Genomic DNA, 441246 nt, shown 5'->3' on the forward strand with positions numbered 1-441246 from the left:
ATTAGCTGCCGTCTCTTTCTCATTCTATGTATTTGTAAGCGGGCGCGTTGCTACAGATGTTCCGCCTTATACGAAAAGCTTTCTTATGACAACGAGTGCTACTCTTATTGTATGCTTATTTTTCCCGCCTACCTTTTTAACAGATGGTGCCTTACAAGCAGGCCTATGGAAATATGCTTTCTTCCTTGGACTGTTCGGGGTTATTATACCTGTCATTTGTTTTTCAATTGGGGTACCAAAAGTCGGAACGGGACTTGGTACAATATTAGGTGCAGCTGAATTACCAACAGCAATTATCGCTTCTATTACGCTTGTTCATGAAGTTGTATCGCTAATGCAGTGGATTGGGATTGTGGTTATATTACTCGGTATTTTTACACCGCAACTACTTACTGCTAGGAAAGAAAAAAAACATAATCGTGTGCATAGTGCGTGAAAACATCGCCTTGTATATAACTGTGAATAAAGTTACGATATGTTAAACTTTAATACTACCTTCAAAATAACATATGATATTGCGGCTATTATTCTCGTAATCCTTGCTGTGCTTTTCTTTTTGAAAGATAAGAAAGAGGGTTATACAGCATAACAAAAGACCTTTCATTTATTTGAAAGGTCTTTTCCTTATATTTCACTTTATCGCTCCATATAACTTCTCTACCTCATGTTCAATTTGTTTTACATCGATTCGCTCAAATAATGGCTGCACATTATCAATTCGGTTTGGCAACGTATTTTGAGGTTCCCAATTTACTTTAACACTCGATAATGTATTTCTAACTCTTTCACTTGAAAACGGTAAAAATGGTTCAAGCAGTTGTGCAAAGTTTGCTATCAGGTAAACACAATTATAAATTGTTTCCTCACATGAAACTGGGTCCTCTTCTCTTTGTTTCCAAGGCTGCTTTTCATCAAAGTATTTATTTGCAAAACGTACTGCATCAAATATTGTTTCTAACGCCACCTTAAATTTAGTTTGTTCGATCGTCTCTCCTACACTTTTATATAATCCTTCTACCTTATCTCTCAGCTCTATATTAATATTTGCTTTTGGCACAATACCATCATAATACTTTTCAATGAACTTCAACGTCCGATTCACAAAGTTCCCGTATGCACCTAATAGTTCACTATTATGACTGTAAATGAATTCACGCCATGAAAAATCAGTATCACGATTTTCTGGTGCATTTACTGTTAAAAAGTAACGAATAGAATCTGGATTATAGCGTTCCAATATATCTGGTACCCATACTGCCCAGTTTTTACTTGTCGATAACTTTCTTTTTTCTACCGTTAAATACTCATTCGAAACGATATGACGCGGGATCGCTTCTTCTCCTATTCCAAGTAATACCGCTGGCCAAATGATTGAATGAAACGGAATATTATCCTTACCATGTACATAATATGTTTTCGCATCTCTATCCCAAAACTCTTGATCAGTTTTCTCTGTTTCTTCAGCCCAGTGTTTACTCGCTGAATAATATCCTGTTACCGCTTCAATCCATACGTAAATTTTCTTATCATCATATCCTTCCACCGGAATTGGTACCCCAATTGGTAAATCACGTGACACTGCCCTATCTTGTAATCCTTCCTTTAAATATCTCTCTGTTAATTGAATTGCATTGTCGCGCCATGTTCCTTTCTGCTTTGCAACTTCTACAGCCGCTTTAATTTGTTGTTGAAATTTATGCAATGCAAAATAGAAATGCTCTGTTTCCTGTACCGATGGCGTACTACCACATAACTTACATTTCTTTTCTAACAAATCGAGTGGATCTAAAATAGCGGAACAAGCATCGCATTGATCGCCCCTTGCTGCTTCATGACAATGCGGACAAATACCTTCTACATATCGATCCGGTAAAAATTGCGTACACGTTTCGCAATAAGCTTGTTCAACTACTTTTTTATAAATATAACCTTCTTCTAATAGTCGCAAAAAGACTTTTTGAACAGTTTCATGATGATGCTCACTATCTGTACGTGTATAGCAATCATAAGTAAAACCAAGGCTACGAAAACATCTCTCAAACTCTTCGTGATACTTATCAGCAATTTCTTTCACCGTCACACCTTCTTGTTTTGCTCTAATTGTAATCGGTGTTCCATTGCAATCACTTCCTGAAACATACAACACATGCTCACCTTTCGCCCTATAATAACGTGCTAAAATATCTCCTGGTAACAAACTAGCAATGTGTCCAAGGTGTAACGAACCATTTGCATACGGCCAAGCGCCTCCAATAAAAATACTCATCTTATATTCCTCCTTTAAAATATAAAAAGCCCCGCCCTTATCTTAAAAAAGATAAGGGCGGGGCTTTTTAAACAGTCGCGGTACCACCTTATTTCGTCAGTCATTCTCATAACTAACCTTAACAAGTACGGAGCAATTCATGCTCGTATACTGTGGTTTTGATAACGAGTACCAACTCTCGTCGCCGCCTACTATTATCATTTGATAAGTTCAGGACGAAGCTCAAAGGCCATTGTTCAAATGAATATTCTTGCTTCTTCTCAGCTACCGAAGCTCTCTGGAAAGAATGGTTCCATTCTACTTTTCCTTTTCAACGCTTTTATGTATAAAACGTATTTTACGACTTAACAACAGAAAAATCAAACTTTAATTCAAAAAAGAACAGGAAATTCTACTCACCCACCGAATAACTATACGTTCACAAAAGGAGTGATAAGATTGAATCAAAAGCAACTAAGTACTATTAATGAAAGAAGCTGGAATGCAGCTGCCTATGAAGCTTGGACGAATCGTCACGGCACACCGACAGAATATGCAAAAAAACTCATGCAAGATCCTGTTCATGAAGTATCTTATTATTTACCCTACATACAATCACCAAAAGGAAAGCGTATTATTAATTTACTCGGATCAAAAGGAAATAAAGCAGTTGCTCTTGCTCTTTTAGGAGCCGATGTAACAGTTGTAGACATTTCAGCAAGTAATGCGAAATATGCGAATGAACTAGCAGAAGCTGCTGGAGTCTCTATTCAATATATCATTTCCGATGTACTAGATTTAAATCTATCCCAATCATTTGATATCGTGTTACTGGAACTTGGCGTGCTCCATTACTTTTTAGACTTAAAGCCACTCTTTCATATAATCTCTCACTTACTAAAACAAGATGGGACATTTATACTGCGTGACTATCATCCCGTTTATACAAAATTATTAGGAGTAGATCATCCATCATTTCGAGCAAATGGAAATTATTTCGATGAGGAACTTATTGAAGATGACGTAGCTTATAGTACTCTCCTTACGGAATCACAGAAATACGCTTTACCGAGAACAAAAATTAGGCGCTGGACACTAGGAGAAGTAATTACAGCAATGGCAGAAACAAATTTCAAGGTTGAAAAATTGATTGAAGAACACGGATCTCATCAAAAGTGGGTCTTCCCTTCTACTGCACCCGAAGGAATTGAAGAGCGTATACCCGCTCTATATACATTAATTGCGACAACATGCAAAAAAGGATCCCTTCACGGATAGGATCCTTTTTTGCATGCTTACGCATATAAGTTGAGGTTGGAGATTACCATAATTCTGTAGAATAGGACACAAGATATTTCAACATTCGTCTCTGACTTACGTCGTCAAAAAGGGGTATGACCAACATAACGAAGAGTAATGTTCAGTTGATAGTGATAATCGTTATCAACTAATTAGAAGTATACAGGATGTCATTTCAAATTACAATAGCCTTTCTGGTTTTTATTTATGAATTTTTTGATATACAAATGTATACATTTTAAGAACATTTACTCATATCAATTTGCCTCCTTCCATTATCTGCTATAATTTTCACTGAACAGATTAATAACTTCATAATAATGTTTTTATTAATTTCGTTTACATATTTATAAATCATAATAAACAGTTTCTTAAAAAAGGTAGGGGTAACGATGAAATATATTAGTATTCGAAAAAAACTTCTGTTCACACTCTTAAGCATTTCTTCTTTATTTAGCATTGCTCTTATTGTTATTCTTTCGTTCGCCATGAGCCAAGCAAGTGAAATCGAAACATTAAAAAATGATGTATCGAAAAGAGCAACCATTTTAAAAGAACGCGGTGATTGGTTCCAGGCGCAAGTTGCTGGCTTACAAGAATATTTACTATCGCACGATCAAAAAGGATTAGATAAATTCAACCGGGAAGGAAAGAAATTAGCTGATACAAGAGAAAAAGTAACGAGTGATAAAAAACTCCCTGAAGGAATGAAAGAGGCCATTTTAATGGGCGCGAAATGGCGAAGCGTCATAGACAATGAGGTTCTCCCCCTTGCAAGTGAAGGGAAATGGGACGAAGCATCCAAAATCGCTTTAGCTCAAACAGATTACGTAAATGACCTTTTAAGTCGATTTACTAAATATACAAATGAAGAGAATGAAAAACGTGATACATTAATTGCTGAAGTTCAATCTTCTTCATCTCTTATCCAATATATTATTTTCTTCTCACTCATTACATGCACACTAACTTCTATTTTATTAGCATGGTGGTTCTCTGGTAAACTCGTTAAACCTATTCGACAAATTGATGCGAAATTAAAAGAATTAGCTTCTCAAGATGGTGATTTGACTGCTAGATTGAATGTAACTAGTAAAGATGAAATCGGTGATATTGCACATTCCTTTAATCAAATGCTCGCTAACTTACAACGTATAATAAAGCAAGTTCAACAAACATCAACAAGTGTAAAAGAAGCTTCAGAAAATATGTTTATCGAAACAACTGCATCTATGGACACTACCGCACAAATCCAAGAGACTATGAATGCTCTTGATCATAATATTCGTTCACAAGTGTCTAGCATCGAAGAAAGCTCAACGGCAATGGATGATATGGCAACAAGTGTTCAGCGCATTGCAGAATCTGCCTCTTCTGTTGCTAGCTTAGCTGTTACAACTTCAGAAAAAGCAGATGATGGTAGTAAAGTAATTGAAAAATCTATTACACAGATGAATACAATCAATGACGCTGTTAACGCTACATCGCAAGTGGTAGAGCGACTCATTACACATACAAACCATATTGATACTGCTCTTCAATCCATTTCTAACGTTGCAGAACAAACGAATCTACTTGCTTTAAACGCTTCTATTGAAGCCGCCCGCGCTGGTGAACATGGTAAAGGATTTGCTGTTGTCGCTGATGAAGTTCGTAAACTTGCAGAACAATCTAAACTAGCTGCAACCGAGATCAACCATTTACTTCATCAAATTCAAGAGGACACAAAAATAGCTAATGAAATGATGACACAAGGTCAATCAGAAGCTTCACAAGGAATCACAGTCATTCGTACTGCTGGCTCTTCATTCTCAGCAATTGTTAACCACATTAATAAAGTCTCTACACAGATGCAAGAAATGTCTGCAACCGCTGAAGAAATGGCCGCAAGTTCTGAGGAAATGAATGCAGCTTTAAATAATATCTCCTCTATTTCAAACGAAGTTGCCGCTGAAACATCCCAGACAGCACATTCAGCTGGTGATCAAGTAAATGTAATGAAAGACATTGCTACAAAGTCATCAGAAATGAAAATTGCAGTACAAGAACTCGAAGTTCTCGTTTCTCATTTCAAAACAAATGCATAAAAGTAAAAAAGAGGGATTTGTTTTTTTAGCCCCTCTTTTTTACTTTAAAATATATCTTTCTCTGTCCCACTCTGTCTGCTATAATTCCTAAAGGAAATAAGAAAGCTTTATTCCAACTTTAAATAGGAATAAGGCTTTCTTTTAAATTGTTATATAAAATAATCCTAATACTCAATTTTACAAAGGAGGTTTTTCAATCATATGAATTTTATTAGCATTCGAAAAAAATTAATGTTCATGATGGGAACGATTTGCGCTTTATTTGGCATCGCCTTAGCTTTTATTCTATTCTTCGCTATTGATCAGTCTCGTAAAGCTGAAGCATTACAAAAAGAAATTTCTCCTCTTGCAACAGAATTGAAAGAGCGTGGAGATGCTTATCAAGTACAGCTCTCTGCTTTAAGAGGTTATTTACTACAACATGATCAGGCCGAATTAGACAAATTTCACGAAATGAGTAAACGTCTTGAGGATTCAAAAGATAAGCTTCTTTCTAATCCTAATATTTCTCAGCCAGTAAAAGATACAATGCAATTAGGCTCTACATGGAGACAATTTATTGATGATAAAGTTGTTACTCTTGCGAAAGAACAAAAATGGGAAGAAGCATTACAAGTTGCTTCTAAAGAAAATGGTACGGTTTATAAAGTTATTGGTGATTTTACAAACTATAGTAACGAACAAGCTAAGTTACGTGAACAATCCATTGAAAAAATTGATCAATCTTCACTGCTAATTGAATACGTTGTATTCTTATCACTTGTTATATGTATTGTCGTTGCAATTATTCTTGCGTGGTGGTTCTCTGGCAAGCTTGTTAAACCAATTGAACAAATTGATACGAAATTAAAAGAATTAGCTTCTCAAGAAGGTGATTTAACAGCACGCCTACAAGTAAATAGCAATGATGAAATCGGTGCTATTGCCACATCATTTAATAACATGTTAGAAAACTTGCAGCATATCATTAATCGGGTTCAAAAAACTTCTGTGGAAGTACAAAATGCTTCTGAAAATATGTTAGAAAAAACTAACACATCACGTGATGCGACAATAAAGGTTCAAAGCTCGATGTCCAATTTAAATGCAAGCATTCAATCGCAAACTTCTAGTATGGAAGAAAGCTCGACTGCAATGGATGATATGGCAATAAGTGTTCAGCGTATTGCAGAATCAGCTTCGTCTGTAGCTGAACTCGCTGTAGCTACATATGAACATGCTAACGACGGAAGTACTGTAATCCAAAAATCCATTTCACAAATGACAACGATACACGAAGCTGTGAATGCTACATCCGAAGTAGTCGAACGTCTAATCACCCATACAAAATATATTGATACAGCTGTACAATCTATTTCTAATATTGCTGAACAAACAAATCTACTTGCTTTAAATGCTTCTATTGAAGCTGCTCGTGCCGGTGAACAAGGAAAAGGATTTGCTGTCGTAGCTGATGAAGTTCGTAAACTTGCTGAACAATCAAAAACAGCTGCAACAGATATTAACCAATTGCTGCACCAAATTCAAAATGATACTGAAACTGCTAGCTCTATGATGTCTCAAGGGCGTTCTGAAGCATTTGAAGGTATTAACGTCATTCGTGAAGCAGGCTCTTCCTTCACAACAATTGTTGGACAAGTGAATAAGGTGTCTACCCAAATTCAAGACATATCAGCAACTGCTGAAGAAATGGCTGCAAGTGCTGAAGAAATGAATGCTTCACTCAATAGCATCACTTCAATTTCTAATGAAGTTTCAAGTGAGACTGCCGTAACAGCACAATCCGCTGCACAGAAAGTTATTGTTATGAATGAAATGACCCTAACTGCAAAACAAATGAAACAAACGGTTGAAGAATTAGATCAGCTTGTATCTCATTTTAAAACTGAATAGCTTTTCAAAAAATATTCCTCCCTCAAGAGGAATATTTTTTTGAGCTCATTTCCTGCACTTTATACGTATATCCGTTATAATGAGAATCGATATCATTAATATGTAGGGGGTGCTACACATGTCACAACAAGCATTTGAAGAAAAGTTATATGCAAACTTAGAAGCTGTTATTGACCCTGAGCTAGGTGTTGATATTATCAATCTTGGATTAGTTTATGACGTTACAGCAGATGACAATAATAATGCTGTCATTACAATGACAATGACTTCTATCGGTTGTCCAATGGCTGGCCAAATCGTATCCGACGTTAAAAAAGTATTATCAACGAACGTACCTGAAGTAAATGAAATAGAAGTAAATGTTGTATGGAATCCACCGTGGACGAAAGAACGTATGTCACGCATGGCAAAAATCGCATTAGGTATTCGTGACTAAATAAGGAAAAGACCTGACAATCCAGTCAGGTCTTTTTTCTCTTATTATTTTACTCCTACAGCGTCATAAGCTTTCGTTACAGCTTGTACAGCTTTAGAGTTTTTACCATATAAATCTTCTGCTGATTGAAGTGCAGCTTGACGCATCATTTTAAAGTCAGAGTTTGCAGTTAAATATTTTGTAAGAGCACGATAGTAAATTTTTTCTGTTGCTTCACGGCCCACTCCAGTTACTTTCACATTGTAATGCGTGCCGCCCTCAGACACTAAATACGCCGCCTTATTGTTAATACTACTGTTAATATGAACGCCGCCATTATCAGCTGTTCCAGTATAACGTTTATTATAGTGATCTGGGTAACCTTCACCTGGTTTTAATGGGTTTGGAATAGATGCTGGATCCTTTAGAGAACGAAGTGCATCTCCAGGTTTACCAGGTGTATAAATATCAGCACCTAAATCCCAGCTCTTCTTCTCAACCATGACACCCATGATATCAGATAACGATTCATTTAACGCTCCTGATTCATTTTTATATACAAGGTTTGCTGTATGTTCAGTTACAGCATGCGTTAATTCGTGGCCAATAACATCTAGCCCTGCTGATAATGGAATAAATGTCTTACCATCTCCATCACCATACATCATTTGCACACCGTTCCACGCTGCGTTATTCCAAGATTCACCTACGTGAACAGCAGAAATAAGTTTTGCACCTTTATCATCGAAAGAGTTACGGTTAAATGTCTTTTTATAATAATCATATACTTTTCCTGCATTCACATGCGCATCAACTGCCGCTTTATCTTCGAAGAACTTAGATTTACTTGCAATTTCTTCTCCTGTATATCCAAGAATTTGTGAGAATAAATTAAACCAGTCTTCGTTCATATTCTCTGCATCAAATGTATGGACACCTTGCCCTCGTGTACCATCAAATAAGTTGAACGCTCCTGTTTTCGTATCTTGAGCAATTTCAAATGATTGTCTAGCGCCTAATACTCCGTAACCAAATCCAGTAATTTGATCTACAGCATTATATTTCTCAATAACATTCCCATTTGTTGCATCTACAAAATAATGCCAATATCCTGGAGCTGGTTTTGAAACCGATGCTTTTACAAGATATGCAAGATAGTATTGACCATCCTTTTCATACACATATAAATCTTTTTTCACACCATCATAATTCTTTACTTTACCAATTTCTTTCTCAATATTAGCTTTTGCAATCGTTTCCGCTTGTTCCGCACTAATACTTGCAGATGCAGGAATATTTTTATTATCTAAATTTGGAATAACTTGTCCGAAAAATGCTTTTACATTATTCTCTTTATCAAGCGTAACTGTTTGATCTGAACCATACACAGGAATGTTATTATGCTTCTCAACTAACTTCACATGTGTTGTACCAGACTCAGCATCTTTTTCTTCACCAACGATATTGAAATGTTTTTCAATATTTCCTGCTAGTTTAAACATATCCTTTTTACTCTCTAAATATTGAAAGACCGTCTCTTTTTTATCTAGTCCTTCCGGCGCTTTCCATTCTTCACCTATGTAAGCTGGTGTTTTAAACTCTTGGTGATACTGGACTTTTTGCTCTTCTGCTTTCGTCGTAGTTGCTCCAAATGCCCCAAACCCACTTGCGATAACAGTTAATGCTAATGCTGATGAAATTACTTGCTTTTTCAATCTAACACTCCCCATTCCCCTAAAAGTTTTTAACACCTTTATAAATATTCTGAATAATCTTCCCAATACCTGCTCTCAAAAATTGAGAAAGTTTTTTCTGATAATTAAACTCACCAAAAAGAGGACATCGAAAAACGATGTCCTCTTTCCTATAACTTTTCATTCCGCTATTTATATACTGAACAACCCACTGATTAAAGCTTCACTTTATTGCATTTTCATTTCAATTGCTAAATAGTGAGATTTTTCTTTCGCTTGAATGCGAATATCTTCTTCTACAGCCTCCGCTGCATCACGCATTACAAGTGTTTCACCGTTTACAACGCTACTACCTTCAATTTGTACAAGGTATAATTGACGCCCTTCTTGAACAGGAAAATGAATCTCTTTACCAGCCTCTAATGATAAAGAATATAAATTTGCATCTTGGTGAATATGAATTGGTGCATCTCCATCAGAAGGAGATACCATATGGAACCACTCATTTTCACGTTTACTCCAATCAAATTTAAACTCACCATAGTTCGGTTTATGACCATCGCGGTCTGGTAAAATCCAAATTTGCAATAGACGTAATGTTTCACTTCCTAAGTTATGCTCACTGTGAAATACACCAGTACCTGCACTCATATATTGAACATGCCCACGCTCAATTGTCCCGCGGTTCCCCATACTATCTTCATGTGTTAATTCACCATCTATAACGTAAGAGATAATCTCCATATCACGGTGCGGATGCATATCAAAACCAGTTTGTGCCGCTATTAAATCATCATTCATAACACGTACTGCTCCAAAATTCATGTTGTTTGGATTATAATAATTTGCAAAAGAAAAATGAAAATGTGTATTTAACCAACCGTGATTTGCTCTTCCCATATTTTTATGATCAACTTTTCTAAACATACCCTTCACCTCATATTATCTCGAAATCGAGATAATTATTTTTAATTTTATTACTGCAACTTCTTCAGTAATTCTAATAATTGTTTTTGTTCTTCTCTATTTAACTTATCAAATTGCTCTTTTTGGAATGTTTCTTGCGGCGGGACTATTTCTTCATATAGAACCTTTCCCTTTTCTGTTAATGAAATATATTTCGTCGTACCTTCTTGTTCACGCTGAATCCAATCTAGTTGCTCCATCTTATTTAAAAGTTGAGTAACATTTCCTTTCGTAACAAACAACTTATTTCCAAGTTCTTGCTGCGTTAAACGATCGTGTCCTCCAATTTGAACTAATACATCAAACTGAGCGGCAGATACATTCCACTTTTTCAAATGCTGATTCGTCTCACGAATACTTCTATTATAAAAGCGTGATAAACGAAACCATAATAGTAATCCAAGTCTTTCCTCTGCTTTCATTCCATCACCTCGCTCATTTGATACTATTAGTTTAGAACTAAACTTAATAAAGGTCAACTACTTATTTTTAATTAGCAACAAATAAAAGCACAGTGATTTTCCTCCACTATGCTTCAGATTAAATTTCTATTTTTGTATTCATCTAGCTTCCTCTCCGCGAAATGCCTCGCATCTTTCTCAATCCATCTTTCTTCGTATAGTTCATTTCCAACATATAGTACATCGTCCTTATGCTGCATCGCATGCCTGAATTCATGCAATAGCGTTTTGAGCACTTGCTCATACTCTTCCCACATACAAACGAAAATTAATTGTTTTTCTTTATGATAAAAACCACCTACCGGGAATAAAAACTCCTCTTCTTCTTCTCCTAATGATAAAAGTACATGATTCGCATCACACGTATCACAAAAAATAACTGGCGTTGCACTTACTTCAATAAGAGAAAACAAATCATTTCTTAACTTTTTGACATCCCAAGGAAGCTCCGAATCCAACACATACCAATTCTCAACTTGTTGATATACATTTTGAAACTGGAGTTCCATTTCTCTATAATCCCCTTTCCAAACTCCCTTTTCCTATATGTATGCCACAATATGGAAAATATTAAACATATCCTTCTCTAACAAATAACAACCAGTTATTAATTTCCCATAAAAAAAGGAATCTATTAAACTATAGATTCCTTCACGATAATGCTTTATCCCGCTATTTGTGGGCAGTAAAACTCCCACCTCAAAATTCGGCTGGAGCAAAGAAGTTAGGTGGGAGATCAACTGCCCGTAAACGCCCGATTGGTGAAGGCTAATAATCAGTGGGGGATGAACACCCCCCCACTGATTATAGTTTCACTTTATATAAAATCTGACTTTACACGTCAATTGTTTAAAATTTAGCTATTTTTCGTATCCCACTTAAAGATTTTATTTAAAAATTTATATACATTCTTTGACTCTTTCGTTAGAAGCGGACCTAAAATGGAAAGTATAAGCACATATAGTGCTGAGAATGGTTTCAATACCGACATTAAACCACCCGCGATACCGATATTAGCCATAATGATTGAGAATTCTCCCCTTGAAACGATTGTCAATCCAATATTTGTTGATGCTTTATGAGATAATCCAGCTTGTCGTCCTGCAATCATCCCTGCTACAAAGTTTCCGATTATCGTCAGAAGTACAGCACCTAACGTTAACCATATTGCTCCGCCCAATGAGAACGGGTCTATACTTAATCCGAAACTGAAGAAGAAGATAGCTCCGAAAAAGTCTCTAAATGGAACAACAAGATGCTCAATTCGATCACTATGCTCTGTCTCTGAGAAAACTAACCCTAAAAGAAGTGCCCCGATTGCTTCTGCAACGTGAATTGTTTCTGAAAAACCAGCAATGAAGAACAACGAAGCAAATACTACAATAATAAAGATTTCATCAGAACTAATATTCAACAATTTATTTAATAATGGCGTAGCCTTTCTAGCTACTACAAAGAATAGAAGCATATATCCTAAAGCAATTCCAATTGAAGTGAGAGCACCTAAGAATGAAGCGTGATCCCCAAGGACTAAGCCAGAAACTACTGATAAATATACAGCAAGGAATATATCTTCAAACATAATAATCCCTAAAATTAATTCGGTCTCATTATTACCAGTTCTTCTTAAATCAACTAACACTTTTGCAACGATAGCACTAGAAGAAATCGTAATAATACCCGCAATAATTAAGATTTCGAGTAACGGGAATCCCATTATAAATCCGTATAATAATCCTAGTGAAAAGTTAATCAAAATATAGATTGTTCCGCCAATCGCGATAGAACGTCCAGATTTAATTAGTTTTTTCATCGAAAACTCTAATCCCAGATAGAAAAGAAGGAACAGAACGCCAATCCTTCCAAGGAAGGATATCACACTTGCACTTTCAATAAACTTGAGATTGATAACACCTATTGTCGGCGCGTGTGGTCCTACTAACATGCCAAGAACGATTAGAAAAGGAATTACTGAGAATTTAAACTTCCCAGCAATTACCGCCGCAATTGCTACTAAAACTAAAGCTGTACCAACTTCAAAAATTAAAGTATCCATCTAGTCAGTCCCCCTATTCGAAAGTAATTCATTAATAATTTTTTTAATTTCTTCTCTCTCACCTGAAACTACAAGCATATCTCCTTCTTCAATCACCGTTTCTGGCCCTGGATTAAATAGCTTTTTCATATTCTTTTTCATAACTGCAATTATCGTTACGCTATATGTTTTTCTTATTTCAAGACCACCAATTGTTTTTCCGATTGCTGGAGCTGCATTCTCCACTTTGAACCACTCAATCGCTAAACCTTCAAAGACCATCTCAACATTTTCTAATGCCCGAGGTTTATATACCATCCCGCCTAATATTGCTGCAATTTGTCTTGCCTCTGAGTCACGCAATGAAATACTTGAGATGCTTTCTTCATGGTCTGTATCAAAATGATACATTTCTCTACGCCCATCATCATGAATGACAATCACCATTTTTTCGTTACCTTTCGTAACGATTTGAAACTTATAACCAATACCTGGAAGTTCACTTTCTCTAATATTCATATTTAGCTCCTCTTTAACGGATTTTTATTTAAATTTTCTGTTTTTCTGTCTTTTATTCATCCAATCAGTTTTAGAAATTCTAACCAGTCAGGATATCTGTGATTTGGAAATCTTTTATTGTAATAATAAGTGGCTCCTAAAAAGATACTTAAAGATGTAATGATGAAAAATAAATTACTTCTCATTTTCAAACTCTTAAGACTTACTTTCAATAAAGATTCTTCTTTCAAATTATCCCCTCTTTTTCGTTTTAAATTTAGTTTTTTAAAATGTAAATAATTCTAAAAATATTACGATGTAACTAAATCATAACATAAAACATATTTAAGTAACATGTTTTTTTAGAAAATTTGATTCTGGTATATTTTTTGCATATAATTTTCTTATTATGAAAAAAGGAAGTGTATTATATGGTTGATATCTTTAGCAGATTCCTTGAAGTAACGAATAATATTTTGTGGTCATATATTCTTATTGCAATGTTAATCGGCTTCGGTCTTTATTTCTCTTTTAAATTAAAATTTGTCCAAATTACTCATTTCGGTGAAATGGTCAGTTTAATTAGTAAAGGGTTCAATCGAAAAGAAAAGAAAAAAGATAGCGTCTCTCCATTCCAAGCATTTTGCTTAAGTGCAGCTGCACGTATTGGTATCGGGAACTTAGCTGGTGTAGCACTAGCAATTTCAATGGGCGGACCTGGCGCAATATTTTGGATGTGGTTTATCGCTATTCTTGGGGCAGCTACTAGTTTTGTAGAATGTACGCTCGCGCAAATTTATAAAGTAAAAGATGGAAGCAGATTCCGTGGTGGACCAGCATATTATATGGAAAAAGGCTTAAACAAGCGCTGGATGGGCATTTGGTTTTCACTTCTCATTACAGTTGCGTACGGATTAATTTTCAATTCAGTACAAGCAAATACAGTAACAATAGCATTTGAAAATGCTTTTGGACTAGAACGAACTATCGTAGGAGCTGTATTAGCTTTATTAGTTGCTGTTATTATTTTTGGTGGTATTAAAAGCATTTCACGTATTACAGAATTGATTGTTCCTCCAATGGCAATTGTTTATATTGGTGTGGCTATTTTCGTCGTTATTAACAACCTCAATATGTTACCAAGCATTTTCATGGAAATATTTAACGGTGCATTCGGTTTAGATCAAGCCATCGCTGGTGGTATTGGAGCAGCAATCAAGTTCGGAATTCAGCGCGGTTTATTCGCAACAGAAGCTGGTATGGGTAGCTCTCCTAACGCAGCTGCAACATCAGATGTATCCCACCCTGTAAAACAAGGACTTGTTCAAGCATTAGGTGTTTTCGTAGATACATTCTTAGTATGTACATCAACAGCGTTTATCGTATTATGTTCTGGGCTTTACAAAGGATCAAATTTAGAAGGTATTGAATTAACACAACAAGCATTAAGTTCACAAATTGGACCGTGGGCAAGCACTTTCTTAGCGGTTATTATTTTCCTATTTGCTTTCAGTTCCTTACTAGGAAACTACTATTATGGTGAAACAAATATCGCATTCATTAAAGAAAGTAAAACATGGTTAATGATTTATCGCGTTGCAGTTGTCGGAATGGTTTTCTTCGGATCAATCGCTGCCCTTCAAACAGTTTGGAGCTTAGCTGATTTCTTTATGGGACTAATGGTATTCACAAACTTAATTGCCATCTCATTCCTTAGCAAATTTGCCTATGCAGCATTAGTAGACTATATACAGCAAAAGAAACAAGGAAAAGATCCTGTTTTCCTTGCAAGTTCTATCCCTGGTTTAAAGAATACAGAGTGCTGGGATGGACAGGATGTAGAAGAAAATAAAAAAGCTGTATAACAACTAAAAGCGGAGGCGGCTCGTTCAGAATGTGAGGAGGATGGAGCTTTTGACGTAGAGGCGCTCTTTAACTCGAATGAAGGAGTGAAACAACCGACTGTTCTAGCCGCTGGATCTATATAATAACAACTCCCCCTATTACTTCACAGTAATAGGGATTTTTTATTTACAACAGTTCATAATTTGTTCAAATTAATTCCAGCAAAAGGGTTGATTTATATAAATTACTAGATTATAATTATTGTAAATTAGTAATTTGTATAACATAATAACTCAAGAGGAGATTGATCATAATGAATACACAAGTAATCGAAGCATTAAACAAACAAGTAGCAAACTGGAGCGTTTTATTTACAAAACTACACAACTTCCATTGGTACGTAAAAGGACCTCAATTCTTCACACTACATGAAAAATTTGAAGAGCTTTACACAGAATCAGCTACTCACATCGATGAAATCGCAGAACGCATTTTAGCAATTGGCGGCAAACCAGTAGCAACAATGAAAGAATACTTAGAACTATCTTCTATTCAAGAAGCGGCTTACGGAGAAACTGCAGAAGGGATGGTCGAAGCAATCATGAAAGACTACGAAATGATGCTAACTGAACTGAAAAAAGGCATGACAATCGCTCAAGAATCTGACGACGAAATGACATCTGACCTACTACTAGGCATCTACACAGAACTAGAAAAACACGCTTGGATGCTACGTGCATTCTTGAATCAATAATATATTAAAAGCGGAAGCGGCTCGTTCAGAACAGGAGGGTGTTGGAACTCCTGATTCCGAGGCGCTTTTTGCCTCGAATGAAGGAGTGAAACAACCGACTGTTCTAGCCGCTGGAGCTGGATAATAACTAAAAGCGGAAGCGGCTCGCTCAGAGTCGTAGGGCATTGGAGCTCTCGACCTTGAAGCGCTTTTTGCTTCGAGCGAGAGAGCGAAATGACCGGAGATTCTAGCCGCTGGAGCTGGATACCATTTAAAAGCGGAGGTGACTTGCTCAGAACAGGAGGGCATTGGAGCTCCTTCCTGTGAGGCGCTTTTTGCCTCACAGGAAGGCGCGAAATGACCAACTGTTCTAGTCACCGGAGCTGGATAATAACTAAAAGCAGAAGCGGCTCGTTCAGAGTCGCTTTTTTTATGTAGTAGTCGCACTTAGCGGTACATAAAATTATATCAACGATTTTTCAAATATATCGATCATAACTCACAATATATCAGCGATTTTTTCATTATATCGACGTTTCGACAAAGGATATCGACTTACCGACAAAACACGACAATAATAGCACCCCTCTCCTCTACTTTTATCAATATATTACAATCTCTTTTATGTTAAAATATAGGAAACACCCTTTAGTAATTAGATCCAAAAAAGCTTGTCCAAGTTCATCATTTACAACTTAAATGACGGGAGTGGTTCAGTTGAAAGACTACTTAATTAGAGCATTTTTTGCATTAATCACAGTTGGGATTCTCTTACTCATAGCTAATATTTTTAATATACGTGTCGAGGTTAAAGACTATGCTTTCCTCGTTGTTGTAGCTATTGGTGGCGGCTGGGGTGGCTGGTACCTGTATAAAAAACAAAATAACAATAACAATAAAGGCATTCCGAAATAATATGGAATGCCTTTATTCTATATTACATAATTAAGCTTAAACCACTAATAAAAGCAGTCCCAAAAAACATCATAAAAACCCATATTCTATGGTAAATAAAAAGAATTCATTTTGAATATAGAAATAGTCCAAAATCTTGCATAACAGAGGTATGCCCCATTTGCCGCAACATTGTGGCTATATTCCCACGGTGATATGCTCCGTGGGTGACGACGTGTAGTATTGTTTCAGAAACCGTCGTATCCAGGTGCCCAGCATATGGATTATCAACCTCAAACACTTTTTCATAATCTTGTTGACTACTTAAAAGTTCTTTATATCGTTTAGATAATTCATAAAAACTAGCTTCCATTTCCTCAATATTTTTTGTTTCCAGCTGTTCTTTCAATTGGTCTGTGTGTACCATTGCATCACTCATGCTTTTACCAGAAATAATCTCAAGCCAGGCTAAATCTGTGAGGTATATGTGAGACATTACTTTTGCCACCGAAGAAAAACCACTCTTAACTTCCTTATGGAAAATGTCTTGCGGTAGTTCTTTTAAGCGATTTAAAATAACTTCATTTGCCCATAAGTGGTAGTTATACATTTTTAATACAGAACGACCCATGCTCATTTCTCCTCCAATTTTCATTTTAATGATTAGATTATGATACATAGCTGATTAAAAATCCCCAAAAGATTACATCTATAAAATTTATTCTGATTTCGATTAAAAAAACCTCTATTACCTTCATAAAAAACATTATATCTCAACATTAACATATTTAACCAAATTAAAAACACACGCCTCTTTACAATAAAAAAGACATGTGTTTCTATAAATCCCTATAAAAATGTACTATGATAACTGCTTCCACTTCGTCCCCAAAACAGGACGCTCATAATTTTGTATTTCATGAATTAATTTATCCGCCGTCTCAGCTGAAACGATTAACTCTTTATTCGATGGGTTCATAAATCCTTCTTCAGCTGCACGATCAACCATTTGCAGAATTGGTCCGTAGAAATCTTTAATGTTTAATAAACCAACTGGCTTATCATGTATACCAATTTGTGACCAACATACAACTTCAAATAATTCCTCAAACGTTCCGTATCCACCTGGTAATGCAATGAAAGCATCCGCAAGTTCTGCCATTTTCGCCTTACGCTCATGCATCGTTTCTACTTCAATTAATTCTGTTAGTCCTGTATGAACAATTTCACCACGGAATAAACCACGCGGCATAACACCTGTTACGCGTCCACCTAAACGAAGAACTTCGTTTGCTACTTCTCCCATTAATCCAACGCATGAACCGCCGTATACAAGCTCATAATCGTTCTCAACAAACATTTTCCCTAACGCTATTGCCTGCTCTTTAAATTCTGGTCTCTCCCCTAAATTTGAACCTGCAAACACACAAATCTTTCTCATCCCTACACCCCGAAACTATATATTGTTATGATACAATGAGTATTGTACAACATATTGAAGGGATGAGGAAGAAATGGATATCGTTGCATTTCAAAGATGGGTGGAGGAATTTTACGAAAAACGAAGCTGGTCACAGTATAATTCCTTTATTCGCTTAAATTTCTTAACTGAGGAAGTTGGGGAAGTTTCACGCGTTGTTCGCGCAATTGAAATCGGTCGTGATCGCCCTGATGAACAAACGAAAACACAAGAAGAGCTAAAACAAGAACTAAAAGAAGAACTTGGTGATGTACTATCTAATCTTATTGTTCTTTCACAAAAATATGATTTGGATTTACAAGATATTATGGAAACACACGTCACAAAGCTTTCAAAAAGGTTCGAGACATCTAAATGAGAAGATTATCAATTATGATATAATGTTCTTGTCAAAATAATAAGGGGGATTTTATGTTATCTAAAAAATTGCACGACGCACTAAATGAACAAATGAATTTTGAATTTTACTCTGCCCACGCTTATATGGCAATGGCTGCTTACTGTACAGGGGAAAGCTATGATGGATTCGCTAACTTTTTCCTTGTACAAGCTGAAGAAGAGCGTTTCCACGCAATGAAGCTTTACAACTACATTAATGACCGCGGCGAGCGCGCTATTATTACTGGATTTGATAATCCTAATAATGAATATGAGTCTGTATTGAATGCTTTTGAAGTCGCACTTGAGCACGAGCGTGAAGTAACGAAGCGCATTTATAACTTATCTGATATCGCTTGGGATGAGCGTGAACACGCAACAATTACCTTCTTAAAATGGTTCGTTGACGAGCAAGTAGAAGAAGAAGCTTCATTTGATAGCATCATTCAAAAATTAAAACGTATTACAAGCGATTCAAACGCATTATTTATGCTAGATGCTGAGTTAGAAAAACGTACATTTACGCCTCCAGCTGAATAGTATCTTAATCACCTTAATGAATGTATTAAGGTGATTTTTTTATTTTCTCTCTAGCTTAAAATCACCTTAAATTTCCTTGTATTTGACATAGTACCAGTAAGAAAATGGTATTATTTTCAATATAAAATAATATACGAGGAGAGAAAAAATGAATCAGCGTGTAGAAGCTGTTGATGCAATTCGTGGTTTCGCTTTGTTTGGTATTTTACTTGTCAATATGACCTTAATTCAATTCGGATTCTTTTCCAGTGAAAAACCAACTTACATATTTGGAAAACTTGATGAAGGTGCTAATTGGTTTATTCAATTTTTCGGCACCCACAATTTCATGTCCCTATTCTCCTTTTTATTTGGTCTTAGCATTATTTTGTTGCAAAAAAGTATTATTGCGAAAGGAAAAAAATTCTTCCCCTCATACATAAGACGTATTATCATTCTTTTACTATTAGGCTACATTCACGGCACTTTTGTTTGGGAGGGAGATATTTTATTTGCCTACGGGGTTATCGGGATTTTCTTAATGTTGTTCATCAATCGAAAACCGAAAACATTGCTCATTTGGGCATCTATTTTACTAGCACTCATTATGCTCGCATCTTACCAATCGGAATCAACATCGAACCCCTATGATGATCTCGCACCTTATACCGAAAAGGAACATAAGGTCCATGAGACTGGAAGCTATATGGATCATGTCAACTTTAGATTGACTGAAAATCCTTTTGAGTATATGGGGATTAACGGTGTATTCGGATTAGTTTTCATATCAGTTTTCGCAATAATTTTTATGTCTCCACTTTTCTTACTCGGAATGTATGTGGGGAAAAAGGGCTGGCTATTTGAGGTCAATCAACATATACCTGCTGTCAAAAAAATCTGGCTTATCACTGGGATTTTCTCTTTTACAATTAAAATCTTAGCTATATTCGTGAAACATCCGATTTTAATTATGTTACAAGATAGTCTTACACCAGTAACCATGACCTTCTTTTACGGAAGCACGATTATTTTATTATTCCATTACAAAAAGGTAGCGCATTTACTAACATACATGGCGAACATGGGAAAAATGTCGGTTAGTAATTACTTAGCGCAATCTATTATCACAACAACTATTTTTTACGCATATGGATTTGGCTTATACGGTAAAATTGGCTATTTCTTCGGTACTCTTTTAACCATTGGAATTTATACGATTCAATTATTCGTTAGTACCTATTGGCTACAGAAATACCGAATGGGGCCTGTGGAATATGTGTGGAGACTGGGAACTTATTTAGAGAGACCACGGTTTAAAAAAGACTTGGATAAAGCAAGTTAAACAAAAAGTCGTTTATCCCCCAAAGCGAGAGATAAACGACTTCTTTGTTATTTATTAAAGCATAACCCCAACGATAACCGCTGATAATATACTTACTAACGTTGCACCGTATACAAGTTTTAATCCGAATGAAGATACAACGTTTGATTGTTTGCCATCGATACTCTTCGTTGCACCTGCGATAATTCCGATAGATGAGAAGTTCGCAAATGATACAAGGAAGATTGATAAAATACCTACTGTACGAGCTGATAACTCACCAGCTACTTTTCCTAGATCAAGCATCGCAACAAATTCGTTCGTTACTAATTTCGTTGCCATAATTTGGCCTGCTGTTAGCATTTCTGATGTTGGAATGCCCATTACGAATGCTAATGGTGAGAAGATGTATCCTAAAATACTTTGGAATGTGATTCCGAAAATAGAATCGAACACACCGTTAATTGCTGTAATTAATGCCACGAAACCGATTAACATCGCCGCTACTGTTACAGCGATAGAGAAACCTAGCATAATATATTCGCCTAACATTTCAAAGAATGTTTGTTTCTTATCTTCTTGTAATTCTAAAATGTCATCTTCTTCGCTCACATCATATGGATTAATAATATGAATGATAATGAATCCACTAAATAAGTTTAGTACAAGTGCTGTTACTACATATTTTGGATCAATCATCTTCATATAAGAACCAACGATTGACATCGATACTGTTGACATTGAAGATGCACAAAGTGTGTATAAACGATTTTTTGGTAATTTGCTTAATTGATCTTTTACCGTAATAAATACTTCACCTTGGCCGACAATTGCCGCCGCTACTGCGTTATATGATTCAAGTTTTCCTAAACCGTTAATTTTACTTAATACGAAACCGACTGCACGAATGATAATCGGTAAAACTTTAATATGTTGTAAGATTCCAATTAGTACTGCTAAGAAAATAATTGGTAATAATACTGTTAAGAAGAATGGTGCTTGTCCATCGTTTGCTAGACCACCAAATACGAAATTAACCCCAGCTTCCGCAAATTTTAAAATAGCGCCAAATCCATCTGCAATCCCTTTTACTAATACAAATCCGACCTTTGTATTTAGTAAGAAATACGCAAGTACCAATTGAATTACAAGCATAACTGCAATTGGTTTATATTTAATTTTCTTACGATCTGAACTTATAAGGAACCCTAGTACAAATACTACAAGTAAACCGACTAGAAACATTACTAACTTCATATGTGAATCCTCCACTTCCATGAGTTATCAGTCGTATAATGAATGACGTCTGACCATTGGTGTTAAAAAAATATGAACCCCTAAAATATTTTGAACTGTCTTCTAAAATCAGTAAGCGTTTACATAAATTGCAATTTATAACAGGTAGTCTCTTCTTCTCTACCGTATTTAACGTCTGAAATGGATACCACCTACAAATCAAATTGTAAGCGTTATCTAATCGAAATGCAATATAAATTTTAAAAGATTTTTATATGTTAATATATTCCTAATTGATTGGTTTTTTTATGTAAATTTACCATAAAAAACAGCCCTAGCTATGAGCTAGGACCACCCTTTTTATAACATAACACCAACGATAATCGCTGATAAAAGACTTACTAATGTCGCACCGTATACAAGTCGTAATCCGAATGATGAAACAACGTTTGATTGGTTTTCATCGATCCCTTTCGTTGCACCTGCGATAATTCCGATAGATGAGAAGTTCGCAAATGATACAAGGAATACAGAAAGAATACCGACTGTACGAGCTGATAAATCACCAGCTACTTTTCCTAGATCAAGCATCGCAACAAATTCATTCGATACTAATTTCGTTGCCATAATTTGTCCCGCCGTTACCATTTCTGATTGCGGGATTCCCATTACGAATGCTAATGGAGAGAAAATATATCCTAGAATAGCTTGGAATGTAATACCGAACACTGAATCAAACAAGCTATTGATTGCTGTAATTAATGCTACGAAACCAAGTAACATTGCTGCTACCGTAATCGCAATCGTGAAACCAAGCATAATATATTCGCTTAGCATTTCAAAGAATGACTGCTTTTTCTTATTTTCTAACTTCAGTGTATCTTCTTCTTCCGTAATATCGTACGGATTAATAATATGAATAATAATGAAACCACTAAATAAATTTAATACAAGTGCTGTTACTACATATTTTGGCTCAATCATTTTCATATAAGAGCCAACGATCGACATCGATACTGTCGACATGGAAGATGCACATAGTGTATATAAACGGTGTTTTGGGATTTTACTCAATTGATCTTTTACTGTAATAAATACTTCTGCTTGTCCAACAATTGCAGCCGCTACTGCATTATATGATTCTAATTTTCCTAAACCATTTACTTTACTGAGCATAGTACCAATAGCACGAATAAATATCGGTAAAATTTTAAAGTGTTGCAGAATTCCGATTAATACTGCAAAGAATACGATTGGTAATAAAGCTGTTAAGAAGAATGAAACCTCTCCTTTATTAACAAGACCACCAAATACGAAAACGATTCCAGATTCAGCATATCCAAGAAGTGCTCCAAATCCATCTGAAATTCCTTTTACTAAAATATAACCAACTGGCGTATTTAATAAGAAATACGTTAAAGCTAGTTGAATAACAAGCATAATCGCGATTGGTTTATACTTAATCTTCTTACGATCAGAACTTATAAGAAAGCCGAGTACGAATACAACTAGTAATCCTACAAGAAACATAACAAACTTCATTAATAAAATCCTCCATTTAACTCTTCATTAACGTTGAACGTCTGACTACTCAAAACAAGAAATAATCCGAACTTTCCATTTCTCCTCCAAAACCTTCACTCGGATATGAAAAACCATAAAATCTCTTGTCTCAAAGCCATTTTCCATTCTAACATAAATTACAACTCACATCCGCACTTTTCTCAAAAAAAATACATTTTATTATAAAATGCTCATTAATGTTCGTCTTTTACCTCTTCTCCTCGTTTATTACTACAAAAAAAACGAGCATCAAATTTCTCTGATGCTCGTTCCTTTTTTATCCCGCATTAACTGCCCGTAAACGCCCGATTGGTGAAGGCTAATAATCAGTGGGGGATGAACAAAACCCCCACTGATTAAAGTTTCACTTTATTATACAGCTTTTTCTTTATCTACTACTGCTGGCTTGTCCCAGCACTCTGTATTGTTTAAACCCGGAATAGACTCCGCATAAAAGACTGGATCTTTTCCTTGTTTCTTTTGCTTTACGTAATCTGATAATGCCGCGAAAGCGTACTTAGAAAGGAATACAATCGCAACTAAGTTAATAATAGCCATGATACCCATGAATAAATCTGCTAAGTCCCAAACAATTTGAATTGTTGCTACAGAACCTAACATAACCATACCAAGTACCGCAATTCGATAAACATTTAATAGAACTTTACTTCCATTTAAAAATTCAATATTTGTTTCACCATAGTAGTAGTTACCTACTAATGAACTAAATGCAAATAAGAAGATTGCAACTGCTACAAATACAGAAGCCCATGGTCCGATATGTTGACTTAATGCTTGTTGCGTTAATTGAATTCCGTTTAAATCAGCCGCTCCAGGCACATCTGATAATAAAATAATAAATGCCGTACAACTACAAATTAATAATGTATCTGTAAATACCCCTAAAGTTTGAATGAAACCTTGTTTAACTGGATGCGTTACGTTAGCTGTTGCTGCAGCATTTGGCGCACTACCCATACCAGCCTCATTTGAGAATAATCCACGTTTTACTCCTAGTAAAATCGCAGCTCCTAATCCCCCGCCCACTACTTCTTTAATTCCGAAAGCATGTAGGAAAATCTCTTTAAATACATGTGGAATTTCCGTAATATTTGTTACAACAACGAATAATGCAACTGCTACATATATAATTGCCATTACTGGAACAATCATTTCAACCGCACGTGCAATTCGCTTAACTCCGCCAAAAATAATGATTGCAAGTAAACCAGCCATAAACAGACCTACAAGTCTACTATCCATTTTAAATGCGCCATCAAAAGCTGCCGCTACTGTGTTTGACTGCACGGCGTTGAAAATTAATCCGAAACTAACTGTTATTAGAACAGAGAAGACAACCCCTAGCCAGCGTTTCTTTAAACCTTTTTCCATATAATACGCTGGGCCACCGCGGAATGCATTCCCATCTTTTACTTTATAAATTTGCGCTAATGTGCTCTCTACAAATGCAGAAGCTCCTCCGATTACCGCGATTAACCACATCCAAAATACAGCTCCAGGTCCTCCTGCTGAAATCGCAATTGCCACACCAGCTAAGTTACCAGTTCCTACACGAGATGCTGTACTCATACAAAATGCTTGGAATGACGATACACCACTTTTTTCTTTTTGCGCTTTTCTTGTTTTTGAACTCGCTCCATCCCCAAGTAAGCGAATCATTTCTCCAAAGTAACGTATTTGAACAAACTTTACTCGGAAAGAAAAATAAAGGCCGAGTCCAATTAGCATTGCGATAATAATATATGACCATAGAACATTATTTATATCCCCAATAACCCTAGTTAAAAAATCCATCATTGCGTTCCCCCTCTTCATAACACTAAGAAGATTATATTCTAAAAACTTTTAACAATCAAGAATTCTCGACAAGAAATGTAAGGTTTTATGACATGAAAATGTTAACAATTATAACATGTGTATTTTTATGAAAATTATATTAATCATCTTTTAGCCTTCATATCATTCATTACAACAAAAAAACGAGCATCGAATTCATCTCGATGCTCGCCTTTTTATTATACTGCTTTTTCTTTATCCGTTACCGCTGACTTACCCCAACACTCTGTGTTCGTTAAGCCAGGAATAGAATCTGCGCTGAATACCGGATCTTTTCCTTGTTTCTTTTGCCTTACATAGTCCGCCAACGCAGCATAAGCAAATCGGCCAAGAAGTGTAATCGCAATTAAGTTTGTGATTACCATTAGACCCATAAATAAGTCTGCCATATTCCATACAACTTGAAGTGTCGCAACAGAGCCGAATAGTACCATTCCAACTACTGCAAGACGATAAATCGTTAACCAAGTTTTACTTTGTTTAATAAATTCAATATTCGTTTCACCATAATAGTAGTTTCCTAGAAGTGAACTGAAAGCAAATAAGAAAATAATAATCGCTAAGAAGCCACTTGCCCACGAACCAATCTGTGAACTTAGCGCAACTTGCGTTAATTCAATACCTTCTAAATTTGTTGCCTTATATGCACCAGAACATAGTACGATAAATGCTGTTGATGTACATACTAAAAATGTATCTACTAAAACCCCGATTGTTTGAATGAAACCTTGTTTCGCTGGATGCGTTACATCAGCCGTTGCTGCCGCATTCGGTGCACTACCCATACCTGCTTCATTCGCAAATAATCCGCGCTGAATACCAAACTTCATTGCAGCACCAATACCGCCACCTACAGCTGAATCTAAACCGAATGCACCTTTAAAGATTTCTGTAAACATATCCGGTATTAAATAATAATTTTTAATAACAACGAAAATAGCTACTGCAATATAAATAATTGCCATCGGCGGAACAATCATTTCTGACATACGCGCAATACTTTTCACACCGCCAAAAATAATAACCCCAACCAATACCGCAAGTACAATCCCTACAACATAACGCTCAATACCAAATGCATTTTTAAATGCTAGTGTCACTGTATTTGCTTGTACTGAGTTGAAAATTAAACCGTAACTAATTGTAATAAGGATAGAGAACCAAATTCCCATCCAACGTTTATTCAAACCTTTTTCCATATAATAAGCAGGACCACCACGGAAGCCACTACCATCTTTTATTTTATAAATTTGCGCAAGCGTACTTTCTACGAAACTTGAAGACGCCCCAATAATCGCAATAACCCACATCCAAAATACAGCCCCAGGTCCTCCCATAGAAATAGCTAGCGCTACACCAGCTAAGTTCCCGATTCCAATACGAGCTGCTGAACTCATACAAAATGCTTGGAATGACGATACACTTCCCTTTTTACGTGTCTTTCCAGTTAAACCATCACCCATTAATCGAACCATTTCCCCTAAATGAGTAATTTGTACAAATTTTAATTTAATAGAAAAATAAAGCCCTAAACCAATTAACATTGCAATAAGAATATATGACCAAAGAATTGTATTCGTTGATGAAACGAATTGTTCTAAAATATTCATACAATTAACCCCTCCTTTTCTCCATAAATCGAATTATATTCAAAAAATATTCAAAAATCAACATTTTTCGACATCTTACGACTTCCAAATATTAGGGTTCAGGGCGCAAATACAATGCTCTTTTCTGACTCTACTTTCATTAGCTGCGCATACTAAAATAAAAAATAATTTCATAAACAACACCATTGACAAAAACATAAACCTGTAACTATAATGATTACATCAAGTTGTAACAAACCTAATTACACTAAATTCATTTATTTTTAGATATACACTTTAATAAAGAAACTTGGAGGGAATTATTATGAAAATTGGAATTATCGGAGCAAGTGGAAAAGCTGGAAGTCGTATTTTAAAAGAAGCATTAGATCGTGGACATGAAGTAACTGCAATCGTAAGAAGCGCTGCAAAAATTACAGAAGAAAATGTAAAGGTTCTAGAGAAAGATGTATTCGCTCTTACATCTAACGACCTACAAGCATTCGATGTCGTTGTAAATGCGTTCGCCGCTCCAGCGGGACAAGAACATCTTCACGTAGATGCAGGAAACGTACTTATCGAAGCAATGAAAGGTACACCTCATACAAAATTACTTGTTGTTGGCGGCGCTGGTAGCTTATTTGTAGACGTAGAAAAAACAACACGTGTATTTGATACACCAGGTTTCCCAAATGAATACCTTGCAACAGCTCAAAACCAAGGTAAAAACTTAGAAATCCTGCAACAAACAAACGATATTACTTGGACATTCATCAGCCCTTCTGCACTATTCGCATTAGGAAAACGCACTGGCTCTTATACAGCAGGTAAAGATAACCTTCTTGTTAACTCAAAAGGTGATAGCTACGTAAGTTACGAAGACTTCGCGGTAGCGGCACTTGATGAAATCGAAAATCCAAAACATGTAAACGAACGCTTCACAGTTGTTTCAGAAGCTGAGTAATAGAAAAAAGCTCGTAAACATAATGTTTACGAGCTTTTTTATTTCCGTTAAGCTCTTACCGCTTGTATACCTTCTGTTTTTTCAAAACCTTGTTCTGTCATTTTAAAGAACACTTCCCTACCTGTATATAACGGTCCTGGATTTACTAAAACATTCTTTTTATATACTTTAAATCGATCATCCTCTCTTTGATACACTTTTACTACATCGCCATATTCGAAAGACATTCCATTAAATTGCTCTGCGAATGCTTTCGTATTTTCAGATCCTTTTACTGATGCTTCTTTCTTTTCGTTTCCATTTTTATCATACAATGTCATTCCCATATATTTTTCACTTCGAAATGCATAATGCGTTTCACCATCTGTAGATGTCACACTCAGTTTTTTCTCACCGTGGTCCAGTGTTGCAACCGATTTAACATTACTCTCACCAGCACCATGAGTACCGAAGAACATAATGCTGTCTCCGTAAATTACTTCTACAGGAACTTCCGTCACTTGCTTATTCCCAAAACGATCTTTCGTTTCTACTTTTACTTTTTGTTCACCAAGTTTTGTTGTATCTAACTTCTCTACAAAACCTACTACTTCTCCATCTTTTATTTGCACAAAGTTTTTCGCGTCTAACTTTTCAGCATCTGTTCCGATTACTACTTTTTGCGATTTCGCTGTTACTTCTTGCTGAGCCGCCATTCTTTCGAAACCTTGCTCCGTAACTTTAAAGAATACTTCATGAACGCCATACTGCGCATCCACAAATCCATTCTTTTTATACACTTTAAATCTATCAAATTCTCTTTGATATACTTTTACTATATCGCCATATTCAAACGTCATTCCATTGAATTGCTCTGCGAATGCTTTCGTATTTTCAGACGCTTTTACAGATACTGCTTTCTTCTCTTTTCCATCTTTATCATATACAGTCATTCCCATATATTTCTCATCTGCAAATGAAGTATGCATTTTACCTTCTGCATCTGTTGTGCCGAATTTCTTCTCTTCATGATTTAACGTTACAACCGATTTAATGTTTGTTCCGCCATAACTTGTACCGAAGAACATAATGCTATCTCCGTAAATTACTTCTAACGGCACTTCTGTCACTTTCTTATTTCCGAAACGATCTTTTGTTTCTACTTTTACTTTTTGTTCACCGATTTTTGTTGTATTTGGTTTTTCTACAAAACCAATCACTTCTCCATCTTTTACTTGAACAAATTCTTTCGGATTTAGTTTTTCTACATCTGTTCCGACTACTACCTTTCGCGGTACTGCCGTTACTTCTTGCAAGCCATCTATTAACTCATATCCTTGTTCTGTAATTTTAAAGAGCTTTTCCTTTTTATTTTTTGCTTCACCTTGATCTACAAGTTTATTATCATGGTACCATGCTAAATATTGAGGCTGGATGTGATACACCTTAACAATGTCTCCATACTCAAACGACATCCCATCTAACTCTTTTACAAAATTCTTTAACCCTTCTTGCCCTTCCGCTGAAACACTCTTCTTTTCATTTCCGTTCGCATCATATACCGTGATACCCACATATTTTTGGTTTCGATAATTATGATTCAATATATTCCTTACTAGTGTCGCATCAAATTTCCTATCCTTATGATTTAAAGTTAACACAGAGTTTGTATTCCAATATGTTTTAAACGCCATACTATCACCATACAAAACGTTAACTGGCACAGGGATGGCATTTACATTACCTTCTGCATCCACAATTTCTACATTTACAATTTGTTTTCCATTTTCTTGTTTAGGCCATGCTATTTTCCCTGTTACTTTTACATTTTCACCTAAATTTTGTACAAGTTCACTTGCCTTTTTCTCATCAAATTCTGTGCCTATTAAAACATCTGGTACAGTATTAACCGCTTCACCATAAGGAACTTTATATGATTCAGCTTGTTTTTCCCGAATTGGATTGCTATCTCTTGATAACCATATTTCATTTTTCGGTTCAGGTAATTGTAATTTACTTACTTTTTCTACCGTATCTGCATCTGCATGTAATCCCCATTTTGCAAAGTATGAAATTAAATTTTGCCCAGACGCTTTTGAAGCCATATATATGAACATTTGCTTTTTCTCTCTATTTGAAATAACCTCATCAGTGTCTAACATAGAATATTCTGTATCAGCTAACAATCTATACATTTGATGAAGCTTTGGGTAGAATTGATCTCCATAAACTAAATGCAACTGCCAGAACATAATAATTGGGTCTGATTTATCAAAATCTTTTTGATCATCTGGTTGGTTCAAATACGCAAATGCCTGTTCATATCTTCCATCTACTTCCATTCTTGATTCATTTCCAAAAGCTAGTTGAACAGCTAAACTGTAAATATTAACAGTCGTCTCACCCATACCATTAGATAACCAAGGTACCTGTTGGTGTACGTGTCCTACTTCATGCCATGGTCCCCAACCATCAGTTGTAAACTTCTCTATATCTAATACATACTCTATCGATTCTTTCGCATACCCTGTAAGATAATTATTTGCATACATATAAGGGTTAGTTGGGTATCTTGCTTCAATAAATTGAATATAATGTTTCCCTGGATTCGCAACCCCAATTCCATCTTCCGATAATCCAGATAATGCATTTTCAATCCGAATTGCTTCGTCATGCTTCTTCATTAACTCTGTCGGATCAGTCTTTTTCATATTTTTTTCTACTTTTTCATAACTTGTAGTTATTAAACTTCTATCACCCTTTAATTCTATCGCGTAAGGATTTTTATATTTTTCTAGCATTTCATCCCAATCTTTTTTCGTGTGTTTCCCTAATATAAATAAAGGGAAGTGCGTACCACCACTAGTAACAGTCGCTGTAACTTCGCCTGTATTATTTAAGTTATAAAAGTATAAAATCCCTCCATTCTTTGAAGAAATGATATTTTCACCTGGGTTTAACTTAAATTCTTTCGGTTGTTCCTTGTCATAAGCTCGTGTTCCTATAAATGCTTCAATAGACTGGTTTCCTTTTATTTCAACCGTAATTTCTTCATCTGGTTTCACATAAATCCCAGTTGGTTCGTTAGGCGAAAAGGCAAATTGCATCTTTAAACGGTCCCTATTTTCTTCCACACTACCTTTACCCGGCAACTGAAACGTTCTTTGCTCAAATTTATTCTCTTTACTCTCTTCTAAATTCCCACCTTTATTTTCTTCCAAAGGTGCTGCATATCCTTTTGATGCTTCGAAAGCTACTGGCGATAACAATGTAGATATGCATATTCCAGCTACTAATACCCTACTCGTCTTTTTCTTCGACATAATCTGTGTCCCCTATTCTTTTTGTAATGCAAACCATCATAGATATATTCATTTACTGCAAAATCAAATTATCTTTATACAACCATTTACTATATACAACTCAACCTCGCGCCCCGATACCTCTTATCATCGTTCACTCTAAAATGTATTCACTTTCTTATATAATAAAATTTTTTAACTAAAGATACCCCTCACTTTTCTCTATTATTTTGTGATGAGTTCTCTTTTTCATGTCAAAATAATGATGGGAGGTACTTTTATCAAGTATTGTTGTCTATACATGAAAAATGTGTATAAATATCTCTTTTTTTACAACTCATTCATAGGCATCCATCTATGGACAGTTTTTCCACATCGAATTGTACACGATTTATTTTTCATTAGATAGCCTTTTCGATTAGATTAATATTACAATTTTATGAATTTAATCCAAAAATCGTAATGTTGAGATTTTAACATTTTAATAGTATTTCAAAATAAAAAACCGTCTTCAAAAGATACTACTCTTTTGTGACAGGCTCTTATTAGTTCAGTATACGTTTCATTATAAATCCTTTTCCATTTACCCATTCACCTTCAATTTCACCAGTTAAATGAAATCCAATTGATTCATATAATTTTTGGGCAAGTTTATTCTCTGGATGTATGCTTAAATATATAGCTTTTCGATCATACTCTTTTTGTAAATAATCTATTAGCAAACGGAATAATTGTTTTGCATAACCTTTACCTTGGTATTTACTATCAATCATGAATTGATTTAAATATACAGCCTGCTCTTTTTCTTCAAACCAACCGTACATCGCGTATCCGATTGGCGTGTCACCATCATAAAACCCTACTGAAGCAGCATCACCTTTATATTTTGTGTCAACATCGACTAAACAATCTAAAACTGTACTTTCAATAAACTTATACTGTTCTCCGGTTACTTTTAAATTAGCAATTTCATTTCGATTTTCATTCGTTATTTTACAAATATGAAGAGTCATAATTCCCTCTCTCTTTCTAATTTCTCATTTTCATTATAATTTATAATGATATAAAGAAGCCAAAACAGACTAATTCTAACCCTTAAAAAGATTTTTCGTACTTATAAAAAAGGATACTATAGCAATTTTTCGCACCAAAAATTTAGGCCAAGAAAAAAGCACTGGCAAATGCCAATGCTTTTTCCACTATCTTTTAATTTGATTCGGTTTATGTGGTTCGTTTGGAGTATGCGGTTTATTATCATGACCATTTGCTTTTTTCCAACTTACCGCTAACTCAGGACTTGTTTTCTCTTCACTACGCTCAAGTAATACAACCGCATTTTGAATAGTCGGTGTACCTTTATGTGCAATTCCTTGTAATTTCGTTAAATTGCCTGATACTTTAAAGCTAAATCCACCCGCTGGCGTTTGTTTCGGAATTAAAATGCGGAATTTCTCTCCTACATTAAATTCTGTTTTTGCCTCGCCTTTTTCATTTACAAACTTCGCGCCTTCTGGTGCACCTGTTGCTTGTACTTTATACGTTCCACTTTTAGCGTTTGTTTGCACTGTATATAAACCAGTTTCAAAAAACTCATCTTTTAATACTGCTTCTTGTTCTTCTGTAGGAGTTACACTCATCGTAATTTCTTGTAGTTCCTCACTAGCGCTTGCTTTTGCGACAATATCTTTCGTTACTTTCTCTACATTTTTATTACGGAAATCTAAATCGTTAATATCGATTTGTTTTAACGCATTCCACACCGCAAGTTGCGTTGCGTAATGTGCATCTCTCCAATCAGAAACACCTAATTCTTGCGGGCTCTTCTGTGGATATCCGTTTAATAGTACGCGGTACACGTTAATATCTACTTTGCCCATTTCAGGTAAGTCTTGACCGCCTGGAGATTTCAAATCTACATTTAAGCAAAAAGCAATTTTGCCATCGGCTGTTTTAATAAGCTCTGTTCGAATTGGTTTTTTCTTTGACTTACTATAACTCCAATCCATTTGGTACTTCGTATGATCCATAACTTCTGCGGATGCCTTTTGAAGTGGAAATAATAAGTTCGCAAATACAAATAAAACACTCAAAAAAGCGGCCATTAGCTTGAACGATCGTTTTATATTCATGTCTACCACCCCTTATAAAATAACAAATTTAATACTGTTTATTATTTAGTTAGAACATTTTTTTATGCATAGACAAAACAAAAAAGAGTGCAAACTGTTTGCACTCTTTCCCTCTACTTGTTTAGAAATCAAAGTTATCAGGATCTGGACCAACGCGGTGGTTCTGATTTAAAGCATCAATCTTTTCCATGTCTTCTTTTGTTAATTCGAAGTCGAATATATTAGCATTCGCAATAATACGCTGTTCTTTCGTTGATTTTGGAATCGTTACAACTTCATTTTGAAGATCCCAACGTAAAATGATTTGCGCTGTTGTTTTACCGTACTTATCAGCAACTTCTTGTAAAGTTTCATTATCTAATAATTGCCCTTGCATAAGTGGTGACCATGCTTCCATTTGGATATTTTGTTCTTTACAGAAAGCTTGTAGTTCTTTCTGCGTTAAACGCGGGTGATACTCTACTTGGTTAATCATCGGCTTAATTTCCGCACCTTCCAGTACGTCTTTCAGATGATGGATTTGGAAGTTACTTACGCCAATTGCACGCACGCGTTCTTCTTTATAAATTGTTTCTAACGCTCTCCACGAATCTTTATATTTCCCTTCAACAGGCCAATGAACAAGATATAAATCTAAATAATCTAGTTCTAATTTTTTTAAGCTATCTTCATATGCAGCAATTGTCGTTTCATATCCTTGATCTGCGTTCCACACTTTTGAAGTAATGAATAAATCTTCTCGAGAAATTCCTGCTTCTTTTATACCAGCGCGAATGCCTTCTCCAACTGCTTTTTCATTTCCATAAATCGCAGCTGTATCGATGCTACGGTATCCTTCTTTAATGGCTACTTTCACAGCCTCTACAAGTTCCGGTCCATCTTCTACTTTAAATACACCTAAACCGAACCAAGGCATTTCTACACCGTTATGCAATACTGTTTTACTTTGTAAATTTTTCATTATATTTTTCTCTCCCTTATTTCACTTGATCTCTTTTTTCTAATCTCATACTCCAAGCCGTTAAAATAACAGCGCCTACTACCATAATGCCACCTACCCAGGCTGTATGAATTAAGCCTAACGAGTTCGTTACAATACCGCCTAAATAAGCACCGAGGGCAATTCCTGCGTTAAACGCTGCAATGTTCATTGCTGATGCGATATCAACGGCACTCGGTACGAAACGCTCAGCCAATATAACGACATACACTTGTAGTCCTGGAACATTCATAAATGCGAATAGCCCCATAAAAATAATTGTGATAAGCCCCGCTACTTGAAATGGTGCTGTAAATGTTAGTACGAATAATACAATTGCTTGAATAAAGAACATGTAAAATAGTGCTCGAATTGGATTATGATTCGATAATTTTCCGCCAACCATATTTCCAATCGCAATTGCAATCCCGTACACTAACAAAATGATTGTAACGGTACTCGATTTAAATCCTGTTACTTCTTGTAATAGCGGAGATAAATACGTAAATGTTACGAATGTTCCCCCGTATCCTAACGCAGTAATGATGAAAACAAGTAATAGTCTTCCATTCGTGATAAGTTTGAATTGATCACGAAATGATACTCGTGTACCCTTTTTTAAGTTAGACGGAATTAGCATGCTGTTTGCGACTAAGGCAACAATTCCAATGACCACAATCACCATAAACGATGCTCTCCATCCAAATTGTTGACCAATAAACGTTCCAATTGGTACACCTGTAATAGTCGCAACAGTTAAACCCGTAAACATAAAAGCAATCGCGCTAGCACGCTTATTTTCCGGAACGAGTGCAGCAGCAATCGTTGAGCCAATCGACATAAAAACGCCATGTGCAAATGCAGAGACAACCCTCGCGATAAGTAACACAGTAAAACTCGTTGCTACCGCTGCGATCCCATTACCAATAATGAAAATAATCATAATCCACATTAATAACGTCTTCCGCGACATACTAGCTGTTAACGACGTTAAGACCGGAGCACCGAATGCTACTCCTAACGCATATAAAGAAACGGTTAAGCCCGCTGTTGTAACAGAAACATGTAAATCCTCCGAAATAGATGGTAATAAACCGACGCTAATAAACTCGGTTGTACCAATTCCAAACGCACTAATTGCTAGCGCTAATAAAGCAAACATACTTCTTCGATTCGTCTGAACAGCCGAAGATGATACTGCATATGAATTCAATTGAACTCCTCCTTAATACGAGAAATCCAATCATAATAGTGTGATAAAAAGGCCTTTTATCTTCTACAAAAATAACTTTATTGCTTACAAATGCTATTATGAATGGCTTCACTCTTTTTTTGAAGAACGCACTTTAAAGTACGATAGGTACCAAAAAGTAACATAGGCACTTTTTAGTACCGTACTACTCATTTCCCTCTTACATATGCTATTATGGAACATATTCAACACGATAAAAAGTACGTACTTTAAAGTGCTATAGGCACTAAAAAGTAACATTTAACTTATTTAGCTTCTTTTGTTGAAGAACTGAAATTTACATTCATCAAAGGAGATTTTCATATGAAGAAATATAATATTCCTGTCGAGGCGACCTTAGAGGTTATCGGCGGCAAATGGAAAGTCGTTATTCTTTGCCACTTAACGAAAGGTACAAAGAGAACGAGTGAACTAAAACGGTTAATGCCTGGTATTACACAAAAGATGTTAACACAGCAATTACGTGAGTTAGAAGTAGACGGGGTTATTCAAAGAAAGGTATACAATCAAGTACCGCCAAAAGTAGAATATTCGCTTACTGACTACGGATGGTCTTTAGAATCCATTCTCGATTCTCTTTGTACTTGGGGCGAATGCCATCTTGAAAAAAACGGTAACACATCGATGCTACTTACAGAGGATGAACAATAAAAAAGGAAAAAATGAACATAAATTTGTCCGTTTTTTCCTTTTTTTATTTATATATATGTACATTTTTAAGATAGATAAAATAATTTATGCGCTTTCATTCCTTGTCATTACTAGGTTACAGGCTCAATATCAAATAATTAGGAATCATTTTTATGTTAACATACGTGTATATAGTATATAATATAGGATATATATTATATACACTTTCCGATAAGGGAACTTTCCATTATGCGGACAAGCCATGTATCGGACAGTTCATAAATAATAGGTAAGACGTTATGGTTTTAAATTTATGTTTTCAGCTTACTTGCTGTCATAAATTTAAAGGCATTTTATTGTGTTTTGTGAAACTTTGTATAAAGTTTCATAACCGTTTACTATCTTTCCTATCAAAAATAAGAGTATTGCTATCGTAAAGGAGAATTGGAGATGCCAGAAACTATGACTCAAACAAAGCCAGAACAAGAAACTGTACAAATTTCTGCTAGCCAAGGACAACTTGATGTACTTGATCAGTTGTTAAAACCTGAGGTACAAGAATCATTAACAACACTAGTAGAACAGCTTCCAAAATTAACTGAGCTTGTTAACATTTTAACTAAGTCTTATGACTTCGCTCAAACTGTTGCTACTGATGAAGTATTAAAAAACGACACTGTTAGCGCAATCCAAGAACTTGTAGAACCTGTAAAAGATACAGTGAAAAGCATGGCTGCAACTGCTATCGAAGCGAAAGATCGTGCTGACGAAAGCAATGAAGTTATCGGCCTGTTCGGTCTATTAAAATTACTAAAAGACCCACAAGCACAAAAAATGTTCCGCTTTGTGAACGCATACCTTCAAATTAGTGCAGAACGTAATAATAAATAATTTAACTTATAACAACAATTAGTAAAGACGGGGGATAACATACTATGTCAAAACAAATTGTCATCTTAGGCGCTGGTTATGGCGGTCTTCTTGCCGCTTTAAACGTACGTAAATACTACAGCAAATCAGAAGCACAAGTTACAGTGATCAACCAATATCCAACACACCAAATCATCACTGAACTACACCGCCTTGCAGCTGGTAACGTTGCTGAGCAAGCAATTGCAATGCCACTTACAAAGCTTTTCAAAGGTAAAGACATCGATCTTAAAATTGCAACAGTTGAGTCATTCTCAGTTGATAGCAAAGAAATCAAACTAGCTGGTGGCACTACGCTATCTTACGATGCACTTGTAGTTGCTTTAGGAAGTAAAACTGCTTACTTCGGTATTCCAGGACTAGAAGAAAACAGCATGGTATTAAAATCTGCTGCTGATGCAAACAAAATCTACAAACACGTTGAAGACCGTATTCGTGAATACGCGAAAACGAAAAACGAAGCTGATGCTACAATCGTAATCGGTGGTGGCGGATTAACTGGCGTTGAGCTAGTTGGTGAGCTTGCTGACATTATGCCTAAACTTGCAAAAAGCCACGGCGTAAATCCAAAAGAAGTTAAACTTCTTCTTGTTGAAGCAGGTCCGAAAATCCTTCCAGTATTACCAGACCACTTAATCGAACGTGCAACTGCTAGCTTAGAAGCACGCGGTGTTACATTCTTAACAGGTCTTCCTGTAACAAACGTTGCTGGTAATGAAATCGACTTAAAAGACGGTCAAAAAATCGTTGCTAACACATTCGTTTGGACAGGCGGCGTACAAGGTAACCCATTAATTGGTGAATCAGGTCTTGAAGTAAACCGCGGTCGTGCAACAGTTGATGCGCACCTACAATCTACTTCTCACAAAGACGTATTCGTTGCTGGAGATAGCGCTGTTGTCTTCGCTGCAGACGGTCGTCCATACCCACCAACTGCACAAATCGCTTGGCAAATGGGTGAGTTAATTGGATACAACTTATACGCAGCACTAGAAGGCAAAGCATTCGAAGAGTTCGCACCTATCAACTCTGGAACACTTGCTAGTCTAGGACGTAAAGATGCTGTTGCTACAATCGGAGCAAGCAATACTCCACTTAAAGGTTTACCAGCATCATTAATGAAAGAAGCAAGTAACGTTCGTTACTTATCACACATTAAAGGTCTATTCAGCTTAGCTTACTAATCTGAATATAAGCCCGAATCATGCCTTGCATGGTTCGGGTTATTTTTATCCGTAATTTTCTCTAACTTATTTATTCGGCAGAAGAATAATATAACCCTCTTTAATTATCGAAATATACTGACTTTTTTGTGTCGAAATTGTGTATATGAAAAGAGCGGAAGTAGATATCAGCCCTACTTCCACTCTTTCACAAAACTATTCTCCCAATTTCACTAAACTGTAGTTCTTCTTTCCTTTACGAATAATAATAAACCTTCCATCAAATGAATTTTGGACAGTAACATCAGTACCTACATCCGTTACCTTTTCACCATTCATAGATATAGCCCCGTTATTAATATCTTCACGCGCTTGACGTCTAGAAGGTTCAATTCCTAAATCAACTAACCACTCTACAATGTTTTTCGTCTCTTTTGAAGACTGGAATGTCGGCATCTCTTTAAATCCTTGTTCAATTTCATCAGCTGTTAACAATTTAACATCTCCGCTAAATAACGCTGCTGTAATTTTCACAGCCTGCAAAAATGCTTCTTCTCCATGAACGAATTTCGTCATTTCTTCCGCTAATACTTTCTGGGCTTCACGTTTATGAGGCTCTATTTCTACCTTCGCTGCTAATTCATCAATTCTCTCTTTCGTTAAGAACGTAAAGTATTTCAAGTATTTAATTACATCACGGTCATCTGTATTCACCCAGAACTGGTAAAATTCAAACGGTGTTGTCTTTTCCGGATCAAGCCAAATAGCACCACCTGCTGATTTACCAAACTTCGTACCATCTGATTTTAATAATAACGGAATCGTTAATCCGAACACTTTCGCCTCATGACCTTCTAATTTACGAATTAAATCTAAACCACTCGTAATATTTCCCCATTGATCACTACCACCGATTTGCAATTGAACATCTTCTTCTTTGTATAAATGATGGAAGTCCATCGCTTGCAAGATTTGGTACGTGAACTCTGTAAATGAAATTCCTGTATCTAAACGACTTGCGACAATATCTTTTGCTAACATGCTATTTATGCTAAAGTTTTTTCCGTAATCACGTAAAAACTCGATAATATTTATTTTATGTGTCCAGTCATAATTATTTACCATCTTCACTTCGCTATTCCCGCCGAAGTCAAATAGCTTTTTCATTTGCGCTGTTAACGCATCTACATTATGCTGCACTACTTCTAACGTTTGCAATTGACGCTCTGATTGACGACCACTCGGATCACCAATTGTTCCTGTTGCCCCGCCGATTAAAATAACCGGATGATGGCCAGCTAATTGAAATCTCTTCATCATCATAAACGGAATCAAATGCCCGATATGCATACTATCACCAGTCGGATCCACTCCGCAGTATAGTGAAATCTTTTTCTCTTCTACTAACTTACGTAAACCTTCTTCATCTGTCTGTTGATTCACAGCACCGCGCCATTCTAATTCATCGATAATATTCATCTCTTGCCATCCCCTTTATTTTTTTAAAAACAAAAAAGCCCCTATGTCTACGATAGACATAGGGACGATTATTCACCGTGTTACCACCCAGTTTGCATAAATAGCATAGCTATTCATACCACTCTTAGCAATAATATCGATTGCTATTCCGCTTAGCATTACCTAAGATACTCCAGAGTGTAATTCACAAGTTTGTTTGTGCTAGGTTCCAGCAACCCCTAGCTCTCTTTGATAACAGTGACAAACTGCTACTGGTCTCTTTCAGCGTATATTTTATTTGTTAAATTATTAGCCATTATATTGAATCGAAAACGACTTGTCAACAATATCCAAATATTATTTCGAAATAATTCATATTTTTATACGTTTTTATTCAAAGGTTACTGTAGATCTTCTCCAATAATCCTTACTTCTCGCTCTAATTTCACACCAAATTTTTCTTCAACAGTTGTTTGTACGAAATGAATTAAATCAATATAATCTTGTGCAGTTCCGTTATCAACATTCACCATAAATCCAGCGTGTTTTAAAGAAACTTCAACTCCCCCAATCCGCTTACCTTGCAGCCCTGACTCTTGAATAAGCTTACCCGCAAAATTATTTGGTGGGCGTTTAAATACACTGCCACATGAAGGATACTCTAACGGTTGTTTTGATTCACGCTTAAACGTTAAATCATCCATTTTTTCTTTGATTTCTTCACGCACACCTTCTTCAAGTTCAAACTTCGCTTCAAGAATAATGTAATGATTGTTCGCAAATACACTCTTACGATATCCAAATTCAAATGCATCTTTCGTTAAAGTGCATAGCTCTCCATCACCTGTCATTACAACTGCTTCTGTTAATACATAAGCTACTTCACCGCCATATGCACCAGCATTCATATATAATGCTCCACCAACTGAACCTGGAATACCACAAGCAAACTCAAGTCCTGTTAAATTGTGATCCAATGCAATTCGTGACACATCAATAATCGCTGCACCACACCCCGCAACAATCGTTGTCCCCGTTACAGTAACACCTGTAATATGAATTAAACTTACTGTAATCCCGCGAAGACCACCGTCTTTAATAATAACATTCGAACCGTTTCCTAAAAACGTAACTGGAATATTGTGTTGATTCGCATACTTGATAACTTCTTGAATTTCAACATAATTTGTAGGCGCAACGAACACATCCGCTTTCCCGCCCACTTTAATATGCGTATGATTCTTTAACATTTCATCTTGCTTCACATGACCTTCAGGCAATACTGTACTTAAATATTTATAAACCTCATGCATATTCATTTTACGATTCCTCTATTTCTATAATCTTTTTATCCCGCTATCCACGGGCCCATAATATCCCCACATAACAATGCGCTACAAATAAAAAGCCCAAGTGGTGGATAAAGTGTACATAAAGCACACCTATAAACCTCTTAAATTATAAGAGGTTCCACTCATATTAAAATATATATCGCATAATAAAGCAACCCAAATGGGCTACTAAACTTGACATGTAACCATATAGACAACAATTTGTAAAATATATAGGTTTTTCAAAGCAATACCCTTCAATATCTTACTATACCATACGAAAGAAAAATGGTATTTTTTTGTAATTTTTACTTTATTTTCATCAATAAAAAAAGAGCACATCCCACAGAATGTGCCCTTTCTATACTTTTTAATTTATTTTTCGTTCTCTTCTTTTTCCTTATCAAACCATAACAGCTCATCATCATCAACTTCACCATTATAATTGATTAGAATCTCTTCGCCCGCTTTTATATCTTTGAAAGCAAAGAAGTTAAACGTATGATTCTCAAAGACAATATCATACGTTGCATTCGGATTATATGCATGATTAAATAACATGCCGTATCCTAAAAGGAATGCCGTATGATTTACCCCATACTCAAATGCATAGTCAGCAAGTAACGTTTTCTCAATGTGTTCATGTTGTTCATTCGGATAAGAGATAACTGGTGCTGAGTGTATCAACTCACCCTTTTTAATATCACGAGTTGCAAATACACCTCTATTAAATTCTCCATCACTAAGTTCAGAAGTCTTAACTTCAATCATATGTGTCACCTATATATTTCTTTCTTCGAAGTATTTTTCTCCTTAAGCTTGGCAGAAAACGCGGAGAAAAGCAATTAAATTCCTACCAAGTGGTCGTTTAAATGCAAAAGAGCAAATCATTTGCGCTCTTTTAAAGTGAAATTGTTTTTCTAAAATATTCTTTAACGACTCCACTTGCTAATTAACCGCATGTGACAGCCTTTAAGATATTACTTTCTACACTTATACATACCAATTATTTCAGTTTAAATACCGCACTAACTGGGTTATGATCACTGTTTTCAAACTTTAAGTCTTTCCCTTGTACATTTACAATTTCAACATTCGGCGAAACGATAAAGCCATCAATAATAGTGACAAAGTTTTCACCTTCCACATATTTCTTCACATCATCCCTTACCGTCATAACAGATGGATCTACAGCCCATTGAAATCCTCCATCTGCAAAGTCCGTTGGTAACTCTACTAGCCATTCAGGACGCTCTTTTACAAACTTAGGATCACTTAATTGAACATTAGAAAGTAACTGGTTCCAATCTCCACCTAATATGACGTAATCACCGTTTTGATAACACTTGTTCATATATTCTTTTAAATACTCTGCTTGTTGCTTTCTAATTTTTCCGCCCTCATCATAAGCAGATAAATGTACGTTTACGAGCCTAACATACTTCCCATTATTAACAGGGATTTTATGTTCAACAGTCGCTCGATCTAAATCGAATAAACGCTTCGGCCAAGGCTCCATTCCTGGTAGTTGGAACCGCGTTGCTGTTTGAACTGTGTATTTAGAAAATGTACTTAATCCGCCCTCAGCATATCCCAGCGGTTTTGTGACTGGGACAGGAACCCTTTCCACCGTCCATAAAGAAGTCTTGATCCTTATCTAATCCAGCATATCCAATATTAAATGTTGTAACTTTAAATTCATTTCCTTGCTGCAGTACACGCTCTTTATTATTTTCAACCTTTACGTCTAAAACATTCGCTGGTTGTTCTTTTGTAAGTGTCATATACGCTAGAAAACCACCTAGAATACTAGCTACTATTAAAATAAATATTAATACTATTTTTAAAAATTTCTTCAAAACACATGACCCCTTTTTTGTAAAACAACATTTTATTTTCTGTATTTTCAGTTAAGTGAAGATAGATTAAAGACACAAGAAATATTTTACCATAAAGAAAACTTCATATCATTATATTTAGCTAACAAATAATCGTTGTACCCCTCACTGCAATTGTCTTGAAATTCAATCATAACATTTCAGAAGACAAGACTGTAAAGCAATTACAATCCACAACAGAGAAATTGCAACTTCAAAGAATATACAGATCCTACTTTTCGTTAACATATTTATTGGTAATCCAAAATAATATTTAGTACACTATAAAGTGAAACTTTAATCAGTGGGGGATGAACAAAACCCCCACTGATTATTAGTTGAACCAATCGGGCATTTACAGGCAGCCCGACTCCCACCTAACTTCTTTGCTCCAGCTGAATTTTGAGGTGGGAGCTTTACTGCCTGTTAATGCGGGATAAATAGAACTTATAGGCGATGGAGTTCGCCGTAAATGCGAATTAGCTAATGACTCCTACCAGTATGACTACTGGTAGGAGTCTATTTTTTTTGAGTAAACTATTAGAGAGGTGAAGAAATTGAAATATATTATTGTTGGCATAGCCAGTATATTAGGAGCTCTTTCCCGTTATTATTTAGGTTTTACTATCGATACGCTTTGGCATCATGCATTACCACTCGCTACATTAACGATTAACTTAATTGGTTGTTTCTTACTGGCTTTGCTAACCACCTATATCGCTCGGCTAAACATCTTATCTTCCGAAGTTATTACAGGGATTGGAACCGGGTTTATCGGTTCATTTACGACATTTTCAACATTCAGTGTAGAAACTGTACAGTTAATTAATCATTCACATTTTGGTATCGCATTTTTATATGTATCATGTAGTATGCTAGGCGGTCTACTTATGTCTGGGCTTGGCTATAAACTTGGAGATTTTTCACTACAAAAACACCTTGAGGAAGGTGAAATATCATGATTAACGCTTTATTAGTAGCAACAGGAGGATTCTTCGGTGCCATTACACGATTTGCAATTAGTAATTGGTTTAAAGAAAGAAACAAAACTTCATTTCCGATTGCTACATTCCTCATTAATATAACGGGAGCCTTTTTACTCGGATATATAATTGGCAAAGGGATAACTACAAGTTGGCAGTTATTATTAGGTACAGGATTTATGGGCGCCTTCACTACATTTTCAACGTTTAAATTAGAATCTGTTCAGCTTTTCAACCGCAAAAACTTTGGCGTACTATTTCTATATGTAAGCGCCACTTATATGATTGGTATCATCTTCGCATTCCTTGGGATGAAGTTAGGTGGAATATAAAAAAGCGACTATTTTTAGTCGCTTTCTTTCATAAAAAGTATGTCCCGCCATATGGAATTGAAAATAAACCAGCTGGATACACATCATAATGTATGCTTTGTACAGGAAGCTGTGAATACGACATATACTGGCTCTGCATCATTTGCGCTACTTGTGCTTGTTGTTGCATTTGAACAGCCTGATGCACTGCCTGAACTGTCATCTGTGCCCCGGCCACTGTAATAGCTGGCCCTACTTGTCTTCCATAATAAAAATAATGGTTCATCATTATTCAGCTCACTTTTTATTTTTCTTCCATATCGTATGTCTCTATTTCATAGTAAGTGTTTTATCCCGCTATTTGTGGGCAGTAAAACTCCCACTGATTATAGTTTCACTTTATCGCGCTTGCTTTTTTCGAAACATCGAGAAAATAGCCACGAACAAAATCGTAATAATCCCAATTAATACAAATAAATAAGCGAGTAGAATTAAGAAAAATGGTTCCACTAAAGTTCCATCTGGCTTCACTCCAGAACCAATTATATTAAACATAATTATGCATAACACTCCTAAAAATATTAGACTAGACGCCAATAAATACTTTTTCTTCATCACAACTCCTCCTTTTTATACTCTAAAATATCACCTGGCTGACACTCTAAAGCTTCACATATCTTCTCTAAAGTTGAGAATTTAATTGCTTTTGCTTTTCCATTTTTTAATATCGAGACATTCGCCATTGTAATTCCTAATTTCTCGGATAACTCTGTCACACTCATTTTTCTTTTCGCTAACATTACATCGAGATTTACTATAATCGTCATACCCGAGCACCTCAAATCGTTAAGTCGTTATCATCTTTTATTTCACTTGCTTTTCTAATTAAATGAGAAAGCAAGGAAGTAAAAATCGATATAACGACTGAGAAGAATAAAATAAGTAATAGAATAACTAAAATGCTCGTATGATAACTTCCAGCTACAAAAATATATAGTAATGCTCCGATATATAAAATCCCTTCAGTCATCGATAAAATACTAATCCTCTTTAATCGATTCGCATTTTTTACAGTAAAGGCTTTGTGTGAGGCAATATCTGAACATATTTTCCATCCTAAAAATAAAGCGCTAAAAAATGGAATTCCTGTGATCCAAATGAACAGTACGAATGGCTTATATAGTCCCTTCAAATTTTCTGAAACTAACAATACCACTCTTCCCGTTTCTGGCCCAATATATATGCAGAACAATAAACCAAAACATCCGCAAAGAATGATAATTAACTTTAACCATAATGACAATTCGTTTTGTTTCACAAAAATCCCCTCCTGAACTAACAGCATTTATCTATTGCTGTTTTTTCAACTTTGCAGTGATAAATCCAACTAGCAACACACCAATACCACTAAAGAACAATAGGTAGCTTACTGGTACTAGGAAAAAAAAGGGTTCTACAAGAAGCCCATTATCCGCCACTTTACTAGTTGTACCGTGTATTAATAAACAGGTAACTCCTAACGATATTAGTGCGATAGCTAATAAAATTTTATTTTTCATAATATATTCTCCTTTAATTTCACAATTAATTTTTCCACATTCCTTTTATTACCCTCATAATAAGCCGCACCACATTATAAGTCAACAACTATTTATTGTTTTACGATAAATAGTTGTTGTTTCAAATAGTAAAAAGACTATAGACAATCATTGTCTATAGTCTCTTCACTCTAAAATATTCTTTTTGGAACATACACATTCTTATCGCATTATGGTAGTTGCCATCAACGAAGAACTCATCTTGCAGCTCACCTTCTACTATAAATCCGACCTTTTTATAAACGTGTACAGCTTTTTCATTCTCTTTATCGACAACTAAATATATTTTATGCATATTTAATACGGAAAAAGCGTAATCCATTGCTAAACGCGTTGCATCAGCTGCATAACCGTAACCTTGGTAACTCGGATCAATAATAATTTGGAATTCAGTTCTACGGTGAATATAATCGATTTCTACTAATTCGACCAATCCAACCATCTCATTATCTTTCTCAACGATAAATCGGCGCTCACTTTGATCATGTATATGTTTATCGTATAAATCCTGCAGCTCCACAAATGCCTCATACGGTTCTTCAAACCAATACGACATAATATGCGCGTTATTATTAAGTTCGTGTACAAACTTTAAATCTTCCCGTTCTAAAGGACGTAATTTTAATTCCTTACTCATTTCTATAACCTCCAAAGTAAAAGAAACCTCTTCACTTAATTTCTCAATTTTTTTCGATTTCAAACGTCCTACTTACATTGTAAACTTTCAAGTAACTTGAAGGTCAAGATGTAAAAGTCTGCACTACTACTCTTTCTTCAAATCCCTCATATTGGATATGTATAAAGCAATGACTAAAACAAGAATAGACCCTGCATATAACAACGTCTCCATCGGTTCATCGTGAGACACGATGATTAATCGAATTAAAGCCGTAATCCCGATATAAATAAAATACCGTAACGGAAAATGATAATTCGATTTAAAATACTTAATAATTAATGCGATAAACTCGAAGTATAAGAAGTAGACAATGATGCTTTCAACTAATTTATACGGTGTGTATTTCTTCGCTGAAAATATGTATTGAATAAAAGTAATCGTCTCATTAATTAAAAAGATAGATAAGACAATGGATAATATGATTAGAGCTATATTTAATATCCACTGCAAGACACTAGCAATAAAATGATCGATGTTAAATGATTTCATTTTCTCTTTAAACTCCCCTTCGTATAAGTACTTGTTCATTATAGCAAACTTACAATTATAGGAGTGTTAAATCAAATATGATCGTCCTCTTTCACTATCACCATTAGGATATCTTTGCTTAATATAGTTGCCTCCCCAATCGCAAAGTACTTTTAAAACTTCTTTTAATGATTGTCCCTGTCTCGTAAGAGAATCCTCAACTTTCGGTGGTACTTGATTGTATACTTTTCTAGACACAAGCCCATCTTTTTCAAGCCCTTTCAATTACTCAGTAAGCATTTTTTGCGTAATACCAGTTATCAATCGTTTTAACTCGCCCGTTAATGCGGGATAAAAATCAAACGACTTTATTATCTCTATACAAATAGGGATTAGCAAATAATGTTACTATAACCTCAAAAAAAGAAATCTTATTTTAACTTTCCTATCGATAGGTTAACACGATAATTCCCATACTTTAATAGTCTCCCCAGAAAGTTATCCAATTCTTCATTAGAAGCAAAATGTGTTTTTAATAGATAACATCCCTCACCACTTATACGATGCACTTCAGAAATTCCTTCTTCTCCTTGAAAGAAATTCATAAACTCTTGATGATTAGCTGTTGTTACAAACAAAGTAACAAATGCAGTCACTATTTGTCCTAATTTGATTCGGTTTATTGCAATTGTATATTGCTCAATAATCCCTAAATCCTCTAATCTTCGAATTCGATTTCCTACAGCCTGCCCCGTCATGTGTATTTTTTGACCAAGTTCTTTCCATTGTATTCTTGAGTTCTCTCCTAATAATTTCAGTATCTCAAAATCTGTTTGATCAATGATATAAACCAATCCTTTCACCGTGAAAGTAGAAAGCCAGAAAGTGTTTCGCCAACTTATTCTGCTTATCGATACAATTCACTATACTTAGTTTATCCTCTTACATCACATTATTTATCAGTTATATTCACTTATAACACAGAGGACGCAACAAAAAAATACATCTAGATTTAAAGGAGGTTACAAATATGTTATTACAAGAAATTTTAGAGCACAATGAACAATTTGTAGAAAATAAGGAATACGCTCCTCGTGAAGCGACAAAAATGCCTCAAAAACGTATGGTTGTTGTTTCTTGCATGGATGCTCGTTTAATTGAGCTACTTCCAAAAGCTTTAGATATACACGATGGTGATGCAAAAGTTATCAGAAATGCAGGTGGTAAGATTGCTTCTCCTTTCGATAGTGTTATGCAAAGTGTTGTAGCATCAGTATATGATTTAAATGCAGATGAAATCTTCCTTATCGGACACCATAGATGTGGTGCGAGTCAAACTAATCCAAAAGGAACACTTCAAAAAATATTAGATCGTGGAGTAGCTTCACCAGAAATTTTATCAGCGATTGAATATGCTGGTGTTGACCTTAAAAAATGGTTATTTGGATTCGATGATGTCTGCGATTCAACTCAAGCTAATGTTGATTTAGTAAGAAATCATCCACTTATTCCAAAAGATGTTCCTGTACATGGTTTAGTTATTGATCCTCACACAGGTAAATTAGATTTAGTAGTTGATGGATATAAAGCATTAAATGGTATGAAAAATTAATTATTATTACTTAAATGGAAGGAAGTTATTAGATATGAATAGACAAGAAGCTACGCAAAAAATTATGGAAGCAAAAATTGCAAAAGGTTTAACATGGGAAGAAATTTCAAAGGTAAGTGAAAACTCTGAGACTTGGGTTGTAACAGCGTTATTAGGACAAGCTACAATGACACGTTCAGAAGCAGAAAAAATCGGTAAACTATTAGAATTAGATGAAGAAGTAGTTCAAGCATTAACAGTAGTTCCACTTAGAGGTCAAGTAATGCAAATGCCTCCTACTGACCCAATCTTATATCGATTATATGAAATGATGTTACAATACGCACCAACTCTTAGAGAATTAATCCTAGAAAAAGCTGGCGAAGGTGTAATGAGTGCAATTAATTTCAATCTAGGTGTGGACACACAAGAAGATCCAAAAGGTGGCGATCCTCGTATCGTTATTACACTTAACGGGAAATTCTTACCATTCCGTACATGGTAATTAATCGAGAAACCTATCTATATAACTAAAATAATTTTATAGATTTAAAAAATCCATCCTTTTTAATCTAACTGTATAGAAAGGATGGATTTTTATTATGAGATTCTTTTTATACAAGGGAGAATAATATGAATAAAAAATACTTTGATACGAGCTTTAGTATTCTACAGTGGTTTGTGTTTTTATTAGCAAATGCAATTGCATTGCCTATCATTATTGGTGGCATATTCCATTTATCAATAGAAGATATCTCAACATTAATGCAACGAACTTTTTTAGTTGTAGGAGTAAGTTCATTTATACAAGCATGGCTTGGGCATCGCTATCCCATAGCGGATGGGCCAGCCGGTTCATGGGTAAGTATATTTGTCATATTGGGACAAGTCGCTATGCATCAGGGACAAAGTGCAAAGGATGTATTACAACTTTTAGAAGGCGGATTAATTATTGCAGGTATATTACTCTTCGTCCTTGGTATAACAGGGCTTGTGCATCGAATTCTACGTTTATTTACACCCTTGGTTACAGGCACTTTTCTTTTAATATTATCTCTTCAGCTTAGTGGTGTGTTACTAAAAGGAATGCTGGGATTACAAGGAGCTGTAACTCATCCTGATTATACAACGGCTACTATTGCGCTCTTTGTTTTTACCCTTATTACTTTCTTATCAATTAAAGGGAAAGGATGGATAAAAAGTTACGCTGTGTTACTTGGAATTTCATGTGGTTGGCTTTTGTATGCTGTATTAGGAAAATCATCTCATATGCCTTCACACACGCCGTTAGTTAAGTTACCAGAGCTATTTTCTTGGGGCACACCTAGATTCGATATCGGAATGGCTCTAACTGCAACTTTATTTACATTTCTTTTAGTTGCAAATACGATTGCTGCTATTTCGGCTGTAAAACAAGTGGCTCCGTTATCTAAAGAAAATGAAAAGCAAACACTGAACCGTGGTGTATGGGTCGGAGGTATATCACATGTTATCTCGTCGTTGTTCTCTACAATTGGAATTGTACCATTACCTGCATCAGCAGGATTTATTCAACTAACAGGACAAAGAAAAGTGAAGTCATTCCTTATAGCAAGCCTCATATTAGCAGGAATTTCTTTTATTCCCTTCATTGTAAGCTTTATATCCTTGCTACCAGGTCCTATTGCTAATGCCGCACTTTTAGCAACATTTGTCCAAGTAATAGGCATTTCATTTCAATCCATTTTACGTGAAGAATTAAATCAACGCCGATTAACTATATTAGGAATTTCATTATTAATCAGTTTGGGAATAATGTTTCTTCCAGAAAGTGCATTTAGCGGAATTCCTTCTTCCTTACAATATGTTTTAAGTAATGGATTACTTGTGGGTACCATGCTTGTCATTCTATTGGAACAGTTTTGGAAAGAGTAAAATTTGTGACTAAGTAAAAAAGCGCCCTGCTTACAGGGCGCCTTTTTATACCTAATGACTAATACTAGCAGTTGGGTATAATGTTGTTCCTCCAATTGAAACTTTTATTTCATTTGTTAATGGAACATTTTGTTCATTAATAATTGTTCTCCACCATTCCCATGCAAGACCAGTACATTCTCTTGCTACGATTTTTATATTTTTTGAATTTGGTGGAAGAGGGATAACTGTAGAGTAATGAGCCGTTTTGTCTTTGCCGCTACCATCCCATGTTTTATGTGTTAGTACTTCTTTACCATTTTGATCAAATGTGAATTCATCCCAAGATACATCAAATTGCGCAACGTAAGCACCGTAATGATCCAGTGTCATTTTAGCACTTGAATATTCTGTAGTTGTCGTCTCGATATAATCTGTATTGTTATGAACAGCAGCAGTTGCATTATCTTTTAAAAAAGTACTTGTATATGAAATTGGGTATGCTGGATTTTTAAGACTTAATTCAGCATTATCTTTAATGATATTTCGGATTTCATTGAAATCTTTAGTAACAACCTTGTTATGCTCTTTCGCATCTCCGCCTAATACTACAGCAGTAAAGGTACTTTCTTCAAAAATATCTTTGTACTGTCCATTCGTTTCGACGCTGTTATTCTTAAGTAAGGCTTTAAAAGCAGCTTGTACATCTTTGCTCTTAGATGTTGTTTCTAATTTTACATAAACAGTTCTACCATAAGCTACATTTGAGACCATAACAGGTGGGGCCGAATTACTTACACCTTTACGAGTTAACTCACCAAAAGTAACACTATTATCAAAAAGGTCGGATGGATTGTTAGGTAGTTCAGCACTTACGGTATAAAATATTTGCTTATATGCCGCTACCATCACTTTTTTCTCTCCATTTGCAATCGCATTAAAATCAATATTTAGACTGTTATCAAGATATTTAGCGTTAACGTTAAGGGCACTTGCGATTTGTGATTTACTATAAACCATAGATTCTGTATACTGCATTCTTGCAGGTAACGTATGTGTTTTAGAATACTTTTCATTCCAAGTAGATACTAAATCATCTACTGCTCCAGCCACATTACCATATGTCGGATTTTGGACAGTAATTGTATTTTCTTTTCTCATGCCAGGTAAGTCTATACTAATATTCAAAGGCTTTCTCTTAGCCACTAATAAACTCGGTTGATTGTCTGCAAAAGCTTTATTTGCAAGTTGTACCGCTCCTGGATACGTACGATTCACCACAGAATCAATAATCGAAATATCGACTGGTGAAGTTGTAAGTGATTTTTTCTCGCGTTCCACTACTACAAATTTACCATTTGAATTGATACTTTCTTTCGGAACAAAACTCTCTACTTTATCACCATTTACAGCTAAAACCTCTTGATTATTATATTTAAGATTTGCTATACCAGTATCAATGCCACTAGCATTTTTGGTTACATCAGTTGCATTACCTACTTGTGTTTCTGCGAAGGAAATAGATGAATAATTAATAGTGCATAGACTAACTAATAAACACGCAAGGAACTTTCTTCTTTTAATTATTTTCTTAATATTCAGAAAAATCACCCCGTTCTTTTTTTAGTAAGATATGATAATGATTGATAAATGCTAGCTAACTAATAAACCTACATAAATGCTTTCAAAAGTTCTTGAATTAACGGGATTACGCCACCTACAAATTTCAAAACTGCCATTGCGATTTCCATATTATTTCCTCCTTTTTTATTGCTACGAAAATGTGATTTATCTTTATGCCCTCATTATAGTGACCCCTTACACTTTTATCAATACACTCTTATATGCAATATTACATACAAAAAAAACAAGCTGAATTCTTATAAAAAGTTATACAGAGATAAATTTTCCGTTTGGTAAATACTTGAAAATACGAAGCGTTCCTTTGCATTTCATGAGTAATTTACAAGTTTATTGTTGGAAGCGTCGCAGGACTGGAAGGAATGAAGTACCTATGGGACTGTTACGAGCAGCCAGAAGCATTAAGAGTGATCATGGGAAATCGCATAAAAAAAAGCTGCTGCCTATAAAATACAGACAGCAACTTCAACTAGAGTAGCTGTTATGATTTACGTAAGCTACAGTATACAATTTGATTTTCTATTAGTCTTTTTGGCATACTCATTTTTGAGCTGCTTCTTTTTTACATTTTGTAACTAATAAACAGCGATTGGCCCATAAGGACCATTGATAATTTCTATTTTTGTTTCAAAAATATCTGTCAAAATTTCTGGGTCCATAACCTCTTCTACTGTTCCAAAAGCAGCAATTTGTCCATCTTTCATAGCACAAATTTTATCAGAATATTTGGCTGCAAAATTTATGTCATGCATAACAGTCAAAATTGTTCTTCCAAATTCATTAGCCGCCCGTCTCAAATGCTCCATCATTTGAACAGAACGAGCAACATCAAGGTTGTTCAGAGGCTCGTCTAAAAGTACATATTCAGTCTCTTGGCACAATACCATCGCTACATATGCCCTTTGTCTTTGACCACCAGAAAGCTCATCTAAATATCTATTCTCTAAATTAGTTAAATGCAAGAAATCGATATATTTAGAAATAATAACTTCATCTTCTTTAGTTAATCTTCCCTTTGAATAAGGAAAGCGCCCAAATCCAACTAGCTGTCTAATAGTAAGCCTAGTTTCAAAATGATTTTCTTGTCGCAATATAGTCAAAATTTTCGCTAGGTCTTTTGATTTGGATTCAGAAACATCCATGTTTGCTACCTGAATTTGACCTTCATCCATATCTAAGAGTCTTCCAATCATCAAAAGTGTCGTGGACTTTCCAGCGCCATTTGGTCCAATTAAAGAAGTAAAGCCCGCTTTTGGTATTTCAATATCCAAAGGTCCTATTTTTACCTTATCAGTATAGAACTTTTTAACATTATCAATTTTTATCATAAAGCCCTCTTCCTTAAAACTATAGTTAAGAATACTATTCCACCAAATAATTCAATAATAACTGAAACTACACCTTGAGCATGGAATACATGATACATTAAAAAGTATGCACTCGTCATTATCAAAAATCCTATAGCAAAAGCCATTGGGAAAATATATCTATGATCATAAGTTGACGCCGCTTGATAACTCAAAGTTGCCACTAAAAATCCGTAGAAAGTAAGTGGTCCAATCAGAGCTGTTGAAATGGACATCAAAATAGCAACTAATACAAGCGTATAAATTACACTAGGTTGATATTTAACTCCAAAAGAAGTAGAAACATCCTTTCCTAGTGATAAAATATTCAACTTCTTAGAATGAGTAAAAATTAATACTGCTACAATTATGATCATAGGAATTACAATAGGAAAATATGCAGGGTCTGCATGGTTAACAGAACCAAATAATTTCGCTTGTAAAATATCAAACTCTGAAGGTGCAAGTAGCTTTCTCATGAAAGTTGATACAGAATTTAGTCCAGTACCAATAATAATTCCAACTAAAAGCATAAGTTGTAAATTCCCATATTTACCGGAAAGCAACCATCCATAAAGTATCAAACTCATGAAGACCATAACAACAACTTGGAATAAAAATGACCCAATTCCATTAAAGTTTATTAATGCACTAGCACCAAAGAAGAATATTGTGCTCGTATGTATTGCTGAATAAAGTGATTCGAAACCTAGAAGCGAAGGAGTAATAATCTTATTGTTCGTAATAGATTGGAAAGCAACTGTCGACAAGCTATGGCAAACAGCAGCAATAATCATCGCAACAATAGCTACTATCCTTCTCTTAACAACTGGGATAAAAGAAGGTGAATCTATCGGCACTGGATTGTTATAAACTAAAAGTCCATATGAAGAAAGGAGGCCTAAAGCGATCAATGTTATCAGTACAATCCAATAACGTCTTGCTTCCTTCTTAGAACGAAAAGCGCTAGCTGATCTACTTTCATTATGAAGGCTAGAATCGATTTCGACATTTTCTTTATTTCTATAGTCTAATGTGATCATCGCAGCCTCCTTGGTTTTCTTTTTCTCAATAAAATAGTAATAAACACGACTGCTCCCACTGTTGCAAGTATTAAAGAAACAGGTACTTCAAAAGGCTTTATAATTGTTCGAGAAATGATGTCACAGGTAGTTATTGTCCCCATTCCGATCACACATACCCAAGGTAAATTACTCCTAAGATCATCCCCTCTAAACATTGAAACAATGTTTGGAACAATTAATCCTAAGAAAGGTAAGTTTCCAATAACAGCTGCAACAATTCCAACTGCAACAGAGATAAGGCCAGTCCCAAAAAGAACAATTCTATTGTAGTTAACTCCAAGGCTTGTTGCGACATCTTCTCCTAGTCCAGCTAAAGTCAATCTATTAGCATACATAAAAATAAGCACAGTAATGATAACAATCAGCCATAAATATTCATATCTTCCCACCTGAACGGTAGCAAATGAACCTACGAACCAAGTTTCAATACTTTGCGTCATTTGAAAAAGGAGTCCCAAAAAAGTAGATACTGCAGAAATAACTGCTCCAAGCATTAATCCAATAATCGGGACAATTAAAGACGAACGAAGTTTAACTCTTCTTAAAAATAAAAAGAAAATCATAGTTCCTATAAAAGAAAAAATGATTGCACCAGTCATTCTTTGAACTAAAGTCGGGGCAGGAAATAATAAATATACAAAAAGCAGGCCTAAGCCTGACCATTCAATAGTCCCCGTTGTAGTAGGTTCAACAAAACGATTTTGTGTAATGAGTTGCATTACGAGCCCTGCCATCGCCATTGCAGCTCCAGTAAGCATTAATGCAACCGTTCTCGGAACACGAGTTATGAAAAACATCTCCATTCCGTCCTCTTGTCCACGTATATCATAAACTCCAGTAAACAGTGATATAATCCCTAAAATTATAACAACTATAATCGCTATTATAAAAGGTTTTGTCCATATTTTATTGTGATTATAAAACTGGGGTTGAGAAATATTCTCAACCCTAGAAATCATATTTTTTGACACTGTTTCGTACTCCTTTACACTACTTAGCTAAAGTTTTTGCAATATTTCCAAACAACTCTATATAAGTCTCAATTGATTCATTTGTGTAAGTATCTGCTGGTGCATAAATAACTTGTTTTTTAGAAACAGCAGTTGTGTTTTGAAGAGCAGGTGATTTAGAAATAACATCCTGAGCAGGAGCTGAAGTAGCAGCATCAGATGTTGCAGCATCACGATCTAATACGAAAAGCCAATCAGGATTTGTTTGTGCAATAGCTTCAACAGAAACGTCATCACCTTTATGACCTGCAGTAGAATTAGACACTTCTAGTGCTGGAGTCCAACCGAAAATCTCATACATTGGTCCCCAAACGCGACCAGAGTGAGGAGCAGCAAAACCAATATTCCCACCAGTAACGATAACACTCATAACTTTATCTTTTCCATTATAAGCAGATTTTACATTTTCAATAGATTTATCAAAATCAGCTACTAATTTTTTAGCTTCTTTATCTTTATCAAAGATTTTTCCTAAAGAAATTGTAGAATCTTTAAGTCCTTTTACTAAGTTTTCTCCAGGCTTAGTAGCTTTCTCAGAAACATCAACATTAAGATCAATAACAGCTGCATTTGGCACTAATTTTTTGATCTCTTCGTAATGGCCAGCAAATCTTTGACCAACGATTACAAGTTCAGGGTTTGCCGCTGCAATAATTTCAAGATTTGGTTCGCGGTGATTTCCGATATTTTGAACTTTACTATCCTTTACATATGCTGAATCTGCAGGCATTACATCCTTTGGAGCAGCCGCCAATTTAATTCCCCAATCAGCTAAAGTTTCAAAAGTTCTATTATCCAAAGCAACTACATTTTTTGGATTTACAGGGACTTTAACAGTTCCATGTGCATCAGTGATTTCAACTGTTTTTGGCTTATCACTACTATCACCTTTATTAGCTTTCGAAGTTTCCTTACTTGAATCTGAGCAAGCTACTAACATTAAAGTGAAAATTGCTAGAATACTTACTAATTTTAAAAGCATAGTTTTTTTCATACGTATACTCCTTATAGTGTAATTTATTTCGAAAATGATGACGTCCATAAATTGAATTAGATAGTAACTGCTGTTCACCTAAACCAATATTGATAATCATTTTCATTTGAATATCCTGTTAATTAGTATAGTCATTAATTCTGTGAAAATCTTGTGAATGGTGGGAGTTAATAGAATTAAGCATACTTTGTATACAAAAAGTAATACGTGAAGTCAGGCGTGTTGATTAACCTTTATTTTACAAAGAATATTGATTTTCTTTTCGAGTAGGCACTTTCATTGGATACGGTCTCAACTAATGCGCGCTAGAGTCGTCCCTCCACACTAATCAATAGATGGGCACCTTATAACCCATGATTTCTCCTACAAAACACGCCCATTAATAGCTACTATTTTCATAATCCATTGCCTGACAGAAATATTCTTTTTATAGTTTCCATCTTTTAATATTTCTCAGAAACTATTTGATTATCAGATTTAATAGAAAAAACGAGTAAAACTGAATGAAACAGTTTTACTCGTTTTTTCTATTATGCTAGATATTGATTATTATGACAAACTGTACTTTACCTATTATCTTATTTTTATCATTCAATCATTGAATAGCCCCTGCCATGTATCGTTTGAATATATCTATCTTTCTTCTCGCACTTTAACTTTTTTCTTACGTACCCAATATATAAGTCTACTACATTTGGATTTACTACTACGTTAAATCCCCAAACCTGGTTCAAAAGCATTTCACGGCTCAATATTGTATTTTTATTCTTGATCAAAAATACAAGTAAATCGTACTCGCGCTTAGTAAGCGTGAGATTTTTACTACCCTTTTTCACAATATTGCTAGATGCATCAACAAAGAGATCTTTAAACTGAAAAAAGTTTGTCTCATTTTGCTGGATACAGTCACTTCTCCTTAAAATAGCTTGAACCCTTGCTACTAATTCTTCTTTCACAAATGGTTTTCTAATATAATCATCTGCTCCTGCTTGTAGCCCTGCTATGCAATCCTTGCTAGAAATATTGCCGGTCACAATAATTATCGGTGTCGTTTTAACAAGTCGTATTTGTCTACAAATTTCTGGCCCCGATATACTTAATGAATCCCAATCCAATATGATAATATCCCAATCTTGTTCATATACTATATTTAAACCTTGGTTTTCATTGTGAAGTTTTAAAATGAAATAGCCCTCTTGCGTTAGACCGCTTACGATTTTCTTTGCAAAAGACCGTTCATTCTTAATTACTAACACCTGCTTCACCGATGGTTCACCTCTACTTCAATATAACTTAGTTAGATAAAAAATTATCTCAAAAAAATAATTTAAGATTTATAACTATTAAATTCCTAAAAAAGTCATTATAACAGCTTATTAGGAGAACTCTATACAATCTTACAATAGATATGGATAAAAACACAAAATATATGAAGATTTAAATACATATTATTTAATCATTAAGGGCAGCTATAGTATCTACCTGTTTATGTTTATCATCAATAACTATTTCTTCGGTTTCTGTTTCAAGGGCACCGCCCCATCCCTATCAACTTAAGCATTTTATAAAACCACAAAATGAAAAAACGGTCTTCTTCCTAATAAAATTTTGTTTTTACCGATATTAAAAACTGAATATTCAATTGATCTTATCGATATTTATGTATATATCCTGTGGTATAGAGTACGTTAATTTGTTAGATAAGGAGAATAAAAAGAGAATTAAACATAGGGGGAACAGATCCAAAAGGACAAAACATCGCGTCTTTTTTATAAACACCGTAACTTTATTTAAAAGCGACATTGAAAATATTCTTCAAATCCTGGAAGCATAACTTTGCCGCAAACAAAAAGAACCATAAGCTTGCCAAACCGGCAAACTTATGGTTCATATCATATAAAATAAAAAAACCACCAAATATGTATTGGTGGAGACGGTGGGAGTCGAACCCACGTCCAAAAATATCGGCGCTTAAGCTTCTACGAGTGTAGTCGATATATTAGCATTTCGCGAACTCTTCGGCCTATCGACAGGCTTCCAAGTTGCTAGTCTGATTGTTCTCTTCCTTCGCCCTCAGACGGCGAACTCCGGCGTAGTCCACTTAGTTTGAGTCCCTTACCCTACCACATGGACGATGGAGGGAGGAACCTTTAGTGCAATTAAGCAGCTAAAGAAAGATTGTTTTGTTTGCCAATTATAGGCTTTGACGTTTTAACGAGGCCGATCCCCTCGACTCGCAACCTAAGCTCGAACTATCCCTGTCGAATCCGTAACGTCCCCATGATAAAAATGGAGCATACGAAGAAATATCGTGATAGCTACTAAGAGCTGTTTTTCAATGTGCAACAATCTTACATAGGTTATTATATCATACGCGCGCCGTTTTACAAATGTAAATATCTGTATTACATCTTTTGACGATCACGGAACACGCGTGCAATTTCACGTTTTGCTTCTTTCTCTTTTAAATCGTTACGCTTATCATATTGCTTCTTACCTTTCGCTAAACCAAGTGCCATTTTCGCAAATCCATTTTTCAAATAGATTCTAACTGGAACTAATGCATATCCTGTTTCTTTTGCATAACCTGCTAGCTTATCAATTTCTTTTTTATGAAGAAGTAACTTTCTTGTACGTAGCGGATCGTGATTGAAACGATTCCCTTGTTCATATGTACTAATATGCATATTATGAACCCATACTTCACCGTTATGTATACGTGCAAACGCATCTTTCAAGTTCACGCGTCCAGCGCGAATCGACTTAATTTCCGTTCCTTGAAGGACAAGCCCTACTTCGTATGTTTCTTCGATGAAATAATCATGAAATGCCTTTTTATTTTGCGCAATAACCTTACCTGTACCTTTTGGCATATAACGTCCCTCCTCTATTTTTACCATTGTAACAAATGTTAACAAAAAGCGAAAGTGGCTCGCTCAGAATGTGAGGTGGATGGAGCTTCTGACCTTGAGGCGCTCTTTGCCTCTTGGGAAGAAGCGAAGCCGCCAAACATTCTAGCCACTGTAGCTGGATTCCACAAAAAGCGAAAGTGGCTCGCTCAGAATGTGAGGTGGATGGAGCTTCTGACCTTGAGACGCTCTTTGCCTCTTGGGAAGAAGCGAAGCCGCCAAACATTCTAGCCACTGTAGCTGGATTCCACAAAAAGCGAAAGTGGCTCGCTCAGAATGTGAGGCGAAGCCACTCTTTTATTACTTGCGCTTTTTCTTTTTCTTCTTGAATCCTGGTATATTTTCAAAGAATCCTTTTTTCTTCTTACCATTACTATTACTATTACTATCTTTTTTCCCTGGCTGACTAGCGGATGTGGATGCAGATGCAGATGCTGATGCTGATGCTTTTCCTTTTCCTTGGCCACCACGATCAAACTTTCTTCCTGTGCCGCGTTCACCACCGCGCTCATTACTACGCTCGCTACGTCCACCGCGTTTCTTTCTGCCTGTTCTTGGCTGTTCAATCACAACTGGACGATCTTTGAACTTGCGACGAGGTGTGCCTTTCATGCCAACGATTTCAAAGTCGATTGCGCGCTCGTCTTTATTTACGTTAATAACACGAATTGTAATTTCGTCACCGATGCGGAATACGTTACCTGTACGTTCTCCAATCATCGCAAAATGTTTTTCGTCATAACGGTAGTAATCATCTGTTAAATAGCTAACGTGTACAAGACCTTCAATTGTATTTGGAAGCTCTACGAATAAACCGAAGTTTGTTACAGAGCTAATCATACCGTCATACTCTTCACCGATCTTATCAACCATATACTCTGCTTTTTTCATTTCATCTGTTTCACGCTCAGCTTCAACAGCGCGGCGTTCCATATTAGAAGAGTGCTCTGCAATCTCAGGTAAGTTTTCACGCCATTTCGCTTGCGTTTCGTTGTCTACTTTACCATTAATGATGTATTCACGAATCAATCTATGAACAATCGTATCTGGGTAACGACGAATTGGCGATGTGAAATGCGTGTAAAACTCAGTTGATAAACCGAAATGTCCTAAGCTGTCCGAATCGTAACGTGCTTGCTTCATAGAACGAAGCATAACTGTTGAAATGACTACTTCTTCTGGCTGACCTTGAACCATTTCAAGAATTTGTTGCAGCGCACGAGGATGTATTTCGTTCGCACGTCCTTTTACTGCATATCCGAAGTTTGTTACAAACTCGAAGAAACGCTCAAGCTTATCTTCTTTCGGATCTTCATGGACACGGTACATAAATGGTACGTTCATCCAGTGGAAGTGCTCTGCTACTGTTTCGTTCGCAACAAGCATAAACTCTTCAATTAACTTCTCTGATACAGAACGATCACGCATTACAACATCAGTCGGTTTTCCTTCTTCATCTACTAGTACTTTCGCTTCTTTAAAGTCAAAGTCAATCGCACCACGGCGCATACGTTTTTCACGTAAAATTTGTGCTAACTGCCCCATTTCTTTAAACATTGGTACTAGCGGCTCGTAACGTTCAATTAGCGCTTCGTCTTCATCTTCTAAAATGCTTCTTACGTCAGCATACGTCATACGCTCTGTCGTTTTAATTACACTTTGGAAAATCTCATGCTTTACAACATCACCTAGATTGTTGATTTCCATTTCACAAGATAGTGTCAGACGGTCTACTTTCGGATTTAATGAACAAATACCGTTTGATAAACGATGCGGAATCATCGGAATTACACGGTCTACAAGATATACACTCGTTGCTCTCTCCGCTGCTTCAACATCAATTGGAGAACCTTCTTGAACGTAATGACTTACATCCGCAATATGAACGCCAAGCTTATGGTTACCGTTCTCAAGCTTCGTTACTGTAACAGCGTCATCTAAGTCTTTCGCATCCGCACCATCAATTGTAACAATCATTTGATCACGTAAATCACGGCGATCTTTTATATCTTCTTCTGAAATCGTTTCTGGTACACTGTTTGCATGTTCCATCACTTCTTCAGGGAATGCTAAAGGTAAATGATGTTTATGAATGACAGATAAAATATCTACTCCTGGGTCATTTTTATGACCTAGAATTTGAATAACTTCACCTTCTGCGCTTAAACGGTTCTCTGGGTAGCCCGTAATTTTCACAACTACTTTATGGCCTTCTACAGCGCCCATAGATGCACTTTTCAAGATAAAAATGTCACTTGTCCAGCGTTTATTATCAGGTATAACAAATCCAAAGTTCTTTGACTCTGTATATGTACCAACTAGTTCCTTCGTTCCACGCTCTAAAATACGAACAATCGCGCCTTCTTGGCGTGATCCACTTGATTGCGCGCTAACACGTGCTAATACTGTATCACCATGAAGTGCACCATTTAATTCTGTAGGCGGGATGAAAAGATCATCATCTCCTGTTTTCTTCTCTTCTGGAACGACGAACGCAAAACCACGTGCGTGCCCAATTAATTTACCGCGTACTAAATTCATTTTTTCTGGAAGACCGTAGCGGTTACTACGTGTGCGGATAACAAGGCCCTTTTCCTCCATCATTACAAGTGCCTTTACGAAATCTTTAAAGCCCTCAGAGCCTTCGATTCCAAATGCAGCTTCTAATTCTTGTATCGTTAACGGTTTATACGCTTCTTCCCTCATAAATAATAACAACTTATCAATATGTTCTTGCATGATTTCTTCCAAGCAGAAATACCTCCTTTAAACCCTTATATTATTTAGTGTATCCGAAAGATGGGGGATGTATAAAGTGAAACTTTAATCATCTCCCAATGATTTTTTACAGCTTCCATAAAGTGTAACTTTAATCAGTGGAGTTTTGTCCCTCCCCACTGATTGTTAGCCCACACCAATTGGGATAATAAATTCCCTTATGAAAAAAAGAGGCAACTAGATCTTACCAATCTAGTTGCTCCAAGAAGTTATATACATCCTCATGTAGCACATCACGTTCTTTATCAAGTGTAATGACATGCGTAGAGTCTTCATACCATTTAATGTCTTTTAACGTAGATTCTACACCGTTATAAATAATGTTAGCACTATCTGTATTAATCATCTCATCATGACGTGCTTGTACAACGAATGTTGGAGCATAAATCATATCAACATTATTGCGTACGTCACGAATCAACTCCTGTAATGCTTTTAATGTATTCATTGGTGTCTGTTTAAATTCAAACATTTCCTGCTCAATTCGTTCTGGTGATTTTTGCTCACGCTTTTTATATTCGCGGGCATATGCCAATATACCTTGGTACATAATTTCTTCACTTTTAATGTACATCGGTGCACACATTGGTACAACACCTAAAATCGGTAATGTATAAGCAAGTTTTAATGAGAATACTCCACCTAATGATAATCCAACCGCAGCTATTTTCTCGTAACCTTGATCTTTTAAATGCTGGTAGGCATTCATTACATCTTTCCACCAGTCTTCAGGGCCTGTACGAACAAGCTCTTGTGGTGGTACGCCGTGTCCTTTATAAATTGGCGCATGACAAGTATAGCCTTTCTTCTCTAAGAAACGCCCTAGCATGCGTACGTCAGCTGAGTTCCCTGTGAATCCATGTAATAATAAAACAGCGCGGTCTCCACCTTCAAATGTAAATGGTTTCGGAGATGCTAATTTCATCATGTACTTCTCCTCTTTCTCTTCTGTAATCTAGTCGTATTCTTTCTATTCTTAGTGTACCATATTTATAATTCTATAATCTAATTAGAAACTTTTTTTGAATAACAAATCAAAAAAAGAAGAACCATTAGCATAATCCGCTAACGCTTCTTCTTTTACTTTTATAAATTTAAGTACGTAACACCAATTGTTAGTACGAAGAATAATACAGCTAAGACAACTGTAACACGGTTTAATACCGCTTCAATTCCACGTGCTTTTTGCTTACCAAACAATTGCTCTGCACCACCTGAAATAGCGCCTGAAAGGCCTGAGCTATTACTAGACTGCATAAGTACCATAATAATCATTAAAATCGATACAACAATAAGTAAAACTGATAATAACGTATGCACTTGGCGTACCTCCTACAAAGATTCAGTTATTTTAAATGTAGCATAAATCCTATAGAAAAGCGAGAGCTATAGAATCGCTCTCGCTTTTCTTCTATTACATGAACATCATTGCGAACAACGGTCCAAGCAAACATGTCAAAATTGCTGTTAATGTCATTGTTACCGATCCAATAACACCTTCATGCTCATTATTTTTCATCGCTCTCATAACACCCATAATATGAGATGCACATCCAAAGCCAATCCCTTTACCAACTGAGTTTGTAACACGGCTCCATTTTAATAAAATTGGTCCTGAAATCGTTCCAGTAATCCCTGCGATAACGACGAAGGCCGCTGTTAAGGACGGGACACCACCAACTTGTTCAGATACACTCATCGCAACTGGCATTGTCACTGATTTTGGTAGAGAAGATAAAATTAAGCTTTTATCTGTTCCCATAAGTGTGGCGATAGCCAAATCACTTGCAATAGCAACTGTTGTACCTACTAATACCCCACCAGCAATTGGTACAACATATTTTTGCAGAACATGACGTTGTTTATAAAGGGGGATTGCAAATGCTACAACACCTGGTCCGAGTAACTTCGCAATCCAGCCACCACCACTTTCCATATAATTTTGATATGGTATATCAAGCATTATAAATAAGAAAGCCATTAATCCTGTTGCAACAAGCATTGGAATGGTAAATGGTGTTGGAAATAATTTATAGATTTTTTTAGATAATTGATATAATAGCACCGTAAAAAGAACCCAACCGATTCCGATTAATATTTGGCTCATTGTGTCTCTTTTTCCTTTCTATTCGCAAGATATTGTCCTGTATGTCCTGCGGCAATAATAATTAAAAACGTACTCGCTACAACTGTAATGAAAAGAGAAATTCCTTTACTCATAAAAAAAGCACCGTAATTCATTAAGCCAAGCGTTGGCGGAATTAATAAAAACGGCATAATAGCAACGAGTGTTTCTGCTCCTAAATCAAACCATTTCACTGGAAGTACTTTTAGGCTAAGTAAAACAAGTAGGAGGAACATCCCAATCAAACTTCCTGGAATCGGAATATTCAACATTTCTTGCACCCAATTTCCAACCATATACAATACATAAAGAGCAGCAATTTGGACAAGAATCTTTGTAAGTTTCATGTTCATCATCCCTCATGTTTATACGATCTTCTGTTAATATCCTTATCATAGTATAAATTGTAAAAACCTGCAATTTATCAAATCGACAACGAAAATTCACTATATTATACGCTTACACCCTTGATATGACTGCGTTTCTGAATATAATTTACGTCAAAAACCTTGACCTAATATGTAAAGTTTATATTTTCTGAATTTTGATGGTTATTATTTCAATAAAATAAAGTGAAACTTTAATCAGAGGGGGGTCCATCCCCCTCTGATTATTAGCCTTCACCAATCGGGCTTTTACTGCCCGTTAATGCGGGATAAAGATAGGTGGTGAACATATGTCTAAAAAAGTTCTCATTTTTTGTGATCCTGGAATCGACGATACGATAGCCCTTCTCCTCGCATTCTTTATCGATGAAATTGAAATTGTTGGGATTATCGCTGATTACGGCAATGTTCCAAAAGAAATGGCCGTACAAAATGCTCATTTTCTTAAACAAAAATCAAGAAATAGAGACATGAAAATATTTGGTGGTTCAGACCGTCCTCTCAATGGAGGTCCACCCGCTTTTTTTACCAATATTCACGGTAAAGAAGGGTTAGGGCCAATCATCCCAAATGAAAAGTTACAAAACGGAGAAATGGAGAATTTCTTTGAAGTTATCCCTCTTATCGAGCAGTATAAAGACGAACTAGTCATTGTAAGTTTAGGGCGACTCACTTCCCTAGCTGTTTTATTTATTTTATGTAAAAACTTAATGCAGCAAATTAAATCTTATTATGTAATGGGTGGTTCCTTTTTACATCCAGGTAATGTAACTCCCATATCAGAAGCGAACTTTTATGGTGATCCAATCGCGGCTAACATTGTATTACAATCCGCATCTAACATGTACATATACCCGTTAAATGTAACTCAGTATTCCATCGTTACACCTGACATGGCTGAATACATTGAGGCCAAAGGAAAGGCCTCTCTCGTCAAACCTCTATTCGATTATTACTACTATGGATATTACAAAAAAATTTTACCACAATTAAAAGGCTGCCCTTTTCATGACACGATACCGATATTAGCTTTACTTGATACTTCTATGTTTACCTACTACAAATCACCAATTACCGTCATGACCGAATCTTACGCTCAAGGAGCAAGCATCGGTGATTTCCGCTCTTTAGTTGGATCAAGCCCATTCACCAATCGGCCCTCGCAGCAAATTGCTATCGATTTTGATTATAATCTCTTCTTTAAATACTTCATGTCACTTATGACAGACGAACAATTTTAGCAAAAAAAAACAGACCGTGATTTCTCACGGTCTGTCGTTATTTTCTACAATTATCGTTTGATATTGTAAAAAGATTGTAAACCAGCGTAAACAGCGATTTCGCCTAGCTCGTCTTCGATACGTAATAATTGGTTGTACTTAGCAATACGGTCAGTACGGCTCATAGAACCAGTTTTGATTTGGCCAGCGTTAGTTGCAACTGCGATGTCAGCGATTGTAGCATCTTCAGTTTCACCAGAACGGTGAGATACAACTGCTGTGTAACCAGCACGTTTAGCCATTTCGATTGCTTCGAAAGTCTCAGTTAAAGTACCGATTTGGTTAACTTTAATTAAGATTGAGTTAGAGATACCTTTTTCGATACCTTCAGCAAGTTTTTGAGTGTTAGTTACGAATAAATCGTCACCAACTAATTGTACTTTATCACCGATACGCTCAGTTAATAATTTGTGACCATCCCAGTCGTTTTCGTCTAGACCATCTTCAATAGAGATGATTGGGAAGTCTTTGCAAAGCTCTTCGTAGAAATCAACCATTTCTGCAGAAGTTAAGCCAGTACGGCCTTCGCCTGCAAGGTCATATTTACCAGTTTCTTTGTTGTAGAACTCAGAAGAAGCAACGTCCATTCCTAAGAATACGTTCTCTCCAGCTTTGTAACCAGCTTTTTCGATAGCTTCGATGATTACTTCTAATGCTTCACGGTTAGAACCAAGGTTTGGAGCGAATCCACCTTCGTCACCTACTGCAGTGTTAAGACCTTTGTCATGTAATACAGCTTTAAGTGCATGGAATACTTCAGCACCCATACGGATTGATTCTTTGAATGTTGGAGCACCAACTGGTAAGATCATGAACTCTTGGAAATCAACGTTGTTATCAGCGTGAGAACCACCGTTGATGATGTTCATCATTGGAGTTGGTAATTGTTTTGCATTGAATCCACCAAGGTAACGGTATAATGGAAGACCTACGAAGTCAGCTGCTGCGTGAGCTACTGCCATAGATACACCAAGGATAGCGTTAGCGCCTAGTTTACCTTTGTTTGGAGTGCCATCTAATTCGATCATAGCACGGTCGATACCAGCTTGGTCAGTTACGTCGAAACCAACGATTTCTGGAGCGATTGCTTCGTTAACGTTGTTTACTGCGTTCATAACACCTTTACCAAGGTAACGAGATTTGTCACCGTCACGTAATTCTACTGCTTCGTGCTCACCAGTAGATGCACCACTTGGTACGATAGCGCGTCCGAATGCGCCGCTTTCTGTGTAAACTTCTACTTCTACAGTTGGGTTACCACGAGAGTCAAGGACTTCGCGAGCATAAACATCAATAATTGTTGACATAATAAATTCTCTCCTTTTTATATAAGCAAATTATTTAATAATTGTTTTACCTGTCATTTCTTTCGGTTGTTCCACATTTAAAAGTGTAAGCATTGTTGGAGCGATATCTCCTAAAATACCACCTTCACGAAGCTCTACATCATTTTTTGTAACGATGAAAGGAACCGGGTTAGTTGTATGGGCTGTCATTGGTCCACCCTCAGCAGTTAACTCCTGATCGGCATTACCATGGTCAGCAGTAATAAGTGCTACACCATCTTTTGCAAGAATCGCTTCTACAACTTTTCCTAAACATTCGTCAGTTACTTCTACTGCTTTAATTGTTGGTTCCATCATCCCAGAATGACCAACCATATCACAGTTTGCAAAGTTAAGAATGATAACATCGTGTTTATCATTTTCGATGTCATTTACTAAAGCGTCCGTTACTTCATAAATGCTCATTTCAGGTTTCAAGTCATACGTTGCAACCTTCGGTGAGTTAATTAAAATACGCTCTTCTCCTGGGAATTCAGCCTCACGACCACCGCTAAAGAAGAATGTAACGTGCGGATACTTTTCGGTTTCCGCGATGCGAAGTTGCTTTAATCCCGCTTGCGCAACAACTTCACCTAATGTGTTATCAAGGTTCATTGGCTTGAATGCCACGTAACCATCTACAGTTTCACTGAAATGTGTCATACAAACGAATTCAGGAATGTGAGGTACTTTTTCACCACGATCGAACTCACGGAAGTCTTCGTTTGTAAATACACGAGCAATTTGAATTGCACGGTCTGGACGGAAGTTATAGAAGATAACTGCATCATCATTATTGATTGTTGCAACTGGCGTGTCATCTTCGCTAACAATTACAGACGGCAATACGAATTCATCATGAATACCATTTGCATAAGAGTCTTCTACACACTCTTCTGCTGATTTATAAGTAGGGCCTTCACCATTCACCATAGCACGGTAACATTTTTCTACGCGATCCCAACGCTTGTCACGGTCCATGGAGTAATAACGACCAGAGATAGTCGCGAATTGTCCTACTCCTGTTTCTTTAATTACTTCATTTGTTGCATCTATATAACCTTTTGCTGTTTGTGGTCCAACATCGCGGCCATCTAAGAATGCATGGATATATACTTTCTCCACGCCTTCTTTTGCTGCTAAGCGAAGAAGAGCAAACATATGGTTCATGTGACTATGCACACCACCATCAGAAAGTAAACCGAATAAATGAAGAGCAGTACCTTTTTCTTTCACGCTTTTAATTGCATTTTGGAAAGTTTCGTTCTGATCGAACTCACCTTCACGAATTGCAACGTTTACGCGTGTTAAGCTTTGATATACGATGCGGCCAGCACCGATATTTAAGTGACCAACCTCTGAGTTACCCATTTGACCTGCTGGAAGACCTACTTCCTCACCACAAGCTGTAAGCGTTGTGTGAGGGAATTTGTTCCAGTAACCATCAAAATTAGGTTTCTTAGCTTGTGCTACAGCATTCCCGTAAGTTTCTTCACGTAGTCCGAAACCATCAAGAATGATTAAAGCTGTTGGCTTTCTCATTTTACCGCCCCCAGAAGACCTAAGAACGAAGCAGGCTCTAAGCTAGCACCGCCAACTAAAGCGCCGTCGATGTCAGATTGTGCCATATACTCTTTAATGTTTTCTGGTTTTACGCTACCGCCGTATTGAATACGAACAGCTTCTGCAGCTTCTGGAGAAACAGCTTCTGCAACAACTTTACGGATGTGCGCACATACTTCATTTGCATCTGCAGAAGAAGAAGATTTACCTGTACCGATAGCCCAGATTGGCTCATAAGCGATAACAGTTACTTTAACTTGCTCTTCTGTTAAACCTGCAAGTGCTTTTGTCACTTGACCTGCTACTAGATCAAATGTTTTTCCGCTTTCGCGCTCTTCTAAAGTCTCTCCACAACAAACGATTGGTGTTAAACCATGTTCAAATGCTGCAAGAGTCTTTTTGTTTACTGATTCGTCTGTTTCAGCAAACATTTCACGACGCTCAGAGTGGCCAAGTACTACGTAGCCTACTTTTAAGTCGCTAAGTGCTACTGGGCTAATTTCGCCAGTGAATGCACCATTTTTTTCGAAGTGCATGTTTTGTGCACCTACTTTTAAGTCAGTTCCTTCAGCCTTAGCTACTAAACGCTCTAAGAATAGAGCTGGAGAGCAAACTACTGCATCAACAGCTGAAGCTGCTGGGATTTGACCTTTAACTTCCTCTACGAAGCTAACTGCTTCAGCTAGAGTTTTATTCATTTTCCAGTTACCTGCGATAATTGGTTTACGCATGCTTTGCACCGTCCTTTTTCTTTGGCTGCTACTTATTTGTCGTTAAGACAAACTACACCTGGAAGTTCTTTACCTTCCATGAATTCTAATGACGCACCGCCGCCAGTAGAAATGTGGCTCATTTTATCAGCCATACCGAATTTTTCAACAGCTGCTGCAGAGTCACCACCGCCGATAACAGAGTATGTACCTTCTGCATCTGCTAATGCTTGCCCTACTGCTTTTGTACCTTCTGCGAATGGAGTCATTTCGAATACACCCATTGGTCCATTCCATACAACAAGCTTAGAGTTTTTAATTACATCTGCATAAATTTCACGTGTTTTAGGACCGATGTCCACGCCTTCCCAAGTAGAAGGAATAGAGTCGATACCAACGATTTGAGTTGTTGCAGTTTCAGAGAATTCCTCAGTGATTACAACATCAACTGGCATGTAGAAGTTTACGCCTTTTTCTTTTGCAAGTTGCATAAATTCTTTAGCTAGTTCAGTTTTGTCGTTTTCACATAGTGATTGACCAATTTCATGACCTAAAGCTTTAACGAATGTATAAGCAAGTCCGCCACCGATGATTAAGTTATCTACTTTGTCTAATAGATGACGAATTACACCGATTTTATCTTTTACTTTCGCACCACCGATAATAGCTGTGAATGGACGTTCTGGGTTAGAAAGTGCTTTACCTAATACATCTAACTCTTTTTCCATTAATAAACCAGATACTGCTGGTAGGTAGTCTGCGATTCCTGCTGTAGAAGCGTGAGCACGGTGAGCTGCACCGAATGCATCGTTTACGAAAATATCAGCAAGAGCTGCAAATTCTTTCGCAAGTTCTGCATCGTTCTTTTCTTCGCCCGCATAGAAACGTACGTTTTCAAGAACTACTACGTCGCCTTCGTTCATTGCTGCAACCATTTCTTGTGCAACTGGTCCGAATGCTTCGTCCGCTTTTTTAACATCTTTACCAAGAAGCTCGCCTAAACGTGCTGCTACTGGAGTAAGACGTAATTCTTCTACTGCTTGACCTTTTGGACGGCCTAAATGACTTGCTAAAATTACTTTCGCACCTTGCTCTACTAAATATTGAATTGTAGGAAGAGCTGCACGGATACGAGTTTCATCTGTAATTTTGCCTTCTTTCATAGGTACGTTGAAATCAACGCGGCAAAATACACGCTTACCTTTTAAATCTACGTCACGAATTGATTTTTTGTTCATTGGATTTCCCTCCGACTACTAGTTAGGATTGACAAAACCCATTCAAAAGCTTATCACATTTGCTTCTAAAACGAAAGAAGAGAGAGAGGGAACAAACCCTCTCCCTCGTTTTGTCATTGATTGCTTATATACTTAAGAATTAAAGACCTTTAGAAGTCATGTATGCAGCTAGGTCTACTACGCGGTTAGAGTAACCAGTTTCGTTATCGTACCAAGAAAGTACTTTAACCATGTTACCTTCCATTACCATTGTAGATAATGCATCGATTGTAGAAGAATCTGTGCAACCGTTATAGTCGATAGATACTAATGGCTCTTCGCTGTATCCAAGGATACCTTTTAATTCGCCTTCAGAAGCTGCTTTGAATGCTGCATTTACTTCTTCAACTGTTACTTCTTTGTCAAGTTCAACAACTAAGTCAACTAGAGAAACGTTAGCAGTTGGAACACGTACAGCGCCACCGTTTAATTTACCTTTAAGTTCTGGTAATACTAATGCTACAGCTTTAGCAGCACCAGTAGATGTTGGGATCATGTTTTCAGCTGCTGCACGAGCACGACGTAAATCTTTGTGTGGTAAGTCTAAGATTTGTTGGTCGTTAGTGTAAGAGTGAATTGTTGTCATCATTCCGCGTTTTACGCCGAATTTTTCGTTTAATACTTTAGCGAATGGAGCTAGACAGTTTGTAGTACAAGAAGCATTAGATACTACATTGTGGTTAGCTGCATCGTATTCTTCGTGGTTAACACCCATAACTACAGTGATATCTTCGTCAGAAGCTGGAGCTGAGATGATAACTTTCTTAACTGATCCACCTAAGTGTTTCTCAGCGTCTGATTTTTTAGTGAAACGGCCAGTAGATTCTACTACTACTTCTACTCCGTAGTCGTTCCATGGTAATTGTGCTGGGTCACGCTCAGCGATAACTTTAATTTCTTTACCGTTAACAATGATGCTGTTTTCGTTAGCAGATACTTCTGCATTTAAAGTTCCGTGAACTGTATCATATTTTAAAAGGTGAGCTAATGTTTTAGCATCTGTTAAGTCGTTGATTGCTACTACTTCTACCTCAGAGTTGTTAAGAGCTGCGCGGAATACGTTACGTCCGATACGTCCAAATCCATTAATACCAATTTTAGTCATTTAAATTTCCTCCTTGGGGGATTATATTAAAGGGTATTACCCTTTGTTAATTGTTTTGCTGCACCTTCATCTGTAATTAGAATTGAAGTGTGCCCTTGCTTTATTACAGCCTGTATTGCTTTTGCTTTTGAAGAACCTCCAGCGACTGCGACAACGTGAGATACATGTTGTAAATCTTCAAGTTGCATACCAACTGTTCTTACTTTATGAACAACATTTCCTTGTTCATTAAAGTAGTAACCGAAAGCTTCACCAACTGCTTCGCTTGCCTGAATCTTTAACCAATCTGCTTCTGAAGTATTTCTGCGACGTGCCATTGTTAACGCATCACCGATTCCATGAATGACGATATTGGAAGATCGAATCAACTCAAGAACTTCTTTCACGGAGGGCTCTATTACAATAGACGCATATGCTTCGCTACTAACGTGATCTGGAACATACAATAAGCGATAATTACTCATCGTATTTTGTGCCATTTTGGCGCAAATGGTATTGGCTTCTAACTCAACACCTTCTCCAATCCCACCACGTGCTGGGACAAATAGCATATGTAAATCCTTGCAATCAAGTTGCATCATGTCCGCAGCAGCAGCTAGCGTAGTTCCTCCAGCCACAGCAACGATATTATTCACTGTCAGACGGTCTTTTATACAAGTCACACAAGCACGGCCCATCTCCAGTTTGACCCAAGGTGATTCATCACTATCACCAGGGACAACGAAAACTTCATCCAAGTCTAATGTTTCCTTAAGTTGTTTTTCTAAAACCTTTAACCCGGAAATTTCTTTCATAAAGTCTTCCAAAGCAAGAACTAAAGCTGTTCCTTCTTCTGTCAAAGTCATTCCAGAAGAAGCGACGTGAACTAAGTTTTGTTCTTTCAAAACTTGAACTTCACTTCGCAATACTCGTTCTGTCATACCGAGACTTGCAGATAAGTTTCTTCTTCCAATCGGCTGCATAAGCCTAATGTACTGAAGCACTTGCATTCTCGTTTGCATAACAGGTAGCAGATCAGGTAATAATTTTTTTGTGTTCTGAATCCATGAGCGCATATCTTTTCTCCTCACTACATCGGTTCATTCCCCTCTGTGGTCGCTTTATGTCCCGTAGTGACATTTTGTGTCCCACTTAGGTTAAAAAAATAATCCCTGCTACGTGTATTATTGTAACAGGAGACAGAAACTTATTCAACTCTTAACTGCATTGTTTATATAGTTTATTATGACACCTTTGTGAAGGTTACCATATTCTACTTGTCTTCCGCCTATTTCTACAACAGGAATCATTAGATGGTATTTCTCTAAAAGGTCATTATCTTCATATATATCTATTTCCTCAATTTGAAAAGAATATTCACATTGTACTTCCTTTAAAATTTGTTTCGCCTTCACGCAAAGACCACAATCTTTTTTTGTATATAGTACAACCTTCATCTTCTTCACCTATCCAATCGTTTTTCTTAGAGACGAAGCAGGAATATGCATTTGTTCTCTATATTTCGCAACCGTTCTGCGAGAAATAACGATCTCATGCTCTTCTTCTAATAATTTTGAAATCTTTTGATCCGAAAGTGGCTTTTTCTTATTTTCTGCTCCAACAAGCGTTTGAATGAATTGTTTCACACGCTTTGTAGAAATCGCCTCATCTTCCGTCGTAGAAATAGAATTACTAAAGAACGATTTCATCTCAAATAAACCATGCGGCGTTTGCACATATTTATTACGCGTTGCACGACTAATTGTAGACTCATGCACACCTAACTCTTCCGCCACCTCTTTTAAAGCAAGTGGTTTTAAATACTCTGGACCTTTCCAGAAGAAATCATGTTGTTTTTCCATAATAATATTCATCACTTGTAAGAGTGTTTGTTTTCTCTGTTTCAAACTGCGCATAATCCATTGCACATGCTGATACTTCTCCGATACGTAAGAAGCCACTTCACTTTCACTATTATTTAGTAACGCACTATACTCAGAGTGAATTTCAATTCTTGGCATATTTCTCTCATTCATCTGTAAAACGAGATGATCGCCATCTTTTTTTACCGCCATATCAGGCACGATATAAAGTGGTTTATCAGAAGAAAATGCAAGACCTGGTTTCGGCTGTAATGATGTAATACAGTTCACCGCATCCTGTAATTCCTCGTTAGTACACTTCAACACTTGAACGAGCTTTCGCCAATCTTTCTTAACGAAATAATTAAAATGATCATCTATAATTTCTTCCGCTAAACCATCTCTTCTTTGTAAGCGCTTCAATTGGATTGATAGACATTCCTGAATATTACGCGCACCTACCCCTGCTGGCTCTAACGATTGAACAAGCTCCACAGAACGGTCCACTACATCAATTGGCGCAGAAAGAAGCTCTGATAACTCTTCATTTGTTTCTTGTAAATAGCCATTTCCATCCATGTTCATAATAATGAAAGAAGCTGCTTTTCGCTCTTCTTCATCTATTTTATAATATTGGAGTTGATTTAATAAATGTTGCTGAATCGTTGTAGAATCCACACTGTAGATTTCCATTTGATTCTCGACTTGTTTGCGGGTACTTTTACTTGTGTTAGAGCTCTTTTTCTTCTCCCTCTCAAAACCACCTAACTCAATAAGGGGATTCTCTAACGATTGCTCATACAAAAACTCCGATAATTCTTGTACATTATACTGGAGCATTGTAATCGCTTGCCTTAACTCTTGTGTCATTGCCAAACGTAAGCTTTGTTCTTGTAAAAGACTTGCCTTCAAACTAATCTCCCCCTTGTTTCTATTGTACAATAAGTTTGGTAAAAGGAGAATCCTATCGCAGACACCCATTCCAAAATATTATTAATTTATATGTATTAATGAAATTTACATCTTACAACCGAAAAATGAATAATATTGAAAGAAAATAATAACGCATAAAAATTATTACCACATACTAATAGTAAATCTTATAACCAGATATAACAAGAGAGAAATAAAAAAGGTCCTAACTTACAAATGTAAGTTAGGACCTTTTGACGCGCCCAGAGGGATTCGAACCCCCGGCAGACGTGGTACCGGAAACCACCGCTCTATCCGACTGAGCTATGGGCGCATGATTATAAAACAGACTTCATTTTCTTCTCATAATAATAGCAATAAAACCCATCTAAATCAATAAAAATATCCCCTACTTCCTTTATACTCCATAGCAATATTTATATTAAATACATTCCTTCCCCTAAATTTTCCAAACATAAATTCACCCAAACCCACAAATTATAATCTTTGAATTGATATTCCAAAGGAGGCTTCATTCAATGACTGTAATTACAAAACTAAAGCAAACTGTTTCTGGATTAAAAAGTGCACAAGCTAGCTTAGAGGGATTCGCTCTTGATACGGATAACCAACAAGCAAAGCAACTTTTCCAAACAACTGCGCAGCAAACACAAACAATTATTGATTCTTTAAACCCGCGCGTTGAAGAAGTCCAGCAAGAAGAACCACAATACACACAGCAATAACCAAAAGTGCCATTTCATCTAATGGTACACAATTTGAGAAAAAGGATGATATGCAATCATCCTTTTTCTCGCAAATTACATACTGCAATAGAAATGGAATGATTATAATGCGAAAACTCGGCCTCATAACCGCGTTATTTGTTCTTCTATTCGGTTCACTTACCGGATGCGATAACAGCCCGTTAGATAAAAAGGTAAAGAAAGAAGAAGCTAAACGAACAGATGAAAAAAAGGGCCCTAAGTTAACAAAAATGAGTACAGAATCCTTTAATCAATCTATATCGCAAGACGCCAAGAAAAAAGCCCTCGCTATAGATGGCATTATAAAAGCTACCGCAGTTAATACCAATTTAGATCTTTACATAGCCGTCAAACCTGAACATCACGAAAGATTCGGTTTAAAGCCTTTACGAAGTAAATTAAAAAAGAAATTAAGTGATGAAAATCCTACTTTCGATATTCGTGTAAGTACAGACAAAAAGATTTTTATGCTCCTAGAAGAACTTGAAAACAAAATTAAAAACAAGAAAGTAAGCAAGGATGGCATAAAAAAACAATTGAAACTCATTCAATCAGAAATGGGATCTAATATTTAAGCTTTCTAAAAGAAAAGGAAGGATTCAAATGTCTAGTAAAGATAAAAACTTAACACCGGTACAACAGGAATATAAAAAATTCGCGCAAGAACGAGAACCGAAGCGTCCTATCTTAAAAAATTGTATAAAGGCTTTTTTCGTTGGTGGTTTCATTTGCTTCATCGGGCAACTTATTTCTACTTTTTACATCACGTATTTTGATTTCACTGAGCGCTCAGCAGGGAATCCGACAGTAGCAACTCTAATTTTCATTTCCATGTTACTAACTGGATTCGGTATATACGATCGTTTTGGACAATTTGCTGGGGCTGGCACAGCGGTACCAGTTACCGGTTTTGGTAATTCTGTTATCGCAGCATGCATTGAACACCGAACGGAAGGGTTCGTCCTTGGTGTTGGAGGTAACATGTTTAAATTGGCTGGCTCTGTTATTTTGTTTGGTGTATTTTCCGCTTTCGTCATCGCACTTATTAAAACGATTCTCGTTCAATGGGGAGGGCTATAAATGTTACAAGGACACCGAACGTGGGTATTTGAAAACAAACCAGTCATTATCTCAACCGGGGTAGTCGGTGGACCATTTGAAGCGAAAGGTAATATCCCTGAAGACTTCGACACCCTCCATGAAGATTTATGGCTTGGACAAGATTCTTACGAAAAGGCTCACAAAATTTTATTTGAAGAAGCTTGTAGCCGTGCTACAGAGAAAGCAAAACTTCGAAAAGACGATATTCAATTCGTACTCGCAGGAGATTTAATTAATCAAATAACCCCAACGAGCTTTGCATGTCGTACACTCGGAACACCTTATCTTGGATTATTTGGAGCTTGCTCTACTTCTATGGAAGGATTAGCGCTCGGCGCAAGTATTGTAAATGCAAAAGGCGCAAAATATTTATTAACTGGAGCATCAAGCCATAACGCTGCCGTGGAAAAACAATTCCGTTACCCAACTGAATATGGTGGACAAAAGCCCCCTACAGCACAGTGGACAGTGACCGGTGCAGGTGCAGCAATTTTAAGTGATACAGGAAATGGTCCAAGAGTAACTTCCGCCACAATTGGGCGCGTTGTTGACATGGGTTTAACAGATCCGTTTAATATGGGCGGCGCGATGGCCCCAGCTGCTGTCGATACGATTGAAGCCCATTTACGCGAACGACAAATCGACGCTTCTTATTACGACTTAATCGTAACAGGTGACCTTGGACATGTAGGACGCGAAATCGCTTACGACCTACTACATAAACACGGTACAAAAGTAAAGAGCGAGCAATTTCAAGATTGTGGAATCATCATTTATAGAGAAGGTCAACCTGTCATAGCTGGCGGAAGTGGTCCTGGATGTTCTGCAACAGTCGTATACGGACATTTATTAAATAGAATGAAAAAGGGAGAATTCAAAAAGATGCTAGTTGTTGCAACAGGTGCTTTGCTATCTCCACTTACATTCCAACAAGAAGAAACAATTCCATGTATCGCTCATGCTGTATCGATCGAATTTGGAGGTGCAACACAATGATTTTTTTCTGGGCTTTTGTTATTGGTGGACTTATATGTGTAATTGGTCAACTTATGTTTGATGTGGGTAAACTTACTCCTGCCCATACAATGGCAACACTCGTTGTTGTTGGGGCTATATTAGATGGATTCAATCTATATGAACCATTAATTGATTTTGCGGGTGCAGGAGCTACTGTACCAATTACAAGTTTCGGTAACGCCCTCGTTCACGGTGCTATGGAAGAAGCTGCAAAACATGGAATTGTCGGCGTTATTACCGGTATGTTTAAAGTAACAAGCGCTGGTATTTCTGCTGCTATCATTTTTGGGTTCATCGGAGCATTGCTATTTAAACCGAAAGGATAAGAGGTGTTTTCATGACTGTTATTGCTAGTGTAAAAACATGCCTCGCTAGTTTAAGGGGGGCTCAAGCAAGCTTAAGTTCCCTTTCGTTAAATTCAGAAGACGAAGAAACAAAACGCGTCTTTCACGAATGTATGTTAGAAATGGACAGCGTCATCGCTGATTTAAAGGATAGAGTTTCATTATTAGAACGTGAAGAACCTCAATATAAAGGGTTTTAAGCAGACTGGAGGAAATTACTATGTCTCACCTACCTGAATGGACACTTGTCATTCTTCGTTCTGTATTTATATTAATCATTTTATTCGCTATTACGAAATGGTTAGGGAAAAGACAAATCTCTCAGCTCTCCTTTTTTGAATACATAGCCGGAATGACAATCGGTGACATCGCTGCCCAAGTATCTACAGGGCTTGATTCAAAATTTTTCCACGGCGTCTTTGCGATACTCATTTTCGCTGTGGTACCTTTTGTCACAGGAATCCTCTCTTTAAAAAACAAAACAGCTCGAGATTTTTTTGAAGGGAAATCTACCGTATTAATAAAAGATGGAAAAGTACTCGAAGATAACTTAAAGAAAGAAAAATATACAAGTGACGAATTACTTGAGCTTCTCAGAGGAAAAAATGCATTCAGCGTAGCTGATGTTGAATTTGCTGTACTAGAACCGAGCGGAGAATTAAATGTATTATTGAAAAAAGATCGCCAACCACTTACAGCAAAAGATATCAGCTTAAAAGTGCCAAACGAAAAAGAACCACAAACTGTTATTATGGATGGAAATGTACTAGATGAACCTCTTTCTGCAAGCGGGCACAACCGCGCTTGGTTACATTCTGAATTAGAAAAACTCGGCGTTGTCATTGAAAATGTGTTTCTCGGTCAAGTTGATTCATACGGACAACTTACTATCGACATTTATAATGATAAACTCCAAATGCCTTCTCCTCAAAACAAACCTTTACTATTGGCATCTTTAAAAAAATGCCATGCTGATCTTGAACTATTTTCTTTAGAAACAAAATCGAAATCAGCAAGTGAAATGTATAGTAAAAACGCGAAACAAGTCGAAACAATTTTAAATAAAGTAACCTATCTTTTAAAAGAATAAATACCGAAAGAACGCTTCAGTAAAAAGGCGTTCTTTTGCCCTTTCTACACCTTTAATCACGTTTAAATTTATGTAATTCGGTTATGATGTTGAAGATACATAAGCAGGGAATTTTAAAAACATAGCGAATAAATCATGATACAACTACATATTTTTTTGATTTAAAGTGGTTTCGTTTGACCTTTATTGACCATAATTGTATTATAAACTAATAAAGCTTTCAAAGGAGGAAATAACAGATGAATTTAATTCCTACAGTAATTGAACAAACAAATCGTGGAGAACGCGCTTACGATATTTACTCTCGACTATTAAAGGACCGCATCATTATGCTTGGTAGCGCAATTGATGACAACGTAGCAAACTCAATCGTTTCCCAGCTTTTATTCTTGGAATCTCAAGATCCAGAAAAAGATATTCACATCTATATCAACAGCCCTGGTGGTTCTATCACAGCTGGTATGGCAATTTACGATACAATGCAGTTTATTAAACCACAAGTATCAACAATCTGTATCGGTATGGCTGCATCTATGGGTGCATTCTTACTTGCAGCAGGTGAAAAAGGAAAACGTTTCGCTCTTCCTAACAGTGAAGTAATGATTCACCAACCACTTGGCGGTGCACAAGGTCAAGCGACTGAAATCGAAATCGCTGCAAAACGCATCCTATTCTTACGTGAAAAATTAAACCAAATTCTTGCTGACCGCACAGGTCAACCACTTGAAGTTCTACAACGCGACACAGACCGCGACAACTTCATGACAGCAGAAAGAGCTCTAGAATACGGCTTAATTGATAAGATCTTTACAAGTCGTTAATAACTAAAAGCGGAAGTGGCTCGTTCAGAATCGCAGGGCGTTGGAGCCTTTACATCCGAGGCGCTTTTTGCCTCGAATGTAAAGGCGAAACGACCGGAGATTCTAGCCGCTGGAGCTAGATATAACTAAAAGCGGAAGCGGCTCGTTCAGAATGAGAGGGGGATGGAGCTTCTGACAAAGAGGTGCTTTTTACCTCGACGGAAGAAGCGAAGCCACCGATCATTCTAGCCGCCGGAGCTGGATATAACTAAAAGCGGAAGCGCCCTATTACAGGGCGCTTTTTTATTATCATGTATTCTCCCTCTGTATACCCCATCCAGTATCTCCCTAAATATATCGACGATTTTTCAAATATATCGACTTACCGACAATTTCCGACAAGCGCGAACTAGCTACATACCCCACCGATCATTCGTTACCCCACACCAGCCAAGCTGCTCACAAACAACAGAATAAAAAAAGCTATCGCACATTCGCGACAGCCTTTTATTGTACATATGCAGCTAATGCTTCCAAAGCCTCTTCTGCATCTGAACCTTCTGTTGTGATTGTAATCATGCTACCAGTTCCGATTGCTAAGCTCATAATCCCCATTATGCTCTTTGCATTAACTGTCTTTCCATCTTTCTCAATGAAAATATCAGAATGAAAGCGATTTGCCTCTTGTACAAACAACGCAGCCGGACGTGCTTGTAAACCGTTTTTTAATGCAACTTTAACCACTTTTTGAACCACAGCTCCATTTCCCCTTTAACCTCTTATTTTTTTGCTACCGTTTCCCCCGCGCGTAATTTCTCTGCAATTCCATCGATTTTACGCAAACGATGATTAATACCCGATTTACTAATTTTCCCCCCGGATACCATCTCACCTAACTCTTTCAATGTTACATCTTGATAATCTCTTCGTAACTGTGCAATTTCTCTTAATTTATCTGGCAAAATATCAAGCCCAACGGTCTCATCAATATAGCGGATGTTCTCAATTTGCCTTAGCGCTGCACCAATTGTTTTATTTAAATTAGCTGTTTCGCAGTTAACTAAACGATTTACCGAATTACGCATATCGCGAACAATTCGAATATCTTCAAATCTTAAAAGTGCATTATGGGCACCTATAATATTTAAAAACTCTGTAATTTTCTCAGCTTCTTTCAAATACGTAATGTACCCTTTTCTTCTTTCCAACGTCTTACTATTTAAATCAAATCCGTTCATCAGTTCACATATAGAATCATTATGTTCCTTATATAACGAAAAGATCTCTAAATGATAAGATGATGTTTCTGGGTTATTTACCGAACCACCTGCTAAAAATGCACCGCGTAAATACGATCGTTTACAACATTTCTTCTCGATTAATTCCTGCGATATATTTCGAATAAACGAAAAGTCATCTCGAACAATGTGAAGATCTGCTAATATTTCGCGAGACTTCTCAACAAGCCGCACGATATATACATTATTTTTCTTCAATCGCATTTTTTTACGAACAAGTAATTCTACCGTCACATCATATCCTTTTTTCAAGAGCGTATAAATCCTTCTTGCAATTGCTGCATTTTCCGTTTGAATATCGATAGATAGGCGACGGTTTGAAAAAGAAAGCGATCCGTTCATTCGAAGCAACGCCGATAATTCTGATTTCTCACAGCATTCCTTCATTTCAAGGTTGGTCAACTCTTTCTTTGTTTCTGATGCAAATGACACAGTCAACACCTCCTTATACTATTACTTTGGAACAAAAATCTTGTCCTATATGAATGAGGAGCGTTACCTCAAACGAGGCAACGCACATTTATAACAATGAATATAAAATAGAAGCTAACTTTAATGTATCATGTCTTACAACACGATCATCATATTTCGCTAATCTATCTTGAATGATTTCGATATTATGTTCAGCAAAACGATCTGTATCCAGTGCAACTGGTTCCGACATTTCTTCCTCATATAAATTACGTAATTCATGAGGAATATCACGATTATTTACAATCGCAGTGTCGATAAATGGTTTACCTAGATGATCATGTAACGCCTGCACATGATCAAACGCAGTATAACCCTTCGTTTCGCCCGCTTGCGTCATAACATTACATACATATACCTTCTTTGCTTTTGCAGCAAGAACAGCGTCTCCAATTTTGTTAACAACTAAATTCGGTAATATACTTGTGTACAAGCTTCCTGGACCGAAAACAAGCAAATCAGCTCGTTTAATTTCCGTCAACGTTTCACATAACGGTTCTACATCTTCTGGAGTTAAAAATACACGATTAATCTTCTTCCCGAAATAAGGAATCTTTGATTCACCTGTTACAATTTCTCCATCTTCTAATTCTGCATGAAGTACCGCACTTTGATTCGCTGCTGGTAATACACGTCCTCTGACATTTAATACTTTACTCGTTTCCGTAATCGCGTGGTAAAAGTCTCCTGTAATCGAAGTCATACCTGCCAATAGTAAATTTCCTAACGCATGCCCTTTCAGTCCGTCTCCAGTTGTAAAACGGTGCTGAAATAAAGCTTCCACTAATGGTTCTACATCCGATAAGGCAACAAGTACGTTACGAATATCACCTGGAGGTGGAATTGCTAGCTCATCACGTAGTCTACCTGAACTGCCTCCATCGTCGGCTACTGTTACAACTGCTGTAATATCAACCGGATATTGTTTTAAACCTCTTAATAAAACAGAAAGTCCAGTTCCACCTCCCATGATAACAATTTTAGGTTTTCTCTCTTTTTTCATCCCTTAATGGCCCTTTCTCTTCTCCACATCACGATGAGATACATGAACGCTATACTCTGGTTTCAAATGTTTCCCAAGGTACTCTGTAAGCGTAACAGAACGATGTTGCCCACCTGTACATCCAATCGCAATTACAAGTTGACTCTTGCCTTCTCTTTTATAATGAGGCAGCATGAAAGTGATAAGATCCGTCAATTTCTCTAAAAACTTATGTGTTTCATTAAATTTCAACACATACGACGAAACTTCTTCATCCAGTCCTGTTAATGGCTTCATATGTGGAATATAATATGGATTTGGTAAAAAACGAACATCAAATACTAAATCAGCATCAATTGGAATTCCGTACTTAAATCCAAATGACATAACATTTACACGAAATGCTTGCTCAGTTTCTGTTGAGAATAAGTGAACAATTTTCTCTCGTAATTCTTTCGGTTTCAACTCAGATGTATCAAGCACAATATTCGCGCGCGCCTTCATATCAGTTAATAGACCACGCTCAGCTTCAATTCCCTTTAACGGCAAGCCAGTTGGCGCAAGTGGATGCGAACGTCTCGTTTCTTTATAACGAGTTACAAGTGTGCCATCTTTCGCATCTAAAAATAAAATATGAGGAATAATCCATGTACGTTCTGATAAATCATCAAGTGCTCCCCATAAATATTCAAAAAACTCTCGGCCACGTAAATCAATACCGAGTGCTACTTTATTCATTTTACCTTTTGAATCTGCCATAAGTTCAATAAACTTCGGCAATAACATCGGTGGTAAATTATCTACACAAAAATAGCCTAAATCTTCAAAACTTTGTAACGCTACCGTTTTTCCAGCTCCAGACATCCCTGTAATAATTACCATTTTTATATCATTATTCTCTGTCATCGTATCCTCTCCTTGCAGGTTTAACTCGGATCTAATCGATATGAAAGCAACTCAAAATCTGGGGTATATACAAATGTACCGTAGATTATACCATTCCCTTTAATTAAATAATCAATAATGTGATAATCTCCTGGTGCCATTGCTAAATCATCAATTTTATCAAATGTATGCCAACCAATGATGCCTTCTTCGCTCTCTAATTTGTTTTCTCCTGCAAAATCTGTTGCTAAAAAGGAGAACATCATCCATTCAGAAACAACTTTATCACCCTCTTGGATGACAAAGGTGAAGACCCCTTTTAACGCTGGGTTCTTTAAATAAATACCTGTTTCTTCACGATACTCGCGAACAACGGAATCTCTTACCGTCTCACCACGTTCCATTTTCCCGCCCGGTGCAACCCACCAATTCCGGCGAGGTTTTTGGAGTAAGAGTACTTCATTATCTCTAATTAACACACAGTTTGTCACTCTTTGCATGTTTCTTCACCTCAGCTACTTGCAGCAAAATTTCTCACCGCATACTCATTTCATTATACTATCAAAAACAGTTTGCTACAACGAAGGTGCCAGTCCCCTTTCGCTAAGCAATTGTAAAAAATATTTCTATAACAAGCAATCAAAATACCTTACTTCCCATGAACAGTAAATAAAAATCCCCTTAACGATAAAAATCGTTAAGGGGATTAAAACACTTATTTCTTACCGAAATAAGTAACAACCGCAAATCCTAAAATAAAAGTAATAATTGAACTTACAATTGAAATACCACCAGTCGGAATGCCAGGGAACACAATGACAATCGACCCGATAACGAGCCCAATAATTGCCGCAAATGTCATACTTTTATAACGATCTAACAAATAACTAATTCCTTTACTACTTACAACAAATCCGGCCATCACGCCGGCACCGATAACCACGATTAACGGTAAATTGAGTGTAGTTAAAGCGTTAATTGCTGTTGGATACACACCAATAATTAATAAAATAAACGATCCACTAATTCCAGGAAGAAGCATAGCCATACTAGCCACCCATCCTGCGAAAAACAAACCAATTGCATTTAAAATTGTTAACGTCGTAATCGGATCAGCTGCCTTATCTGGTTTAAAGAATGCTGTTATTGCAACAAGAATTGCTGCAATTATTAATAAGGTAATATGACTACCTTTAAACGTTGCCTTTGCATCAGCTTCTCTCATTAACATCGGTAATATACTAATAATTAAACCGAGGAAGAAAAATTGAGTCGGTTCATAATGATTTGCTAATAAATATTTAATAACGTGACTTAACGTTAGAAAAGCTGCCGCTACACCAGCTGCAAGTGGGATTAAAAACGCTAAATGTTTTTTCCATTCACGACTAAAGAATCCGCTAATTGCTGCGAGCAATTGTTCATAAATCCCTAACACAACAGCGATTGTTCCGCCGCTCACACCAGGAATTAAATCACTAACGCCCATACAAAATCCACGATATATATTACGCCATTCCATACTGAATAAATTCCTCATTTCTTATAGTGATTTTTTCCGTAAAGTCCAGTATATCAATAAGAAAGCTTATAATCCTAATTGTTTTTGACAAAACTTTGACATTTTCACAAAAAAAAGAAAGCTCCTATCGGTAGCTTTCTTTTCAAAAGGTATATTACCCCTTATTTTTCTGTTACAGTTTTTAATTCTTCTACTAACTCTTCTATATAATGCTGTGCACTTTGTGCTGCAATACTACCATCGCCTGTTGCAGTTACAATTTGACGAAGCATTTTTTCACGAACATCACCAGCTGCGAAAATACCAGGAACTTTCGTTTCCATACGCTCGTTCGTTTCAACATAACCATTTTCATTTGTAATACCTAGCTCAACAAACGGTTTTGATAGTGGTAGCATACCGATGTATATGAAAACGCCGTCAGTTTTAACTTCTTGTTCTTCTCCGCTGTTTACATCTACAAGTGTTACGCTTCCTACTTTACCATTTGCATCGTTAATTTCTTTTATAGTGTGATTCCAAATGAAATCTACTTTCTCATTTTGGAAAGCACGATCTTGTAAAATTTTCTGTGCACGAAGAGTGTCACGACGGTGAACGATTGTTACTTTTGATGCGAAGCGTGTTAAGAACACACCCTCTTCAACAGCAGAATCTCCGCCGCCAATAACAACAAGTTCTTTCCCTTTAAAGAATGCACCATCACATACTGCACAATACGATACACCGCGGCCGCCAAGTTCTGTTTCACCTGGCACACCAATTTTTTTATACTCTGCACCGCTTGCAACGATAATTGCACGTGCTTTATATTCTTTTTTACCAGCCATAATTGTTTTGTACTCTTTACCATCGATGATTGCTTTCACATCACCGTATGCATATTCAGCACCAAATTTCTTCGCATGCTCAAACATTTTATTTGATAAGTCTGGTCCTAAAATAGACTCATAACCTGGATAGTTCTCTACATCTTCTGTATTTGCCATTTGTCCACCTGGAATACCACGCTCAAGCATCAGTGTGCTTAAATTCGCACGAGATGTATATACCGCAGCTGTCATACCAGCTGGTCCTGCACCAATAATAATGACATCATAAATTTTTTCTTCTGACACACTATTCACTCCCATTCATTCATACACATTAAGTTACCCTCATTATACTGTTAGCATCATTTTTTTCCCAATGATTTGCCTACCCTACGTGTGCGTGCGCTTAACAGCCTGCACATACTTTCGTACAGTCGCTACAGATACATTATATACATCACCAAGCTCTGCCTGTGTCATCTTATTTCTTTGTTCGCCGCGCACAATATATTCAATTGCCGCTGACCAACCGTACACATTTGTAAAAGTCGCTCCAGATGTATATAAACGTATGAACGTACAAAACCAAAAATTTAAACACTCTTCGATTAATTCATCATCTTTTTTCGTATAATTGTATAATGCATCCGCGATTCGTACGCACTGTTCAAATTGCTGTAAATCAGCTGGGATGCTTTTATGACTATTAAGTAAAAAGAAATATTTTGCAAGTTGCGATACGATTGGAACACCATTTTTCGCTTGCGTTACATCAAAGAAGAACCCAACCTTCTCTGGTGTTGACAATTCATTCATTAAATATAAAGCTAGCATTTTCTCTTCTAGCGTCGTACTTTTCTGAAATGATTTTCGTAACTCTTCAAATAAAAGATTTTGTCCTTCATCTGCTAAATTCAGTGCATTCCACGGTTCTTTTCCTTTTTTATCAGGATGCAATTCTACAACATGTTGCCACATTTTTTCAGCTACTTGCTGTTCCTTCACCATATACGCCGAGTATGCAAACCAGTAATAAAAACTAACGTCTCCCTCGTATCCTTGACGCTTTAATACTTTGAACCATTTATATGCAGGTTCAAAATGACCAATTGTTGCAAGCGTTGTTCCAAGTTTCAAACGATGCTCAAATGAAATTGGATATACCGAAACTAACTGCCCTGCTAATGACTCTACTTGCTTATGCTCTCCAATTGAATATAGAAAAATAAGCGTATTACAAAGCGCATGCATATTACCAGGACTTTTCTCTAAAATCATTTCTGTTAACTTAAGCGCTTGATCTACATTACCTGATTGAAAATGTGCAATCGCTAAATTATTATGGCCCGACCAAAATTCTGGGTATTCTTTCGTAACAACTTCTAGTGTAGCAATCGCCTCTTCTAATTGGCCGTTACGAATGTAGCGGTTCGCTTCTTCCTGCATAACAATTAGCTCATCTTCATCCTCAATCTCTTCCTCACCCATTGCTTCTTCTTCCATAATCTCAAGCAATTCTAATGTATCTTCTACGAATTCCTTCTCTTCCGCAACTTCTAAATATCGGTCTGCATACTTCTTCGCCTGTTGAAACAAGCCCATATATGCATAATTATTTGAAATAAAATAATAGCATTGCTCAAGTTCAGGATTGGATCTAACAAGCTTTAGAAATATCTGATTCGACTCTTGGTATTCACCAGATTCAGATAATGCTATTGCTAGTTGGCATAAAATAAACGGCTCCTTCTCGCTTTGTGACGCTCTTCGAAAATATTTAATTGCATCTTGCAATTTTTGCCCTTTATAAGCCCTCATCCCTTTTTTATAAAAGAAGTCCGCTAATTGATTAAAAGAGATAACTTGTCCGCTCTCCTTATATATTCTTTGATTTTTCCCCATATATCCTCCAGTTTTTTGTTTTCTTCGCTCACACATTCTTCTATCTATAAGTATAAACGATTCCGTAAAAAACAAAACAGTATATTATAATCAAATATTTCCTTTTTATTCATAAAAAGAGAAGAGAAATGTTAAATTTTTAACATCAACCTTCTCTAGTGGCCATTTCCTCTTTCGTATAAATAATACGCATCGGATTTCCGCCTACGAAAGCGCCGCCTGGTACATCTTTATGGACAAGTGTGCCTGCAGAAACGATAGCACCATCTCCAATCGTCACACCTGGTAAAACTGTCGTATTCGCTCCGATCATAACTTCATTCCCTATGACGATTTCTCCGAGTCGATACTCACGAATTAAATATTCATGCGCTAAAAGCGTTGTATTATAGCCGATAATTGAATTGTCTCCCACAGTAATCTTTTCTGGAAACATAATATCTGGCATTACCATAAGTGCAAACGACGTTTTCTTTCCTACTTCCATCCGTAAAAACGTGCGATATAACCAATTCTTCACGGATAAAAATGGCGTGTAACGTGCGATTTGGATGATAATAAAGTTTTTCATTACCTTCCAAAAAGAAACTGTTTTATACACATTCCACAATGAATTTTCTCCTGAAACAGGATAGCGCGTTGTCCGTCGCACTGAACTCTCTCCTCTACTTATATAAAGTGACACTTTAACCGGTAGGAATCCTTTTCTCCACTGATTACTAACTCTCATCAATCAAGCATTTACAGGCAGGAATCTTACTACCCATTAATACGGGACAAAATCGGTAGTAAATCACTCATTTTATCTAGCACATAATCTGGTTTATACGCTTCTAAATATGCTCTACCTTTCACTGTCCATGAAACCGCTACTGTTTTCGTACCTGCATTTTGTCCACCGACGATATCATGATGATTATCACCAACCATCAATGTTTCTTCTGGCTTTGCATCTAATAATTCGAGTGCTTTTTGAAGTGGTTCTGGATGTGGTTTCACATGTTCCACATCATCAATCGTCACGACAACATCAAAAAACTGATCAAGTTTCGAAAGCTTTAATCCCATTTCAACCGTCTGTCTCGCTTTCGTTGTAACGATGCCGATCTTATAACCTTGCTTCTTCAATTCTTGAACCGTTTCATATACAGTTTCATATTCTTCCACTAATTCATCATGATGCTCATGATTAAATTGACGATAACATGTAATCATCTCTTCAACCTTGCTTGCATCAATCTTACTAAAAGTGTCATGCAAAGATGGACCGATAAATGCTAATACATCTTCACGCTTATACTGATTAGAATAATAGTGATTTAACGTATGTAAAAAAGAAGAGATAATAAGTTCATTTGTATTAATTAACGTTCCATCTAAATCAAATAACACTGTATTTATTTTCATCGTCCTTAATCCTTTCATTACCTCAATATGAAAGAAGCAGCATCTTATATAAGATGCTACTTTTCTCTAATTTTCTAAATATCTTTTATCAGCTTGCCCCATTTTTCGTCTCACAATAATGAAAATGATAGAAATAACAACAATTCCAATAGACATTACTTGTGCAATACGAAGTGGTCCTAACATTAAACTATCTGTACGCAAACCTTCTACGAAGAAGCGTCCCACTGAATACCAAATTAAATATGTGAAGAATAATTCACCACGGCGTAAATTCACTTTTCGTAACGCGAGTAGTAAAATAACACCTGCAAAATTCCATAATGATTCATATAAAAACGTTGGGTGATAATACACACCATCAATGTACATTTGATTAATAATGAAATCTGGTAAATGAAGACCTTCTAAAAACTGTCTCGTTACTTCATCACCATGCGCTTCTTGGTTCATAAAGTTTCCCCATCGGCCAATTGCTTGTCCTAGTAAAATACTCGGCGCAGCAATATCCGCTAACTTCCAGAATGAAAGCCCGCGTCGTTTCGCAAAAAGGATTCCTGTAATAACAGCCCCGATTAAACCACCATGAATCGCCAAACCACCTTGACGAATATTAATAATTTGACTCGGATTTTGCGAATAATATTCCCATTCAAAAATGACATAATACATTCTCGCAAAAAGAATCGCGATTGGTACTGCAATTAATACAAGATCGATAAATGTATCTTTATGAATACCAAGCCTTTCTCCCTCGCGAGTTGCTAGCCAAAGACCTAATAGCACACCTGTACCGATAATAACCCCATACCAATAAACAGGGAATGGTCCAAGTTGGACTGCTATACGGTCAAGCTGTGGTACAGAACCTAACAGCATATATATGACCTCCCTCTCCAGAGTCTATTCTTGATTTCCTGACTCAATCGCACTCATTAATCGTTCAGAGAACTGCTGTGCCGCATTGACTCCCATACGTTTTAATCTGAAGTTCATCGCTGCTACTTCAATAATAACAGCCAAGTTTCGACCAGGACGAACTGGAAGTGTAATCTTCGTAAGTTCTGTATCAATAATCTTCATCTTCTCTTCATCAAGACCTAAACGATCATAATTTTTCTTTTGATCCCAAATTTCAAGATTAATAACAAGCGTAATACGTTTATAATTTCGTACTGCCCCTGCACCGAATAACGTCATTACGTTAATGATACCTAGACCACGAATTTCTAATAAATGCTCAATTAAATCAGGTGAGCTTCCTACTAATGTATCTTCATCTTCTTGACGAATTTCTACGCTATCATCCGCAACAAGGCGGTGACCACGCTTTACAAGTTCAAGCGCTGTCTCACTTTTCCCGACACCACTTTGACCTGTAATTAAAACACCAACGCCATAAATATCTACTAACACACCATGAACAGCTGTTGTTGGCGCTAACTTACCTTCTAAATAGTTTGTTAAACGACTTGATAATCTCGTCGTCGTTTGAGCAGAACGTAATAAAGGCACGCCTGATTCACGTGATGCTTGTAATAACTCATCCGGTACATCTTGATTACGAGTTACAATAATACAAGGCGTCTCTTCAGTACAAAGCGCTTTCATTCTCTCTTGCTTTTGCTCTGTCGTTAACGTATCAAAGAACGTAAGCTCCGTTTTTCCAAGAAGCTGCACACGATCAGCTGGATAATATGTAAAAAATCCTGCCATTTCAATTCCAGGTCGTGATAAATCACTCGTATCAATCGGACGATGAATCCCTTCTTCACCACTTACTAACTCCAATTGAAATTGTTCAATTAAATCTTTTGTCCTTACTTTCGGCATATGTATAAACCTCCACTCCGCTGCGGGTTCAGTCTCATTTGATGTGAAATTCCATTCTATCGGATATTGTACCATTTTTTTCTGGAAACAAGAAACATGGTTTCTAATAAATAGAAAAAAACATTTCATATGAATCATGAAATGTTTTTCTTTTTGTCATTTTCTCTTTTTTTCATGTAATGGTTCAACAATTACCTTTTCAATTATCATATTAAAAATCGAAATACAAATTGCCGCAACAATCGCTACACCAAATCCAGATATATTAAAGGCGTCCCCTAATAATGAATCCGTCATCTTTAACGTAATCGCATTAATAACAATTAAGAAGAAACCGAAAGTTACAAGAGTAATCGGTAGCGTAATTAAAATTAAAAGCGGCTTTACAAATACGTTTAAAATCGCCAATATAATACTCGCAATAATTGCAGTTTGTATATTTGCTATGTAAAATGCGTCTGGTGCAACCCCTTTTAAAAGTCCGGATACAGCGATTAACACAACGCTATTTACAAGAAGTGATACAATCCATCTCATTTCCTTACACATCCTTTTAACATATATATTTCATCATACGCTAATAGACAATAAACGCAAGCAACATACAAATACTTATATCAGCTTATTCTATTATCCACGCTTGTATACCTACTAACACTCTTACCAGTTTTCCTTAGTGAAATAAAAACCGAGTGTCATTCCCACTCGGTTTTTAGTAATACACTTATTGTGATAACTCTACTTCTTTTATTTTCTCTTTCATTCTTGCTTTATCACGATCTAAAATCTCTTTTAAATACTTACCTGTATACGAGCGTTCTTCTTTCACTACTTGTTCTGGCGTTCCAGAAGCAACGATGTGTCCGCCTTTGTCTCCGCCTTCTGGTCCAAGATCAATGATATAATCAGCTGTTTTAATAACATCTAAATTATGCTCAATTACAAGAACTGTCTCGCCGCTTTCAACAAGACGCTGCAACACTTCTAGAAGACGTGCAATATCATGGGCATGTAGGCCAGTCGTTGGCTCATCTAAAATGTATAACGTACGCCCTGTAGAACGACGATGTAATTCAGAAGCTAATTTCACACGCTGCGCCTCACCACCTGATAACGTCGTAGCTGGTTGCCCTAATTTCATATAACCAAGCCCTACATCTACAAGCGTTTGAAGTTTACGCTTAATTTTCGGGATATTAGCAAAGAACTCTACCCCATCTTCAATTGTCATCCCTAACACTTCAGAAATATTCTTATCTTTATATTTCACTTCTAACGTTTCACGGTTGTAACGTTTACCGTGACAAACTTCACACGGAACATACACATCTGGTAAGAAATGCATTTCAATTTTAATAATTCCATCACCACGACACGCTTCACAACGGCCGCCTTTTACGTTAAAGCTGAAACGTCCTTTTTGATATCCACGCACTTTCGCTTCATTCGTTTGTGCAAATACATCACGAATATCATCGAATACACCTGTATATGTTGCTGGGTTGGAACGTGGTGTACGCCCGATTGGTGATTGATCAATATCAATAACTTTATCTAACTGCTCAAGACCTTTAATTTCTTTATGAGACCCTGGCTTCGCTTTCGCCTTATATAACTTTTGAGCTAACGATTTATATAGCACTTCATTAATCATCGTACTTTTTCCAGAGCCAGATACGCCTGTTACTGCTACAAATGTTCCTAGAGGGAATGACATCTTCGCATTCTTTAAGTTATTTTCTTTCGCACCGATAATCTCCACTTTACGTCCGTCACCTTTACGTCTTTCAAGTGGTACCGGAATAAACTCTTTACCGCTTAAATATTTCCCTGTTAATGAATTATCGTCTTGCATAACTTCAGCTGGTGTACCCGCTGATACAACTTCTCCACCGTGAATACCAGCCCCTGGTCCGATATCAAGTAAATAATCGGCAGCCATCATCGTATCTTCATCATGCTCAACAACAATTAACGTATTTCCTAAGTCACGCATTTCCTGTAATGTGCGAATAAGACGATCATTATCACGCTGATGCAAACCGATAGAAGGCTCATCAAGAATGTAAAGTACACCCGTAAGACGAGAACCAATTTGTGTCGCTAAACGAATACGCTGCGCCTCACCACCTGATAGAGTTCCTGCGGCACGACTTAACGTTAAATAATCTAAACCGACGTTCACTAAGAACCCAACGCGCTCCTGAACTTCTCTTAAAATTAAATGAGCAATTTTCTGTTGTTTCTCAGTTAGCTCAACAGTCGAGAAGAATTCCTGTACTTCTTGAACAGAATATTTCGTTACATCGGCAATCGTTTTATCACCAACGAAAACAGCTAAACTCTCAGGCTTTAAGCGTCCACCTTTACACTTCGGACAAGCTTGCTCTGCCATATACTTCTCCATTTGCTCACGAACATAATCCGAACTCGTCTCACGATAACGACGCTCGATATTCGGAATAACACCTTCAAATAAAATCTCATTTTCTTTCACTTGACCAAATTCATTCACATAGCGGAAATAAACCTTCTCTTCCCCGCTTCCGTACAACACTTTATCAAATAAATCCTTCGGTATATCTTTCACCGGCATATCCATATCGATGCCGTAATGATTACACACAGATTTTAATAATTGCGGGTAATATTGTGAACTTGTCGGTTCCCAAGGAGCAATCGCATGTTCATTTAATGATACATCCCAGTTCGGAATAACAAGTTCTAAATCTACCTCGAGCTTTGAGCCAAGTCCATCACAAGAAGGACACGCGCCGAACGGACTATTAAACGAGAACATACGCGGCTCTAATTCTCCGATTGAAAAACCACAATGTGGACAAGCATGATGTTCACTAAATAGAAGTTCTTCCTCTCCCATTACATCGATTAAAACTCGGCCCCCGCCAAGCTTTAAAGCACTTTCTAGTGAATCTGCAAGTCGGCTTGCAATTCCTTCTTTCACAACAATACGGTCAATAACAACTTCAATTGAATGCTTCTTATTTTTATCTAACGTAATCTCTTCAGATACATCCAGCATCTCTCCATCAACGCGCACACGAACATAACCTTGCTTCTTAATATCTTCTAATACTTTCGCATGCGCACCTTTACGCCCTGACACGATAGGCGCTAGCACTTGCAACTTCGTACGTTCAGGATATTCAAGAACACGGTCTACCATCTGTTCCACTGTTTGTGATGTAATTTCAATTCCATGATTCGGACAAATCGGCGTACCAATTCGTGCGAATAATAAACGTAAATAATCATAAATCTCTGTTACCGTTCCAACTGTTGAACGTGGATTACGACTCGTCGTTTTTTGATCAATTGAAATCGCTGGAGATAAACCTTCAATCGTATCAACATCCGGCTTATCCATTTGTCCTAAAAACTGGCGCGCATACGCGGATAAAGATTCCACGTATCTGCGCTGCCCTTCTGCATAAATCGTATCGAATGCTAACGATGATTTTCCTGAACCAGACAATCCCGTCACAACAACAAGCTGATTTCTCGGAATGGTTACGTCAATATTTTTTAAATTATGCGCTCTAGCACCTTTTACAACAATAAAATCTTTACTCACTCTTTTCACCCTTCCGCTTTTAATTCTAATAGTAAATCTCTTAATTCAGCTGCACGCTCGAAATCTAACGCCTTTGCTGCTTCTTTCATCTCTGCTTCCATCTTCGCAATTGTATTTTCACGTTCTTTTTTCGTCATCTTCTTAGCTGGTGTTACTTCATATGTTTCCGTATCCTCAGCTGCTGTTGTCGCACGAATAACGTCACGTACTCCTTTTTGAATCGTCTTCGGCGTAATACCATGCTCTTTATTGTAAGCTTCTTGTATACTACGACGACGCTGCGTTTCTTCAATCGCAATTCCCATTGATCTCGTTATGCGATCTGCGTACATAATAACGCGGCCGTGTTCATTACGTGCCGCACGACCAATTGTTTGTATTAATGAACGCTCTGAACGTAGGAATCCTTCCTTATCAGCATCTAAAATAGCTACAAGTGATACTTCCGGAATATCTAATCCTTCTCGTAATAAGTTAATACCGACAAGTACATCAAACTTACCAAGGCGAAGGTCACGAATAATTTCAATACGTTCTAACGTTTTAATTTCAGAGTGAAGATAGTTCACTTTAATTCCTACATCTTTTAAGTAATCTGTTAAATCCTCTGACATTTTTTTCGTTAAAGTCGTAATTAATACACGTTCATTTTTCGCAATCTGGTCATGGATTTCTCCTAATAAATCATCTATTTGTCCTTCAATTGGTCGTATATCAATTGGTGGATCTAAAAGCCCTGTTGGACGAATAATTTGTTCTATTGCTTTCGGTGACTGCTCTAACTCGTACGGTCCTGGCGTTGCCGAAACGTAAATAACTTGATTCGTTTTCTCTTCAAACTCATCAAACGTGAGCGGTCTATTATCTAAAGCTGATGGCAGACGGAATCCATGATCAACAAGCACTTGCTTACGTGCTTGGTCCCCGTTATACATCGCTCTTACTTGCGGAACCGACACATGCGACTCATCCATAACAATTAAGAAATCCTCTGGAAAATAATCTAAAAGCGTATACGGTGTTGAACCTGCTGGACGAAGTGTTAAATGACGGGAATAGTTTTCGATTCCTGAACAAAAGCCCATCTCGCGCATCATTTCTAAATCATAACGCGTTCGCTGTTCTATGCGCTGCGCCTCTAACAACTTACCGTTATCATTTAATTCTTTTAAACGCTCTTCTAATTCCTTTTCGATATTTTCAATAGCGACCTTCAGCTTTTCTTCACGTGTAACGAAGTGAGATGCCGGGAAGATTGCCACATGATCACGTTCTGCTAATACTTCACCTGTTAATGCATTTACTTCTCGAATACGATCGATTTCATCACCGAAAAATTCAATTCGAATACAGTGTTCGTCAAGTGATGCCGGAAAGATCTCAACTACATCTCCGCGCACACGGAATGTACCACGCTTGAAATCAATATCATTACGTCCATACTGTACATCAACAAGTTCACGAAGTAATTGATTACGGTCCTTTTCCATACCAACTCGAAGTGAAACAACTAACTCGCGGTATTCTTCCGGAGAACCTAAACCGTATATGCATGACACACTCGCAACGATAATAACATCATCTCGTTCAAATAAGGAAGACGTTGCCGAGTGGCGTAATTTATCAATTTCATCGTTAATTTGCGCATCTTTTTCAATAAACGTATCCGTATGTGGAACGTACGCTTCCGGCTGATAATAATCGTAATAACTAACAAAATACTCCACAGAATTGTTAGGAAAGAAATCTTTCAGCTCACTATATAACTGTCCTGCTAACGTTTTATTATGAGCCATTACAAGTGTTGGCTTCTGCACCTCTTTAATGACATTTGAAATCGTAAATGTCTTACCCGTTCCTGTCGCTCCAAGCAACACTTGCTTTTTCTTTCCACTATTAATTCCCTCTACAAGCTTCTCTATCGCTCCCGGCTGATCACCTTGCGGGGAATACTCTGAGATAATTTCAAATGGATGTTCCAACTAAAAACCGACCTCCTCATAAAAATCTGTATTATTATTTTACCACGAATGCCCATAAAAAACCTAAAAAAACGAACAGATATTCGGTAAAGTTTTCGACAAGTTATATATAGAAAAAGGAAGGAGTAAGTACTTCCTTCCTTTACAAATTTTATTTTAAAGGGACATGTAACAAATCATATCCATTACGCCTTTCCTCGTTCATATACTCTACTAGCCTATAAGCAATATCTACCTCACATGTCTCTTTAACAATCCTTTTACAACTATCTCTTTTTTCCTACTGTCATCCTCTCCCACACAAACTATTTGTATACCCCAAAAAAGAAACCTATACTAAATTTGCAAAAAGCTACTTTCCTCTATGAAAGTAGCTTTTCTTTCCCTTTCTCCTTCTTCGGAAAAATCACATATGAAAATGAAATTACAGTATCCGCTAAAAGAATAATAGCCCATACTTGGCTTACACGGCTTGCAGCTTTATTTAAAACGATTCCTGACTCTAACCAATTTCCCCACTGTTCTACTGGAATAAGCCCATACATGAAGAAAAAGAATATATGAACAGCAACAAACAACATAAGATGTAAAACCCAATTTTTCATTTCCTGCTTCGCATGCGCCCTACCTGTTACTTCAAGTGGTTCTTCGATAATAGGCGCCGGTTCATTTCGCCACTTCGCAACTAGTTTTTGTACATATATATCTAGCTTCTTCAAATCCTTTTTCCCGTAAAACACAGCATACAATAATATAATTACAGTAATGATTTGAAAATTAGAGAACTTCCCTGTTTGATAATAGTCCACTACTCCTAAAGTTAAAATAAACACTTCATTTACGAGTAGCACAATCCCCATAATAAAACTCGCCTTTTTCAAGCGAAATCCATACCTTAGTAAAAAGAATCCAATAGCTGATAACCAAAATACAATCTCTGCCCCAATTAAAAAATACCAACGATATTCTGCGAGTATACTCATTTATCCCTCTCCCTTTCGTCATATATACGAAAAGCCTCATCCATATATAATAGAAGCTCTTCTTCAATTGGATACATACTCATTTTCTGTGAATCTTCTTTTGACTTTCTTACTTCCCACAATTTATCTAAAAATGCTTCATCACCATTTGCCATCTCTAAACACTTCTGCATTAATTCCTTTGTTGCGCCTTGTACCTCATCACATGATGCTTCCTTACCGTCTTTCATAAAGTTACGTAGTTGCTTTAATAAATCTATCCACTCTAAAACATTCGGATCTTCTTCACTCATGTTTGGCAAATTATGAAGCAACTTTTGTTCTTCCTGAGAAAAAACTTCATTTTGGAATATTTCACGTATACGTGGAGACTGTTTCGAAAGCTGAATGAGTTCAAACATAACTTTCCAATCCAGTTCTCCTTCGACGTCTACTGAATAAACAACCGCCTGTAAAATACGTTCCATTCGATTGAATTTCTTTTGTTCTTCCTGTACAAATCTAAGTTGCTTTTCAAGCGAGTCTTTTAAGTTAAATTCACCTTTTACTAACATATTCGTAATCTCTTTTAATGAAAAACCCATTTCTTTTAAAAATAAAATTTGCTGCAAACGAACAACATCTCTCTCGCTATATAACCGATGCCCCCCATCAGTTTTCCCACTCGGCTTTAATAAATCGATTTGATCATAATAACGTAACGTCCTTACTGTAACCCCTGTTTCCCTCGTTAGTTCTTGAATTGAAATCAACTCCATCACCTCTTCTCCTTCATTATAAAAGGTGACGTAACGTAACTTTCAAATAGTTTGTAAAAAAATACAAAAAGCTGTCTATACCTTTTGTATAAACAGCTTTTATGGAAGAAAACCCTTTTGTATAGCACGTCCACAAGATAAAATAATTGCCCCTACAACAACACTGGTTGCTGTTTTATGGTAATGCGCTAACATTAATAAATAGTATGATAAACCTACAGCACCAATCATAATGCATACACTTGGAACTGGATTGCGCGAGAAGTTTTGCATCCCCCACAAAAGTGCAAATATAGCCGTCGCAACACATAATACCGCTAATCCCATCCCGTTTCCCCTTTATATATTTATTTGATTTCCCTTGTTGCTAACACACTCGTCGATGCCATGCTAATTAACAGTCCAAAAATAACTATATATAATAATTCATTTACATCCACGATTTGTCTATCTAAATACTTATTTACAGAAAGATACATAATGAACAAGAAAACGAAGCTTGTAATACAAATCGCAAAATACGACTTCATCTTGTTCACAACTCTCTCATCAATCAACGGTACGCCCTCTTCTTTCAAACGCTTCTGTTCTCTATATTCCGAAATTCCGTATAAAATAACTAATGCGACATTCGATATAAAAATTACTTCCCACGAAATACTTAAAATTATTAAACTCATATTCAAAATCAAACCTGCTAACAATAAGCTACCGATAAACTTTATAACATCATGTTTACTCATACACGATCAGCCTCTTTACTATTTCTATATTTCCATTTCGGCCAATAATTCACAACGAAATAAACAAACTGCCCGAGTACAAATAAAACAAACGGCATACCAGCAGTCCCATAAACAATTAAATTGTACAAACTCCATATTGCTAAACTTACCACGAAAAATAACCCTACATATTTAAACGCTTTGTCAGATTGAAATCTCTCAAACTCATCTTGCATTTTCATTCCTCCTATCGCTATGCTCGTTTCCCCGCCATTACTCCTATGATGAGACTACCAACAAATAAGAAACTACATACAGTTAATATTTCTGGAATCGGTATAACAGCCCTTCCTATTCCTTTGCTCGCAACAATATAAACTATAAGTAAAATAAACGCGAATATAAATGAGACATTTACATACTTTTTTATATTTTCATTTACTCGCTCATCTATATCTGGAAGTTCTTCTTTTTTGTACTTACGCTTTTTGTAATACACATACGCCGTCAAAAATACAATTGCTAAAATGTTACTAACTATTAGTGATAACATCGGTATGGATGGGTCCATAATACGAACTAAAACGTCCCCTCCACATAATCCTAAGACCGGAGCGATATACAACTTTTTAGTATCGTTCATTTTCTCTCCCCTACTCCAGCGTAAATATTTCCTCTACCTTCATCTCAAAATATTTGGCGATTTTTAGGGATAACTCTAGACTCGGGTTATAGTGATGGTTCTCAATCGCCACGATTGTCTGCCGCGTCACTTGCATCGCCTTTGCCATTTCAATTTGCGTTATATGATGTTGTTTTCGTAATTCTTTAATCTTATTTTTCACACCCATAGGCTCCACCTTCGAAAGTAAAGATATCTTTATAAATTTTAGAAAAACATTTCACTGAACACCTTCTCTAACACAGTAAGACAGGAATTAAATTTATATCAGCGATTTTTTAAATATATCAGCGCAACTTAAATTATATCGGCGATTTTCCAAATATATCAGCGCAACTCCATTTATATCGGCGATTTTTTAAATATATCGACTTACCGACAAATATCGACATCCGTAGCACTATAGGCATAAGAAAGAAGCTGTCCCAAAATACTTTTGGGACAGCTTCTTCGTCTTACTACATAAATCCTAACGCATATACAAGAACGTACCCAAGTACCGAAAGGCAAACCGAGCCAATTAGCCCTGCCACGAATGCCCTACTTCCTAATTTGCGGAACGTTTTAAACTCTACATTTAAACCTAGCCCTGCCATTGCCATTGCAATAAGCATGTACGCAATTACTACAATATATCCGGCAACAACTTCTGGGATAATCCCAATCGAATGCACCGCACTCATTGCTAAAAATCCGAAGATGAACCAAGGAATCGGAAGGTCGCGCCACGATCTTTTTTCCTTACTTTCCTCGCTCTTACCAAACCATAATCCAATTAAAATCGCTACTGGCACAAGCATCGCTACGCGCGTTAACTTCACAATAACCGCGATATCTACAGCCGTGCTACCTCCTGGCGCTGCAGCCGCGATAACGTGAGCAATTTCGTGCAGCGTCGCACCTGAGAACACCCCGTAACCGTAGGGTGAGAAGCCAAGCACTGGGTATAATAGCGTATAAATAAGTGTAAATATTGTACCTAAAATTGCAATAATCGCTGCCCCGACTGCTGTTTCTTCATCTTTCGCTTTCACTTGCGGTGCAATTGCCACGACCGCTGCAGCTCCGCAAATTGCCGTCCCACATGCTGTTAAAATTCCAAGTTTCTGTTCTACTTTAAATACTTTCGTTAGTCCATATACAACGAAAATTGTAAATGTAATAACAACCGCTGCGATGACCAATACTTTCGGCCCCGCCTTCGCAATATCTACAAGATTTAACCGCATTCCAAGTAAAATGATCCCAAAGCGAAGCAACTTCTTACTCGCAAAGTTCGTTCCCACTATCGCTTCTTGAGGAATCCCGATTGCGGCGCGCCAAACCATCCCGATTAGAATAGCGATTACTAATTGTCCCATAATATTTAAAAATGGAAGCTCTGCTAAATATTTCGCGGCGATTGCGATTAATAACGTAATCCCAATACCTTGCGAAAATCCAAAGCCCTTCTTCTTTTGTATAACAAGTGTTTGTTCCACTTTATACCACCCCAATAATCGTATTGGAACATGCATGTTCTTTCTAGTTACATTATAAGAGAGTTTTAATAATAAGTTTAATATCAATATTGAATCCATATCATCAGAAATACTTATGATAAAATAAAAGCAAAAATAAAGGGGCCTAACAAATGAACGTCGACATTTTAAAGATCTTTGTTACTGTCGTTGAACAAAAACATTTTTCGCGTGCTGCGGAACTATTAAACCTTTCACAACCTGGCGTTAGTATGCACATTCGCAACCTGGAAAATGAATTTGGGACTACACTTATTCAGCGCTCCCCAAAGCACGTCCAAGTTACGGAAGCTGGAAACATATTATACATACACGCAAAGCAGATGCTCTCACTTTATGAAGATGCGAAACAAGAAATTAATGCGCTGCATAACGTCGTAACAGGGACACTTCGCATCGGCGCTAGCTTTACAATTGGCGAATACTTACTTCCAAAAATACTTGCGCGCTTTGCCAATGAAAATGCACACGTCGAAGTTCATACATTTATCTCCAATACGGAAGAAGTTTTGCAAAGCCTCCGCTCTAATCAAATTGATATCGGCTTAGTGGAAGGCCAAGTCGTATACGCTGACGTAGATGTTGAAACTTTTATGCAAGATGAAATGAAACTCGTCGTCCCGCCAAACCACCCATTGCTCCATATTGAGGGGATTAACGAAAATACATTGCAAGACCAAGTCTGGGTATTAAGGGAGAGCGGCTCTGGCACACGCGCCTATAGCGATCGCTTTATACACCAACATCATTTAAAAATGAAGCGCTTCTTTACATTTAGCAGTATTCAAAGCGTGAAGGAAGCCGTTGCAGCCGGTCTTGGCATCGCTATCCTTTCAGATTGGACTGTTCGAAAAGAACTATTAGCAAAAGAACTATTCCACATCCCTGTTCCGAACGAAGAGCTAATCCGTCCATTCTCCATCGTGCGCGGCAAATATTTTATCCCGTCTAAAGCTATTCAAGTCTTTTTAAAACACGTAGATTCTTTTGCGAAAAAACAGAGTTGACCTTCACATTAGTGTGAAGGTTTACAATACATGTAAAAGGAGTGAAACGCATTGCGAATTGGAGAGTTATCAAAAGAAACTGGGGTTAGCGAAAGGGCACTAAGACATTATGAAGAAAAGGGATTACTCCCTTCGAAACGCCTCACAAACGGCTATCGTGATTTCGATAAAAGTGCCATTGAAAAAGTAGAGCTTATTCAAATGTACTTACAAATTGGCTTGAATTTAGAAGAGACAGCACGAATGTTGCGCTGCCTCGAAATAGAACCACACCTATACGAAAATCCGTGCAGCAGTATCCTTGCACTTTACGAAGACAAACTCAGTGAGGTAACGAAGCAAATCACATTACTTTCCAACATTCAAACGAATTTACAAAAACACGTTTCACTCCTAAAACAAGCAAAAGAAAAGGGATGATTACATGTTTGTTATACATGGCAGTTCAAGACAAAACGGAAATACGGAAGCTTTAACACATATGGTGATTGATGGGATTGAAACAGAACAAATTTACTTGGGTGATCATATCGTCCACCCAATCATAGATCAGCGCCATGATGTAGAAGGATTTCAACCTGTAAATGATGACTACGAGCAGTTAACCAAACGCATGCTAGAGCACGACACGATTATCTTCGCTACACCGCTATACTGGTACGGAATGAGCGGCCACATGAAGAACTTCGTTGATCGCTGGTCACAAAGCTTGCGTAATAAATCTCTTCATTTCAAAGAAAAAATGAAAGGCAAAAAAATGTACGTTGTCATCGTTGGCGGAGACAGTCCAAAACTGAAAGCATTGCCGCTTATCGCCCAGTTTCAATATATCTTTGATTTTGTTGGTTCATCATTTGAAGGGTATATTATTGGGGATGCGAATGGACTGGATGAAATCAAGAACGATGCTGAGGCGCTGGTAAAAGCACAATTGTATAATAATAAATTCAAAAATAGCACACAGAAATAAGTTTGACAAATCCATTTGTATGCGCATACAATAAAAATAATATTATGAAAGGAAGGTACTTTGACCAATGAAGTTCTAATTCTCTTATTTATTTCATCCATCACAAATAGTGAACAAAAATGATGAAAACTAGCAGAGGATTAGTCTGTCCATTTGTCGATACTTTCTTTCGATACGATCATGTAAAAAATCGTTTATTTATGTACGATTTTTACATTGAAGGGCGACATTTATCCTCTCTAGTGAAACTAGGGAGGTTTTTTTATGACTATTTTAATCGCACGTAATATCGAAAAGAGCTTTGGTGATCGCACCATATTTACGTTACCATCACTAGAAATTCAAGCAAACGATCGTATAGGGATTGTCGGAGTCAACGGAGCTGGAAAATCTACGTTATTACAAATATTAAGTAAAGAAATAGAAGCTGACAAAGGCACAGTAACTCATCATAGTTCTATCGCCATTATCCCACAGCTTAGCGAGGGGATACCGGAAACCACTTCCTCCCTCGCTAAGGGCAAATGGAATATTTCAAACGTCGCAAATTCAATGAGCGGCGGTGAACGAATGCGCCTAAAGATCGCCCATGCCCTCGAACAAGATGCAGGCATTCTATTTGCTGATGAGCCAACAAGTCACTTAGATATGTTCGGTACAGAGCAATTAGAAAAGGCACTGTTATTTTATAAAGGTGCACTTGTTTTAATATCGCATGATCGTGATCTTTTAGATGCCATATGTACAAAAATCATCGAAGTTGAAGACGGTACTATTCAAGAATATAAAGGTAATTATTCAAACTATCGAAAGCAAAAAGAACGTGAGCGAATACAAAAGCAAGCAGAATATGATCAATATATACAAGAAAAAAATCGGTTAGAACAGTCAATTTCACAAAGAAAGCAACGTGCTTCTAGCATGACAAAAATCCCAACACGGTTCAGTTCATCTGAATCTAAACTTTATAAGTGCAGCGGGGCTCATGGGCAAGAAAATGTTAGCAAAGTAGCGAAAGCACTAGAAACACGCCTTGAAAAGTTGGAACAGAAAGAAAAACCGAAAGACTTTTCTCAAGCTCAGTTTGACGTACAATACCACACACCAATTCATAGTAAAGCAGTTGTTCAGTTTAATAAAACAACGAAGAAAATAGGGGATCGCACATTATTTAAAAATATGAATGGAACAATTGTCCCTGGGGCAAAGCTTGCTATTTTAGGGGAAAACGGAAGTGGAAAAACAACTTTGTTCAAAATGCTTCTCACGAACGAGCGTGGCATTCAGCTTTCGAAAAGTTGTAAAATTGGATACTTTGAACAAACATTATCTATTTTAAAAACAGATAAAACAATTTTAGAAAACGTTCTAGAAGAAACAAACTATACAGAATCGTTCGTTCGAACAATACTTGCACGGCTCCTATTCCGCCGTGAAGATGTTCATAAACCTGTGCACATCTTAAGTGGTGGAGAACGCATGAAGGTTGCACTCGCAAAAGTATTTTTAGGAAACTATAATATGCTTCTGCTCGACGAACCGACAAGCTATTTAGACTTGGCAACGCAAGAAGAATTAGAAAGCATGTTACAGGAGTATCCTGGTACAATACTTTTCATTAGCCATGACCGTGCCTTTATTCGTTCTGTTGCAAACCATATTCTACAAGTAGATGAGAGCGAACCAAGAATATTCCACGGCAATTACGAGCAATACACAAAAAGAACCACCCAAGCTTCTGTAAACGTTACTGAACAAGAATTATTACGATTACAAACAAAATTAACAGAAATCATCAGCCGGATTTCTATCCCAAATCAGCATGATGACATCACATTTCTCGAACAAGAATACGAAAAATTATTAGTTCGAATTCGGCAGTGTAAAGAAGCACTCTAATGTCTTCCCCATATATCGACGGGACCTTCCACATTTCCCAAGAAATATCGAGGCTTCGACATAGAATATCACCCTACCTATCATGTTAGACACAATAACAACAAAAAGCCGTGCACCAGCACGGCTTTTCACTTTATATACGGACAGCAGTCCCACTCACCGCAACCATTAGCATTCCTTCGCGAACTACTTCGTAGTCCACGTCGATACCAACAATGGCGTTCGCATTTTTTTGTCTTGCGAGAGTTTTCATCTCTTCCATTGCAATGTCGCGCGCTTCTTTTAATTTACTTTCGTAGGCGCCTGCGCGACCACCGACAACGTCACGGACAGAAGCGAAAAGGTCACGCACGATATTCGCACCCATGATTGCTTCGCCATTAACGATATCGATATACTCAATAATTTCTTTCCCTTGAATTGTAGAAGTTGTTGTTACAATCATGCTTTATAGCCTCCCATATAAGATTTCCACTTACTTATGGTGCACTAATTCAGCAGAAATTATATTTACGAACTAAACTGCGCCTCATACAATCGGCTGTAACCCTCGCCTCGTTTGATTAGTTCCTCATGTGAACCTTGTTCTGCAATACCGTCTTTATTTACAACGACGATGCGATCTGCATTTTTAATAGTTGCGAGCCTGTGAGCGATAACTAATGTTGTACGGCCAACAGATAGTTCTGCAAGTGATTTTTGGATAGCAAGTTCTGTCTCTGTATCTAGCGCAGAAGTTGCTTCATCTAAAATTAAAATTGGCGGGTTCTTCAAGAACATACGGGCAATTGCTAAGCGCTGCTTTTGTCCTCCTGAAAGTTTCACACCACGCTCACCGATAACAGTATCTAAACCGTCTGGTTGCGAGTAAATTAAGTCCTCTAGCTGAGCACGTTTTACCGCCTGCCAAATTTCAGATTCTGAAGCTTTTAAGTTTCCGTAAGCGATATTTTCACGAATTGTTCCTGAGAATAAGAAAACATCTTGCTGTACAATTCCGATTTGCTTACGAAGTGACGATAACGTCATCTCTTTGGTGTCAATGCCATCAATTTGAATTGATCCAGATGATTGTTCATAAAAACGAGGTAATAAACTACATAGTGTTGTTTTCCCTGCCCCTGATGGTCCAACGAAAGCAACTGTTTCACCTGCATGTATTTTCAAACTAATATCGTTTAAAATCGGCTCTTTATTTTCATATCCGAACGTGATGTTATTGTATTGAATATCGCCGTGTACATGTTTAACTTCTATTGCATCTTTAGAATCTACAATATCCGGCTCTGTTTCCAGAAGTTCTACATATCTTCTAAAACCAGCGATTCCTTTCGGATAACTTTCAATAACCGCATTAATTTTTTCAATTGGGCGGAAGAAAATATTCGTTAATAAAACGAATCCAATAAATCCACCGTACGTTAATTCACCTTGCAGAACAAACCATGTACCACATATTAATACAAAGAGTGTTACAAGACGCATCAGCATATAACTAATCGATGAATTTAACGCCATAATTTTATACGCCATTAATTTTGTTGTACGGAAACGAGCATTATTTACAGCAAATTGCTCTTGCTCAAACTTTTCATTTCCGAATGCTTGTACAACGCGGATACCACCTACATTGTTCTCGATACATGCATTGAAATCAGCAACGTCTGAGAATAAACGTCTAAACGTACCTGTCATTTTTTTATTGAAGTAAAGTGCCAACCATAATAAGAACGGGATTACGAAGAATGTTAGAAGTGCTAACTTCCAGTTAATCATCATCATAAATGAAAATGCTCCAACTAAAGTCATAATGGCAATGAATAAATCTTCTGGTCCATGGTGAGCAATTTCCCCAATTTCCATTAAATCGTTTGTAAGACGTGAAATTAAATGACCTGTTTTATTATTATCAAAAAATCTGAATGATAGCTTTTGAATGTGATCAAATAATTTCTGCCTCATATCTGTTTCAATGTTAACCCCAAGCATATGTCCCCAATATGTAACAACATATTGCAAACCTGCATTTAACACATAAACTACGAACAAGCCGAAACAAGCCCATAAAATAAGCGTCCAGTTTTGTCCTGGTAATAACTTATCAATAAATTGATTTACGATAAGCGGGAAACCAAGTTCGAGTAAACCTGCGATAACTGCACAGGAAAAATCGAGTACGAATAAACCTTTGTACGGTTTATAGTAAGAAAAAAATTTACGTAGCATATCTTTCCTCCCTTTTCCAAATTAAAAGACTCTCTAAATGATAACCATTATCAAATAATTATTCAAGTTATCCGTCTATGAAACTAAAAAAACCTTCATCTATATTTGATGAAGGTTTCCATTTTATTTTATATAGCTTCCGAATCCCACTCGTGCTCTTGCTGAACAAATACAACACCTAATTCATGATGTCCCCCGGCGTATAATGCCGTTTGAGCAAGACGAAGCTCACCATTTGTATCTACTACTTCTAATTTACAAAACGCCCCTGTCGTCTTCGTTTGAAGCGCGTCATAAAACTCTTCGGTACTTCTTGGAATGATTCCATTTACTTTCGTAATAACTTCTCCAGGCTTTAAATTCATCTCTGCCCCAATTGTATTCGGAATTGTATCTAACACAACAAGTCCATCATTACGTGCGGCAAAGTATGCTGGTCTTTTCTCGTCTGCAATTTTCTCTTGCATCGAGATTGTAAAGCGTCCAAGCATTGCGACTCCCATCGCGATAATTGCGAGTACGTGCCACCAATAACTTGCGATACCTAAAACGAGTACAAGCCCTGCTAATCCATAGACACGTCTTCCTGTAAATAATAAAGCTTCCGTCGGCTCATAACTTCTAACTTTTCTCATAAACCCAATTAAAAATGGTACGAGGAATAAAGAGTATGTAGTCGAACCTATTGAAACGACAGGCCACCAAGAAATAAATCCTGTCACCGCATCTCCTGGTATAAGAATAAATACTGGTACAAGCCATAAACGATTTGATTCATGTAGTCCAATTCGTAGCCCACGCTTACCTTTGTTAATTTTTGGCGTAGAATAGCGAACCGCATTTTTAGAGATTAATAACCCCTCTACAACGAGCATAACGCCTAGTAAAATAGCAAGGGATACAATCGTACCCTCTTCACCTTCTCCAAGCTGTAAGAAGGAAACTGGCATCTTAGACGATAACAACACGAGTGCAATAGCGATTCCAAAAGTATAAGCTACAGATAAATATCGATACATAGCAGTTAATCCAAATAATAACGTCCAAAGTAAAATTGCCCATAAACTCGCTTTTGAAACAACTAGCCCGAGTCCAATCGTAATAATAGATACGATTAATCCGTACCCAATACCTGCAAATAGAGTTGTTCGTAGTTCAAACCAAATATCATATACTTTAAAAGAAAAATCTTTTCGTTCTCGTAATATACGTAAGTATCCAACGAAGATACTACTAATTAAAAATACATAGACAGCAGGGTGTAAGAAAAAACGTCCAACTGCTCGTAGTATTTCAAAAAGCCATGCCTCCACGAATTCATTCACCACCATTTATATCATTTTTTCTTTTTATCTTATCATAACTAAAGAAATGTTTGTTTAACACATAAAAAATACAGGCATCAAAGTGCCTGTATTCTTTCTTATTTCGCTATTAATTTCAATGCCGTCTGTAATTGTAAATCATTTTCTCCAGAACGGATTTTTTCAATAATTTTAGTTTGAAGCGCTTCAGCTGTCTTTTTATCGAGTTGTCCTGTTGCTTCCATCTCATTCGCATTTTGGAATGCTTTTAGTGCTGATTCTGTCTCTTTGCTAAAGTACCCATCTTCACGTCCTGGTACATAGCCTAAGCTCTTAAGCATTTCTTGCGCATGTTTTACTTGTACATCATTTGAATTGTATGAAAGTGTCTTTTCAATTTGAATTGGTGTCGCATGATAATAATCTGGTTGCTTCACTTCTACAGTTGGCGCGATTCCTTTTTTATGAATCCAATTGCCATCTGGTGTTAACCATTTAAACATTGTTAATTTAATATTGCTACCATCTTTAAATGGAACAGCTTGTTGGACAGTACCTTTACCAAACGTTTTTTCACCAATTAAATCGTATCCTTCTCCCTCTTTCAGCGCACCCGCTAAAATCTCTGAAGCAGAAGCACTTCCATTATCAATTAATACTGAAATTGGATATGGCTTTCTTTCTTTCAGTTCCGTAGAGAATTTCTTCTTCTCACCATTTCGCTGTTCTACTTGTAGCATTGGCTTTTTATCTGTCATGATGTCTCCTAGTATGTCTTCTACACTATTTAAATAGCCACCAGGATTGCCACGTACGTCAATAACTAAGCCTGTTATATGCTTCTTCTCTAACTCTTTTAACTGATCCTTAAATTCTTTCGCAGTATTTTCAGCAAAAGAAGTAATTTGCATATAACCGATGTCTTTTCCGCTCTCTTGCTTTACGGAACTAAATACAGTGAAAATCGGAATCTTTTCTCGCTTAATTTTAAATTCTATCGGATCAGCCACTCCTGCGCGCTTAATTTCAATTGCAACAGTCGTTCCTTTTTTACCACGAATTTTTAATACTGCTTCTTCACGTGATAAATCTTTCACACTATTTCCATCTACAGATAAAATTTGGTCATTCGGTTTAATTCCTATCTTTTCTGCTGGTGAACCTTTAATTGGCGATACGATAATAAGCTTACCGTCCGTCTTGTTTACTTCAGCTCCAATCCCTTCAAGTTCAGGATCTAGTGACTGACTAAACTGTTTTGCCGTTTCTTTATCCATATACGTGGAATAAGGGTCCTTCAGCGTAGACAACATTCCTTGTATCGCACCTTCGACTAACTTGTCGTCTTTCACGTCTTCCACATAACGTGAATCAATTAGTGCATACGCCTCATTAATCTTTGCCAAATTCCCTTGTGCTGTGCCAGCATTACCATTCGATACTGTTTGCGTTACATACGCTGGGTTTATCCCAAGCCAGTACATACCACCAAACATCCCGCCAGCACCAATTAAAAATGCAACAACCATTCCAATAATTGCAACTCTACGTTTCAATGCGGAATTCCCCTTTCCAGAACACACAGGTGGTGTAGCAAAAGGCATCACACGATGTGTGATGCCTTTACCTATTTCTACTATATGATAAGCTTGTACGAATTATGTTTGCAACTTTTTATACTTTTAAGAAGCGACGAATTGACATTACACTTCCCCACATACCGATTAATGCACCGATTAACATTAATAAACCAGCTAATTGGAATACGAATGGGTTGTATGGTAGAAGCTCGAAAATTGTTCCGCCAAGTTTTTCATTAAACACACCTTGCAATGAATTATATATAACTAAAATTAGGCCAATTGGAATAATTGATCCTAATACTCCTAGGAATAATCCCTCTAACAAGAACGGCCAACGAATAAACCAGTTTGTTGCACCAACAAGTTTCATAATTTCAATCTCAGTACTACGAGCATAAATTGTAATTTTAATTGTGTTAGAGATTAAGAACATCGCTGTGAATAGAAGACCAGCAATTAACGCAATCCCGATGTTACGACCAGTTTTTACAGTATCAAATAATTTTTCAACTTGACCTTTACCGTATTGAACATTACTTACAAACTGCATTTTCTCAACCTTTTTCGCAATCGCCGCTGTATCTGTTGGTTCTTTCGCCTTTACAACAAATACATCTTTCAGTGGATTATCTTGCTCAAATAACTCGAACGTTTTTCCACTATCGCCTAAGCTTTTAATTAAACGTTTCAACTCTTCTTCTTTAGAAGAATATTTAATAGAATCTACTTTCGCAATTTTACTCATATCTTCTTCTAATTTCTTTTGATCAGCTTCTTTTGCTGCCGGATCAACATGCACACGAATTTCTACATCTTGCTCTACTTTCGTCGCAAAATGGTTCATATTCATAATCGCTGCCAAAAAGACACCTACAAGTAATAACGTAACTGTTACTGCACTTACAGAAGCAAATGTCATCCATCCGTTACGGGATAGATTTTTCACACCTTCTCGCAAATGTCGACTAAGGGTTTTAGCCTTCATATCCGTATCCTCCCTCAATCTCGTCTCGAACAATTCTTCCGCCTTCAATTGCAATTACACGATGACGAATTGTATTTACGATATCTGCGTTATGTGTCGCCATAACAATCGTTGTACCACGCTCATTAATACGTTTAAAAATACTCATAATATCAAGCGCTGTTTCAATATCTAAGTTACCTGTTGGCTCATCAGCAATTACAACCTTTGGTCTATTTACAATCGCTCTTGCAATCGCCACACGTTGTTGCTCTCCGCCTGAAAGTTCGCCTGGAAGTGCATCTGCACGATCATCTAGACCTACAAGACCTAACACTTCTGTAACACGTTCACGAATCGCATCTCGTTCTTCTTCAATTACTTCTAAAGCAAACGCAACATTCTCATATACCGTTAATTTAGGTAGCAATTTAAAATCTTGGAAAATTACGCCTAATTGACGACGGAAATATGGAACATCTCTTTCTGCTAATGTTTCAATTACAAGTCCATTTACATTAATTGATCCTGTAGATGGCTTCTCTTCACGATACATCATTTTAATAAATGTAGATTTTCCGGCTCCACTCGGTCCAACTACGTATACGAATTCACCTTGTTTAATGTTAACTGTGAGACCAGCAATGGCTTTCATACCATTTGGGTACTCCTTATAAACATTCGTCATTTTTATCATTATTTATCACCCAATACTTAATGATTTTTTTCGAAATACTTTTCTGTACATTTGAAAATAAAAGAAAAACCTTTATTTTCGCTCGACCATTCTTGTTGAAGGTAGCTTCCATACATGCTTTTTATTAGCAACGCTACTCTATGTAATATATTTCATCAAAATTCTACAAACCCCATTGTAACATCAATCGGTTTCCAGTTCGGATACAATTTTGTTACAGTTATGTTACATCCCAACAAAAGGTAAACGAGCTCCTGTAATTACTTAACTCGAAGCACTTTTCGGTCAAGTTATACAATCAGCTCGTTTATTAATTACGTTTCTTATTTATGCTCCGCTAACCATTCAGCTACTTTTTTCGCATCTTCACCTTGAATAATTCCTGGTGACATTGAACCGCGACCTTTTTCAATAACCTTTTCAATATCTGCTGCGTCGTATTTCTGTCCTACTTTTCGTAAATCTGGTCCCGTTGCTCCTGATAAATCTTTAGCGTGACAACCTATACAACTTTTTTGGTAAATTTGTTCTGCGCTATCTGTGCTTGCAGATTGTTTTGATGGTTTACTCTCTTCTTTATTTCCACATGCTCCTAAAGCAAAAACGACTGATGTCCCCAGCGTAATAGCCAACAATTTCTTTTTCACTTCTATCGCTCCCCATTGTTGATATTCTTTTCATTCATAACTAGGCAATAGTTTTCATAACACATTCAATATTCATTATAAGCATTATCTTTATATAGAAAAACTAAGGTATATTTCATATTTTTCACAAATATAGTGAGAAGCCTAATAAAATAAGCTTTCATAAATTGTTTCAATTCTGTGAACACCTTAAAAAGTTCTATAAAGAGCCTTTTTCTCCAAACCAAAAATGAGAATCCCTATATAAAGCCCTACTCTATTACCGCTCTGTTTTACTATTCTCTACTTTTTACAAAACAATATACGGCATTGTATTCTACATGTAATCTCATCAAAAAGAGAAGTTGTCGCCTCCAACTTCTCTTCCTCTTTATTTCATCAATATAAATAAGATAAGCCTCTTTATATCCTCTTGGACCTCAACATGTGCCAACAATTCTGTTGGCTTTTTCTCTTATTAAATACGAGAACGTAAATACGCATCAATAAACGGATTAATTTCCCCATCCATAACTGCTTGTACGTTACCAACTTCTGTATTTGTACGATGGTCTTTCACAAGAGAATACGGGTGGAATACGTAAGAACGGATTTGGCTGCCCCATCCAATTTCTTTTTGCTCTCCGCGAATCTCATCTAATTGTGCTTGTTGTTCTTCTAATTTCTTTTGATATAATTTCGCTTTCAGCATTTTCATCGCATGTTCACGGTTTTTAATTTGAGAACGCTCTGACTGACATGTTACAACCGTATTTGTTGGTAGATGCGTTATACGAACTGCTGAATCTGTCGTATTAACATGCTGTCCGCCTGCACCACTTGCACGATACGTATCTATTTTCAAATCTTCTGTACGCACTTCAATTTCAACTTCATCATTGAATTCAGGTACAACTTCACAAGATACGAACGATGTATGACGACGACCTGAAGAATCGAACGGTGAAATACGTACAAGACGATGTACACCTTTCTCCGCTTTCAAGTAACCGTAAGCGTTATGACCTTTAATTAATAATGTAACACTCTTAATACCAGCTTCATCGCCCGGTAAGTAGTCAACCGTTTCTACTTTAAACCCACGTTTCTCAGCCCAGCGTGTGTACATACGTAATAACATAGAACCCCAGTCTTGTGACTCTGTTCCACCTGCACCTGGGTGTAATTCTAAAATAGCGTTATTTTTATCATAAGGATCGCTTAATAGTAGCTGAAGCTCGTACTCATTCATTTCTTGAATTAAAGTTTTCACTTCAGATTCTAATTCCTCATGTAAATCTTCATCATACTCTTCTTTAAGTAGGTCATGCGTCATTTCTAAGTTTTCGAACGTCTCATCTAACTGACGGAACCTTCCAACCATATCTTTCAGCGCATTCGCTTCATTAATTACAGCTTGTGCGCCTTGTTGGTCATCCCAAAATCCAGCGCCCATCATCGTTTCTTCTAATTCTGCAATTTGTTTTTCCTTAGTAGGGAGGTCAAAGAGACCCCCTAAAAGCCGATAATCTCTTAGCCATTTTTTCTAATTCTTGCCTAATTTCTACTAATTCCATTTCCTTCACCTCTATGTAATTGCTGTTACTTCCATATGAAAACAAGGGAAACTCTCTCCACTTATTACGGAGAGAGTTTAAACCTTTTCATTATACATTTTTGATGTAAAAGTTTGCAAAGCAGCCTAAACTACAGTTCCCTATTACTGCCCAATGCCACAACAGTTTTTATATTTCTTGCCACTACCGCATTTACATAAATCGTTGCGTCCCATTTGGTCACCTTTTACAACCGGTTTTTTCTTCGCGTCTTCGCCATCGCTTGATGGATGAACAGCTTCACCTTGAACAACTTCTTGACGCTCTAAGTTTTGCTCAATTTCAGCTTTCATAATGTAACGAGAGATTTCCTCTTCAATAGAAGCGATCATCGACTCGAACATTGCGAATCCTTCCATTTGGTATTCACGAAGTGGATCGATTTGTCCGTAAGCACGTAAATGAATACCTTCACGAAGGTGATCCATTGCATCGATATGATCTGTCCATTTCGTATCTACAACACGGAATACAACAACCTTTTCGAATTCACGCGTCTGCTCTTCAGGTAGAAGCTTCTCTCTTTCGTTATAACGCTCTAACAATTTCGCGATAATTGATTCGCTCATTTCTTCTGGAGCAAGGCGACGTAACTCTTCTTCTTTTACATCTCCTTCTTCAAGAAGGTTTGTATTTAAGTAATCGACAAGACCTTTAATGCTCCAATCTTCTTCGATTTCTTCTTGCGTATGAAGTGCAACAGCACGTTCTATCGTAGATTTCATCATACCTTCAATAATGCTGCGTAAGTTCTCTGAATCCATTACTTCTTGACGCTGTTTATAAATTACTTCACGTTGTTGACGAAGTACATCGTCGTATTGCAATAGCTGTTTACGTGCATCATAGTTATTTCCTTCCACACGTTTTTGCGCAGATTCTACCGCACGAGAAACCATTTTACTTTCGATTGGCTGTGAGTCATCCATACCAAGGCGATCCATCATCGCTTTCATATTGTCAGAACCGAAGCGGCGCATTAGTTCATCTTCCATTGATAAGTAGAACTGTGTTACACCAGGGTCTCCTTGACGACCAGAACGACCACGTAACTGATTATCAATACGACGACTTTCGTGACGCTCTGTACCGATAACTGCTAGGCCAACGTTTCTAATATCGTCGCCTAACTTAATATCCGTACCACGACCAGCCATATTCGTCGCAATTGTTACAGTGCCTTTCATACCAGCTTCTGCAATGATATCTGCTTCACGCGCATGGTTTTTTGCGTTTAAGATATTATGACGTACACCTTTACGTGTTAACATTTTTGAAATAAGCTCTGATGTTTCAATTGCAACTGTACCAACAAGAATAGGTTGCCCTTGCTTATGACGATTTACAATATCCTCAACAACTGCATTGAATTTACCTTCCATTGATTTGAAGATTAAATCAGCACGGTCATCACGAATAATATCTTGATTCGTCGGAATTACGATAACATTCATATTGTAAATACTACGGAATTCTTCTTCTTCCGTTTTCGCTGTACCAGTCATACCAGATAATTTTTCGTACATACGGAAGTAGTTCTGGAACGTAATTGTTGCAAGCGTCATACTTTCATTTTGAATTTCTACGCCTTCTTTTGCTTCAATAGCTTGGTGTAAACCTTCGCTATAACGACGACCTTTCATAAGACGACCAGTGAATTGGTCTACGATTACGATTTCGCCTTCTTGTACAACATAATCTGTATCAAGGTGCATAACAACGTGTGCACGAAGCCCCTGATTAATATGGTGAAGAAGTGCTACATGTTTTAAATCAAATAAGTTTTCAATATGAAAAGCTTTCTCTGCTTTCGTAATACCATCTTCAGTTAACATTACATTTTTCGTTTTCACATCAAATGAATATTCTTTTTCATTTTCTAATGTACGAACGAATGCATTTGCAAACATGTATAGCTCTGTTGATTTTTGAGCTTGTCCAGAAATAATAAGCGGCGTACGCGCTTCATCGACTAAAATGGAATCGACTTCATCGATGATAGCAAAATTAAGTGGACGCTGAACGCACTGCTCTCTATATAACACCATGTTGTCACGTAAGTAATCGAATCCAAGCTCGTTATTTGTGCTATACGTAATATCAGCAGCATAAGCGGCTTTTTTCTCTTCACGTGACATACTATTTAAGTTAATCCCTACAGTTAGGCCAAGGAACTCATGAAGTTGTCCCATTTCACTTGCATCACGTTGTGCTAAGTATTCATTGACTGTAACAACGTGAACACCTTTTCCTGTTAATGCGTTTAAATATACAGGTAAAGTAGATGTTAACGTTTTACCTTCACCTGTTTTCATCTCAGAGATATTTCCTTCATGTAAGGCGATACCACCCATTAGCTGTACGCCATATGGACGCATTCCAAGAACACGATTTGCTGCTTCACGAACAACCGCAAAAGCTTCAGGAAGTAGATCATCTACTGTCTCACCTTTTGTTAGACGTTCTTTAAATTCAATCGTCTTTCCTTTTAATTGTTCATCAGTTAGCGGCTTAATAGATGATTCTAATGCATCAATTTGCTCCACTGTCTTCTGCATACGTTTAATTTGGCGTTGGTTGACATCAAATACCTTTTTTAAAATACCGATCATAGGAAATACGCTCCTCTTTTATTAAAATAAAACTTCCGATTGCTTTCTTTTTCTCTTTACAATCAGTCGTTATAAAAATCAAATTTATGTTATGCCAATTTTTCTCCTAATTAAAAAAACTAAAATGTATAAACCTAATGATAATTGTACCACTTGTCTTGTAACTATGACAACAATCGTCCAAATCTCGAGCCGTAGATTCAGAAAAAGTTTTTATTTTATTTGTTCCAGCAAACTAATATCTCTTCGTTACAAATTTTGTATTAAATCTAAGTAGTATTCTTTCAAGTTCTCTTTTAAAGAAGATGGCTCAATTATTTTTATAGTTTTACCAAAACTAGCTAGATACGAGATGATAAAGTTGATTTCAGCAGGCTCATAAGTTCCTATTAAGTATGTATCTTCGTGTTCTTCCCATAATTTCATCGAAGGATATTGTTGTTGCTTGAATATCTCTATCCCCCTCGCAGTAATTGAGCATTTAAATTGAATAGCTTGTTCAGTTGCCTTCCAAAGACTATGTGCGTTATGTATATTTATGTTTTCCAAATCCAGACTATCCTGAGCATCTACCATTTCTAACGACCGAATACGATCACAGCGAAACACTCGATAAGCCGATTTATCTAAATCGTAAGCCTGGCAATACCAATAACCTTTCATCGCATAAATCGAAATCGGCTGAATACGGCGCATTGTCGCTTGTTTCGGCGTTACATAGTTTATAGTTAAAGCCCTATTTTGAACAGCAGCTAACAAAATCTCTTCTAGATAACCACATTCATGTGCTTGTTCCAAATGAAAAAAGGACACTCTTTTTTTCAAGTTTTCAATTTGCTCACGCTGTTTTGACGAAACACTATCTAAAAATTTCTTATTAATGGAACGAAACGAGATTTGAAAGGGAATACTTACAAAACTACTTAGTGCTTGCATTGCAAAATAAAGTGCAAAAACTTCATGATTTGTAAATGAAATCGGTGGTAATGTCATCGTTTTTATTAAACGATAACCTCCATACCGACCATACTCTGCAAAAAGAGGGACACCCATTTCCTCTAATGATGTAATATCACGTAAAGCTGTCCTTTTTGAAATTTGAAATTCATCCATTAAATCTTTCAATGTGAATATTTGTTTTTGATTAATAAAACGTAGCATCTGATTTAAACGTTCAACTTTTTTCATAAATTCTCCCTATAGGTGTCGTATGTTGGCACCTTATATTTGTATAGTAATAAGTGTAAACATATATGAAGGAGGCAATACAATGAACTTTGAAGTAATCCCTTTTTTATCATTAAATGGGCAAGGTGCTAAAGCAATTGCATTTTACGAACAGTATTTAGACGCAAAAGTTTTATTTAAAAAGAATTATAAAGAAATGAAAGAAATAGATCCTAATTTCACGTATAAAGAAAGCCAAGAACATTATATTACCCATTCTGTTTTACAAATTGGCACTAATAAAATTATGATTGCAGAACAGGCAGTGGATTCCACACGCCCTTGGCAATTAAGTAATAGCTCATCATTATGCATTCAATCTAAAGATTTCCAAACCATGGAAGCACTCTATCACAATCTAATTCAACATGATGAGGTTTATATTTTAACACCTTTTGAAAAAAACTCCTTCAGCCCGGGTTATGCCATTGTGCGAGATCCTTTTGGAATAGTAATACAACTGACCGTGACAAAACATGACTTCTAAATCTCATTACGAATGAGCCATTTAAATTTATATCAATATTACAAGATAGGAAGGCAAAAATATATAAAGTGAAACTTTAATCAGTGGGGGTTTTGTTCATCCCCCACTGATTATTAGCCCTCACCAATCGGGCGTTTACGGGCAGCAGGCCCCCCACCTAACTTCTTTGCTCCGGCCGAATTTTGAGGTGGGAGTTTTACTACCCCACAAATAGCGGGATAAAAAAAGCGCAGCCATTTCGGCTGCGCTTTTGAATGATTATTTAGTTTCGATTAAACCATATTTCCCGTCTTTACGGCCATATACAACATTAGTTTCATTTGTATCAGCATTTGTGAAGACGAAGAAACTATGTCCTAGCATATCCATTTGTAAGATCGCTTCTTCAACGTCCATCGGTTTTAAATCGAATCGTTTTGTACGTACAAGTTCTAATTCATCCTCTTCTACCGCATCCAGAACAGCTACTGCTTCTGGAAGGATAAAGTTAGTTTTCACAGAACCCTTTTCACGTAATTTACGGTTTACTTTTGTTTTATGTTTACGAATTTGTCGCTCAATTTTATCAACTACTAAATCAATCGCAGCGTACATATCGCTATTTGCTTCTTCTGCACGAAGTAATAAATCTGTAAATGGAATTGTTACCTCGATACGTTGCTTGTCAGAGTATACCTTTAAATTAACTTTAATCTCTGGGAATGTATCAAAATAACGCTCTAATTTACCTAGTTTTTTCTCTACATATTCCCCTAATGCTGGAGTTACTTCAATATTTTCACCACGAATGTTGAATTTCATAGATGAATTCCTCCTTTCAAGCCTATGTACTATAATTTCGACATTGACTTAAAAACTCCTTCTAACTTTTTTAAAAAAATTAGTGGAATTGCGATTTTTTTATCGTTTTTTGTTGAAATGAAAAGATGCATCGTTTCTATCTTTATTTTATCCTATTAACATCGTGAATAACGAATGTAACTGTGGACAATTGGTTACAGAAAAGAAACAACTTTTTGACAACTTCTTCGCAACAAAAAAGCCCTTGGTACGAGCAAGAGCTTTCACCATCTATATAATGCTGCCAAAAATACAGCTCTATCTTTTCCAAAAACTTAATTTTTACAGTTTCACAACATTAGCCGCTTGTGTTCCACGTGCTCCATCAACAATATCAAACTCCACTTGTTGACCTTCTTCTAACGACTTATACCCCTCTTGTTGAATAGCAGAAAAATGAACAAACACATCATCACCATCTTCACGCTCAATAAACCCAAATCCCTTTTCTGCATTGAACCATTTTACTCGTCCTTGCATGTTTATTCCATTCCCTTCACTCTTAAAATCAGGGCATTCGCCCCATATTTTGACTATAACGAATGACAAGACTGTTAGTCAAAGAAGATCTGTCGTCTTTTTATTATTCCTTTCGACATTCACATATTAACCTCTACAAAGCGTCAAACAAGAAACCTCTCTCGCTCCTCGATCATACAGAAGGCTTCCAATTTGCCTAACAGTAATTCCTGTCGTATACACATCATCCACGATTAAAACATGTTGCTCATGAAACATCTCTTCTCCCTGAAAATAAAAAGGATTAACTCCCGATACCCTTTCTTTACGCTTCTTCTTACTTTGTTTTTCTGTTTCAATTCTTCTTAATGATGTACAAAACATTTTGATAGGAAAACAAGAAGCTAGTAACTCCGCTTGATTAAAACCACGCTCGTATTCTCGCTCTTCACTAAGAGGGACCGGAATGGCAACTGAAACATTCGCAAAATATTTTTGAAAAAGACTTCGAAAAGGCTGATGAAAAATATGCACTAATTCAGCATCGCCTCGAAATTTAAACTGTGCTAATATTTCTTTCATCCCTTCATCATACACATACAGCGAACGATTTATGAGAGGCGGAAACCTCTGCTCGTTCGTCCACCTTATGCAGTCCATGCAAATATCCACGTTTTTATATTCAGCTGGTACAAGTTCTAAAGGCCGACCACACTCCTTGCAAATATCGCCTATAATATAGGAAAGTTTTTGTTCACATCTATCACATATATACTTTTTATGAAGCTTAACAAAAAAAGTGTACCAACTAATCGCATATGAAACATACTCATCACAAAGTAGACAATGCATCAATCTATCAATCCTTGTTCTTTAGCATTCTTATTCATACTTTGAATATGTTTTTTCGCACGCACCATCGCCGCTGTCTTTCCATAATGAAAATAGATGACATCTCCATGCGGTTCATCAGAGCTTCTGCCAGCACGCCCTGCAATTTGAACGAGAGCACTTTCTGAAAATATTTCTTCCTCAGCTCCTAAAACTGCTACTTGTAAATTTTTCACAGTTACTCCTCGTTCCAAAATCGTCGTTGTAACTAATAAAGGGATTTCTCCCTTTCTAAAAGCTGCTACCTTCTCTTTTCTCGCCATATCTTCTGCATGCACACCGTCAATTTGATTGTTTAATGATTTTAATAACTGGCTAATTTCTTCTACATATCGCACATGAGGAACAAATAGAAAAATGGGGTATCGTTTAGATAAGTACATATTTAACCATTGTAATAACGTACGAGGGATTTTTTTACGCATAAGACCCTTTTTCCAATTTCCGCACCACCGAAATATCGGGACTGGCAATGGATGACGATGATAACGTCCTGAAATAATAACCCCTTTTTGCTTACCATTCCGCAATTTACGCTTCCACTTTTCATCTGGAGTTGCAGTTAAATAAATACGTGCTGCCTCCTCTTTCATCGCTTCGTTTACTGCATAATGCAACATCTTATCCGCATGATACGGAAAAGCATCTATCTCATCTACAATCATGACATGGAACGCCCTATAATAACGTAACAATTGATGTGTAGTTGCAATGATTAACGCCGCATCTTTTTCTCGGTCTAAACTCCCTCCGTATAAAGCAGCTACATTTATATTTGGAAACACTTCTTGTAACCTTGGTGCTAATTCAAGTACAACGTCCGTTCTCGGCGTTGCAATACAAACTCTCTCTCCCTTTTGTAGTGCTTCTGCAATTCCGCGAAACAACATTTCTGTTTTTCCAGCCCCGCACACCGCCCAAATAAAAAATGATTCTTTCTGCTTAACAGCGTCAACGACACTTTGCGCAGCTAACTCCTGACCAGCAGACAAAACGCCTTCCCACTGTAACGGATTCAAATAATTTTCTCCGCTTATTTCAGCAATCCCGCGAACAAGTACAGCACATTCACTTACCCTGCCCATCGTTATACATTTCCGGCAATACGCACATACTTTATTGCACCTTTTGCATAGAAATGATGCAAATAGTCGCTGCTCTATATTTCCGCAGCGCTGGCACATATATTTTGAAGACTTCTTAATTACCCCTTGTACACAAACGACTTCTCGATTCTTTTTCAAATGATCCAATTTGTCCTGCAAATCTGAAGAAAGTTCTTCTAACAGTAACTGTCTACCAGCTAACACCATCAACCACCTCCAGCACTACTATAAACCCTTCTCTTTATCTCGTAAAAACTCAAAAAAGCCGATAACCTACTTATAAAATAGTAAGCTATCGACTTTATACACGTGCTTTATTCAATTATAAATCCTAGAATCTACCGTAACCTAAGAAATGTTTCTGGTTGTAAGAATTGTTAATATCGCCGTAAGCAATCCCTTTATCACCAGCATGAATCATTTGTCCATTCCCAACATAAATACCAATGTGAGATGGACCATCTTTATAAGTGTTTTGGAAGAAGACTAAGTCTCCCGGCTGCGGGCTACTTACTTTAGAAACTGAATTCCAATATCCCTTAACATCTTGACGACCTACACCAAAGATGTAAGAAATGAATCCACTACAGTCAAAACCACCGTTTGATGGAGATGCACTACCCCAAACATATGGCTTACCTAAGTATTGTTGCGCTTTACCAATTACGCCAGGAGCCGGAGTTGGACCTGGTGCTGGCTCTGGTTTTTTGTTTTCTTGTTTAGGTGTCTCTTTTTTAGGCTCTTCTTTTTTAGGCTCTTCTTTTTGAGCTTGTCCACCATTGTTTGCTGGAGCAGCTTGCTCTGCTGGCACTGCAGCAGGTGCTTGTTGAACTTGTGCTTCTTTAGCAGCTTGTTCTGCTTGCTTTTGAGCAGCAGCTTCTTGTGCAGCTTTTTCTTGCGCTTCTTTTTCAGCGATTTGTTGTAATTTTAATGCCTGTTGTTCAAGCTCTTTCAATTGACCTTCCGTACTTGTCATTGTAGTTACAACTGTATCCATTTTACCGCTTAAATCGTTTACTGCTGTTGCTTTTTTCTCTTTTTCAACGTCAAGTTCTTTCTTAGCAGTTTCAATTTGAGATTGTGCTTCTTTTAATTCTTTTTGTTTTTCTTTTACTGTCTCAACATCTTTTTTCACGTTCGTTTGATCTTCTTGTTGAGTTTTCATGATATCTTCGTCAGACTCAAGAATTTTAGAAACAGAATTTAAACGATCAACTAAATCTGCAATGTTTTTAGAGTTTACAAGAACTTCTGTTACAACGTTCGTGTTCGGTTGTTCTTGTAGTGCAACTAAACGTTTTCTTAATAACTCTTCACGTTTTGCAATCTTTGTTTGTAGTTCTGCAATATCTTTATTTTTATTTTCAATTAATTGCTCAGTATCAGAAACTTTTTTTGTTGTTTCATCAAGTTTTGAAGCGTTCTCTTGCACAGACTTATCCAAACCTTGGATTGTTTTGTTTAAGTCATTCATTTGTTTTTGTAATTCATCACGTTCTTGTTGTTGTTTATGTAAAGTATCATTTTGTGTGTTAATTTGTGATTTTACATCAGAAATTTTATCTTCTGCAAATACATTTGGTGTTAGCCCTGAAAACATTAACCCTGCAACTAGTGCGCAAGATGCCATTTTTAGCTTTTTCATTTTATTTTTTACACCGCTTTCTTTTTTCGTTTTCCGTATATAACCTATTAAAATTTATACCATAATTCGGGAGTTTTTTTGCTAATGTTACGGTTTTGTAAAATAAATGTAATATTACATTTATCTCTACAGCAAAGTATATCTAAATTTGTATATATATGTAGAATTTTAAGAGCCTTACGCCGTTTTTTATAGAATTGAAAAAAACGTAAGGGAATCCCTTACGTTTTGAAAATACTCCAATATGAATGAGATAGAAACGTTACTTCATCCATTTCTCAGCCCAATTTTGGACCTCATCCATAACACTTTCCAACGCTTTCCCTTTATCAGTTAAACCGTACTCGATTCTAACTGGTACTTCTGGGTAAACACTACGAACTACAATACCTTCACCTTCTAATTCCTTTAAACGTTCTGACAACATACGATCGCTCATATTCGGTATAATATCTGCGATTTCTCTGAAACGTTTCGGCTCTTCAAGCAAAGATTTAATAATTAAGCCAGTCCATTTCTTACTAAGCATTGTAAAAGCTGACTCAAACTTTGGACATAAACAAGAATTATGCTCCATATGTTTCACCTCTCTTTTATTATAAGATAGTTTCTTGTAAAAAGTAAGTAATAAAACTTTCCTCATTATTTAATTTTACGTACATTTTACCATTTCCAGATATTAACTTGTCAAATCCCCGTAAAAAAACCCTCTTCAAGTAAGAGAGCTTTTATATCTTTATCATTTCGTATACCAACCTAAACCAAGCGCACCTTCACCTAAATGCGTCCCAATTACAGCTCCGAAATAACTCGTGCGAATTGTAACATGAGGATATATCTCTTCTAATTCTTGTTTCCATTCATTAGCTTCCTCTTCACGATTCGCATGAATAATAACAGCTTCCATAGGTACACCTTTATTTGCCTGCTCATCAAAGATTTCAACGATACGCTTTAACGCTTTTTTACGCGTACGAATTTTTTCGAATGGAATAATTACTTTATCTCTAAAGTATAATACTGGTTTTACTTGTAACAAACTACCGATGAAAGCTTGTGCGCTATTTAATCTTCCACCACGTTGTAAATGATGTAAATCATCCACTACAAAATATGCATCCATCGTTTGCTTCATTTCATCAAAGCGAGCGATAATCTCTTCTGGGGCTTTCCCTTCACTTACTAATTTCGCCCCTTCACGCACGTAAAACCCTTGTACTTCACAACTAATTTCAGAGTCGTACGTATATACATCAATACCATCTACCATCTGTCCAGCTGTCGTTGCTGTTTGGTATGTACCACTAATTCCGCTGGAAAGGTGAATGCTAATAACTGCATCATATTCTTTAGATAACTCTTCATATAGCTCTAAAAACTTTCCAATTGCTGGTTGCGAAGTTTTCGGAAGATCTTCTTGTTCACGTACTTTTACATAAAAATCATTCGCTGAAACTTCAGCCTCTTCTTGATAAGACTCCGTTCCAAACACAACGTTTAATGGAATCATATATATATTGAGTTCATCACGAATATGCTTCGGTATATATGCTGTACTATCGGTAACAATAGCTGTTTTCATTTTCGTACCTGCCTTATAAAAAATTTTTATCCCCTAATTTTACACGAAAACTAGAAAAGGTGCATCCATACATAAAAATGCCTGTTAGAAACTACAATCACCCGCTCGACAAATTACAACAAAAAGATAAAGTGAAACTTTAATCAGTGGGGGTTTTGTTCATCCCCCACTGATTATTAGCCTTCACCAATCGGGCTTTTACGGGCAGTTGACCTCCCACCTAACTTCTTTGCTCCAGCTGAATTTTGAGGTGGGAGTCTTACTGCCCGTTAATGCGGGATAAAATACTCACCAAAAATTTCAACATATTTATAAAAAATGTTTGAATATAAAAACAACCGCTTTTAAAATGTAAAGTACTAGTTATTTTGAAAGATAGGGGCGTATATCATTGTTATTACAATATTTAACAATCAAAGGCTACGGTGAGCACGAGATCATCATTCAAAAATCAAGATTCATTTGCTATGTGAGTCGCGCCACAACGGAAGAGGAAGCTCAAGCATTTATACAAAAAATAAAAAAACAGCATTGGAATGCAACACATAATTGTTCCGCATATTTAATCGGCGAACAAGATCAAATTCAAAAAGCGAACGATGACGGTGAACCGAGTGGCACAGCTGGTGTGCCTATGTTAGAGGTATTAAAAAAACGAGGTCTAAAAGATACTGTCGTCGTCGTTACACGCTATTTTGGCGGCATTAAACTTGGTGCTGGCGGATTAATTCGCGCATATGGAAAATGTACAAGTGAAGGTCTTAACCATGTAGGCGTTGTTGAACGAAAACTAATGCGCGTTATGCAAACAGAAATTGATTACACTTTGCTTGGCAAAGCTGAAAATGAATTACGCAATTCAGAATATGCGATTAAAGATATACATTATCTAGAAAATGTCACATTTGATACGTATGTAGAAGAGGACAAAAAACAACCATTCACAGATTGGATGATTGAATTAACAAACGGGAAGTGTACAATTAAAGAAGGAGATATGTTGTACTTAGAACAAGGCGTTATCTAAGAATAGCTAAAGTCTCGCCTTTAAAGATTAATGTAGTGAATTAATTCCCTACAAATGAACTAAGGAGATTATATATGGAAGAACGTTATAATCATCTCCAAAATAGCAGAATAAAAAAGAAACGTAGAAGAAAACTTTTCTTCTTTCTTATTTTCGCATTTTTATTTGGTAGCGTAGGACTTTATATGTTAAATTCCTACTCTTCTCTCATGGGGATGTACAGTGGATTTAACCGTGAAAAATCTAAATTACGAGCAGAAGATGTGGAAATCACAAAAAAACCTTTCACAATACTAATTATGGGTATTGAAGATTACGCAACAGACGGTCAAAACGGTCGAACAGATTCACTTATGTTCGCAACAGTTAATCCAAACTCAAAAAAGATTTCACTTATGAGTATCCCGCGCGATTCTCGTGTTAAGATTGTTGGCAAAAATAAAGAAGACAAAATTAACGCTGCTCATGCTTACGGTGGAGAAAAGATGACAATTGACACTGTCGAAGGGTTTTTAAAAGTTCCTGTTGATCATTATATTAAAATTGATTTCCAAGGCTTTAAAGGTATCGTTGATGCTGTTGGAGGTATTACAGTTGATGTTCCTTTTGATTTCGAGGAGCGCTCCGATATAGATTATTACAAATTAATTCCATTTAAACAAGGTAAACAAGACTTAAATGGCGAAGAAGCACTCGCTTACGTCCGCATGCGAAAGCAAGATCCTAACGGAGACTATGGTCGAGCTGCGAGACAAAGGCAAGTACTGGCGGCTGTTGCCCAAAAGCTAAACTCTGCTTCAACTGTATTTAAAATTAAAGATTTAACAGCGGTAGTTGGGAAATATATAAAAACCGATATTCCTATTTCAGACGGACTTGCTCTTTACAATAAAATCTCTGGATTTGATCCTTCTACGATACAAACGTTAAAACTTGAAGGAGAAGACAAAAAAATGGGTGGTATTTATTATTTCCTTCCAGACCCAATCAGTGTAGAGACAACTCGTAACGAAATATTAAAAGAAATAGGGGAAAAAGAACACGCCCCAACAGAAACTACAAAAAATGAGAGTACAACTACAAATTCTGATTCTAACTCCAGCGCAAAAGCAAAGAAGGAACCGAGTGAGAACAAAACACCACCACCTCCTCCCCCTTCTACAAATGCTCATGCGGAGTGGATTATGAGAAATCAGCAATAAAAAAGAGCCAAATCGCATCACATACGATTTGGCTCTTTTTATTTCCCGCAATTGTTGTGGGCTAATAATAAACGGAGGATAAAAATCCCATTTATTAAAGTTTCACTCTACTTGTTGAAATGTTGTAAAATCGCTTCTACAATACGCTCTGATGCACGACCATCTCCGTAAGGGTTAGATGCTTTCGTCATCTTATCATGAGCTTCTTTATCTGATAACAACTCATCAGCAAGACCAAAGATTGTCTCTTCATCTGTTCCTGCTAATTTCAGCGTACCTGCTTCGATACCTTCTGGGCGTTCCGTCGTGTCACGAAGGACAAGAACTGGCACACCTAGTGATGGTGCTTCCTCTTGTACACCACCAGAATCAGTTAACATTAAGTATGAACGAGCTGCAATGTTATGGAAATCGATTACATCTAGCGGCTCAATTAAATGAATGCGGCTATGCTCGCCTAAAATATCATTCGCTATTTCGCGAACAACAGGATTCATATGAACAGGGTATACAACTTGTACATCTTCGTGTTTATCAACAAGACGCTTAATTGCACGGAACATATTGCGCATTGGTTCTCCTAAATTTTCACGACGGTGTGCTGTCATAAGTACAAGACGATCATTTCCAAGTTTCTCTAACACCGAATGGCTATAAGTTTCTTTTACAGTTGTCTTCAGTGCATCGATCGCTGTATTTCCTGTTACGAAAATGCGTGACTCATCTTTATTTTCTTTTTGTAAGTTCGTTGCTGATTTTGTTGTAGGTGAGAAATGAAGATCCGCCATTACACCTGTTAGTTGACGATTCATCTCTTCTGGATATGGAGAATACTTATCCCATGTACGAAGTCCGGCTTCCACATGCCCTACTGGAATTTGATTATAGAAAGCAGCTAAGCTTGCAATAAATGTCGTCGTTGTATCACCATGCACAAGTACGATATCAGGCTTCGCTTCTTTCATTACTTTATCTAAACCTTCTAAACCACGTGTTGTAATATCAATTAAAGTTTGACGATCTTTCATGATATTCAAATCGAAATCTGGCGTAATTCCAAAGATATTTAATACTTGATCTAACATTTGACGGTGTTGTGCTGTTACAGTCACAATTGATTCAATCTTTTCTGGGTGCTTTTGCAACTCTAATACAAGAGGTGCCATTTTAATTGCTTCTGGTCGTGTCCCGAAAATTGTCATTACTTTTAAACGTTCAGTCATTTCATTGCCTCTTTTCTTTCACTAGTTAAAACTTCTATTATCGCATATAAAAATATGCATGTAGAAATACACTTTTTAACGAACCTGAGAAACATTACTATTACAGGCGGCGCCTTTTCGCCCAACTGAGTAATAATCTAATCCATGCTTCTCAGCATCCTCATTAGTATAACAATTTCTCCCATCAAATAGAATAGGTTCCCTCATAAGCTGTGCATACTTTTCTAGCGGATAATTTCGAATTGATTCCCATTCTGTTACGATAAAAACTGCATGCGCCTCTCTAATCGATTCATCTATACACTCAGCGTATCGTATCGTATTTTCAAATAAACTTCTTACATTTTGAATAGCTTGCGGGTCATATAAAACCACATCCGCACCTACATTAATTAATTCTTCTATTATAATAAGAGATGGCGCTTCCCTAATATCGTCAGTATTCGGTTTGAATGCTGCACCAAGAACCGCAATTTGCTTCTTCTTCATATCTATAATTTTCTTCGCTTTTTCAACTAACAACAACTGTTGTTTATTATTCACTTCAATGACTGCTTTCAACAAGCGAAAATCATGAGAAACATTCCCTGCAATTTGCACAAGTGCTTTCGTATCTTTTGGAAAACAAGATCCTCCATATCCGATGCCTGCATTTAAAAAAGATGCACCAATTCTCTTATCCATCCCCATCCCTGTAGCTACATCTAATATATCCGCACCCACTTGCTCACATATATTAGAAATTTCATTAATAAAGCTAATCTTCGTAGCTAAAAAAGCATTAGATGCATATTTGATCATCTCAGCACTTCGAATATCTGTAATATACGTTTGTAAGCTTAATTTGCTGTACAAATTCTCTACTTTCCTTGCAGCTTCTTCACTACATGCTCCAATTACGATACGATCACCATGAAAAAAATCATAAATACCAGAACCTTCTCTTAAAAACTCTGGATTCGATACAATATATAATTCATGTCTACCTTGTAGTTTATCCTCAATCCATTCTCTCATTACATCATTTGTCCCTACAGGAACCGTACTTTTCGTAACAATAATAATATCGTTATTCACATATTTTCCAATATCATCACAAGCACTACGAATATAAGTTAAATCTGCTGTTCCATCTAATAAAGATGGCGTTCCAACTGCAATAAATATAAACTCCACATCATTAAATGCCGTTGATTTACTTGCTGTAAAAGTTAAATGATTATTCTCGTATGCTTCATTTATTAATTCATTTAATCCACATTCATAAATAGGTAACTCGCCTTGTTTAATCCGTTCAATTTTTTCACTATTTATATCGAAACATGTGACCGAATGTCCCAATCTCGCCAATCCTACTCCCGTAATCAATCCAACATATCCGGTACCTATTATCGTAATTTTCATTTTCCTTTCGCACAGGAATATACATAAGAAAATATACGAATACATAGAATTCTCCCTGTGCTTCCCCCTCTCACACTAAAAATGAGAAAACTCTTTCATCTCTTTATTATATGAATTATTTTTTTATTCTTTTTTAAGATTTTGTAAAGTTAAATGATGCAATATATACAAAATGTAAATTCCCACATTTTAACACGGAACTTACTCATTTTTACGTGCAACACTTATAATAAAATACTTGTTATAAATGAGGCAGATACACTGCCATATTCCAAGTCGTAATATGAACAACCTTCTCAAACGATCCAACATTCTATGTACAATTGTCATATATTCTATGCACTTCCATTTACAGCTAAAAGAAAAAAAGATTGAATTCTAATCTTTTTGTGATACCATATGTTATGAGCCTGCAAATAAACATCATAATTTTCAGATAAATACAATTAGAAAAATTACGTTAAACTATAAAGGGTGGGGTATTAATGGACTCACAAGTGATTTATGCCATTTTGGCATCTTTCATCACTGTACTCGTCGTTACTCCTTTAGTTATTAAATTAGCTTTCAAAATAGGAGCAACAGACAAGCCAAATGCGCGTAAAGTACACCAAAAAATTATGCCTCGTCTTGGCGGGTTAGCAATTTTCATCGGTGTAGCCGTAGGATTTGTTGTCGGTGGATTGTACGAACAAAGAATGTTATCGATAACTTTAGGTGCTATCATCATTGTTATCATCGGGATTTTAGATGATATGTACGAACTATCTGCGAGGGTAAAATTCGGTGGACAGCTATTAGTTGCCATCATGATTGTCAAAAGTGGATTATTAGTGCAAGTATTATATATTCCAATCCTTGGAGATACTGAACTCGGATGGCTTGCTTATCCAATTACGGTATTTTGGATTGTCGGTATTACAAATGCCATCAACTTAATTGATGGATTAGATGGATTATCCGCAGGGATTTCATCTATCGTACTTGCAACGCTAGCATATATGGCCTTCACTAGCCCATGGGGTACTGGAGCAGCTATTATATTACCTCTAGCACTGATTACATTAGCAAGTACAATTGGATTTTTATTCTACAACTTCCATCCAGCAAAAATTTTCATGGGAGATACAGGAGCACTATTTTTAGGATACTGTATTTCTGTTATATCGTTACTTGGATTATACAAAAGCGTAACGTTATTCAGTTTTATCGTTCCAATCATTATTTTAGGTGTACCTATATTTGATACGACATTTGCAATTATCCGCCGTATCGTAAATAAAAAACCTATTTCAGCACCTGATAAATCGCATTTACATCACCGTTTGCTTGCAATGGGATTCTCTCATCGTAAAACGGTACTAATTATTTACGCATTGGGTATATTCTTTAGTGTAAATGCAATCATTTTCAGTAGTGCAACATTATGGTTATCCATTATTCTTCTTTTCATTTTAATCTTCTTTACAGAAATCATTGCTGAAGTAATCGGTCTTGTACACGAACGTTACAAACCAATTATTTCCTTCTATAAAAAAGTGAAAAAACGCGAAGACTAATTGTAGTATAGCCTTTACTAGTATGAAATATTCAAATAGCATCCTCTTCCAAGGAAGAGGATGCTATTTTTTTGTTTTTTATTCCTTATTTCCTATTTCCAAAATATAGATTGTTTGAGAGTGCCTCTATTGGAGAAAGATATACGTATATCGAAGGTAATGAAAAAAGTATCAAATTTTCATTTTTACATCTTGATTGTCAAACTGAGGGTGAATGTTATGATCAAGCGATTACTTCAATGTATAATTTTATTTTCAACTATTACTATGTACGCATCATCTAATACAAAAGCAACTACAGACATTCAAGCAGAAGATTACCAAAGCACTCAAACTACCTCTTCTACAACAAAAATTGCGTACTTAACATTTGATGACGGACCAAATAAATACACACCACAAATTTTAAATATTTTAAAAGAGAAGAACGGAAAAGCAACTTTCTTCGTTATTGGTGGAAAAGTGCCACATTATAAAAAAACGATGGAGCGATTGATTAAAGATGGACATTATATCGGTCTCCATAGTATGTCACATGATGTAAAACGTCTTTATACTGGCGATCCATCTGTTTTAATCGCAGAAATGGAGCAAACCCAAAACATCGTCCAACAAGTTACACATTTAAATACACATCTCGTTCGTGTCCCATACGGTAGCATGCCTTACTTAAAAAAGAATTACCGCGACGCACTCGTATCTGCCCAGTATAAAATGTGGGATTGGACAATTGATACATATGACTGGAAAAGCTATGATAATCCTTCCGCAATACTAGAAAGAGTACGAAATCAAAGCGATGAACAAGTAGAGGTTATTTTAATGCATGATTCTAGTGTCACAGTGCAAATACTCCCAAAAGTAATTGATTATTTGCACTCACAAGGATATAAACTACTTCCTTACAATCCATCTTCCCATCTCGAAGTGAATTTTTGGAAAGACACAAGATTGTAACAGCTTTAGTGCCTATGTACTAAAGCTGTTTTATCCCGCGTTAACGGGCAGTAAGACTCCCACCTCAAAATTCAGCTGTAACAAAGAAGCTAGGTGGGAGTCGGGCTGCCCGTAAACGCCCGATTGGTGAAGGCTAATAATCAGTGGGGGATGAACAAAACCCCCACTGATTAAAGTTTCACTTTATTTTTCTCTTCCCACACTTCTCATTTTTGTGTAAAATTTTAAATAGTGATGAAGTTTCGAGGTGAATAGAAATGAAACGAATAGATCTCATTTTTAACGCAATACAAAAAGGGAATTATACAGAAGGTGTAACAGCATCAGAACTCGCTACACTTCTACAGTTAGACCGTGCAAATGTTAGTAGCGATTTAAACAAGCTTGTGAAAGATAATCGTTTATTAAAAACGAGTACACGCCCTGTCCGTTTTTATATAGAAACGAACACTTCATTGGAAACGCATTCAACAAAGGGCACTTCATTAGATACATTTGCTATTGAAAATACAAGCCTAAAAATTGCAATTGAAAAAGCAAAAGCTTCTATTCTCTATCCTCCAAACGGTATGCATACTTTACTACTTGGAGAAACAGGTGTCGGAAAATCGATGTTCGCTTCTTTAATGCACGAATATGCAATTGAAGTGGAACAACTTCCAAAAGATGCACCTTTTATCGTCTTTAACTGTGCTGATTATGCAAACAATCCACAACTACTACTTGGACAGTTATTTGGAATAAAAAAAGGAGCTTACACAGGTGCCAGTGATCAAAAAGGGCTAATTGAAAAAGCACATGAAGGAATCCTTTTCTTAGATGAAGTACATCGCCTTCCTCCAGAAGGACAAGAGATGCTCTTCACATTTATTGATCGCGGAGTATACCGCCGCCTTGGAGAAACAGAAAATGAACGTAAGGCACGAGTGTTGATTATTACTGCAACAACCGAAGAACCAAATTCATTTTTACTAAAAACATTTACAAGACGTATTCCGATGACCGTTACGCTTCCACCACTTCGTGAGCGAACACATAAAGAACGGTTTGCTTTACTACAGCTATTTTTCACAAATGAAGCAATTCGTCTAAGGAAAGAGATTCATGTTAGTCCAAATACAATGCGTGCTTTCGTCTTTTACAATTGTCCAAATAACATCGGCCAATTGAAAACGGACGTACAAATTGCCTGTGCGAAAGCTTATTCTGATTTCGTAACAAAAAAACGTGATTCTGTCTGTGTTTCAAGTACAGATTTACCTTGGTATATGAAAGAAGGATTATTTATTGAAAGAAAGAGCCGTCATCTATATCAAATACCAAATGAAACGTTTGTATTTACAGGTGATGAAGGTTGGAGTAAGCATACAATAGAACCCGAAGGAAGTCGCTCTTCTATTTACGATTATATTGATTATAAATACGAAGAACTTCAAGCACGCGGTATTGAAGAGGAAGAATTAGAATTACTAATAGAAAATGATATTCAAAGCTTTTTCGTCCAATACTTTAACCAAATATCTAAAAAAACAAGTCATGAAAATGTTTTTAAAATTGTGGATCGTAATATCGTTTCCGTATGTGAAAAAATTGCGGAACTAGCTGAAAAATATTTATCTAAAACTTTCGATGAAAAAGTATTTCTCGCTTTAAGCTTACATGTACAGACAACTCTACAACGTTTACAGGGCGGGAAACAAATTCACCACCCACAATTAAATCAAATTCGTACGAAATATAAAGAAGCTTTTTCCGTAGCTATGCAATGTATTCAGCTATTAGAAGAAGAATTACAAATAACAATGCCTATTGATGAAGCTGGCTTTTTAACAATGTTCTTCGTTGTTGATCCAATTCCTGCCTCACAAACAGAAGTAAAAGTATTAATATTAGCACACGGTAATGGCATCGCAACAGAAATGGCCAATGTTGCAAACGAACTTCTCGGTATCGATGAAGTAACTGGTATCGATATGCCCTTGCATGAATCACCAAAAGACTTCTTAGAGCGTGTTAAAGTGTATATGAAAACACTTCAAAATGTAAACGGGCTTCTCTTACTTGTTGATATGGGATCTCTCGCTTATATTGGTGATATATTAGAAACTGAATTCAAAATCCCTGTCCGTGTTCTTTCAATGACAAGTACACCACACGCACTAGAAGCAGCTCGAAAAGCTCAGCTTGGCTACTCATTAGATGCACTATACGAAACAGTGAAGAACTTAACGCCGTTCTATTTAAACGTACAGGAAGAAAAGAAAAAGCCACTGTCGCCAATGAAATCCGTGATTTTAACAGCTTGTTTAACTGGCGAAGGAAGTGCTTTAGCAATTCAAAAAATGTTAGAGAACTATTTACGCTTTGATAAAGACTTAATTGAAATTATTCCGATTAGCATCGTTCACGAAAAAGATTTAACAAAAATGATCGAGAACATAAAAAAAGAGCGTAACATCATTTGTATCGTCACAAATTTCGATGTGCAAGTGCCATGCTTAACATATCATTTCCAAGACATTGTGAACTACACAGCTATTCAGCCAATTCAAGAATTGATTACGTATGAAGAAACATATGAGAAAATGGCTGATATTCTTGAACAACAAATGCAACGTAACGATGGGGCATTACTTATTAAAACAATTCGTTATGCATTAAATACAATTCAGGAATTGATTTCTTTACAGCTAACTCCCGACAGTTTAATGGGTGTAATTTTGCATATGAGCTGCATGGTTGACCGTCTTCAAAAAGGCGAAAGTCTCCTCCCTCATCCTGATAAAGAAAAACGAAGACAAGATGAGTACTGGATGTATATGAAAGTGAAAAAAGCATTGCAACCTATCGAAAATACATTTGAAATACAAATACCAGATGACGAAGTATTTTATGTAATGGACTTCTTCATCAAAAATCAACCTGTAAAAAATTAATCGAGGCAGTTTTTAAATATATCGACCGTAACGCGAATTATATCAGCGATTTTTCAAATATATCAGCATAACTCGGATTATATCAGCGATTTTCAAAATATATCGGCGTAACCCAGATTATATCAGCGATTTTCAAAGTATATCGATTTACCGACAATAATCGCTAAAATTTGCACCTTATAGCAGAAAAGGCTGTTCCAAAATGTTTTTTGGACAGCCTTTTCGCTTACTTCTTTACTTCCCTTATTCTCCCCCTTATTTCTCCCTTTTTATTAGATTTCGTATTAACATTTACATATACATTTGCTTGCATTATCTCTTGAAACAAGCTGTCAAATGCTCTCCCCTGTAAAGGCCCTTCAAAATCCTCCACTTTAGCTACACCAGTAACGACTCCTTCATTCACACTAATTCCTTGCTCTAGCGGACCAAACAAACTTAAAACAACTGGACCAATTTGATTCGCTTTTCCTAAATGAATTTGGCATGCCGTGATTTTTTTTATGTTTTTTAATATGACCCGATATTGCAACTTCTTTAAATCTTCACTAAAAATGAGCTCTGTTACACCGTAAGCTTCAGTATTTACAGGAGGTACTTCCCCCTTCCCTGTTAACCTAGCAAAGAAATGTGTTGTCATACGGGCATTCTCCTCATATAAATTTCCCAGCACTACTTCTACTACTTTATGGTTTAGACATAATCATTTATGACTTTTTCAAATTTTAATTACAACTAAAAGATTCACAAAATCTTTACATAGAAATCATTTCATTCACTTTACTGCCTCTTGTATAATGCACTTAGAAAAACATTCTAGGAGGGTCTTTTGAAAAATAACAACTACTCTTTTCGATTATTAATGGAGATTTTTCTCGTATCATTTAAATTAGGGCTTACTTCGTTTGGAGGCCCTGTCGCCCATCTTGGTTATTTCCACCACGAATACGTGCAAAAAAGAAAATGGATGGATGAACGAAGTTATGGAGACTTAGTAGCACTATGTCAATTCCTCCCTGGGCCTGCTAGCAGCCAAGTCGGGATGGGAGTTGGATTATTGCGCGGCGGATTATTAGGAGCCATTATTTCATGGATCGGATTCACTCTCCCGTCTGTTCTCGTTTTAGTCTTTTTCGCTTCCTTCCTGAACCAATTCGAACTTGGAAGTACAGGCTGGATTCATGGGCTGAAACTTGTAGCGGTCGCAATTGTCGCTCATGCAATATGGGGAATGGCTCAAAAGTTAACACCGGACCGAAACCGTGCAACAATCGCAATTGTAACTGCCGCAATCGCCTTATTATGGCCAAGTAGCTGGACACAAGTAATTCTCATTATAGTATCTGGCTTTATCGGCTGGTTTTTATATCGCGACCAACCCGTTAGCCAAGTAAATAAAATAAAAGTACCTATTTCAAAAATGGTAGCCATGTCTTGTCTCATCTTATTCTTCGGGCTATTAATACTGCTACCAATGTTACGACCGTACTCTTATTTCATCTCTTTATTTGACAGCTTCTATCGCTCTGGTGCACTTGTATTCGGAGGAGGGCACGTCGTACTTCCTCTTCTTGAAAGTGAGTTTGTACAAAACGGGATGATGACAAAAGAACAATTTCTAGCTGGATACGGATTAACACAAGCAGTGCCAGGGCCACTATTTACATTCGCTTCTTATATAGGAGCAGTGCTAAATGGAACCGCCGGAGCAGTTGTTGCAACGATCGCTATCTTTCTTCCTGCCTTCCTGCTCGTTGTTGGCGTTTTACCATTTTGGGACAGTGTAAGGAGAGTATCTTACATACAAGGTGCACTACTTGGAGTAAACGCAGCCGTTGTCGGCATTTTACTTGCAGCTTTTTATGATCCAATTTGGACGAGTACAATTATGAATTCTGTAGATTTCGTTTTTGCTTCTCTTCTATTTTGCTTACTCGCTTTTTGGAAAACACCACCTTGGGTTATCGTTATACTCGGAGCCTTCGGTGGATATGTTCTATCCATTTTGTAAGCACAAAAAACGACGGCCCCATTTAGCCGTCGTTTTCCTATTAAAACTTCACAAGCTCCATTCCCTCAGGCAACTCGCTCTCCGTTAAAATACGCAACTCTTTCACGCGATCCATTACGTAAGAAGAACGCTTCACAAGCTCTGGGTCAATATAAGCTGGATGCACCATAATTTCTACCGTTTGCTCGTCCTGTACTCTTTCTTTTAACTTCACAAAGTAATCTTCCGTTACACCGTCAGCGTAAAAATCACTGTAAAACACATCTGAAAATGGGTGCACCGCTCGCTCTTCCTCACAACGACGAATCGGAACATTATATTTACTTGCTAAGCTCTCAAGAACGTCGTGTAAAAGCGGTAATCCATGCACGTGATGATGACTATCTAAATGAGTTGGTGTTAAACCGTAAGACAAAAATTTCTCAATTTGAGCCGTCCACTCTCTTTCAACCTCTTCTGGATTTATATTGCCTTCCCATACAACACGTTGTTTATGAAACAATCCATCGCTACTCACAAGTGATGGAACGTCTTTAAGAAGCGGTTCTCCTGCCGTTAATACGAGATGCACTCCTACTCCTAACGTTTTATACTCTTTCGCTAAACTTACGGCATGCTCTGTCCCTGGCATATTCATCATCATCGTCGTTGAATTTACAAGCCCGTTTTTATGTCCATCAATAATTCCGTAATTTGTACCTTCCGTAAGACCGAAATCATCTGCATTTACAATTAACTTAATCATCGTAATACCTCCTACTAGAATTAAAAAAAGCGGGCTAAATAGCGCCGCTTTATTTCTCTATCTTCTTAAAGAATTGTGGAAGATGTTCTTTATGTGCTTCCAACATTTCATCTAAAATTTGTTTTGCAACTTTATCTGATGGTACAAGTGGGTTAATTGTCATAGCAAGCAGCGCCTTATGATAATCCCCTGTAATAGCAGCTTCAATTGTTGTGCGCTCAAATGATTTAATTTGCTGTACTAAACCGCGAACTGGTACCGGTAAGTCTCCAACCGCAATTGGTTTTGGCCCTTCTTTCGTAATAATACAGTTCACTTCAACAGCCGAATCATGTGGCAAGCTTGCAATTGTTCCGTTGTTTCGTGTATTAACAGGCTGGATATCACCTTTATTATTGTAAATAGACGTAATTAAGCTACATGCTGCGTCACTATAATAAGCTCCGCCGCGCTTTTCTAATTGTGGTGGCTTAATATCTAAATTCGGGTCTTTATATAACTCAAATAAATCATCTTCTAATTGTTTTACTACTTCTGCACGTGTACCTTTTTCAATCGAAGCTTCTTTCTCTTCTTCTAACATTTCACGTGTTTTATAGTAGTAACGATGGTATGGACACGGAATAGCGCGAAGACCACGAATGAAATCTGGCTCCCAGTTAAGCGCAGCAATGTTTTCCATCGTAATTTGCTTTTCTGGATCTGTTACAAGTTCTAGTACACGGTCCATTACGCTTACTCCATCTAAGTATACATCTAATCCGTATACCATATGATTTAAACCAGCGAAATCAACGTGGACACGGCTTGCATCTACTTCAAGTAATCTTGCAAGACCCATACGAATTCCGATTGGAACGTTACATAGACCAACTACTCGTTGAATGTTCGTGTAGCGAAGTACAGCTTCTGTTACCATACCTGCCGGGTTTGCGAAGTTAATAAGCCATGCATTTGGACATAGTTCCTCCATGTCCTTACAAATATCTAAAATAACAGGAATCGTTCTCAGTGCTTTAAATAAACCGCCAGGACCATTCGTTTCCTGACCAATTACATCATATTTTAATGGAATTGCTTCATCTTTTGCACGAGCTTCTAATAAACCAACGCGAAGCTGCGTTGTTACGAAGTCAGCACCCTTTAATGCCTCACGGCGATCAAGTGTTAAATGAATATCAATTGGTAAACCTGATTTTTTCACCATACGTTTCGCTAAGTCACCAACGATTTCTAACTTCTCTTTTCCTGCCTCAATATCTACTAACCAAATTTCACGAACAGGAAGCTCATCATAACGTTTAATAAATCCTTCAATTAATTCTGGTGTATAACTAGATCCACCGCCGATTGTAGCAATTTTAATTCCAGTCATGCTTTATTCCCCTTTCGCTTCTAGCTTTTTATAAAGGTCAATAAATTCTGCTGCTAATTCTTTTACTGTAATCGCATTCATTAAATGATCTTGTGCATGAATTAAAAGAACACTAATCTCTGTTTTTTCCCCTCTTGCTTCTGATTGTATGAGCTCTGTTTGGAAATGATGCGCTTCATTAATCGCTTCTTTCGCCTTTACCATCGCTTCATCTGCTTCTGTCATTTTCCCCTGTTTGGCAAATTGAAGTGCCTCCATTGCAAAGCTTCGTGCATTACCACTATTTAAAATCAATTGGAATGGAATTTGTTCTGCTGTAGTCATCATAATTACCGCCCTCTCTATTATGGTTCAACCGATTTAAATACCCCTTCAGTTTGAACATGTCTATTAAATTATTATTTTATTAATGATAGTTTGGTGTTCTTGTAGATGGGTCTCATCTTTTTGAACATGATATAAAGGTGATTGTTCTGACGAGCTATACAACTCGCCAGAACAATACTTTTTAAAGTGATACTGAATTGTCGTTTCCTTTTGCAGCATCTTTTGACGCTTGTACGTACGTACGGTCACACATTAATACGAATGGATAGTAAATTACTACCGCGATTGCAAAGTTTACTAGCTGCAATGCAGCACCAGCGATGCTTCCGCCCGATACAAGATAACCACTAAAAATTGGTGGCATTGTCCACGGAACTAAAGCAACTGTTTTTGGTACCCAGCCTAAGGAAATTGCTGTATAAGAAGTAATAACTAATACAACTGGTGTAAGTACGAATGGAATGATTAAAGCTGGATTTAATACAATTGGTGTACCGAAAATAACTGGCTCGTTAATATTGAAGAAACCAGGACCGATAGATACACGGCCTACACCACGAAGCTGTGCACTTTTCGCAACAAGCATTACTGCTACTAAAAATGCTAATGTCGCACCTGATCCACCGATGTAAACATATACATCAAAGAATGGTTTTGTAAAAATATTCGGTACGTCATATGCAGACATACCATCTTTAAATAAGTTCATATTTTTTTCTAATGCTGGTAAATAGATTGGGTCAATAATACCCCCAATAATATTCGGACCATGTAATCCGAAGAACCATAATACATGAATAAGTAACGCTACAATAATTGCACTTGGTAATGTACCTGCTAAACCTTGTAATGGTACTTGAATTGTTTCAAATACGATTTTATGAATACTTGTACCTGCTAATTTCACTGCTAATTGAATACTTGCTGTTACAATTAAAATAACGAATGCTGGAACTAACGCTGCAAATGACTTCATTACTGCTGGTGGAACACCATCTGGCATTTTAATTGTAATATCCCTTTGAACAAAGAACCTAAATGCCTCTGTGACAAGAAGAGCTACAATGATAGAAACGAATAAACCTTGTGATCCTGTCCAAGCTAAATCAATACCGCCTTCTTTTGGCGTTGTCGGAGATATAATAATTAATGCACCGAATGTAATAATTGCTGCTGACAACGCGTCAATGCCGTAAGATTTCGCTAAATTGTAACTTATCCCAACTGCGGTTATGAGGGCGAGTATAGCGAAGGAACCTGCCCACATACCACCGCCGATATCTTTCCAAACGTCCCCGAATGCACCCTTCATAAATTTTTGGAATGCATCCACTGGCAAGTTATTAATAAGTATTGCAAATGATCCAACTAAAATAAGAGGCATAACTGCGATAAAACCATCACGAATCGCAACTAAATGGCGCTGCGATCCGATTCTTCCTGCGACTGGAACTAAATATTTCTCCATAAATGCAATAAATTTTTGCATTTCGCTTCCCCCCTAATTATTTTTTAAGTGTTAATGCGTGATCTAAAACTGCTTCTCCATTCATCATGCCGTAGTGCATTGGGTTAATAACATCGATTCCAACGCTCTTTTCATCAGCAAGCGTTTTCATTGTAGAAAGCATGTAACGAACTTGCGGTCCTAATAATAGTACGTCTGCTTGATCGATATTGTTTTTTACTGCATCCCCAGATACAGCCCAAATCTTTCCTTCTAGACCGCGAGCCTTTGCAGCCGCTTCCATTTTTGTAACTAGTAAACTTGTAGACATCCCTGCTGAACAACATAATAAAATATTCATTTATAAATCCCCCTTGTGTGGTATAAAAAATTTATGTTTTTTATTTTTCTTTACGCTATTTATTAATGCAATTAGCGTGCCAACTTTTTAAAACGCCTAAAATCAACGTTTTTTCGAGCAATTCATTTGTGTGTTACCGCTTTCAAACAGTGTGTCACCCAAAAAACACACAGTGTGTTATAAAACAACACGCTTTTAACACATAACTGTATGAAAATAGATTAGTGTTTAGTTGTATAGTTGTATTTAAAACAAAAAAACACTAAATTTTTTAAAAGTGTGAAAATATAATAACGGAAAATATAATATTTCGACTCAAATCAAAAACAAATACCTATTCAAGACACTCGTCTAACTATTGTCCAGTCAAACTCTATTAAATTACATAGAATAGAATAAAATAAAGTATTTCGAAAGGGGATTCTAATGCCAAAGCATAGAAAAAAGAATAGAATGAAGATTTATAGAATACAGTTTCAAAATAAATGGTATAAACATGAAGAGGGTTCTGAACTAGATTCAAACACGTATAAACTAGACAAACAGGATACTGAAGATACGCAAGACAAACAGGACAAACCTGATAAACAGGACAAACCTGATAAACACGATAAACAAGATAAGCAGGATAAGCAGGACGAAGATGAAGATGAAGATGAAGATGAAGACGATAAGCAAGTACAATCGGAAAATGTAATAATAGTACCCACAGATTCGCACAGCTTAGATGTATGGGATGAAATTTCGCTAAAAGAAATACAAGCTGGCGAACATACAAGTTTATTTGAAGAAAAAAGCAATTATCAAAACATTAATTTACTCCAAGTAAGCGATATTCGTCTATATTTGGATAAACAGCTACAATTTAGTTCCGTCGATGAGCAAATCTATCATGAGGCACTAGTTCATCCGATTATGTCAAAGGTAATAGATTCAAAGCGTGTTCTCATATTAGGCGGTGGCGATGGTCTTGCTTTAAGAGAGGTTTTAAAATATGAAACGGTTATCCATGTAGACCTCGTCGACTTAGACGAAGAAATGATTACGATGGCTCGTAATGTTCCAGAATTAGTCGCTTTAAACCAACGCGCATTTTTTGATGATCGTGCAAATGTACATGTATGTGACGCAAAAGAATTTCTGAAATCTCCTTCCTCTTTATATGATGTAATTATTATTGATTTTCCGGATCCAGCGACAGAAGTATTAAGCACTTTATATACGAGTGAACTCTTTGCCCTTATAGCTACGTTCCTAACAGAGGATGGCGCATTTGTTTGCCAATCTAATTCACCCGCTGATGCACCTCTTGTATATTGGAGTATTGGTAACACAATTGAACATGCCGGATTAACTGTAAAAAGCTATCATACAATTGTTCCTTCTTTCGGAACTGACTGGGGATTTCATATTGCTGCTAACTCCTCGTTTGTACTCGATCAAATTGAACAATTATACGTAGTACCATCCCCTCGAACATTACCTTCTCTTCTTGCTCCTTTATTTCAATTTAAAGAAGAACATTTAGAACACCGTAACAATGCCGTGTTAAATTCAGAATCTGACCTTACCCTACATCATTGCTATCAACAAGAAATGAAATTTTGATGATATTTTAACAAAGGGGGTACAAGTAGATGGACTATTCTACATTTGGTCGGCATATAATAGTAGATTTATGGGGCGTAGATTTTTCTCTATTAAATGATATTCATTTTTTAGAGCATCATTTAGTTGCCGCTGCGAATCGCTCTGGTGCCCACGTTTTAAATGTAAGTAACAAGGAATTCCACCCATATGGAGTTACGGTATTAATTTTATTATCAGAAAGCCATCTCTCTATTCACACTTATCCTGAAAAGAAATTTGCAGCAATTGATTGTTACACTTGCGGCACGTCTGTTGATCCTCAAAAGGCCATTGATTCTATAATAAGCGTGTTAAAACCAGAACGTATGCATATAAAAAAATTAATTCGTGGTGTAGGAGAATTTGTTACTATCGATTAGTTATCATCCCCATTTCCCCATGAAGAAGGAGGCTTGTTAATATAAAAATACCATCAGTGGAACTTATAACACTCCACTGATGGTAAGCACACATAGTCTATTCATCTTAATTGATGATTTAATTTTGCTATTTTTCGTTTCCAATATAAAGTCATCATAAACCATATAATGAAGCTCCCTTTACACTTTCATTTTTACATACACCTGGAAATAATAAATACAATTATCCATAAGTGGCCCTCTTTCCGTCATAACTGTCTCTTTTAAAAACATAAAAAAACCTTGCATGCGCAAGGTTCATTCAGCTACTGACATCTTCCTATATAATTCTACAAATTCACTCGCCAATTCCTTCACTGTAATTGCGTTCATTAAATGATCTTGCGCATGTACCATCAGCAGGGTAACTTCTGTCTTTTCCCCGCCAGCTTCTTTCTGTATGAGCTCCGTTTGTAAGCGGTGCGCCTCTTGCAATTCATTTAAAGCTTCTTGTAGTTTAGCTTCCGCTCCCTGAAATTCACCGCGCTTTGCGCAATCAATTGCTTCCATTGAACAGCTTCTCGCATTTCCCCCATGCAAAATTAAATGAAAAGCTTTCGTCTCTATCGTATCCATTTTAGTTCTTTACTCCCCCTTTTCTTCCGCTACTTTTTGTTTATCCCATATTTTTAAGAATGGCAAGTAAATAAAGAATGCAAGCGCAAAGTTAACGAGTTGCAAAACAACCCCTGAAATTTTCCCGCCTGATCCTAAATATCCACTAAAAAGAATAGGTGTGGTCCAAGGTACAGCAGCTCCACTCGGACGTGCAACCCATCCCCATTCCATTGCAAAATAAGAAACAACCGTTAACACGACTGGCACCAATATAAATGGAATAAGTAAAAGTGGGTTCATTACAATCGGCATTCCGAAAGTCACCATTTCATTAATATTAAAAATACCAGGTGCAATCGACAATCGTCCTAAACTTTTCAATTGCTGACTTCGCGCAAATAATAACATTCCTACAACTAAAGCAAGTGTTGCACCAGAACCGCCCATATAAATCCATAAATCAAAGAACTGTGCAGTAATTGTATTCGGTACATCTTGCCCAGCCTGAAAAGCAATTCGGTTTTGGTCCATTAACGACAACCAAATCGGGCTCATTACACCGCCCACAATTGCAGCGCCATGAATTCCACACGCCCAAAGTACATGGACAATGATAACTGCAATTACCGCGCCCCAAAGACTGGCACCAAGTGCACTAAGTGGTTCTTGCAGAAGTTTCCCTACAACATTATGAATGCTACCGAAAGTCGTATGTTCAAAAATTAATCTAATGATCCAAATAACCGTCACAACAATAAAACCTGGAATAAGCGCAGCAAATGAACGTGTTACGGCTGGTGGAACTGTCTCTGGCATTTTTATAATCATCTTTTTTTGCACAATAAATCTATAAATTTCAGTAGATATAATTGCAATAATCATCGCCACAAACAAACCTTGGCTTCCCATTAGCGCAGCTGGTATAACCCCATCTACAAGTACACTTTCCTTTGTATTTGGTATCATATACATAACCTGGAACGGTGTTGCAAGCAAAAATGATACAAGTGATAATGCACCAGATGCTAAAGAATCCACTTTATAATACTCACCAAGTCTGTAAGCGATTCCAAAAACAGCTATTAAAGACATTATATTAAATGTTGCGCTAACTGGATACCCTAAAGCTTTTTGCCAACTCTCCCCAAACAATCCTGCCATAAAATCATTATACCCTGGTATGGGTAAAGCACTAATAATTAGAAAGAAAGATCCAATAATCAAGAAAGGCATCGTCAAAATAATTCCATCACGAATCGCTTGCAAATGTCTCTGCTCTGCAACCCTCCCTGCCACTGGCATCACATATTTCTCCAAAAACTTTATCATCTATCCCACTCTCCTCATGGTTTCATTGACAAAGCTGCTTGTAAGATAGCTTCTCCATTACAAAGCCCATAATGGACAGATTGAATGACATCAACAGGTATTCCTTTCTCCTTACATAATTCTTTCATTTTCGGTAATAAATAACGTACTTGCGGTCCAAGTAAAAGTACATCTGCATCATCGATATGATTTCGCACTTCTGAACATGATACAGCCCAAATCTTTCCCTCTATCCCCCTTGCCTGTGCCGCTTTCTCCATTTTTGCAACTATCAAACTGGAAGACATTCCCGCTGCACAGCAAAGTAAAATATTCATCCTGTTTCCCTCCCTCTTTTTCTAAACCTAAGTTATGGTGCATACCTTGCCACCACTAGGTTACAAATATATATGTCTAGATTCCTAACTGTATGCCGAGCTTAAAAACAAAAATTTCTTGGTTTTCACGCTATTCTATCTATCCGTATTTTCCTAGTAAAGAAGTCTCTAACTCGCTATAATGATTCAGTATGATTTTTTATAATCGATAGGAGGGTATATTTATGAAGGCATATCGCTTTCCGCTTATTTTATTATCTTCTATCCTAATTGGTGGTTTCATTGGTTATTTCATGGGTGCCGATGCAGTTGCTTTAAAGCCGCTTGGTGACATTTTCTTAAACTTAATGTTTACGATTGTTGTACCGTTAGTGTTCTTTAGCATCGCGTCATCTATTGCTAATATGGATGGATTAAAACGTTTCGGTAAAATTATGTCTAGTATGGCTGGAACTTTCTTATTTACAAGTATTTTAGCTGCTATTTTTATGATTATTATTGTGAAAGTATTCCCGCCAGCACAAGGTGTTGTATTAGAACTAACACAGCCTGATAAAGCTGAAAAAGCAGTTAGTGTTGCTGATCAAATTGTCGGTATCCTAACAGTATCAGACTTTTCAAAGTTACTATCTCGTGAGAACATGCTAGCTCTTATTTTCTTCTCTATCTTAATGGGGGTTGCAACTTCAGCAGTTGGTGAAAAAGGGAAACCATTCGCTACATTCTTACAAGCTGGTGCAGAAATTTCAATGAAAGTTGTATCTTTCATTATGTACTACGCTCCAATCGGACTAGCTGCCTACTTCGCAGCATTAGTTGGTGAATTCGGACCACAACTTCTTGGAACTTACTTCCGAGCAGCAATGGTATACTATCCGGCTTCTCTTATTTACTTCTTTGTATTCTTTACATTCTATGCGTACCTTGCAGGTCGCAAACAAGGTGTACAAGTATTTTGGAAGAACATGGTCTCTCCTACAGTTACATCACTTGCAACTTGTAGTAGTGCCGCAAGTATTCCAGCGAACTTAGAAGCAACGAAGAAAATGGGTATTTCTTCTGACGTTCGTGAAACAGTTGTCCTTCTTGGATCTACACTTCATAAAGATGGATCTGTTTTAGGCGGGGTATTAAAAATTTCTTTCTTATTCGGTATTTTCAACATGGAATTCGAAGGACCGAAAACATTAGCAATTGCACTTGTTGTTTCTCTATTAGTAGGAACAGTAATGGGTGCTATTCCGGGCGGAGGTATGATTGGTGAAATGTTAATCGTTTCTCTATACGGATTCCCACCAGAAGCATTGCCAATTATCGCCGCAATTAGTACAATCATCGATCCTCCTGCAACAGTGTTAAACGTAACAGGAGATAACGCTTGTGCCGTAATGACAGCTCGTCTTGTAGAAGGTAAAAACTGGATCAAAAATAAATTTGCTTAATATATAGAAAGAGGATGCCCACTTTGAGCATCCTCTTTTTGTTGTTATTTTTCAGTGAATCGATATATTGGAAAAATCGTTGATATATTTGAAGTTGTGATAGATATATTAGCAAAACCGTTAATATAATCCCATCCCGCCACAAATTTGTTATAATCTTCACAAATATTCCACACCTTTCATCCTTTCTCCGTACTATAATCATGTATGGAAAAGGAGATGGACACAATGACACAAAGCGCACCAGAATTTAAAGTTTTGCAAAGCATTGCATTTCTTGCTGTCGTTTTGCAAAGTTCCTTATTATATACAATGAATCAAGGAAATGTCTTACTCGAACAATCCCTCATTATGGGCATGCTATTTAATCTAGCAAAGTTTTCAGCACCTGCATTCATATTTATCGTCGGATTTCATTTAATTCGGCAATATAAGAAGCAACTCGTTTACAAAGAATATATTTATGAAAAAGCCACACATTTACTCATCCCTTATTTCTTCTGGTCTATTCTTTATCTAGTAACAACAAACGATGTCATTACACTAAAAGGCGGAATAAAAAATTTATTACTCGGAACGGCTGCACCTCATCTTTGGTACGTGATTATGATGTTCCAAATTCACTTATTGTTCCCGTTACTATGTACACTATTTTATTGGTTTCAAAAACGAACAGAAAATAAAAAAGACATATATAAATATATGACCATTTTCGCTTGTCTATATTTCTTCTTAATGTGGTACTCTTCTCACTACATTTTTAATGGAGAGAAACTGACTAGTTCAACCATTTTACATTATACAGATCGTTCCTTCTTCTTCTACTCATTCTATTTCGTCATGGGAGGAATAGCTGCTGTAGCATTACAAACTTGGCGTATATTTGTCATGAAACATATTCCGCTTATAACAATCTTATTTTTCATCTTATTTTTATTCATCAATTATGAGTTATTTAGTTTTTACGGCGCCAATTCTATTCATTTAACCGTTTCTACTTATTTAAAACCGTCCATGTTTTTATATATTGTTTGTGAAATTATGATACTGTACGTGTTATCTATTACAATTGTACAGCGACGTGGTTTCTTATATAAAGCTTTACGGTTTATCGGGAATTACACGTACGGCGCCTATTTAGCCCACTTTTTCTTTTTACATATAGGCACAAAATTTCTTTCTCTATTTGCACTACAAGAAAACACAATAGTATATAGTCTATTACTATTTTCAGTAACAGCCGTACTTTCTATATTCACAATGGTCATTTGCAGTACACTACCATTTCATACATGGGTTACAGGGCCTTCCCCTACGACAAGTATGAAATGGGCGAAGATTGCCATTCGAAAAAACCATGAAAAAGTATTTAAACCATATATTTGATATAATAATACACATATAAGAAAAGAAAGCAGGAGACACCTATGATTAATCAAATTGGACAAATTATGTTATATGTAAATAACCAAGATGAATCAGTACAATTTTGGACAGAAACAGTAGGATTCCAAATCGTTGCGGAAGAAAATAACGGACAAGGATTTCGCTGGATTGAAATTGCGCTGGCAAAGGAAGCTGGAACAAGCATTGTCCTTCACGATAAGGCGTTAATTGCGAAGATGCAACCTGAATTAAACTTAAATACCCCTTCACTTATGTTCTTCTCTAATAACTTAGATCAACTGTATAAAGATCTTTCTGAGAAAAACGTTACGGTTGGACAAGTTGTAGATTTACCTACTGGTAGAGCATTCAATTTTGCTGATAATGAAAACAATTACTTTGCGGTAATGGAAAAGAAATAAGCAAAAAGTGCCACCCCTAGGGTGGCACTCTATTTTTTACTCTTCTCCAATTCTATTTCAGCTAAAAGCGGTAATACGTTATCAAAAATATGTGTATTATTATTCTCACCTGTTACATATCCACCATAATATCTACTAAATACATTATCATTTCGGAATGTAGTCATCCGCTCATACAATTCCTTCGCAAACTTTGTATCACCTGTTTGTAGTACGTACAAAATTGTTAATCCGTAAGATGCTGGTGATTCATAGTTCACAGCTTGTTTTCCCGTTTCTAAGTTATAACGTCCGTATAACTTTCCGTCTTCGCGAAATTTCTTCTTTATAAATTCCAAATAAGCATCTGATGAAAGACCGCCTAAACTGCGATGATAAGCAACGTATGATTGATCAATAAGATTCACTTCTTTATCGTACGTAAATGTCCCATCATCTTTATACTCTTTCGGGAATGCCCAGTCGTTTCTCGGATAATCCGCTAAAAACTGAACAACTTCCTGATACTGCTGTGCAGAAATTTTCCCATACTTTTTCATATACGAGAATGCATGCGGATTTATGTAAGATGTTGTTGTGAACTTATTTTGTTTCCCTGCATCTGCATCGTAATAATCAACGTAATAATTACCTTTTTTATTATAACGAAGTACAGAATCACTCAATTGATCTGCAAGGTTTTTATAGCGCTCTTCCTTATACATTTCATAAGCACGATATAATTGTTCAATAATACGAAGATCATCTATAAGTGCATTTGTGGCTGACTGCATTTCTCCCTTTTCAGAGATTTTCCATAAAACGATGTGTTCCTTATGTACAAAATTATTTTGAATGACCTTTACTTGTTCATCAAATAGCGACTGATCATCTTTATCAAGCGTATATTGTAACCATAGTCCTGCCGATTCTGATAAAGCTTCACGGCCCTTCGCTTCACCCGTTCCTGCCTTTGTATCCTCTAAGCGATACGTTGCAAGTGTTCCATTTTCATTTACCATATGCCTTAAAATAAAATGCTCCGTACGGTTTCCTTGTAAAGCCGACCAAAATACAATTCCGCCTAATACGATTAAGAAAACAACTCCAAACCCTATATATAAACGTTTCCGCAAGCTTTTCACCTCCCTATTAAGGCTAACCTTAATTTTAACAGAACATACGCAAATTTAAAAAAGACAATCCATTAGATTGTCTCTCCCACCTTATCCTTCGCAAGCCTCTTTAGAAGGCCTATATAGCGATTCCACAAGTCGATCATATTCACGACGCGTAATTTCTTTATTATACAACTTTAATAATAAATCTCTATGCTCTCTTGAAAATGCCATCTTTTTAATGACTTCAGGATACATAAAACACCCTCTCCATTTCACATAAACTTCTTCATCCCGGAAATAGAACTTACGTTCGCATAAAAGATTATAAAAGATTCAGCCATAAAAAACAAACAAAATATTATTAAATTTTAATTTCTTTCTTTTGGGAATATTTCAACATTATATTACCATACTCATTTTTTAAATACATATATATTTTTGGCAGTTTTTTGAATAAATCTTCCAATTCAATCAGAAAATAATGGCAAAAAAGAAGAGGAGTATACATATGGATACCGTAACATTAGCAAGGGCATTTTTTGGTTCTTCATTAGCATTCCACATTATCTTTGCAACGCTTGGAGTTGGGCTTTCTTTAATGATTTTTATAAGTGAAATACTCTATCACTGGAAGAAAGATTCCGACTATGCCATTATGGCAAAAAGATGGACAAAGGCTTTCGCTATCCTTCTCGGTGTAGCAATTCCAACTGGAACAATTGTTGGTGTACAAATTTCACTTCTTTGGCCTGGTTTCGCCAAAATTGTTGGTCAAGTTATTTCCGTTCCGTTTCAAATTGAGATTTTCGCCTTCTTTTTAGAGGCTTTATTCATGTCTATTTATGTATATGCAGCTGATAAACTACCTCCAGTTATGAGATTAGTCTCGCTATTTTTCGTTATGCTTGGTGCCACTGCATCCGCCGTGCTTATTACATCAGCAAATACATGGATGAATACACCTGCGGGCTTTTCAATGGGGCCAGATGGCTCAGTTTTTAACGTTGATCCGTGGAAAGCTTTCTTTAATCCGAGCTTTGGCACAAGTGCATTCCATGTCGTTATTACAGCCTATACAACTGGAGCAGCTGTTATCGCTTCTATCGCTGGATTTAAATTATTAAAGAAAAATTTAAGTAAGCGTGAAATTGCTTACCATAAAAAAGGATTACTGTTAGGGCTTGTCGTTACATTTATCACAGGTGCTACGCTGTGGCTTTCAGGACACGAATCTGCTATTGCCTTACATAAACATTCACCTGAAAAACTAGCATCTGCTGAAGCTTTGTTTGAAACGACATCACACGCTCCGTTATCGCTTGGCGGGGTTGTGGATCCTAACACACTTGAACTAAACTATGCCCTTGAAATTCCGAACATGCTTAGCTTACTAGTGGGACTAGACCCTAGCACCGTTGTAAAAGGTCTAAAGGAATTCCCGCAAGAAACGTGGCCACCATTTTACACACATACACTGTTCAACTTAATGGTCGGTACTGCTGCCTTTACCTTTGCAGTTGCAGCTATTGCCCTCTTATATTGGCACTTTGTTTACCGAAAAAAAGGAGTAGAGTTACCGAAATGGCTTCTTTGGGGAGCTGCCGCATGTGGACCCGTTATGTTGCTCGGTATTGAATTCGGATGGATTTTTAGTTGTAGTGGTCGTCAGCCATGGACAATTTATGGCATGCAACGCACGGTCGATGCTTCTACACGCGCTGATTTCGTCGGTCCTTTATTTGTTTTATTCATCATTTTATATATTGGACTCGGTATTTTAACAGTCTTTGTACTACGGACATTCTTTAAGAAACATCCGTTAAAGAATGATTTACATCACGAAGGAGGCGATTCTCGTGCATGAGGAAAGCATTGCAATCATCATCTTATGGGCTCTTATTTTCGTATATAGCATACTAGGGTCTATTGATTTTGGAGCTGGTTTTTGGGGCATGATATACGCTAAACACCCGACGCTTGCTGCCAAGCTTGCTAATCGGTACTTATCACCAACTTGGGAAGTAACAAATACGTTTCTTGTCTTTGTCGTTGTCGCTTTTCTCGGTTTCTTTCCAAAAGCAGCCTTTACCCTGGCAACAGTTATGTTTGTACCAGTTATGTTAATTTTAGTACTCGTTGCGATTCGCAGTACATTTATGGTATTCGCTTACTCCCTGCCAAAGTACCAACACCTTCTTCGTATTATTTCAGGTATTACGGGGCTCTTAATCCCAGCTCTATTAATTACCGTGCTGCCCGTTACAGAAGGTGCTTATATTACGATGTCTGAAGGAAAAGAAGTGCTCCTTTACGGAAAACTTCTTTCTAGTCCCGTTATTTATTGTTATATGCTCTTTGGACTAACTTCGGAACTATTTCTATCCTCTCTCTTTCTTGCTGATTTTGCTAGGGAACAAGGTTCTGAAGATACGTACCGAATTTATAGGAGAAATGCCATCATACTTGGTCCCGCAACGCTCGTGACTGCTATTATCGCTCTCGTTGTAATGGACCCTGAAACACACTGGCTTATGCAAGGACTAATAAAGCAATTCCCATGGTTTACAGTCTCTATCATTTTATTTGTTATCGGATATTCCTCCCTTTGGTGGACAAATAAGAAGTATGGCACACTAGGCTTTCCTCGCATTGCAGTTTTAGCTGTCGTCGCTCAATATGCATTTGCAAGCTACGCTTACGGCGTCGCCCATTTACCGTATATCATTTACCCGGACGTAACTGTATTTACAAGCTTTACGACGGTCGAAACATTCTATGCACTTCTTATTCTTTACGCAATCGGGATTGCAATTTTACTACCCGGATTCATTTTCTTCTGGAATCTATTCTTGAAGGATCGAACTTTTTTGAAGGAAAAATAATATAGTCGGGGGAGTCTGTTCCAAAAGGCATTTGTGGATGGACTCCTTTTTTCATGTTTTGTCGATAAGTCGATATATTTTAAAAATCGCTGATATATTTTGACTTGCGCCGATATATTTCAATAATCGCTGATATAAATTAAACTTACTATCTTACTATCCAAAAAATTTATAGACTCCTCTCACAATAGTTATTACACTACCACTGATACTTGTCCTATAGCTCAAAGAACACATATTCACTCTATTCCATTATATGCCTAGTTCTTCTTATTTCCTGCTGAATATACTAGCAATATAAACTTGAGACAAGCTACATTTGTTCAAGGGAAAATAGAAAGGTAGGTTAAATATGAGCATTGAAATATGGATTACTATTATTGTATTCTTCTTAACAATGATTGTTGTCTTTTGGCGACCCCGTGGCTTAAATGAGGCATGGCCGGCAGCAGTCGGCGCTGGCATTATCCTCATTACTGGACTTGTATCAAAACCAGACGTCATAGACATTATAAGTAAAATCGGCGGTGCCTCTATAACGATATTAGCGACCATCGTTATGGCGGTTATATTAGAAAGCTTCGGCTTCTTCCACTGGTCCGCAGCAAAACTTGCAAATTTAGCAAAGGGCTCCGGTCGCCGTTTATACTGGTATATTCAATTATTATGTTTTCTTATGACTCTTTTATTCAATAACGACGGTAGTATTTTAATTACAACACCGATTTTGATTTTACTTCTGAAAAACCTTCAATTAAAACCTCATCAACAAATCCCTTATTTATTAAGCGGTGCTTTAATCGCAACGGCATCTAGTGCACCAATCGGTGTAAGTAATATCGTAAACTTAATCGCATTAAATATTGTTAATATGACTCTTTATATGCATACAGCTATGATGTTTGTACCTGCAACACTAGGACTACTGTTTATGTCATGGCTCATGTATACAGTTTTAAAGAAAAAACTTCCAGAAAGATTACCTGTTTCTTCATATGATATTGAAGAGATTTTTTTCACGAAAAACTTCCATCCGTTAAAAGGAAAAAATTCTGTTGATACAAAACAAAAACGTACAAAATTCATGTTAAAAGTATTAGGCTTCGTCTTCCTTATGCGCTGTCTTCTATTCGTTGCATCCTTCTTATCGATTCCAATCGAAATTGTTGCTGTACTCGGTTCACTCGTTCTTCTCATCTGGAGATGGTACTACTTACGAACAAACCCAGTCGATATTTTGAAAAAGACACCGTGGCACATTTTAATTTTCGCTTTCTCTATGTATGTAATTATTTACGGGCTTCATAACGCAGGATTAACAGCAGCACTTGTAAGTTGGCTCGAACCAGTTGTAAGTCAGCATCTACTCTATGCCAGCTTTGCAATGGGCGGACTCGTTTCCCTCCTCTCTAACGTCTTCAATAACCACCCTGCACTTATGATTGGTACAATCACATTAACAGAAATGGGACTAGATCCAGTCACATTAAAAACTATCTATCTCGCAAATATCATTGGTAGTGACATCGGTTCACTATTGTTACCAATTGGTACGCTAGCTTCCCTCATTTGGATGTATATACTAAGACAAAACAAAATTAAAGTGAAATGGAAGGATTATTTAAGCGTATCTCTCATCGTAATCCCACTCACAACAGTCGTCACATTATTCCTCTTATACTACTGGGTACAATTATTCTTCTCCTTATAGACAACAGAAGCCCCCTTTGCTACCGTCTTAGCAAAGGGGGCTTCTTCTATATTTAAGTTAGGTACATTGTGATCAATCAAGTAAAGAGGTGTAACGTATTATTGATATAAGCGACTACCAGTTTCTTTAAATTCTACCGCTTTCTCTTTCATTCCTTTTTCAATTGCTTCTGTCGTTTCTAAATCATTTTCTTTCGCATATTCACGAATATCATGCGAAATTCTCATACTACAAAACTTCGGGCCACACATTGAACAGAAATGAGCTGTTTTCGCCCCTTCTGCTGGCAACGTTTCATCATGATACTCCATCGCACGTTCAGGATCTAAAGATAAATTAAATTGATCGCGCCAGCGGAATTCAAATCGTGCTTTCGAAAGTGCATCATCACGCTGATGAGCCGTTTTATGCCCTTTCGCAAGGTCAGCTGCATGCGCAGCGATTTTGTACGTAATAACCCCTTCGCGAACATCATCTTTGTTCGGTAAACCTAAGTGTTCTTTCGGAGTTACATAACAAAGCATCGCCGTTCCAAACCAGCCAATCATCGCAGCACCAATCGCTGATGTGATATGGTCATAACCTGGTGCAATATCTGTCGTTAACGGCCCAAGTGTATAGAACGGCGCACCCTGACAAATATCAAGTTCTTTCTCCATGTTTTCTTTAATTAAATGCATCGGTACATGCCCAGGTCCTTCAATCATAACTTGCACATCATGTTTCCAAGCGATTTTTGTTAATTCACCAAGTGTTTCAAGCTCAGAAAACTGTGCTTCGTCATTTGCATCTGCAATAGAACCTGGACGTAATCCATCTCCAAGAGAGAACGAAACATCGTACTGCTTCATAATTTCACAAATCTCTTCAAAATGAGTATATAGGAAGTTTTCTTTATGATGGAATAAACACCACTGCGCCATAATCGAACCACCGCGCGAAACAATACCTGTCATACGCTTTGCAGTAATTGGAATGTAACGAAGTAATACACCAGCGTGAATCGTGAAGTAATCAACGCCTTGCTCCGCCTGCTCAATTAACGTATCACGGTATACTTCCCACGTTAAATCCTCTGCAATTCCGTTTACTTTTTCAAGCGCTTGATAAATTGGCACAGTTCCAACTGGTACCGGAGCATTACGAATAATCCACTCACGCGTTGTATGAATGTTTTTACCTGTAGATAAATCCATAATCGTATCTGCACCCCAGCGAGTCGCCCACGTCATCTTCTCTACTTCTTCTGCAATAGAAGACGATACAGCAGAGTTTCCGATATTTGCATTTACCTTTACGTGAAAATTACGTCCAATTATCATCGGTTCCGCTTCAGGATGGTTAATGTTCGCCGGCAAAATCGCACGACCTTCTGCAATCTCCTTACGAACAAATTCAGGCTCTACCCCTTCACGAATCGCAACATATTCCATCTCAGACGTAATAATGCCATTACGCGCATAATGCATCTGCGAAACATTTGCACCTTGCTTCGCTCTAAGCGGCTTACGATTCATTTGCGGGAAAACAGGTGTATGTTTTGAAACCACTTTCACACCGTCATCCTCTGGTCTTACTTCGCGCCCTTCGTATCCCTCTACATCACCACGCCCCAGGGTCCAAGAGTGGCGCGGCGTTGGAATCCCCTTTTCCAGCTCCACTTTATACTCTGGATCTGTATAAGGTCCACTCGTATCATATACACGGATTGGCGGATTTTGAACACCGTTCGTATCGCTTTGTTCAATCTCGCGCATCGGCACTTTCATACCTTCACGTGGCCCATCCACATACACTTTCTTACTTCCTGGTAAACTCGATTTCAATTCAATTTGCTCTGCAGAAACAGACTGTTTCATAACCTTTATTGCCCCCCTGTTCGTGACAAGGACGAGATATGGCCAGCGTATGCCAAAATAAAAAGAGCCAGGTCCATAAAAAAATAAGGACCTGGCTCATAAAGACATAATTATGTAAAGCCGTTAACTTCCCTACGCTGGTACGAGCCAGATCAGGTCCAAAGGGTTAAGAAGTTCAAACGCTTCTCTCTCAGCCTACGCATACGTTAGGCACCCCTAGTTTATCACTGATTTAATTTTCAATACTTTCCCATCATACCCTATAATCTGAAAAATGCAAAGGTTATTTCTTTTTTGTTTACGGAATCATCCAAGTTAAATAATAAGCCTGCACATACGTCATAATCCCAATAATAGTAACGAAGAATAAACTATGCTTCAATGTAAAACGGAACAAATCTGACTCTTTCCCAGCAAGCCCAACTGCCGCACAAGCAATCGCAATTGATTGCGGAGAAATCATTTTACCTGTTACACCGCCCGTTGTATTTGCTGCAACGAGAAGCACTTCAGATACACCGACTTGCTGCGCTGTAATTGCTTGTAAATTCGAAAACAGTGCGTTCGCTGACGTATCTGATCCTGTTAAGAATACCCCAATCCAGCCTAAGAATGGTGAGAAGAACGGGAATAGTCCGCCAGTTCCTGCAAGTGCTAACGCTAATGTAGAAGATAAACCAGAATAGTTTGCGATAAATGCGAATCCTAATACGAATCCAATAGATAGAATTGGCATTTTTAGTTCGTTTAACGTTTCTTTAAATGTTGCTACTGCATCTTTTGCACTCATTTTCAAAATAAAGATAGAAATGATACAAGCAATTAAAATTGCTGTTCCAGTCGCTGATAAAACATCTAATTTCAAGATTGCTTCATAAGGTGTTGGTTTATTTACAATTGGCTCTGCTTTCATTACTAAATTGTGCAAGCCTGGAACTTCAAATTTAAATACGAGACTTTCTAAAGCACCACCTGGAGCGAATAATGCTTTAAAGAAACTTTGGCTCCAAATGACCACCATCACAGTTAAAATAATGAACGGAGACCATGCTTTTACTACTTTTCCTACTGTTAGTTTCGGCATAGATGTCGCCGTCGTTGCTGCTACTTCACTATTTGCTTCTTTAGACTGATAAATTTCTTTCGGCTGCCAAACTTTTAAGAATAGCGATAAACTTACTAAACTTACAAGTGCTGACGTAATATCAGGAAGTTCTGGCCCTAAAAACGTAGCTGTAATAAACTGTGTAATTGCAAATGAACTACCCGCTACAAATAAAGCAGGCCACGTTTGTCTTACTCCTTTAAAACCATCCATTAAAAATACGATAAAGAACGGAACAAATAAAGATAAGAACGGTAATTGATGCCCAGCCATTTGTCCAATTTTATGTGGATCAATGCCTGTTACTTGTCCAGCAACTGTAATCGGAATCCCCATCGCTCCGAACGCTACTGGTGCAGTATTTGCGATTAAACAAAGACCTGCTGCATATAAAGGATTTAGCCCAAGACCTGCAAGAAGCGCTGCCGTAATCGCTACTGGTGCACCAAACCCTGCTGCCCCTTCCAAAAATGCTCCAAATGAAAATCCGATTAAAATAACGAGTAAACGATGGTCATTCGTAATGGATAATACAGATGCACGAATGACATCAAATTGACCTGTTTTCACAGAAATTTTATATAAAAATACTGACATAATGATAATCCACGCAATTGGCCATAATCCGTATAAGAAACCGTATCCGGTCGCTGCCATTGCCATTGTGAATGGCATTTTATACGCAAATAACGCCACCAAAATCGTTAATACAACTGTAATAAATCCTGCCACATACCCCTTCATGCGGAAAACTGCTAAAGCTAAGAAAAAAAAGATGATTGGAATAAGTGCAACTGCTGCCGAAATCCAAATGTTACCGAACGGATCGTAAACTTGTGTCCATGTGTTCATTGTTCTCTCCCCCTAAAGAATCCCCTTTTAAATAGATATAACCTTATCAATAGACTATCAGGTCATCATACCTTTAAGTCCAAAAAATATAAACGCTCACGAAAACGTTTTCATTAATTTTATCACATCAATTTTCATTTAAAAAGATTTTTTTGAAAATTTTATCATTTAAACGGAAAATCTTACAAAAACGTCACGTTCTTGTAATGTTAATCGATAGGAAGCTTACCAAATTTACTGCATACTAAAGGTATAACAACGGACATTACTTATGAGGTGATATATATGAACGGAAACAAAATATTAGCAGCTTTATCATACTTTAGTGTATTATTTGCGCCTATCTTATTCCCTATTATCGTGTGGATTGTGGGCGATTCTGAAACGAAACCACATGCAAAACGTGCTCTATGGACACATATCATTCCAAGCATCGCTTCATTTATTGGATTAGTTATTTTAGGAATTATGGGCATCGGATCTGATCAACCTGACGTAACACTTGGAATTGGAGCAATCATCGTCTTATGCATTTGCGGAATCATTAGCTTATACTACTTTATTTGGAATATCGTGAAAGGGATTAAGGTACTGAAAGCTTAGTTTTAAACAAACGTTTGATTAAAACTAAACTGTCGCATGATCGCAAATGAAATTTTATCGACGATTCGACAAGGAATATCGACTTAACTACAAAATACGACAAGAGTAACCTACCTATTAATAAGAAAAAAACGTCCCAAAATACCTTTTGGGACGTTTTTTTATCTTCTGCGTTTCTTCTTTTTTCTCATCATTTTCTTTCGGCGCGTATTCGCTTTATCCGCTATAATGTGGAGCGTACTCGCCACAACAATCCCCATTACAAACGTTACAATTTCAACCTCGTGTTCCTTCGCAATTTCTATTAAATTTCCGTCGAACGCTATTATATTTAATAGGAATAAAAACGGAGAAAACACGATTAACATGTATGCAATACGAATAATATCACCAATTATAATCGTATGTGTGAAGAAGGAACGATGGGGCATTACGCTCCGATATGGATACCAAAAAATGCGCAGGAATCCCCATTTATTATACGCATTACTGTACGTATCCAAATCCGGTGTTAAAAATGCAGTACCTACTAAAAAGCCAATTGCAAAAGTTAATAAAAAATCAAAATTTGTTAATCCATACGAAAAGAGCATAAACAAAACAACCGGAAGGGATATTAAGTTTATTTTCGTATGCGTTCTTCCTGATGGCATAATGCACTTCCTCGCTTACGTTCGCCCTGTCATCCGACAGGTCTCACCTATTGATCTAATTTTTGATCGATAAATGATGTGTCTATATCCGAACCAAACCATTCTGCCAACTTCATTCGTGCCTTATCTTTCACTTCTTCATTTACGTATATCGATGCTTGTAATAATGCGGCCATTAACGCACCTAAATCATCCGTATAACCAACTCCAGCAACGAAATCTGGGATTGCATCAATCGGTGCAATGAAATAAGCAAGTGCTCCGATTACAATAATTTTCACTCGTTTTGGAACATCCGGTCTTTGCAAAACGTAAAACAACAATAAACTCGCATAGATTACCGACTGCCCTGCCTGCTTCGCAACATGTTTTATTTTCTTCCAAAACGCTTCAGCTGAAAATTTTTGTTTCATTCAAAAGCCTCCCTATTTTTCAAAAGAAATAAGCTACAATATGTTATGTTATCAGTAAAAGTTCATCAAAATTACACATAATCTATCAATGAAATTTCATTGTAACAAACAAAACCAAAAAGAACAAGTGTTCGTTAATTTTTTCGTATTTTCCTTCATATAATAGTTTTCTAGACAACCACTTAAAGACTTCTATTCCATATTTCTCAACCAAAAAACTTTCAATTCTGCTTAACATTCTTTTCTATTTTTGTTATATTTTCTAGTTGACGAGCCTATAAACGAATGTTAAAGTTTTCTCTGGTAGTGACAAATCACATACAAAAAATGTAAAATGTTATAGTGTTTCTCAGAAATGAATTTTGTTGTATAATACAGAAATGACGTTATGCTTATGAGCAGCACAAGAAACCAAAAAAAGGGTATGCATAGTTAAAGTCGTATATGGGTGAATATAGAAACTCTAATTATGGCCAAGAAAACTATGTATTTTTTATTTTAACATTTTTCGCTCCAAAATCGACCAAGCCTGATAGAGAAAGGGTGGAAATGAATGAACGAAACCATGAAATCACAATTTCAAAATGTGCGTTTCACTTTATTCGTAGCTTTGGCCGTATGGCTAAAAACCTACATCATTACACGCACTAGCTTCGATTTAAAACTTGAATCTTTCATGCAAGAATTCATTTTATTCATTAGTCCATTAGCAGCATCATTACTGTTTGTGGGTCTTGCATTATTTGCAAAAGGGAAAAAACGTAACTATATAGCACTAGGAATTAACTTTATCTTAACGTTCATTCTTGTTGGTAACGTAATGTTCTACGGATTCTACAATGACTTCGTTACTTTACCAGTACTAGGACAAACGGCTAATTTCGGAAGTTTAGGTTCTAGTGTGAAAGAATTATTTAACTACAAAATCATCCTTGCATTTGCGGATATTATCGTATTCTTCGTTCTATTGAAGAAGAAGAAAGTGTTTGCACCGACAGAACGTGTAGCACGCCCGATGCGTTCCCTATACTTCGTGTCAACGGTTGCTATTTTCTGCGTAAACCTAGGATTTGCAGAAGCTGAGCGTCCAGAACTATTAACACGCTCATTCGACCGCGTTATGCTTGTTAAAAACCTAGGATTATATGTACACCAAGCATACGATCTTGGCTTACAAGCAAAATCAAGTTCACAAAAAGCGTTTGCTGATAGTAGTAAATTGCAAGAAGCAGAAAACTATGTGAAAACAACACAAAGTAAACCAGATCCAAATATGTTTGGTACTGCCAAAGGGAAAAACGTAATTGTTGTCTCTCTTGAATCATTACAAACATTCTTAATTGGTGCGCAAGTTAACGGACAAGAAGTTACACCATTCTTAAACCAATTTGCGAAAGAAAGTTATTACTTCGATAACTTCTTCCATCAAACTGGGCAAGGTAAAACATCTGATGCTGAATTCTTAGTAGATACTTCACTATATCCACTAGACCGTGGTGCTGTATTCTTCACACACGGTAACAACGAATACACAGCAACTCCAGAAATTTTGCGTCAGCAAGGGTATCACACATCAGTATTCCACGCAAACAACGCAACATTCTGGAACCGTAATATTATGTATCCGGCACTTGGTTATGATCGTTACTACAACGAACTTGACTACAAGATTACGCCAGAAACAAAACTAAACTGGGGACTAAAAGATATCGAATACTTCGATCAGTCTATCGATATGTTAAAACAAGTGAAGCAACCGTTCTATACTCGCTTCCTTACTTTAACAAACCATTACCCATTCACTTATGATGACAGTACGAAATTAATCGACGAGTACAATTCTGGTGATGGAGTATTTGATCGTTACATGGTAACTGCTCGTTATTTAGACGAAGCAATGAAACACTTTATTGAGCGTCTAAAAGCAGAAGGTATTTACGACAACTCTGTTATCGTATTCTACGGTGACCATTATGGTATTTCTGAAAACCATAACCGTGCAATGGCACAGTTCTTAGGAAAAGAAGAAATTACTACATTTGACCATATGAACTTACAAAAAACACCGATGTTTATTCACGTTCCAGGTCAAAAAGAAGGTAAAACAATTTCAAAACCAACTGGTGAAATTGACATTAAACCAACAATTCTAAACCTACTTGGTGTAGATTCTACGAATCAAATTCAATTCGGTCATGACGTATTCTCACCAGACAATAAAGGATTCGTTGTTCTTCGTGACGGTAGCTTCATTACAGATAAGTACATGTACACAAACAGTACATTCTACGACCGTAACACAGGTGAAGTTGTACAATTACCGAAAGAAGAAGCTCAACCACTTATTGATCGTGCACAAAATGAACTACACATGTCAGACAAAATCATTGAAGGCGACTTACTTCGCTTCTCTGAAAGCAATAAAATAAAAACTGGTGAAGTAAAAACAGCTATTAAAGAAGAAAAAAAGAGCGCTGAGTAATCTCAGCCTCTTTTTTTATTTTCCTCTCTACAAATTCTTCTATACATTAACTTTAAAATTACATAACCTTCATCTAATATTTACACCACATTAACGAAACATCTTTATAATAAAATATGTAAACAAGGTTCCACATATTTCTTATCTCTCATCTTCAATAAGATCCCTTAGAGAAATATGCGCATCATTTGTTTTCAACTTTCTTATAATTGTCTTTCCAAGTGTTTTGTTTGCATAAATGAAACCTTTAAAGACGATGTCCCTATGAAAGATAGCTACCCTCCTTTTGCAGCATTCCATAAGAATGTTGCTTTTTTTTTTTCAAAAAGCAGGATTCTTATTTCTCATTTTCGAATTTGTATATACAAAATGCTATAAAGTGAAACTTTAATCAGTGAGGAGTTTGTTCATCCCCCACTGATTATTAGCCTTCACCAATCGGGCGTTTACGGGCAGTTAATGCGGGATAAATCACCACTACTTCTCTATGATCTACAAATACATATACGTCATATGCAGAGAATTACTTACATAAAAATAACTAGAGTGCTTTTTATTCATGTACTAACGAAAGGATGGGACGAAAATTGGCATACGAAAGATTTGTACTATGGAATGATGCAGTTATTGATACAACAAAACATCGCGCGTACATAGAACTTGAAGAACGAGGTTTACAATTTGGCGATGGTGTCTATGAAGTTATTCGCCTTTATAACGGAAACTTTCACTTATTAGACCCACATTTAACAAGATTATATCGATCCCTGGAAGAAATAGAATTATCACTTCCTTTCTCAAAAGCCGAACTCATCATCTTACTCTACAAATTAATTGAAAACAATAATTTCCACGAAGACGGAACAATTTACTTACAAGTATCTCGTGGTGTACAAGCTCGAGCACATGCATTCTCATATGACACATCTCCGACAATCTATGCTTATATTTCAAAAAAAGAAAGACCATCTTTATGGATTGAATACGGTGTACGTGCTATATCAGAACCTGATACACGCTGGCTCCGCTGTGATATTAAATCGCTAAATTTATTACCAAATGTATTAGCTTATACGAAAGCTGAGCGCAAAGGTTGTAAAGAAGCACTTCTCGTACGAAATGGTATCGTAACTGAAGGTAGCCACTCTAACTTCTTTCTCATAAAAAACGGAACACTGTATACACATCCAGCCAATCACCTTATTTTAAATGGTATTATTCGTCAGTACGTCCTTTCTTTAGCTAACACTCTTCAACTTCCTGTACAAGAAGAGCTTTTCAGCGTTCGCGATGTTTATCAAGCAGATGAATGCTTCTTTACGGGAACGACTATTGAAATTTTGCCGATGACCCATCTCGATGGAACTGCGATTCAAGATGGTCAAGTTGGCACTATCACCAAATTACTACAAAGGTCATTTTCTCAAAGTCTGTTAAAATCCAACAGCACATCTTCCTAAATACGAATAATCTTCTCATTTTCCACATCAAATATATGTATTTAAATGGAAATCAAGGTGTGAATTTATGCCTTGATTTTTTCTTGTAATCTTTTTGTCATATTCAGATTACCGCATAAGTCTTGACAGTAATCGACATGCTCTTTAGAATTTTTAACAGTTGGTAAATATTTCTTCACTACATTACAGACAGAAAGGAATCGACAAATTATGAAAAAATACCTTGCCGGTCTTGCGGCAGTGTCTGTAGCAGGAGGAGCAGCCCCTACACTTGATAGTGTTCAAGCTGCCCCTGAACAAAATACACAAAAAGCTGCTACACAAACTGTCCAAGCTTCCGCATCAAACAATTCATCATATACGGTGAATGCTAGCGTACTACATGTTCGCACAGGATCAAGTACTTCTCACGACGTCATCTCTCGCGTTTATAATGGTCAATCATTAAACGTAATTGGAGAAGAAAATGGTTGGTTCAAAATTAACCATAATGGACAAACTGGCTATGTTAGTGGCGAGTTTGTATCAAAAAATGGCGCAAAAACAAATAACAATGTAAGTACAGGTGGCAACAATAAAGTTACTGCTGATGTATTACGTGTACGTACAGCTCCTAACACTTCTAGTTCTGTTTCAGGACGTGTTTATGAAGGACAAACTTTAAACGTAATTGGAGAAGAAAATGGTTGGGTGAAAATCAACCATAACGGACAAACTGGTTATGTTAGTAGCCAATTTGTATCAGGTGCTTCTTCAAATACTGGCTCTACAAGCAATAACAACAATAGTAACAATGAAGCAACTGTTCAACCAGCAAGCGGAAACTATACAGTAAATGTATCTTCCCTTCGCGTTCGTACAGGTCCTAGCACTTCTCATCCAACTGTAGGTTCTGTTAAACAAGGACAAGTAGTACAAGTTGTAGGCGAAGTTCAAGATTGGTTCAAAATCAATTATGCAGGACAAACAGCCTACTTAAGCAAAGACTACGTAACAAAAGGCGGTTCTAACGAAAACGTCACTCAAGGTAACAACCAAGAGCAAAATAATAAGCCTGAACAAAACAATAATGTAACTGTTCAAACTGGTGGTACTTACGTCGTTAACGCAACATCTCTACGTGTTCGTACAGGCCCTGCTGCTTACCACAGTGTAATTGGTGGCGTGTTAAATGGTACAACATTAAACGTAGTTGGATCTGAAAACGGCTGGTTTAAAGTGAACTACCAAGGAAAAACAGGCTATGTTAGTAGCGAGTTTGTAAAATTCGTTAAAGGTGGCACTGCTACTCCTGAACAGCCGAAACAACCTGAACAAGGTGCAATTGGTGACTACTACATTAATGCTTCTGCACTAAATGTACGTAGCGGCGAAGGTACAAATTATAGAATCATAGGCGCACTTCCACAAGGACAGAAGGTTCAAGTAATCTCTGAAAACTCTGGATGGAGCAAAATTAACTACAACGGTCAAACTGGTTACATCGGAACACGTTTCCTATCTAAAACACCAGTTGGCGGCGCAGTAGATAATAAGCCTAACGACAACCAAAATAACAATCAAAATAATAACAACAATAATAATACTAATAATAGCGGTGACAGTTCTTCTCTACTTGCATACGCGAAATCTATGCAAGGCGTACCATACGTTTGGGGCGGTACTTCTGCTAACGGTGTTGACTGCAGTGGTTACATCTACCACGTATTTAAGAAATTTGGTCATAACATTAGCCGTCAAAGTGTTGCTGGATATTGGAGCAGCTTACCAAAAACTTCAAGTCCACAACCAGGTGACTTAATTTATTTCCAAAATACTTATAAAGCAGGTCCTTCTCACATGGGTATCTACCTTGGCGGGGGATCATTTATCCAATCTGGAGATAAAGGTGTAGCAATCGCTTCATTAAACAATTCTTATTGGAAAAGCCATTTCTTAGGGTATACGAAAGCACCTTAAGTTATAGTTTCAGAGCCTTCTAGTTTACTAGAAGGCTCTTTTTTAAAGGCCTCCGTATAGTAATCCCCTTTCATTCTCTCTCCGAAAAAATTATGTGTTCATTCTCCTATTTCATACACCATATTCTATAAAAATCGTCCAAAACGTTATCATAATGAATATATTCTCGCAAAAAACATAACCTATTTCATGTCAATTCATTTCATATGTGTTTTTTCAAAGAATTTTCTTTTTATTTAAACTTTTCATTAGACGTTTGACCTCCGATGTCCATTATGATAAGTTACTTAAGATGTTATATTCGCAAAAGTATAGACAACTGGTTTATACACTTTTTTACTATGAGGAAGGAGCATACACTGCATGAATCTTTTATGGGGAATTGGCGGCGTGATTGGAGTATTAGCAATTGCTTTCTTATTATCTTCCAACCGCAAAGCTATTAATTGGCGCACAATTTTAATCGCGCTAGCATTACAAATGACATTTTCATTTATTGTATTACGATGGGATGCTGGAAAAGCAGGCTTAAAAGTTGCTGCTGACGGCGTTCAAGGATTAATTAATTTTTCTTACGAGGGAATTAGATTCGTTGCTGGGGATTTAGTCAACGCAAAAGGACCTTGGGGATTTATATTCGTTATTCAAGCACTACTTCCAATTGTATTTATTAGTTCATTAGTTGCAATCTTATATTACTTAGGTATTATGCAGAAATTAGTTAGTTTCATTGGTGGTGCATTAAGTAAACTTCTCGGAACTTCTAAGGCAGAAAGCTTAAATGCAGTAACGACTGTATTTTTAGGACAAACAGAAGCACCAATTTTAATTAAACCTTACTTAGCACGTTTAACTAACAGTGAGTTCTTCACTATTATGGTAAGTGGTATGACAGCTGTTGCCGGATCGGTTCTTGTCGGCTATGCAGCGATGGGCATTCCGTTAGAGCATTTATTAGCAGCAGCAATTATGGCAGCTCCATCAAGTTTATTAATTGCAAAACTAATTATGCCAGAAACAGAAAAAGTAGATAATAACGTTGAACTTTCTACAGAACGTGAAGATGCGAACGTTATTGACGCAGCTGCACGCGGTGCATCTGAAGGTATACAACTTGTTATTAACGTAGCAGCAATGTTAATGGCTTTCATCGCATTAATCGCTTTATTAAATGGCCTATTAGGATGGGTTGGTTCTTGGTTCGATATTAAACTTAGCCTTGATTTAATCTTCGGTTACTTACTATCACCATTTGCAATCTTAATCGGGGTTTCACCAGGTGAAGCCGTGCAAGCAGCAAGTTTCATCGGTCAAAAACTTGCAATCAACGAATTCGTTGCATATGCAAACTTAGGACCACACATGGCAGAGTTCTCCGCAAAAACAAATATGATTTTAACATTCGCAATCTGTGGTTTTGCAAACTTCTCTTCTATCGCAATTCAATTAGGTGTAACAGGAACGTTAGCTCCTACTCGCCGTAAACAAATTGCACAATTAGGGATTAAAGCAGTTATCGCTGGTACACTAGCGAACTTCTTAAACGCAGCAGTTGCAGGTATGATGTTCCTATAAAGTGAAACTTTAATCAGTGGGGGTTTTCTTCATCCCCCACTGATTATTAGCCTTCACCAATCGGGCGTTTTCGGGCAGTTGAACTCCCACCTAACTTCTTTGCTCCAGCCGAATTTTATGGTGGGAGTTTTACTGCCCGGCGAATAGCGGGATAAATTCATGAAAGCCTCCTTTTTAAAAAGGAGGCTTTTTTATATAGTATAAACATAATTTTTATATATATTAAATCCTTTATGTCTAGATGTATAGACGATATGTTACAATAATTAGTATGTCTGTTTATTTTTTCTTGTACAAGAGGGATACTATTTGATGTATCTCGCCAAAAAGAATTCTAGCTACATGTTCCATTTCTTAATAATTGTGCATACTACAAATATCCAGCACGAATTATCTTTAAGGAGGAAAGTTTCGTGAAAGATAATTCCTACAAAGTCCTCTCTATGTGGATTTTACAAATTTTATTTTATTTTACTACTGTACATGTGACGAAATATGAGCACGCGCTCATTTTTACAATTATATATGTCATCATAAATGTACTATTCCTATTTTTAGCCGATAAAACAGCATTTATTTTCTTCATACTGGGAACCATTATTTCAGTATTCTATTTATTTTATGAAGCGTGGCTTCATTTATGGAGTACATCAGATCAATGGGAATATATTATTACCCACTTCCTGATGGTAGCTAACTTCTTCATTGTTTATATTTCAACCCATCTATTAAAAAAGGTTATCCTTAAAAATAAAGAGTTAACTGAACGAGTGAAAGTGCTTGAGCAATACATTGGAGAATCAAAATTATTAACAAGACAAGAATTCGAAAGACGACAAGCTTTATTAACAACTGCGATGAATCGTCGTAATGAAACAGGCATTATCATTTTCTTTGATTTCACTTCCTTTAGTAAATATACGAAGGAAAGTGTCATGGATCGTATAGCTTCATTATTAGTTGATACAGTCAGAACTGACTTTGACCTTGCTGCTGAATATGACAGCAACACATTAGTCATTTTATTACAAAACACAAATAAAGTCGGTGCTGACATTGTAATGAACCGTCTACATCCAAAAATGGAGCAATGGCTTGCTGCTGAAGCAATTCAAGATATTAAAATAAAACGAGAACAAATCAATACAAAAGGACATACCCCATTATGATGACACTCGTTATGCTTCTTTTATTTATTTTGTTTTGTGTACTTGTTTTCTGGATCAGCATCACATTTTCAATTAAATATGTATTGATTTTTACGGCCTTTCTATTCTCTGCTTTACTCGTTTATTACTCTTTCTTAACAATTGCGGGCTTAATTCATCGAAATAGTAAACGAAAAGATCGTACGCTAGAACATTATCCAAGTGTGGATATTTTAATACCTGCCCATAATGAAGGGGTTGTTATTAAAGATACATTAGAAGCAATGGCAAAGATTGAATACCCAGGCAAACTAAACGTTTATTTATTAAACGATAACTCTCAAGATGAAACACCTGAAATTGGCGATGATTTCGACAGAGCTTATGCTCATATTCATCACATTCGTGTACCACCTGGCGAACCGAAAGGAAAATCACGTGTATTAAACTACGGCCTTAGCATTTCGGATGGTGAATATTTCTGTGTTTACGATGCAGATAATCAACCTGAACCACATGCTTTACGAATGCTCGTAGAACATGCTGAAACAACAAAGGATGCCGTTGGAGCAGTTGGACACGTTCGTACAGTAAATGAAAAAAGAAATTGGCTTACACGAATGATTTCATTAGAATTTCAGATTTTCCAGCTCCTTATGCAATCTGGACGCTGGCTATTATTCCAAACAGGTTCACTAACCGGAACAAATATGCTTCTTCGTCGTTCCGCATTAGAAGAACTTGGCGGCTATGACCCTTATGCAATCGCAGAGGATGCCGAATTAACATTAAGAATTACCCAAAATGGCTATCTCTTACCAATCGTCCCGGAATCGATTACATGGGAACAAGAACCTGAGCATTTAAACATTCTTATTAAACAGCGTACACGTTGGCTTCAAGGAAATTTATACATTTTAGAAAAAATGTTTTCTTCGTTAAGCTTCTTTAAAGGAAAACTTCTCGTCCATTCCTTACAACAAGTTTTAGTGTATGTCGTATTTTGGCTATTCCTAATCATTTCAAACGTTTGGTTTGTAATTGGACTGCTCGGCATATTCCAAATTCAATATAGCATTCCATTACTATTTATGTGGTATGTCGCATATATTACATATGTTTCTCAATTATTTAGTGCCCAGAGCGTCGAACGAACCTTTACACCGACCAACATTTTCATAAGCGTCATTATGTACTTTACGTACGCACAGCTCTTTACGTATTTGTTTATTCGCAGTCTCATTCTTTACTTACGCGCAAAGAGCAAGAAACAAGTAATTGGTTGGGATAAAACAGTACGATTTAAAAAAGAAAAATAGATTTCATTAAAAAATAAGCACAGAGCGCCGTATGCTCTGTGCTTATTTTTTACCGTAATACTATATATCAGACAATACCCCTTAGCAGAAAGTTATTTCACGTCCATCCCCCAACGAACGATCGACCTTCATTTATATACGAAAAAGTGATTGCTATTTTTGTAGAACCAATTGCTTCTCTTGATGCTCTTTACGAGTTTCAGTCTTCGGTTCCGTGCTTTCTTGGGCATTTCGATGTGCCACACGTTTCAAACAAATATGCTTCCACTTTCTTTCGTAACGTTTCATTATTCTAGTTGTCCCCCTTGAATGCGCTTTAAAACTATTTGAAATCGCTTACAGGAAATAATATAGCACATATACATAAAAGTGACAACACATTTCCGACATATTTTTGTCAAAAATATGAATATAATGTGTAAAATATCGGATATTGTCGAACCATATCGATTTTTCTTTTTAAATTACCGATATCTATAGTATTCTGCAACAAAGTAATGCTTTTCCTACAATAGTATAGAACAGTGAAAAAGGACTGCCGACATTCGACAGTCCTTTTACTATTTATATATACAGAATTTTTTTCTTCTATTATTAATGTTGTTTCATACGCCCTTCTTTTTGCAACTCTTTAAATAGTGCTGCAATCATAAAGAAAATAACAAATACAAATGGGAATGCCGCAATAATCGACGCAGTTTGCAGCGCCTCTAATCCACCGACATACAATAAGGTCGAAGCTATCGCCGCTAGAACAATACCCCAAACCATTTTGATGCGATTTGGTGGGTTTAAGCTACCATGTGTCGTTAACATCGCTAGAACAAACGTAGCAGAGTCTGCCGATGTAATAAAGAATGTTGAAATAAGTAAAATAGCTAACACACATAAAGCCGGGCCCATACTACCCATCTGGTCTAACATAGCAAACAATCCTACTTCTGTGCCCATTTCTTTAATTTGGCCATATATATTCGCCCCGTCGAACAATTCCATATGAATACCTGTTCCTCCGAAAACAGAGAACCAAAGCGCACCAATTACTGTTGGTACGAGTAACACACCAATAACAAATTCACGAATTGTACGCCCACGTGACACACGAGCAATAAACGTACCTACGAATGGTGACCATGCAATCCACCATGCCCAGTAGAAAATTGTCCATGACTGGATCCATTGATTTCCGCCTTCATTTAATGGACTTAAACGGAAACTCATACTTGGCAATTCTTGAATGTAGGATCCGATTGTTGAAGTGAAATAATTCATAATAAAGTTTGTTGGACCTGCAAATAATACAATTATCATAAGTGCAAACGCTAAAATAATATTCGCATTACTTAAATATTTAATTCCTTTATCGAGTCCCGTTTGCGCAGATAGCATATAAAGAACAGTTACAATTCCGATGATTACTAGCTGTGTCGGTAATGAGTTTGGAATGGATGTTAAATAACTAACACCACCCGCAATTTGCTTTGCCCCAAGTCCTAATGATGTCGCCACACCAAATACTGTCGCAAATACAGCTAGAACATCAAACATATGGGCAATACGGCCATGTTCACCGCCTTTAAATAGTGGACCCACTGTCGCACTAATTGTACTTGCTCTTCCTTTTCTAAATGTAAAATACGCAATACATAATGCTACAAGTGCATATAATCCCCACGGATGTAATCCCCAGTGGAAAAATGAGAAACGAAGTGCAAGACGTGCACTCTCTTCAGTCGCACCCTCTCCAAACGGAGGTGTGTATAAATGATTCAACGGTTCTGCAACGCCCCAGAAAACCAAACCGATTCCCATACCGGCACTAAATAACATAGCAAACCATGTCATATAACTATAATCAGGTTCATCATCATCTTTACCTAAACGAATCGAACCGTACTTAGAAACAATTAAGAAAATAGCAATTCCTAAGAAAATAGAAACGGAAATAATATAGAACCATCCAAACTTACTAACTAACGCAGCTTGAATTGCAGTCGTTACATTTCCTAAGCTACCTTTTCCAATAATAGATTCGGGAATAATCCCCCAAAGTGTAAATGTAATACATAATGTTAATGAGACAATAAATGTTTTCGTCAGTTTCCTCATCAAATCCCCCTTCGTATGTTTCATTTCTTGTAAATATCATAAATTCCGATGTGTTAAATCGGATAGAAAACCATAGTTTTTTGTGGTGATTTTCTTTCGGCTCTCTCAAGTTTGCCTTCACCAATTAGAGTTCTTATGGACAGCCTTACCTTCCGTACAACCTTTTCACTCTGCAAGAGCTACAAGATTGGAATACTACTGTCAAATTGTGTGAGAAAAATGCGGATGGGAAGAGATTTTCCCAAAAAAGGATGTGTTACAGTTTTAAAAAAGGGCAGATTTATTCTTTACAACCCTTTCTTCTTGTAACAATTATGCGGTTTTTTGCTAGTATATAGCGCGTGTTTATAACTTCACAAACGAGATGTTTATGTTTATATAACTATTTTACCCATAAAACGGTAAAATACTCAAGGAATGTAGTCGTATGGTAATCATTATGTAACGCCCTTGTAACATTTTTAGCTTCATTGAAAAAAACATGTTGTATTAAAAATTTTGACTATAACTATAAACCTACTAAAAATACGGAGTGAAAAACGCTTTCCTTCATTTCCTGCTATGTTACAAAGTGTTAACGACTTATTACGAATGGTTTGTAATTGTGTGTTTTCCCAAAATCCAAAAAAATCTGTTGCTATAATGAGGACACGAAAACAAACGCAATGGAGGCTATCATGAAAAAATTAATTGGAATAGCAACAGCAGCAGTTTTTGGTCTTGGGATTTTCACCGCATCTGCTAACGCAGAAACTGTTGTAAAAACAGACGTACTAAATGTACGAGAAAACCCTACTACTGAATCAAAAGTTGTCGGTAAATTACAGAATGGTCATAAATTAGATGTTCTAAATACAGAGAACGGATGGTCACAAATCAAATTAGATGGTAAAGACGCATTCGTAAGTACAGAGTTTACAAAGAACTCTTACTATGTAACAGCTAACGTATTAAATGTACGTGCTGAAGCGAACACAAACTCAGAAATTCTTGGAACGCTTAAGAAAGACGATATGATCGAAACAACGAACCAAGTACAAAATGAGTGGTTACAATTTGAATATAACGGGAAAACGGCTTATGTTCATGTTCCTTTCTTAACAGGTACAGCACCTGTTATTGAGAAACAAGAAACGCCTGCTCCTGCTAAAGCTCAAGCACCAGCTAAGGCCCAAGCACCTGCACCAGTAAAAACAGCTGCTAAGCCTGCTGTGAAAACTGCTGAAACTAGCGAACCTTCTAATGGTCGTGAGTTAACAGTTGTAGCTACAGCATATACAGCTCATCCGAGCGAAAACGGTGGCACATACGGCGGCCGTGTATTAACTGCAATGGGTCATGACCTAACAGCGAACCCAAACATGAAAATGATTGCTGTTGACCCGAAAGTAATCCCATTAGGATCTAAAGTATGGGTTGAAGGTTATGGAGAAGCAATCGCTGGTGATACTGGCGGTGCAATTAAAGGTAACCGTATCGACATTCTACTTGGATCAGATAGCGCTTCTCAAAAATGGGGACGCAAAACTGTTAAAGTGAAAATTTTAAAATAACCAATGACTGCTAAATTACAGCCGGTTCTCTTTATTTGAGAGCTGGCTTTTATTTTTTTATAATAGCTATAAGGAGGTTATGTCCATGAACGTACAAGCAAAAGTAGACTGGGTCGGTACACCAAAGCCGTACATATATAAAGATGATGTAACATACGATGCAATCGCAATTGACTTCTCACTCGCAAACGATGACAATCGCTATAAATTAATTGTGCTCAAGTCTGAAGAACATACACATTACAAACTCGTACAATACGGAATAAAACCAGGATCCCAAAAGCCATTCCCTATTGATATTCCATTCGAACAAGAAATGCTACCGCTCATAGAACAAATATTAAATGATCCATATGTACAAGCGATATTAAAGGAAGCGCGCTTTTAATCGAAAAAAAGACTATCTCTGGTCTTATCCCTGTCAAGTAGACAGTATTAAAAAGACTAAGCAGCCATCGAGATTCGATATTCTATCGGAGCTCGATGGTTGAGTCGTTTTTGGAACCGTTTATAGTTATAAAAGTAAATATATTCTTCAATTGCTTGTATTAAATCTTCTTCTGTTTTAAAATGATTCAAATACAACATCTCCGATTTAAAATGGGAGAAAAATGACTCGATACAGGCATTATCATGGCAGTTTCCTTTGCGAGAGTGGCTGCCAATGATACCTAAATCTAAAAGTCGTTTGTTGTAGGCATGAGATGTGTACTGGAATCCCTGATCTGAATGGAGAATGGTTCCACGCACATCTCTTTTTTGTGCCAACATTTCAATTGTATCTAATACAAGTTCATTATCATTGCGCTTGGATATTTTCCAAGAAACAACTTCGTTATTATAAATATCTTGGACAACAGAAAGATACCGAAATCCCTCTTGGAATCGTAGGTACGTAATATCTGTAACAAGTGCTTCATTTTGTTGACGATTTTTAAATTCACGGTTTAAAACATTCGGAAAAACATTGGAATAGTTCCCTTTAAAGAAGCGACGCTTCTTCCGAATAATAGACTGAATGTTGAGCTCACTCATTAAGCGATATACCTTTTTGTGATTTATAAAATAACCTTTTTCTTGTAAAGCGATTTTCATACGTGGATAACCATATTCCTTGTGCTTTACGTGAATAGATTGTATTACCTTTTTTAATCGTTGATCGGACTCTAGTCGCATGTTTTTTATGCTTTTTGTATGAATCCACTTATAGTAACTTGAACGATGTACACCCGCAAATTTAGTAAGCCATAGAACTGGATATTTTCTCTTTAATGATTCAATGATACGATATCTCTCTTTATATTTTGGTACGCCCCCATTTACAGATTTGGATACTGCTTTTTTAAATATTCAACCTGAGCCTTATAGTAGTCACGTTCCTCTTCAATGGTGTTGAAATGAACACGTTTGCCTTTTAAAGGGTTTGGTATCCCTTTCATTCCACTATTTTTCCCACGAGCATCTGTAATTTCACCACATTCTTTATATTTTTTTACCCAATTTTTAAGTTGTGTAGAGCTTTTAATCTGATATTTCTCCGTTATCATATCGTAGCTTCCTTCTCCGTTTAAATAACTTTGAACAGCTGATAACTTTACTTCTTCCGAGTATGTATTAAATGTTGTACCTTTTTTTGCCATGAAAAATCCCCTCCAAGTAATAGTGTAACATCCATGTTTATACATGGTCTTTTTAACACTGTCTACCTAAAGGGGATAATATCACTCTATACTTGAGATAGTCTTTCTTATATTAACGAGTCGGACCAGATACATCCTTTGACTTCAGCGTATTATTCGCTCCAAGAGAATGGTACAACAGCTTTCCATTTCCATTAACAGTAACGATATGGTCATTATTAAAGCTCTTGAATTTTACAGAGCCATCACCATAACGAATATGATATTCTTCATATGTCGTTACTTTATATTTCGTCGCACTTTGACGTTCTACATTACGAATATTCATTGTCAATAAATCTTCTGTAATTCCTTTTTTCTGTAGATATTGTAAGTAATCACGGTCTTCCTTATACGATTTTCCGCTCTTATCATAATCATTTTCAATTAAACTAAAATCGTTTAATGCAATTGCACGTACGTTATTATAAATATGATTTTGTACAAAATCTCCAACCGCTGAACTAGAAGCTTCTTTTGGGAAATTTAAGTAATATGTACTTTGATCTCCAACTTTAATACTTTCAGATTTCATCACACCAAATTCAGCGTTTTTCTCTAAATGTACTTCTACCGTTTCATCCGTCGGTACAGGACCAAGTTTATAACTTCCGTAATTTAACTTTCCGCTTTTCTTGCCATTAACAAATACAGTTGCATCTCTTTCATCAGACGAAATGGTTACATAATTTCCTTCAAGTGATAAATTCACTTCTACTGTCCCATTCTTTTCATCTGCTAAATCTACTTCTTTTTCTGTCTCTAATTCAGCAAGTTCCGTCTTCGCCTTTGCCTTTACAACATAAGTACCCGGGAAGTATGGACCTAATTCTTTCGAAGCTTTATCACTAGAAAGCTCTGTTTCTTTTTTATCATTCACATATATTTCAGCATTCTTTGCAGTTGTGCTAACACTCATGTAATACGATTTCATGCTGAACTTATACTTCGGATATAAGAACCACTCTTTCCCGTCTTCTACAATTTGCCCATCTTTAAAAGATGCTTTATCATTTGCTAACTTTTGATCTACTGTCTCTCTTTGCAAATATGATAACAGTTCTTTATTATAGGACGGATTTTCTTTTAAATAACGGATATACGCCTTAATATCCTCTGTCTTAATCTTTAAGCTTGGATCATCAACTTTCACAAACTCATCGATTGCATTCACATCTTTCTTTTGAAATGCCTCGATCATAACATTTACTTGTTTTTCCTTCGAAAACTTGCTTGCACCGAATTTATATGCACCAAACAAAATAGCAAAAACAATGACAAAACCTATAAGTAAAAACATGTTTTTCTTACTTTTCACTGGCTTTGTTTCTCTCCGCATTTCTGAATGAGAAGAAGCTGTTTGATCAGCGATTTCTTCTACTTTACTTCCGCAACCAGGACAAAAGTTCAATTGACCTGCGACTTGTTTATTGCATGTTCCACAAAACTTCAATTATTTCTCCCCCTTATTTTTTTACTAATTTCATACCCGCGAATGTTAATACGTAAGAAATAAGAAAACTACCTACTATTAAATATAGCGTGTTACTTTGAATAGATAATATCGGTCCAGAAATTCCAGCGAACTCCTTCATAATTTCCTTACTTCCTGAGGCTGTAATATGAATTTTTGCTAATCCATTTACACATAGCATCATCAACGTATAAACAGCACTAAACACTGCTATAGTTACGTACATATTTCGCATACGATATTGAGCCAATTTCATTCCAGCCCTAACTAGTAGAATACATGGTAGAAGAATTAATAATCCCCACCAATGTAAATATGAATTAAAATCATCAATATCTTTTATACGATCAGCACTAGCACCATTAGCGATTTCCAGGTCTTTTAAAGACGTGTCCTTTATTGATATGCCTGACACATACGATACATGCAGCGGCCCTTTTTCGACTGAATATCTACTCATTTCTTTCTCCATATCTCCCCATTCAATTTCAGTTGGAGAAAAGTGAGCCATATTCCACATGAAAGGTGTTGCTTCTAAAGAAAGTAATGCTTTATACGCCTTCTCTGGAAAATCAATTGGACCCATTGATTTTGAACTACTAAATAAAATCGTAATAAGTATAATACCAAATGTAATAAGTAGTCCTTTCAAAACAGTCACTATACTATAATAAATAGACGTTGCATACGGGACAAACTGACTAGTAGAAGAAAGCATACGATGTGGTCCTGCTTCAATACTCATACCAATAAAGCTGAATAATAGACCAAATATAATACCAAACAATAAACTAACAACATGAGAATATACGACATCAATAGTCATCGTTTGATAGAAATAAGAAATAGATGTAGAAGAACTTGCTATAAAGCTTACAATACATAAGAAAATACCGTATATCATGCCAATTACACATGATGTCATGAACTTCTCTCGCCAACTAATTGAAGGTTTTTTTCTCTCTACAAAAAATCCACTTCCACCTAATATAAGTGCTGGAATAGTTAACAAGATGAACAATGGGATATGAAGAAGGAATGACATCGTGTATGCCCCGCTCCCGCTAATTTCAATACCTATTAAATGACACATTAAAATTAATGGTGCTATACCAATAAATGATTGATTAACGGTAGTCATATTCAACATACCATCCGTATTTCTAACCGCTGTCTCCACTACATCATTTATAGCAGCATCTATTATTAAACTGCCAATGAAGCCTGCAATGAACATACATACAATTGCAAAAGCACCACCGAATAATCCTTTTTTCAGCATACTTCCTGATGGATTTACATGTGATTGCACTCCTGCATTTGGTAATTTCACGTTCGATTCTTTTGGAGCGACTCCTAATAAAGAATCACCGCATTTCTCACAATATGTAGCATAGTCTTTACTTTCCTGTCCACATGTTCGGCAATACTTCGAAGATTGCGGGACTAACATAACATGGCTATCTATGCTATCCGTACTTGAGCCGTCGTGTGTACAATAGTTTACTGCCCCTGGCTGCTCTAAACCGCAAATTTTACAATACATGTTCCTCACTCCTTACTTTGCTTCATACCACATGCTGGACAAAATGTAGCTTCCGTCGCAATTTGTTCACCACATGAAGAACATGCTTCTTTTTCAATATTTTTTGATTGAAGGAGTAACTCATTTTCTTTCCCACACTGCCCGCAAAATTTATCATTTAATGATAATGGACCACCGCAACTGCACTGACCTTTTTGTTCTTGGCTCTGTAAATTAGACATTTGTCTGCGCGTGTTATAAATAGCAACATCAAGCTCTTGTACTGGTGCTACAATAGCTTTCAACAAATCTACTCGAACCTCATCATCACGAAGTTGCATATATACCGTTTGACCAAGTTCAAGTAAAATTTCAGTTTTAGCTTGTAACTTCTCTTGTGTAATCTTCTTTAATTGCGCAATTTCCTGTGCTACTTGCAACTTCATCTTGCCTTGCTCAATTCCTTCTTGCAACTTATTCATGCCATTACCAAACTTCGATTGTAAATCTGACAAACAAATTCTCTCCTTTTAATTACATAGTAATATACAAAATTAACATTATATATATTACCATGATTTTCTAATTGTGTAATTAGAATTTCATTTTTTCTGTTTTGAGCATTTTTTGTTTATAATGGTAAAGGAAAGAAATCTGTGTACGGAGGAATATTATGCTGCAAGACTCAATTACGAAAGATGAAATTATGATGATTGCGAATGAGTTCGTTCAAGGGCTTGATCCACAGCAAGTTGCTGATCAGGAGCATGTCGCTACAGCTCGGCACCTATATCGTAGTGGTGTTGTCTATAACGTTGACTTTGATGGCTATACGCTATCCGGAACTGTAAATGCTGAAGGCAGTGTATATAGCGTTCACATCCCGATTCGTAATGTCACTGAAAGCTATTGCGATTGCTTCGCGCCAACGCAATGTCAGCATATGCTTGCTGTGTTACTATCTGCAGCTTCTAGCTTTGGGCAGGTAGGAGATGTATTAACTTTATTCAAAAATAATACAAAACCTTCTCTTCCTCCTATTCGAACTGCAAGACAAGTATTGCAATCATCAGCTTTTGAAGAAATGGATTATAAAAGTTGGCAAACATACTTTGAAAATGAATATGAATCATTTAAAAAAGAACAAGCGCGGCTCACTTATAAACAAATGTATTTTCTTATGAGTCTTTTTACAGACTTCTATACAAAATTAGAACGGAAGGCTCCGCGCATCGTTGCTATTCATGAATTATTTAAGTTGCACGCGGCACTTTATTGCTTTCAAAAATTATTAGAAGAAATTCAAGAATTTGAAGCAAACAAACTATATTCTTATCACCAACCAGTTAACGTCGTTCGCCTATTCGTTGATAAAGTTGAATCTACCGTTAGGGACCTAAAAACAGAGGAGATTCCAGAAGAAGCCAAACCGATTTTACAAGAAACAGCTCGGCTCATACATGAAGCATTCTTCTCTACCGATGCCTATACACAAGAGCGATTCTTCATTTATCGTCACGTATGGGGTGAACTGTTAAGAACAGAAGAGCAGCTACAAGAAGAAGAAAAACGAATCGATACTAAAATCAATCCACTTTCCAAAGCATTAGCATCTTCTCATCTGCTCTTTTTAAATAATGAAGACTTATCGGCAATGGAATTACTCAAAAAACAGCCTGCTTCTGTTGTGAGCCTTTACTTCTATTGGTTAGAAGAGTTATTAAGTGCGATGCAGTGGGACCGTGCTAAAAGCTGGCTTTCCTTTACTTATAAACAAGTAAAAGAAACGATAACGGAACAAGAGAATACCGTCTTCATACAAGATATCGTTCGATTATTTGTGATGGTGTATGAGACATATGCAACGCATACGAATGAACAAGCGGGATTAGAAATGATTTTACAAGAACTATTACCGTATAGTTTCACAAATTATGAACAATACGTACTAGCGAAGAAACAATACCATGCATGGACGGAACTTCAGCTCTTATATGGATTCGAAGTAATCGAACTTTTGAAAGAACCATTGAAAGATATTGAAAAGGAAGCGCCCGAAGCAGCACTTCCTCTTTATCACCATGCCGCAATGGAAGCAATTGAAGAGCGAAATCGCAAATCATATAAACGTGCCGTTCGTTACTTAAAGAAATTACGTATGCTTTATAAACGACTGAAGCGAACTGATGAATGGGATGCTTTCATTATTCATATCGCTAACTTACATTCACGTCTGCGTGCACTACAAGAGGAATTACGGAGAGGAAAATTAATCGATGATCATACAAACTGAAGTAACAATTAGGCTCCAGCACGTTAGTCAAGGTTGGTTCCTTTGGGGAGAAGATGATAGCGGTACGCTCTTATCCGTAGCAACTTGGAAAAAAAATGCATTCGCATGGCACTCTACTTCCTTCTACGGAACGTTTTTAAAAGAAGCAACGTATGAGGGAAAACAAGGCGTTATGTTAACGAATGCACAGGCATTTGAATACATCGCAAATAAACCGATGAATTCATTTGCAAATATGCAAATGAACGGTCCTATTACGGCACTTACAAAGGACGCAAGTGAATTATGGGACGCTTTCGTCAGCGGCAGCTTCGCACCTGACATGAAGCATTGGTCTCAGCAGCCATCTTGGAAAGTTCAGAATACCTCAATTGAAGATGACATGTTAGCATCTCTTTTCTCTGCCGCTGTGAACGAAAGTATTTTGCAAGATGCTCGCTCAAATGACGGATGGGAAGATGCAAAGAGACTATATGAACATTACGACTTTACGAAAAGGCAATTGGAAGCAGCACTACATGAAGAAGATTGGCTTCGAAAAATTGGTTACATTGAAGATGACCTTCCATTTACAGTCGGCTTAAGACTACAAGAACCGCAAGAAGAACTTGAAATGTGGAAGCTTGAAACAATCGTTACACCAAAACGTGGTGCGCATCGCATATATGTATATGAAAGTATCGATTCCTTGCCAAAACGATGGCACGATTACGAAGAACGTATTCTTGAAACACAAGAAGGATTCAGTAAGCTCGTACCGTGGCTAAAAGAGGACGACAAGTTCCGAGAAGAACTCTTTGAAACGGAAGCTTGGAACTTCTTAACCGAAGCAAGTAATGAATTACTCGCAGCAGGCATTACAATTCTACTACCATCATGGTGGCAAAATTTAAAAGCAACAAAACCAAGGTTACGTGTACAGCTGAAGCAAAGTACAGCACAAACACAGTCTTTCTTCGGCATGAATACGCTCGTTAATTTTGACTGGCGCATTTCAACAGACGGAATTGATTTATCAGAAAGCGAATTTTTCGAACTCGTTGAGCAGAACAAACGTCTTTTCAATTTAAATGGTCAATGGATGAGACTTGATCCTGCCTTTATTGAAGAAGTAAGAAAACTAATGCACCGTGCCGATAAATATGGACTAGAAATGAAAGACGTGTTGCAGCAACATTTATCTAGCACGGCGGAAACAGAAATTGTAGAAGACGATAGTCCTTTTAGCGATATTGAAATCGAGCTAGATGGATATTATGAAGAGCTTTTCCAAAAACTTCTGCACATTGGAGATATTCCAAAAGTAGATGTACCATCTTCGTTACAAGCAACACTCCGCCCATATCAACAACACGGTGTTGAGTGGTTGCTATACTTACGAAAGCTTGGATTTGGAGCATTATTAGCTGATGATATGGGACTTGGAAAAAGTATTCAAACGATAACTTACTTACTATACGCTAAAGAAAACAATCTCCAAACAGGTCCTGCATTAATTGTGGCACCAACATCAGTCCTTGGAAATTGGCAAAAGGAATTTGAGCGTTTCGCACCAAGTTTACGTGTTCAGTTACACTATGGTAGTAACCGAGCTAAGGATGAGTCATTTAAAGATTTTCTTCAATCAGCAGATGTTATATTAACTTCTTATGCATTAGCTCAGCTTGATGAAGAAGAACTTAGTACGTTATGCTGGGACGCTGTTATTTTAGACGAAGCACAAAATATAAAAAACCCACATACGAAACAGTCGAAAGCAGTAAGAAACTTACAAGCAAATCATAACATTGCTTTGACCGGTACACCGATGGAAAACCGACTTGCTGAGCTTTGGTCTATTTTCGACTTTATCAATCATGGGTATCTCGGAAGCTTAGGACAATTCCAGCGCCGCTTCGTCACACCGATTGAAAAGGACCGCGATGAAGGAAAAATCCAGCAAGTACAGCGGTTTATCTCGCCGTTTTTACTGCGTCGTACGAAGAAAGATCAAACAGTCGCATTAAACTTACCAGATAAACAAGAACAGAAAGCCTATTGTCCACTAACTGGCGAACAGGCTTCCTTATACGAACAACTTGTTCAAGATACATTGCAAAATGTAGAAGGATTAAGCGGAATTGAAAGACGCGGATTTATATTACTTATGCTGAACAAGCTAAAACAAATTTGTAATCACCCAGCACTTTATTTGAAAGAAGAAGAACCACAAAATATCGTCGAGCGCTCTATGAAAACAAAAACAGTAATGGAGCTCATCGAAAATATAAAAGACCAAAATGAAAGTTGCTTAATCTTCACTCAGTACATTGGCATGGGGAACATGCTAAAAAGTATGTTAGAAGAAGCATTCGGTCAGCGCGTCCTCTTCTTAAACGGGAGCGTACCAAAGAAAGAGCGTGACAAGATGATTGAGCAGTTCCAAAACGGAACGTATGACATCTTCATCTTATCGTTAAAGGCCGGCGGAACAGGATTAAACTTAACTGCTGCTAACCATGTCATTCACTATGACCGTTGGTGGAATCCAGCTGTAGAAAACCAAGCAACAGACCGTGCTTATCGCATCGGTCAAAAACGCTTCGTTCACGTTCACAAACTTATTACAACAGGAACACTTGAAGAGAAAATTGATGAAATGTTAGAACGAAAACAATCATTAAACAACGCCGTCATTACAAGCGATAGTTGGATGACCGAACTATCAACAGACGAACTAAAAGAATTACTTGGCGTATAAAGTGGATTTTTCTATTCTCACAAATAGCGAGATAAATGAAAAAGGAGCAAATCTCTAACTGAGATTAGCTCCTTTTTCTATTCCAAAACCAATTGCTTATTATAATTCCTGTTAACCCACCGCACGTATCAAGCAATGAATCTTGCCACATCGGTGTACGGTCTCCCGTAAACCATTGATGAATTTCATCAAATGTTGCATACCCCGCAACGAAAAGGAGGGCGTATGCAAAGCACCTTTTTCTCGAATAACCCGATCGATGAAAAGCATAATACGTCAATGAACCAAGCATAAAGAACACCATAAAATGAGCACCTTTACGAAGGAAAAACTCAACAAATCCACCTACACCTTTATTTGCAATACTAACAGGCGTACCTCCGCCATAATCGATAGATACCCATGAAAAATGCTCTTTCACAAACTCAACATTTATATATTGCTCAATATCCGAGCGCATATCCTGTTTTTTATATGGCTGTGCTGAAGAATAGAAAATAATCCCCATCCATAGTAATACAGGAATCCAAAATAACCATTTACGATTCATTCTCCCGAAAGCTCCTCTCTTAGTCTTTTAAGAGTACCAAAAAAAAGAAAAAATTTCACGCCAAAACATGACATTTACCCCCTATTTATAAAGTGAAAGGGGGTGATAAACATGGCAGTTGAAACAATCGTAATGGATTTAACTTTACGCCTTGTATTAAACGGAGGATTAGACAAAAACGGTAAAACAGTTTTTAAGAACAAGCAATTCAAACGTGTGAAAACAAATGCAGATTTAGGAAAAGTACATGAAGTAGCACGTGCTCTTGCTTCACTACAACAATCATCACTTCACGCTGTACAACTTGTAAGCACGTCAGATCTTTCTAACCTGTAAATAAAAAGGAGGGAATAAAGCATGCAAGTACTAGAGTTAGTTTTCGTAAAAGAAGATGGAAAAACAGTTGTCTTTTCTATCGATAATCCCATTACACCAGTAAATGAACTAGCCGTAAATCAAGTAATGGATACCATTCTTTCTTCATCTGTATTTTCATCAATTGGTGAAAATACTCGTAAAAAAGGAGCTCGCCTCATAGAAAAAAATGTATCTGAAGTTCAGATCACTCCGTAAATCAAAAAGGCGAATCTGCATTATTTTGCAGATTCGTCTTTTTTCTTCGGCATTTCAATTGGAATAAAGATGTTTGAAAAACCAACACAAACATACTTATAATTCTCTCCGCCTAAATCAAACTCTGTCGTATATGTTGAGAAGAAAATATAATCATTTCGCTTTGTATAATGTTCGATTAATAATCCAACTTGTGGTTCAACATACTTATTTGCCAATTTCTTTCCCGCCGATGCTAAGTCGCCAAGTATACCCTCTTTGTTTTCTTTCTCAACCTCTTCTAACTTCTTACTCACATCATTACGCTTCATAAATTGTTTTGCTGCCCAATCCGTATATTCTCCCTTACCCGGATTACTGTTTGCTAAATAAACTAAGAGAACAACAGCTAGAGCCATAATAATATACTTTTTTTTCATACTATATCACCGCCTACTCTTTTCTATTTTCATATATATGTACAAGCGATGCAAATTAGAAAGACTATCATCTATTGATTGTAAACGAACCGTAAAAATTTACAATACGAAACAAAAGATTAACAATAATTTTACATTATTCGTATATAATTATATTCAGAATACTAATTTTATAAGGGAGGATTTTAGAATCATGAATAATGAAAATGATATTTTTATTTCTAGTTCTACAATGATGCTCGAACCTTGCAAACACCCTTATTACCGAACAAAAATGATCGACAGTAGCGGAAACCCCCTGCACTCTTGCCAAACAGCTATCCAACTCATAAAGAAATCTTGTCTAACACATGTTCATTCTACTTATCAAGGTAGACGTCGTGCAGTCCAAATAAACTTTAAGCTCAAACAAAATGTTCCAATTCCGATTAATCATAAAGAATATATTTGTGCTTTCCCAACAGAATCTCCTTCTTCTCCAAACTGCATTTGGCTGTTCTATAATCATATAGAGGAGATAGAGTTTTCCAAAAAAACTAACAAGGCTAACATTCATTTTTTTAACGGAACTACCATAACAATACAAATAGGTTCTCATAAGTTACAGCAACAATTTTTCAAATCTGGACATGTATTATCCCGAATGAACATGAAAGATTCACTACACTCAAAAAACCTCTTGCCACATTTACTGCCTTAATGTAAATAGAATGGAACGCAATATTTCCTTTGCCTTCCATTCTACTTATTGTTCTTATCCCCTTACACTATCTCTCATTTTCTCAAGTGCTTGTCGATATACCCATCTCACTTGATAGTACGTCATCCCCATTTCAGACGCTATCTCCCCCATATTTTTTCCTGAGAAAAATCGCTCTGAAATGATATGCCTCTCCCTCTCATCTAACACACTCATAAAGTCCTTCGCTCTCGTTCCCGTATCTTCACACTCAAATCGTTCCCCATAATCATCCGTGCATACATACCGCTCTTGCACTACGCATTCTTTCTTCAATCTTTCCAATATATAACCACGTACCGTTACAACCGCATAAGCAGGAAAACTACCTTTCTCCTCCTCATACCTTTCATACGCATGCCAAAGACCAATTAAGCCACATTGATAATACTCTTCATAATCTTGGTAAATATTTAACCTCTTTATTTGATTTACAATCATACCTTCATACAAAACAACCGTATCTGTAAAAGTCGCTGGCTTCACACAGTGCCCGTTTCTAAAAGGTATACCTCTTCAGTATTCCGCGGTACCTCTACAATATAAAATGAGAAAGGAAATTTCATTGTGGGTAATTTCAAATACTGCTGCCGTAATTTGAAATTACACTAGGCAGTATTTGAAATTCTGCTTGGGGTATTTGAAATAGGGGTGAAAATAAAAAAGATTCCTCCTATACATTAGAAGGAACCTTTTATTTATATATTGGCAAACTATATTACTCTTTAGCCATGCTTTTGAAAAATCTATCGATCGCATATAAACCAGTTGCTAAAATACAACTTGTAACCCCAACAAATATATAAGGATTCTTATTCGGCATATATTCTACAGCTAACAATGTTACGACTAACATAAACAAAACATTTGCTGAAAATTTCTTAAACATATGCATCTCCACCTTATAACAAAAATGCAGCAATTATAAAAATAATTGCTGCATTTTTTTCTAGTGACATAAAACATCACTATTATTAGAACATGCCTTTTACTGCACCAAATCCAATAGTTAAGATAAAGAAGACAACCATAAGAATTGTTGCTTTCTTTTTACTTAAGCCAGCCGTAATTTGAAGACCTAACCATGTAATAACAAATCCCCAAATTGTGAACACTTCAATATTATTTGCAATGCCTTTTACAACACCACCACTTGAAGCGAGAATCGGTCCTAAACCAGTGTACATTTCTTGGCCTGATCCGCCTAAAACAAGTGCTAAAACTGTGTTTATTAATAAACCAAGTAATGAAATAATGCTTGAATACACACTAATCGTTAATAATTTCTTATAAGAAGTATCATTGCTCATTAACATCATTAATACTTTATACACTGCTGCACTAATAAAGAAACCTATCGCCATACCAATAGCACCAAATACTGCACCCATACCAAACGACATTATAGGTGTAACGCTAATACCCAAATCCTTATTCATCTTAATCGCCTCAGGGGTTAAAGAACCTACATAAGCAGCAAGTCCACCAACAACTGCTCCTAATAAAACAAGTATCCAAAACGCACCCCAAACTGCATTACTAGTTTTCATTCGCTCAAACTGAACGCCAGGAGAAGTAATCATTCCAAATAATGACGGCTTCTCTCCACCAACTTTTTGCGTATTCAAATTCGCTTCCATCATAACGCCTCCTTCTATTTATATAACCCGTTCTAACGGGCGGTTCACATCCTCATGCAAGAGGATACGAACCGCCCACTAGAACGGTAATGTGTATTAGAGAGTTTTCTCTCTAATACACTAGTAAATTACTCATAACGAAGTGCTTCAATTGGATCTAATTTCGCAGCTTTGTTTGCTGGAATTAATCCGAAAATAATACCAAGTGTCATAGAGAATAGTACGCCGCCAACGACAACTTCCCAAGAAACGAGCGGTGGCCACTTCGCAAATGTGGAAACGATATATGCCCCGCCATACCCAAGACCAATTCCGATTAAACCACCTAGAAGCGTTAACATAACTGCTTCAATTAAAAACTGTAATAAAATTTTACTACGTGTTGCCCCAAGTGCCTTACGCACCCCAATTTCACGTGTACGCTCTGTTACAGATACAAGCATGATATTCATAACGCCAATACCTCCAACGACTAATGAAATACCAGCGATACCGCCGATGATCATCGTCATAATACCTGTCATTTTTGAAATACCTTCTTGAAGTTCTTTTAAATTCATAACTTCGTATTTACCAGTTGCATCACTCGGTTTACGACTGTTTAAGACATCTGCAGCTTTTTTACCTGCTTTTTCTAGATTATCTACATTTTTTGCTTGAACAGAAATATTTTGAATTTCATCTTTTCCATACAGTGTCGGCCATAATGAAATTGGAACTAGTGCTTCTGATGGTCCCATTCCCATAAACTCGTTATCTGATTTATAGACACCAATAATTTGCATCGGTTGACCTTTCATTTCAATAATTTTACCGACTGGATTGGCATCCTTAAACACCTTTTCTTCCATTTGTTTACTAATCATGACAACGTTATTGCCTTGATCCACGTCTGATTCTTGTAAAGAACGTCCCTTTAACAACTTTACTTTATTTACTGCAAAGTACTCACTATCTAAACCAGTAACGTTTACCATCTCTATTTTATCTTCAATATCAAGTGGTTCCATGCTTGAATTTGTTGTTACAACATGTGCGATCTCTGGAATTTTTTTAATTTCAAAAATATCTTCTTCAGTTATCTTCGGTGCTTCTACCATTCCCATACCAAAGGGATCATTCATATCTGCACTATAATGAATCGGAACCGTTTGATTACCTGAACCAACAAATTGCGATTTCAGTGCAGCTTCTCCGCCTTGTCCAATCGCAACAACGGTAATAATAGAACCTACACCGATAATAATCCCAAGCATCGTCAGAGCTGAGCGCAGTTTATGAGCTAGAATAGAAGATAAGGCAATTTTCATACTATCTAGTAAACTCATACTGCACACCTTCTATCTTCTGTAATTTTCCCATCTCGCAGTACAATGCGGCGGGAAGAATACGCTGCTACCTCTTCTTCATGCGTAACCATAACAATCGTCGTACCTTCTGCATTTAGCTTCGTGAAAATATCCATAACTTGTGCACCAGACTTCGTATCAAGCGCACCTGTCGGCTCATCGGCCATAATGAACGTTGGATTATTTGCAATCGATCTTGCGATAGCTACACGTTGCTTCTGTCCACCTGATAATTCACTAGGTAAATGGTCTACTCTATCTGATAATCCAACTTTTCCAAGCGCTTCAAGAGCTCTTTGACGACGCTCTGCTTTCTTCACTCCACCGTAGATGAGCGGAAGTTCAACGTTTTCCACTGCGGAAAGACGCGGCAGCAAATTAAAGTGCTGGAATACAAAACCGATATATTCATTACGAATTAAAGCTAGTTTTGACTCGTCTGCTGTTAAGATATTCACATCATTCAACATATATTCACCTTCTGTTGGACGATCTAAACAACCGATAATATTCATAAGCGTTGATTTACCAGAACCAGACGGTCCCATAATAGAAACGAACTCACCGCTTTGAATTGTTAAACTAATACCATGTAAAATCGGCACTGCCAATTTTCCTTGATAATATGTTTTAGCAATATTATTTAACGTAATCATTTCTCTTTCACTTCCATTCCGTCATACACGTTGTCGGAAGGATTTTTAACCACCTTTTGCCCCACTGTTACGCCTTCAACAACCTCTGTCCAATCTCCATCATTCGCACCTTTTTTCACATTTTGCTTACGAAGTTTTCCTTTGTCTTCGATATAAACAAATGCATCTTCGCCTTTTTCTACAATGCTCTTACTTGGAACAGCAATCATCGTCTTATTCTCTAAATCTACTTGCAGAGAAACGTGATAACCTGGAGATAAACCATCTTGGCTATCAAGACTTGCTTTATATGTATATTGAGACATATTTTGAGTTCCCTCACCAGCAGCTTGAGCCATCTCTGCACTCGTTGGGAATTCACTTACTTCCGTAATCTTACCTGTCCACTTCTTCTTATTATTTGCTTTCGCAGTTACAGTGAACGTTTGATCTTTTTGAATTTGTGACTTTTGAAGCTCTGTTAAAGTCCCTTGAACCTGGAACGGGTCTTTAGAAGCAACTTGTAAAAATGCTTTCCCTTGACCACCTAATGCCTGAGATGAACTTTGCGCTGCATCCTTATCTAACTTCTGTACAACACCAGTAAAATTACTATAAATCGTAAGTTCTTTCTGTTTTTTACTTAACTCTTCTTTTTGTAACTTCCCTTTTTCTTTCTCAAGGTCAGTTGTCTTTTGTGCCATTTCTAACTCACTTACTTGCTCTTCCATTGGGTCTGTTACTTCTTTCCCAGCCCCACTATCTTTTACCTTCTTAATTTCTTTCTTCAATGAATCAATCTTCTTTTTCCCTTGATCATAACGCATATCAGCCATCTTCTGATCAAGATCAGCTTGCTTCATTTGAAGATTAATTTCTTCATTATCATAAGAGAATAATTTCGTTCCCTTTTCTACCTCTTGTCCTTCTTTCACCGCAATATCTTTCACTTTTCCTTTAGTCGGATCCGCATAGAAACTTTCAATATTTCCTGGCTTCACTTGACCAGAAATTAATTTCGTATTATTAAGCTTACGCTCTGTCACTTTCTCAAAACTTACAGCATCTGTATTAGCCGTACCTTTCTTCTTACCTTGCATAACAAAAATATTAACTGCTGCAACAATAACAATTAGTGCAATAACTCCGATAATAATCCATTTCTTCTTCTTGTTTGGAGTACGAACCGTATTTGGTAACATATTCTCGCTCCTTTTTATATCTTATAGTTTAATAGATATTTAATTATATAAAACTTTCTGAAAATAAGAGTTCCGCTTACATTGTTACACTCATTTTACAAAGTTTTACACAATCATTTATATTGTAACAAAAATACCAATGATTAGAAATATGACATCCTATCTTTTAAGATAGTTTTAAGGAAAGATTATATTATATAGAAAAAGCCATCCAAAATGATAATTGGATAGCTTTTCTGAATAAAATATTACGCCACTTTAGGACCTTTTCTCTCATGTCCACGTTGAACGATAAATAAGAATACTGTTGATAAAATACCGCCTGCTAATAGTAAGATGAAGCAGCCATCCCAGCCAGAACGATCAACAATAACACCAATTGCTGCGTTTGCTACAAGACTTCCGCCTACATAACCGAACAGACCACACATACCAACTGTTGTACCTACTGCAAATTTCGGTACTAATTCCATCGCACTTAAACCGATTAAAAATTGTGGTACGTAAATTAAACATCCGATAATAGAAACGGCAATACTTACAACAAGTACGCTAGATGCTTGCCAATATACAACCGTACCAACAACAACACCAGCCATACTCATAATACATAATGGCATACGTTTTCCTTTAAATAATTTATCACTTAAAAGACCAACGATTAATGAACTTGGAATTGCCATACCTTCAAAAATCGCGTATGCAGCATGCGCTTCTGTTTTTGAAAAACCTTTAACTGTTGTTAAATAAAGCGGAACCCAGTTAATAACACCGAAACGAATTAAGTAAACAAATGCATTCGCAATACATAAATACCAAACGAACTTATTTGTCACTACATATTTCATTAAAATTTCTTTTGGTGACATCTTATTAGCATTATCTGCTTTTTCAAGATTTTCATAGTCATTACGATACTCATCAATTGGAGGAAGACCTTCAGATTCTGGTGTATCCTTCGCATTAATCCAAACAAGAACTGCAATTACCATTGCGATAATCGCTGGGAAAATAAATACCCCGCCCTGCCAATTATTTTCACCGAAAATACCTACACCAATTCCGACAAGGGGCGGCACTAGCATTCCACCAACGTTATGTGAAATATTCCAAATACCTGTTTTCGTACCACGTTCTTTCTTCGAGAACCATTTCGTCATAACGATACTACAAGGTGGTGCTCCCATACCTTGTACAATACCATTCAGAACAAGTAATGTAACAATCATCCCAAATGAAGATGCAAAACCGAAGCAAATATTTACAAGCCCTGATAAGAATAATCCGACTGCGATAAAGCGCTGGGCGAAAGCTTTATCGGATAAATTCCCCATAAAGAACTTACTAAATCCATAAACAATTGCCATTACTGAACCTAGTAATCCAATTTCAGCTGTACTAAAACCATATTCTTGTACTAAATACGTACTTGATAACGTAAAGTTACTGCGCACTAAATAATAAGCAGCATACCCAACTGAAATTCCCATTAGCACACGAATACGTAATAATTTGTATACCCTGTCAATCATATTCGCCGGCAATCTCTCAATTGCAGGTGCTGGCTTAAGCCATTTAAACATATTCTTTCGTCTCCTTTTCTCACTGCTGAGAGAGACGCTGTCTATTCCATATCTCGATTATTCCACTATTTGATATATTTTTGTTCGCCCTTCTAACCGGCTGACCTTCTATCTCTTTCTCATTCTTCGCAAACATCGTCGGTACGCCAAACGAAACTTTTTCTAAAATGTGCCCCGCTTCTTCTGATAAACAATAATCAATAAATAAATCCGCAATAATACCACTCGGTGCACGTTTTAGTTTTGAAATCGCATTAACAGACAAACCTGTTTGCTCAGGTTCATTACTTACAATAGGAAAGCCTTGTTTCTGAAGCATTCTCTGATCTCCCGCAAAATTGATGCCTATCATATATTCACCGCTCGCAACCAGTTCTGCGGGCATATAACCATTCACCGTTACTTCACCAACTTGCCTTGCAAGATTCTTAACATACTCTTTCGCTTCTCTTTCACCTAGAGTATCAATAAGTGATTGAAACAAAGTATATGCTGTGCCGGAAACATTTGGATCAGGCATTGCAATCTTACCCGTATATACCGGATCTAATAAATCTTGCCACCTTGATGGATATGGAAGACCGAGCGGCGCTATTTCTTCATTCCACCGCTCTTTATTAATCGCAATTGCCAGTTTCTCCACTTCATAACCGTACCAATAACCATCTTTATCCTTAACAGTCTTGGAAATACGATTCGCATGCTGGGTCGTAACAGGAATAGAAAGGTTCTTTTGCTTCATCATTTGATGCGCATCTACTGTACCGCCAATAATAATATCCGCCTTCGGATTTCCGGCTTCCTCTTCTACTCTCCGAAGAAGTTCTTCTGTCGATAGACGAATAAATTCATATGTACACCCGCGTTGTTTACAAAATGACGAAAGCAAAGCTTCACCGACTTCCTCGCGGGCCGCTACATACGCAACGAGATGACGATCATCCAAAATAGGGAGACCACTTTTATTATATTTAATAGAGGTTGTATCTCGAGAGCAACTAGACATCGCTCCTCCGATTACTAGCAAAAAGAAGAAAAAGGCTATCTTTCTCATGACACATTCTCCTTTACAAGGAATTCTGCTAGGGAGCCCTTCATATACATGACATTCCCGTTATTATCACCGAGATATTGCACAACAAAGTAAGATGGATACACAGAAATAGTTAGAATATCTTCCCGCTCATTCTTTACACGTTTGCCTGTTTTATAGGCAGTAATATAAGCAATCGGCTCATTCTGTGATTGTAATAATTTCTGAATTTCTCCGTAATCTGTAATTTGCTTTGCGTATCGAATAGAATCAAATATGTGCGTAAGATCTATAGTACGTATTACATCCCCTTGCCTCACTACAACTTCCTTTGCCTCCGCAAAGAAATTACTAATGCGCTCTGGTGTATAATACAGACTTAACAAATACGTTTGAAATGCTGAGATCATCGGATCCGTGCCACTCTTCCCGTATACATTAGCCTCATACTGGAACAAGTCACCTACTGCAAAAGTACGTTTATGTCCATTCAAGTACGTTACTTCTCCAGTAAATACTTGTTCTTGATTCTTAGCTTCTCTCGGTTCTATTCGAATTCGGTCAAAGAATGAAACAATCGTATGCAAACGAACTTCATCCGTTACAACAATTTCTCCCCACTTCTCATGCCTTACTTTCACTTCAGTAGGAAGGGATTCATTCACTCTTTGTAAAACGGCTTGTTTGTCATCCACAATTGTGATTCGATTATATATTTGCTTCTCAATAACATAAAACAAAATAAGAGAAACGATCATACAAAAGACAAACATAAGAATTTGAAATGATAGCCTTTTCATTTCTGCCTACCTCCAAGATAAAAAAACGTTGTTTCGAAAATACCGCATAATTGTTTCATAAATGTATCATTTAACCGCTTTCAAGTTTTTTATGTCTTCCATCCGTCTCGGAAGTAAAAATGTAATACATATTGCAGTTCCCATTTCTTCACTACTCTCAATTCGCATACTTCCGCCCTGCTTATTCACAATCTCCTGACAAATGTATAAACCATAGCCATTCCCGTAACTTGAAGGAAGCACCTTACCTTCCGGAGACTCATTCCATTCTGCAAGCACACATTCATCCATACCAATACCGTCATCATGAACAAAAACCTTTGCTTCCTTCTCATTTATAATTACATTCATACGAACTTGCGTAGCATCACTATATTTAATCGCATTATCAAGCACATTCAAGAAAATTTGCTTCGTCTTATCAAAATCCGCAACGACGTGTACTTCCGTTAACTCATTCATAACTTCAATTTCAAACTGCTGCAACCTGAGTTTCACAATCGAAACCGCTTCTTCTGCCAATTCTTTAATATTCACGACCGTAGGTGACACTTCAAACGTACTCGTCCCGTACTTTGAAGACTTAAGTAATTCCTCTACAAGTGATAATAGACGCTCACTCTCTACAGCAACATAACGGAGGCTCTCCTGCACATCTTCCTTCGACTGTAACTTCGGAATTAAATCAACATAACCGATAATTGCCGTAAGCGGTGTTTTCAGCTCATGCGTAATGCGGTCCAAGAAATCTTTCTGTTTCTCTTTCTCTTCCTTCAGCTGCTTAATATGCAGCTCAATCCCATCAGCCATCGCATTAAAGGACGCTGAAAGCTGCGCAATCTCCACATACTCATTTAACTCAATCTTGCTTTCATAATCCCCATTCGCAAGCCGATACGCCATTTGCCTTAACTGATCAATTGGTTTATGAAGAGACTTCGCCAAACGAATCGCAAAGAAAATACCCGCAGCTACTAAACAAAGAGACGTCATTAAAAACGTCCAACTCACATTTGTTAAAACTTCCTTCTCATCCGTTAACTCATTTATAAAACGAATACTCCCAATGACATCGTTTCCATAATAAACTGGACTTGAAAACAAAAGAATTGGAGCTGGGTCTCCCTCCTCGAAAACATACGATTTCTTTCCCTTCAAAGAACTCTCAATATCAATATTCCGGTGAAGTAACGCTCCTTTTTGTGTATCTGCAACAACATCCCCATTCTTCCCAATCATCTGCACCCGGACATCCATTCGCTTCGCTAAATACGAAGCAATTAAAAGCGAATTAGGACCTAACGTCTCCACTTCTGCTTCCTTCTCTAAATAATTCATCGTATAAATTTGCGCTTCCACACTTAACTTTTCTAAGGAATCCGCCGCATTATGATACACATTCTTCTCCAGTGCAATATAAACAACCGCATACAAAAGAACAAGAATTGGAATCAACAATCCAACTATCCCAAACACCATATTTCGTTTTAAAGACATATCATCACCTTTTAGCAATCAAGCTTATACCCAACACCATAAATTGTCTTAATATACTCCCCGCTCTTCCCTAGTTTCTTCCTAAGCCTTTGCACCATAATATCAACCGCTCTCGTATTTCCGATATACTCAAACCCCCATACCTTCTCTAATAGCTCATCTCTCATAAACACACGCTGCGGATTCGAAACAAACAACTGACATAAATTAAACTCTCGGTACGTTAACTGAATCTCCTGCCCACTCACATGAAGCTTTCGTTCCTTTGGACAAATAAGTAAATCACCAGCCCCAATCACCTCATGATTTAAAGGAGCTTCCTTCTTCGTCACGCGCCGCGCCATATTCTTCACCCGAAGAATAAGCTCCGCATAATTAAAAGGCTTCGTCACATAATCATCAGCTCCAAGCTGAAGACCAAGTAACTTATCATTCATCTGACTCTTCGCTGTCAGCATAAGCACCGGAATATCACGCTCCTTCTCCCGGAATAAACGTAACAACTCATACCCATCCGTATCAGGAAGCATCACATCTAAAATAAGTACATCCGGCTGCTCATTCCATCTCTCTAAAGCTTCTCTCCCATCAGCCGCCGTCAATACTTCATACCCTTCCATCTCTAACTGCATCCGAATCAAATTACGAATACTCGATTCATCATCTACTACAAGTATTTTCATCATTCTCCTCCTTCCATCCTGTATTATAGTACAGTTTAGTATAGCAAAAATAAGACAAAAAAAGAGAGGGTATTGTCGAACATATGTTGAACGACAGTACCCTCTCTCATTTATTAAACTTATTTCTCATACCCATTAGGTTTCTTCTGATGCCAATCCCACGCATGCTCGATAATTGTCTTCACATTTACATACTCAGGATTCCATCCTAACTTCTCTTTCGCCTTTTGAGAAGAAGCTACTAAGCGTGCTGGATCTCCCGCACGGCGTGGTGCCATCTCAGCTGGAATCTCATGATTCGTAACTTCACGAACTGCATCAACGATTTCTTTTACACTAAAGCCATTACCATTTCCTAAGTTGTAGAAATCACTCTCTCCACCATTTTGCAGGTCTTTAAGTCCTAAGAAATGAGCTGCCACTAAATCTTCAACATGAATATAATCACGGATGCAAGTACCATCTGGTGTATTATAATCATCACCGAACATCATAATCTTCTCACGTTGACCTAACGCCACTTGTAAAACAAGCGGAATTAAATGTGTCTCTGGACGGTGGTCTTCCCCAATAATACCACTTGGCGTTGCACCAGCCACATTAAAGTATCTGAAAATCTTATATCTTAAATTTGAAGCTTGACTATACCAATGAAGCATCTTCTCGATTGCTAACTTCGTCTCTCCGTATGTATTCGTCGGATTTGTCTTCGTTTCCTCAGTAATAAGGTCTACATCTACTTCACCATAAGTGGCCGCAGTAGAAGAGAAAATAAACTTCTCTACTTTAAACTCATCCATTACTTCTAGCAAGCAAAGTGCACCATACACATTATTATTATAATACTGAAGAGGCTTCTCCATACTAACTCCAACTAAAGAATCAGCTGCAAAATGCATAACCGCCTCGATATTTTCTTGTTTAAAAACATCTCTTAAAAATTCCTTATCACGAAGGTCACCATTATAAAACTTCGCACCTTCCGTAATTGCATCTTCATGACCAGTTTGCAAGTTATCTACTACTACTACCGATAAACCTTCATCAACTAGTTTTTTAACAGCGTGAGAACCGATATAGCCCGCTCCGCCGCAGATTAAGATTGATTTCATTGTTTTCCTCCCGCATATTTATTAGGATTTCTTTATTACTTTACTAATATAGAAGGTATACGATTGCTCGTATACCTTCTATATACCCTTCATTACTTAGCTACAAAATAATCCGTTACATATTGCGCCCAAACTTCATGCCCTTTAGCACTTGGGAAACCGAACTCTGTTTGTAAGTACGGTAAAATTGCTTTCGTTGTTGCATCAGGCCATGCTCCCCAATGATCCACATATGCATAACCATTTTGCGTCGCAAATTGTTTTAATGCTTCAATCGCTTTCGGATAATTCTTCGCACCATACACTGGGTTTGATGGTTGAATCATAATTGTAGCGCCTTTTGCACTAGTAGAAAGTGCTTGCACAAACTTCTGTGTACTCGCTACAGAATTTCCATTACCAGTTTTTCCGTTGTCGGTAATAAATGGTGGTTCAAATAAAATTACATCCGGATTATCTTTCGCAATCTCTTTATCGCGTTTATTTGCAATTAATTCCTCTGTACTTTCACCCTTATATTCCTTTACCGTCACATTCCATAAACCTTTACCGTAAGAAGCCTCTAAATTAGCAGTGAACTTAGCTACCCAAGCATCTTTTTCAGATGAAGAAGCTTCATCACCAACAATAACAAGATTTACTGCCTTTTTATCTGCAGCAGCTTTCTTTAACTTCTCTTTCACTGCATCTGGCAAGTTCTTTGCGTATGCTTCATTAAAAGATGACTTTGCATCTTGTTTTTTCTCTTCTTTTTTCTCTTCTTTTTTCTCTTCTTTCTTAGCTCCGCTATCTTTCACTTCAGCCTTTGTTTTCGTTACTTCACTCGTTTGCCCTGTTGCATTCGCAATCTTCTTATTCCAATATAGTTTACCGCTCACAACCGAAGCAATAAACAATACAAAAATAAATAGGACAAGTACTGCTTTCTTATTCATCGATTCACCTCATCTATTAATCTCACAATATATAATACTAATATAAATTCAAGCAAAAATAAACCCAACTCCTTCCAAATGAGTTGGGTTCAATAAATACTACTTCGTTAATTCAAGATGTGCTCTTAACTTATTCGTTATATCTTGTTTTGCTGCATCTGGAACATAGTAGTACCAAATACCGTCAGCGGCTTTGTGGCCGTCACCTGGGATTTGAATTTCTTCACTGTTCTCCATACAATCTTTATAGTTCTTTTGAATATCAAACATTTGATCTTGTGTTAAACTTGTTTTAACGTTTTTCTCAATTGCTTTTAATACGTCACCATAGCTTGCTAGTGACGATACGCTTGCACCTTTTTTAATTACTGCCTGGATAACTTGACGTTGGCGCATTTGACGGCCGAAGTCACCACGTGGATCTTCGTAACGCATACGAGAGTATCTTAATGCTTCTGTACCATTAAGATGTATATTCCCTTTAGCAAAGTGCGATTCTTCATATTTAAACTCTAAATCATTAGTAACGTCTACTCCACCAACTGCATCCACAACATCTTTAAAACCAGCCATGTTCACTTCAATATAATGATCAACTGGTACATCAAGAAAATTTTCTACCGTTTTTACAGCCATATCAATTCCACCAAAGGCATATGCATGATTAATTTTATCTTTTTTACCCTTACCTACGATTTCCGTATAAGAATCACGTGGAATACTAGTAATTTTCATAGATTTTTTTTGTGGATTTAATGTAAATAACATCATCGAATCTGAGCGACCTGTCTCATCTGCCCTTTGATCCACACCCATTAATAAAATAGATATTGGCTTATTATCTGCAACATCTACTTTCTTGTCACGTTTTTCTGACTTATCGCGATCTAAAGGCTTGTGCACTGCATCTAATGTATTCGATACATTAGAATACACATAGTATGCATATGCTCCTCCTGCAATCACCAGAAAACCTATTATACCCAAAATCCAAAATAAAACTTTCTTTTTCATAGCTTATACCTTCTTCAATTTGTATTTATAAATAATCTCACATTATTACTATTCACCATATTACAACAAATACATTTATTAATAAAAGTTTTTTTATTCCTTATGATTGTAATGAAAGTTCACTTTTTATTTGAGTAGTGGATATATCTTCAGTTCTTGGCAAATAGACCACTTCACAATATTCTTTTAAAAAATCAAATTTCCCTTCCCAATCATCACCCATAACAAATACATCAATTTCATACTTTATGATATCTTCAATCTTTTGTTCCCAAGTATTTTCCGATATTACTAAGTCCACATATCTAATGCTTTCCAGTAGCATTTTTCTCTCTTCAAATTTAAAATAAGATTCTTTTCCTTTTAATGCATTAAATTCATCTGTTGATATTCCAACTATTAAATAATCACCTAGATCTTTTGCTCGCCTTACTAAATTTATATGACCATAATGTAGTAAATCAAATGTTCCATATGTTAGAACCCTTTTCATAATTCGGCACTCTCCTGATTAAATTATTTCATTACTAATTTTTTTATATCTTTAGATACTGTATTAGGGGTTAACATAATTCCACCTAAATATATTAAAAATATGATTAAAGATTTTATAAACATGTTTAAGAATACACTATCAAATATGTCAGGAATAGATACGCCAACAAAAAAGCCAATCCCTCCTAATAATATATATATATATATCCCTTTAAACATTATATTTAATTTAAGCTCTTTCCTTACTAAATATATTCTTAAAAAGCATACTGTAAATTCTACAACAATCATTACAAATGTTGCACCTAAAGCGCCTAGGTATGGAACTGTTATTAAATTAAGAGATAGGCTTAATACTGCTCCTATCACTAAAGGTATTAAAAACTGTTTATCTTTTTCAAATACCAGCGCATATTGATTCGCAAACACCCCACCTAGAGGTATAAATATAATTATTAAACTTACCCAAAACATTAAATTTGACATAGGAGCAAACTCTTTTCCAAAAAACCACGGTACAAATTCAAAAGAATTAACCATTACTACAACACAAAATAATATAGAAGTTACCAACGTATAATCCATTGATTTTTTTAAGATTTTATCAACTTCAATACCTTTATTTTTCGCAACTAAATTTGACATTTTAGGTAGTAAAACTATACTGAGTGATGTAATAATAGTTAATACTATCCTTGCAATTTTTTGTGAGTGATCGTAATATGATAATTCTATTGGGCCAGCAATCATACCAACAATGGTTTTATCGAATGTGATATACAATTGAATGCAAAGTTGTGGAATTAGCAAAAAGAAAGCTCCACGAAAAAATTTTTTAAAAGTAGCCCCGTCAAAAGCAAATTGGGTTATATATTTTTTTATACTAACCCAAAAAACTAGATTACCTAAAAAATTGCCCATAGATAAAATTAATATATATTTCCATAAGTCGCTTTCATTTTTAATAACAATAAATATTAAAAGTAATGTTATAGATTTTATCGCTATATTTCTCAATACAATTTTCTTGAATTTTTCAATTCCTATATAAAACCAAGATATGTCAAATATTACACTTATTAAAAAAGGCAACTGCAGCCAAAAATACAACTGATAATTTTGAGCACCATACATAACGAATAGTATATATCCTAATAAAACTACCGTCCCTGTTATTAATTGTATAATCCAAAGGTTCCAAAATGTACTATTTAAAACGTATTGAGAATCTCTAACCTTCGCAATATTTCTAACCCCATATTGTGCCATACCCAGTAAAGATATTACAGTTAATATTTGTACAATAGAAAAAGTATAACTATTAATCCCTAGAGCCTCTACTCCTAAAGTTCTAGCTAAAAAAGGCAATGTAATAATAGGGATAATAATAATAAACATTTGATAAAGAGCATTATACAAGAAATCATGTATAATATTTTTCATATTGATCCCTCTACTTATTTTTCATTTTTTAATTACATCAATCTAATAAATTGAGTGCAAAGTTGGTAACTCGAATTGATGCCTTTCCATCATTAAATTCATCAACATACTCATATTTAAAGCTTTTTATATCATGCTGTAAGTTTATATTATCTATATAATCCTCAACACTTAATAATAGCTCTTTTAATTCTTCAAATGAATATGCTATTGGTCCTGGAACAAAATCTTGATAGTTAAAATAAAACTCTCTATTTATTTTTATATAACTATCATAGTCATATGGGTAGAATATTACTGGCTTTTCTAAAATACAATAATCCAAGAAAACAGAAGAATAATCTGTTATTAAAATATCAGTAGATTTTAATAATGTTTCCAAATCATCAACGCTAGTAACATTAGTAACACTACCACCATACTTACTTAAATCATTTTTAAGATTCCTTACATTCGGATGTAATCTAATTAATAAATTTACCTTATCAAATACTCCTTTATTCTGTAATTCATCTAAATCTATTGGTAAATCAAAGGATTCCAGGGTTTCTTGTCGGAAGGTTGGGGCATATAAGATATTTATCTTATTACGATTTTTTTCCTCTTTTTGTACTGCATATAAAGAATCATTACGCGGTAATCCCATATTCAACAACTTTTCCTTACTAACATTTAAGGCTTTCGATAAAATTTCTCCCCAAAAATCATTAGGAACTACAAGATAGTCGATTTGTTCTCCTTCTTTAATCCAGCTATTTACTAATTCCTTATCAATTTGTTGAAGCCCTATATCTAAACCGATTTTCTTTAAAGGAAGCCCATGCCATAATTGAATATAAGTAATTCCTTTTTTCTTCTTTAAAAATGCTTCTTTATTACAGTTATCTATCCAAATCTTAGAAGTATACATGTGGTAAAAGTATCCTATACTTTTCCTTCTAACAATTGTAATATTCTCATATCTATTGGGGATTTTATTCTTATCATCTAATACCCAAACATATTTTAAGTCGCTTCTCTTTTTATACATTTCTTCAAAAACATATCTAGGACTACATGAAAAATGTTCCCCTCGATACGATGTATACATTACCTTCTTTTTATTTATAGGAAACATATAAAAAAGAGCATATACAACCGAACTTATCAATCGATAGATTTTATATTTAAAATTAGCTTTCAAATTAATTTCTCCTCATCAACTAATAATCTAATTCACTATCTCATTTCAATCTTCATATAATTTTTAAAATAATACAAAAGGGCCTTACAATAATAAAAAGGCCCTTTTTCCACTCTATAATTTATGTTCTATATCAAAATCTTGAACATAACGTTTCTTAATTAAAAATAATAATACAAGATATACAACAATATCATTATCATAACCTAAATATTGCAAGGACATTATTAACACTAACGGTAAAATAAAAACTATACAAAATTCACTCTTATATCCTCTTAAACCCAACATTAGTTTCCTAAACAATCCCAAAAGGAAAAGAATATATATACACACTCCAATAATTCCTGTTTCCATGGCAATATTTATAATAAAATTATGCATATTAGTATTAACTAAATAATGAGGTACATATTGCATTAAAAAGTTATAACTGGAATATATACCGTTTCCAATCATATAGTGAGTCTCATTAAAATGCTCAAAGAAGGCTTTCCACAATGAAATTCGGGAGGCCCCCCCATCTGTACTAGGATCCCCTACTCTTAGAATAACGTCTGTAACAACTTCAATAAATCCAAATAACAACATAGGGATTAAACATATAACAAAAAATTTAATATAATTATTCTTTATATATATCTTTTTATAAAAAAGATATATATACGGGATAATCATCGCCATTTGAGCTGTTCTAGACAACAGAAGCATTATATTAATAACAAATATAGAAAGCATTAGGAACTCTCTAATTTTAATCTTATCATTTAGTATAAAATTAAAATACAACAGTTGTACTAAGAATAATTTTGAAGCCCAAATATTTTTATTACTATGACCAAATATTGGATCTGCCCCTCTACTAATAGCATAAGCATCAATAGAGTTTTGTATATTCAGGAAGTAGCTTAAGGACAGATTTTGACTCATATATACATATATTATTTGTATAAAACTTAAAATAATTATTAACTCTAAACACAATTTAAACCGATTATTAAATTCGGAATCTATTTTTACCTTCTCAATAAAGTTTGGAACCACTAGTAAAAAGGCAAGGTTTACAATAAACTTTATATATAAGTTTATTTCAAAATTATTAAAGTAAAAAACATTTAATAATCCCCCATATAATAGGAAGAACAAAAGGTATATTTGCCATCTATTAACTTGTTTAAAATATGGTAAACACATCAAGGTAATTAAAAGAAATAATGGTATATATATTTTCATTTCCAAAAACAAGCTAAAGGTTGCAACCATAATAAGATATATAATTATTTTATCATAATTTTTCATTTTCTTTCCTTCCATAGACTCAATACTTTATTCATAAAATTAATGCCTATATCATTTATTAATCTTTCCCCAGATATTTTTATAAAAGAATATATATACATTATTTTTTATTAAAAATATTGATATCCTATGTTTAAGTGGCAGAAATTCACTATAGTCTTGTAAAGTAATAATATCTTTCCTTAAAGCCTCTATATTTTCTCCGTTATCTATTAAGTAATTTAATAGATATATTTTTAATCTCAACTCTAAAGCACCCATATATTTCATTAAACTCGGATCTTTTTTAATAAAATCTCTTATTAACCTTATTGTATTAGCCAGGGACTGTTCAATTATCGGATTATAACTCTTAGTAATTGAACCTTTTCTTTGTACATAGTAATATGAGGCCAAATCTATACTATCAATGGATTTTGTATAGTATAAATATCGTGGCATAAAACCTACATCTTCAAAGAAAGCACGATTTTCAAAGTATAGTCCATTTTGTTTAATTATTTCTGTCCTATATAACTTGTTCCAAGCTACAACAAAAGGCTCATCATGTTTACACAGGAAGTTCTCTAGAATATTACCCTTCAATAAATCTTTATTAAAATAACATTCTTTCTCACGTAGCTTACTTGCATTCTCATCTAACCACACCTTTTTGAAGCCACAAATTACCAAATCGAGACTGTCTGCAATGATTTTTTTATACAAAGTCTCATACATAGATTTATCTAAATAGTCATCACCATCTACAAACGCTATAAATTCTCCACTCGCATGATTAATTCCCGTATTTCTTGCGGCACTTAAGCCACCGTTTTCTTGAGAAATTACTCGTACACGTTTATCACGCTTTGTAAACTCATTAGCGATATTTACTGTATTATCACGTGAACCATCATTTATAACTAATATTTCAATTTCCTTAATACTCTGCGCAATAAGACTTTCCAAACACTTTTCAATATAATCCTCAACATTATATGCTGCTACAACTATACTAATTTTAGGCTTCTCCATAGTTTACCTCCTTCCATTGATTATATAATTTAATAAATTCTTTATTATATTTGGAATCATTGGACCAAGGCCCCATTAAAATATGATTTTCATATAAAGAGTAATCCACCTGAAAAATATTCGCACTATCTTTAAAATAATTTAAACTTGCAAATTTAATTTCCGTTTCAGTATACATATTCCCTAAATATTCTACCACTTGACTAGCTGTGTGCCCCGTGTCTACTGAATCATCTACAACCAAAATTTTATTTATATTCTTCATCTCATGTTTATTCATATCAAAATAAATTTCTCTATCTACATTCTGATTATGAACTCCAGATTGAATTTCTTTACGTCTTAAATATTCTTTAAGGGGTTTAGGAATAATTTTTATTACAGGCTTTATAAATTCTTTTAACTTATTTCCCTTACGTACTGCTTGAATTTCTAATAACGGCACCCTTAAGTACTCACTTATTGTTTGTCCTATTAAAAATGACCCTTTAGCTATAAATATAACTACATCTGGCTGAAAATCCTTTTCAATTTTAGTTGCTAATTTTTTGCTTTCTATTTCCAAATTTTTTATTGATAATTCTATACAATTCACTGTATTTACCTCTTTTTATTAATTTAAAAACTCTAGCAAACTTTGTTATATGGTGGGCTATCTGTAAGCAATCTTGTTGAACATATTGCGCACTTTGTAAATTATCTTTAAATTCCTGTACGCTTTTAAAATCTTCCATAACATTGTAGTTTCTACCTAATTCTATAAATGTATGCGCATCACTACCTATAGCCTTAGTTGCATTATATCTGTTCGCAATTTCTAATTGAATTTCTGAAAAATATCCCTTTATATTTCTACCATTGTGAACTTCAATGATATCAATTAAATCTAGGTTTTTTCGAATCTCTTCTTCCACCAAAACTGTTTTATATCTTTTTTCATCATATGGATGAGGAATATATACTATTCCTCCTTGTTTTTTTATCTCTAGCATTGTATCCCTTGGAGATTTTCCCGGGCTTATCTTTTCATTTATAAATAATCCTATTATTTCACCCTTACTGGAAAATATTTCTTCTCCAATGATTACTCTAATTGAATGTTTCTCAAGAAAAGGTTTAAATTTTAACGCACCCTCAATTTCATCATGATCCGTAATCGCTACTACATTTATTCTTCTTAGTTTTAACATAAACAAATAGAACCACTTGCCTAAAGTGCTATCGTGTGAATGACAAGTATGGGTGTGCAATTCAACATTTATCCCCATATATTCCTCCTACTTTCTAAACAAATAAATCAAAAAATTTAATATGCGCCTCTGCCGACTACAACATTCTTAACAGTTAATAGCAAAATCTTAATATCGAACCATAATGATGCATTATAAGCATAATACAACTCTAAATCTACCCTCTCTGGATATCCTACATCACTTCTTCCACTCACTTGCCAATAGCCTGTAAGACCTGGCTTTACAGATAAAAATTCATCTTTTCTTTTACCATACTCTATCAACTCTTCTTGTACCACTGGTCTTGGACCAACAAGGCTCATATCACCTTTTAAAACATTTAAAAACTGTGGAAGTTCATCTAAACTAGTCTTTCTTAAAAACTGTCCTACTTTTGTTATGCGTGGATCTTCAATTGGTTCTAATTTATAATTATTATCTATATATTTTTTATATAATATTTCATTGCCCTTTAGTTTTTCTTCCGCGTTCACAATCATTGATCTGAATTTATAAATATAAAATCTTTTTCCGTCTTTTCCCATTCTAATCTGTTTAAAAAAGATAGGCCCTTTATTATCCCCTGTCATATATAAAATTGAAATTACAAGAAATATTGGAGAAAAGATTATCAATCCAACCATTGCTCCAAGTAGATCCATAATCCTTTTTGCACATAAATAAATAATATTAGGTTTTTTTATTTCCAACGTACTTTGTTCTAATGGCTCACTTGCTATTTCACGATTGTCCAAATATATCACCTTTTCCTTTATGCATTTACCTTTTCTCTTTTTATAACCTCATTCATGTAATTTATTAATTCTTTATTTAAATTTTCATGTTGAAGTGCCATCTCAATTGTAGTCTTAATAAACCCAAACTTCTCCCCAACATCATAACGCGTTCCTTCAAAATCATACGCAAACACTCGTTGAATTTCATTTAAACGTTGAATCGCATCAGTTAGCTGAATCTCTCCACCAGCACCTGTTTGTTGATTCTCAAGAAACATAAAAATTTCTGGTGTTAATACGTAACGTCCCATAATCGCTAAATTTGATGGTGCCGTTCCTTGAGCTGGTTTCTCTACAAATTGACGCACTTGATAACGACGGTCATTCTGCTCAATTGGATCGATAATCCCATAACGGTGTGTTTCATTTTCTGGTACCGTTTGTACACCAATAACAGATGACTGTGTTCCTTCATACTGATCCATCAATTGGCGTAAACATGGCGTTTCAGCTTGTACAATATCATCACCAAGTAATACCGCAAATGGCTCATTTCCAATAAATTTACGCGCGCACCATACCGCATGTCCTAAACCTCTTGGTTCTTTTTGTCTTATGTAATGAATATTAATTTTTGAAGAAGCTTGTACTTTTTCCAGAACCTCATGCTTTCCCTTTTCGAACAAGCTTTGTTCTAACTCAAAAGAGTGATCAAAATGATCTTCAATTGCACGCTTCCCTTTTCCAGTAACAATAATAATGTCTTCAATTCCTGATTCTATTGCTTCTTCTACTATGTATTGAATTGTCGGTTTATCGACAATCGGCAACATTTCTTTCGGCATCGCCTTCGTTGCTGGTAAAAACCTTGTCCCAAGACCAGCAGCAGGGATAATCGCTTTTCTTACTTTTTTCAAATGTAGTCCTCCTTAAGATTATTTATTACAATATAGCAATAACAAAAACCCTACCTATAGAGTCATTTTTATAACTCCATAGGTAGAGTTTCTGGCATAAATAAAATTATGGGCATCTAACCCATCCTCACGCCATACTCCCGACGACAAGCGTCTAAGGTAGGTTGAAATATAATTTCTACCCACAGCACAACCGAGTGCCCCCGTTGATAACGGTTAGGAGACATCACCAAAGCTCTTCAATTAAAAAATACCGAACAATTTTTTACGACGAATTTGTTCTGGATCTTCTTTATAAATTGCTTTCCCGCTAATTAATAAATACGGATTTTCTTTTAAATCACTCATAACATTTATTCCGAATTCTTTTCCGATTAATTCGTAGCTTTCTGCTAAATGAAATCCTCTTGATGTTGTGTTATGTGCATCTGATGCAACCATATGCGTTAAATTATGTTCAACAAGTTGGAGTGAGAATTTTTTTATCTTTTTGCCGAAATTTCCAAGTAAACTGCCTGCCGTTACTTGTGTTAATGCACCTTTACTTACAAGCTTATATAACTTATCTGGCCGCTCGATTAACTCGGCATTACGTTCCGGATGAACGATAATTGGGATCATTCCTTTAACACGTAGTTCATATAATAGTTGTTCTGCATAACGAGGTACATGATTAGATGGAAATTCAATTAATATGTATTTATTTGTTTCGTTTAACGTAACGATTTTACCAGCTTCATAGTCTTCTAATAGATCACCATATAATCTGACCTCTTGTCCTGGTAAAATCTTCAGTGGAATTTCGTTTTGTTGTAGTTCATCATTTAATTGTTTCACTTGATGAATAATAGAAGTACGTTCATTTACATATTTTCCATTTTGATGGTGTGGTGTAGCAACAATTGTGTGTATTCCTTCTGACACGGCTCGTTGTGCCATTGCTAAACTATCTGTTACTGTTTGTGCACCGTCATCGATACCAGGTAAAATGTGACAATGTAAATCAATCATTTGCTTCATCCTCCCTCTCTCATATAAAAATCTTTTTTCCCTTGAATATGAGTTATCTCATATTCAAGGGAAAAAAGGAGATATGTTCTTGCCATATCTCACTTTTTAATTAGTTTGCACCGTAGTAATAATATAAGCCTTGTTCACGTTCACGATCGTTCAGAACAACGCCTAACAATTTACCTTTTGCAGATTCTAATAATCCTTTTGCTTTTACCGCTGTTTCCTTTTCTGTCGATTCACTACGAACGACAAGAATAGATGCATCACATACATTCGCCATAATTTGCGCGTCTGTTACAGCTAAAATTGGTGGTAAATCAAAAATGACTAAATCATACATACTATACGCTTGAGCAAGAAGCTCTTGCATTGATTTTGAACCTAATAATTCTGCTGGATTCGGCGGGATTGGGCCACACGCTAAAAAGTGTAAATTATCTACATTTGTCGTTTGTATACACTTCTCTAAACGTTGACTATGCGTTAATACATTCGTTAATCCAACAATATTGTCTACTTGGAACATTTGATGCATCGCTGGTTTACGCATATCTGCATCAATTAGTAATACTTTTTTGCCTTGTTGGGCGAACACGACTGCCATATTCGCTGTTGTCGTCGTTTTCCCTTCACTCGGGTTAGCAGACGTTACCATTAACGAATGTAAATTCGTATCAACAGATGCAAATTCGATATTCGTTCGAATATTACGATATTGTTCTGAAATTGGTGATTTCGGTTGTTGATGAGCAATTAATTGACGACGTTGACGATGATTTTTTTTCTTTTTAAATAAACTATTAAGAGCCAATTGTTTGTCCCCTCACTTTTCTTGATGATGGAGCATGTGATTTCACGTTTGCTGTTTCTTCATCCATACGAGCTACAATACCTAACACTGGTAAGCCAAGTAAGCTTTCTACATCTTCTTCTTTTTTCACTGTGTTATCTAAGTATTCTAGTAAGAATGCAAGACCAACTGAAGCCATTAATCCAACAACGAAAGCAATTGCTACGTTTAACATCGGGCGTGGTTTAATTGGAGATTGATTTTCCGTAACTTCTGCTTTTGACAATACAGTTACGTTATCAACATTCATAATTTTTGCAACTTCACCTTTAAATACATCTGCTGTTGCATTTGCAATATCACGAGCTAACTTCGGATCTTTATCCTCCGCTGTAACAGAAATGACCTGTGAGTCTTTTTCGTTTGCAACATTAATCTTTCCTGTTAAAGCTTGTGCAGTCATATTTAAATGTAATTTTTCATTCACTTGGTCTAAGACTACTGGACTTTTAATAATGACCTTATATGTATTCGTTAATTGAATATTTGTTTGAATTTCACCAGCTTGAATCATTGCACCCTCTTGCTTTTTCTGGTTAACAAGAATTTGCGTTGAAGATTGGTAGATTGGTGTCATGAAGAAGAAGCTAATGATGGCACTTACAATAGCTGCTCCAAAGGCGATTACGAGAATCATTGCTAAACGTTTTTTTAAGATATAAAATAACTCTTTTAAACTAATTGTTTCTTCCATAAGTTCCTCCAACTTTCTAAAATTTGCACATAAGAAAAATTATAACATATAATCTTACATTTTTTTATTTTAGTCATATCTATGTTCTTTTGTTATTTGAAAACATATATAATCTTACAAAATAATCTTAAATATGACAACACATTCCATAGAATTTCCAAAATTTCCGTTGTATCATTTTTTTCTTTATAATGCAATAAATAATTTTAAAAACAATTCAAAAAAGCCAATAAAAATCCTTATCGGCTTTAAAATTTACTATTTTACATATTATTTTCTAATAATATCCATATTGTTCTTTTTCTTCTCTTTTATCATTTAAAACAACACCAAGTAGTTTACCCGATGCTTTATCTAACGTTTGCTTCGCTTTTATTATTTTATCTTTTTCTGTTTTTTCACTACGCACAACAAGTACGATTCCATCACATTTGTTCGCAAGTATTTGTGCATCGGTTACCGCAAGGACAGGTGGGGTATCGATTAAAATAATATCAAACATGTTATATGCTTCGAGCAGCGCCTCATCCATCATTCGACTACCTAATAGTTCAGCTGGGTTTGGCGGTATAGGGCCTGATGCCATTACATATACGTTCTCTATATCTGTTTTTTGGATGCATTGCATTAGTTTCGCTTGTCCTGATAATAAGTTCGTTAATCCATTTGAATTATGAATCGCAAATAAGTTTTGAATTGTCGGCTTACGTAAGTCCGCCCCAATCAACAATACTTTCTTTCCTTGTTGACCAAAAACAACTGCTAGATTAGAAATAGTTGTTGTTTTCCCATCTCCAGGATCAGCCGAAGTTACAATGATAGAACGAATATGGTTATCTACAGATGTAAATTCAATGTTTGTACGGATGTTACGGTATTGTTCTGCAATACGTGATTTAGGCTCTTTATGTGTAATTAATTGTCTTAGTGGCTTTCTTTTTTTTTTCCCGAACATATTATGATCTCCTCTTTTTCAAAATACGACATTTTCCCCTTTTTCTCTTTTATGCTCGATATGCTACGCCTATTTTTCATTTACTTCTACCGTTAAATTTCCCCATTACTTTCCTCTACAGTTCATCATAACGAATCATAATAACCTTTGTCCTATCTCATAACCTCTATAATGTGACAACGACATCTCTATTTTTACCGCACTATCATTTATCTTAATTTCAAGATATTCACATCGTTATTATATACAAACTTCCATTCATTTACAATAAATTTTCTGATTACTTTGTATTTTTATATTTAGAACAAAAAATATAGGTAATTAAAAAAATCCTTCTGTAATATGCAGAAGGATTTTTAAATTACTCTCTATTCTTTTTTATCACCAATTGCAAATGTAATTTCAGCTTCACACGCAACTTCACCATCTACTGTTGCGATTGCTTTTCCTTTTCCAATCGGACCACGTACACGTGTCATTTCTACTTCTAGGCGAAGTTGATCACCTGGGCGCACTTGTTTTTTGAAGCGACAGTTGTCGATGCCTGCGAAGAAAGCAAGTCTCCCGCGGTTTTCTTCTTTCTTTAATACAGCAACTGCCCCAACTTGTGCTAATGCTTCTACAATAAGTACACCAGGCATAACTGCATAATCTGGAAAGTGTCCATTAAAGAACTCCTCGTTTGCAGATACATTTTTAATTCCAACCGCTCTTTTCCCCTCATCCACTTCTAATATTTTATCAACAAGTAAAAACGGATAGCGGTGAGGAATGATTTCTTTAATTTGTTCTATATTTAGCATGTAACAATCGCCCCTTTTGTAATATTGGTCTTACCACTTGGACATATTGTTTATTATCCCATTTTGTTTATTATTTGTCATTATAAAGTCACACTTTACTTCCCATTATAAAAAAATGCACACACTCTATTCCATTAAAATAGTTGCACTTCCCAGCAACTGACACGGAGGTAGAAAAGAGTGTATGCCCAAATTAGGGAAAGGCAATATGTATTTGAACATTTTTTGCCTTAATGTCGTATTCCGAATCATTATATTACATACGTTTTCAAATAAGAAAACATTAAATTTAACTGTATATACGGATATATCACCTTATTTCTTTATTTTCCTCTGTTTTTCTTCCGTTTTCGTAAAAAATTAGAATTAAAAAAATTTAAAAAAAGAACTAAGGTTTTCCCTTAGCTCTTTCTCACTTTATTTCAATGCACGACGTGGTAATTTATCGATATTCTCTAACATAATACCTGTACCAATAGCAACACATTGCATTGGGTTTTCAGCGATTAATACTGGTACCTTTAATTCTTCTGCTAGAAGCATGTCGATACCGTGTAATAAAGCTCCACCGCCTGTTAGAATAACACCACGGTCGATAATGTCCGCAGATAGTTCTGGTGGTGTACGCTCTAGTACGCCTTTTGCAGCTTGTACAATGATAGCTGCGTCTTCTTTTAGTGCTTCTGTAATTTCTTCAGAACATACTGTAATTGTACGTGGTAAACCTGTTACCATGTCACGTCCGCGAATTTCAAGTTCTTCACTACGTGCACCTGGGAATACTGTACCAACTTTAATTTTAATATTTTCTGAAGTACGTTCTCCAATTAATAACTTATACTTACGTTTAACGTAGTTTAAGATTTCCATATCAAACTTATCGCCAGCCATTTTGATAGAGGAAGAGGTAACAATATCACCCATAGAAAGTACGGCAATATCTGTTGTACCTCCACCAATATCAACAACCATGTTTCCGCTTGGCTGGAAGATTTCCATGCCAGCACCAACTGCGGCTACTTTTGGTTCTTCTTCTAAAAATACTGTTTTACCACCTGAACGTTCAGCAGCCTCACGAATTGCCTTTTGCTCTACAGATGTGATATTTGTTGGACAGCAAATTAAAATGCGAGGTTTTGAAAAGAAGCTCTTCACGTCCAATTTGTTAATGAAATATTTTAACATTGCTTCTGTAATTTCGAAATCTGCGATTACACCATCTTTAAGCGGACGAATTGCTACAATATTACCAGGTGTACGTCCCACCATACTTCTTGCTTCTTCACCTACTGCTAATACTTTTCCACTATTACGATCAATTGCCACAACAGATGGCTCATTTAATACAACACCCTTACCTTTAACATGAATTAATACGTTAGCCGTACCTAGGTCAATTCCGATATCTCGCGCAAACATTCCCGTCATTTCCTCCTCGATATTCAAAATCAGGTTACACCCGAATTCTTTTACACCTAATTTCTGATTTTATCATAAATTTAACAGAAACGTAATATTCGCAAAAAGAATTCTTCTGAAAAATATTACCGAATTCGCAAGGAATGTTTGCTATTTTAGATTTATTGGCGCACAGGATTTTCTGTATCTTCTTTTCGATACTTTTGCTTTGTTGCTTCTCCCCCTCTTAAATGACGAATAGACTTATGATAATCAAGAATTTCTTTCACTTCATTTGCGAGCTCTGGATTAATTTCTGGTAGACGTTCTGTTAAATCTTTATGGACTGTACTCTTTGATACCCCAAATTCCTTTGCGATTACACGCACTGTCTTTCTTGTCTCCACGATATACTTGCCAATCTTGATAGTTCTCTCTTTGATGTAATCGTGCACACCACTCGCCTCCCTAAATTGGATGTGAGAAGTGTGAAATGAGACTCGCTGCATACGACTATGAAGTAAATGTGAGTGCTGTTTGTAAGCGTTAAACATTCTTGGATTTATAATGAAATGATTCACGATTTCTCACCTCAAACACTCTCTTTGCATTGGTTTATACCATTGTATTGCCCGCACTACTGATATATGCTACATGTTCACTATTTTTGCGGACTAAGTTAAGAAAAATTACGTTTTTTTGTGAGAAATACGTTAACAATGACAATTATGGCGAAAAAAAGTGACACCTCTTTGTAAAAGGTGTCACTCTTCTCTTTCATACTCTTCTTCTAACAACTGATGGTGGGGGACTTCTTTCTTACCGGCAATATAATAATATAAAGCGAATAAAACAAACAATAAAATGATAGCAATCGACAGAACAGATAAAAATGACACAGTATCCCCTCCCTTTTGTAATATATATTCGAGAATCTCGTCATTTTTCCTTGTTATTGCAACTTTTTTCTCGAAATTGATTATTTTTATATGAAAATGAAAAAATCAGCTCTCCTAATGAGAACTGATTTTTTCACTTTATTATTCTTGAGAAGAAGAACCGTTAGATGATTCTGTAGAACCATTCGTTGATTTTTCTTCTTTTTGAGATTTCTCATCTTGTTTGCCGTTCGTCTCTTTATCACTAGTCGAACCGCTTGTTGATTTCTCTTCTTTTTGAGACTTATCTTCTGTTTTATTTTCTGGTTTCGTGCTTGTTGACTTTTCTTCTTTTTGAGATTTATCATCAGCTTTTTTACCAGAAGCATTTGTCGCCTTTGCAGCACCTGCATCAGCTTTAATTTCTGCTACTGATTTATTTAAATAACGCTCAGGGTTCACAGCCACATTGTCTTTACGTACTTCAAAGTGAACGTAAGAACCTGCATCTTTATTCATTGCATTTAGACCTGATTTTCCTAACACTTCACCTTGCGCAACTCTTGCACCTTTTTCTACTTTCACACTGCCTAAGCTTTGATAAGATGCTGCCACACCATTTCCACTATCTACTGTTACAACATAACCAAGAAGTGAATCTTTTTCAGCTTTCGTTACTGTACCACTTAAAGCAGCTGTAACATCAAATTCTTTTCCGTTTTTCGCAGCAATGTCGATCCCTTTATTCGGGGAATATGTGTTGTTATAAAAAACAAGTGCTTTTTCTTGTTCCGCCTCTGATGCTGCATCTTCATAGAATTTCTTCTGTACTACTACTTCTGCATTTACTGCAGCTGGCATTTTCACTACTTCTGAAGATTTTGTTACCGGTACTGCTGGATTTTCCGTTTGTGTATACGGTGTTGCTTGATCTTGGTTCGGAGCTTTCTTTGGATTAGCTCCCTGGAACCATAGCGCAACCATTAAGATTACCGCCGCACAAGCAATGTATAGTGCCGGAAACACCCATCTTTTTTGAAATAAATGTACTACCTTTTGTGACTTTTTACTATTTCTTCCTCGCATTCCATCATCACCTCAGCAATCATTTTGAACAATATTCACTCATCCTATACAACCTATAACTAATTACTTTTCGACAAAATCTGTAAAAATATGTATAAGAATTGCAGAATTTCCGAGGAAATGATGAAAAAAGAAAAAACTGAGCACTTTTGGCTCAGCTTTTAGTCCATTTGTTTCTTTCTATACACGAAGAGTGTAATAACAAGTACTGCAACTAACCAAATTGTTATATTCAATAAATTACTAGTAATTGCACTAAAACCTTCTCCTTTTATTACACTACTAACTGCAAGGCCGATATGACGAGTTGGTAAATAATCGACTATTTTTGTAACCGTTTCATTCTTCACATACATCTCAATTAAATCACCGAAAAGAAATGTCATTAATATCGGTAATCCGATTGTTGATGTTTGTGGTACATTTTGAGCTAATAATCCAATACAAGTACCAATGAGGTTAAATAGTAGCATTCCAAGAACAAAGATAAGTAATAATAGTGCAATATTCCCTTCTAATTTACCTAAAATAAGTAGATTAATAAAACAAATCGCAACTGTAATCATACCCGTTAATGAACTTTTACCAATTAATACTTCAATAGATGATGCTGGTGATAGCATAAGAACACGAAGCGTATTTTTTTCCTTTTCTTCAGCGATGAGCATCGCCTGTACAAAGCCTCCAACCATAACTAAAGCCATCGCAGTTAACGTGCTTGCCCCAACTTCTCTCATATTATCTGAGCGACTAAATAATAGCGAAAAGACAAGCGGCATTACCATCATAATTAAAGTTTGTGAATTCGTTTTAAAATCCTGTACCTCTTTCCGAAAAATAGCTGAAAATCGTCTCATTGAAAATGTCATTATAATCCCCTCCCAGTAACTTCAATAAAGATATCGCCTAACGTTGGCTCGTGTGAATGAATCGATAGTAATTCGCCTTTTTTCATCCATTCTGAAATGCGTTTTGCCCCTAATTCGTCTTTTTGTACTGTTTCTTTTTTCTTATCTTTTAATACGACTTGTATTTGATCTTTCGCGTATTGCAGACGAAGGTTTTCTGGTGTATCAAGTGCTACTATTTCTCCGCTACATAGAAAGGCAATCCGGTTACAAAGCGTCTCTGCTTCATCCATATTGTGCGTCGTTAAGAAGATCGTAGTTCCTTCTTTATTTAAGTCTTTTAAGATTTTATGAATGTTTTGTACGTTTACTGGATCAAGTGCAGATGTTGGTTCGTCTAAGAAGAGGATATCTGGTTTATGAAGAATTGCTCTTGCTAATGTTACGCGCTGCTTCATTCCTTTTGATAATTTTTTCACTTGTGTTTTTTTATCATCCAATAAGTTCACTTGTGCTAGTACTTCATCGATTCTTTCTTTTTTACAATCGTATAAGTCACAAAATAGTAGTAAGTTATCATAGATGCTAAGTCGTTCGTATAAGCCGCTGTTGTCTGTTAAAATACCAATTCGTTTGTAATCGATGCTACTTGGTCCTGTAATATCTTTACCTAATACTCTTACTGTTCCAACACTATGAAGCAATTGAGAAGTTAAAATCTTTACTGTTGTTGTTTTACCAGATCCGCTCGGTCCGAGGAATCCAAAAATTTCTCCTTGCTTCACCTCAATATTTACATTTCGGAGTGCCGTTTTTCCATCGAAACTTTTCATTACATCTTTCATTTCAATTGCCAATGTCATTTCGTTATCCCCTTTGTTTTTCTTTTTATAGATGAAATTCGCTTTCGCAAGTTTCGATTTGTTTGTTTCACTTTTCTTGACTCAATCATATGAAAAACAAAGGGATTACGCAGTAAAATACCGGTAAAAGGAGTATTTTTACCGGTGAATGAATCCTATTTTGAGCTTATTGGAGCGTTTTTCATAGCCCAATTACACCTTTTAATTCATCCATTCGTCCTTTCGAAAGCGGAATGGAGCTTTTCCGTTCATCATCCAAAATTAAACTAAAACTATTTCGTGTCCACGTAATAACTTCTCGTACTCTTTGTAAATTAACGAGGTATGAGCGATGACATCTAAAAAATCCGAATCCTGTTAATCTCACTTCTAGTTCACTTAATGTTAATGCACATACGAAATCACCTTCGCGCACATGAATATGTGTCACTCCATTTTGTGTTTCAATGAAATGGATCTCCATCGGATCCAGTAAAATGATTTTATCATTCACTTTCGCTGGTATTCTTTCTAACTTCATTTGCGGAATCATTTGAACTACTTTTTCTTCATCGGCTTCTTCAGCTTCTTCTTGCTCTATTTCTACCTTTTTCACACCATCGTTGTTTAATATGTATACATCTTCTGTCAGCGAAAGGGCATCCGATAAGAAGGAAGACGTAATAAAGATCGCCTTTCCTTGTTCTTTCATTTTCATAATCGTTTTTCGAATAATAATCGTACTCTCTGTATCTACATTTTGCTCCGGCTCTTCCAAAATAACTAAATCTGGATTATGAATCATAACACGCCCCATATGAAGACGGCGTTTCTCTGAAAATGACAATTTTTCTATTTTAACGTTTAACTTATCTAGAAGTCCGACGTATTGGACCACTTCTTCTACACTCATATTTGATTCATACAGCCCTAATAAGAACTTGAAGTATTCTTTTACCTTCAAACGGTCGTATGCCTCATCTTTCAGAAAACAAAAGCCAATACGTGAATACACCTTCTTTCCAATCTGTTCTCCTTCAAATAACACACTTCCCGAAGATGCTTCTTCTTCTCCGATAATAATACGGTGCAAAACTTTAGCTGTATGATTATTGCACTGCAAAACAACACATTGTCCTTTTCCAACCTCCAGCTCAATTGCTGGTAACTGGTTTGTCTTCCCTAACTGTCTCAACTCCAGTAACGCCATTCTGTCTCCCCCAAATGTTTTTTAGTTCATTATACCAAACAAATAATGGGAAATTATGATATTTTAAACAGAACAAAAAGGAGCTAGTTTAAATTAGCTCCTTTTTTACTATGTCGAAAAATCACTATACGTCCAATCCTACAGCCTATTTTTTCACCATCAATTTCCCTTCATACTCATTCATCGTCTTTATTTCAACGCCTTTATAGTAATGAGCGACTATCTCTGTATATTTCTTACCTTCCCCTGCCATACCATTCGCACCGTACTGGCTCATACCAACGCCGTGGCCGAAACCTTTCGTCGTAACAGTGATGTTATCTCCTTCTTGTTTCCACGTAAAGTCTGAGGAGCGTAAATCTAACTTTTCACGAACTTGTTTTCCTGTTAATGTTTTTCCTTGAAAGGCTACATCCTTTACTCGCTTTCCTTCCGTAAGGTCTTTAATATTACCGACCTTTCCGTCCGCAAGTATTTTCACACCGAGACGTTTTTGAAAATCGGCTACTGTGAATTTTTGCTCACTCGTAAATTTTGGAGAGGCTTGATCCCACGGACTATCTACACTCTTTAAGTACGGATAATCATTTCCCCAATAATCAGCTGCATTTTCTGTTCGGCCGTTACTCGTTGAGAAGAAGGATGCTGAAATTGGTTTTCCCTCATACGTTAAAACTTGTCCTGCGGTTTTCGAAACGGCTTCCTCAATTTTCTTTAAATTACTTTCGTAGTTATTACCCCATTGTTTCTTCAATTCCTCTTTGCTTTTGTACACTTGATCTTTCACAGTATCTGTCACGTCCGCATTGTTTTTCTTACCACCGCTTAGCATACGCTGCACTACAAATGTTCTTGCTGCTAATGCCTGCGCCTTTAGCGCCTCTATTTCAAAGCTGGCATTCATCTCAGAAGCTACTACACCGGCCACATACTCCTCCATAGGTAATGTTTCTACCTTCTTCTGCTGATCACGGTATACAGCAACTTGAACCGCTGTATCTACTTTCCCTGGAGCTGGTATACTTTCTATCGCTGGAGGAGTTTTAGAAGCTGCTTCTTCCCCTACTTTTGCTTTCGCAAACGGAATAACAAGAGCAGCAGGTACAATGATAACGAGCGCTATTAGGAGCGCTACTGTAATGAAAAGTGGCTTTGAAAATTTCATCCTATTCCCCCAATATAAAGTGAAACTTTAATCAGTGGGGGGTTTTGTTCATCCCCACTGATTATTAGTTGAACCAATCGGGCATTTACGGGCAGCCCGACTCCCACTTAACTTCTTTGCTTCAGCCGAATTTTGAGGTGGGAGTTTTACTGACCGTTAATGCGGGATAAAGTTGGATTCCTTTCATTCTTATGGAACTACGGGATTTTTTAGAACATACTTGGGGGTATCGATATAAAGTGAAACTTTAATGAGGTTGGGGTCTTATTGAACGCAAATAGCGGAATAAAAATAAAATTTTCTAAATATTTTCACTGAGACGTGCATAAGTATAGAATTTATTGACTATAACAGTAATAACCCAAAAAAAAATAGCCTCTACGTCAAAAGACATAGAGACTATTTTAATTAAGCGTGAAGATCAGAAACTTCTTGTTCTTTCACTTCTTCTACTTTTTCGTTTACACGTTCAATAGTTGCACCTAATGCAGCTAATTTCTTATGGAAATCTACATAACCACGGTCAAGATGTTTTAACTCTGTTACACGAGTATAACCTTCTGATACTAAACCAGCTAAGATTAATGCTGCTGCAGCACGTAAATCAGTTGCGCCTACTTCAGCACCTTGTAAGCTACTTGGACCGTTCATAATTACAGAACGACCTTCGATTTTAATATCAGCATTCATACGACGGAATTCTTCAACGTGCATAAAGCGGTTTTCGAATACCGTTTCTGTAATCATACTTGTTCCATCAGCATGTAGTAATAATGCCATCATTTGTGATTGCATGTCTGTTGGGAAACCTGGATGAGGCATAGTTTTAATATCAACCGCTTTTAACTTATCTGGGCCGATAACACGTACACCTTCATTTTCCTCAATAATTTTAACACCCATTTCTTCCATTTTCGCTGTAATTGAGCGTAAATGTTCAGGCACAGCATTTTCAATTAAGATGTCTCCACCTGTAATTGCCGCTGCAACCATGAATGTTCCTGCTTCAATACGGTCAGGAATAATAGGGTGGTTTGCACCATATAATTTCTCAACGCCTTCAATACGAATCGTTCCAGTTCCAGCTCCGCGTACTTTCGCTCCCATTGCATTTAAGAAGTTAGCTAAGTCAACGATTTCTGGCTCTTTCGCTGCGTTTTCAAGGACTGTTGTCCCTTTTGCTAATGTAGCTGCAGACATAATGTTTTCTGTTGCGCCTACGCTTGGGAAGTCTAAATAAATTTTAGCTCCTTTTAGTTCTCCCTCTACGTGTGCCTCAACAAATCCGTTACCAACTTTTACTTTCGCTCCCATTGCTTCGAAGCCTTTTAAATGTTGGTCAATTGGACGTGAACCAATTGCACATCCACCAGGAAGTGCAATACGAGCACGACCGTTACGTGCTAATAATGGTCCCATTACTTGAACAGATGCACGCATCTTACGTACATACTCAAATGGTGCTTCAATGTTTAATTCTTTAGAAGAATCGATTGTTACTTGGTTATTTTCAAATACGACTTCAGCATTTAAATGACGTAATACCTCGTTAATTGTGTATACATCAGATAATACTGGTACTTCAGATAGTACATTCTTTCCGTCACTCGCTAATAGGGCTGCAGCGATTATAGGTAATACAGCATTTTTTGCGCCCTCAACACGCACTGTGCCGCTTAACCGCTTTCCGCCACGGACGATGATCTTTTCCAAATTATTCCCCTCCGTGTCCTTTTTTCAGTATCTATTCACTCAATACTCAGAAGTTATGATCGGTGTGCCAACCACAATTGTATCTTTGTTGTTTGTAGAACGTATTGCTATTTGCACATTTATTTTCTCTCTATTTGTTGAAAGAGCGTCATTCCACTTTTTATTATATGCGGAGACTGATACAAATGCTCTTTCTTCTATCTGCTCGATCGCTCTTGCTGAAAGATCTTTCAAAACCTGATTGGTTTTATTTTGCAAAACACCTTCAATCTTATCATTCAGTACACCTTGAACACAAGTGTAAATTATAGGTTTTTCACTAAAAATTTTATCCATGTTCTGAACGTACTTCGGGTCCCATTTCGCCCCGCTCACTTCAAAAATAATAAAAGTGTTTTCTTTAGTATTTTCCTTACTCCAAGTTACTACTATTCGTTCTTCATGTGAAGAAGATTTTTTATAGGATGTAGCCTTATATCCATCTGGAGATTGTTCTAATTCCCAACTTTCGATGTTTGCCTCTTCCTTCACATCGTTTAACAGTTTTTGAAACGTATGTATATTAGAAATTGTTTTCGTTTCTCGCGCTAACCATGACCACCGCTCTACTTTTGCATCGTTCTTCTCTAAAGCTGCAATCATGCTCTCCATTTTCTGTTCATCGCTTATAGGTTTCATCTCTCTATATCCAACCAAAAATAAAACAACACTTACGATAACGATAAGAATGGCTTTAAACTTCAATTTCATCCCCTCCTATCCCCATTGTTAACGGAGATATGAGGTTCTATACACTTACTTTACTAAATACGTTAAACTCTTTGAATAGCCTAAATAATCAAGAAAAAAGTTACTTACAGATGTCCCAATTGTAATTGTAATTAGGATGAGTAATACTCTCGTCTGCATCACTTTCCCAGATTTCATTAAGCGCTCAATGTGAATACCTTGTAAGGCCCACCACGTAATGGTAATAAATAATAAATGTGAAACAATGGCAATCAGTGCTTGTTGCCCTAAAAGATGTGCCAAAAAATCGACCCCTTTTTTTGCTTGGCTACTACTTACGCAAAACGTAAAAAACGATACCATAAATAAGTAGGAGCCACACTTTTTCACACGCAAATAAGCATCTTACATTTTACATCGTAATTTTCTGTTAAAAAACATATACCTATAGGTGTTTTCATTTGCTGTTACTCCAAAATAAAAAGCGTAGAGTACGGACTCTACACCTTTTATTTTTACTATTGTACCACGTTCCCTAAGAAGAAGAAATCTTTCATTAATGGAAAATATTCATAGAAGAAATTGTAACCAATCATCGGCATAATCCCCAGTATTACAATCGAAATTGCGCAAAGACTCATGACAATCTTTATATTTAACGGTAACCGAAGCTTTTCTTCTGTCTCTCCCGTGCGGAAAAACATTTGCTGTAATATCCGGAAGTAATATATGAATGAAATAACTGTTGTTCCCATCATAATAGAAACTAATACGTAATGAGCAGGTTCAACATGAAGTGCCCCTAAAAAGATGTTAATTTTCCCGATGAAACCTGCTGTCCCCGGTATTCCAGCTAACGATAAAATAAAGATCGTCATCACTATAGCTGTAAAGGGGGATCGCTTATATAACCCTGTAAAAATCGTCATATTTTCCTTATCATTTTGTAAGATTAATCCGTGGATGATTGCAAATGCTCCTATATTCATAAGCATATATGCAAGCATATAAAACCACATACTATCCATCGTAAACTGTGATAGCGCTACAAGGGGGACTAGCAAATACCCAGCATGCGCGATACCTGAATAGGCAAATAGACGTTTTACGTTGTATTGCTTTAATGCTACTACATTCCCAACAATCATCGTAATACTCGCTAGTACAGCAATGTATATACTCATACGCCCGTACAAAGATTGTGCGTCTCCTTGGACTGCCACGCCTGCAAACACCATAAGAAACAAACGCGTAATGAGTAGAAATCCAGCAATTTTAGAAATCGTTCCGAGGAAAGCTGTGACAGGTGTAGCCGCTCCCTCATACACATCTGGTGCCCACATATGAAACGGCACTGTTGCAATTTTGAACGAGAGCCCAACGAGCAGTAGTAGAAATGCGAGAGCTAACAATAATTGAATGCCACCAGCCAACTCTTGCGTAAATGCCTTTTGCATTTCCACTATGTTGGTCGACCCTGTAATACCGTATAAATAACTCATTCCAAAGAGTGTAATTGCTGTTCCAATTCCTCCGTTAATGACGTATTTCATCGCTGCCTCATTTGATGCGCGGTTTCTCTTTCGGATTCCTACTAGAATATACGAAGAAAGCGAAAGTAGTTCTAAACCAACGAACAATGTAATGAAATCAACACTTGAAGCCATGAACATCGCTCCAAGAAGCGCCATTAAAATTAAATAATAATATTCTCCCTTATCTTGAATAGGCTCCTTCTCATCATCGCTCATTGCCATACATAAAATGAGAGCTGCTCCGCCTAATAACAACGTTTTAAATCCTTTTGAAAATCCATCTAACACAAACGACCCATTTAAAATATCTCCTGCCGGTTCGCTGTATAGCGAAATTAATGACACTATCGCTAACAGGGCAGCGGCAATTGCACCAATCGCTACGTACCTATGGTTCAGCTTAAAAAATAAATCACATATGGAAAGAAGGATGGCAGCCCCGAGAATAATGAATTCTGGTACCATGAGATGCCATGATAAGCTAAGTAATGTGTTCATATCCATCCTACTTCACCCCCAATGTTTTCAATGTAGTTTGAAGTGGATCCCCTAGTAGTTCTGGCATTACGCCAATTGCAATAATACAAACGATAAGCACTATAATAGGAACGTATTCCCATCCGTGTATATCAGATTTCACTTCCCATTCTTTCTTACCAAATGTCACTTGAAGTGTCGCTCTTAATACGTATACAGCGGTTAAAATAATTCCGAGTACACCGGCGGCGGCAATGACTGGTTTCCCTTGGAATAAACCGAGAAAGGCAAGGAATTCGCTAACAAATCCAGACATCCCTGGCATTCCAAGCGATGCCATACCGCCCGCTAGGAAGAAACCGCTAAGCACCGGAACACTTTTTGCAAGTCCACCAAGTGCTGTAATATCCGAAGTCCCGAAACGCTCTTCAATAATGCCAAGCAAGAAGAAGAGTAAGGCCGCAATTAAACCGTGAGACACAACTTGGAACAGCGCCCCTTGTGTACCTGGTGCATTTAACGCCGCAAGACCCATTAATACAATGCCCATATGCGAAATACTAGAGTAAGCAAGTACCTTTCTAAAGTCCGTTTGGATGAGTGCTAGAAAGGCCCCATACAATAAATTAATTACCCCTAAAATCGCGATTAGCGTTGCAAAATCACGAAAATATTCTGGGAATAATCCTTTCCCGAAGCGAACAATACCGTATGCGCCAATCTTCAGCAAAACCCCCGCATGAAGCATAACTACAGCAGGATGCGCTTCTATGTGTACATTGACCATCCAGCGATGCAAAGGGAAAACAGGGAGTTTAATTGCAAAAGCAATCATTATGGCAAGAAACAAGCCGAACTGTAAGCCACTTGAGACGGCCATTCCTCCCCCAGCACCTACACTCGTTAATATTTCTTTAAGCTCCGTAATATTTGTCGTACCTGTTTTTGCAAATAAAACCGAGAAAACGATAAGTAAAATAGCTGATCCAATACCGTTATATATTAAATAACTATATGCAGCCTTTTCACTCGACAATTTCCCCCACTTGCCAATTAATAAAAACATTGGCGGCAACGTAATTTCAAAGAAGATGAAGAACAGTATTAAATTTTGAGCAGCGAAGACACCGAGCATGCCTATTTCTAACATGAGTAACAGCATGTAGAATGCTTTCAAATTTCTTTTAATAGAAAATGCCGCAATAGCTGCGAGCATCGCTAGAAGGGCTGTGAGCACCATCATTACAAGCGATAAACCATCAATACCAAGCTCGTAATAAATTGAAAACCACCTTTTGTCCACTGCTGTGAAATCCCCAAATTTAATCCATTTCACTTTTTCATCAAATATCGATAAACTCTTTCCTGAAGCGTATGTACAAGCGAGGACGATAGCAATTCCAAATGGAAGCGCCGTTCCGAATAAACCAAGCGCCTGTACTGTACGCGATTCTCGTTTCGGCGTTAATAAAAGCAAGAGAATTCCTAAAAGTGGGGAAAAAATGAAGAACGTTAATAGCAATCCATTCACCGTAAATCCCCTCCCGTATATAACAAAATAATTAGGAGCACTGCGAGCGAAACTGCTGTTACAGTTCCATACACTTGTACATTCCCGTTTTGAAGCCGTGATCCTAGGCCACTCATACCTTTAACGAGTCCAACAATTAAAACTGCGATTCCTTCTACAACGTATACTTCAAATAAGCGAAGCACATGAGCGATTCCTTTCGTAATAGGAAGCACCGTCACATTGTATAGTTCATCCACATAATATTTTTTTTTCAAAAGGTTATAAAGAGGCGTCCCTTCTCCGCCGGCCCAATCTCTAGAGATAGATTTCTTACCATATATGAAATATGCGAGAGCAATTCCAGCGAATGAAACGAGCGTCGCAACAACCATAATCCAAACAGGTCCATGCACTTCCTTCACCTGGAATCCTATATCTTTCGTCAGCCAATCCCCAAGAAACGTTCCGAACCACGGTGTATTTATATAGCCTGCCACTACCGCAAGAACACCAAGGACAATCATCGGATACGTCATGGTGCGAGGCGATTCATGCACCTCTTCCTTCGTCTTCGTTTCCCCTGTAAAGACAAGAAAGTATAAACGGAACATATAAAATGCTGTTAGAAATGCCGCAATTACTGCTAAAACGAATAGAAAGTAATTGCCATTCATCCAAGCCGCCGCTAAAATTTCATCTTTACTAAAAAATCCGGAAAGAAGAGGAACACCACTAATTGCAAGTGTGGCTATTAAAAATAGTGCACCGGTTACTTTCATCTTTTTCTGTAAACCGCCCATTTTATTAATGTTTTGCGTATGGACTGCATGAATTACACTTCCTGCTGCTAGGAACAGTAATGCTTTAAAAAAGGCGTGTGTCGTTAAGTGAAAGATACCAGCTACATAACCAGCAGAGCCTAGCGCAAGCATCATATACCCGAGCTGACTAACTGTAGAGTAAGCAAGAACCCTCTTAATATCAGTTTGCACTAGACCAATAGAGGCCGCAAAGATTGCGGTGAAAGCCCCAACGATTGCCACAGTTTGCATCGCTACCGCACTTGCTGAAAATAGCGGGAACATCGTCGCTACTAAATATACGCCGGCTGCAACCATCGTTGCCGCATGAATAAGCGCCGAAACAGGCGTCGGTCCTTCCATTGCATCTGGCAACCATGTATGAAGCGGGAACTGACCCGATTTCCCCATCGCACCGATAAAAATTAATATCGCCGTTATTGTAATCATAGAAGGAGAGAGGTCGCCCGTATGAATCGCTTTAAAAATCGCGTCATATTCAAAACTACCTGCGTGCCAAAAAATTAAAATCATCCCAATAAATAGCCCAACATCCCCAATGCGTGTCATAATAAAAGCCTTTTTCGCAGCAGCTTTCGCTTCTTCTTTAAAGAAATAAAAACCGATAAGTAAAAACGAACCAAGGCCGACTAACTCCCAAAATATATAAAGCTGTAATAAATTCGTCGATATAACTAGCCCAAGCATCGCAAATGTAAAAAGCCCTAAATATGCATAAAAGGTTGATAATCTGGCGTCACCTTTCATATAACCTTTTGAGTACACATGTACAAGAAAACTCACAAGCGTAACGATAAACAACATTAAAGCTCCTAATGCGGTAACTTCAAAACCAAATGATATATCTATATCTCCTACCCTAAGCCATACCCACTTATGCTTCACTGCCTCGGATGAAAACCGTTCTATTAGTACCACTACCGCGGATATAAAGGAGAGAAAGGTAAAGAAAATACCTAGTACACTACTTCCCTCTCTAATTTTCTTCCCGAACACAATAAGTAACAAAAACGAAACAAGCGGGAAAAGCGGTATGAGCCATGCATAATCGATCATTGTTTCCTTCCCCCTTTTCGGTCACAATGCTATCCTTTGAGCGTATCCATCTCATCTACATGAACTGTCGGGCGATTACGGTACAAAGCAATCAAAATTGCAAGACCTACCGCTGCCTCCGCCGCCGCTACAGACATCGTAAACAGCGAAAAAATTTGTCCTGTTAAATTCGGAAACAAGCCTAATTTACTAAACGCTACTAAATTTAAATTGGCCGCGTTTAGCATCAATTCGATACAAACTAATACAATTACTGTATTTCGCTTTGTTAAAGCTCCAAATAAGCCGATGCAAAACAAAATAATCGCAAGTGTTAAATACGCAGAAGCTGGAACGCTACTCATGGGAATCCTCCTCTCCCTCATCCTTCTTCGCAAGGATAATCGCTCCTACAAGTGCTACAAGTAAAAGAACTGAGGTTAACTCAAATGGAATAATATATTTTGAATAGAGAAGTGTACCGATTTGAAGTGTGTTGTTTTCATGGAGAGGTAAACTTCCTTGTGTGCTTTGATTTGAAAAATCGATACTATTAACAGCGAAATACATAACTGCTCCAAATGCTACAACCGCAAAGAAGATAATCCATTTTCGAAGAGTAAGGCGCGATTCATTTTCCGCATTATGTTTCGTTAACATAATGCCAAAAATCATAATAATAGTGATTGCACCAGAGTAAAGTAAAATTTGTGCAACTCCGATAAATTCGGCTGATAAGAGAAAGTACAAACCCGCAATGCTAAGGAACGTAAGCACAAGGGCCAGCATCATATGCATTACTTTCGTTAAATTCAGCATAAGAACGCCGCCTATAATCGCAGACAAGGATAATATAAAGAAAGCTACAAACTCGCCATTCATGCTTTATTCTCCTTCCTGACGTTCTCGTCGTTCTCGTCAAGCCACTGCAAATTTTTAAATAAATCATCACGTGAATACTCTGCGAGTTCAAAGTTATTTGTCATTACAATCGCCTCTGTCGGGCAAACTTCTGTACATAAATCGCAAAGAATACAAATTTCAAAATTAATATCATACGTGTCGATAATTTTCCCTTTTTTCGTAGGATCAGGATGTTTTTTTCCTGTTAATTGAATGCAATCTGTCGGACAAATGTTGGAACACTGATTACAAACAATACATTTCTCTGGATAAAACTTTTGAATACCTCGAAAACGGTCTGGTAATGGCAACGGTTGATTTGGATAATCATACGTCACCTTTTTCTTACTCAAATTACTAAGCGTATATTTTAACCCTTTAAATAGTCCTTTCATCTCTTGCTGGCACCCCCTTCATAGATTAGAAGAATAGCTCCTTAATCAATGCCGTTAAGAAAATATTTGCAAGTGCGATTGGTAATAATACTTTCCATCCAAACTCCATTAACTGGTCACCTCTTATACGCGGGAACGTAACGCGGAACCAAATTAATAGAAAGACCACACTGCTGAATTTCAAAGCAAACCATACGGCTCCTGGAATAAATCCAAGGAACATAACTGGATTCCATCCGCCTAAAAAGAGTACTGTAATTAAAGATGCCATTCCGAAGAAATATACATACTCTGAAAGCATGAAAAACGCCCAGCGAAACCCTGAGTATTCCGTATGGTATCCTGAAACAAGTTCTGACTCCGCTTCCGGTAAATCAAACGGTGTCCTATTTAACTCTGCAACTGCCGCGATTAAGAAAATAACGAAACCGATTGGCTGTGCGAAAATGTACCATACCTTCTCCTGCGCCGCTACAATTTCATTCAAGTTAAGACTACCAGCTAACAAAACGACACCAATTACACTCATCACAAGTGGAATCTCATAAGAAATCATTTGTGCCGCCGCTCGCATCCCTCCTAAAAGGGAATACTTATTATTTGATGCCCATCCCCCAGTCACAACTCCGATCGTCGTAATCCCAGAAACAGCAATGTAATACAGTAACCCTACGCCAATATCCGCGAACTGAAATTTATCGGTAAACGGGATAACCGCAAGTACCATAAATGCTGGTGCGAATGCAATAACAGGTGCTAATATAAACAACGGTTTATCAGCAGCTTTCGGAATGCTATCTTCTTTTAATAATAGTTTCAAAACATCAGCTACCGTTTGGAGTAAACCGAACCGGCCCCCAACTTGGTTTGGCCCAATCCGTCCTTGCATAAATCCCATCACTTTCCGTTCTGCCAAAATACCGTATGTAACGAAGCCAAGGACTGCAAATAATAGAAGCACCGCTAACCCGAAAAAAATGAAGAAATTCGTCCAGCTTGAAGGTGATTGTAAGAGCGTCTCAATCATTAGCCGTCAACCTCCCCAAGTACAATATCAACCCCACCTAAAATCGTAATTAAATTGGCGATATTTTCACCTTTCAATAATTTCGGTAAGATTTGCAAATTATAAAAAGACGGTCTGCGAAATTTCAAACGGTACGGCTCTTTCTTTCCATCACTAGCAATATAACAACCAATCTCTCCCCGCGGTGACTCTATCCGGACGAACGCTTCTCCCTTAGGTGCTTTAATAATTTTCGGGACTTTCGCCAGCACAGCGCCGTCTTTAGGGAACTGCTCGGCTGCTTGCTCAATAATTTTCAATGACTCCTCAATTTCCTCCATCCGGCAAACGTAGCGATCCCAAGCATCTCCCGTGCTCCCAACAGGAACATCAAAGTCAAAACGATCATAAATAGAATACGGCTCATCTTTACGAAGATCCCAGTTTACCCCCGTGCACCGTAAATTCGCTCCGCTTAAAGAATATGAAATTGCCTCTTCGGCGTTATATACGCCAACGCCTTTCACACGATTTAAGAAAATTTCATTTCCGCTAACGAGGTCGTGGTAACCTGCCAATTGCTCTCTCATATACGGAACAAACTCTTTCACCTTTTCAATCCAGCCGTCTGGCGCATCCCACTTCACGCCGCCGACTCTCATATAGTTGAAAGTAAGCCTTGCACCGCACAATTCACTTAATAAATTTATAATCATCTCTCGTTCACGAAAGGCGTATAGAAACGGGCTAACCGCTCCTATATCAAGCAAGTTCGTTCCCCACCAGACGAGATGACTCGCAACTCTCCCAAGCTCCATCGCAAGCACCCGTAAATATTCAGCACGCTCTGGAATCTCAAGATCCATCATCGTCTCTACAGCATGGCAAAGGACGTAATTATTCGTCATCGCTGATAGATAGTCCATTCGATCTGTATACGGGATAATTTGCGTATATTGCAAGCTCTCAGCAATCTTTTCTGTTCCGCGATGCAAATATCCGATAACCGGTGTAGCCTCTTTAATAATTTCCCCGTCAATCTTAATTACAAGCCGAAACACACCATGTGTACTCGGATGCTGTGGCCCTACATTTAAGAGCATCTCTTCCGTACGGATCACAAGCTACACCTCCACATCATACGGTTCATAATCTTTCCTAAGCGGATACCCTACCCAATCATCTGGCATTAAAATTCGAGATAAATTAGGATGACCTTCAAATATAATACCGAGCAAATCATACGCTTCACGCTCCGGCCAATCTGCCCCTTTCCAAAGCGGCGTCACCGATTCTACTTGCGGCGTTTCCCTATCCAGCTTTACCTTCACTGCTACTGACTGTTTCTTTCCATATGAAAATAAATGAACATACACTTCCATATGTGTCACAAAATCCGTCGCATGTAGCTCTGACATATAATCAAAAGCAAGTCCCTCATGGAATCGTAGCAATTCCATCACTTCATAATATTTTGAAGGCTCCACCACAAGCGTTGGAACATCTTTTGAAAGCTTATTAATATAGGAATCTACTAATGCATATTCCCCTATCTTCTCCTTAACAATCTCCACATAGCGATTTAAATATGGTTGGTTAACTGATGGTTCTTCCTGCTGCGGTTCATCCTCTATCTTATTTACAGCTCCCTTTGCCCTTGCCGCTGCTGCGGCTTTCGCTTTTGCGGCTGCAATTGCCTTTGCTTTCTCATCTCCAGAATCCCCATCACCTTGTGAGGCTTTCACTTTCGCCAATGCTGCCGCTTTTGCTTTTGCAACTGCTACAGCCTTTGCCTTCGCTTTGACTTTTTCTTCGTCCGTTACTTCTTCGTTTCCTTCTCGCTTCTGCTTCGCTAATACCGCTGCTTTTGCTTTTGCGACTGCTGCGGCTTTCGCCTTCGCTTTGGCTTTTTCTTCGTCCGTTACTTCTTCGTTTCCTTCTCGCTTCTGCTTCGCTAATACCGCTGCTTTTGCAGCTGCTACGGCTTTCGCTTTTTCTTCGTCCGTTACTTCTTCGTTTCCTTCTCGCTTATGCTTCGCTAATGCCGCTGCTGTTACTTTGGCTGCTGCTGCGGCTTTCACCTTCGCTTCTTCTACATTAATCCCCTTATCTTTTGGTAGCGCTTTCTCTTTTTCTCGATGTTCTCCTTCAAGTTTAGACATTTCCGCCTCATGTTTCGCAGCAAGACGTTTCCGCGCTTCCTCTTTCGCATGACGGGCTGCTTCTCTTTTCATGCTTTCTAAGTCTTTATTTGGATCACTCATTTATTCGTCACCTGCTTCCCGGTCCTCGCCTCGTAACGAATTTTTTCTTTTAATTTATTAATTCCATAAATTAAAGCAGCTGGATTTGGAGGGCATCCAGGTATATACACATCAACTGGTACAATTTGATCTACACCTTTCACAACAGCATACGAATTCACATACGGACCACCGGCTGTTGCACAAGATCCCATCGCAATTACCCACTTTGGTTCAGGCATTTGATCATATAAGCGCCGAACAATAGGCGCCATTTTCTTCGTTACCGTTCCTGACACAATCATGACATCCGATTGTCTTGGTGAAGTCCGAAAAAATGACCCAAATCGATCTAAATCGTAATGTGATGAGCCTACTCCCATCATTTCAATCGCACAGCATGCCAGTCCAAATGTCATCGGCCATAAAGAGTTGCTCCGCGCCCATCCCTTCAACTGTTCCAATGTAGAAAAAAAGATATTTCTTTCTAATTCCGCTCGATCCTGCGGATGTAATTCCTCAAAATTTATAACCATTGTAACACCTTCTTTTTCCAAGCATACGCTAATCCAACTAGCAACATCACAACAAAAATGAGCATTTCAATCAGTGCAAATAAACCCAGCTTGTCATATGCAACAGCCCATGGGTATAAAAATAAAGTTTCTACATCAAAGATGACGAACAATAAAGCGAAAATATAATAACGAGCATGAAACCGAATATTTGCATCATGAAAAGGCTCAATTCCACTCTCATACGTCGTCGCTTTCGCTGCACTCGGTTTATTTGGACGCAGCATTTTTCCTAATGTAAGAGCCACTACCGGCAGCAATATACCTAATAGCAAGAAAATCAAAACGATCATATAACTATTTTCATATACACTTGCCATTGTGAAACCCTCCCCCCTGAATTAAGAACAAGTTCACATAGTAAACAATATGTCTTACTTGCATTATTTATTATTTTTAAATTTTTCTAAATAATGCAACTATTTAGTCCATTATAGCAAACTTCAAATTCCTATGTCGATATATTGGGAACAGAAACAACAATTAATACTTACTGAGCAAATCTATTTTTACAACTCATAATAAATGTGTAAAATAAATATAGAAGTTCTATATGTTTTTCAAGCAATCCTAAAAAACATAAACTACAAAAAGGTGGTTCTTATGTATATACAGTGGGTGATATAAATGAAAAAACAAACACATGTAAGTATTCTAATAAGCATTGCATTGTTGTATATAACTATTCATTACGTATCAATGCCTTTTTTATATGAATACGCACTTCCATTTCAAATATTAACTGGAATAAGTACCATATTAATTGATATTACAATTTGCAGTTATATATTTTACTTTTCCAATATGAAACAAGGGTTAGCTCGTTTATTTTGGATGATATTAACTATCGGATCTTTCTCTTATTTCATCGGCGATATAATAGTTGCTTATCAACGCTTAATTTTGCATGACTACTATACATTCGTTGATCCATCAGATTTTTTTTACTTATTATTTTTAGTTAGCTTTGCATTTGCCTTTCTATATGAAATTATTTATGGCCGAGACTTATTGGAGCAGCTTTTTACGATATGTGATATTTGTATTATTGTTACAGCTCAATTTACTTTAAGCTACTATTTGCTTATTGAAAGAACCATTCATATTTTTACAACATCATATATCGACATGTTTGTTCAACTCACGTATCCAATGGCTGATTTACTCTTTCTTTTAATAGGAATCAACCTCTTATTCAGGCCATTATTCTTACTACCAAAACAAGTTGGCGCTCTTCTTGGCAGCTCTTTAATTTTGTACGCTACTACGGATGCTATTTATGCTTATATCAAATACTTCCAGCCCGAGCACTCTATGTTCACAGTTGCTCCATTATATCAAGTAACCCTAGTATTAGTAGCAATCGCTTGTATACTTCACACACAAGAGCCTGAAAAACAAGAACAAGTATTACTAACACCTCAAGTGGGTGAATCAATCCGATTATCATTACCGTATATTTCTGTAGTGATGCTTATTGTTTTTCTATTGGTCGAAAATGTTTTTGCACCTAGCGTAGTAATTGGACTTATAGTAACTTTCGCCTTCGTTCTCATACGCCATATGTTAGTTCGAAGACAAAATAAAATATTATTGCTCGTACAAATGCAATTCAACTTGGAACTCGAGAAACAAATCGAACTACGTACAGAAGATTTAGTAGAACAAAAAAATGAGTTATATCATAACCAACAAATGTTTAAATCTTTATATGAGCATCATCCAAATCCAATTTTCACATTAGATTTGTACGGTAATTTCCTCAATGTGAACAACGCTGGAACTACTTTACTTGGTTATCAAACGAATGAATTATTAAACCAACCATACTATTCACTTATGTATAAAGAAGATTTGGAAGAAATCATTAATGCCTTTCGTCACGTTAAAAAAGGGAAATCTATTTCTTTAGAAATACGGGCATATCATAAAAATAGAGATATTTACTACTTGCATGTTACAGCTGTTCCCATCTTTTTAAAGGAACATATTTCTGGGGCCTATTTAATGATTAAAGATATTACAGAAAGCAAACATCAACAAGAACAAATTAATTTCCTAGCATATCACGATACTTTAACGGAACTTGCAAATCGCCGTTCATTTCATCAGCAGTTAGAAGCAGCAATTGCACGAGCAAAAATATCGAAAAGACCTTTTGCTGTTATGTTTCTAGACCTAGATCGCTTTAAAGTTATTAATGATACACTCGGTCACCGGGTAGGAGATCTCTTATTAATTGCAGTAGCAAAAAGGCTCGAACGAATATCAACACAGAATATGAAACTTGCCCGGTTAGCTGGGGATGAGTTCACAATCCTTATCGAAAATTATCAAAAGAGGACAGATGTAAAAAGGATAGCTGATATGATTGTAGTAGCCATGTACGAACCATTCGAAATCGAAAATCAACATTTACGAATCTCACCGAGTATCGGGATTGCCATATATCCTGAAGCAGGAGAAGACCCACTATCTATTTTACAACATGCCGATATGGCCATGTACGAGGCAAAAAATAAAGGAAAAAATCGTAGCTCTCTTTACACGAAAGAACTATACAAGAAAATGGAACGTAAAGCTCGAATCGAAAAAGATTTGCCACTCGCTTTAGTAAACAACGAATTTTATCTCGTCTATCAACCACAAATTGATACGACAACAAATAAAATTATCGGTGCTGAAGCATTAATACGTTGGAAACATCCACTATTAGGTGACATTTCACCATGTGAGTTCATTCCAATTGTGGAAGAGACTCCGCAGGTCATCCCACTTGGACATTGGGTGCTACAAGAATCTTGTCGTCAACTCAAAATATGGCAAAGTTTTGGATACACAAACTTAAAAATGAGTGTCAATTTATCAGCGAAAGAATTTCAACAAAATCAATTCATCGAAAATATTTCACGAATACTAAAGGACGTAAAGATTGACCCGAAAGATGTAACACTTGAACTAACAGAACGAATTGCGATGATTGATGAAAAGGAAACATTATCGAGACTAAAGCAATTAAAAGAATATGGTATTCAAACGTCCCTTGATGACTTCGGTACCGGCTACTCTTCTCTTGCTTATTTATCAATTTTCCCTATCGATACATTAAAGGTACCAAAAGAATTTACACAACTAGCCGATCATCGACCTGAAGAGAGAGCCATCGTTTCCACTATCCTTTCTCTTGCAAATACTTTAAATCTCTCTGTCGTTGCTGAAGGAATTGAAACAGAAAAACAGCTTAAGTTTCTGCAAAAAAACAACTGTAAATACATGCAAGGTTACTATTTCAGTAAACCTCTAACAAGTAAACAGTTTATAAAATTCCTACAAAAAACACCCAGTATGAACCAATAGTTCACACTGGGTGTTTTTTTAAAGTGTTGGAATTTTTTTTTCGTAATATTCTTCTGCAATCTCTTCGTAAAACGCTGCTGTCGTTGTATAAAAATACGGAATCAACCATAGGAATCCAATCCCTAATGTAATACAACTTAATATAAACCAACCAATAAAACTTAAACATAAAATGAAATACTCCATCTTATGTCCAGCCATCATACGACGACTTTCTGTAATAGCTTGATTTATTGAATACTCAGGATGATCATTTATAATAAAGTACGTCATCGCATAAGAAAATGATTTAATAATGCCTGGAATAATAAATAGTAAGCACCATAAGAAAATATAAATGTTTACTACTATATATAATAAAAATGACTTTATAAACTTACTTCCTTCTGTAAACCATCTAAATATATGCCCAATACGCGCTTCTTTTTCACGAATTATGTGTAGTGCTAAACAATAACCCCCTAGCGTTAAAGGCCCCACCAATAATATTGTAATAACCTCTATTGAAAGTGAGCTATTCACTTCTTTCCACTCCCAAACCTGAGAGAGAATGAACTGAATACTAAAACTAAAAACTGAAGTAAGAATCGAAATAAGTAATGTTGCCCCAACAGCTAAGCCCCATTTTCCTTCTAGTGAATCTAGCGCTTCTCCTTTTAAATCACTAATCATAATTAGCCTCCTATACGTAACAATTCCATTAGTATAGCACGTACCTACTGCAATTCACCTTTTGCAATATAGCGATAAAAATGTGTTGTCGTTGTACCTACATATGGACTAAGCCACAGAAACCCTATTCCAAGAGTAAGAATCGCTAAAATAGCCCACCCTATGAAGCTAAGCCATAGAAGAAATAAATCTAGTTTATGTCCCTTCATAAGATTCTTACTTTCTTTCATCGCCTGTGAAACGCTATAATCTGGATTTTCAATCATCACATAATACGTCATCGCATAAGAAAAATACATCACCATCATTACAACAATCGAAATAGCTAATAGTACAAAGAAAGCAATCGTTAACGATACATTCCCTTCCTCACCAAAAAACGCGAAGATACCTAGTAACAACATCGGAATCCACGTACCTGTATATAACAAAATCGCAAGCATAGCCCACATTGTTTTCATCATTCTTTTAAAGCCGCGAAATCCTTCAAATAAATAATCTACTCTAGCATCTTCTCGTTTACTAATTTGTAGCAACACATTCGTATAACCGTACGATGTAATACCATAAGATGCATTACTCAAAATGATCATTATGCAATAAAAAATTCCAAATGTAATACCTGCCCCAATTGATATTGCTTCCTCTTCAAGTGATCCTGCTAAACCAGCAAATAAGAAAAATATAATAATTCCTGGAATTAAAAGTATAAGCATTGCAGCCATTGAAACAACATAACTTAAAATAATATGTAAAATCGTTGATCCAACACCTAGTCCCCATTTTCCCTTTAAAGAGTGCAACGCTTCTCGTTTCATTTCACCGATCATTTATTCATCTCCTTTATGAAATATAAATTATTGTATATTCTCTACTTATACAAACAACAATATAATTATACCAATTTTGTTAGTCTATTCCATCTATTAAATTGAGTTTCAGTTTCGACATTTAAATAAAACACAGCTATGCATGGCTAGATGCTCTCTCCTACCTAAAAAAAGGTATTTTTTCCCTTTTTTAATTTATATCCATAACAAAAAATCCGTAAAGGCAAGAGCCCTTACGGATTTTTTTACTTCATATCAGAAACGTTTAAACGGTTCACAGCACGCTGCAAGGCCATTTCTGCACGTCTAAAGTCAACATGTGCTTGTTTCTCTTGCATACGTTGCTCAGCGCGACGTTTCGATTCATTTGCACGATGGATGTCGATATGGTTTGCTTCTTCAGCAGATGATGATAATACAGTTACTTTATCTGGACGAACCTCGATAAAGCCACCGCTTACTGCTACATAATCAGTGTGCCCACCATGTTTCAGACGAACTGCACTAATTTTCAACGGTGCAACAGTTGGAATGTGACCTGGTAAGATCCCCATTTCCCCACTCTCTGCTTTTACACTTACCATTTCTACTTCTTTTTCGTAAACCGGTCCATCAGGAGTTACAATACTGACTGGAAATGTCTTCATAATGCGTCCCTCCTAAGGCCTTACGCCATCATTTTCTTCGCGTTTTCAATAACATCTTCAATGCTACCAACAAGACGGAATGCATCTTCTGGAAGGTCATCATATTTTCCTTCTAGAATTTCTTTGAAACCACTAACTGTATTTTTTACAGGTACGTAAGAACCTTTTTGACCTGTAAACTGCTCAGCTACGTGGAAGTTTTGAGATAAGAAGAATTGAATACGACGAGCACGATGTACAACTAACTTATCTTCTTCAGATAACTCATCCATACCTAAGATAGCGATGATATCTTGAAGCTCTTTATAACGTTGTAAAGTTTGCTGTACTTGACGAGCTACTCCATAATGCTCTTCTCCTACGATTTCTGGAGAAAGTGCACGAGATGTAGATGCTAATGGATCTACGGCTGGGTAAATACCCATTTGTGTTAAACGACGCTCTAAGTTTGTTGTTGCATCTAAGTGAGCGAACGTTGTAGCTGGTGCTGGATCCGTATAGTCATCGGCTGGTACATATACCGCTTGGATAGACGTGATAGATCCTTTATTTGTAGATGTAATACGCTCTTGTAATTGACCCATTTCTGTTGCAAGTGTTGGTTGGTAACCTACCGCAGATGGCATACGACCAAGAAGGGCAGATACTTCAGAACCTGCTTGCGTGAAACGGAAGATGTTATCGATGAACAATAGTACGTCTTGTCCTTGCTCATCACGGAAATGTTCAGCCATTGTTAAGCCTGTTAATGCAACACGTTGACGTGCTCCAGGTGGCTCGTTCATTTGTCCGAATACCATCGCAGTTTTCTTAATTACGCCAGAATCGCTCATTTCGTGGTATAAGTCGTTACCTTCACGAGTACGCTCACCTACACCAGCGAATACAGAGATACCACCGTGTTCTTGTGCGATGTTGTTAATTAATTCTTGAATTAATACTGTTTTACCTACACCGGCACCACCGAATAGACCGATCTTACCACCCTTAATGTAAGGAGCAAGTAAATCTACTACTTTAATACCAGTTTCAAGAATTTCTACTTTAGTAGATAACTCTTCGAATGCAGGCGCTTGACGGTGAATTGGATCACGACGTACATCGGCAGGAACTTCACCATCTAAGTCAATTGCATCACCTAATACGTTAAATACACGACCAAGTGTTGCATCACCAACTGGTACAGAGATTGCTTTACCAGTATCTTCTACTTCTGTGCCACGAACAAGTCCATCTGTGGAAGACATTGCAACTGTACGAACTGTTTCATCACCTAAATGAAGTGCAACTTCAAATGTTAAGTTAATGCTTGCTCCGTTTTCGTTGCTCTGTTTTACCGTAAGGGCGTTGTAGATTTCTGGTAGCTTTCCGCCATCAAACTTAACGTCTACAACCGGACCCATGATTTGCGTAACGCGCCCTTTATTCATCGGGTTCCCTCCTAGCTTTCTTTTAATTAGCCAGCTTTCTAAGAGAAGTCGGCTTTAAATTTTTATTAGTTTATAGCTTCCGCGACTCTCCTGTTCTGGACGAGCCGCTTCCACTTTTTATTGAATCTAGTTCCAGCGGCTAGAACAGTCGGTCATTTCGCGCCTTCCTGCGAGGCCAAAAGCGCCTCTTCGTCAGGAGCTCCAATGCCCTCTTGTTCTGGACGAGCCGCTTCCACTTTTTATTGAATCCAGCTCCAGCGGTTAGAATGTTCGGTGGCTTCGCTTTTTCCTGTGAGGCACAAATCGCCTCTACGTCAAAAGCTCCATCCCCCTCTCATTCTGAACGAACCGCCTACGCTTTTTAATACTATTCTAACGCTGCTACTCCACCAACGATTTCCGTAATTTCTTGCGTAATCGCTGCTTGTCGCGCACGGTTGAATGAAAGTGTAAGTGAATCGATAACTTCCATTGCGTTGTCTGTAGCACTCTTCATTGCTGTCATACGCGCCGCGTGCTCACTTGCTTTACCATCTAGTAATGCACCGTACACTAAGCTTTCTGCGTATTGTGGCAATAATACTTTTAAAATTTCTTCTTCAGAAGGTTCGAATTCATAAGCTGTCGTCGGTTTGTCAGACGTCACATCCGTAAGCGGTAAAATTTTATTCTCCGTTACTTCTTGTGAAATTTTACTTACATAATGATTGTAGTAAATGTACAGCTCATCATAAGCACCATCTGCGAACATCGCAATTGCTCGAGAAGCAATATCTTTAATATCAATAAATGATGGGTGGTCAGATAATCCAACTACTTCATCAATGATGTTAAAGCCGCGACGTTTTAAATAATCACGTCCTAGTCGTCCAAGCACAATAATTGAATATTGGTTTGAATCCATATTATGACGTTCACGAATTACGTTACTTACTGTACGTAATACGTTACTGTTATAACCACCTGCTAGTCCGCGATCAGATGTAATAACGATGTATCCTGTACGCTTTACAGGACGCGCATTTAGCATTGGATGATTAATCCCTTTACTTCCTTGCGCAATGCTCGCTACTACTTCTTGAATCTTTTCCATATACGGAACGAAAGATCTAGCATTTTGCTCTGCACGGTTTAACTTAGATGCAGATACCATCTCCATCGCTTTCGTAATTTGACTCGTTTTCTTTGTCGAGTTAATCTTCGCTTTTATATCGCGTAAAGATGCCACAGGTTTTCACCACCTTTTTTCCGGAAGTTGGCACGATTAGTAAGAATCCTCTTCCTAATCTACGTTGCAAGATATTCTTGCTCATGATTGAAGGAAAAGAATAGGTGCACCTACTCTTTTCCTTTACATAACCGTCAGCCATCTCAAAGTTTGAGATGCCTTTATATTATCTAGCTCCAGCGGCTTGAATGCTCGGTGGCTTCACTTCTTCCCCCTCACATTCAGAACGAGCCGCTTCCGCTTTTATTTATCTAGTTCCGTCTCCTAGCCCCTTTCGTCTAATAACCTTCCCCACCAAAAGGTAGAAAGCACCTTTTGTGGGAAAGAACCATAGCCGATGGGGCTGAACAGTCGACTTCACTTTTATTTATTATTCAGAAGCTACGAATACTTTTTTAAATCCGTTAATTGCTGCTGCAAATTTGTCGTCATCCGCAAGTTTCTTAGTTGTACGGATTTCTTCTAATAAGTCAGTCGCATTTGAATCTAACCAAGCATGGAATTCTTCTTCGAAACGAGTGATATCTACTACTGGGATATCATCTAGGAATCCACGTGTTAAAGCGTAAAGAATGATAACTTGTTTCTCTACACGTAACGGTTTGTGTAATCCTTGTTTTAATACCTCAACTGTACGAGCACCACGGTTTAATTTCGCTTGTGTTGCTTTATCAAGGTCAGAACCGAACTGAGCGAACGCTTCTAACTCACGGTAAGATGCAAGATCAAGACGAAGTGTACCAGATACTTTACTCATCGCTTTAATCTGAGCAGATCCACCAACACGAGATACAGAAGTACCCGCATCGATCGCTGGACGTACGCCAGAGAAGAATAGGTCAGATTGTAAGAAGATTTGTCCATCCGTAATAGAGATTACGTTTGTTGGGATGTAAGCTGATACGTCCCCTGCTTGTGTTTCGATGAAAGGTAGTGCAGTTAAAGAACCGCCGCCTCTTGCATCACTTAATTTTGCTGCACGCTCTAATAAGCGAGAATGTAAGTAGAATACATCCCCTGGATATGCTTCACGACCTGGAGGACGACGTAATAGTAATGAAAGCTCACGGTAAGCCGCTGCTTGTTTAGATAAGTCATCATATACTACTAATACGTGTTTACCATTGTACATGAACTCTTCACCCATTGTTACACCAGCATAAGCAGCTAGGTATAATAATGGAGCTGGTTGAGAAGCTGATGCCGTTACAACGATTGTATAATCTAATGCACCGTGCTTACGTAGTGTTTCTACTACGTTACGTACTGTTGATTCTTTTTGTCCGATAGCTACATAGATACAAATCATATCTTCATCTTTTTGGTTAATGATCGTATCAAGTGCAACTGCTGTTTTACCTGTTTGGCGGTCACCGATGATTAACTCACGTTGACCACGACCAATTGGTACAAGAGCATCGATCGCTTTAATACCTGTTTGAAGTGGCTCATGAACAGATTTACGATCCATTACACCTGGTGCTGGACTTTCGATTGGACGAGTGTTTGTTGTATTGATTGGGCCTAAACCATCAACTGGTTGACCTAATGGGTTTACAACACGACCGATTAGTTCTTTTCCTACTGGTACTTGCATGATGCGACCAGTACGACGAACTTCGTCACCTTCACGGATTTCTGTGTAAGGTCCTAAAATAATGATACCTACGTTGTTTTCCTCTAAGTTTTGTGCTAGTCCCATAACGCCGTTAGAGAACTCTACAAGTTCACCAGCCATAACGTTATCAAGACCATGAGCACGCGCAATACCGTCACCAACTTGGATAACTGTACCAACATCACTAACTTCGATTTCAGACTGATAGTTCTCGATTTGTTGCTTTATCAGTGCGCTAATTTCTTCAGCTCTGATGCTCATGTGCTTCACCCCTATCTATTCTTCATTAATTCACGCTGAATACGTGCTAATTTTCCTTGTAAGCTTCCGTCGTAAATGCGATTTCCAATACGTACTTTAATGCCGCCTAGTAAATCTTCATCTACAACATTTTTCACGCGAATTGCATCTTTTCCTGTTTTTTTTGCAAATGCTTCTGCAATGTTAAGTTTTTCTTCTTCTGATAGAAGACGAATAGAATATACAGTTGCATCCGCTACGTTACGTTCTTCATTAGCAAGAACAACATATTCATCTGCAATTTCAGGTAGGATATCAATACGCTTGTTATCAATTAAAATATATAACGTATTTAAAATAGATTCAGAAACAGATGAGAATACGTTTGCAAGAAACGTTTTCTTCTGCTCTTTTGAAATGTTCGGTTGCGTTAAAAAGCTATGTAGTTCTCCGTTCTTTGTAAAAACGTTTTGTACAAGGCGTAATTCCTCTTCAAACATTTCCAATACGTGTTTTTCTTTTGCAATTTTGAAAAGAGCGACAGCATAACGTTTTGCTACAATCCCATTGCTCATCGCGCTTCTCCTACTTCTTTAATATAATCGCGAATTAACTTCACTTGATCTTCTTCTTTTAGTTCTTTTTCAATTACTTTAGAAGCAATTTGAACAGATAAAGAAGCGACTTGTTCTTGTAAAGCAGCAATCGCTTGCTCTTTTTCGCGTTGAATTTCTTGTACAGCAGATGTTTTAATTGATTCTGCTTCTTCTTTCGCAGCAGCAACAATAACATCCTTTTGATCTACAGCTTGTTTCTTCGCTCTTTCGATTAACTCTTGTGCTTCAACACGCGATTGTTTTAACATTTCACGTTGTTCTTCTACTAATTTCTTCGCTTCAGTATGATTTCTTTCTGCAGCGTCGATTTCATTAGTAACATGCTCTTCACGTTCTTTCATAATTCCCATTAAAGGACCCCACGCAAATTTGCGTAGCATTACTAATAGAAGTAAGAAAATGAACAATGTATAAGCAATCGTTCCAAATGGAATGGAAGCCCCTAATAATAAAGTTGGCACAAGGATTCACTCCCTTCAAAATATCTAAATTGATCATATGAAAAAAAAAGACATACGTTTCGTTCATAAAGCAATGGCGAAGAAAGTTCAAAAAACACTCTTCGCCATCTATGTAAGGGGAGTCTCCCTTATTTGTTCATTACGATGAAAGCAATAACTACACCGATGATTGGAAGTGCCTCAACTAATGCAACCCCGATGAACATAATTGTTTGAAGTGCGCCTTTTAATTCTGGTTGACGAGCAACACCTTCGATTGTACGTGATACGATAAGACCGTTACCAATACCTGCACCTAATGCTGATAAACCAATTGCAATTGCAGCTGCGATTACACCTAAACTCATTTAATTTGTCCTCCTTTGTATTATAAAAAAATAAATTTTTTCTTACTTAAATTATATTAATGGTCATGGCTTACTTTATGAGCCATATAAACCATCGTTAACATTACGAAAATAAATGACTGGATTGATCCAACGAATACACTGAATCCCATCCATGCTAACATCGGTACAAGTGCACCTAATGCTCCAAAGAATGATGCTCCGCCTAACTTAGCAAGTAATCCTAATAAGATTTCACCTGCATAAATGTTACCAAATAAACGAAGACCTAACGTTAATGTGTTAGCAAACTCCTCAATAACCTTTAATGGGAATAAGAATTTCATAGGTTGGAAATAACCTTTAGCATATTCTTTCGTACCCTTCATCTTAATTCCATAATAATGGGTGAGGGTAACTACCATCACGGCTAATGTTAATGCAACTGCTGGATCAGACGTTGGTGATCTCCACCATGCAATATGTTCGCCAGCCTCAACTGTTGAATACATGAATGGTAAACCAAGGAAGTTCGATACGATGATAAACATGATAAGCGTAACGCCAAGCGTTAAGAAACGTCCACCTGTTTTCCAGTCCATCGTACTATTGATAATCCCTTTCACGAAGTCAAACACCCATTCCATGAAATTTTGCATTCCGGTTGGGCGGAGCGCTAAGCTGCGAGTTCCGATAACAGCGATTAAGAAAACAATAACTGCTGCTACAGTAACCATCATAACTGATGACAAATCGAACGTTAAACCTAGAAATTTAACTAATTTACCGTGTTCCACTAGTAATTCACCTCTCTTCCCTGCTCGTATACTCTAAATAAAGAAAATCTATGATCATGACAAGGTATCCTGTCAGCAATCCTACACCTAAGCCCCACATCGCAATTAACTCTTGATATTTGGCTGCAAATAAAATCAATAACCCAATCGTGGCGAATCTTGAATATGTACTTACCGCTGTTGCTTTAAATTTCACGTTTTCTCCATTTGTTACGCGATCTAATAGCTTGTCTGTTCTACGTGCAATGATGCGCAAACTAAGAAAACTGAAAATCGTTCCGATAATCAGTCCAAGAAATACATCCTTGTAAGAGGTAACTCCCCATCCTAGCACTAGAAGCGCAAGCAAGTAGTACATATATTTCTTTTGTCTTTGGACAAGTCCATGTACGTCTATCATCATTGCTCTCCCGAATAGTAATGTTGAATGAGTCGAATCATTGCGTATATCCCTGTTCCTAACCCGAGTAATAACCCTATAATAAGAAACAATGGAAACGTTCCAACCTTATTATCAATCCATTGCCCACCAAAGATTCCAATAAGAATAGAACCAACTAACTGAGCAAGAATTCCTGACATTAAAGCATACGCTTTTATATGGCTGCGATCGTTTTTTTGCAAGGATTCATCCCTCCAATATGTAACCTCATTCACGATGTGTTAATAATAACTCATTTTTCTGCATAAATTCTATACAAAATAAAAAGTTTACATTTTCGTCACTGAATAGATGTATTTTTGTCACTGAAAACCCTACCATCTATCCCCGTTGTTAGCATACAATAGGGTATTAACAGTGTCAACGAGAAATCGTAAAAAATCAAAAAATTTGAGTATTAGGCATTTCCTCCCAAAAATGAAAACGTTCCCCTTCTAAATACTGGTTAGAGATATGCAATTTCTAACAGTTCTCTCTTTATAATAGAAGAAAATGTTCACAAGTTTGTCACTATTATATTTTTAAGATATAGCGCTTTCCTTCCATAATATAGTGTCCCCGAGACGTAAGACTTCTATATTATATGTGATGTGTATATAACTTATGTTGTATATACCCTGTATATTTATCTCCCCCTCCCCCGTGCGCTGAGGGCAAAAAAAAAACGAGAGGGGAATCCCCCTCTCGTCTGTTGTCTTACTTCGTTCCGAATAAACGGTCACCAGCATCACCAAGACCTGGAACTACATAACCATGGTCATTTAACTTCTCATCTAATGCTGCTATATAAATATCAACATCAGGATGCTCTTCCTGTACTACTTTTACTCCTTCTGGAGCAGCTACGATACACATTAATTTAATGTGCTTTGCACCGCGCTTTTTCAGAGAATTAATTGCTTCAGCCGCAGAACCACCTGTTGCTAGCATTGGGTCTAGTACGATAAAGTCACGCTCTTCTACATCCGTTGGAAGTTTCACATAGTATTCTACCGGTTGCAATGTTTCAGGGTCACGGTATAAACCAACGTGTCCTACTTTTGCTGCTGGAATTAGTTTCAGAATTCCATCAACCATTCCTAAACCTGCACGTAAAATCGGAATTAAACCAAGTTTTTTACCAGCGATCACTTTTGTTGTCGCTTTGCTTACAGGCGTTTCAATTTCAATGTCTTTAAGTGGAAGGTCACGAGTAATCTCGAAAGCCATTAAGCTTGCTACTTCGTCCACTAATTCACGAAAATCTTTCGTACCTGTATTCTTATCGCGAATATATGTAATCTTATGTTGAATTAACGGGTGATCAAATACATACAGTTTTCCCATGTGAATCTCTCCTTTAGATGATATTCATGCGTTTACACGCTTTTTTACACTATTTACGATTGTAAAGAAAACGCTACTAATATTCAAGGGCAAATTTGGTAAAATCATGATTTTGCGATGAATCTATCTAGTATCTTTACCAATTATGGGAGCCGTATCCTTCATTATATCGCCAAAATTTATTCATCATTTGTATACATACTTTAAAAGCAATATATGTCCACAAAAAAAGACTACTAAAACAATTACGTTTCAGCAGTCTTTTTTAATCTATTATAGATTTGTATACATTGGGAATTTGCTCGTTAACGCTTCTACACGTTTGCGCGCTTCTTCTAGTTCAGCTTCATTCTCATGATTTTTTAATGTATGAGCAATAATTGCTGCAATTTCATCCATTTCTTCTGAACCGAAACCACGAGATGTTACCGCTGCTGTACCGATACGTACGCCGCTTGTTACAAATGGGCTTGCTGTTTCAAATGGAATCGTATTTTTATTCACTGTAATACCAACTTCATCTAATACGTGCTCTGCTACTTTACCTGTAATTTCTAAGTTACGAACATCAATTAAGATTAAATGATTGTCTGTTCCACCAGAAACAAGTGTAAGTCCTTCCTTTTGAAGGCCTTCAGCTAAACGATTCGCATTATCAATGATATGTTGTGCATATGTTTTAAAATCATCTTGTAGTGTCTCACCAAATGCAACAGCTTTTGCAGCAATTACATGCATAAGCGGGCCACCTTGAATACCAGGGAAGATTGATTTATCAATTTGTTTTGCAAATTGTTCTTCACATAAAATCATACCACCACGTGGGCCGCGTAATGTTTTATGTGTTGTTGTTGTAACGAAATGTGCATGTGGTACTGGATTTGGATGTAAACCAGCTGCTACTAAACCAGCGATATGTGCCATATCAACCATTAAGTATGCTCCCACTTCATCTGCAATCTCACGGAATCGTTTGAAATCGATAACACGAGGATATGCACTTGCACCTGCAACGATTAATTTTGGTTTATGTTCTTTCGCTTTTGCTAATACATCATCGTAATTAATACGATGAGATTCAGCATCCACGCCATATTCTACGAAATTATATTGTACTCCACTGAAGTTAACAGGGCTTCCGTGTGTTAAGTGACCACCATGAGATAAATTCATACCAAGTACTGTATCGCCTTGCTCTAAAATCGTGAAGTATACTGCCATGTTCGCTTGTGCACCAGAATGTGGTTGAACATTTACATGCTCTGCGCCAAAAATTCCTTTCGCGCGATCACGTGCGATATCTTCTACTACGTCTACGTGTTCACAACCACCATAGTAACGTTTTCCAGGATATCCTTCAGCATACTTATTCGTTAAAACAGAACCTTGCGCCTCCATTACTGCTTCACTTACGAAATTTTCCGAAGCAATTAACTCAATCTTTGAACGCTGTCTTCCTAGTTCTGCCTCAATTGCAGCAAATACCTTTTCATCTTGACGTTTTAAATGATTCACCAAAATCCCCCTTTTCTGAACGAATTACATCAATTCCCAATAGTTTTTTCTCATTTATTCAGAAAAAACGAAAATTCAGGTTGTAATTCTTTCGAACCTTCATGTTTTCAACTACATTCTAACATGACTTTCTATATCATAAAAGAAAAAAAAAGACCAAAGTTGGTCTTTTCTTTCTTCTATTATAAAGTCAGACTACATACCTTTTACCTTTCGATATAAAGCTGTTATAAGACTTTATAATTTTTCATGTTTAACGACAAGGAATAGCTTCTTCATTTGCCGCATAAACAGCACGTGCTCCACCTATTAGTTTCCCACGTGTTTTCGCCATCGTTACATGCGCACTTCCTATTTCCTTCACACTTGTACGAACCGGTACAGCTACATGCTTTAAATGCATACCGATAAATGTATCGCCGATATCCATTCCTGCATCTGCTTTAATAAACTCAATTACTACCGGATCTTTAAAATTGTGATAAGCATATGTCGCTAATGCACCACCTGCTGATCTAACAGGCGTAACTGTTACAATTTCAAATTGATATTTCATCGCTACATCTCTCTCAACTACTAAAGCACGATTTAAATGCTCGCAACATTGAAACGCCAATTCAATACCTGTTCGCTCTTGAAATTGTTTAAATTCAGAAAAAATCGCCTCTGCCACTTCCATCGTTCCTGATGTTCCAATTCTTTCACCTAGCACTTCGCTCGTGCTGCACCCCACTACAAAAATTTGGCCTCTTTGCAGCGTGGCTTGTTCTTGGAAATCAGAAAGCGACATTTGCAGCTGTTCTCTTACCTTTACGATTTCTGTCATTACGCCTCTTCCTTTCACAGGTTGGTTCACCAAATTATATTTCATACTACTTATAGTTAGAATCTATTACTTTGTTTCGTACGTTTTAATTTTTCCTACGCGGTTTTCGTGACGGCCACCTTCATAGTCAGTTGTTAGCCAAATTTTTGCGATATCACGCGCTAGACCAGCTCCAATTACACGCTCGCCCATTGCTAACATGTTAGTGTCATTATGCTCTCTCGTCGCTTTCGCACTGAAAGTATCATGAACTAATGCACAACGAATACCATTTACTTTGTTTGCTGCGATTGACATACCAATGCCTGTCCCGCAAACTAAAATGCCACGATCCACTTCACCATTTGCGACCATTTCTGCTGCTGGAAACGCAAAATCAGGGTAATCAACAGAACCAGCTTCACATTCACAACCTAAATCAATATATTCAATATTTAACTCTTCTAATAAACTTACAAGTTCTTTACGGATATTCATACCGCCGTGATCAGATGCTACTACTACTTTCATTTTTACCCCTCCAAAGTTTCAATCAATTATCTTCATTTCACACTCGCTACCTTAATGGAACGAAGTGATCTCCAATATCGTATTATACACGAAACATCAACCTTCTGAATGTTTTTTCAGTAAAGTTTGTACAAGTTTTTCCATCTCTTCTAACGTTTCTTTATAAATAGAAAGCGATCCGCCAAATGGATCTGAAATATCCTTACTTACACCCTCAGTTAATCCATATAATGTATCCAATTTCTTTTCAACGCTCGGATAATACCCAAGTACAATTTGCTTATGGTTTTCCGTCATTGTTACTACAATATCCGCCCAATCAACCAAAGTATCGTTTACCTGCTGTGAAGCATGATCGATTACAATTCCTTTTTCAGCTAAAGCTTCCTTTGCATGTATCGACGCATCGCTTCCAGGATAGGCGAAAACACCAGCAGATTGCACTTCAAATTTACCTTCTCCATAATGACGAAGCAAAGCCTCAGCCATCGGACTACGGCATGTATTTCCAGTGCAAACAAATAACACCCGTTTCATCTAAACCCACCCCTTTTTTTCTGTTTCCTACATTTATCCCGATTGGTGAAGGCTAATAATCAGCGGGGGATGAACACCCTCCACTGATTAAAGTTTCACTTTATCATAGCGTACATTAGAATAGAATAGAACAAAAGAAATGTGAATATACGAAAGGCGCATTTCTCTTATATTTTTTCTAAGAAAAATGCGCCTTATCCCCATATATGAAACCTTATTTCCAAGTGCCCAAAGTATTTCACCATACATAATGAACACACTACGAAACAAAATAAGGAATCCATTTCATATGAAACGGATTCCTTCTATCAAATAATTATTTCATTGTAACTTTCATTACTTCTGTTGAACCTTTTGTAGCTGTTACACCTACAGTTGTCTTAATAGACTCAGCTGCATCTGTGTTTGTAATAACGATTGGAGTAATTGTGCTTTTCGCTTTTTCACGAATTAATTCTAAGTCAAATGAGATTAATTTATCTCCAGCTTTTACAGCTTGTCCTTCAGAAACGTGAGCTTCGAAACCTTCACCTTCCATTTTTACAGTTTCTAATCCAACGTGGATTAAAATTTCTGTACCGTTTTTCGCTTTAATTCCAATAGCATGTTTCGTGTGGAATAACTGTACGATTTCACCATCAACTGGAGATACAACTACACCTTCAGTAGGATCGATCGCAACACCGTCACCCATCATACGACCAGCGAATACTGGATCTGGTACTTCTTCAATATTTTTCACTGCTCCAGTTAATGGAGCTACGATTGTTTCTTCATTTGTTTTTGAACCAAAACCGAATAATTTTTTAAACATAGGATAGTCCTCCTTATAATTTACCTAAAAGTTTATAGGGCAATCTCTATTCAAGATCGAAATACACGTAAGACTTCATACTTCGAATGTTATACTGTAAAAACTCTTTCGAAATAAATCATGTCATTACTACTAGACTCTTATTGTAGCGCTTCACAAAATCCCAGTCAATTCTGATTGTCTGAATAACAATGAGAAGTTAACTTCTACTTATATTTTCTCTTTTTTTCACTTACTTGTCTAGAGGTCTTTACTACATTTTATTTTTTGTTGTTAATTTGTAAAATTCCTTTCAAATTTTTGTTGAAATCCACTTGACTAAAGTAAGTAACTATTTTATTATTACTTACATAAGATAAGTTAATAACTTTTAGGAGGTTTTTTAAAATGATGGATATCGGTCTTCTTATTATTCGTCTTATTATAGGAATTACATTCATGGGTCATGGTGCTCAAAAATTATTTGGTTGGTTCGGCGGTTACGGCTTAAAGGGAACTGGCGGCTGGATGGAGTCAATCGGCTTACGTCCTGGTGTATTTATGGCATTTATGGCTGGCGCAACTGAACTATTAGGTGGTTTCTTATTCGCAGCAGGTATTTTCACTGTAGTTGGTTCATTATTTATCGTAGGAACAATGTTAGTAGCAATTTTCACAGTTCACGGAAAAAATGGTTACTGGGTAACACAAAACGGATTCGAATATAATTTAATGTTAATCGCTGTCGCTATCGGTGTAGCTTTAATTGGACCTGGCGCTTACGTTTTACTTTAATATTTATCTCTATTTCAAGATATTTACCAAAAAAGAGATTACTTCAGTACAATCGAGGTAATCTCTTTTTTTTACATCATCAAAAAAATATTATTTTCAGCAGGAGATTCCCATTGATATCTTGTAAAGGAACAATAAGTATTCATATTTAGAAAGGGGATTACAACATGTTATCCATTAATCCAAACGAACAAACTGAAAAAGATAATTACAAATTACTAACAGGAAGTATCATTCCACGTCCTGTTGCATTCGTTACTTCTGTAACTAAAGATGGCGTATTGAACGGTGCGCCATATAGTTATTTCAATATCGTCGCTGCCAATCCACCACTTATCTCAGTTTCAGTACAACGCAAAGAAGGAAAACCGAAAGACACTTCCAGAAACGCAATAGAAAAAGGGGAATTTGTCGTACATATTTCTGATGAATCTTACGTAGAAGCGATCAACGAAACAGCAGCGAACCTACCTCCTAATGAAAGTGAAATCGAATTAGCAAAACTAACACCAATTGACAGTGATGTCATTTCAGTACCAGGGGTTAAAGAAGCAAACATTCGAATGGAGTGCATATTAGAACGCGCTATCCCACTCGGCGGAACCGAAGACTCGCCAGCTTGTGACCTACTAATCGGCCGCGTCGTTCGCTTTCACGTCGCTGAACACTTATACGAAAACGGCCGAATTCACGCCGAAGAACTAAAACCAATAAGCCGCCTAGCAGGACACAACTACGCAAAACTAGGAGAACAATTTGAATTAGTGAGGCCTATTTAAAGGCGCAAGCGGCTCGTTCAGAATCGCAGGACACTTCAAGCTCTCGACCTTGAAGCGCTTTTTGCTTCGAGCGAGAGAGCGAAATGACCGGAGATTCTAGCCGCTTGCGCTGGATACATTTAAAAGTGGAAGGGGCCCGCTTAGCTCTGACCAGCTAAGGTTCTCTCGCACAAAAGGTGCTTTATACCTTTAGTGCGGGAGGTTCTTAGACGCGAAGAGCTGGCCACTGGAACTGGATACCACCGAAAAGCTCCAGCTTCATCACTCAAACATAACCCCCCCGCTGAAAGCGGGGGATTTTTTATCGTAATTCTTCGTTCTTCTCCTCTAATGCCGGGAATTTCTCTTTTTTAGATCTACCCAGCTTTATTACAAAGAAATATAAGGAAAGTAACGTAATAAGGAAAACAATTAAAAATGGATACGGTGAATAAAATGCACGCGCCGCCTCCGATTTTCCTGCAACAAATTTTAATGATTCGATATCTAAAAACTCAGCAAACATTTGTACACCGAGCATACTGAACCAAAAAACAAAAAAACTAATAATAATACCAAAAACTTGCTTCAATCTCGTCATTCATCTCATCCTTTCTATATTTGTAATTTTTTAGTGTGATCAATATAGTACAAACGAAACTATGCACAGAAAGGAACTATCTCACCATTCACGAATTAACTTAATCCAACCTAACATCGAAATTTGCAAAATAACACCCAATATTATAAGTCTTCTTAGCCATCGAGGAAAGAAGGTTAAAAGCTTAACATACCATTCCAATAGCTTGTTCATAATTCCCTCCTACATAAAATTATATAGGAAAAAGGAGATACAATCCAAACCCAACAAGAATAATACCACCTACTATTTCACCGTATGTGCCAAGTATATTTTTGGCATGGCTACCAAGCAATAAACCCATCCAAGCCAGTAACATACTTATTAGTCCGAACAATAATATCGTAATAATTGTCTCTGCTCCGTAAATTCCAAGACTAAGACCTACTGAAAAACTATCTATACTGACACCAAATGCAAATACAAATAAACTAATTCCAATTGGAGCAGTTCTAGTCTCTTCCCCTTCTAAAATAGACGAATATACGATATAGAACCCTAGCCCAATTAATAAAGTAGCTCCTGCAAAATTTGCGACATCCCCATACCTCTCTGATAGAAAACGTCCTAGTACCATTCCGATAAATGGCATAATAATATGAAATATCCCAATCGTCATACCTATATAAAGGATTTGTCTTAACTTTAATGTTACCATCCCCATACCGAGGCTCACTGAAAATGCATCCATCCCCAGGGCAAATGCCATAATTATTAAAGGTATTAATTGTTCAAGTGTCATTCATATCCCCCCTCGGACGTGCTACTTCACAATATGCTTATCCGAGGAGAAATATTCTGTTTGCTAAAGGTACATTATCATTCAATAATAATCTGATGTCCCGCAGCTTTTGTTAAACGATTCATAATTGCATTTCCTATGCCTTCATTCGGGAATGATTCACTAAAAATAACATCTACTTCACTTGCATCAAACGTTCTAAGCACATCATATAACTTAGTCGCAACGCTGGCTAAATCGCTTCGCATACCACAAGACAATACAACATCTGCACTATACACATGCTGATACTCTTCTGTCGTTAATACACCTACTTTAAACCCTTCTTTCTTCTTCTCGTCCACAATACGTTGAATAAACTCACGGGACCCTTCAACAATACTAAGTGGCGCTTTCGGTGCATAATGTGTATATTTCATTCCAGGTGATTTCGGTTTTTCTTTCTCATCCTTTAAAGCTGGATCTAAAGAAACATTTCCTATCACTGCTTCTAATTGCTCCTTCGTAATCCCACCTGGACGTAAAATCGTGGGAACCTCGCTCGTACAATCAATTACAGTTGACTCAACGCCTACTCCTGTTGCCCCGCCATCAACAATACCAGCAATTTTCCCGTTTAAATCTTCATACACATGAGAAGCTAACGTTGGACTTGGGCGTCCTGAACGATTCGCACTTGGTGCCGCAACAGGCACGTTTGCCTCTTCAATAAGAGCGAGCGCTACTGGATGATCCGGCATCCTCACTCCGACTGTATTAAGTCCGGCCGTAACCCTCTCTGAAATCCCTTTTTTTCTCGGTAAAATGATTGTTAGTGGTCCTGGCCAAAAATGCTCCATTAACTTTTCTGCAACCGGCGGAATTTCTCTTACGATACCATCTAACTGAGATTTTGTTCCTATGTGGACAATCAGTGGATTATCGCTCGGTCTCCCTTTCGCTTCAAAAATTTTCGCTATCGCTTCATCATCCATTGCGTTTGCTCCTAACCCATATACCGTTTCCGTTGGGAAGGCCACCGCTTCATTTTCTCTTAATAATCTCGCTGCTTCTTTTAATTGTGGATAATATTTTTTTCTTTCCACAACATTATCCACAACCCACATATTTGTATGCATTTTTTCCCACGTCCTTTTCTACCATGAAATACTTGTCTATTTTTAGTTTACTATGAGATTTATCCAAAAGACAAACAAGGTTTATCCACAAAATGTGGATAAACCTTGTTAATCCGTGGATAACTTTGTGAATAGCTGACAATTTAGTATTATTGCATTTAGCTCTTTTATATTTTTACAAAAGTGTTCTAACTGTCGAATTTCCTCTGGCACTTCCTCTTTCTCTATACTGACAAAGTTAAAAAACTGAAAGATTGTCACAGATTGTGGATGATTTGTGAGTAAGTACAATTGTCGAATATCTTTTTCTTTCATATACTGCAAAAACATCTCAAAAAAATATAAGAAAGTCTGTTTATCCACATTAGGTGTGAATAAACAAGAACGGATAAGTGCATTTTCCCCACCTTGTTCATATCCAACTACCGCTCGTATTTCTCCCGCCTCTTCCAAGATCATAAATTGTGCGTACAACTCATTTATTTTATCATCTTTTTTATTAGCTTGTCCGAAAAAAGAATGCAATCTTTCTACATCTGCTTTCGTAGCAAAATACACGTTCTTCATAGTAAATCCCTCCTCAGTGATATATATGAGGAAGGATTTATTAATAGTACTATTTAGAGAATAAAGATGTAAAAGCTTCGACGATAAATAATTTAACCTCTGGTTTTTCTTCTTCCTCTTCTACTGTTACATACTCATTTTCCTTTTCTTGTTTTTGCTCCACAGGTTTTTCCACTTTTTCCACAGTTTTTGTTTCTACTTTTTTTACAGGCTGTTCTTCTACTTGCGTTTCATGTTTTACTACTTTCTTTTCCTGGGCTCTTACTTTTTCAGCTTTTTCCGGCTTTACTACTTTCGTTTCTTTCACCTTATCCACTTTCTTCTCCGGTACATCCACTACTTCCTCATCTGGTTGTCTCACCTGCTCCTCTTCAGGAGATTCAGCTTTCACAACATGTTCTTCTTTCCTTACAGCTGTACCACTTGAAAAATCTAAGAAACACATCGGTGGAAATAATACACACCACCAGTTTGCACCTTCACCTTTTCCAATTGTAATAAGTACCGCTTCATATTCTCCTGCCGGATAAATAAAATTCCCATATACCTTTGTAGGAAACTTCACATTCTTACCGAATTTCACTTGAAACGCCTCTTTACTTCCTTCTCTTTTCAGCGTATTCTCCACTGTCTTTTCAATTTCAGGAATATGATTTTGAATGACTTTTCGAGCTTCTTCAAATGACGTTAAATCCGCTACCCATCCATCAATTTGCGCTTTCACTTCATCACGTACTTTACGTTTTAATGCCTGATCTTTATCGGAATCACTATTAGCTAAAATACGTAATCGAACGGCCTCTTTCGGAATAACAGTAGGCCCTTTTGCATCAGCTTTCATATATCCAAACTGCACAAGTAACTGTGCACCAATTAATAATAAAAGAAAATAAGCAATAACTTGTTTTTTCATTTCCTCCACCGTCCCCTCTAGAAACAGTGTAGACAGAGTTACTTCTTTCTAAACTATTAAATTCAAAATCTATATAAATTTTCCCACAAAAAAATAGAGTAAGGTGTGAACCTTACTCCATCTCTGCAAATACCATACGATCTTTTCCATTAATATCAAATACAATTTCAACTTGAGCGCGCGGGAAAGTTTGCTGTAATAATGCTTTCACATCTTCACCTTGCCCTACACCAATTTCAAACGCCACAATCGCCTTTTTCTGTAATACATTCGGCAATTCCTCCATAAAACGACGATAGAAATCTAGTCCATCTTCCCCACCAACAAGCGCACGCTTCGGCTCATGCTCCTTCACAACAGTAGAAAGACCACGCCAATCTTCCTCAGGTATGTACGGGGGATTGGAAACAACAACATCTAACTTCTGACCTGTTTCATAAAACGGAGACAGTAAATCGCCGTGATAGAAAGTTACATCCGCCCCTAAAGTTTTTGCATTTTCTTTTGCAACTTCAATCGACTCCTGCGCGATATCTACTGTATACACATGAAGATTTTTATTTTCTAAAGCGAGCGTAATAGAAATCGCTCCACTACCTGTTCCAATATCCGCTATGTGAAGCTCCTCATTACCGAAATGGCGCTCAATTCTCTCTAGCACCCCAACTATAAGTTCCTCTGTTTCCGGTCTTGGTATCAATACCTCTTCATTTACAAAGAATGATCGGCCATAAAACATTTCATAACCGAGCATATATTGGATCGGAATACCTTCTACGTGCTTGTGGATAAATTGTGCAAAACTTTTCTCTTGTTCCGCAGTTATTTCTTCACGCATATTCATGAGCATTCCGGTTCTGTTCGTCTTTAATACATGACAAAGGACAATTTCTCCCGCATTTTCATCTCGTCCATTTTCCTGTAAAAAAGAAGAAGCCCATTTCAGGGCTTCATAGACACGCATTACTCAGCTGCCTCCATCTTTTGAGCCTGATCTTCCATCACTAAGGCATTGATGAAATCATCTAACTTACCTTGTAGGATTTGATCTAGCTTTTGAATCGTTAAACCGATTCGATGGTCTGTAACACGGTTTTGCGGGAAATTATACGTACGAATACGCTCTGAACGATCTCCGGTACCAACAGCTTGTTTACGGTTTTGATCATACTCAGCTTGCGCTTCTTGTCTAAACTTATCATAAACACGTGCGCGTAATACTTTCATCGCTTTTTCTTTATTCTTAATTTGTGATTTCTCATCCTGACAAGATACAACTACACCAGTCGGTAAATGTGTTAAACGTACCGCTGACATCGTTGTATTAACGCTTTGTCCACCAGGGCCACTAGAAGCAAACGTATCAACACGAACATCTTTTTCATGAATATTAATTTCTACTTCTTCTGCCTCTGGTAATACAGCTACAGTTGCTGTAGATGTATGAATACGTCCACCAGATTCCGTTTCAGGAACACGTTGTACACGGTGAGCACCATTCTCGAATTTCAGCTTAGCGAAAGCACCTTTACCGTTAATCATAAAGATAATCTCTTTATATCCACCTAACTCTGTATAGCTCGCTTCGATAATTTCAGTTTTCCAACCTTGCACCTCAGCATAACGGCTATACATACGATATAAATCACCAGCAAATAAAGCTGCCTCGTCACCACCAGCAGCGCCACGAACCTCAACGATAACGTTTTTATCATCGTTAGGGTCTTTTGGAACAAGTAAAATTTTCAGACGCTCTGATAATACTTTTTCTTGACCTTCTAACTCAGAAACCTCTTCTTTTACCATGTCACGCATATCAGCGTCTAACTTATCTTCTAACATTGCTTTTGCATCTCGTAATTGCTCACGAACATCTTTATACTCACGGTACACCTCTACCGTATCCTGAATATCAGATTGCTCTTTTGAATACTCACGAAGCTTATTTGTATCGCTAATAACCTCTGGGTCACTTAACAACTCATTCAACTTCTCATAACGATTTTCTACAGCTTGCAAACGATCTAACACACCATTCACCTCTACATCCTAGTATCTAATACAAATAGTATATGGTACTTAATCAAAAAAACGCAAATTATATTTAAAAGCGTAAGCGGCTTGCTCAGAATCGCAGGCCACTTCAAACTCTCGACCTTGAAGCGCTCTTTGCTTCGAGCGAGAGAGTGAAATGGCCGGAGATTCTAGCCGCTGGAGCTAGATAATATATTTAAAAGCGCAAGCGGCTCGCTCAGAAACGCAGGCCACCTCAAGCTCTCGACCTTGAAGCGCTCTTTGCTTCGAGCGAGAGAGCGAAATGACCGGAGATTCTAGCCGCTGGAACTAGATAATATTTAAAAGCGCAGGCGGCTCGCTCAGAATAGCTAAGGTTCTCTCGTACAAAAGGTGCTTTTCACCTTTAGTACGGAAGGTTCTTAGACACGAAGAGCTCGCCACCAATCTTCATCTATTTTCGAAAAAAACCCGCTCTACATAGCGAGTTTCATTTATCTTTGTTTTGTAGGTACTGCATGGCAATGACGACAACGTGGTTCATACGATTCTGAAGCCCCAACTAAAATAATTGGATCATCAAATGCCGCTGGTTCTCCATCGATTAAACGTTGCGTACGACTTGCAGGAGATCCACATTCAGAACAAACTGCCTGCAATTTAGTTACATGTTCAGCAATCGCCATCAGCTGAGGAACTTGTCCAAATGGTAGACCACGGAAATCTTGGTCTAATCCAGCTACAATGACACGATAGCCACGATTTGCCAATACTTGCACCACTTCCACAATGTCCCCATCAAAAAATTGTACCTCATCGATTGCAATAACATCCATTTCTTCTGTTACATGGTTAAATATATCTTTTGAAGCTGAAACAGGAACTGCTTTAACCTTTAATCCATTATGTGATACAACATCTTCTTCACTATAACGATTATCAATACATGGTTTAAATACAATCGCATGTTGTTTCGCAAATTGCGTACGTCGTATACGGCGGATGAGCTCTTCTGATTTTCCAGAAAACATACTCCCGCAAATCACTTCAATCCAACCATTTTGATTCATTAAGTACATTGAGCTCTCCTTTCATCTACTTTCCTAATCTAAAGTAGGGTAAAGGTTTAATATTTTCGCAAAAAAAACAGACAAGCGAATACATACACTTGCCTGTTTTATGTTCTTTATTACTTAATACCGTATTTCTTATTGAAGCGGTCAACACGTCCGTCTGCAGTAGCAAACTTCTGACGTCCAGTGTAGAATGGGTGAGAATCAGAACTGATCTCAATTTTTAGTAATGGATAAGTGTTACCATCTTCCCACTCAACAGTTTCGCTAGAGCCTTTTGTAGACCCGCTTAAGAATTTGAAGCCAGTGTTCGTGTCCATAAATACAACTTTATTGTAATTTGGATGGATTCCTGCTTTCATTCTTTTCATCTCCTTCCGCCCTGAATCATTTTCGAAACAGAGTTTTTCATCTTCAGCTGCTTACACAACTATATTGATGAAACACATATGATGAAATTATAACAAGGCTAACTCCATTTTGCAACTACCTGTTTTTGTCTTTTGAAAATTAAAAGCGCAAGCGGCTCGCTCAGAATCGCAGGACATTGGAGCTCTCGACCAAGAAGCGCTTTTTGCTTCGACCGAGAGAGCGAAATGGCCGGAGATTCTAGCCGCTGGAGCTGGATAAAAATTAAAAGTGGAGGCGGCTCGCTTAGCTCTGACTGGCTAAGGTTCTCTCGCACAAAAGGTGCTGTTTACCTTGAGTAGCGGAGGTTCTTAGACACGAAGAGCTAGCCGCCAGAACTGGATATCAATTAAAAGCGCAAGCGGCTCGCTCAGAATCGTAGGACACTTCAAGCTCTCGACCCAAATATGCTTTTCATCTCAAAAAAACAAAATTTTTTCCATATATTACTCTTTCTAATATTCCCTTAAAAACATAAAAAACTCGCTTACTACGAAATAAGCGAGTCCCAATCTTTTCCCTTTACTTAGTGGTTACATACCTTTTTGAGTCTGCAACAATATTTTGTAAAAATTCTTCATTTGTCTTTGTTTGACGAAGTTTACGTAAGAATCCTTCAACAAAGTCTGGTGTATCACGCATTGTTTTACGAATACCCCATAGTTTGTCTAAATGTTCTTTCGGAATTAATAGGTCTTCTTTACGCGTACCAGAGCGACGAATATCAATCGCTGGGAAGATACGGCGCTCAGCTAATGAGCGATCTAAGTGAAGTTCCATATTTCCAGTTCCTTTAAACTCCTCGTAAATTACATCATCCATACGAGACCCTGTATCAACAAGCGCTGTTGCTAAAATCGTTAAGCTACCGCCCTCTTCGATATTACGCGCAGCCCCGAAGAAACGCTTCGGTCTATGAAAAGCAGCTGGATCAATACCACCCGATAAGGTTCTACCACTCGGTGGAATAACAAGGTTGTAAGCACGCGCTAAACGGGTAATACTATCCATTAAAATGACAACGTCTCTTTTATGTTCTACAAGACGCATTGCACGCTCTAATACAAGCTCAGCTACTTTAATATGATTCTCTGGCACTTCATCAAAAGTAGAACTTACAACATCACCTTTAACAGAACGTTCAATATCTGTTACTTCCTCTGGACGCTCATCAATTAAAAGTACAATTAATTCTGCTTCCGGATGATTTGTTGTGACACTGTGTGCAATTTCTTTTAACAGACTTGTTTTACCAGCCTTTGGAGGCGCAACAATTAAACCACGTTGTCCAAATCCAACTGGTGCGATTAAATCCATGATGCGTGTCGGTAACTTTTTCGTTTCCGTCTCCAATTTCATTTGGCGATCTGGGTATAACGGTGTTAATGCAGGGAAATGTACACGCTCTTTTGCTGAGTCTGGATCATCTCCATTTACAGCTTCAACTTGTAGCAATCCAAAATAGCGCTCATTTTCTTTCGGAGGTCGTACTTTACCAGAAACCTTATCTCCATTACGTAAATCGAAACGACGAATTTGCGAAGCCGAGATATAAATATCTTCTGAGCTTGGAGAATAATTGATAGGACGTAAGAATCCAAATCCTTCTGATTGAATAATTTCTAATACGCCTTCCATGAAAAAGAAACCTTCTTTTTCTGCTCGAGCTTTTAAGATAGAGAAGATTAGCTCTCTTTTCGTTAACTTGCTGTAATACGAAATCTTAAATTCCTTCGCAAGCTCGTATAACTCTTTTAATTTCATGTTTTCTAATGCTGCAATTGACAAATTCATTCAGACACCACACTTTAACGTTTTTCTCTTTTCACATGGGTAAAGGGGAAAAATACGGAAGGCAAATAAATAATAATGAAAGGCAATAAGTTCAAGTAGGGTAATATTCACTATTGTAACCCTTTTATCTAGTTTTAATCAATACGTTGAAACACAAATACAAGAAGCGAAGACAAGAAAATTTATCTTCGCTTTTCATATTTCTTTCTTTTTTCTACTCGCCTGATTTTAAGGCAGAATAGATACGGCATTTTTTCTTTTATTTAATCCAGCTTCAGCGGCTAGAATCTCCGGGCATTTCACCCCTTCCTGTGAGGCAAAAAGCGCCTCTTCGTCAGGAGTTTGAAGTGTCCTGCCATTCTGAACGAGCCGCTTGCACTTTTTATTTAATCCAGTTCCAGCAGCTAGAATCTCCGGTCATTTCGCTCTCTCGCTCGAAGCAAAAAGCGCTTCAAGGTCGAGAGCTCCAATGCCCTGCGATTCTGAACGAGCTGCTTCCACTTTTTACTTAATAACCAAATTCGGTTTTTTATTTAAGCTATGGCGGCCGTCTACGAAGCGTACTGTGCCTGATTTCGCACGCATAACAAGGGATTGTGTTGTTCCGACGCTACCTTTAAATTGAACGCCTCGTAATAGTTCTCCGTCTGTTACACCTGTTGCTGCAAAGATTGCATCGTCACCTTTTACTAAGTCTTCCATACGAAGGATACGATTGATATCTTCAATACCCATTTTTTTGCAACGCGCTAATTCAGCTTCGTTTTGAGGTAAGAGCTTCCCGTGAATTTCTCCACCTAAGCATTTTAATGCAACCGCAGCTAATACACCTTCAGGTGCTCCACCAGAACCGAATAGAATATCTACACCGGTACGGTCAAATGCTGTATTGATTGCTCCAGCTACATCTCCATCGTTAATTAATTTAATACGAGCACCAGCTTTACGAATTTCTTCGATAATTGCTTGATGACGTGGACGGTTTAAAACTGTCGCTACAACATCTTCGATATCTTTATTTTTCGCTTTCGCAACTGCACGTAAATTGTCGATAATAGGTGCGTCAATATCAACTGCACCAACCGCTTCTGGACCAACCGCTATTTTATCCATGTACATGTCAGGAGCATGTAACAAATTGCCGTGATCTGCAATTGCAATAACAGCAAGCGCATTCCAGCCGCCAGCCGCTACGATATTGGTCCCTTCTAAAGGATCAACTGCAACGTCTACGCGTGGTCCATATCCTGTACCCAATTTCTCTCCGATATATAGCATTGGCGCTTCATCCATTTCACCTTCGCCAATTACAACTGTACCTTTCATCGGAATTGTATCAAATACATCACGCATAGCTGATGTTGCTGCACCATCTGCCTCATCTTTTTTTCCGAGCCCCATCCAACGCGCTGATGATAATGCTGCAGCCTCTGTTACACGTACTAACTCCATAGATAAACTTCTTTCCACGATAATCCCTCTCCTTTAAGTCTTTATATTTCTGCCGTATTTTGTGAACCGTATTTTTCTATAAAGTGCACTTCCGTTAGTAGTGATTCTTCGCTCCCCATTAACGGAAGTATCACCACCTTATCCCGATTGGTGAGGGCTAATAATCAGTATGGGATATCCCATACTGATTAAAGTTTCACTTTATGCATTCTTCATTTCTTCAATTTCTTGCTTTGTCATTTGTTCTCGCCAAATGTTTGCACCAAGCCCTTTAAGCTTGTCTACTATATTTTCGTAACCTCGATCAATATGCTCAAGTCCCGTTACTTCCGTAATACCATCTGCCATTAAACCCGCAATAACAAGGGACGCACCAGCTCGTAAGTCACTCGCTTTCACCTTCGCACCTTGTAATAAAACAGGTCCAGTCACAATTGCTGAACGGCCTTCTACTTTAATTTGCGCGTTCATACGGCGCAATTCATCAATATGCTTGAAACGTGCGCTGTAAATTGTATCAGTTACAACTCCTGTTCCATGCGCTTTTGTTAAAAGCGTTGTAAACGGCTGTTGTAAATCTGTTGGAAACCCTGGATATACAAGCGTTTTTACATCAACTACTTTTAAACTTCTATTGCCATTCACTGTAATTTGGTCATCGTTCGTTTCAACTTGAACACCAGCTTCTCTTAGCTTTGCAGTAACGGATTCTAAATGCTGAGGAATAACATTATCAACTGTTACTTCTCCTCCTGACGCTGCCCCTAAAATCATATACGTACCAGCTTCAATACGATCTGGAATGATAGTGTGGTGACAACCGTGTAAAAAATCCACACCATCAATTCGGATTACATCTGTACCAGCACCTTTAATACGTGCTCCCATACTCGTTAACAATGTAGCTACATCAATAATCTCTGGTTCTTTTGCTGCATTTTCAATAACCGTTCTACCTTTCGCTCGTACAGCCGCTAGCATAATATTAATTGTCGCTCCTACACTAACAACATCTAAATAAATACGTGCCCCGCGTAGTTCATCTGCTCTTAAATAAATAGCACCTTGTTCATTTGTAACATGTGCCCCTAACGCTTCAAACCCTTTAATATGCTGATCAATCGGTCGTGGCCCTAAATGACATCCACCTGGAAGCCCAATAACAGCTTTTTTAAAACGGCCAAGCATTGCACCCATTAAATAATAAGAGGCGCGCAATTTTTTCACTTTTCCATTTGGTAAAGGCATCGCAACCATGTTAGAAGGATCGACTACCATCTCTTCTTCCTGCCCATAAGTTACTTTCCCTCCAATTTCCTCTAGTAAGTCTCCTAATATTTTCACGTCCGAAATATTAGGAACGCCACCGATAGTTACTGGAGTATCTGCTAAAATTGTCGCTGGAATTAGCGCAACAGCACTGTTCTTTGCACCACTCACGCGAATTGTTCCATTTAAAGCTCTTCCGCCTTCAATTAGCAACTTTTCCATATTGAGCTCCCTTCTTGTGAATGTATTTATCTTCTACTCCTTTATAAGAAAAAGTAGAAGATTTCCCCTTAAGAATCTCAATCACTCTTTCCATCCTGAAACCCAATAAGTAGAAAACCATCACCTGTAGCTCCCCTGCTGTACAAATAGATGAAGATTAACTATTCATCGAATCAAATTCCTCAATTCAGATACTTACCACATTTATTAATAGGACTATGCACATTATTTTCTATATTTGTAAACTAAAAATTTACTTTATAAAATCTTTAGACTTGTTCACGCTTTCATTATACAACGAAAGGAAACCGTCTAAAAGACTAGACGGTTTCCAAAACGGAATTTTATTCTTACGCTTTACCGTTAGAACCGAACTCACGCATTTTACCAGCAACAGTTGCTTTAATAGCGTCGCGGCCAGGTCCAATATATTTACGAGGATCGTAAACTTCTTGGTCTTTGTTTAATGCTTCACGAACAGCTTTTGTAAACTCAATTTGGTTCTCAGTGTTTACGTTAATTTTTGAAGTACCTAAAGAAATAGCTTTTACGATATCAGCAGTTGGGATACCAGTACCACCGTGTAATACTAAAGGTACGCCAGTGAAGTCGCGAACTTGTTCCATTTCAGCGAATCCTAAGTTAGGCTCACCTTTGTAAGGACCGTGTACAGAACCTAAAGCTGGAGCTAGGCAATCGATACCTGTTGCTTCAACAAGGTGTTTACACTCTTCAGGATTAGCGTAGATAACGCCTTCAGCGATGATGTCATCTTCTTGTCCGCCAACTGTACCAAGCTCAGCTTCTACAGATACGTTACGAGCATGTGCGTATTCTACCACTTTTTTAGTAGTTTCAACGTTCTCATCGAATGGGTGGTGAGAAGCGTCGATCATTACAGATGTGAAACCTGCATCGATTGCTTCTTTACATTTTTCGAAGCTTGAACCATGATCAAGGTGAATCGCTACAGGAACAGAAATGTTCATTTCTTCGATTAAAGCTTTAACCATAGCTACAACTGTTTTGAAACCAGTCATATGACGAGCTGCACCCTCAGATACACCTAAGATTACAGGAGATTTTTCTTCTTCCGCAGCAGCTAAGATAGCTTGAGTCCACTCTAAGTTGTTCATGTTGAATTGACCAACTGCGTATTTTCCTTCTAGTGCTGTGTTTAGCATTTCTTTCATAGAAACTAAAGGCATGGTGAATCCTCCTAAAAAACGTTTTTTGTATCCGATAAATTCTTATCGCTGGTAGTATGACCAGAATAAGGTAAAATATGTATATTTACATACCGGACTTCTTTCTACACTCAATAGGATAACAACTTGTACTCAAAAACTCAACTGTATTCACCTGCTCAATAGTCCATGTAAACGCTTTTTTCCATATTTTTTATAAAAAATTCATTTTTTACGCCTCTACAGCAAGCTGATCTCTCACTGCTTGACGAATCTCATCAATATCAAACGGTTTAGCAAAGTGCATTAAAGCTCCTAAATCTTTCGCTTCTTGAATCATATCCAATTCTCCATAAGCAGTCATTAAAATCACTTTAATACTCTCATCAATTTCTTTTACATGTTTTAAAATCTCTATACCATCCATACCTGGGATTTTCATATCTAACACTACTAAATCTGGATTATCTTTTTTCACGATATCTAAAGCTTGAAATCCATTCGCTGCTTGGAACGTCTGATAACCTTCTTTTTGGAACACTTCATGCAATAAAACACGAATGCCATATTGATCATCAACGATTAAAATTTTCCCTTCCATAACTCCCAACCTTTCTGTGTAAGTACAAGATTTAAAGCTTCTTATATCTTATCGGTTTATTTTCGCTACTCTTTGCCAAATCCCTTCCTATTCTTTCTTATTTTACCGTTTCCTATTTTGTTATGCCACCCTACTATTTCCCCTTTCCAAAAAAAATAAGCTATAATGAGAACCAGCTAACACGAAAGAAAGGAGCAACAACATGTTAAAAATTTTCTCGACTCAATTAAGTGGATATTTCTCCAGACTCTCTCAAAAAGAAGAAATGAATATAGAAGATAGCGCTCGTCTACTTGCCCAGGCCTTAATTGGTGACGGCTTCATTTACTTGCATGGTACAAACGAAATGGAGGGTATTGTTTCAGAAGCATTATTTGGCGCCGAACCAATGAAACAAGCAAAACGTTTAATAGAAAACGGTGAACTGGCGGCAGTGACTTCTGCGGACCGCGTACTTCTTATTAGTCGTTTTTCGACAGATGATGAAATTATAACAACCGCGAAAAAACTTCATGAAGACGGCCAATCTATCGTTGGAATCTCGGCTATTCAAGAAGGTGCTGAATCACTGGAACAATATACAGATGTACATATTGATACAAAGCTGTTAAAAGGTCTTATTCCAGATGATGAAGGTAACCGCTACGGGTTCCCAAGTTTAATTATAACTTTATTTGCTTATCACGGATTGAAATTTACAATTGATGAAATGTTAAACGAATATTAAAAAAAGCGCCCTATTTCAGGCGCTTTTTTTTATTACTTGCTCTCTTTATTCGTAATAGAAGCACTTACGAAATCATGGAACAATGGTTGCGGACGGTTTGGACGAGATACAAGTTCTGGATGGAACTGTGCTGCCACAAACCAAGGATGATCTTGTAATTCAATAATTTCCACTAGACGACCGTCTGGGCTTGTACCAGAGAATACAAATCCTTCTTTTTCCATATCTGGACGGAATTGATTATTGAACTCATAACGATGACGATGACGCTCATATATAACCGGCTCGTTGTAAGCATTGTAAGCATTTGTTTCTTCAGCAAGCTTACATGGGTATAGACCAAGGCGAAGTGTACCACCTAAATCTTCTACATCTTTTTGTTCTGGTAATAAATCGATAATTGCATAAGGTGTGTCAGGATTAATTTCAGAAGAGTTAGCTCCTTCTAATCCTAATACGTTACGTGCAAATTCGATTGATGCAAGTTGCATACCTAGGCAAATTCCTAAGAATGGAACTTTGTTTTCACGAGCATATTGAATTGCAACGATTTTACCTTCTACACCACGATCGCCGAAGCCACCTGGTACAAGGATACCATCTGTGTCGCCAACTAATTCTTTTACGTTCTCTGCTGTTACGTGCTCAGCGTTTACCCATTTCACTTCTACATCTGTGTCGAATGAATAACCTGCATGACGAAGTGCTTCTACAACAGAAATGTATGCATCTTGAAGCTCTACGTATTTACCAACAAGAGCGATTTTTGTTTTCTTAGAAAGGTTACGTACTTTATTAACTAGCGCAGTCCACTCTGTCATATCTGCAGCTGGATTGTCTAATTTCAAGTGATCGCAAACGATTTGGTCCATGTTTTGTTCTTGAAGAGATAATGGAACCGCATATAAAGTATCTGCATCGCGTGCTTCGATAACTGCTTTTGTATCGATGTCACAGAATAATGCAATCTTGTCTTTCATGTCCTGAGAAACAGGTAGTTCTGTACGAACAACGATAATGTTCGGCTGAATACCTAAGCTGCGAAGCTCTTTAACGCTATGTTGCGTTGGTTTTGTTTTCATTTCACCCGCTGCTTTTAAATACGGGATTAACGTACAGTGAATGTACATTACATTGTCACGACCGATGTCGCTCTTAATTTGACGAATTGCTTCTAAGAATGGTAGAGACTCGATATCACCAACAGTTCCACCGATTTCTGTAATAACAACGTCGGCGTTTGTTTCGCGACCAGAACGATATACACGTTCTTTAATTTCGTTAGTAATGTGAGGAATAACTTGAACTGTTCCTCCTAAATATTCACCACGACGCTCTTTTTGAAGAACTGAAGAGTAAATTTTACCTGTTGTTACGTTGCTGTATTTATTTAAGTTGATGTCGATAAAACGCTCATAGTGACCTAGGTCTAAGTCCGTTTCTGCACCATCATCTGTTACGAATACCTCACCGTGTTGGTATGGGCTCATAGTCCCTGGGTCTACGTTAATGTATGGATCAAACTTTTGAATAGTTACGTTTAAACCACGATTTTTTAAAAGTCTTCCAAGAGATGCTGCTGTAATACCTTTACCTAAAGACGATACTACACCGCCTGTTACAAAAATATACTTAGTCATGAAAATACTCCCTTCTACTTCGTTGTTATATAATCACCGTTGCAAAGCGCAACGTATGTAGATAACACTGTATCTATCTTATTGTTAGGCTCTTTTTATTTTCTAAACAAAAAACAAAAAAGAAAATTGCTCCCCTCATCACATAAAGTAATAAGTAGGGAGCAATTTTCTTTTATATTTACACTTTAAAAGTATTATCGTCCTTTTTTAAAGAGCCCAAAAATGATTCTACATGGACGATAATGAAAAGTCAAGAACTAACGCTCTTCCTCTTCTTCTTCTTCTTCAGTTTCATCGTACTCAAGTTCTTCTTCAGCGAAGTCTTCATCATCAAGATCATCATCTTCTTTTTCATCATCTGCGTCTTCTTCTTCAAGAACCTTGTCCAAATCTTCTACATCTTCTTCTTGGTCTGCATTTAATTCATCTTCATCTTCTTCGATGTAGTCGTCAAAACCGTCCTCTTCAACTTTACGTTTCTTCTTCGGTTTTGGCTGAGGCAGAATTTCTTCATCAATTTGCTCATATGGGTACCAGCTACGTAGCCCCCAACGATTTTCTCCTAAATTAATGAAACGTCCATCGATGTTTAAATCTGTATAAAATTGTGCGAGTTTCGTATTAACTTGCCCTTGAGATAGTCCCAGCACTTGAGCGATTTCTTGAACCAACTCGTTGAATGTCGTTGCTTGTCTTTTATTCCCTAAAACACTATGTACAACTTCAATCATTGAACATTCTTTTAGCTCTTCTGGTGAATATTGCTTAAAACCCACTTATGCGGCACTTCCTTTCTTCAAATATAAACTTATATATAACGGTCTGCTTAAAAAAATCCATACTATTCATTATAAACAAAAGTCGCACAAATATGCTACAAAAAAAACGGGAAACTTTTATCCCGCATTAACGGGCAGTAAAAGCCCGATTGGTGAAGGCTAATAAAATTATAATTTGTCCATTCCTTATTTCGGAAACATATGCGCGCCTTGCAGTACATACCTAATTTGCATTTCAGTATATTCTTCGAGCGTATACAGTTTTTGCAGGGCCCAACGTCTAAATCCCCACATTTGTCCTTGTATGAAAATATTATGTGCAAGAAGCTGTATTTCCTTTTTATTTAGTGTAAATGTCCCATTTTCCGTACACTGCTCTAAAATATTCTCAAACATCCCGACCATTTGAAACTCTTTTTCTAATACATATGGGAGTGATTCTTTCGGTAAAAAACGTACCTCTTGATACATAATTAATACTTCTTCTTGCAATTCATCCATCACTTTAAAATAATTCGTTATCGCTATCTTTAAGCTTTCTATACTTCCCTTCTCTGTACACACTACTTTCTCTAACCGCTCTTTTACATGTTCATAAATACTATCACAAACTAAATATAATACATCATCTTTTGTGCGAATGTATTCATAAAGTGTTCCGATACTAAATCCAGCCGCTTTCGCAATTTCTCTCGTTGTTGTACGCGGGAATCCTTTTTGCTTAAACAGCTGCACCGCACCTTTAATCATTTGTTCACGCCTTAACGCAACTAATTTTTCATCTTTCACTGACGCATGTACATTATGTTTAACCATCCCTTCACCTCTCTCTATTATTTTTGGAAGTAAAAAGCGTAGGAAAATACCTACGCTTTCGTTCCTACTTCGTTAACATACGAGAAATTACAAGCCTTTGAATCTCTTGTGTTCCCTCATATATTTGGGTAATCTTTGCATCGCGCATATAACGCTCTACTGGATAATCTTTCGTATAACCATAACCACCAAATACTTGTACTGCTTCAGTCGTTACTTTCATCGCTGTATCACCTGCAAATACTTTTGACATCGCTGATTCTTTCCCGTACGGAAGCCCTTCAGATTCAAGCCAGGCCGCTTGATATGTTAAAAGACGCGCTGCCTCTACATCCGTTGCCATATCTGCAAGTTTAAAGCCAATTCCTTGTTGCGCCGCAATTGGCTTCCCAAACTGATGACGTTCTCTTGCATATTCTACAGAAGCATCTAAAGCAGATTGTGCAATCCCAACCGCTTGCGCCGCAATACCATTACGACCACCATCTAACGTTTGCATCGCAACTTTAAATCCTTGGCCCTCTTCCCCTAGCAGATTATCTACAGGAATACGGCAGTCTTCAAACATAATTTCAGTCGTTGGCGAAGAGCGAATTCCTAACTTGCTTTCCTTCTTCCCAACTGAAAACCCTAGCGTATCACTCTCCACAATAAATGCACTCGTGCCGCGCTGCTTCGAATCAGGATCTGTTAATGCAAAAACAACATAAATATCAGCAATGCCGCCATTTGTAATAAAGATTTTCGAACCATTTAAAATGTAATGGTCTCCATCTCGTTTTGCAGTCGTCCTCATTCCACCAGCATCTGATCCAGAGCTTGGTTCTGTTAAGCCATATGCACCAATTTTCTTCCCTTCAGCCATTGGGCGCAAAAACTTTTGTTTTTGCTCTTCCGTTCCAAATTTAAAAATCGGCCATCCAGCAAGTGAAGTATGCGCAGACAACGTTACACCTGTAGAAGCACAGACGCGGGATAATTCTTCAACGGCAATTACATACGCCAAGTAATCGCTTCCAATTCCGCCGTATTCTTCAGGCCACGGAATACCGGTCAAACCAAGCTCTGCCATTTGATCGAATAAAGCGCGATCAAATCGCTCTTCCTCATCACGCTCTGCTGCTGTCGGTGCTACTTCATTCCTTGCAAAATCCCGAACCATTTTCCTTATCATTTCATGTTCTTCTGATAATTTAAAATGCATTCCCGTCTCCCCCTCTGCCTTTTTATAAAGCTCGACTAATTACAAGCTTTTGTATTTCGCTCGTTCCTTCATATATTTGTGTGATCTTCGCATCACGGAAAAATCTTTCTACTGGATAATCTTTCGTATAACCATAACCACCAAATACTTGCACTGCTTCAATCGCAACTTCAACAGCCGTCTTAGAAGCAAATAATTTCGCAATAGAAGCTTCTTTACCGCATGGTAATCCTTGTGCTCTTAGCGATGCCGCTCTGTATACAAGTAATCGCGCTGCTTCTACGCTAGTCGCCATATCTGCAAGTTTGAATCCGATTCCTTGCTGCGCCGCAATTGGCTTTCCGAATTGCTCACGCTCTTTCGCATAATCAATCGCACATGCAAGCGCCGCTTCCGCGATTCCTAATGCCTGCGCTCCGATTCCAATTCGCCCAACATCTAAATTCGCCATTGCCACCTTAAATCCTTGTCCTTCTTCACCAAGTAAATTCTCAGCCGGCACTTTCATATCTTCAAACGTAAGTTGCACTGTACGCGAACCAAGAAGCCCCATCTTATGCTCATCTTTTCCGATGATTAAGCCTGGTGTATCTTTCTCAACTATAAATGCTGAAATCCCGCTTTTCCCCGCCTCTGGATTTGTAGACGCGAAGACGATATATGTACTTGCTTCACCACCATTTGTAATAAAGACTTTCGATCCATTAATGATGTAGTGATCGCCTTTCTTTACAGCTCTTGATTTCAAACTACCTGCATCTGATCCTGCATTCGGTTCTGTTAGAGCAAATGCGCCTAAATATTCACCAGTCGCCAGTTTAGAAACATATTTCTGCTTCTGTTCTTCTGTTCCGAAATACAAAATCGGATTCATTCCAACTGACGTATGTACAGCTAAAATTACACCAACCGTTGCGCTTACCTTTGAAATTTCTTCAATCGCTAGAATGTAAGAAATAAAATCCATTTCTGCCCCGCCATATTTTGCAGGCGCTGGAATACCCATTAGTCCAAGCTCACCCATCTTTTGCAAAATCTCTTTTGGGAACACCCCTTGTTCCATACTAGGAACAAAGGGAGCTATTTCCTTCTGCGCAAAATCTCGAACCATTTTCCTCATCATTTCTTGCTCTTCAGTAAAATGAAAATTCATGTACTTCGCCTCCGTTTGCTATATACCTTTTTAATAATTTGGTAAGACCACTACTTTAATAAAAGGAGGAATTTATTCGTAAACGTAGAAACCACGACCCGTTTTACGTCCTAACCATCCTGCATTCACATACTTACGTAATAATGGACATGGGCGATATTTACTATCTCCTAATCCTTCATGCAACACTTCCATAATGTATAAACACGTATCTAAACCGATAAAATCAGCTAATGTAAGTGGTCCCATCGGATGATTCATACCGAGTTTCATTACTTCATCAATCGCTTCTTTCGTCGCTACACCTTCATATAACGTATAGATCGCTTCGTTAATCATCGGTAATAAAATACGGTTCGATACAAACCCCGGGAAATCATTTACTTCAACTGGCACTTTTCCGATTTTTTTCGTAATATCCTCAATCGTTTCGTACACTGCATCATCTGTAGCTAAACCACGAATAATTTCAACGAGTTTCATAACTGGAACTGGATTCATAAAGTGCATGCCGATTACTTTTTCTGGGCGTTTCGTTACCGCTGCAATTTCCGTAATTGGTAAAGATGATGTATTCGTCGCTAAAATTGCATGTTCTGGAGCGATTTCATCTAGATTCACAAAAATTTTCTTTTTAATATCCATTTTTTCAACAGCTGCTTCAATCACAAGATCAGCTTCTTTGACACTATTGAAATCAAGCGTCCATGTAAGGCGATTTAAAGTCGCTTCTTTCTCTTCTTCCTTCATACGGCCTTTTTCTACTTGACGGGCTAAATTTTTCGAAATAACAGCTAGACCTCTCTCTAATTGCTCTTGCTTTAAATCTTGCACTTTCACATCATAGCCTGCCATTGCACACACTTGCGCGATACCTGAACCCATTTGTCCTGCACCAATTACAACTATTTTTTGTACACCCATTCTTTCTTCCCCCTTAATATAAGTTGTTAATAAACCCAAATCCCCTACACGTAAATTAACGAACTTCAATCATCACTGCATCACCTTGACCGCCACCGCTACAAATAGAAGCAATTCCAATTCCGCCACCGCGCTGCTTCAGTGCATGGATAAGTGTAACGATAATACGTGCTCCACTCGCTCCAATTGGATGCCCCATTGCTACAGCACCGCCATTTACATTCAATTTTTCTGGATCGATCCCTGCGATTTCTATACTTGCAATTGCTACCGCCGCAAATGCCTCATTGATTTCAAATAGATCGATGTCTTCAATTGTCTTACCTGTCTTTTTCAGCAATTCATTAATTGCATAACCTGGTGTTCTTGGAAAATCCTTCGATTCTACCGCAATCGCCGTATGCGCCAAAATTGTCGCTAATGGCTTTCTTCCTTCTTGCTTCGCTCTGTCCTCGCTCATTAATACAAGCGCAGCACCGCCATCATTTAGTCCAGGAGCATTACCAGCTGTCACTGCCGATGTCTTATCAAAAACAGGCTTTAATTTCGCTAATTTTTCAATCGTTGTATCTTCACGCGGCGCCTCATCCTTAGCCACGACGATAGGATCGCCTTTTCTTTGCTGAATTGTTACTGGTACAATCTCCTCTTCAAAACGACCTTCCTTATGTGCCGAAACCGCACGTTGATGGCTACGATATGCCCATTCATCTTGTGCTTCGCGGGAGATCCCATCCTCGTTTGCAACTTCTCCGCCATAAACACCCATGTGTATACCTGAAAATGCGCATGTTAAACCGTCTGCAACGTTTAAATCGATAACTTCGTTGTTACCCATTCTGTATCCCCATCTTGCCCCTCGTAAAATGTAAGGGCTGTTACTCATCGATTCCATTCCACCAGCTACAATCAGTGATTGATCACCAGTACGAATAATTTGATCCGCTAACGTAACTGCGCGAAGTCCTGATGCACAAACTTTATTTACTGTTTCTGTCTGCACTTCCCAAGGAATGCCGGCCGCTCTTGCTGCTTGGCGTGATGGAATTTGTCCTTGTCCTCCTTGGATAACCGTTCCGAATATAACTTCTTCAACATCACTAGCGGAAACATTCGCTCTTTCAAGCGCTGCCTTAATTGCAATTCCTCCAAGTTCTGTTGCTTTCACGTCTTTTAAAGTTCCTCCAAATTTTCCAACCGGTGTTCTTGCAGCACTTAAAATAACTGTTTTATTCATATTTCTTCCCCCATTTCTTTTTTTAGCACCGAGCGCTCGCTCGGTATCCTTACGCTTAGAAGAGGTGCAATTATTGCACCTCTTTCTCAAGTTGGATGCATGCCTACAAACTACATTGCTTCTTTCTTCTGCCCGATAACTGAGCGTTCTAAAATCTCCGTTACGTCCAAAGTTTGAACTGTTTCTTCAACTTCCTTCGCTTTCGTACCATCACTAATCATCGTTAAGCAATACGGACATCCTGTACCGATAATTGACGGCTGTACAGCTAGCGCTTGTTCTGTACGAGCAACGTTAATACGAGAACCTGCCGTTTCTTCCATCCACATTAGGCCGCCACCCGCACCACAGCACATTCCCGTTTCACGGTTACGTGCCATTTCTACAAGGTTTATACCTGGAATTGCTTTTAGAATATCGCGCGGCGCTTCGTATACTTCGTTGTATCTTCCTAAGTAACAGGAATCATGGTACGTAACTGTCTCTTCAATAGAATGGACAGGTTTTAAACGTCCTTCCTTCACCCACTGGGCTAGTAATTCTGTATGATGATAGACTTCTGCTTGTAAGCCAAAGTCCGGGTACTCATTTTTAAAAGTGTTATAAGCATGAGGGTCAATCGTAACGATTTTCTTCACTCCTGCTTTTTCAAATTCTTCAATGTTTTTAGTCGCCATTTCCTGGAATACAAATTCATTTCCAAGGCGGCGCGGTGTATCACCAGAGTTCTTTTCCTTATTACCAAGAATTGCGAATGAAATGCCTGCTTCGTTCATTAGCTTCGCAAATGATATCGCAATCTTCTGACTGCGATTGTCATACGAACCCATTGATCCAACCCAGAATAAGTATTCAAACTCTTCGCCAGCTTTTAATTTCTCCTTTACAGTTGGAACTGTTACTTCATCGTCACCTTGGCGCCATGTTTCACGCTCTTTACGGTTCAGTCCCCACGGATTTCCTTGACGCTCAATGTTTGTCATTGCACGCTGCGCTTCCGCGTCCATTTTTCCTTCTGTTAAAACGAGATAGCGGCGTAAATCAATAATTTTATCAACATGCTCATTCATAACTGGGCACTGGTCCTCACAGTTACGGCACGTTGTACATGCCCAAATCTCTTCTTCTGTAATAACATCTCCGATTAAACTCGGATCGTACGCTAGCGCTGTAGCCGCTGATTCTTGTTGTCCTTTTCCAGCTGCCATCATCGCTAACTGATTTCCTTGTGTATTATTAAAAGCAACAACTGGAACCCACGGTGCTTTTGATGTTACCGCTGCTCCTTTATCAGTTAAATGATCACGAAGTTTTAAAATTAAATCCATCGGTGATAACATTTTCCCTGTTCCTGTTGCCGGACACATATTTGTACAACGACCACATTCGACGCAAGAATATAAGTCGATAAGTTGATTTTGTCTAAAGTCTTCAATTTTACCAACACCGAATGTTTCTTGTGTTTCATCTTCAAAATCGATTTTTTCAAGTTTTCCTGGATTTGAAAGACGACCAAAAAATACGTTAACTGGTCCAGCAATTAAATGCGCATGTTTTGATTGTGGTACATAAACTAAAAATGTTAACAAAATAAGTAAATGCACCCACCAAGAGAAATAGAACACTGAAATGGCTACGGTTTCATTTATCCCCGAGAAAACGTAAGCGATTGCAGAAGCGATTGGTTCACTCCATGAAAGATCCTCACCGTGCCATATAATTCCCATCCCATTACCAAGTAGCACAGAAATCATTAAGCCACCGATAAAGATAAGGACAAGACCTGATTTGAAATTACGTTTTAAGCGAACAAGCTTTTCAACATAGCGTCTATGAAAAGCCCAAAAGACTGCAATTAAAATAACAAGTGTGACAATTTCCTGGAAGAATGTAAATGCAGGATATAGTGGTCCAAGTGGAAGATGTGATCCTGGTGCGAGCCCTTTCCAAACGAAGTCAATTGCTCCAAATTGGACAAGAATAAATCCGTAAAAAAACATAACGTGAATGATGCCGCTCTTTTTATCTTTCAGCAGCTTTTTTTGACCGAAAACATTGACCTTAAGGAGATCCCAACGCTCTTTAAAACGACGGTCAAATTCAATCTTTTTTCCTAATTGTATGTAGGCCATCCTCGTTCGTATAAGATATACAAACAAATATCCCGCATAAGCAATAACAGCAATGGCAGCCAGCCAATTAATGATTAGTAAGCTATTCATTTTATGCTACCCCTCTCTTTGTAAGCTCTCTTCCTTTTTTAGAATCTTCGAAAATATATAATTTTCTGAATTGTATCCCCTATTCCCATTATATAATGAGTGAGCATTCAGTCAACAGTTTTTTGTTATACAACAACACATTTTTTAATAAAGCTGTTTATTTCGGTGAAACTATAAAGTGAAACTTTACTCAGTAGGGAGCTGTTTATTCCCTACTGAGTATTAGCCCACACCAATCGGGCTTTTACGGGCTGTTGCCTCCCGCCCGACTCCTTTGAGTAAGCCTAATTTTGAGGTAGGAGGCTTACTGCCCGCAAATAGCGGGGTAAAGTGAAACTTTAATCGCCGGGGAGCTATTCATCCCCACTGATTATTAGTCCACACCAATCGGGCTTTTACGGGCAGCCCGAATCCCAACCAACTTCTTTGCTTTAACCCAATTTTGAGGCGGGAGTCTTACTGCCCGCAAATAGCGGAATAAAGTGAAGTTTTAATTTATAAAAAACTGATGGTGAAAAGACCGTGAAGGAGGGAATTTACTTATGTTTTTCTTATCTCTCTTGTTATTAGGCAGCGCTCTCTGGATTACAATCGACCTTTCATACGGGAGAATTGTTCATTTAAAGCGTGTACGTTCTCGTTCTTTCCCTTTACGTCAAAGTGATTTTCGCCTTTATACATACGGAAATGATTTGTACGATGCTCTCTTTACTGATATAAAACAAGCTAAACACCATGTGCACGTTTTATTTTTCATTGTAAAAAACGATGAGATAAGTCGTACGTTTTTAAAGTTACTTATCGATAAAGCACAAGAAGGAATTGAAGTAAGACTTTTACTCGACCGGTTTGGAAGTCATTATTTATCAAAAGAAGCGATGTACTCCCTACAAAAGCATGGTGTCTCTTTTTCATTTTGTCATAAAGTGAAATTTCCTTTTCCTTTCTTTTCTGCAAATCAAAGAAACCATAGAAAAATTACAGTTATTGACGGGAAAATTGGTTATATTGGTGGATTTAACATTGGCGAGGAATATTTAGGGCATAATCGAAGGTTAGGGTTATGGCGAGATTATCATTTACGTCTTACAGGAGAAGGGATACAAGATTTACAAAAACAATTTTTACATGATTGGCTCGACGATACAGACCAAAATTTATTAGATTCATCTCTTTATTTTCCTACGCAACAACCAGGGACCGTCCTACATCGTTTCATCCCTACTGATGGTGCCTATTTACAAAATACATTTTTACATTTAATCGAAAGCGCGAAAAAAGAACTCTTTATCGGTACACCATATTTTATTCCTGGAAAAAAAATTATGAATGCATTATTAAAAGCACGAAAACGTGGGGTTCAAATAACTATTCTCGTTCCACAAAAGGCTGATCACGCCCTCGTTCGAGAAGCAAAATTCCCATATTGCCGAAAGTTAATACAAGCTGGTTGTAATATTTACGCTTTTCAGCAAGGATTTTTCCACGCAAAAATTATTATAGTAGACGATCATATTTGCGATATCGGAACTGCTAATTTCGATATGAGAAGTTTATATATTAACCATGAAATCAATTGCCTTTTATACGATAAACATTTCATACAAGAAGTAAAAAGCAAATTCGAGGAAGATTTGGGACGCTCCTTATTACTTTCCTTTGAAGATGTCAGCCCCCTCTCCATTATCGATAGAGGAAAGGAATGGATAGGAACGATACTCGCGTTCTTTTTATAGAGAAATTTCAAGAGCCAAAGAGGTGCATCACATATGATAATTCGATTTGGATATGTCTCACATGCTACGGCATTATGGGACTGTTCGCCTGCCAAAACAATGACATTTACAAGCTGGAAAAAACTAAAAAAACAAGAGCGTGAAGATAAATTATATAATGTCACACTGCAAAATCTAGAACACACAATACGCATCCTTCATTACAATATTGCACACGAAATTCCATTATATCGTTTATCATCTTCTATCGTCCCGCTTGCAACACATCCTGAAGTTGAATTTGATTACATTCAACTATTTGCTCCACTATGGCGTAAAATAGGAGCATTAATTCAAGAACACAATTTACGCGTAAGTTTTCATCCCAATCAATTTACGCTATTTACAAGCGATAAACCACATATTACAACTAATGCAATTACAGATATGACCTATCATTATAACGTGTTACATGCTATGGGAATTGCAGATTCTTCCTACATTAATATCCATGTAGGTGGCGCGTATGGAAATAAGGAGGAGGCAATCGAACGTTTTCATGAAAACATACAAAAACTTCCTTACCATATAAAAAGACAAATGACTCTTGAAAATGACGATAAAACATATACAACTTCTGAAACTTTGGCTATTTGTCAAAAAGAAAAAATTCCTTTCGTGTTCGATTATCATCATCACATAGCGAACCTTTGTAATGAACCGCTAGAAGAATTACTTCCTATGATATTTAAAACTTGGTCACATACAAATGTCCTTCCTAAAGTTCATATTTCTTCCCCTAAATCAGAAAAAGAATTTAGGGCTCACGCAAGTTATATTGATTTAGAGTTTATTAAACCTTTTTTACACATTACAAAAAAAATTGATCATGATTTCGATATTATGATTGAAAGTAAACAAAAGGATTTAGCACTTCTTCAGTTAATAGATGAAATCTCTTCTATAAGGGGAGTGAAAAGAATAAAAGGCGCAACACTACAATGGTAAATTGTAACGTTGCGCTATTTTTTTCAAAAAGTATTTCTTATAGTAAAAAAGCTCCTGTTTTATATGCTATTATTTAAATTAGCATTTTCCCCCTATGATTCAACTTTATTGAAACGGAGCCATTATATGATCAATCAAAAAAAATATGTACAATTTGTCATGATGTATATTATTATATTTTCTCTTTGGATATTCCTTATCCCTAAGGACTTGAATATAAAAGAAATTGGAATTCTCTTCTTATTTTGTTTTGCTGCACTCTTTTCTTGCTATTGTTTATATAAAGCAATTAAAAAAATGAAGCGCGGTGATAAACTATTTTGGGTTTTACTACTATGTACTTGCCTATGTGGACTAACTATGGAAATAACTTTATTTCTTCATTCTCTTTCTATTTATGATCAAGTCATATTTTCATATAAAGCACTACCTTTTTTCATCGTACAATATATTTTGCTCTTTTCTGGCTTTGCTATAAAGTTCATAAAACATTACTCCATTAGAGGTCTTGCTCAATTTTCATTCGATAGCATCTTTATTGTTATTATGAATATTTACTTTACCTTAACCTTTATTTTAGACATTTCAAGCTTTCGTATGTTAACAACAGATACGTGGGTTTTAATTGGATATTTCATTGCACAATCATTAGTAATTTACGCCGTTATTAGCTTATATAGAAGAGAACAGTATTCTTCTAGTAGAATCTCATTAATTGTCGGCTTCACTATCATACTTGTTTACGGATATATACACCTGTTCCAGTTAAGATCAGGAATGGAAACTTCTTCTGAAGTCTCTTATTTAATACATACTGCTTCAATTTTATTAATCGGTTTATCGTCCATACTATACATTTTAGATAAACCAATGCAACATAAAACGAAAGCGAAATATTATCGATTCGATTATGTACGCTTTATATTGCCTTATTTTAGTATAATCATTACTTTTTCCTTTATTGTTACTCAACCTTGGGATGATAAGTTCATGCTAATCGGTCTAGTATTATCACTAATCTTATTATTCCTACGACAACTTTACATGTGGAAAGATAATCAAGTATTAATCGATACGTACGAACAGTTGACTACACAACTAGAAGACAAAGTCGAAGAAGGTGCATCTGCCCTATCAAAAAGTGAACAACGCTATAAATCTTTATTCGAAGATCATCCTGATGCTGTTTTTTCTTTAAATATGAACGGGATTTTTCAACAATCTAATAAGGCTTGTGAAAGTTTATTTACAGCCTATTATTGTGAAGTAACAAGCTATTCTCTTCTACACTTCATTGATCCACAAGATCATGAATTATTGAAGAAATCTTTACAAATTACAAAAGAAGGTAAGCCACAAACTCTAGAAATTCGTACAAAAAAAACAGAAGGCTATTATTATTACCTTCACATTACACTCATCCCTATTTTTATAAATAAGGAAGTTGTTGGAATGTTTGGTATCGCACGTGATATTACAACTTTATATGAAAAACAAAAGCAAGTAGAGCATATGGCTTTCCATGATGCACTTACAGGACTACCGAATCGCCGGAAATTCGAAAAAGATTTAAAAACGATTTTAAATACAGCTCAAAACAACACTAATGACGTTGCGGTCATGTTCCTTGACTTAGATCGATTTAAAAAAATTAACGATCGACTCGGCCATGATGTTGGGGATTTATTATTAATTGAAGTAGCCAAAAGATTACGTGGATGTTTGCGTTCAAAGGATATCGTTGCTCGTCAAGGGGGAGACGAGTTTACAATCTTATTACCAGATATGTACTCTGAAAAAAGTGCTGCTTTTATAGCTGAACAAATTTTAACTATATTAAATAAGCCTTACTTCATTAAAGATGAAGAACTTTCTGTTACACCGAGTATCGGAATTGCAATGTACCCTGACTACGGAACCGATGTAACCGAATTAATGAAAAATGCAGATATGGCTATGTATCGAGCAAAGGCGAATGGAAAAAACAGATTCGTTTTCTTCTCAAAAGAAATGAGTATTGCGCAAAATGAAATACACTTCCTAGAAGGTGAGCTTTCAAAAGCTCTGCAACAAAATGAATTTTTCCTTGAATATCAACCGCAAGTAAATACAAAAACAAAACAAATTATCGGTTTTGAGGCATTAATTCGCTGGAAACATCCAAAACTCGGAATTGTATCACCTGCCCAATTCATTCCTCTAGCGGAGGAAACAGGATTTATTATTGAACTTGGTAATTGGATTTTACGTGCCGCCTGCTTAGAAGCAAAGAAGTGGCATAACCAAGGATTTTCTCACTTAAAGGTTGGTGTAAATTTATCTGTTGTTCAATTTAACCGTTCAGATTTAATCCCAACTATTTCAAAAGTCTTGGAAGAAACCGAACTAAAACCGGAAGCACTAGATATTGAGATTACGGAAAGTATCGCGATTAATCAAAATCATTCTGTAGTTGCTAAACTAGAAGAACTTCAAAATCTCGGTATCCAAATTTCAATTGATGACTTTGGAACTGGTTATAGTTCTTTAGCTTATTTAACGAAATATCCAATCAATACATTAAAAATTGCTCGAGAATTTATTTGTGGAATTGCAAATAGCCCTTTAGAAGAAGCGATTATCGCTTCCATTATTACGCTATCAAAAGAATTAAATTTAGAGGTTATTGCGGAAGGTGTAGAAACAGAAGAACAATGGAAGTTTTTACACGAACAAAACTGTGACCACATTCAAGGATTCCTCTTTAGCAAACCTGTTTCTAGTAAAGATGTTTGGATGTTACTCCACAAAAAAACAACCGTCTAAGTAAGACGGTTGTTTTTTTTAATATTCAAAAGGTACATCTGAAGCTAATTGTATCTCTTGATCATTATGAGAAATCACTTGACTTTTCTCTAAAGCTGTATCTCCTAGTGAAATACCCCATGCCATCGCTAACGTTAATAGACTACCAATAAGTAGTTTTTTCATATTCCATCACCCACATTTTTTCTTTAAATATATCATGAAAATTTATCCATATCGTATGCAATTATGCATATTTGTTTTTTAGGTCTTTTTTATTTCTTCATTTTTTTTATAAGTGATTCTTTTAACGCATGGATTCCTAATATATCGAAAAAGAAGCACGCTTTTTCGTAAGCATCTTCAATTTCTGCTCTATCACACTCTAGCTTTTCTAGGCATTCACCTTTTTGATAGTATAACTGTCCAATCAATGTCATACTATTAATTTGACACGATAGTTCAATGGCTTTATTTACGTGACAAAGCGCTTCTTCGTATTGATTATCTAGGTATAATGCTTTTGCATGATTATGTCTCACCTTCACATCAAACTCTTTATTATCATGCAATGCCTCTAATTGTTTTAATATATTTTCAAATAACTCAATACTCTTCTTAAAATAGCCATTTTCAGCATAAATGTTTGCAATTGCGTTTTCAATATAAAGATTCTGATATACATCTATTCCTACCAATTGTTGATTGAGCAATTTCTTTAATTCTAAAATACAATAATCGTAATCGATTTTTTTCAATATGTAAGCAGCTACATGATATTGCCATTGAAGAAATTGCTCAAGCTCGGGATGATATTCTTCCTTTTTCAGCTCATTCCATACCCTATTATAAATTTCTTTATATTTCTTTTGCTTACAAAGCATAATAATTTGATCCTTTAACTGCTTATTCCTCTCAATATCAGAATAAATGAGTACCTCATAAAAATGAATAATGGGAACTTGTAATTTCGCCGCAATACCTTGCAATATATCCATACTTGGGTATACCGCGCCCGATTCAATTCGGCTCACTTCCGATTGGTGACATATATTATCGGACAACCGTTTTTGTGTTAATCCTCTCATCACCCTAATTTTCTTTATTTCACTTCCTAATTTTTCTGCGTGCATACTTACTCACCATCCCATTATAACAATCTAATTTTTTTAAGTTGTCATACCACTACAATAATGTGCATTCGACAATTTTTGATATGAAATAATGCATAATATATATAAAATTCGGCAAATTTCTCATACAATTCATCTCACATACACAATACAAGATTAGGAGTGTTATAGATGAATTATAGAAAACTTTCTAGTGCTTTCGTTACATTCGGTCTTCTTTGTCCTTTATCAACAGAAGCTATTCACGCTCAAGAATTAGATAAAAATGAAGTGAAAGTTGAAATTGCTCAGCCTGGTTTAACAATCGGAAAATTAACACAACCTCAAAATGATACGAAAGAGAATATTGCTAAAAAGTATTTAAAAGGTGAGGTAAATGGGGCTAAAGCTCAACAAGAGCAAGTTACTTCTGAAAAGAATGTCGATTTTCAACCTACAAATAAAGAAACAAAAGAAAATCAAACCGAATTACGCCTTGCACAAACGTACAAAAACTATAAAGTATATGGTCAAGATCTCATTGTAAAAGTAGATAAAAATGGAGTAATTACAACTGTTAGTGGTAAAGTTGCCCAAAATTTAGACCAACAACCTAATCTTACTATAACAAACTTTTTGTCGAAAAATGAAGTAAAATCTAAATTACGCAATATACTTCAAATTCCAAGTGATGCGACAGAAACAGAATTTTCTAGCGAAACGGTAGTTTATAAGAAAAAAGATGGCCACTATACATACGCAACGGTCCTTACATTTACTTATGAAAACAATGAACAAGTTATAAACGGAAATGCAATCATGGACTTACAAACTGGTGAAGTACTTTTCCAAGAAAAGTTCATTAAAAATAAAGAGAATAAAACTATTAATCAAGTAACAGCACCTAAACTATCACCAGCGAAAGAACCAGGAACTGGGAAAAATGCGCTACAAGAAAATGTATTATTTAATATCGCAAAAGGTACTGACGGAAAATTTTATTTAGCTGATTTATCCCGTGGAAATGGTATTTATATTTATAACGCAGACTATGCTGACTCTCTTGGTGGCGATAGCCAAGCCGGTTATCCAGGGACACTTATTTCAAGTAACACTTCGAACTTTGCAGATAAAGAAGCAGCTGGTGTTATGAAAAATATGAGTAATATTTACGACTATTTTAAGAAAGAACATAATCTAAAAAGTTACGATAATAAAGATTCAAAAGTTGTTGCTAGCGTCCACGGATTCGATTCTACTGAAGTTAGTGATGGTGTAAAAGAAAACTATGTAAATGCATTTTGGCATCCATCTTGGAATCAAATGGTCTTTGGTGATGGCCTAAACGGGAAATTAACCTCCGCTCTTGACGTAACAGCCCATGAATTTGGACATGCTGTATTTAGTGGTACGACGAAAAATAAAATTGTGAGATATCCAAGTGCTGAAACATCTGCACTAAATGAAGGTTTAGCAGACTTCTGGGGTACACAAATAGAATATTACGTAAAGAAAGATAAAGGAAATTGGATTATGGGCGATACGTTAGGCGGCCTAACAATTCGTGACATCCCAAGGGAAATTGGTGACGGTGGCAACAAACTATATACAAACTTACAAGATTTCTATAATGACGGAAATGATCAAGAGTCGCACGTAAATTCTGGTATCATTAGTCACGTATTATATCAATTAGCTGAGGGTAAGACATACAACGGGATTGCTGTTCAAAAACAAGGCAATGAAAAAGTAAGTAAAGTTGTTATGCGTGCATTGCAAAACTACGCAACTTCAGCAGAAGATTTTGAATCACTTCAATCCCACATCGTACAGGCTGCAAAAGATTTATATGGCAATACAACATCGACAGAATTCGAAAAGGCTTTCCAAGCACATGGATATAAAGCACTAGCAAAAATTAGTAAAGTAGTAGAAGTACAACAAGGAAAATAAGCAAAAAAGAAGTTTACCGATTATAGGTAAACTTCTTTTTCATATCCATCCCTTTTCTTCCGCAATTGTAATTGCCTCAATTCTATTTTTTGCATCGAGCTTCGTTAATACTTCAGAAATGTAATTACGAACTGTGCCAGGTGAAAGATAAAGTGCCTTCGCAATTTCATTTGCAGTCTTTCCTTCTTTCGCAAGTAACAGCACTTCTTTTTCGCGATCCGATAACGGATTCTGCTCTTGCCATAAGCCAAACATTAACTCTTGAGAAATCTCTCGTTTCCCTTTCATTACGTTACGAATTGCCGAAGCTAAATCCTCACTCGGACTATCTTTCAATAAATATCCGTGCACACCAGCTTTCATTGCCCTTTCAAAATAGCCCGGTCGTGCAAATGTTGTTAAAATCATTACTTTACAAGATGATTTTTCTTTCTTTAACGTTTCAGCAACATCTAAACCACTTTGAATCGGCATTTCAATATCCATAATACTTATATCTGGCTTTAACGATTCGATTAATTTTAACGCTTCTTCACCATTCGCAGCTTGCCCAACTACTTCAATATCATCTTCTAGATCAAGTAGGGCCCCTAATGCACCACGAAGCATCCGTTGATCTTCTGCAATAATAATTCGAATCATGCCCTCACCTCATCTTTTCCCGTTCTAATTACAATTGGAACTTTCACTGTTAACAGCGTCCCCGGATTAATCGTATCTAGCTCCACTAGACCGTCAATTAAGGCAATTCGTTCCTTCATACCACGAATGCCGTTTCCATCATGATTTTGCTCCTCTAAACCGACGCCATTATCTTCTACTTTTAAAATCAATTCACCTTGTGATTCTAATATAGAAACAATGCACACTGTCGCCTTACTATGCTTCACGACATTCGTAACTGCCTCACGTAAACACATACCTAAAATATTTTGCTCGATTGGCGATAACGAACTAGAATTAGCCTCCTGCTTTACTTCCAATTCAATATTAGCTGCTTGCAAAATCGCTTTTATTTGCTCAAGCTCTTCTTCTACTGTAATCATACGCATATCAGAAATTAATTCCCTCAGCTGTTTTAAAGCTGTACGAGATGTTTGTGTAATTTCCTTTGCCTCCATACTTGCACGTTCTGGATTTTTCACAATTAACTTCTCCACGAGCTGACTTTTCAAAGTAATAAGAGATAATGTGTGCCCTAACGTGTCATGAAGATCTCTTGCAATTCGCTGGCGCTCTTCACGTTTTACTAAGTCTTTAATTTGCTCGTTTGCTTCGTTTAGTTGATCCTTTAACATCTTTTTTTGATTGAAATTACGCATTCCAAATGGTGTAAGTAGCATCAAAATAAACATTGGAACTATATTCACTAAATTTGTAGTTGTTAGTTGATTAACATTTACAAATATAAAAGATCCAAGCATTGTAATCAACAGTCCTAATAACACTCGAAATACTTTTTTACTTGGCGCAAAGCCCATCGCACTTGCCGTGAAAAAACCAAAAAATATCATAAAAGCATTATAAAATAAGGCAAATAAAAAAATGAGTACCATTTGAATACATGCCCATAAAATGAACGTCTTATTAACAAAATAAAGTTGACGGTATGTGATAATAAAAAGCACCAACATACCGCTCCCTATCCCAAGTTTCCACCCTGATACCTGCGTTAGATGGTAAATCGGAAATAACAGATACACTAACCACATATATGGGAAGAAACCCATCTGTTTCGGAAAAATCTCAAACTTCTTCTCTATCATTTATACCGCTTCCTGTCTTTTTCTTATATATATTGATACTACAACAAATATAAGGAAATAACCTCCTAGTACCGCGATATTTTCCCATCCAATTGATTTTCCAGCTACAATATCCCATGCCCCGCTACCAAAATGATATGTTGGTGTCCATTCTCCAATAGTTCTTAATACTCTTGGGAATACTTCAATTGGCATCCATAATCCGCCAACTACAGCTAAGCTCATATTTAAAATATTAGCCAGGCCAGCAGCTGCATCCGCCTTTTTGATTGAACCTATTACTGTTCCGAGTGCTAAAAATGGTGTCACGCCTAATAATAACCATAATCCGGCACCAATCCATTGACCTACTGTTAACTCGACATTATTAATTAATATTCCTGCCATAAAAATAACTAAGATTGAAAAAGCATTCACTACTGTTTGAGCAATAATTTTAGCTGCTAAATATGCCCCCTCTGGAAGTGGTGTAATTTTTAAAAGATGTGTCCATCCTTGCCCTTTTTCCTGAGAAAGTCTCACACCGAAACTAAAAAGTGCAGTCCCTACAATACTGAACGTCGCCATTGAAATTAAATAATGTGCTTTCCAAGCATCTCCGTTTTGTGGGACTTGAATAACATTTGTGAAAATATAGTAAAACATAACTGGCATTAATAATGAGAAAAAGATAAATAATTTATTACGGAACGTACGTAAAATCTCTATTTTACATTGCATCCATAGTGCTCTCATGCGATTTCCCCCTTCTGATTTGCGACAAACTGCTCAAATGCTTCATCAAGACTTCCACGTTCAACTGAAATATCTGTTACAGGTAAGTTCTTTTGATAAATTGCTTGTAATGTGGCGTCTGTATCCTCTGTCGTTAATATAAATCGCCCGTCATTTGACTGTACTCCTGTTACGTGTGGTAATTCCTCTAACAAGTACATAGGAATATTCTCTTTCGAATAAAATGAAATCGTTTTTCGAGAAATCGTTGCTTTCATTTCATCCGGCGTACCATCTGCGATAATTTTTCCGTTTGCGAATAATAAAATGCGGTCCGCTAACGCATCTGCTTCTTCTAAATAGTGCGTCGTTAAAATAATCGTTTTTCCTTCACTTGCTAATTTTCTAATCGTTTCCCAAAATGTTTTTCGAGACGTAATATCCATTCCAACTGTCGGTTCATCTAAAAATAATAAATCTGGATTTCCTGCAAGTGCGAGTGCAAAATTTAACCTTCTCTTTTGACCACCTGATAACTTTTCACATCTTTGTTTTCGCTCTGATTCTAAATTTGATAACTGAAGTAATGTTTCTTTCGCTACTGGATTCGTATAATAACTACGGAATAACTCAATTGCCTCATCTACCGTGATACTATCAATCACACTTACTTCTTGCAGCATCGCACCAAGGCTATTACGAACATCTCTATGCTTCGGACTCTTTCCAAATATAGAGACATTCCCTTCTGTCGGATCTTTTAACCCGAGCATCATTGAAATTGTCGTTGTTTTCCCCGCACCATTTGGACCGAGTAATGCTACTATTTGCCCTTTATTTACATGAAATGAAACGTTATTTACTGCTTTTTTATGTTTAAATGTTTTAGAAACACCATTTACTTCAATAATCTTTTCCATCTCTCCACCCCCGCTGTTTCTTATATTTACATTGTATGCGCTGGAAAAGTTAGGAAACAGTATGATGCGTCATGACATCCATATGACAATTGTCATGTATTCTTTATGAGAGGAATCAGCCTGCATACCGCACGCGAGTAGCAGTACAAAAACAAACATGATACAATCGGATAAGACATATATTCGAGGAAGGACAGTGGTTTTCATGATTATTCGTAATGAACAAGATTTAGAAGGTTTACGAAAAATCGGCCGCATCGTTGCACTTGCACGCGAAGAAATGAAAAAACAAGCGAAGCCAGGTATGACAACGAAAGAGCTTGATTTAATTGGTAAAAAAGTATTAGACGAGAACGGTGCTATTTCAGCGCCTGAAAAAGAATATAAATTCCCAGGTGTAACTTGCATTAGTGTAAACGAAGAAGTTGCTCACGGCATTCCAAGCGATCGCGTATTAAAAGAAGGCGATTTAGTAAACGTAGACGTATCGGCAGCACTTGACGGCTATTATGCAGATACAGGTATCTCATTTGTTCTTGGCGACGATGAAGAAAAAGAAAAACTTTGCCAAGCAGCAGTAGACTCATTTTGGGAAGCAATGAAAAAAGTAAAAGCTGGCTCAAAACAAAATCAAATTGGTCGTGCTGTTTCTAACTTTGCACATAAAAATGGATATAACGTTATTCAAAACTTAACTGGTCACGGTATTGGCCTTAGCTTACACGAAGCTCCAAACCACATCTTAAGCTACTATGATCCAATGGATAATGCCCTTCTAAAAGACGGTCTTGTTATCGCTGTAGAACCATTCATCTCTATGAAAGCTGATCATATTATTGAGCGCGGTGATGATGGTTGGACATTCGTTACACCAGATAAAAGCCTTGTTGCACAATGTGAGCATACAGTTGTTGTCACTCGTGGTGAGCCAATTATTTTAACTCAACTATAATAAAAAACAGCCGTTTTGTAGATTCCTTCTACTAAATCGGCTGTTTTTTATTATTTTTAAGTATGTAACATCCCTATAAACAGAAAGCTTATACAAATAAAAAGGTGATACATCAAAGTATCACCTTTTTAACGGGGTGAGGCTGTCCAAAAGTACGGAAAACTCTTGAACAGCCTCGTATTTTCATATGGATGCCTTACATATATCACTGATGATAATTATGAAATGCGGAAACATAGTTACCATCACATGATTCAAACAAAAGAAAAGAAACCCTATAACGGATCTCTTTTCCCTACATAATCTAAAGTTTGGGTACACTAGATTCATGCAATGTAGGAGCCTTCAGAATAGAAAGCGATCCTTCATTTAAAATGATAGCATACATATATCCGCTGAAAATATGCAAATGTGCATATGGCGTTTTTTATTTCTCAACACAAATTTATTTAAAATTCAGACATATAAAGGTAAGATAAAGTGAAACTTTAATCAATGAGGGTTTTGTCCATCCCTCATTGATTATTAGCCCACACCAATCGGGCTTTTACGGGCAGCAGGGCTTCCATCTAACTTCTTTGCTTTATGAGATGGGGGTTTTACTGCCCAAAAGAAGACGGATAAAGTCGTTATCCGTCTTCTTTTGTCAGTCAGAGAGAATAGAAGAATGGGAGAGGAAAAAATGAGAAAATCACTGAAACAAAAAATAGTAAGCTCCTTGCTTGCTCTATCACTCGCCGTTAGCTTAGCTCCAATCGGACAAGCAAAAGCTGATTCCACGTCAGAAGTTACACAGACTCCACCTATTACAAAACAAGTTGATGCAAGCCGCGCCATCGAGCATATCCGTTTCTTATCCGAAACAATCGGTCCCCGTCCAGGTGGTACAAAATCAGAAGAATGGGCTTCTCGCTATGTTGGCATGCAGCTTAAGTCAATGGGATATGAAGTAGAGTATCAGCCCTTTCAAGTGCCGGATCAATACGTTGGATTTATCGAATCACCATTAGGGACAAAGCGTAATTGGCAAGCTGGTGCTGCTCCCAATTCACTAATTTCTACAGAAGCTGTTACAGCTCCGCTTATCTTTGTTCAAGGTGGTACAAAATTGGACGATATTCCAAATGAGGTAAACGGAAAAATTATTTTATTCGAAAGAGGTGCAACAGTAGCAGATTATAATAAACAAGTTGAAAATGCTGTTAGCAAAGGGGCAAAAGGGGTTCTTTTATACAGTTTAATTGGAGGTCGCGGAAACTACGGACAAACCTTCAATCCTCGCTTAACTAAAAAGCAGTCTATCCCTGTCTTTGGTCTTGCTTATGCTCAAGGAAATGCGTTTAAAGAAGAAATCGCTAAAAAAGAGACAACAATTCTTTCCCTAAAAGCGAGACATGAATCTAATTTAACATCCCTAAATGTCATCGCAAAAAAGAAACCAAAAAATAGTACAGGTAATGAAAAAGCTGTCGTTGTAAGTTCACACTATGATAGTGTCGTTGGAGCACCTGGAGCGAATGATAACGCTTCCGGTACAGGATTAATATTAGAACTAGCTCGTGCTTTTCAAAATGTAGAAACTGATAAAGAAGTCCGCTTTATCGCTTTTGGTTCTGAAGAAACTGGTTTACTCGGTTCTGAATATTACGTAGAAAACTTATCACAAAAAGAACGTAATCGTATTTTAGGTGTCTTCAACGCTGATATGGTTGCAACAAATTATGATAAAGCAAAGAATTTATACGCTATGACTCCTGAGGGTTCCAAGAACTTTGTAACAGATGCCGCTTTACAAGCAGGTAAACAATTAAATAATGATCTCGTTCTTCAAGGAAAATTTGGCTCTAGTGATCACGTACCATTTGCTGAAGTTGGTATTCCTTCTGCACTATTTATTTGGATGGGCGTAGATAGTTGGAATCCATTAATCTATCATATTGAAAAGGTATATCATACACCTCAAGATAATGTATTTGAGAATATTTCACCAGAACGTATGAAAATGGCATTAGAGGTCATTGGAACCGGTGTCTATAATACCCTTCAACCTGCCGTGAAAACAGGACAAAAAGCTGCTTAATACTATTTCAAGCCACCGATTAATCGGTGGCTGTTTATTGAGAAAAAATAAATATGCATAAAAGCATATTTATTACATGGTATTATCGTGTATAATTAAAATTGTAATATATAAATAAAAACACATTTATTACATCTCATTATCATGTAGAATAAAAATTGTAATAATATTGATTACATCTAATAAAGAGGTTTTTCAATTTTGAAAAAATTATTCTTGCAGTTGCGTGAACTTTAACTTGAATTTCAGGAATTAATGCTTTTATTCCTGAAATAAACGTTGCAGCAACTACTCAAGAACAAAGCTTTCCAAAATACTATTTCTAAATTAGCCATAAAAATGGCTATGCATTCATCTAAAACTTAATGGAACATGGTCATTGACCTTAAATTACATGAGATAGGACACCACATTCTAAGCCTATGATAATAGACTTCTTAAAAGCAGCTTTATTATCGCTTTAGAGCCGCTTATCTCTATGAAAGCTGACCATATTATTGGGCCGTTGATTGAGTCCAACTTGAAACTGTTCTCTTTTTTCTATAAAAAAAACCCTTCAGGTTGCATTCTTCCCTTCACTTTATCGTGAAGTTTTTGAATACTTACCTAAAGGGCGTAATATCAATAGTAATTTTTCAACTTGTCTGCTACTCAGATTACGGTTTAATCAATAATCTAAAGCTTTTTTATTATTTTATTCGCTGACGAGCAAATAGAATTCCACCTAAAAGGAACAATACCATACCGCCAAGAATTGAAATCATTTCTGCTGATGTTCCTCCTGTGTTAGGAAGTAATGTTGGCTTATCATTTTCTGTAGTAGGTGGAACTTTTGAATCGCTATTTTTGTCTGTATTTGTGTTTGGATCTGTACCTGGATCTTTTGGATTTGTGCTTGGATCTTTCGGATCTGTGCTTGGATCTTTCGGATCTACATTTGGTTCGTCCTTGATTTTTGTATTTGTGATGTCATAACCATTTACTTCGGATTTATATCCCGCTACTGGTTGTTCTTTCACTTCATACTTGTACGCTACTCCGTTTGCATCATATACTTGTAGTTTTTCAAACGTGTACTTCCAGTTTGTTTCCACGCTTACTTCTTTCGTATCAATCACTTTACCATTTTGCAATAAATCTACTTTGATGGATGCTGGACGATCTGTTGCGTTGTTATCAATCCAGACTTTCTTACCACTGATTTCTGTTGTTTCTGTATTTTTGTAAGTGTTCGTAATCGTTGTTCCGTCTACTTTTGTTTCATAGTCTTTCACTTTTACTTCACTTACTGTGTACGTGTACGCATTTCCTTGTCCATCGTACTTTGGTAGATCTGTGAAACTGAAAGTCCAGTTACCTTTTTCATCAGCTTTCACTTCTTTTGTTTGGAACTCTGTTGTTCCATTTTGAAGTAATTGAACTGTGATGCTTTCCGGACGTGTCTTGAATTGGTTGTTATAGTCTTCCCAGACTTTCTTGCCACTTAGTTCTGTTTTGTCCGTATTCTTGTAGGTGTTCGTAATTGTTGTTCCGTCTACTTTTACTTCATAGTCTTTCACTTTTACTTCACTTAATTTGTACTCGAACTCTTTTCCTTGTTCATCGTACTTCGGAAGATCTTTGAAACTGAAGTTCCAGTTTCCTTCTTGATCAGCTTTTACTTCTTGCTCTTTAAACACTTTATCACCTTGAAGCAATTGAACTGTGATGCTTTCCGGACGTGTCTTGAATTGGTTGTTATAGTCTTTCCAGACTTTCTTGCCACTTAGTTCTGTTTTGTCCGTATTCTTGTAAGTATTCGTAATTGTTGTTCCGTCTACTTTTGTTTCATAGCGGTCAACCTTTACTTCTCCTACTGTGTACACGAACTCTTTTCCTTGTTCATCGTACTTTGGTAGATCTGTGAAACTGAAAGTCCAGTTACCTTTTTCATCAGCTTTCACTTCTTTTGTTTGGAACTCTGTTGTTCCATTTTGAAGTAATTGAACTGTGATGCTTTCCGGACGTGTCTTGAATTGGTTGTTGTAGTCAACCCATACTTTCTTACCACTTAGTTCTGTTGTTTCCACATTCTTGTAAGTATTCGTAATTGTTGTTCCGTCTACTTTTGTTTCATAGCGGTCAACCTTTACTTCTCCTACTGTGTACACGAACTCTTTTCCTTGTTCATCGTACTTTGGTAGATCTGTGAAACTGAAAGTCCAGTTACCTTTTTCATCAGCTTTCACTTCTTGCTCTTTAAACACTTTATCACCTTGAAGCAATTGAACTGTGATGCTTTCCGGACGTGTCTTGAATTGGTTGTTATAGTCTTTCCAGACTTTCTTGCCACTTAGTTCTGTTTTGTCCGTATTCTTGTAAGTATTCGTAATTGTTGTTCCGTCTACTTTTGTTTCATAGCGGTCAACCTTTACTTCTCCTACTGTGTACACGAACTCTTTTCCTTGTTCATCGTACTTTGGTAGATCTGTGAAACTGAAAGTCCAGTTACCTTTTTCATCAGCTTTCACTTCTTTTGTTTGGAACTCTGTTGTTCCATTTTGAAGTAATTGAACTGTGATGCTTTCCGGACGTGTCTTGAATTGGTTGTTGTAGTCAACCCATACTTTCTTACCACTTAGTTCTGTTGTTTCCACATTCTTGTAAGTATTCGTAATTGTTGTTCCGTCTACTTTTGTTTCATAGCGGTCAACCTTTACTTCTCCTACTGTGTACACGAACTCTTTTCCTTGTTCATCGTACTTTGGTAGATCTGTGAAACTGAAAGTCCAGTTACCTTTTTCATCAGCTTTCACTTCTTTTGTTTGGAACTCTGTTGTTCCATTTTGAAGTAATTGAACTGTGATGCTTTCCGGACGTGTCTTGAATTGGTTGTTGTAGTCAACCCATACTTTCTTATCACTTAGTTCTGTTGTTTCCACATTCTTGTAGGTGTTCGTAATTGTTGTTCCGTCTACTTTTACTTCATAGTCTTTCACTTTTACTTCACTTAATTTGTACTCGAACTCTTTTCCTTGTTCATCGTACTTCGGAAGATCTTTGAAACTGAAGTTCCAGTTTCCTTCTTGATCAGCTTTTACTTCTTGCTCTTTAAACACTTTATCACCTTGAAGCAATTGAACTGTGATGCTTGGTGGGCGTGTGTTGAACTGATTGTTGTAGTCATACCACGTCTTCGTCCCTGAAACAGATGTGGTTTTTACTTTATTTGGAATATCCAGTTCGACTCCACTTTCATCATCTGATTTTATTTCAAACTCTACTTTTTTCTGAGGATCGAAATCAATATAGTCTGGAGCTGAAACCTCTTGTACATAATATTTACCTGGTGATAATTGAGGCGTTTCAACTATCCCTTTTTCATTTGTTTTATATTCGTCCCCAACTTGTTCACCCGACTCTTTATACAACTTAAATGAAACATTTGGGATTACTTTTTCTTTATTTCCTTCAATATATTTAACAATTTTAAGCTTTCCTTTTGGGACTTGGTTGCCGTCAATATCACCGCCACCTGACATATTTTTAGTTTCGGCAGTGCCCGAATCAGAAACCGGGTCCTTGTGTAGAATTTGGTAATCAATCGTATAATCATTCTTAAAGTAATCTTGCTTCTTTCCAGCTTCCGTTATATTAGATGTATATTGAACCGTAAAAGAGGCAAGGCGTGCTTTATTTTGATTAAGCACAACTTTAAATGAGTTGTCACTAGTAAAGGTAATCTTTCCATAACCTTGGTTTTCAAAATCCTTTAGCGCTAAGCTTCGATTACCTAGATAATCATTAACAGTTATATAGAAACTATCCTTATTAAGTGTTTGGCCTTCTTGTAATTTATCAGTCACAACAATATCGCGACTTAACTCTTTTTTATCTAAGTTTATATTTAAGAACCAGCGTACTTCATTTTCATCACCGCGCATATCTCCAGCTTTATAGAAAAACGGGTTCTCTCCAGGGTCTGTACCACCGCCGTCTTTTGGACCGGTAATTGTTACACCTTGCTTATCTAAATTTGTACCAAAATTTGTTTCAATCTCTTTCTTTTGATCAGTTCCTACACCAGTGGCTGTCACATTAAAGTATAAATTCCCTAGAATATTTTCATATGCATCTACTTTATCATTAAATGTACATACCACAGTACCTGCATTTACTTTACAAATACCATAATCCTTTAACTGAATCGTTCCCTTAAATCCTTCTAATTCTGGAGGCAATGTTAATGTTAGTGTGTCCCCAGGCTTCAGCCTAACTCCATTTTTTTCACTGAAGTTTACAGTTATTCCTGTCGATTCTCCGGTCTGTAGATCTTTTTTATCTATCGTAAAATTATCCACAAACCCTACTGTATTTAACTCTTGTGCATTTGCCACTATACCTAAAAAACTCTGACCTATAGTAAACATGAAAATCATTATAATCGAAAAAATCGAAGTAACTCTTTTTAAATACATATTTTATGTTATCCTCCTATAAGATTAAAAATAGATAGATCCTGGTACAAGCATACTATGACAAAGATTCTACTATTCAATGTCATTAAGCCACTTTACTAAAACTTGTTTGACAGCTATTATCATCTTTTTCTCTTTTTCAATCCTTCTATTACTTAAAAAATTGCAGTTTGACTTTTATATAGATTCATCTAATTTCTCCGGCATTTTATTTATCGTATATACTGTTTAACAAAAACAGATACAGGACAAATTTTGATAAAGGAATTCAAATTATAAATACCCATGAACGGACAAACAACTTCAAAGTCAGAAGAAGACCACTCAACAAGCACTCACGATAAAACTCATGACGGTCATTGTCTTATTATGCTGTAGAGTTTCCGAAATTTCTCCATACCAACGCAAACGTTTGCTCTATAAATACAGAAAAATTCGTTACCGGCAAGTATGGCCTAGCTACTTCACAGTAAATATACATTTGGTCAACTTCCTTACTTATCCTCATAAAGAATAACAAGAAGTACCATCTATAATCGAAATTAGCATATCAGCCAAGGAAAGTTCGAACTGTGAAACATACTTGGATACTCGTATTCTAAAAGATGTTATTGAAGATGCGTTTTCTGCCATTATAAGTTGCGGTGAAATTGGTCATATGTTAAAACCTTTTGTGTTTAGTCACACAGCCGACCTACACACCTAAACAAGTAGAACAAAAAGCGTTCCACCGCCAGCATTATGTAATTAAAAACGCCCTGGATGAAGTATTGTTTGCCTATGCAAGATGAAAGTCATATTCTCCAAATTTGAATACAGTGGACCGAATTTGGGGGTAATTAAAAAAGAGTATGATTGTCAACTGATTTCATGTAAATCGTATAGAAATACGAAATTCAGCCTTTTCATTTTTGGAGTATATAAATGGGTGTCGAGAAAAAACACTTTGCCTAATGGATTCCATGGCTATGTCGAAGAATTAAAATGAGCTTATATATGATGATAATATCAAAACCGAGAGATTTATATCCTTTCATTATTTTTTATCAAATCATGAAAACTTTAATTGTACTATATGTACTATCTTAAACATCCCCCCTAGTTTCTTGACTAAGCTGGAAGTTTTCAAGATTAATTACTAATTGGTTAGATGAATTGTTATTTTAGTATTTGGCATAGCTGTAACAATGTTTTTTACAACAATCACACCATTTCCTAGTAACATTCCACCAACTAATAATACATATATGGATTTTTTGATAACCTTACCCCCAACAGTCTATTATTCTAGAATCGTTCCTAAAAATCAATAGTTAATTGGTATTTTACTATTTTCACTTCATCAAGACGTACGTGAGGTTCTCCCCCATACGTCTTTTCGTTGGTCTTGTTTTTTGACATCTAATCAGTTTATAGACTGATCAGATGTCTTTATATCAACTTGTTATCACTTCTAAACAAAAATAAGTATCTTTTCTTTATTACATTTTTTCTGGTGCAGATACTCCTACGATTGCTAATGCATTTTGAAGTGTAGTGCGTACTGCTTTCATTAATTCGTAACGAGCTTTACTTAATTCTAAGTTATCTTGGTTTAATACTTTTTCTGCATTGTAGAAGCTGTGTAATGCTGCTGCTAATTCAAATACATAGCTTGTAATGCGGTGTGGCAGACGTTTTTGCGCTGCATCCGCAACTACAGCTGGGAATTCACCAAGTTTTTTCAGTAACTCTACTTCTTTCTCAGAAGTAACAAGTTTGTAATTCACGTCTCCGCCTGTAGCTAATCCTAACTCTTCACCTTGACGAAGGATACTGCATACACGAGCATGTGCATATTGTGCATAGTATACTGGGTTTTCATTAGATTTTGATACAGCTAAGTCCATATCGAAGTCTAAATGAGAATCACCGCTACGCATTGCGAAGAAGTATCGCATTGCGTCTACGCCTACTTCTTCCATAAGCTCACGAAGTGTAACTGCCTTACCTGTACGCTTACTCATTTTCATTTTTTCACCATTTTGGTACAGTTGTACCATTTGGATGATTTCTACTTCAAGTGTTTCTTTATCGTAACCTAGCGCTTGAATAGCAGCTTTCATACGAGGAATGTAACCGTGGTGGTCAGCACCCCAAATGTTGATTAGCTTATCGAAACCACGCTCTAATTTATCACGGTGGTAAGCGATATCTGGCGTTAAGTATGTGTAAGAACCGTCATTTTTAATTAATACACGGTTTTTGTCGTCACCGTAAGTCATTGAACGGAACCAAGTTGCTCCGCCTTCTTCAAAGATTTCGTCACGCTCTTTTAATACAGCAAGAGCCTGATCAATTTTTCCGTTTTTGTATAATGATGTTTCTGAGAACCACACATCGAAGTTAACACGGAAGCTTGCTAAGTCTTTTTGAAGTTTTGCTAACTCATATTTTAAACCATATGAACGATAGAATTCATAGCTTTCCTCTGCATCAGCTTTTGCATAACGATCGCCAAACTCTTCAGCTAAACGTTTACCGATTCCAATAATGTCCGCACCATGGTAACCGTCTTCTGGCATTTCTTTCTCTAAACCTAAAGCTTGCATGTAACGAGCTTCAACAGAAAGAGCTAGGTTATGAATTTGGTTACCAGCATCATTAATGTAGTACTCACGAGATACATCGTATCCTGCTTTTGCTAATACGTTACATAACGTGTCACCTACTGCCGCACCACGTGCATGTCCTAAGTGAAGATCGCCTGTTGGATTCGCAGATACGAACTCAATTTGTACTTTTTCACCTTTACCAGTATTCGTTTCACCGTATGCTTCACCAGCGTTAACGATTGTTGGGATTAAGTCTGTTAAGTAGCTATTATCCATGTAGAAGTTAATAAAACCAGGACCAGCGATTTCAATCTTTTCAATAGAAGCTTTTGCTTTATCGAAGTTTGCAACTAATTCTTCTGCAATCATACGAGGTGCTTTTTTCGCAACGCGTGCAAGTTGCATTGCCATATTTGTAGAGAAGTCACCATTTGTTTTATCTTTTGGCGATTCTAATACAACGTTTGGAATTTGTTCTTCTGTCGCTAATTCTGCCTTTAATACAGCAGCTTGAATTTCTTCTTTAATCAATTCTTTTACTTGTTCTAAAGAATTCATTATTTTGCCTCCTTCAAATTAATTGTCATTGTATATCTGCCAGCCTCTTGTTCACTTAGAAGCAATGCGTACGTTAAGAAGAGTTGTCCTTTTTTCTTTTCATCCGACCATTTAAAAAGAACGTTATCAGTTTTCGTTTGCAATACAAACGTACCAAGTTCACTCGTATACGTACCAGTTGTCCATTCACCTTTCACATGTGTCTGACGCATAGAAATAGCACCTGAACGCATAATGAGCACTTGTTCATCTTGAATTTTAATAATTGTTTTCACTTCGCCTTGTTCATTCGGCTCTTGGAATGTTATATATGTACCTTGACCTTTTACATAGTATTGACCATTTGCTTCAAAAGCAACGGTTTCCTTCCTCGCCCCTTCACGGATTTCTGTTACGAAATGAACGTGTACCGGCAAGCCTGCAAGTTGTTTCTTCACGTCTTGCACACCCTTCAAATGTTATAGATATTAAATACTACTTATAATAAATCACTTTTCCTATCATATCAAAAAAAGACTCTGTCTGTCTGCTGAAAAATCAGGAAAACTCCTTTTCAAAAAATAATTCACCTTCACTTTATTCCATATGTTAAAATGTTTTTTAAATCTAAATATTCTTTCATTTAAAGAGGTGAATTTGGTGCTACCAATAAAATTAAAAAAAGGTGATGAAATAAGGGTTATTTCACCATCTTGTAGTTTAAGTATTGTCTCAAATACGAACCGAGAGATTGCCACAAAAAGATTAACCGATATGGGCTTTCACGTTACATTCTCAAAAAATGCTGATGAGATAGATCAATTTGCTTCCTCTTCTATTTCTTCACGCGTTCAAGATTTTCATGAAGCATTTAAAGACCCTAATGTAAAAGCAATTTTGACGACACTTGGAGGATACAACTCTAACGGTTTATTAAAACATCTCGATTACGATTTAATTCGAGAAAATCCGAAGTTTTTCTGCGGCTATTCTGATATTACCGCTTTAAGTAACGCGCTTTATGCTAAAACCGGCTTAGTTACATATTCAGGTCCTCACTTCTCTTCATTTGGAATGGAAAAAGGCCTCGATTATACGACCGATTACTTTTTAAAATGCTTAACTTCTAATGAGCCTATTGAAATATTGCCTGCTGAAACATGGAGCGATGATTCTTGGTATATCGATCAGGAAAATCGAGAGTTTATTAAAAATGAAGGATATGTTTCAATTCAAGAAGGAGAAACTACAGGAGATATTATTGGTGGTAATATGAGCACATTTAATTTACTACAAGGTACGCCATATATGCCTAACTTACAGGACAAAATTTTATTTCTTGAAGAGGATAGTTTAACAGAAAAAGCTACCCTTAAAACTTTTGATCGATATTTACATTCTCTTATGCAGCAACCTGACTTTGAACATGTAAAAGGCATTGTTATAGGAAGAATGCAAAAAGGAGCAGAATGCACAATAGCAGACATTCAAGAAATGATTGCTTCAAAGGTAGAACTTACACATATACCTATCATTGCAAATGCTAGTTTTGGGCATACAACTCCTATTTTCACTTTCCCAATTGGCGGAAGAGCAACAATCACTTCTAATAAAAAAAGCACATCTATTACAATTTTAACGAATTAAAAAAGGAGCGATTTGTTCGCTCCTTTTAAACTTTTTCTATTTTTTGTAATGCCTTTTGCGGGATTGATTCTTTCGGGATTTCAGCCCATCCTTTTCCTTGCATACCCTTTGCATAAATTTTTATAAAATCACCTGTATGCAATTCACGGTTCACTATTCTTTTAATAATTTGTAACTTTCCGTCTTCTGTATACCCTTTAAATGTATACAAATATTCATCGTCTTTTTTCTCACCTTTATCTATAACTGCATAATAATCTTGTATTTCTTTATTTGAAAAGAAGTTGTCTACAAAAGCATGTACCCCTTCTGTTTTTGTGTTTAAATAATATGCTGTTCCACCTAAAATGATGGCGAATACAGCTAAAACTTTAATTACCAATTTCATACATGATCCTCCTGTTTTGCACTTCTTTTTCTCTAACCATATGTCTATACCTGTATTATATGAAAAAAAGCATACTATACTCCATCGAAATGTCTTACACTTCCCTTACATTATTGTAAGACTTTTTCACCTTACAGCAATTTCCGGGCAAAAAGTTTTTCCGTTTAACAACCTTTTATATTATTATTGAATGATACGAATTTTTATCCCGCTATTTGCGGGCAGTAAGACTCCCACCTCAAAATGCCGCGAATACGCGAAAGGTGGGTGGGAGATAACTACCCGTAAATGCCTTCACTTTATTACAAAAATCAAAGGAGACAGTTCTCAAATGGCTATCTTGCAAGGTTTAGCACTATTACTTGTTGTACTCTGTCTATTTACACTTTTTAGTTACCGTGCTCCTTATGGCATGAAAGCAATGGGTGCTTTAGCTAATGCAGCAATCGCGAGTTTTCTTATCGAGGCATTTCACCGTTATATCGGTGGAGAAATGTTTCATAATGACTTTTTACAATCAGTAGGAGAAGCTTCTGGTAGTATGAGCGGTGTCGCAGCGGCAATTTTAGTAGCATTAGCAATCGGTGTTTCACCCGTATACGCTGTTTTAATCGGTATAGCTACTAGTGGTTTCGGCATTTTACCAGGATTTTTCGCTGGATACGTTTGTGCCTTCGTCGTGAAATTTCTCGAAAAGAAATTACCCGCTGGTGTAGAATTTTTAGCAATTCTCTTTATTGCCGCACCAATTTCACGTGGAATGGCCATGCTTATGGATCCACTTGTTAACGCAACACTCGGTAAAATCGGTTCTATGATTTCAGTTGCAACTACAGAAAGTCCTATCATTATGGGGATTATGCTTGGTGGATTAATCACAGTTATTTCTACATCTCCATTAAGTTCTATGGCACTAACTGCAATGCTTGGATTAACTGGTTTACCAATGGCAATTGGTAGTCTTGCCGTAGCAGCTTCTGCCCCAATGAACTTCATTTTCTTTAAACGACTAAAAATCTGTTCAAAGAAAGATACAATCGCTGTGGCAATCGAGCCGTTAACACAAGCCGATGTTGTCTCAGCAAATCCAATTCCTATCTATATGACAAACTTTGTTGGCGGTGCGCTTGCCGGTATTATTACGTCGCTATTCCAGCTCGTTAATAATGCACCAGGGACAGCATCACCAATTCCAGGACTTCTCGTATTGTTCGGATTTAATGATGTAATAAAAGTAACGATTGCTGCCGTATTATGTGGAATCGTTACCACAATTGTTGGATACGTCGGTTCCATTGTGTTCCGCAAATATCCAATCCGTTCTGCTGATGAAATTCGCGGCATTACTTCGGAAGAGAAAGTTGCATAAGAAAAAGAGCTATTCTCATCGTTTGAGAATAGCTCTTTTTTGATGTCGCGTGAAGGTAAGTGAAATTATATCGGCGATTTTTCGAATATATCGACTTACCGACACATAACGACAAAAGTAAAGGCCTCCTAGTCGTCTAGGAGGCCTTTACTCTATCCAGCTACAACGGCTAGAATCTCCGGCCATTTCACACTCTCGTTCGAAGCCAAAAGCGCTTCTCGGTCGAGCGTTCCAATGACCTGCGATTCTGATCGAGCCGCTTCTGCTTTTACTCTATCCAGCTACAGCAGGCTAGAATGATCGGTGGCTTCGCTTCTTCCTTCGAGGCAGAAAGCGCCTCTATGTCTGAAGCTCCATCCCCCTCACATTCTGAGCGAGCCGCTTCCGCTTTTACTTTATCCAGTTACGCCTTCTAGACCCTTGCGTCTAAGAACCTTCCCTGCCAAAAGGTAAAAAGCACCTTTTGCAGGAAAGAACCTTAGTCACCGGGTCTAAACAGTCGGCTTCACTTTTATTTCACCCAGCCGAGCAGCATTTCCCGCACGAATTTGCTTGCTGCAACCGGTGTTTGATCACTATGGTCGTAGACAGGGGCTACTTCTACTAAGTCTGCTCCAACTACATTTATATTTGAATTTGCAATTGCTACGATGGAATCTAATAGTTCTTTAGATGTGATACCTCCAGCCTCTAACGTTCCTGTTCCAGGAGCATGAGCTGGGTCTAATACGTCAATGTCAATTGTGACATAGACTGGGCGTCCTGCAAGTTTCGGTAATACTTCTTTTAACGGTTCTAATACGTCAAATTTGTATAAGTTCATACCTACTTCTTTTGCCCATTCGAATTCTTCCTTCATTCCAGAACGAATACCGAAAGAATATACGTTTTCCGGACCAATTAAATCGCACACTTTACGAATTGGTGTAGAGTGGGATAAAGGCTCTCCCTCATATGACTCACGTAAGTCAGTATGAGCATCCATATGGATGATTGCTAAATCCGGATATTTTTTTGCCATTGCCTTAAAAATTGGCCAAGACACTAAGTGCTCACCGCCGAGACCTAGTGGAAACTTATCGGCATCTAAAAGTTTTGATACATACTCTTCAATCATGTCTATGCTGCGCTGTGGGTTCCCGAATGGTAATGGAATATCACCCGCATCAAAATACTTTACTTCTTCTAGTTCACGATCTAGATATGGACTGTATTCCTCTAGTCCAATCGATACTTCACGAATACGTGCAGGGCCGAAACGAGAACCTGGACGGTAACTTACTGTCCAATCCATTGGCATCCCGTAAATAACTGCCTCTGACTCTTCAAAACTTGGATGACTTTTAATAAATACTTTACCTGAATAAGCTTCATCAAAACGCATATTCTTTTCCTCCTTATGTGGAACTTAAGGTATCCCAACCTTTCACTATTTCTCAAATTTGGAGCGCATTGCTCCTCTTTCTCGATTTACCGGGGTCTTCTTTTTTAACGATAAGAAGACTATTTCTATACAGAAGTGTAAGTAGCTAGCATGCTCAAGTCTTCTGGACAAACACCTTAAATGAGCTACTTACACTTTATTTGTTCGAACTCGATTTCTTACTTAATTAAATCGCCAACAAATTTCGGTAATGCGAATGCTGCATTGTGTAATTCTTTTGTATAGTATTTCGTTTCGATTTCGTGGAAACGCTCTTCACTTACTTCTAGTGGATTATGTTTTTTAGATCCGATTGTGAATGTCCAAAGTCCACTTGGGTAAGTTGGAATGTTCGCTGTGTATAGACGAGTAATTGGGAAAATCTCTTTTACGTCTTTAAACACAGTTGTAATTAGTTCTGGTGTAAACCAAGGGTTGTCCGTTTGGGCAACGAAAATACCATCTTCTTTTAACGCTTTAGAAATTCCAGCGTAGAAGCCTTTTGTAAATAGGTTTACTGCTGGGCCTACTGGCTCAGTAGAATCTACCATAATTACGTCATATTCATTTTCGCTTTCTGCGATGTGTAGGAAACCGTCTCCTACTTTCACTTCTACACGCTCATTGTCTAATGCGCCTGCAATTGATGGTAAGTATTGTTTAGAGTACTCAATTACTTTTCCATCGATTTCAACAAGAGTTGCTTTCTTTACGCTTGGGTGTTTTAACACTTCACGAATAACACCGCCATCGCCACCGCCTACAACTAATACGTTTTCAGGGCTTGGGTGTGTAAATAAAGGTACGTGCGCTACCATTTCATGATAAACGAACTCGTCCTTTTCTGTTGTCATAACCATGCCATCTAAAATAAGCATGTTTCCAAACTCTTCCGTTTCAACCATATCAAGTTTTTGGAATTCTGTTTGCTCCGTATGTAATGTGCGGTTAATACGCGCCGTAATTCCAAAATGCTTTGTTTGTTTTTCAGTGAACCATAGTTCCATCGTACAATCACGCCTTTCGCTGCAAATTTATAATAGGGACATCATTAATGTCCCCTAACAAAAATAAAACAAAACATCCAAAAAGTATAGTTAAAAGTAAAAAAATACCGAAAATATATTTTAGTCAGAGGGTTCTAACATATATGCGAAAAGGGTTTGCTCTGTAATAGGAAAGAAAACCCTTTCTTAAGAAAGGGCTTTTGTCTCTATTTCTACTGGTTTACGAATCGGAATTAAGATCATAACGCAACCGACTAACACAACAATTCCACCGACTAAAAACGGGCTTTGCGGCGAAACTGTATGACCGATAACTCCTGATAAAATTGGAGCAATCGCGCCTCCTAACCAACGAACGAAGTTATAAACACCTGATGTAATGGATCTTTCATAAGGTGAAATATCCATTACATAACTTGTAAATAACGCATTATTTAATCCTGATGCTAATCCAGATAGAACGATTAACACGATTTGTAACCACATAATTTTCACGAAGAATAGTGCAATTAATAACATCGCAAATACGAGTAAACTACCCTTTAACACTGTTTTCGGTTCATATTTACCTTCTAGCTTATGTGCTAAAATTGCTGATCCGTAAGCTAGCGCTAATCCCCATCCACAAAATACAAATCCTAATTGAATAGCAGATAAATGCATAATAAGTGGTGAATATGCTAAAACGACGAAAAATCCGTAGTAATATAACATCCCTGAAATGGCACCTTGCATAAACGGTTTATACTTCACCAAGTTAAGTAATTCTCCCATGCCTGCTGCTTTACGCTTCACTTTTCGCTCCGGTTCTTTTACAAAAAAGAAAACTAAAATAAATGCTAAGGAAATTAAAATACTCGTCGCAAAAAATGGGTAACGCCAAGAATGTCCACCTAATATTCCACCTAATAATGGTCCACCTGCCATCCCTAAACCAATGGCTGCCTCATATAGTCCTACTGCTTCATGAACTTCTTTACTTAATGCAATTAATAATGTCATCGCCGTTGCGAAGAACATCGCATTTCCTAATCCCCACCCAGCGCGGAAAATAGATAATTGAGCAATCGTTTGCGATATACCACATATAAATGCAAATACAGTCACAATCGCAAGACCAATCGTCATCATTCGTTTATCACCAAATCTTGATGCAAATATTCCAGCTGGTAACATCATAATTGCCATCGTTAAAATATATGATGTAAATAACATCTCGACTTGCCAATGCGATGCACCAATTTGTTCAGCAATACTTGGTAAAATTGGGTCCACTACCCCTATACCTGAAAAGGCAAGGAAGGTAGCCACCACTGTAATCAATCTCCCTAATTTTTGTTTGCTCTCCATTTTGATTACTCTCCTTTTGTATTCTCTAAAAATGTAACTGCACGGCTTAAACTATCCTCTAGCTCTGCCCTCACGCGCTGCATTTGCTCCATTTTCTCGTCTAACGTTTGCACTTGTTCTTCAAGCATCTCTTTAATTTCTTGAATCACTTCACGGTCACGCGGATTCTCACTATTTCTTCTTTGTTCCATTCTTTCTTTTAACGATAAGAAATGTTGCATTTCTTGAAGCGTAATTCCTAGCACTTCTTTCGCTTCCACAATCCTTTTAATTCTTGTAATGTCCTCGTCTGTATACAGGCGAATATTCCCTCCACTGCGTTCTGGGGGATGAATTAAACCAATTTCCTCATAATAACGAAGTGTACGCTTTGTTAAACCAACTTGCTTTGTTACTTCATCAATTTTATACATGTGTATTCCTCCCTTCACCGGATTATTACATTTTACGTTAACGTTAACTTTTTCGCAACTATTATACTTTTGTAAATGTTTTCATATGAATTGTATTTTTCTCAAAGCAGTTTCATAATGAAAGAAAAGAGATGATAAGGAGATTTTCAAATGAATAAACCACTTATTTTCGCTCATCGCGGGGTAAAAGGAACACACCCAGAAAATACGATGATTGCCTTCCAAGAGGCTGAACGCATTGGTGCTCACGGAATTGAACTTGATGTTCATCTATCAAAAGACGGTGAACTAGTTGTTATTCATGATGAAACAGTGGACCGTACAACAAATGGCGTGGGACTTGTTTCTGAAAAAACTGTAGAAGAATTACAAGTTTTAGATGCTGGTAGCCATAAAGACCCTTCTTTCCATGAGGCAAAAATCCCAACGTTACGAGAAGTATTTATTTGGCTCTCTACAACAAATTTACAACTTAACATTGAATTAAAAACAGATGTTATTCACTATCCAACTATTGAAGAAAAGGTCGTCGCTCTCGTTCGTGAATATCATCTATCCAATCAAATTGCATTTTCATCATTTAACCACGATTCCGTTTCATTATTAGCAGAAATTGCTCCAGAAATTCCAAGAGCGATTTTGTACGATACACCACTTGCAGATCCTATTGCTGAAGCAAAAAGGCGCGAGGCGACTGGATTACATCCAAACTTTCAATTATTAACGAAAGAGTTTGTCCAATTAGCACAGGGGCAAGGATACGTTTTTCGTCCTTACACCATTAATGAATATAAAGATTTACAAACTATGATTGATTACGGCGTAGATGTTATTATTACCGATTGGCCAGCGCGTGCTTTTGAGCTCCTTTCTTAAATGAAGGGGCTCTTTTTATTTTGGAAATTTCATTGTTTAAAATAAACGAAAACCCTCAATACTAATACAATAATGCTTGTATTAATGAGGGGCTGAAAAAGATGGATCAAACTATGAATCCAAAACTTAAAAAATATAAACGTCTTTTCTTCACCGTAATGTTTTCATGTGTTCTTTTTTTCGTTTTTTCCTTTTTTATTATCATTGTAGCTGCAAAAATTATGGGACCTCCCCCTGTTGCGGTTCCGCAAACGAGTGTCTTTTACGCTAATGATGACACTGTTATAGGACAAAGTAATGAAATGCAAAAACGCTATAATGTATCTCTCGATGAAATTTCTCCTTATGTAAAAGGGGCGACACTATCTATTGAAGATCAACGATTCTACAAACATCATGGCTTTGATATGAAGCGCATTGCTGGTGCTATTGTTGCCGATTTAAAAGCAATGGCAAAAGTACAAGGTGCTAGTACTATCACACAACAGTATGCTCGTAACCTATACTTAGATCATGATAAAACGTGGAAGCGTAAACTATTAGAAGCAATGTATACCGTCCGTCTTGAAGTGAACTATAATAAAAATCATATTTTAGAAGGGTATTTAAATACAATTTATTACGGGCATGGTGCTTACGGAATTGAAGCTGCTTCCCGCCTGTATTTCGATAAAACTGCAAAAGAATTAACATTAGCAGAAGCTAGTATGCTCGCAGGCATTCCGAAAGGACCTAGTTTCTACTCTCCCTTTTTAAAAGAAGAGCGTGCTAAAGGGCGTCAATCTCTCATACTAAATGAAATGGTAGAACAAGGGTATATTACAAAACAGCAAGCTGCCTCAGCAAAAAAAGAAACACTTACTTTTGCCTCATTGGATACGAAAAAAGTTGCAGAAATTGCACCTTATTTCCAAGATGCTGTACAAGCTTCTCTTCTTCGTGATATCGGATTAGATGAGCAAGCCTTACAGCGAGGTGGCTTGCGTATTTATACAACGCTAGACCCTAAATTACAATCTGTAGCAGAGCAAGCTGTAAAAAATCATATACCTGAAACAACAAACATCCAAACTGCCCTCGTCTCTATGAATCCAAAAACGGGTGAAGTGGCTGCCCTTGTTGGTGGAACTGATTATAATACGAGTCAATTTAACAGGGCTACACAAGCCGCTCGTCAGCCCGGTTCTACATTTAAGCCGTTCCTATATTATGCAGCCTTAGAACGAGGATTCACCCCTGCCACACGCTTAAAAAGCGAATACACGGTATTCACTTTAGGTGACGGTGTTTCAAAGTATAAACCAAAAAACTATAAAAACTATTATGCTGACGATTTCGTGACAATGGCACAAGCACTCGCTGTTTCTGATAACGTATATGCTGTGAAGACGAATTTATTTTTAGGTGAAGACATTCTTACAAAAACAGCGAAGCAATTCGGCATCACTAGCGCATTAAAAGATGTTCCGTCTCTCGCTCTCGGCACATCTCCTGTAAAGCCAATTGAAATGGTCAATGCTTATAGCATGTTTGCAAACGGCGGAAAAGAAGTAAAACCAATCTTTATAAGGCGCATCGTTGATCATGAAGGAAATATGCTATACGACGCTCATTTAGAAAGTAAACAAGTTCTAGATAAAAGCAAAGCTTTTGTGATGGAAGAAATGATGACAGGTATGTTTAATAAAAAACTAAGCAGTTATGCCGCTGTGACCGGTCAATCGATGTTATCAAAACTATCAAGAACATATGCCGGGAAATCTGGTTCTACAGAAACTGATAGTTGGATGATTGGATTTACCCCGCAACTTGTAACAGGGGTTTGGATTGGATACGATCAACCCAAATCCATTTCAAACGTAGCAGAACAAGGATACGCGAAAAAAATATGGACCGATACGATGGAAAAAGGATTAGATGGACAGCCTAAAAAAGAGTTTAAACAACCAACAGATGTTGTTGCTGTTGACGTTAACCCTGAAAACGGTAAGATCGCTACAAAAAATTGTCCCATTTCTGTGAAAATGTATTTCGCAAAAGGTACAGAGCCAACAGAGTACTGTATGGATCACGTTGATGGTAAGGAAGAGTTCGAAAAGGTTAGTGAAGAAAAGAAAAAGACGGGTTGGTGGAAAAAATATCTCCCGTGGTAAAAAAAAAGGCTATTGTCATTCTTTTTCGGTAAATCGATATTCCTTGTTGAATCGTTGATATATTTCAAGTTACGTTAAATATATTCTAAAAATCGCTGATATATTTTCATATCCCATAGTCCTATTCACAAAATAAAAAGGATGTCTCACTAGTCAAAAATCGACCAATGAGACATCCTTTTCTTTTATTCACCTAATAATGCGTGGCGCAATTCTTCACTAGATTCGTTCCAAATTGCTTCATTATGCTCTTTTAAGAATGTACCAAGTACTTTTTTAGATGATTCATCCATATGATCAATCATGATGTAACGCTTTAGTGATTTATCCATTTTATTTACATGCTCTGGAAGTGATTTATATCCGCGGCGAATTTCACGGTCAACAGTCATTTCACAAGCTGTTGCACCTGCGTAATAAGCACCGTTTGGTGTTCTTTCAATTGTTACCCAAACGAGCCAAAACGGTTTTCCATTCGGAACTTCATCTTTATTTGTTAAAAACTTAATTCCTTTTTCTACTGTACTACGCGCATGCATCGCACCGATATCAACGAACGCAGTTTTCTCTAATACATCAACAAATACAGGAGAAATATTTTCTAAACTTAATGATCCAACACCAAACCCACCATGTCCATCTGTTGAGTCGTTCTTTACAATATTAAAACCGATTTTTTTCTTTTTCTCTGTCATATGTAAACTCCTCCTCGCTTAATGATTATAAAAGCCCGAAAATAGGCACAATGATACTTTGTAAAAATACTAATACATATGGAATAACAACATTAAAAATAGGCTGAATTGTGTAATTGCTAAGCGGTGTAATAACAAGAATTAATAACGCAATTGCTCCATATTTTTCATACTGTGTCATTTTCGCACGAATATTTGCTGGTGCTAAATCTTCCACAACGCGATAACCATCAAGTGGCGGGATTGGTAATAAGTTAAATACAAGTAAAACAATATTAAGCATAATAAAAATTTGGAAGAATTGATCCAGCGTATCTGCTACTGCAGGTGGCATCGCATCTAACGCTCCAAATGTTATTAAGCTATACCAAATAATTAAACCAATTGCACTTAAAATAAGATTACTTATCGGTCCCGCAATAGAAACTAATATTCCCGCAAGACGCGGTCTTTTAAAGTTATACGGATTAACAGGCACTGGTCTTGCCCAACCGAATCCAAGAATCAATACAGCAATCATCCCGATAGGATCTAAATGAGCCATCGGTGATAACGTTAACCGTCCTTGTTTTTTCGCTGTATCGTCTCCAAATTTATATGCAACATACGCATGTGCAAATTCATGCACAGATAGCGCAATAATAATCGCCATTGCTACCAATGGAATTTGGTGCAACGGGTATCTAAATAACTGATCCATACTTCATCTCCTCTTCAATATGTCAAAAAAAGAAATTATTTGTTTTCCGATTGTTCTTCCTCGTAATCCGCTATAATAAGAGTGTAACTTACATAAAAGGAGCGATTGTACATGCCATACGTAACAGTGAAAATGCTAGAAGGACGCACAGAAGAACAAAAGAAAGCTCTTGCTGAGAAAGTAACCGCAGCAGTAAGCGAAACAACTGGTGCTCCTGAAGAAAACATCGTTGTTTTCATCGAAGAAATGTCTAAAAACCATTATGCAGTTGGCGGAAAACGCTTAAGCGACAAATAATTTCAAGTTTTTTCATAAGAAGCAGCTCTTAGCTGCTTCTTATTTTTTTCCTTCTAACAACTCGATAATTCTCTCTTTATATTTTCCTTTTCTTCCATCTTCATAGATTAAATCATGTGGATAGAATAGCTTTTGATCTGTTCGCTTCTTACCTGTAATCGCCTCAACAATATCCGATTCGCGCGAAAGCTCCCTAAGTTCCCCGTTCGGCATAAGGAGTAAGATTGGTAGACGCTCTTCTTCTTCTCCTGCGCGGTAAAAGTCATACGGTAAGTCTGATGTTGAATCCACAACTAAATAATACTCTGGATCTAGTCCAATCTTTTTAAATAAGCTACTTAATTCCATCCAATTATCTAAACCGTGTTTATCTGTAAACTCTACATATTTAAATAGATTTCGATTCATAAAACGGCGACATAAGTCCCTTAAAATTGGATCTTCTTCGTCTTGCCATACTTGGAAGTAATAATACATTACGTTCTCGTCTAGCTTTAAATAGTCCTCTACTGTTACTTCTTCTTCAAATAAAGAATAGAAATGAACAGGATGATATTTAAACGCATAATACTTCTCATGCAGTGATTTAGCTCGGTGTAAAATCTTCGTTAAAATTACTTCTGCACTACGTGTTACCGGATGGAAATATACTTGCCAATACATTTGATAACGACTCATAATATAATGCTCTACAGCATGCATACCACTATTTTTAATGACAACTTGATTACCATACGGGCGCATGACACGCAGTATACGTTCCATATCAAAGTTCCCATACTTTACACCAGTAAAATATGCATCTCTTAATAAATAATCCATACGATCAGCATCAATTTGGCTTGAAATCATACTAATCGCTAATTTATTAGTAGATGTTTTCGCAATTACATCTGCTACCTTTTGCGGGAAATCTTTATCCACACGGCTTAATACACGATTAATTTCCGTATCACCAACGATAATCTTTTGCGTGAATTTCTCATGATCTAACGAAAATACTTTTTCAAATGAATGAGAAAATGGGCCGTGACCGACATCATGAAGTAATGAAGCACATAAACATAACAATCTATCTTCAGCATTCCAATTTGGTCTGCCATCAAACACATCATCAATCATACGACGAATAATTTCATACACACCTAACGAATGAGTAAAGCGACTATGCTCTGCACCGTGAAATGTAAAAAATGTCGTTCCAAGCTGCTTAATACGGCGCAAGCGTTGAAATTCTTTCGTTCCGATTAAATCCCAAATAACGCGATCACGCACGTGCACATATTTATGTACTGGGTCTTTAAACACTTTTGTTTCGCTGAGTTTGTCGTTTAAATATACCACTTTCCGACATCCCCCTTTCTTTACTGCATTCTTACTATATATTATAAACGATATAGGAAACAGAAAGAAATGAAAGACTATATTAATTCCTGTTATATAAAGAAAAATCACTTTTACCGACGTAAAAGTGATTTTTCTTTATATATTATTTTCCTAAAATGAACTCAGTAACTTCGTCTAGGATCATTTCTTTACCTAGTGGGAAGTATCCTTTGTTTACATCTTCATTACTGATTGTAAATACATGGTTATTTTTAACAGCGTTCATATTTTTCCAAATTGATTCTTCTTGGAATTCTTTTAAGCGCTGAGAACCATCACCAGTTGTAAATACGAATAAGTAATCTGGGTTGTAATCAATTAAAGCTTCTTTTTGTATTTGTACTAACGGTTTATCAGTTGGTGTACCTTTAACTGCTGGTAATTTTAAATCACCAAAGATTACGCTACCGTAACCGTAGTCACCGTATACACGGAATGCATTTGGATATGCAGCCATTTTCATGAATGTTGCATCGCCAGTTTTAGCAACGATTTTGTCATGTAATTTGCTTGCTTTTTCATCATACTTTTTGAACCATTCTTTTGTTTCTTTCTCTTTACCGAAGATTTGACCTACTTCTTCGAATTTTGGACGCCATTGGTCTAATGGAGTTTTTAACATAACTGTTGGTGCAATTTTAGATAATTGATCATAAATCTTTTCTTGACGATTGTTTACAATAATTAAATCTGGTTTTGCAGCAGCCACTGCTTCGATGTTAATTTTATCGCCCCAAGCAGAACCTACTGGTTTCACACCTTCTAATTTCTTTGCGATATGTCCATCAATTTTTTCTTGTGTTGTATTTGCAGTAATAATCGGTTTCATACCGAAAATTAATAATTCTTCTGTTGAACCACTAAGGTCAGCAATTTTCTTTGGATTTGCAGGGATTTTAATTTCCCCTTTTGCGTGTTGTACAGTGCGCTCTTCAGTCTTCGCATCTGCTTTCTTTTCTTCTTCTTTGTTAGAACAAGCTGCAAATAGTACAGAAGTAACAACTAGTACCATTGCTAATAGTGCCATTTTAAAATTCTTCATATTCCGACTCCTTCTAGCTGTATTTCTCTTATAATTTGCATGTAACTATAAGAAACGAAAACAACATTTAATTAATATATTTTTATTAATTGTTGTTTATAACCCGTTCTAACGGGCGTTCAACTTCCCATCCGTGGGTAAGAAGCTCAACGTCCATTAGAACTCCCCCTCTCACCTCTTTAAGAGGGGGAAATTCTATTAATTATGCTTTTTTACGCAATTGATTATTAATCATCGCTAAATCGTATGTTAAACAAATTGGTTTACAGTTTACTGGACATGGAACGATTTGAGCTTCAATCTCAAATACGTTACGAAGCGTTTCACTTGTCATAACTTCATCTGGCGTTCCTTGTTTCATTAACTTCCCAGCTTTTAATGCAATCATATGATCAGAGAAACGAGAAGCATGATTTAAATCGTGAATAACCATAACAATCGTTCTGCCTTCTTCTTTGTTTAACTTCTTCAGTAAGTTTAATACTTCAAGTTGATGAGCCATATCTAAGTATGTTGTTGGTTCATCTAACACGAGTAAATCTGTTCCTTGTGCAAGAGCCATCGCAATCCATACACGTTGACGCTGACCACCTGATAAAGCTTCTGCTGGACGATTTGCGAATTCTGTCATCCCAGTTACTTCAAGTGCCCAATGAATGTAGCGATAATCCTCTTCCTTCAATGTTCCAAATCCTTTTTGATGAGGAAAACGTCCATATGAAACAAGTTCAAACACAGTAAGGCCTGTTGGCACTTCTGCAGTTTGTGGTAAAATCGCCATTTTCTTTGCGATTTCTTTCGTTGGCTGTTTCTCAATTGCTTTTCCATCAAGATAAACAGTACCTCGTTTTGCTTTCAAAATACGAGAAGCCGTTTTTAATAATGTAGATTTCCCACAACCATTTGGTCCAATAATCGTTGTAATTTGCCCTTCCGGAATTTCAACTGTTAATCCATCTATAATTAACCCTTCATTATAGCCAACAGATACCGCATCAACTGCTAAAGTTGCCATACAAAAAGCCTCCCTTTATTTTGTCCTCATAAGTAAATATATGAAATATGGTGCGCCAATTACAGAAATGACAAGACCGACCGGTATTTCTGAAGTTGGTAACACACTTCTTGAGATTACATCTGCAAATAAAAGCAAGAACGTCCCTATTAATGCAGCCGTTGGTAACATAATTTGATGTTTACCACCAACGAGGCTTCTCGCTAAATGCGGAGCCATTAAACCGATAAAACCGATTCCGCCCGCAACAGCAACAGATGCACCAGCTAAACAAACTGCAATAAATAATAATTTACGTCTTTCTTTTTCTACGTTTACACCAAGGCCAACTGCTGTAGAGTCGCCTAAATTCATTACATTTAATATGTGCGCTTTACTAATGGCAAGTGGTAAGAAAATAACCATCCATGGGAGTACACTTAGTACGAACTTCCAATCTGTTCCCCATAAACTTCCTGCCAACCAAATTGTTGCAAAGCGGAAATCATTAGATGTCATCTTCATAGAAAAAATTAAACTAACAGCACCAAATCCGGCTGCAACAGCGATACCAACAAGAATTAATCGAGTGGATGAAACGCCGTCTTTCCATGCCAGTAAATAAATAATAACCGCCGCTAATATCGCACCAATTAGTGCGAAAAATGGAAGGATAAATACAGATAAGAATGTACCTGTTCCAACTTTTCCAAAGAAAAAGTAGACGAATACAACAACTGTTAATCCCGCTCCGGCGTTAATACCTATAATACCTGGATCAGCAAGTGGATTTCGTGATAACCCTTGCAAAATTGCACCTGACATAGCTAACGCAGAACCAACTAATATAGCTATAACCATACGTGGCATACGAAATTCAAATAAAATAACAGATTGATCTTCTGCACCTAATCCAACCAATGACTTTAATACATCTATTGGAGGTATTTTAAATGTTCCTGTATTTAAGCTTATTAAAAATACAGCAACGATTAACCCTACTAAAATCGTTAAAATAGAAACGTTCTTTTTTGTTAAGACGCTCGTCCTCACATTTTTCCTCTCCCTTCGTTACGTGCTAAGTAGAGGAAGAATGGAACTCCAATTAGCGCTGTAATTGCTCCAATTGGCGTTTCAAACGGTGGATTAATAACGCGAGATAACATATCTGCACATTCAATTAACAATCCACCTAAGACTGCAGAACATGGAATAACCCATCTATAGTCTGAGCCTACAAGGAAACGAGTCATATGCGGAATTACAAGTCCAACAAATCCAACTGATCCTGCCATAGAAACCGCAGAACCTGTTAATACAAGAACAAGTACTGTTCCGATAAATTTAATTAATGTCGTATTTTGACCAAGTCCAATCGCAATTTCTTCACCAAAGCTTAAAATGGTAATATATCTCGACATCATAATCGCTATTACGAGACAAACAAGACCGATCGGCACTAGCATATTGATGCTTTCCCATTTCACTCCAGCAACGCCGCCTGCATTCCACATGCTCACCTCTTGGGCAAGGTTGAAGTACAATGCAATTCCAGATGAAATGGCCCCTAATAACGCACTAATTGCTGCACCAGCTAAAGCTAATTTCACAGGCGTTAATCCACCTGGTGAAGAAGACCCAATACCATATACAATGCTCGCTCCAAACGCAGCTCCAATAAAAGATGCGATAACAAACATTAAATAAGGTGAATTAGGGAAGAATGCATACATAATTGCAATCCCGAATACAGCACCATCTGTAATCCCCATTAACGATGGGGATGCAAGTGGATTTCGTGTCATACCTTGCATAATTGCTCCTGATACCGCTAAAAAGGCACCTGCAACTACGCCCCCTATTGCTCTAGGCATGCGAAGTTCTTGAATTACGTTATGATGCGTTATAGACCCATCAAACTGAAATACAGCTTGCCAAACGGTCTTTAAACTAATATCTGCTGCACCAAACGAAATAGAAACTGCCATGCTTAAAGCTAACAAAATTGTGCCTGCTATTAAAATAATAGAAGCAACGAGCGGTCTGCTCTTAATCTCTTTAACATTCACATCTTGCTGTTCTATACTCCTTGCGCTCGCTTCCATCCCTCAACCATCCTAACCAACAACATATATTTAATAAAATGAAATTTATTCTCAAATAACAATAAAAAAAATAGGTGAATTGATTTTTTCGTGATAATGATTCTCAGAATCACACTTTCTATTCTACCTAGCGCCCCAAAAGGCTGTCAACCATTATTTTGAAATACGAATTCATACAAAGCGCTATCTTATGGGCATAAAAAAAGAAGAGTAATCTGTTCACTCTTCTTTTTCTTACTTATTTAACTTTACTTCAATTTTTGTAATTAATTCATCTTCCGTTGGAGCTGCAACTGGACGATTATTTACAAATGCGAATGATTTTTTACGACCAGGACCGCAGTAAGACTGACATCCAACTTCAATCGTTGCACATGAATCTACTTTTTTTAACTTCGGAATCAGCGTTTTAACGTTCGTCGCCTGACAATCATCGCACACACGAAATTCGTTTCCCATTATATATAACACTTCCTCAATTTTAACTTTTCACAAGTACATTTAAAAATAAACACTAAATGGTATTTTACCGCTCTTTGAAGCTTGTTGCAAGTCTCCGGGCGTAGCTCTATTCCTATATAAGGCTACCTATTTTTTATATTTTCTCCTTCAAAAGCTTTCATCATTCATAGCCATATTTCTTCTCTTCATTGAAATCTACCATATTTTTAAAAGCTTTGTATAAAAGCTCATTTTTTTGCCCATTATAAAAATAGGAAGTTCATAAAAAGAAAGGGAGTTGAATCTATGAAAGTAAGACAAGATGCTTGGACAGACGAGGACGATTTATTACTTGCTGAAACGGTGCTTCGCCATGTTCGAGAAGGAAGTACCCAATTAAATGCTTTTGAAGAAGTAGGAGATCAGTTAAATCGCACATCTGCTGCTTGTGGTTTTCGCTGGAATGCTGTTGTTCGCTATAGCTATGAACAAGCTCTTCAACTAGCAAAAAAACATCGTAAAGATAAAATGCGTGCTGTGGGCGGTGAACAGGCAAAAAAACGTTTGCTTTATACACCACCAGCTTCAGAAGCGATAACTGATTATGAAGAACACGTACCGTATGAAACAGCTGTTCAATATACAGAAGCTATTCCATATCAAGAGCCGACTGTCCCTGCTCCAAAAAGCTCAATAACAATGCAAGATGTTATTTACTTTTTACAAACAGTTGGATCTTCAAATATAAAAGTAACAGCTCTTGAAAACGAGAATACGAGATTGAAACAAGAAATTAAAGCGCAAATCTTGCGAAATGAAGAACTAGAAAGGAAACTAGAAAAATTAGAACAACAATCTCATACTGTACAAGAGGATTACGAAACACTTATGAATATTATGAACCGTGCTCGTAAATTAGCAGTAATGGATGATGAGGAACGCTCACAAACATCTTTCCGCATGGATCGAAACGGTAACTTAGAAAAAATTGCAGAATAAAAAGGATGCATGCAATGCATCCTTTTTATTCTTTCACTTCAAAATCCCCCTCTATCCCACTATTTGCGGTCAGTAAAACTCCCACCTCAAAATTCAGCTGGAGCAAAGAAGTTAGGTGGGAGCCCTGCTGCCCGTAAACGCCCGATTGGTGAGGGCTAATAATCAGTGGGGGATGAACAAAACCCCCACTGATTAAAGTTTCACTTTATATCCGAGAAAACCCCTTTCTTCATTTTTTGCTATAATAGAGGTTGTCATTTTATAAATAAGGGGTTAGTTATATGAGCAATTCCCGTTCGATTTTATCTCAGCCAGAGTGGCGTATTGTGGACCAGTCTAGTTTAGGACCAACATTCCATGCACTGCAGTCATTCGCAATGGATGACACGTTATGCACAAGTATTGGAAATGGTCTATCCGCTGCAACAATGCGCTCTTGGGTTCATCACAATACAATTGTTCTTGGCATTCAAGATTCACGCCTACCACATTTAGAAGAAGGTATTTCCTTTTTAAAAGAAAACAACTTTAATGTTATCGTTCGTAATTCCGGTGGACTTGCGGTCGTACTTGATGAAGGTGTTTTAAACGTATCACTTTTATTCCAAGAAACAGAAAAAGGTATCGACATCGATCTTGGATACGATACGATGTGGCATTTAATTAAGGAAATGTTAAAAGATTACGATGTTACTATCGAGGCAAAAGAAATTGTTGGTTCTTATTGTCCTGGTAGCTATGATTTGAGCATTCGCGATCAAAAATTTGCTGGTATTTCTCAGCGTCGTATTCGCGGAGGCGTTGCTGTACAAATTTACTTATGTGCAACAGGAAGCGGATCTGAGCGTGCCGCACTCGTTCGTGACTTTTACAACATAGCAATTCAAGACGAAGAAACACGATTTACGTATCCTGAAATTGTGCCGAGTACGATGGCTTCACTATCTGAATTACTTGGCGAAACAATTACAGTGCAAGATTTAATGATGCGCCTTTTAAAAACGTTGCAACAATTCGCTCCAAAGTTAACACCATCTCAACTAACAGTAGATGAAGTTCCTTTATATGAGACGAATTTACAACGTATTATTGACCGTAATAATAAGGCACTTGGTTTAGAAAAATAAAAAAGACCACCCTCATTTCAAAAGAAATAGGGTGGTCTTTTTTCATATTAATTCATTATAGAATTAAAGTGCTTGAGCTGCTGTAATTAAAGCTAACTTGTACACTTCTTCTTCGTTACATCCACGAGATAGATCATTTACAGGCATATTTAAACCTTGTAAGATTGGTCCTACTGCTTCGAAGTTACCTAAGCGTTGAGCGATTTTGTAGCCGATATTACCAGCTTCTAAGCTTGGGAATACGAATACGTTAGCATCACCTTTAATTGTAGAACCTGGAGCTTTCTTCTCAGCTACAGATGGTACGAATGCAGCATCGAATTGGAATTCTCCATCTAAAGTTAATTCAGGAGCCATTTCTTTTGCAATGCGAGTTGCTTCTACAACTTTTTCTGTTTCTGGAGATTTCGCAGAACCTTTTGTAGAGAAGCTTAACATAGCAACGCGTGGGTCAATGCCGAATAGTTCAGCAGTTTTCGCACTTTCGATACCAATTTCAGCTAAATCTTGGCTGTTTGGTGCAATGTTAATTGCGCAATCAGCGAATACATACTTCTCTTCTTCACGTACCATGATGAATACGCCTGAAGTTTTTGTAACGCCTGGTTTTGTTTTAATAATTTGAAGTGCTGGACGAACTGTATCAGCTGTAGAGTGAGCTGCACCACTTACTAAACCTTGTGCTTTGCCCATGTATACAAGCATTGTACCGAAGTAGTTTTCGTCTTTAAGGATTTTGCGAGCATCTTCTTCTGTTGCTTTACCTTTACGGCGTTCAACGAAAGATGCTACCATTGCATCCATTTCTTCGTATGTAGCTGGGTCATAAATATCAACGCCTGCTAATGTTAAGTTCATGCTAGCTGCTTTTGCGCTAATTTCTTCTTTATTACCAACTAAAATTGGTTTTACTAACTCTTCTTTTGCTAAACGCTCTGCAGCGCCTAAAATTCTTTCATCAGTTCCTTCAGGAAGTACGATAGAAATGCCTTTTCCTTGAACTTTTTCTTTTACTGTTGTAAATAAGTTGCTCACGAATAAACCCTCCTACATATGTTAAAAAACTCTATCTTTAAGAATACTGCTTTTCCTCTATATTTTAAACTTATAGCTCCCAAAAAATAGATAAAATGAAAATGATTATATTTTCATAAAATTCAGCCGAGGAATAATGCCTACTTAAGCCTTATTTTCTCCCGTTTTCCGGTAAATATAAATGTGACAGTTTTATGCGCCGAAACTTTATGTAGATGTTTTTAATCCTATATATGCTATAGTTAACGTGTAAAATATCATTAACTGAGGTGAATAGAATGAGTGAAGCAACAACAACGTTAGATGGCTGGTATTGTTTACATGATTTACGTTCTATTGATTGGGCAGCATGGAAAACATTATCTAGTGACGAACGCGGACAAGCAGTGTCTGAATTTTTAAATGTCGTTGAAAAATGGAACGAAGTAGCTACTGCAAAAAAAGGCAGTCATGCAATGTATACAGTTGTTGGTCAAAAAGCAGATATTATGCTTATGATCTTACGTCCAACAATGGAAGAGTTAAATGAAATCGAAACAGAATTAAATAAAACAACATTAGCTGAATATTTAGTTCCTGCATATTCTTACGTATCTGTTGTTGAACTAAGCAACTATCTTCCAGCTGATGAAGACCCATACCAAAACCCACAAGTCTTAGCTCGCTTATATCCTGAGTTACCGAAAGCAAATCATATTTGCTTCTATCCAATGGACAAGCGTCGCCAAGGTAATGATAACTGGTATATGCTTCCTATGGATGAACGTAAGAAACTTATGTACAGTCATAGCAAAATCGGTCGCCAATATGCAGGGAAAGTACGCCAAGTAATTTCAGGATCAGTCGGATTCGACGATTTCGAGTGGGGCGTAACATTATTCGCTGACGATGTTCTTCAATTTAAGAAGCTTATATATGAAATGCGCTTCGATGAAGTAAGTGCTCGTTACGGTGAATTCGGTACATTCTTCGTTGGGAACATTTTACCAGACGAAAAAGTAGAGAAATTTTTACACATATAATAATGAAAAAGGAACGAATTTCGTTCCTTTTTTTATTATCCTCTATATTTACCCACAAAAAACTTCTTTTCTCTGCAAATTTGAACAAAAATCGACAAATTCTTTTCAAATTTCTTGTAAGATTGTAACCTTTTCACATCCAAATTTATGCTAAAATGGTACGGGCTATATGCTAATAACGATGCGAAGGTGATAATGTATATGAAGAAAATCTTGTCTATTTTACTAGTGTCTCTATTGTCATTTTCTTCCTTAGGAGTAACAACATCCCATGCGGAAGAAAAAATACATATAGAGGCAGCTGCTGCACTTCTATTTGATGCAGATACAGGAAAAATACTGCATGAACAAAATCCAGATGAATTACTAGCTATCGCTAGTATGTCAAAATTAATTGTTGTTTATGCCGTATTAGAAGCAATTAAAGAAGGAAAAATCACTTGGGATACGAAAGTAAACATTTCTGATTACGCTTATGAAGTTTCACGTAACAATGAATTCTCTAACGTACCGTTCGAAAAGGGACGCCAGTATACTGTAAGAGAATTATATCATTCTATCGTTATCTTCTCTGCGAATGGATCTAGTATTGCTTTAGCAGAATTACTTGCAGGAAGTGAAAAGAACTTCTTAAATCTTGCAAATGAACATGCGAAAAAACTAGGGTTAAAGAAATATAAATTTGTAAACGCTACAGGGTTAAACAACGCTGATTTAAAAGGAAAATATCCTGAAGGAACTGATCCGAATGGAGAAAACTCCATGTCAGCTCGCGATATGGGGATTCTTTCAAAAACAGTTATTACAAAGTATCCAGAAATGCTAGAGGATACAAAACAAAGATTTAGAAACTTCCCAGATAATCACCCGAAACCAATTCGTATGGAAAATTGGAACTGGATGTTACCAGGTGCTGCTTTCTCTTATGAAGGAGCAGATGGTTTAAAAACAGGAAGCTCTGATACTGCTGGATATGGATTCACTATTACAGCAAAACGCGGTGATTTACGTCTTATTTCTGTTATTATTAAAACGAAATCAATGGACGAACGTTTCACAGAATCTCGCGCATTAATTGAGTATGGATTTAATAACTTCGAAAAACAGAAATTAAAAGTAGATAAAAACAACAAAATTTCTGTAGTAAAAGGAAAAGAAGACTACGTAACAGTTGCACCAGAAAAAGAAGTGACAGTAGTTACTGCAAAAGGTAGCAAATCACCTTACAAAATTTCTACTGAAGCAGATAAATCACTTGCTGAAGATGGGCATTTAGTTGCTCCTATTAAGAAAGATGCAAAAGTAGGTTCAATCGTTTTAGAACCAACTGATAAATATGGTTTCTTAGACGGAAATAAAAGTATAAAAGTTACTGCAAAAACGACTGAAGTAGTAGAAAAAGCAAATTGGTTCGTATTAACAATGCGTTCAATTGGCGATTTCTTCTCAAACTTATGGTCTAAAGTATTTTAATGATGAAAAGCTAGCTCACGCTAGCTTTTTTTATTTTCCCCTCTAGATGTAAAACTTCGTTTGGTTGTCATATCTGCGTCCTTTTTCTCATACGTATGAACTAGTAATTGTTCCACACTTCATCTAGAAATGAACCTCTTTCTACAAGGCATTCCAAAAAGAGAGGTGACACATAATGGGTGTTATCGCGTATAACGAAGAAGATGTTAAGTTATTAGCTAGACTGATGCGCGCTGAAGCCGAAGGAGAAGGCCAACAAGGGATGTTAATGGTCGGAAACGTTGGGGTAAATCGTGTCCGCGGAAATTGTTTAGATTTCAAAAAAATACGTAATTTACGTCAAATGGTTTATCAAAATCCTGGTGGTTTTGAAGCAACTCAAAAAGGGTATTTTTATCAACGAGCGAGAGAACAAGATATTGCCTTAGCCCGCCGGACAATTCAGGGACAACGTTTTTGGCCCGCCAACTTCGCCTTATGGTTCTTTAGACCTGAAGGTCCTTGCCCGCCAACTTGGTATGACCAACAAAATTCTGGTCGCTTTAAAAAACACTGCTTCTTCCAACCATCTGGTGGAGATTGTCCAGGCGTATATTAAGGAATGAAAATGAGGAGGGATTTTTGAATGACACAGCAACAAAACCCGTACTACGGAACAGGTTTTTATCAACCATCTGGAACTTATGTGCAACCGCAACAAATGACCCCACAACAGCAGCAACAGCAACAACAACAGCAAGCGATGCAACAACAAGCTGCTCAAGCTCAACTTGCAGTTTCTCAAGGGATGTTACCACTAGAGCAATCGTATATCGAAAATATCCTTCGTTTAAACAAAGGTAAGCCAGCTACAGTTGTAATGACTTATGAACGTGGTAGCTCGCTTGGTACACAATCTTATACAGGGATTATCGAGGCAGCTGGCCGTGATCATATCGTTATTAGTGAACCGAAATCTGGAAAGCGTTATTTACTACTAATGATTTACTTAGATTATGTAGAATTCCCAGGAGAAATTACGTATTTACCTAGTCAACAAGCAACTTATGCTCCAAGACCATAAACAAAAGCTGGCAAATGCCAGCTTTTGTTTTTTTATAACCCTTTTACAACTGCAGTTCCGACTAAAATCCACGCCACAATAAATGCTACACCACCAAGGGGTGTAATTGGGCCAAAGAATTTAATACCTGTTGTACTTAATGCATAAAGACTGCCTGAGAACATAATAATCCCAGCTACCATAAGCCAACCCGCAGTGCTTAAAAGTGATGATTGCATTTTATCCATTAATAGAGCAACTACGAATAAGCCACCTGCATGAAACATTTGATATGTAACGCCCGTCTTCCACACTTCTAACATTTTTGCAGAAATTTTATTTTCTAAACCATGTGCTCCAAAAGCCCCTAATGCAACAGATAGTCCTGCCGCAATACAACCTAGTAAAAAGAAAATTTTCATCTTAATTCCCCTTTTTTACCTTTATCATAAGCAATTTTTACATATAAGCCAAACGATTTTACTTTTAAAAGTCAAATAAAGATTTACCGTTTGCATCCTTTTCTTTTATATATACTTTTTCTCCAGAAACCGGCATAACTGGTTGAACTGTCGTCATAGGCTGAGACCCAATTACTTGTGTTTGAACTTGTGGTTCTCTATACGTAGAAAGCTCCACTTGTTCATCCAATAATAAATCACATAAAGCACGTACAACTAATAAGTGTTCTTTTGATTGTTGTCCTTCACTACTTTTTGCCTTTGCAATTTCATTCGCCATTTTATTTAAAATCTTATCACTAGATACTTGCATTCCTTGTCACCTCTTACTTTGTAGTTCTTTCTCAAATTGCCCCAGTTTCTCCACCGAACCAAATACTATTATCATATCATGTTCTTGTAGTTTTTCCTGCCCCGTTGGATTATGGATAATATCCCCATCCCTTAAAATCGCTAAAATCGTTACATCAAATTGATTCCTCACATTACTCTCTAATAACGATTTACTAGCTAAGGTAGAATCTTTACCTACTTTAATTTCTTCAATTACAAAGGATTGTTCTATTCCATACAATACTGTATCAATATAATGAACTGTTAACGGATTCGCAATACCCAACCGTTAATACAGTAATCATCGTCATCCAAAATGCTTGAAACAAGCTAATCTCTTCAATTGTCATAAATCCTAGCGTCCCTAGAATTACAACAAAGGTCATACATATAACTGCTATCCATAATTGCTTACGTGCATTCATATTATATTTCAACTCTTTTCTCTATCTACAATCTTTGCCAAAGGAAATGAAATACCTATATACTAGAAATGGAATCTATGAAAGAGGTTGATATAATGAAGCTATTTCTTTCTGCCTTACAATGGGCACTATTTATTTTAGCTGGAAGTCTTATTGTACCAATTAGTGTCGCAACTAGTTACGGCCTCGACGGCGCTGAAGCTATCGCGTTTGTACAAAGGACATTATTTGTTCTCGGTTTTGCCGGCCTACTGCAAGCTATATTCGGTCATAAACTTCCTATTCAAGAAGGTCCCGCAGGCCTTTGGTGGGGAATTTTCTCCCTGTATGCAAGTTTAGGTGTCGTATTATTTGGATCAAGCAATGAAACACTTAAGGTCCTTCAGTACGCTTTCCTACTAAGCGGAATTATTTGTATTATTCTTAGTGTTTTTGGACTTATCGATAAACTAGTTCGCTACTTTACACCTACAGTAATTGGAACGTATTTATTCCTTCTTGTCGCACAACTGAGTGGCTCCTTCTTAAAAGGCATGTTTGGCCTTGATGGACAACATACAGAAGTACAGCCAAAGGTATTTATTCTTTCACTCATTGTTATTTTACTATCTTTTTTAATTATGAAGCTACCTATTATTGGACAATATTCCGTTCTTTTCAGTATCGTCTGCGGCTGGATATTATTCGCGTGCTTCGGATTATCTAATCCAGTAACACCTGTGACAGATATAATTCGTCTTCCATCTCTATTTGTTTTCGGAATGCCCCGCATTGAATGGAACATGGCAATTACGGTAGTTTTCGTCACACTATTACTTCTAACAAATATGTTAGCAAGTATTCGCGTTGTACAAAAGGTTGTTTCAAAGTATGAAGAAGATTCTGCTCCAGATCGCTTCAAACAAGCTGGCATTATAACAGGAATAAATCAATTACTAGGCGGTCTGTTTTCAGCCATTGGTCCTGTTGCCATTTCTGGATCAGCAGGATTTATCGCAACAACAAATATTTATAAACGCCTTCCATTTATGTTAGGGTCAAGCTTTATCATTCTTGTTAGTATATTCCCAAAGATTACTTCATTCTTTGCGGCAATCCCCGTTGCAGTTGGGTATGCTGCTATTTATCCTGTATTCGCAAGCATGATTGGTCTCGCTTTTCGTGAATACGACACTGTGCAAAATAAAGAACGATTATTTAAAGTAGCAGGTCTTTCAATTTTTACAGGAGTTGGAGTTATGTTCATTCCAGCAGGAGCGTTTTCTACGTTACCACCATTTCTAGCATCCTTTTTGAGTAACGGTCTCGTTCTTGGATCTGTCATGGCTATCTTGCTGGAAATACTATTTTCTCGTTCAAACGAAAAACAACTATCGTAAATTGGAAAACTTCCATTATTGCACTCTACCTTTAGAGTTGTTACGATAATGATAGATTGTCATGGGCAACACGCTCATGATAATTTATACTAACAATGCAGAACTTCTCCTAATTTCACATAAAGAGGTTCGATGTCTTACTATATATTCCCCACTATCTTCATAAAAATTTATTTCTATTCCAACAAAGAAAGGAATTTTCTATATGACTTATAAAATGATTGTTTTAGATTTAGATGATACTTTATTACGCGATGACCATACAATTTCACCTCGTACGAAAGAGGCTTTAATGACCGCACAAGAGCAAGGAGTTAAAGTTGTACTTGCTTCTGGGCGCCCAACGTTTGGTATGCGCAATGTTGCAAAAGAACTTCGTTTAGAAGAATACGGTAGCTTCATTCTATCTTTTAACGGTGCAAAAATTATTAACTGTAAAACAAATGAAGAAATCTTCAGTAGCACGCTATCTCCTGAAATCGTTCACAACCTATTTGAAATTAGTAAAACTGAAGATGTATGGATTCATACTTATATTGGCGATGATATCGTAACAGAAGAAAATAATCCTTATACTAAAATTGAGGGCGAAATTACTGGTATGCCGATTATTGAAGTAGATGATTTTAAAACTGCTGTTAAAGAGCCTGTAGTAAAAGTATTAATGAATAAAGAAGCTGAACGCCTTGTTGAAGTAGAAAAGAAACTACAAAAACAGCTAGCAGGTCAATTAAGCGTTATGCGCTCTAAACCATTCTTCTTAGAATTTACTGAACATGGTGTTACAAAAGGAACGAGCTTAAACCAATTAATCCAAAAACTTGGTATTAAACGCGAAGAAGTTATCGCAATGGGCGATAGCTATAACGATCAAGCGATGATTGAATTTGCCGGTCTTGGCGTTGCGATGGGCAATGCACCAGATGATATTAAAGAAATTGCAAACTATGTAACAGATACAAATATGAACGATGGTGTTGCTAAAGTTGTAGAGAAATTTGTACTAAAAAGCGAAGCGCTTGTTTAATATTTTCATTCATAAAACCTATTTGAAGTCAAATACTTCAAATAGGTTTTTATTTAAATTGCATTGCTTTTGTGACTATATTTTGAACTTTGCACTATTCTCGTAGTGTAAAGTTTCTTTTTGTATATAATGAAACAAAATAGACTATTTTATTTTGAAAAAGAATACAAATTTACTATATACAAGCATACGTTAAAGGAGGCTATTTCATGTTATCTACACCAATCGGACGATTAAGAGCAATCGGCTTAGTTGAGGGTATTTCTTTCCTATTACTATTATTTGTAGCAATGCCGTTAAAATATTTTGCAGGGTTTGCAACAGCTGTTAAAATTACAGGTATGGCTCATGGCGTTTTATTCGTACTATTCATCTTTGCGGTAATTCAAGTAACAATCGTACACCGTAAAACAATTTTATGGGCACTTGGTGCACTTGTTGCATCAGTTATCCCATTTGGTACTTTTGTACTAGATGCAAAACTAAAAAATGAACAGTAATAGTAAAAAGGTAGTTAACAATTGTTAGCTACCTTTTTTGCGTTTATATATTCGAAATTTGCCAATCGATTTCTTTTTCATCCATGTTAGATAAAATCTCATTTACTTTAGAGTACGGCTTACTTCCAAAGAAACCACGTCTTGCTGATAATGGGCTTGGATGTACGGACTCGATAATATGATGATTCGTATTCGTAATTAACTTTTTCTTCGCTTGAGCATGGCGTCCCCATAATATGAAAATAACTGGCTTTTCACGTTCATTTAATAGCTCAATCGCGCGATCTGTGAAATGCTCCCATCCTTTTCCTTTATGAGAATTTGCTTCAGCTTGACGAACCGTCAATACAGCGTTTAATAATAAGACTCCTTGCTCCGCCCATTTTACTAAATAACCGTTATTCGGAATTTCATAACCGTATTCATCTCGCAGTTCTTTATACATATTTAACAAAGATGGCGGCGTTTTAATACCCGGTTGTACCGAAAAACTTAAACCATGTGCTTGATTCGGTCCATGATATGGGTCTTGTCCTAAAATAACGACCTTTGTATTTTCATAACTTGTATACTGAAGAGCGTTAAAAATATCTTCTTTCTTTGGATAAATCACATGCTCCTCATACTCTTCTTTTAAAAAGTTAGCTAAAGCTTGATAGTATTCTTTCTCAAATTCTGGCCCCAGTAATGGTCCCCAATCATTCTGCAAAATGTTTTCCATGCCTTCACTTCCTATCCAATTAATTCACCATATCCTGCCTTGTAAATACTAAAAATGAAATGATAAGAGATACTACTGCCCAAACCGTTAAATTCATTAAAGAAAATCCCATTGATAATCCTTGCAATGCAGGCAGTTTTCCTGATAAATAATCCGTTAACGATAAGTTGACACTAAAAATGTATTTCGCACCTTCCCAAGACGTTGCGAATGAACTTAAAATGCCGCCTGCGATTAACGCAGCTAACATAACGCCCATTCCAGCTGGTGTATTTCGAATTAAAACAGAAACCATAAATGATATAGTTCCAACCACAATGGCAACAAACCAAGCTAGTCCGTACGCCATTAAAATGTATTGCCACTGCGGGATAAGATGAACAAAGTTCGTATTTAATGTTTCCTTATCAGTAACAAATCCAGTTAAAACAGGTAAATTCCATCCAGAGTATCCAAATACAAGCCCTGATAATGCGTAAGCAAACAAACCTACAAGAAGCAATATGAGCGAAATGAAAAATAACATCGTCACATATTTACTAAGGAGTATTTTCCAGCGCCGAATTGGCCTCGTCAGAAGCATTTTCATCGTACCATCGCTTCGTTCTCCTGAAACAATATCAATGGCGACAATCATAACGAGCAATGGAATAAATAACGTTATTCCTTGTTCAATAAATGCCCTCACAAATGTTGGTGCCCCTGGCGCAGTCGGATTAATATTATGATCTAAATAATATTGTTGCTGTTCCACTCTTACTTTTAACCAATCACGCCATTCTTCTGGCAATCTAGAATTGTTCAAGCGGTTTTGTGAATCAACAATTTGTTGCTGTAATGATACTTTCCAATCGGTCGTACCAAGCCTTTTTTGCGTTGTTTCTATTTCACGATACTGAGCATACACAAAAAGCGGAATCAAGATTGCTAAAATAAGCATGACAACAACAATCCGTTTCTTACGATAAATCTTTTCTGATTCATTTAAAACTAGATTCGCAAATTCACGCATGTTGCTCACCCCTTGTGAGTTCAATAAATAAATCTTCTAGCGTAAATACAAGCTCTTTGACGCTATGTACATCTATCTCGTTTTCTACAAAGTGCTTATTCCAAACATTAATAGACGCAACATCCATACGACATAGTAACCGCTCATCTTCTATACTAACTTCCTCTACCTCTTCAGCAGCGTCTAACATGTCTTTCGCTTTGGAAATCGGTGTAACGACCCATTCCACACGATCACTCGCTGTTTTGATCAAATCTTCAATAGGTGCAACTGTTATCATTTTTCCTTTATGGATAATAGCAACACGGTCACATATCAGTTGCACTTCACTTAATAAGTGACTCGAAATAAATACACTCATATTTTCTTCTTTTACAAGCTTATGTATAAATTCCCTAAGTTCTCTAATCCCAGCTGGATCTAAACCATTCGTCGGTTCATCTAATATGAGCAATTTCGGGTTTCCAAGTAGCGCCTGTGCAATTCCAAGGCGCTGCTTCATACCAAGGGAATATGTTTTTACCTTATCGTGAATACGCTCATCTAAATGAACCATTTTTGCAATTTCAATAATACGTTCATCTGATATATCACCAAGCATGCGCGCAAATTGCTTTAAGTTTTCCCATCCCGTTAAATATGTATAAAGCTCTGGGTTTTCAACGATACTTCCAATTTGACGCATCGCTTCTCTGAAATTTTCCTTAATAGAATAACCACCAATAGAAATAGTACCTTCTGTCGCTTTAATCAGTCCGACTAACATTCGAATTGTTGTCGTTTTCCCGGCTCCGTTCGGCCCTAAGAAGCCGAATACTTCTCCTTGTTCTACATCAAATGAAATGTCTTCTACAAGTGTCTTCTTTCCAATTACCTTCTTCACGTCTCGTACGGAAAGTATCATCGTCATTTTATCCCTCCTTGTTCTAGTTTTAGTTTACTTACGACGTTTTGGACTAATCGCTCTGCCATATATGTGTAGCCTACTTCATTCGGATGAAAATGATCGGAGTATAATAAATCTTTTCCGCGATTTTGGAATAAATCAAATGTCGGTGTAATATATACATTTTTATCATTTAATGCTAACTTCTCTAAAGAAGCATTCCAATCAACAACAATATTTGATGAACCTCTTAAATCTTCCACATCCTCAAAAGGATTGTATAAACCTAGCCAAAAAATAGGGCTATCTGTATTTAATTTACGAATTTCTTCTATAATTTTCTTTGCCTCATTTTGAAATGTTTCCGTATCAGGACGATATGTCTCTAAATCTATTTTTCCGAGCGATTCCCATCCTGGGAATAAATCATTTCCTCCAATTGTTAAAACAATTACATCTGCTTGCTTAATTGAATATTGAGCTCCGCTACCCTCTAGTTGTTTTAATAAATCCGGCATTTTTGCGCCACTAACTGCCAAATTGGTTAGTGCAACTTTTTGTTTATAATCTTTTTGTAAATCCTCTTTCATTCGTCCAATATAGCCAATTCCTTCTTTATCACCAACGCCGCGCGTTAATGAATCACCTAAACTAACTATTTGTAACGTTCCCGTTTTCTTTTTCCCTTTTTCCACTACGTCAGTCTTCGTAATTAATTTTGAAGCTTTCGGATTTAATACATCATTCACACCCGAAACAAAGCCATATGCAAATAAACAGAAAGATGCAATTGTAATGAGTAGAATTACTTTTACTAATTTTGATCTCATATCAAAACCCCTTTTAGCCCCTATAGATTGTCCATAATTATACCAAACGAATTTTCGAAAAGCGATTTTCATACCTTCTCGATTATGTCGTTTCCCTATCTACCAAATTTGGTAATAACTCTACATGTTTCACATCTATTTCCTCATCATTAATCTTTTCATATAATAATTCAAATGCCTTTACACCAACATTTTTACTAGAATGCGAAATCGTCGTAATACCTAATATATTTGCCACTTCTTGATCATCACATCCGATAATCGTAATATCCTCCGGGATACGAATTCCTTGTTTTTTCGCCTCCGTTACCATTCCTGCAGCAATATGATTGCAAGATACAAGAAACGCCGTCGGTTTTACAGACATACTAGCCCATTCCCTGACTACATTACGCCCATCTTCCACCGTAAAACAGCCTTTAAACTTCCAGGCATCTAAAGGTGTTACAACAATCTGTTGAAGTGAATCCTCATACGCCTTTTTTCGCCTTTGGCTATTAATACTATTACTTCTTCCAATGCAATATCCGATACGTGTATGACCAGCATCTATTAAGCTTTTCATCCCGCGCAAAAATACTTTGTAGTAATCAATATGTACACTCGAAATGAAATTCGAATCTATTTCTTCACACATCACAATTGGACCAAACTTCGTATACTCTTCAAGTTTTTCCTTACTATTTGCCCGTGAACATATAATGACTCCATCAAGCTTTTTCATTTTTAACATATGTAAAATTTCAAGCTCTTTTTCTTCGCTATAATTTGTCTGGCAAAGCATCATATTATAATTGTTCTTTGCGGTTTCCTTTGATATCCCTCCAATAATGGCACTGTAATATTGATCATTTACGTGCGGCAATAAAACGCCAATTACATTCGTCTTTCCTTTCACTAAATGAATCGCATTCACATTTTGCGTATAATTTAATTCTTCTATAATCGCTAAAATCTCTTTTCGTTTCTGTTCATTCACGTACGGATGATTATTGAGTACACGCGAAACAGTTGAAACAGATACCCCAGCAAGTTCAGCAATCTTTCTTATATTCGTCATCTCATTCTCCCTTTCCCCTCAAAAATTCTCACTTGACCTGGTAAGCTTTCCACAATATATCCTTTCCTAGCAAATACATTTTGAAAGGATATACAACTATGCTTCGATTCAAACTAGAATATATATTTTTCATTGGCGGTTTACTCATTCTCTCCATCGGTATTAATATGATGACGACAATTACTTCCTTTGGACTTAGCCCTTATGATTCCTTCTTTATTGCACTATATCAAAATTTTGGGATAAGTATTGGTTTTTGGATTTTCATGATTAACCTTGTTTTTACCCTAATCGTACTCTTTTGGGACAAAAAACAAATTACAATCGGCACAATTGTCACAATGATTCTTATTTCTCTTTTTGTTGATTGGATTGGTTCCATTACAACTATTATGGACGCTATCCGCTCTCTTCCAAAATATATAACACTTATTTGCGGAAATCTATTCGTCGGAGCTGGAATTGGTCTTTACGTTTCTACAAACCTTTGCGCAGCACCTCAAGAGGCTTTTGTTTTAACGGTTGCTGAGAAAAAGAAATGGACATTTAGAAGAACAGAAATTTCATTAGCTTTTTTATTTTTAACATTAAGCTTCTTGTTAGATGGACCAATCTATTTTGGAACAATTATCTTATCCTTTACAACAGGTTGGATTATTCAAGCTTTTATTCAAGTTGGTACGCAGATTTTAAATAGAAAAAACCCTATTAAGCAAACCGCTTAATAGGGTTTTTCGTTTTAATTAGAAAAGATACTACTTAGCATCTCCTTCAATTCGATAATTTGCTTTCACACAATCTATTTCTTCATACGATTGCAATGTATGTAGAATGTACTCATAATCCGCAAGAGAAGCACGATGCGTTACAATTACGATTTCTGCTTTCCCTTTCTCTTCAAGTGGCATTTGAATAATCTTTTCAAAACTAACACCGCGTTCAGAGAACAATGATGTAATTTTTGCAAATACACCAATTTCGTCTTTCACATGAAGTCTTAAAAACTTTTTCACAATAATTTCATCTGGCTCTTTTAGTACCTTTTGATATTGCGGGACTACAGCACTCTTTCCTGTTACGCCTAACCTAATATTTTGCATTACAGCAACTAGGTCAGAAACAACAGCTGTCGCTGTCGGTAAGCTTCCTGCTCCCGGACCATAAAACATCGTTTCTCCTACTGCTTCACCATACACATAGACAGCATTATATTCATTTTGCACTGCCGCAAGAGGGTGTGTATTTGGAAGTAAAGTTGGCTCAACTGTAACCTCTAATTTCTCGCCATCTCGCTTTGCAAGACCAATTAATTTAATTGTATAGCCTAAGCTCTTACTATATTCAATATCTTCTGCTGTAATAGAAGTAATTCCTTTTACCTTCACATCTCCAAGCTCTACATTTGTAGAGAAACCGAGAGTAGCCAAAATCGTCATTTTTCTTGCTGCATCTAAACCTTCTACGTCTGATGTTGGATCTGCTTCTGCAAATCCAAGCTGCTGAGCTTCTTTTAACACGTCGTTATATGCTCTCCCTTCGTCTGACATTTTCGTCAAAATAAAATTTGTCGTTCCATTTACAATTCCCATTACTTTCGTAATAAGATCTGAAGAAAGTCCTTCTACGATGCTTCGTAAAATTGGAATCCCTCCAGCTACACTTGCTTCATAAAATAAATCAGCCTTGTTATCTTTTGCCACCGCTAAGAGTTCCGCTCCGTGCAGTGCCATTAAATCTTTATTTGCAGTCACAACGTGCTTCCCTCCTTTTAAAGCTTGTAAAATATATGCTTTCGCATCATCAATGCCGCCCATTACTTCGATGACAACATCAATATTAGGATTATCTAAAATTTCATTCACATCTTGTGTTAATAGAGTAGAAGGTACCTCTACCTCTCTCTCTTTCTCAATATTTTGCACCAACACTTTCGTTACTTTCACCGGACAACCGACTTGATGTATAAGTCGTTCTTGATGATCTGTAATAATACGAACTACACCACTACCAACTGTCCCAAGACCTAATAAGCCCACTTGAATTTCTTTCATAATACTGTCCACCCCTCAAAAATTGTGTTTAGATGCCATTATATAGACAAAAAATCTGAAAAACAATGTATTTTGAACATTCGGAAAAATAAGGGTTAATCTTTACAAATAAAACGCTACCACGTGTTACACAATCATTATTTACAATATATAAGGGGTTTCTTGATACACGTAATAATTCAGCCAATTAGAGAATAATAAATTCCCATGACTCTTCCACCTAACAAGTGGCTTCTCATCTGGATTATTATGTTTAAAATAATTTTTTGGCACATCAATATTTAACCCTTTTTGGCGGTCCCGTTCGTATTCTTGCTTTAACGTATCACAACTATATTCACTGTGTCCGAGTGCGAAAACTTGCCTTCCCTCTTGCCCAATAACAAGATGAACACCCGCTTCTTCAGAATTGGCTAATAACGTTAATTCTTTCACTTTTTCAATATCGTTCTCTCGTACTTCTGTATGACGAGAATGCGGAGCAAAAAACACGTCATCAAACCCTTGTAACAATTTCACATGTTGCTCGCGAACCTCATGTTCAAATACACCAAACATTTTTTCAGCAAGAGGATACTTCGGCACACCATAGTGATAATACAAACCTGCTTGTGCCCCCCAGCAAATATGAAGCGTAGATGTTACATTCGTTTTTGAATACTCCATAATACGTTCAAGCTCTTCCCAATAATCTACTTCTTCAAAAGAAAGAGTTTCAACTGGTGCTCCTGTAATAATGAGTCCATCAAATTTTTCATTCTCAATATCACGGAATGTTTTATAGAAGCTCATTAAATGGTCCTGCGCTACATTGCGAGACAGATGCGATTCCATATGAAGTAAATGAACATCTAATTGCAACGGTGTATTTCCAATTAAACGAAGTAATTGCGCCTCTGTTTCTTGTTTTGTAGGCATTAAATTTAATATAGCAATTTTCAAAGCGCGTATATCTTGTGTTGCTGCTCGCTCCTTCGTCATTACAAAAATATTTTCCTTCTGCAATACTTTGCGAGCTGGTAAATCTTTATCAATTATGATCGGCATGTTGTTTGCCTCCGACTAGCGCCGCTTCTAAATCTGCAATAATATCAGAAACATCTTCTATACCGACCGATAAACGGATTAAATCAGATGTAACGCCAGCTAAACGCTGATTTTCTGCGCTTAATTGTCTGTGCGTCGTACTAGCAGGATGTATTACACAAGTTCTTGCATCAGCTACATGTGTTACAAGAGTTGCAAGTTTTACATTTGCGATAAATTCTTTTGCTGCTTCTAATCCGCCCTTAATACCAAATGTTAAAACTCCACTAGCACCTTTTTTCAAATACTTTTGTGCTAACGAGTAATTTTCATTACTATCTAACCCTGGATAATTCACCCATTCAATGCGATCATGATTAGCAAGCCACTTAGCAACTTCGAGAGCATTTTCACTATGACGCTCCATTCGTAAATGCAATGTTTCCAGGCCAATGTTGCTAATATATGCATTGAATGGGCTCATACAGTTTCCGTAGTCTCTTAATAACTGAACTCGTGCCTTCACAATATACGCTGCTGCTCCAAAATTTTGAACATAGCTTACACCTTGATAACTCGGATCAGGTTCGACAAGCTCAGGGTATTTTCCACTTGTCCAATCGAAGTTCCCTCCGTCTATTACAATGCCGCCTAGAGAACTTGCATGGCCATCAATATACTTCGTTGTGGAATGGACAATGATATTTGCCCCATATTCAAATGCCTGGCATAAATAAGGCGTCGCCAATGTATTATCAACGATAAAAGGTACTTCTAATTCTTTTGCTGCCGCTGAAAGTTCTTTGAAATTCAAAACGTTCATTGCTGGATTTCCTAACGATTCTGCATAAACGAGTTTTGTCTTATCATTAGCAAGTGCCGCAATTTCATCTGCCGTTAAATTAGGATTAAAGAACGTAACATCGATGCCAAGCTTACGCAAACTCACCCCGAATAAATTAAACGTTCCTCCGTAAACAGTTGAAGAACAAAGTAAATGGTCTCCACTACTGCAAATATTTAAAACTGCAAGCATAATAGCTGCCTGCCCAGAAGCTGTTGCAACAGCCCCTACACCGCCTTCTAAATCTGATAACTTCTGCTCAAATGCAGCTAGAGTAGGATTTCCAATACGCGTATATATATATCCTTCTGCCTCTAAATTAAATAGTGCTGCTAAATCATCTGACGTATCGTATTTATACGTTGTACTTTGATAAAGTGGCAAAACACGCGGCTCACCATTTTTTGGCGTATAGCCACCTTGCACACAAATCGTTCCTTTCCCCCATGATTCTCCCATCTCTCATTCTCCTTTCTTTTAATGCAAAATAAAAAACTGCTCCTTTCCTGAAAACAAGAAAGGAGCAGTTTGAAGACACGCTCTAAGGCTCTTTCTTATCTCTCAGGATTATTACCTGCAGGATTTGGCACAATTCCGTTAACGGCTGTTGCCAAGGTTTCATCGGGCCTGTCCCTCCACCTTTTCTTGATAAGACTATGCAATTACCGTTGATTTTATAGCAATAATTTCCTAATGTCAAATAGTTTTTCTGAATGTTCTAAATTAATTGTAAGGAATTTAATTTAAACAATAAAAGAAATATATTCCATACTCATTTGAAAAAGACCTTTTAAAAACTCCGATCAATATATAGAATTAAATAAGTGGTTTAACCGCGTTGGTTTCAAATTTTTATGAGACCCTAATATATTGAATAAGCCAACCCCTCAAAAAGATACTATATATATTCAATTCATTTCACACTAGCATATTTAATCCTTTCTACATTAAAACTTACATAACGGAGGTACAACATGACAAATAAAAAGGGCATGCACTATATACTCGTCCTATATGGCATTCTTTTAGGCTCTATAGTAGGAGCTACAGTCTGGTTATTTTTAGTTACAATAAATATCGGAATTCACTTTATTTGGGGATACTTACCTACTATTTTCTCTTCTCCTCCTTATTACACCATTTGTGTAACAATCATCGGTGGTATCCTCGTTGGTTTAACACAAAAATACTTCGGTACATATCCACGTCTTATGCCGGAAGTGATGGCTGAATATAAAAAAACAGGTAGAATTGAATACAGTTTTGTACATAAAGCTACTTTAACTGCGATTATCGTTTTAATATTTGGAGCTAGTTTAGGACCAGAAGCTGCACTTGTTGGAATTATCGGTGGACTTTGTACATGGGTAGGAGATCGCTTTAAATTTGCTTTAAAGGGAATGAATGAACTAACAGAGGTTGGAATTGGTGCTACTTTAAGTGTCATTTTTAATGCACCATTATTCGGTTACTTAGCTCCAAATGAAAATGAGGGTGAACAAATTAATGAATTTTCGAAAGGAAAAAAAGCAATTGTATATTTAGCTACCACTTTTGCCGGTTTTTCCGTTTACTTATTACTTAGTAAACTCGATAATCGTGGATCCTTTATTGTTGATTTCGGGGAAGGGTCTCTTGCTCTTAACGAATGGATCGCCTTTCTACCACTTGCTAGCATTGGTGCTATAGTTGGTTTCTTTTATTTCAAATTAGAATTCGTATTAGAGAAATTAATCCATCCCTTCAGGGAATACAAAGTATCACTTGGAATTATAGGTGGTATTTTACTCGGGGTTACTGGAACTTTTCTTCCGTACACGTTATTTTCAGGGGAACATCAATTAAAAGATTTAGTCGTTGAATGGAGCCATTTATCCTTCTGGGTACTACTTCTTTCAGGGGTTTTAAAATTATGTATTACTGCCATTTGTTTAAATACGGGTTGGCGCGGCGGACATATTTTCCCCATTATATTTGCTGGATCAAGTATCGGATACGCTATAGCTTCTATTCTGCCTATAGATCCAATATCTTCTGTAGCCATCGTCACAACAGCTATTTCAAGCTATGCATTAAGAAAACCAATAGCTATAACATTACTATTACTCATGTTTTTCCCGCTCAATTTATTATTACCGATGCTCGGGGCTGCGGCAATTGGCAATGCATTTCCGCTTCCTAAACATAACAAAACTACAAATTAATATAAAAAAAACAGCATTAACATTTACATGTTAATGCTGTTTTTTCGAGTAACGATTATGTTTTTAATTAAAATTTACTTGCTACTTTAGCCGCTTCTTCAAGACCTGCTGCAATGATTTCTTCTGCTTTATCTGGGAATTGGTTATGTCCTTCGATAACTACTGTTTCCATGTTTGTTGCGCCGAAGAAGCCCATCATGCTTGCTACGTATTTTACAGCCATTTCCATTTCAGCTGCTGGTCCTTCAGAATATACGCCGCCGCGTGCATTTAATAACGCAATCTTCTTATCTCCAATAAGCCCAACTGGACCTTCTGGTGTATATTTAAACGTTTTACCAGCACGGTTTAAATAATCAATATACGTGTGTAATACGGCCGGAATCGTTAAGTTCCATAATGGGAAACCGAAAACTACTTTATCAGCTTCTAAGAATTGATTTAAATACTTATCAGCAACTGCTACCACTTTTGCTTCTTCTTCTGTTAAATCAAATCCTCTACTTGCTTTGAATGTACCATTAATCATATCTACGCCTACATATGGTAATTCTTCTTTATATAAATCAAGTTCTACTACTGTATCATTTGGATGTGCTTCTTTATAGTTTGCTAAAAATGCCTCGTATAATTTCACACTAACTGCTTGTTCCGCTGGGCGGTTGTTTGCTTTTACAAATAAAACTGTTGCCATTGTTTTTCCTCCTACTACTCACTCTTATGTTGTTATATATCACTTACGAAAAAGGGTACTCCCTTGTAATTGTTGTTGCTTACAAATATATTCTATCTTTATATCAAGACAATTACGTCCTCACATAGACGTATTTTTCCATAAAAAAAGTCCACCTTCTAAAGGCGAACTAGGTCTTACGACTTTTGTCTTATACAATTCCATTTTTCACTGCATATAATGCTGCTTGTGTGCGATCGGATAAATGTAACTTACTCAAAATACTACTCATATGAGCTTTTACCGTTTTTTCTGTAATAACTAAAACAGAAGCGATTTCTTTATTACTCATCCCTTTCGCCAATAGCTGCAATACTTCATTTTCTCTCGCTGTTAACACATCCACTTGAACGGAAGGTTCTTCTTCTTTTTCTTCCTGTGGTAAAGTTTGAGAAAGAAGGGCATTTGCTATATCTGGATGTAATTGAATATTACCTTTATACGCGCTTCGAATAGCTTCAACAAGCTGATCTGGTTCTATATCTTTTAAAATATAACCGCTCGCCCCAGCTTTTAGTGCCGGCAATACATGAGCTTGATCAGAAAAACTAGTTAATACAATTACTTTCACGTTTGGATATTCTTTTTTGATACAAGCTGTTGCCTCAATTCCATCCATCTCAGGCATATATAAATCCATTAATACGACATCTGGACTCGTTTCGCCTACTTTCACCAACGCTTCTTTCCCATTGTTTGCTTCCCCAACTAATTCAAAATCTTCCTGTGTGCTTAGAAAAAATGCCAATCCTTTTAAAACAACTGTATGATCATCAACTAACAATACTTTTATTTTCACAAACTTCCCTCATTTTCACATCATAATGGTACATTTACTTTTATACTCGTCCGTTTCTTTCTACTTACAATTTTAATTGTTCCACCAACTAATTCTACTCTTTCACGCATCGTAGTCATACCGAGTGATTTCTTCTCTTTTATATCCTTTTCTACAAACCCATTTCCTTGATCAACTATTTCTAATGATACATTTTTCTCCGTCACTTTGAAATAAATCGTCGCTTCTCCTACATTCGCATGCTTACTTACGTTATTTAAAGCTTCTTGTCCAATTCGCCATAGCGCTTCTTCTACTACGCGCGGCAAATCACGCACACCTGTAACTTGTTCCCGAATTTTCAACCCTAAACTTTCACCATATTGCTTTAAAGCTGGTAATAACCCTTTCTCTAATCCAGCCGGACGGAGCTGCCAAATTAATGTCCTCATTTCTTTTAAGGCACCTTGTGCTAATTCACGCATCTCATACAAAGACTGATCTACCTTTTCATTTTGCCCCTTTAAGACAGCTTCAGCGCCTTTCGTCATAAACGTTAATGAAAACAACTTTTGTGAAACAGAATCATGTAAATCTCTAGCTAAACGATTACGCTCTTCCATTCGTACAAGTTCGCGGCGTTTTTCATTTAATCTTAAGTTCTCTATCATTAATGAAATATGATTTGCTAACGCTTGTACTACATCTATCGTATTTATATCAAATTCTCCATTATTAGAACTTACACTTACTACTCCAAATATATGATCTTGAATATGTATCGGAATAGCGATAACTGCCCTATTGGGATGCTCTATATTACCAACCTGACGCTTCAACAAGACAGACTCTTCTTTTTCCAACGCTTCCTGTGCTGCTGCCCTCAGATCATCTTGTAGTTCACCCTTCTTATAAGAAGCTCTCACAGCTAGTTCATTTTCTTCTCTAATAAAGAATGCAACTTGCTCCCATAGAAATAAGCTCCCTATTTGCTTTACAATCTCTTCTGGTAATGCATTAAATTTATGAATTGTCCTTAAAGCTTGAATAAAGCGTTCTAGCTTTACATAATAATAAGCTCTTCTCTTTTCATTTTCATACAGTTTTGTACGCTTTAATGCCGTTCCAATTTGAAAGGCAACTGATTGTAATAGTACTAATTCTTCTTCAGAAAAATGCGTTTTACCTGGGCTAGCTACATTTAATACGCCAAATTCGTCTCCACCCGCTTTGAGCGGTACTGTCGCATGATGTACAATCCCTTCTGTATCTCCCCAGTTGTATTCAATTGCATTATTAATTCTCTTACATTCAATAATATTAACTGCTCGCTCTAATTTACCTTCCACAAAGCTGTGTAGGCACCAGCAATTCCCTTCACACATCGGTCGTTTATTTTCGAATCTCAATCCCTCTGGTAATTGGTAATCAATTAATTTCGTATACCTACCATTTTCATCCGCAAGGAAAATCCATCCTGTCGTTAAACCAGTTACATTCAATAGCTTTTCCAGCACAGCTTGAAGTACGTGATATGTATCATTTGAGGTATTCAACGTTTCTGCAATCTCTTTTAATATAACTAATTCATTTGTACGATTCTCTTGAAACATAATTCGTCTCCTACATACAAGATTTTAAATAGTACTTAACATAAATCATCTACTTTTCACTTTGTACTTATTCGTAACATTGATATAATGGTGAAAACATAGTTTTCATTATATCACTTGAGGGGGCTTTCATAATGACATTAAATAAGGCACTTACAATCGCTGGTTCTGACACAAGTGGCGGTGCTGGTATACAAGCAGATCTAAAAACATTCCAAGAACTTGGCGTATATGGAATGACATCTCTTACAACAATCGTAACAATGGACCCACATAACGGTTGGGCACATAACGTATTCCCAATTGCGGCTTCTACATTAAAACCACAATTAGAAACAACAATTGAAGGCGTTGGCGTAGATGCTTTAAAAACGGGTATGCTTGGATCAGTAGAAATTATCGAAATGGTTGCGGAAACAATTGAAAAGCACAATTTCGAAAATGTAGTAGTTGATCCTGTTATGGTATGTAAAGGAGCAGACGAAGCATTACATCCTGAAACAAATGATTGCTTACGTGACGTTCTTGTTCCAAAAGCATTAGTTGTAACGCCAAACCTATTTGAAGCATATCAATTAAGTGGTGTGAAAATTAATTCTCTTGAGGACATGAAAGAAGCTGCAAAAAAAATCCACGCTTTAGGTGCTAAATACGTACTGATTAAAGGTGGTAGCAAACTAGGCACAGAAACCGCTATTGATGTATTATATGACGGAGAAACATTCGATCTTCTAGAATCAGAAAAGATCGATACGACAAATACACACGGTGCAGGTTGTACATATTCTGCTGCAATTACAGCAGAACTTGCAAAAGGAAAAACGGTGAAAGAAGCAGTACAAACTGCGAAAAAATTCATCACAGCTGCAATTCGTCATTCATTTAAGATTAACGAATATGTAGGACCAACACATCACGGTGCATACCGTAAATTCGTTGCACCGAAAGAACTTGTCTAACATAAAGCTTTTTATTAATACATTTAAAAATAGATTAAAACCCACAGAACATTTATTGTTCTGTGGGTTTAATTACTTTGCAGAAATGTTTTAAAGTACTCCTCGAATTCCTATGATGCTGAACTAACCTTGTTTCTACCATTTCTTTTTGAATAATATAACGCATCATCCGCTGATTGAATAAATTGCTCAGGTGATTTTTTATACTCTGAAAGCCCCACAGAAACTGTAATTTTAATTTTTTTCCCATTTTGCAGTTGGAATGAATGCTTTTCAACAGCTAGTCGAATTTGTTCCCCTATACGAGTTCCAAATGCTACTCTCTTTTTTGGTAACAACAGAGCAAACTCTTCGCCACCCTTTCGAAAGACTAGATTTGGGAATGGTGCATTCTCTAACAAAATACGCCCTAGTTGTTTTAACACTTCATCTCCAGCAGGATGACCATACGTATCATTTACATACTTAAAGTGATCAATATCGATAAGTAATAAACAAAGTGAATCATTTTTCATATGCTTGCTACCAATATGACGATTCATCTCGAAATCAAACTGTCTTACATTTCCTAGATTCGTTAATGCATCTATCGTTGCATAATGCTTCATCGTTTGAAATAATTCATTAGATTGCAATACGTAACTTGCACTTACAAATGTAATGTATGCCGCTACAATACAACAAACTAAATATAATACCACTACATATATATCCTTAAATAAAATATAAATTGGTAGTATTAAAATAGACAAACTGTACACATTAAACCATATCCATTTTGTAAATATAGAAATCTTCATCCGCCAAATGAGAGTAATGCCAATCCCTATTGCCACGATAGTATAGCAGGCCAATTCAGAGGCTAAAGAATACTCAGTAAAAAATACCCGTGTTATTAAAATGATCATAACTGTTATACTACTAGCTATTGGACCACCAACTATAATCGCCAAAACAACAGCTAAATAACGTAAATCCAACATACTATCTTCAATATGCACACCAAAATGCATCAATAATATACTTAATATTCCAGTTAAAATACCGACCAAACATTTCTGCCAAAAAGAGAATCCTTCTTTTAAGGGCTTATCTCTTAAAATCTGAGCACCTACAAAGATAAAGGACAGAATGATTGTCATATTTACAAATAGATCTCTAAACATAAAATAATCTCCCTACTTTTTCTTTTCCATCTATCCCTTTCTATATGTTATTGTATTACGAAATACCTATAATTCCCAAACTTTTTTATTTTATTGTTCCACGTGGAACAGCAAAAAGCAAAATAAAAAAGGAGACGAAATTTCGTCCCCTCCATTAACAACATCGCGATATCTTTCCGCCTTTTGCATTAAATCTAGCTTCTTGTGCCTCAGCAAAAAATTGCTTTTGACATAGAATTTTCTCTTCTGGATGATGTACTTTCATGTGATTTACATACGTTTCATAACTTGGAACTCCGACAAGTAAACTAATAAATTGCCTTCTCTTTCCCCATACGTTCCGTAAAATTTTAAGCATAGTTCCTCGACTCACTTTCATCTCTTGGAATATATGGTGCCTCTTTTAACGGCATCGGCTTATTTCTTAATACTTGAATCCAAATTCGAAGTGCAGAAATTAATACAGCAATTACAACTATCATAAAAATTCCACAAAGCGCCGCATCAATATAGTCATTCAAAATAATTTGTTTCATTTGTGTAATATTTTTAGCCGGAGCTAATACCTTCCCATCATCTAATGCTCCCTGGAATACTTTCGCATGTGATAGAAATCCTATTTTGGGATTTTCATGAAATAGCTTTTGATAACCTGCTGTCATTGTTACAATAAGCAATCCGACAGTTGGAATAAGTGTTACCCAAACGTATGCCTTTTTTCCCATTTTGAACAAGATTGTCGTTCCAAGTAATAATGCAATACCTGCTAACATTTGGTTTGCAATACCGAAAAGTGGCCATAATGTATTAATTCCACCAAGCGGATCTATTACCCCTTGGTATAAGAAATACCCCCATCCTAGTACACATAGTGTTGTAGCTATCACATTTGCTAATGTTGAATCTGTTTTCGCAAACGGCTTATATACATGACCTAAAATGTCTTGAATCATAAATCGCCCTACGCGTGTTCCCGCATCAATCGTTGTTAAAATAAATAGTGCTTCAAAAAGAATAGCAAAATGGTACCAAAATGCCATCATCGCCGTTCCGCCCATTACTTGCGAAAATATATACGCCATACCAATTGCTAATGTTGGTGCACCACCTGTACGTGATAAAATGGTCTGTTCTCCGACATTAACAGCAAGATCTTTTAATTCATTCGGTGTAATAGCAAATCCCCATGAAGAAATAACTTGAGCTGCCTGCGATACATCCGTACCGATAAGTGCTGCAGGACTATTAATTGCAAAATAAGTTCCTGGTGTTAATACACAAGCCGCAATCATTGCCATCGCTGCTACAAACGATTCCATTAACATTGCTCCATAACCGATTGGCTTTGCGTGGCCTTCTTCCTCAATCATTTTCGGCGTCGTGCCTGATGAAACGAGAGCGTGGAATCCTGACACAGCACCACAAGCTATTGTAATAAATAAGAACGGGAATAAGTTACCGGAGAAAACAGGACCTGTCCCATCGATAAATTGTGAAACTGCTGGCATTTTTAAATCTGGTGCTACAACTAAAATACCGATTGCTAACCCAAGTATCGTCCCTATTTTTAAAAATGTACTTAAATAATCACGTGGCGCAAGAAGCATCCAAACCGGTAATGCCGATGCAATAAATCCATATACGATAAGCATAATAGCAATTGTCTCACCACTAAAAGTAAACATACTTGCAAGTGTCGGATTTTCCGCCACATATTGTCCTCCAATAAGAGATAAGATTAGTAGAACAATACCGATTACTGATCCTTCTCCTACTCGCCCTGGCCTAATGTAACGCATGTAAACTCCCATTAAAATAGCAATTGGAATCGTTGCTGCGATTGTAAACATTCCCCATGGGCTTCCAACAAGCGCCTTCACAACTACTAAAGCTAATACCGCTAATAAAATGATCATAATACCTAAAATACCAATCATTGCAATTAATCCTGTAACAGGACCAATCTCATCTTTAATCATTTCTCCTAATGATTTACCATTACGTCTCATTGAAGCAAATAAAATTACAAAATCCTGTACAGCTCCAGCAATAACTACCCCAACAATAATCCAAATTGTCCCAGGTAAATACCCCATCTGCGCCGCCAAAATCGGTCCCACTAAAGGACCTGCCCCTGCAATCGCTGCAAAGTGATGTCCGAATAAAACCCATTTATTTGTCGGAACATAATCCTTGCCATCATTTAACGTATGAGCAGGTGTTTGTCTATTATTATCTAGGCCAAAAACTTTCCTCGCTATAAATCTACTATAAAAGCGATACGCAATCGCATACACTGATACAGCAGCAACTAATAGCCATACAGCATTAATTGTCTCACCTTGCGATAACGCTATTACACCAAAAGCAGATGCTCCTAGCGCTGCAATAACTCCCCAAAGTAAAATTGACTTCAATGTTTTCACATACAATCCCCCCATTACTACTTCTTAGTGGAGATTGTACTAAATTTTCTGAATACTTTACTTAAATCCTCCTTATCATGAAGGATTTTTAGATTATCATGTTAAAATTCTCTCATTACTTGTCACAGTTCAATTTTATTTCGAAGTCGTTTTACATAATTCCGGCTTACTGGAATCGGTTGCTCATCGTACCTGTCTAAATGCAAATTATACGTGCCATTATAATAAGGTTTAAGTTCTTGTACATATGACATATTAATTAAATAGCTTTTATGTACACGTAAAAAATCATATGCATTTAGTTTATTTTCTAATTCCTGGAGTGTGTATGTTGAAATATATTGATTATTCGTTGTATAAATTGAAACGGTTTTGTTTTCCTTATTTTTACTTACATATACAATATCCTCCGGGAAAATATATCTAATCCCTTCATGGCCTTCTATCGGCAGTTTACGCAGATGACTCTTTGCTTTCTCACCTTGTTCTTTTCCCATTTTATATAAAATGAATTGTAAATCTTCTTCACGAAATGGTCGTAATAAATAATAAAACGCTTGGAAACGAAAAGCCGTAATTGCCTCTTCTATATCCTCACCAATAAAAATAAATTTCGTATAACAATTCACTTCTCGTAACAAACTCGAATATTCAAAACCAGTACCATCCATTAATTGCGAATTTAAAAAAACAAAATCAGGTGTATGTTTTTTCATTATTAGCAAAGATTCTGTTCCAGTTTCCGCTTCAAAACATTCTACATTTCGAATGTTTTCAGTAAAGTTCTCAACTAATTTTCTTCGCTCTTCTGTCTCTTCCATGATAAGTAAGATCTTCATTTATCCAGCCACCTAATTCCTTTGTCCATATGTCTTGTTGTATACATTCGCTTTAGTAAGAAACAATCCCTTTTTCTTACTATACCATTATTTATCTAAAAAAACAGAAAAAAGGAAACCACCTTGGTTTCCCTTTTCTTTTATCCCGATTGGTGCGGGCTAATAATCAGTCATTGATGGACAAAACACCCACTGATTAAAGTTTCACTTTATACTAATTCCCTCTGTTTCGTTTCTTGACCAAGTATAACTACAGCAAGTGCCCCAATTAAAATTGATCCACAGAAAATCGTAAATATTAGCGATAGTGAAGCTTGTGAAGCAACTAAATACCCTACTAATAGTGGTCCAAGAATACCACCAATACGTCCAAATGCCGCTGCCATTCCTGCACCTGTACCGCGAATAGTTGTTGGATACTGTTCCGGTGTATAAGCGTATAATGCACCCCAAGCACCTAAATTAAAGAAGGATAGTAACATACCCGCCACTATTAATGCTGTTAATGAATCCGCAATTCCGAACACATAAGCACTACATGCTGTACCAATTAAATACGTAACCAATACAAATTTACGACCAAGACGTTCAATAAACCATGCAGCTGTGAAATATCCTGGAAGTTGAGCTAAAATCATAATGAGTACGTACTGAAAACTTTTTATTAAACTAAAGCCTTTCAGTACCATTACACTAGGTAACCAAAGGAACATTCCATAATAGGAAAAGACAACACAAAACCATAGAATCCATAACATAATTGTTGCTTTACGATATTCTCCAGACCAAACCGATTTTATATTTTCAATAACAGATGGCCTTTTTTCAACCTTTTGGAACCTTGGAGAATCGGGTAAATTCCATCTTAAATATAAAGCATATAACGCTGGAACTGCACTTAATACCATCGCAACTTCCCAACCGTATTTAGGAATAACAAAATATGAGATAAGAGCTGCGATTAACCAACCACCAGCCCAAAAGCTTTCTAATAGTACAACTATTTTCCCACGTTCGTGCGCTTCAACACTCTCTGATACAAGAGTAGATGCAACTGGAAGTTCCCCGCCAAGTCCCATACCAATTAAAAAGCGTAAAACGAGGAACATCGCGAGTGTCGTCGTTAAAGCTGTTAAGCCACTACCAATAGAAAATAGTAATAATGTAATAATAAAGACCGATTTCCGTCCTATTTTATCTGATAGTATCCCAAAAACGAGCGCCCCTACAGCCATACCAATTGAGTTAACACTACCTATCCAACCCATCTCTTGAGTACTTAATCCCCACTCTTTTTGCAATGCCACCATTACAAATGAAAGCATTCCAACATCCATTGCGTCAAATAGCCAGCCAAGCCCAGCTATACCAAGTAGCTTTCGCTTCGAAATTTCTTTTACCTTGCTCACAAGAAGTCCTCCTTACACAGGTGTCTTTACACATCATTTTACATGTGTGTATTGTATAAGTAAAATACTTTCGTATAAAAAATTCTCCTTCATCATTCCCAAAAAGTAAAATGTTTATCCCGATTGGTGAGGGCTGATAATCAGTGTGGGATGAACCCCCCCACTGATTAAAGTTTCACTTTATCAAAAATAAACAACTAAAAAAAAGGTAGCGATGTTCCGCTACCTTTTTGAACGCATTACTTCTTTTAAAAACTCGGCTAGTACTAACTGACGACGCCAGCGTGTTGGATTACTACATAATCTGTAAAACCACTCTAAATGAACAGCTTGTATCCATTTTGGCGCACGCTTTACCTCTCCAGCCCACACATCTAAACTACCGCCTACTCCAACAGCGATTTTCGTTTCTAAACGATGCTTATTGTTTTGGATAAAGTTTTCTTGCCTTGGGAAGCCAAGTGCAACAAGTAATAGGTCTGGTTTTGCCTCTTGAATACGTGAAACAATATTCTCTTCTTCTTCTTGTTTAAAATATCCATCTTGTGTACCCACGATAGATGCAGCCGAATATGTCTTCGTTAAATGATTAGCCGCGGCTTGTACAACATGTGGTTTTGCACCTAATAAGAAAACAGATACTGATTTATTCTCTTCTGATAACTTTGCAAATAAATTGCTCATTAAATCAAATCCCGCTACCCGCTCTTTTAAAGGTGTACCAAGCATACCACTTGCTTTTACAACCCCAATACCATCAGGTGTAATTAAATCTGTATTTAATAATGTTTTATGGAATTTTTCATCCTTTTTTGCGCACATAACAATTTCAGGATTTGCTGTTACCACCTGAAAAGTATGAGCTTGCTCTAATTCTAGTTGCTTCTTTAAATGTTGGATCGTTTCATCCATTGTCATTGTAGAGAAAGGAACACCTAGAATATCAACCGTTTGTACTGCCATATTTAACTATCCTCTCTATCATTAAAGGTTTTTTGCTATTAATTGCTTATATGTTTCTTTCGTATCTTCATATAATTTTTGAAGTGAGAAGTTCATAGTAGCATGCTCATAAATATGCTTGCCCATTACTGATAACTCTCCAGTTTTCCACTTATCATACGCCTCTTCTAATGCCGATGCCAATGCTTTTCCATCACCAGTTGGTACAATCCACCCATAAGTTTCATCTGCAATTAACGGTTCGATTTCTCCTGATCTAGTCACAATTGATGGTACACGTTGATTTGCCGCTTCTAATAAAACTAATGGAAATCCTTCGCTATGGGAAGTTAACAAATTGACATGTGATGAAGCAAATAATTGTTTCACATCTTGACGATGCCCTAAAAATTCAACTTTATCATTAATCCCTTTTTCAGTAGCTAACGCCTTTAGTTCTCCTTCTAACGGTCCGTTACCAACTAATAACACTTTAATTTTCTCCAATTTTGTTTGTTGTAACGCATCGAATAAAACTTCATGTCCTTTAACAGGATGCAGACGTGCTACTTGGATTGCCGTAAACACATCTTCATCAATATTAAACATTTCCTTTTTATTATAGCCATCTGCTTTTTCCCGATCATATTCAATCCCGTTATAAATAACATGCATCTTTTCATTTGAAATACCTAATGCGGCTAAGCTTTTTTTCAACCTATTCGTTACAACAAAAAATAAATCTATATTTTTTAAAGCTTTCAAATTTAACTTAGTAAAAATCCAGCCTTTTAAGCCTTGTTTAGTAAAGTCTTGAAATGGATCACTATGAATTGTCGTTACCCATTTTGCCGCGAATTTCTTCTTCATTAGAGAAACAAAGAAATTCGCCCTAGGACCGTGTGTATGAACTACATCAAATTTTTCTTTATTAATGAATTCACTTATGTTCTTTAAAATGGATAAATCATAGCGAGATTTTTGTGAAAACACATGAACTTTTATTCCTAGCTCTCTTGCTTCTTTCGCAACAATTCCATCTTCAAATACAGCTAATTCTACTTCACCATCCGGAAACTGATCGAGCAGTGAAATAATATGTGTTTTTCCTCCACCATCTTCTGCTCCTGCATTCATATGCAATATCCTCATATTTTTTCCTCCTTTAAATCCTCGCTACATTTCCATCTATCTTTATTTTACTGTACTAAAAAATAAAAGCTAACAAAAGTTAGCTTTTATTTTTATCATTCAATTTCTAAATCTACAATTAGACAAGCTAACACCACTACAAAGTAAATCCCGACTCCTGGTGCTGTCAAAATATGCCCTGCAATATACGCAATACCTAGTGCTAATACTAAGCTTGCTGAAATCATTCCATATTTCACATTGAATATTTCCTTAAATCTTGTAGCAAATGCTATTAAGATTCTTAAGCCGTAATAAATAAATGGAATCATCATTAACGCAAAACCAATAATTCCGAAATCATAAAACCAATCATGGAAGTCCATTTCGATTAGCTTCGGATCTGGCTGCTTTTGTTCATTATATTTATAGTTACCTGCATAACCCATTCCGAATAACTTTTGTGACGTTGGCGCTTCTTTAAAGAACTGCTTATGTCTCTCTTCATATACTTGACGTCCACTAAAAATAAGATTTTCTTGATTTTCTTTCTTTTGCTCTTTCTCAAGCTCTTTCTTAACTTCCGCTTCTATCTTTGCCTTTTCTTCCGGCTTTTCAACTTTATGTTGTTGCTTTTCTTCTTTTTTAATTTTATCTTTAATTTCTTTTTCTTTCTGACCTTGCTGTGCTACATTTTGTTCTGATAAATAGTTATTATGAATGCCCATATTTTGTGCTAATGGTGTCTTTTTAAATGTTCCAACTACACCAGCTAATAGGACAAGAGCAATTAATGCATTAATTGCAAGAGATTTTTTGTTCGGGTTTTTTCTATCAAATAATAATTGTAGTACAATAATCCCGATTGCTGCCGCTAACGTAGCACCAATTGAGCCCATCCCTACTTTCGTACCAACTTGAATTAAAGAGTAAATCATTAACAGCGATGGAATCCAATATAAAACGTGTTTCAAGCTCTTTGTTTTTTGAATCGAATATAGTACCACAATAGGGAAAATAATGGCTAAGATTGACCCTAGTTCATTACCTGCATAGAACCATCCTCGGGAACCAACTTTCATCCACTCATAACTTCCAAAGTCTGTAGAAGTTGTAATAGAAATAACCATAATAGCATTAATAATTAATGTTGAATACACAATGTTATTTCTAACTTTATCGCTAATATTTACTGTCTTCTTCAGTGATTTTAAAGCTAAAATGTATGAGCCAAGCATAATATATATATACAATGCTTTTCCAATGAATTTAACTTCTTCTGCGATTACAATAGGACTCTTGATTAACTTGTTATTAATAAATCCTATTCCTAATATAGCTCCTAGTAATACAAGATAAATCAAAAACTTCCTATTTTCTCTTTCTTTTGCCTGAATTAAAATATAAATACCACCCATTGCCATAATGAGGAATCTCACCATAATTCCAACTGTCGCATTTACTTTTAATAACTCAATGCTAAGAGAGGTTAATAAATCCAAAACGGGCTGTAAAATAATAAAAAAGAGCAAAAAATGCTCAAATCTAACCCTAGCTTGATTTGCTAACATTCCAAGACCTCCATACAAAATCTTTACATTATCTTTTAATCATAGTTTTCTACTGTTTAAACACACCCAGCAATTATAACATAACTCATATTTAAATTGAGAACTATTTTTCATGCTGAAACTAGTCAAATCCAACATTATTAGTAACCGAAAATATTGTCCTTTAGCTATCCTTCCCTATCCCTATAAAAACTATCTAACACCTGTGCACTTATTTTCGACCGTACGGAAATATTTTTTTATCATTTTATACAAATGTAAAAAGCGGACTTCTCTTATTGTACCATTCCTCCAACTAAGCTACATCAAAAAACTATACAATTAATCTTCCCACACTTTTTCGCCTTACTTTATTGCTACTTATCAAGCATTTTCAAACGCTTTCTTTAGCTATTTCATCCGTTTTTCTACATGTAGCGAAAAGTAATTGTTATTTCCAAAACTTTAGTGTATATTTTTTCTCTGGAACATCTTTAAGAGGAAGGAATTAAAGCCATGTTATTAATCGATATATTTACGTTTCTTGGCATTATCGCCGCTGCCATTTCTGGTACATTAGTTGGTTTGAAAAAAGATCTAGATTTATTTGGTGTCCTTTGTTTAGCTGTAGCTACTGCGCTCGGCGGCGGTATTATTCGTGATATTATGATTGGTAACCTGCCTCCTGTCGCATTTGTAAAACCAATTTACTTTTTCGTAAGTGTACTATCAGCATTATTCACATGTATGTTTTTTGAGCGCATTAATAAACTTCAAGTTGTTATTATGCTTTCTGATGCTGTTGGTTTAGGTGTATTTACAGCTATTGGTGCAAATGCAGCAATGTCACATCACGTTGACGCCTCGTTTTTAGTCGTTTCAATGGGAGTTATTACAGGTATTGGGGGCGGTATTTTACGCGACATTTGTGCTCAAGATATCCCGTATGTATTCCGAAAAGAGATATATGCAATTGCTTCTATTTTAGGAGCAGTTAGTTTCCTAATTACACATGCAATGGGGGCACACGTATTGGCTTTCTATGTTTGTTTATTAATAACATTCGTTATTCGTGTAGTCACCGTAATATATAATGTACATTTCCCAGTTTTCTTTAAAACACATGCAAAAATTAATAAAGGCCACTAAGAGAATTCTACATAGAATTCTCTTAATTTATGTACAATTTCACACACTATAGAGTAATTGTATATAAAAATATATAATTATATAAGGACCAAAAATGAAAACGCTTTATAAACAGGGGGAAGAATGATGCTTGGGGTTTTTAAAAAAAATAAAACAAACACCAGTATAATCGAATTAAGTAAAGGCCAACAAATCATATTTAACGTGCCTGCCAATTCTGAACTAAAAACTCAAATGGACATGCTACATATTTCAAAGGAAGATTTACAAATTGTGAAAGTATTACAGCCATTTATTTATGAGGAAATAGATTGGATAACAGAAAAATTCTACACCAACATCACAAAACAACCTAATTTAATTGCTGTTATTGAACGCTACAGCTCTATTCCAAAATTAAAACAAACTTTAAAGACACATATTAAAGAATTGTTCAGCGGGAATATGAATGAAGATTTTATTGAACAACGTGTTAGAATTGCGAAAAGGCACGTACAAATTGGTTTACATAGAAAATGGTATACTGCTGCTTATCAAGAATTATTCCGCTCCGTCATGAAGATTTTGCAAACGAAAATTTCAACGATAGACGACTTTTCATATTCTATAAATGTAATAAATAAATTATTCACATTAGAACAAGAACTTGTTATTGCAGCTTACGAATCCGAATATGAAAGAATTCAAAAAGAACATGAAAAAGAAAAAGAACTGACCGCTATGACGATTACACATATTGCAACAGAACTAGCGGCAGTGTCTGAAAAAACAAGCTCTTCTATTCAACAATTAACATCTAAATCAGAAAATATCGTAGGAATTGCAAAAACAGGTACATCATTAGCTACGACATCAGAAGAAAAGGCCAACAAAGGAAAAGAACAATTAAACCTGCAAAACAAACGAATGGAAAGCATTCAAACAAATATGGAAACTATTATTACTGATACTCGTGAACTTCTTGATATTTCTAACAAAATTAACGAAATCATTGATATTGTAAAATCAATCGCCGAGCAAACAAATTTACTAGCATTAAATGCCGCTATTGAATCTGCACGTGCTGGCGAATTTGGTAAAGGTTTTTCAGTCGTAGCGGGAGAAATCCGAAAATTATCAGAGCAAACGAAAGAATCCATATTCAACGTTACAAAACTCGTTGAAAAAACTAATGAACAAATTATACACGTCTCTTCTTCCGTGGAACAAATTAGCTTTCTCGTATCTGAAGGGACTGATAGTATGCATGCGACAGATCAATATTTCCAAGAAATAGTAAAAGATATGTCTAACTCTAAAGAACAAAATAAAAAAATTGAAAATGAATTAGAAACTATTTCACAAGTAATGAAGAGTATTCAAGACGATTCCTCGAAAATGGCCTTAACAGCGGATAGTTTACAACTAGAACTAAACCGGTAAGGCAAATCGATACAAGGTGGAGATTCTTCATCTCCACCTTGTATTCATCCTTATCATCCATCTACAAAAAAAGAATCCAAAATGGATTCTTTTATTTTCTGAAAAATATTTTTTGGCAATAAAAATAACTCATATAAACACCGAAGCTCTGTAAAATAAACAAAGCTGGCATAATAATATTATAATATGCCATATCTACTTGAAAGAGCCTTAACAATACATATCCGGTAATTAATAATACAAACAACATATATCCTTCGTTTTGCTGTTTCTTAATTAGAAAATGTAATAAAGCTATGGCCATAAATAGTGTCACCACTATATATATAAGCTTTTCACATTTAAAAATAATAGAATTTATTCCCTCATCTGAAAACTGGTTAATAACTGGTTTTAACAGTTTAAATCTTTCAACTTCTATTTCTTTTAACTCTTGATCAATGTGCTCTTTTACACTTTGATTTTTGGATGTTTTTTCTTCATTTTGACTTTTCCCAATTAAAACAGATTGAACATAAGTCTGATTAGAAATCGTATACTGTGACATTCCCATCATCTTGATACCATAGCTCACACCAAAATGAGTACTATAAAACAGAATAAGTATTCCTATCATTTTTAATAGTAATTTTTGTTTCGTTGCTGATTGAAATAATTCAATTAACAGCACATATACAGCTATACAGATAGGTAAAAATAACCCCATTGGGAAAATCATATTGCTAAGCGCAAATAAAATGGCTGAAATTACCCACGTATAAGGATGATCTAATCCCTTATATAAAAATATGTAACAAGCACAATAAAATAAAAATATTGCGAGTGATTCCGCCGTTAATACAGAACTCATAAATATATTTGGAATATATAAAGCGTAAAATATTGATGCAATACGACCACACTCTTCTCCAAAGACCATTGACGCAATGCGATAAATGAAAAATGCAGTTCCTGTACAAAATAAAATATTAAATAGTTGTAAAGCGAATACCGTATCACCAAATATACGAATGATGACCGATTCATAAATAATAAAAGGTAACTGTGCTATATTCTCTATATTATTGCCAATTGCAATCTGCTTTGCAGACTCATACATAGCCTTCATATCACCTATCATTGGACTATCTACAAATAGAACTGTGATAAGTCTTACAACTATAGACATGCTTATAAGAAAAATAAGAAATTGTTTATCTGTAAAACGATATTGCAAAATTGATGCTACTAACAAAATAAGAATAACAAAAATCACTAATACGATTGTTATACTTGTTGTACTTCCTCCAAAAAATTGCTTACTTGTTTCAAAAGCCGACCAACAACTATAGACAAAAAATGCGAGCATCGCACCAATCATTATTTTACTAAAGAAAGAAGAAAAATTTGTTTGTATATGATTCATATGTCCATTGCACCTCTATTTCCATTCATAACAAAACGATTCTATCATGAATAGGCACAAGGTTAATAGGGAATTTCTATGACAAATATATGGTCATTACTTTTTCACTTGCAATGTAAGCGAATCCTCTTTTACACTACATTTTATATACGATAAATTTTCTTTCAGTTACATGAATACAAATACAGAAATTTCAATAAAGTGAAACTTTAATCCGCGGGGGTTTTGTTCATCCTCCACTGACTATTATCCCGCAAATAGCGGGATAATCCTCTTTTGGAACACTTTACTTCATTAAATATCTAATATGAGTACTCCACTTACACATGTCACTCTGATTGAAAACAGAAAATAGGGGCTGAATATATGGAAAAGAAATTCATGCGAGAATCAAAAGCAATTAAAACAACACGTGTTTTTCCTAACGATTTAAATAATCACCAAACACTTTTCGGGGGGAAATTATTAGCAGAAATTGATAGTATCGCTTCAATTGCAGCTGCAAGACACAGCCGCAAACATTGCGTAACAGCATCTATCGATTCCGTTGATTTTTTAACTCCAATTCACCAAGCGGATTCTGTTTGTTATGAAGCATTCGTATGTTATACAGGAAAGTCTTCAATGGAAGTTTTCGTAAAAGTAATCGCAGAGGATCTACTAGCAGGCGAGCGTAGAATGGCCGCAACGTGTTTCATTACATTTGTTGCATTAAAAGACGGAAAACCTTCATCTGTACCACAAGTAATTCCTGAAACAGAGGAAGAACATTGGCTACATACAACTGGTTCAGAGCGTGCAGAAAATAGAAAAAAAGGGCGTTTGAAGAGTAAAGAAATGGCTGAAGTATTAACTTTAAGTAAGCCTTGGAATATGTAACATTAGGATTTTATCTTATACATGCACAGGTTTTTTCTTCCTTGCATGTATTTTTTATTATAATAAAGTGTTGCCTTAGCATTTTTATTCGATGCCTATTCCCTAAAATCACCCATCAGCTTTTCCTTTATTTTGTTATACTATTAATGGTATATTAAATAATGTTCGTTTAAAAATAACCATAATATGATTAAGTATATAAGGGATGGTGCGGTAATGTCTATTGAGGTACCAATTTCAATACCAAAAACGTTAATTATTATTCCAGCGTATAACGAGGAAGAAGCAATTGCAGATACATTAACAAGATTATTAGAACTAAAACAGCATTTTACAGCATTAAGCATTTGCGTTATTAATGATGGATCAAAAGATAAAACAGCTCAAATCGTAAAAGATTTCCCTGTTCATCTTGTTAATTTACCATATAATCTAGGCATTGGTTCAGCTGTACAAACTGGATATAAATACGCTTATGAAAACGGATATGATATTGCGATTCAGTTCGATGCTGATGGACAACATAATCCTGATGATTTATACAAAATTATACAGCCTATCGCCGAGGATCAATGCGATATGGTGCTGGGTTCACGTTTTACAGAAAAAACAGCATATAAAGGTAGTATTTCCCGAAGAATCGGTATTTTTTATTTTACTGCTCTATTGAAAGTACTAACAAAACAAACATTTATGGATCCAACTTCTGGGTATCGTGCTATCAATCGAGAAGTAATTAAGATTTTTGCACACAATTATCCAAAAGATTATCCAGAACCAGAAGTCCTTATTCATTTAAAAAAGAAAAAACTTCGCATTAATGAAATATCTGTAAATATGCAAGAGCGACAAGGTGGACAATCTTCCATCACTCCCCTTAAATCTGCATATTACATGGTTAAGGTGAGTCTTGCTATATTGATGCAAAAAATCGTGAAAGGTTGATAATGAATGCATATAATTACCTTTTCATTTATCTTTATTTTATTACTATTCTTCTTAATTATTAATTCCATTCGTCGTGGGACTTTAGAAACAAAATATGCTATTTTATGGATTTTTGTTTGTATTGCAATGGCTATTTTAAGTTCTACGGATAAAATTATAAATTGGATTGGAAAACTATTAAAAGTAGAATATCCTCCGTCCATTTTATTCTTATTCGGACTATTATTCTGTTTTATCTTAATTTTTGACCTGACGAGAAAAATCTCCAAATTACACCATCAACTTGTAACATTAACGCAAGATTATGCATTATTAAAACAAAAATTAAAGATAACAGATAAAGAATAACTTTCTAACTAAATACTAATATATAAAAGCTCCTGAATTTTGCTTGAAAAATTCAGGAGCTTTTATCATTTCAAATTATTTCTTTCTAATTATACGAGATACCACAATAGAAAGTTGATTTACAAAGTTTATATGCGTTAAACTTATACAGATGTTCTTGTAGTCTTCTTCCTTTCAAAAGGCTTGTATATATGGTACAAAACATAAAAAATTTGAGGAGATAAAAACTCTATGATAGAACAAAAACAACTCGTTTCCGTTGTCATACCTCTGTATAATACGGAAAAATATATTGAAGAAACGATGCAATCAATACTAGATCAAACATATAAAAACATTGAAATTGTAATTGTAGATGATGGAAGCAAAGATCAATCACCTTCCATCGTAAAAAATCTTGTACAAAAGTACCCAGGACAAATAAAATACGTCCCTCAAGAAAATCAAGGTGTTTCTGTTGCTCGTAATACAGGAATTGAAAATGCTAGCGGAGAATATGTTGCTTTTCTTGATAGTGATGATTTATGGCATCCAACAAAAATCGAAAAACAAGTTGAAAGCATGCATAAAAACAACATGAACGCTTGTTATTGTGGCTATATGAACTTTTACGAAGAGACTGGTGAAAAAGTTGAGCATACGACAAACTTTATTAAAGGTGATATGACACAGGCTTTCTTAACGCATCAAGTTGTTGCGCAAACAAGTACTTGGATTTTCAAAAGATCTATCGTGATGGATCATAACATTCGTTTCACACCAGGGTGTAGCTGGGGAGAAGATTTAGAATTTCTATTTAAATTAATGAGCGTTACAAATGTATGCTATGTAAATGAATATTTAACATATTATCGAATCTTATCAGAAGGAAATCTTTCTTCAAAGTATAAAGATTATGAATTAAAAACAACAAAAGAATTAGAAGTATTTAATCGAATGAAGGATTGGGTTCATAATAAATCAAAAGACTTGATCGTGAATGATTCTACAGAACTTATTGAAATCCTTGAAACTTATCTATTCCCATATACAGTCATTAACAATGCTTGTATATACATTAAAGGAAGCTCTAAGTTAGATAAATCACAAGTTCAATTAATCAAGGGCGATATAAATAAATATTGTCGCAAAATTTATTCAAAAAATGGAAAACGAAGCAAAAAGCTATACGCGATGCTTTGGTTTGTACGAATAAAGTTTATGTTTTCTTAAATAAAGAATACGCTTTTAAACATACTTTCCGTAAACAAATCAAATTTACAAATAGGACGAAGTGCGTCCTGAAAAATAGAAAGGTCTTGTTCCATGAAAACAAATAAAATCCTTAAAAACGCCTCCTACCTATTTGTAGGAAATATTACTGTTCGATTTGTACTTGCTATTGCGACGATTTTCTTTGCAAGATATGTTTCACCAAAAGATTATGGGATGTTTACAACTGCTTTAGCAGTTTCCGCTGTTATTTGTTATTTTACAGATGCAGGTTTGACACATACATTTATGCGTGAAGGAACGAGAAGCAACGCTAACATTAGCGTACTAATTAGTAGTTATTTACGTATTCGTTTAGTATTAGCTATCGTAATTTCTGTGCTCTTCGCTATTTTCGCTCAGTTCTTCTATCCTGATGCTTACTTACGTGCGATGGTATATTGGGTTGTACTGCCGACAATGTTTGGAGCAACTTTACAAGGTGTTGGGATGGCTTACTTCCAAGTAACAGAACGCATGCAATTTACAGCGATTATTTCTGTAATACAAGGTGTAACAGCCGCAGCTGCTCTTCTACTAGGAATGTCCTTTAAATGGTCACTTATGATGGTTGCTGCCATGTACGGGATATCTAGTCTCGTAACAGGACTCATCGCCTTTATAATGGTAATTCGCCATACAACAGTTCATAAGGGCTGGGATAAAGGTATTTTAGATCAATTGCTCATTTTCACAATCAATGGCATTATCATTATGCTCTTACCACAGTTAGGGCCCATTATATTAGAAAAAGTTTCAACGTATGAGCAAGTTGGATTCTTTGGAGCTGCTTCTAAAATACCTGCTGTCCTTTATCAAATACCTGGTGTAATTGCAGCAGCTTTTTATCCAAAATTATTTGCTTTTGGAAATGAAAAGAATATTGATGAACATAGAAAACTATCTCAGTTCGAATTAAAACTTATGTCTTTCTTAGGAATGGGAATCTCCATTCCATTTATCGCTGATCCAAGCTTTTGGATTGTTACTTTATTAGGTGAAAAATATGCACCAGCCGGTGATGCTCTTGCAATTTTAGCATTTATGGTCATTTTACAATCTATCAACTATCCACTTGCTGATAATTTAACAACTATTGGTCAACAGTGGAAGCGTGCGACAACGATGGGAATTGGATTAGCTGTCGCTATCGTAAGTTACATCGTATTAGGTAGCCAATTTGGAATGATGGGAGCTGCGGTAGCTGCTATCATTACTGAGGTTACTTTATTAATCGGATTTACTTTATTCGTTCGTAAAGGATTTACATTACTATTCAAAGGGATTGCATTTAATACACTAGCATTTATAATCAGTTACGCCCTATACCGCACAGTATTAATTAACTTACCACCACTGGTAGCCCTAACACTTACTGGTATATTGTACGGTATTATTGGCCTTGCAATTGATCCACAAATACGCGGGTTAATTTTAGGATTTGTAAATAAAAAATTAGTTCGTAAAAACGCTTAAAAGCCAAAAGCTTTTCCTATTAAGAATGGAAAAGCTTTTGGCTTTTTATATACTATCATTTACAGAACATAAACTCTGAAGACTGCACTTCATTATTCTCGACTTTTCAGTAGTTAAAAAATGCTATATATTCCATGTCAAATTGACTTACTTTCTGAGAATGCTTTATACTAAATTACAAGTAAACTATGAAATTCACTGCTTGTAAAATATATATGATACAACAAAAATATATATTTTTTTATACTAAAACTAAAAAACACACCTTTATAATCGGTGTGTTTTTATATGTAACAACTTTCAAAGGAGGATTATAAATTTTTATGAGCATTAAGCCGGACAATAAGATTTTCTCAAAGAAAACTATAATGATTATTCCGATATTATTATTGTGTGCTTTTGCTTTTCATTATTTCTTTTTAACATCTAATCAAATCTTTTCTGGTACAGGTGATGCATTAAGCCAATTTGGCTTCTTTACATTTCTCCTGCAACATGCCTTTAAAGATGGTAATCTTTTTTGGTCTTTTGATTATGGATTAGGTGGAGATTTATTTGGAGAGTTTAGTTATTATTACAGTACAGCGCCGTTCTTCTGGATTACGCTGTTACTTCCTAAATTAAATATTGAACAAATCTATGATATGAAATTATACATGAGTATTTTAAAAAACTTTTTAGCTATGTTATTCATGTATGGTTCTTTACGTTATCATAATAAAACAGTTTTCTCATCTTTTATTGCTGCTATTATGTATGGTGGATGTATTACTTTTATGCGCCATTCATTACTTTGGGATTTCATGGCTGATGCCATCGTATTTTTACCATTAGTAATATGGGGACTTGATAAATATATTATAGAAAAGAAACGTGGACTTTTCCTAGTAGCTGCTACTTTAATGTTAGCATCGAACTTTTATTTTGCTTTTATCACAAGTATTTTCATTTTCATTTATGCATTTTTCCAATACTTTGCCACACAGCAAAATAAAACAATCGTCTCTTTTCTAGCTTATTATATTAAAATTGGATTATTATACGGTCTATCACTTGGCTTGGCTGCAGTTTGCTTTATTCCATCAGTCAATGCGGTATTTAGTGCGGATCGGTTAACGAAGAAATTTGATATACCTTTATTCTTTGAAGATAAATTTTATAAAGATTTAATGGAAACTATCTTCTTCGTATATGATGCTGAAAATCATCAATTAGCTTTACCAGCTTTAATTTTATTCCTAATCATATTTGGAATGTTTATACGTGATAAACTTGTTAAAAATAAAGTACTCTTTACATTTTTCATGTTCATTCTGTTTATGCTTCCTTATACATACTCTGTATTTAATGGTTTCTCAGCAATGCAATATAGATGGCTTTATTTATTTGTATTTGTAATTGCTCAAACTATAGCATACATCTTAGATTGGATGATTGTTCATAAGAAAGAACATAAATTACCTTATATAATGAGTTCATTAGTATCAATAGGATTATTCATTTATGCATTTTATAGAAAAGTAAATATAAATGTAAGTGATAAACCTTTACAGGCAGTTGACAATATTTTAATCGGAACTATCGTTCTTTCTGTCATTACAGTATGTTTATGGCGTTATCTTTCTAAACCTTTCATACAATTTTTAGTTGTAGTGAACGTACTCGTTAGTACAATTTCCATGAATTACATGTATGCTAATAATATACTTAGTACAGTTTTCGGACAAAGCAATGCTACAAAAGAAGCTTTACATGTATCTGGCTATGATAACAAAGATGAGATTGCTGCCATTCGTTATATACAAGAATATGATAAAGACTTTTATCGTATTCTTAACCCAGGTAGCGCCCATAACACACCAATGCTACAAGGTTATCATGGTACAAGTACGTACCAAAGCTTGATTAATTATTATGTTCATGACTTTATGAAAAATAAATACAACGTATTCCAAGGGTTCGACACTCCTTCGATGTTCTTCCAAGTTGATAGTCGACTACTACTTGAAAATATGTTAGGTATAAAATATCGCGTACTAAGCGCTGATACAGATCAAAAAAATATCCCATATGGATATAAACTATTAAAACAAGTAGGACCCTATAATATTTACAAAAATGACTATGCTTTACCGTTAGGGTATGTATATGATTCTAGTATAAGTGAAGAAGAATTTTCTAAATTAAACTTCGCTCAGCGTGACCAATTATTATTACATGCTGTAGTCGTTAATAATGGAAAAGACTTTTCATTAACTCATTTTGATAAAAAGAACCTTAATTCAAAAGCGGTACCTATCAAAATGGAAAAAGTACAACTAGAAAATATGGAAAAAGAGAATAATAAACTCATTGTCCATGGCAATGGACATATGATCGTACCTATAAATTATCCTAATACTCCTGGAGATTTAATTGTAGAATTAAAGATACAAAATAAAGGTTCATTCCATGCAGTAGTTAACGGGAAAGATATGGGGAAAGGTGAAGACACTGGTGCATACTCATATCCTTTAGAAAGATTTGTTTATAATTTAGGTAAAGACGATCGTCCAGACCAACTAACTATTTCTATTGATGCACCAGGTGAATACGAACTTGAAGACTTACAAGCAAATATCGTAAATTACGAAGGTGTACAAAAAGAAACAGAAAAACTAACTGAAAATAGACTTCAAAATATTTATTATAAAAACAACTATTTAAAAGGTGAAATTAACTCAAAAAAAGATGGATTACTATATTTATCTGTTCCATATAGTAAAGGTTGGACTATAAAAGTTGATGGAAAAGAAACAGAATTCACGAAAGCAAATTCTGCCTTTATTGGTGTCCCGATTACAAAAGGAGCACATGTAATCGAAATGACTTATGTTACACCTTACTTTAAATTAGGTATGATTATATCAATTATTTCACTAATTATTTGTGTAGCCTTACTAGTCTTTACAAATCAAAAAGGACGCCGAAAATTACCTTTTAAAAAGCAGCAATGAGCAATCAATAAATCATGAAGCTATCCAAAGCGGATAGCTTCATAAAAAATATTAAATAACGTTTTAACTATTATAAACAAGGAGGGTCAAAAATGACTCTTTCAATAATCGTACCATGCTACAATGAAGAAAAGATGCTTCGAGCCTTTTATTCAGAGACTTCTCTAGAAATTCATAAATTAACTACCGATTATGAATTTGTTTTTGTAAATGATGGTAGTAAAGATGATACATTAAATATTCTACGTGATTTGGCAAATTCAGATTCAGCTGTTCATTATATATCATTTAGTCGGAATTTCGGCAAAGAAGCCGCTATGTTAGCTGGTTTAAAATACGCTACAGGTGATGCAGTTGTTATTATGGACGCCGATTTGCAACATCCTCCTACACTAATAAAAGAAATGTTAGAAGGATATAACGAAGGTTACGACCAAGTTATTGCAAAAAGAACAAGAACAGGTGATTCACCCGTTCGCTCTTTCGTTTCTCGTCTATACTATAGAGTGATGAATAAGTTTGTAGATATTGAACTAGTAGACGGCATTGGAGATTTTAGACTTTTAAGTAGAAGAGCTGTTGATTCTCTATTATCTTTAAGCGAATACAATCGCTTCTCAAAAGGTTTATTCTCCTGGATTGGATTTAATGAACTAATTATTGGATATGAAAATGTATTACGTTCTGATGGAGAAAGTAAGTGGACTTTTTCTAAATTGTTAAATTACGGAATTGATGGTGTTATCTCATTCAATAATAAACCATTAAGACTATCTATATATCTTGGATTATTAACAACTATTTTAGGGGTTTTATACGTAATTACTACATTTATTCAAATTATTGTTGGTGGTGTTGAAGTCCCCGGATACTTCACTTTAATTTCTGCTATATTATTTATTGGTGGTATTCAACTCATTTTCCTAGGTGTTATGGGTGAATACATCGGTCGCATTTATTATGAAACGAAACGTAGACCACATTTTATTGTAGCTGAAAAGAAGGTTAGTGAAGTCAAACAAAAAGCGTAATATAAAAAAAGTTATTTCTATCTACAGAAATAACTTTTTTTATATACTAACATTTACACACCTTTATTTTGCATAGATATAATCGTTTCCTTTAGCCCATTATAATAAGAAGTTTTTGGTATATTCCCAATACACCTCTCATATTTCTCTCCGCTTAATACAACAGGATTTTCTGTCAAATATAGCATTTCCACAAATTCTTTCATCTGCTTATCAAATAGTCCAATTAAATTTATCATACCTTTTTTTACTGTCATTACTGGTTTTGTATATCCCGTTAATTCTTGTATATGTTGAATCATCTCTTCACCTGTAATGACACCACAACCCGGTATGTTCCAATTTTGTCCATAGGCCTCATCACGTAAAGCTAATTCAACCATTGCTTTTGCACCGTCTGGTGTGAAAATATATTCACGAGCAATCTTTTTATCTCCAACAAAGCTTGATAACTTATTTGCAAGTACCCCATTTAAAGTATGATGAACAAGTGTACTTTCTGCATTTGGACCATAAAAATCAGGGAAATGTGCAATAAACATTTGTACACGAGCCTGTTTTGCCATCATTTCTAGCTGTAACCGAATTTTCCCTTTCTTCGTATGTGGTGCCTTTTTAACTTCTTCCACTACAGGTTCTTCCCCTTGCCTCCCATACGCATAAATATTATCAACTATCCCTAACTTACTGTCGTAATACATTGCTACTTCTAATATATTTTTTAATAATTTTGGTTGCTTCTTCTCCCAATCTGAATATGGAATGTTTACAGCATGAAATATAATATCAACGCCTTTCGCAGCTTCCATTATATCCTCCTGTATAAATACATCTCCCGCTACAACTTTCACATTTTCTTCTCCAGAAAATAATATCTCTAATTTCTCTTTATTCCTCGCAAAGGCCACTACATGAATTCCTCTGCTACATAATTCTTTTACAATTGCATACCCCATTGATCCAGATGCTCCTAGCACTAAAGCTTTTTTCATTATATATCCCCCCTAAATTAATTAACCGCTGTTCAATTAATATTAAAAAGAAAATCACTTACATAAGAAGTGATTTTGAAATAAACTCCACGTGTACTTTAGCTAATCCTTTTACTTCTTCAAATGTTTGATCATTCCCACAATAGTGTGCCACAAACCCATGTAATGATAGAAAAACAGACCATATTGTCATTACATTTACCTTCTCATTACACAAAGAAGATACAACAGTAGCAAATTTTTCGTAACTAACATTTGGGCCATCTGCTAAACATTCTTTTAACTCATCATCTCTAATTAAAAACATGATTTCATAATGACTTTGATTTTGCAAACCAAATTCAATAAAACCAAATAAAACAGCTTTCAATTGTTCCTCTTGTGGTAAATTTTGATCATTAATCTTATCTAATTTTTGATTTAGCAATTGAAAATCTTGCTCTACCATCGCATAGAAAAGCTCTGCTTTATTTTTAAAATGATAATAGATGGCACCATGGCTATATCCTATTTCTGTTGCAATTTTACGCATTGAAGTATGCTGATAACCTAATTTTATAAATAAGTCTCTTGCTACATTCATAATCATTTCTCTCGTTAATTCTTGTTTAACTGCCCTTCTTGGCGACATTTTTCATACCTCACAATTTAATTGACCACTGTTCAATTAATATTATAACCTTTCCCCAAAAAAATACAATGAGTTTCTTACAAAAAGATACATTTTGAAAGGATAGCATTATACTCAATAATTTAGTATCATGATTCAAGGTACTATTTCAAGTTGGACGGAGGATACTATGAGCTTATTAACAGTAGAAAAACTAGGCCATACATTTGGCGATCGCACATTATTTAAAGATGTATCCATGCGTTTACTAGCAGGAGAACATGTCGGATTAGTCGGTGCAAACGGTGTTGGTAAATCAACATTTATGAATATTATTACTGGTCAACTTATCCATGATGAAGGCCGTGTAGAATGGACACCTGGTACAAATTACGGTTACTTAGACCAGCATACAATTTTAACACCTGGTCGCACAATTCGTGATGTATTAGCTGACGCGTTTTTACCTTTATTTGAAAAAGAAAAAGCTTTAAATGAAGTTGCAGAAAAAATGGGAACTGCAACACCTGAAGAATTAGAGGCACTTCTTGAGGAGATGGCGGAAATACAAGATGCTCTCGAAGCAGGTGGTTTCTATTTACTAGATATGAAAATTGAAGAGGCAGCAAGAGGTCTTGGAATTGATGCAATCGGTTTAGATCGTGATGTTTCAGCACTAAGTGGTGGACAACGTACAAAAGTATTACTTGCAAAGCTATTACTTGAACAACCAGAAGTGTTATTACTCGATGAGCCTACCAACTATCTAGACGTTGAACATATTCATTGGTTAACGAATTATTTAAAAGAATATCCACATGCATTCTTATTAATTTCCCATGATACGGAATTTATGAACAAATGCGTTGATGTTATTTTCCATCTAGAATTTACAAAAATGACGCGCTATACAGCGACATACGAAAAATTCCTAGAGTTAGCCGAAATTAATAAAAATCAACATATAAATGCTTATGAAAAACAGAAAGAGTTTATTAAAAAGCAGGAAGACTTTATTGCAAAGAACAAAGCTCGTTATTCAACGACAGGTCGTGCAAAAAGTCGTCAAAAACAACTTGATCGCATGGAGCGTATTGATCGCCCAGAAACAGCAATTAAGCCAGAATTCTCATTTAAAGAGTGTCGTGCAAGTAGCCGTTTCGTCTTTGAAGGCGAAGATGTAGAAATCGGATATACACATCCATTACTACCAAAGCTATCAATGACAATTGAACGCGGTGAGAAAATTGCTATCGTTGGATGTAACGGTGTTGGTAAATCAACATTACTAAAAACAATTTTAGGCAAGATTAAACCATTAAAAGGTAAAACAAGCCTTGGTGATTTCCTAGAGCCAGCATACTTCGAACAGGAAGTAAAAGCTGATAACATAACACCAATTGATGACGTTTGGAACACATTCCCTAGCATGGACCAACATCAAATTCGTGCAATGTTAGCGAAATGCGGATTAAAAAATGAACATATCTCTCGCCCACTAAATCAATTAAGTGGTGGCGAACAAGCAAAAGTACGTTTATGTAAGCTAATGGGTGAAGAAAGTAACTGGCTACTATTCGATGAGCCAACAAACCATCTTGATGTTAAGGCAAAAGAAGAACTCCAAAAAGCCCTGAAAGCGTATAAGGGAACAATCCTTCTTGTATGTCACGAACCAGACTTTTATGAAGGCTGGATAACAAAGATTTGGAATGTTGAAGAATGGTCACAAAATAATTCTTGATTATAATAAAAATCCTTGCGTCCTGTTCTATATGCAAGGATTTTTATTATTATGTTATTTTTATCTTATAGTATGCCGTAAGCCTTAATCGAAACTCATTTAAACCAGGATATACCGCTAAATTAGCAAGCATACCTCTAATCACTGGAATCCTTGGATTTTGCAATCTCATTTCTGCTTCTAAAACATCTAAAGTCACAAGTAACTCATCATTTTCTAATTGATCGGCTAATGTTCGTTTAAATACAATAATTTCACTTAAAAAATGTTCCTTCACCTGTTCCTTAATAAGCTCGGAACTGCAAAGAAATTCTCCAAGTCTCTCTTCATGTAGAACAGGTTCCTCCGAAGATTCTAGAAGACCCTCTACTAAATTGTCTATCCTTTTTAAAATAAAAGCTGAGACATAGGACAAATCAATTTTTGGCGCATTTAAAATAATTAATTCTAAATACCCACGGCATATCCCTTCCACCATAATTACTAGATCTAACAAGTATGGAATAACCTTTTCACCATAAATGGATAGTAAGCTATTTCGATAAAATGCATGAGACTCTAATTTCATCCGCATCATAAATTCTTCTACTTCTTTATTAAATGGAATCGCATTTTCTCTCGCATGCATAATAATAAATTCCTTATGCTTCTGTACATCAGTAAACTGGCAACACAATTGTTTTTCAAATTTTTCACGTGGCAATAAAGATTCTCTATCAATATCCAGCATTTTCTTTTGGATTTTGTCATAATAATATCGAAGTGTCGCTAATAACAACTCATCTTTCGATTTAAAATATAAATAAAAAGCCCCCTTAGATATGCCACAAGCTGTCACAATTTCTTGTACTGATGTCGCATTGACACCCTTAGTCGCAAATAACTTCATAGCCGATTCTATAATTAAACGCTCTTTTTCTTTCATATCTTCTCTCCTAAACTTAATCTCGCATCTTATGTAAATTCAAACTTGATTTCATTCCACATTAACAGAAAATAAGACTTCTTCCCTAAAATTTAATGGAGTAAATGGTTTATATAGAAGCCTTTCCATCTGTAAAAATCAATAATCAGTAAGGAATAGGAAACCGACTACTTACAGTTTGATTTTATTATACCATCTCTTTTTATTGACGACTGACCAATCAGTCAGTTATATTATGTATTAGACTGACCAGTTGGTCAATATATATTGAAAAGGAGCGCAAACATGAACAAAATCATCAATTTCTCGTTGAAAAATAAGTTCGCGGTTTGGCTACTAACCATTATTGTTACCATTGCAGGTATTTATTCTGGCCTTAATATGAAGCTGGAAACAATTCCTGATATTACAACGCCTATTGTAACAGTAACTACGGTTTATCCTGGTGCTACACCAGCAGAAGTAGCTGATAAAGTTTCAAAACCGATGGAAGAGCAACTACAAAATTTAAGTGGTGTAAACGTTGTTAGTTCGGCCTCTTATCAAAATGCATCCTCTATTCAAGTAGAGTATGATTTTAATAAAAATATGGAAAAAGCTGAAACAGAAATTAAAGAAGCGCTCACGAATGTAAAACTGCCGGAAGGTGTAAAAGATCCAAAAGTTTCACGAGTGAACTTCAACGCCTTCCCTGTTATTTCATTAAGCGTAGCAAGTAAAGATGAATCTTTAGCTACCTTAACTGAAAATGTTGAAAAAAATGTTGTTCCAGGATTAAAAGGACTTGATGGTGTCGCATCTGTTCAAATCACAGGTCAACAAGTAGATGAAGTACAACTTGTCTTCAAGAAGGATAAGATGAAAGAATTAGGTTTAAGTGAAGATACTGTAAAAAACATTATTAAAGGTTCGGACGTATCTTTACCACTTGGCTTATATACATTTAAAGATACGGAAAAATCAGTTGTTGTTGACGGTAATATTACAACAATTAAAGCATTAAAAGAATTAAAAATCCCAGCTATCCCTTCATCACCGAATGGTCAAGGCAATCAAAACACTGGTGCTGGAGCACAAACACCACAGATGAATCCAGCTGCTATGAATGGTATACCAACGGTTACATTAGAAGAAATTGCTGATATTAAAGAAGTCGGGAAAGCAGAGTCTATTTCTCGAACAAATGGGAAAGAAGCAATCGGAATTCAAATTGTGAAGGCTGCTGATGCGAATACAGTTGATGTTGTAAATGCAGTTAAAGATAAAGTAAAAGACCTTGAGAAAAAATATAAAGACTTAGAGATTATTTCAACCTTTGACCAAGGTGCACCTATTGAGAAATCAGTCGAAACAATGCTTAGCAAAGCAATCTTTGGTGCTATCTTTGCGATTGTTATCATTATGTTGTTCCTACGAAACATTCGAACAACACTAATCTCTGTCGTTTCTATACCACTTTCTTTATTAATTGCAGTTCTAGTCATAAAACAAATGGATATTACCCTTAACATTATGACACTTGGAGCAATGACAGTCGCTATCGGACGTGTCGTCGATGACTCCATTGTTGTTATTGAAAATATTTATCGACGTATGTCGTTATCAGAAGAAAAATTACGTGGAAAAGATTTAATTCGTGAAGCTACGAAAGAAATGTTTATCCCAATTATGTCTTCTACAATTGTAACAATCGCTGTATTCTTACCTCTTGGGCTTGTAAAAGGTATGATTGGTGAAATGTTCTTACCATTTGCTTTAACAATTGTTTTTGCCCTACTCGCTTCCTTACTTGTGGCAGTTACAATTGTACCGATGCTAGCACATTCCTTATTCAAGAAGGAAAGCATGAGAGAAAAAGAAGTACATCATGAGGAAAAACCAAGCAAACTAGCAAACGGATATAAACGTATACTTGAATGGGCGTTAAACCATAAAATTATTACATCAAGTATCGCTGTCCTTCTATTAGTTGGTAGTCTTGCACTTGTGCCAATTATCGGTGTAAGCTTCTTACCATCTGAAGAAGAAAAAATGATCATTGCAACATACAATCCTGAGCCAGGTCAAACATTAGAAGACGTTGAAAAAATCGCAACGAAAGCTGAGAAGCATTTCCAAGATAAAAAAGACGTCAAAACAATTCAATTCTCATTAGGTGGCGAAAACCCAATGAGCCCTGGTCAATCAAATCAAGCAATGTTCTTCGTTCAATATGATAACGATACGAAAAACTTTGAAAAAGAGAAAGAACAAGTCGTTAAAGATTTACAAAAGATGTCTGGAAAAGGTGAATGGAAAAACCAAGATTTCGGAGCAAGTGGCGGTAGTAACGAAATTAAGCTATACGTTTATGGAGATAGCTCTGAAGAAATTAAGCCTGTCGTGAAAGACATTCAAAATATCATGAAGAAAAATAAAGATTTAAAAGACGTAGACTCTAGTGTTGCAAAAACATATGCAGAATATACTTTAGTCGCTGATCAAGAAAAGTTAAGTAAAATGGGGCTAACTGCTGCTCAAATTGGAATGGGACTTTCGAATCAACATGATCGCCCTGTTCTAACAACAATTAAAAAAGACAGTAAAGATATAAATGTATATGTAGAAACTGAAAAACAAAACTATGAAACGATCGATGACTTAACAAATCGTAAAATTACAACGCCACTTGGTAATGAAGTTGCTGTTAAAGATGTTATGACTGTAAAAGAAGGTGAAACTTCTAACACAGTAACACATCGTGATGGCCGTGTTTATGCGGCGGTTAGTGCGAAATTAGCATCTGATGATGTTTCAAAAGCATCTGCCGCTGTTCAAAAAGAAGTAGATAAAATGGATCTTCCTTCTGGTGTAGACGTTTCTATGGGCGGTGTTACACAAGATATTCAAGAATCATTCAAACAACTTGGCTTAGCGATGTTAGCTGCGATTGCCATTGTATACTTCGTTCTTGTTATTACATTTGGCGGTGCCCTTGCACCATTCGCAATTTTATTCTCACTACCATTCACAATCATTGGTGCACTTGTTGCCTTATTAATCTCTGGCGAAACGTTAAGTGTATCTGCGATGATTGGGGCTCTTATGCTAATTGGTATCGTTGTAACGAACGCAATCGTGCTCATTGACCGTGTTATTCATAAAGAAAATGACGGCCTATCAACACGTGAAGCATTATTAGAAGCTGGTGCAACACGCCTGCGTCCTATCTTAATGACTGCAATTGCAACAATCGGGGCTCTTATCCCGCTTGCATTAGGATTTGAAGGTAGCGGCTTAATTTCTAAAGGACTTGGCGTAACAGTAATTGGTGGATTAACAAGTTCAACGTTATTAACACTTCTTATTGTTCCAATCGTTTATGAAGTACTAAGCAAATTTAAAAAGAAAAAAGCAAAATAAAAAAATAACCTCGCTGACTGCGAGGTTATTTTTTATTTCCAAACAAGATTAGAAAATCACCATATCCTTCTTTTTCTAAATCTTCTTTTTGAATAAAGCGTAGCGCTGCTGAATTAATACAATAACGAAGGCCGTTTGGTCCTGGACCGTCTGGAAATACATGCCCTAGATGTGAATCTCCTTCCTTACTTCTCACTTCCGTACGCGTCATATTATGGCTAACATCCATTTTTTCTTTCACACTAGCTGACATAACTGGTTTCGTAAAACTCGGCCATCCACAGCCGCTATCGAACTTATCGAAAGAAGTAAATAATGGATCCCCCGAAATAATATCTACATAAAGCCCTTCTTCTTTATGATTCCAATATTCATTTTGAAAGGGCGGTTCAGTTCCATTTTCCTGTGTTACATAAAACTGCATCTCGTTTAATCTTTCTTTTAAATGAGCATTATTCTTTGGCCAATGTTGTTTAATAAAAGCATCTCGCCCTGATCCTTTACGGTATAACTCATAGCGGAACGTGTTTTTCTTATGATAGCCTTGATGATATTCTTCAGCCAGATAAAACGTAGTAGCTGGCAATATTTTTGTAGCAACCGGCTTCGAAAAACGTCCACTCTTCTCAAGCTCTTCTTTTGAAATCTCTGCCTTTTTATGTTGTTCTTCATTATGATAAAAAATCACTGTTTCATAAGACTGTCCACGATCGTGGAATTGTCCCTCCATATCAGTCGGGTCAATTTGTTTCCAATATATATTTAACAACTCTTCATACGGCATTTTATTTGCATCAAATGTAATTTGTACTGCTTCATAATGCCCAGTTGTTTCCGAGCACACTTCTTTATAAGTTGGATTCTCTTTATAGCCACCTGTATAGCCTGAAACAACCTGTATAATCCCTTCCATCTCTTCAAACGGCGAAACCATGCACCAGAAACACCCACCAGCAAATGTAGCTAATTCCTTCTTTTCATTTATAGCCATTATTTCACCCCAATTGTATATTCTTCTTACAGTATGGCATAGAATACCATACTTTATAAAAGAAAAAGCATCGAATATCGATGCTTTTTCTTACTTTATTTTTTTGAAAAATCCTTCTCAGTTTCATCACTTGTCACATCTAAAACATCTAATAGGAATATGAAGATTGGGATACCGATAATAAGCCCCCATACACCTAAGAAATGCTCAGAAAAAATTAACACCATAAATGTGTAGAAGATTGGTAAATTTGTTTTTTGTGACATAAACTTCGGATTTAATACATAACTTTCAAGCGCATGAATTACTGTTACGATAACTACAATATAAACGACATACATAATACCGCCGATATTGTAAGCAATCATACAGAGTGGGAATAACGAGATAATAACACCCGCCACTGGAATTAAACCAAGCAAGAAAATCATTAACGCTAAACCTAGTAATTGCGGGAATCCTAATATCCATAATGCGATAACAGATAAAACACAGTTAACAATTGCAATTAAAAATTGTGCTTCGATTACTTTCCCGAATGAACGTGCAAATTTCTTTCCGAAATACTCTATTTCGTTATAGAAAATTGCAAGTCGACTTTCTTTAAATTTCGAAGTAAAAGCAACAATACGTGCTTTTTCAAGTAAGAAAAATAAGCTCAAAATTACAGAAAGTAAAACTTGAAGGCCAAATTTCCCAACATTCGTAATGGATTTATACAAAATGTCTACGCCTTGCCCTACATATTTAGAAAGTTCCATATGATTCACAGCATTAACTGCATACTTAATTAATTCACTATCAGGTGGATTTCTTAAAAATACATTGAATTGATAAATCAATTGTGAAATTTGTATTGTTAATACCGGTAAATATTTAAATAGCGTAATGGCAATTCCCGCCACTAACATTACATATAAAAGCGCTATAATAATTTTCCGATTAATTGGCATAAAATGATCTAATTTACGAGAAATAAACTTTTGGAATCGATCCATTAAATACGTCAACATAAACGTAATTAAAATTAAATTTAACATACTTTGCATCCCATACAATATGAGAGCAAGTAATACTAATACGATTAACCTCTGAAATCCTTTGCTTTGAAACAGGTTTTTTATTTGCATAATCGACGAGTACTCTCTCCTGTCCTATAAAGTAAAACGTTAACAAGTAGCTCTCTCTCTCTTCTCTACTTATAATTATCCTTGAATATTAAAGCCATTGCGAGCAATTTATCTTCAACCCTAACCGCCCGTTAATTGTGCTAATATATTATGTTACTTCTTATTTTACAATACAATGACCTATTTCAAAACGCATTATGCAAAGTATTAATGAAGATTTAAGGAAACTTTTATTCCCCTAAGAATAGGTCTTACCATTACTGTAACATAAAAAGCAAGCTATCAGTAGAAATCCGTCCTACAAATAGCTTGCTTTTATATTTTTTTAAGTAAGTTTTATCATCCAATAAACGGCATGAACATTGGAATAACCACCACCGTTACGACACCAACTACTGCCACATCGATACTTAAAAAACTGCTTCTTAAATACGAAGCAGCTTTTTAAGTTCTTTTGCATATGTACGGCTAACCGGGACTTTAGATCCCTCTTTCATAATTAAGTTATAAGTCGAATTAAACCACGGCTGTATCTCAGAAATATGATTAATATTAGCAACGAAACTACGATGAACACGCATAAAAATTGTTTGTGGTAATTTCTTTTCCAAAATGACAAGCGTATCATGTGTTACATATGTTTCTTTCATTGTTTTTACAGTTACTTTCCCATCTAAAAGCCCTACGTAAATAATATCCTCAATGTTAACAAGTACAATTGATTCCTCAATTGGTAATGCTAATTTATGCATCTCGGCCGTTACATCTACACTCTTTACATCTTGCTTTGTTTCTAACTTTATTTGCTTTTGTTTTTTATATTTCTTTAATGTCTGTACGATACGTTCTTCATCAAATGGCTTTAAAATGTAATCTAACGCATCTACTTCAAATGCTTGCAACGCATATTGATCATATGCAGTAGCAAACACAATTGAAGGTGGGTTTTTCATTTTCTTTAATATATTTGCGATTTCAAATCCATTATCATCAGATAATTGAATATCTAGAAAAACAATATCTGGTTTGTTTTTCATTAATTCTTCTAATGCATCCTCTACACAATCCGCCTCACCAATTATCTCTACTTCTTTTGTTTTCTCTAATAAATATTTCAATTCATCCCGTGCTAACATTTCATCATCAACTACTAATACTTTTAACACTCCGTTTTTCCTCCTCTACTTTTTTCGGAATCACAAAGAGGATCTTTGTCCCTTGCTCTAATTCACTTTCAATTTGAAGCATTGTCTCTTTCCCAAATAACCCGATAAGTCGTTCATTAATATTATATAAGGCTGTTCCCGTCCCTTTCTTTGATGGAACTACCATTTTTCCTAATTGCTCTAGACGTTCACTCTCAATCCCTTGTCCATTATCCTTTACTTCAAAGTGAACCATCCCTTCTTTTTCAAACACATGTACCTCGACTTGGCACACTGGCTGCTTTTTCGGAAAAGCATGGCGCAATGCATTTTCAACTAATAGCTGAAGCACAAATGGTGGAACTAAAGTCACCTTTAGTGCCTCTTCAATGTACATCTTCACTTCATACTTATTCGGAAACCTCGCTTGCTCTAACGATAAATATGCATGTACATGATTCAACTCTTGTTCTAATGGAATAAGTAATTGTCGTGCCCCTTGCAAATTACAACGAAAATAAACGCTAAGCTGCAATAATAATTTTCTCGCTTTCTCTACATCTGTTCGGCATAAAGCTGATACTGTATTAATTGCATTAAATAAAAAATGCGGATTGATTTGTGCTTGCAACGCTTTTATTTCGGCATCTTGCAATAACTTACTTTGTAACTCAGCTTCACCTAACTCAAGCTGTGTGGAGAATATTTTCGCTAGCCCTTCCGCTAACTCTTCTTCAACACGACTTAATTGATTAGGGTTTTTAAAATAAAGTTTTAATGTTCCTATCGTATTTCCATGTGAAGTTAATGGAATAACAACTGCCGCTTGTAATGGACACCCTTCATGTTGACAATTAATAATCTCACGTGATTTTGCCTTCATTATTTTCCCTGTTTTTAATACTTCTTTTGATAAACCTGTTATTAAACTGTGTGAAGGAATATGATGATCTGATGCTAATCCAACGTGAGCTAAGATTTCCTCTGTATCTGTTAAGGATACCGCATCTGTTCCCGTAAAGCGGTGAATAATTTGTGCCACATGTTTACAAGACTCTTCTGTTAACCCTTGGCGGAAATATGGTAACGTCTTATCAGCAATTCGTAATACTTTATGCGTTTGCAAAGCTTTTGCGTTTTCTTCTTGTCGTAAAATAGCTAGTATCATCGAAAGTAAAATGAAACTGCCAAAACTATTTACAAGAATCATCGGTAGCGCAATTGTTTTCACAACACTAAGTCCATCTTCTATAATTAATAGAATCATAAGCATTTCTAAAGTAACGATAAAAACACTTAAAATCGCAGAAAATTTAGGAGTAATAGTACGGTTATATTTTTTGAAAATGTATCCAATATAACCTGTTATAATCCCAGCCAAAATTGATGAAATTGCACAACTTACTGCCGTCGTCCCGCCAAGCATATAACGATGAATACCCGCAATAGAACCTACTCCAATTCCGACGATAGGACCGCCAAGCAATCCACTAATTCCAACACCCATGATTCGTGTATTCGCAATTGTGCTGGATGATGAAACACCTTGTAACCAATTTTCATTCATAATAGTATTTCCTGCTATTTCAATCCCTGTGTAGTTGCTTACAATTGTAAACACTGAAAAAATACAAATAAGCTTAAACTTATCTACATATCCGTCTTGCTTATGAAGAAGACGCCGGAACGTTTTAATATGAGAGAGTAAAAATCCTAAAATAACAATAAGTCCGACGCGTTCAATCATCATAAGTACTAAATTTAGCATCTGTGATTCATTCCTTTTTATATTAGTTAGTTTTATTATGGGAAAATAATGAAGCGTGCGTCAAGGAGAATGAAATGTTTTTTGAAATATTTTACACATAACTATCCCCTCTTTATTTGACAATCTAACAGAAGAGTGCTAAAAATAAAGTAATATAATACAGTCCTTTAACCCAACCCCGTGAGGTTGAGAAGGAAGTCGGAATATACTATACGTATGGTCTTTTTTAGGGATACGTATGCTTTTTTGGCCTTCTCATCATATCAGGTGAGAAGGCCTTTTGTTATTCTTCCATAGCGACTGTAGAAGAAAATAAGGAGGAGTAATGATGAACGTCACTACTGATGTACAATCAACAACAGAGGAGACGAAAGAGAAAAGATATAAAACATTGTTTGGTTCTGCGCTAGGATATGCAGCAGAAGGTTTAGACATGTTGCTCTTATCTTTCGTACTCGTCTACATTTTAAAAGAATTTCATTTAAGCCCTGTTGAAGGTGGAAACTTAACATTAGCTACCACAATAGGAATGCTAATCGGGTCTTATTTATTTGGATTTATTGCTGATTTATTTGGGCGTATCCGTACGATGGCCTTCACAATCTTACTATTCTCACTAGCAACAGCACTTATTTATTTCGCAACAGATTATTGGCAATTATTAATTCTTCGCTTTTTAGTTGGAATGGGAGTTGGTGGTGAATTCGGGATTGGAATGGCCATCGTAACTGAAACATGGTCTAAAGAAATGCGCGCTAAGGCGACATCCGTTGTTGCACTTGGATGGTAATTTGGCGTACTAGTCGCTTCACTCCTTCCGGCATTTATCGTCCCGCATTTCGGATGGAGAGCTGTTTTCTTATTTGGACTCATTCCCGCTCTACTAGCTGTTTACGTCCGCAAAAGTTTAAGTGAACCGGAAATATGGGAACAAAAACAACGATACAAAAAAGAATTGTTACAAAAAGAAGCTAAAGGTAATTTAACAACTACTGAGGCAGAACAACTAAAGCAAATGAAAAAGTTCCCACTTCGAAAGTTATTTGCCAATAAAAAAGTAACGATAACAACAATTGGTCTTATTATTATGTCATTCATCCAGAACTTCGGATATTATGGAATTTTCACATGGATGCCAACTATTTTAGCGAATAAATATAACTACACATTAGCAAAAGCGAGCGGCTGGATGTTCATCTCTACGATCGGCATGCTAATTGGAATTGCGACTTTTGGTATTCTAGCCGATAAAATTGGTCGCCGTAAAACTTTTACAATCTATTATGTCGGTGGTACTATATACTGTCTCATTTACTTCTTCTTATTCACAGACTCAACATCATTGTTATGGGGAAGTGCATTGCTTGGATTCTTTGCCAATGGCATGATGGGGGGATTCGGAGCAATTTTAGCTGAAAACTATCCTGCTGAAGCTCGCTCGACAGCAGAGAACTTTATTTTCGATACAGGACGTGGGTTAGCTGGATTTGGACCTGTTATTATCGGCTTACTTGCTGCAGGTGGTAATTTAATGTGAGCATTATCTCTCATCTTCATTATCTATCCAATCGGTTTAGTTACAATGCTATTATGTGTCCCAGAGACGAAAGATAAAGTATTAGAATAGATTGAAACTATACGAAATGTTTATCCAAATACTGTCCCCTCAGGAAAAGTATTTGGATAAATAGCAAAGAGGAAGCATCTCAAATGAAATGCTTCCTCTTCTTATATAAATACAATTATTTATTTTGATTTACTAGCTTTTTGGAACAAGAAGCTAGTTTTATCTTCTTCTTTTACAATACCTTGTTTTAACGCTAATTCCCCTGCGACTTTAGGCGCTAGCCATAGCATTGGGAATAACAGAATAGATACCGGAACAGCCGTCACTACAATGAAGGATTGTAAGGCGTTAATACTTCCCTCACCCATATATAAAAGAATCGCCGCAACTGCGCCCATAATAAGCGACCAAAAAACTCGCAAACTAATTCTAGGATCTCCATCTCCAGTCACTGCCATTGAAATCGAATAAGCCATTGAATCTCCTGTTGTCACTACAAATAAAATTGTTAATAAAAGAAATGCAGGTCCAATAATATTAGATAGTGGCAGTTGCTCTGTAATTGCAATCATAGCCGCTGGCATACCAGATTCACTTAATGCGGTCGAGATAGAACCAGGATTCATTAACTCATAAAACACACCTGATCCCCCTAGTATAGTAAACCAAAACGTTGTAATAATAGGTGCAATAATTCCAATTGCAACGATGATTTCTCGGATTGTTCTTCCTCTTGAAATTCGGCTCACTAAAATTGCCATCATCGGTCCGTATCCAATAAACCATCCCCAGAAAAAGATTGTCCACGACCCTAACCAACCTGTATCACCACGATATGTGCTCATTGGAATAAATTCATTTATATAAAATCCAAACGAAGAAACAAATGAATCAATAATAAATCCACCTGGTCCAAACAGTAATACGAATACCATTAATAAAACTGCTAACCTAACATTTAAATTACTTATAATTTGAATCCCTTTATCAATTCCCGTTACCGCAGATATAGTAGAAACAGCTACTACACAAACAATAATGGCTAATTGAGTAGTAAACACATCAGGAATGTTAAACAATGCTTGTAACCCATAACTTGCTTGTAGTCCTAAAAATCCGATTGGACCAATCGTCCCTGCAGCTACCGCAATAATGGCAAATACATCGATCACTGTTCCAAGCCAACTCTTTCGCAATTTCTCTCCAAAAATAGGATATAAAAGCGTTCGAGGTTTTAAAGGCATATCTTTATGATAATGCCCGTACATCATAACTACCGCACTAATTGTACCTAAAATCGTCCAAGCCAGGAAACCCCAGTGCATATAACTTTGTGCTAAAGCCGGCATTACCGCTTCTTTCGTTCCAGCAGTTATACCTTCATGTATTGGTGGCACCGTCATCAAATGGTACATCGGCTCTGCGGCTGCCCAAAAAACGCCACCTCCGGCAAGTAATGTAGACATAATAATAGCGAGCCATTTTGTCGTACTAATCTCAGGTTTTTCTAGCCCCCCAAGTTTAACTCTCCCATATTTCGAAAACGCCATACACATTGCAACAACAAATGTACCAATTAATAAAACTTGCCAAAAGGCACCAAAATATTTAATTGAAGCTGTAAAACTGCTATTAATGGCTCCCTCTACGTAACTTTTATTTAAAATAACTGCAATTACAAATAATAAAAGTGAGCCACCACTAATAAGAAATACAGGCCAATCCGTTTTTCGACTCTTCATCCTCATTTACACTTCCTCCTTCCTCAGCAATCTAAAAAACAACTTTATTATGTTTTCTTGTTTACACCCAAAACACAATGATTATATAAGCATAATAATTCATCAATTTCCTACACACTTATGTTGTCCCTAAAAATATGCTAAATCCCTTATTTAAAAGAAAATTTCTATTCCTATTACATAAAAAAGCAAAACAAAAGACCTTATATTTCTATAAGGTCTTCGAAACAGAAATTTGATTATAACATAAGGAACTCCTTGGTTCAAAAAGTCCTTTCCAAAAATAACCGATAGTAAAGGCTTCCATTTGCTACGTAACAGTAATTAAAAAAAATTATATTTTGCAGAAAAAAAAACTATACTAGCTATTATTTATGAAAGAAATTCGGCTTCAAAATTTCATTTGGATACGGTTTATGATAAATATGAGTGGTAGCTGGCGACAACGGTGGAATGAGCCACACCCAATTACCTGTTACAACCCGTCCACATGCCGCTTCCTGCTTCTCAAATTGTTGAAATTGTTGTGCAGCTGTATGGTGATCCACAATACTAACTCCTTGTTTTTTAAAAGAATGTAAAACAGCCACGTTTAATTCAATTAGCGCCTTGTCTTTCCATAACGTACCGTTTCTCGATGTATCGAGCTTCATCATCTCCGCAACAGCCGGAAGTAAATTATAGCGATCATGATCCGCTAAGTTACGAGCCCCAATCTCCGTTCCCATATACCATCCATTGAACGGGGCTGCCGTATAAGAAATACCGCCAATTTCTAAGCACATATCTGAAATCATTGGAACCCCATACCATTTTGCTCCAAGTGACGAAATCGGGTATTCTGGGTGTTCAATTGGCACTTCTTTTACTTCTTCTCTCGGAATTTCTTTATATATAGGTGCCTTCCCGTTTATAGAAAACACAAGTGGCAATACATCGAAATTCGTACCTTCTCCTTGCCAGCCAAGTTCCTGACAAAAATCTGTAAACGCAGTGGAATGAGAGTCACCAATCACTCCCATTTCTGTTTTATATCCTGCATACCGAATCAATTGGTGATTATAAATTCGTATATTATTTTCTTCACCTTGATATTGCTTAAAAATTGTAATTGTCGGTTTAACTTTCCCATCGTTCGTTGCATATTTAATATGATGAATTAATGCATTGTATACACCTTCCTCATCATTTACTTCACGTGCATCTAATATGTGCATCTTACTCCAAAACAATCTCCCAATGCATCTATTACTATTACGCCATGCCATTCGTGATCCATGAACAAGCTCTTCAAATGTATGCTCATACGTTCCAGTCTTTTCTATCTCTATTAAAATTTCTTTCATACGCTCTTTTATTAATTTCTCTTTATTAAGTTCCTTATAGCAAACGGTAATAAAATTACTTGCTTCCTCTATTAATTGTTTCGTTTTGCCCATAAACAATCTCCTTCTATCTCAACAAGACACTACTACTTTACAGTATAAGCAAAAAGGATAAGAGTCACAAACGAAATCAAAAGTGTTACTTTTATTGTAATATTTTTCAGAAAATTCCCGGGATTATTGTTGACTTCCGAAAAAAACAAGTGTATTTTTGACTTAAGTAAACTATTTTTACTCAGGCCAACTTTCGAGGCGGAAAGGAGATAATTTCACGTATTCATTTCAATTGCCCAACCTTTCATATGACTATGATGAACTAGATCCATATATTGATGTGATACATTAGTATTCATCATGCATGTAAGGTAAATTTGGTGATGTAAAACTAGTATTGTCGAAATCCTCCAGAATCCCCCGGATTGCCACTGGGGGATTTATGATTATTTCATTGCATGTATGTAATAACGTAATACTTTTTCTATTTCTATTTTCAATTCTCGGAACGGGAATCCTAATTCATTAGCTTTTCCATTATGTAATGTACAATTAATCACTTCATTATAAGGCGCTACATTATCTCCTACTTCTTGAACGAGTGCTTTTATTCCCGTATTTTCTTCTATGAAATGAATAACTTCTCAAGTAGAAACTATCCCGTTGCTACAAGCATTAATTGGCCCTTCTATGTCCTTCATCCCGCACCAAGCTAAAAATTCCCCTGCTTCTTTTTCATGTATAAATGACAACTCTCCATCTAGGTGATTCACGGCGACAGGTTCTTGCCTCACAATATGTTCAACGTAAAATTGTAACCTTTTCGTATAATCGTTTTCTCCAATAACAACTGGAAAACGCACTGCAACAACTGGGAATGTTGCTTGTTGAAGTAAAACCGCTTCGGCTAATCGCTTGCCTTCACTATAATTGAAGTCATTTCTATCTCCATACGTAATAGCATACTCGTATGGATTAAAGTTCTCTTCTAACAAGCCTATCGCTGGCTCGTAAACAGCCATTGAAGATGTCATAATATATTTCTTTGTTTTTCCTTGTAACACTTCACATATTATCTTCGCTGCATTCGAGCTATAGCATAAATTATCGTATACGATATCATAACTTTTACCTTCCAAACGCTCTTCCAGTAACTTTTCGTCTTCTCTATCTACTACAATTCTTTTTACCGTATCCCCAAAAGAATCCTCCGTAAATCCTCGTGTTGCAATCGTTACATCGTGTCCAGCTTGCAACAGTACTTCTACTAAATGTTTACCAAAAAACCTTGTTCCCCCTAGTACCAATACCTTTTTCAACTTCATCATCCCCTGTTTTATAAAATCGAATATTGTAAATTACTACCTTAATTATAAACTTGAATATAAATAAAAAGCATGGAATCATTATCAAGATTCCATGCTTTCTTATATACGATACTTTAACGTACTCGATATTTAAAAATACAATAGCAGCAATAGAAAATAGAAATTACTGATACATAAACCCATAGTTCATATACAAATCCCTCTCCCCATACTCCCATAAAATAAAAGAGTGCAGGCAACGTCAATGTTACCCACGATTGTACAAAGGCAATTCTGCCAAGATATTGATTGATATTCTTTTTTTGTGCATTTAATACAAAGAATAAATACCAAAGTAATGCCCACATAAACCATGTTAACGCATTAACAACATCGTGGAATTGAACAAATGAAACAACCATATAGAATAAAGCAATAATTGCTACCCAAATACAGAACCAGCCTAGTCCACTACTATCCATTCCTTTAATAAAAGTAACGCCTACATATAAATAAGTTAAACCAAACAAAAAAGTAGCTGCATATGAATATACCGTCCAATTACTTTGATCAGAAATCATAATCAAATAGAACGGAATGATAATTTGTAATGCCCCCACAAATAAATTAAAGACACCTGCACTTTTCATCTCTACTTTTCCTAATATGACAAGACTATTTAAAAATAAAGCTGCACCTGAAAGTAATAATCCTACGTAACCCATATATATTCGTGTGAAAATCTTTCCCTTTCACACTTTTAACCTCCCCACAATATAAAGTTTCACTTTATTATTTTTCTTCCTATTTAAAACTACATACATAATTTTTAATCCAAATAAGTCAGACTTCCTACCTTAAAAAAGAGCGAATTTAAAACGCTTTCAATAATAAATAACCCTATCAGGACATTAAATAGGATTCCTTGATTATAAACTTACTCTAACCATGATACAAGCCAAGAAGGTAACACAGTATATCATAAACAGCTCGTTCGCATTTATTAAGCCCTCCTCTTATGTAAAAGGAGCTGGTCAGTAATACATTCACCTTTATGAAATCCTTGTATTACTGACCTAACACTTCATAGTTTTTCATATGGAACAATTGCTATTTATCATAAATATCATTCGGATTAATTGTAGGAATAAATCCATTTATAGAGCTATATTTTTTAGATACGTTATTTGGAGTAACGGTAAACGTTACAATTTTATTACTTTGTTGTTTAAAATAGCGCATCCAATTTTGACTCCATTCATCTTTCGCAATAACTTGTTTATTGAAGTCTTCCCACAATACACCATGTATAAAATTCAAGGATGTATTTTTGATTGTTTCAAATCCCCAATTCTGTATAAGAAGCAGGTTAGAATCAACACTTTTAATTTCTTTTAATAAATTTACATATGCTTCTCGAAATTTTCCTTGTGTAGCTGGCTGATCATAAAAATAGTCATCAATATCACCAGCTGTATCTAAAAACACACCATCTATGCCTTTGCCAATAATTTGCTGTTTTACTTTATTAACAACAATCCCACGGTAATGTTCCTCAGCTAAGTTCATAATATATGTATTCCACTGCTCAATCTTCATTTTCTTACCGTCTCTATAATAATAGTCTGATTCAACTACTTGTGATTTATGCCACGCTTCTAATTCTAAAACACTAACATAACCAAGGACTACCGTTCCTGACTTTTTCAATTGCTGAACTTGTTCTTTCGTAAATGCATATGGCTCTATAATAACCATGTCATACTTTGAAAGTCTCTCAATTACTTGCTCATTTGCTTCACCATAATAAATTTTATAACTTCGTACATTTTTTAAAACTGGTTCCACAACATTTGCTTGTGCGGATGTACTTGAGGAAAAAATAAAAGAAAATATAGCTAAAAAGCATATGGAACGTTTCCACTCCATAATAATATTACCCCCTATACAACTGTAATTTTCTATCGTTTTACATTTTAACACCTTTAAATATTAATACAAACTTAGTAATTCCATAACATTTTACATTTTTCAAACTCGATATCTTTATAAAAATCCCAATAAATACAATTTATTAACAAAAATTAGAATTTATTTCACTTGAATTTACTACATCCCTGTTGATAAAATGATTTGGGCTCTATATATTATATATCTTAAAATAATTCTTTTAAATTATGTATTTTATTTCAGTGTACTATTCCTCAAAATTAAATTTGCAAATGAAAGAAGGAATTTATTTATGTACTATAAGCAATCCAATTCATTCCAAAAAATGATTGAACCTACGATTCTCTTTATTGCACTATTTTTTCTCTCAATACTAACTGATTTTCTAACACCTACGTATGAATACTGCTTACTCTTATTTATTACATTAATTATTTCCAGCCGGTATGGTATATCTATTGCCCTTTTCGTCTTTCTGGAAGCAATGATTTATATTTTTGTAAGCGGTATATATATAGAAGATGATGTATTACTGTACTTTTATTCATCAGGTTACTGGATAAGTTGGATTTTCTTACTTGTTATTAGTTTATGTTGCGGATTAATGAGTACTTCACAAAAAGAACGTTATGAAGATGTACATATGATAAATAATGAGCTGAAGGCTGAAAATAAAGAATTAAAACATGTTGTGAAACAATTGGATGAAACACGTATTACACTACGTTCTCGTGTACTTGAATCAAATAACCATTTGTCTAAAATGTATCATATGTTTAAAGCTTTAAATCATACACATCCTGAAATTGTACTCGATGAAGGAATAAATGTATTAAAAATGTACTTTGGAGCAAAAAAAATTGGTATCTATCACGTCGATAACAATAAACAATCGCTTCGTATTAAATTAAGATCAGAAACTGGTAAAAATACATTATCTCAATCCATTTTTGTTAAAAACGCTTCGTTAGTCATCAAAAATGCTCTAGCGCATAATCGACCTTTTTTCCGTACGGATGAAGATTTTCAAGATGCTCCACTTTTAGTTGGTCCCGTCCTATTCCAAGATGATGTACAATACGTCATTATATTAGACGAAATCGAGTTTTCAAAAGTAACTTCTGAGCAATTCGAACTTTTCACATGGTATTTACGCTGGATGGGTGATCGTTTACAGAACGCTTCTAATCTTTGGCTATCGAGTCAAGAGGATCGCACATTCCCTAAAACAAGCATTTATTATGAAGGTGAATTTGAACATTTACTAAAAATAGAAAAGAAACGTTACGAAACATTATCTTATCCATATTCCTATTTTGAGTTCAATGCTCCGCAAGATTCTTTAGAAATGATAAATTCTATTTTAAAAGACCATTTGCGTGATATTGATATATTCGGTTATAGTACGACCGAACAAAAGATTATGATTTTATTACCTGGCACTGAAGAAAAGTTTTTACTACAAGTTCAAACTCGTATACAACATGCTCTTTCTTCTAAAGGAGTGATAGTCTAATGATTTTACTCCTTCTTTATTTTATTTATGCTATTTTGGTTTTTCTTTTATTTCGATTTACGAAAAGTGTAATTGCTGAAGATAAAAAAGGAATTATTGAATTTTGCTTGATTATCTCTCTTCTTTTCCCACTTATCGGACTTATTGTATCAGTAATCATGTTATTACTTAATATAAGACGATCCAAAACCGATTGGTTACAGCAATACTCTGAGTACGTTTCCTTTCAAGTTGATAATTACGAAGATATTTTAGAATCAGCAAGACAAGATATGGACTTAATTTCATTTTCTTCTGGATTAGAACTAGATAAGCCTGAATTACATAAACAACTCATTGTACAGTTAAGCTCCTCCTCTATTTCTAATGAAGGAGGCTTATTGAAAGAAGCAATTCACCATAAAGATCCTGAAACTGTACATTACGCAGCAACTACTATTAATTTACTAAATGAACGGTACGAAAAACAGATCGAATACTTAAATAAGCAATTTCTACAAAATCCACAAAATGAAATTGCAAAAGAATTAGTTTCTAACTATTTAAGATATATAGACAGCGGTCTTCTTTCTAATCAGCAAAAAGAAAAAATAATCGATGAATTTATGAATTTTATTACACTAAGTGTAGAACTATTCCCTAACGAATCTCTTTACCCTTTCCACCTTGGAAACCTGTTTCTACACACAAAACAATATGCAAAGTCTGAAGAACAGTTTTTAAATCTTATTCATTTCTATCCTGAATCCTATTACGGTTATGTTGGATTACTTGAAATATATTATGACCAAAAGTTATGGGACAAGCTCTATAACTTAATCAATAATCTAACAACCGCAAAAAGAATTCATATACTACCGCGTAAATATCAATTATTTGTAAAGCAGTTTGGAGGCGCACACATTGAAAAAGGGAATTAATCTATATATCGGGATTATTAGTATCATTTTATTTCTCTTAATTTTATCCATCCTTATATATCGAACAGAAAATTTTTATCAAAAGTTTTCTGTTCCTAAAGCTAAAGAAATAGATACTGTTAAAACACTCAAAGCAAAAGATGTAACTCAAAGTGGACATAAAATGCAATTATATGTTTTAAAAACGGATAATACATTAGGACAACAAGTCGAATTTAATACGAAGAAGGCAATGGATTACGCACACCTACACTATAAAGATATTACAGCTAATGAAATTAAGGGACTTACTCCTTCTCCCTATACAGGGATTATTATTACAGGTGAAATAATGGCGCAACTTCCACAAGCTGATATTCAAAATTTTGTACAAATGGGCGGAAGGATTATTATCGCAAACCGACTTGATTCAGATCCTTCCTGGAACGCCCTATTCGGTATTACAAAAAAAGAAGGCTTCAAAGACGCGAAAGGATTGACCTTTGAAGAGGTTTTATTCCCTGGTTATCCAGATCTCTCAAGTTCTTCTATATTGTTTACTCATAGCTCAATGAATATTACGCTAGATGAGAATACAACTAATGCTTGGATTACAGCAGAAGATACTCCCATCCTCTGGACCAATGACTACGGTGAAGGAAAAGTCTTATATTGGAATACAACAGCATTGAACGATAAATTAGGTAGAGGTATGTTCGTTCAATCACTGGGTACTATTTTCCCGGCTTTCGCTACAGCACAACTTGGAGCCGAGATTATGTATATCGATGACTTCCCATCTCCGATTCCAAGTGGAGAACTAAAAAACTTAACAACAGAAAAAATTTCTGTTGAAGAATTTTATAAAAAACATTGGTGGAAAAATATGAAGAATATCTCTGAAGAGCTTGATATTAAATATACGGGTGTTGCAATTGGGACATACCAAAACAAAGTAACTCCACCTTTCGAAGATTTCTCAGGTAAAAATAGAAATACCTATTTATTATTTGGGAGAGAATTATTAAGTCATGGCGGAGAAATAGGCATTCATGGCTATAACCATCAACCTTTATTATTACCATCAGACCCAGTAGATAAAGCACTTGAATATGTTCCATGGAATTCAAAAGAGGATATGGAGAGCTCCTTAAATGCTCTACAAAAACTCGTGTATAACTTCTTTCCAAATGAAAAGTTAAAAACCTATGTACCACCATCCAATATTATAAATACAACTGGATTAAGTGCGTTAAACGACGCGGTCCCAACTATAGAAACAGTTGCTTCCCTATATGTGGGGGGTAAAGGTAACGGCAGTTTAATTCAAGAATTCGGACCAGATGAACAGAATAAAAACATTTATCACTTCCCGCGCATTACGAGTGGCTATGCTATCACAGATGAAGAGCAATTTATCTTAACTGATGTTACTGCAAATTTAGGGGTTATCTCACATTTCGTTCATCCAGATGATATCCTTGATGAAAAACGCTCGGGTAACTTAACATGGGAAGAATTATTTAAAGCTTATAAAACGACAATTAAAGAAATACGAGAAAGATATCCTTATATAAAAAGTATGACCCAAAGTGAAGCAACTGCTTCTATGAAAATTTATCAAACTGGTGACCTAGATGTTTCTTATGAAGATGATGCTGTTCACATTGCCTATCAAGGGTTACCAAACCATACTTCAACAATTATACGTGTAGAAGAAGGTAAGAAGATACAACCTGGCTCATTCTCTTACGGTACAGTTAAAAAGCTTGATTCCCAAATTTATAGCGTTACGTTAACGAAGGCCAGCGCTACAATTCCAATTAAAGGAGAATAACAAATGAGAATAGGTTTGGTCGTTGAAGGCAGCTACCCCTTTGTAAGTGGAGGGGTAGCAAGCTGGGTTCAGATGATTATCCAGCAGTTTAAAGAACATGAATTTACGATTTTTGCGATAGTCCCTCAAGTAAAAACAGAAAATGAATATCAATATGAAATTCCAAGCAACGTAAAAGATATCATTCTGATTCCTTTGCAATCAGAAAATGAAGCAAAACATATAAAAACTAATTTAACTGAACAAGAAGTACAGACACTTCAAAAATGGTTTACATTTCAAGCCAACGATACAACAGCATTACAAATATTAGGAAACAAACAAAAACTAGGAACACTCCATTCCTTCTTCGAAAGCCGTGAGTTTTATGCAATTGTTAAAGAAAGCTATTTATATGAAGAAAGTAGTGGCTCCTTCTTAAATTACTTTTGGATGTGGAGATCTATGTTCACACCAATCATTCAAATTTTACAAATTGATTTTCCTGAATTAGATCTTATTCATTCTGTATCGACAGGATATGGTGGATTACTTGGTGCTGCAATTAGTGCCAAGTCCGATATACCATTTATTCTAACTGAGCATGGTATTTATTCTCGAGAGCGCGAAGAAGAAATACTACAATCTACTTGGATACCAATTGAATACAAAAAAAGATGGGTTTCTTTCTTTCATCACTTGTCTCATCAAGCATATGAACAAGCTGATGATGTAATTACGTTGTTCGGCCGAAATAGTGCATATCAAAAAGAATTAGGTGCCCCGGCCCATAAACTAAAAATCGTTCCAAATGGCGTTACTTTATCTGACTATAAAGGGTTACGTAAACCAAAATACAATTCGGATAAACTCATCATTTCCGCCATTATACGAGTTGTGCCAATTAAAGATGTAAAAACAATGATTTATGCAGCTAAATTATTATTGGAAAAAGATATTCCATTTATATTTTACCTACTAGGTCCTGATACGGAAGAAGCAGAATATGCTCAGGAATGTCGTGATTTAATTCAACAATTAGGATTAGAAGAGCATGTAATAATGACCGGCAAAGTAAATATTAAAGATTACTTAAAACAAACAGATCTTCTCGTATTAACAAGTATATCTGAAGGACAACCATTAGCTATGTTAGAAGGAATGGCAGCAGGATTACCGTGGGTTGTTACAGATGTCGGCTCTTGTAAGGAATTAATTTACGGACAAGATGGAGATCCTTACGGACAATGTGGATTTGTTGTACCACCTGTATCTCCTGAACAAGTTGCCATTCATTTAGAGTGGTATTATCGTCACCCTGAATCCATTCAACAATTTGGGGATAATGGGCGCAATCGTATTGAAGCGCACTATCAATTATCAGGTGTCGTTGATAGTTATCGTAAGCTTTACTTAGAAAGAGGTAAAAAAGCATGGCAGGAATAGGATTTCGTTTACAAAAATTATTCCAAGAAGACTACTATTCTTCAAGAATAAAGGCGTACGGATTTTCATTATTTGTTACAGCTGGTCCGTGGTTAGTCGTTATTTTAGCAGTAACAGCTATTCGATACATTTTAAGTTTGTTCCATTCTATTTCAATTGAGGAACAGCGCCTTTTCACAATTTCAATTTCATACTGCTTTATTTTTTCTCAAATCATATATGGTGCCCTGCAGCTCATCGTAACTAGATATGTGGCTGATCTTTTATACGAGCAAAAAGCTGATAAAGTATTTTCTTCCTTTTTAGGAATGACGAAAATCACACTTTTCTTAGCTATTGTCTTGTGGCTTTTGTTTGCAATTTTTACACCATTAGCCTTGTATTATAAAATCGTGATGCTATTTTTATTTTTAGCTTTAAACATCATTTGGATTCAATCCATTTATTTAACAGCAGCTAAAGATTATCAGTCCATCGCTCTTGCATTTTTAATTGGTTCCATTTTCTCCTTATCTGGAATTGCGCTTATCGCTTACTGGCATCCAACACTTGGAATAGAACATGGATTTTCCCTATTACTTTTAATTTCTTTTACAATCGGGACTTTCATTACATTAGTGTGGTTAAGTATAGTTATTGTACGAATGTTTCCAAATAGTGATGCTACCGAACAATTTACCTTCCTTTCTTACTTAGATAAATATCCGGAACTATTTTGGTCAAGCTTACTTTACAATATTGGCATTTGGGTATGTAACTTTGTTATTTGGTTCGGAGAAGGGCGAGGAAATATTGAAAACACGTTTATTTATCATCAAATGTATGATACCTCTGTTTTCTGGGCATATTTAAGCATTATCCCAACCTATATTTTCTTCGTAGTATCCATTGAAACAAGGTTTTATGAACGGTATAAGAAGTTCTTCGGTTCAGTTAACAATGGGGCGACATTAAATACAATTTTACAATTAAAAGAATCAATGAACTTTGTCCTAAAGCAAGAAATGGAACGCATACTTCGTAATCAAGGTATTTTTTCTTTACTTATTATTTTTATAATATGGATGTTTAGTTCACAATCTGGGAACGTGACACTTGAATACTCTATTTTGCAACTGACTATAATTGGTGCTTATGCAAACGGGATGATCCTTGTTATCACGTTACTACTCTTATATTTTGAAGATCGTAAAGGGGCATTTCGAACATCAGCCCTGTTCTTTTTTGCAAACCTATTATTAAGTCTTCTTCTACTTCCATTTGGATTCAATGGTTACGGTATTAGTTTTGCACTCGGATCTTCTATTACATTCTTATATGCTATTTCTAGACTCTTTACTTATATTAAAGATATTGACTACTATACATTTTGTCAGTCAAACATTTCTATGAAACAGCGAACTTTCTTTACTAAAGTGGCCAATAAACTTAATGGAAAATAAACAGATAAAAAAATGACCTCTTGCTTATGCAAAGGTCATTTTTTTATCTGTTTATTAAACTTCTAGATAGCCATTTTTGTTATTTGATTGCCATCTCCAAGAATCTGTACACATCTCTTCTAATCCGCGTTTTGCTTCCCATCCTAATTCACGCTTCGCTTTCGATGCATCTGCAAAACATACTGCAACATCACCAGGGCGACGCTCCGTAATTTTATAAGGAACTTCCTTGCCTGAAACTTTTTCAAATGCTTCAACCATTTCTAATACACTATAACCAGTACCTGTACCGAGATTGTATGCATCTATCACAGTAGTAGTGCCAAGTACCTTTTCAAGCGCCTTTACATGGCCATTTGCTAAGTCTACAACATGAATATAATCACGGACACCCGTGCCATCTTTTGTTGGATAGTCATTTCCAAATACACTTAATTCTTTTAACTTACCTACTGCTACTTGCGTTACATATGGCATTAAGTTATTTGGAATTCCATTTGGGTCTTCTCCAATACGCCCACTTTCATGCGCACCAAATGGGTTGAAATAACGAAGTAATGCAATACTCCATTCTGCATCTGCAAATGCTACATCACGCATAATTTGTTCAATCATTAATTTCGTTTGACCATATGGATTTGTTGCACTTAATGGAAACTCCTCCGTAATTGGTGATGTTTCTGGAATACCATACACTGTCGCAGATGAACTGAAGATCATCTTCTTCACATTATGCTTCTGCATCACTTCACATAGCACTAATGTGCTTGTAATGTTGTTATGATAATACGTTAATGGGATTTCTACTGATTCCCCTACAGCCTTAAACCCTGCAAAGTGAATAACAGCTTCAATTGTATTTTCTTCAAAAATCGTATCCAGTGCTTCTCGATTTAAAATATCTTCTTTATAAAATTTAAACTGTTTTCCTGTTATCTCTTTTACTCGATTTATAGACTCTACTGAGCTATTCGAAAGATTATCTACTACTATAATTTCGTAACCGTTTTTTAGTAATTCTACGCATGTATGACTACCAATATATCCTGCTCCACCTGTTACAAGTATTGCCATAATTATAGTCCTCCATATTTCATTCATTATAAACTTATCAAAGTATATCACATATTTCTTATCATATGTTTATTATGCGAACACAGAAACTTACATTTTATCCCATGATTTTTCGGACAATACACGATTCAAATCAGGTAATAAAAAAACGCCACCTAACAGACATCGTGTGGCGTTTTTTGATCAAATTACGTAACAATATACACTTAGAAAATGAGCAAGACTACCTAACAATACAAAAACATGAAAAATTTCATGGTGTCCCATATATTTAAACTCCAACCATTTTGGCTTCGCACCGTAAATAAACCCACCAATTGTATAAAAAATGCCTCCAAGTACTAAGAAAATAATACCTCCTGTACTTAAATTCTCAGCTAGCGGTGCAAAGAATAGAACAATTAACCAACCCATCAGAAGATAAATTGCTGTCGATAACCATCTTGGACAATTAAACCAAAACATTTTAAAAACAATACCAAAAATCGCAGTTGCATAAACTAAACAAAATAATAGTAAACCATTTGCCGAATTTAATGTAATTAAGCAAAAGGGTGCATATGTACCTGCAATTAATATAAAAATCATAGAATGATCTAGCTTCCTAAAGAAATAAATAACACGTTCACTGGCTACAACACTATGATACACAGCTGAAGCCATATAAAGGACCATCATCCCTATACCAAATAAAATAACGGCTGTAATTGCAGCAACAGATGGCATCTTAACCGAAACCTTCACAAGCATAGCTAATAATGCAATAAATGATAATACAGCTCCTCCTAAGTGAGTAAATGCATTAACTGGTTCTCTTACATAAGTATTCATATAAACACCCCTCATATAATTACATGTAGTTTTCATAACTACATGTAATTATATACATATTATTCGCACGGGTCAACATTTACAATTCATTTGTTTCGTAATACCATATTTAAAGATATACTAAACATTAAGTTCCACTAAGTTATAAAAGTGAGGGGTTCTACGTGGAAAATATAAATAAATTACTTGAATCATTACATTTAGAAAAAAGTATTAAACTTGAGGATATCCCAAATGTCGACTTATATGTAGACCAAGTTGTCCAACTATTTGAGAATACTTATGCGGATACAACGAGAACTGATGATGAAAAAGTATTAACAAAAACAATGATTAACAATTACGCAAAAGGGAAATTATTCATCCCTATCAAAAATAAAAAGTATTCAAAAGAACATATGATTTTAATCAGCTTAATTTATCAATTAAAAGGGGCTCTTTCCATTAATGATATAAAAAGCTCCTTAGAAAATATAAATGCACCGTTAATAAACGATGATACATTCGAATTAAATACTCTATATAAAGATTACCTTTCTCTTACTGACACCAATGTGGAAAGCTTTAAGCAAGACGTGAATAACCGTGTTAAGGAAGTAAACGAAGTTTCTTCCTTAGAAGATCCAAAGCTAGAAAAGTTTTTATTACTAACATCCTTCGTGACTATGAGTAATATGTATAGACGTTTAGCAGAGAAACTAGTTGATGACCTTAAAGAAACTTAAACAAAAAAACTATCCACCTGTTAGAGGTGGATAGTTTTTTTGTTTACTTAATTGCTTCATGAACCTTTAATTGTTTCCCTTTAATCGTTGTGTTTTTCATGATTTTTAAAACAAGTGGTCCTTTTCCATTTAATATTTCAACGTAAGAAACATTGTCTTGTATTGTAATAATTCCTATATCTTCTGCTGTAACACCTTTAATTTTAGCAATTGTACCGACGAAATCTACCGCCCTAATTTTCTTTTTCTTCCCGCCATTAAAGTACAATTTCATAATTCCTTTGTTTAGGTCTGCGTTTTTATCTTTTTTTATAATTGGTTTAGCATGTATTTTTTCCTCAAATACTGCTTTCCCTTTCATAACTTCTTCTTTTGAAGGTGCAAGCACCTTTGGAATTTCAAAGCCGATGTACTCCTCAATCTCTTCTAAAAATCTATTTTCATACGGCGTTATGAATGTAATAGCTTTTCCGTTATTACCAGCTCGCCCCGTTCTTCCCGTACGATGTACATAACTTTCTTTTTCTAATGGAATATCATAGTTAATAACATGTGTAATATTATCAATATCAATTCCTCTAGCAGCTACGTCCGTCGCTACTAAATAACGGAACTTTCCTTTTCTAAAATCGTCCATAACTTCAAAACGATCTTCTTGTACCATACCACCATGTATTTTGTCACAAGGATAGTTAACGCGCTTTAACTGTTGAAATACGTGATCTACATTTTCTTGTGTACGGCAAAAAATAATACAACTATCTGGATTCTCAATCGTTGTTACATCTTTAAGAAGTGAAAGCTTCTCCTCTTCTCTCGTCTCAAAAAGTGTATGTTCAATTTTATCTGTTGTAATCCCGGCAGCCTTAATTTCAATATGAGTTGGGGAGCCCATATACTTACGAGATAACTTTTCAACATCTTCTGGAAGTGTTGCTGAAAATAGCATTGTCATTCGTTTTTTAGGTAACTCGTCAATAATTGCCTCTACTTGATCGATAAAGCCCATATTCAGCATTTCATCTGCTTCATCAATAACTAAATACTTCAAACACTCTAAAGAAAGAGTACCTTTTTCAATATGATCTAACACACGGCCAGGAGTCCCAACCACAATATGTGTCTTTTGCTTTAATTCTAACTTTTGACGTGCAAATGGAGATTTACCATAAACTGCAGCAGCCTTAATTCTTTTGAAGCGGCCTATATTCGTAATATCTTCTTTTACTTGCACCGCAAGCTCTCTCGTCGGTGTTAAAACTAAAGCTTGTGGCTTATTCTCTTCCCACTCCACCATTTCACAAAGTGGTATGCCAAATGAAGCGGTTTTTCCACTTCCAGTCTGTGATTTCACGACAAGGTCTTTCTTTTGCAAGGCAACTGGAATAACCTCTCCTTGCACTTCTGTCGGATGTTCATATCCTAAACCAGTAAGTGCTCTTACAATTTCCTTACTTAATGCATAATCGGTAAAACTTCTTTTACTCATGTAATAACCTCATTTTATTCTGTATTTAATAATTATATTTTTTATATCCTACGTTCAATTATACCGAAATAATATATTAAACCAATATCTTTAGTTCATTAAAGTACCAACTTATCCTAAGTATAATTCTTTATATTATTTTTTGAGGACAACATAATTAAGGGCAGCCTTAATTATAAGTCTGCCCACCTAAACAATATAAAAATATTTCGATATATTTTTGTAGAAGAAATATCTTTACGGAACTAGCCTTTTTACAACTGGTATTCTTTGCAATACTAACGTTATTACCATACTAAGGAAAAGTGTAATAATTACATTTATAGGTATTGCCAATATTGCATGTACATGTGCATTCACCTTTGGAATGACTATGTATAGATAATTATTTAATAAGAAAAAGTGAAGAATATAAATCCCAAGACTTGCTTGGTTTATGCCGCGTAATAAAAATGGCAATTGTCTTTCTGAATTTTGGAAAGCATATCTGAAAAAGACAAATAACCCGATTGCCATAAGTACAACACCTGGCGCAAAATATTCATACCAATATTGATCTAACTGTCCATTCGCTTTAACTGTATAATGATATGTAATAAAGAATGTACCAATAAACCCTACAAGCCCTCCAATGTAAGAAATATTTCTCCACTTTTTCACAATATCATAATTCGATAAGTAATAACCAAGTAGAAAATATCCTACATAATTTGTAACATAAAATAATTCAATATTAAAGTTGATAGGATAATAATAGTTTACTAGTTTAACTATAACAGATGCATATAGCCATAAAATTAAAAAATATTCTATCTCTCTCTTCTTAGCATTTTTCACAAATACTTTTAGTAAAGGTGCAATTAAATATATTCCTACAATCATGTATAAGAACCATAGATGTAACCCGATACTATTTGTTAAAAAGTACTTTATCCCTTGCTTTAAAGAAGCCGGAAAATATCCTACGCAAGCCCCATAGATATAAAATATAGCACTCCAACCTATCAAAGGTATAATCACTTTACTTGCACGTTTCTTTAAAAATTCCCCAATAGAAGTATCTTTTGTTCCCTTTAATAATAGGGCTCCACTAATCATTACAAAAATTGGTACACTAGCACGCGAAAGTGAGTCGTAAAAATTACCAGCCAACCAACGCGACACGTTATTTGCATCTAACGTAGAAACATAACCAGCAGCAACGTGAATTGTAACGACCGCAATTGTCGCCACTACACGTAGCCAATCCATATATACCGAACGCTTCATCAAATCTCCCCTAAATTAATAAATTTAAACATCCGTACCTATACATAATTTTACATTGAATTGTAATATATTGAAACAATTTTTAGCTATACTAAGCCACAATATGAGTAAATAAACTTCAATTTTCAAATATAAACATGAAAACCTTTGACTTATTACTAAAAATACTGTAAATTATCATTTGGACGAACGTTTTTAAGTAAACTATGTGAAATATTCGTATTTTAGGGGTGCAAATGATGGAAAACGTATTTGACTATGAAGACATTCAATTAATTCCTGCAAAATGTATTGTAAATAGCCGATCTGAGTGTGATACAACTGTCACTTTAGGAAAACATAAATTTAAATTACCTGTCGTACCTGCAAATATGCAAACGATTATTGATGAAAGAATCGCAACTTATTTAGCTGAAAATAATTACTTCTATATCATGCATCGTTTCCAACCAGAGAAACGAATTTCATTCATTAGAGATATGCAATCACGTGGATTAATTGCTTCAATCAGCGTTGGTGTTAAAGAAGACGAGTACGAATTCGTACAACAATTAGCTGCTGAGCAACTTTCACCTGAATACATTACAATCGATATCGCACATGGTCACTCTAACGCTGTGATCAACATGATTCAACATATTAAAAAACATTTACCAGAAAGCTTCGTTATCGCTGGAAACGTTGGAACTCCAGAAGCAGTAAGAGAATTAGAAAACGCTGGTGCTGATGCAACAAAAGTTGGCATTGGACCTGGTAAAGTTTGTATTACTAAAATTAAAACAGGCTTTGGAACTGGCGGTTGGCAGCTAGCTGCACTTCGCTGGTGTGCAAAAGCTGCAAGCAAGCCAATTATCGCTGACGGTGGTATTCGTACACATGGCGACGTAGCTAAATCAATTCGATTTGGAGCAACTATGGTTATGGTCGGTTCTCTATTCGCAGGTCATGAAGAGTCTCCAGGGGAAACAATCGAAAAAGATGGCAAACTTTATAAAGAGTACTTCGGTTCAGCTTCTGAATTCCAAAAAGGTGAGAAGAAAAACGTTGAAGGTAAGAAAATGTTCGTTGAGCATAAAGGTTCTTTAGAAGACACTTTAATCGAAATGGAACAAGATCTTCAATCTTCTATCTCTTACGCTGGTGGAACAAAATTAGACGCAATTCGTACTGTAGATTATGTAGTCGTGAAAAACTCTATTTTCAACGGTGACAAAGTATATTAATTTATAAATTTAACTAGAAGGACAAGCATAAAAAATGCTTGTCCTTCTTTTTCATGTATAAAAATGTAAAATATTTTCATTTCACTGAATTTTCTAGTATCATGTTTTTAGATACTTATAATAAGGGGGATATAACAAATGAAAAATGTAATTGAGAAACGCCTTATTCGCGCGGAAGTCTCTACTGAATTGACATGGGACCTTTCTGATTTATACGAATCTGATAAAGAGTGGGAAACTGCATTACGTGTATTAACAGCCGATATAAAAAAACTTGATGCATTTAAAGGACAATTACACACTAGCCCCGCTACCTTATTAAATTGCCTACTTTTAGAAGAAGAGCTTTTAATGAAGTTAACAAAACTCGGCGCATATGCAAATTTAAAAGAATCCGCTGATCGTACAGATTCAGTTATTCAAGCGAACTCTTCCAAAATTTCCGCTCTAGGAACGAATGTACATACCGCACTATCCTTTATTCATAACGAAATTCTCTCATTTGAGGAGGGAACAATTGAAAAATATTTAACTGAGGAAATAAAACTTGAACCTTTCCATAAATCATTACTAGAGATACTCAAAAAGAGGCAGCACACTCTCTCTCCTGAAACAGAAGAAGCTCTTGCTGCACTCGGCGAAGTTCATAGTTCACCCTACAAAATTTACGGCATGACTAAATTAGCCGATATGGATTTCCCTTCTATACAAGATGAACAGGGAAATGATTTGCCTGTATCGTTTGCATTATTCGAAAGCAAATATGAATTTTCTCCAAGCGCATATATACGTAAAAAAGCATATTCATCATTTGTTTCCACATTGAAACGATATAAAAATACAGTTGCAACAACATATGCTACTGAAGTAAAAAAACAAGTGGCGCTTTCTCGTTTGCGCAAGTACGAGTCCGTTACCCATATGCTTTTAGAACCTCAAAAAGTTCCACTTGAAATGTATAACAACCAACTAGATATTATTTATAACGAATTAGCGCCTCATATGCGCCGTTTTGCAGATTTAAAAAAGAATGTATTAGGGCTTGATCAAATGCTTTTCTGTGACTTACATGCACCGTTAGATCCTGAATTTAATCCAACAATCACTTACGAAGAAGCTGGCAAACTCATTCAAGATTCTTTAAAAGTATTAGGAAATGAATATAGTTCCATTATAGAAAAGGGCTTCAAAGAAAGATGGGTAGACCTTGCAGATAACGTAGGAAAATCAACAGGTGCCTTCTGCTCTAGCCCATACGGTTCTCACCCTTATATTTTAATTACATGGCAGGGTACGATGCGCGGGTGTTTCACATTAGCTCATGAATTTGGACATGCTGGTCATTTTTATTTAGCAAATAAAAATCAGCGTATTATGAATGTGCGTCCATCTATGTACTTCGTTGAAGCCCCATCAACGATGAATGAATTACTATTAGCGCAGCATTTACTTGCGACTACTGAAGATAAGAGAATGCGCAGATGGGTTATTCTGCAACTACTCGGCACATATTACCACAACTTCGTTACCCATCTACTTGAGGGAGAATATCAAAGAAGAGTATACGCTCTAGCAGAAGAAGGGCAAGCACTCACAGCTACAACTTTAACTGAAATAAAAACAAAGGTCCTTTCGACATTCTGGGGAGATTCCGTAGAAATTGATGAAGGCGCTGGTTTAACATGGATGCGTCAACCTCACTATTATATGGGCTTATATTCTTACACATATTCTGCGGGACTAACTGCTTCTACCGCTGTAGCTCAAATGATTAAAGAAGAGGGACAACCTGCTGTTGATCGATGGCTAGATGTACTCCGTGCAGGCGGTACGATGAAGCCGCTCGAATTAATGAAACACGCTGGAGTAGATATGTCAAAACCAGATGTAATCCGTAAAGCTATTTCTTACGTCGGTTCATTAATTGATGAATTAGAGCACTCTTATCAAGAATAAAAATAAGCCCTCGCTTTATGAGGGCTTATTCTATATTTACTTTCCAAATCTTTTACGGTATCCACATTTCCTGCACAGTTCTTCTACTGCAACCCTTTTTGAAAATCCATCTACAATATTGTTCGCTCTTTCGCCTTCAATAATATTAGAGAATGAATCATTATTAATATTTCCAAGGTTAATAATTCCTTCACCATCTAAACAGCAAGGAATAACAGTTCCGTTCGCTAAGATTCCAGCCTGATTTCGAAGACCATGACAGAATCCTTTTCCATCATCCTCTTCTTCATGTAATGCCGGCCACTGGAATTCATAATCTTGATTAATAAATACACGTTCCGCAATTTTTATACCTTTTCCTGGTGTGAGCTTCTCTTCAATGTTATAAGAAAGATCAAATTCTTTTTCGATAATAGATAATAAATCTCTATTCCGCTGAATTTCAAGATTCGTTTTGTTATCCTGAGTTAAATTCCATAACCTTAGCGAAACAATTAAATCCGATTGACTCGTCGCTTCTCTAATGAAAGAAAGTATACTCCTTACATAGCCCTCTTTATCTTGCGATCCTGGGTGTCCATCAAAACTGTGCAGTGAAAAATTCATTTGTCTTAACGCAGGCTTATTTAATAATCTATGCCTTCTCTTATTAATTAACGTTCCGTTCGTTGTAATATTAACTTTAAACCCTTTTTCATGGCTTAAATCTAATAGTTGATCTATTTTTGGATGGAGCAACGGCTCACCCTTCACGTGCAAATAAATGTAGTCTGTATGAGGTTTAATTTGGTCTAATCTTTTAGCAAAATCCTCCACAGAAATAAATTGCTTCTGCCTTTCCGTCGGCGGACAAAAGCTGCATGCAAGATTACATACACTTGTAATCTCTAAGTAAAACTTCTTAAACTTCTTCACCCTTAATTCCTCACTTCTCTGACTACTTATACTTTTTCCTCTTCATATTACAGCATATTTTTTTAGAAATAGAAACATACTTATTTTAGGAAATCTACATACCATCTATTAATGTTTAAAAGACCATCGGTGATTTTTGTCCAATGGTCTTTCTCACTATTAGTTACCTTTAACCTCTTTTACATACTCCCATGTTTCACCTTGGTTTTTGGACTGATAAAGTATACTACTATTACCATTGTAGTCTCCATCTGCTCCTTGCCCTACTAGCATGTTAAAAACTCCATCCTTCTCATAAGGCATATTAGGAAAATCAAACGGATTTATTAACTGTCCACTTTCTAGTTTCACTTCATAATTCGTATAGCTCACCTTTTTAAAAGTTATACCCCCATCATCTGTACGGTATAGCCTCCCTTCATTACCAGAGGGTCTGGCTGCCCTTAAAAATCCGAGCTTTTCATTAAAAAAGATGATTCCTGATGCACTACCAACCGTTTCATTGAACGGGTCTTCATTTATAACTCCCCATGTTTCCCCACCATCAATCGTCTTGCTTAGTGAATAAAAGGTACTCCCTAATGCTTTATCTGTAACATTTAGTTTATAACCCACTTCTTTTGAAAAGTAAAATTGCTCATTATTATTAGTTAGATCCTCTTTTTTCTTTTTAAAACTACTTTCCTTACTCCAATTTGGATCACCTAGTAAATTATATCTAGCAGGTACTATCTCTTTCTCTTTTCCGGGGATAAATATAGATACCGTATATCCAATTATTTCGGATTTTGCTTCTTCAAGCTTCTCTAATTTCCCATCTTTATTAATATTAATAATTCCTTCTCTATTGTAACCCCAGTTTCTTTTCCCATAATAAACCAGCCCATATTTATCTTCATTCCACTTACTTACAGTTTGTTTAACTGGAATGGCTTGAACTGTTTTAATTAAAGGTTTTACTAATTTATCTTCATTATAATCAGCGTTAACATACCCATTTAGTCTTACAAAAATATCTTTTGATTTATTTTTATTATAAGATATTAAGTAGCTTTCCTCTTTTCCAGCAGCATTTTTTCCATAAAGAAAAGTATCAAATGATGTAATTGTTCCATCTGAGTTAAATTCCAAAGTAAAACCATCCGACATATATAACTTCTTTGGCAAAGTATATTTCTTATTTATATCTTCAAAAATACCCTCTACACCATACTTATATATATTATCACGCCCAAGTTCAACTGATCTTTCGTTTTTTACGCTTTCTATAAACCATGCTAGTTTACCACCATAATTCGTTGCACTTTTATAAATTTTTATCCCATAAAAAAACGTTATAAAGATAAGTGTGATAACGGAAATGTATTTCCAGCCCTTTACATTTAATAATTTGGACGATTCACGTTCCCTATTTTTTATAACTTTAATTGTAGTAAATATAATGATAAGTATTAAAAATGCTATACATAATAACCAAATATAAATATTATTATTCATTCTCCCATACATACATAACAAAGCTAACTCATAACAAAAAATCCAGTATACGATTATTACTAATGGATTTTTTAGTAATGCTATCAATATTTTTTTCATATCTCCCTTAAATATGTTAAGCCCCCCTAAGTACATCTAATACTTCTTTTCTCCTATATTGAGTATACTTGATTTCACCAAACACTTGCATATCCCCATATTTATTGTACATCTTCATTACATATCGGTTAAATCTAAAAAAGTAAAATGCGTATAAAAAAGCACTCTATCTTGTAAAGATAAGTGCTTTTTTCTTGATTATATTTTTTATTCAATATACAGCCAATAATGCTTTATGTTAATACACAAGGCATTATTAATTTCCGATCACTACTCACTATTTATGATACGGTTCACCGCGATTAATCCGAAACGCTCTATACACTTGCTCAAGTAATACTAATCGCATTAATTGATGTGGTAATGTCATCTTTGAGAAAGAAAGAGATTCGTTTGAACGCTTCATTACTTCAGAACTAAGCCCCAGTGATCCGCCAATTACAAATGTGATTTTGCTCTTTCCATATGTAGCAAGGCGATCTAAGCTTACTGCAAATTCTTCTGATGATTTTTGTTTTCCTTCTATTGCTAACGCAATGACGTGCGTATCATCAGAAATTTTATCTAGTATACGAATACCTTCTTTTTCTTTTACAATTAACATTTCTGCTGCACTTAAATTTTCTGGTGCCTTTTCATCTGGCAATTCAATTACTTCTACTTTTGCGTAAGAAGATAATCGTTTTAAATATTCTGCTATACCTTGTTTTAAGTACTTTTCTTTTAATTTCCCAATTGAAATAATCGAGATATTCACATTTATTCCCCACCTTACAAACACGTTATCCACAGGACTTATCCACATATCCACAAATGTTACCCACATATTGTGTGAGAATCTGTGTTCGATACAACATATGTCGCCTCATTTTGACAAAATTCACATGTTTTTTTCTCTTCTTTAGAGTTATCCACATTGTTAATAACCGGTGCGACTTCACACTCATCCACAATGATATCTAATGCTAATTCAACATGTTCTAAACAACAAGGTAAATTCATATTCTTCACCTCACTTTTCTACAATAGAAAACAGGAGGTAGGCCCTCCTGTTTTTAATACTTTTGAATGCCTAATTTCACCGTTGTTGTCGCTCGTTTTGTACCGCGATAAAACGTAAGAGTCATTTTATCATTAATTTTTTTATTATATAAGGCCGTGCGGAACCCAATAATATCGTGCACCGCTTTTCCATCTACCGCCACAATAACATCATGTTCTCTAAGACCCGCATCCGTACCTGGCGAAGGACTTTTCACATCTAAAATGCAGACTCCTTCTGTTACGTTATCTGGTAATCGTAACGTTTTTGACCAATAGTAACTCGGAATCTCGTTTAATGACCTTAGTTCAATCCCAACATAAGGTCTTTTTACTTTACCGTACTTTTCTAGTTCATTCATAATAGGAACAGCTCTCGTAACTGGAATAGCTAGTCCAATTCCTTCTACTTCTTTTGCTGCAATTTTCATTGAGTTAATACCTATTAATTGTCCCGCTACATTTACAAGCGCTCCACCACTATTACCTGGATTAATTGCCGCATCTGTTTGCAATACTTCTACTTGCCAATCGTAATGTCCATCTTGATTTAAATCTACAGGAACAATACGCTCATTAGCCGAAATAATACCTTGTGTGACAGTTCCGGAAAATTGTAGCCCAAGTGGATTTCCAATCGCAATAACTGGTTCTCCTCTACGAACGGTATTAGAGTCGCCAATTTCAATCACTTTCTTCACATGCTTCGCATCTATTTCTAGTACCGCTAAATCAGTGACTACATCGGTTCCTAATACTTTACCTGAAATTTTCTTACCGTCACTTAAGCTCACTTCAATACGATTCGCCCCAGCAACAACGTGGTTATTCGTTACAATATACGCATGTCCATCTGTTTTCTTATAAATCACACCAGATCCTGTACCAGCTTCCGAATCGGCCTCTGAAAAATCGTCTCGTTGAATGTTAATAACACCAACAACAGCTTCTGAAGCACGATCAACAGCGTCTACAAAGCTAATCTGTTTAACAGGAACATTTCCACTTTGAGCTTCAGCCATATTTTTTTCACTTGCTTCAGCTTGCGGAAGCTTACCTGCATGATTTGAAAATAAAGGAGCTCCAAATGCAAATAATGAAGCCCCTACAATTGTCCCCGCTATGCTAGAAATGACAATACCTTTATGTTTCTTTTTCCCTGCACGTTTAATACGATATTTTTCTTCATCAATAAAGGACATATTTGTTCACCTATCTTCCTGAAAACAACTATATTCACCTTTATTGTTTACTAAAATGAAGAATTATACGTATTGAATTTTCGTAGGCATTTTTTGATCCGTATCATGTATTTCAAAGGATTCTCCAACTCCAAAACCTTTTTCTTCTAATACTTGTGATACAGACATACGCGCTAATTCTTTCATGTTATTATCTAAGCTTAAATGCGCTAAATAAATGTGTTTTGTCTCGTCTGTAATAACATCAGCCATCGCTAATGCAGCGTCCTCATTACAAACGTGGCCAACGTCGCTTAAGATACGTCGCTTAATGCTCCATGGATAGCGTCCCATACGAAGCATTTCCACATCATGATTGCTTTCAAATACGAAAGCGTTCGCTCCCTTAATAACACCTTTCATACGGTCACTTACGTAGCCTGTATCTGTAATAAGAGCTAACTTTCTATTATTGTTATGAAAAGCATAAAACATCGGTTCCGCCGCATCATGAGAAACACCAAATGATTCAACTTCAATATCCCCAAATGTTTTCACGTCTCCTACTGAGAAAATGAATTTTTGATCAGTTGGGATATTACCTATTAAATGTTCCATTGCATTCCATGTTTTCTCGTTCGCATAAACAGGTAAATCATATTTACGCGCCAATACACCTAATCCTTTAATGTGGTCACTATGCTCATGTGTTACAAGAATACCTGATATGTCATTTATATTCAGTTCAGCTTGTTTAAATAAGGCCTCTGTAGCTTTACCACTTAAACCTGCATCGACGAGCAGCTTTTTTTCATCTGTTCCTACATATAACATATTCCCTGTGCTTCCACTTGCAAGCACACTAAAATGCATACTCATTCTTTCTCACTCCATTATGTTCTTCCGGCACTTGAGTTTCCCCTAATTCCATAACTTGTCCTTCAATTGCATTCACAAAAAAATCCTTTTTCTGCTCTGTCTTTAAGTTCCATGTTGGAGCAAGCACTTGTATATTAGAAGAAGACTCCGCAAGAGTCGCATATCCAATCTGCGCCTCTTTCACGTGCGTATTTTCTGCAATTTTATTTTTCAAATATATATTTTCTAAAGCTGTTTGCGCAGTAATAATTTCTTGTTCTTTCGTCTTTTCGCTTTCGCCCATTTCCTTCAAATCCATTAACATTGTTTGTTTATACGAAATAAGCTCATTTTTTTCATTTAAATCTACAACAATCATCGCACGATTATTGTAGAAGATTGGTTTATCTTTATACTTTTGAAAGAAGTAAATTTTTGAGTCCTTTATTGCCCCAAACTCATATTTTTGTCCATCCAGCACATAATTTTTCAAAAACTCATTATACTTATCTTTTGACAATGATTTTGTATTTAAAAAAGGCTCTTTTAATTTACTCTCTATTTGATATTCGTCTTGCACATGCACCGTCTGATTTTTTAAAGATTGCACATCTTCTTCTTTGAAAACCTTATTTTTCGCCATTATAAATGACTCTTTTTTCGGTTCTTTAGGAAAATTCCCCATAGTAATTTTTTCAGCTTTTAATTGCTGATCGATTTTCGTTTCCGTCACAAGTTCTAATTGATTACTATCTTGCTTTTGAATGAACTGAAAGATAAGAAAGAGGTCTAAAACAAAAAAGGTCACAATAAATATTGTTTTAATTCGATCCCAATCCATTTAGTCCCCCCTCACTCCACTCATATATTTGTTGCTTACCATCTTCTTCACATTTTACATACCATATCGGCTGTAAGACAGCGATTCTCCCACTCCCATCACTGATGGAAGGTTCCAATGACATTTTATAACCAATACCAACATCCTGAATTGATTTTTTATCAATTTCCGGGTTATTCTCTAGTGATGTCATCACTGTATGACCTGATGCAAGAGAAGTTGTTTGTTGTTTACTAGGCAAAGTAATACTGAACTCAAAAAAGGGTCTTTCATACTGCATAATTTCACCTGAACCCCATACTTGTTTTAATTCCGCTATTCCATTGGCATTAAATACAGGCAAACCATCCTCATATAAACGGAATGAAGTTTTCCTCCCATTAATATAATCAAAACGATAGGACTTCAAGGATCCACTATGCCCACTTACAAAGTCAAAACTTTTTTGTAAAATCACCGCATTATCCGTAGGTTTATCACCATGTACAGCGGAATTTTTATATTTCAACATTGCATCCAACTTATCAATTTCCATAGAACGGATGCCATCCGTAAATGTTTCCTTTTCTTTCTCAGAAATAGGACTTAAATAACGTGGATCACTAAATAAAGCATTTTTGAATGGATCCACTTCTAGTTTAGCTGTAATATACTCTGCCTTACTTAATTCCGTAATCCCATCTGGTAAAAAAAGTTTTTTTGTATCATTTATTTGATATTCAAAATATGGTCTTGCTACTGTTATAAGTTGATTTTGAGCATTTATAATATCCTTTATATAAGCACCACTCAATGTTGCTTGATATATTTTATGAGGAGTATCATAGGAAACAAAGCTAACTTTAATTTCTTGGTCCTTACTTCTAGAAGGATCAATTATAATACGATTAAAACTTCTGTTACTTTCTATGTTTTTATCTTTAATATTAAACATATCTTTAATCGTATCTAACGGGATATTTGTAGGAAAAACAAATTCAATTTTTTCTTCTCCGTGTACATAAGACAGAAAATCACCTTTAGGGACTGTCCCCGTTATTTCCCCGAAATTATGTAATTCTCCGTTTTCAAGAATTTTATAGATTGAATCCACATTTGCCTTCTTTTCGCTTACATAATGATTTTTCTCTTTATGAATAACGACAGAGGATGGGCGAACAACCTCCGAAATCTTTACCTGATTTATCTCTTCGTTACCTTGAACGAACTTTGTATTTTGCATAGAAGTAGAATCAGGAACATATGTCCACAAGTTAAAAGTAAGAAATAGACTAATGACAACCAAATTAATTAGAACTATCGTTTTAAAGTTTTCCATACTCATTCCCAATCGTCCTCTTCATCTGTCGCCATTGGCAATGTGAAATAAATAGTTGTCCCTTTTCCTTCCTCACTTTTCGCCCAAATCGAGCCGCCATGTGCCTCAATCATTTCTTTCGCAATGGCTAACCCAAGACCTGTACCACCCATTTGTCTCGAACGCGCTTTATCTACACGATAAAAACGTTCAAATATTTTATCTACATTTTCTTTCGGAATTCCCATTCCTTGATCACTCACACTAATCTCTAATAACTCCCCGCGGTCACGTAGACGATATGTTACTGTACCACCTTCTGGCGAATATTTTAGTGCATTAGAAATAATGTTATATAAAACTTGTGTAATTTTGTCTGTATCCATATCAATAAATCGAGATTTTTTAGAGAAAGATCGTTTGAAGCTTACATTTTGCTCTTTAGACATTTCAAAGCGGTCGATAACGTTATTAAAGAAGTCAGTAAAGTCGACCCATTCCTTCATTAAGCGATGTTCTGTACTATCTAGTTTAGATAGTTGTAACAATGCATTTACAAGCCTGATCATTCTTTCCGTTTCCTCTTGTGTAACCGTTAAAAATTGCGGTGCAATATTTGGATCTTGCCATGCTCCATCAGTAAGTGCTTCTAGGTAACTGCGCATCGTTGTTAACGGCGTTCTTAACTCATGAGATACGTTCGCAACAAACTCACGGCGCTCTTGTTCTATCCGCTCCTGCTCTGTTACATCATATAATACAGCAATTAAACCATTTGCCTTCCCTGTTTCTTTTTGAATAACAGAGAAACTAGCACGTAAAATATATGGTTCATTTCTCGTACTAAAATCTAATAAAACTGAATCAGGCTCTTCATATAAATGATCAAGTGTAAATTCTTCTTGTATTCCTAGCACTTCTAACACTGATTGATCTAGCGCCGTTTCACGCGAAACATTTAACATCTTTTCAGCAGGATCATTTAATAAAATGATATCCCCTTTTCGATCAGTAGCAATTACTCCATCTGTCATATGTGATAAAACGGATGATAATTTTCGTCTTTCACTTTCTGTGGAGGAACGAGCTTGTTGTAATTTTTTAGATAAATTGTTAAAAGATAATGCTAATTGTCCAATCTCATCGTGACTATGCACCTTTACTTTTCGCGAATAATTTCCTTTCGCCATTTCAATTGCTTGTCTTCGCATATCTGAAATTGGTCTCGTAATTGTTTGAGCCAATAAAATTCCAAGTACAGCTGTTACTAATAAAGCAATTACTGTCCCCGTTGCGAAAATTTGGTTGATGTCCTTCATTTGTTTATACACATCTTCCATAGATGCAACGATATGAATGACGCCAAGTACATCTCCGCCCGGCTCTTTTAGAATAGGGGTAATCATAACTTGAACTCGATGACCTGTATGTCCATCTTTCTCAATCTTTGACTCTGGTTTCTTTTGTACCATTACCCGTTGTACAGCTGTATCTGCTGACGTTCGTCCTACCTTATTTTGCTTAGACGTGTCTGAAATTGCCATTAATTTTTTAGTAGAATCAATTACACTTACTTCTTGAATATCTCTCTTACGATCTGATGCGAATTTTTGAATCGAATCATTAATAGCTTTATCTACTGATTCTGTTTTAGGACGTTCTTTTACAAACTCTTGCTTCAGGTTATAAGAAAGTAAGTTTGTTTGCTGCGTTAAGGAATCTTGAAAGCCTTTTACAAGGCTTTTTTCTAATTCCCTGACGAAATATACACCAATTACTTGCATTGCTATTAATATTAACAGCATATATATGAGCACAAATTTTAAATGAATAGATTGAAAAAAACCAACTTTCTTCATATACTATTCCTGTTCTGGGTCACGCAAGTAATACCCTACCCCACGTCTAGTTACAATTAAAGTAGGATGACTTGGATTATCTTCAACTTTTTCGCGTAAACGACGTACTGTTACGTCTACTGTACGTACATCTCCAAAATAATCATAACCCCAAACTGTTTGTAATAAATGTTCACGAGTCATAACTTGACCTAAATGCTTCGCTAAATAATGTAGTAATTCAAATTCACGATGTGTAAGCTCAATGCTTTCTTCACGCTTCGTTACACTATAAGCGTTCGAATTGATAACGATTGGTCCAATAACCATTTCGGTATTTTCTTCTTTCTCTGCAGCACCACCCTGCTGATGGCGACGTAAATTTGCTTTCACACGAGCAAGTAACTCCCTCGTACTAAATGGCTTCGTTACATAATCATCTGCCCCAAGCTCAAGCCCTAATACTTTATCAATTTCAGAGTCTTTTGCTGTAAGCATAATAATTGGCATTTCTGAGCTTTTACGTATTTCACGACATACCTCTAAACCGTCTTTTCCCGGTAACATAATATCTAATAAAACCATATCTGGCTGTTCTTCATTTGCTTTTTCAATCGCCTCATCACCATCATGCGCCATTACAATTTCAAAACCTTCTTTTTCTAGGTTGAACTTCAAAATATCCGCAATCGGCTTTTCATCATCAACTACTAAAATTTTCTTTCCCATCATCGTCTATTTCCTCCTTATAAAAATATGATCAATAATCCTCAAACATATTGGTGTTTCTATAGTATGTTCCTATATGACAACAATCTTAGTCTAAGTATTTCTCCTCTATTCTCATAGACTCATGTATCATCCACTTTTACACGGAATCCTATACGATCTATAGAAAAACCTCTAGCTTCAACTGCTAGAGGCTCCTCATTCTATTGTAAAATAACTACCCACATTTGTAAAACTGGACAAAATAAAAAGGATATTAAGTGGGCCCACTTAATATCCTGAGAGTGGCTCGGGACGGAATCGAACCGCCGACACGAGGATTTTCAGTCCTCTGCTCTACCGACTGAGCTACCGAGCCAAAACTATATATAAAACCACTAATGGTGGTATAAACAAAAGTGGCGGTCCCGACCGGGGTCGAACCGGCGATCTCCTGCGTGACAGGCAGGCATGTTAACCACTACACCACGGGACCAAAAATGAACATAAAAAAACATGACCCGTACGGGATTCGAACCCGTGTTACCGCCGTGAAAGGGCGGTGTCTTAACCACTTGACCAACGGGCCACGAAAAATAAAATGGTGAGCCATGAAGGATTCGAACCTTCGACCCTCTGATTAAAAGTCAGATGCTCTACCAACTGAGCTAATGGCTCATACTCACCAACGTCATATTTTCGTGACGACAAGACATATCATAACATGTTATCTTTTATTTTTGCAATACCTTTTTTTATTTTTTTATAAAAGATAAGAAAAAACTCATGAAAACATGAGTTTTTTCTTAAAAAATCAATTTTTTATATCAATTAAGCTTCGTATACATTACGAACGATATTTGTTTGATTACGATCTGGTCCAACTGAGAACATAGATAATTGGATTCCTGTTAATTCAGAAACACGCTCTACGTATTTTCTTGCATTTTCAGGAAGTTCATCCAATGATTTCATAGCAGTAACATCTTCTGTCCAACCTGGAAGCTCTTCATATACAGGCTCACATTTCGCTAAAATGTTTAAGTTAGCTGGAACTTCATCGATAACTTCGCCATTGTATTTGTAAGCAACACAAATTTTAAGAGTTGGGATACCTGTTAATACATCGATAGAGTTTAATGATAAGTCTGTTAAACCACTAACACGACGTGCATGTCTTACAACAACGCTATCGAACCAACCTACGCGGCGCGGACGACCAGTTGTTGTTCCGTATTCACGACCAACTTCACGAATTTGATGACCGATTTCATCATTAAGTTCCGTAGGGAATGGACCATCACCAACACGGCTTGTATATGCTTTACATACACCTACAACGCGAGTAACTTTCGCAGGACCAACTCCAGTTCCAACTGTTACACCACCAGCAATTGGGTTAGAAGATGTAACGAACGGGTACGTACCGTGGTCGATATCAAGCATAACACCTTGTGCACCTTCAAATAATACACGATGATTGTTATCTAGTGCATCATTTAATACGACAGATGTATCGCATACGTAATGTGCGATTTGTTGTCCGTATTCGAAGTACTCTTCAAAGATTTCTTCTACACTGAAACCTTCTGTATCGTACATTTTTTCAAACAAACGATTTTTTTCCACTAAATTGCGCTCAAGCTTCTCTTTAAATGCTTCACGGTCTAAAAGATCAGCCATACGGATACCGATACGAGCAGCTTTATCCATATATGCAGGACCGATACCTTTTTTCGTTGTACCGATCTTGTTATCACCTTTACTCGCTTCTTCTAACTCATCTTGTTTTAAGTGATAAGGTAAAATAACGTGCGCACGGTTACTTACACGTAAATTATCAGTACTTACACCACGATCGTGTAAGTATTTTAACTCTTCAAGTAATGCTTTCGGATCTACTACTAAGCCGTTTCCGATTACACAAATTTTCTCTTTATAGAAAATACCAGATGGAATTAAGTGTAATTTATATTTAACTCCGCCGAAAACAATTGTATGTCCCGCGTTATTTCCACCTTGATATCTTGCAACTACTTCCGCATGCTCAGAAAGAAAATCAGTGATTTTACCTTTTCCTTCGTCGCCCCATTGTGTTCCTACAACTACTACTGAAGACATTATTAAAGCACCTCCGCGATTTTCAAACGATCTATTCAAACAATATAATTGTACCAAAACCGAAAAAGAAGTCAACCAAAAAGCGAACATTTTTTTATTAAAATTCATTTTCGTTCGTAAGAATTATATTTTCACATTATGAAAGCCTTATCTTTCCTATATAAAAAAAGAAACACATCTTATTATAAGAAATGTGTTTCTTTTTTATACTTACCTTTATGCGTGCGGTGCACGTCCATCCTCAAAGCGGCGTTCTAAGTTGACGAATTTATTAAATTCCTTAACAAACGCAAGCTCTACTGAACCTACTGGACCATTACGTTGTTTTGCAATGATAATTTCAATTGTATTTTTATTTTCTGTTTCACGATCATAGTAATCTTCACGATATAGGAAGGCTACAATGTCAGCATCCTGCTCGATACTTCCTGATTCACGAATGTCAGACATCATCGGACGTTTATCTTGACGAGATTCTACACCACGAGATAACTGCGACAAGGCGATAACAGGTACTTGCAATTCACGTGCAATCCCTTTTAATGTACGAGAAATCTCAGATACTTCCTGCTGACGGTTTTCTCCTGATTTCCCACTTCCTTGAATAAGCTGTAAATAGTCAATCAAAACCATCCCAAGACCTTGTTCTTGCTTTAATCTACGACATTTTGCTCGAATCTCATTTACTTTAATCCCTGGTGTATCATCAATATATATACCAGCATTCGACAGGCTACCCATCGCCATTGTTAATTTCGCCCAATCATCAGAAGTTAATGAACCGGTACGAAGTCTTTGCGCATCAATATTTCCTTCTGCACAAAGCATACGCATAACAAGCTGATCAGAGCCCATCTCCAAACTAAAAATCGCTACATTTTCATCAGTTTTCGTCGCTACGTTTTGTGCGATATTTAATGAAAATGCAGTTTTCCCCACCGACGGACGCGCTGCTACGATGATTAAATCATTTCGCTGAAAACCAGCGGTCATCTTATCTAATTCAGTAAATCCAGTTGGTATCCCGGTAACTTCACCTTTTTGATTATGCAAAAGTTCAATTTTATCATAAGCATCTACAAGAACATCTTTAATGTTTTGGAATGCTTTTGCATTTGTTTGGTGAGATACTTCTAATATTTTTTTCTCAGCCTCATTTAAAAGGCCATCCACATCATCTTCTCGCTCGTATCCATCCGATACAATATGAGTCGCCGTTCGAATTAAACGACGTAAAAGTGCCTTTTCAGCGATGATGCGTGCATAATATTCTACGTTAGCAGCTGTTGGAACAACTTCTGCTAATTCTGCTAGATAAGAAACCCCACCAACTTCTTCTAGTACTCCTTGATCAGCCATCGCTGATGTCATTATTACTAAGTCGATTGGTTCTCCCTTATCAGACAACCCAAGCATGACTTCAAAAATCTTTTGATGTTTCGTTCGATAGAACGAGTCAGGTAGCAACAGCTCTGATGCTGACGTTAATGCATCTTGATCAATCAATATAGCCCCTAAAACCGCCTGCTCTGCTTCTATATTATGCGGAGGGGTACGATCAGCCAGTACATCACTCATGCGCAATCCTCCTTGCTCAATTTATTTTTATTGTTCACTAACATGAACTTTTACTGCCGCTGTTACTTGCGGATGCAATTTTACAGTGACTTTTGTATAACCTAATGCACGGATTGCATCGTCCATTTCAAATTTACGTTTATCAAGTTTAATCTTGTGTGATTTTTGCATTGCATCTACAATTTGTTTGCTTGTAATAGAACCAAATAAACGGCCACCTTCTCCAGATTTCGCCTTTAATTCTACAGTTAATTTCTCTAATGTTTCTTTTAATTGTTTTGCACTTTCAAGCTCTGCTGCTGCATCTTTTTCCTCTTTGCGCTTTTGAGCATCTAAAGTTTTCATACTGCTGTTTGTCGCTTCGGCAGCTAACCCCTGTTTTAGTAAGAAATTATTTGCATAACCGTCTGGTACGTTTTTTATTTCTCCTTTTTTACCTTTACCTTTTACGTCTTTTAGAAAAATCACTTTCATGATTGTGTGCCTCCCTGTAAATAGTCATCAATAACAAATCGAAGCTTCTCCTCCGCTTCATCTACTGTAACATTTTTCATTTGTGTGGCTGCATTTGTTAAATGCCCGCCACCTCCTAAATTCTCCATAATTAGCTGTACATTCAATTCACCTAAAGATCTACCACTAATTCCAATGAAATTTTCACCACGTTTTGCAATAACAAATGATGCAATGATACCTGTCATTGTCAATAATGTATCTGCTGATTGTGCAATAAGTACTTGGTCATAATATTCATCACCATCAACTTTAGCAATCGCAATTCCATTTTTATAAATGTACGCATTTTTAATGGCTTTTGCAACTCGTAAATACTGACCCATATCTTCTTTTAAAAGTTCTTGTACAAGTACAGTGTCTGCGCCATGCGAGCGTAAATAAGAAGCAGCATCAAATGTACGAGCGCCTGTACGGAATGTAAAACTTTTCGTATCAACAATAATACCAGCTAACAATGCCGTTGCTTCTAACATTGTCATCTTTAAATTTTTCGGTTGATACTCAAGTAACTCTGTAACAAGCTCTGCCGTTGAAGAAGCGTACGGTTCCATATAAACAAGTAATGGATCTTCAATGAAATCTTCCCCGCGACGATGATGGTCAATAACCACCACATTTTCAATCTTATGTAACAGTTTTTCCTCCATCACCATTGAGGGTTTATGCGTGTCAACAACAACAAGTAATGAATCATCATTTGCAAATTCCATCGCTTGCCCTGGTGTAATAAAGTGTGACCATAACTCTTCATTTTGTTTCACTTTATCCATCAAACGTTTGATTCCTTTATCAGAATCATTTTTATCTAATACAATATATCCTTTGCGCTCATTTAATTGGGCTACCTTTAAAATACCAATCGCCGCACCAATCGCATCCATATCAGGGGCTCTATGCCCCATTATAATGACATTACTGCTTTCTAATACTAAATCCTTTAATGCATGCGAAATAACTCTAGCACGTACACGAGTACGCTTTTCGACCGGATTCGTCTTGCCACCATAAAACTTAACTTTACCCGTTGCTTGTTTAATAGCTACTTGGTCTCCTCCTCGTCCTAATGCAAGGTCTAAACCAGATTGAGCCATCGCTCCAAGCTCCGATAAAGGTAAATCACCTGAGCCAACACCAACACTTAATGTAAGTGGTATATTCCTTTTTGATGTTTCTTCACGCACTTGATCCAAAATACTAAATTTACCTTTCTCCATTTGCGCTAAAATACTTTCATTTAGTACAACGAAGAATCTTTCTGAAGATGCACGTTTCAAATATGCACCATACTTAACAGCCCATTCATTTAGACGTGACGTCACAAGACTTGTTATATTCGTACGTAATTGATCATCTAACCCTTGTGTAACTTCATCATAATTATCTAAATAAATAACCGCCAAAACAGTGCGCTGATCCTCATACATTTTTTCAATCTCTGTTTGCTCAGTTACATCAAAAAAATAAATTAGTTTTTCTTCTTTCCTTACAAACACACGGAACTTCCGACTATTTAAAGATACTATATCATCAGAAGTCTCTCCTTTAATAAAAAGGAGTAATGTTTCTGATACATCGTACAGATGCCACCCAGCTAATGCGTGTTGCCCCAAACATGAAGACAAATAAGGATTTGCCCAATCAATCCCATACTCCTTATTGTATAACAATATACCGATTGGCATCTGGTTGAATGCTTCGTTACTCACTTTTTTTACCCTAGTAATCATATCTGTCGTATACTTTTCAAAATTCCTTTGAAAGGTAAGTTCAAATCGTATAACTAAAAAGAAAACGATGCTAAAAACAAAAAAGGAAGATATACCCATAATTAAGTGGAAATAACAGAGAATCGAGATTAGCACCAACACAAAAAATGCCAACACGTAAACAGGATATAAAAACCACTGTTTCTTATAAAATTCAGGCATGTATACAACTCCTATAAAGTAAAACTAACTCACCTTCCAGTTAGTTAAACAAATTAAAATAGTGTAAGGAATATTATTTTATTCCCCTATTTTAGAACGCAATGAAATCCCTAAATCAATTATACCTAAGATTGTCACAAGAGGAAACAGCATTGGAATAAACATACATACAATAAAACTAATAATAGGAATACCTCTCGTAAAACCTTTTCTGTGTGCTAAAAAGGTGATAAACGTTAATCCTTGCAATACGAGCAGCAAAGCAAATATTACATATAGGTTAGAAAATACCATATGTAAATATGATGTTGGTTCTACTTTTATAAAAGTTGCTAACAAAATAAATATGACGTAATACCAGACAATACTCTTTGGCAATTGTATATCTTTAAATTTTGGCCAAGGTGTAACGTCGTGCTTTAACTTTCTCAAAACACTACCTGATATTAGCACTGTGATCCAAGAAAAACATACAGAAACTAGCACAAGTATACTTGGAAATAACGTTTGTAGTATATCATTCATTTGTGCAAACAGCTCTTTTTGTTCCTTACTAACTGGCATACCAGCAGCATTTGCTATCTTTTCACTTTGCGCCATACTTTCACTAAACATATTTTGCATTTGCTTCATTAAATCTATGTTAAAAAACTTTATACTTCCAACATAAATGAGCATCATACCAATTAAATATGCAAGTGTTCCAGCTATTAATATCTCCACTGGTTTTTTTCCTTTTTTATACATATATCCTAATACAACACCTATTAGTCCAAACATCACTGTCTTTATGAGACTAATTGGTTGACTCACGATAACTGTAACAAAAAGCGCTGCTACAAAAATCATGAATACATTAGATAGTTTATGTCTTACTGTTAATAATATAAATGGTAACGGCAACGCAAATATTGCAACTGTACCTAAAATCGGAACATACATAGATATCAGCAGTAAAATGGCATATGTAGCCAATAACGCTGCACCCTCAGTAATAAATCTCGTATTTTTCATCATCCAACCTCTCTCCCAAAAAAAGAAAAGCATAGCAAAATGCACAGTAGAGTCCGACTCTACTGTGCATTTCATACGCTATTATTCACCAACATATGGTAAAAGTGCCATTTGACGAGCACGTTTAATTGCAACTGTAAGTTTGCGTTGGTATTTCGCGCTTGTTCCTGTTACACGACGAGGTAAAATTTTACCGCGCTCAGAAACGAAACGTTTTAATAAATCAACATCTTTATAGTCAATGCGAATGATGCCGTTAGATGTAAAGAAACACACCTTACGACGTTTCGCACGTCCACCTTTGCGTCCTGCCATGTCTATTCCCTCCATTCTTTGTTAAAAATAACCGATTCATGCCATTAAAATGGTAAATCGTCGTCCGAAATGTCAATCGGTTGACCAACATTCGAAAATGGATCGTCATTCTTTGTAAATCCAGAGTTACCAGTGTTACCTGAGTTACCCGGATTACTAGACTGACCAAATGGGTTAGAGCCTTGGTTACCGTAACCAGCTCCTGATGGTTGCTGATTGAATGAACCACGTTGCTCCCCACCGCCATTACGCGGCTCTAAAAATTGTACGCTCTCCGCAAGAACCTCTGTTACATATACACGTTTACCATCTTGTCCATCGTAAGTACGAGTTTGAAGACGTCCGTCTACGCCTGCTAAGCTACCTTTTTTCAAATAATTTGCCACGTTTTCTGCTTGTTTACGCCATATTACACAATTAATAAAGTCAGCTTCACGCTCACCTTGTTGATTCGCAAATGCGCGATTCACAGCTAACGTAAAAGTAGCTACTGCAACACCATTGGGCGTGTAACGTAAGTCAGGGTCCTTAGTTAAACGACCAACGAGGATAACACGATTCATCAATCGAACCACTCTCCCTATATATCTTAATTATTTTTCTTCTTCTTTAACAACGATATGACGAAGGATATCTTCGTTGATCTTAGCTAAACGGTCGAATTCGTTAATCGCTTCTGAATTAGAGTTCACCTTTAAGATCATGTAGAAACCTTCACGTAAGTCATTGATTTCGTAAGCTAAACGACGCTTACCCCACTCTTTTGTGTTAATGATTTCTGCACCATTGTTTGTTAAAACACCTGCGAAACGTTCAACTAAAGCTTTTTGAGCTTCTTCTTCAACGCCAGGACGAATGATGTACATAATTTCGTACTTTCTCATTACACTTTCACCTCCTTTTGGTCTAAACGGCCCATAATGGGCAAGGAGCAATTAATTTATAGTAATTACTCACGAGTTTAGATTATATCATAGTAAGTTATATGAATCAACTCACCAATACGTAAAAAACTTGGCAAACATATAATATATTTGCCAAGTCTATATCTTTATTTTTCCTAGGAAATATTAAATTAAACGTTAAAGCGGAAGTGCATAACATCTCCGTCTTTTACGATATACTCTTTTCCTTCTAAACGTACTTTACCAGCTTCTTTTGCAGCTGTCATAGAGCCATTTGTCATTAAATCAGTATAAGAAACTGTTTCCGCACGAATAAATCCACGTTCAAAGTCCGTATGAATAACACCAGCACATTGTGGTGCTTTCATACCTTGTTTAAACGTCCATGCACGTACTTCTTGCACACCAGCTGTGAAGTAAGTAGCAAGTCCTAATAAGTCATATGCAGCACGAATTAATTGATCTAAACCAGATTCTTCAATACCTAGTTCTTCAAGGAATACTTTCTTCTCTTCCTCATCTAACTCAGCAATTTCTGATTCGATTTTTGCACATACAACAATTACTTGTGAATTTTCATTTGCTGCAAATTCTTTTACTATTTGTACATATTTGTTGTCAGAAGGATCCATAATATCATCTTCACTTACGTTTGCTACGTATAGCATTTCTTTCGTTGTAAGTAAATGAAGGCCTTTAACAATCTTCATTTGCTCTTCTGTAAATTCAACAGTACGAGCTGGTTTTCCCTCTTCAAAAGCTTCTTTTAAACGAACTAAAATTTCATGCTCATATACAGCTTCTTTATCTTTTTGTCTTGCTAACTTCGCAACTCGTTCGATACGTTTATCAACAGATTCTAAATCCGCTAAGATTAGTTCTAAGTTAATTACTTCAATGTCATCAATTGGATCTACTTTTCCTGAAACGTGCGTAATATTTTCATCTTCAAAACAACGAACAACTTGGCAAATTGCATCTACTTGACGAATGTGAGATAAGAATTTATTTCCTAACCCTTCACCTTTACTCGCACCTTTTACGATACCTGCAATATCAGTAAATTCAAATACAGTCGGAACAGTTTTTTTCGGTTCTACTAATTCCGTTAATTTATTTAAACGCTCATCTGGTACTTCTACAATCCCTACGTTTGGATCGATTGTACAGAATGGATAGTTCGCAGATTCTGCCCCTGCTTGTGTAATTGCATTAAATAAAGTGGACTTCCCTACGTTAGGTAATCCAACAATCCCAGCCGTTAATCCCATATTTTTCACTCCTATGTCTCAATCTTTCATCATTATAGATAGTAACGAAAAAAATGACAAGTTTCCACCAAATGAAAAAAAGCAACGGCTGTCTACTGCAGCTGTTGCTTTTTCACTATTCTTCATGCTTCACAAGTATTTTTTTTACCTTGCGATCAAACTCTCTTCGAGGAATCATTACCGAATGGTCACACCCCTCGCACTTAACGCGGATATCCATTCCCATACGAATAATCTTCCAGCGATTTTCACCACATGGATGGGCTTTCTTCATTTCCACAACATCGTACAAGTTATATTGCTTTTGCTCCATTCTCTAAATCCCTCCCACTATTAAATTGCTTTTTCACTAACTAATTCTTCGCGACTATATAAAACCATACGTGGGTATGGAATTTCAATCCCATGTAAATCAAGACGATTTTTAATCTCTTTGCGAAGAGCCCTCGCAATAACTGCATGCTGCATCGGCTCAACTTCAGCAATAACACGTAATACAACTTCAGACGCTGCCAGTGTTTGAACACCTAGCAATTGAGGTGTTGTTACCATTTTCTCATATTTTTCTGGTAATTCCACTAATAAATCTTCAATAACTTGCTCCGCTCGTACTATATCACTTTCATAAGAAATAGATACATCAACAAATGCTACACTATTACTAACGGAAAAGTTCGTTACTTGTACAATACTACCATTTGGTATTATATGAATTTCACCTGTCCAGCTTTTCATCTTCGTTGTACGTAGTCCAATTTCCAAAACAGTTCCTTCAAATTGACCTATTCTTACATAATCACCTACTGAAAATTGATCCTCTAACAAAATAAATAATCCTGTAATAACATCTTTAACTAAACTTTGTGCACCAAAACCGACTGCTAAACCAATTACCCCAGCACCGGCTAATAGACCTGACGCATTAATATCAAACACACCTAAAATTGCAATTAACATAATGAACATAACAACGTATGCCACAATATTTTCAAGCAACTTCGCTACCGTAACTGTACGACGTTCTGAAATTTGAATCGGCGAACGGCTTCCCATACGAAACGCATTTCGTACAATTGCCCTCACAACTCGCACAACGATTGCACCAAGTATTAAAATAACGATTATTTTTAGTGATTTCACACCTATATTCGTCCAATCAATGGACTCAAACCATTTCAACGCTAAATCCATGTCCCTCTACCTCTCCAGCTAAAATTTCTTTTTAGTTATCCTTATTATTGTATCAGAACTCTCTCTGATTTCTGAAAAAAATTTATGACTTTAATTCCATTTGTTAACTTCCATTCAGGTATAAAATGAGACGAATATATATATACTAGTACTATTATTTCTGTTTTCATTCACAGTTTGCAAAAAGTATGCACTTATAATTTTCCATTTCAGACACCATATAACATATTGTGAAAATTTATCAAAAGGATGGGTGCTTCATGAATATTAGAAGTTTTCGCTTACCTTTTTTTGAAAAAGAAACTCAAAATGTTATGCATCATGACTTAGAAGCCTCTGAGACAATCAGCAATTTCTTACTTTCCCATATTCCCATTAAGACTAATATGCCACTCATTCTCGTTTGTATCGGAACAGACCGTTCCACCGGTGATGCACTTGGTCCATTAGTTGGTACTAAACTAGAACAAATTGAAATCAAAAACCTTCAAGTGTTCGGCACACTAGACGAACCAATACATGCATTGAACTTAGAAGATAAAATTCAGAATATACAGAAAGAAAATCCTACTTCATTTATTATTGCTGTTGATGCATGTTTAGGAAAATCTCAAAGTATCGGTTCTATAACTACCGGAAAGGGCCCCAGTAAACCTGGAGCTGCGATGAATAAGAAATTACCTGAAATTGGTGATTTACATATTCATGGCATCGTAAATTTAAATGGTTTCATGGAGTTTTTCGTACTTCAAAATACAAGACTAAGTTTAGTCATGAAGATGGCTGATGTAATTGCACAAAGTATAAAAGAAACAGACCAAAAATTATCTGCATTAAAAAAAGCAAACCATCTATAAACAATAAGATGGTTTGCTTTTTAATTTCCCTTTGATAATAATTCTAAAATTCGATTTAAGTCTTCTTTATTAAAAAATTCGATTTCGATTTTACCTTTTTCTTTTTTCGTTTCTTTGATCTTTACATCCGTACCAAACTTTTCTCTTAAAAATGTTTCCCGCTCTACAAAAAATATATTTCTTTCTTTTTTCACTTGTTGTGTTTCACGTGAAACACGTTGATTAATTTCCTGGACAATTTGTTCCAATTGGCGAACATTCAGTCCTTCTTTTTCAATTCGCTTCAATAAAGATTTCAACTGTTCTTCATCTTTTATTGTAAGTAAAGTTCTTCCATGAGCCATTGAAAGCTGACCGCTTGCAATCATATCTTGAACGAATGAAGGGAGGCTTAACAATCGAGTATAATTTGCGATATAAGGCCTACTTTTACCAAGACGTTTTGCTAATTGTTCTTGTGTTACATTTAGCTCGTTCATTAACATCTGATATGCCATTGCCTCTTCCATAGGATTTAAATCTTCTCGTTGTAAGTTTTCAAGCAAAGCAAATTCCATCATTTGCTGCTCATTTAATTGCCTTACGACAGCAGGCACTTTCTCAAGTCCGGCCTCTTTAGCAGCACGATATCTTCTTTCACCTGCAACTATTTCATATCCTTTAATACTCTTTCGAGCAATTAACGGTTGCAATATACCGTGCTCTTTAATAGAAGCCGCTAATTCCTGAATCGCTTCTTTATTGAAATGTTTACGTGGTTGATATGGATTCGGCCTTAATTCAGTTACTATAATCTCCTGAATCGTTTCTTCTTCTTTCACATCTAAATCTGGAAAAAACACATTGATTCCTCTTCCTAATCCCTTAGCCACCTGCAATCACTTCCTCTGCTAAATCTAAATATACTTCTGCTCCTCTTGATTTAGCGTCATACTGCATAATTGGTTTTCCATGACTTGGTGCCTCACTTAAGCGAACATTACGAGGAATAATCGAACGATATACTTTATCCCTAAAGTATTTTTTCACTTCATCTATAACTTGAATTCCTAAATTTGTACGAGCATCCAACATCGTTAACAATACACCTTGAATTGCTAAATTTTTATTTAAATGCTTTTGCACAAGTCGAACTGTATTTAATAGCTGACTTAACCCTTCCAGCGCGTAATATTCACACTGTACAGGAATAATAACAGAATCTGCTGCTGTTAATGCATTAATCGTTAATAATCCTAAGGATGGGGGACAGTCAATAATAATATACTCATATTCATCACGAATTGGCTGTAATGCTCTTTGCAAGCGTACTTCCCGGGAAATGGTTGGTACCAATTCAATTTCAGCACCAGCCAATTGAATTGTAGCGGGTAGAACATCTAAGTTTTCAGTTGCGGTTTTCCGTATAACGCCTTGAACATCTGCATCTTCCACAAGAACATTATAAATACATTGATCTAATTCAGACTTTTCAATTCCTACACCAGTCGTTGCATTTCCTTGGGCATCAATATCTACGAGAAGGACTTTTTTTCCTACTTGTGCCAATCCAGCCCCTAAATTAACGGATGTTGTTGTTTTTCCAACACCGCCTTTTTGATTAGCGATAGCAATGATTTTTCCCACGATGTCACCTACTTTCAACCTTTCTTATTCTAGAAACAATTACTTTTATTGTAACATGAAATAAAAGTTTTTCTTTTACGTCCTTATTAAACTTCAAAATTTATTTCTAAACTCCTTCTTGCTTTAACAAGAAAATATAGTAAAAGAGACCTCTCCAATAGGATAAGGTCTCTAGCACGTAATTATTTTTTCTTCGGAATTTTAATCGTAATTTGATAGTATTCATCAAACTCTTCTTCCGCAGAATTAACATTCAAACCACTGTTAGCAACCATTTGTAATGATTGTCTAATTGTGTTCATAGCAATTCTTGCATCTCGACTTACTGCTTTTTGCTTCGCTTTGCGCTTTGGTTTTACTTCTTCTAGTAACTTTGCAATTCGTTCTTCTGTTTGCTTTACATTCAATTGCTTCTCCACAATCTCTTGTAAAACCTTCAGTTGTAATTCCTCATTTTTCAAAGGAATAAGGGCGCGAGCATGCCGTTCTGTAATACTTTTTTCTAATAATGCACTTTTGATTTCTTTAGGCAATTTTAATAATCGCAATTTATTTGCGACTGTCGATTGTCCTTTTCCAAGTCGTTGTGCCAATGCTTCTTGTGTTAAATTATGTAACTCAATCAGCTTTTGATATGCCACAGCTTCCTCAATTGCTGTTAATTCCTCACGCTGCAAATTTTCAATTAACGCTACAGAAGCTGTCTCAGTATCATTTAAATTCTTTATTATTGCAGGAACTTTTTCCCACCCTAACTTTGTTGCTGCGCGGAAACGCCTTTCCCCGGCAATAATCTCGTACTTATCATCCTCATACTGTCTCACAACAATCGGCTGGATAAGCCCATGTGTACGAATCGTTAATGCTAGCTCCTCAATACGTGCATCGTCAAAAACTGTTCGTGGTTGATAACGGTTAGGGGTAATGTTTACTATCGGAATTTCCTGTATTTCTTCATATACCTTTTTAGCTATTTCTTCATGGCTTTCGTCTTGTAATTCGAATTCGCTCTCTTTATCTCCAAAGCCAAATAAACGAGAAAACGTATTTTTCATACATATTCCACCACCTTTTAGGCCTATTGACTGTTCTACATAAAATGTTTCCTATGAAACATTTACGTTTTCATTTATATAATTTAATCTTACGTCTAATAAGATTTATTTTTCAATAGGTAATTTATTGGGCGTTCCCGGTTTGCGTGGATATTTCTTTGGTGTCTTGCGCTTTTTCTCGATTAATAAAATATTACGCTCACTTTCTTCAAATGGTAATTGGAACGTAGACATTTCTTTCAATTCTCCGCCAAGTACCTCTAAAGCATATTTGCCATTTTCGATTTCTTCGTTCGCCGCTGCACCTTTCATTGCAATGAATGTTCCCCCTACTTTTACAAGTGGTAAACATAGCTCACTTAATACAGAAAGACGTGCAACTGCACGTGCCATTACAATATCGTATGCTTCACGTACACCTTCTTTTTTTCCAAATGTTTCAGCACGATCATGACAAAATGCAACATCACTTAATTCTAACTTTTGCGCTAAGTGATTTAAGAAATTAATACGTTTTTGTAATGAATCTACAATTGTTACTTTTAAGTGCGGGAAACAGATTTTTAAAGGGATACTTGGGAATCCAGCTCCTGCTCCAACATCACAAATAGAAAATGGTTTCGAAAAATCATAATAAAAAGCCGCTGTAACAGAATCAAAAAAGTGTTTTAAGTATACTTCCTCTTTCTCCGTAATAGCCGTTAAGTTCATTTTTTCATTCCACTCTACTAACGTTTCAAAGTAGATTTCGAACTGCTCTAACTGTCTAGAAGAGAGGATAATACCCTTCTCTTCTAGCATAGATTGAAATTGTTCTATGTTCATCTAGCAATATCTCCTTACTATGTTATTGGTTCGATACTCGTGCAATTTTTCCTTGTTCAATGTAAATAAGTAAAATAGAAACATCAGCTGGATTTACACCAGAAATACGTGAAGCTTGCCCCATCGAAAGTGGACGAACATCTTTCAATTTCTGTCTCGCTTCTGTAGCAAGGCTAGAAATCGCATCATAATCAATATCCACAGGGATTTTTTTGTTTTCCATTTTCTTCATACGTTCTACTTGCTGTAAAGATTTCTCGATATATCCTTCATACTTAATCTGAATTTCAACTTGTTCTGTAATTTCATCATTTAATTCTAATTCACTTGGTACTAAAAGATGAATATGCTCATATGTCATCTCTGGACGACGTAATAAGTCACTTGCACGTATTCCATCTTTCAATTCGCTTCCACCAATACTACGAATTAATTCTTGAACTTCAGGACGCGGTTTAATAAAAATACTCTCTAACCGTTCCTTTTCCTGTTCAATTTGTAGTTTTTTATTTGTAAATCTCTCATAACGATCTTCTTTAATTAAACCAATTTCACGCCCAACCTCAGTTAGACGAAGATCTGCATTATCATGGCGTAATAATAAACGATATTCTGCACGAGACGTTAATAAACGGTATGGTTCATTTGTGCCTTTTGTTACAAGATCATCAATTAAGACGCCAATATATGCATCAGCGCGACCTAAAATAACTTCTTTTTTACCTAAAGAACGACACGCTGCATTAATTCCAGCCATAAGCCCTTGTCCTGCCGCTTCTTCGTAACCAGAAGTTCCATTAATTTGTCCTGCTGTATATAAATTTTTAATTTTTTTCGTTTCAAGTGTTGGCCATAGTTGAGTTGGTACAATTGCATCATATTCAATTGCATAACCCGTACGCATCATTTCAACATTTTCCAGGCCAGGAATTGTTCTAAGCATTGCACGCTGTACATCTTCTGGTAAACTCGTCGATAAGCCTTGTACATATACTTCTTGCGTATTACGTCCTTCTGGCTCTAAGAAAATTTGATGACGTGGTTTATCATTAAATCTTACTACCTTGTCTTCAATTGAAGGGCAATATCTAGGCCCTGTTCCTTTAATCATACCAGAATACATAGCTGAGCGATGTAAGTTTTCATCTATTAAACGATGTGTTTCTGTACTTGTATACGTTAACCAACATGGAATTTGATCCATAATGAATTTTGTCGTTTCAAAAGAGAAAGCACGTGGCTTATCATCACCTGGTTGAATTTCTGTTTTACTATAATCAATCGTATTACTGTTTACACGCGGAGGTGTACCTGTTTTAAATCTAACAAGATCAAAACCAAGTTCCTCTAAGTGTTCAGATAACGTAATAGATGGTTGCTGATTATTTGGACCACTTGAATATTTTAAATCTCCCATAATAATCTCACCACGTAAAAATGTTCCCGTTGTAATTACAACTGTTTTCGCTGTGTATTCGGCACCAGCTTGCGTAATTACCCCTTTACATACACCATCTTCAACAATTAAACGCTCTACCAGACCTTGAAACAACGTTAAGTTTGGTGTTTCTTCAATTGTTTTCTTTAACTCATGCTGGTAAGAGAATTTATCAGCTTGTGCACGAAGCGCGCGTACAGCTGGTCCTTTACCCGTATTTAACATACGCATTTGAATATGTGTTTTATCAATATTGCGTCCCATTTCTCCGCCTAATGCATCAATTTCACGAACAACAATCCCTTTTGCTGGTCCACCAACAGAAGGGTTACATGGCATGAACGCTACCATATCTAAGTTAATTGTTAACATTAATGTTTTTGAGCCCATTCGTGCTGCCGCAAGACCAGCTTCACATCCTGCATGACCTGCACCGATTACTATGACATCATATGAACCGGCATTGTATCCCATTGTTTATTCCTCCTAATAATCTCTATCTTACTAAATCATCTCTGATTAAAGTTTCACTTTATTTTCCTAAACAAAATTGAGAGAACAATTGGTCAATTAAGCTTTCATGGACAGTATCACCAGTAATTTCACCAAGTATTTCCCACGTTCTTGTTAAATCAATTTGAACCATATCAATCGGAACACCATTTTCTATCGCTTCAATTGCATCATTAATTGTTTTTCCTGCTTGTGTTAATAATCCGATATGTCTTGCATTAGACACGTATGTCATATCCGCAGAATCAATTGTTCCTTCAAAGAATAAATCAGCTATTGCCTTTTCAAGCTCATCTATTCCTTGCTCCTCAATTAACGATGTTGTAATAACACGATTGCCTACCGCTAAATCTGTAACACGTTCCATATCAATTTCTTGCGTTAAATCTGTCTTATTTACAATGACAATGAAATCTTTTCCTTGTACGGCACGGAATAGATCCTCATCTTCATTTGTTAAAGCCTCGCTATAGTTCACTACAATTAACACTAAGTCTGCTTGGCTCATCATTTCCTTCGAACGCTCTACACCAATTCGTTCAACAACATCTTCCGTTTCACGAATTCCGGCTGTATCTATAAGTTTAAGTGGTACACCACGCACATTAACGTACTCTTCAATAACATCACGAGTTGTTCCTGCAATATCAGTTACAATTGCCTTTTTCTCCTGAACAAGACTATTTAATAGCGATGATTTCCCAACGTTAGGTCTACCGATAATCGCGGTAGAAATGCCTTCACGTAAAATCTTTCCTTGCTTCGATGTTTCTAATACCTTTTTAATTTCAGCACGGACATGTGTAGCTTTCTCAATTAACATATTATGCGTCATCTCTTCTACATCATCATATTCTGGGTAATCTATATTCACCTCAATATGAGCTAATGTTTCTAATATTTCTTGACGCAGATGGCCGATTAATTTAGATAATCGTCCTTCCATTTGGTTAATCGCTACATTCATAGCACGATCTGTTTTCGCACGGATTAAGTCCATAACAGCTTCTGCTTGTGACAAATCAATACGTCCATTTAAAAAAGCACGTTTTGTAAATTCACCAGGCTCTGCCAGTCGTACTCCTTGTGCTAAAATAAGCTGTAATACTTTATTTACCGAAACAAGTCCACCATGACAGTTAATTTCTACTATATTTTCACGCGTAAAAGTTCTTGGTGCACGCATAATGGATACCATAACTTCTTCAATAACTTGATTTGTATCTAAATCGACAATATGACCATAATGAATTGTATGAGAAGAAACCTGTGTTAAATCCTTCCCTTTAAAAATACGATCGACTTTCTCAATCGCATCATCCCCACTTACTCGAACAATGGCAATTGCACCTTCCCCAAGTGCTGTGGAAATTGCGGCAATTGTATCAAATTCCATGTCCTTTCACCTCACTTGCTTATTTATCTCTATTTCAACATGAATTTTTTCCGTCACTAAATTATTAGGATACCATAACGAACCTATCTACAAAAGAATAATAACTCATTTTATTATGTCCTTATGTAAAAAACACTAAACTTATTCACAGTGGATAAATTTAGTGTTTTTTAGTTATCCACATTTATTTTCTCCTCAAAAAAACCGGCACTCAATTGAGTAACCGGTCACTTGGAAGATATTACAACATACCGATGTGGTTCTTTCCCTTCAGAAGTTGTAATGATATTTTGATGATTAGATAATGCTTGGTGAATAATTTTTCGTTCAAAAGAAGGCATTGGTTCTAGAACAACTCTTTTTTTCGTACTAACTACTTGTTTTGCCAATCGATAAGAAAGAGATTCTAACGTATTTTTTCTTTTGCTACGATAGTTTTCAGCATCCAGTGTAATACCAATATATTGCTTTGTATTACGATTCGCAACAAGTTTTGTTAAATGCTGTAAGGAATTCAATGTATTACCTCTTTTACCAATTAAAACACCAATGTTTTCACCATAAATTGTAAATTCAACTTCGCGTCCTTTTACAATTTTTCTAATCTCAACTTCCACACCCATATTTTGAACAACATTTTTTAAATATTCTTCACATTCTTGGATTGGATCTTTTTTCAATACAACTTCTACTACAGCGAGGCGATTCCCAAATAAACCCAGGAATCCCCTCTTACCCTCATCGATAATATTTATATCTACTCGATCTTTCGAAACATTTAATTGTCTTAAAGCATCTTGTACTGCCAGCTCGACTGTTTGTCCTTTAGCAGTAATCATACTCACTTGCTTGATCCTCCTGCCTTACTAGCCTTAATTTCAGGCCCTTTGATCATATACATTTGAGCGATACCAAAGATATTACCAACTACCCAGTACAATGATAGTGCTGCTGGGAAGTTAATTGCAAAGACTAAAATCATAATTGGCATAAGCCAAATCATCATTGCCATTTGCGGATTTTGCCCAGCTGTTCCTGCCATTGCAAGCTTTTGCTGAATAAAAGTCGTAATAGCCGCAACGATTGGAAGGATATAGTAAGGATCTGCCTGTCCTAAATCAAACCATAAAAATGTATGTTTACTAATTTCTGCCGTTCTCATAATCGCATGATAAAAAGCGAATAGGATAGGCATCTGAACAAATATTGGTAAACATCCTGCTAATGGATTTACACCATTTTTTTGATACAACTGCATCATTTCTTGTTGTAATTTTTGTTGTGTTGCTTGATCTTTTGAGCTGTACTTTTCTTTTAATTTCACCATTTCTGGTTGTAACGCCTGCATTGCTTTCGTACTCTTCGTTTGTTTAATCATTAATGGTAATAATGCAAAACGAATGATAAGAGTTGTAACAACGATTGCTAAACCATAATTACTACCAAATAAATTTGCAAAATACGTGATCAACTGAGAAAGCGGGTATACGAAATATTCATTCCAAATCCCAGTGCTTTTCGGTGTAATCGGCTGATTTGTTTCGCTACAGCCGGTAGCGATTGCCATTAACATAATAACCATGGCTAATAAACCTAGTTTCTTTTTCAAAGCCTGATCCTCCTTGTTTCGGTATGTATATAGTGTAATTCATTTCCTTACGCTACTTTTTTATTCTTTTCATACCAGAGCGTTTAAAGACATGAATTAAGCTTTTCTTTAACTCTTCATATGTCATCTCTGCACAAGGCTTCCTTGCTATTATAACAAAATCTTTTCCAGAATCTATCTCATCTTTTAATTCTATAATCGATTGGCGAATCATACGCTTAATTCGATTACGAACTACTGCATTTCCTATTTTCTTACTAACAGAAAGACCAATGCGAAAATGCGGCTGTTTTTCTTTATCTAATTTGTATACAACAAACTGGCGATTGGCATTCGATTGTCCTTTTTGGAAAACAGCCTGGAATTCATCATTCTTTTTTATACGATTTTTTTTCTTCATATCATTTGACACTCCTGTATTTCATCAGCGGAAACTCATTATTATTAGAAAAAAAGACCACTGAACGTTCAGTGGTCTACGCAGATAATACTTTTCTTCCTTTACGACGACGAGCTGCTAGCACTCTACGTCCGTTTGCTGTGCTCATACGGCTGCGGAAACCATGTACTTTGCTACGCTTACGTTTATTTGGTTGGTAAGTTCTTTTCATTATATGACACCTCCCTGAGGAATATCTGTTAAAGACAGTCTAATAAATTATAGTAAATCAAATAGGAAAATGTCAATGGTTCTTGAAATTTTCATCAAATATTCATTTTTAACCTATTCACACACTTTTTCACAGTTCCTATATTTCCTTGTGGATAAATATATTTTCCCTTTTTTGTATCCACAAACTCTTTTTTTACTTTTACACAGTATATCGTATTGTGGACAAGTTTATTCCACAAGGTATTGATTTTGTGGATAACTTTCCTAAATTCATTGCTATAGCTGCTTTTTTTTGATATTATAGTTGTGTTTTCACTTTGAATAAGTTTTCCACACCTTTATTTTATCCACAAATTGTGTATAACATGTGGATACTTTAAATCACATGTGGGTAAATAGTTGTCCACACTTGTTTTTTTGTCGAAAACTCTATCTCGGATACTAACGACGTTTTTATATTTTAAAATACGTTTCGTATAAATATGCATTAAAAATATTTACAGGTTGTACAATTGTTGCGCAACCTTATTCTTTTACCATCTTTGTAAAGGAGGGACACCTTTGGAAAATATCTCTGATTTATGGAATAGTGCCTTAAAAGAATTAGAAAAAAAGGTAAGCAAGCCAAGTTATGAAACCTGGTTAAAATCAACAACTGCTCATAACTTGAAAAAAGATGTATTAACTATTACAGCTCCAAATGAATTCGCTCGTGACTGGCTAGAATCTCATTATTCGGAACTAATCTCCGAAACACTTTATGATTTAACAGGGGCAAAACTAGCTATTCGTTTTATCATTCCCCAAAGTCAGGCAGAAGAGGATATAGATCTCCCTTCTGTTAGGCAAAAACACGCACATGATGAGTCTAATCACTTACCACAGAGTATGTTAAACCCAAAATATACATTTGATACATTTGTTATTGGCTCTGGTAATCGTTTTGCACATGCTGCTTCTTTAGCTGTAGCTGAGGCACCAGCTAAAGCCTATAATCCGCTCTTTATTTACGGGGGCGTTGGACTTGGAAAAACACATTTAATGCACGCAATTGGGCATTATGTAATTGAACACAACCCGAATGCAAAAGTTGTATATTTATCCTCTGAAAAATTTACAAATGAATTTATTAACTCAATTCGTGATAATAAAGCTGTCGATTTTCGTAATAAATATCGTAATGTAGATGTCTTATTGATAGATGATATTCAATTTCTTGCTGGAAAAGAACAAACACAGGAAGAGTTTTTCCATACATTTAATGCGTTACATGAAGAAAGTAAACAAATTGTGATTTCAAGCGATAGACCACCAAAAGAAATCCCAACTTTAGAAGATCGCCTTCGTTCTCGCTTTGAATGGGGGTTAATTACGGACATTACGCCACCAGATCTAGAAACTAGAATTGCAATTTTACGTAAAAAAGCAAAAGCAGAAGGTCTTGATATACCAAATGAAGTTATGCTTTATATTGCAAATCAAATCGATTCAAATATTCGTGAACTAGAGGGTGCACTTATTCGAGTTGTAGCTTATTCATCTTTAATTAATAAAGATATGAATGCTGATTTAGCGGCTGAAGCGCTTAAAAATATTATTCCAAACTCTATACCTAGAATTATTTCTATTTCTGATATTCAAAAGGCTGTTGGAGGCGTCTATCAAGTAAAATTAGAAGATTTCAAAGCAAAAAAACGGACAAAATCCGTTGCATTCCCTCGCCAAATTGCGATGTATTTATCACGTGAACTTACGGACTCATCTTTGCCAAAAATAGGTGAAGAATTTGGTGGCCGCGATCATACAACAGTAATCCATGCTCACGAAAAAATTTCGAAGCTATTAAAAACGGATACTCAATTACAAAAACACGTTGAAGAAATTAAGGATATTTTAAAATAGTAGTAGCTGAATAGTGTGAATAACTTAGCTTGTTTTACGCACAGTCTATCCACATGTAGATAGACTGTTTTTACATCTTTAAATAGGGTTATCCACATATCCACAAGCCCTATTACTATTACTACTACTTTTTTATCTTTATTAAATAAATAAAATCTTATACTTACCGGAGGTTTTTCGTTATGCGTTTTACAATACAAAAAGACTATCTTGTAAGAAGTGTACAAGATGTAATGAAGGCAATTTCTTCTCGTACAACAATTCCAATTCTTACAGGGATTAAAGTTGTAGCAACTGAAGAAGGAGTTACTTTAACAGGTAGTGATGCAGACATCTCTATCGAATCATTTATCCCAGTCGAAGATGCTGGAAAAGAAATTGTGGAAATTGAACAATCAGGAAGTATTATTTTACAAGCAAAATATTTTAGTGAGATCGTAAAAAAATTACCTAAAGAAACTGTCGAAATTTCTGTTGAAAATCATTTTATGACAAAAATAAAATCTGGAAAATCAGAGTTCAACTTGAATGGTTTAGATGCTGCTGAATATCCGTTATTACCACAAATCGAAGAACATCATGTATTTAAGCTTCCAACAGATTTACTAAAACACATGATTCGTCAAACAGTATTTGCAGTTTCAAGTTCTGAAACAAGACCGATCTTGACAGGTGTAAACTGGAAGGTATATAACAGCGAGCTAACTTGCATTGCAACAGATAGTCACAGGCTAGCACTTCGTAAAGCAAAAATCGAAGGGTATAATATTGCCGATGAATTTCAAGCGAATGTCGTTATTCCTGGTAAAAGCTTAAATGAATTAAGTAAAATTCTAGATGAGTCTGAAGAAATGGTAGATATCGTTATTACGGAGTATCAAGTATTATTCCGTACAAAACATTTATTATTCTTCTCAAGATTATTAGAAGGAAATTATCCAGATACAACACGTTTAATTCCAGCTGAAAGTAAAACTGATATTTTTGTGAATACAAAAGAATTTTTACAAGCGATTGATCGTGCGTCGCTATTAGCAAGAGATGGTCGTAACAACGTTGTTAAATTATCAACATTAGAACAACAGATGTTAGAGATTTCTTCGAATGCACCAGAAATCGGAAAAGTAGTAGAAGAGGTTCAATGTGAAAATGTAGATGGAGAAGAATTAAAAATATCTTTTAGTGCAAAATATATGATGGACGCATTAAAAGCTTTAGATAGTACAGAAATTAAAGTTAGTTTTACTGGAGCGATGAGACCGTTTTTAATTCGCACAGTAAATGATAATTCTATTATCCAGTTAATTTTACCAGTCCGTACTTACTAAGTAAGGATTAAGGGTTGCTAGTGTAAAGGTACTAGTGACCCTTATTTGATTTGTAGGGTATTACTTTCCTAATGCTAGTTTATTTAGTACAATGAAAGAATGAACACTTTCAGAAAGTGAGCGATTTTATGAAACTTATTAAGATTTCAACAGAATACATTACACTAGGACAATTTTTAAAGTTAGCTGATGTAATTGATACAGGTGGCGCTGTGAAATGGTTCTTACAAGAATATGAAGTATACGTGAATCAAGAACTTGAAAATAGAAGAGGCCGAAAGTTATATGCAAATGATATTGTTGAAATTCCGGGAAGCGGAACTTTCCAAGTTCAGGCATAAAGGGGGATCCCTTTGTTTATTACAGAGATACAATTAAAAAACTATCGCAATTATGAGCATTTAGAGCTTTCCTTTGAGGATAAAGTCAATGTAATTATTGGTGAAAATGCGCAAGGGAAAACGAATCTGATGGAAGCTATTTATGTATTGGCGATGGCGAAATCCCATAGAACTTCGAACGATCGTGAACTCATTCGTTGGGATGAGGATTATGGTAATATAAAAGGTAGATTACAAAGGCGAAATAGCTCATTATCCTTAGAATTAAATATTTCAAAAAAAGGTAAAAAGGCAAAGTTAAATCAGTTAGAACAACAAAAATTGAGCCAGTATATTGGTGAAATGAATGTTGTTATGTTTGCCCCAGAAGATTTAAATCTTGTAAAAGGAAGCCCTCAAGTACGAAGACGCTTTTTGGATATGGAACTTGGACAAATAGCTCCGGTCTATTTGTATGAATTAAGTCAATATCAAAAGGTACTCACGCAACGAAATCATTTACTTAAGAAGATGCAAGGGAATAGTAAAAATGAGGAAACGATGTTGGATGTATTTACACTTCAACTTATTGAGCATGGTGCAAAAATTTTGCGAAAACGTTTTGAGTTTTTGCATTTACTACAAGAATGGGCTGCTCCAATTCACCGCGGGATTAGCAGGGGATTAGAGGAGTTAGAAATTGTTTATAAACCAAGTGTAGATGTATCAGAATCAATGGATTTGTCGAAAATAAAAGAAGTATACTATGAAAGTTTTCAATCTGTGAAACAACGTGAAATTTTTCGTGGTACAACTTTACTAGGTCCTCATCGTGATGATTTACACTTCTTCGTTAATAGTAAAAATGTTCAAGTCTTTGGTTCACAAGGACAACAACGAACAACCGCACTATCCCTAAAATTGGCTGAAATTGAATTGATATACTCAGAGGTTAAGGAATATCCAATCCTTTTACTAGATGATGTGTTATCAGAATTAGATGATTATCGCCAATCGCATCTGCTAAATACAATTCAAGGAAAAGTACAAACCTTTGTGACGACGACGAGTGTCGACGGAATTGAACACGAAACATTGAAAGAAGCGAAAACAATTCATGTAACGAACGGCACGGTAGATTGTGAAATAGACAGGAAATAATTTCTGTTTAAATGGAAAAGTAGGTGATCTTTGTGTCAATGGAACAAAAGCAAATGCAGGAAAATGCATATGATGAAAGTCAGATTCAGGTGTTAGAAGGACTGGAAGCGGTTCGTAAGCGTCCTGGTATGTATATCGGTTCTACAAGTGGAAAAGGTCTTCATCACCTCGTATGGGAAATAGTTGATAACAGTATTGACGAAGCTTTAGCGGGATATTGTGATGAAATTAATGTCAGTATTGAAGAAGATAATAGTATTGTTGTAACAGATGATGGTCGTGGTATCCCAGTTGGTATTCAAGAGAAAATGGGACGTCCCGCTGTAGAAGTTATTATGACGGTACTCCATGCCGGTGGTAAGTTTGGCGGTGGCGGTTATAAAGTCTCCGGTGGTTTGCATGGAGTAGGTGCATCTGTTGTAAATGCTTTATCAATAGAATTAGAGGTATTTGTACATCGAGATGGAAAAATACACTATCAAAAATATGAACGTGGGATCCCGGCTGCGGATTTAAAAGTAATAGGTGAAACTGATCGTACAGGAACGATCACACGCTTTAAGCCAGATGCAGAAATTTTTACAGAGACGACAGAATACGAATTTGATACATTAGCTACTCGTATGCGTGAGTTGGCGTTTTTAAATCGTAATATTAAATTAACAATTGAAGATAAGCGTGAACATAAGCAAAAGAAAGAATTCCATTATGAAGGTGGAATTAAATCATATGTTGAACATTTAAATCGTTCAAAACAACCGATTCATGAAGAACCTGTATATGTTGACGGTTCAAAAGATGGGATTCAGGTTGAGGTTGCTCTTCAATATAACGAAGGCTATACAAATCATATTTATTCATTTACAAATAATATTCATACGTATGAGGGCGGTACACATGAGGTAGGTTTTAAGACTGCTCTAACACGTGTAATTAACGATTATGGTCGTAAAAATAATATTTTAAAAGATGCGGATAGTAATTTAACTGGTGAAGATGTTCGTGAAGGTTTAACGGCAATCGTGTCAATTAAGCATCCAAATCCACAATTTGAAGGACAAACAAAGACGAAACTTGGAAATAGTGAAGCAAGAACGATTACAGAGTCTGTATTCTCAGAGGCGTTTGAAAAGTTCTTACTAGAAAACCCCAATGTTGCACGTAAAATTATAGATAAAGGGACTATGGCAGCACGTGCACGTGTAGCGGCTAAAAAAGCTCGTGAACTAACGCGCCGAAAGAGTGCTTTAGAAGTTTCAAGTTTACCAGGGAAGCTAGCTGATTGTTCTTCTAAAGATCCAGCAATTAGCGAAATTTATATCGTGGAGGGTGACTCTGCGGGCGGATCTGCAAAACAAGGACGCGATCGTCATTTCCAAGCGATTTTACCACTGAAGGGTAAAATTATTAACGTTGAAAAGGCACGTTTAGATAAGATTTTATCAAATGATGAAGTTCGTACAATTATTACAGCAATAGGTACAAATATTGGTGGGGATTTTGCTATTGAAAAAGCTCGCTATCATAAAGTTATTATTATGACAGATGCCGATGTTGATGGTGCACATATTCGTACCCTATTATTAACGTTCTTCTATCGTTATATGCGTCAAATTATTGAGTGTGGTTACATATATATCGCACAGCCACCGTTGTTTAAAGTCCAACAAGGTAAAAAAATTCAATATGCTTATAACAATAAAGAACTTGAAAAAATACTTGCTGAATTACCAGCTCAACCTAAGCCTGGGATTCAGCGTTATAAAGGTCTAGGGGAAATGAATCCAACTCAGCTGTGGGAGACGACAATGGACCCAGAAGTACGTTCGTTACTTCAAGTTTCCCTTAAAGATGCAATTGAAGCGGATGAAACATTTGAAATTTTAATGGGTGATAAAGTAGAGCCGCGTCGTAACTTTATCCAAGAAAATGCAAAATACGTGAAAAACCTTGATATTTAAGTGAGTAATGACAGGAATCTAAGTATTCCTGTCTTCTACATATAAATCAATGTATGTGTAACGGAAATGTAAGAGGAGGTGCTCGTTGATGTCAGACAATCAACAACAAGCACGAATTCGAGAAATTAATATTAGTCATGAAATGCGTACCTCATTTTTAGATTACGCAATGAGTGTTATCGTGTCTCGTGCATTACCAGATGTTCGTGATGGATTAAAGCCGGTTCATCGTAGGGTTTTATATGCGATGAATGATTTAGGAATTACAGCTGATAAAGCATATAAGAAGTCGGCGCGTATTGTCGGCGAAGTAATTGGTAAGTATCACCCGCACGGTGATTCAGCTGTTTATGAAACAATGGTACGTATGGCGCAAGATTTTAGTCAACGTTACATGCTTGTTGATGGACATGGTAATTTCGGTTCTGTTGATGGAGATTCAGCGGCAGCAATGCGTTATACAGAAGCAAGAATGTCTAAGATTTCTATGGAATTAATACGCGATATTACAAAGAATACAATTGATTATCAAGATAATTACGATGGTTCTGAAAGAGAACCAGTTGTATTACCAGCGCGTTTCCCTAACTTATTAGTCAATGGTACGACGGGTATTGCGGTTGGTATGGCAACAAACATTCCACCGCATCAACTTGGAGAAGTAATTGACGGTGTGTTGGCATTAAGTCATAACCCTGATATCACTATCGCGGAATTAATGGAATATATTCCTGGGCCAGACTTCCCAACATCAGGTTTAATCTTAGGGCGAAGTGGAATTCGAAGAGCTTACGAAACAGGTCGCGGTTCTATTATACTTCGTGCTAAAGTTGAAATTGAAGAGAGAGCAAATGGTAAACAAACTATTCTCGTAACAGAACTACCTTATCAAGTTAATAAGGCGCGATTAATTGAAAAGATTGCAGAATTAGTTCGTGATAAGAAAATTGAAGGCATTACAGATTTACGTGATGAATCAGATCGAAATGGTATGCGTATTGTTATGGAAGTACGTCGTGATGCCAATGCCAATGTACTATTAAATAATCTATATAAACATACAGCACTTCAAACGAGTTTCGGTATTAATATGTTGTCTCTAGTAAATGGAGAGCCACAAGTCCTAAATTTAAAACAAAATCTATATTATTATTTAGAGCATCAAAAGGTAGTAATTCGTAGACGTACTGCTTATGAATTAGAGAAAGCAGAAGCGCGTGCTCATATTTTAGAGGGATTACGAATTGCTTTAGATCATCTTGATGAAGTTATTACTTTAATCCGTAGTTCCAAAACAGCTGATATTGCAAAACAAGGTTTAATGGAACGTTTCGGCTTAAGTGAGAAACAAGCGCAAGCGATTTTAGATATGCGTTTGCAACGTTTAACCGGATTAGAACGCGAAAAAATCGAACAAGAATATCAAGACTTAATGAAGATAATTGCGGAGTTAAAAGCAATCTTAGCGGACGAAGAAAAAGTTCTTGAAATTATTCGCGAGGAATTAGCTGAAGTAAAAGATCGTTTTAATGATAAGAGAAGAACAGAAATTACAATTGGCGGTATGGAAGCTATAGAGGATGAAGATTTAATCCCAGAACAAAATA

General features: G+C 36.4%; 410 protein-coding genes, 5 tRNA genes, 1 other RNA gene, 9 pseudogenes, 3 riboswitches and 2 other annotated features (2 of these 430 cut by a window edge). Of the genes and pseudogenes, 118 read left to right on the forward strand and 307 right to left on the reverse strand.

The window, feature by feature from the left end:
- Positions 1-436, forward strand: partial view of an EamA family transporter gene (locus MKX77_RS24585; protein WP_341308047.1) — the end only. Its footprint begins 467 nt before the window's first position; only the last 436 of its 903 coding nucleotides appear in the window; the start codon falls outside the window, past its left edge; its stop codon occupies positions 434-436.
- A 195-nt stretch (positions 437-631) separates the two neighbouring features.
- On the opposite strand, the gene metG is transcribed toward MKX77_RS24585, so the two are convergent.
- On the reverse strand, positions 632-2266 hold the full coding sequence (metG, locus tag MKX77_RS24590) for a methionine--tRNA ligase (RefSeq protein ID WP_341308048.1): 1635 nt from the start codon (positions 2264-2266) through the stop codon (positions 632-634).
- A 50-nt stretch (positions 2267-2316) separates the two neighbouring features.
- Positions 2317-2589: a binding site (T-box leader), on the reverse strand.
- A 115-nt stretch (positions 2590-2704) separates the two neighbouring features.
- Here metG and MKX77_RS24595 point away from each other — a divergent pair.
- The 4 genes from MKX77_RS24595 (at position 2705) to MKX77_RS24610 (ending at position 7960) form a co-directional block, all read left to right on the forward strand.
- The gene (locus MKX77_RS24595; RefSeq protein WP_341308049.1) at positions 2705-3523 is read left to right on the forward strand and encodes a class I SAM-dependent methyltransferase; all 819 of its coding nucleotides are present in this window, start codon (positions 2705-2707) and stop codon (positions 3521-3523) included.
- A 413-nt stretch (positions 3524-3936) separates the two neighbouring features.
- On the forward strand, positions 3937-5631 hold the full coding sequence (locus MKX77_RS24600; protein ID WP_341308050.1) for a methyl-accepting chemotaxis protein: 1695 nt from the start codon (positions 3937-3939) through the stop codon (positions 5629-5631).
- Positions 5632-5832: 201 nt separating this feature from the next.
- Positions 5833-7524, forward strand: coding sequence for a methyl-accepting chemotaxis protein (locus MKX77_RS24605; RefSeq protein ID WP_341308051.1), 1692 nt, complete (start codon positions 5833-5835; stop codon positions 7522-7524).
- A gap of 118 nt (positions 7525-7642) precedes the next feature.
- The gene (locus tag MKX77_RS24610; RefSeq protein WP_215554654.1) at positions 7643-7960 is read left to right on the forward strand and encodes a metal-sulfur cluster assembly factor; all 318 of its coding nucleotides are present in this window, start codon (positions 7643-7645) and stop codon (positions 7958-7960) included.
- 44 nt (positions 7961-8004) lie between these two features.
- Here the strand turns inward: MKX77_RS24610 and MKX77_RS24615 are convergent, their stop codons facing one another.
- From MKX77_RS24615 to MKX77_RS24640, 6 genes are all read right to left on the reverse strand, one after another.
- Positions 8005-9654 carry a M4 family metallopeptidase gene (locus MKX77_RS24615; RefSeq protein WP_341308052.1) on the reverse strand — a complete coding sequence of 550 codons (1650 nt, stop codon included), beginning with the start codon at positions 9652-9654 and terminating at the stop codon, positions 8005-8007.
- Between the two features lie 207 nt (positions 9655-9861).
- Positions 9862-10560: a pirin family protein gene (locus MKX77_RS24620; protein WP_002112731.1), complete on the reverse strand. Its 699-nt coding sequence runs from the start codon at positions 10558-10560 to the stop codon at positions 9862-9864.
- Positions 10561-10610: 50 nt separating this feature from the next.
- Entirely contained in the window at positions 10611-11021 is a 411-nt protein-coding gene (locus MKX77_RS24625) for a MarR family winged helix-turn-helix transcriptional regulator (RefSeq protein ID WP_002159955.1), read from the reverse strand.
- A 113-nt stretch (positions 11022-11134) separates the two neighbouring features.
- A complete protein-coding gene (locus tag MKX77_RS24630; RefSeq protein WP_002015986.1) occupies positions 11135-11569 on the reverse strand; it encodes a DUF3920 family protein in 435 nt (144 codons plus the stop codon).
- A gap of 347 nt (positions 11570-11916) precedes the next feature.
- Positions 11917-13116, reverse strand: a complete 1200-nt coding sequence (locus tag MKX77_RS24635) for a cation:proton antiporter (RefSeq protein ID WP_341308053.1) — start codon at positions 13114-13116, stop codon at positions 11917-11919.
- On the reverse strand, positions 13117-13614 hold the full coding sequence (locus MKX77_RS24640; RefSeq protein ID WP_341308054.1) for a cation:proton antiporter regulatory subunit: 498 nt from the start codon (positions 13612-13614) through the stop codon (positions 13117-13119).
- A gap of 410 nt (positions 13615-14024) precedes the next feature.
- On the opposite strand from MKX77_RS24640, the gene MKX77_RS24645 reads away from it, so the two are divergent.
- The 3 genes from MKX77_RS24645 (at position 14025) to MKX77_RS24655 (ending at position 17086) form a co-directional block, all read left to right on the forward strand.
- Positions 14025-15458, forward strand: a complete 1434-nt coding sequence (locus tag MKX77_RS24645) for an alanine/glycine:cation symporter family protein (RefSeq protein WP_215554658.1) — start codon at positions 14025-14027, stop codon at positions 15456-15458.
- Between the two features lie 293 nt (positions 15459-15751).
- The gene (locus MKX77_RS24650) at positions 15752-16192 is read left to right on the forward strand and encodes a Dps family protein (protein WP_341308055.1); all 441 of its coding nucleotides are present in this window, start codon (positions 15752-15754) and stop codon (positions 16190-16192) included.
- 696 nt (positions 16193-16888) lie between these two features.
- The gene (locus tag MKX77_RS24655; protein ID WP_100060501.1) at positions 16889-17086 is read left to right on the forward strand and encodes a hypothetical protein; all 198 of its coding nucleotides are present in this window, start codon (positions 16889-16891) and stop codon (positions 17084-17086) included.
- Between the two features lie 106 nt (positions 17087-17192).
- Here the strand turns inward: MKX77_RS24655 and MKX77_RS24660 are convergent, their stop codons facing one another.
- On the reverse strand, positions 17193-17696 hold the full coding sequence (locus MKX77_RS24660) for a DinB family protein (protein ID WP_215554659.1): 504 nt from the start codon (positions 17694-17696) through the stop codon (positions 17193-17195).
- Between the two features lie 231 nt (positions 17697-17927).
- Positions 17928-18506 carry an LOG family protein gene (locus MKX77_RS24665; protein WP_445819121.1) on the reverse strand — a complete coding sequence of 193 codons (579 nt, stop codon included), beginning with the start codon at positions 18504-18506 and terminating at the stop codon, positions 17928-17930.
- Positions 18507-18579: 73 nt separating this feature from the next.
- Here MKX77_RS24665 and MKX77_RS24670 point away from each other — a divergent pair, with 73 nt between their 5' ends.
- The 3 genes from MKX77_RS24670 (at position 18580) to MKX77_RS24680 (ending at position 20784) form a co-directional block, all read left to right on the forward strand.
- Positions 18580-18903 carry a MazG nucleotide pyrophosphohydrolase domain-containing protein gene (locus MKX77_RS24670; RefSeq protein ID WP_002089472.1) on the forward strand — a complete coding sequence of 108 codons (324 nt, stop codon included), beginning with the start codon at positions 18580-18582 and terminating at the stop codon, positions 18901-18903.
- A 53-nt stretch (positions 18904-18956) separates the two neighbouring features.
- Complete coding sequence (locus MKX77_RS24675; protein WP_078173418.1) at positions 18957-19463, forward strand: ferritin; 507 nt, start codon at positions 18957-18959, stop codon at positions 19461-19463.
- 148 nt (positions 19464-19611) lie between these two features.
- Complete coding sequence (locus tag MKX77_RS24680) at positions 19612-20784, forward strand: DUF418 domain-containing protein (protein ID WP_341308056.1); 1173 nt, start codon at positions 19612-19614, stop codon at positions 20782-20784.
- A 54-nt stretch (positions 20785-20838) separates the two neighbouring features.
- Here MKX77_RS24680 and MKX77_RS24685 read toward each other — a convergent pair whose 3' ends face one another.
- From MKX77_RS24685 to MKX77_RS24700, 4 genes are all read right to left on the reverse strand, one after another.
- On the reverse strand, positions 20839-22020 hold the full coding sequence (locus MKX77_RS24685; RefSeq protein ID WP_002112757.1) for a NupC/NupG family nucleoside CNT transporter: 1182 nt from the start codon (positions 22018-22020) through the stop codon (positions 20839-20841).
- Between the two features lie 339 nt (positions 22021-22359).
- Complete coding sequence (locus tag MKX77_RS24690; RefSeq protein WP_215554662.1) at positions 22360-23541, reverse strand: NupC/NupG family nucleoside CNT transporter; 1182 nt, start codon at positions 23539-23541, stop codon at positions 22360-22362.
- Between the two features lie 393 nt (positions 23542-23934).
- Positions 23935-25377: an alanine/glycine:cation symporter family protein gene (locus MKX77_RS24695; RefSeq protein WP_341308251.1), complete on the reverse strand. Its 1443-nt coding sequence runs from the start codon at positions 25375-25377 to the stop codon at positions 23935-23937.
- 221 nt (positions 25378-25598) lie between these two features.
- Positions 25599-27029: an alanine/glycine:cation symporter family protein gene (locus MKX77_RS24700; protein ID WP_341308057.1), complete on the reverse strand. Its 1431-nt coding sequence runs from the start codon at positions 27027-27029 to the stop codon at positions 25599-25601.
- A gap of 304 nt (positions 27030-27333) precedes the next feature.
- Here MKX77_RS24700 and MKX77_RS24705 point away from each other — a divergent pair, with 304 nt between their 5' ends.
- On the forward strand, positions 27334-27972 hold the full coding sequence (locus tag MKX77_RS24705; RefSeq protein ID WP_341308058.1) for an NAD(P)-dependent oxidoreductase: 639 nt from the start codon (positions 27334-27336) through the stop codon (positions 27970-27972).
- 47 nt (positions 27973-28019) lie between these two features.
- Here MKX77_RS24705 and MKX77_RS24710 read toward each other — a convergent pair whose 3' ends face one another.
- From MKX77_RS24710 to MKX77_RS24730, 5 genes are all read right to left on the reverse strand, one after another.
- The gene (locus MKX77_RS24710) at positions 28020-31274 is read right to left on the reverse strand and encodes a M60 family metallopeptidase (RefSeq protein ID WP_341308059.1); all 3255 of its coding nucleotides are present in this window, start codon (positions 31272-31274) and stop codon (positions 28020-28022) included.
- Between the two features lie 524 nt (positions 31275-31798).
- Positions 31799-32266, reverse strand: coding sequence for a GNAT family N-acetyltransferase (locus MKX77_RS24715; protein WP_341308060.1), 468 nt, complete (start codon positions 32264-32266; stop codon positions 31799-31801).
- A gap of 186 nt (positions 32267-32452) precedes the next feature.
- Complete coding sequence (locus MKX77_RS24720; protein ID WP_341308061.1) at positions 32453-33382, reverse strand: thioester domain-containing protein; 930 nt, start codon at positions 33380-33382, stop codon at positions 32453-32455.
- A 121-nt stretch (positions 33383-33503) separates the two neighbouring features.
- Positions 33504-34343 carry an aldo/keto reductase gene (locus MKX77_RS24725; RefSeq protein WP_375370183.1) on the reverse strand — a complete coding sequence of 280 codons (840 nt, stop codon included), beginning with the start codon at positions 34341-34343 and terminating at the stop codon, positions 33504-33506.
- A gap of 16 nt (positions 34344-34359) precedes the next feature.
- Positions 34360-35523 carry an MFS transporter gene (locus MKX77_RS24730; protein ID WP_341308253.1) on the reverse strand — a complete coding sequence of 388 codons (1164 nt, stop codon included), beginning with the start codon at positions 35521-35523 and terminating at the stop codon, positions 34360-34362.
- Positions 35524-35916: 393 nt separating this feature from the next.
- Here MKX77_RS24730 and MKX77_RS24735 point away from each other — a divergent pair, with 393 nt between their 5' ends.
- From MKX77_RS24735 to MKX77_RS24745, 3 genes are all read left to right on the forward strand, one after another.
- Positions 35917-36264, forward strand: a complete 348-nt coding sequence (locus tag MKX77_RS24735; protein ID WP_215554666.1) for a winged helix-turn-helix transcriptional regulator — start codon at positions 35917-35919, stop codon at positions 36262-36264.
- A gap of 429 nt (positions 36265-36693) precedes the next feature.
- Positions 36694-37134 (forward strand): DUF1641 domain-containing protein, encoded by a 441-nt coding sequence (locus MKX77_RS24740; protein WP_070145413.1) that lies wholly within the window; start codon positions 36694-36696, stop codon positions 37132-37134.
- Between the two features lie 44 nt (positions 37135-37178).
- Positions 37179-38357, forward strand: coding sequence for an NAD(P)/FAD-dependent oxidoreductase (locus MKX77_RS24745; protein WP_002112768.1), 1179 nt, complete (start codon positions 37179-37181; stop codon positions 38355-38357).
- Between the two features lie 195 nt (positions 38358-38552).
- Here the strand turns inward: MKX77_RS24745 and tyrS are convergent, their stop codons facing one another.
- The 4 genes and pseudogenes from tyrS to MKX77_RS24765 form a co-directional block, all read right to left on the reverse strand.
- Positions 38553-39815, reverse strand: a complete 1263-nt coding sequence (tyrS, locus tag MKX77_RS24750; RefSeq protein WP_341308062.1) for a tyrosine--tRNA ligase — start codon at positions 39813-39815, stop codon at positions 38553-38555.
- 57 nt (positions 39816-39872) lie between these two features.
- Positions 39873-40089, reverse strand: a binding site (T-box leader).
- A gap of 106 nt (positions 40090-40195) precedes the next feature.
- Positions 40196-41113: a UDP-N-acetylmuramate dehydrogenase gene (gene murB, locus MKX77_RS24755; protein WP_341308063.1), complete on the reverse strand. Its 918-nt coding sequence runs from the start codon at positions 41111-41113 to the stop codon at positions 40196-40198.
- 387 nt (positions 41114-41500) lie between these two features.
- On the reverse strand, positions 41501-41896 hold the full coding sequence (locus tag MKX77_RS24760) for an SET domain-containing protein (RefSeq protein WP_341308064.1): 396 nt from the start codon (positions 41894-41896) through the stop codon (positions 41501-41503).
- Between the two features lie 235 nt (positions 41897-42131).
- Positions 42132-42984: pseudogene (locus MKX77_RS24765) on the reverse strand (endonuclease/exonuclease/phosphatase family protein).
- Between the two features lie 461 nt (positions 42985-43445).
- A riboswitch (Fluoride riboswitch) is annotated at positions 43446-43505 on the forward strand.
- Positions 43506-43559: 54 nt separating this feature from the next.
- On the opposite strand from MKX77_RS24765, the gene crcB (MKX77_RS24770) reads away from it, so the two are divergent.
- Together crcB (MKX77_RS24770) and crcB (MKX77_RS24775) are read left to right on the forward strand one after the other, a co-directional pair.
- Positions 43560-43964: a fluoride efflux transporter CrcB gene (gene crcB / locus MKX77_RS24770; protein ID WP_341308065.1), complete on the forward strand. Its 405-nt coding sequence runs from the start codon at positions 43560-43562 to the stop codon at positions 43962-43964.
- On the forward strand, positions 43961-44317 hold the full coding sequence (crcB, locus tag MKX77_RS24775; RefSeq protein WP_341308066.1) for a fluoride efflux transporter CrcB: 357 nt from the start codon (positions 43961-43963) through the stop codon (positions 44315-44317). Before crcB (MKX77_RS24770) ends, crcB (MKX77_RS24775) begins: the two co-directional genes overlap by 4 nt.
- A 28-nt stretch (positions 44318-44345) precedes the next feature.
- On the opposite strand, the gene MKX77_RS24780 is transcribed toward crcB (MKX77_RS24775), so the two are convergent.
- From MKX77_RS24780 to MKX77_RS24820, 9 genes and pseudogenes are all read right to left on the reverse strand, one after another.
- Positions 44346-44585, reverse strand: coding sequence for a DUF3947 family protein (locus MKX77_RS24780; RefSeq protein WP_215554673.1), 240 nt, complete (start codon positions 44583-44585; stop codon positions 44346-44348).
- Positions 44586-44695: 110 nt separating this feature from the next.
- A complete protein-coding gene (locus MKX77_RS24785; RefSeq protein ID WP_341308254.1) occupies positions 44696-44911 on the reverse strand; it encodes a DUF3955 domain-containing protein in 216 nt (71 codons plus the stop codon).
- Positions 44911-45123 carry a helix-turn-helix domain-containing protein gene (locus MKX77_RS24790; RefSeq protein WP_445819122.1) on the reverse strand — a complete coding sequence of 71 codons (213 nt, stop codon included), beginning with the start codon at positions 45121-45123 and terminating at the stop codon, positions 44911-44913. The genes MKX77_RS24785 and MKX77_RS24790 overlap by 1 nt, the downstream gene beginning before the upstream one ends.
- A gap of 11 nt (positions 45124-45134) precedes the next feature.
- Entirely contained in the window at positions 45135-45614 is a 480-nt protein-coding gene (locus MKX77_RS24795; RefSeq protein WP_341308067.1) for a DUF2975 domain-containing protein, read from the reverse strand.
- Positions 45615-45645: 31 nt separating this feature from the next.
- Positions 45646-45855, reverse strand: coding sequence for a DUF3955 domain-containing protein (locus MKX77_RS24800; protein WP_341308068.1), 210 nt, complete (start codon positions 45853-45855; stop codon positions 45646-45648).
- 154 nt (positions 45856-46009) lie between these two features.
- Entirely contained in the window at positions 46010-46531 is a 522-nt protein-coding gene (gene speG / locus MKX77_RS24805) for a spermidine N1-acetyltransferase (RefSeq protein ID WP_002159930.1), read from the reverse strand.
- A 126-nt stretch (positions 46532-46657) separates the two neighbouring features.
- A complete protein-coding gene (gene psiE / locus MKX77_RS24810; protein ID WP_215554679.1) occupies positions 46658-47062 on the reverse strand; it encodes a phosphate-starvation-inducible protein PsiE in 405 nt (134 codons plus the stop codon).
- Positions 47063-47128: 66 nt separating this feature from the next.
- Positions 47129-47392 (reverse strand): annotated as a pseudogene (locus MKX77_RS24815) (winged helix-turn-helix transcriptional regulator); the annotation flags it as partial.
- 80 nt (positions 47393-47472) lie between these two features.
- The gene (locus MKX77_RS24820) at positions 47473-47904 is read right to left on the reverse strand and encodes an Lrp/AsnC family transcriptional regulator (protein WP_002068214.1); all 432 of its coding nucleotides are present in this window, start codon (positions 47902-47904) and stop codon (positions 47473-47475) included.
- Between the two features lie 167 nt (positions 47905-48071).
- On the opposite strand from MKX77_RS24820, the gene MKX77_RS24825 reads away from it, so the two are divergent.
- The 3 genes from MKX77_RS24825 (at position 48072) to MKX77_RS24835 (ending at position 50546) form a co-directional block, all read left to right on the forward strand.
- Positions 48072-48653 carry a beta-class carbonic anhydrase gene (locus MKX77_RS24825; protein ID WP_215554680.1) on the forward strand — a complete coding sequence of 194 codons (582 nt, stop codon included), beginning with the start codon at positions 48072-48074 and terminating at the stop codon, positions 48651-48653.
- A 34-nt stretch (positions 48654-48687) separates the two neighbouring features.
- Positions 48688-49137: a cyanase gene (gene cynS / locus MKX77_RS24830; protein ID WP_002159925.1), complete on the forward strand. Its 450-nt coding sequence runs from the start codon at positions 48688-48690 to the stop codon at positions 49135-49137.
- 128 nt (positions 49138-49265) lie between these two features.
- Positions 49266-50546: a purine/pyrimidine permease gene (locus tag MKX77_RS24835; RefSeq protein WP_215554681.1), complete on the forward strand. Its 1281-nt coding sequence runs from the start codon at positions 49266-49268 to the stop codon at positions 50544-50546.
- 51 nt (positions 50547-50597) lie between these two features.
- On the opposite strand, the gene alo is transcribed toward MKX77_RS24835, so the two are convergent.
- From alo to MKX77_RS24900, 13 genes are all read right to left on the reverse strand, one after another.
- Positions 50598-52136 carry an anthrolysin O/cereolysin O family cholesterol-dependent cytolysin Alo gene (gene alo / locus MKX77_RS24840; RefSeq protein ID WP_341308069.1) on the reverse strand — a complete coding sequence of 513 codons (1539 nt, stop codon included), beginning with the start codon at positions 52134-52136 and terminating at the stop codon, positions 50598-50600.
- Between the two features lie 605 nt (positions 52137-52741).
- The gene (locus MKX77_RS24845; protein WP_341308070.1) at positions 52742-53494 is read right to left on the reverse strand and encodes an iron ABC transporter ATP-binding protein; all 753 of its coding nucleotides are present in this window, start codon (positions 53492-53494) and stop codon (positions 52742-52744) included.
- Positions 53491-54555 (reverse strand): iron chelate uptake ABC transporter family permease subunit, encoded by a 1065-nt coding sequence (locus MKX77_RS24850; protein WP_085312766.1) that lies wholly within the window; start codon positions 54553-54555, stop codon positions 53491-53493. Before MKX77_RS24850 ends, MKX77_RS24845 begins: the two co-directional genes overlap by 4 nt.
- On the reverse strand, positions 54552-55568 hold the full coding sequence (locus MKX77_RS24855) for an ABC transporter permease (protein ID WP_341308071.1): 1017 nt from the start codon (positions 55566-55568) through the stop codon (positions 54552-54554). The genes MKX77_RS24850 and MKX77_RS24855 overlap by 4 nt, the downstream gene beginning before the upstream one ends.
- Before the next feature lie 19 nt (positions 55569-55587).
- Entirely contained in the window at positions 55588-56601 is a 1014-nt protein-coding gene (locus MKX77_RS24860; protein ID WP_044439325.1) for a siderophore ABC transporter substrate-binding protein, read from the reverse strand.
- 587 nt (positions 56602-57188) lie between these two features.
- Positions 57189-57866 (reverse strand): response regulator transcription factor, encoded by a 678-nt coding sequence (locus tag MKX77_RS24865; protein WP_341308072.1) that lies wholly within the window; start codon positions 57864-57866, stop codon positions 57189-57191.
- Between the two features lie 660 nt (positions 57867-58526).
- Positions 58527-58881: a transfer-messenger RNA gene (ssrA, locus tag MKX77_RS24870) on the reverse strand.
- 125 nt (positions 58882-59006) lie between these two features.
- Complete coding sequence (gene smpB, locus MKX77_RS24875; protein ID WP_193656010.1) at positions 59007-59474, reverse strand: SsrA-binding protein; 468 nt, start codon at positions 59472-59474, stop codon at positions 59007-59009.
- A 336-nt stretch (positions 59475-59810) separates the two neighbouring features.
- Complete coding sequence (gene rnr / locus MKX77_RS24880) at positions 59811-62249, reverse strand: ribonuclease R (RefSeq protein WP_445819123.1); 2439 nt, start codon at positions 62247-62249, stop codon at positions 59811-59813.
- A gap of 223 nt (positions 62250-62472) precedes the next feature.
- Positions 62473-63213 carry an alpha/beta hydrolase gene (locus MKX77_RS24885; RefSeq protein ID WP_215556651.1) on the reverse strand — a complete coding sequence of 247 codons (741 nt, stop codon included), beginning with the start codon at positions 63211-63213 and terminating at the stop codon, positions 62473-62475.
- A 161-nt stretch (positions 63214-63374) separates the two neighbouring features.
- Positions 63375-63608 carry a preprotein translocase subunit SecG gene (gene secG / locus MKX77_RS24890; RefSeq protein ID WP_215554686.1) on the reverse strand — a complete coding sequence of 78 codons (234 nt, stop codon included), beginning with the start codon at positions 63606-63608 and terminating at the stop codon, positions 63375-63377.
- 94 nt (positions 63609-63702) lie between these two features.
- Positions 63703-64395: an LrgB family protein gene (locus MKX77_RS24895; RefSeq protein WP_144506580.1), complete on the reverse strand. Its 693-nt coding sequence runs from the start codon at positions 64393-64395 to the stop codon at positions 63703-63705.
- A complete protein-coding gene (locus MKX77_RS24900) occupies positions 64392-64769 on the reverse strand; it encodes a CidA/LrgA family holin-like protein (RefSeq protein ID WP_341308074.1) in 378 nt (125 codons plus the stop codon). The genes MKX77_RS24895 and MKX77_RS24900 overlap by 4 nt, the downstream gene beginning before the upstream one ends.
- A 320-nt stretch (positions 64770-65089) precedes the next feature.
- Between MKX77_RS24900 and MKX77_RS24905 the strand changes: the two genes are divergently transcribed.
- Complete coding sequence (locus tag MKX77_RS24905; protein WP_341308075.1) at positions 65090-66040, forward strand: nucleoside hydrolase; 951 nt, start codon at positions 65090-65092, stop codon at positions 66038-66040.
- A 50-nt stretch (positions 66041-66090) separates the two neighbouring features.
- Here MKX77_RS24905 and eno read toward each other — a convergent pair whose 3' ends face one another.
- The 9 genes from eno to MKX77_RS24950 form a co-directional block, all read right to left on the reverse strand.
- Complete coding sequence (gene eno / locus MKX77_RS24910) at positions 66091-67386, reverse strand: phosphopyruvate hydratase (protein WP_002112796.1); 1296 nt, start codon at positions 67384-67386, stop codon at positions 66091-66093.
- 30 nt (positions 67387-67416) lie between these two features.
- Entirely contained in the window at positions 67417-68946 is a 1530-nt protein-coding gene (gene gpmI / locus MKX77_RS24915; RefSeq protein ID WP_215554688.1) for a 2,3-bisphosphoglycerate-independent phosphoglycerate mutase, read from the reverse strand.
- A complete protein-coding gene (gene tpiA / locus MKX77_RS24920) occupies positions 68943-69698 on the reverse strand; it encodes a triose-phosphate isomerase (RefSeq protein WP_341308076.1) in 756 nt (251 codons plus the stop codon). The genes gpmI and tpiA overlap by 4 nt, the downstream gene beginning before the upstream one ends.
- Positions 69699-69730: 32 nt before the next feature.
- Positions 69731-70915: a phosphoglycerate kinase gene (locus MKX77_RS24925; RefSeq protein WP_215554689.1), complete on the reverse strand. Its 1185-nt coding sequence runs from the start codon at positions 70913-70915 to the stop codon at positions 69731-69733.
- Positions 70916-71054: 139 nt separating this feature from the next.
- Positions 71055-72059: a type I glyceraldehyde-3-phosphate dehydrogenase gene (gap, locus tag MKX77_RS24930; protein ID WP_002112805.1), complete on the reverse strand. Its 1005-nt coding sequence runs from the start codon at positions 72057-72059 to the stop codon at positions 71055-71057.
- A 26-nt stretch (positions 72060-72085) separates the two neighbouring features.
- Positions 72086-73114: a sugar-binding transcriptional regulator gene (gene cggR / locus MKX77_RS24935; protein WP_215554690.1), complete on the reverse strand. Its 1029-nt coding sequence runs from the start codon at positions 73112-73114 to the stop codon at positions 72086-72088.
- 135 nt (positions 73115-73249) lie between these two features.
- A complete protein-coding gene (locus tag MKX77_RS24940; RefSeq protein WP_215554691.1) occupies positions 73250-73495 on the reverse strand; it encodes a glutaredoxin family protein in 246 nt (81 codons plus the stop codon).
- A gap of 9 nt (positions 73496-73504) precedes the next feature.
- Entirely contained in the window at positions 73505-74812 is a 1308-nt protein-coding gene (rpoN, locus tag MKX77_RS24945) for an RNA polymerase factor sigma-54 (RefSeq protein WP_215554692.1), read from the reverse strand.
- A gap of 258 nt (positions 74813-75070) precedes the next feature.
- Positions 75071-75146, reverse strand: a tRNA-Arg gene (locus MKX77_RS24950).
- A gap of 205 nt (positions 75147-75351) precedes the next feature.
- On the opposite strand from MKX77_RS24950, the gene MKX77_RS24955 reads away from it, so the two are divergent.
- The 8 genes from MKX77_RS24955 to clpP all read left to right on the forward strand — a co-directional run bounded on the left by MKX77_RS24955 (position 75352) and on the right by clpP (position 79952).
- Positions 75352-75558: a DUF1657 domain-containing protein gene (locus tag MKX77_RS24955; protein WP_341308077.1), complete on the forward strand. Its 207-nt coding sequence runs from the start codon at positions 75352-75354 to the stop codon at positions 75556-75558.
- 107 nt (positions 75559-75665) lie between these two features.
- Complete coding sequence (locus MKX77_RS24960) at positions 75666-76154, forward strand: YhcN/YlaJ family sporulation lipoprotein (RefSeq protein WP_215554694.1); 489 nt, start codon at positions 75666-75668, stop codon at positions 76152-76154.
- 28 nt (positions 76155-76182) lie between these two features.
- Positions 76183-76659: a stage V sporulation protein AC gene (spoVAC, locus tag MKX77_RS24965; RefSeq protein ID WP_341308078.1), complete on the forward strand. Its 477-nt coding sequence runs from the start codon at positions 76183-76185 to the stop codon at positions 76657-76659.
- Entirely contained in the window at positions 76660-77676 is a 1017-nt protein-coding gene (gene spoVAD / locus MKX77_RS24970) for a stage V sporulation protein AD (protein ID WP_002159908.1), read from the forward strand.
- The gene (gene spoVAE, locus MKX77_RS24975; protein ID WP_002112813.1) at positions 77673-78023 is read left to right on the forward strand and encodes a stage V sporulation protein AE; all 351 of its coding nucleotides are present in this window, start codon (positions 77673-77675) and stop codon (positions 78021-78023) included. The genes spoVAD and spoVAE overlap by 4 nt, the downstream gene beginning before the upstream one ends.
- Positions 78024-78034: 11 nt before the next feature.
- Positions 78035-78241 (forward strand): DUF1657 domain-containing protein, encoded by a 207-nt coding sequence (locus MKX77_RS24980; protein WP_016106600.1) that lies wholly within the window; start codon positions 78035-78037, stop codon positions 78239-78241.
- Positions 78242-78261: 20 nt separating this feature from the next.
- On the forward strand, positions 78262-79131 hold the full coding sequence (locus MKX77_RS24985; protein ID WP_341308079.1) for a DUF421 domain-containing protein: 870 nt from the start codon (positions 78262-78264) through the stop codon (positions 79129-79131).
- 239 nt (positions 79132-79370) lie between these two features.
- Entirely contained in the window at positions 79371-79952 is a 582-nt protein-coding gene (clpP, locus tag MKX77_RS24990; protein ID WP_002159906.1) for an ATP-dependent Clp endopeptidase proteolytic subunit ClpP, read from the forward strand.
- 486 nt (positions 79953-80438) lie between these two features.
- Here the strand turns inward: clpP and MKX77_RS24995 are convergent, their stop codons facing one another.
- From MKX77_RS24995 to MKX77_RS25105, 23 genes are all read right to left on the reverse strand, one after another.
- Positions 80439-80687: an HPr family phosphocarrier protein gene (locus tag MKX77_RS24995; protein ID WP_002144903.1), complete on the reverse strand. Its 249-nt coding sequence runs from the start codon at positions 80685-80687 to the stop codon at positions 80439-80441.
- 23 nt (positions 80688-80710) lie between these two features.
- The gene (whiA, locus tag MKX77_RS25000) at positions 80711-81661 is read right to left on the reverse strand and encodes a DNA-binding protein WhiA (protein ID WP_002159905.1); all 951 of its coding nucleotides are present in this window, start codon (positions 81659-81661) and stop codon (positions 80711-80713) included.
- Between the two features lie 88 nt (positions 81662-81749).
- Positions 81750-82703 (reverse strand): gluconeogenesis factor YvcK family protein, encoded by a 954-nt coding sequence (locus tag MKX77_RS25005; protein WP_341308080.1) that lies wholly within the window; start codon positions 82701-82703, stop codon positions 81750-81752.
- A gap of 3 nt (positions 82704-82706) precedes the next feature.
- The gene (rapZ, locus tag MKX77_RS25010) at positions 82707-83588 is read right to left on the reverse strand and encodes an RNase adapter RapZ (RefSeq protein WP_215554697.1); all 882 of its coding nucleotides are present in this window, start codon (positions 83586-83588) and stop codon (positions 82707-82709) included.
- 20 nt (positions 83589-83608) lie between these two features.
- Complete coding sequence (locus MKX77_RS25015) at positions 83609-84067, reverse strand: NUDIX hydrolase (protein WP_001190080.1); 459 nt, start codon at positions 84065-84067, stop codon at positions 83609-83611.
- 215 nt (positions 84068-84282) lie between these two features.
- Positions 84283-85089 (reverse strand): DUF368 domain-containing protein, encoded by an 807-nt coding sequence (locus tag MKX77_RS25020; RefSeq protein WP_215554698.1) that lies wholly within the window; start codon positions 85087-85089, stop codon positions 84283-84285.
- A 161-nt stretch (positions 85090-85250) separates the two neighbouring features.
- A complete protein-coding gene (gene trxB / locus MKX77_RS25025) occupies positions 85251-86207 on the reverse strand; it encodes a thioredoxin-disulfide reductase (RefSeq protein WP_215554699.1) in 957 nt (318 codons plus the stop codon).
- Between the two features lie 84 nt (positions 86208-86291).
- Entirely contained in the window at positions 86292-87803 is a 1512-nt protein-coding gene (locus MKX77_RS25030; protein WP_341308081.1) for a tetratricopeptide repeat protein, read from the reverse strand.
- A 145-nt stretch (positions 87804-87948) separates the two neighbouring features.
- A complete protein-coding gene (locus tag MKX77_RS25035) occupies positions 87949-88455 on the reverse strand; it encodes an acyltransferase (RefSeq protein ID WP_219920832.1) in 507 nt (168 codons plus the stop codon).
- Positions 88456-88562: 107 nt separating this feature from the next.
- Positions 88563-89210 (reverse strand): pyrophosphatase PpaX, encoded by a 648-nt coding sequence (gene ppaX / locus MKX77_RS25040; RefSeq protein ID WP_215554702.1) that lies wholly within the window; start codon positions 89208-89210, stop codon positions 88563-88565.
- 66 nt (positions 89211-89276) lie between these two features.
- Positions 89277-90089, reverse strand: coding sequence for a prolipoprotein diacylglyceryl transferase (lgt, locus tag MKX77_RS25045; RefSeq protein WP_002034719.1), 813 nt, complete (start codon positions 90087-90089; stop codon positions 89277-89279).
- A gap of 24 nt (positions 90090-90113) precedes the next feature.
- Positions 90114-91043, reverse strand: coding sequence for an HPr(Ser) kinase/phosphatase (hprK, locus tag MKX77_RS25050; RefSeq protein ID WP_215554703.1), 930 nt, complete (start codon positions 91041-91043; stop codon positions 90114-90116).
- 156 nt (positions 91044-91199) lie between these two features.
- A complete protein-coding gene (locus tag MKX77_RS25055) occupies positions 91200-91580 on the reverse strand; it encodes a phage holin family protein (RefSeq protein WP_002089574.1) in 381 nt (126 codons plus the stop codon).
- Between the two features lie 187 nt (positions 91581-91767).
- Complete coding sequence (gene uvrA / locus MKX77_RS25060; RefSeq protein ID WP_215554704.1) at positions 91768-94638, reverse strand: excinuclease ABC subunit UvrA; 2871 nt, start codon at positions 94636-94638, stop codon at positions 91768-91770.
- Between the two features lie 5 nt (positions 94639-94643).
- Positions 94644-96620 carry an excinuclease ABC subunit B gene (gene uvrB / locus MKX77_RS25065; protein ID WP_078173395.1) on the reverse strand — a complete coding sequence of 659 codons (1977 nt, stop codon included), beginning with the start codon at positions 96618-96620 and terminating at the stop codon, positions 94644-94646.
- 362 nt (positions 96621-96982) lie between these two features.
- Positions 96983-97603, reverse strand: coding sequence for a hypothetical protein (locus MKX77_RS25070; RefSeq protein WP_341308082.1), 621 nt, complete (start codon positions 97601-97603; stop codon positions 96983-96985).
- The gene (locus MKX77_RS25075; RefSeq protein ID WP_341308083.1) at positions 97600-98361 is read right to left on the reverse strand and encodes a MerR family transcriptional regulator; all 762 of its coding nucleotides are present in this window, start codon (positions 98359-98361) and stop codon (positions 97600-97602) included. Before MKX77_RS25075 ends, MKX77_RS25070 begins: the two co-directional genes overlap by 4 nt.
- A 99-nt stretch (positions 98362-98460) precedes the next feature.
- Positions 98461-98688, reverse strand: a complete 228-nt coding sequence (locus tag MKX77_RS25080; protein ID WP_215554707.1) for a hypothetical protein — start codon at positions 98686-98688, stop codon at positions 98461-98463.
- A 20-nt stretch (positions 98689-98708) separates the two neighbouring features.
- The gene (locus MKX77_RS25085; protein ID WP_215554708.1) at positions 98709-99104 is read right to left on the reverse strand and encodes an ATPase; all 396 of its coding nucleotides are present in this window, start codon (positions 99102-99104) and stop codon (positions 98709-98711) included.
- Entirely contained in the window at positions 99101-99322 is a 222-nt protein-coding gene (locus MKX77_RS25090; RefSeq protein WP_341308084.1) for a hypothetical protein, read from the reverse strand. Before MKX77_RS25090 ends, MKX77_RS25085 begins: the two co-directional genes overlap by 4 nt.
- A gap of 17 nt (positions 99323-99339) precedes the next feature.
- On the reverse strand, positions 99340-99729 hold the full coding sequence (locus tag MKX77_RS25095) for a hypothetical protein (RefSeq protein ID WP_341308085.1): 390 nt from the start codon (positions 99727-99729) through the stop codon (positions 99340-99342).
- A 10-nt stretch (positions 99730-99739) separates the two neighbouring features.
- A complete protein-coding gene (locus tag MKX77_RS25100; RefSeq protein WP_002068313.1) occupies positions 99740-99937 on the reverse strand; it encodes a helix-turn-helix transcriptional regulator in 198 nt (65 codons plus the stop codon).
- A 289-nt stretch (positions 99938-100226) separates the two neighbouring features.
- A complete protein-coding gene (locus MKX77_RS25105; RefSeq protein WP_002068312.1) occupies positions 100227-101249 on the reverse strand; it encodes a YeiH family protein in 1023 nt (340 codons plus the stop codon).
- A 152-nt stretch (positions 101250-101401) separates the two neighbouring features.
- Here MKX77_RS25105 and MKX77_RS25110 point away from each other — a divergent pair, with 152 nt between their 5' ends.
- The 4 genes from MKX77_RS25110 to abc-f all read left to right on the forward strand — a co-directional run bounded on the left by MKX77_RS25110 (position 101402) and on the right by abc-f (position 105164).
- Positions 101402-102295 (forward strand): LysR family transcriptional regulator, encoded by an 894-nt coding sequence (locus MKX77_RS25110; RefSeq protein ID WP_341308086.1) that lies wholly within the window; start codon positions 101402-101404, stop codon positions 102293-102295.
- A 51-nt stretch (positions 102296-102346) separates the two neighbouring features.
- On the forward strand, positions 102347-102715 hold the full coding sequence (locus tag MKX77_RS25115; RefSeq protein WP_341308087.1) for a MerR family transcriptional regulator: 369 nt from the start codon (positions 102347-102349) through the stop codon (positions 102713-102715).
- Positions 102716-102719: 4 nt separating this feature from the next.
- A complete protein-coding gene (locus MKX77_RS25120; protein WP_341308088.1) occupies positions 102720-103265 on the forward strand; it encodes a flavodoxin family protein in 546 nt (181 codons plus the stop codon).
- Between the two features lie 264 nt (positions 103266-103529).
- Positions 103530-105164 carry a ribosomal protection-like ABC-F family protein gene (abc-f, locus tag MKX77_RS25125; protein WP_341308089.1) on the forward strand — a complete coding sequence of 545 codons (1635 nt, stop codon included), beginning with the start codon at positions 103530-103532 and terminating at the stop codon, positions 105162-105164.
- 133 nt (positions 105165-105297) lie between these two features.
- Here the strand turns inward: abc-f and MKX77_RS25130 are convergent, their stop codons facing one another.
- The 10 genes from MKX77_RS25130 to MKX77_RS25175 all read right to left on the reverse strand — a co-directional run bounded on the left by MKX77_RS25130 (position 105298) and on the right by MKX77_RS25175 (position 117980).
- The gene (locus MKX77_RS25130; protein ID WP_002068307.1) at positions 105298-105609 is read right to left on the reverse strand and encodes a heavy metal-binding domain-containing protein; all 312 of its coding nucleotides are present in this window, start codon (positions 105607-105609) and stop codon (positions 105298-105300) included.
- 65 nt (positions 105610-105674) lie between these two features.
- Positions 105675-107390: an ABC transporter ATP-binding protein gene (locus tag MKX77_RS25135; RefSeq protein ID WP_341308090.1), complete on the reverse strand. Its 1716-nt coding sequence runs from the start codon at positions 107388-107390 to the stop codon at positions 105675-105677.
- A gap of 128 nt (positions 107391-107518) precedes the next feature.
- Entirely contained in the window at positions 107519-108703 is a 1185-nt protein-coding gene (locus MKX77_RS25140) for a PDZ domain-containing protein (RefSeq protein WP_172798714.1), read from the reverse strand.
- A gap of 110 nt (positions 108704-108813) precedes the next feature.
- Positions 108814-110250, reverse strand: a complete 1437-nt coding sequence (locus tag MKX77_RS25145; RefSeq protein WP_087947307.1) for a S41 family peptidase — start codon at positions 110248-110250, stop codon at positions 108814-108816.
- A gap of 118 nt (positions 110251-110368) precedes the next feature.
- On the reverse strand, positions 110369-111262 hold the full coding sequence (ftsX, locus tag MKX77_RS25150; protein ID WP_215554717.1) for a permease-like cell division protein FtsX: 894 nt from the start codon (positions 111260-111262) through the stop codon (positions 110369-110371).
- A complete protein-coding gene (ftsE, locus tag MKX77_RS25155) occupies positions 111252-111938 on the reverse strand; it encodes a cell division ATP-binding protein FtsE (RefSeq protein WP_088079716.1) in 687 nt (228 codons plus the stop codon). Before ftsE ends, ftsX begins: the two co-directional genes overlap by 11 nt.
- 323 nt (positions 111939-112261) lie before the next feature.
- On the reverse strand, positions 112262-112585 hold the full coding sequence (cccB, locus tag MKX77_RS25160) for a cytochrome c551 (protein ID WP_215554718.1): 324 nt from the start codon (positions 112583-112585) through the stop codon (positions 112262-112264).
- A gap of 457 nt (positions 112586-113042) precedes the next feature.
- Positions 113043-114141 (reverse strand): peptide chain release factor 2 gene (gene prfB / locus MKX77_RS25165; protein WP_215554719.1). Its coding sequence is split into 2 segments (ribosomal slippage): positions 113043-114068 and positions 114070-114141, totalling 1098 coding nucleotides; the frame shifts between segments, so codons are not numbered across the junction.
- 143 nt (positions 114142-114284) lie between these two features.
- The gene (gene secA, locus MKX77_RS25170) at positions 114285-116792 is read right to left on the reverse strand and encodes a preprotein translocase subunit SecA (protein ID WP_215554720.1); all 2508 of its coding nucleotides are present in this window, start codon (positions 116790-116792) and stop codon (positions 114285-114287) included.
- Between the two features lie 249 nt (positions 116793-117041).
- Positions 117042-117980 carry a helix-turn-helix transcriptional regulator gene (locus MKX77_RS25175; RefSeq protein ID WP_341308091.1) on the reverse strand — a complete coding sequence of 313 codons (939 nt, stop codon included), beginning with the start codon at positions 117978-117980 and terminating at the stop codon, positions 117042-117044.
- 82 nt (positions 117981-118062) lie between these two features.
- Between MKX77_RS25175 and MKX77_RS25180 the strand changes: the two genes are divergently transcribed.
- The gene (locus MKX77_RS25180) at positions 118063-118506 is read left to right on the forward strand and encodes a VOC family protein (RefSeq protein ID WP_341308092.1); all 444 of its coding nucleotides are present in this window, start codon (positions 118063-118065) and stop codon (positions 118504-118506) included.
- A gap of 258 nt (positions 118507-118764) precedes the next feature.
- Here the strand turns inward: MKX77_RS25180 and hpf are convergent, their stop codons facing one another.
- From hpf to MKX77_RS25215, 7 genes are all read right to left on the reverse strand, one after another.
- A complete protein-coding gene (hpf, locus tag MKX77_RS25185) occupies positions 118765-119307 on the reverse strand; it encodes a ribosome hibernation-promoting factor, HPF/YfiA family (protein WP_215554723.1) in 543 nt (180 codons plus the stop codon).
- A 321-nt stretch (positions 119308-119628) separates the two neighbouring features.
- Positions 119629-119826: a cold shock protein CspC gene (gene cspC / locus MKX77_RS25190; protein ID WP_341308093.1), complete on the reverse strand. Its 198-nt coding sequence runs from the start codon at positions 119824-119826 to the stop codon at positions 119629-119631.
- A gap of 126 nt (positions 119827-119952) precedes the next feature.
- On the reverse strand, positions 119953-120657 hold the full coding sequence (locus MKX77_RS25195) for a ComF family protein (protein WP_341308094.1): 705 nt from the start codon (positions 120655-120657) through the stop codon (positions 119953-119955).
- On the reverse strand, positions 120657-122009 hold the full coding sequence (gene comFA, locus MKX77_RS25200) for an ATP-dependent helicase ComFA (protein WP_341308095.1): 1353 nt from the start codon (positions 122007-122009) through the stop codon (positions 120657-120659). The genes MKX77_RS25195 and comFA overlap by 1 nt, the downstream gene beginning before the upstream one ends.
- A 124-nt stretch (positions 122010-122133) precedes the next feature.
- A complete protein-coding gene (locus tag MKX77_RS25205) occupies positions 122134-123447 on the reverse strand; it encodes a C40 family peptidase (RefSeq protein ID WP_341308096.1) in 1314 nt (437 codons plus the stop codon).
- 262 nt (positions 123448-123709) lie between these two features.
- Entirely contained in the window at positions 123710-124024 is a 315-nt protein-coding gene (locus MKX77_RS25210) for a winged helix-turn-helix transcriptional regulator (RefSeq protein ID WP_002159869.1), read from the reverse strand.
- Positions 124025-124186: 162 nt separating this feature from the next.
- Entirely contained in the window at positions 124187-125029 is an 843-nt protein-coding gene (locus tag MKX77_RS25215) for a DegV family protein (RefSeq protein ID WP_002112883.1), read from the reverse strand.
- 391 nt (positions 125030-125420) lie between these two features.
- On the opposite strand from MKX77_RS25215, the gene MKX77_RS25220 reads away from it, so the two are divergent.
- Both MKX77_RS25220 and MKX77_RS25225 read left to right on the forward strand, forming a co-directional pair.
- The gene (locus MKX77_RS25220) at positions 125421-126056 is read left to right on the forward strand and encodes a YigZ family protein (RefSeq protein ID WP_215554728.1); all 636 of its coding nucleotides are present in this window, start codon (positions 125421-125423) and stop codon (positions 126054-126056) included.
- Positions 126057-126130: 74 nt separating this feature from the next.
- Positions 126131-127258 (forward strand): LCP family protein, encoded by a 1128-nt coding sequence (locus tag MKX77_RS25225; RefSeq protein WP_341308097.1) that lies wholly within the window; start codon positions 126131-126133, stop codon positions 127256-127258.
- Positions 127259-127365: 107 nt separating this feature from the next.
- Here MKX77_RS25225 and wecB read toward each other — a convergent pair whose 3' ends face one another.
- Together wecB and MKX77_RS25235 are read right to left on the reverse strand one after the other, a co-directional pair.
- Positions 127366-128481 carry a non-hydrolyzing UDP-N-acetylglucosamine 2-epimerase gene (gene wecB / locus MKX77_RS25230; protein ID WP_215554730.1) on the reverse strand — a complete coding sequence of 372 codons (1116 nt, stop codon included), beginning with the start codon at positions 128479-128481 and terminating at the stop codon, positions 127366-127368.
- Between the two features lie 75 nt (positions 128482-128556).
- A complete protein-coding gene (locus tag MKX77_RS25235) occupies positions 128557-129930 on the reverse strand; it encodes a UDP-glucose dehydrogenase family protein (RefSeq protein ID WP_341308098.1) in 1374 nt (457 codons plus the stop codon).
- Between the two features lie 440 nt (positions 129931-130370).
- Here MKX77_RS25235 and MKX77_RS25240 point away from each other — a divergent pair, with 440 nt between their 5' ends.
- From MKX77_RS25240 to MKX77_RS25250, 3 genes are all read left to right on the forward strand, one after another.
- Entirely contained in the window at positions 130371-131444 is a 1074-nt protein-coding gene (locus tag MKX77_RS25240) for a glycosyltransferase family 4 protein (RefSeq protein ID WP_002068377.1), read from the forward strand.
- Positions 131445-131663: 219 nt separating this feature from the next.
- Entirely contained in the window at positions 131664-132401 is a 738-nt protein-coding gene (locus MKX77_RS25245; protein ID WP_341308099.1) for a polysaccharide deacetylase family protein, read from the forward strand.
- 257 nt (positions 132402-132658) lie between these two features.
- On the forward strand, positions 132659-135337 hold the full coding sequence (locus MKX77_RS25250) for a sigma 54-interacting transcriptional regulator (protein WP_215554733.1): 2679 nt from the start codon (positions 132659-132661) through the stop codon (positions 135335-135337).
- A 226-nt stretch (positions 135338-135563) separates the two neighbouring features.
- Here the strand turns inward: MKX77_RS25250 and exsM are convergent, their stop codons facing one another.
- Complete coding sequence (gene exsM, locus MKX77_RS25255; RefSeq protein WP_341308100.1) at positions 135564-135977, reverse strand: exosporium regulatory protein ExsM; 414 nt, start codon at positions 135975-135977, stop codon at positions 135564-135566.
- Positions 135978-136166: 189 nt separating this feature from the next.
- Between exsM and MKX77_RS25260 the strand changes: the two genes are divergently transcribed.
- Positions 136167-137348, forward strand: coding sequence for a chromate transporter (locus tag MKX77_RS25260; protein WP_341308101.1), 1182 nt, complete (start codon positions 136167-136169; stop codon positions 137346-137348).
- 40 nt (positions 137349-137388) lie between these two features.
- Here MKX77_RS25260 and chbG read toward each other — a convergent pair whose 3' ends face one another.
- The 5 genes from chbG to MKX77_RS25285 all read right to left on the reverse strand — a co-directional run bounded on the left by chbG (position 137389) and on the right by MKX77_RS25285 (position 141603).
- Positions 137389-138093 carry a chitin disaccharide deacetylase gene (gene chbG / locus MKX77_RS25265; protein WP_341308102.1) on the reverse strand — a complete coding sequence of 235 codons (705 nt, stop codon included), beginning with the start codon at positions 138091-138093 and terminating at the stop codon, positions 137389-137391.
- A gap of 49 nt (positions 138094-138142) precedes the next feature.
- Entirely contained in the window at positions 138143-139468 is a 1326-nt protein-coding gene (celF, locus tag MKX77_RS25270) for a 6-phospho-beta-glucosidase (protein ID WP_341308103.1), read from the reverse strand.
- Between the two features lie 3 nt (positions 139469-139471).
- Positions 139472-139795, reverse strand: coding sequence for a PTS lactose/cellobiose transporter subunit IIA (locus tag MKX77_RS25275; RefSeq protein ID WP_213744680.1), 324 nt, complete (start codon positions 139793-139795; stop codon positions 139472-139474).
- Between the two features lie 181 nt (positions 139796-139976).
- Positions 139977-141284: a PTS cellobiose transporter subunit IIC gene (celB, locus tag MKX77_RS25280; RefSeq protein ID WP_215554738.1), complete on the reverse strand. Its 1308-nt coding sequence runs from the start codon at positions 141282-141284 to the stop codon at positions 139977-139979.
- A gap of 16 nt (positions 141285-141300) precedes the next feature.
- Positions 141301-141603, reverse strand: coding sequence for a PTS sugar transporter subunit IIB (locus tag MKX77_RS25285; protein WP_215554739.1), 303 nt, complete (start codon positions 141601-141603; stop codon positions 141301-141303).
- A gap of 426 nt (positions 141604-142029) precedes the next feature.
- On the opposite strand from MKX77_RS25285, the gene MKX77_RS25290 reads away from it, so the two are divergent.
- Positions 142030-143211, forward strand: coding sequence for a polyamine aminopropyltransferase (locus MKX77_RS25290; RefSeq protein WP_341308104.1), 1182 nt, complete (start codon positions 142030-142032; stop codon positions 143209-143211).
- A gap of 29 nt (positions 143212-143240) precedes the next feature.
- Complete coding sequence (speD, locus tag MKX77_RS25295; protein ID WP_341308105.1) at positions 143241-143612, forward strand: adenosylmethionine decarboxylase; 372 nt, start codon at positions 143241-143243, stop codon at positions 143610-143612.
- Positions 143613-143909: 297 nt separating this feature from the next.
- Here the strand turns inward: speD and MKX77_RS25300 are convergent, their stop codons facing one another.
- Genes MKX77_RS25300 through MKX77_RS25310 form a run of 3 tightly spaced genes read right to left on the reverse strand, consistent with a single transcriptional unit; the run spans position 143910 to position 145855 of the window.
- Complete coding sequence (locus tag MKX77_RS25300; RefSeq protein WP_341308106.1) at positions 143910-144227, reverse strand: PTS lactose/cellobiose transporter subunit IIA; 318 nt, start codon at positions 144225-144227, stop codon at positions 143910-143912.
- A 9-nt stretch (positions 144228-144236) separates the two neighbouring features.
- The gene (gene celB, locus MKX77_RS25305) at positions 144237-145538 is read right to left on the reverse strand and encodes a PTS cellobiose transporter subunit IIC (protein ID WP_215554742.1); all 1302 of its coding nucleotides are present in this window, start codon (positions 145536-145538) and stop codon (positions 144237-144239) included.
- Between the two features lie 14 nt (positions 145539-145552).
- Entirely contained in the window at positions 145553-145855 is a 303-nt protein-coding gene (locus MKX77_RS25310; protein WP_341308107.1) for a PTS sugar transporter subunit IIB, read from the reverse strand.
- A gap of 224 nt (positions 145856-146079) precedes the next feature.
- On the opposite strand from MKX77_RS25310, the gene MKX77_RS25315 reads away from it, so the two are divergent.
- From MKX77_RS25315 to MKX77_RS25325, 3 genes are all read left to right on the forward strand, one after another.
- Positions 146080-147297: a dicarboxylate/amino acid:cation symporter gene (locus MKX77_RS25315; protein WP_002112907.1), complete on the forward strand. Its 1218-nt coding sequence runs from the start codon at positions 146080-146082 to the stop codon at positions 147295-147297.
- A 228-nt stretch (positions 147298-147525) separates the two neighbouring features.
- Positions 147526-148683, forward strand: coding sequence for an acyltransferase (locus tag MKX77_RS25320; protein WP_341308108.1), 1158 nt, complete (start codon positions 147526-147528; stop codon positions 148681-148683).
- Between the two features lie 41 nt (positions 148684-148724).
- On the forward strand, positions 148725-149105 hold the full coding sequence (locus MKX77_RS25325) for a VOC family protein (RefSeq protein ID WP_002159850.1): 381 nt from the start codon (positions 148725-148727) through the stop codon (positions 149103-149105).
- 29 nt (positions 149106-149134) lie between these two features.
- On the opposite strand, the gene MKX77_RS25330 is transcribed toward MKX77_RS25325, so the two are convergent.
- Positions 149135-150220 carry a transcriptional regulator gene (locus MKX77_RS25330; RefSeq protein WP_341308109.1) on the reverse strand — a complete coding sequence of 362 codons (1086 nt, stop codon included), beginning with the start codon at positions 150218-150220 and terminating at the stop codon, positions 149135-149137.
- Positions 150221-150310: 90 nt separating this feature from the next.
- Positions 150311-150460 carry a hypothetical protein gene (locus MKX77_RS25335; RefSeq protein ID WP_002016173.1) on the reverse strand — a complete coding sequence of 50 codons (150 nt, stop codon included), beginning with the start codon at positions 150458-150460 and terminating at the stop codon, positions 150311-150313.
- A 253-nt stretch (positions 150461-150713) separates the two neighbouring features.
- On the opposite strand from MKX77_RS25335, the gene cydA reads away from it, so the two are divergent.
- From cydA to MKX77_RS25350, 3 genes are all read left to right on the forward strand, one after another.
- Positions 150714-152069 carry a cytochrome ubiquinol oxidase subunit I gene (cydA, locus tag MKX77_RS25340; protein ID WP_341308110.1) on the forward strand — a complete coding sequence of 452 codons (1356 nt, stop codon included), beginning with the start codon at positions 150714-150716 and terminating at the stop codon, positions 152067-152069.
- Positions 152062-153087: a cytochrome d ubiquinol oxidase subunit II gene (locus MKX77_RS25345; protein WP_002198832.1), complete on the forward strand. Its 1026-nt coding sequence runs from the start codon at positions 152062-152064 to the stop codon at positions 153085-153087. Before cydA ends, MKX77_RS25345 begins: the two co-directional genes overlap by 8 nt.
- Positions 153088-153439: 352 nt before the next feature.
- Positions 153440-154798, forward strand: a complete 1359-nt coding sequence (locus tag MKX77_RS25350; RefSeq protein ID WP_341308111.1) for an arsenic transporter — start codon at positions 153440-153442, stop codon at positions 154796-154798.
- Positions 154799-154896: 98 nt separating this feature from the next.
- Here MKX77_RS25350 and thiC read toward each other — a convergent pair whose 3' ends face one another.
- On the reverse strand, positions 154897-156657 hold the full coding sequence (gene thiC, locus MKX77_RS25355) for a phosphomethylpyrimidine synthase ThiC (RefSeq protein ID WP_341308112.1): 1761 nt from the start codon (positions 156655-156657) through the stop codon (positions 154897-154899).
- Between the two features lie 112 nt (positions 156658-156769).
- A riboswitch (TPP riboswitch) is annotated at positions 156770-156885 on the reverse strand.
- A gap of 70 nt (positions 156886-156955) precedes the next feature.
- A complete protein-coding gene (lldP, locus tag MKX77_RS25360) occupies positions 156956-158614 on the reverse strand; it encodes an L-lactate permease (RefSeq protein WP_002198829.1) in 1659 nt (552 codons plus the stop codon).
- A 285-nt stretch (positions 158615-158899) separates the two neighbouring features.
- Here lldP and MKX77_RS25365 point away from each other — a divergent pair, with 285 nt between their 5' ends.
- Positions 158900-159217, forward strand: a complete 318-nt coding sequence (locus tag MKX77_RS25365; protein WP_002159844.1) for a DUF4870 domain-containing protein — start codon at positions 158900-158902, stop codon at positions 159215-159217.
- A gap of 161 nt (positions 159218-159378) precedes the next feature.
- Here the strand turns inward: MKX77_RS25365 and MKX77_RS25370 are convergent, their stop codons facing one another.
- Both MKX77_RS25370 and MKX77_RS25375 read right to left on the reverse strand, forming a co-directional pair.
- Positions 159379-159870 (reverse strand): metal-binding protein, encoded by a 492-nt coding sequence (locus tag MKX77_RS25370; RefSeq protein ID WP_002112933.1) that lies wholly within the window; start codon positions 159868-159870, stop codon positions 159379-159381.
- Between the two features lie 47 nt (positions 159871-159917).
- Positions 159918-160283 carry a YkvA family protein gene (locus MKX77_RS25375; RefSeq protein ID WP_341308113.1) on the reverse strand — a complete coding sequence of 122 codons (366 nt, stop codon included), beginning with the start codon at positions 160281-160283 and terminating at the stop codon, positions 159918-159920.
- 553 nt (positions 160284-160836) lie between these two features.
- Between MKX77_RS25375 and MKX77_RS25380 the strand changes: the two genes are divergently transcribed.
- The 6 genes from MKX77_RS25380 (at position 160837) to MKX77_RS25405 (ending at position 170226) form a co-directional block, all read left to right on the forward strand.
- Positions 160837-162765: an LTA synthase family protein gene (locus tag MKX77_RS25380; RefSeq protein WP_341308114.1), complete on the forward strand. Its 1929-nt coding sequence runs from the start codon at positions 160837-160839 to the stop codon at positions 162763-162765.
- A gap of 575 nt (positions 162766-163340) precedes the next feature.
- Positions 163341-164225 (forward strand): D-amino-acid transaminase, encoded by an 885-nt coding sequence (locus MKX77_RS25385; protein ID WP_341308115.1) that lies wholly within the window; start codon positions 163341-163343, stop codon positions 164223-164225.
- A gap of 210 nt (positions 164226-164435) precedes the next feature.
- A complete protein-coding gene (locus tag MKX77_RS25390; RefSeq protein WP_341308116.1) occupies positions 164436-166184 on the forward strand; it encodes a C40 family peptidase in 1749 nt (582 codons plus the stop codon).
- Positions 166185-166547: 363 nt separating this feature from the next.
- The gene (locus MKX77_RS25395) at positions 166548-167759 is read left to right on the forward strand and encodes a NupC/NupG family nucleoside CNT transporter (protein WP_341308117.1); all 1212 of its coding nucleotides are present in this window, start codon (positions 166548-166550) and stop codon (positions 167757-167759) included.
- 413 nt (positions 167760-168172) lie between these two features.
- Positions 168173-168928 (forward strand): dGTP triphosphohydrolase, encoded by a 756-nt coding sequence (locus tag MKX77_RS25400; RefSeq protein ID WP_341308118.1) that lies wholly within the window; start codon positions 168173-168175, stop codon positions 168926-168928.
- The gene (locus MKX77_RS25405) at positions 168925-170226 is read left to right on the forward strand and encodes a glycosyltransferase family 2 protein (protein ID WP_341308119.1); all 1302 of its coding nucleotides are present in this window, start codon (positions 168925-168927) and stop codon (positions 170224-170226) included. Before MKX77_RS25400 ends, MKX77_RS25405 begins: the two co-directional genes overlap by 4 nt.
- Before the next feature lie 153 nt (positions 170227-170379).
- On the opposite strand, the gene MKX77_RS25410 is transcribed toward MKX77_RS25405, so the two are convergent.
- Positions 170380-170514: a hypothetical protein gene (locus MKX77_RS25410; protein ID WP_002068447.1), complete on the reverse strand. Its 135-nt coding sequence runs from the start codon at positions 170512-170514 to the stop codon at positions 170380-170382.
- 306 nt (positions 170515-170820) lie between these two features.
- The gene (opuD, locus tag MKX77_RS25415; protein WP_078174877.1) at positions 170821-172335 is read right to left on the reverse strand and encodes a glycine betaine transporter OpuD; all 1515 of its coding nucleotides are present in this window, start codon (positions 172333-172335) and stop codon (positions 170821-170823) included.
- Positions 172336-173012: 677 nt separating this feature from the next.
- On the opposite strand from opuD, the gene MKX77_RS25420 reads away from it, so the two are divergent.
- Both MKX77_RS25420 and MKX77_RS25425 read left to right on the forward strand, forming a co-directional pair.
- The gene (locus tag MKX77_RS25420; protein ID WP_341308120.1) at positions 173013-173888 is read left to right on the forward strand and encodes a cell wall-binding protein EntA; all 876 of its coding nucleotides are present in this window, start codon (positions 173013-173015) and stop codon (positions 173886-173888) included.
- A gap of 85 nt (positions 173889-173973) precedes the next feature.
- Positions 173974-174276 carry a DUF3910 family protein gene (locus MKX77_RS25425; RefSeq protein ID WP_215554758.1) on the forward strand — a complete coding sequence of 101 codons (303 nt, stop codon included), beginning with the start codon at positions 173974-173976 and terminating at the stop codon, positions 174274-174276.
- Positions 174277-174332: 56 nt separating this feature from the next.
- Here the strand turns inward: MKX77_RS25425 and MKX77_RS25430 are convergent.
- From MKX77_RS25430 to MKX77_RS25445, 4 genes are all read right to left on the reverse strand, one after another.
- A protein-coding gene (locus tag MKX77_RS25430) for an IS3 family transposase (RefSeq protein WP_341306816.1) occupies positions 174333-175528 on the reverse strand; the annotation gives its coding sequence in 2 pieces (ribosomal slippage) (positions 174333-175222 and positions 175222-175528; 1197 coding nt in all).
- Positions 175529-175640: 112 nt separating this feature from the next.
- Positions 175641-177020, reverse strand: a complete 1380-nt coding sequence (locus MKX77_RS25435) for a zinc ribbon domain-containing protein (protein WP_341308121.1) — start codon at positions 177018-177020, stop codon at positions 175641-175643.
- A gap of 13 nt (positions 177021-177033) precedes the next feature.
- The gene (locus MKX77_RS25440; RefSeq protein ID WP_341308122.1) at positions 177034-178587 is read right to left on the reverse strand and encodes a hypothetical protein; all 1554 of its coding nucleotides are present in this window, start codon (positions 178585-178587) and stop codon (positions 177034-177036) included.
- Between the two features lie 5 nt (positions 178588-178592).
- Entirely contained in the window at positions 178593-179081 is a 489-nt protein-coding gene (locus MKX77_RS25445; protein ID WP_341308123.1) for a zinc ribbon domain-containing protein, read from the reverse strand.
- Between the two features lie 158 nt (positions 179082-179239).
- Between MKX77_RS25445 and MKX77_RS25450 the strand changes: the two genes are divergently transcribed.
- Both MKX77_RS25450 and MKX77_RS25455 read left to right on the forward strand, forming a co-directional pair.
- Complete coding sequence (locus MKX77_RS25450; RefSeq protein ID WP_341308124.1) at positions 179240-180859, forward strand: SWIM zinc finger family protein; 1620 nt, start codon at positions 179240-179242, stop codon at positions 180857-180859.
- Entirely contained in the window at positions 180843-183599 is a 2757-nt protein-coding gene (locus tag MKX77_RS25455; RefSeq protein ID WP_215554763.1) for a DEAD/DEAH box helicase, read from the forward strand. The genes MKX77_RS25450 and MKX77_RS25455 overlap by 17 nt, the downstream gene beginning before the upstream one ends.
- 64 nt (positions 183600-183663) lie before the next feature.
- Here the strand turns inward: MKX77_RS25455 and MKX77_RS25460 are convergent, their stop codons facing one another.
- Positions 183664-184149 carry a VanZ family protein gene (locus MKX77_RS25460; protein ID WP_002034802.1) on the reverse strand — a complete coding sequence of 162 codons (486 nt, stop codon included), beginning with the start codon at positions 184147-184149 and terminating at the stop codon, positions 183664-183666.
- Between the two features lie 111 nt (positions 184150-184260).
- Between MKX77_RS25460 and MKX77_RS25465 the strand changes: the two genes are divergently transcribed.
- A complete protein-coding gene (locus MKX77_RS25465) occupies positions 184261-184485 on the forward strand; it encodes a DUF1659 domain-containing protein (RefSeq protein ID WP_002016256.1) in 225 nt (74 codons plus the stop codon).
- A gap of 21 nt (positions 184486-184506) precedes the next feature.
- Complete coding sequence (locus MKX77_RS25470; protein ID WP_341308125.1) at positions 184507-184722, forward strand: DUF2922 domain-containing protein; 216 nt, start codon at positions 184507-184509, stop codon at positions 184720-184722.
- A gap of 20 nt (positions 184723-184742) precedes the next feature.
- On the opposite strand, the gene MKX77_RS25475 is transcribed toward MKX77_RS25470, so the two are convergent.
- On the reverse strand, positions 184743-185141 hold the full coding sequence (locus MKX77_RS25475; protein WP_002034805.1) for a DUF4359 domain-containing protein: 399 nt from the start codon (positions 185139-185141) through the stop codon (positions 184743-184745).
- Between the two features lie 193 nt (positions 185142-185334).
- On the opposite strand from MKX77_RS25475, the gene MKX77_RS25480 reads away from it, so the two are divergent.
- Positions 185335-185841 (forward strand): competence protein ComK, encoded by a 507-nt coding sequence (locus tag MKX77_RS25480; protein ID WP_341308126.1) that lies wholly within the window; start codon positions 185335-185337, stop codon positions 185839-185841.
- A 54-nt stretch (positions 185842-185895) separates the two neighbouring features.
- Here MKX77_RS25480 and MKX77_RS25485 read toward each other — a convergent pair whose 3' ends face one another.
- From MKX77_RS25485 to nuoA, 50 genes are all read right to left on the reverse strand, one after another.
- Positions 185896-186366, reverse strand: coding sequence for a sigma-70 family RNA polymerase sigma factor (locus tag MKX77_RS25485; RefSeq protein WP_341308127.1), 471 nt, complete (start codon positions 186364-186366; stop codon positions 185896-185898).
- Between the two features lie 232 nt (positions 186367-186598).
- Entirely contained in the window at positions 186599-186769 is a 171-nt protein-coding gene (locus MKX77_RS25490) for a hypothetical protein (protein WP_341308128.1), read from the reverse strand.
- An 85-nt stretch (positions 186770-186854) separates the two neighbouring features.
- Positions 186855-187520 (reverse strand): Yip1 family protein, encoded by a 666-nt coding sequence (locus tag MKX77_RS25495; protein WP_341308129.1) that lies wholly within the window; start codon positions 187518-187520, stop codon positions 186855-186857.
- A gap of 128 nt (positions 187521-187648) precedes the next feature.
- Positions 187649-188848: an ABC transporter permease gene (locus MKX77_RS25500; RefSeq protein WP_341308130.1), complete on the reverse strand. Its 1200-nt coding sequence runs from the start codon at positions 188846-188848 to the stop codon at positions 187649-187651.
- Entirely contained in the window at positions 188845-189525 is a 681-nt protein-coding gene (locus MKX77_RS25505) for an ABC transporter ATP-binding protein (protein ID WP_002089682.1), read from the reverse strand. The genes MKX77_RS25500 and MKX77_RS25505 overlap by 4 nt, the downstream gene beginning before the upstream one ends.
- The gene (locus MKX77_RS25510; RefSeq protein ID WP_341308131.1) at positions 189522-190706 is read right to left on the reverse strand and encodes an efflux RND transporter periplasmic adaptor subunit; all 1185 of its coding nucleotides are present in this window, start codon (positions 190704-190706) and stop codon (positions 189522-189524) included. Before MKX77_RS25510 ends, MKX77_RS25505 begins: the two co-directional genes overlap by 4 nt.
- Positions 190707-190954: 248 nt before the next feature.
- A complete protein-coding gene (locus MKX77_RS25515) occupies positions 190955-192289 on the reverse strand; it encodes an MFS transporter (RefSeq protein ID WP_215554768.1) in 1335 nt (444 codons plus the stop codon).
- A gap of 19 nt (positions 192290-192308) precedes the next feature.
- Positions 192309-193343: an ABC transporter substrate-binding protein gene (locus tag MKX77_RS25520; RefSeq protein WP_341308132.1), complete on the reverse strand. Its 1035-nt coding sequence runs from the start codon at positions 193341-193343 to the stop codon at positions 192309-192311.
- Positions 193340-194122, reverse strand: a complete 783-nt coding sequence (locus tag MKX77_RS25525) for a DUF3919 family protein (protein WP_341308133.1) — start codon at positions 194120-194122, stop codon at positions 193340-193342. Before MKX77_RS25525 ends, MKX77_RS25520 begins: the two co-directional genes overlap by 4 nt.
- A gap of 66 nt (positions 194123-194188) precedes the next feature.
- A complete protein-coding gene (locus MKX77_RS25530) occupies positions 194189-195619 on the reverse strand; it encodes a HAMP domain-containing sensor histidine kinase (protein WP_341308134.1) in 1431 nt (476 codons plus the stop codon).
- Positions 195620-195630: 11 nt separating this feature from the next.
- Entirely contained in the window at positions 195631-196302 is a 672-nt protein-coding gene (locus MKX77_RS25535) for a response regulator transcription factor (protein ID WP_341308135.1), read from the reverse strand.
- A gap of 119 nt (positions 196303-196421) precedes the next feature.
- Positions 196422-197414 (reverse strand): UDP-glucose 4-epimerase GalE, encoded by a 993-nt coding sequence (gene galE / locus MKX77_RS25540; RefSeq protein WP_341308136.1) that lies wholly within the window; start codon positions 197412-197414, stop codon positions 196422-196424.
- 92 nt (positions 197415-197506) lie between these two features.
- Entirely contained in the window at positions 197507-198349 is an 843-nt protein-coding gene (locus tag MKX77_RS25545) for an SGNH/GDSL hydrolase family protein (protein WP_341308137.1), read from the reverse strand.
- Between the two features lie 99 nt (positions 198350-198448).
- Positions 198449-199363 (reverse strand): polyisoprenyl-teichoic acid--peptidoglycan teichoic acid transferase TagU, encoded by a 915-nt coding sequence (gene tagU, locus MKX77_RS25550; RefSeq protein WP_341308138.1) that lies wholly within the window; start codon positions 199361-199363, stop codon positions 198449-198451.
- A gap of 100 nt (positions 199364-199463) precedes the next feature.
- Complete coding sequence (gene tagD, locus MKX77_RS25555) at positions 199464-199856, reverse strand: glycerol-3-phosphate cytidylyltransferase (protein WP_341308139.1); 393 nt, start codon at positions 199854-199856, stop codon at positions 199464-199466.
- A 23-nt stretch (positions 199857-199879) separates the two neighbouring features.
- Complete coding sequence (locus MKX77_RS25560) at positions 199880-201301, reverse strand: oligosaccharide flippase family protein (RefSeq protein WP_341308140.1); 1422 nt, start codon at positions 201299-201301, stop codon at positions 199880-199882.
- A 37-nt stretch (positions 201302-201338) separates the two neighbouring features.
- Positions 201339-202484: a CDP-glycerol glycerophosphotransferase family protein gene (locus tag MKX77_RS25565; RefSeq protein ID WP_341308141.1), complete on the reverse strand. Its 1146-nt coding sequence runs from the start codon at positions 202482-202484 to the stop codon at positions 201339-201341.
- Positions 202485-202598: 114 nt separating this feature from the next.
- Complete coding sequence (locus MKX77_RS25570) at positions 202599-203783, reverse strand: O-antigen ligase family protein (RefSeq protein WP_341308142.1); 1185 nt, start codon at positions 203781-203783, stop codon at positions 202599-202601.
- 51 nt (positions 203784-203834) lie between these two features.
- On the reverse strand, positions 203835-204797 hold the full coding sequence (locus tag MKX77_RS25575) for a glycosyltransferase family 2 protein (RefSeq protein WP_341308143.1): 963 nt from the start codon (positions 204795-204797) through the stop codon (positions 203835-203837).
- Positions 204784-205392, reverse strand: coding sequence for a phosphoribosyltransferase (locus MKX77_RS25580; RefSeq protein ID WP_341308144.1), 609 nt, complete (start codon positions 205390-205392; stop codon positions 204784-204786). The genes MKX77_RS25575 and MKX77_RS25580 overlap by 14 nt, the downstream gene beginning before the upstream one ends.
- Positions 205331-206065, reverse strand: a complete 735-nt coding sequence (locus tag MKX77_RS25585; protein WP_341308145.1) for a PHP domain-containing protein — start codon at positions 206063-206065, stop codon at positions 205331-205333. The genes MKX77_RS25580 and MKX77_RS25585 overlap by 62 nt, the downstream gene beginning before the upstream one ends.
- 38 nt (positions 206066-206103) lie before the next feature.
- Positions 206104-206784 carry a sugar transferase gene (locus MKX77_RS25590; RefSeq protein WP_078206559.1) on the reverse strand — a complete coding sequence of 227 codons (681 nt, stop codon included), beginning with the start codon at positions 206782-206784 and terminating at the stop codon, positions 206104-206106.
- A 17-nt stretch (positions 206785-206801) separates the two neighbouring features.
- Entirely contained in the window at positions 206802-207683 is an 882-nt protein-coding gene (gene bpsC / locus MKX77_RS25595; RefSeq protein ID WP_341308146.1) for a UTP--glucose-1-phosphate uridylyltransferase BpsC, read from the reverse strand.
- 243 nt (positions 207684-207926) lie between these two features.
- Entirely contained in the window at positions 207927-208694 is a 768-nt protein-coding gene (locus MKX77_RS25600; protein ID WP_341308147.1) for a tyrosine-protein phosphatase, read from the reverse strand.
- Positions 208695-208803: 109 nt separating this feature from the next.
- Entirely contained in the window at positions 208804-209508 is a 705-nt protein-coding gene (locus tag MKX77_RS25605; protein ID WP_341308148.1) for a CpsD/CapB family tyrosine-protein kinase, read from the reverse strand.
- The gene (locus MKX77_RS25610) at positions 209498-210241 is read right to left on the reverse strand and encodes a YveK family protein (protein WP_341308149.1); all 744 of its coding nucleotides are present in this window, start codon (positions 210239-210241) and stop codon (positions 209498-209500) included. The genes MKX77_RS25605 and MKX77_RS25610 overlap by 11 nt, the downstream gene beginning before the upstream one ends.
- Before the next feature lie 277 nt (positions 210242-210518).
- Positions 210519-211196, reverse strand: coding sequence for a CpsD/CapB family tyrosine-protein kinase (locus tag MKX77_RS25615; protein ID WP_341308150.1), 678 nt, complete (start codon positions 211194-211196; stop codon positions 210519-210521).
- Positions 211197-211564: 368 nt separating this feature from the next.
- Entirely contained in the window at positions 211565-211999 is a 435-nt protein-coding gene (gene fabZ, locus MKX77_RS25620; RefSeq protein ID WP_000931959.1) for a 3-hydroxyacyl-ACP dehydratase FabZ, read from the reverse strand.
- A gap of 417 nt (positions 212000-212416) precedes the next feature.
- Positions 212417-213418, reverse strand: a complete 1002-nt coding sequence (locus MKX77_RS25625) for a rod shape-determining protein (RefSeq protein WP_215554791.1) — start codon at positions 213416-213418, stop codon at positions 212417-212419.
- 161 nt (positions 213419-213579) lie between these two features.
- A complete protein-coding gene (gene spoIIID, locus MKX77_RS25630; protein ID WP_002089714.1) occupies positions 213580-213852 on the reverse strand; it encodes a sporulation transcriptional regulator SpoIIID in 273 nt (90 codons plus the stop codon).
- Between the two features lie 309 nt (positions 213853-214161).
- Entirely contained in the window at positions 214162-214296 is a 135-nt protein-coding gene (locus MKX77_RS25635; protein ID WP_002016211.1) for a hypothetical protein, read from the reverse strand.
- Between the two features lie 141 nt (positions 214297-214437).
- Complete coding sequence (locus MKX77_RS25640) at positions 214438-215361, reverse strand: M23 family metallopeptidase (protein ID WP_341308151.1); 924 nt, start codon at positions 215359-215361, stop codon at positions 214438-214440.
- A gap of 161 nt (positions 215362-215522) precedes the next feature.
- A complete protein-coding gene (locus tag MKX77_RS25645) occupies positions 215523-216230 on the reverse strand; it encodes an ABC transporter permease (RefSeq protein ID WP_341308152.1) in 708 nt (235 codons plus the stop codon).
- Positions 216230-217072, reverse strand: a complete 843-nt coding sequence (locus MKX77_RS25650) for an ABC transporter ATP-binding protein (RefSeq protein WP_341308153.1) — start codon at positions 217070-217072, stop codon at positions 216230-216232. The genes MKX77_RS25645 and MKX77_RS25650 overlap by 1 nt, the downstream gene beginning before the upstream one ends.
- A 181-nt stretch (positions 217073-217253) precedes the next feature.
- The gene (locus MKX77_RS25655) at positions 217254-218261 is read right to left on the reverse strand and encodes a LytTR family transcriptional regulator DNA-binding domain-containing protein (RefSeq protein WP_341308154.1); all 1008 of its coding nucleotides are present in this window, start codon (positions 218259-218261) and stop codon (positions 217254-217256) included.
- A gap of 145 nt (positions 218262-218406) precedes the next feature.
- Positions 218407-219426 carry a stage II sporulation protein D gene (gene spoIID / locus MKX77_RS25660; protein WP_341308155.1) on the reverse strand — a complete coding sequence of 340 codons (1020 nt, stop codon included), beginning with the start codon at positions 219424-219426 and terminating at the stop codon, positions 218407-218409.
- Positions 219427-219834: 408 nt separating this feature from the next.
- Positions 219835-221139 carry a UDP-N-acetylglucosamine 1-carboxyvinyltransferase gene (murA, locus tag MKX77_RS25665; protein ID WP_002068497.1) on the reverse strand — a complete coding sequence of 435 codons (1305 nt, stop codon included), beginning with the start codon at positions 221137-221139 and terminating at the stop codon, positions 219835-219837.
- A gap of 39 nt (positions 221140-221178) precedes the next feature.
- Positions 221179-221883 carry a YwmB family TATA-box binding protein gene (locus MKX77_RS25670; RefSeq protein ID WP_215551360.1) on the reverse strand — a complete coding sequence of 235 codons (705 nt, stop codon included), beginning with the start codon at positions 221881-221883 and terminating at the stop codon, positions 221179-221181.
- A 51-nt stretch (positions 221884-221934) separates the two neighbouring features.
- The gene (locus MKX77_RS25675; RefSeq protein ID WP_002113021.1) at positions 221935-222171 is read right to left on the reverse strand and encodes a DUF1146 family protein; all 237 of its coding nucleotides are present in this window, start codon (positions 222169-222171) and stop codon (positions 221935-221937) included.
- A 215-nt stretch (positions 222172-222386) separates the two neighbouring features.
- Positions 222387-223901: an NADH-quinone oxidoreductase subunit NuoN gene (gene nuoN / locus MKX77_RS25680; RefSeq protein WP_341308255.1), complete on the reverse strand. Its 1515-nt coding sequence runs from the start codon at positions 223899-223901 to the stop codon at positions 222387-222389.
- Positions 223902-223908: 7 nt separating this feature from the next.
- On the reverse strand, positions 223909-225411 hold the full coding sequence (locus MKX77_RS25685) for an NADH-quinone oxidoreductase subunit M (RefSeq protein WP_341308156.1): 1503 nt from the start codon (positions 225409-225411) through the stop codon (positions 223909-223911).
- A complete protein-coding gene (gene nuoL, locus MKX77_RS25690; protein WP_341308157.1) occupies positions 225408-227270 on the reverse strand; it encodes an NADH-quinone oxidoreductase subunit L in 1863 nt (620 codons plus the stop codon). The genes MKX77_RS25685 and nuoL overlap by 4 nt, the downstream gene beginning before the upstream one ends.
- 29 nt (positions 227271-227299) lie before the next feature.
- Positions 227300-227614 (reverse strand): NADH-quinone oxidoreductase subunit NuoK, encoded by a 315-nt coding sequence (gene nuoK, locus MKX77_RS25695; RefSeq protein ID WP_000100081.1) that lies wholly within the window; start codon positions 227612-227614, stop codon positions 227300-227302.
- On the reverse strand, positions 227607-228131 hold the full coding sequence (locus MKX77_RS25700) for an NADH-quinone oxidoreductase subunit J (protein ID WP_204209441.1): 525 nt from the start codon (positions 228129-228131) through the stop codon (positions 227607-227609). The genes nuoK and MKX77_RS25700 overlap by 8 nt, the downstream gene beginning before the upstream one ends.
- Entirely contained in the window at positions 228128-228547 is a 420-nt protein-coding gene (gene nuoI, locus MKX77_RS25705; protein ID WP_000677191.1) for an NADH-quinone oxidoreductase subunit NuoI, read from the reverse strand. The genes MKX77_RS25700 and nuoI overlap by 4 nt, the downstream gene beginning before the upstream one ends.
- Positions 228548-228572: 25 nt before the next feature.
- Positions 228573-229574: an NADH-quinone oxidoreductase subunit NuoH gene (gene nuoH, locus MKX77_RS25710; protein WP_002144750.1), complete on the reverse strand. Its 1002-nt coding sequence runs from the start codon at positions 229572-229574 to the stop codon at positions 228573-228575.
- Positions 229574-230674, reverse strand: a complete 1101-nt coding sequence (nuoD, locus tag MKX77_RS25715) for an NADH-quinone oxidoreductase subunit NuoD (protein WP_078179514.1) — start codon at positions 230672-230674, stop codon at positions 229574-229576. Before nuoD ends, nuoH begins: the two co-directional genes overlap by 1 nt.
- 3 nt (positions 230675-230677) lie before the next feature.
- On the reverse strand, positions 230678-231817 hold the full coding sequence (locus MKX77_RS25720) for an NADH-quinone oxidoreductase subunit C (RefSeq protein WP_341308158.1): 1140 nt from the start codon (positions 231815-231817) through the stop codon (positions 230678-230680).
- Complete coding sequence (nuoB, locus tag MKX77_RS25725) at positions 231814-232332, reverse strand: NADH-quinone oxidoreductase subunit NuoB (protein WP_088079753.1); 519 nt, start codon at positions 232330-232332, stop codon at positions 231814-231816. Before nuoB ends, MKX77_RS25720 begins: the two co-directional genes overlap by 4 nt.
- Positions 232323-232691 (reverse strand): NADH-quinone oxidoreductase subunit NuoA, encoded by a 369-nt coding sequence (nuoA, locus tag MKX77_RS25730; RefSeq protein WP_000179270.1) that lies wholly within the window; start codon positions 232689-232691, stop codon positions 232323-232325. Before nuoA ends, nuoB begins: the two co-directional genes overlap by 10 nt.
- 307 nt (positions 232692-232998) lie before the next feature.
- Between nuoA and MKX77_RS25735 the strand changes: the two genes are divergently transcribed.
- Entirely contained in the window at positions 232999-235728 is a 2730-nt protein-coding gene (locus tag MKX77_RS25735; RefSeq protein ID WP_341308159.1) for a putative bifunctional diguanylate cyclase/phosphodiesterase, read from the forward strand.
- 18 nt (positions 235729-235746) lie between these two features.
- Here the strand turns inward: MKX77_RS25735 and MKX77_RS25740 are convergent, their stop codons facing one another.
- The 19 genes from MKX77_RS25740 to MKX77_RS25830 all read right to left on the reverse strand — a co-directional run bounded on the left by MKX77_RS25740 (position 235747) and on the right by MKX77_RS25830 (position 250564).
- The gene (locus tag MKX77_RS25740) at positions 235747-236400 is read right to left on the reverse strand and encodes a DUF975 family protein (protein ID WP_341308160.1); all 654 of its coding nucleotides are present in this window, start codon (positions 236398-236400) and stop codon (positions 235747-235749) included.
- A gap of 44 nt (positions 236401-236444) precedes the next feature.
- The gene (locus MKX77_RS25745) at positions 236445-237230 is read right to left on the reverse strand and encodes a DUF975 family protein (RefSeq protein ID WP_341308161.1); all 786 of its coding nucleotides are present in this window, start codon (positions 237228-237230) and stop codon (positions 236445-236447) included.
- 245 nt (positions 237231-237475) lie between these two features.
- Entirely contained in the window at positions 237476-237877 is a 402-nt protein-coding gene (atpC, locus tag MKX77_RS25750) for a F0F1 ATP synthase subunit epsilon (protein WP_215554806.1), read from the reverse strand.
- A gap of 20 nt (positions 237878-237897) precedes the next feature.
- On the reverse strand, positions 237898-239307 hold the full coding sequence (atpD, locus tag MKX77_RS25755; protein WP_341308162.1) for a F0F1 ATP synthase subunit beta: 1410 nt from the start codon (positions 239305-239307) through the stop codon (positions 237898-237900).
- Between the two features lie 367 nt (positions 239308-239674).
- Positions 239675-240535 (reverse strand): F0F1 ATP synthase subunit gamma, encoded by an 861-nt coding sequence (atpG, locus tag MKX77_RS25760; RefSeq protein WP_215554808.1) that lies wholly within the window; start codon positions 240533-240535, stop codon positions 239675-239677.
- A gap of 370 nt (positions 240536-240905) precedes the next feature.
- Complete coding sequence (gene atpA / locus MKX77_RS25765) at positions 240906-242414, reverse strand: F0F1 ATP synthase subunit alpha (protein ID WP_000027511.1); 1509 nt, start codon at positions 242412-242414, stop codon at positions 240906-240908.
- An 11-nt stretch (positions 242415-242425) separates the two neighbouring features.
- On the reverse strand, positions 242426-242968 hold the full coding sequence (gene atpH / locus MKX77_RS25770; protein WP_215554809.1) for a F0F1 ATP synthase subunit delta: 543 nt from the start codon (positions 242966-242968) through the stop codon (positions 242426-242428).
- On the reverse strand, positions 242965-243471 hold the full coding sequence (atpF, locus tag MKX77_RS25775) for a F0F1 ATP synthase subunit B (RefSeq protein WP_215554810.1): 507 nt from the start codon (positions 243469-243471) through the stop codon (positions 242965-242967). The genes atpH and atpF overlap by 4 nt, the downstream gene beginning before the upstream one ends.
- Before the next feature lie 128 nt (positions 243472-243599).
- Positions 243600-243818 carry a F0F1 ATP synthase subunit C gene (atpE, locus tag MKX77_RS25780; protein WP_000052064.1) on the reverse strand — a complete coding sequence of 73 codons (219 nt, stop codon included), beginning with the start codon at positions 243816-243818 and terminating at the stop codon, positions 243600-243602.
- A gap of 56 nt (positions 243819-243874) precedes the next feature.
- A complete protein-coding gene (gene atpB, locus MKX77_RS25785; protein WP_016106712.1) occupies positions 243875-244594 on the reverse strand; it encodes a F0F1 ATP synthase subunit A in 720 nt (239 codons plus the stop codon).
- A 7-nt stretch (positions 244595-244601) separates the two neighbouring features.
- The gene (locus tag MKX77_RS25790) at positions 244602-244994 is read right to left on the reverse strand and encodes an ATP synthase subunit I (protein WP_002089741.1); all 393 of its coding nucleotides are present in this window, start codon (positions 244992-244994) and stop codon (positions 244602-244604) included.
- Complete coding sequence (locus MKX77_RS25795; protein ID WP_141436271.1) at positions 244994-245218, reverse strand: AtpZ/AtpI family protein; 225 nt, start codon at positions 245216-245218, stop codon at positions 244994-244996. Before MKX77_RS25795 ends, MKX77_RS25790 begins: the two co-directional genes overlap by 1 nt.
- Positions 245219-245243: 25 nt before the next feature.
- Complete coding sequence (locus MKX77_RS25800; protein ID WP_341308163.1) at positions 245244-245357, reverse strand: DUF4024 domain-containing protein; 114 nt, start codon at positions 245355-245357, stop codon at positions 245244-245246.
- Between the two features lie 375 nt (positions 245358-245732).
- Positions 245733-246362, reverse strand: coding sequence for a uracil phosphoribosyltransferase (gene upp / locus MKX77_RS25805; RefSeq protein ID WP_002113046.1), 630 nt, complete (start codon positions 246360-246362; stop codon positions 245733-245735).
- Positions 246363-246635: 273 nt separating this feature from the next.
- Positions 246636-247877 carry a serine hydroxymethyltransferase gene (gene glyA, locus MKX77_RS25810; RefSeq protein WP_341308164.1) on the reverse strand — a complete coding sequence of 414 codons (1242 nt, stop codon included), beginning with the start codon at positions 247875-247877 and terminating at the stop codon, positions 246636-246638.
- A gap of 253 nt (positions 247878-248130) precedes the next feature.
- Positions 248131-248703, reverse strand: a complete 573-nt coding sequence (locus MKX77_RS25815; protein WP_341308165.1) for a TIGR01440 family protein — start codon at positions 248701-248703, stop codon at positions 248131-248133.
- A 66-nt stretch (positions 248704-248769) separates the two neighbouring features.
- Complete coding sequence (gene rpiB / locus MKX77_RS25820) at positions 248770-249213, reverse strand: ribose 5-phosphate isomerase B (protein WP_000869917.1); 444 nt, start codon at positions 249211-249213, stop codon at positions 248770-248772.
- 96 nt (positions 249214-249309) lie between these two features.
- The gene (locus MKX77_RS25825) at positions 249310-249750 is read right to left on the reverse strand and encodes a low molecular weight protein arginine phosphatase (RefSeq protein WP_341308166.1); all 441 of its coding nucleotides are present in this window, start codon (positions 249748-249750) and stop codon (positions 249310-249312) included.
- 316 nt (positions 249751-250066) lie between these two features.
- Entirely contained in the window at positions 250067-250564 is a 498-nt protein-coding gene (locus MKX77_RS25830; protein WP_002016294.1) for a PTS sugar transporter subunit IIA, read from the reverse strand.
- A gap of 387 nt (positions 250565-250951) precedes the next feature.
- Between MKX77_RS25830 and MKX77_RS25835 the strand changes: the two genes are divergently transcribed.
- Complete coding sequence (locus MKX77_RS25835) at positions 250952-251338, forward strand: DoxX family protein (RefSeq protein WP_002068579.1); 387 nt, start codon at positions 250952-250954, stop codon at positions 251336-251338.
- 167 nt (positions 251339-251505) lie between these two features.
- Positions 251506-252117 (forward strand): flavin reductase family protein, encoded by a 612-nt coding sequence (locus MKX77_RS25840; RefSeq protein ID WP_002034901.1) that lies wholly within the window; start codon positions 251506-251508, stop codon positions 252115-252117.
- A 301-nt stretch (positions 252118-252418) separates the two neighbouring features.
- Here the strand turns inward: MKX77_RS25840 and MKX77_RS25845 are convergent, their stop codons facing one another.
- The 14 genes from MKX77_RS25845 to spo0F all read right to left on the reverse strand — a co-directional run bounded on the left by MKX77_RS25845 (position 252419) and on the right by spo0F (position 266095).
- On the reverse strand, positions 252419-252697 hold the full coding sequence (locus MKX77_RS25845) for a DUF3935 domain-containing protein (protein ID WP_341308167.1): 279 nt from the start codon (positions 252695-252697) through the stop codon (positions 252419-252421).
- Between the two features lie 232 nt (positions 252698-252929).
- A complete protein-coding gene (locus MKX77_RS25850) occupies positions 252930-253478 on the reverse strand; it encodes a manganese efflux pump MntP (RefSeq protein WP_341308168.1) in 549 nt (182 codons plus the stop codon).
- Between the two features lie 77 nt (positions 253479-253555).
- A complete protein-coding gene (locus tag MKX77_RS25855) occupies positions 253556-254596 on the reverse strand; it encodes an L-threonylcarbamoyladenylate synthase (RefSeq protein WP_341308169.1) in 1041 nt (346 codons plus the stop codon).
- A 108-nt stretch (positions 254597-254704) separates the two neighbouring features.
- The gene (locus tag MKX77_RS25860) at positions 254705-255163 is read right to left on the reverse strand and encodes a mechanosensitive ion channel protein (RefSeq protein ID WP_341308170.1); all 459 of its coding nucleotides are present in this window, start codon (positions 255161-255163) and stop codon (positions 254705-254707) included.
- A gap of 49 nt (positions 255164-255212) precedes the next feature.
- On the reverse strand, positions 255213-256076 hold the full coding sequence (spoIIR, locus tag MKX77_RS25865; RefSeq protein ID WP_341308171.1) for a stage II sporulation protein R: 864 nt from the start codon (positions 256074-256076) through the stop codon (positions 255213-255215).
- A gap of 112 nt (positions 256077-256188) precedes the next feature.
- A complete protein-coding gene (prmC, locus tag MKX77_RS25870; RefSeq protein ID WP_215554817.1) occupies positions 256189-257040 on the reverse strand; it encodes a peptide chain release factor N(5)-glutamine methyltransferase in 852 nt (283 codons plus the stop codon).
- The gene (prfA, locus tag MKX77_RS25875) at positions 257040-258107 is read right to left on the reverse strand and encodes a peptide chain release factor 1 (RefSeq protein ID WP_215556654.1); all 1068 of its coding nucleotides are present in this window, start codon (positions 258105-258107) and stop codon (positions 257040-257042) included. Before prfA ends, prmC begins: the two co-directional genes overlap by 1 nt.
- 476 nt (positions 258108-258583) lie before the next feature.
- A complete protein-coding gene (locus tag MKX77_RS25880) occupies positions 258584-259168 on the reverse strand; it encodes a thymidine kinase (RefSeq protein ID WP_002016305.1) in 585 nt (194 codons plus the stop codon).
- A gap of 110 nt (positions 259169-259278) precedes the next feature.
- Positions 259279-259524: a type B 50S ribosomal protein L31 gene (locus tag MKX77_RS25885; RefSeq protein ID WP_000643447.1), complete on the reverse strand. Its 246-nt coding sequence runs from the start codon at positions 259522-259524 to the stop codon at positions 259279-259281.
- 568 nt (positions 259525-260092) lie between these two features.
- Positions 260093-261364 carry a transcription termination factor Rho gene (gene rho, locus MKX77_RS25890; RefSeq protein WP_215554818.1) on the reverse strand — a complete coding sequence of 424 codons (1272 nt, stop codon included), beginning with the start codon at positions 261362-261364 and terminating at the stop codon, positions 260093-260095.
- A 504-nt stretch (positions 261365-261868) separates the two neighbouring features.
- Positions 261869-262834, reverse strand: coding sequence for a class II fructose-bisphosphatase (gene glpX / locus MKX77_RS25895; protein ID WP_002113062.1), 966 nt, complete (start codon positions 262832-262834; stop codon positions 261869-261871).
- 183 nt (positions 262835-263017) lie between these two features.
- On the reverse strand, positions 263018-264307 hold the full coding sequence (murA, locus tag MKX77_RS25900; protein ID WP_215554819.1) for a UDP-N-acetylglucosamine 1-carboxyvinyltransferase: 1290 nt from the start codon (positions 264305-264307) through the stop codon (positions 263018-263020).
- Between the two features lie 350 nt (positions 264308-264657).
- Positions 264658-265515, reverse strand: a complete 858-nt coding sequence (locus MKX77_RS25905) for a class II fructose-bisphosphate aldolase (protein WP_002159768.1) — start codon at positions 265513-265515, stop codon at positions 264658-264660.
- 211 nt (positions 265516-265726) lie between these two features.
- Positions 265727-266095 carry a sporulation initiation phosphotransferase Spo0F gene (spo0F, locus tag MKX77_RS25910; protein ID WP_000398592.1) on the reverse strand — a complete coding sequence of 123 codons (369 nt, stop codon included), beginning with the start codon at positions 266093-266095 and terminating at the stop codon, positions 265727-265729.
- 202 nt (positions 266096-266297) lie between these two features.
- Here spo0F and MKX77_RS25915 point away from each other — a divergent pair, with 202 nt between their 5' ends.
- Complete coding sequence (locus tag MKX77_RS25915) at positions 266298-266822, forward strand: DUF2529 domain-containing protein (RefSeq protein ID WP_341308172.1); 525 nt, start codon at positions 266298-266300, stop codon at positions 266820-266822.
- A 32-nt stretch (positions 266823-266854) separates the two neighbouring features.
- Here the strand turns inward: MKX77_RS25915 and pyrG are convergent, their stop codons facing one another.
- The 8 genes and pseudogenes from pyrG to MKX77_RS25955 form a co-directional block, all read right to left on the reverse strand.
- Entirely contained in the window at positions 266855-268462 is a 1608-nt protein-coding gene (pyrG, locus tag MKX77_RS25920; RefSeq protein WP_215554821.1) for a CTP synthase, read from the reverse strand.
- A gap of 257 nt (positions 268463-268719) precedes the next feature.
- The gene (rpoE, locus tag MKX77_RS25925) at positions 268720-269238 is read right to left on the reverse strand and encodes a DNA-directed RNA polymerase subunit delta (RefSeq protein WP_215554822.1); all 519 of its coding nucleotides are present in this window, start codon (positions 269236-269238) and stop codon (positions 268720-268722) included.
- 189 nt (positions 269239-269427) lie between these two features.
- Positions 269428-270057 (reverse strand): TetR/AcrR family transcriptional regulator, encoded by a 630-nt coding sequence (locus MKX77_RS25930; RefSeq protein ID WP_002159764.1) that lies wholly within the window; start codon positions 270055-270057, stop codon positions 269428-269430.
- Positions 270058-270121: 64 nt separating this feature from the next.
- Positions 270122-271261, reverse strand: coding sequence for an acyl-CoA dehydrogenase AcdA (gene acdA, locus MKX77_RS25935; protein WP_341308173.1), 1140 nt, complete (start codon positions 271259-271261; stop codon positions 270122-270124).
- 22 nt (positions 271262-271283) lie between these two features.
- A complete protein-coding gene (locus MKX77_RS25940; protein ID WP_341308174.1) occupies positions 271284-272414 on the reverse strand; it encodes an acyl-CoA dehydrogenase in 1131 nt (376 codons plus the stop codon).
- Positions 272415-272486: 72 nt separating this feature from the next.
- On the reverse strand, positions 272487-273338 hold the full coding sequence (locus tag MKX77_RS25945) for a 3-hydroxybutyryl-CoA dehydrogenase (protein WP_215554824.1): 852 nt from the start codon (positions 273336-273338) through the stop codon (positions 272487-272489).
- 55 nt (positions 273339-273393) lie between these two features.
- Positions 273394-274649: pseudogene (locus tag MKX77_RS25950) on the reverse strand (acetyl-CoA C-acetyltransferase).
- A 36-nt stretch (positions 274650-274685) separates the two neighbouring features.
- Positions 274686-276797: a (Fe-S)-binding protein gene (locus MKX77_RS25955; RefSeq protein ID WP_341308175.1), complete on the reverse strand. Its 2112-nt coding sequence runs from the start codon at positions 276795-276797 to the stop codon at positions 274686-274688.
- Positions 276798-277339: 542 nt separating this feature from the next.
- Here MKX77_RS25955 and cls point away from each other — a divergent pair.
- The 3 genes from cls to MKX77_RS25970 all read left to right on the forward strand — a co-directional run bounded on the left by cls (position 277340) and on the right by MKX77_RS25970 (position 282325).
- Positions 277340-278533 (forward strand): cardiolipin synthase, encoded by a 1194-nt coding sequence (cls, locus tag MKX77_RS25960; RefSeq protein ID WP_341308176.1) that lies wholly within the window; start codon positions 277340-277342, stop codon positions 278531-278533.
- Positions 278534-278566: 33 nt separating this feature from the next.
- Positions 278567-279520, forward strand: a complete 954-nt coding sequence (gene uvsE, locus MKX77_RS25965) for a UV DNA damage repair endonuclease UvsE (protein WP_341308177.1) — start codon at positions 278567-278569, stop codon at positions 279518-279520.
- 126 nt (positions 279521-279646) lie between these two features.
- Positions 279647-282325, forward strand: coding sequence for a DUF4084 domain-containing protein (locus MKX77_RS25970; protein WP_341308178.1), 2679 nt, complete (start codon positions 279647-279649; stop codon positions 282323-282325).
- A gap of 18 nt (positions 282326-282343) precedes the next feature.
- Here the strand turns inward: MKX77_RS25970 and papR are convergent, their stop codons facing one another.
- The gene (gene papR, locus MKX77_RS25975) at positions 282344-282490 is read right to left on the reverse strand and encodes a quorum-sensing peptide PapR (protein ID WP_002159754.1); all 147 of its coding nucleotides are present in this window, start codon (positions 282488-282490) and stop codon (positions 282344-282346) included.
- An 89-nt stretch (positions 282491-282579) separates the two neighbouring features.
- On the reverse strand, positions 282580-283437 hold the full coding sequence (locus tag MKX77_RS25980; protein WP_002016331.1) for a helix-turn-helix domain-containing protein: 858 nt from the start codon (positions 283435-283437) through the stop codon (positions 282580-282582).
- Between the two features lie 171 nt (positions 283438-283608).
- Between MKX77_RS25980 and MKX77_RS25985 the strand changes: the two genes are divergently transcribed.
- Positions 283609-285369 (forward strand): M4 family metallopeptidase, encoded by a 1761-nt coding sequence (locus MKX77_RS25985; RefSeq protein WP_341308179.1) that lies wholly within the window; start codon positions 283609-283611, stop codon positions 285367-285369.
- A gap of 39 nt (positions 285370-285408) precedes the next feature.
- Here the strand turns inward: MKX77_RS25985 and MKX77_RS25990 are convergent, their stop codons facing one another.
- The 4 genes from MKX77_RS25990 to MKX77_RS26005 are packed head-to-tail and all read right to left on the reverse strand — an operon-like array spanning position 285409 to position 288769.
- On the reverse strand, positions 285409-286011 hold the full coding sequence (locus tag MKX77_RS25990; RefSeq protein ID WP_215554831.1) for a response regulator transcription factor: 603 nt from the start codon (positions 286009-286011) through the stop codon (positions 285409-285411).
- Complete coding sequence (locus MKX77_RS25995; protein WP_341308180.1) at positions 286008-287135, reverse strand: sensor histidine kinase; 1128 nt, start codon at positions 287133-287135, stop codon at positions 286008-286010. Before MKX77_RS25995 ends, MKX77_RS25990 begins: the two co-directional genes overlap by 4 nt.
- Positions 287136-287870: an ABC transporter permease gene (locus tag MKX77_RS26000; protein ID WP_215554833.1), complete on the reverse strand. Its 735-nt coding sequence runs from the start codon at positions 287868-287870 to the stop codon at positions 287136-287138.
- Complete coding sequence (locus MKX77_RS26005) at positions 287867-288769, reverse strand: ABC transporter ATP-binding protein (RefSeq protein ID WP_215554834.1); 903 nt, start codon at positions 288767-288769, stop codon at positions 287867-287869. Before MKX77_RS26005 ends, MKX77_RS26000 begins: the two co-directional genes overlap by 4 nt.
- Before the next feature lie 157 nt (positions 288770-288926).
- On the opposite strand from MKX77_RS26005, the gene map reads away from it, so the two are divergent.
- The 3 genes and pseudogenes from map to MKX77_RS26020 all read left to right on the forward strand — a co-directional run.
- Positions 288927-289721, forward strand: coding sequence for a type I methionyl aminopeptidase (gene map / locus MKX77_RS26010; protein ID WP_063219239.1), 795 nt, complete (start codon positions 288927-288929; stop codon positions 289719-289721).
- A gap of 682 nt (positions 289722-290403) precedes the next feature.
- Positions 290404-291801 (forward strand): M28 family metallopeptidase, encoded by a 1398-nt coding sequence (locus MKX77_RS26015; RefSeq protein ID WP_341308181.1) that lies wholly within the window; start codon positions 290404-290406, stop codon positions 291799-291801.
- A 329-nt stretch (positions 291802-292130) separates the two neighbouring features.
- A pseudogene (locus MKX77_RS26020) lies at positions 292131-292300 on the forward strand (type I methionyl aminopeptidase); the annotation flags it as partial.
- A 190-nt stretch (positions 292301-292490) separates the two neighbouring features.
- On the opposite strand, the gene MKX77_RS26025 reads toward MKX77_RS26020, so the two are convergent.
- From MKX77_RS26025 to MKX77_RS26035, 3 genes are all read right to left on the reverse strand, one after another.
- The gene (locus MKX77_RS26025; protein ID WP_341308182.1) at positions 292491-296258 is read right to left on the reverse strand and encodes a Cna B-type domain-containing protein; all 3768 of its coding nucleotides are present in this window, start codon (positions 296256-296258) and stop codon (positions 292491-292493) included.
- A gap of 1481 nt (positions 296259-297739) precedes the next feature.
- Entirely contained in the window at positions 297740-299410 is a 1671-nt protein-coding gene (gene argS, locus MKX77_RS26030) for an arginine--tRNA ligase (protein ID WP_341308183.1), read from the reverse strand.
- Positions 299410-299847, reverse strand: coding sequence for a DUF1934 domain-containing protein (locus MKX77_RS26035; RefSeq protein WP_341308184.1), 438 nt, complete (start codon positions 299845-299847; stop codon positions 299410-299412). The genes argS and MKX77_RS26035 overlap by 1 nt, the downstream gene beginning before the upstream one ends.
- Positions 299848-299995: 148 nt before the next feature.
- Here MKX77_RS26035 and MKX77_RS26040 point away from each other — a divergent pair, with 148 nt between their 5' ends.
- On the forward strand, positions 299996-301036 hold the full coding sequence (locus MKX77_RS26040) for a S66 family peptidase (RefSeq protein WP_341308185.1): 1041 nt from the start codon (positions 299996-299998) through the stop codon (positions 301034-301036).
- A 25-nt stretch (positions 301037-301061) separates the two neighbouring features.
- Here the strand turns inward: MKX77_RS26040 and MKX77_RS26045 are convergent, their stop codons facing one another.
- Positions 301062-301424 (reverse strand): YxeA family protein, encoded by a 363-nt coding sequence (locus MKX77_RS26045; protein WP_002113100.1) that lies wholly within the window; start codon positions 301422-301424, stop codon positions 301062-301064.
- Positions 301425-301755: 331 nt separating this feature from the next.
- On the opposite strand from MKX77_RS26045, the gene MKX77_RS26050 reads away from it, so the two are divergent.
- Positions 301756-302793, forward strand: coding sequence for a PTS sugar transporter subunit IIC (locus MKX77_RS26050; RefSeq protein ID WP_002034865.1), 1038 nt, complete (start codon positions 301756-301758; stop codon positions 302791-302793).
- A gap of 511 nt (positions 302794-303304) precedes the next feature.
- Here the strand turns inward: MKX77_RS26050 and speB are convergent.
- The 4 genes from speB to MKX77_RS26070 all read right to left on the reverse strand — a co-directional run bounded on the left by speB (position 303305) and on the right by MKX77_RS26070 (position 306986).
- Complete coding sequence (speB, locus tag MKX77_RS26055; protein ID WP_001209823.1) at positions 303305-304177, reverse strand: agmatinase; 873 nt, start codon at positions 304175-304177, stop codon at positions 303305-303307.
- Between the two features lie 218 nt (positions 304178-304395).
- Positions 304396-305223 carry a polyamine aminopropyltransferase gene (gene speE / locus MKX77_RS26060; RefSeq protein WP_341308186.1) on the reverse strand — a complete coding sequence of 276 codons (828 nt, stop codon included), beginning with the start codon at positions 305221-305223 and terminating at the stop codon, positions 304396-304398.
- A 186-nt stretch (positions 305224-305409) separates the two neighbouring features.
- Complete coding sequence (locus MKX77_RS26065; RefSeq protein WP_070170731.1) at positions 305410-306573, reverse strand: MFS transporter; 1164 nt, start codon at positions 306571-306573, stop codon at positions 305410-305412.
- Between the two features lie 5 nt (positions 306574-306578).
- Positions 306579-306986 (reverse strand): MerR family transcriptional regulator, encoded by a 408-nt coding sequence (locus MKX77_RS26070; protein WP_341308187.1) that lies wholly within the window; start codon positions 306984-306986, stop codon positions 306579-306581.
- Between the two features lie 150 nt (positions 306987-307136).
- On the opposite strand from MKX77_RS26070, the gene MKX77_RS26075 reads away from it, so the two are divergent.
- Both MKX77_RS26075 and MKX77_RS26080 read left to right on the forward strand, forming a co-directional pair.
- Complete coding sequence (locus MKX77_RS26075) at positions 307137-307862, forward strand: glycerophosphodiester phosphodiesterase (RefSeq protein ID WP_215554842.1); 726 nt, start codon at positions 307137-307139, stop codon at positions 307860-307862.
- Between the two features lie 101 nt (positions 307863-307963).
- A complete protein-coding gene (locus MKX77_RS26080; protein WP_070129243.1) occupies positions 307964-310015 on the forward strand; it encodes a transglycosylase domain-containing protein in 2052 nt (683 codons plus the stop codon).
- Positions 310016-310200: 185 nt separating this feature from the next.
- Here MKX77_RS26080 and MKX77_RS26085 read toward each other — a convergent pair whose 3' ends face one another.
- Both MKX77_RS26085 and MKX77_RS26090 read right to left on the reverse strand, forming a co-directional pair.
- Positions 310201-310710, reverse strand: a complete 510-nt coding sequence (locus tag MKX77_RS26085; protein ID WP_215554843.1) for a YwhD family protein — start codon at positions 310708-310710, stop codon at positions 310201-310203.
- Positions 310711-310735: 25 nt separating this feature from the next.
- Positions 310736-311410, reverse strand: a complete 675-nt coding sequence (locus MKX77_RS26090; RefSeq protein ID WP_215554844.1) for a site-2 protease family protein — start codon at positions 311408-311410, stop codon at positions 310736-310738.
- Between the two features lie 111 nt (positions 311411-311521).
- On the opposite strand from MKX77_RS26090, the gene MKX77_RS26095 reads away from it, so the two are divergent.
- Positions 311522-311707 (forward strand): 2-hydroxymuconate tautomerase, encoded by a 186-nt coding sequence (locus MKX77_RS26095; protein WP_001147171.1) that lies wholly within the window; start codon positions 311522-311524, stop codon positions 311705-311707.
- Between the two features lie 39 nt (positions 311708-311746).
- On the opposite strand, the gene MKX77_RS26100 is transcribed toward MKX77_RS26095, so the two are convergent.
- The 6 genes from MKX77_RS26100 to MKX77_RS26125 form a co-directional block, all read right to left on the reverse strand.
- The gene (locus MKX77_RS26100; RefSeq protein ID WP_341308188.1) at positions 311747-313051 is read right to left on the reverse strand and encodes an HD domain-containing protein; all 1305 of its coding nucleotides are present in this window, start codon (positions 313049-313051) and stop codon (positions 311747-311749) included.
- Positions 313052-313196: 145 nt separating this feature from the next.
- Positions 313197-314135, reverse strand: coding sequence for an ABC transporter substrate-binding protein (locus tag MKX77_RS26105; RefSeq protein WP_341308189.1), 939 nt, complete (start codon positions 314133-314135; stop codon positions 313197-313199).
- A 202-nt stretch (positions 314136-314337) separates the two neighbouring features.
- Complete coding sequence (locus MKX77_RS26110) at positions 314338-315150, reverse strand: ABC transporter ATP-binding protein (protein WP_000212073.1); 813 nt, start codon at positions 315148-315150, stop codon at positions 314338-314340.
- Positions 315151-315165: 15 nt separating this feature from the next.
- Complete coding sequence (locus tag MKX77_RS26115; protein ID WP_341308190.1) at positions 315166-316182, reverse strand: FecCD family ABC transporter permease; 1017 nt, start codon at positions 316180-316182, stop codon at positions 315166-315168.
- A complete protein-coding gene (locus MKX77_RS26120; protein ID WP_341308191.1) occupies positions 316179-317234 on the reverse strand; it encodes a FecCD family ABC transporter permease in 1056 nt (351 codons plus the stop codon). The genes MKX77_RS26115 and MKX77_RS26120 overlap by 4 nt, the downstream gene beginning before the upstream one ends.
- A 234-nt stretch (positions 317235-317468) precedes the next feature.
- Positions 317469-317693, reverse strand: coding sequence for a DUF1450 domain-containing protein (locus tag MKX77_RS26125; RefSeq protein WP_000526076.1), 225 nt, complete (start codon positions 317691-317693; stop codon positions 317469-317471).
- Between the two features lie 288 nt (positions 317694-317981).
- Between MKX77_RS26125 and MKX77_RS26130 the strand changes: the two genes are divergently transcribed.
- The gene (locus MKX77_RS26130; RefSeq protein WP_341308192.1) at positions 317982-318674 is read left to right on the forward strand and encodes an RsfA family transcriptional regulator; all 693 of its coding nucleotides are present in this window, start codon (positions 317982-317984) and stop codon (positions 318672-318674) included.
- A gap of 281 nt (positions 318675-318955) precedes the next feature.
- Positions 318956-319801 carry a lipoate--protein ligase family protein gene (locus MKX77_RS26135; protein WP_215554850.1) on the forward strand — a complete coding sequence of 282 codons (846 nt, stop codon included), beginning with the start codon at positions 318956-318958 and terminating at the stop codon, positions 319799-319801.
- Positions 319802-319864: 63 nt separating this feature from the next.
- On the opposite strand, the gene pta is transcribed toward MKX77_RS26135, so the two are convergent.
- On the reverse strand, positions 319865-320836 hold the full coding sequence (gene pta / locus MKX77_RS26140) for a phosphate acetyltransferase (RefSeq protein ID WP_000067219.1): 972 nt from the start codon (positions 320834-320836) through the stop codon (positions 319865-319867).
- A 278-nt stretch (positions 320837-321114) separates the two neighbouring features.
- On the opposite strand from pta, the gene hemQ reads away from it, so the two are divergent.
- From hemQ to gerQ, 4 genes are all read left to right on the forward strand, one after another.
- Positions 321115-321858 (forward strand): hydrogen peroxide-dependent heme synthase, encoded by a 744-nt coding sequence (gene hemQ / locus MKX77_RS26145; RefSeq protein WP_002068598.1) that lies wholly within the window; start codon positions 321115-321117, stop codon positions 321856-321858.
- A 195-nt stretch (positions 321859-322053) separates the two neighbouring features.
- Positions 322054-323331 carry a serine hydrolase gene (locus tag MKX77_RS26150; protein WP_341308193.1) on the forward strand — a complete coding sequence of 426 codons (1278 nt, stop codon included), beginning with the start codon at positions 322054-322056 and terminating at the stop codon, positions 323329-323331.
- Positions 323332-323506: 175 nt separating this feature from the next.
- Positions 323507-323929 carry a cell wall hydrolase CwlJ gene (gene cwlJ, locus MKX77_RS26155; RefSeq protein WP_000538158.1) on the forward strand — a complete coding sequence of 141 codons (423 nt, stop codon included), beginning with the start codon at positions 323507-323509 and terminating at the stop codon, positions 323927-323929.
- 27 nt (positions 323930-323956) lie between these two features.
- Positions 323957-324394: a spore coat protein GerQ gene (gerQ, locus tag MKX77_RS26160; protein WP_002166393.1), complete on the forward strand. Its 438-nt coding sequence runs from the start codon at positions 323957-323959 to the stop codon at positions 324392-324394.
- A 32-nt stretch (positions 324395-324426) separates the two neighbouring features.
- Here gerQ and MKX77_RS26165 read toward each other — a convergent pair whose 3' ends face one another.
- From MKX77_RS26165 to MKX77_RS26175, 3 genes and pseudogenes are all read right to left on the reverse strand, one after another.
- Positions 324427-324795: a DUF423 domain-containing protein gene (locus MKX77_RS26165; RefSeq protein ID WP_002016371.1), complete on the reverse strand. Its 369-nt coding sequence runs from the start codon at positions 324793-324795 to the stop codon at positions 324427-324429.
- A 64-nt stretch (positions 324796-324859) separates the two neighbouring features.
- Positions 324860-325147 carry a YwdI family protein gene (locus tag MKX77_RS26170; RefSeq protein WP_341308194.1) on the reverse strand — a complete coding sequence of 96 codons (288 nt, stop codon included), beginning with the start codon at positions 325145-325147 and terminating at the stop codon, positions 324860-324862.
- Positions 325148-325153: 6 nt separating this feature from the next.
- Positions 325154-325592, reverse strand: a pseudogene (locus tag MKX77_RS26175) (TrkA C-terminal domain-containing protein).
- Between the two features lie 95 nt (positions 325593-325687).
- Here MKX77_RS26175 and MKX77_RS26180 point away from each other — a divergent pair.
- The 3 genes from MKX77_RS26180 to MKX77_RS26190 all read left to right on the forward strand — a co-directional run bounded on the left by MKX77_RS26180 (position 325688) and on the right by MKX77_RS26190 (position 328498).
- On the forward strand, positions 325688-326971 hold the full coding sequence (locus tag MKX77_RS26180; protein WP_341308195.1) for a purine/pyrimidine permease: 1284 nt from the start codon (positions 325688-325690) through the stop codon (positions 326969-326971).
- A 205-nt stretch (positions 326972-327176) separates the two neighbouring features.
- The gene (locus MKX77_RS26185; protein ID WP_215554856.1) at positions 327177-327998 is read left to right on the forward strand and encodes a Cof-type HAD-IIB family hydrolase; all 822 of its coding nucleotides are present in this window, start codon (positions 327177-327179) and stop codon (positions 327996-327998) included.
- Positions 327999-328207: 209 nt separating this feature from the next.
- A complete protein-coding gene (locus MKX77_RS26190) occupies positions 328208-328498 on the forward strand; it encodes a DUF3817 domain-containing protein (protein ID WP_002113131.1) in 291 nt (96 codons plus the stop codon).
- Positions 328499-328541: 43 nt separating this feature from the next.
- Here the strand turns inward: MKX77_RS26190 and MKX77_RS26195 are convergent, their stop codons facing one another.
- Genes MKX77_RS26195 through MKX77_RS26215 form a run of 5 tightly spaced genes read right to left on the reverse strand, consistent with a single transcriptional unit; the run spans position 328542 to position 333007 of the window.
- Positions 328542-329219, reverse strand: a complete 678-nt coding sequence (locus tag MKX77_RS26195; protein WP_341308196.1) for a uracil-DNA glycosylase — start codon at positions 329217-329219, stop codon at positions 328542-328544.
- A gap of 19 nt (positions 329220-329238) precedes the next feature.
- Positions 329239-330231 (reverse strand): ABC transporter permease, encoded by a 993-nt coding sequence (locus MKX77_RS26200; protein WP_341308197.1) that lies wholly within the window; start codon positions 330229-330231, stop codon positions 329239-329241.
- On the reverse strand, positions 330224-331141 hold the full coding sequence (locus tag MKX77_RS26205; RefSeq protein WP_341308198.1) for an ABC transporter ATP-binding protein: 918 nt from the start codon (positions 331139-331141) through the stop codon (positions 330224-330226). The genes MKX77_RS26200 and MKX77_RS26205 overlap by 8 nt, the downstream gene beginning before the upstream one ends.
- Positions 331138-332019: an SGNH/GDSL hydrolase family protein gene (locus MKX77_RS26210; RefSeq protein ID WP_341308199.1), complete on the reverse strand. Its 882-nt coding sequence runs from the start codon at positions 332017-332019 to the stop codon at positions 331138-331140. Before MKX77_RS26210 ends, MKX77_RS26205 begins: the two co-directional genes overlap by 4 nt.
- 10 nt (positions 332020-332029) lie before the next feature.
- Positions 332030-333007 carry a LacI family DNA-binding transcriptional regulator gene (locus MKX77_RS26215; RefSeq protein WP_341308200.1) on the reverse strand — a complete coding sequence of 326 codons (978 nt, stop codon included), beginning with the start codon at positions 333005-333007 and terminating at the stop codon, positions 332030-332032.
- Positions 333008-333105: 98 nt separating this feature from the next.
- Here MKX77_RS26215 and MKX77_RS26220 point away from each other — a divergent pair, with 98 nt between their 5' ends.
- Positions 333106-333732 carry a YczE/YyaS/YitT family protein gene (locus MKX77_RS26220; RefSeq protein ID WP_341308201.1) on the forward strand — a complete coding sequence of 209 codons (627 nt, stop codon included), beginning with the start codon at positions 333106-333108 and terminating at the stop codon, positions 333730-333732.
- Positions 333733-333762: 30 nt separating this feature from the next.
- Here the strand turns inward: MKX77_RS26220 and MKX77_RS26225 are convergent, their stop codons facing one another.
- The 3 genes from MKX77_RS26225 to MKX77_RS26235 all read right to left on the reverse strand — a co-directional run bounded on the left by MKX77_RS26225 (position 333763) and on the right by MKX77_RS26235 (position 337387).
- Entirely contained in the window at positions 333763-335058 is a 1296-nt protein-coding gene (locus MKX77_RS26225) for a homoserine dehydrogenase (protein ID WP_341308202.1), read from the reverse strand.
- Between the two features lie 141 nt (positions 335059-335199).
- Positions 335200-336105, reverse strand: coding sequence for a homoserine O-acetyltransferase MetA (gene metA / locus MKX77_RS26230; protein WP_341308203.1), 906 nt, complete (start codon positions 336103-336105; stop codon positions 335200-335202).
- Positions 336089-337387, reverse strand: coding sequence for a bifunctional O-acetylhomoserine aminocarboxypropyltransferase/cysteine synthase (locus MKX77_RS26235; protein WP_341308204.1), 1299 nt, complete (start codon positions 337385-337387; stop codon positions 336089-336091). The genes metA and MKX77_RS26235 overlap by 17 nt, the downstream gene beginning before the upstream one ends.
- 92 nt (positions 337388-337479) lie before the next feature.
- A riboswitch (SAM riboswitch) is annotated at positions 337480-337583 on the reverse strand.
- A gap of 319 nt (positions 337584-337902) precedes the next feature.
- Between MKX77_RS26235 and MKX77_RS26240 the strand changes: the two genes are divergently transcribed.
- A complete protein-coding gene (locus MKX77_RS26240; RefSeq protein WP_341308205.1) occupies positions 337903-339132 on the forward strand; it encodes a chloride channel protein in 1230 nt (409 codons plus the stop codon).
- 67 nt (positions 339133-339199) lie between these two features.
- On the opposite strand, the gene MKX77_RS26245 is transcribed toward MKX77_RS26240, so the two are convergent.
- The 3 genes from MKX77_RS26245 to MKX77_RS26255 all read right to left on the reverse strand — a co-directional run bounded on the left by MKX77_RS26245 (position 339200) and on the right by MKX77_RS26255 (position 342256).
- The gene (locus MKX77_RS26245; protein ID WP_341308206.1) at positions 339200-339826 is read right to left on the reverse strand and encodes an FMN-dependent NADH-azoreductase; all 627 of its coding nucleotides are present in this window, start codon (positions 339824-339826) and stop codon (positions 339200-339202) included.
- A gap of 190 nt (positions 339827-340016) precedes the next feature.
- Positions 340017-340664, reverse strand: a complete 648-nt coding sequence (locus MKX77_RS26250; protein ID WP_002016393.1) for a response regulator — start codon at positions 340662-340664, stop codon at positions 340017-340019.
- Positions 340665-340684: 20 nt separating this feature from the next.
- A complete protein-coding gene (locus MKX77_RS26255; protein WP_341308207.1) occupies positions 340685-342256 on the reverse strand; it encodes a GAF domain-containing sensor histidine kinase in 1572 nt (523 codons plus the stop codon).
- 134 nt (positions 342257-342390) lie between these two features.
- Between MKX77_RS26255 and pdxK the strand changes: the two genes are divergently transcribed.
- The gene (gene pdxK / locus MKX77_RS26260) at positions 342391-343215 is read left to right on the forward strand and encodes a pyridoxine/pyridoxal/pyridoxamine kinase (RefSeq protein WP_341308208.1); all 825 of its coding nucleotides are present in this window, start codon (positions 342391-342393) and stop codon (positions 343213-343215) included.
- Between the two features lie 110 nt (positions 343216-343325).
- On the opposite strand, the gene MKX77_RS26265 is transcribed toward pdxK, so the two are convergent.
- From MKX77_RS26265 to MKX77_RS26300, 8 genes are all read right to left on the reverse strand, one after another.
- Positions 343326-344381 carry a diguanylate cyclase gene (locus MKX77_RS26265; RefSeq protein ID WP_215554870.1) on the reverse strand — a complete coding sequence of 352 codons (1056 nt, stop codon included), beginning with the start codon at positions 344379-344381 and terminating at the stop codon, positions 343326-343328.
- 154 nt (positions 344382-344535) lie between these two features.
- Positions 344536-344739 (reverse strand): YbdD/YjiX family protein, encoded by a 204-nt coding sequence (locus MKX77_RS26270; RefSeq protein ID WP_341308209.1) that lies wholly within the window; start codon positions 344737-344739, stop codon positions 344536-344538.
- Positions 344732-346807 (reverse strand): carbon starvation protein CstA, encoded by a 2076-nt coding sequence (gene cstA, locus MKX77_RS26275; RefSeq protein WP_341308210.1) that lies wholly within the window; start codon positions 346805-346807, stop codon positions 344732-344734. Before cstA ends, MKX77_RS26270 begins: the two co-directional genes overlap by 8 nt.
- 122 nt (positions 346808-346929) lie before the next feature.
- Positions 346930-347646 (reverse strand): LytR/AlgR family response regulator transcription factor, encoded by a 717-nt coding sequence (locus tag MKX77_RS26280; RefSeq protein WP_105586754.1) that lies wholly within the window; start codon positions 347644-347646, stop codon positions 346930-346932.
- A 209-nt stretch (positions 347647-347855) separates the two neighbouring features.
- Entirely contained in the window at positions 347856-349055 is a 1200-nt protein-coding gene (locus MKX77_RS26285; RefSeq protein WP_341308211.1) for an MFS transporter, read from the reverse strand.
- A gap of 222 nt (positions 349056-349277) precedes the next feature.
- Complete coding sequence (locus MKX77_RS26290; RefSeq protein ID WP_215554875.1) at positions 349278-350018, reverse strand: WecB/TagA/CpsF family glycosyltransferase; 741 nt, start codon at positions 350016-350018, stop codon at positions 349278-349280.
- A gap of 21 nt (positions 350019-350039) precedes the next feature.
- Positions 350040-351149 carry a glycosyltransferase family 4 protein gene (locus MKX77_RS26295; RefSeq protein ID WP_341308212.1) on the reverse strand — a complete coding sequence of 370 codons (1110 nt, stop codon included), beginning with the start codon at positions 351147-351149 and terminating at the stop codon, positions 350040-350042.
- A gap of 95 nt (positions 351150-351244) precedes the next feature.
- Positions 351245-352699, reverse strand: a complete 1455-nt coding sequence (locus tag MKX77_RS26300; RefSeq protein ID WP_341308213.1) for an O-antigen ligase family protein — start codon at positions 352697-352699, stop codon at positions 351245-351247.
- Positions 352700-353194: 495 nt separating this feature from the next.
- Between MKX77_RS26300 and MKX77_RS26305 the strand changes: the two genes are divergently transcribed.
- The 3 genes and pseudogenes from MKX77_RS26305 (at position 353195) to MKX77_RS30745 (ending at position 355249) form a co-directional block, all read left to right on the forward strand.
- On the forward strand, positions 353195-353827 hold the full coding sequence (locus tag MKX77_RS26305) for a trimeric intracellular cation channel family protein (protein WP_000924380.1): 633 nt from the start codon (positions 353195-353197) through the stop codon (positions 353825-353827).
- Positions 353828-354067: 240 nt separating this feature from the next.
- Positions 354068-354445 (forward strand): annotated as a pseudogene (locus MKX77_RS30740) (protoglobin family protein); the annotation flags it as partial.
- Positions 354443-355249 (forward strand): methyl-accepting chemotaxis protein, encoded by an 807-nt coding sequence (locus MKX77_RS30745; RefSeq protein WP_435868550.1) that lies wholly within the window; start codon positions 354443-354445, stop codon positions 355247-355249. The pseudogene MKX77_RS30740 and the gene MKX77_RS30745, both read left to right, overlap by 3 nt.
- 91 nt (positions 355250-355340) lie before the next feature.
- Here the strand turns inward: MKX77_RS30745 and MKX77_RS26315 are convergent, their stop codons facing one another.
- Positions 355341-356654: an ArnT family glycosyltransferase gene (locus MKX77_RS26315; RefSeq protein WP_341308214.1), complete on the reverse strand. Its 1314-nt coding sequence runs from the start codon at positions 356652-356654 to the stop codon at positions 355341-355343.
- A 366-nt stretch (positions 356655-357020) separates the two neighbouring features.
- Between MKX77_RS26315 and MKX77_RS26320 the strand changes: the two genes are divergently transcribed.
- The 7 genes from MKX77_RS26320 to MKX77_RS26350 all read left to right on the forward strand — a co-directional run bounded on the left by MKX77_RS26320 (position 357021) and on the right by MKX77_RS26350 (position 365583).
- Positions 357021-357533 (forward strand): acyl-CoA thioesterase, encoded by a 513-nt coding sequence (locus MKX77_RS26320; protein ID WP_000412118.1) that lies wholly within the window; start codon positions 357021-357023, stop codon positions 357531-357533.
- Positions 357534-357749: 216 nt separating this feature from the next.
- Positions 357750-358478, forward strand: coding sequence for a glycosyltransferase family 2 protein (locus tag MKX77_RS26325; RefSeq protein WP_000021472.1), 729 nt, complete (start codon positions 357750-357752; stop codon positions 358476-358478).
- A gap of 6 nt (positions 358479-358484) precedes the next feature.
- A complete protein-coding gene (locus tag MKX77_RS26330) occupies positions 358485-358829 on the forward strand; it encodes a DUF2304 domain-containing protein (RefSeq protein ID WP_002174456.1) in 345 nt (114 codons plus the stop codon).
- A gap of 231 nt (positions 358830-359060) precedes the next feature.
- Entirely contained in the window at positions 359061-360041 is a 981-nt protein-coding gene (locus tag MKX77_RS26335) for a glycosyltransferase family 2 protein (RefSeq protein ID WP_341308215.1), read from the forward strand.
- A gap of 93 nt (positions 360042-360134) precedes the next feature.
- Positions 360135-361556, forward strand: coding sequence for a flippase (locus MKX77_RS26340; RefSeq protein WP_215554881.1), 1422 nt, complete (start codon positions 360135-360137; stop codon positions 361554-361556).
- A gap of 323 nt (positions 361557-361879) precedes the next feature.
- Positions 361880-364552, forward strand: coding sequence for a YfhO family protein (locus tag MKX77_RS26345; RefSeq protein ID WP_341308216.1), 2673 nt, complete (start codon positions 361880-361882; stop codon positions 364550-364552).
- A 92-nt stretch (positions 364553-364644) separates the two neighbouring features.
- Positions 364645-365583 (forward strand): glycosyltransferase family 2 protein, encoded by a 939-nt coding sequence (locus MKX77_RS26350; protein WP_215554883.1) that lies wholly within the window; start codon positions 364645-364647, stop codon positions 365581-365583.
- Between the two features lie 53 nt (positions 365584-365636).
- Here MKX77_RS26350 and MKX77_RS26355 read toward each other — a convergent pair whose 3' ends face one another.
- Both MKX77_RS26355 and MKX77_RS26360 read right to left on the reverse strand, forming a co-directional pair.
- Positions 365637-366575, reverse strand: a complete 939-nt coding sequence (locus MKX77_RS26355) for an SDR family NAD(P)-dependent oxidoreductase (RefSeq protein WP_215554884.1) — start codon at positions 366573-366575, stop codon at positions 365637-365639.
- Between the two features lie 58 nt (positions 366576-366633).
- Positions 366634-367206, reverse strand: coding sequence for a TetR/AcrR family transcriptional regulator (locus MKX77_RS26360; protein WP_341308217.1), 573 nt, complete (start codon positions 367204-367206; stop codon positions 366634-366636).
- Between the two features lie 169 nt (positions 367207-367375).
- Between MKX77_RS26360 and MKX77_RS26365 the strand changes: the two genes are divergently transcribed.
- Positions 367376-368929 (forward strand): ABC-F family ATP-binding cassette domain-containing protein, encoded by a 1554-nt coding sequence (locus tag MKX77_RS26365; RefSeq protein WP_341308218.1) that lies wholly within the window; start codon positions 367376-367378, stop codon positions 368927-368929.
- A 49-nt stretch (positions 368930-368978) separates the two neighbouring features.
- Here the strand turns inward: MKX77_RS26365 and MKX77_RS26370 are convergent, their stop codons facing one another.
- Positions 368979-369854, reverse strand: a complete 876-nt coding sequence (locus MKX77_RS26370; protein ID WP_341308219.1) for a TetR/AcrR family transcriptional regulator — start codon at positions 369852-369854, stop codon at positions 368979-368981.
- Positions 369855-370139: 285 nt separating this feature from the next.
- Here MKX77_RS26370 and MKX77_RS26375 point away from each other — a divergent pair, with 285 nt between their 5' ends.
- Positions 370140-373256 carry an efflux RND transporter permease subunit gene (locus MKX77_RS26375; RefSeq protein WP_341308220.1) on the forward strand — a complete coding sequence of 1039 codons (3117 nt, stop codon included), beginning with the start codon at positions 370140-370142 and terminating at the stop codon, positions 373254-373256.
- 25 nt (positions 373257-373281) lie between these two features.
- Here MKX77_RS26375 and msrB read toward each other — a convergent pair whose 3' ends face one another.
- The 5 genes and pseudogenes from msrB to lytS form a co-directional block, all read right to left on the reverse strand.
- Entirely contained in the window at positions 373282-373734 is a 453-nt protein-coding gene (msrB, locus tag MKX77_RS30750; protein ID WP_435868551.1) for a peptide-methionine (R)-S-oxide reductase MsrB, read from the reverse strand.
- Between the two features lie 45 nt (positions 373735-373779).
- Positions 373780-374247, reverse strand: a pseudogene (gene msrA / locus MKX77_RS30755) (peptide-methionine (S)-S-oxide reductase MsrA); the annotation flags it as partial.
- 95 nt (positions 374248-374342) lie between these two features.
- Entirely contained in the window at positions 374343-375377 is a 1035-nt protein-coding gene (locus tag MKX77_RS26385; RefSeq protein WP_002198704.1) for an AI-2E family transporter, read from the reverse strand.
- 425 nt (positions 375378-375802) lie between these two features.
- Positions 375803-376543, reverse strand: coding sequence for a LytR/AlgR family response regulator transcription factor (locus MKX77_RS26390; RefSeq protein WP_341308222.1), 741 nt, complete (start codon positions 376541-376543; stop codon positions 375803-375805).
- Entirely contained in the window at positions 376521-378290 is a 1770-nt protein-coding gene (lytS, locus tag MKX77_RS26395; RefSeq protein ID WP_002089899.1) for a two-component system sensor histidine kinase LytS, read from the reverse strand. Before lytS ends, MKX77_RS26390 begins: the two co-directional genes overlap by 23 nt.
- Positions 378291-378618: 328 nt before the next feature.
- On the opposite strand from lytS, the pseudogene MKX77_RS26400 reads away from it, so the two are divergent.
- A pseudogene (locus tag MKX77_RS26400) lies at positions 378619-379917 on the forward strand (MFS transporter).
- A 119-nt stretch (positions 379918-380036) separates the two neighbouring features.
- On the opposite strand, the gene MKX77_RS26405 reads toward MKX77_RS26400, so the two are convergent.
- The 5 genes and pseudogenes from MKX77_RS26405 to MKX77_RS26425 form a co-directional block, all read right to left on the reverse strand.
- On the reverse strand, positions 380037-381605 hold the full coding sequence (locus tag MKX77_RS26405) for a BCCT family transporter (RefSeq protein ID WP_341308223.1): 1569 nt from the start codon (positions 381603-381605) through the stop codon (positions 380037-380039).
- A gap of 362 nt (positions 381606-381967) precedes the next feature.
- Positions 381968-383038 carry a nitric oxide synthase oxygenase gene (locus MKX77_RS26410; protein ID WP_341308224.1) on the reverse strand — a complete coding sequence of 357 codons (1071 nt, stop codon included), beginning with the start codon at positions 383036-383038 and terminating at the stop codon, positions 381968-381970.
- 386 nt (positions 383039-383424) lie between these two features.
- Positions 383425-384306: pseudogene (locus tag MKX77_RS26415) on the reverse strand (NAD-dependent epimerase/dehydratase family protein).
- Positions 384307-384419: 113 nt separating this feature from the next.
- On the reverse strand, positions 384420-385010 hold the full coding sequence (locus MKX77_RS26420) for an AmiS/UreI family transporter (protein ID WP_341308225.1): 591 nt from the start codon (positions 385008-385010) through the stop codon (positions 384420-384422).
- A gap of 385 nt (positions 385011-385395) precedes the next feature.
- Positions 385396-386214, reverse strand: coding sequence for an endo alpha-1,4 polygalactosaminidase (locus MKX77_RS26425; protein WP_341308226.1), 819 nt, complete (start codon positions 386212-386214; stop codon positions 385396-385398).
- Between the two features lie 313 nt (positions 386215-386527).
- On the opposite strand from MKX77_RS26425, the gene MKX77_RS26430 reads away from it, so the two are divergent.
- From MKX77_RS26430 to pelG, 5 genes are read left to right on the forward strand one after another with little or no spacing between them, the layout of a single operon-like run.
- Positions 386528-387751, forward strand: coding sequence for a nucleoside-diphosphate sugar epimerase (locus MKX77_RS26430; RefSeq protein WP_341308227.1), 1224 nt, complete (start codon positions 386528-386530; stop codon positions 387749-387751).
- Positions 387751-388671, forward strand: a complete 921-nt coding sequence (locus MKX77_RS26435; RefSeq protein ID WP_341308228.1) for a tetratricopeptide repeat protein — start codon at positions 387751-387753, stop codon at positions 388669-388671. The genes MKX77_RS26430 and MKX77_RS26435 overlap by 1 nt, the downstream gene beginning before the upstream one ends.
- Complete coding sequence (locus MKX77_RS26440; RefSeq protein WP_341308229.1) at positions 388655-390487, forward strand: DUF2194 domain-containing protein; 1833 nt, start codon at positions 388655-388657, stop codon at positions 390485-390487. Before MKX77_RS26435 ends, MKX77_RS26440 begins: the two co-directional genes overlap by 17 nt.
- A 3-nt stretch (positions 390488-390490) precedes the next feature.
- Positions 390491-391912, forward strand: coding sequence for a GT4 family glycosyltransferase PelF (gene pelF / locus MKX77_RS26445; RefSeq protein ID WP_341308230.1), 1422 nt, complete (start codon positions 390491-390493; stop codon positions 391910-391912).
- Positions 391900-393354, forward strand: coding sequence for an exopolysaccharide Pel transporter PelG (pelG, locus tag MKX77_RS26450; protein ID WP_341308231.1), 1455 nt, complete (start codon positions 391900-391902; stop codon positions 393352-393354). The genes pelF and pelG overlap by 13 nt, the downstream gene beginning before the upstream one ends.
- Positions 393355-393408: 54 nt before the next feature.
- On the opposite strand, the gene galE (MKX77_RS26455) is transcribed toward pelG, so the two are convergent.
- Positions 393409-394428, reverse strand: a complete 1020-nt coding sequence (gene galE / locus MKX77_RS26455) for a UDP-glucose 4-epimerase GalE (RefSeq protein ID WP_341308232.1) — start codon at positions 394426-394428, stop codon at positions 393409-393411.
- 183 nt (positions 394429-394611) lie between these two features.
- A complete protein-coding gene (gene trhA / locus MKX77_RS26460) occupies positions 394612-395259 on the reverse strand; it encodes a PAQR family membrane homeostasis protein TrhA (protein ID WP_002144591.1) in 648 nt (215 codons plus the stop codon).
- A gap of 164 nt (positions 395260-395423) precedes the next feature.
- Here trhA and MKX77_RS26465 point away from each other — a divergent pair, with 164 nt between their 5' ends.
- On the forward strand, positions 395424-395984 hold the full coding sequence (locus MKX77_RS26465; protein ID WP_002035007.1) for a DUF1836 domain-containing protein: 561 nt from the start codon (positions 395424-395426) through the stop codon (positions 395982-395984).
- A gap of 43 nt (positions 395985-396027) precedes the next feature.
- Here MKX77_RS26465 and MKX77_RS26470 read toward each other — a convergent pair whose 3' ends face one another.
- Both MKX77_RS26470 and MKX77_RS26475 read right to left on the reverse strand, forming a co-directional pair.
- The gene (locus tag MKX77_RS26470) at positions 396028-397473 is read right to left on the reverse strand and encodes a DEAD/DEAH box helicase (protein WP_341308233.1); all 1446 of its coding nucleotides are present in this window, start codon (positions 397471-397473) and stop codon (positions 396028-396030) included.
- Between the two features lie 237 nt (positions 397474-397710).
- A complete protein-coding gene (locus MKX77_RS26475) occupies positions 397711-398742 on the reverse strand; it encodes an acyltransferase (protein ID WP_215554904.1) in 1032 nt (343 codons plus the stop codon).
- 239 nt (positions 398743-398981) lie between these two features.
- On the opposite strand from MKX77_RS26475, the gene guaC reads away from it, so the two are divergent.
- Complete coding sequence (gene guaC / locus MKX77_RS26480) at positions 398982-399965, forward strand: GMP reductase (RefSeq protein ID WP_002068771.1); 984 nt, start codon at positions 398982-398984, stop codon at positions 399963-399965.
- Between the two features lie 138 nt (positions 399966-400103).
- On the forward strand, positions 400104-401921 hold the full coding sequence (pepF, locus tag MKX77_RS26485) for an oligoendopeptidase F (RefSeq protein WP_341308234.1): 1818 nt from the start codon (positions 400104-400106) through the stop codon (positions 401919-401921).
- 36 nt (positions 401922-401957) lie between these two features.
- Here pepF and MKX77_RS26490 read toward each other — a convergent pair whose 3' ends face one another.
- The 25 genes from MKX77_RS26490 to MKX77_RS26610 all read right to left on the reverse strand — a co-directional run bounded on the left by MKX77_RS26490 (position 401958) and on the right by MKX77_RS26610 (position 423035).
- A complete protein-coding gene (locus tag MKX77_RS26490; protein WP_088293174.1) occupies positions 401958-402836 on the reverse strand; it encodes a radical SAM/SPASM domain-containing protein in 879 nt (292 codons plus the stop codon).
- A gap of 159 nt (positions 402837-402995) precedes the next feature.
- Positions 402996-404432: a WD40/YVTN/BNR-like repeat-containing protein gene (locus tag MKX77_RS26495; RefSeq protein WP_341308235.1), complete on the reverse strand. Its 1437-nt coding sequence runs from the start codon at positions 404430-404432 to the stop codon at positions 402996-402998.
- 277 nt (positions 404433-404709) lie between these two features.
- Entirely contained in the window at positions 404710-405189 is a 480-nt protein-coding gene (gene rlmH, locus MKX77_RS26500) for a 23S rRNA (pseudouridine(1915)-N(3))-methyltransferase RlmH (protein ID WP_002113213.1), read from the reverse strand.
- 59 nt (positions 405190-405248) lie between these two features.
- Entirely contained in the window at positions 405249-405434 is a 186-nt protein-coding gene (locus tag MKX77_RS26505) for a CxxH/CxxC protein (protein ID WP_002035001.1), read from the reverse strand.
- 53 nt (positions 405435-405487) lie between these two features.
- The gene (locus MKX77_RS26510; protein ID WP_341308236.1) at positions 405488-406675 is read right to left on the reverse strand and encodes a S1C family serine protease; all 1188 of its coding nucleotides are present in this window, start codon (positions 406673-406675) and stop codon (positions 405488-405490) included.
- Between the two features lie 63 nt (positions 406676-406738).
- Entirely contained in the window at positions 406739-407533 is a 795-nt protein-coding gene (locus MKX77_RS26515) for an MBL fold metallo-hydrolase (RefSeq protein WP_002138925.1), read from the reverse strand.
- On the reverse strand, positions 407517-408353 hold the full coding sequence (locus MKX77_RS26520) for a two-component system regulatory protein YycI (protein WP_341308237.1): 837 nt from the start codon (positions 408351-408353) through the stop codon (positions 407517-407519). The genes MKX77_RS26515 and MKX77_RS26520 overlap by 17 nt, the downstream gene beginning before the upstream one ends.
- Complete coding sequence (locus MKX77_RS26525) at positions 408334-409677, reverse strand: YycH family regulatory protein (protein ID WP_215554909.1); 1344 nt, start codon at positions 409675-409677, stop codon at positions 408334-408336. Before MKX77_RS26525 ends, MKX77_RS26520 begins: the two co-directional genes overlap by 20 nt.
- Positions 409674-411509 (reverse strand): cell wall metabolism sensor histidine kinase WalK, encoded by a 1836-nt coding sequence (walK, locus tag MKX77_RS26530; protein ID WP_215554910.1) that lies wholly within the window; start codon positions 411507-411509, stop codon positions 409674-409676. Before walK ends, MKX77_RS26525 begins: the two co-directional genes overlap by 4 nt.
- A gap of 3 nt (positions 411510-411512) precedes the next feature.
- Entirely contained in the window at positions 411513-412220 is a 708-nt protein-coding gene (gene walR / locus MKX77_RS26535; RefSeq protein ID WP_002089942.1) for a cell wall metabolism DNA-binding response regulator WalR, read from the reverse strand.
- Positions 412221-412502: 282 nt separating this feature from the next.
- Positions 412503-412575: transfer RNA gene (locus tag MKX77_RS26540), tRNA-Phe, on the reverse strand.
- A 41-nt stretch (positions 412576-412616) separates the two neighbouring features.
- Positions 412617-412692, reverse strand: a tRNA-Asp gene (locus MKX77_RS26545).
- Between the two features lie 21 nt (positions 412693-412713).
- Positions 412714-412785, reverse strand: a tRNA-Glu gene (locus MKX77_RS26550).
- 13 nt (positions 412786-412798) lie between these two features.
- Positions 412799-412874 (reverse strand) — tRNA-Lys (locus MKX77_RS26555).
- Positions 412875-413027: 153 nt separating this feature from the next.
- Complete coding sequence (locus MKX77_RS26560; protein ID WP_341308238.1) at positions 413028-414317, reverse strand: adenylosuccinate synthase; 1290 nt, start codon at positions 414315-414317, stop codon at positions 413028-413030.
- Positions 414318-414533: 216 nt separating this feature from the next.
- Positions 414534-415895: a replicative DNA helicase gene (dnaB, locus tag MKX77_RS26565; protein ID WP_215554912.1), complete on the reverse strand. Its 1362-nt coding sequence runs from the start codon at positions 415893-415895 to the stop codon at positions 414534-414536.
- A 27-nt stretch (positions 415896-415922) separates the two neighbouring features.
- Positions 415923-416369 (reverse strand): 50S ribosomal protein L9, encoded by a 447-nt coding sequence (gene rplI, locus MKX77_RS26570; RefSeq protein ID WP_002144568.1) that lies wholly within the window; start codon positions 416367-416369, stop codon positions 415923-415925.
- On the reverse strand, positions 416366-418339 hold the full coding sequence (locus MKX77_RS26575; protein WP_215554913.1) for a DHH family phosphoesterase: 1974 nt from the start codon (positions 418337-418339) through the stop codon (positions 416366-416368). Before MKX77_RS26575 ends, rplI begins: the two co-directional genes overlap by 4 nt.
- Before the next feature lie 78 nt (positions 418340-418417).
- The gene (locus MKX77_RS26580; RefSeq protein ID WP_341308256.1) at positions 418418-419353 is read right to left on the reverse strand and encodes a YybS family protein; all 936 of its coding nucleotides are present in this window, start codon (positions 419351-419353) and stop codon (positions 418418-418420) included.
- 81 nt (positions 419354-419434) lie between these two features.
- Positions 419435-419668 carry a 30S ribosomal protein S18 gene (rpsR, locus tag MKX77_RS26585; RefSeq protein ID WP_215554914.1) on the reverse strand — a complete coding sequence of 78 codons (234 nt, stop codon included), beginning with the start codon at positions 419666-419668 and terminating at the stop codon, positions 419435-419437.
- A gap of 44 nt (positions 419669-419712) precedes the next feature.
- Positions 419713-420234, reverse strand: coding sequence for a single-stranded DNA-binding protein (gene ssb, locus MKX77_RS26590; protein WP_215554915.1), 522 nt, complete (start codon positions 420232-420234; stop codon positions 419713-419715).
- Positions 420235-420261: 27 nt separating this feature from the next.
- Positions 420262-420552 carry a 30S ribosomal protein S6 gene (rpsF, locus tag MKX77_RS26595; RefSeq protein ID WP_002144565.1) on the reverse strand — a complete coding sequence of 97 codons (291 nt, stop codon included), beginning with the start codon at positions 420550-420552 and terminating at the stop codon, positions 420262-420264.
- Positions 420553-420743: 191 nt separating this feature from the next.
- The gene (gene ychF, locus MKX77_RS26600) at positions 420744-421844 is read right to left on the reverse strand and encodes a redox-regulated ATPase YchF (RefSeq protein ID WP_341308239.1); all 1101 of its coding nucleotides are present in this window, start codon (positions 421842-421844) and stop codon (positions 420744-420746) included.
- Between the two features lie 115 nt (positions 421845-421959).
- Positions 421960-422157, reverse strand: a complete 198-nt coding sequence (locus tag MKX77_RS26605) for a DUF951 domain-containing protein (protein ID WP_000436054.1) — start codon at positions 422155-422157, stop codon at positions 421960-421962.
- Between the two features lie 20 nt (positions 422158-422177).
- Entirely contained in the window at positions 422178-423035 is an 858-nt protein-coding gene (locus tag MKX77_RS26610) for a mechanosensitive ion channel family protein (protein WP_002144563.1), read from the reverse strand.
- A gap of 260 nt (positions 423036-423295) precedes the next feature.
- On the opposite strand from MKX77_RS26610, the gene yyaC reads away from it, so the two are divergent.
- Entirely contained in the window at positions 423296-423892 is a 597-nt protein-coding gene (gene yyaC / locus MKX77_RS26615; RefSeq protein ID WP_098988891.1) for a spore protease YyaC, read from the forward strand.
- A gap of 20 nt (positions 423893-423912) precedes the next feature.
- On the opposite strand, the gene spo0J is transcribed toward yyaC, so the two are convergent.
- The 10 genes from spo0J to rpmH form a co-directional block, all read right to left on the reverse strand.
- Complete coding sequence (gene spo0J / locus MKX77_RS26620; RefSeq protein ID WP_341308240.1) at positions 423913-424764, reverse strand: stage 0 sporulation protein Spo0J; 852 nt, start codon at positions 424762-424764, stop codon at positions 423913-423915.
- Positions 424757-425518 (reverse strand): sporulation initiation inhibitor protein Soj, encoded by a 762-nt coding sequence (gene soj, locus MKX77_RS26625; RefSeq protein ID WP_002113231.1) that lies wholly within the window; start codon positions 425516-425518, stop codon positions 424757-424759. The genes spo0J and soj overlap by 8 nt, the downstream gene beginning before the upstream one ends.
- A gap of 182 nt (positions 425519-425700) precedes the next feature.
- A complete protein-coding gene (noc, locus tag MKX77_RS26630) occupies positions 425701-426573 on the reverse strand; it encodes a nucleoid occlusion protein (protein WP_002089955.1) in 873 nt (290 codons plus the stop codon).
- Positions 426574-426678: 105 nt separating this feature from the next.
- Positions 426679-427398, reverse strand: a complete 720-nt coding sequence (gene rsmG, locus MKX77_RS26635) for a 16S rRNA (guanine(527)-N(7))-methyltransferase RsmG (RefSeq protein ID WP_215554918.1) — start codon at positions 427396-427398, stop codon at positions 426679-426681.
- A gap of 22 nt (positions 427399-427420) precedes the next feature.
- Positions 427421-429310: a tRNA uridine-5-carboxymethylaminomethyl(34) synthesis enzyme MnmG gene (mnmG, locus tag MKX77_RS26640; protein ID WP_002159664.1), complete on the reverse strand. Its 1890-nt coding sequence runs from the start codon at positions 429308-429310 to the stop codon at positions 427421-427423.
- Positions 429311-429368: 58 nt separating this feature from the next.
- Positions 429369-430745 carry a tRNA uridine-5-carboxymethylaminomethyl(34) synthesis GTPase MnmE gene (gene mnmE / locus MKX77_RS26645; protein WP_341308241.1) on the reverse strand — a complete coding sequence of 459 codons (1377 nt, stop codon included), beginning with the start codon at positions 430743-430745 and terminating at the stop codon, positions 429369-429371.
- Positions 430746-430972: 227 nt separating this feature from the next.
- Complete coding sequence (jag, locus tag MKX77_RS26650) at positions 430973-431590, reverse strand: RNA-binding cell elongation regulator Jag/EloR (RefSeq protein WP_341308242.1); 618 nt, start codon at positions 431588-431590, stop codon at positions 430973-430975.
- Complete coding sequence (gene spoIIIJ / locus MKX77_RS26655; protein ID WP_215554921.1) at positions 431587-432354, reverse strand: YidC family membrane integrase SpoIIIJ; 768 nt, start codon at positions 432352-432354, stop codon at positions 431587-431589. The genes jag and spoIIIJ overlap by 4 nt, the downstream gene beginning before the upstream one ends.
- 52 nt (positions 432355-432406) lie before the next feature.
- Positions 432407-432754: a ribonuclease P protein component gene (gene rnpA, locus MKX77_RS26660; protein WP_002089963.1), complete on the reverse strand. Its 348-nt coding sequence runs from the start codon at positions 432752-432754 to the stop codon at positions 432407-432409.
- Positions 432755-432830: 76 nt separating this feature from the next.
- Positions 432831-432965: a 50S ribosomal protein L34 gene (gene rpmH / locus MKX77_RS26665; RefSeq protein ID WP_002068706.1), complete on the reverse strand. Its 135-nt coding sequence runs from the start codon at positions 432963-432965 to the stop codon at positions 432831-432833.
- Between the two features lie 563 nt (positions 432966-433528).
- On the opposite strand from rpmH, the gene dnaA reads away from it, so the two are divergent.
- From dnaA to gyrA, 6 genes are all read left to right on the forward strand, one after another.
- The gene (gene dnaA, locus MKX77_RS26670) at positions 433529-434869 is read left to right on the forward strand and encodes a chromosomal replication initiator protein DnaA (protein ID WP_215554922.1); all 1341 of its coding nucleotides are present in this window, start codon (positions 433529-433531) and stop codon (positions 434867-434869) included.
- A gap of 182 nt (positions 434870-435051) precedes the next feature.
- Positions 435052-436197 carry a DNA polymerase III subunit beta gene (dnaN, locus tag MKX77_RS26675; RefSeq protein WP_215554923.1) on the forward strand — a complete coding sequence of 382 codons (1146 nt, stop codon included), beginning with the start codon at positions 435052-435054 and terminating at the stop codon, positions 436195-436197.
- A gap of 128 nt (positions 436198-436325) precedes the next feature.
- Positions 436326-436538 carry a S4 domain-containing protein YaaA gene (gene yaaA / locus MKX77_RS26680; protein WP_002016484.1) on the forward strand — a complete coding sequence of 71 codons (213 nt, stop codon included), beginning with the start codon at positions 436326-436328 and terminating at the stop codon, positions 436536-436538.
- 12 nt (positions 436539-436550) lie between these two features.
- Positions 436551-437678, forward strand: a complete 1128-nt coding sequence (gene recF / locus MKX77_RS26685; protein ID WP_016106803.1) for a DNA replication/repair protein RecF — start codon at positions 436551-436553, stop codon at positions 437676-437678.
- Positions 437679-437716: 38 nt separating this feature from the next.
- Positions 437717-439639, forward strand: coding sequence for a DNA topoisomerase (ATP-hydrolyzing) subunit B (gene gyrB / locus MKX77_RS26690; RefSeq protein ID WP_215554924.1), 1923 nt, complete (start codon positions 437717-437719; stop codon positions 439637-439639).
- Between the two features lie 88 nt (positions 439640-439727).
- Positions 439728-441246, forward strand: the 5' portion of a protein-coding gene (gene gyrA, locus MKX77_RS26695; RefSeq protein ID WP_215554925.1) for a DNA gyrase subunit A. It continues 956 nt past the right edge of the window; only the first 1519 of its 2475 coding nucleotides appear in the window; it begins with the start codon at positions 439728-439730; its stop codon lies off the right edge, out of view.

The sequence above is a fragment of the Bacillus sp. FSL R9-9410 genome, from assembly GCF_038050385.1.
In the GTDB taxonomy this organism is placed as follows: domain Bacteria; phylum Bacillota; class Bacilli; order Bacillales; family Bacillaceae_G; genus Bacillus_A; species Bacillus_A cereus_U.

What these genes read in the sequence shown, in the direction of transcription:
- MKX77_RS24955 (WP_341308077.1), top strand. Translation starts at nt 75,352, where the DNA reads ATGACTGTAATTACAAAACTAAAGCAAACTGTTTCTGGATTAAAAAGT.
- MKX77_RS26370 (WP_341308219.1), bottom strand. Translation starts at nt 369,854, where the DNA reads ATGAAAGAAAAAGAGCGTTTAATTATAGAATCGGCTATGAAGTTATTT.
- MKX77_RS24690 (WP_215554662.1), bottom strand. Translation starts at nt 23,541, where the DNA reads ATGAAGTTTGTTATGTTTCTTGTAGGATTACTAGTTGTATTCGTACTC.
- tyrS (WP_341308062.1), bottom strand. Translation starts at nt 39,815, where the DNA reads ATGAATATTATCGATGAATTAGAATGGCGCGGTGCTGTGAATCAACAG.
- MKX77_RS26295 (WP_341308212.1), bottom strand. Translation starts at nt 351,149, where the DNA reads ATGAGGATATTGCATATGAATGCAGGAGCAGAAGATGGTGGAGGAAAA.
- celB (WP_215554742.1), bottom strand. Translation starts at nt 145,538, where the DNA reads ATGATAAAGTTTTTGGAGAAATATGTGATGCCAGTGGCAGGGAGGGTT.
- speG (WP_002159930.1), bottom strand. Translation starts at nt 46,531, where the DNA reads ATGAGTAAGGAATTAAAATTACGTCCTTTAGAACGGGAAGATTTAAAG.
- MKX77_RS25110 (WP_341308086.1), top strand. Translation starts at nt 101,402, where the DNA reads ATGAACGTCGACATTTTAAAGATCTTTGTTACTGTCGTTGAACAAAAA.
- MKX77_RS25440 (WP_341308122.1), bottom strand. Translation starts at nt 178,587, where the DNA reads ATGTATTGTAAAATTTGCGGTTTAGAGCAGCCAGGGGCAGTAAACTAT.
- uvsE (WP_341308177.1), top strand. Translation starts at nt 278,567, where the DNA reads ATGATAATTCGATTTGGATATGTCTCACATGCTACGGCATTATGGGAC.
- MKX77_RS25410 (WP_002068447.1), bottom strand. Translation starts at nt 170,514, where the DNA reads ATGAAACGTTACGAAAGAAAGTGGAAGCATATTTGTTTGAAACGTGTG.
- MKX77_RS24630 (WP_002015986.1), bottom strand. Translation starts at nt 11,569, where the DNA reads ATGGAACTCCAGTTTCAAAATGTATATCAACAAGTTGAGAATTGGTAT.
- MKX77_RS25470 (WP_341308125.1), top strand. Translation starts at nt 184,507, where the DNA reads ATGCAAGTACTAGAGTTAGTTTTCGTAAAAGAAGATGGAAAAACAGTT.
- MKX77_RS26335 (WP_341308215.1), top strand. Translation starts at nt 359,061, where the DNA reads ATGATAGAACAAAAACAACTCGTTTCCGTTGTCATACCTCTGTATAAT.
- spoIIR (WP_341308171.1), bottom strand. Translation starts at nt 256,076, where the DNA reads ATGAAAAAACAAGTTATTGCTTATTTTCTTTTATTATTAATTGGTGCA.
- MKX77_RS25225 (WP_341308097.1), top strand. Translation starts at nt 126,131, where the DNA reads ATGGAAGAACGTTATAATCATCTCCAAAATAGCAGAATAAAAAAGAAA.
- MKX77_RS25520 (WP_341308132.1), bottom strand. Translation starts at nt 193,343, where the DNA reads ATGAGAAAGATAGCCTTTTTCTTCTTTTTGCTAGTAATCGGAGGAGCG.
- MKX77_RS25285 (WP_215554739.1), bottom strand. Translation starts at nt 141,603, where the DNA reads ATGAATATTTTATTATGTTGTTCAGCAGGGATGTCTACAAGTTTACTA.
- MKX77_RS25625 (WP_215554791.1), bottom strand. Translation starts at nt 213,418, where the DNA reads ATGTTTGCGCGAGATATCGGAATTGACCTAGGTACGGCTAACGTATTA.
- murB (WP_341308063.1), bottom strand. Translation starts at nt 41,113, where the DNA reads ATGAATATGCATGAGGTTTATAAATATTTAAGTACAGTATTGCCTGAA.
- MKX77_RS26025 (WP_341308182.1), bottom strand. Translation starts at nt 296,258, where the DNA reads ATGTATTTAAAAAGAGTTACTTCGATTTTTTCGATTATAATGATTTTC.
- MKX77_RS25385 (WP_341308115.1), top strand. Translation starts at nt 163,341, where the DNA reads ATGGGACGAAAATTGGCATACGAAAGATTTGTACTATGGAATGATGCA.
- MKX77_RS26200 (WP_341308197.1), bottom strand. Translation starts at nt 330,231, where the DNA reads ATGCGTGAATTTGCGAATCTAGTTTTAAATGAATCAGAAAAGATTTAT.
- MKX77_RS25700 (WP_204209441.1), bottom strand. Translation starts at nt 228,131, where the DNA reads ATGAATGGCGAGTTTGTAGCTTTCTTTATATTATCCTTGTCTGCGATT.
- MKX77_RS25495 (WP_341308129.1), bottom strand. Translation starts at nt 187,520, where the DNA reads ATGGAAGCGAATTTGAATACGCAAAAAGTTGGTGGAGAGAAGCCGTCA.
- rho (WP_215554818.1), bottom strand. Translation starts at nt 261,364, where the DNA reads ATGAATTTGTCAATTGCAGCATTAGAAAACATGAAATTAAAAGAGTTA.
- MKX77_RS26425 (WP_341308226.1), bottom strand. Translation starts at nt 386,214, where the DNA reads ATGGAGTGGAAACGTTCCATATGCTTTTTAGCTATATTTTCTTTTATT.
- MKX77_RS25745 (WP_341308161.1), bottom strand. Translation starts at nt 237,230, where the DNA reads ATGATCGGTGAAATGAAACGAGAAGCGTTGCACTCTTTAAAGGGAAAA.
- MKX77_RS25845 (WP_341308167.1), bottom strand. Translation starts at nt 252,697, where the DNA reads ATGACGAGATTGAAGCAAGTTTTTGGTATTATTATTAGTTTTTTTGTT.
- yyaC (WP_098988891.1), top strand. Translation starts at nt 423,296, where the DNA reads ATGAATATTAGAAGTTTTCGCTTACCTTTTTTTGAAAAAGAAACTCAA.
- MKX77_RS26190 (WP_002113131.1), top strand. Translation starts at nt 328,208, where the DNA reads ATGTTATCTACACCAATCGGACGATTAAGAGCAATCGGCTTAGTTGAG.
- MKX77_RS24660 (WP_215554659.1), bottom strand. Translation starts at nt 17,696, where the DNA reads ATGGGTCGTTCTGTATTAAAAATGTATAACTACCACTTATGGGCAAAT.
- MKX77_RS26305 (WP_000924380.1), top strand. Translation starts at nt 353,195, where the DNA reads ATGTTATTAATCGATATATTTACGTTTCTTGGCATTATCGCCGCTGCC.
- MKX77_RS24715 (WP_341308060.1), bottom strand. Translation starts at nt 32,266, where the DNA reads ATGACTCTTCATATTTGTAAAATAACGAATGAAAATCGAAATGAAATT.
- rnr (WP_445819123.1), bottom strand. Translation starts at nt 62,249, where the DNA reads ATGCAAGAACATATTGATAAGTTGTTATTATTTATGAGGGAAGAAGCG.
- lldP (WP_002198829.1), bottom strand. Translation starts at nt 158,614, where the DNA reads ATGAACACATGGACACAAGTTTACGATCCGTTCGGTAACATTTGGATT.
- rplI (WP_002144568.1), bottom strand. Translation starts at nt 416,369, where the DNA reads ATGAAAGTGATTTTTCTAAAAGACGTAAAAGGTAAAGGTAAAAAAGGA.
- MKX77_RS26105 (WP_341308189.1), bottom strand. Translation starts at nt 314,135, where the DNA reads ATGAAGAATTTTAAAATGGCACTATTAGCAATGGTACTAGTTGTTACT.
- MKX77_RS26355 (WP_215554884.1), bottom strand. Translation starts at nt 366,575, where the DNA reads ATGAAAAAAGCTTTAGTGCTAGGAGCATCTGGATCAATGGGGTATGCA.
- chbG (WP_341308102.1), bottom strand. Translation starts at nt 138,093, where the DNA reads ATGATTAAGTTAATTGTAAATGCAGATGATTTCGGTCTTACGGAAGGT.
- MKX77_RS25455 (WP_215554763.1), top strand. Translation starts at nt 180,843, where the DNA reads ATGATCATACAAACTGAAGTAACAATTAGGCTCCAGCACGTTAGTCAA.
- MKX77_RS25055 (WP_002089574.1), bottom strand. Translation starts at nt 91,580, where the DNA reads ATGAGATGGATTGTATCACTTCTTGTAAATAGCGTTGTGTTAATCGCT.
- MKX77_RS25205 (WP_341308096.1), bottom strand. Translation starts at nt 123,447, where the DNA reads ATGAAAAAGCTAAAAATGGCATCTTGCGCACTAGTTGCAGGGTTAATG.
- MKX77_RS26225 (WP_341308202.1), bottom strand. Translation starts at nt 335,058, where the DNA reads ATGAAAGAAATTCAAGTGGGCTTATTAGGTCTTGGGACAGTTGGTAGT.
- MKX77_RS25735 (WP_341308159.1), top strand. Translation starts at nt 232,999, where the DNA reads ATGAAAAAACAAACACATGTAAGTATTCTAATAAGCATTGCATTGTTG.
- rapZ (WP_215554697.1), bottom strand. Translation starts at nt 83,588, where the DNA reads ATGACAGAGAATAATGATATAAAAATGGTAATTATTACAGGGATGTCT.
- MKX77_RS26040 (WP_341308185.1), top strand. Translation starts at nt 299,996, where the DNA reads ATGTTAAAATGTTTTTTAAATCTAAATATTCTTTCATTTAAAGAGGTG.
- MKX77_RS24720 (WP_341308061.1), bottom strand. Translation starts at nt 33,382, where the DNA reads ATGAATATAAAACGATCGTTCAAGCTAATGGCCGCTTTTTTGAGTGTT.
- MKX77_RS25740 (WP_341308160.1), bottom strand. Translation starts at nt 236,400, where the DNA reads ATGATTAGTGATTTAAAAGGAGAAGCGCTAGATTCACTAGAAGGAAAA.
- MKX77_RS25315 (WP_002112907.1), top strand. Translation starts at nt 146,080, where the DNA reads ATGAAGGCATATCGCTTTCCGCTTATTTTATTATCTTCTATCCTAATT.
- MKX77_RS24610 (WP_215554654.1), top strand. Translation starts at nt 7,643, where the DNA reads ATGTCACAACAAGCATTTGAAGAAAAGTTATATGCAAACTTAGAAGCT.
- argS (WP_341308183.1), bottom strand. Translation starts at nt 299,410, where the DNA reads ATGAATTCTTTAGAACAAGTAAAAGAATTGATTAAAGAAGAAATTCAA.
- MKX77_RS26350 (WP_215554883.1), top strand. Translation starts at nt 364,645, where the DNA reads ATGACTCTTTCAATAATCGTACCATGCTACAATGAAGAAAAGATGCTT.
- gap (WP_002112805.1), bottom strand. Translation starts at nt 72,059, where the DNA reads ATGACTAAAATTGGTATTAATGGATTTGGACGTATCGGACGTAACGTA.
- MKX77_RS25240 (WP_002068377.1), top strand. Translation starts at nt 130,371, where the DNA reads ATGGACTCACAAGTGATTTATGCCATTTTGGCATCTTTCATCACTGTA.
- MKX77_RS24790 (WP_445819122.1), bottom strand. Translation starts at nt 45,123, where the DNA reads ATGACGATTATAGTAAATCTCGATGTAATGTTAGCGAAAAGAAAAATG.
- wecB (WP_215554730.1), bottom strand. Translation starts at nt 128,481, where the DNA reads ATGACTGAACGTTTAAAAGTAATGACAATTTTCGGGACACGACCAGAA.
- MKX77_RS26045 (WP_002113100.1), bottom strand. Translation starts at nt 301,424, where the DNA reads ATGAAATTGGTAATTAAAGTTTTAGCTGTATTCGCCATCATTTTAGGT.
- MKX77_RS26385 (WP_002198704.1), bottom strand. Translation starts at nt 375,377, where the DNA reads ATGCAAATAAAAAACCTGTTTCAAAGCAAAGGATTTCAGAGGTTAATC.
- MKX77_RS24675 (WP_078173418.1), top strand. Translation starts at nt 18,957, where the DNA reads ATGTTATCTAAAAAATTGCACGACGCACTAAATGAACAAATGAATTTT.
- MKX77_RS26195 (WP_341308196.1), bottom strand. Translation starts at nt 329,219, where the DNA reads ATGGAAAACATTTTGCAGAATGATTGGGGACCATTACTGGGGCCAGAA.
- MKX77_RS24800 (WP_341308068.1), bottom strand. Translation starts at nt 45,855, where the DNA reads ATGAAAAATAAAATTTTATTAGCTATCGCACTAATATCGTTAGGAGTT.
- MKX77_RS24900 (WP_341308074.1), bottom strand. Translation starts at nt 64,769, where the DNA reads ATGATGAACATGAAACTTACAAAGATTCTTGTCCAAATTGCTGCTCTT.
- MKX77_RS25030 (WP_341308081.1), bottom strand. Translation starts at nt 87,803, where the DNA reads ATGGGGAAAAATCAAAGAATATATAAGGAGAGCGGACAAGTTATCTCT.
- MKX77_RS25215 (WP_002112883.1), bottom strand. Translation starts at nt 125,029, where the DNA reads ATGAAAACAGCTATTGTTACCGATAGTACAGCATATATACCGAAGCAT.
- MKX77_RS26120 (WP_341308191.1), bottom strand. Translation starts at nt 317,234, where the DNA reads ATGGAAGCGAGCGCAAGGAGTATAGAACAGCAAGATGTGAATGTTAAA.
- MKX77_RS25535 (WP_341308135.1), bottom strand. Translation starts at nt 196,302, where the DNA reads ATGAAAATACTTGTAGTAGATGATGAATCGAGTATTCGTAATTTGATT.
- MKX77_RS25800 (WP_341308163.1), bottom strand. Translation starts at nt 245,357, where the DNA reads ATGGTAGGGTTTTCAGTGACAAAAATACATCTATTCAGTGACGAAAAT.
- MKX77_RS25970 (WP_341308178.1), top strand. Translation starts at nt 279,647, where the DNA reads ATGATCAATCAAAAAAAATATGTACAATTTGTCATGATGTATATTATT.
- tagU (WP_341308138.1), bottom strand. Translation starts at nt 199,363, where the DNA reads ATGAAAAAGAAAGTTTTATTTTGGATTTTGGGTATAATAGGTTTTCTG.
- MKX77_RS25815 (WP_341308165.1), bottom strand. Translation starts at nt 248,703, where the DNA reads ATGACAGAAATCGTAAAGGTAAGAGAACAGCTGCAAATGTCGCTTTCT.
- MKX77_RS26340 (WP_215554881.1), top strand. Translation starts at nt 360,135, where the DNA reads ATGAAAACAAATAAAATCCTTAAAAACGCCTCCTACCTATTTGTAGGA.
- yaaA (WP_002016484.1), top strand. Translation starts at nt 436,326, where the DNA reads ATGAAACTTATTAAGATTTCAACAGAATACATTACACTAGGACAATTT.
- nuoI (WP_000677191.1), bottom strand. Translation starts at nt 228,547, where the DNA reads ATGAAAGGACTATTTAAAGGGTTAAAATATACGCTTAGTAATTTGAGT.
- MKX77_RS26290 (WP_215554875.1), bottom strand. Translation starts at nt 350,018, where the DNA reads ATGGCAGTACAAACGGTTGATATTCTAGGTGTTCCTTTCTCTACAATG.
- MKX77_RS25310 (WP_341308107.1), bottom strand. Translation starts at nt 145,855, where the DNA reads ATGAATATTTTACTTTGCTGTGCAGCGGGAATGTCTTCCAGTTTGATA.
- nuoH (WP_002144750.1), bottom strand. Translation starts at nt 229,574, where the DNA reads ATGATTGAGACGCTCTTACAATCACCTTCAAGCTGGACGAATTTCTTC.
- atpC (WP_215554806.1), bottom strand. Translation starts at nt 237,877, where the DNA reads ATGAAGACATTTCCAGTCAGTATTGTAACTCCTGATGGACCGGTTTAC.
- MKX77_RS24850 (WP_085312766.1), bottom strand. Translation starts at nt 54,555, where the DNA reads ATGATCACATTAGACTATAGAAATAAAGAAAATGTCGAAATCGATTCT.
- MKX77_RS26245 (WP_341308206.1), bottom strand. Translation starts at nt 339,826, where the DNA reads ATGGCAACAGTTTTATTTGTAAAAGCAAACAACCGCCCAGCGGAACAA.
- MKX77_RS25995 (WP_341308180.1), bottom strand. Translation starts at nt 287,135, where the DNA reads ATGATAGAGAAGAAGTTTGAGATTTTTCCGAAACAGATGGGTTTCTTC.
- MKX77_RS24725 (WP_375370183.1), bottom strand. Translation starts at nt 34,343, where the DNA reads ATGAAAAATTTACAAAGTAAAACAGTATTGCATAACGGTGTAGAAATG.
- MKX77_RS25515 (WP_215554768.1), bottom strand. Translation starts at nt 192,289, where the DNA reads ATGTTTAAATGGCTTAAGCCAGCACCTGCAATTGAGAGATTGCCGGCG.
- MKX77_RS26170 (WP_341308194.1), bottom strand. Translation starts at nt 325,147, where the DNA reads ATGCAAGTATCTAGTGATAAGATTTTAAATAAAATGGCGAATGAAATT.
- MKX77_RS25120 (WP_341308088.1), top strand. Translation starts at nt 102,720, where the DNA reads ATGTTTGTTATACATGGCAGTTCAAGACAAAACGGAAATACGGAAGCT.
- MKX77_RS24925 (WP_215554689.1), bottom strand. Translation starts at nt 70,915, where the DNA reads ATGAACAAAAAATCAATTCGTGACGTAGATTTAAAAGGTAAGCGTGTA.
- MKX77_RS24980 (WP_016106600.1), top strand. Translation starts at nt 78,035, where the DNA reads ATGACTGTTATTGCTAGTGTAAAAACATGCCTCGCTAGTTTAAGGGGG.
- MKX77_RS24710 (WP_341308059.1), bottom strand. Translation starts at nt 31,274, where the DNA reads ATGTCGAAGAAAAAGACGAGTAGGGTATTAGTAGCTGGAATATGCATA.
- MKX77_RS25130 (WP_002068307.1), bottom strand. Translation starts at nt 105,609, where the DNA reads ATGATTGTAACAACAACTTCTACAATTCAAGGGAAAGAAATTATTGAG.
- MKX77_RS26430 (WP_341308227.1), top strand. Translation starts at nt 386,528, where the DNA reads ATGTACTATAAGCAATCCAATTCATTCCAAAAAATGATTGAACCTACG.
- MKX77_RS26255 (WP_341308207.1), bottom strand. Translation starts at nt 342,256, where the DNA reads ATGTTTCAAGAGAATCGTACAAATGAATTAGTTATATTAAAAGAGATT.
- MKX77_RS25885 (WP_000643447.1), bottom strand. Translation starts at nt 259,524, where the DNA reads ATGAAAGCAGGAATCCATCCAAATTACAATAAAGTTGTATTTATGGAC.
- MKX77_RS24680 (WP_341308056.1), top strand. Translation starts at nt 19,612, where the DNA reads ATGAATCAGCGTGTAGAAGCTGTTGATGCAATTCGTGGTTTCGCTTTG.
- MKX77_RS25560 (WP_341308140.1), bottom strand. Translation starts at nt 201,301, where the DNA reads ATGAAAAATATTATACATGATTTCTTGTATAATGCTCTTTATCAAATG.
- pelF (WP_341308230.1), top strand. Translation starts at nt 390,491, where the DNA reads ATGAGAATAGGTTTGGTCGTTGAAGGCAGCTACCCCTTTGTAAGTGGA.
- MKX77_RS25460 (WP_002034802.1), bottom strand. Translation starts at nt 184,149, where the DNA reads ATGAATCGTAAATGGTTATTTTGGATTCCTGTATTACTATGGATGGGG.
- MKX77_RS26075 (WP_215554842.1), top strand. Translation starts at nt 307,137, where the DNA reads ATGAATAAACCACTTATTTTCGCTCATCGCGGGGTAAAAGGAACACAC.
- MKX77_RS25840 (WP_002034901.1), top strand. Translation starts at nt 251,506, where the DNA reads ATGTTATCCATTAATCCAAACGAACAAACTGAAAAAGATAATTACAAA.
- MKX77_RS25855 (WP_341308169.1), bottom strand. Translation starts at nt 254,596, where the DNA reads ATGCATACAAATATGTGGGTTGTGGATAATGTTGTGGAAAGAAAAAAA.
- MKX77_RS25480 (WP_341308126.1), top strand. Translation starts at nt 185,335, where the DNA reads ATGAATAATGAAAATGATATTTTTATTTCTAGTTCTACAATGATGCTC.
- pepF (WP_341308234.1), top strand. Translation starts at nt 400,104, where the DNA reads ATGAAAAATGTAATTGAGAAACGCCTTATTCGCGCGGAAGTCTCTACT.
- dnaN (WP_215554923.1), top strand. Translation starts at nt 435,052, where the DNA reads ATGCGTTTTACAATACAAAAAGACTATCTTGTAAGAAGTGTACAAGAT.
- MKX77_RS24780 (WP_215554673.1), bottom strand. Translation starts at nt 44,585, where the DNA reads ATGATGAACCATTATTTTTATTATGGAAGACAAGTAGGGCCAGCTATT.
- mnmE (WP_341308241.1), bottom strand. Translation starts at nt 430,745, where the DNA reads ATGGAATTTGATACAATTGCCGCAATTTCCACAGCACTTGGGGAAGGT.
- cynS (WP_002159925.1), top strand. Translation starts at nt 48,688, where the DNA reads ATGAATAGACAAGAAGCTACGCAAAAAATTATGGAAGCAAAAATTGCA.
- MKX77_RS24625 (WP_002159955.1), bottom strand. Translation starts at nt 11,021, where the DNA reads ATGAAAGCAGAGGAAAGACTTGGATTACTATTATGGTTTCGTTTATCA.
- upp (WP_002113046.1), bottom strand. Translation starts at nt 246,362, where the DNA reads ATGGGAAAACTGTATGTATTTGATCACCCGTTAATTCAACATAAGATT.
- MKX77_RS26130 (WP_341308192.1), top strand. Translation starts at nt 317,982, where the DNA reads ATGAAAGTAAGACAAGATGCTTGGACAGACGAGGACGATTTATTACTT.
- MKX77_RS25090 (WP_341308084.1), bottom strand. Translation starts at nt 99,322, where the DNA reads ATGCAAGATGAGTTTGAGAGATTTCAATCTGACAAAGCGTTTAAATAT.
- MKX77_RS26050 (WP_002034865.1), top strand. Translation starts at nt 301,756, where the DNA reads ATGGCTATCTTGCAAGGTTTAGCACTATTACTTGTTGTACTCTGTCTA.
- ychF (WP_341308239.1), bottom strand. Translation starts at nt 421,844, where the DNA reads ATGGGATTAACGGCTGGGATTGTTGGATTACCTAACGTAGGGAAGTCC.
- spoVAE (WP_002112813.1), top strand. Translation starts at nt 77,673, where the DNA reads ATGATTTTTTTCTGGGCTTTTGTTATTGGTGGACTTATATGTGTAATT.
- MKX77_RS26125 (WP_000526076.1), bottom strand. Translation starts at nt 317,693, where the DNA reads ATGGGAAACGAATTTCGTGTGTGCGATGATTGTCAGGCGACGAACGTT.
- MKX77_RS25505 (WP_002089682.1), bottom strand. Translation starts at nt 189,525, where the DNA reads ATGATTACGTTAAATAATATTGCTAAAACATATTATCAAGGAAAATTG.
- MKX77_RS24605 (WP_341308051.1), top strand. Translation starts at nt 5,833, where the DNA reads ATGAATTTTATTAGCATTCGAAAAAAATTAATGTTCATGATGGGAACG.
- ppaX (WP_215554702.1), bottom strand. Translation starts at nt 89,210, where the DNA reads ATGAAAATAAATACAGTGTTATTTGATTTAGATGGAACGTTAATTAAT.
- gerQ (WP_002166393.1), top strand. Translation starts at nt 323,957, where the DNA reads ATGACACAGCAACAAAACCCGTACTACGGAACAGGTTTTTATCAACCA.
- atpA (WP_000027511.1), bottom strand. Translation starts at nt 242,414, where the DNA reads ATGAGCATCAGAGCTGAAGAAATTAGCGCACTGATAAAGCAACAAATC.
- MKX77_RS25830 (WP_002016294.1), bottom strand. Translation starts at nt 250,564, where the DNA reads ATGTTTAAAAAATTATTCGGTTTTGGTTCAAAAACAAATGAAGAAACA.
- MKX77_RS26215 (WP_341308200.1), bottom strand. Translation starts at nt 333,007, where the DNA reads ATGACGAATATAAGAAAGATTGCTGAACTTGCTGGGGTATCTGTTTCA.
- MKX77_RS24885 (WP_215556651.1), bottom strand. Translation starts at nt 63,213, where the DNA reads ATGAAATTAGCATCTCCGAAACCATTTACATTTGAAGGTGGAGACCGC.
- cspC (WP_341308093.1), bottom strand. Translation starts at nt 119,826, where the DNA reads ATGCAAGGACGAGTAAAATGGTTCAATGCAGAAAAGGGATTTGGGTTT.
- MKX77_RS26065 (WP_070170731.1), bottom strand. Translation starts at nt 306,573, where the DNA reads ATGGAGAGCAAACAAAAATTAGGGAGATTGATTACAGTGGTGGCTACC.
- nuoB (WP_088079753.1), bottom strand. Translation starts at nt 232,332, where the DNA reads ATGGTTATAAATTTTGAGGAATTACATCCGCAGGATCGAGCGGAATTA.
- MKX77_RS24960 (WP_215554694.1), top strand. Translation starts at nt 75,666, where the DNA reads ATGCGAAAACTCGGCCTCATAACCGCGTTATTTGTTCTTCTATTCGGT.
- MKX77_RS25095 (WP_341308085.1), bottom strand. Translation starts at nt 99,729, where the DNA reads ATGAACGATACTAAAAAGTTGTATATCGCTCCGGTCTTAGGATTATGT.
- atpD (WP_341308162.1), bottom strand. Translation starts at nt 239,307, where the DNA reads ATGAATAAAGGGCGCGTTACGCAAATCATGGGTCCGGTTGTAGACGTT.
- MKX77_RS24735 (WP_215554666.1), top strand. Translation starts at nt 35,917, where the DNA reads ATGAAGAAATATAATATTCCTGTCGAGGCGACCTTAGAGGTTATCGGC.
- mnmG (WP_002159664.1), bottom strand. Translation starts at nt 429,310, where the DNA reads ATGGGATACAATGCCGGTTCATATGATGTCATAGTAATCGGTGCAGGT.
- rpmH (WP_002068706.1), bottom strand. Translation starts at nt 432,965, where the DNA reads ATGAAAAGAACTTACCAACCAAATAAACGTAAGCGTAGCAAAGTACAT.
- MKX77_RS24640 (WP_341308054.1), bottom strand. Translation starts at nt 13,614, where the DNA reads ATGAATATTAGAGAAAGTGAACTTCCAGGTATTGGTTATAAGTTTCAA.
- nuoA (WP_000179270.1), bottom strand. Translation starts at nt 232,691, where the DNA reads ATGGCAAGTGTATATGAAAATAGTTATATGATCGTTTTGATTTTCTTG.
- MKX77_RS26015 (WP_341308181.1), top strand. Translation starts at nt 290,404, where the DNA reads ATGAGAAAATCACTGAAACAAAAAATAGTAAGCTCCTTGCTTGCTCTA.
- MKX77_RS26575 (WP_215554913.1), bottom strand. Translation starts at nt 418,339, where the DNA reads ATGCCTGAATTTTATAAGAAACAGTGGTTTTTATATCCTGTTTACGTG.
- hemQ (WP_002068598.1), top strand. Translation starts at nt 321,115, where the DNA reads ATGAGTGAAGCAACAACAACGTTAGATGGCTGGTATTGTTTACATGAT.
- MKX77_RS25195 (WP_341308094.1), bottom strand. Translation starts at nt 120,657, where the DNA reads ATGCATTGTCTACTTTGTGATGAGTATGTTTCATATGCGATTAGTTGG.
- MKX77_RS25600 (WP_341308147.1), bottom strand. Translation starts at nt 208,694, where the DNA reads ATGATTGATTTACATTGTCACATTTTACCTGGTATCGATGACGGTGCA.
- MKX77_RS26300 (WP_341308213.1), bottom strand. Translation starts at nt 352,699, where the DNA reads ATGTTAGCAAATCAAGCTAGGGTTAGATTTGAGCATTTTTTGCTCTTT.
- MKX77_RS25655 (WP_341308154.1), bottom strand. Translation starts at nt 218,261, where the DNA reads ATGGCGTTACTGGAGTTGAGACAGTTAGGGAAGACAAACCAGTTACCA.
- trhA (WP_002144591.1), bottom strand. Translation starts at nt 395,259, where the DNA reads ATGAATACTTATGTAAGAGAACCAGTTAATGCATTTACTCACTTAGGA.
- psiE (WP_215554679.1), bottom strand. Translation starts at nt 47,062, where the DNA reads ATGAAATCATTTAACATCGATCATTTTATTGCTAGTGTCTTGCAGTGG.
- MKX77_RS24740 (WP_070145413.1), top strand. Translation starts at nt 36,694, where the DNA reads ATGCCAGAAACTATGACTCAAACAAAGCCAGAACAAGAAACTGTACAA.
- guaC (WP_002068771.1), top strand. Translation starts at nt 398,982, where the DNA reads ATGGAAAACGTATTTGACTATGAAGACATTCAATTAATTCCTGCAAAA.
- tagD (WP_341308139.1), bottom strand. Translation starts at nt 199,856, where the DNA reads ATGAAAAGGGTTCTAACATATGGAACATTTGATTTACTACATTATGGT.
- MKX77_RS26605 (WP_000436054.1), bottom strand. Translation starts at nt 422,157, where the DNA reads ATGGAGCAAAAGCAATATAACTTGTACGATGTTGTGGAAATGAAGAAA.
- MKX77_RS25990 (WP_215554831.1), bottom strand. Translation starts at nt 286,011, where the DNA reads ATGATTCGAATTATTATTGCAGAAGATCAACGGATGCTTCGTGGTGCA.
- MKX77_RS25320 (WP_341308108.1), top strand. Translation starts at nt 147,526, where the DNA reads ATGACACAAAGCGCACCAGAATTTAAAGTTTTGCAAAGCATTGCATTT.
- MKX77_RS25545 (WP_341308137.1), bottom strand. Translation starts at nt 198,349, where the DNA reads ATGAATAAGAAAGCAGTACTTGTCCTATTTATTTTTGTATTGTTTATT.
- MKX77_RS24600 (WP_341308050.1), top strand. Translation starts at nt 3,937, where the DNA reads ATGAAATATATTAGTATTCGAAAAAAACTTCTGTTCACACTCTTAAGC.
- MKX77_RS25335 (WP_002016173.1), bottom strand. Translation starts at nt 150,460, where the DNA reads ATGTATCCTGAAGTCATTAAAAAGATGGCATTTTCAAGAGAGCATAGA.
- MKX77_RS25525 (WP_341308133.1), bottom strand. Translation starts at nt 194,122, where the DNA reads ATGAAAAGGCTATCATTTCAAATTCTTATGTTTGTCTTTTGTATGATC.
- MKX77_RS25615 (WP_341308150.1), bottom strand. Translation starts at nt 211,196, where the DNA reads ATGTTCGGGAAAAAAAAAAGAAAGCCACTAAGACAATTAATTACACAT.
- prmC (WP_215554817.1), bottom strand. Translation starts at nt 257,040, where the DNA reads ATGCGTGTCTATGAAGCCCTGAAATGGGCTTCTTCTTTTTTACAGGAA.
- noc (WP_002089955.1), bottom strand. Translation starts at nt 426,573, where the DNA reads ATGAAAAATACGTTTTCTCGTTTATTTGGCTTTGGAGATAAAGAGAGC.
- MKX77_RS24695 (WP_341308251.1), bottom strand. Translation starts at nt 25,377, where the DNA reads ATGGATTTTTTAACTAGGGTTATTGGGGATATAAATAATGTTCTATGG.
- MKX77_RS25585 (WP_341308145.1), bottom strand. Translation starts at nt 206,065, where the DNA reads ATGGGGATAAATGTTGAATTGCACACCCATACTTGTCATTCACACGAT.
- MKX77_RS25020 (WP_215554698.1), bottom strand. Translation starts at nt 85,089, where the DNA reads ATGGAATGGCGTAATATATATCGTGGATTTTGTATGGGCGTTAGTGAT.
- MKX77_RS25405 (WP_341308119.1), top strand. Translation starts at nt 168,925, where the DNA reads ATGATGACACTCGTTATGCTTCTTTTATTTATTTTGTTTTGTGTACTT.
- fabZ (WP_000931959.1), bottom strand. Translation starts at nt 211,999, where the DNA reads ATGCTAAATATAGAACAAATTAAAGAAATCATTCCTCACCGCTATCCG.
- hprK (WP_215554703.1), bottom strand. Translation starts at nt 91,043, where the DNA reads ATGCCGAAAGTAAGGACAAAAGATTTAATTGAACAATTTCAATTGGAG.
- MKX77_RS26495 (WP_341308235.1), bottom strand. Translation starts at nt 404,432, where the DNA reads ATGAAAAAAATATTGATAGCATTACTAAAAAATCCATTAGTAATAATC.
- MKX77_RS25235 (WP_341308098.1), bottom strand. Translation starts at nt 129,930, where the DNA reads ATGTATTCGTATATTTTCTTATGTATATTCCTGTGCGAAAGGAAAATG.
- pyrG (WP_215554821.1), bottom strand. Translation starts at nt 268,462, where the DNA reads ATGACTAAGTATATTTTTGTAACAGGCGGTGTAGTATCGTCTTTAGGT.
- MKX77_RS25940 (WP_341308174.1), bottom strand. Translation starts at nt 272,414, where the DNA reads ATGAATTTTCATTTTACTGAAGAGCAAGAAATGATGAGGAAAATGGTT.
- pdxK (WP_341308208.1), top strand. Translation starts at nt 342,391, where the DNA reads ATGACATTAAATAAGGCACTTACAATCGCTGGTTCTGACACAAGTGGC.
- MKX77_RS25325 (WP_002159850.1), top strand. Translation starts at nt 148,725, where the DNA reads ATGATTAATCAAATTGGACAAATTATGTTATATGTAAATAACCAAGAT.
- MKX77_RS26005 (WP_215554834.1), bottom strand. Translation starts at nt 288,769, where the DNA reads ATGGAAAAGATTATTGAAGTAAATGGTGTTTCTAAAACATTTAAACAT.
- MKX77_RS25290 (WP_341308104.1), top strand. Translation starts at nt 142,030, where the DNA reads ATGCCAAAGCATAGAAAAAAGAATAGAATGAAGATTTATAGAATACAG.
- MKX77_RS26525 (WP_215554909.1), bottom strand. Translation starts at nt 409,677, where the DNA reads ATGAGTATGGAAAACTTTAAAACGATAGTTCTAATTAATTTGGTTGTC.
- galE (WP_341308232.1), bottom strand. Translation starts at nt 394,428, where the DNA reads ATGGCAATACTTGTAACAGGTGGAGCAGGATATATTGGTAGTCATACA.
- smpB (WP_193656010.1), bottom strand. Translation starts at nt 59,474, where the DNA reads ATGCCAAAAGGTACAGGTAAGGTTATTGCGCAAAATAAAAAGGCATTT.
- MKX77_RS25380 (WP_341308114.1), top strand. Translation starts at nt 160,837, where the DNA reads ATGAACGAAACCATGAAATCACAATTTCAAAATGTGCGTTTCACTTTA.
- MKX77_RS25245 (WP_341308099.1), top strand. Translation starts at nt 131,664, where the DNA reads ATGATCAAGCGATTACTTCAATGTATAATTTTATTTTCAACTATTACT.
- MKX77_RS26180 (WP_341308195.1), top strand. Translation starts at nt 325,688, where the DNA reads ATGAAGCTATTTCTTTCTGCCTTACAATGGGCACTATTTATTTTAGCT.
- galE (WP_341308136.1), bottom strand. Translation starts at nt 197,414, where the DNA reads ATGAAATCAATCTTAATCTGCGGCGGAGCGGGCTATATCGGTTCTCAC.
- MKX77_RS26235 (WP_341308204.1), bottom strand. Translation starts at nt 337,387, where the DNA reads ATGGGAGAATCATGGGGGAAAGGAACGATTTGTGTGCAAGGTGGCTAT.
- MKX77_RS24825 (WP_215554680.1), top strand. Translation starts at nt 48,072, where the DNA reads ATGTTATTACAAGAAATTTTAGAGCACAATGAACAATTTGTAGAAAAT.
- MKX77_RS26475 (WP_215554904.1), bottom strand. Translation starts at nt 398,742, where the DNA reads ATGAAGCGTTCGGTATATATGGATTGGCTACGTGTAGTGGCGACAATT.
- MKX77_RS25650 (WP_341308153.1), bottom strand. Translation starts at nt 217,072, where the DNA reads ATGACATTGGCAATTGAAATGAAAGATGTAATGAAAAGTTTCGATGGA.
- rsmG (WP_215554918.1), bottom strand. Translation starts at nt 427,398, where the DNA reads ATGAACATAGAACAATTTCAATCTATGCTAGAAGAGAAGGGTATTATC.
- tpiA (WP_341308076.1), bottom strand. Translation starts at nt 69,698, where the DNA reads ATGCGTAAACCAATTATCGCAGGTAACTGGAAAATGAATAAAACTCTA.
- MKX77_RS26580 (WP_341308256.1), bottom strand. Translation starts at nt 419,353, where the DNA reads ATGAAAAATACGAGATTTATTACTGAGGGTGCAGCGTTATTGGCTACA.
- dnaB (WP_215554912.1), bottom strand. Translation starts at nt 415,895, where the DNA reads ATGAGTGATGTACTGGCTGATCGTACCCCTCCGCATAATATAGAAGCA.
- MKX77_RS25905 (WP_002159768.1), bottom strand. Translation starts at nt 265,515, where the DNA reads ATGCCTTTAGTTTCTATGAAAGAAATGCTAAACACAGCACTAGAAGGA.
- MKX77_RS24685 (WP_002112757.1), bottom strand. Translation starts at nt 22,020, where the DNA reads ATGAAGTTAGTAATGTTTCTAGTCGGTTTACTTGTAGTATTTGTACTA.
- MKX77_RS26205 (WP_341308198.1), bottom strand. Translation starts at nt 331,141, where the DNA reads ATGACGATGATACTTTCCGTACGAGACGTGAAGAAGGTAATTGGAAAG.
- MKX77_RS26085 (WP_215554843.1), bottom strand. Translation starts at nt 310,710, where the DNA reads ATGACAGAGAAAAAGAAAAAAATCGGTTTTAATATTGTAAAGAACGAC.
- MKX77_RS26090 (WP_215554844.1), bottom strand. Translation starts at nt 311,410, where the DNA reads ATGGATCAGTTATTTAGATACCCGTTGCACCAAATTCCATTGGTAGCA.
- MKX77_RS25375 (WP_341308113.1), bottom strand. Translation starts at nt 160,283, where the DNA reads ATGAAACAAAAATTTTCAGCTGAAGCGTTTTGGAAGAAAATAAAACAT.
- spoVAC (WP_341308078.1), top strand. Translation starts at nt 76,183, where the DNA reads ATGTCTAGTAAAGATAAAAACTTAACACCGGTACAACAGGAATATAAA.
- atpH (WP_215554809.1), bottom strand. Translation starts at nt 242,968, where the DNA reads ATGAGCAATGGGATTGTAGCAAAACGTTATGCTGTCGCTCTTTTCAAA.
- gpmI (WP_215554688.1), bottom strand. Translation starts at nt 68,946, where the DNA reads ATGAGAAAGCCAACAGCTTTAATCATTCTTGATGGTTTCGGACTACGT.
- MKX77_RS26280 (WP_105586754.1), bottom strand. Translation starts at nt 347,646, where the DNA reads ATGAAGATCTTACTTATCATGGAAGAGACAGAAGAGCGAAGAAAATTA.
- abc-f (WP_341308089.1), top strand. Translation starts at nt 103,530, where the DNA reads ATGACTATTTTAATCGCACGTAATATCGAAAAGAGCTTTGGTGATCGC.
- MKX77_RS25490 (WP_341308128.1), bottom strand. Translation starts at nt 186,769, where the DNA reads ATGTTTAAGAAATTTTCAGCAAATGTTTTGTTTATGTTAGTCGTAACA.
- MKX77_RS26505 (WP_002035001.1), bottom strand. Translation starts at nt 405,434, where the DNA reads ATGAATTTACCTTGTTGTTTAGAACATGTTGAATTAGCATTAGATATC.
- MKX77_RS25070 (WP_341308082.1), bottom strand. Translation starts at nt 97,603, where the DNA reads ATGAGTATACTCGCAGAATATCGTTGGTATTTTTTAATTGGGGCAGAG.
- MKX77_RS26520 (WP_341308237.1), bottom strand. Translation starts at nt 408,353, where the DNA reads ATGGATTGGGATCGAATTAAAACAATATTTATTGTGACCTTTTTTGTT.
- walK (WP_215554910.1), bottom strand. Translation starts at nt 411,509, where the DNA reads ATGAAGAAAGTTGGTTTTTTTCAATCTATTCATTTAAAATTTGTGCTC.
- MKX77_RS25570 (WP_341308142.1), bottom strand. Translation starts at nt 203,783, where the DNA reads ATGAAAAATTATGATAAAATAATTATATATCTTATTATGGTTGCAACC.
- MKX77_RS25860 (WP_341308170.1), bottom strand. Translation starts at nt 255,163, where the DNA reads ATGAAGAACGTGTATTTTGCTACGAAAGCAGATGTAGAAAGATTGCAT.
- MKX77_RS25135 (WP_341308090.1), bottom strand. Translation starts at nt 107,390, where the DNA reads ATGCTACGTAAATTTTTTTCTTACTATAAACCGTACAAAGGTTTATTC.
- speD (WP_341308105.1), top strand. Translation starts at nt 143,241, where the DNA reads ATGGACTATTCTACATTTGGTCGGCATATAATAGTAGATTTATGGGGC.
- atpE (WP_000052064.1), bottom strand. Translation starts at nt 243,818, where the DNA reads ATGAGTTTAGGTGTAATCGCAGCTGCAATTGCAATTGGTTTATCAGCA.
- nuoL (WP_341308157.1), bottom strand. Translation starts at nt 227,270, where the DNA reads ATGATCGATTATGCATGGCTCATACCGCTTTTCCCGCTTGTTTCGTTT.
- MKX77_RS25790 (WP_002089741.1), bottom strand. Translation starts at nt 244,994, where the DNA reads ATGATAGACGTACATGGACTTGTCCAAAGACAAAAGAAATATATGTAC.
- MKX77_RS26315 (WP_341308214.1), bottom strand. Translation starts at nt 356,654, where the DNA reads ATGAATCATATACAAACAAATTTTTCTTCTTTCTTTAGTAAAATAATG.
- MKX77_RS26410 (WP_341308224.1), bottom strand. Translation starts at nt 383,038, where the DNA reads ATGGGCAAAACGAAACAATTAATAGAGGAAGCAAGTAATTTTATTACC.
- MKX77_RS26405 (WP_341308223.1), bottom strand. Translation starts at nt 381,605, where the DNA reads ATGAGGATGAAGAGTCGAAAAACGGATTGGCCTGTATTTCTTATTAGT.
- rnpA (WP_002089963.1), bottom strand. Translation starts at nt 432,754, where the DNA reads ATGAAGAAAAAAAATCGTATAAAAAAGAATGATGAATTCCAGGCTGTT.
- exsM (WP_341308100.1), bottom strand. Translation starts at nt 135,977, where the DNA reads ATGACAACACATTTCTTTGCTAGGTTAACAGGGAAGGGGGAAGTACCT.
- MKX77_RS25075 (WP_341308083.1), bottom strand. Translation starts at nt 98,361, where the DNA reads ATGGAGTTGATTTCAATTCAAGAACTAACGAGGGAAACAGGGGTTACA.
- MKX77_RS24835 (WP_215554681.1), top strand. Translation starts at nt 49,266, where the DNA reads ATGAATAAAAAATACTTTGATACGAGCTTTAGTATTCTACAGTGGTTT.
- MKX77_RS26515 (WP_002138925.1), bottom strand. Translation starts at nt 407,533, where the DNA reads ATGAGTATGCATTTTAGTGTGCTTGCAAGTGGAAGCACAGGGAATATG.
- MKX77_RS25500 (WP_341308130.1), bottom strand. Translation starts at nt 188,848, where the DNA reads ATGAGTTTACTAGATAGTATGAAAATTGCCTTATCTTCTATTCTAGCT.
- MKX77_RS25005 (WP_341308080.1), bottom strand. Translation starts at nt 82,703, where the DNA reads ATGAAAAAAGAGAGAAAACCTAAAATTGTTATCATGGGAGGTGGAACT.
- celB (WP_215554738.1), bottom strand. Translation starts at nt 141,284, where the DNA reads ATGCAAAAATTTATTGCATTTATGGAGAAATATTTAGTTCCAGTCGCA.
- MKX77_RS25395 (WP_341308117.1), top strand. Translation starts at nt 166,548, where the DNA reads ATGAATCTTTTATGGGGAATTGGCGGCGTGATTGGAGTATTAGCAATT.
- speB (WP_001209823.1), bottom strand. Translation starts at nt 304,177, where the DNA reads ATGCGTTTTGATGAAGCTTATTCAGGTAAAGTATTTATTAAAAGTCAT.
- thiC (WP_341308112.1), bottom strand. Translation starts at nt 156,657, where the DNA reads ATGAAACAGTCTGTTTCTGCAGAGCAAATTGAATTGAAATCGAGTTTA.
- MKX77_RS26360 (WP_341308217.1), bottom strand. Translation starts at nt 367,206, where the DNA reads ATGTCGCCAAGAAGGGCAGTTAAACAAGAATTAACGAGAGAAATGATT.
- MKX77_RS24860 (WP_044439325.1), bottom strand. Translation starts at nt 56,601, where the DNA reads ATGAAAAAAACTATGCTTTTAAAATTAGTAAGTATTCTAGCAATTTTC.
- ftsE (WP_088079716.1), bottom strand. Translation starts at nt 111,938, where the DNA reads ATGATAAAAATGACGAATGTTTATAAGGAGTACCCAAATGGTATGAAA.
- papR (WP_002159754.1), bottom strand. Translation starts at nt 282,490, where the DNA reads ATGAAAAAACTACTTATTGGTAGTCTATTAACGTTAGCGATGGCATGG.
- spoVAD (WP_002159908.1), top strand. Translation starts at nt 76,660, where the DNA reads ATGTTACAAGGACACCGAACGTGGGTATTTGAAAACAAACCAGTCATT.
- crcB (WP_341308066.1), top strand. Translation starts at nt 43,961, where the DNA reads ATGATTAACGCTTTATTAGTAGCAACAGGAGGATTCTTCGGTGCCATT.
- MKX77_RS24785 (WP_341308254.1), bottom strand. Translation starts at nt 44,911, where the DNA reads ATGAAGAAAAAGTATTTATTGGCGTCTAGTCTAATATTTTTAGGAGTG.
- MKX77_RS25575 (WP_341308143.1), bottom strand. Translation starts at nt 204,797, where the DNA reads ATGGAGAAGCCTAAAATTAGTATAGTTGTAGCAGCATATAATGTTGAG.
- MKX77_RS24760 (WP_341308064.1), bottom strand. Translation starts at nt 41,896, where the DNA reads ATGATTGAAGTTAAGACTTCTGAACTTAGTGATGGAGAATTTAATAGA.
- MKX77_RS26080 (WP_070129243.1), top strand. Translation starts at nt 307,964, where the DNA reads ATGGATCAAACTATGAATCCAAAACTTAAAAAATATAAACGTCTTTTC.
- MKX77_RS25835 (WP_002068579.1), top strand. Translation starts at nt 250,952, where the DNA reads ATGATGGATATCGGTCTTCTTATTATTCGTCTTATTATAGGAATTACA.
- MKX77_RS24665 (WP_445819121.1), bottom strand. Translation starts at nt 18,506, where the DNA reads ATGAGAAAGATTTGTGTGTTTGCAGGTTCAAATTTAGGGGAGAGACCA.
- MKX77_RS24895 (WP_144506580.1), bottom strand. Translation starts at nt 64,395, where the DNA reads ATGAGCCAAATATTAATCGGAATCGGTTGGGTTCTTTTTACGGTGCTA.
- nuoK (WP_000100081.1), bottom strand. Translation starts at nt 227,614, where the DNA reads ATGAGTAGCGTTCCAGCTTCTGCGTATTTAACACTTGCGATTATTTTG.
- MKX77_RS25370 (WP_002112933.1), bottom strand. Translation starts at nt 159,870, where the DNA reads ATGCCATCAGGAAGAACGCATACGAAAATAAACTTAATATCCCTTCCG.
- MKX77_RS26240 (WP_341308205.1), top strand. Translation starts at nt 337,903, where the DNA reads ATGACAAATAAAAAGGGCATGCACTATATACTCGTCCTATATGGCATT.
- MKX77_RS25880 (WP_002016305.1), bottom strand. Translation starts at nt 259,168, where the DNA reads ATGTACTTAATGAATCAAAATGGTTGGATTGAAGTGATTTGCGGGAGT.
- MKX77_RS25930 (WP_002159764.1), bottom strand. Translation starts at nt 270,057, where the DNA reads ATGGTTAAACATAATGTACATGCGTCAGTGAAAGATGAAAAATTAGTT.
- cls (WP_341308176.1), top strand. Translation starts at nt 277,340, where the DNA reads ATGTTTTTCTTATCTCTCTTGTTATTAGGCAGCGCTCTCTGGATTACA.
- MKX77_RS24745 (WP_002112768.1), top strand. Translation starts at nt 37,179, where the DNA reads ATGTCAAAACAAATTGTCATCTTAGGCGCTGGTTATGGCGGTCTTCTT.
- MKX77_RS25475 (WP_002034805.1), bottom strand. Translation starts at nt 185,141, where the DNA reads ATGAAAAAAAAGTATATTATTATGGCTCTAGCTGTTGTTCTCTTAGTT.
- MKX77_RS25945 (WP_215554824.1), bottom strand. Translation starts at nt 273,338, where the DNA reads ATGGGTGTACAAAAAATAGTTGTAATTGGTGCAGGACAAATGGGTTCA.
- spoIID (WP_341308155.1), bottom strand. Translation starts at nt 219,426, where the DNA reads ATGAAATTTTCAAAGCCACTTTTCATTACAGTAGCGCTCCTAATAGCG.
- murA (WP_215554819.1), bottom strand. Translation starts at nt 264,307, where the DNA reads ATGGAAAAGTTGCTAATTGAAGGCGGAAGAGCTTTAAATGGAACAATT.
- MKX77_RS24730 (WP_341308253.1), bottom strand. Translation starts at nt 35,523, where the DNA reads ATGTTTGCTTTATTAGCGCTAGCAATTAGTGCGTTTGGAATTGGTACA.
- nuoN (WP_341308255.1), bottom strand. Translation starts at nt 223,901, where the DNA reads ATGAACACATTACTTAGCTTATCATGGCATCTCATGGTACCAGAATTC.
- lgt (WP_002034719.1), bottom strand. Translation starts at nt 90,089, where the DNA reads ATGCTGTTAGGTTCTGTACCACAGCTTGACCGTATAGCAGTCCAACTT.
- ftsX (WP_215554717.1), bottom strand. Translation starts at nt 111,262, where the DNA reads ATGAAGGCTAAAACCCTTAGTCGACATTTGCGAGAAGGTGTGAAAAAT.
- celF (WP_341308103.1), bottom strand. Translation starts at nt 139,468, where the DNA reads ATGACTGGAATTAAAATTGCTACAATCGGCGGTGGATCTAGTTATACA.
- MKX77_RS26470 (WP_341308233.1), bottom strand. Translation starts at nt 397,473, where the DNA reads ATGAGTAAAAGAAGTTTTACCGATTATGCATTAAGTAAGGAAATTGTA.
- MKX77_RS26165 (WP_002016371.1), bottom strand. Translation starts at nt 324,795, where the DNA reads ATGAAAATTTTCTTTTTACTAGGTTGTATTGCGGCAGGACTATCTGTT.
- MKX77_RS24705 (WP_341308058.1), top strand. Translation starts at nt 27,334, where the DNA reads ATGAAAATTGGAATTATCGGAGCAAGTGGAAAAGCTGGAAGTCGTATT.
- MKX77_RS25610 (WP_341308149.1), bottom strand. Translation starts at nt 210,241, where the DNA reads ATGGAAGAAACAATTAGTTTAAAAGAGTTATTTTATATCTTAAAAAAA.
- MKX77_RS26265 (WP_215554870.1), bottom strand. Translation starts at nt 344,381, where the DNA reads ATGTTTAGAGATCTATTTGTAAATATGACAATCATTCTGTCCTTTATC.
- MKX77_RS25720 (WP_341308158.1), bottom strand. Translation starts at nt 231,817, where the DNA reads ATGAGTGATCCAAATAAAGACTTAGAAAGCATGAAAAGAGAAGCAGCC.
- MKX77_RS26435 (WP_341308228.1), top strand. Translation starts at nt 387,751, where the DNA reads ATGATTTTACTCCTTCTTTATTTTATTTATGCTATTTTGGTTTTTCTT.
- MKX77_RS25985 (WP_341308179.1), top strand. Translation starts at nt 283,609, where the DNA reads ATGAATTATAGAAAACTTTCTAGTGCTTTCGTTACATTCGGTCTTCTT.
- gyrB (WP_215554924.1), top strand. Translation starts at nt 437,717, where the DNA reads ATGGAACAAAAGCAAATGCAGGAAAATGCATATGATGAAAGTCAGATT.
- MKX77_RS24700 (WP_341308057.1), bottom strand. Translation starts at nt 27,029, where the DNA reads ATGAATATTTTAGAACAATTCGTTTCATCAACGAATACAATTCTTTGG.
- MKX77_RS25645 (WP_341308152.1), bottom strand. Translation starts at nt 216,230, where the DNA reads ATGACATTTTCAATGAGACGATTTTCAGCTATTTTTCGGAAAGAGGTA.
- MKX77_RS24635 (WP_341308053.1), bottom strand. Translation starts at nt 13,116, where the DNA reads ATGGATACTTTAATTTTTGAAGTTGGTACAGCTTTAGTTTTAGTAGCA.
- map (WP_063219239.1), top strand. Translation starts at nt 288,927, where the DNA reads ATGATACAATCGGATAAGACATATATTCGAGGAAGGACAGTGGTTTTC.
- hpf (WP_215554723.1), bottom strand. Translation starts at nt 119,307, where the DNA reads ATGAAATTCAACATTCGTGGTGAAAATATTGAAGTAACTCCAGCATTA.
- MKX77_RS26560 (WP_341308238.1), bottom strand. Translation starts at nt 414,317, where the DNA reads ATGTCTTCAGTAGTAGTTGTAGGAACACAATGGGGCGACGAAGGAAAA.
- MKX77_RS26000 (WP_215554833.1), bottom strand. Translation starts at nt 287,870, where the DNA reads ATGAGAGCACTATGGATGCAATGTAAAATAGAGATTTTACGTACGTTC.
- MKX77_RS26135 (WP_215554850.1), top strand. Translation starts at nt 318,956, where the DNA reads ATGAGCAATTCCCGTTCGATTTTATCTCAGCCAGAGTGGCGTATTGTG.
- MKX77_RS25850 (WP_341308168.1), bottom strand. Translation starts at nt 253,478, where the DNA reads ATGACACTTGAACAATTAATACCTTTAATAATTATGGCATTTGCCCTG.
- MKX77_RS25085 (WP_215554708.1), bottom strand. Translation starts at nt 99,104, where the DNA reads ATGAGTAAACATGATGTTATAAAGTTTATCGGTAGCTTATTGTTAGCA.
- pelG (WP_341308231.1), top strand. Translation starts at nt 391,900, where the DNA reads ATGGCAGGAATAGGATTTCGTTTACAAAAATTATTCCAAGAAGACTAC.
- MKX77_RS25250 (WP_215554733.1), top strand. Translation starts at nt 132,659, where the DNA reads ATGAAACGAATAGATCTCATTTTTAACGCAATACAAAAAGGGAATTAT.
- MKX77_RS25450 (WP_341308124.1), top strand. Translation starts at nt 179,240, where the DNA reads ATGCTGCAAGACTCAATTACGAAAGATGAAATTATGATGATTGCGAAT.
- MKX77_RS24670 (WP_002089472.1), top strand. Translation starts at nt 18,580, where the DNA reads ATGGATATCGTTGCATTTCAAAGATGGGTGGAGGAATTTTACGAAAAA.
- cggR (WP_215554690.1), bottom strand. Translation starts at nt 73,114, where the DNA reads ATGCGCTCATGGATTCAGAACACAAAAAAATTATTACCTGATCTGCTA.
- rpiB (WP_000869917.1), bottom strand. Translation starts at nt 249,213, where the DNA reads ATGAAAGTAGTAGTAGCATCTGATCACGGCGGTATGAATATCCGTAAA.
- MKX77_RS26510 (WP_341308236.1), bottom strand. Translation starts at nt 406,675, where the DNA reads ATGTCCTTTATTGATGAAGAAAAATATCGTATTAAACGTGCAGGGAAA.
- MKX77_RS26330 (WP_002174456.1), top strand. Translation starts at nt 358,485, where the DNA reads ATGCATATAATTACCTTTTCATTTATCTTTATTTTATTACTATTCTTC.
- lytS (WP_002089899.1), bottom strand. Translation starts at nt 378,290, where the DNA reads ATGCTAAATTTAGTACTTATGATGATTGAACGCGTCGGACTTATTGTT.
- MKX77_RS25365 (WP_002159844.1), top strand. Translation starts at nt 158,900, where the DNA reads ATGAACGGAAACAAAATATTAGCAGCTTTATCATACTTTAGTGTATTA.
- MKX77_RS26095 (WP_001147171.1), top strand. Translation starts at nt 311,522, where the DNA reads ATGCCATACGTAACAGTGAAAATGCTAGAAGGACGCACAGAAGAACAA.
- cwlJ (WP_000538158.1), top strand. Translation starts at nt 323,507, where the DNA reads ATGGGTGTTATCGCGTATAACGAAGAAGATGTTAAGTTATTAGCTAGA.
- MKX77_RS25390 (WP_341308116.1), top strand. Translation starts at nt 164,436, where the DNA reads ATGAAAAAATACCTTGCCGGTCTTGCGGCAGTGTCTGTAGCAGGAGGA.
- MKX77_RS25100 (WP_002068313.1), bottom strand. Translation starts at nt 99,937, where the DNA reads ATGGGTGTGAAAAATAAGATTAAAGAATTACGAAAACAACATCATATA.
- MKX77_RS26325 (WP_000021472.1), top strand. Translation starts at nt 357,750, where the DNA reads ATGTCTATTGAGGTACCAATTTCAATACCAAAAACGTTAATTATTATT.
- MKX77_RS25915 (WP_341308172.1), top strand. Translation starts at nt 266,298, where the DNA reads ATGTTAAAAATTTTCTCGACTCAATTAAGTGGATATTTCTCCAGACTC.
- acdA (WP_341308173.1), bottom strand. Translation starts at nt 271,261, where the DNA reads ATGCATTTTAAATTATCAGAAGAACATGAAATGATAAGGAAAATGGTT.
- MKX77_RS26270 (WP_341308209.1), bottom strand. Translation starts at nt 344,739, where the DNA reads ATGCTTAAAATTTTACGGAACGTATGGGGAAAGAGAAGGCAATTTATT.
- walR (WP_002089942.1), bottom strand. Translation starts at nt 412,220, where the DNA reads ATGATGGGAAAGAAAATTTTAGTAGTTGATGATGAAAAGCCGATTGCG.
- metA (WP_341308203.1), bottom strand. Translation starts at nt 336,105, where the DNA reads ATGCCGATCATAATTGATAAAGATTTACCAGCTCGCAAAGTATTGCAG.
- MKX77_RS25180 (WP_341308092.1), top strand. Translation starts at nt 118,063, where the DNA reads ATGAACTTTGAAGTAATCCCTTTTTTATCATTAAATGGGCAAGGTGCT.
- secA (WP_215554720.1), bottom strand. Translation starts at nt 116,792, where the DNA reads ATGATCGGTATTTTAAAAAAGGTATTTGATGTCAACCAACGCCAAATT.
- MKX77_RS24985 (WP_341308079.1), top strand. Translation starts at nt 78,262, where the DNA reads ATGTCTCACCTACCTGAATGGACACTTGTCATTCTTCGTTCTGTATTT.
- MKX77_RS24905 (WP_341308075.1), top strand. Translation starts at nt 65,090, where the DNA reads ATGTCTAAAAAAGTTCTCATTTTTTGTGATCCTGGAATCGACGATACG.
- MKX77_RS24645 (WP_215554658.1), top strand. Translation starts at nt 14,025, where the DNA reads ATGGTTGATATCTTTAGCAGATTCCTTGAAGTAACGAATAATATTTTG.
- MKX77_RS26420 (WP_341308225.1), bottom strand. Translation starts at nt 385,010, where the DNA reads ATGGGTTACGTAGGATTATTACTTTCAGGTGCAGCTTTATTTTTAAAT.
- MKX77_RS25300 (WP_341308106.1), bottom strand. Translation starts at nt 144,227, where the DNA reads ATGGATACGATAGAGACGAAAGCTTTTCATTTAATTTTGCATGGGGGA.
- MKX77_RS25275 (WP_213744680.1), bottom strand. Translation starts at nt 139,795, where the DNA reads ATGATGACTACAGCAGAACAAATTCCATTCCAATTGATTTTAAATAGT.
- comFA (WP_341308095.1), bottom strand. Translation starts at nt 122,009, where the DNA reads ATGGTGTTAGCTGGTAGACAGTTACTGTTAGAAGAACTTTCTTCAGAT.
- MKX77_RS25510 (WP_341308131.1), bottom strand. Translation starts at nt 190,706, where the DNA reads ATGTTACCAAATACGGTTCGTACTCCAAACAAGAAGAAGAAATGGATT.
- MKX77_RS25640 (WP_341308151.1), bottom strand. Translation starts at nt 215,361, where the DNA reads ATGCGAGGAAGAAATAGTAAAAAGTCACAAAAGGTAGTACATTTATTT.
- MKX77_RS25955 (WP_341308175.1), bottom strand. Translation starts at nt 276,797, where the DNA reads ATGAATAGCTTACTAATCATTAATTGGCTGGCTGCCATTGCTGTTATT.
- MKX77_RS25425 (WP_215554758.1), top strand. Translation starts at nt 173,974, where the DNA reads ATGAACGTACAAGCAAAAGTAGACTGGGTCGGTACACCAAAGCCGTAC.
- MKX77_RS26210 (WP_341308199.1), bottom strand. Translation starts at nt 332,019, where the DNA reads ATGAAAATCGCTTTTCGAAAATTCGTTTGGTATAATTATGGACAATCT.
- MKX77_RS25210 (WP_002159869.1), bottom strand. Translation starts at nt 124,024, where the DNA reads ATGGAGCATAATTCTTGTTTATGTCCAAAGTTTGAGTCAGCTTTTACA.
- MKX77_RS24650 (WP_341308055.1), top strand. Translation starts at nt 15,752, where the DNA reads ATGAATACACAAGTAATCGAAGCATTAAACAAACAAGTAGCAAACTGG.
- MKX77_RS24620 (WP_002112731.1), bottom strand. Translation starts at nt 10,560, where the DNA reads ATGTTTAGAAAAGTTGATCATAAAAATATGGGAAGAGCAAATCACGGT.
- MKX77_RS26375 (WP_341308220.1), top strand. Translation starts at nt 370,140, where the DNA reads ATGAACAAAATCATCAATTTCTCGTTGAAAAATAAGTTCGCGGTTTGG.
- MKX77_RS26365 (WP_341308218.1), top strand. Translation starts at nt 367,376, where the DNA reads ATGAGCTTATTAACAGTAGAAAAACTAGGCCATACATTTGGCGATCGC.
- MKX77_RS25175 (WP_341308091.1), bottom strand. Translation starts at nt 117,980, where the DNA reads ATGAAAAAAGTTGAACGTTTAAATCAGATGCTACGTTTTATTAATCAA.
- spo0F (WP_000398592.1), bottom strand. Translation starts at nt 266,095, where the DNA reads ATGGAAGGGAAAATTTTAATCGTTGATGATCAATATGGCATTCGTGTT.
- clpP (WP_002159906.1), top strand. Translation starts at nt 79,371, where the DNA reads ATGAATTTAATTCCTACAGTAATTGAACAAACAAATCGTGGAGAACGC.
- MKX77_RS26185 (WP_215554856.1), top strand. Translation starts at nt 327,177, where the DNA reads ATGACTTATAAAATGATTGTTTTAGATTTAGATGATACTTTATTACGC.
- MKX77_RS26070 (WP_341308187.1), bottom strand. Translation starts at nt 306,986, where the DNA reads ATGTATAAAATTGATGAAGTAACAAAGCAAGTTGGTTTAACAAAGCGT.
- MKX77_RS26110 (WP_000212073.1), bottom strand. Translation starts at nt 315,150, where the DNA reads ATGGCAACTTTAGCAGTTGATGCGGTATCTGTTGGCTATAATGAAGGG.
- cydA (WP_341308110.1), top strand. Translation starts at nt 150,714, where the DNA reads ATGGATACCGTAACATTAGCAAGGGCATTTTTTGGTTCTTCATTAGCA.
- MKX77_RS25420 (WP_341308120.1), top strand. Translation starts at nt 173,013, where the DNA reads ATGAAAAAATTAATTGGAATAGCAACAGCAGCAGTTTTTGGTCTTGGG.
- MKX77_RS25825 (WP_341308166.1), bottom strand. Translation starts at nt 249,750, where the DNA reads ATGAAACGGGTGTTATTTGTTTGCACTGGAAATACATGCCGTAGTCCG.
- MKX77_RS26220 (WP_341308201.1), top strand. Translation starts at nt 333,106, where the DNA reads ATGCTTCGATTCAAACTAGAATATATATTTTTCATTGGCGGTTTACTC.
- eno (WP_002112796.1), bottom strand. Translation starts at nt 67,386, where the DNA reads ATGTCAACAATTATTGATGTTTATGCTCGCGAAGTCCTTGACTCTCGT.
- MKX77_RS24845 (WP_341308070.1), bottom strand. Translation starts at nt 53,494, where the DNA reads ATGATAAAAATTGATAATGTTAAAAAGTTCTATACTGATAAGGTAAAA.
- MKX77_RS26345 (WP_341308216.1), top strand. Translation starts at nt 361,880, where the DNA reads ATGAGCATTAAGCCGGACAATAAGATTTTCTCAAAGAAAACTATAATG.
- MKX77_RS25465 (WP_002016256.1), top strand. Translation starts at nt 184,261, where the DNA reads ATGGCAGTTGAAACAATCGTAATGGATTTAACTTTACGCCTTGTATTA.
- MKX77_RS26320 (WP_000412118.1), top strand. Translation starts at nt 357,021, where the DNA reads ATGGAAAAGAAATTCATGCGAGAATCAAAAGCAATTAAAACAACACGT.
- MKX77_RS25530 (WP_341308134.1), bottom strand. Translation starts at nt 195,619, where the DNA reads ATGTCTTTAAAACGAAATATGGTGTTTGGGATAGTTGGATTGTTGATT.
- MKX77_RS24940 (WP_215554691.1), bottom strand. Translation starts at nt 73,495, where the DNA reads ATGAAGGTTGTACTATATACAAAAAAAGATTGTGGTCTTTGCGTGAAG.
- speE (WP_341308186.1), bottom strand. Translation starts at nt 305,223, where the DNA reads ATGGAACTATGGTTCACTGAAAAACAAACAAAGCATTTTGGAATTACG.
- MKX77_RS25350 (WP_341308111.1), top strand. Translation starts at nt 153,440, where the DNA reads ATGAGCATTGAAATATGGATTACTATTATTGTATTCTTCTTAACAATG.
- MKX77_RS26150 (WP_341308193.1), top strand. Translation starts at nt 322,054, where the DNA reads ATGTATATGAAGAAAATCTTGTCTATTTTACTAGTGTCTCTATTGTCA.
- metG (WP_341308048.1), bottom strand. Translation starts at nt 2,266, where the DNA reads ATGAGTATTTTTATTGGAGGCGCTTGGCCGTATGCAAATGGTTCGTTA.
- rpsF (WP_002144565.1), bottom strand. Translation starts at nt 420,552, where the DNA reads ATGAGAAAGTACGAAATTATGTACATCATTCGTCCTGGCGTTGAAGAA.
- rpsR (WP_215554914.1), bottom strand. Translation starts at nt 419,668, where the DNA reads ATGGCAGGACGCAAAGGTGGACGTGCGAAACGTCGTAAGGTGTGTTTC.
- MKX77_RS25015 (WP_001190080.1), bottom strand. Translation starts at nt 84,067, where the DNA reads ATGCAAAGAGTGACAAACTGTGTGTTAATTAGAGATAATGAAGTACTC.
- MKX77_RS25080 (WP_215554707.1), bottom strand. Translation starts at nt 98,688, where the DNA reads ATGGGATTAGCGGTATTATGTGTTGCGACGGCTATATTTGCACTTTTG.
- MKX77_RS26610 (WP_002144563.1), bottom strand. Translation starts at nt 423,035, where the DNA reads ATGGATTTAGCGTTGAAATGGTTTGAGTCCATTGATTGGACGAATATA.
- MKX77_RS25980 (WP_002016331.1), bottom strand. Translation starts at nt 283,437, where the DNA reads ATGCACGCAGAAAAATTAGGAAGTGAAATAAAGAAAATTAGGGTGATG.
- opuD (WP_078174877.1), bottom strand. Translation starts at nt 172,335, where the DNA reads ATGAGGAAACTGACGAAAACATTTATTGTCTCATTAACATTATGTATT.